The sequence below is a fragment of the Streptomyces sp. NBC_01465 genome (assembly GCF_036227325.1).
Lineage (GTDB): Bacteria > Actinomycetota > Actinomycetes > Streptomycetales > Streptomycetaceae > Streptomyces.
Genome location: NZ_CP109467.1, coordinates 7026906 through 7485080, shown reverse-complemented (window position 1 = coordinate 7485080; position 458175 = coordinate 7026906). Strand labels below are relative to the sequence as shown.

391 protein-coding genes, 1 tRNA gene, 7 pseudogenes and 3 riboswitches (2 of these 402 running past the window's edge) are annotated in these 458175 nt (G+C 70.5%); of the genes and pseudogenes, 157 read left to right on the top strand and 242 right to left on the bottom strand.

All coding sequences use genetic code 11. The annotated features are described in order from the left end of the window. Positions 1-41, bottom strand: partial view of a formyl-CoA transferase gene (gene frc / locus OG707_RS34890; protein WP_329125576.1) — the 5' end (the start) only. 1216 nt of this gene lie to the left of the window's left edge; the window shows 41 of its 1257 coding nt (coding positions 1-41); its start codon is at positions 39-41; the stop codon falls past the left edge of the window. Positions 42-86: 45 nt separating this feature from the next. Continuing rightward, positions 87-1847, bottom strand: a complete 1761-nt coding sequence (gene oxc, locus OG707_RS34885) for an oxalyl-CoA decarboxylase (RefSeq protein ID WP_329125574.1) — start codon at positions 1845-1847, stop codon at positions 87-89. Positions 1848-2113: 266 nt separating this feature from the next. Here oxc and OG707_RS34880 point away from each other — a divergent pair, with 266 nt between their 5' ends. Then, positions 2114-3694 (top strand): FadD7 family fatty acid--CoA ligase, encoded by a 1581-nt coding sequence (locus OG707_RS34880; protein WP_329125572.1) that lies wholly within the window; start codon positions 2114-2116, stop codon positions 3692-3694. 10 nt (positions 3695-3704) lie between these two features. On the opposite strand, the gene OG707_RS34875 is transcribed toward OG707_RS34880, so the two are convergent. Next, positions 3705-4637 (bottom strand): LysR family transcriptional regulator, encoded by a 933-nt coding sequence (locus OG707_RS34875; RefSeq protein ID WP_329125570.1) that lies wholly within the window; start codon positions 4635-4637, stop codon positions 3705-3707. Positions 4638-4696: 59 nt separating this feature from the next. On the opposite strand from OG707_RS34875, the gene OG707_RS34870 reads away from it, so the two are divergent. Both OG707_RS34870 and fusA read left to right on the top strand, forming a co-directional pair. After that, positions 4697-4852, top strand: coding sequence for a hypothetical protein (locus OG707_RS34870; protein WP_329125568.1), 156 nt, complete (start codon positions 4697-4699; stop codon positions 4850-4852). A gap of 142 nt (positions 4853-4994) precedes the next feature. Next, positions 4995-7016 carry an elongation factor G gene (gene fusA, locus OG707_RS34865; protein WP_329125566.1) on the top strand — a complete coding sequence of 674 codons (2022 nt, stop codon included), beginning with the start codon at positions 4995-4997 and terminating at the stop codon, positions 7014-7016. 39 nt (positions 7017-7055) lie between these two features. On the opposite strand, the gene OG707_RS34860 is transcribed toward fusA, so the two are convergent. Then, complete coding sequence (locus tag OG707_RS34860) at positions 7056-7631, bottom strand: PadR family transcriptional regulator (RefSeq protein WP_329125564.1); 576 nt, start codon at positions 7629-7631, stop codon at positions 7056-7058. 71 nt (positions 7632-7702) lie between these two features. Here OG707_RS34860 and OG707_RS34855 point away from each other — a divergent pair, with 71 nt between their 5' ends. Then, positions 7703-8119, top strand: coding sequence for a nuclear transport factor 2 family protein (locus OG707_RS34855; protein WP_329125562.1), 417 nt, complete (start codon positions 7703-7705; stop codon positions 8117-8119). Between the two features lie 143 nt (positions 8120-8262). Continuing rightward, positions 8263-8416: riboswitch (cyclic di-AMP (ydaO/yuaA leader) on the top strand. Positions 8417-8421: 5 nt separating this feature from the next. Beyond that, positions 8422-9291 (top strand): C40 family peptidase, encoded by an 870-nt coding sequence (locus OG707_RS34850; RefSeq protein WP_329125560.1) that lies wholly within the window; start codon positions 8422-8424, stop codon positions 9289-9291. A gap of 81 nt (positions 9292-9372) precedes the next feature. On the opposite strand, the gene OG707_RS34845 is transcribed toward OG707_RS34850, so the two are convergent. Both OG707_RS34845 and OG707_RS34840 read right to left on the bottom strand, forming a co-directional pair. Next, positions 9373-11166, bottom strand: coding sequence for a cellulase family glycosylhydrolase (locus tag OG707_RS34845; protein ID WP_329125558.1), 1794 nt, complete (start codon positions 11164-11166; stop codon positions 9373-9375). A 211-nt stretch (positions 11167-11377) separates the two neighbouring features. Beyond that, positions 11378-11935, bottom strand: coding sequence for a hypothetical protein (locus tag OG707_RS34840; RefSeq protein ID WP_329125556.1), 558 nt, complete (start codon positions 11933-11935; stop codon positions 11378-11380). Between the two features lie 202 nt (positions 11936-12137). On the opposite strand from OG707_RS34840, the gene OG707_RS34835 reads away from it, so the two are divergent. Continuing rightward, complete coding sequence (locus tag OG707_RS34835; protein WP_329125554.1) at positions 12138-13427, top strand: hypothetical protein; 1290 nt, start codon at positions 12138-12140, stop codon at positions 13425-13427. A gap of 31 nt (positions 13428-13458) precedes the next feature. After that, entirely contained in the window at positions 13459-13632 is a 174-nt protein-coding gene (locus OG707_RS34830) for a hypothetical protein (RefSeq protein WP_329125552.1), read from the top strand. Between the two features lie 148 nt (positions 13633-13780). Here the strand turns inward: OG707_RS34830 and OG707_RS34825 are convergent, their stop codons facing one another. From OG707_RS34825 to OG707_RS34805, 5 genes are all read right to left on the bottom strand, one after another. Further along, positions 13781-14104, bottom strand: coding sequence for a hypothetical protein (locus tag OG707_RS34825; protein ID WP_329125550.1), 324 nt, complete (start codon positions 14102-14104; stop codon positions 13781-13783). Further along, positions 14101-14445, bottom strand: a complete 345-nt coding sequence (locus OG707_RS34820; RefSeq protein WP_329125548.1) for a DUF6247 family protein — start codon at positions 14443-14445, stop codon at positions 14101-14103. The genes OG707_RS34825 and OG707_RS34820 overlap by 4 nt, the downstream gene beginning before the upstream one ends. Before the next feature lie 32 nt (positions 14446-14477). Next, positions 14478-14825 carry a hypothetical protein gene (locus OG707_RS34815; protein ID WP_329125546.1) on the bottom strand — a complete coding sequence of 116 codons (348 nt, stop codon included), beginning with the start codon at positions 14823-14825 and terminating at the stop codon, positions 14478-14480. A 362-nt stretch (positions 14826-15187) separates the two neighbouring features. Continuing rightward, positions 15188-15272 (bottom strand) — tRNA-Leu (locus OG707_RS34810). Positions 15273-15384: 112 nt separating this feature from the next. Then, entirely contained in the window at positions 15385-16815 is a 1431-nt protein-coding gene (locus OG707_RS34805) for an L-fucose/L-arabinose isomerase family protein (RefSeq protein ID WP_329125544.1), read from the bottom strand. A 231-nt stretch (positions 16816-17046) separates the two neighbouring features. On the opposite strand from OG707_RS34805, the gene OG707_RS34800 reads away from it, so the two are divergent. The 5 genes from OG707_RS34800 to OG707_RS34780 are packed head-to-tail and all read left to right on the top strand — an operon-like array spanning position 17047 to position 26747. After that, positions 17047-19830, top strand: a complete 2784-nt coding sequence (locus tag OG707_RS34800) for a family 78 glycoside hydrolase catalytic domain (RefSeq protein ID WP_443071430.1) — start codon at positions 17047-17049, stop codon at positions 19828-19830. Then, the gene (locus tag OG707_RS34795; RefSeq protein WP_329125540.1) at positions 19827-21134 is read left to right on the top strand and encodes an ABC transporter substrate-binding protein; all 1308 of its coding nucleotides are present in this window, start codon (positions 19827-19829) and stop codon (positions 21132-21134) included. The genes OG707_RS34800 and OG707_RS34795 overlap by 4 nt, the downstream gene beginning before the upstream one ends. Then, positions 21131-22018: a carbohydrate ABC transporter permease gene (locus OG707_RS34790; RefSeq protein WP_329125538.1), complete on the top strand. Its 888-nt coding sequence runs from the start codon at positions 21131-21133 to the stop codon at positions 22016-22018. Before OG707_RS34795 ends, OG707_RS34790 begins: the two co-directional genes overlap by 4 nt. Further along, positions 22015-22851, top strand: coding sequence for a carbohydrate ABC transporter permease (locus tag OG707_RS34785; protein WP_329125536.1), 837 nt, complete (start codon positions 22015-22017; stop codon positions 22849-22851). The genes OG707_RS34790 and OG707_RS34785 overlap by 4 nt, the downstream gene beginning before the upstream one ends. Positions 22852-22856: 5 nt before the next feature. Further along, positions 22857-26747: a glycosyl hydrolase gene (locus OG707_RS34780; protein ID WP_329125534.1), complete on the top strand. Its 3891-nt coding sequence runs from the start codon at positions 22857-22859 to the stop codon at positions 26745-26747. Here OG707_RS34780 and OG707_RS34775 read toward each other — a convergent pair whose 3' ends face one another. From OG707_RS34775 to OG707_RS34765, 3 genes are read right to left on the bottom strand one after another with little or no spacing between them, the layout of a single operon-like run. Then, on the bottom strand, positions 26748-28199 hold the full coding sequence (locus tag OG707_RS34775) for an FGGY-family carbohydrate kinase (RefSeq protein ID WP_329125532.1): 1452 nt from the start codon (positions 28197-28199) through the stop codon (positions 26748-26750). A 49-nt stretch (positions 28200-28248) separates the two neighbouring features. Continuing rightward, a complete protein-coding gene (locus tag OG707_RS34770) occupies positions 28249-29265 on the bottom strand; it encodes a 2-hydroxyacid dehydrogenase (RefSeq protein ID WP_329125530.1) in 1017 nt (338 codons plus the stop codon). A gap of 14 nt (positions 29266-29279) precedes the next feature. Next, the gene (locus tag OG707_RS34765; RefSeq protein ID WP_329125528.1) at positions 29280-30062 is read right to left on the bottom strand and encodes a DeoR/GlpR family DNA-binding transcription regulator; all 783 of its coding nucleotides are present in this window, start codon (positions 30060-30062) and stop codon (positions 29280-29282) included. Positions 30063-30194: 132 nt separating this feature from the next. Here OG707_RS34765 and OG707_RS34760 point away from each other — a divergent pair, with 132 nt between their 5' ends. Continuing rightward, positions 30195-31676: an FGGY-family carbohydrate kinase gene (locus tag OG707_RS34760; RefSeq protein ID WP_329125526.1), complete on the top strand. Its 1482-nt coding sequence runs from the start codon at positions 30195-30197 to the stop codon at positions 31674-31676. Next, positions 31673-32302, top strand: a complete 630-nt coding sequence (locus OG707_RS34755) for a histidine phosphatase family protein (protein WP_329125525.1) — start codon at positions 31673-31675, stop codon at positions 32300-32302. Before OG707_RS34760 ends, OG707_RS34755 begins: the two co-directional genes overlap by 4 nt. Positions 32303-32308: 6 nt before the next feature. On the opposite strand, the gene OG707_RS34750 is transcribed toward OG707_RS34755, so the two are convergent. Next, positions 32309-33052, bottom strand: a complete 744-nt coding sequence (locus tag OG707_RS34750) for a phytanoyl-CoA dioxygenase family protein (protein ID WP_329125523.1) — start codon at positions 33050-33052, stop codon at positions 32309-32311. A gap of 117 nt (positions 33053-33169) precedes the next feature. On the opposite strand from OG707_RS34750, the gene OG707_RS34745 reads away from it, so the two are divergent. Together OG707_RS34745 and OG707_RS34740 are read left to right on the top strand one after the other, a co-directional pair. Further along, entirely contained in the window at positions 33170-33973 is an 804-nt protein-coding gene (locus tag OG707_RS34745; protein ID WP_329125521.1) for an AraC family transcriptional regulator, read from the top strand. Positions 33974-34041: 68 nt separating this feature from the next. Continuing rightward, positions 34042-35346, top strand: a complete 1305-nt coding sequence (locus OG707_RS34740) for a DUF2254 domain-containing protein (RefSeq protein WP_329128130.1) — start codon at positions 34042-34044, stop codon at positions 35344-35346. A 39-nt stretch (positions 35347-35385) separates the two neighbouring features. On the opposite strand, the gene OG707_RS34735 is transcribed toward OG707_RS34740, so the two are convergent. From OG707_RS34735 to sucC, 3 genes are all read right to left on the bottom strand, one after another. Then, positions 35386-36927, bottom strand: a complete 1542-nt coding sequence (locus OG707_RS34735; RefSeq protein ID WP_329125519.1) for an aldehyde dehydrogenase family protein — start codon at positions 36925-36927, stop codon at positions 35386-35388. A gap of 124 nt (positions 36928-37051) precedes the next feature. After that, entirely contained in the window at positions 37052-37954 is a 903-nt protein-coding gene (gene sucD, locus OG707_RS34730; RefSeq protein WP_329125517.1) for a succinate--CoA ligase subunit alpha, read from the bottom strand. 2 nt (positions 37955-37956) lie between these two features. Next, on the bottom strand, positions 37957-39096 hold the full coding sequence (sucC, locus tag OG707_RS34725) for an ADP-forming succinate--CoA ligase subunit beta (protein WP_329125515.1): 1140 nt from the start codon (positions 39094-39096) through the stop codon (positions 37957-37959). 166 nt (positions 39097-39262) lie between these two features. Here sucC and frc (OG707_RS34720) point away from each other — a divergent pair, with 166 nt between their 5' ends. The 4 genes from frc (OG707_RS34720) (at position 39263) to OG707_RS34705 (ending at position 45530) form a co-directional block, all read left to right on the top strand. After that, on the top strand, positions 39263-40492 hold the full coding sequence (gene frc / locus OG707_RS34720) for a formyl-CoA transferase (RefSeq protein ID WP_329125513.1): 1230 nt from the start codon (positions 39263-39265) through the stop codon (positions 40490-40492). After that, positions 40492-42651, top strand: a complete 2160-nt coding sequence (locus OG707_RS34715) for an acetate--CoA ligase family protein (RefSeq protein ID WP_329125510.1) — start codon at positions 40492-40494, stop codon at positions 42649-42651. Before frc (OG707_RS34720) ends, OG707_RS34715 begins: the two co-directional genes overlap by 1 nt. A 100-nt stretch (positions 42652-42751) precedes the next feature. Then, complete coding sequence (locus tag OG707_RS34710) at positions 42752-44149, top strand: OFA family MFS transporter (RefSeq protein WP_329125508.1); 1398 nt, start codon at positions 42752-42754, stop codon at positions 44147-44149. A 1-nt stretch (position 44150) separates the two neighbouring features. Continuing rightward, a complete protein-coding gene (locus tag OG707_RS34705) occupies positions 44151-45530 on the top strand; it encodes an OFA family MFS transporter (protein ID WP_329125506.1) in 1380 nt (459 codons plus the stop codon). Between the two features lie 82 nt (positions 45531-45612). Here OG707_RS34705 and OG707_RS34700 read toward each other — a convergent pair whose 3' ends face one another. From OG707_RS34700 to OG707_RS34630, 15 genes and pseudogenes are all read right to left on the bottom strand, one after another. Further along, positions 45613-46776: a sugar phosphate isomerase/epimerase family protein gene (locus tag OG707_RS34700; protein WP_329125504.1), complete on the bottom strand. Its 1164-nt coding sequence runs from the start codon at positions 46774-46776 to the stop codon at positions 45613-45615. Between the two features lie 101 nt (positions 46777-46877). Further along, positions 46878-48272, bottom strand: a pseudogene (locus tag OG707_RS34695) (nucleotide pyrophosphatase/phosphodiesterase family protein); the annotation flags it as partial. Continuing rightward, complete coding sequence (gene eboE, locus OG707_RS34690) at positions 48269-49438, bottom strand: metabolite traffic protein EboE (RefSeq protein ID WP_329125500.1); 1170 nt, start codon at positions 49436-49438, stop codon at positions 48269-48271. The gene eboE and the pseudogene OG707_RS34695, both read right to left, overlap by 4 nt. 3 nt (positions 49439-49441) lie before the next feature. Next, positions 49442-50293 carry a TatD family hydrolase gene (locus OG707_RS34685; RefSeq protein WP_329125498.1) on the bottom strand — a complete coding sequence of 284 codons (852 nt, stop codon included), beginning with the start codon at positions 50291-50293 and terminating at the stop codon, positions 49442-49444. Between the two features lie 11 nt (positions 50294-50304). Further along, on the bottom strand, positions 50305-50898 hold the full coding sequence (locus OG707_RS34680) for an EboA domain-containing protein (RefSeq protein ID WP_329125496.1): 594 nt from the start codon (positions 50896-50898) through the stop codon (positions 50305-50307). Continuing rightward, positions 50889-51752 carry a sugar phosphate isomerase/epimerase family protein gene (locus OG707_RS34675; RefSeq protein WP_329125495.1) on the bottom strand — a complete coding sequence of 288 codons (864 nt, stop codon included), beginning with the start codon at positions 51750-51752 and terminating at the stop codon, positions 50889-50891. The genes OG707_RS34680 and OG707_RS34675 overlap by 10 nt, the downstream gene beginning before the upstream one ends. Next, the gene (locus tag OG707_RS34670) at positions 51749-52906 is read right to left on the bottom strand and encodes an SCO3242 family prenyltransferase (protein ID WP_329125493.1); all 1158 of its coding nucleotides are present in this window, start codon (positions 52904-52906) and stop codon (positions 51749-51751) included. Before OG707_RS34670 ends, OG707_RS34675 begins: the two co-directional genes overlap by 4 nt. Then, a complete protein-coding gene (locus tag OG707_RS34665) occupies positions 52903-54030 on the bottom strand; it encodes an inositol-3-phosphate synthase (RefSeq protein ID WP_329125491.1) in 1128 nt (375 codons plus the stop codon). The genes OG707_RS34670 and OG707_RS34665 overlap by 4 nt, the downstream gene beginning before the upstream one ends. Positions 54031-54122: 92 nt before the next feature. Then, the gene (locus OG707_RS34660; protein WP_329125489.1) at positions 54123-57815 is read right to left on the bottom strand and encodes a ThuA domain-containing protein; all 3693 of its coding nucleotides are present in this window, start codon (positions 57813-57815) and stop codon (positions 54123-54125) included. A gap of 342 nt (positions 57816-58157) precedes the next feature. Beyond that, positions 58158-59162: a sugar phosphate isomerase/epimerase family protein gene (locus OG707_RS34655; protein WP_329125488.1), complete on the bottom strand. Its 1005-nt coding sequence runs from the start codon at positions 59160-59162 to the stop codon at positions 58158-58160. Between the two features lie 15 nt (positions 59163-59177). Further along, a complete protein-coding gene (locus OG707_RS34650; protein WP_329125486.1) occupies positions 59178-60374 on the bottom strand; it encodes a Gfo/Idh/MocA family protein in 1197 nt (398 codons plus the stop codon). A 51-nt stretch (positions 60375-60425) separates the two neighbouring features. Then, the gene (locus OG707_RS34645; RefSeq protein WP_329125485.1) at positions 60426-61475 is read right to left on the bottom strand and encodes a substrate-binding domain-containing protein; all 1050 of its coding nucleotides are present in this window, start codon (positions 61473-61475) and stop codon (positions 60426-60428) included. Between the two features lie 50 nt (positions 61476-61525). After that, complete coding sequence (locus OG707_RS34640) at positions 61526-62563, bottom strand: ABC transporter permease (protein ID WP_329125482.1); 1038 nt, start codon at positions 62561-62563, stop codon at positions 61526-61528. Next, entirely contained in the window at positions 62560-64080 is a 1521-nt protein-coding gene (locus OG707_RS34635) for a sugar ABC transporter ATP-binding protein (RefSeq protein WP_329125480.1), read from the bottom strand. Before OG707_RS34635 ends, OG707_RS34640 begins: the two co-directional genes overlap by 4 nt. A 111-nt stretch (positions 64081-64191) precedes the next feature. Beyond that, positions 64192-65373, bottom strand: coding sequence for an ROK family transcriptional regulator (locus OG707_RS34630; protein ID WP_329125478.1), 1182 nt, complete (start codon positions 65371-65373; stop codon positions 64192-64194). Positions 65374-65577: 204 nt separating this feature from the next. Between OG707_RS34630 and OG707_RS34625 the strand changes: the two genes are divergently transcribed. Together OG707_RS34625 and OG707_RS34620 are read left to right on the top strand one after the other, a co-directional pair. Then, the gene (locus OG707_RS34625) at positions 65578-66738 is read left to right on the top strand and encodes a low temperature requirement protein A (protein WP_329125477.1); all 1161 of its coding nucleotides are present in this window, start codon (positions 65578-65580) and stop codon (positions 66736-66738) included. Beyond that, positions 66735-67532 carry an NAD(P)H-binding protein gene (locus OG707_RS34620; protein WP_329125475.1) on the top strand — a complete coding sequence of 266 codons (798 nt, stop codon included), beginning with the start codon at positions 66735-66737 and terminating at the stop codon, positions 67530-67532. Before OG707_RS34625 ends, OG707_RS34620 begins: the two co-directional genes overlap by 4 nt. Positions 67533-67556: 24 nt before the next feature. Here the strand turns inward: OG707_RS34620 and OG707_RS34615 are convergent, their stop codons facing one another. The 4 genes from OG707_RS34615 to OG707_RS34600 form a co-directional block, all read right to left on the bottom strand. Then, positions 67557-68234 (bottom strand): GntR family transcriptional regulator, encoded by a 678-nt coding sequence (locus OG707_RS34615; protein WP_329125473.1) that lies wholly within the window; start codon positions 68232-68234, stop codon positions 67557-67559. Between the two features lie 123 nt (positions 68235-68357). Beyond that, the gene (locus OG707_RS34610; RefSeq protein ID WP_329125470.1) at positions 68358-69296 is read right to left on the bottom strand and encodes a beta-ketoacyl-ACP synthase III; all 939 of its coding nucleotides are present in this window, start codon (positions 69294-69296) and stop codon (positions 68358-68360) included. 144 nt (positions 69297-69440) lie between these two features. Next, a complete protein-coding gene (locus OG707_RS34605) occupies positions 69441-69590 on the bottom strand; it encodes an MFS transporter small subunit (protein WP_329125468.1) in 150 nt (49 codons plus the stop codon). Continuing rightward, the gene (locus OG707_RS34600) at positions 69550-70896 is read right to left on the bottom strand and encodes an OFA family MFS transporter (RefSeq protein ID WP_329125466.1); all 1347 of its coding nucleotides are present in this window, start codon (positions 70894-70896) and stop codon (positions 69550-69552) included. The genes OG707_RS34605 and OG707_RS34600 overlap by 41 nt, the downstream gene beginning before the upstream one ends. 149 nt (positions 70897-71045) lie before the next feature. On the opposite strand from OG707_RS34600, the gene OG707_RS34595 reads away from it, so the two are divergent. The 5 genes from OG707_RS34595 to fdhD all read left to right on the top strand — a co-directional run bounded on the left by OG707_RS34595 (position 71046) and on the right by fdhD (position 77619). Continuing rightward, positions 71046-72029 (top strand): 2-dehydropantoate 2-reductase, encoded by a 984-nt coding sequence (locus OG707_RS34595; RefSeq protein WP_329125465.1) that lies wholly within the window; start codon positions 71046-71048, stop codon positions 72027-72029. Positions 72030-72102: 73 nt separating this feature from the next. Then, entirely contained in the window at positions 72103-74031 is a 1929-nt protein-coding gene (locus OG707_RS34590) for a molybdopterin oxidoreductase family protein (protein WP_329125464.1), read from the top strand. Positions 74032-74035: 4 nt separating this feature from the next. Beyond that, positions 74036-75916, top strand: coding sequence for an NAD(P)H-dependent oxidoreductase subunit E (locus OG707_RS34585; protein WP_329125463.1), 1881 nt, complete (start codon positions 74036-74038; stop codon positions 75914-75916). Beyond that, positions 75913-76773 carry a 2Fe-2S iron-sulfur cluster-binding protein gene (locus OG707_RS34580; RefSeq protein ID WP_329125461.1) on the top strand — a complete coding sequence of 287 codons (861 nt, stop codon included), beginning with the start codon at positions 75913-75915 and terminating at the stop codon, positions 76771-76773. The genes OG707_RS34585 and OG707_RS34580 overlap by 4 nt, the downstream gene beginning before the upstream one ends. Positions 76774-76779: 6 nt before the next feature. Beyond that, positions 76780-77619 carry a formate dehydrogenase accessory sulfurtransferase FdhD gene (gene fdhD, locus OG707_RS34575; protein WP_329125459.1) on the top strand — a complete coding sequence of 280 codons (840 nt, stop codon included), beginning with the start codon at positions 76780-76782 and terminating at the stop codon, positions 77617-77619. A 76-nt stretch (positions 77620-77695) separates the two neighbouring features. Here fdhD and OG707_RS34570 read toward each other — a convergent pair whose 3' ends face one another. Then, on the bottom strand, positions 77696-79987 hold the full coding sequence (locus OG707_RS34570; RefSeq protein ID WP_329125457.1) for an NEW3 domain-containing protein: 2292 nt from the start codon (positions 79985-79987) through the stop codon (positions 77696-77698). A gap of 156 nt (positions 79988-80143) precedes the next feature. Then, a riboswitch (ZMP/ZTP riboswitch) is annotated at positions 80144-80237 on the top strand. 21 nt (positions 80238-80258) lie between these two features. On the opposite strand from OG707_RS34570, the gene OG707_RS34565 reads away from it, so the two are divergent. Then, the gene (locus OG707_RS34565) at positions 80259-81131 is read left to right on the top strand and encodes a bifunctional 5,10-methylenetetrahydrofolate dehydrogenase/5,10-methenyltetrahydrofolate cyclohydrolase (protein ID WP_329125455.1); all 873 of its coding nucleotides are present in this window, start codon (positions 80259-80261) and stop codon (positions 81129-81131) included. 18 nt (positions 81132-81149) lie between these two features. Further along, positions 81150-82283 (top strand): DUF5005 domain-containing protein, encoded by a 1134-nt coding sequence (locus OG707_RS34560; protein WP_329125453.1) that lies wholly within the window; start codon positions 81150-81152, stop codon positions 82281-82283. A 30-nt stretch (positions 82284-82313) separates the two neighbouring features. Here the strand turns inward: OG707_RS34560 and OG707_RS34555 are convergent, their stop codons facing one another. After that, a complete protein-coding gene (locus OG707_RS34555; RefSeq protein ID WP_329128128.1) occupies positions 82314-83717 on the bottom strand; it encodes a glycosyltransferase family 39 protein in 1404 nt (467 codons plus the stop codon). A 423-nt stretch (positions 83718-84140) separates the two neighbouring features. Here OG707_RS34555 and OG707_RS34550 point away from each other — a divergent pair, with 423 nt between their 5' ends. Next, on the top strand, positions 84141-84734 hold the full coding sequence (locus OG707_RS34550) for a hypothetical protein (protein WP_329125451.1): 594 nt from the start codon (positions 84141-84143) through the stop codon (positions 84732-84734). Here OG707_RS34550 and OG707_RS34545 read toward each other — a convergent pair. Beyond that, positions 84717-85202, bottom strand: coding sequence for a MarR family winged helix-turn-helix transcriptional regulator (locus OG707_RS34545; protein ID WP_329125449.1), 486 nt, complete (start codon positions 85200-85202; stop codon positions 84717-84719). The two genes, OG707_RS34550 and OG707_RS34545, sit on opposite strands and share 18 nt — an antisense overlap. A gap of 85 nt (positions 85203-85287) precedes the next feature. Between OG707_RS34545 and OG707_RS34540 the strand changes: the two genes are divergently transcribed. Then, entirely contained in the window at positions 85288-86199 is a 912-nt protein-coding gene (locus tag OG707_RS34540; RefSeq protein ID WP_329125447.1) for a quinone oxidoreductase family protein, read from the top strand. 5 nt (positions 86200-86204) lie between these two features. On the opposite strand, the gene OG707_RS34535 is transcribed toward OG707_RS34540, so the two are convergent. Then, the gene (locus OG707_RS34535) at positions 86205-87227 is read right to left on the bottom strand and encodes a bile acid:sodium symporter family protein (protein ID WP_329125445.1); all 1023 of its coding nucleotides are present in this window, start codon (positions 87225-87227) and stop codon (positions 86205-86207) included. Positions 87228-87355: 128 nt separating this feature from the next. On the opposite strand from OG707_RS34535, the gene OG707_RS34530 reads away from it, so the two are divergent. Beyond that, positions 87356-88222, top strand: coding sequence for a LysR substrate-binding domain-containing protein (locus OG707_RS34530; RefSeq protein ID WP_329125444.1), 867 nt, complete (start codon positions 87356-87358; stop codon positions 88220-88222). On the opposite strand, the gene OG707_RS34525 is transcribed toward OG707_RS34530, so the two are convergent. Then, positions 88219-89205: an Lrp/AsnC family transcriptional regulator gene (locus tag OG707_RS34525; protein ID WP_329125442.1), complete on the bottom strand. Its 987-nt coding sequence runs from the start codon at positions 89203-89205 to the stop codon at positions 88219-88221. The two genes, OG707_RS34530 and OG707_RS34525, sit on opposite strands and share 4 nt — an antisense overlap. Positions 89206-89320: 115 nt before the next feature. Here OG707_RS34525 and OG707_RS34520 point away from each other — a divergent pair, with 115 nt between their 5' ends. The 5 genes from OG707_RS34520 (at position 89321) to OG707_RS34500 (ending at position 97686) form a co-directional block, all read left to right on the top strand. Next, entirely contained in the window at positions 89321-90814 is a 1494-nt protein-coding gene (locus OG707_RS34520; protein ID WP_329125440.1) for an MFS transporter, read from the top strand. A 232-nt stretch (positions 90815-91046) separates the two neighbouring features. Beyond that, a complete protein-coding gene (locus tag OG707_RS34515; protein WP_329125438.1) occupies positions 91047-92843 on the top strand; it encodes an AMP-dependent synthetase/ligase in 1797 nt (598 codons plus the stop codon). A gap of 124 nt (positions 92844-92967) precedes the next feature. Beyond that, positions 92968-94236 (top strand): ABC transporter substrate-binding protein, encoded by a 1269-nt coding sequence (locus OG707_RS34510; RefSeq protein WP_329125436.1) that lies wholly within the window; start codon positions 92968-92970, stop codon positions 94234-94236. Between the two features lie 19 nt (positions 94237-94255). Beyond that, positions 94256-96952 carry an ABC transporter permease subunit gene (locus tag OG707_RS34505; protein WP_329125434.1) on the top strand — a complete coding sequence of 899 codons (2697 nt, stop codon included), beginning with the start codon at positions 94256-94258 and terminating at the stop codon, positions 96950-96952. Then, the gene (locus OG707_RS34500; RefSeq protein ID WP_329125432.1) at positions 96949-97686 is read left to right on the top strand and encodes an ABC transporter ATP-binding protein; all 738 of its coding nucleotides are present in this window, start codon (positions 96949-96951) and stop codon (positions 97684-97686) included. The genes OG707_RS34505 and OG707_RS34500 overlap by 4 nt, the downstream gene beginning before the upstream one ends. Here OG707_RS34500 and OG707_RS34495 read toward each other — a convergent pair. The 9 genes and pseudogenes from OG707_RS34495 to OG707_RS34455 form a co-directional block, all read right to left on the bottom strand. After that, positions 97679-100117, bottom strand: coding sequence for a PQQ-dependent sugar dehydrogenase (locus OG707_RS34495; protein WP_329125430.1), 2439 nt, complete (start codon positions 100115-100117; stop codon positions 97679-97681). The two genes, OG707_RS34500 and OG707_RS34495, sit on opposite strands and share 8 nt — an antisense overlap. A gap of 38 nt (positions 100118-100155) precedes the next feature. Next, positions 100156-102195, bottom strand: a complete 2040-nt coding sequence (locus tag OG707_RS34490; RefSeq protein WP_329125428.1) for a glycosyl hydrolase family 8 — start codon at positions 102193-102195, stop codon at positions 100156-100158. 35 nt (positions 102196-102230) lie between these two features. Next, positions 102231-104003, bottom strand: a complete 1773-nt coding sequence (locus OG707_RS34485; RefSeq protein WP_329125426.1) for a carbohydrate-binding protein — start codon at positions 104001-104003, stop codon at positions 102231-102233. A gap of 210 nt (positions 104004-104213) precedes the next feature. After that, positions 104214-105938 (bottom strand): carbohydrate-binding protein, encoded by a 1725-nt coding sequence (locus tag OG707_RS34480; RefSeq protein ID WP_329125424.1) that lies wholly within the window; start codon positions 105936-105938, stop codon positions 104214-104216. A gap of 3 nt (positions 105939-105941) precedes the next feature. Next, positions 105942-108101 (bottom strand): discoidin domain-containing protein, encoded by a 2160-nt coding sequence (locus tag OG707_RS34475; RefSeq protein WP_329125422.1) that lies wholly within the window; start codon positions 108099-108101, stop codon positions 105942-105944. Then, complete coding sequence (locus OG707_RS34470) at positions 108098-108319, bottom strand: carbohydrate-binding protein (protein WP_329125421.1); 222 nt, start codon at positions 108317-108319, stop codon at positions 108098-108100. The genes OG707_RS34475 and OG707_RS34470 overlap by 4 nt, the downstream gene beginning before the upstream one ends. A gap of 16 nt (positions 108320-108335) precedes the next feature. Continuing rightward, positions 108336-108746: a carbohydrate-binding protein gene (locus tag OG707_RS34465; protein ID WP_329128125.1), complete on the bottom strand. Its 411-nt coding sequence runs from the start codon at positions 108744-108746 to the stop codon at positions 108336-108338. Beyond that, positions 108729-109553, bottom strand: a pseudogene (locus tag OG707_RS34460) (hypothetical protein); the annotation flags it as partial. The pseudogene OG707_RS34460 and the gene OG707_RS34465, both read right to left, overlap by 18 nt. Beyond that, the gene (locus OG707_RS34455) at positions 109550-111145 is read right to left on the bottom strand and encodes a glycoside hydrolase family 88 protein (protein ID WP_329125419.1); all 1596 of its coding nucleotides are present in this window, start codon (positions 111143-111145) and stop codon (positions 109550-109552) included. The pseudogene OG707_RS34460 and the gene OG707_RS34455, both read right to left, overlap by 4 nt. A gap of 267 nt (positions 111146-111412) precedes the next feature. On the opposite strand from OG707_RS34455, the gene OG707_RS34450 reads away from it, so the two are divergent. Both OG707_RS34450 and OG707_RS34445 read left to right on the top strand, forming a co-directional pair. Beyond that, positions 111413-112249, top strand: coding sequence for an aldo/keto reductase (locus tag OG707_RS34450; RefSeq protein ID WP_329125417.1), 837 nt, complete (start codon positions 111413-111415; stop codon positions 112247-112249). Positions 112250-112334: 85 nt separating this feature from the next. Next, the gene (locus OG707_RS34445) at positions 112335-112898 is read left to right on the top strand and encodes an ATP-binding protein (protein WP_329125415.1); all 564 of its coding nucleotides are present in this window, start codon (positions 112335-112337) and stop codon (positions 112896-112898) included. Here OG707_RS34445 and OG707_RS34440 read toward each other — a convergent pair. Then, on the bottom strand, positions 112895-113836 hold the full coding sequence (locus tag OG707_RS34440) for an AraC family transcriptional regulator (RefSeq protein ID WP_329125413.1): 942 nt from the start codon (positions 113834-113836) through the stop codon (positions 112895-112897). The two genes, OG707_RS34445 and OG707_RS34440, sit on opposite strands and share 4 nt — an antisense overlap. Positions 113837-113918: 82 nt before the next feature. On the opposite strand from OG707_RS34440, the gene OG707_RS34435 reads away from it, so the two are divergent. Then, positions 113919-114770, top strand: coding sequence for an NmrA family transcriptional regulator (locus OG707_RS34435; protein ID WP_329125412.1), 852 nt, complete (start codon positions 113919-113921; stop codon positions 114768-114770). Here the strand turns inward: OG707_RS34435 and OG707_RS34430 are convergent. After that, positions 114758-115687: a helix-turn-helix transcriptional regulator gene (locus OG707_RS34430; protein WP_329125410.1), complete on the bottom strand. Its 930-nt coding sequence runs from the start codon at positions 115685-115687 to the stop codon at positions 114758-114760. The genes OG707_RS34435 and OG707_RS34430 overlap by 13 nt on opposite strands. A 39-nt stretch (positions 115688-115726) precedes the next feature. Between OG707_RS34430 and OG707_RS34425 the strand changes: the two genes are divergently transcribed. Continuing rightward, the gene (locus OG707_RS34425; RefSeq protein ID WP_329125408.1) at positions 115727-116212 is read left to right on the top strand and encodes a hypothetical protein; all 486 of its coding nucleotides are present in this window, start codon (positions 115727-115729) and stop codon (positions 116210-116212) included. After that, positions 116209-116664, top strand: a complete 456-nt coding sequence (locus OG707_RS34420) for a hypothetical protein (RefSeq protein WP_329125406.1) — start codon at positions 116209-116211, stop codon at positions 116662-116664. Before OG707_RS34425 ends, OG707_RS34420 begins: the two co-directional genes overlap by 4 nt. Here the strand turns inward: OG707_RS34420 and OG707_RS34415 are convergent. After that, positions 116648-117379, bottom strand: coding sequence for a class I SAM-dependent methyltransferase (locus tag OG707_RS34415; protein ID WP_329125404.1), 732 nt, complete (start codon positions 117377-117379; stop codon positions 116648-116650). The two genes, OG707_RS34420 and OG707_RS34415, sit on opposite strands and share 17 nt — an antisense overlap. Before the next feature lie 14 nt (positions 117380-117393). Next, positions 117394-117699, bottom strand: a complete 306-nt coding sequence (locus tag OG707_RS34410; RefSeq protein WP_329125402.1) for a 4a-hydroxytetrahydrobiopterin dehydratase — start codon at positions 117697-117699, stop codon at positions 117394-117396. Between the two features lie 51 nt (positions 117700-117750). Here OG707_RS34410 and OG707_RS34405 point away from each other — a divergent pair, with 51 nt between their 5' ends. Beyond that, a complete protein-coding gene (locus tag OG707_RS34405; protein WP_329125399.1) occupies positions 117751-118557 on the top strand; it encodes a helix-turn-helix domain-containing protein in 807 nt (268 codons plus the stop codon). Here the strand turns inward: OG707_RS34405 and OG707_RS34400 are convergent. The 5 genes from OG707_RS34400 to OG707_RS34380 all read right to left on the bottom strand — a co-directional run bounded on the left by OG707_RS34400 (position 118554) and on the right by OG707_RS34380 (position 124899). Further along, positions 118554-121871, bottom strand: a complete 3318-nt coding sequence (locus OG707_RS34400) for a S8 family peptidase (protein WP_329125397.1) — start codon at positions 121869-121871, stop codon at positions 118554-118556. The two genes, OG707_RS34405 and OG707_RS34400, sit on opposite strands and share 4 nt — an antisense overlap. Next, positions 121871-122143 carry a sulfurtransferase TusA family protein gene (locus OG707_RS34395; RefSeq protein ID WP_329125395.1) on the bottom strand — a complete coding sequence of 91 codons (273 nt, stop codon included), beginning with the start codon at positions 122141-122143 and terminating at the stop codon, positions 121871-121873. The genes OG707_RS34400 and OG707_RS34395 overlap by 1 nt, the downstream gene beginning before the upstream one ends. A 159-nt stretch (positions 122144-122302) precedes the next feature. Beyond that, positions 122303-122551, bottom strand: coding sequence for a DUF5133 domain-containing protein (locus OG707_RS34390; RefSeq protein ID WP_329125393.1), 249 nt, complete (start codon positions 122549-122551; stop codon positions 122303-122305). Between the two features lie 82 nt (positions 122552-122633). Then, positions 122634-124031: an NADP-dependent succinic semialdehyde dehydrogenase gene (locus OG707_RS34385; RefSeq protein WP_329125391.1), complete on the bottom strand. Its 1398-nt coding sequence runs from the start codon at positions 124029-124031 to the stop codon at positions 122634-122636. A 100-nt stretch (positions 124032-124131) separates the two neighbouring features. Next, positions 124132-124899 carry an SDR family NAD(P)-dependent oxidoreductase gene (locus OG707_RS34380; protein WP_329125390.1) on the bottom strand — a complete coding sequence of 256 codons (768 nt, stop codon included), beginning with the start codon at positions 124897-124899 and terminating at the stop codon, positions 124132-124134. Between the two features lie 91 nt (positions 124900-124990). Here OG707_RS34380 and OG707_RS34375 point away from each other — a divergent pair, with 91 nt between their 5' ends. After that, a complete protein-coding gene (locus OG707_RS34375) occupies positions 124991-125695 on the top strand; it encodes a FadR/GntR family transcriptional regulator (protein ID WP_329125388.1) in 705 nt (234 codons plus the stop codon). A 45-nt stretch (positions 125696-125740) separates the two neighbouring features. Here OG707_RS34375 and OG707_RS34370 read toward each other — a convergent pair whose 3' ends face one another. Then, complete coding sequence (locus OG707_RS34370) at positions 125741-129502, bottom strand: endo-alpha-N-acetylgalactosaminidase family protein (RefSeq protein ID WP_329125386.1); 3762 nt, start codon at positions 129500-129502, stop codon at positions 125741-125743. Positions 129503-129614: 112 nt separating this feature from the next. On the opposite strand from OG707_RS34370, the gene OG707_RS34365 reads away from it, so the two are divergent. Further along, complete coding sequence (locus tag OG707_RS34365) at positions 129615-131345, top strand: IlvD/Edd family dehydratase (RefSeq protein ID WP_329125385.1); 1731 nt, start codon at positions 129615-129617, stop codon at positions 131343-131345. A gap of 2 nt (positions 131346-131347) precedes the next feature. Then, a complete protein-coding gene (locus OG707_RS34360; protein ID WP_329125383.1) occupies positions 131348-132250 on the top strand; it encodes a dihydrodipicolinate synthase family protein in 903 nt (300 codons plus the stop codon). On the opposite strand, the gene OG707_RS34355 is transcribed toward OG707_RS34360, so the two are convergent. Next, the gene (locus OG707_RS34355; RefSeq protein ID WP_329125382.1) at positions 132237-135647 is read right to left on the bottom strand and encodes a GH116 family glycosyl-hydrolase; all 3411 of its coding nucleotides are present in this window, start codon (positions 135645-135647) and stop codon (positions 132237-132239) included. The genes OG707_RS34360 and OG707_RS34355 overlap by 14 nt on opposite strands. A 176-nt stretch (positions 135648-135823) precedes the next feature. On the opposite strand from OG707_RS34355, the gene OG707_RS34350 reads away from it, so the two are divergent. From OG707_RS34350 to OG707_RS34340, 3 genes are all read left to right on the top strand, one after another. After that, positions 135824-136390: a GNAT family N-acetyltransferase gene (locus OG707_RS34350; protein WP_329125379.1), complete on the top strand. Its 567-nt coding sequence runs from the start codon at positions 135824-135826 to the stop codon at positions 136388-136390. A gap of 110 nt (positions 136391-136500) precedes the next feature. Then, entirely contained in the window at positions 136501-138558 is a 2058-nt protein-coding gene (locus tag OG707_RS34345) for a phosphocholine-specific phospholipase C (protein WP_329125377.1), read from the top strand. 141 nt (positions 138559-138699) lie between these two features. Beyond that, a complete protein-coding gene (locus OG707_RS34340) occupies positions 138700-139656 on the top strand; it encodes a cation diffusion facilitator family transporter (RefSeq protein ID WP_329125375.1) in 957 nt (318 codons plus the stop codon). A gap of 9 nt (positions 139657-139665) precedes the next feature. On the opposite strand, the gene OG707_RS34335 is transcribed toward OG707_RS34340, so the two are convergent. The 6 genes from OG707_RS34335 to OG707_RS34310 form a co-directional block, all read right to left on the bottom strand. Beyond that, entirely contained in the window at positions 139666-140310 is a 645-nt protein-coding gene (locus tag OG707_RS34335; protein WP_329125373.1) for a dihydrofolate reductase family protein, read from the bottom strand. A gap of 108 nt (positions 140311-140418) precedes the next feature. Continuing rightward, positions 140419-142230 (bottom strand): vWA domain-containing protein, encoded by a 1812-nt coding sequence (locus OG707_RS34330; protein ID WP_329125371.1) that lies wholly within the window; start codon positions 142228-142230, stop codon positions 140419-140421. After that, complete coding sequence (locus tag OG707_RS34325) at positions 142227-143288, bottom strand: ATP-binding protein (protein ID WP_329125369.1); 1062 nt, start codon at positions 143286-143288, stop codon at positions 142227-142229. Before OG707_RS34325 ends, OG707_RS34330 begins: the two co-directional genes overlap by 4 nt. 114 nt (positions 143289-143402) lie before the next feature. Next, the gene (locus OG707_RS34320) at positions 143403-144800 is read right to left on the bottom strand and encodes an amino acid permease (protein WP_329125367.1); all 1398 of its coding nucleotides are present in this window, start codon (positions 144798-144800) and stop codon (positions 143403-143405) included. A gap of 20 nt (positions 144801-144820) precedes the next feature. Then, positions 144821-146902, bottom strand: a complete 2082-nt coding sequence (locus tag OG707_RS34315) for a phage holin family protein (protein WP_329125365.1) — start codon at positions 146900-146902, stop codon at positions 144821-144823. Positions 146903-146926: 24 nt separating this feature from the next. Continuing rightward, complete coding sequence (locus OG707_RS34310) at positions 146927-147331, bottom strand: hypothetical protein (protein WP_329125363.1); 405 nt, start codon at positions 147329-147331, stop codon at positions 146927-146929. A gap of 289 nt (positions 147332-147620) precedes the next feature. Between OG707_RS34310 and OG707_RS34305 the strand changes: the two genes are divergently transcribed. Together OG707_RS34305 and OG707_RS34300 are read left to right on the top strand one after the other, a co-directional pair. Next, positions 147621-148394, top strand: coding sequence for an MBL fold metallo-hydrolase (locus OG707_RS34305; RefSeq protein ID WP_329125360.1), 774 nt, complete (start codon positions 147621-147623; stop codon positions 148392-148394). Beyond that, positions 148391-149044 carry a DedA family protein gene (locus OG707_RS34300; RefSeq protein ID WP_329125358.1) on the top strand — a complete coding sequence of 218 codons (654 nt, stop codon included), beginning with the start codon at positions 148391-148393 and terminating at the stop codon, positions 149042-149044. The genes OG707_RS34305 and OG707_RS34300 overlap by 4 nt, the downstream gene beginning before the upstream one ends. Here OG707_RS34300 and OG707_RS34295 read toward each other — a convergent pair. From OG707_RS34295 to OG707_RS34285, 3 genes are all read right to left on the bottom strand, one after another. Beyond that, positions 149041-150069 (bottom strand): MBL fold metallo-hydrolase, encoded by a 1029-nt coding sequence (locus OG707_RS34295; RefSeq protein ID WP_329125356.1) that lies wholly within the window; start codon positions 150067-150069, stop codon positions 149041-149043. The genes OG707_RS34300 and OG707_RS34295 overlap by 4 nt on opposite strands. A 32-nt stretch (positions 150070-150101) precedes the next feature. Then, positions 150102-151328 carry an aminotransferase class I/II-fold pyridoxal phosphate-dependent enzyme gene (locus OG707_RS34290; protein ID WP_329125355.1) on the bottom strand — a complete coding sequence of 409 codons (1227 nt, stop codon included), beginning with the start codon at positions 151326-151328 and terminating at the stop codon, positions 150102-150104. Positions 151329-151393: 65 nt separating this feature from the next. Then, positions 151394-152092: an ANTAR domain-containing response regulator gene (locus tag OG707_RS34285; protein ID WP_329125353.1), complete on the bottom strand. Its 699-nt coding sequence runs from the start codon at positions 152090-152092 to the stop codon at positions 151394-151396. Between the two features lie 80 nt (positions 152093-152172). On the opposite strand from OG707_RS34285, the gene OG707_RS34280 reads away from it, so the two are divergent. Then, on the top strand, positions 152173-153384 hold the full coding sequence (locus tag OG707_RS34280) for a PAS domain-containing protein (RefSeq protein WP_329125352.1): 1212 nt from the start codon (positions 152173-152175) through the stop codon (positions 153382-153384). On the opposite strand, the gene OG707_RS34275 is transcribed toward OG707_RS34280, so the two are convergent. Further along, positions 153302-154126, bottom strand: coding sequence for a SigB/SigF/SigG family RNA polymerase sigma factor (locus OG707_RS34275; RefSeq protein WP_329125350.1), 825 nt, complete (start codon positions 154124-154126; stop codon positions 153302-153304). The two genes, OG707_RS34280 and OG707_RS34275, sit on opposite strands and share 83 nt — an antisense overlap. Before the next feature lie 256 nt (positions 154127-154382). Here OG707_RS34275 and OG707_RS34270 point away from each other — a divergent pair, with 256 nt between their 5' ends. Both OG707_RS34270 and OG707_RS34265 read left to right on the top strand, forming a co-directional pair. Then, positions 154383-154805 carry a CBS domain-containing protein gene (locus OG707_RS34270; protein ID WP_329125349.1) on the top strand — a complete coding sequence of 141 codons (423 nt, stop codon included), beginning with the start codon at positions 154383-154385 and terminating at the stop codon, positions 154803-154805. A gap of 81 nt (positions 154806-154886) precedes the next feature. Continuing rightward, positions 154887-156368, top strand: coding sequence for a bifunctional phosphatase PAP2/diacylglycerol kinase family protein (locus OG707_RS34265; RefSeq protein WP_329125347.1), 1482 nt, complete (start codon positions 154887-154889; stop codon positions 156366-156368). On the opposite strand, the gene OG707_RS34260 is transcribed toward OG707_RS34265, so the two are convergent. Then, on the bottom strand, positions 156319-157257 hold the full coding sequence (locus OG707_RS34260; protein ID WP_329125345.1) for a cation diffusion facilitator family transporter: 939 nt from the start codon (positions 157255-157257) through the stop codon (positions 156319-156321). The genes OG707_RS34265 and OG707_RS34260 overlap by 50 nt on opposite strands. Before the next feature lie 61 nt (positions 157258-157318). Between OG707_RS34260 and OG707_RS34255 the strand changes: the two genes are divergently transcribed. Next, on the top strand, positions 157319-157489 hold the full coding sequence (locus OG707_RS34255; RefSeq protein ID WP_329125341.1) for a hydrophobic protein: 171 nt from the start codon (positions 157319-157321) through the stop codon (positions 157487-157489). Positions 157490-157559: 70 nt separating this feature from the next. On the opposite strand, the gene OG707_RS34250 is transcribed toward OG707_RS34255, so the two are convergent. Together OG707_RS34250 and OG707_RS34245 are read right to left on the bottom strand one after the other, a co-directional pair. Beyond that, positions 157560-159407, bottom strand: coding sequence for a transketolase (locus tag OG707_RS34250; protein WP_329125338.1), 1848 nt, complete (start codon positions 159405-159407; stop codon positions 157560-157562). Continuing rightward, positions 159404-160738: an NAD(P)/FAD-dependent oxidoreductase gene (locus OG707_RS34245; RefSeq protein ID WP_329125336.1), complete on the bottom strand. Its 1335-nt coding sequence runs from the start codon at positions 160736-160738 to the stop codon at positions 159404-159406. Before OG707_RS34245 ends, OG707_RS34250 begins: the two co-directional genes overlap by 4 nt. A 149-nt stretch (positions 160739-160887) precedes the next feature. On the opposite strand from OG707_RS34245, the gene OG707_RS34240 reads away from it, so the two are divergent. Further along, on the top strand, positions 160888-161991 hold the full coding sequence (locus OG707_RS34240; protein WP_329125334.1) for an enolase C-terminal domain-like protein: 1104 nt from the start codon (positions 160888-160890) through the stop codon (positions 161989-161991). Positions 161992-162011: 20 nt separating this feature from the next. On the opposite strand, the gene OG707_RS34235 is transcribed toward OG707_RS34240, so the two are convergent. Beyond that, the gene (locus tag OG707_RS34235) at positions 162012-162767 is read right to left on the bottom strand and encodes an MBL fold metallo-hydrolase (RefSeq protein WP_329125332.1); all 756 of its coding nucleotides are present in this window, start codon (positions 162765-162767) and stop codon (positions 162012-162014) included. 129 nt (positions 162768-162896) lie between these two features. Between OG707_RS34235 and OG707_RS34230 the strand changes: the two genes are divergently transcribed. Continuing rightward, the gene (locus OG707_RS34230; RefSeq protein WP_329125330.1) at positions 162897-163706 is read left to right on the top strand and encodes a methyltransferase domain-containing protein; all 810 of its coding nucleotides are present in this window, start codon (positions 162897-162899) and stop codon (positions 163704-163706) included. Positions 163707-163711: 5 nt separating this feature from the next. Here the strand turns inward: OG707_RS34230 and OG707_RS42470 are convergent, their stop codons facing one another. Both OG707_RS42470 and OG707_RS42465 read right to left on the bottom strand, forming a co-directional pair. Further along, positions 163712-163966: a hypothetical protein gene (locus OG707_RS42470; protein WP_443071510.1), complete on the bottom strand. Its 255-nt coding sequence runs from the start codon at positions 163964-163966 to the stop codon at positions 163712-163714. After that, positions 163930-164220: pseudogene (locus tag OG707_RS42465) on the bottom strand (maleylpyruvate isomerase N-terminal domain-containing protein); the annotation flags it as partial. The gene OG707_RS42470 and the pseudogene OG707_RS42465, both read right to left, overlap by 37 nt. A gap of 72 nt (positions 164221-164292) precedes the next feature. Here OG707_RS42465 and OG707_RS34220 point away from each other — a divergent pair. Next, positions 164293-164649 (top strand): VOC family protein, encoded by a 357-nt coding sequence (locus OG707_RS34220; protein ID WP_329125326.1) that lies wholly within the window; start codon positions 164293-164295, stop codon positions 164647-164649. Further along, entirely contained in the window at positions 164646-165236 is a 591-nt protein-coding gene (locus tag OG707_RS34215; RefSeq protein WP_329125324.1) for a TIGR03086 family metal-binding protein, read from the top strand. Before OG707_RS34220 ends, OG707_RS34215 begins: the two co-directional genes overlap by 4 nt. A gap of 12 nt (positions 165237-165248) precedes the next feature. Here the strand turns inward: OG707_RS34215 and OG707_RS34210 are convergent, their stop codons facing one another. The 3 genes from OG707_RS34210 to OG707_RS34200 form a co-directional block, all read right to left on the bottom strand. After that, complete coding sequence (locus tag OG707_RS34210) at positions 165249-166493, bottom strand: M48 family metallopeptidase (RefSeq protein ID WP_329125322.1); 1245 nt, start codon at positions 166491-166493, stop codon at positions 165249-165251. 89 nt (positions 166494-166582) lie between these two features. After that, a complete protein-coding gene (locus tag OG707_RS34205) occupies positions 166583-168550 on the bottom strand; it encodes a DUF5107 domain-containing protein (RefSeq protein WP_329125320.1) in 1968 nt (655 codons plus the stop codon). 74 nt (positions 168551-168624) lie between these two features. Beyond that, a complete protein-coding gene (locus OG707_RS34200) occupies positions 168625-169521 on the bottom strand; it encodes an arginase family protein (protein ID WP_329125318.1) in 897 nt (298 codons plus the stop codon). 68 nt (positions 169522-169589) lie between these two features. On the opposite strand from OG707_RS34200, the gene OG707_RS34195 reads away from it, so the two are divergent. Further along, positions 169590-169925 carry a DUF6204 family protein gene (locus tag OG707_RS34195; protein WP_329125316.1) on the top strand — a complete coding sequence of 112 codons (336 nt, stop codon included), beginning with the start codon at positions 169590-169592 and terminating at the stop codon, positions 169923-169925. 8 nt (positions 169926-169933) lie between these two features. On the opposite strand, the gene OG707_RS34190 is transcribed toward OG707_RS34195, so the two are convergent. From OG707_RS34190 to OG707_RS34175, 4 genes are all read right to left on the bottom strand, one after another. After that, positions 169934-171064 (bottom strand): hypothetical protein, encoded by a 1131-nt coding sequence (locus tag OG707_RS34190; protein WP_329125314.1) that lies wholly within the window; start codon positions 171062-171064, stop codon positions 169934-169936. Positions 171065-171131: 67 nt separating this feature from the next. Continuing rightward, positions 171132-171695: a GNAT family N-acetyltransferase gene (locus OG707_RS34185; RefSeq protein WP_329125312.1), complete on the bottom strand. Its 564-nt coding sequence runs from the start codon at positions 171693-171695 to the stop codon at positions 171132-171134. A 13-nt stretch (positions 171696-171708) separates the two neighbouring features. Beyond that, entirely contained in the window at positions 171709-172038 is a 330-nt protein-coding gene (locus OG707_RS34180; RefSeq protein WP_329125310.1) for a hypothetical protein, read from the bottom strand. Then, positions 172035-172277 (bottom strand): LapA family protein, encoded by a 243-nt coding sequence (locus OG707_RS34175; RefSeq protein WP_329125308.1) that lies wholly within the window; start codon positions 172275-172277, stop codon positions 172035-172037. The genes OG707_RS34180 and OG707_RS34175 overlap by 4 nt, the downstream gene beginning before the upstream one ends. A 179-nt stretch (positions 172278-172456) precedes the next feature. On the opposite strand from OG707_RS34175, the gene OG707_RS34170 reads away from it, so the two are divergent. Both OG707_RS34170 and OG707_RS34165 read left to right on the top strand, forming a co-directional pair. Further along, positions 172457-173188, top strand: coding sequence for a GntR family transcriptional regulator (locus OG707_RS34170; protein ID WP_329125307.1), 732 nt, complete (start codon positions 172457-172459; stop codon positions 173186-173188). 49 nt (positions 173189-173237) lie between these two features. After that, complete coding sequence (locus OG707_RS34165) at positions 173238-174305, top strand: adenosine deaminase (protein WP_329125305.1); 1068 nt, start codon at positions 173238-173240, stop codon at positions 174303-174305. Here the strand turns inward: OG707_RS34165 and OG707_RS34160 are convergent. The 10 genes from OG707_RS34160 to OG707_RS34115 form a co-directional block, all read right to left on the bottom strand. Next, positions 174283-176088 carry a CocE/NonD family hydrolase gene (locus OG707_RS34160; RefSeq protein ID WP_329125303.1) on the bottom strand — a complete coding sequence of 602 codons (1806 nt, stop codon included), beginning with the start codon at positions 176086-176088 and terminating at the stop codon, positions 174283-174285. The two genes, OG707_RS34165 and OG707_RS34160, sit on opposite strands and share 23 nt — an antisense overlap. 103 nt (positions 176089-176191) lie before the next feature. Continuing rightward, positions 176192-177124, bottom strand: a complete 933-nt coding sequence (locus OG707_RS34155) for a S66 peptidase family protein (RefSeq protein WP_329125301.1) — start codon at positions 177122-177124, stop codon at positions 176192-176194. Next, complete coding sequence (locus tag OG707_RS34150) at positions 177121-179094, bottom strand: prolyl oligopeptidase family serine peptidase (protein WP_329125299.1); 1974 nt, start codon at positions 179092-179094, stop codon at positions 177121-177123. The genes OG707_RS34155 and OG707_RS34150 overlap by 4 nt, the downstream gene beginning before the upstream one ends. A gap of 17 nt (positions 179095-179111) precedes the next feature. Next, the gene (locus OG707_RS34145; RefSeq protein ID WP_329125297.1) at positions 179112-180443 is read right to left on the bottom strand and encodes a M20/M25/M40 family metallo-hydrolase; all 1332 of its coding nucleotides are present in this window, start codon (positions 180441-180443) and stop codon (positions 179112-179114) included. Continuing rightward, positions 180436-181269 carry a M55 family metallopeptidase gene (locus OG707_RS34140; protein WP_329125295.1) on the bottom strand — a complete coding sequence of 278 codons (834 nt, stop codon included), beginning with the start codon at positions 181267-181269 and terminating at the stop codon, positions 180436-180438. Before OG707_RS34140 ends, OG707_RS34145 begins: the two co-directional genes overlap by 8 nt. Positions 181270-181395: 126 nt before the next feature. Continuing rightward, a complete protein-coding gene (locus OG707_RS34135) occupies positions 181396-182226 on the bottom strand; it encodes a serine hydrolase domain-containing protein (RefSeq protein WP_329125293.1) in 831 nt (276 codons plus the stop codon). 5 nt (positions 182227-182231) lie between these two features. Next, positions 182232-182951, bottom strand: coding sequence for a class I SAM-dependent methyltransferase (locus OG707_RS34130; protein ID WP_329125291.1), 720 nt, complete (start codon positions 182949-182951; stop codon positions 182232-182234). 74 nt (positions 182952-183025) lie between these two features. Continuing rightward, positions 183026-185425 (bottom strand): SpoIIE family protein phosphatase, encoded by a 2400-nt coding sequence (locus OG707_RS34125; RefSeq protein ID WP_329125289.1) that lies wholly within the window; start codon positions 185423-185425, stop codon positions 183026-183028. Between the two features lie 83 nt (positions 185426-185508). Beyond that, positions 185509-187923 carry an MFS transporter gene (locus OG707_RS34120; RefSeq protein ID WP_329125287.1) on the bottom strand — a complete coding sequence of 805 codons (2415 nt, stop codon included), beginning with the start codon at positions 187921-187923 and terminating at the stop codon, positions 185509-185511. A gap of 197 nt (positions 187924-188120) precedes the next feature. After that, entirely contained in the window at positions 188121-188564 is a 444-nt protein-coding gene (locus OG707_RS34115) for an SRPBCC family protein (RefSeq protein WP_329125285.1), read from the bottom strand. Positions 188565-188678: 114 nt separating this feature from the next. Between OG707_RS34115 and OG707_RS34110 the strand changes: the two genes are divergently transcribed. Together OG707_RS34110 and OG707_RS34105 are read left to right on the top strand one after the other, a co-directional pair. After that, positions 188679-189707, top strand: coding sequence for an Rv2578c family radical SAM protein (locus OG707_RS34110; protein WP_329125283.1), 1029 nt, complete (start codon positions 188679-188681; stop codon positions 189705-189707). A 22-nt stretch (positions 189708-189729) separates the two neighbouring features. After that, on the top strand, positions 189730-190281 hold the full coding sequence (locus OG707_RS34105) for a GNAT family N-acetyltransferase (protein WP_329125280.1): 552 nt from the start codon (positions 189730-189732) through the stop codon (positions 190279-190281). On the opposite strand, the gene OG707_RS34100 is transcribed toward OG707_RS34105, so the two are convergent. Next, the gene (locus OG707_RS34100; protein WP_329125278.1) at positions 190230-190796 is read right to left on the bottom strand and encodes an adenylosuccinate lyase; all 567 of its coding nucleotides are present in this window, start codon (positions 190794-190796) and stop codon (positions 190230-190232) included. The genes OG707_RS34105 and OG707_RS34100 overlap by 52 nt on opposite strands. Positions 190797-191058: 262 nt before the next feature. On the opposite strand from OG707_RS34100, the gene OG707_RS34095 reads away from it, so the two are divergent. The 9 genes from OG707_RS34095 (at position 191059) to pssA (ending at position 201848) form a co-directional block, all read left to right on the top strand. Beyond that, the gene (locus OG707_RS34095) at positions 191059-192840 is read left to right on the top strand and encodes a 3-hydroxyacyl-CoA dehydrogenase family protein (protein WP_329125276.1); all 1782 of its coding nucleotides are present in this window, start codon (positions 191059-191061) and stop codon (positions 192838-192840) included. 73 nt (positions 192841-192913) lie between these two features. Further along, entirely contained in the window at positions 192914-193741 is an 828-nt protein-coding gene (locus OG707_RS34090; protein WP_329125274.1) for a TetR family transcriptional regulator, read from the top strand. 384 nt (positions 193742-194125) lie between these two features. After that, complete coding sequence (gene ccrA, locus OG707_RS34085) at positions 194126-195463, top strand: crotonyl-CoA carboxylase/reductase (protein WP_329125272.1); 1338 nt, start codon at positions 194126-194128, stop codon at positions 195461-195463. Next, positions 195463-197490, top strand: a complete 2028-nt coding sequence (locus OG707_RS34080) for a protein meaA (protein ID WP_329125270.1) — start codon at positions 195463-195465, stop codon at positions 197488-197490. Before ccrA ends, OG707_RS34080 begins: the two co-directional genes overlap by 1 nt. Continuing rightward, positions 197487-198452: an HpcH/HpaI aldolase/citrate lyase family protein gene (locus tag OG707_RS34075; RefSeq protein WP_329125268.1), complete on the top strand. Its 966-nt coding sequence runs from the start codon at positions 197487-197489 to the stop codon at positions 198450-198452. The genes OG707_RS34080 and OG707_RS34075 overlap by 4 nt, the downstream gene beginning before the upstream one ends. A 5-nt stretch (positions 198453-198457) precedes the next feature. Continuing rightward, on the top strand, positions 198458-198973 hold the full coding sequence (locus OG707_RS34070) for a MaoC family dehydratase (protein WP_329125266.1): 516 nt from the start codon (positions 198458-198460) through the stop codon (positions 198971-198973). Between the two features lie 2 nt (positions 198974-198975). Further along, the gene (locus OG707_RS34065) at positions 198976-200181 is read left to right on the top strand and encodes an acyl-CoA dehydrogenase family protein (protein ID WP_329125264.1); all 1206 of its coding nucleotides are present in this window, start codon (positions 198976-198978) and stop codon (positions 200179-200181) included. A gap of 169 nt (positions 200182-200350) precedes the next feature. Next, on the top strand, positions 200351-201007 hold the full coding sequence (locus OG707_RS34060) for a phosphatidylserine decarboxylase (RefSeq protein WP_329125262.1): 657 nt from the start codon (positions 200351-200353) through the stop codon (positions 201005-201007). Next, positions 200994-201848 carry a CDP-diacylglycerol--serine O-phosphatidyltransferase gene (pssA, locus tag OG707_RS34055; RefSeq protein ID WP_329125261.1) on the top strand — a complete coding sequence of 285 codons (855 nt, stop codon included), beginning with the start codon at positions 200994-200996 and terminating at the stop codon, positions 201846-201848. Before OG707_RS34060 ends, pssA begins: the two co-directional genes overlap by 14 nt. 81 nt (positions 201849-201929) lie before the next feature. On the opposite strand, the gene OG707_RS34050 is transcribed toward pssA, so the two are convergent. The 5 genes from OG707_RS34050 to OG707_RS34030 form a co-directional block, all read right to left on the bottom strand. Next, on the bottom strand, positions 201930-203195 hold the full coding sequence (locus tag OG707_RS34050) for an ABC transporter substrate-binding protein (RefSeq protein ID WP_329125259.1): 1266 nt from the start codon (positions 203193-203195) through the stop codon (positions 201930-201932). After that, positions 203192-204250: a branched-chain amino acid ABC transporter permease gene (locus OG707_RS34045; RefSeq protein WP_329128123.1), complete on the bottom strand. Its 1059-nt coding sequence runs from the start codon at positions 204248-204250 to the stop codon at positions 203192-203194. The genes OG707_RS34050 and OG707_RS34045 overlap by 4 nt, the downstream gene beginning before the upstream one ends. 346 nt (positions 204251-204596) lie before the next feature. Continuing rightward, positions 204597-205487 (bottom strand): branched-chain amino acid ABC transporter permease, encoded by an 891-nt coding sequence (locus OG707_RS34040; protein ID WP_329125257.1) that lies wholly within the window; start codon positions 205485-205487, stop codon positions 204597-204599. Further along, positions 205484-206248 carry an ABC transporter ATP-binding protein gene (locus OG707_RS34035; protein WP_329125255.1) on the bottom strand — a complete coding sequence of 255 codons (765 nt, stop codon included), beginning with the start codon at positions 206246-206248 and terminating at the stop codon, positions 205484-205486. Before OG707_RS34035 ends, OG707_RS34040 begins: the two co-directional genes overlap by 4 nt. Further along, the gene (locus OG707_RS34030; RefSeq protein WP_329125253.1) at positions 206245-207045 is read right to left on the bottom strand and encodes an ABC transporter ATP-binding protein; all 801 of its coding nucleotides are present in this window, start codon (positions 207043-207045) and stop codon (positions 206245-206247) included. Before OG707_RS34030 ends, OG707_RS34035 begins: the two co-directional genes overlap by 4 nt. A 176-nt stretch (positions 207046-207221) precedes the next feature. Here OG707_RS34030 and OG707_RS34025 point away from each other — a divergent pair, with 176 nt between their 5' ends. Beyond that, a complete protein-coding gene (locus OG707_RS34025) occupies positions 207222-208418 on the top strand; it encodes a PucR family transcriptional regulator (protein ID WP_329125251.1) in 1197 nt (398 codons plus the stop codon). On the opposite strand, the gene OG707_RS34020 is transcribed toward OG707_RS34025, so the two are convergent. After that, positions 208415-208855: a MarR family winged helix-turn-helix transcriptional regulator gene (locus OG707_RS34020; RefSeq protein ID WP_329125250.1), complete on the bottom strand. Its 441-nt coding sequence runs from the start codon at positions 208853-208855 to the stop codon at positions 208415-208417. The genes OG707_RS34025 and OG707_RS34020 overlap by 4 nt on opposite strands. A 115-nt stretch (positions 208856-208970) precedes the next feature. Between OG707_RS34020 and OG707_RS34015 the strand changes: the two genes are divergently transcribed. Beyond that, the gene (locus OG707_RS34015) at positions 208971-210470 is read left to right on the top strand and encodes an MFS transporter (RefSeq protein ID WP_329125248.1); all 1500 of its coding nucleotides are present in this window, start codon (positions 208971-208973) and stop codon (positions 210468-210470) included. Positions 210471-210534: 64 nt separating this feature from the next. Here the strand turns inward: OG707_RS34015 and OG707_RS34010 are convergent, their stop codons facing one another. Next, positions 210535-211695: a glycerate kinase gene (locus tag OG707_RS34010; protein ID WP_329125246.1), complete on the bottom strand. Its 1161-nt coding sequence runs from the start codon at positions 211693-211695 to the stop codon at positions 210535-210537. A gap of 141 nt (positions 211696-211836) precedes the next feature. On the opposite strand from OG707_RS34010, the gene OG707_RS34005 reads away from it, so the two are divergent. Beyond that, positions 211837-213498, top strand: a complete 1662-nt coding sequence (locus tag OG707_RS34005; protein ID WP_329125244.1) for a BCCT family transporter — start codon at positions 211837-211839, stop codon at positions 213496-213498. A 24-nt stretch (positions 213499-213522) separates the two neighbouring features. Here OG707_RS34005 and OG707_RS34000 read toward each other — a convergent pair whose 3' ends face one another. Beyond that, complete coding sequence (locus OG707_RS34000) at positions 213523-214359, bottom strand: SDR family NAD(P)-dependent oxidoreductase (protein WP_329125243.1); 837 nt, start codon at positions 214357-214359, stop codon at positions 213523-213525. A gap of 74 nt (positions 214360-214433) precedes the next feature. Here OG707_RS34000 and OG707_RS33995 point away from each other — a divergent pair, with 74 nt between their 5' ends. Continuing rightward, positions 214434-215333 (top strand): helix-turn-helix transcriptional regulator, encoded by a 900-nt coding sequence (locus OG707_RS33995; protein WP_329125241.1) that lies wholly within the window; start codon positions 214434-214436, stop codon positions 215331-215333. 44 nt (positions 215334-215377) lie between these two features. Continuing rightward, on the top strand, positions 215378-216100 hold the full coding sequence (locus tag OG707_RS33990) for an SIR2 family NAD-dependent protein deacylase (protein ID WP_329125239.1): 723 nt from the start codon (positions 215378-215380) through the stop codon (positions 216098-216100). A 4-nt stretch (positions 216101-216104) separates the two neighbouring features. On the opposite strand, the gene OG707_RS33985 is transcribed toward OG707_RS33990, so the two are convergent. Beyond that, entirely contained in the window at positions 216105-216668 is a 564-nt protein-coding gene (locus tag OG707_RS33985; RefSeq protein WP_329125236.1) for a TetR/AcrR family transcriptional regulator, read from the bottom strand. A gap of 107 nt (positions 216669-216775) precedes the next feature. On the opposite strand from OG707_RS33985, the gene OG707_RS33980 reads away from it, so the two are divergent. Next, on the top strand, positions 216776-217654 hold the full coding sequence (locus OG707_RS33980) for an SCO6745 family protein (RefSeq protein ID WP_329125233.1): 879 nt from the start codon (positions 216776-216778) through the stop codon (positions 217652-217654). 38 nt (positions 217655-217692) lie between these two features. Here OG707_RS33980 and OG707_RS33975 read toward each other — a convergent pair whose 3' ends face one another. Genes OG707_RS33975 through OG707_RS33960 form a run of 4 tightly spaced genes read right to left on the bottom strand, consistent with a single transcriptional unit; the run spans position 217693 to position 221669 of the window. Then, entirely contained in the window at positions 217693-218190 is a 498-nt protein-coding gene (locus tag OG707_RS33975; protein WP_329125231.1) for a methylated-DNA--[protein]-cysteine S-methyltransferase, read from the bottom strand. Between the two features lie 12 nt (positions 218191-218202). Then, complete coding sequence (locus OG707_RS33970; RefSeq protein WP_329125229.1) at positions 218203-219672, bottom strand: AlkA N-terminal domain-containing protein; 1470 nt, start codon at positions 219670-219672, stop codon at positions 218203-218205. A gap of 49 nt (positions 219673-219721) precedes the next feature. Further along, the gene (locus tag OG707_RS33965) at positions 219722-220243 is read right to left on the bottom strand and encodes an O-acetyl-ADP-ribose deacetylase (protein ID WP_329125227.1); all 522 of its coding nucleotides are present in this window, start codon (positions 220241-220243) and stop codon (positions 219722-219724) included. Between the two features lie 7 nt (positions 220244-220250). Next, positions 220251-221669: a phytoene desaturase family protein gene (locus OG707_RS33960; RefSeq protein ID WP_329125225.1), complete on the bottom strand. Its 1419-nt coding sequence runs from the start codon at positions 221667-221669 to the stop codon at positions 220251-220253. An 86-nt stretch (positions 221670-221755) separates the two neighbouring features. Between OG707_RS33960 and OG707_RS33955 the strand changes: the two genes are divergently transcribed. Next, the gene (locus tag OG707_RS33955) at positions 221756-222562 is read left to right on the top strand and encodes a nucleotidyltransferase domain-containing protein (RefSeq protein WP_329125223.1); all 807 of its coding nucleotides are present in this window, start codon (positions 221756-221758) and stop codon (positions 222560-222562) included. Beyond that, complete coding sequence (locus OG707_RS33950; protein ID WP_329125221.1) at positions 222559-223194, top strand: hypothetical protein; 636 nt, start codon at positions 222559-222561, stop codon at positions 223192-223194. The genes OG707_RS33955 and OG707_RS33950 overlap by 4 nt, the downstream gene beginning before the upstream one ends. Here the strand turns inward: OG707_RS33950 and OG707_RS33945 are convergent. Further along, entirely contained in the window at positions 223124-223957 is an 834-nt protein-coding gene (locus OG707_RS33945) for an inositol monophosphatase family protein (RefSeq protein ID WP_329125219.1), read from the bottom strand. The genes OG707_RS33950 and OG707_RS33945 overlap by 71 nt on opposite strands. A gap of 269 nt (positions 223958-224226) precedes the next feature. On the opposite strand from OG707_RS33945, the gene OG707_RS33940 reads away from it, so the two are divergent. Further along, complete coding sequence (locus OG707_RS33940) at positions 224227-225624, top strand: APC family permease (RefSeq protein WP_329125217.1); 1398 nt, start codon at positions 224227-224229, stop codon at positions 225622-225624. Positions 225625-225679: 55 nt separating this feature from the next. Here OG707_RS33940 and OG707_RS33935 read toward each other — a convergent pair whose 3' ends face one another. From OG707_RS33935 to OG707_RS33905, 7 genes are all read right to left on the bottom strand, one after another. After that, the gene (locus OG707_RS33935; RefSeq protein ID WP_329125215.1) at positions 225680-227473 is read right to left on the bottom strand and encodes a gamma-glutamyltransferase family protein; all 1794 of its coding nucleotides are present in this window, start codon (positions 227471-227473) and stop codon (positions 225680-225682) included. Positions 227474-227487: 14 nt separating this feature from the next. Continuing rightward, positions 227488-228483 carry an ABC transporter ATP-binding protein gene (locus tag OG707_RS33930; protein ID WP_329125213.1) on the bottom strand — a complete coding sequence of 332 codons (996 nt, stop codon included), beginning with the start codon at positions 228481-228483 and terminating at the stop codon, positions 227488-227490. Beyond that, entirely contained in the window at positions 228480-229508 is a 1029-nt protein-coding gene (locus OG707_RS33925; protein WP_329125211.1) for an ABC transporter ATP-binding protein, read from the bottom strand. The genes OG707_RS33930 and OG707_RS33925 overlap by 4 nt, the downstream gene beginning before the upstream one ends. Next, positions 229505-230374 (bottom strand): ABC transporter permease, encoded by an 870-nt coding sequence (locus tag OG707_RS33920; protein ID WP_329125209.1) that lies wholly within the window; start codon positions 230372-230374, stop codon positions 229505-229507. Before OG707_RS33920 ends, OG707_RS33925 begins: the two co-directional genes overlap by 4 nt. After that, the gene (locus tag OG707_RS33915; RefSeq protein WP_329125207.1) at positions 230371-231324 is read right to left on the bottom strand and encodes an ABC transporter permease; all 954 of its coding nucleotides are present in this window, start codon (positions 231322-231324) and stop codon (positions 230371-230373) included. The genes OG707_RS33920 and OG707_RS33915 overlap by 4 nt, the downstream gene beginning before the upstream one ends. After that, positions 231321-232826 carry an ABC transporter substrate-binding protein gene (locus tag OG707_RS33910; RefSeq protein WP_329125205.1) on the bottom strand — a complete coding sequence of 502 codons (1506 nt, stop codon included), beginning with the start codon at positions 232824-232826 and terminating at the stop codon, positions 231321-231323. Before OG707_RS33910 ends, OG707_RS33915 begins: the two co-directional genes overlap by 4 nt. A gap of 262 nt (positions 232827-233088) precedes the next feature. Beyond that, positions 233089-233535 carry an N-acetyltransferase gene (locus OG707_RS33905; protein WP_329125203.1) on the bottom strand — a complete coding sequence of 149 codons (447 nt, stop codon included), beginning with the start codon at positions 233533-233535 and terminating at the stop codon, positions 233089-233091. 94 nt (positions 233536-233629) lie between these two features. Between OG707_RS33905 and OG707_RS33900 the strand changes: the two genes are divergently transcribed. The 7 genes from OG707_RS33900 (at position 233630) to OG707_RS33870 (ending at position 243896) form a co-directional block, all read left to right on the top strand. Continuing rightward, the gene (locus tag OG707_RS33900) at positions 233630-233989 is read left to right on the top strand and encodes a S26 family signal peptidase (protein WP_329125201.1); all 360 of its coding nucleotides are present in this window, start codon (positions 233630-233632) and stop codon (positions 233987-233989) included. A 95-nt stretch (positions 233990-234084) separates the two neighbouring features. Beyond that, entirely contained in the window at positions 234085-235893 is a 1809-nt protein-coding gene (locus tag OG707_RS33895; RefSeq protein ID WP_329125199.1) for a methylmalonyl-CoA mutase subunit beta, read from the top strand. Further along, positions 235893-238073, top strand: a complete 2181-nt coding sequence (gene scpA / locus OG707_RS33890; protein ID WP_329125197.1) for a methylmalonyl-CoA mutase — start codon at positions 235893-235895, stop codon at positions 238071-238073. The genes OG707_RS33895 and scpA overlap by 1 nt, the downstream gene beginning before the upstream one ends. 5 nt (positions 238074-238078) lie before the next feature. Further along, complete coding sequence (gene meaB, locus OG707_RS33885) at positions 238079-239065, top strand: methylmalonyl Co-A mutase-associated GTPase MeaB (protein WP_329125195.1); 987 nt, start codon at positions 238079-238081, stop codon at positions 239063-239065. A 10-nt stretch (positions 239066-239075) separates the two neighbouring features. Next, positions 239076-239291: riboswitch (cobalamin riboswitch) on the top strand. A 163-nt stretch (positions 239292-239454) separates the two neighbouring features. After that, positions 239455-241776, top strand: coding sequence for a 5-methyltetrahydropteroyltriglutamate--homocysteine S-methyltransferase (metE, locus tag OG707_RS33880; protein WP_329125193.1), 2322 nt, complete (start codon positions 239455-239457; stop codon positions 241774-241776). Positions 241777-241914: 138 nt separating this feature from the next. Further along, positions 241915-242964 (top strand): lipoate--protein ligase family protein, encoded by a 1050-nt coding sequence (locus OG707_RS33875; RefSeq protein WP_329125191.1) that lies wholly within the window; start codon positions 241915-241917, stop codon positions 242962-242964. A gap of 26 nt (positions 242965-242990) precedes the next feature. Next, on the top strand, positions 242991-243896 hold the full coding sequence (locus OG707_RS33870) for a hypothetical protein (RefSeq protein ID WP_329125189.1): 906 nt from the start codon (positions 242991-242993) through the stop codon (positions 243894-243896). Between the two features lie 4 nt (positions 243897-243900). Here OG707_RS33870 and OG707_RS33865 read toward each other — a convergent pair whose 3' ends face one another. Together OG707_RS33865 and OG707_RS33860 are read right to left on the bottom strand one after the other, a co-directional pair. Further along, positions 243901-244572: a response regulator transcription factor gene (locus tag OG707_RS33865; RefSeq protein ID WP_329125187.1), complete on the bottom strand. Its 672-nt coding sequence runs from the start codon at positions 244570-244572 to the stop codon at positions 243901-243903. Beyond that, positions 244569-245663 (bottom strand): sensor histidine kinase, encoded by a 1095-nt coding sequence (locus tag OG707_RS33860; protein ID WP_329125185.1) that lies wholly within the window; start codon positions 245661-245663, stop codon positions 244569-244571. Before OG707_RS33860 ends, OG707_RS33865 begins: the two co-directional genes overlap by 4 nt. Positions 245664-245855: 192 nt before the next feature. Here OG707_RS33860 and OG707_RS33855 point away from each other — a divergent pair, with 192 nt between their 5' ends. After that, entirely contained in the window at positions 245856-246824 is a 969-nt protein-coding gene (locus OG707_RS33855) for a carboxymuconolactone decarboxylase family protein (protein ID WP_329125184.1), read from the top strand. Next, entirely contained in the window at positions 246821-247378 is a 558-nt protein-coding gene (locus OG707_RS33850) for a class I SAM-dependent methyltransferase (protein WP_329125182.1), read from the top strand. Before OG707_RS33855 ends, OG707_RS33850 begins: the two co-directional genes overlap by 4 nt. A gap of 19 nt (positions 247379-247397) precedes the next feature. Here the strand turns inward: OG707_RS33850 and OG707_RS33845 are convergent, their stop codons facing one another. Continuing rightward, on the bottom strand, positions 247398-249449 hold the full coding sequence (locus OG707_RS33845) for a glycosyl hydrolase family 28-related protein (protein WP_329125180.1): 2052 nt from the start codon (positions 249447-249449) through the stop codon (positions 247398-247400). A gap of 187 nt (positions 249450-249636) precedes the next feature. On the opposite strand from OG707_RS33845, the gene OG707_RS33840 reads away from it, so the two are divergent. After that, positions 249637-250629, top strand: a complete 993-nt coding sequence (locus OG707_RS33840) for an alpha/beta fold hydrolase (protein WP_329125178.1) — start codon at positions 249637-249639, stop codon at positions 250627-250629. On the opposite strand, the gene OG707_RS33835 is transcribed toward OG707_RS33840, so the two are convergent. Further along, positions 250581-251453 carry a hypothetical protein gene (locus tag OG707_RS33835; RefSeq protein ID WP_329125176.1) on the bottom strand — a complete coding sequence of 291 codons (873 nt, stop codon included), beginning with the start codon at positions 251451-251453 and terminating at the stop codon, positions 250581-250583. The genes OG707_RS33840 and OG707_RS33835 overlap by 49 nt on opposite strands. A 163-nt stretch (positions 251454-251616) precedes the next feature. Between OG707_RS33835 and OG707_RS33830 the strand changes: the two genes are divergently transcribed. Next, the gene (locus OG707_RS33830; RefSeq protein ID WP_329125174.1) at positions 251617-252573 is read left to right on the top strand and encodes a hypothetical protein; all 957 of its coding nucleotides are present in this window, start codon (positions 251617-251619) and stop codon (positions 252571-252573) included. Positions 252574-252639: 66 nt separating this feature from the next. On the opposite strand, the gene OG707_RS33825 is transcribed toward OG707_RS33830, so the two are convergent. The 4 genes from OG707_RS33825 to OG707_RS33810 form a co-directional block, all read right to left on the bottom strand. Continuing rightward, positions 252640-255711: a cellulose binding domain-containing protein gene (locus tag OG707_RS33825; protein ID WP_329125172.1), complete on the bottom strand. Its 3072-nt coding sequence runs from the start codon at positions 255709-255711 to the stop codon at positions 252640-252642. Between the two features lie 121 nt (positions 255712-255832). Further along, positions 255833-258241: a glycoside hydrolase family 6 protein gene (locus OG707_RS33820; protein WP_329125170.1), complete on the bottom strand. Its 2409-nt coding sequence runs from the start codon at positions 258239-258241 to the stop codon at positions 255833-255835. Positions 258242-258270: 29 nt separating this feature from the next. Beyond that, on the bottom strand, positions 258271-259848 hold the full coding sequence (locus OG707_RS33815) for a GH12 family glycosyl hydrolase domain-containing protein (protein ID WP_329125168.1): 1578 nt from the start codon (positions 259846-259848) through the stop codon (positions 258271-258273). Positions 259849-259958: 110 nt separating this feature from the next. Then, positions 259959-261797, bottom strand: coding sequence for an endo-1,4-beta-xylanase (locus tag OG707_RS33810; protein ID WP_329125166.1), 1839 nt, complete (start codon positions 261795-261797; stop codon positions 259959-259961). A gap of 368 nt (positions 261798-262165) precedes the next feature. On the opposite strand from OG707_RS33810, the gene OG707_RS33805 reads away from it, so the two are divergent. Together OG707_RS33805 and OG707_RS33800 are read left to right on the top strand one after the other, a co-directional pair. Then, entirely contained in the window at positions 262166-263530 is a 1365-nt protein-coding gene (locus OG707_RS33805) for an FAD-dependent oxidoreductase (RefSeq protein ID WP_329125164.1), read from the top strand. Between the two features lie 65 nt (positions 263531-263595). Continuing rightward, a complete protein-coding gene (locus tag OG707_RS33800) occupies positions 263596-265164 on the top strand; it encodes a peptide-N4-asparagine amidase (protein ID WP_329125162.1) in 1569 nt (522 codons plus the stop codon). A 53-nt stretch (positions 265165-265217) separates the two neighbouring features. Here the strand turns inward: OG707_RS33800 and OG707_RS33795 are convergent, their stop codons facing one another. Next, positions 265218-268871, bottom strand: coding sequence for a LamG-like jellyroll fold domain-containing protein (locus OG707_RS33795; protein ID WP_329125160.1), 3654 nt, complete (start codon positions 268869-268871; stop codon positions 265218-265220). 362 nt (positions 268872-269233) lie between these two features. On the opposite strand from OG707_RS33795, the gene OG707_RS33790 reads away from it, so the two are divergent. The 6 genes from OG707_RS33790 to OG707_RS33765 all read left to right on the top strand — a co-directional run bounded on the left by OG707_RS33790 (position 269234) and on the right by OG707_RS33765 (position 279539). Further along, on the top strand, positions 269234-270244 hold the full coding sequence (locus OG707_RS33790; RefSeq protein WP_329125158.1) for a LacI family DNA-binding transcriptional regulator: 1011 nt from the start codon (positions 269234-269236) through the stop codon (positions 270242-270244). A gap of 65 nt (positions 270245-270309) precedes the next feature. After that, complete coding sequence (locus OG707_RS33785; protein WP_329125156.1) at positions 270310-271566, top strand: sugar ABC transporter substrate-binding protein; 1257 nt, start codon at positions 270310-270312, stop codon at positions 271564-271566. 20 nt (positions 271567-271586) lie between these two features. Next, positions 271587-272546, top strand: coding sequence for a carbohydrate ABC transporter permease (locus OG707_RS33780; RefSeq protein ID WP_329125155.1), 960 nt, complete (start codon positions 271587-271589; stop codon positions 272544-272546). Then, the gene (locus tag OG707_RS33775; protein ID WP_329125153.1) at positions 272543-273367 is read left to right on the top strand and encodes a carbohydrate ABC transporter permease; all 825 of its coding nucleotides are present in this window, start codon (positions 272543-272545) and stop codon (positions 273365-273367) included. Before OG707_RS33780 ends, OG707_RS33775 begins: the two co-directional genes overlap by 4 nt. Positions 273368-273402: 35 nt before the next feature. Next, entirely contained in the window at positions 273403-275139 is a 1737-nt protein-coding gene (locus tag OG707_RS33770; RefSeq protein WP_329125151.1) for an amylo-alpha-1,6-glucosidase, read from the top strand. 206 nt (positions 275140-275345) lie between these two features. Continuing rightward, positions 275346-279539: a carboxypeptidase regulatory-like domain-containing protein gene (locus tag OG707_RS33765; protein ID WP_329125149.1), complete on the top strand. Its 4194-nt coding sequence runs from the start codon at positions 275346-275348 to the stop codon at positions 279537-279539. 62 nt (positions 279540-279601) lie between these two features. On the opposite strand, the gene OG707_RS33760 is transcribed toward OG707_RS33765, so the two are convergent. The 8 genes from OG707_RS33760 to OG707_RS33725 all read right to left on the bottom strand — a co-directional run bounded on the left by OG707_RS33760 (position 279602) and on the right by OG707_RS33725 (position 288799). Further along, positions 279602-280612: a helix-turn-helix transcriptional regulator gene (locus tag OG707_RS33760; protein ID WP_329125148.1), complete on the bottom strand. Its 1011-nt coding sequence runs from the start codon at positions 280610-280612 to the stop codon at positions 279602-279604. A 62-nt stretch (positions 280613-280674) separates the two neighbouring features. After that, positions 280675-282189, bottom strand: a complete 1515-nt coding sequence (locus OG707_RS33755) for an NCS1 family nucleobase:cation symporter-1 (protein ID WP_329125146.1) — start codon at positions 282187-282189, stop codon at positions 280675-280677. A gap of 109 nt (positions 282190-282298) precedes the next feature. Next, on the bottom strand, positions 282299-283315 hold the full coding sequence (locus OG707_RS33750) for a TIGR03842 family LLM class F420-dependent oxidoreductase (protein WP_329125144.1): 1017 nt from the start codon (positions 283313-283315) through the stop codon (positions 282299-282301). Positions 283316-283326: 11 nt separating this feature from the next. Continuing rightward, positions 283327-284727: a dihydropyrimidinase gene (hydA, locus tag OG707_RS33745; protein ID WP_329125142.1), complete on the bottom strand. Its 1401-nt coding sequence runs from the start codon at positions 284725-284727 to the stop codon at positions 283327-283329. 34 nt (positions 284728-284761) lie between these two features. After that, positions 284762-286048, bottom strand: a complete 1287-nt coding sequence (locus OG707_RS33740; RefSeq protein WP_329125140.1) for an aspartate aminotransferase family protein — start codon at positions 286046-286048, stop codon at positions 284762-284764. Next, positions 286045-286887 carry a nitrilase-related carbon-nitrogen hydrolase gene (locus OG707_RS33735; protein WP_329125138.1) on the bottom strand — a complete coding sequence of 281 codons (843 nt, stop codon included), beginning with the start codon at positions 286885-286887 and terminating at the stop codon, positions 286045-286047. Before OG707_RS33735 ends, OG707_RS33740 begins: the two co-directional genes overlap by 4 nt. Before the next feature lie 143 nt (positions 286888-287030). Beyond that, complete coding sequence (locus OG707_RS33730) at positions 287031-288386, bottom strand: hypothetical protein (protein WP_329125136.1); 1356 nt, start codon at positions 288384-288386, stop codon at positions 287031-287033. A gap of 47 nt (positions 288387-288433) precedes the next feature. Further along, positions 288434-288799 carry a winged helix-turn-helix transcriptional regulator gene (locus tag OG707_RS33725; RefSeq protein ID WP_329125135.1) on the bottom strand — a complete coding sequence of 122 codons (366 nt, stop codon included), beginning with the start codon at positions 288797-288799 and terminating at the stop codon, positions 288434-288436. A 107-nt stretch (positions 288800-288906) separates the two neighbouring features. On the opposite strand from OG707_RS33725, the gene OG707_RS33720 reads away from it, so the two are divergent. Beyond that, positions 288907-289548, top strand: a complete 642-nt coding sequence (locus tag OG707_RS33720) for an NAD(P)-dependent oxidoreductase (RefSeq protein WP_329125133.1) — start codon at positions 288907-288909, stop codon at positions 289546-289548. A gap of 4 nt (positions 289549-289552) precedes the next feature. Here OG707_RS33720 and OG707_RS33715 read toward each other — a convergent pair whose 3' ends face one another. After that, positions 289553-289810 (bottom strand): helix-turn-helix domain-containing protein, encoded by a 258-nt coding sequence (locus tag OG707_RS33715; RefSeq protein WP_329125130.1) that lies wholly within the window; start codon positions 289808-289810, stop codon positions 289553-289555. Between the two features lie 41 nt (positions 289811-289851). Here OG707_RS33715 and map point away from each other — a divergent pair, with 41 nt between their 5' ends. Beyond that, entirely contained in the window at positions 289852-290619 is a 768-nt protein-coding gene (gene map, locus OG707_RS33710; RefSeq protein ID WP_329125129.1) for a type I methionyl aminopeptidase, read from the top strand. Here the strand turns inward: map and ggt are convergent, their stop codons facing one another. Then, complete coding sequence (gene ggt, locus OG707_RS33705) at positions 290620-292422, bottom strand: gamma-glutamyltransferase (protein ID WP_329125125.1); 1803 nt, start codon at positions 292420-292422, stop codon at positions 290620-290622. It lies immediately after the preceding gene. A 90-nt stretch (positions 292423-292512) separates the two neighbouring features. On the opposite strand from ggt, the gene OG707_RS33700 reads away from it, so the two are divergent. Beyond that, the gene (locus OG707_RS33700; RefSeq protein WP_329125123.1) at positions 292513-293256 is read left to right on the top strand and encodes a hypothetical protein; all 744 of its coding nucleotides are present in this window, start codon (positions 292513-292515) and stop codon (positions 293254-293256) included. Here the strand turns inward: OG707_RS33700 and OG707_RS33695 are convergent. Then, positions 293195-293833 (bottom strand): hypothetical protein, encoded by a 639-nt coding sequence (locus OG707_RS33695; protein ID WP_329125121.1) that lies wholly within the window; start codon positions 293831-293833, stop codon positions 293195-293197. The two genes, OG707_RS33700 and OG707_RS33695, sit on opposite strands and share 62 nt — an antisense overlap. Before the next feature lie 191 nt (positions 293834-294024). Between OG707_RS33695 and OG707_RS33690 the strand changes: the two genes are divergently transcribed. Next, positions 294025-295182: a L,D-transpeptidase gene (locus tag OG707_RS33690; protein ID WP_329125120.1), complete on the top strand. Its 1158-nt coding sequence runs from the start codon at positions 294025-294027 to the stop codon at positions 295180-295182. A gap of 113 nt (positions 295183-295295) precedes the next feature. On the opposite strand, the gene OG707_RS33685 is transcribed toward OG707_RS33690, so the two are convergent. The 11 genes and pseudogenes from OG707_RS33685 to OG707_RS33635 form a co-directional block, all read right to left on the bottom strand. Next, positions 295296-296156 (bottom strand): amino acid ABC transporter permease, encoded by an 861-nt coding sequence (locus OG707_RS33685; protein WP_329125118.1) that lies wholly within the window; start codon positions 296154-296156, stop codon positions 295296-295298. Further along, positions 296153-296797, bottom strand: a complete 645-nt coding sequence (locus OG707_RS33680; RefSeq protein WP_329125116.1) for an amino acid ABC transporter permease — start codon at positions 296795-296797, stop codon at positions 296153-296155. The genes OG707_RS33685 and OG707_RS33680 overlap by 4 nt, the downstream gene beginning before the upstream one ends. 7 nt (positions 296798-296804) lie before the next feature. Next, on the bottom strand, positions 296805-297716 hold the full coding sequence (locus tag OG707_RS33675) for a glutamate ABC transporter substrate-binding protein (RefSeq protein WP_329125114.1): 912 nt from the start codon (positions 297714-297716) through the stop codon (positions 296805-296807). A gap of 17 nt (positions 297717-297733) precedes the next feature. Beyond that, a complete protein-coding gene (locus OG707_RS33670) occupies positions 297734-298477 on the bottom strand; it encodes an amino acid ABC transporter ATP-binding protein (protein ID WP_329125112.1) in 744 nt (247 codons plus the stop codon). Positions 298478-298601: 124 nt separating this feature from the next. Beyond that, positions 298602-299051: a DUF6278 family protein gene (locus OG707_RS33665; protein ID WP_329125111.1), complete on the bottom strand. Its 450-nt coding sequence runs from the start codon at positions 299049-299051 to the stop codon at positions 298602-298604. Positions 299052-299105: 54 nt separating this feature from the next. Continuing rightward, complete coding sequence (locus OG707_RS33660; RefSeq protein ID WP_329125109.1) at positions 299106-299885, bottom strand: exodeoxyribonuclease III; 780 nt, start codon at positions 299883-299885, stop codon at positions 299106-299108. Positions 299886-299914: 29 nt separating this feature from the next. Next, positions 299915-300547, bottom strand: a complete 633-nt coding sequence (locus tag OG707_RS33655; RefSeq protein ID WP_329128121.1) for an MBL fold metallo-hydrolase — start codon at positions 300545-300547, stop codon at positions 299915-299917. A gap of 19 nt (positions 300548-300566) precedes the next feature. Then, positions 300567-301844: a bifunctional 3-oxoadipate enol-lactonase/4-carboxymuconolactone decarboxylase PcaDC gene (pcaDC, locus tag OG707_RS33650; RefSeq protein WP_329125107.1), complete on the bottom strand. Its 1278-nt coding sequence runs from the start codon at positions 301842-301844 to the stop codon at positions 300567-300569. 342 nt (positions 301845-302186) lie between these two features. Then, entirely contained in the window at positions 302187-303428 is a 1242-nt protein-coding gene (locus OG707_RS33645; RefSeq protein ID WP_329125105.1) for an IS256 family transposase, read from the bottom strand. 427 nt (positions 303429-303855) lie between these two features. Next, complete coding sequence (locus tag OG707_RS33640) at positions 303856-305445, bottom strand: outer membrane protein assembly factor BamB family protein (protein WP_329125102.1); 1590 nt, start codon at positions 305443-305445, stop codon at positions 303856-303858. Between the two features lie 280 nt (positions 305446-305725). Continuing rightward, positions 305726-306007, bottom strand: a pseudogene (locus OG707_RS33635) (helix-turn-helix domain-containing protein); the annotation flags it as partial. Positions 306008-306270: 263 nt separating this feature from the next. Here OG707_RS33635 and OG707_RS33630 point away from each other — a divergent pair. Both OG707_RS33630 and OG707_RS33625 read left to right on the top strand, forming a co-directional pair. Continuing rightward, a complete protein-coding gene (locus tag OG707_RS33630) occupies positions 306271-306798 on the top strand; it encodes a MarR family winged helix-turn-helix transcriptional regulator (RefSeq protein ID WP_329128119.1) in 528 nt (175 codons plus the stop codon). 360 nt (positions 306799-307158) lie between these two features. Beyond that, positions 307159-307281 (top strand): annotated as a pseudogene (locus tag OG707_RS33625) (LysR family transcriptional regulator); the annotation flags it as partial. A 114-nt stretch (positions 307282-307395) separates the two neighbouring features. Here OG707_RS33625 and OG707_RS33620 read toward each other — a convergent pair. Then, complete coding sequence (locus OG707_RS33620; protein WP_329125100.1) at positions 307396-308013, bottom strand: TetR/AcrR family transcriptional regulator; 618 nt, start codon at positions 308011-308013, stop codon at positions 307396-307398. An 84-nt stretch (positions 308014-308097) separates the two neighbouring features. Here OG707_RS33620 and OG707_RS33615 point away from each other — a divergent pair, with 84 nt between their 5' ends. Then, positions 308098-308835: an SDR family NAD(P)-dependent oxidoreductase gene (locus OG707_RS33615; RefSeq protein WP_329125099.1), complete on the top strand. Its 738-nt coding sequence runs from the start codon at positions 308098-308100 to the stop codon at positions 308833-308835. A 288-nt stretch (positions 308836-309123) separates the two neighbouring features. Here the strand turns inward: OG707_RS33615 and OG707_RS33610 are convergent, their stop codons facing one another. The 3 genes and pseudogenes from OG707_RS33610 to OG707_RS33600 form a co-directional block, all read right to left on the bottom strand. Further along, positions 309124-309513: an aldo/keto reductase gene (locus OG707_RS33610; RefSeq protein WP_329125097.1), complete on the bottom strand. Its 390-nt coding sequence runs from the start codon at positions 309511-309513 to the stop codon at positions 309124-309126. Positions 309514-309530: 17 nt separating this feature from the next. After that, entirely contained in the window at positions 309531-309896 is a 366-nt protein-coding gene (locus OG707_RS33605) for an aldo/keto reductase (protein WP_329125095.1), read from the bottom strand. 56 nt (positions 309897-309952) lie between these two features. Further along, a pseudogene (locus OG707_RS33600) lies at positions 309953-310429 on the bottom strand (LysR substrate-binding domain-containing protein); the annotation flags it as partial. Here OG707_RS33600 and OG707_RS33595 point away from each other — a divergent pair. Beyond that, positions 310426-310707, top strand: a pseudogene (locus OG707_RS33595) (cation:dicarboxylate symporter family transporter); the annotation flags it as partial. The pseudogenes OG707_RS33600 and OG707_RS33595 sit on opposite strands and share 4 nt — an antisense overlap. A 181-nt stretch (positions 310708-310888) precedes the next feature. On the opposite strand, the gene OG707_RS33590 reads toward OG707_RS33595, so the two are convergent. Both OG707_RS33590 and OG707_RS33585 read right to left on the bottom strand, forming a co-directional pair. Next, positions 310889-311662 (bottom strand): SDR family oxidoreductase, encoded by a 774-nt coding sequence (locus OG707_RS33590; protein WP_329125093.1) that lies wholly within the window; start codon positions 311660-311662, stop codon positions 310889-310891. 87 nt (positions 311663-311749) lie between these two features. Beyond that, positions 311750-312349 (bottom strand): helix-turn-helix domain-containing protein, encoded by a 600-nt coding sequence (locus tag OG707_RS33585; RefSeq protein ID WP_329125092.1) that lies wholly within the window; start codon positions 312347-312349, stop codon positions 311750-311752. An 80-nt stretch (positions 312350-312429) separates the two neighbouring features. Between OG707_RS33585 and OG707_RS33580 the strand changes: the two genes are divergently transcribed. The 3 genes from OG707_RS33580 to OG707_RS33570 all read left to right on the top strand — a co-directional run bounded on the left by OG707_RS33580 (position 312430) and on the right by OG707_RS33570 (position 316371). Further along, positions 312430-312858, top strand: a complete 429-nt coding sequence (locus OG707_RS33580; protein ID WP_329125090.1) for an SRPBCC domain-containing protein — start codon at positions 312430-312432, stop codon at positions 312856-312858. A 126-nt stretch (positions 312859-312984) separates the two neighbouring features. Continuing rightward, on the top strand, positions 312985-314265 hold the full coding sequence (locus OG707_RS33575; protein ID WP_329125088.1) for an outer membrane protein assembly factor BamB family protein: 1281 nt from the start codon (positions 312985-312987) through the stop codon (positions 314263-314265). 330 nt (positions 314266-314595) lie between these two features. Then, on the top strand, positions 314596-316371 hold the full coding sequence (locus OG707_RS33570) for an LPXTG cell wall anchor domain-containing protein (protein WP_329125086.1): 1776 nt from the start codon (positions 314596-314598) through the stop codon (positions 316369-316371). A 108-nt stretch (positions 316372-316479) separates the two neighbouring features. Here OG707_RS33570 and OG707_RS33565 read toward each other — a convergent pair whose 3' ends face one another. Both OG707_RS33565 and OG707_RS33560 read right to left on the bottom strand, forming a co-directional pair. After that, a complete protein-coding gene (locus OG707_RS33565; protein WP_329125085.1) occupies positions 316480-317463 on the bottom strand; it encodes an NADPH:quinone reductase in 984 nt (327 codons plus the stop codon). A gap of 20 nt (positions 317464-317483) precedes the next feature. Further along, positions 317484-318062 carry a PadR family transcriptional regulator gene (locus OG707_RS33560; RefSeq protein WP_329125084.1) on the bottom strand — a complete coding sequence of 193 codons (579 nt, stop codon included), beginning with the start codon at positions 318060-318062 and terminating at the stop codon, positions 317484-317486. Positions 318063-318188: 126 nt separating this feature from the next. Here OG707_RS33560 and OG707_RS33555 point away from each other — a divergent pair, with 126 nt between their 5' ends. After that, positions 318189-318581, top strand: coding sequence for an ester cyclase (locus OG707_RS33555; RefSeq protein ID WP_329125082.1), 393 nt, complete (start codon positions 318189-318191; stop codon positions 318579-318581). Between the two features lie 184 nt (positions 318582-318765). Here the strand turns inward: OG707_RS33555 and OG707_RS33550 are convergent, their stop codons facing one another. From OG707_RS33550 to OG707_RS33515, 7 genes are all read right to left on the bottom strand, one after another. Beyond that, positions 318766-319353: a hypothetical protein gene (locus tag OG707_RS33550; RefSeq protein ID WP_329125080.1), complete on the bottom strand. Its 588-nt coding sequence runs from the start codon at positions 319351-319353 to the stop codon at positions 318766-318768. A gap of 1123 nt (positions 319354-320476) precedes the next feature. Further along, positions 320477-320680, bottom strand: coding sequence for a cold-shock protein (locus tag OG707_RS33540; protein WP_098750155.1), 204 nt, complete (start codon positions 320678-320680; stop codon positions 320477-320479). Positions 320681-320962: 282 nt separating this feature from the next. Beyond that, entirely contained in the window at positions 320963-321505 is a 543-nt protein-coding gene (locus OG707_RS33535) for a pentapeptide repeat-containing protein (protein WP_329125076.1), read from the bottom strand. 5 nt (positions 321506-321510) lie between these two features. Beyond that, positions 321511-322713, bottom strand: a complete 1203-nt coding sequence (locus OG707_RS33530) for a glycoside hydrolase family 1 protein (protein WP_329125075.1) — start codon at positions 322711-322713, stop codon at positions 321511-321513. Positions 322714-322780: 67 nt separating this feature from the next. After that, positions 322781-324124, bottom strand: a complete 1344-nt coding sequence (locus OG707_RS33525; protein ID WP_329125073.1) for an MFS transporter — start codon at positions 324122-324124, stop codon at positions 322781-322783. Between the two features lie 113 nt (positions 324125-324237). Next, positions 324238-325989, bottom strand: a complete 1752-nt coding sequence (locus OG707_RS33520) for a sulfatase (protein ID WP_329125071.1) — start codon at positions 325987-325989, stop codon at positions 324238-324240. An 8-nt stretch (positions 325990-325997) separates the two neighbouring features. After that, the gene (locus OG707_RS33515; RefSeq protein WP_329125069.1) at positions 325998-326567 is read right to left on the bottom strand and encodes a PadR family transcriptional regulator; all 570 of its coding nucleotides are present in this window, start codon (positions 326565-326567) and stop codon (positions 325998-326000) included. A gap of 87 nt (positions 326568-326654) precedes the next feature. On the opposite strand from OG707_RS33515, the gene OG707_RS33510 reads away from it, so the two are divergent. Beyond that, positions 326655-327581, top strand: a complete 927-nt coding sequence (locus OG707_RS33510; protein WP_329125067.1) for a formylglycine-generating enzyme family protein — start codon at positions 326655-326657, stop codon at positions 327579-327581. Positions 327582-327596: 15 nt separating this feature from the next. Here the strand turns inward: OG707_RS33510 and OG707_RS33505 are convergent, their stop codons facing one another. Then, positions 327597-329903 carry a glycoside hydrolase family 3 C-terminal domain-containing protein gene (locus OG707_RS33505; RefSeq protein ID WP_329125066.1) on the bottom strand — a complete coding sequence of 769 codons (2307 nt, stop codon included), beginning with the start codon at positions 329901-329903 and terminating at the stop codon, positions 327597-327599. A 59-nt stretch (positions 329904-329962) separates the two neighbouring features. Then, positions 329963-331252 carry an MFS transporter gene (locus OG707_RS33500; protein ID WP_329125064.1) on the bottom strand — a complete coding sequence of 430 codons (1290 nt, stop codon included), beginning with the start codon at positions 331250-331252 and terminating at the stop codon, positions 329963-329965. Positions 331253-331363: 111 nt separating this feature from the next. On the opposite strand from OG707_RS33500, the gene OG707_RS33495 reads away from it, so the two are divergent. Beyond that, the gene (locus OG707_RS33495) at positions 331364-331954 is read left to right on the top strand and encodes a TetR/AcrR family transcriptional regulator (RefSeq protein WP_329125062.1); all 591 of its coding nucleotides are present in this window, start codon (positions 331364-331366) and stop codon (positions 331952-331954) included. A 23-nt stretch (positions 331955-331977) separates the two neighbouring features. Here the strand turns inward: OG707_RS33495 and OG707_RS33490 are convergent, their stop codons facing one another. Then, the gene (locus OG707_RS33490; protein ID WP_329125061.1) at positions 331978-333189 is read right to left on the bottom strand and encodes an alpha/beta hydrolase family protein; all 1212 of its coding nucleotides are present in this window, start codon (positions 333187-333189) and stop codon (positions 331978-331980) included. Positions 333190-333348: 159 nt separating this feature from the next. Between OG707_RS33490 and OG707_RS33485 the strand changes: the two genes are divergently transcribed. Further along, a complete protein-coding gene (locus tag OG707_RS33485; protein WP_329125059.1) occupies positions 333349-335043 on the top strand; it encodes an acyltransferase in 1695 nt (564 codons plus the stop codon). Between the two features lie 15 nt (positions 335044-335058). Here OG707_RS33485 and OG707_RS33480 read toward each other — a convergent pair whose 3' ends face one another. Continuing rightward, positions 335059-336057: a GlxA family transcriptional regulator gene (locus OG707_RS33480; RefSeq protein WP_329125057.1), complete on the bottom strand. Its 999-nt coding sequence runs from the start codon at positions 336055-336057 to the stop codon at positions 335059-335061. Positions 336058-336206: 149 nt separating this feature from the next. Between OG707_RS33480 and OG707_RS33475 the strand changes: the two genes are divergently transcribed. Both OG707_RS33475 and OG707_RS33470 read left to right on the top strand, forming a co-directional pair. Beyond that, positions 336207-336794 carry a cysteine hydrolase family protein gene (locus OG707_RS33475; protein ID WP_329125055.1) on the top strand — a complete coding sequence of 196 codons (588 nt, stop codon included), beginning with the start codon at positions 336207-336209 and terminating at the stop codon, positions 336792-336794. Continuing rightward, positions 336791-337492: a cysteine hydrolase family protein gene (locus OG707_RS33470; RefSeq protein ID WP_329125053.1), complete on the top strand. Its 702-nt coding sequence runs from the start codon at positions 336791-336793 to the stop codon at positions 337490-337492. Before OG707_RS33475 ends, OG707_RS33470 begins: the two co-directional genes overlap by 4 nt. Here OG707_RS33470 and OG707_RS33465 read toward each other — a convergent pair. Beyond that, complete coding sequence (locus OG707_RS33465; protein WP_329125051.1) at positions 337485-337937, bottom strand: Lrp/AsnC family transcriptional regulator; 453 nt, start codon at positions 337935-337937, stop codon at positions 337485-337487. The two genes, OG707_RS33470 and OG707_RS33465, sit on opposite strands and share 8 nt — an antisense overlap. 122 nt (positions 337938-338059) lie before the next feature. On the opposite strand from OG707_RS33465, the gene OG707_RS33460 reads away from it, so the two are divergent. Continuing rightward, entirely contained in the window at positions 338060-339043 is a 984-nt protein-coding gene (locus tag OG707_RS33460; RefSeq protein WP_329125049.1) for a DMT family transporter, read from the top strand. Here the strand turns inward: OG707_RS33460 and OG707_RS33455 are convergent. Beyond that, positions 338991-339836, bottom strand: a complete 846-nt coding sequence (locus OG707_RS33455) for an endonuclease/exonuclease/phosphatase family protein (protein WP_329125047.1) — start codon at positions 339834-339836, stop codon at positions 338991-338993. The two genes, OG707_RS33460 and OG707_RS33455, sit on opposite strands and share 53 nt — an antisense overlap. A gap of 114 nt (positions 339837-339950) precedes the next feature. Between OG707_RS33455 and OG707_RS33450 the strand changes: the two genes are divergently transcribed. The 3 genes from OG707_RS33450 to OG707_RS33440 all read left to right on the top strand — a co-directional run bounded on the left by OG707_RS33450 (position 339951) and on the right by OG707_RS33440 (position 342706). Further along, positions 339951-341096: a hypothetical protein gene (locus tag OG707_RS33450; protein ID WP_329125045.1), complete on the top strand. Its 1146-nt coding sequence runs from the start codon at positions 339951-339953 to the stop codon at positions 341094-341096. Positions 341097-341309: 213 nt separating this feature from the next. After that, entirely contained in the window at positions 341310-342335 is a 1026-nt protein-coding gene (locus OG707_RS33445; protein WP_329125043.1) for a C40 family peptidase, read from the top strand. Between the two features lie 188 nt (positions 342336-342523). Next, complete coding sequence (locus OG707_RS33440; RefSeq protein WP_329125041.1) at positions 342524-342706, top strand: hypothetical protein; 183 nt, start codon at positions 342524-342526, stop codon at positions 342704-342706. 1 nt (position 342707) lies between these two features. Here OG707_RS33440 and OG707_RS33435 read toward each other — a convergent pair whose 3' ends face one another. After that, on the bottom strand, positions 342708-343748 hold the full coding sequence (locus tag OG707_RS33435; protein ID WP_329125039.1) for an endonuclease/exonuclease/phosphatase family protein: 1041 nt from the start codon (positions 343746-343748) through the stop codon (positions 342708-342710). An 87-nt stretch (positions 343749-343835) separates the two neighbouring features. Here OG707_RS33435 and OG707_RS33430 point away from each other — a divergent pair, with 87 nt between their 5' ends. After that, a complete protein-coding gene (locus OG707_RS33430) occupies positions 343836-344519 on the top strand; it encodes a response regulator transcription factor (RefSeq protein WP_329125038.1) in 684 nt (227 codons plus the stop codon). Between the two features lie 10 nt (positions 344520-344529). Next, positions 344530-345615, top strand: a complete 1086-nt coding sequence (locus OG707_RS33425; protein WP_329125037.1) for a sensor histidine kinase — start codon at positions 344530-344532, stop codon at positions 345613-345615. Here OG707_RS33425 and rph read toward each other — a convergent pair. Further along, positions 345612-348218, bottom strand: a complete 2607-nt coding sequence (gene rph / locus OG707_RS33420; protein WP_329125036.1) for a rifamycin-inactivating phosphotransferase — start codon at positions 348216-348218, stop codon at positions 345612-345614. The two genes, OG707_RS33425 and rph, sit on opposite strands and share 4 nt — an antisense overlap. 120 nt (positions 348219-348338) lie before the next feature. Between rph and OG707_RS33415 the strand changes: the two genes are divergently transcribed. Next, positions 348339-349352 carry a Gfo/Idh/MocA family protein gene (locus OG707_RS33415; RefSeq protein ID WP_329125035.1) on the top strand — a complete coding sequence of 338 codons (1014 nt, stop codon included), beginning with the start codon at positions 348339-348341 and terminating at the stop codon, positions 349350-349352. A gap of 37 nt (positions 349353-349389) precedes the next feature. Continuing rightward, a complete protein-coding gene (locus tag OG707_RS33410) occupies positions 349390-349824 on the top strand; it encodes an SRPBCC family protein (protein ID WP_329125033.1) in 435 nt (144 codons plus the stop codon). Between the two features lies 1 nt (position 349825). Here OG707_RS33410 and OG707_RS33405 read toward each other — a convergent pair whose 3' ends face one another. Then, positions 349826-350530, bottom strand: a complete 705-nt coding sequence (locus tag OG707_RS33405) for a hypothetical protein (RefSeq protein ID WP_329125031.1) — start codon at positions 350528-350530, stop codon at positions 349826-349828. Beyond that, positions 350527-351156 carry an RNA polymerase sigma factor gene (locus OG707_RS33400; protein WP_329125029.1) on the bottom strand — a complete coding sequence of 210 codons (630 nt, stop codon included), beginning with the start codon at positions 351154-351156 and terminating at the stop codon, positions 350527-350529. Before OG707_RS33400 ends, OG707_RS33405 begins: the two co-directional genes overlap by 4 nt. Positions 351157-351278: 122 nt before the next feature. Between OG707_RS33400 and OG707_RS33395 the strand changes: the two genes are divergently transcribed. The 3 genes from OG707_RS33395 (at position 351279) to OG707_RS33385 (ending at position 355081) form a co-directional block, all read left to right on the top strand. Further along, the gene (locus OG707_RS33395; protein ID WP_329125027.1) at positions 351279-351749 is read left to right on the top strand and encodes a hypothetical protein; all 471 of its coding nucleotides are present in this window, start codon (positions 351279-351281) and stop codon (positions 351747-351749) included. A 66-nt stretch (positions 351750-351815) separates the two neighbouring features. Further along, a complete protein-coding gene (locus tag OG707_RS33390; RefSeq protein WP_329125026.1) occupies positions 351816-354560 on the top strand; it encodes an FG-GAP-like repeat-containing protein in 2745 nt (914 codons plus the stop codon). Then, positions 354560-355081, top strand: coding sequence for an SMI1/KNR4 family protein (locus OG707_RS33385; protein ID WP_329128115.1), 522 nt, complete (start codon positions 354560-354562; stop codon positions 355079-355081). Before OG707_RS33390 ends, OG707_RS33385 begins: the two co-directional genes overlap by 1 nt. On the opposite strand, the gene OG707_RS33380 is transcribed toward OG707_RS33385, so the two are convergent. After that, positions 355008-356291, bottom strand: coding sequence for an MFS transporter (locus tag OG707_RS33380; RefSeq protein ID WP_329125024.1), 1284 nt, complete (start codon positions 356289-356291; stop codon positions 355008-355010). The genes OG707_RS33385 and OG707_RS33380 overlap by 74 nt on opposite strands. Positions 356292-356494: 203 nt before the next feature. Between OG707_RS33380 and OG707_RS33375 the strand changes: the two genes are divergently transcribed. Continuing rightward, positions 356495-357655 (top strand): serine hydrolase domain-containing protein, encoded by a 1161-nt coding sequence (locus OG707_RS33375; RefSeq protein ID WP_329125023.1) that lies wholly within the window; start codon positions 356495-356497, stop codon positions 357653-357655. Between the two features lie 6 nt (positions 357656-357661). Here OG707_RS33375 and OG707_RS33370 read toward each other — a convergent pair whose 3' ends face one another. The 9 genes from OG707_RS33370 to OG707_RS33330 form a co-directional block, all read right to left on the bottom strand. Then, entirely contained in the window at positions 357662-359296 is a 1635-nt protein-coding gene (locus tag OG707_RS33370; RefSeq protein WP_329125021.1) for a PucR family transcriptional regulator, read from the bottom strand. Positions 359297-359369: 73 nt separating this feature from the next. Continuing rightward, positions 359370-360476 (bottom strand): o-succinylbenzoate synthase, encoded by a 1107-nt coding sequence (gene menC / locus OG707_RS33365; RefSeq protein ID WP_329125018.1) that lies wholly within the window; start codon positions 360474-360476, stop codon positions 359370-359372. Then, a complete protein-coding gene (locus OG707_RS33360; RefSeq protein WP_329125016.1) occupies positions 360473-361384 on the bottom strand; it encodes a GNAT family N-acetyltransferase in 912 nt (303 codons plus the stop codon). Before OG707_RS33360 ends, menC begins: the two co-directional genes overlap by 4 nt. After that, positions 361381-362484, bottom strand: a complete 1104-nt coding sequence (locus OG707_RS33355; protein WP_329128113.1) for a M20/M25/M40 family metallo-hydrolase — start codon at positions 362482-362484, stop codon at positions 361381-361383. The genes OG707_RS33360 and OG707_RS33355 overlap by 4 nt, the downstream gene beginning before the upstream one ends. A gap of 76 nt (positions 362485-362560) precedes the next feature. Further along, on the bottom strand, positions 362561-365890 hold the full coding sequence (locus OG707_RS33350) for a serine hydrolase (protein ID WP_329125014.1): 3330 nt from the start codon (positions 365888-365890) through the stop codon (positions 362561-362563). Positions 365891-365940: 50 nt separating this feature from the next. After that, positions 365941-366705 (bottom strand): ABC transporter ATP-binding protein, encoded by a 765-nt coding sequence (locus OG707_RS33345; RefSeq protein WP_329125012.1) that lies wholly within the window; start codon positions 366703-366705, stop codon positions 365941-365943. Beyond that, positions 366702-368630, bottom strand: coding sequence for a dipeptide/oligopeptide/nickel ABC transporter permease/ATP-binding protein (locus OG707_RS33340; RefSeq protein ID WP_329125010.1), 1929 nt, complete (start codon positions 368628-368630; stop codon positions 366702-366704). The genes OG707_RS33345 and OG707_RS33340 overlap by 4 nt, the downstream gene beginning before the upstream one ends. Beyond that, positions 368630-369634, bottom strand: coding sequence for an ABC transporter permease (locus OG707_RS33335; protein ID WP_329125008.1), 1005 nt, complete (start codon positions 369632-369634; stop codon positions 368630-368632). The genes OG707_RS33340 and OG707_RS33335 overlap by 1 nt, the downstream gene beginning before the upstream one ends. Before the next feature lie 13 nt (positions 369635-369647). Further along, positions 369648-371264, bottom strand: coding sequence for an ABC transporter substrate-binding protein (locus OG707_RS33330; protein WP_329125006.1), 1617 nt, complete (start codon positions 371262-371264; stop codon positions 369648-369650). A 471-nt stretch (positions 371265-371735) separates the two neighbouring features. Between OG707_RS33330 and OG707_RS33325 the strand changes: the two genes are divergently transcribed. After that, entirely contained in the window at positions 371736-371993 is a 258-nt protein-coding gene (locus OG707_RS33325; protein ID WP_329125004.1) for a hypothetical protein, read from the top strand. Between the two features lie 12 nt (positions 371994-372005). On the opposite strand, the gene OG707_RS33320 is transcribed toward OG707_RS33325, so the two are convergent. The 10 genes from OG707_RS33320 to OG707_RS33275 form a co-directional block, all read right to left on the bottom strand. After that, on the bottom strand, positions 372006-372590 hold the full coding sequence (locus tag OG707_RS33320; RefSeq protein ID WP_329128110.1) for a hypothetical protein: 585 nt from the start codon (positions 372588-372590) through the stop codon (positions 372006-372008). Further along, complete coding sequence (locus tag OG707_RS33315) at positions 372590-373726, bottom strand: ROK family glucokinase (protein WP_329125002.1); 1137 nt, start codon at positions 373724-373726, stop codon at positions 372590-372592. Before OG707_RS33315 ends, OG707_RS33320 begins: the two co-directional genes overlap by 1 nt. A gap of 25 nt (positions 373727-373751) precedes the next feature. Then, positions 373752-374570: an ATP-binding cassette domain-containing protein gene (locus OG707_RS33310; protein ID WP_329125000.1), complete on the bottom strand. Its 819-nt coding sequence runs from the start codon at positions 374568-374570 to the stop codon at positions 373752-373754. Then, positions 374567-375604 (bottom strand): ABC transporter permease, encoded by a 1038-nt coding sequence (locus OG707_RS33305; RefSeq protein ID WP_329124998.1) that lies wholly within the window; start codon positions 375602-375604, stop codon positions 374567-374569. Before OG707_RS33305 ends, OG707_RS33310 begins: the two co-directional genes overlap by 4 nt. Next, positions 375601-376611, bottom strand: coding sequence for a sugar ABC transporter substrate-binding protein (locus tag OG707_RS33300; RefSeq protein ID WP_329124996.1), 1011 nt, complete (start codon positions 376609-376611; stop codon positions 375601-375603). Before OG707_RS33300 ends, OG707_RS33305 begins: the two co-directional genes overlap by 4 nt. Positions 376612-376684: 73 nt before the next feature. Beyond that, a complete protein-coding gene (locus tag OG707_RS33295) occupies positions 376685-377680 on the bottom strand; it encodes a sugar ABC transporter substrate-binding protein (RefSeq protein WP_329124994.1) in 996 nt (331 codons plus the stop codon). A 108-nt stretch (positions 377681-377788) separates the two neighbouring features. After that, positions 377789-378541, bottom strand: coding sequence for a GntR family transcriptional regulator (locus tag OG707_RS33290; RefSeq protein ID WP_329128109.1), 753 nt, complete (start codon positions 378539-378541; stop codon positions 377789-377791). A gap of 55 nt (positions 378542-378596) precedes the next feature. Continuing rightward, the gene (locus OG707_RS33285) at positions 378597-379445 is read right to left on the bottom strand and encodes a carbohydrate ABC transporter permease (protein ID WP_443071429.1); all 849 of its coding nucleotides are present in this window, start codon (positions 379443-379445) and stop codon (positions 378597-378599) included. Beyond that, complete coding sequence (locus OG707_RS33280) at positions 379442-380386, bottom strand: carbohydrate ABC transporter permease (protein WP_329124992.1); 945 nt, start codon at positions 380384-380386, stop codon at positions 379442-379444. Before OG707_RS33280 ends, OG707_RS33285 begins: the two co-directional genes overlap by 4 nt. After that, positions 380386-381723, bottom strand: a complete 1338-nt coding sequence (locus OG707_RS33275; RefSeq protein ID WP_329124990.1) for an ABC transporter substrate-binding protein — start codon at positions 381721-381723, stop codon at positions 380386-380388. The genes OG707_RS33280 and OG707_RS33275 overlap by 1 nt, the downstream gene beginning before the upstream one ends. 210 nt (positions 381724-381933) lie before the next feature. On the opposite strand from OG707_RS33275, the gene OG707_RS33270 reads away from it, so the two are divergent. From OG707_RS33270 to OG707_RS33260, 3 genes are all read left to right on the top strand, one after another. Next, positions 381934-382947 (top strand): LacI family DNA-binding transcriptional regulator, encoded by a 1014-nt coding sequence (locus OG707_RS33270; protein WP_329124988.1) that lies wholly within the window; start codon positions 381934-381936, stop codon positions 382945-382947. Between the two features lie 131 nt (positions 382948-383078). Further along, on the top strand, positions 383079-385019 hold the full coding sequence (locus OG707_RS33265; RefSeq protein WP_329124986.1) for a cellulase family glycosylhydrolase: 1941 nt from the start codon (positions 383079-383081) through the stop codon (positions 385017-385019). Positions 385020-385083: 64 nt separating this feature from the next. Continuing rightward, positions 385084-386088: a Gfo/Idh/MocA family protein gene (locus tag OG707_RS33260; RefSeq protein ID WP_329124984.1), complete on the top strand. Its 1005-nt coding sequence runs from the start codon at positions 385084-385086 to the stop codon at positions 386086-386088. On the opposite strand, the gene OG707_RS33255 is transcribed toward OG707_RS33260, so the two are convergent. Beyond that, a complete protein-coding gene (locus OG707_RS33255; protein ID WP_329124981.1) occupies positions 386078-387289 on the bottom strand; it encodes a cytochrome P450 family protein in 1212 nt (403 codons plus the stop codon). The two genes, OG707_RS33260 and OG707_RS33255, sit on opposite strands and share 11 nt — an antisense overlap. A gap of 13 nt (positions 387290-387302) precedes the next feature. Continuing rightward, positions 387303-387701 (bottom strand): PaaI family thioesterase, encoded by a 399-nt coding sequence (locus OG707_RS33250; RefSeq protein ID WP_443071509.1) that lies wholly within the window; start codon positions 387699-387701, stop codon positions 387303-387305. Between the two features lie 110 nt (positions 387702-387811). Between OG707_RS33250 and OG707_RS33245 the strand changes: the two genes are divergently transcribed. Beyond that, complete coding sequence (locus OG707_RS33245) at positions 387812-388582, top strand: hypothetical protein (RefSeq protein WP_329124977.1); 771 nt, start codon at positions 387812-387814, stop codon at positions 388580-388582. On the opposite strand, the gene OG707_RS33240 is transcribed toward OG707_RS33245, so the two are convergent. The 3 genes from OG707_RS33240 to OG707_RS33230 are packed head-to-tail and all read right to left on the bottom strand — an operon-like array spanning position 388545 to position 391613. Beyond that, a complete protein-coding gene (locus tag OG707_RS33240) occupies positions 388545-389726 on the bottom strand; it encodes a cytochrome P450 family protein (RefSeq protein WP_329124976.1) in 1182 nt (393 codons plus the stop codon). The two genes, OG707_RS33245 and OG707_RS33240, sit on opposite strands and share 38 nt — an antisense overlap. Before the next feature lie 4 nt (positions 389727-389730). Further along, positions 389731-390405 (bottom strand): response regulator transcription factor, encoded by a 675-nt coding sequence (locus OG707_RS33235; protein ID WP_329124974.1) that lies wholly within the window; start codon positions 390403-390405, stop codon positions 389731-389733. Further along, entirely contained in the window at positions 390402-391613 is a 1212-nt protein-coding gene (locus tag OG707_RS33230; RefSeq protein ID WP_329124972.1) for a sensor histidine kinase, read from the bottom strand. The genes OG707_RS33235 and OG707_RS33230 overlap by 4 nt, the downstream gene beginning before the upstream one ends. A gap of 145 nt (positions 391614-391758) precedes the next feature. Between OG707_RS33230 and OG707_RS33225 the strand changes: the two genes are divergently transcribed. Next, positions 391759-391965: a hypothetical protein gene (locus OG707_RS33225; RefSeq protein WP_329124970.1), complete on the top strand. Its 207-nt coding sequence runs from the start codon at positions 391759-391761 to the stop codon at positions 391963-391965. Here OG707_RS33225 and OG707_RS33220 read toward each other — a convergent pair whose 3' ends face one another. After that, on the bottom strand, positions 391966-392580 hold the full coding sequence (locus OG707_RS33220; RefSeq protein ID WP_329124968.1) for a dihydrofolate reductase family protein: 615 nt from the start codon (positions 392578-392580) through the stop codon (positions 391966-391968). A 70-nt stretch (positions 392581-392650) separates the two neighbouring features. Continuing rightward, positions 392651-393469 carry an AIM24 family protein gene (locus OG707_RS33215; protein ID WP_329124966.1) on the bottom strand — a complete coding sequence of 273 codons (819 nt, stop codon included), beginning with the start codon at positions 393467-393469 and terminating at the stop codon, positions 392651-392653. A 147-nt stretch (positions 393470-393616) separates the two neighbouring features. On the opposite strand from OG707_RS33215, the gene OG707_RS33210 reads away from it, so the two are divergent. Then, on the top strand, positions 393617-394339 hold the full coding sequence (locus OG707_RS33210) for an SDR family NAD(P)-dependent oxidoreductase (RefSeq protein WP_329124964.1): 723 nt from the start codon (positions 393617-393619) through the stop codon (positions 394337-394339). Between the two features lie 97 nt (positions 394340-394436). Here the strand turns inward: OG707_RS33210 and alc are convergent, their stop codons facing one another. Beyond that, a complete protein-coding gene (gene alc / locus OG707_RS33205) occupies positions 394437-395549 on the bottom strand; it encodes an allantoicase (RefSeq protein WP_443071428.1) in 1113 nt (370 codons plus the stop codon). Positions 395550-395551: 2 nt separating this feature from the next. Then, a complete protein-coding gene (gene allB / locus OG707_RS33200; protein ID WP_329124962.1) occupies positions 395552-396895 on the bottom strand; it encodes an allantoinase AllB in 1344 nt (447 codons plus the stop codon). 219 nt (positions 396896-397114) lie between these two features. Between allB and OG707_RS33195 the strand changes: the two genes are divergently transcribed. Further along, the gene (locus tag OG707_RS33195; protein ID WP_329124960.1) at positions 397115-397915 is read left to right on the top strand and encodes an IclR family transcriptional regulator; all 801 of its coding nucleotides are present in this window, start codon (positions 397115-397117) and stop codon (positions 397913-397915) included. A 9-nt stretch (positions 397916-397924) separates the two neighbouring features. Here OG707_RS33195 and OG707_RS33190 read toward each other — a convergent pair whose 3' ends face one another. The 8 genes from OG707_RS33190 to OG707_RS33155 form a co-directional block, all read right to left on the bottom strand. Further along, the gene (locus OG707_RS33190; RefSeq protein ID WP_329124958.1) at positions 397925-399136 is read right to left on the bottom strand and encodes a cytochrome P450; all 1212 of its coding nucleotides are present in this window, start codon (positions 399134-399136) and stop codon (positions 397925-397927) included. A gap of 32 nt (positions 399137-399168) precedes the next feature. Beyond that, positions 399169-399909 (bottom strand): carboxymuconolactone decarboxylase family protein, encoded by a 741-nt coding sequence (locus tag OG707_RS33185; RefSeq protein WP_329124956.1) that lies wholly within the window; start codon positions 399907-399909, stop codon positions 399169-399171. A gap of 37 nt (positions 399910-399946) precedes the next feature. Further along, on the bottom strand, positions 399947-400936 hold the full coding sequence (locus OG707_RS33180) for a 3-oxoacyl-ACP synthase III family protein (protein WP_329128104.1): 990 nt from the start codon (positions 400934-400936) through the stop codon (positions 399947-399949). 30 nt (positions 400937-400966) lie between these two features. Further along, complete coding sequence (locus OG707_RS33175) at positions 400967-402199, bottom strand: beta-ketoacyl-[acyl-carrier-protein] synthase family protein (RefSeq protein WP_329124954.1); 1233 nt, start codon at positions 402197-402199, stop codon at positions 400967-400969. Then, entirely contained in the window at positions 402196-402444 is a 249-nt protein-coding gene (locus OG707_RS33170) for a phosphopantetheine-binding protein (RefSeq protein WP_329124952.1), read from the bottom strand. The genes OG707_RS33175 and OG707_RS33170 overlap by 4 nt, the downstream gene beginning before the upstream one ends. 82 nt (positions 402445-402526) lie before the next feature. Next, the gene (locus OG707_RS33165; protein WP_329124950.1) at positions 402527-403531 is read right to left on the bottom strand and encodes a beta-ketoacyl-ACP synthase III; all 1005 of its coding nucleotides are present in this window, start codon (positions 403529-403531) and stop codon (positions 402527-402529) included. A 207-nt stretch (positions 403532-403738) separates the two neighbouring features. Beyond that, entirely contained in the window at positions 403739-404425 is a 687-nt protein-coding gene (locus tag OG707_RS33160; RefSeq protein ID WP_329124948.1) for an ABC transporter ATP-binding protein, read from the bottom strand. Then, on the bottom strand, positions 404422-405471 hold the full coding sequence (locus OG707_RS33155) for an ABC transporter permease (protein ID WP_329124946.1): 1050 nt from the start codon (positions 405469-405471) through the stop codon (positions 404422-404424). Before OG707_RS33155 ends, OG707_RS33160 begins: the two co-directional genes overlap by 4 nt. A 135-nt stretch (positions 405472-405606) precedes the next feature. Here OG707_RS33155 and OG707_RS33150 point away from each other — a divergent pair, with 135 nt between their 5' ends. Next, positions 405607-406782, top strand: coding sequence for a sensor histidine kinase (locus tag OG707_RS33150; RefSeq protein WP_329124944.1), 1176 nt, complete (start codon positions 405607-405609; stop codon positions 406780-406782). Continuing rightward, a complete protein-coding gene (locus tag OG707_RS33145; protein ID WP_329124941.1) occupies positions 406779-407405 on the top strand; it encodes a response regulator transcription factor in 627 nt (208 codons plus the stop codon). Before OG707_RS33150 ends, OG707_RS33145 begins: the two co-directional genes overlap by 4 nt. 12 nt (positions 407406-407417) lie before the next feature. On the opposite strand, the gene OG707_RS33140 is transcribed toward OG707_RS33145, so the two are convergent. After that, complete coding sequence (locus OG707_RS33140; RefSeq protein ID WP_329124938.1) at positions 407418-407723, bottom strand: DUF5955 family protein; 306 nt, start codon at positions 407721-407723, stop codon at positions 407418-407420. 193 nt (positions 407724-407916) lie between these two features. Here OG707_RS33140 and OG707_RS33135 point away from each other — a divergent pair, with 193 nt between their 5' ends. The 7 genes from OG707_RS33135 to OG707_RS33105 all read left to right on the top strand — a co-directional run bounded on the left by OG707_RS33135 (position 407917) and on the right by OG707_RS33105 (position 414292). Then, complete coding sequence (locus OG707_RS33135; RefSeq protein ID WP_329124936.1) at positions 407917-408522, top strand: nucleotidyltransferase family protein; 606 nt, start codon at positions 407917-407919, stop codon at positions 408520-408522. Between the two features lie 216 nt (positions 408523-408738). Further along, complete coding sequence (aceB, locus tag OG707_RS33130) at positions 408739-410361, top strand: malate synthase A (protein WP_329124933.1); 1623 nt, start codon at positions 408739-408741, stop codon at positions 410359-410361. A 312-nt stretch (positions 410362-410673) separates the two neighbouring features. Then, complete coding sequence (locus OG707_RS33125) at positions 410674-411237, top strand: transglycosylase SLT domain-containing protein (RefSeq protein WP_329124931.1); 564 nt, start codon at positions 410674-410676, stop codon at positions 411235-411237. A 59-nt stretch (positions 411238-411296) separates the two neighbouring features. Then, positions 411297-411794 carry a GNAT family N-acetyltransferase gene (locus tag OG707_RS33120; protein WP_329124929.1) on the top strand — a complete coding sequence of 166 codons (498 nt, stop codon included), beginning with the start codon at positions 411297-411299 and terminating at the stop codon, positions 411792-411794. A 16-nt stretch (positions 411795-411810) separates the two neighbouring features. After that, a complete protein-coding gene (locus OG707_RS33115) occupies positions 411811-412863 on the top strand; it encodes an amidohydrolase family protein (protein ID WP_329124927.1) in 1053 nt (350 codons plus the stop codon). A gap of 36 nt (positions 412864-412899) precedes the next feature. Next, positions 412900-413469, top strand: a complete 570-nt coding sequence (locus OG707_RS33110) for a TIGR03086 family metal-binding protein (protein WP_329124925.1) — start codon at positions 412900-412902, stop codon at positions 413467-413469. Positions 413470-413560: 91 nt separating this feature from the next. Beyond that, the gene (locus OG707_RS33105) at positions 413561-414292 is read left to right on the top strand and encodes a hypothetical protein (RefSeq protein WP_329124924.1); all 732 of its coding nucleotides are present in this window, start codon (positions 413561-413563) and stop codon (positions 414290-414292) included. A gap of 13 nt (positions 414293-414305) precedes the next feature. On the opposite strand, the gene OG707_RS33100 is transcribed toward OG707_RS33105, so the two are convergent. The 4 genes from OG707_RS33100 to OG707_RS33085 are packed head-to-tail and all read right to left on the bottom strand — an operon-like array spanning position 414306 to position 417536. Then, positions 414306-415520, bottom strand: coding sequence for a cytochrome P450 (locus OG707_RS33100; protein ID WP_329124922.1), 1215 nt, complete (start codon positions 415518-415520; stop codon positions 414306-414308). Continuing rightward, positions 415517-416152, bottom strand: coding sequence for a TetR/AcrR family transcriptional regulator (locus OG707_RS33095; protein WP_329124920.1), 636 nt, complete (start codon positions 416150-416152; stop codon positions 415517-415519). The genes OG707_RS33100 and OG707_RS33095 overlap by 4 nt, the downstream gene beginning before the upstream one ends. Before the next feature lie 60 nt (positions 416153-416212). Then, the gene (locus OG707_RS33090; RefSeq protein WP_329124918.1) at positions 416213-416896 is read right to left on the bottom strand and encodes an alpha/beta fold hydrolase; all 684 of its coding nucleotides are present in this window, start codon (positions 416894-416896) and stop codon (positions 416213-416215) included. Positions 416897-416906: 10 nt separating this feature from the next. Further along, a complete protein-coding gene (locus OG707_RS33085; RefSeq protein WP_329124916.1) occupies positions 416907-417536 on the bottom strand; it encodes a TMEM175 family protein in 630 nt (209 codons plus the stop codon). Positions 417537-417663: 127 nt separating this feature from the next. Between OG707_RS33085 and OG707_RS33080 the strand changes: the two genes are divergently transcribed. Continuing rightward, positions 417664-420087, top strand: a complete 2424-nt coding sequence (locus OG707_RS33080) for a polysaccharide lyase 8 family protein (RefSeq protein WP_329124914.1) — start codon at positions 417664-417666, stop codon at positions 420085-420087. A gap of 75 nt (positions 420088-420162) precedes the next feature. Here OG707_RS33080 and OG707_RS33075 read toward each other — a convergent pair whose 3' ends face one another. Together OG707_RS33075 and OG707_RS33070 are read right to left on the bottom strand one after the other, a co-directional pair. Then, positions 420163-421644, bottom strand: a complete 1482-nt coding sequence (locus OG707_RS33075; RefSeq protein ID WP_329124913.1) for an HAD-IA family hydrolase — start codon at positions 421642-421644, stop codon at positions 420163-420165. A gap of 91 nt (positions 421645-421735) precedes the next feature. After that, positions 421736-422860 (bottom strand): substrate-binding domain-containing protein, encoded by a 1125-nt coding sequence (locus OG707_RS33070; RefSeq protein ID WP_329124911.1) that lies wholly within the window; start codon positions 422858-422860, stop codon positions 421736-421738. A 96-nt stretch (positions 422861-422956) separates the two neighbouring features. Between OG707_RS33070 and OG707_RS33065 the strand changes: the two genes are divergently transcribed. Then, a complete protein-coding gene (locus OG707_RS33065; protein ID WP_329124910.1) occupies positions 422957-424561 on the top strand; it encodes a glycoside hydrolase family 13 protein in 1605 nt (534 codons plus the stop codon). Positions 424562-424678: 117 nt separating this feature from the next. After that, positions 424679-425545, top strand: a complete 867-nt coding sequence (locus tag OG707_RS33060) for a chitosanase (RefSeq protein ID WP_329124908.1) — start codon at positions 424679-424681, stop codon at positions 425543-425545. A gap of 94 nt (positions 425546-425639) precedes the next feature. Here OG707_RS33060 and OG707_RS33055 read toward each other — a convergent pair whose 3' ends face one another. From OG707_RS33055 to OG707_RS33020, 8 genes are all read right to left on the bottom strand, one after another. Continuing rightward, complete coding sequence (locus tag OG707_RS33055) at positions 425640-427043, bottom strand: nucleobase:cation symporter-2 family protein (RefSeq protein WP_329124906.1); 1404 nt, start codon at positions 427041-427043, stop codon at positions 425640-425642. 238 nt (positions 427044-427281) lie between these two features. Further along, positions 427282-428667 (bottom strand): 8-oxoguanine deaminase, encoded by a 1386-nt coding sequence (locus OG707_RS33050; RefSeq protein ID WP_329124904.1) that lies wholly within the window; start codon positions 428665-428667, stop codon positions 427282-427284. 48 nt (positions 428668-428715) lie between these two features. Continuing rightward, positions 428716-430101, bottom strand: coding sequence for a nucleobase:cation symporter-2 family protein (locus tag OG707_RS33045; RefSeq protein WP_329124902.1), 1386 nt, complete (start codon positions 430099-430101; stop codon positions 428716-428718). 67 nt (positions 430102-430168) lie between these two features. Then, positions 430169-431092, bottom strand: coding sequence for a factor-independent urate hydroxylase (gene pucL, locus OG707_RS33040; protein WP_329124901.1), 924 nt, complete (start codon positions 431090-431092; stop codon positions 430169-430171). Between the two features lie 5 nt (positions 431093-431097). Beyond that, positions 431098-431490: a hydroxyisourate hydrolase gene (uraH, locus tag OG707_RS33035; protein WP_329124899.1), complete on the bottom strand. Its 393-nt coding sequence runs from the start codon at positions 431488-431490 to the stop codon at positions 431098-431100. Next, the gene (gene uraD / locus OG707_RS33030; protein WP_329124897.1) at positions 431487-432008 is read right to left on the bottom strand and encodes a 2-oxo-4-hydroxy-4-carboxy-5-ureidoimidazoline decarboxylase; all 522 of its coding nucleotides are present in this window, start codon (positions 432006-432008) and stop codon (positions 431487-431489) included. Before uraD ends, uraH begins: the two co-directional genes overlap by 4 nt. 121 nt (positions 432009-432129) lie before the next feature. After that, the gene (locus OG707_RS33025; protein ID WP_329124894.1) at positions 432130-432492 is read right to left on the bottom strand and encodes a helix-turn-helix domain-containing protein; all 363 of its coding nucleotides are present in this window, start codon (positions 432490-432492) and stop codon (positions 432130-432132) included. After that, positions 432489-432752, bottom strand: coding sequence for a hypothetical protein (locus OG707_RS33020; protein ID WP_329124892.1), 264 nt, complete (start codon positions 432750-432752; stop codon positions 432489-432491). The genes OG707_RS33025 and OG707_RS33020 overlap by 4 nt, the downstream gene beginning before the upstream one ends. Before the next feature lie 120 nt (positions 432753-432872). On the opposite strand from OG707_RS33020, the gene OG707_RS33015 reads away from it, so the two are divergent. The 3 genes from OG707_RS33015 (at position 432873) to OG707_RS33005 (ending at position 436310) form a co-directional block, all read left to right on the top strand. Then, positions 432873-433697 (top strand): TIM barrel protein, encoded by an 825-nt coding sequence (locus OG707_RS33015; RefSeq protein ID WP_329124891.1) that lies wholly within the window; start codon positions 432873-432875, stop codon positions 433695-433697. Between the two features lie 34 nt (positions 433698-433731). Continuing rightward, complete coding sequence (locus OG707_RS33010) at positions 433732-434622, top strand: 2-hydroxy-3-oxopropionate reductase (RefSeq protein ID WP_329124889.1); 891 nt, start codon at positions 433732-433734, stop codon at positions 434620-434622. 230 nt (positions 434623-434852) lie between these two features. Then, a complete protein-coding gene (locus OG707_RS33005) occupies positions 434853-436310 on the top strand; it encodes a catalase (protein WP_329124888.1) in 1458 nt (485 codons plus the stop codon). 315 nt (positions 436311-436625) lie between these two features. Here OG707_RS33005 and OG707_RS33000 read toward each other — a convergent pair whose 3' ends face one another. Continuing rightward, complete coding sequence (locus OG707_RS33000) at positions 436626-437093, bottom strand: GNAT family N-acetyltransferase (RefSeq protein ID WP_329124886.1); 468 nt, start codon at positions 437091-437093, stop codon at positions 436626-436628. A gap of 42 nt (positions 437094-437135) precedes the next feature. On the opposite strand from OG707_RS33000, the gene OG707_RS32995 reads away from it, so the two are divergent. After that, the gene (locus OG707_RS32995; RefSeq protein WP_329124884.1) at positions 437136-437981 is read left to right on the top strand and encodes an acyl-CoA thioester hydrolase/BAAT C-terminal domain-containing protein; all 846 of its coding nucleotides are present in this window, start codon (positions 437136-437138) and stop codon (positions 437979-437981) included. Here the strand turns inward: OG707_RS32995 and OG707_RS32990 are convergent. Both OG707_RS32990 and OG707_RS32985 read right to left on the bottom strand, forming a co-directional pair. After that, positions 437978-438718: a class I SAM-dependent DNA methyltransferase gene (locus OG707_RS32990; RefSeq protein WP_329124882.1), complete on the bottom strand. Its 741-nt coding sequence runs from the start codon at positions 438716-438718 to the stop codon at positions 437978-437980. The genes OG707_RS32995 and OG707_RS32990 overlap by 4 nt on opposite strands. A 43-nt stretch (positions 438719-438761) precedes the next feature. Further along, on the bottom strand, positions 438762-441122 hold the full coding sequence (locus OG707_RS32985; RefSeq protein WP_329124880.1) for a glycoside hydrolase family 5 protein: 2361 nt from the start codon (positions 441120-441122) through the stop codon (positions 438762-438764). Positions 441123-441293: 171 nt separating this feature from the next. On the opposite strand from OG707_RS32985, the gene OG707_RS32980 reads away from it, so the two are divergent. Next, positions 441294-441863: a TIGR04222 domain-containing membrane protein gene (locus OG707_RS32980; protein ID WP_329124877.1), complete on the top strand. Its 570-nt coding sequence runs from the start codon at positions 441294-441296 to the stop codon at positions 441861-441863. A gap of 64 nt (positions 441864-441927) precedes the next feature. On the opposite strand, the gene gcl is transcribed toward OG707_RS32980, so the two are convergent. Next, positions 441928-443718, bottom strand: a complete 1791-nt coding sequence (gene gcl, locus OG707_RS32975) for a glyoxylate carboligase (protein WP_329124875.1) — start codon at positions 443716-443718, stop codon at positions 441928-441930. 198 nt (positions 443719-443916) lie between these two features. Here gcl and OG707_RS32970 point away from each other — a divergent pair, with 198 nt between their 5' ends. Both OG707_RS32970 and OG707_RS32965 read left to right on the top strand, forming a co-directional pair. Then, positions 443917-444669, top strand: a complete 753-nt coding sequence (locus tag OG707_RS32970) for a hypothetical protein (RefSeq protein WP_329124873.1) — start codon at positions 443917-443919, stop codon at positions 444667-444669. A 5-nt stretch (positions 444670-444674) separates the two neighbouring features. Continuing rightward, entirely contained in the window at positions 444675-445334 is a 660-nt protein-coding gene (locus tag OG707_RS32965) for a phosphatase PAP2 family protein (RefSeq protein WP_329124872.1), read from the top strand. Between the two features lie 7 nt (positions 445335-445341). Here the strand turns inward: OG707_RS32965 and OG707_RS32960 are convergent, their stop codons facing one another. The 13 genes in view from OG707_RS32960 to OG707_RS32900 are tightly spaced (at most 7 nt apart) and all read right to left on the bottom strand, a layout consistent with a single transcriptional unit that may run on beyond the window. Next, positions 445342-446655 carry a glutamate-1-semialdehyde 2,1-aminomutase gene (locus OG707_RS32960; RefSeq protein WP_329124870.1) on the bottom strand — a complete coding sequence of 438 codons (1314 nt, stop codon included), beginning with the start codon at positions 446653-446655 and terminating at the stop codon, positions 445342-445344. 7 nt (positions 446656-446662) lie between these two features. Beyond that, positions 446663-447220: a dTDP-4-dehydrorhamnose 3,5-epimerase gene (gene rfbC / locus OG707_RS32955; protein WP_329124868.1), complete on the bottom strand. Its 558-nt coding sequence runs from the start codon at positions 447218-447220 to the stop codon at positions 446663-446665. Then, positions 447217-448440, bottom strand: coding sequence for a polysaccharide pyruvyl transferase family protein (locus OG707_RS32950; protein ID WP_329124866.1), 1224 nt, complete (start codon positions 448438-448440; stop codon positions 447217-447219). Before OG707_RS32950 ends, rfbC begins: the two co-directional genes overlap by 4 nt. Continuing rightward, a complete protein-coding gene (locus OG707_RS32945) occupies positions 448437-449384 on the bottom strand; it encodes a glycosyltransferase family 2 protein (protein ID WP_329124864.1) in 948 nt (315 codons plus the stop codon). The genes OG707_RS32950 and OG707_RS32945 overlap by 4 nt, the downstream gene beginning before the upstream one ends. Beyond that, a complete protein-coding gene (locus OG707_RS32940; RefSeq protein WP_329124862.1) occupies positions 449381-450664 on the bottom strand; it encodes a hypothetical protein in 1284 nt (427 codons plus the stop codon). The genes OG707_RS32945 and OG707_RS32940 overlap by 4 nt, the downstream gene beginning before the upstream one ends. Positions 450665-450669: 5 nt before the next feature. Beyond that, positions 450670-451944: a DUF4910 domain-containing protein gene (locus OG707_RS32935; RefSeq protein ID WP_329124860.1), complete on the bottom strand. Its 1275-nt coding sequence runs from the start codon at positions 451942-451944 to the stop codon at positions 450670-450672. Next, a complete protein-coding gene (locus tag OG707_RS32930; protein ID WP_329124858.1) occupies positions 451941-452966 on the bottom strand; it encodes an NAD-dependent epimerase/dehydratase family protein in 1026 nt (341 codons plus the stop codon). Before OG707_RS32930 ends, OG707_RS32935 begins: the two co-directional genes overlap by 4 nt. A gap of 3 nt (positions 452967-452969) precedes the next feature. Further along, complete coding sequence (locus OG707_RS32925) at positions 452970-453617, bottom strand: PIG-L deacetylase family protein (RefSeq protein WP_329124856.1); 648 nt, start codon at positions 453615-453617, stop codon at positions 452970-452972. After that, complete coding sequence (locus OG707_RS32920; protein WP_329124855.1) at positions 453614-454408, bottom strand: glucose-1-phosphate cytidylyltransferase; 795 nt, start codon at positions 454406-454408, stop codon at positions 453614-453616. Before OG707_RS32920 ends, OG707_RS32925 begins: the two co-directional genes overlap by 4 nt. Then, positions 454405-455655, bottom strand: coding sequence for a class I SAM-dependent methyltransferase (locus OG707_RS32915; protein ID WP_329124853.1), 1251 nt, complete (start codon positions 455653-455655; stop codon positions 454405-454407). Before OG707_RS32915 ends, OG707_RS32920 begins: the two co-directional genes overlap by 4 nt. Further along, a complete protein-coding gene (locus OG707_RS32910) occupies positions 455656-456876 on the bottom strand; it encodes a glycosyltransferase family 4 protein (RefSeq protein WP_329124851.1) in 1221 nt (406 codons plus the stop codon). 2 nt (positions 456877-456878) lie between these two features. Continuing rightward, complete coding sequence (locus OG707_RS32905) at positions 456879-458108, bottom strand: O-antigen ligase domain-containing protein (protein WP_329124849.1); 1230 nt, start codon at positions 458106-458108, stop codon at positions 456879-456881. A 1-nt stretch (position 458109) separates the two neighbouring features. Beyond that, positions 458110-458175, bottom strand: partial view of a right-handed parallel beta-helix repeat-containing protein gene (locus tag OG707_RS32900; RefSeq protein ID WP_329124847.1) — the end only. Its footprint extends 1494 nt past the window's final position; 66 of the gene's 1560 nt are visible here — the last part of the coding sequence; its start codon lies off the right edge, out of view; its stop codon occupies positions 458110-458112.

The following is a 458175-nucleotide window of genomic DNA, read 5'->3' as shown; positions in this document are numbered from 1 at the left end:
AAGTCGATCACCTTGATTCCGGCGAGCGGCTTTTCAGACATGAGGGATTCCTATCCGTGTCGAGGTGAAGGTCGAGGTGAAGGCGGTTACTTCTTTGCCGGCGCGATGTTGCCGACGGTGATGCCCTTGGGGTTGAGGTGGGCGATGTGGCCGCTCTCGGTACCGGCACCGGGGTCGATGGCGCAGTCGATGAGGGCGGGGCCGCCGGAGGCGAGCGCCTCGGTGAGTGCGGCGGTGACCTCGGCGGGGGTGGTCGCGCGGTGGCCCTTGCCGCCGAACGCCTCGATCATCAGGTCGTGGCGGGCGGTGAGCATCAGGGTGGTGGGGGCCGGGGCGTCGTCGAGGGGGTTCACGTCGTTGCCGCGGTACACACCGCCGTTGTTCATGATCACGGTGGTGACGGGGAGCCCGTAGCGGCAGATCGTCTCCAGCTCCATGCCGCTGAACCCGAAGGCGCTGTCGCCCTCGACGGCGATCACCGGCTGCCCGGTCTCCACCGCGGCGGCGATCGCGTACCCCATGCCGATGCCCATCACGCCCCAGGTGCCGACGTCGAGGCGGTGGCGCGGGACGTGCATGTCGATGACGTTGCGCGCGATGTCCAGGGCGTTGGCGCCCTCGTTGACCAGGTAGGCGTGCTGGTTGTCGCGGAGTACGTCGCGGACGGCGCGCAGCGCGCCCATGAACTGCATGGGGTGCGGGTCGGCGGCCAGGCGCGCGGCCATCTTCTCGACGTTCTGCGCGGAGCGCGAAGCGAGTTCCTCGCGCCAGGCGGTGGGGGCGGAGATCTGGCCCGGCTTGGCGCGTTCGGCGAGCGCTTCCAGTACGGACTCGACGTCGCCCACCAGCGGGGCTGCGATCGGCTGGTTGCTGTCCAGTTCCCTGGGCTCGATGTCGACCTGGATGAACTGCGCGTCGGGGTTCCACTGCGGTGCTTCGCCGTGGCCGAGCAGCCAGTTGAGGCGGGCGCCGACCAGCATCACGACGTCGGCCTTGCGCAGCGCGAGGGAGCGGGCCGTCGCCACGGACTGCGGGTGGTCGTCGGGCAGCAGGCCCTTGGCCATCGACATGGGTACGTACGGGATGCCGGTCGACTCGACGAACTCGCGGATCCGGTCGTCGGCCTGCGCGTAGGCCGCGCCCTTGCCGAGCACCACCAGCGGCCGCTCGGCGTGGGCAAGCAGCTCGATGGCCCGGTCCACGGCCTCGGGGGCGGGCAGTTGGCGGGGGGCGGGGTCGACGAGCCGGCTGAGCGTCTTGGCGCCGGTGTCCTTGTCCATGATGGAGCCGAGTACGGCAGCGGGGATGTCGAGGTACACACCACCGGGGCGGCCGGAGACGGCGGTGCGCAGGGCGCGGGCGATCCCCCGGCCGATGTCCTCGACCCGGTTGATCCGGTACGCGGCCTTGCAGAACTGCTGGGCCGCGGCGACCTGGTCCATCTCCTCGTAGTCGCCCTGCTTGAGGTCGACGAGGTGGCGCTCGCTGGAGCCCGATATCTGCACCATGGGGAAGCAGTTGGTGGTGGCGTTGGCCAGGCCCACAAGGCCGTTGAGGAAACCGGGCGCGGAGACCGTGAGGCAGATGCCCGGCTTCTTGGTGAGGTAGCCGGCTGCTGCTGCGGCGTGCGCGGCGTTGGACTCGTGGCGGAAGCCGATGTAGCGGATGCCCTCGGCCTGGGCGAGCCTGGCCAGGTCCGTGATGGGGATGCCGACGACCCCGTAGATGGTCTCGACGTCGTTCAGCTTCAGTGCGTCGACGACCAGGTGATACCCGTCGGTGAGCTCGGCCGTTGCGTCGGTGGTCGCCGCGGTGTCCGTCGCAGCGGTTCCGGATTGGGCTGTCATGGTCCGAGGTCCTCCTTGGGCAGTCCTGCCTGCGGCTTCTCCTCACACCTTCGGCAGCGGGCGCGTCCGCGTCCAAGACGTATCGGCGACCAGCCGATAAACAGCATCTATCGAGCCCTGTGGGAGCCGTGCGACCTGGTGTTTCCGCCCGCTTGATAGACGGTCCCTATCGGCTGTTCACCAGCGCGTATTGGACGCGCCCACCGCCCCGGCGCAGGCTCCTGGAGGACAGCTTCAGCAGACCGGGGTACGAGGGGGTGGGGGCCATGGCCGTTCCGACCGAGGCAGCCGTACGGGAATCGGGCCGCTACCGACCCCCCGCGGTCACCGGCCTCGTCGACCTCCTCGACCATCAGGTGCGCAGCCGTCCCCGGGCCCGGGCGCTCGTCGCCGGGGCCGACCGGGTGGAGCTGTCCTACCGCGCGCTCGCGGCGCTGGCCGACGATGTGGCGCAGCGGCTCGCGGCCACGGGACTGCATCGCGGGGACGCGGTCGCGCTGCTCTGCGCCAACACGGCGGAGTTCGTCGTGGGGTTGCTGGGGGCCGCTCGGGCCGGGCTGGTGGTCGCACCGGTCGATCCGGCGCTTCCCGCCTCGCAGTTGGCAGCCCGTCTTGATGCGCTGGGCGCGCAGGCAATTCTCGTAGGCCATCCGTCCGCCGAAGGTACCGCCGGTCTTCCGGCGTGGCCCCTGCGCGTGGACCTCTCCCGGGCGGGCACGGCGACGGTCTCGCTGGACACCGGAGCACGGGTGACACGCGAAGTCCGGTCTGCCGCACAGGAGTTGTCGCGGCAGGACGCTGTCGTCCTGTTCACCGCGGGCACCACCGACCGGGCCAAGATGGTTCCGCTCACCCACGGCAACCTCGCCGCGTCCGTGCGGAACATCTGCACCACGTACGAGCTGGGGCCCGGCGACGCCACGGTCGCCGTGATGCCGTTCTTCCACGGCCACGGACTGCTCGCGGCGCTCCTGTCGTCGCTGGCCAGCGGCGGCTGCGTGCTGCTGCCGGCGCGGGGGCGGTTCTCGGCGCGGACCTTCTGGGACGACGTACGCGCGGTGGCCGCCACCTGGTTCACGGCGGTCCCCACCATCCACGAGATCCTGCTGGACCGCTCGGCACAGGACTACCCGGGCGCGCGGGCCGCGCCCCTGAAGTTCGTCCGCAGCTGCAGCGCCCCGCTGAACCCGGCCACCCAGCGGGCGTTGGAGCGGACGTTCGGTGCGCCGCTGCTCTCCGCGTACGGCATCACCGAGGCCACGCACCAGGTGACCAGCGAGCCGCTGCCGCAGCACGGGCTCCTCAAGCACGGCACGGTCGGCCGTGCGACCGGGGTGCGGCTGCGCGTCGTGGACGGTGCGGGCCGCCCGTGCCCGGTCGGCACGGAGGGCGAAGTGTGGGTGCAAGGACCCACCGTGACCCGCGGCTATCTCGCCAACCCGGCCGAGATGGCGGGGAGTTACGGGGAAGGATGGTTCCGCACCGGGGACCTGGGCACCCTCGACGAGGACGGCTATCTCTTCCTCACCGGACGCATCAAGAACCTCATCAACCGCGGCGGCGAGAAGATCTCGCCCGAGCACGTGGAGGACATCCTCGCCGGGTGCCCCGGTGTCGTCGAGGCGGCCGTCTTCGCCGTACCGGACAGCGTGTACGGGCAGCGGGTCGGCGCCGCTGTCGTCGTGCGCGACGGCGAGAATCTCGGGCCCGAGCAGATCCTGCACTACTGCCGCCACCGGCTGTCCGCGTTCGAGGTGCCCGGCAGCCTGGAGGTCGTGGGCTCCCTTCCCCACACGGCCAAGGGCGGCCTGGACCGCCGGGCGGTGGAGGCCGCGTACGTGCGCTGACGGCCGGCGGTTACCGTACGCGGTGCTCGGCGGCCAGCGGCTGATCGAAGAAGTCGTCGAGTGCGAGCCCCGTGGCCGCGCTCACGAAGGCGCGTGCGGCGACCGAGCCCGGGGTGGCGGCGTGGATCGCCACCGACACCTGCGCGCGGGCGTCCGGTTCGACCAGCCGCACCGCCCGCGTCCTGCCGATGACGGGCATCGCGCGCAGCCACGAGTGCGGCACGATGCTCGCCCACTCGCCGACGCCGACGTGCGCGTAGAGCGAGGCGATCGAGTCCGTCTCCACCTGCGGGGTGACCACGACCCCGTTCTGCGCGAACACGCCGTCGATGAGCTGGCGGATCCGCATGTCGGGGGTGAGCAGCGCGAGGGGCAGCTGGGAGGCTTCGGCCCAGGTCATGGTGTGGGTCTGCGGCATGAGCTGGTCGCTCGACACCAGCAGCATGTACCGCTCCTCGTAGAGCGGCGTCACGACGAGGCCCTCCTCGTCGCCGGGCGTGAGGTGGGCGATGACGGCGTCCAGCTCGAACTCGCTGATCTGGCGCAGGAGTTCCTTGGTGGAAAGGCGCGACCGTACCTGCACCTTGGCCAGCGGGTGCGCGGAGCAGAACGCCCCGACGGGCAGGGCCAGCGTGGTGGAGGCGGTGGGCTCGGCGCCGAGCCGCAGTGTCCCGGTGATGCCCGACTGGACGGCGGCGACCTCGGCCTTGAACGCGTCCTGTTCGGCGAGGATCCGCTTGGCCCAGACGACGAGCCGCTCGCCCTCCGGGGTGAGGCCCTCGTAGTTGTGCCCCCGGTTGATCAGCGTGACATTGAGCTCGCGCTCGAGCTTGGCGATCGCCGCGGAGAGCGCGGGCTGGGACACGTAGCAGGACTCGGCCGCACGCGCGAAGTGCCGCTCGCGGGCGACGGCGACGAAGTATTCCAGCTGGCGAAACAGCATGGAGCCGATCCTAAGATCAACAACTCGGCCCCAGCCAGCCCTGTGCAGGCAAAAATGCGATGCCCCGCCGCGCGGGGATCACTACGCTCGTCCTGCACGCCACCATCACGCACGCGAAGGGAGCACCGGCCATGCGACACCGCAGCAACACGATCGCCGCCCCTGCTCCCCGTACGCGTTACGACGTGATGCCGGTGTCTCCGCGCGCCTGGTGACGGCTGCGCGGCCCTCACCGGATTCCGTGACGAACCCCTGACCCGAGCGAGCCCTCTGCTCTGCTCGCATGTCGCATCACCCTGTTCGTCCCCGTATCGCGCCGCCCTGAGCTTTCCCCGCCCGACCCGAAAGGCGCCGGCCGTGCGCACCCCACTCCTTCCTCTCTCCTCCGTCCGCAACCTGGGCATCCTCGCCCATGTCGACGCGGGCAAGACCACCGTCACCGAGCGCTTCCTGTTCCTGACCGGCGCGATCCACCGTCTCGGCGAGGTCCACGACGGCACGACCGTCACCGACTTCGATCCGCAGGAGCGCGACCGCGGGATCACCATCTCCGCGGCCGCTGTCAGCTGCGACTGGGCCGGTCACCGGATCAACCTGATCGACACACCAGGGCACGTCGACTTCGCCGACGAGGTGGAGCGCGCGCTGCGTGTACTCGACGGCGCGGTCGCGGTGTTCGACGCGGTCGCGGGCGTGGAGCCGCAGTCCGAGTCGGTGTGGCGGCAGGCCGACCGGTACGGCGTTCCGCGGATCGCGTTCGTCAACAAGCTGGACCGTGCCGGGGCCGACCTCGACACGGCGGTTGCCTCGATCCGCGACCGGCTGGGCACCGTCCCGCTGGTCGTGCAGCTGCCCGTCGGGCGCGAGTCCGGTTTCACGGGTGTCGTGGATCTCGTACGGATGCGGGCGCTGACCTGGGACGGTGCGTACGCCCAACAGCCCGTGCCCGACGGGCTGTTGGCGGAGGCGCGAGTGCGTCGTGCCGTACTCGACGAGGCCGTGGCCGGTCTGGACGCGAAGGCCCTGGAGGAGTACGTCCACGACTCCGCGCTCAGCGACGAGACGCTCGCCGCCGCGCTGCGAGCGATCACGCTCGGGGCGGACGGCGGCGGCGTGGTGGTGCTGTGCGGTGCGGCGTACCGCAACGTCGGCATCGAACCGCTCCTCGACGCGGTGACGGCGTACCTGCCGTCGCCGCTCGACGTACCACCGGTACCGGGCCGGGCCGCCGCCGACCCGGCGGAGCCCTTCGCCGGGCTCGTCTTCAAGGTGGCGGCGACCCCGACGGGCCGCCTCACCTATCTGCGGGTGTACACGGGAACGATCAGGAAGGGGGACCTCGTGCTGGACACGGGCGCGGGCCGTACCGAGCGCATCGGGCGGATCGTACGGGTGCAGGCCGACCGGCACGCGGAGGCGGAGCTGGCGGTGGCCGGGGACATCGTCGCCGTGGCCGGGGTGAAGGCCGCGCGCTCGGGGGCGACCCTGTGCGCACCGGATGCTCCGCTGCTCCTGGAGCCTCCGGTCGTACCCGATCCGGTCGTCTCGGTCGCGGTCGAGGCGGTACGCGGCACGGACACCGGCCGGCTCGCCGACGCGCTGGCCCGCCTCACCGAGGAGGACCCGTCGCTGCGCGCGCGGACCGATCCGGAGACCGGCCAGACCCTGCTCTCGGGCATGGGTGAACTCCACCTCGAAGTCGCGGTGGAGAAGCTCCGTCGCGCCCACACGCTGGACGTGACGGTGGGCCGGCCGCGGGTGTCGTACCGGGAGACGGTCGTACGGGGCGTGTCGGACCTGACCTTCCGGCACGTCAAACAGGACGGCGGGGCGGGCCAGTTCGCCCAGATCGTCCTCGACGTCCTGCCGTACGACGCCGGGCACTTCACCTTCGAGTCGACGGTGACCGGGGGCAGGGTGCCGCGCGAGTTCGTGCGCGCGGTGGAGTCCGGCTGCCGTGACGCGCTGACCGCGGGTCCGCTCGGCGGGCATCCGGTGACGGGGGTGCGGGTCGTCCTGACGGACGGTGCGACCCACGCCAAGGACTCCTCCGACCTGGCGTTCCGTACGGCGGGCCGCCTCGCGCTCCGCGAGGCGCTGCGGTCTGCGGCGATGGCGCTCCTGGAGCCGGTCGCCGAGGTCACGGTGACCGTGCCCGAGGACGCCGTGGGCTCGGTGCTCGGCGATCTCGCGGCCCGGCGCGGCAGGGTGTCGGGCTCGACGGTGAGGGGTGCGACGGCGGTGGTCACGGCCACGGTCCCGCTGGCCGAACTGTTCGGCTACGCGTCCCGGCTCCGCAGCCGTACCCAGGGCCGCGGAACCTTCACCACCCGTCCGACGGGTTACGCACCCGTACCGGACGGAGTGAAGGCCGGCTAGCCCGGGCCAGGTGCTGCCGTGATCCGCGGACCTCGCGGATCACGGCAGCTGTCCGCGTCGCGCTGCGGTGCGCCGGTCCAGGATCTCCAGGGCCCGGCGCCCCCAGCGCAGGTTCTCCTCCTCGAAGAACATGCCGCGCATCAGCGTCAGATAGGGCCCGATCCGGTCGCTGTCGCGCAGGAACTCCTCCTCGCTCAACTCGCCGAGGAGGTGCTGCCGTACGCGCTCGTAGCGGGCGAGCTTGCCCTGCGCCCAGCCGATGCGCTCCTCGATGTGACCGCGCACGGCGTCGACGTCGCCGACGTCCAGGGCCTGCACCTTCACCATCAGCTCGTCGCGGGCGGCGGTGGGCCGGGGCTCCTTCGCGGTGAAGGCGGCGAGATCCGCCCTGCCGGTCGCGGACAGCGTGAACATCCGCTTGTTCGGCCGGCGCTCCTGCGGCACGACCCGCGCCTCGATGAGCCCGTCGGCGGCCAGGCGCTCCAGTTCTCGGTAGAGCTGCTGGGGCGTCGCCGCCCAGAAGTTCGACACGGAGACGTCGAAGATCTTCGCGAGGTCGTAGCCGGACGCCTCGCCTTCCAGGAGTGCGCCGAGCACCGCGTACTTCAGGGACATATGGACACGCTACATCGATGCGATTACTGTTACTCGCACCTATTCAACAAATTGACCATGAGGTGACGAGCATGCTCCCCTTCCGCACGGCCGTAGAAGCGGGCGACCACACCGCGATCGAGGCGCTCCTGGCCGAGGACGTGGTCTTCACCAGCCCGGTCGCCTTCAAGCCGTACCCCGGCAAGGCCATGACGGCGGCGATCCTGCGCGGCGTCACCCGGGTCTTCGAGGACTTCCATTACGTGAAGGAGATCAACAGCACAGACGGCCGCGACCACGCCCTGGTCTTCGAGGCCCGCGTGGGCGACCGCGCGATCACCGGCTGCGACTTCCTCCACCTGGACGAGGACGGCCTCATCGACGACTTCACGGTCATGGTCCGCCCCCTGTCGGCAGCCCAGGCGCTCTCCGCCGCGATGGGCGCCCAGTTCGAGCAGATCGCCCGCGAAGCCACCGGGGACAATCCGCCCATGCACACCCAGCTGTGAGCAATCTGTGGGCCGCTCGCGGTCAATGTGAGCAATTCCATTGGGGTTTGCGCATTTCCTCACGACCTGTTTAGCGTGCAACCTCCGCACTCAAGCGGAACCAATCTCTCCGGAACGCCGAGTCCTGCCGCCGGAGAGGTCAGGACATCAACGCACCGCACCACGGCAGGAGCGGGGGACCCAGGTAAGTCGCCGCGATCCAGCGATCGCGGCTAGGGGTGAAGCCGTGCAGCGCACGGCCGGGCAGCTCCAGCCCGAATCCGACAGCTCACCTCGCAGGCGTGGGAGAGGAACGCAGATTCATGCTGCCCACGAATGACGTGACCGCACGCAGGCCCCGCCGCACCCGCGTCCACCGCCTGGTCGCCGGAATGAGCCTCGCCGGGGTCGGCCTGGCCATCCCGCTGGTCTCCGCGACCACCGCGTCCGCCGCCCCGGCGCAGGCCACGACCGCCTCCGCGTCCGCGACCCAGGCGACCGCCACCTCCACGAGCTCCGCCAAGAGCGCCGGGACGTACACCGTCGCGGCGGGCGACTGGCTCTCCGGCATCGCCAAGAAGAAGAACGTCAGCGGCGGCTGGGAGAAGCTCTACGAGCTCAACAAGTCCGAACTGACCGACGGCGCCGACCACATCTACCCCGGCCAGGTGCTGAAGCTCACCGGAACCGCCACCAGCAGCAGCTCCTCCTCCGACACGAGCTCCTCGACGTCGTCGGACAGCGCTTCGACTTCGTCGAGCTCCTCGTCCGCCTCGTCGGCCTCGACCTCCACCTCGACCACGTCGAGCTCCAGCAGCACCACCGCGTCCGGCACCATGGCCGCCGCGACCGCCTACGCCGAGTCGCAAATCGGCACCCCGTACGTCTACGGCGGCTCCGACACCTCCGGCTGGGACTGCTCCGGCCTGACCCAGGCCGCGCTCGCCAAGGCCGGCATCTCGATCCCGCGCGTGGCCAACGACCAGGCCGCGGCCAGCACGCACGTCTCGCTCGACTCGCTGCAGGCGGGCGACCTGCTGTTCTGGTCCTCGGACGGCACCGACGCCGGTGTCTACCACGTGGGCATCTACATCGGCGACGGCAAGTTCGTGCAGGCCGCCAACCCGAGCTCCGGCGTCATCTACGACACGATCTCCAACTACACCCCGGACTTCGCCGGCCGCATCGGCTGAGTCTCCAGCGCTCGAAAGCGAACGGCCTGCCGGGCCCCGAGGGGTCCGGCAGGCCGTTTTCGCGCGCCGCGTCAGGTCAGGTCAGGTCGGATTCTGCGTGAGCAAGTGCGCCTTGTACGCCTCGCCGTACGTGCTGGTGGGCGTGCCGTTCCAGTCGGCGATCAGGTCATTGCCGCTGCCGGCGCACACCCCCCACGGATTCCACGTCCAGGCCAGGTAGCCGACACCCTTGCTGTCCGCCCAGTCCGTCACCTGGTCGAGATAGTCGTGGGCGCAGGTGTTCTGGCCGACCTCGCCGGCCGTGACCGGCACCTGGGCCGCAACCGCGCCGATCTGACTGTCCCAACAGGCCGCCGTCACGCAGGCGTTGAAGTTGTACGAGTGCCATGAAGCCATCAGGTTGCCGGCCGGGTCGACCGGCTTGTAGGTCAGCCACTGGGTGAGGTCGTTGGTCCAGGTCAGGCCGCCGGTCATGACCACATTGGTGGCGCCGGTGTCCCGTACCGCGTTGAGGAGGGTCTGCATCCCGGCGACCTTGTAGTCAATACCCGTGCAGGTGCCGCCGTCGCGCAGGCAGGTCCAAGCCTCAGTGGCATCCGACCAGTTGTTCGCGGCGTCCGGGTAGGGCTCGTTGAACAGGTCGAAGACGACCGCGTCGTTGCCCTTGAACATCTGGGCCACCTGGGTCCAGAAGGCCGGTGTGTACTGTGCGTCCGGCATCGGCTTCTGGCAGGTCGCCTTGGCGTCCGCGCAGCCGGCGCCCGGACCGCCGTACTGTCCGTAGGTCCAGTGCAGATCCAGGATCGGGTTGATCCCGTTGGCCACGAGCAGATCCGCGTAGTCCTTGACCGCCTGCCGGTACGCCTCGCCGCTGACGCCGTCCGCGGGCACATCGGCGGTACCCAGCCAGCACTCCTCGTTCAACGGCAGTCGGACCGCGTGGATGTTCCACGCCTTCATCGCGTCGACACTCGCCTGGTCCGCCGGGCCGTCGAACACCGGCTTGCCCTGGAAGCAGGCGTACTCGCCGCCGGAGCGGTTGACGCCGAGCAGCCGGTACGTGGCGCCGCTCGCGGTCCGAAGCTGGTTGCCCGAGACGTGCAGGGCCGGAGCCGGGCCACCGGCGTCCTGGCCGGTGACGGCCACCTTGGCAGGGGCGGAGGTCGTCGTCGCGCCGTCGTCGTCGACGGCGCGCGCGCTCAGCGCGTAGTTGCCGCGAGTGACGTTGGTCCAGGCGAAGGCGTACGGAGCGGTGGTGTCCGAGCCGATGACCGTGCTGCCGTTCAGGAATTCGACCCGGCCGACCGAGCCGTCCGCGTCGCTTGCAGTCGCCGCCAGGCCGATGGTGGCCGGGGCCTCGAACGAGGCGCCGTCCTGCGGGCTGGTCAGATTGACCGAGGGCGGCTTGTTCTCGGACGGCGCGCCGGTGCAGGGCACACCGTTGAGCGCGAAGTCGGCCGGCTGCGGCAACGGGTTCGGCGGCGAGGTGCCCGCGGCGGTGCGGGTCCACTCGCCTTGCAGACCGACGCTGCTGCTGGTCTGGCCCGTGGCGATGGTGCCGTTCCAACCGGCATCGGTGGCCGTGACCGACGTCGCCCCGGCAAACGTCGCGTTCCAGCCGCCGGTGGCGGTCTGACCGCTCGGCATCGTGAACGTCAGCTTCCACCGAGTCGTCGGATCGCCGAGATTCTTGATGGCGAGTGTGGTGTTGAAGCCGCCCGAAGTGGGGGTGGACTGCCAGGTGCTCAGATTCAGATAGGCGACTTCACAACCGGCGGTCGCGGCCGAGGCAGAGGACGGCACGGCTGCCGTACCTGCCGCGATCAGCAGCGTTGCGGCTAAACCGGACGCGATACGGAATCTTCGGTGGCGCATGGGATCTCCTCGCTCATGAAGGTGGGGGCTCTGGAGCATGGGAGCGCTCCCACCCTGCGGCAGCCCCATGAACCTGTCAAGAACCTGCACCAAGAGCGTCGCCCTGGTGAAGTCCCCCAGTCACCAGGGCGACTGGGGGACTGGGGGACTGGGGGACTTCACTATGTTCCCGAGGGGCGAGTTGGACCGGGAGCCTACGCGTCAACGAGCACTATTCGGGTCGAAGCGCGGTGCGGAGCAGGTGCACCAGATCATCTGCCGGGTAACCGCATGCGCGGGCGCGGTGGGCCGCCTGGAGGATGAGCTGGGCAAGGATCTTGCCGCAGTGGCCGTCCCGGTCGCGGCCCATCCACTCGTCCGGCTTCTCGATGCCGAGACCGGTCATGACCAGCCCGTTTTCGCGGCGGATCTCCTCCACCGTGTCGGTGACCGCCGCCAGGAGCGTGTCGCCCGGACGCTCGCACAGCAGCGCGAACGAATCACCCCAGCCCTCCGGTACGCAGCCGTGGGGAGGACGCGCACGCAGCCGGGCATACCGGTCCTCCAGTCCGTCGGCATCCCGCACGCTCATGCCGAACGCGTCGTGTTCCAGGGCGAAGCGATGGTGCCCGAGCGGCAGGGGCGGAGGCGGCGGAGTGTAGGTCCAGCCCGCGTTCTCGCGCAGAACCCGCTCGACCTCGTCCCGGTCGGCCGAGGTGAAGGTGAAGCCGGTCTCCATGTTGGTGCCGGTCGTCGTGCCGTCATCGTGGCGGCGAAAGCTCAGGCCCATGGTGTCTGCTCCTCGGCTCTCCGGTCGTAGGTGATGTCCCTTGCCGCCGACGGTAGGGGGCGCCACTGACATTGCTGCACATCCCGCCCAGAACACCCGGAAGAGGGAGGCCCGTTGGAAGCAGCACCGACCGGCTTCGGCGCGGCCTACGCTGCGCCCTGGCTGTTCATCCGTCCGCCGGAGAGGCAGGGGCACCGAGGTCATGGGCGAGTACGTCGTGTCAATCGAGCTGGGTGAAGATGGCCGATGGACGTCCACTGCGGACGGGTTGATCGGGGAGGGTGCGGGGTTCACCGCGGCGCGAGACGCCTTGAAGGATGCCTTCTACGAGCGCGACGGACAGGAGCCCCGGCTGCGGCGGGACCGTACCGAGGTGCCGATTCCATCGGCTGCGGAAAGAAATCCGGAGCGGCTGATGGCATTCCTCGCTGCGGAGGCCACGGGGTACAAGGGCGGCAACGGTACAGATCTGGTCGCCCGGCAGCGGGAACTGCTCGCGGTGGCGCGGCACGAGGACGCAGAAGCTGGTGAGGACGGGGACGAGTCGGATCGGTGGCGGGTGGTTGCCTGGTGCGTACAGACCGCCGGACTTGTCGTACTGGGCCGGGCGCGCGAACCGGAAGAGTCCTCGCCCCAGGAGGAGAAGGCCGATCCGCGGTCGGCCGGTGACCCCTTCCTCGCACGGTGGCGGCCGTACGAACTCGACCGGCTGACGGACATGGTGCCGCCGGTCCCGCGCACGGTCGACGGCATTATGGCGGCGCTCGACGATTTCTCGCGCCCCCGGGCATGGAAGGAACTGCTGGGCGCCGAGTACGGACCGCAGCTGGAGCGCGCCATGATCCACTGGTGGCACACGGCCATGCAGGGCCACCCGGGGCCGCTGCGCAAGGCGGTGGAGCGGATCGAGGGAGGAGAGCGGGGAATCGCGATGACGGATCTCGCGTCGTCGCGGGCGCTTGACGATCTGCGGCGCGATCTGACGGAGCGTGAACGGGACGCCGAGCAACGGCAGTTCCGCTGGGAGGACGAGAATGGAGCGGTCCGGCGGCAGGCGGAAGAAGACGGATATGTTGCCGACCTTGAGCGGCGGCTGCGGGAGGTGCGGGACCGTCGCGAGTACGTCGACCAGGACCAGGTGTGGCAGACGGCGGTGGGCCGTATGTGCGCCTCGGTCACACCGCACGCATACCGGATGCCAGTCGATCCGGCTTTCCTCGACGCGCTGGACAAGGGCCGCCGGGCAGTGCTCCCGCTGCCGGCGAAGCCGTGGCGGCGATCCATCGGCGCCGAGCCACATTTCGTCCTGACCGTAGAGGGCCACGGGGACGAGCGGATGCTGCTGGCCCGTACAAACGCCACACGTCAGTACGCCACGCTCGTTGCTCTCCGCGCCGCGGAGAGCAACGAGTGCGCGCTGCCGGCGCAACGGGAACCCGGCTGGGGCGAGGAGCCTGTCATCGCTTTTGAGCTGATCGCCGTGGAGCGTTGACTGCAGATTTGTCCTGTCGCCCGATCAGTACGTGTCACTGCTTGCCGAACGCGCCACGTCCGTACGGTTCTCGCAGTCCGAGGGCGCGCAGGGGCCAGTGGAGGTGGACGCTCCCGGCGGTTCGTGGACGGCAGTCTTCACCCGCGGCGATCACGCGGCGGACGGCTGGCTCGCGGTGTACAGGCAGGTCTGCGCGGGCAGTTGAACACCGCGCGGCGGATGTCGGGGCACCCTGCGCGCCGGTTGCACGGACTGCGGTCACCCCGGAGGAATCAGAGGGCGCGCCTCATTCGGGCCTACGGCCGTGTGCGCTCGATCCGGTATGTCCGACGACCATCTCGGCGCTCATTGGTCTACTGCCAGAAACACTCGTCGAGAACGAGCTGTGGGTCTGTGGCACGGGGCGTGAAGTGGTACCGCAACCACCCACGGCCATAATCGAAATAGAGGACGTGCTCGCCGCTGGGACGGGTGGACTGGACGGGCTCGACGCTCATCCCGGCCGGCAGGTCCCGGTCGGTGTCGATGCCTCGGAAGTAGGGATCTCGTGCGGTGACCAGCTCGGCGCGGGCGGCGTCCACGAGTTCCTGAGCGTGCTTGGGGAGCGCGTTGTGGTTGTCCTCGGCACTCTTGGTCCAGTCGGCTTGCCAGGGCGGGCCCATGAATTCATTTGTCACTGGCCGGGGTTCACCTGTGCTGCCGTGCGACGGATGTGTCCGGCCTCTTCGATGAGGGCCTTGGCGCGGGTGTAGTCGGGTTCCTTTGCGGCCTCGTCCTCCAGGCGGTGGACCGTGGCCTCGAGCCGCGGATCACGGGAGAGGGCGTACTCGCTCCACCAGCGGGCCATGAAGGCGGGCACCGGCGCCAGGTCGTACGCGTCGGCGATGTCCCGGCGCCAGTGCCGGTCGAAATCGACGAGGAGTTTCGGCGCGTACTGGGCGATGGCGGCGCGAAGTGCCTTGGGGTTCCTCTCGGGCATCGGGGGAACGACCCCGGCGTCGTGGGCGGCTGTGGTCATGAGTAGAGATCCCTTTCGCGAAGATGCGGAGGTCAAGCGACCGTGGCCGGTTCCTGTACAACGGTGGTCACGATCTTGAGGCGACCGTCGGAGTAGGCCACCAGAAGCGCCTCGAAAGCGGCGGAGATCGAGGTCCCGCTCTGCATGGCGCGGCGCTCGGCTGCCGCCCAGTCTGCATCGTCGATCTTGATGAGTTTCGCCGTACGGGAGGCGACGACTGGGTTGTCGGCGGGGTCGGGTGTGATCCGGCCATGACCGTAGGCGGCGACTAGGCGGCCTCCGGTCCAGCCAATCGGACGACTGTCGTGCCGTTTACTCTTCTCACCTGCGCGTTTCCATACGGAGTTGTCCACGTACAGCGAGTGCTGCCGTTCGGGCATGGGGAGTCCTCCTTCGCACTGCGACACCAGATTACTACCTCTTTTTGAGATAGCCCCAGCTTCCCGGGAAACCCGACCGGCATCTGGGGCCGGCAAGCGGTTGCGCGGCGCGTTCGATGAGGAGAGCGGGCCGGTCCAGCTGAAGATCCTGGTGGACGCGCATGAGCGACTTCGGGCCGACCAGGTGGAGCAAAGCTCGCAAATCTGACATTTGGGGGACTTGAACCCCCACGGCAACTTAGAGGCAAACCCGCAGGTCACCCGCCTGATCCGCTTACCCCTAGAGGGGCGCCTCAGTCGACCGCGAGTCGCCCACACGAAAAATCCCCTGGTCAGCGCACCGACCAGGGGATATCAATACGTGTCCGAGGGGGGACTTGAACCCCCACGCCCGATAAAGGGCACTAGCACCTCAAGCTAGCGCGTCTGCCATTCCGCCACCCGGACAAGGTGTCTGTCGTTCGCGGTGTGTTCCCCGCGGCGACATGGAAAACAATACCAGGGGATCGGGCGTGCCAAAAACACGATTTCGCGCTGCAGGGCTTCCACCTGGGGGTTCTCAGAGGGTGATCTCCACCAGGTCCAGTCCGGTGAGGGAGGCCAGGGCGCGCAGGTCGGGGAGCAGGCGGCCGGTGGACAGCGCCCAGTGGTGGCCGACTCCGCTCGCGCTCCAGGCGTCCGTCCACTCGCCGGGGTCGGCGCCGAAGTCGACCCGTGACGTCGTGTTGCCGATCTTCAGGAGCGGGCCTTCCACCACCGTCCCCTCCGAGGCGACCAGCTTGTACGCACCCTCGCGGGTCTGGCCGAGACCCAGCAGGGTGACGGGTCCGGGCCGGACGTCGAACTCCACGGAGACGCCCCAGCCGCGTTTGCCGTGATAGACGCCGAGGCCCCGCAGGAGGGGGCGGCCCCGGCTGATCGCCAGGTGGCCGGGTCCGTCGTGGCCCATTTCGACCACGCCGTCGCGGAAGTTCAGCGCCTGGAGCTCGGTGAAGGAGCCGCCCGCGCCGAGCCGGTCGGCGATCAGCATGGCGAGGGAGGTACGCAGCTCGTACTCGCCGCAGGCCGGGATCCCCCGGGCGGTCAGCAGGGAGGCGCCGAGGATGACGCCGGCCCCGAGGCGTTCCAGGATGTCTCCGCCCAGGCCCCGGTGGTAGTAGGCGAGCGAGTCGAGGTCGAAGTCGGCGACCAGGCGGTCCAGGCCGGCCGAGACGCGGGCGGCCCATCTGAGGTCGTCGGCGTCGACCGAGTCCGCGAGGTCGAAGACCCGGCGCGTCTCGGCCAGCTTCGCCTCGACCTCGTCGTCCTTGATCTGTTCGACGCGGACCCGGAGGTCGTCGAATTCGACGACCTCGACATGACCGCCGAGCCGGCCGGGGACCATCGTGAGATCGGTGGAGACGTCGTACATCCCGGGATAGAGGTGGCCCATCAGGCCGTGACGGCCCCGGCGCAGTACGGAGCGCACACCGGCGGCCCGTATCCAGCGGCCGATCCGCTCCCAGGCCCGTTCGTCGTCGAGGTGGCCGGAGACCGAGCGGAACGCGACACCTGCCCGTTCGAAGGCGTTGGCCATTTCGGGGAGCGGGCAGGCCCCGCAGTAGGCGAGCCAGTCGCCGGTGTCGAAGGAGTCGTGGTCCATGGCCTCGGTCGGCTGGAGATTGATGAGGAGGACCGGAGCTCCGCTGCGCTGGGCCACGGGGAGCAGCATGGTGGCGGTCATGTACGTCGTCAGGAAGCCGACGATGAGATCGCAGTCGGCGGCGCGCAGCTTCTCGGCGGCCGCGGCTCCGTCCTGCGCGTCGGAGATGAATCCGACGTCGACGACCTCCGCGTCGAACTCCTGCATCCGCGCCGCCACGCGGGCCGCGGAGCGCTCCAGTTGAGGGAGAAGCGCGGGGAACTGGGGCCAGTAGGCGCCCAGTCCGCCGGCGACCAGTCCGATCCTCGGCCTGCGGGCGACGGCCGGTGTCCGTGCGGGTGTGGTCATGGCTCCCGGAAGCTAGGCGCGTCCGGTGGCTTCGTCAATGGAAACATCAATTCACGCTGCCGCATGTTGGATTCACATGAGTAACAACTAACCTGAATCCAGGGCGAATTGGCGCGATTCGGGAATGGTTGCGCAGCTCTGCAGCACTCTTGACACCCGTCTTGAGGGGCTCATAGTGTCCACGCCACAGATTGGACGTTAGATTTCACACTTCCGGCGCGAAGGAAGGACGTGCTCGTGTCCGGTCCCTCGGCAGCGGACGCAGGAGTTCTCGCTCCCTACGCCCTGAGATGCGATCACCGTTCCACTCCGCTGGGAATCGATGAGCCGGCCCCGTTGCTCTCGTGGCGGCTCGCCTCCGGGCACCGCGGCGACGATCCAGTCGCCCACCGGGTCCGGGTCGCGCTGCGCCCCGAAGATCTCGACGACGGTGGCAGCCCCCTCTGGGACACCGGCCGCGTCGAGGATCCCGAGGCGGTCGGAGTGCTCTGCGAGGGGCTCAGGATCGCACCCCGTACCCGCTACTTCTGGCAGGTCCAGGTGTGGTCGGGCCTGGCGGAGGCGCCCACAGGGGCCCGGTCCTGGTTCGAGACCGCGTTCACCGACCGCAGCGCCTGGCGGGCCGCCTGGATCGCGCACGACCCGCGGTCGATGGAGGTCGTGGACGCGCCCACCGAGGGGGTCCGCGCACTCGACAGCCACGGACTCGCGCCCTGCCCCCGCCTGCGGCGCGCCTTCACGGGAGGTGCTGTCTCGCGGGCGCGGCTGTACGTCAGCGCGCGCGGCCTGTACGAGATGCGGCTCAACGGCGAACGGGTCGGCGACGCCGAGCTCGCTCCCGGCTGGACCGACTACAACCACCGTGTCCAGTACCAGACTTACGACGTCACCGACCTCGTCCGCGACGGGGAGAACGTGCTCGGCGCGACCCTCGCCGACGGCTGGTGGAGCGGCTTCGTCGGCTTCGAGCCGCGGCGCGCCGGCGCCCACTACGGCACCGCCCCCGAACTCCTCGCCGAACTCCACCTCACCCGCGCCGACGGCACCACCGAGGTCATCGCCACCGACCGCTCCTGGCGCAGCCACACCGGCGAGATCCGCCACGCGGATCTCCTCATGGGCGAGTGCCACGACCTCCGCCGCACCACCCCCGGCTGGGATCTGCCCGCCTTCGACGACAGCGGCTGGGCACCCGCCCTCGTCGGGGAGAAGACCGATCACCACCTCCTGGTGGCCTCCGTCGACGAACCGGTGCGCGCCACGGCCGCGCTGCGACCGCGCTCGGTCACCCGGGTCTCCCCCGACACCCACATCGTCGACTTCGGCCAGAACCTCAACGGCCGCGTACGGCTGAGCACCGGACCCCTCGCCGACGGCGCGCGCGTCGTCGTACGACACGGCGAGACCCTGGACGAGAAGCAGCGCCTGTACACCGCCAATCTGCGGACCGCGGCCGCGACCGACACCCTGATCGGCGACGGCCGCCAGGACACGGTGTTCGAGCCGCGCTTCACCTGCCACGGTTTCCGGTACGCGGAGATCAGCGGCCTGCCGCAGCTGCACGAGAACGACGTCGTCGCCGTCGCGCTGCACAGCGACACCCCCTGGTCCGGCGAGTTCGACTGCTCCGACGCCCGGATCCGCCGACTCCACCGGTGCATCACCTGGGGCCAGCGCTCCAACTTCGTCAGCGTGCCCACCGACTGCCCGCAGCGCGACGAGCGGCTCGGCTGGCTCGCCGACGCCCAGGTCTTCCTCCCCACGGCCGCGCTCAACGCCGATGTCGCCGCGTTCTTCACCAAGTGGCTGCGCGACGTCGACGACGCCCGCACGCCCGACGGCGGGTTCACCAATGTCGCGCCGCGCCTCGCCGGAGTCGCCGACGAGGGCGCCCCCGGCTGGGGCGACGCCGGGGTCATCGTGCCCTGGCACCTCTACCGCACGTACGACGATCCGCGCTTCCTCTCCCGTGCGCTGCCCTCGATGCGCGCCTGGGTCGATCTGATCCATCGTCACAACCCTTCGCTGATCTGGCAGCACCGGGTCGGACCGCACTTCTCCGACTGGTTGGCCCCCGGCACCCCGACCCCGCGCGACGTCGTCGCCACCGCCTACTTCGCCCACAGCGCCCGCCTCACCTCCCTGGCCGCGGGCGTCCTCGGCGAGGACGAACTCTCGCTCTCGTACGGGACGTTGGCCGACTCCATCCGTGACGCGTTCGTCGACCGCTTCGTCACCGCCGACGACTCGGGTGTGCGGATCGCGGGCGACACCCAGACCGGGTGCCTCCTCGCTCTGGCGTTCGGTCTGCTGCCCGAGGAGCACGAGGCGGCCGTCGCACACCGGCTCACCGAACTGATCGAGGCGGCCGGCTGCGCCCTGCAGACCGGTTTCCTGGGGGTCGCGCTCGCCGCACCCGTCCTGGACGCCCACGGCCACGCCGGCCTCGCCCACCGCCTGCTGCAGCGCACCGACCCGCCCTCCTGGCTCTTCCCGCTGCTCCACGGCGCCACCACCATCTGGGAGCGCTGGGACGGCTGGACCCCCGAGTCGGGGTTCCGGGCGCCGTCGATGAACTCCTTCAACCACTACGCGCTCGGCTCGATCGGCGAATGGCTCTACCGCGGCGTCGCCGGCCTCGACCAGATCCAACACTCCACCGGATACCGGCAGTTGAGCATCCGCCCGCGCCCCGGCCCCCTCGCCGGGGCCGGAGCCCGCCACGAATCGGTGCGCGGCACGGTCGCGGTCCGCTGGGAGCGGCACGGCGACACCCTGGACCTGTACATCGAGGTGCCGCCGGGAGCGAGTGCCGAAGTGTCCGTGCCCACGACGGACCCCGCCTCCGTACGCGAATCGGGTACGGAGCCGCAGGAAAGCCGTCACATCGCGCTCGTCGCCACCGCACCCGGCCACGCCGACTACCGCGTGGCCTCGGGCTCGTACCACTTCACCGCGACCCATCCCCCGGCAGCCGCACCGTACGCCGGAGCTCACGAGGAGGACACACCATGACCACGGGTTCCCGCAGCAGGCCCCGTCCTGGCACGGTCGGCCGCCGGGGTTTCCTCCGCCTGGGCGGCGGGGTGGCCGCGCTCGCGGCGCTCCCGCCCGTACTCGCGGCCTGTTCGAGCTCGTCCGGCAGCTCGGGGAAGCTGCGGGTCGTCGGCGTCGCCGACCAGCAGAAGCCGCTCGAAGAGCTCATCGCCCTGTACCGCAAGAGCCACGGCGACGCCGACTTCGCCACCTCCTTCGCACCGGTCGAGCAGGTCCAGACGGCGGTGCGCACCCAGCTCGCGGGCGGCAACGCCCCCGACATCCATGTGGTGTATCCGGGCAGCGGCAGCTCCATGTCCATGGTCGAGCTGGAGAAGGCCGGGCTGCTGGCCGATCTCAGCGCACAGACATGGACCAAGGGCATCCCCGCGACCTTCGACGCCGCCTACCGCGTCGAAGGCAAGACGTACCTCTACTCGGCGGGCAGCAGCACCATCGGCGCCATCTACAACAAGAAGGCCTTTGCCAAGGCGGGGGTGCAGCCGCCCACCACCTGGAACGAACTCCTCACCGTCTGCGCCAAGTTGAAGGCCAAGGGCATCGTGCCGATCGCGCTGGGCGCACAGACCCCCTGGGTCACCCAGCTGATCACCTACGCGCTGGTGCCCAACGCCGTGTACGCCGAGAACTCCCACTTCGACGACGACATGACCGCGGGGAAGGCGACCTTCGCCGACTCGGGCTGGGCCGACGCCATGACGAAGTACAAGGAGCTGCAGACCCGCGGCTTCTTCAACGACAACCCCAACGGCACCACGTACGAACAGCAGACGTCGATGGTCGCCTCCGGCAAGGCGGCCATGGCCGTGCAGGTCTCGGCCGTGATGTCCGCCTTCCGCGCGGCCACCACCACACCCGACGACCTGGGGATGTTCCCCTTCCCCGGCGGCGACGACGCGGCGAAGCTGTGGATCCCGGCGGGCATCGTCGTCGGCCTGGGCATCTCCAAGCGGTCCAAGAATGCGGCGAAGGCCAAGGAGTTCATCGAGTTCCTGGGAACGCAGGAGAACCTCAACCGCTGGTGCACGGCCGTCTCCGCGATCCCCTTCAAACGCGACGCGTCGACGAAGATCGACCCGGCACTGAAGGACTTCCTGCCGATCATCGACGCCAACCGCACGGTCCCCTTCATGGACCAGCGCTGGCCCAACGCCGAGGTGCAGCCCGCCCACTTCGCAGCAGTGCAGGACCTCCTCGCGGGCAAGACCGATGTGAAGGGCGCGCTGGGACAGATGGACGAGGCCTACAGGAAGAAGTCGTGAAGCGTCTCCACCGTGATACCACCGTCCCGCCGTGGGCGTTCGTCGTCCCCGCGCTGGTCGTGTACGCCGTCGTCGTCCTCTATCCGAGCATCGCCGGGGTGGCGTACGCCTTCACCGACTGGACCGGCATCGGCAGCTTCTCCTTCGTGGGGCTCGACAACTTCCGGGCACTGCTCGACGACCACCGCGCCCTGGACTCCGTGGGCAACACCCTGCTGCTGACCGTCGCGATCGTCGTCGTACAGAACCTCGTCGGCCTGCTCCTCGCGCTCGGCGTCCACACCAACATCCGCAGCCGGCAACTGCTCAGGGTGATCTTCTTCGCGCCCGCGGTCGTCAGCCCGGTGATGGTGGCCTTCCTGTGGAAGTACGTCTACAACCCGGACCCCCACGCCGGACTGAACGGCGTCCTCGGCGCCCTGGGCCTGGGCGGTCTGCGCCAGGACTGGCTCGGCAACCCCTCCCTCGCCCTGTGGTCCGTCGCGGCGATGGTGATCTGGCAGTACGCCGGCTACTCGATGGTCGTCTTCCTCGCCGGGCTGCAGGGCGTCCCCGCGGAACTCCACGAGGCGGCCCGGATCGACGGCGCCGGATCCTGGCAGCGCTTCCGCTATCTCACCTGGCCGATGCTGGCTCCCGCGCTGACCGTCAATCTGATGCTGTCGACCATCGGGGGCCTCAAGCTCTTCGACCAGGTCTACGCCGCGACCAACGGCGGCCCCGGCACATCGAGCGAGACGCTGTCGACCGTCCTCTACAAGGAGGCGTTCGTCTACGGGAAGTTCGGCTACAGCACGGCGGTCGCCCTCGTCCTCGCCCTGTTCGTCGCCGCGGTGTCCCTGGTCCAACTCCGCTATCTGCGCGCCCGGGAGATCACCGCATGAGCCGAGTCCGTCTCTCGCCGCGCTACGGCCGCTATCTGCTCGAACTTGTCATGATCGCCGTCGCGGTCGTCTTCCTCTTCCCCGTGTACGCGCTCATCACCCTGTCCCTCAAGGACTCCCCGCAGATCGCCTCCTCCCCGCTCGGGCTGCCCTCGCCGCCCACCCTGGACAACTTCGGCAACGCCTGGAGCTCGGCCTCACTGGGATCCGCCCTGGTCAACAGCACCGTCATCACCGCGGGCAGTCTGCTGCTGCTCATCGTGCTGGGCTCCGCGGGCGCGTACACCCTGGCGCGGCGGGCGCGCGGACTGGGCTACGGGCTGTACATCCTGTTCCTGCTCGGCATCGTGCTGCCATTCCAGCTGGGGATGATCCCGCTCTACAAACTGGTCGACGACCTCGGACTGCTCGGCACGTACCAGGGCATGGTGCTCTTCTACACCGGCATCCAACTCCCGTTCACCGTCTTCCTGTACACCGGATTCATCCGCGCCCTCCCACCGGACTACGCGCACGCCGCACTGATCGACGGCTGCAACCACCGCCAGGCGTTCACCCGGGTCGTCTTCCCGCTGCTGCGCCCGGTCACCGGGACGGTCGTCATCCTCAATGCCGTCTTCATCTGGAACGACTTCTTCACCCCGCTGCTCTACCTGGGCGGATCCGGCAAGGAGACGGTGCCCGTGGCCGTCTTCTCCTTCGTCGGCCAGTACGTCTCCGACTACGGTCTCGTCTTCGCCGGACTGGCCCTGGCCGCGCTGCCCATGCTCGTGATCTTCCTGCTGCTGCAGCGCTATGTGATCAAGGGCTTCGCCGGCGGGCTCAAGGGCTGAACACCGTGGAGGGCATACCTCAGAGCATCGCGACCGTACTCGCCCTGCCTCCCCGCGCGTTCTCCCCCACCGCGATCTGGTGGTGGAGCGGGGAGCGCCTCGACCGGGCCCGGCTGCGCGACCAGCTCCAACGCTTCGTCCAGGGCGGGGTGTTCAACCTGGTCCTGCTCAACCTCGCACCCTCGGGCCCGCTGTTCGGCTCCGACGCCGACGACCCGCCGTTCATGTCCGACGCGTGGTGGGTGCTCCTCGACGGCGTGTGCGAGGACGCGGAGGAACTCGGCGTCAGTCTCTGGTTCTACGATCAGCTCGGTTTCTCCGGAGCCGACCTCCAGGCCCGTCTCGTGGACGACTCCCCCGCCTTCGCGGGCCGCAGGCTGGAGCGGGTACGTACGGTGGTCGAGGACGGCGGCGCCCTGCGCTGCCCTGCGGAAGGACAGGCGCTCGCAGGCCACGCCGAACCGGTCGACGCGAAGGACAGGCGCCGGGGGCCTTCGGTCCAAGTGGCCGTGGAGGGCGGGGAGATACGGGCGCCGGGACCGGGGCGATGGCGCCTCACACTCCATCACCACACCGCCCTCGGCTTCGACTACCTCGGCCGGGCGGCCTGCGCGGCCCTCCTCGACCAGGTGCACGGCGCCTTCGAGCGGCGGCTCGGCCACCGGCTCGGCACGGTCGTCGTCGGCTCGTTCCAGGACGAACTGCCGTCACTGCCCACCTGGTCGGCCGGGTTCGCCGAGGCCTTCGCCGCACGGCGGGGCTACGAACTCACCCCGCACCTCGACGCGTTGTACGCCGACAGCACCCGTCCGGACACCGCCCGCATCCGCCACGACTACCACCTCACCCGCGCCGAACTCGCCGAGGAGGCGTTCTTCCAGCCGCTCGCCGCCTGGCACGAGGGCCACGGCCTGACCGTCGGATGCGACCAGCAGGACCCGGCCCGCGCCGGTCACCCCGTCGCCGGAGTGCAGCTCTACGCCGACTACGCCCGGACCCACCGCTGGTTCTCCGCCCCCGGCAGCGACCACCACGGCGACGCCCGGATCCACTCCTCGCTCGCCCATCTCTACGGCCGCCCCCGCACCTGGATCGAGGCGTTCCACTCGACCGGCTGGGGCGGAACCCTGGAGGAGACGTACGACTGGCTCCTGCCCTGGCTGCGCGCCGGAGCGACCCTCTACAACCCCCACGCCGTCTACTACACGACCAAGGGCGGCTGGTGGGAATGGGCGCCGCCCGGCACCGACTGGCGCCAGCCCTACTGGGCACACCACCGTGTCTTTGCCGACGCGGTGACCCGGCTGTGCGCGGTACTGAGCCTGGGCAGCCATGTGTGCGACATCGCGGTCCTGCTCCCCACCGCCACCGCGCAGGCCGGGACCGCGCTCGACGGGGTGTCGGGGGACGCGGAGCGCGCACAGGACACGTATCTCGACCTCGTCGGCGACATGACCTGGTTCCGGACGCGGCCCGGGGTCCTGGACCGGGCCGGTCTCGACGCGGATGTCGTCGACGACGCGTCGCTCGTGCGGGCGCGGGTCGACTCCACCGGCGGCGAGGTGCGGCTGCGGGTCGCGGACGAGGCGTACGCGGCGGTCGTCCTGCCCGCGTGCACGGTGCTCGAACAGGACACCGCGCGGCGGCTGGTGGAGTTCGCGGCGGCGGGCGGACACGTGGTCGCGGTGGGGGAACTTCCCCGCACGGTGCTGGGAGCCGAAGGTGCCCTGGTCCTGGGCGAGTTGAGGGCCTGCTTCGACGACGGTCGGGCCGTCTTCGTCCGTACGGCGGACGACCTGGCGGAGGCGCTGGACCGGACTCCACCAGTCGTCTCCGCCTCGGTGCCCGCGTTGGTGCGCCGGGTCGAGGGCGCCACCGTGGTGTTCCTGACCGCCGCCTCGCCGCGCGCGACGCAGGCGTCGGTGGCCGCTCCCGACGCCCGGGGGGCCGCGCTGGGCTGGCTCGACGCGCGCTACGACTTCGACCCCGGCCGGTACGCGCGCACGGCGCGGCTGGAGGTTCGCGGGACGCGGGGATCCGCGGTGCTGCTCGACCCGTTCGGGGGCCCGCCCCGTGTCCTGCCCGTACGGGACGGGGCGGTCGAGGTGCCGTTCGACGCCGGTCCCGCGGCACTGGTGGTCTTCCCCGTACAGCCGCTGCCGGAAGCGCACGAGGTCGCGTCCGCGACGGAACTCGCCGCGGAGATCGCGGCGGACGCGGCGTGGGAGATGGCACTCGTACCGACGCTGGACAACACCTGGGGCGATTTCGCGCGGCCCGTGACCGGTCCTCCCGGGTCCGCGGCCGTCCTGGAGCGCCATGCGTTCCGCGACGGGGAGAAGGCGCCGGTGCATGCCACGTTCGGGCCGCGCGCGGTCCTGGTCGACCGGGCGGGCGAGGTGCGGTCGGTGCTGGAGTGGTCGGACTCGCGGGGCATTCACAAGGATCCGGTGCACCGTGCGGTGCTGGGGCCCAAGGGGCATGTGCCCGAGGAGTTCCTGCACATCGGGCCGACGGCCGCAGGGGCGGTGGCGCGGGTGCGGACCGAGCTGCTGGTCGCGGATCCCTTCGACGGTGCGCTCATGGTCGGGGCGGGCGCGGCGAAGACCGTACGGCTGGACGGCGTGGTGGTGGACCTGGACGACGGGGGGCATCTTGCGCTGGGTGCCGTACGTCTGGAGGCGGGGCGGCACCTTCTGGAGCTGGACCTGGTCCCCGATCAGGACATCGATCTGCGCGGACATGTGGCGCTGGTGCGCGATGCCGAGCGCTGCCGCCGCCCGGAGTGGATCGTCGGGGACCGCGTCGGAACGGCCGTGGCGCTGACCGCTCTCCCTGCGCGGGCCGTCGTCCAGGTGGCCTCCTTCGGGCCGTGCGTGCTGCGCGTCAACGGTGAAGTGGTGGGCAGACAGGGCGGGTTCGACCCGTACGCCGACCATGCGGTCCCTCGGGTACGGCGACATGAGGTCGCGGGGGCGCTGCGGATCGGGGACAACGCGATCTCGGTGGAGACGGGGGACCCGAGGGGTGTCCTGGTGGACGCCGTCTTCCACGGTCCGGACGGTGGGCGGCTCGGGGCGCTGCACAGCGACGGCCACTGGCGGGACGGGGCGGGAGCGCGGGTGGCGGTGCGGCGCGAGCCGGCCGGTGATCCGGCGGCGTTGCATCTGTGGCGGAGGCCGCATCCGCTGCCGGGTGCCGCGTGGCTGGACCCGGAGGCCGTTGACGGCACGGTGGTGCCGGTCGTCTTCGCCGCCCCCGGGACCCGGCCTTCCGGGCAGTGGATGGAGTGCCAACTGCCGCCGGGCACAGGCCAGTTGTCGGTTCGGACGCACGGGGACACAGCCGTTTTCGTCGAGGGCCGGCAGCGGGCGGCGACCACTGTGCCGGGCCCCGGCGGCGTATCCACCGTCACCGTCGATCTGTCCGGCGACGGGCCGACAGGCCCGCGGTCCGCCGCCCTGCGCATCGCCGCCCGCCCCGGCCGCGAGGGTGGTGCCGCGCTGGCGGGGCCGCTGCGGTGCACGGTGGGGGCGGGCCGGATCCGTACGGGCGACTGGGAGGACCAGGGCCTTGCCGGGTACAGCGGCGGGGTGCGCTACAGCCGTGTGGTGGAGGTGGCGCGGGGGCAGCGGTGCGTGCGGCTCGCGCTCGGGCGGGTGCGGGGGACGGCGGAGGTGCGGGTGGGAGGCGTGGCCGCGGGCGTACGGGTGTGTTCCCCGTACGACTTCGACGTGAGCGGGCTGTTCCGTCCCGGCCCCAACCTGGTGGAGATCACCGTGTACGGGACGCTCGCCCCGCATCTGGACGACACCAGCCCGACCCATTTCGTCTTCCCGGGGCAGCGCGTCACCGGACTGATGGGGCCCGTCCGGCTGTACGCCGCCCCGGAGTGATCAGCCCGAGTGCCGTGTTCCGTGCCAGCGGGCGCGGGCGCTGGCGACCCTGAACTCGTAGTCGGCGTAGGCCTGTTCGTAGAAGGTGACACCTTCCGGGTCGGGGTCGACGACGGCGTCGGGTGCTGTCCACGCGGCGGCGTCCAGTTCGTGTCCCAGCGCCTTGCCGTGTGCGGCGATCCCCGCCAGTACGGCACCGCGGGCGCCCGGTTCGGGCCCGCGTGCGACGCGCAGCGGGCGGCCCAGGACGTCGGCGAACAGGCGCAGCCAGGCGAGCGAGCGCGTACCGCCGCCGCAGACGGCCAGTGCGCCGGTGAGTCCCGCGGCGTCCAGGCAGTGGCGGGCCGCGAACGCGACGGCCTCGCACATCGCGCGGACCAGGTCGGCGCGCGATGCCCGCAGATCGATTCCGGTGAACTCCGCGCGCGCCGCGGGGTCGACGAACGGGACGCGTTCGCCCGAGGGCGACAGATACGGCAGTGCGGCGACGCCCCGGGCCCCGCGCGGGCTCTCGGCGAGGATCCCGGCGAGCTGGTCGTGCGAGGTACCGGTCATGTCCAGGGCCCATTCGAGGGCGACGGTCCCGGTCATCGCGGGGAGCGCCCGCATATGGCGGTCAGGGCGGGCCAGGGCGAGATGGAATCCGACGGGGTCCTCGTCGAACGCGACGTGCTCCACGACGACTTGGCACGCCAGCGTCGTACCGACGGTGAGCAGCCCGTCGCCCGGCTCGGTCACTCCGGCGCCGATCGCACAGGCCGGGAGGTCGTACGGTCCCGAGGTGACCGGGGTCCCGGGGGCGAGGCCGGGCACGCGCCCGTGCGTCTGTCCGAGCGGAAGCGACCCGGATATGGGCGGCAGAAGTCCGGCGCGGTGGCCGACGCCGAGGGCGTCGAGGGCCCCCTGGTCGTAGGTGCGGGTGCGCGGGTCGAGGAAGGGGACCGAGGCGTCGGAGAGGTCGGTGGCGCGCTCGCCGGTCAGGCGGAGCTGGACAACGTCCTTGCAGGCGGCGGCTGTTGAGGCGAGGTCGAGGGACTTGGGTTCGTTGCGGTCGAGCCAGGCCAGGAGGGGTCCGGGCGAGCCGGGGAAGAGCACGTTCCCCGTACGGCGGTACATCTCCTCGGCGGTGCCGTCGGCCATCCACCCCTCGACGAGGTCGCCCGCCCGGCCGTCCATCCACGACAGGGCGGGGCGCACCGGCCACCCCTGGGCGTCGACGAGCCACAGGCCGTCACCCTGCCCGGTGACGGCGACCAGGTCCGGTGTGCGGCCGTCGGCGACCTCTGCCAGGACGCCGGTGGCCGCGCGGACCACCTCTTCGACGTCCTGTTCCACCTGGCTTCCCTGTCCGGCGAGGGAGATCGGCGTCGATTTCTCCCGCAGCGCCTCGCCGTCCTCGCCGAAGGCCACCGCCTTGGCGACCGAGGTTCCCATGTCCAGTCCGATGAACACTGTGACTCCTCTCCGCTGTTGCCCTGCGCCCTGCGCCGCCAGTGAACCGTCAGACCACGCGATGCGCGAGGGGTTCGCCGCGCAGGAATCTGCCGACTTCGGCGGCCGCGATCCGTGCCGCGTTGTGGGCGACCGAGGTGTTGGCGCCCGCCAGATGGGGTGTCATGACGAGCCGGGGCGCGGTCCTCAACGGCGATTCGGCCGGCGGGGGTTCCTCGGCGAACACGTCGAGGGCGGCCGCGGCGAGGCGACCCGACGTGAGTGCGTCGCAGAGCGCGCCCTCGTCCAGGAGCGCTCCGCGCGCGCAGTTGACCACCACCGCCCCCTCGGGGAGCAGGGCCAGTTCGCGGGCGCCGATCAGCCCGCGCGTCTGCGGGGTCAGCCGTGCGTGCAGCGAGAGGACGTCACTGATCCCGAGCAGGTCGTCGAGTGCGTCGACAGGATTGCCCACCGCGCGGAGCAACTCCGGGTCCGCGTAAGGGTCGTAGAGGTTGACCTGTGCGCCGAGCGCGGTGAGCGCGCGCGCCACCCGGCTGCCCACCGCCCCGCAGCCGACCAGCCCGACGCGTGCACCGTCCAGTCCCGGTCCGCAGTTGTCGTACGTGTAGAACTCGCCCGCCCAGCGGCCGGCGGCGAGCGCGGCGGAGGTCTCCGGGATGCGGCGCATCGCGCTGAGCATCACCCCGACCGTGTACTCGGCGGTGGCTGCCGCATTACGGCCGGGGGTGTTGCACACCTGGACACCGCGTTCGGCGGCCGCCTCGAGGTTCACATTGACGGGGCCGCCCCGGCCGACGACGACCAGCCGCAACTCGGGTGCACCGTCGAGGACTTTGCGTGTCACCGCCCCCATCTGTGTCACGCACACCTGCGCCCCGCGCAGTGCGGCAAGAAGGGTGTCCTCGTCGCCCGATGCCTCATGCACCTCCGCCACCTGCCCGAACGGGGTCAGCGGCCAGGGCAGGAGCAGCCCTTCGATGGTGTGGTCCTTGCCGATTTCGTCCTGGAGTTCCCGGGTGAGCAGCTCGGGGGCGACGAAGTGGTCGCCCGCGGCAAGGATTCTCATCGGCACGGTCTCCTTCAGATCGGGGCGACCTCGTAGCGCACACCACTCTCGTCGAGGGAGCGCAGGACGTCGGGGGGTGTGCGGTCGTCGACGAGGACCAGGTCGAACGTGGAGAGGGGGGTGAGGCGGTGGAGTGCGGTGCGGTCGAGCTTGGAGTGGTCGACCATGAGGACGCTGCGGCCTGCCGCTTTGAGCATGGCGCGCTTGACGCCGACGATGCGCTGTTCCTGGTGGTAGGCGTAGCCGCCGTACACCGAGGAGGTGGAGACGAAGCAGAGGTCGACCCGGAGTGCTTCGACGGCTTCTACGCAGGCCACGCCCAGGAATGAGTCGTGCATCCGGTCGTAGTCGCCGCCGAGCGCCATCAGGTGCAGTCCGCGTTCGTCGGAGAGCAGGTTGAGCACTTCGAGGAAGTTGGTCACCACGGTCAACGGCTCTATGCCGGGGAGGAGTCGGGCGAGTTCTAGTGCGGTGGTCGAGTCGTCGATCATCACGGACATGCCGGGTTCGATCAGGGTCGCGGCCCTGGCCGCGATGGCCGCCTTCTCCTCGCGCATGGACTTCTTGCGGTAGGCGACGTTGCTCTCGAACACTCCGGACGGCTGGGCGGTCACCCCTCCGCGGTACTTGCGCAGAATGCCTTCGCGTTCGAGCTCGTCGATGTCGCGGTAGATCGTCATCGAGCTCACACCGAACCGCTCCGCCAGGTCCGACGCCGAGGTCGCGCCTTCGCTCAGTACGTGGTCGGTGATCTCCCGGCGGCGCTGCGCGGGGCTGCGCTCACTCTTCTCCTGCACAGTTCCTCAGTCCCGTTCCGGTCCGACCCCACTAGTAACACCAAGTCCTGAGGATATAACATCAATTCCTGTTGCAGTGCCAGGGTTCCCGTGTGAAAAGCACCGGAAATCGCCGACGGAAGAGCGGACCCCGTGAGCGACACACACCGCCAAGACCTGTGGCTGGGCATCGACTTGGGCACACAGAGCGTGCGCGCTCTGGCCGTTGCCGAGGACGGAGCCGTGCACGGACGCGGCTCCGCCCCACTCACCGGAGAGCGCTCCGGAGGCCGGCACGAGCAACTCCCGGCCGCCTGGTGGGAGGGCGTCTGCGCCGCGGTCCGCCAGGCACTCTCCGCCCTGCACCCCTCGGACGTCCGGGGCCTCGCCGTGTGCAGTACGTCAGGAACGGTGCTGCTGACCGGCCCGGACGGAAACCCCCTCACCCCTGCGCTCATGTACGACGACAGCCGGGCCGAGGCCGAGGCGCGCGACGCCCAGCAGGCAGGAGACGGACTCTGGCAGGCGCTGGGTCACCGCATCCAGCCGAGCTGGGCCCTGGCCAAACTCCTCTGGCTCGACCGCCATCCCCCGCCGGACACCGCCCTCGCCGGGGCCCGCGTCTGCCACCAGGCGGACTTCGTCACCTCCCGCCTCGTCGGGCACCCGGTGGCGACCGACTCCAGTCACGCCCTGAAGACCGGGTACGACCTCCACTCCCGCTCCTGGCCCCTCGCCGTCCATGAGCAACTCGGCCTCCACGGGCTCGACTTCCCGGACGTGGTGGCCCCCGGCACACTTCTTGGCACCGTCTGTCCGGACGCGGCCACCCGTACCGGCCTGGCCGAGGGCACCCCGGTCGTGGCGGGCATGACCGACGGCTGCGCGGCCCAACTCGCCTCCGGGGCCTGGGACATCGGCCGTTGGAACTCCGTGCTCGGTACGACACTCGTCCTCAAGGGCGTCACCGCGACTCCGCTCCACGATCCCGCCGGCGTCCTCTACAACCACCGCTCCCCCGACGGGAACTGGCTCCCCGGTGGCGCCTCCAGCGTCGGCGCCGGAGCCCTCACCGCGGCCTTCCCCGGAGCCGATCTCGTACGACTGGACCGGCTGGCCGCCCACCACGAACCGTCCGGCGCCGTCGCCTACCCCCTGGTCTCGCGCGGAGAACGCTTCCCGTTCCTGGCGGCCGACGCGGAACCTTTCCTGCTGGGCCAACCGGCCGACGAAGCCGACCACTTCGCGGCCCTGCTGCAGGGTGTCGCCCTCGTCGAGCGCCTCTGCCTGGCCTACGTCCGGCAGTTGGGCGCACCAGTGACCGCACCGCTCGCCCTCACCGGAGGCGCCACCGCGAGTCCGTACTGGAACCAACTGCGCGCGGACATCCTCGGCATGCCCGCCGAGGTCCCCGAGCACGCCGAGTCCGCGCTCGGCATGGCGGTGCTCGCCGCCCATGCGGTGACCCACGGCGCCGTAGGCCCCCGCTCCATGGTCCGCATACGTACGCTGATCGAACCGCGCCCAGAAGTCGGCCGCCGCTTCGACGCACCCTTCGCCACCCTCGTCGACGCACTCGAACACCGCGGCTGGCTCCCGCCCCTGACAGCCGCCCACGCACGGGAGCACGGATGACCACCCCACCCACGACCCTGCTGCTCACCCGCCACGGCGAAACCGTCTGGCACGCGGAGAACCGCTACGCCGGTGTCAGCGACATCGACCTGACCGCACGGGGACTCGACCAGGCCCGCGCGCTCGGCGACTGGGCGGCCGGAGCAGCCCTCGACGCGATCGTCACCTCACCTCTGTCGCGCGCCCGGCGCACCGCCGACCCTGCCGCCCGCCGTACGAGACTGACCGCGGTGGTCGATCCGGAGCTCGTCGAGTGCGACTTCGGGATCGCCGAGGGGCGGACCCTCGGCGAAGTCGGCGCCGTACATCCGCAGAAGGTCGCGGCTTTCCAGCGGGACCCGGCCGCCCACCCGCTGCCGAACGGCGAGGACCCGAAGGCCGCGGCAGGCCGTGGTGCGGCAGCACTGCTGCGCATCGCCGGGACACATCCCGGCCGCCGGGTCCTGGTGGTCGCCCACAACACCCTCTGGCGGCTGACGCTCTGCCGCCTGCTGTCCATCCCCGAGAGCGAGTACCGGCGGGTGCTGCCGGGGATGGGCAATTGCGCGATCACCGAGCTGCGGGTGCAGGGCGGACGGGCCGCCCTGATGTCGTACAACGTGCCCCTGGCGGTCGCGGCGCAGTAGGGGAAATCAACTCAGTCGGGGGAAGTGCGCGTCGGGCAGCCTCTGTCCGGGTTCGAGACCGAGCGGATCGGTCACCGGATGGGGCGGCTCCGGCGCGTACGTCAGGTCCTCGTCCACGTAGATCACCACGTGCGCGACGCGCGGGTCGTCGGTGAAGTTGGGGGTGGCGGTATGGGCGAGGCGGGAGTGGTGGAAGGTACAGTCCCCGGCGCGCAGCGGCACGGTCACCCGTGGTTCCCAGGCGAGTTCGGGTGCCAGGGAGAAGAGATCACCGCTGTCGGTGAGGTCCTGTGCCCTCAGTCCGTGCAGACGCTGCGAGCCGGGGATGAAGGTCATGCAGCCGCGCTCGACGGGTACATCGACGAGCGCCACCCAGGCGGACAGCGCGTGCCGCACGCCCTGGTGCGGCCAGTACGGCTGGTCCTGGTGGAACTCGGTGGCGGCCCCGTTGTGCGGCTCCTTGATCAACAGCTGGTCGTGCCAGAGCCGCAGCGGGATTCCGGCGAGCCGGGTGGCGATACGGGCGAGATCCGGATGCAGGGTGAGTCCGCGCAGCGTCTCATCCTGCTGCCAAAGCTGCAGCAGCTGGGTGAAGGCCTGTCCGTCGAAGTGGTCGCTGATCCGCTCGCGCGCGGCCAGCGCCGCCTTGCGGTAACGCTCGGCCTCTTCGGGGGTGATGACGCCGGGGAGATGGACGAAGCCGTTCTCCCGGTATCCGGCGATCTGTTCTTCGCTGGGACTGCTCGGCATGGGGAAACCTCCTGGAGTCCTCACCACGGTCGCAGCGACGGGCGCGCCCGGACCAGGACGGAAGCGCCCTCGGAGTAGCACGATCCCGACCGGCCGCCTGCGCCGAGGGGAGCAGCGATGCACCGCGTACTACGTACGGAAGTCTTCAGCGCCGGCACCCCCACGGTCTCGGCCGAGCGCTGCGAAGGACTGCCCGCGACCACCCGCCCGCACGCCCATGACTTCGTCGAGCTGGCCCTGGTCACCGCGGGCCGCGCCGTGCACGTGTCGGCGGCCGGCCGCCGTGAACTCGCCCGCGGATCAGCCGTGTTGCTGGCCCCGGGCGACTGGCACGGCTACGAGGAATGCCACGACCTGGCCCTGTACAACGTCTACGTCGACGCCCGGGTGCTCCGCCGCGAACTCGCCTGGCTGCGCCCCGGACCTCCGTCGGACCGGCCGCCGCACCTGGACGAGGACGCCATGGCGCTGGCGGAGTACTGTCTGCCCGCCCTGGCCGGGGACGGGCCGAGTCATGCCGTACGCATCGGACTGCTCCTCTGCGCCCTGGGCGATGTCCTCGGCACCCCTCCCGAGGAGCGCACAACACCTCATCCCGCGGTGCTCCACGCCGCCCGGCTGCTGGAGGACCGCCTCGCCGACCCCTGGTCGGTGGACCGGCTCGCGTCCTGTGTCGGGCTGTCGGGCACCCATCTGGCGCGGCTGTTCACCCGGCAGCTCGGCACCGCCCCGATGGCCCACCTCGGCCGGCTGCGGGCCGAGCGGGCCGCCGCGCTCCTGCTCGGGACGGACCTCACCGTGGCCGCGGTGGGCCGCCGGGTCGGCTGGCCGGATCCCAACTACGCGAGCCGCCGCTTCCGCCGCCACTTCGGCCTCGGCCCGGCCCGCTACCGGGAGACGTTCCGGCCGGACGCCCCGTGACCTGCGTGCCGTGTGTTGTCCGGCCGTCGCCCGGTGCGACCCATAGCCTTCGCCGGGTGAGCGACGCGATGAGTGCCTACCGCCGGCCCCGGCTCCTGTCCCCCGTACGGGAGCATCTGCGGGACAACTTCTGGTTCGCCCCGATGGCCGCGATGGCGCTGGTGATGCTGGCCTGGCTCGCCGCGTCCGCCGTGGACACCGCGATCGTGCAGCAGCTGCAGGACGACGGGGAGCTCGATCTCCTCACCGATCTGGCCAAGATCACGGAGGACGTCAAGCCCGTCGTCTCCACCGTGAGCTCCGCGATGATGACCTTCATCGGTGTGGTGTTCTCCATCTCCCTGGTGGCCGTGCAGATGGCGGCCGGGCAGTTCAGTCCGCGGGTCGTGCGCATCTTCGTGCGCTCCCGGATCACCAAGTCGACGTTCGCGGTGTTCCTGGCGACGTTCGTGCTGTCGCTCGCCGTGCTGTCGTCGTACGAGAGCGAGACCGATCCCCAGCAGCTGACCACCGTTCCGCTGGTGCAGAGCGTGCTGACGCTGGTCATGGTGGGGCTCAGCCTGCTGCTCTTCGTCGCGTATGTGAACTCCACGCTGCGGCTGATGCGCGTGGGGCAGGTGGTGGACCGCATCGCCCGCGAGTCGTTCCGTGTGCTGGCGCGCCAGCCCGGTGCGTGGGATGCGGCCTGGGAGCTTCCGGAGGAGTCGGGGGTCGTGCGGCACACCGGCCGCGCGGGCGTGCTGCGGGACGTGAACATCGCGCGGCTCGTGCACGTGGCGCGCCGCAACGGGCTTGCCGTACGCCTCATTCCGCGCATCGGGGACTTCGTCGTGCCGGGGACGGCGCTGCTCGCCGTGCACGGCGGGGCGGTCCCGCGGCGGGCGTCCGCCCTCGTGCGGTCGTCGGTCTCGGTCGCGGCCGAGCGGACCTTCCACCAGGATCTCGGCTTCGGTCTGCGCCAGCTCTCGGACATCGCGCTGCGCGCCCTGTCGCCCGCCGTCAACGATCCGACGACCGCCGTGCAGTGCCTGGACCGGATCATGCAGCTGCTCGCGGCCGTCGCCGACCAGCCGCTGGGTGCGGTGCAGCACCGGGACGCGAAGGGCGTCGTACGGCTGGTGCAGCCCGTGCCCGAGTGGACCGACCTGGTGAATCTGGGGCTGGCCGAGGTGCGCGGGTGCGCGGTCGGATCGCCCCAGGTGACGCGGCGGCTGATGGCGGTGCTCGACGATCTGGAGGCGCTGGCGCCGGCCGGACGCAGGGGTGTGATCGCGCACCATCGCGAGTTGCTCGTACGGGCGGTGGAGCGGGCCGTCCCCGAACAGGCGGACCAGGTCTTCGCGCTCTCCCCCGACCATCAGGGGATCGGCTGAGCCCGTACGGAGGGCTACCCCCGTACGGGCCCCTGGGCCTTACGGGATCAGCTGGTAGTCCGGGAAGTTCCCGGGCAGCCGCTCCCCCACCGGGCCTTCGGTCACCGCGTGGACGAGGAGTTCACCGCCGACGAAGGCACCGCGCCAGGAGGCGCCGAGTCCGCCGAAGAGTTCGTCGCGGTCGCCGCGCGAGCGCGGCTTCGACTTGCCGATCTTGAAGGCGCGGATCTGGGGTGCGAGGCGTTCGTACGTCGCCGGGTCGTCCGTGGAGAGGGTGGCCACCAGCGCCCCGTTGGAGGCGTTCATGGCGGCGAGCAGCTCCGCCTCCGTGTCGACCAGGACGATGGTGTCGACCGGGCCGAAGGGTTCCGCGTGGTGCAGCGGGGAGGACGGGGGCGGGTTGAGGAGGGTCACCGGCTGGAGGTAGGCGCTGGTGTCCTGGCCCGGCAGGAAGCGGCCCTGGTCGGGCGTCGCGCGGTGCAGGGGTACGGCACCGCGGTCGATGGCCTCGGCCACCTGGTCGGCGAGCTCCTTGGCCTTGGCCGCGTTGATGAGGGGGCCGAAGTCCAGTTCGGGGAGCGGGTCTTCGGGGTGCTCGACCGCCAGGGGGTGGCCGGTGCGCAGGGAGCGTACGGCGGGGAGGTAGGCACCGAGGAACTGGTCGAAGGCGCTGCGCTGGACGACGAAGCGGGGGTAGGCGGTGCAGCGCTGCTTGCCGTAGTCGAAGAGCTTGGGGATGACGGCGGAGAGGGAGTCCCAGTCCGTGCAGTTCCAGATGCCCCAGGTGTTGAGGCCCTCCTGTTCGAGGATGTGGCGCTTGCCGAGGTCGGCCACGGCGGTGGCGATACGGGCGCCGGTGTCGCGGCCTCCGACGAAGGAGACGCAGCCGATCTCGGGCGAGCGGACGAGGGCTTCGGAGAGTTCGCCGCCGCTGCCGCTGACCAGGGTGACGGGGATGCCTTCGCGGGCCGCGAGGGCGCTGGCGAGGGTCAGGCAGGCGACGCCGCCGTCCGTCGGGGCCTTGGCGATGACGGCGTTGCCGGCCAGGGCCTGCACCAGCATCGCGTGGACCAGGACGGACATGGGGTAGTTCCAGCTGGCGATGTTGGAGACCGGCCCGGGGAGCGGGGTGCGGCCTTCCACCATGGATTCGATGCCGTCGACGTACCAGCGCACTCCGTCGATGGCGCGGTCCACGTCGGCCTGGGCGAGGCGCCAGGGCTTGCCGATCTCCCAGACGAGGAGGAGGGCGAGGAGTTCACGGTGTTCGGTCAGGGCGTCGAGGGTGGCCGAGACGCGGGCGCGGCGTTCGGGCAGCGGGATGTGCCGCCAGGCGCGGTGCTGGTCGAGCGAGGCGCGTACCGCCTGCTGGGCGGTGGCGGCGTCGAGGCGCGGCGGGCCGGCTATGGGGCTGCCGTCGACGGGTGAAGTGGCGGGCAGGGCGCGGCCGTCGGCCTTCCACTGGGAGCCCCAGAGGTTGAGGACGCGGTCGTCGCCGAAGGCCTCGGGGGCGACGGCCCGGCAGCGCTGCCAGGCGTCGGACCAGGAGGTTCCGGGCTTGAGGATGAGGGTGGGTGCCATCGGTACAGTTCTCCGCTCGTGGAGTGGGCGGGGCAGTGTGGGTGGCTCTCACGGCCGCCTTCGCACAGGGCGGTCCGTACGGTGACGGTAGTGAGGGACGAACGGCTGCGATACGTGACGGCCGTTAATTGTGCGTGACTTCACTTGCTTCCGAGAGGAGGGCGAGTACGAGGCCCGCGGTCTCGGTCGGGGTGGTGCCGACCGCGACTCCGGCGGCTTCCAGGGCCTCTTTCTTGGCCCGGGCGGTGCCGGACGAGCCGGAGACGATCGCCCCCGCGTGGCCCATGGTCCGGCCCTCGGGGGCGGTGAAGCCGGCGATGTAGCCGACGACCGGTTTGGTGACGTGCGCGGCGATGTACGCGGCCGCACGCTCCTCCGCGTCGCCGCCGATCTCGCCGATCAGGACGATCAGTTCGGTGTCGGGATCGTCCTGGAAGGCGGCGAGAGCGTCGATGTGGGTGGTGCCGACGACGGGGTCGCCGCCGATGCCGACCGCCGAGGAGAAGCCCACTTCGCGCAGCTCGTGCATCAGCTGGTAGGTGAGGGTGCCGGACTTGGAGACCAGGCCGATCCGGCCGGGCTTGGTGGCGATGTCGGCGGGGATGATGCCGGCGTTGGACTGGCCGGGGCTGATGAGTCCTGGGCAGTTGGGGCCGATGACGCGGGTGCCCTTCTTCTTCGCGTACGCCTGGAAGAGCACGGCGTCGTGGACGGGGATGCCCTCGGTGATGACGACGGCGAGGCCGATCCCCGCGTCGGCCGCCTCCAGGACGGCGGCCTTGGCGAAGGGCGGCGGGACGAAGATGACGGTGACGTCCGCGCCGGTGGCCGCCATGCCTTCGGCGACGGAGCCGAAGACGGGGACGGTGCGGTCGTCGAAGTCGACGACCTGGCCGGCCTTGCGCGGGTTGACGCCGCCTACGATCTCGGTGCCCGCGGCGAGCATGCGGCGGGTGTGCTTCATGCCTTCGCCGCCGGTCATGCCCTGGACGAGGACCGTGGACTCCTTGGTGAGGAAGATCGCCATCTCTATCGCACTCCCTGCGTCGCAAGATCTGCGGCGCGGCGGGCCGCACCGTCCATCGTGGTGGCCTGTTGTACGAGCGGATGGGCCCTCTCGCTCAGCATCGCGCGGCCGAGGGCGGCGTTGTTGCCGTCGAGCCGTACGACCAGGGGCTTGGTCAAGTGGACGGATTCCAGGGCCTGGACGATGCCGTCGGCGACCGCGTCGCAGGCGGTGATGCCGCCGAAGACGTTGACGAAGACGGACCGCACGTCGGGGTCGGAGAGGATGACGGAGAGACCGTCGGCCATGATCCGGGCGGAGGCGCCTCCCCCGATGTCGAGGAAGTTGGCGGGCTTCGCGCCGCAGCCCGCGACGACGTCGAGGGTGGACATGACGAGACCCGCGCCGTTGCCGATGATGCCGACCTGTCCGTCGAGCTTGACGTAGTTGAGACCCTTGGCTGCCGCGGCCGCCTCCAGCGCGTCCGCGTGCGGATCGGTGTGGTCGGTGCCCCAACGTGCCTGCCGGAAGGCCGCGTTGTCGTCGAGGGTGACCTTGCCGTCGAGGGCGAGGATCCGTCCGTCGGTGGTGCGGACGAGCGGGTTCACCTCCACGAGCAGGGCATCCTCGCGGACCAGGACCTGCCAGAGCTGCTGCAGTACGGTCGCGGCCTCCACGGGGAGCCCGGCCGCGGCCGCGATCTCGGCCGCCTTGTCCGCGGTGACACCCTCGGAGGCGTCGACGGGGATACGGGCGACCGCGTCGGGGCGGGTCGCGGCCACGTCCTCGATGTCCATGCCGCCCTCCGCCGATGCGATGGCGAGGAAGGTGCCGGCCGCGCGGTCCAGTACGTAGCCGACGTAGAACTCGGCCTCGATGTCGACCGGTTGGGCCAGCATGACCGTGCGGACGGTGTGGCCCTTGATGTCCATCCCGAGCATCTGACGGGCGGTGAGTTCCGCCGATGCGGGGTCGGCCGCGAACTTCACGCCGCCCGCCTTGCCGCGGCCACCGGTTTTCACCTGGGCCTTGACGACGACGGGGCCGCCGAGCGCCTCCGCTGCCGCCCTCGCCTCCCGCGGTGCGGCGACAACTGCCGCGTCCGGCACCGGAATGCCGTGGTCCTTGAAGAGTTCCCTTGCCTGGTGCTCGTACAGATCCATGCAGGCTCCTGACTCGGTCGGAAAAGTGCCGCACGCCCCCTGGACACCACCCCTCAGATGGGGGATAACAAGGTTCATACAGTATTCGTCGACTGTATGCAATGTACCGAACGGAGCTCCAACACCCCTACCCCAGACCCATGTACACGCAGTGAGGGGCCTTGACGTGACCAAAGCTCTAGAGGGCATACGCGTCCTCGACATGACCCATGTACAGTCCGGGCCCTCGGCCACCCAGCTCCTCGCCTGGCTCGGCGCAGACGTGGTGAAGCTGGAGGCGCCCTCCGGGGACATCACCCGCAAGCAGCTCCGCGATCTCCCGGACGTCGACTCGCTCTACTTCACGATGCTCAACTGCAACAAGCGGAGCATCACGCTCAACACCAAGTCGGAGCGCGGCAAGGAGATCCTCACCGAGCTCATCCGCCGCTCGGACGTGATGGTGGAGAACTTCGGCCCGGGCGCGGTCGACCGGATGGGCTTCACCTGGGAGAAGATCCAGGAGATCAACCCGAGGATCGTCTACGCCTCCATCAAGGGCTTCGGGGACGGCCCGTACACCAACTTCAAGGCGTACGAGGTCGTCGCGCAGGCCATGGGCGGCTCGATGACCTCCACCGGCTTCGAGGACGGCCCGCCGCTGGCGACCGGCGCGCAGATCGGCGACTCGGGCACCGGCATCCACGCCGTGGCCGGCATCCTCGCCGCGCTCTTCCAGCGGGAGAACACCGGGCGCGGGCAGCGCGTCAACGTCGCCATGCAGCACGCCGTGCTCAATCTCTGCCGGGTGAAGCTGCGCGACCAACAGCGCCTGGCCCACGGCCCGTTGGCGGAGTACCCCAACGAGGACTTCGGCGAGGCGGTGCCGCGCTCGGGCAACGCGAGCGGCGGCGGTCAGCCGGGCTGGGCGGTCAGGTGCGCACCCGGCGGACCCAACGACTACGTCTATGTCATCGTGCAGCCGGTCGGCTGGCAGCCCATCAGCGAACTCATCGGGCGCCCCGAACTGGCCGAGGACCCGGACTGGGCGACGCCGGAGGCCCGGCTGCCCAAGCTCCCCAAGATGTTCCAGCTCATCGAGGAGTGGACCTCGACCCTCCCCAAGTGGGAGGTCCTGGAGAAACTCAACGCCCGCAACGTCCCCTGCGGACCGATCCTCTCCACCAAGGAGATCATCGAGGACGCATCCCTCGCCGCCAACGAGATCGTCGTCGAGGTCGAGCATCCCGAGCGCGGCACCTTCACCACCGTCGGCTCCCCGCTGAAGCTCTCCGACTCCCCCGTCGACGTCACCACCTCCCCCCTGCTCGGTGAGCACAACGCGGAGGTGTACATCGGCGAACTCGGTCTGGGCGACGAGGAGTTGCGCCTGCTCAAGACCGCAGGAGTCATCTGATGCCGCTCCCCGGAACAGCGCAGCCCGACCAGGCAGCGGTCAGGGCGGTGCTCGACGCGGCCCTCGCCGAGGGCCGCAGCGCCCTCACCGCGCCCGAGGCCAAGCGGATCGCGGACGCGTACGACATCCCCGTCCCCGCCGAGGCGCTCGCCGAGTGCGCGGACGAGGCGGTGGCGCTGGCCGACCGGATCGGGTTCCCGGTCGCGCTCAAGATCGTCTCCCCCGAGATCGTGCACAAGACGGACGCGGGCGGCGTACGGATCGGAGTCGCGACGCATGCCGAGGTGCGGGCCGCCTTCACCTCGATCGTCGCCAACGCCCGCCGGTACGCGCCCGATGCGACGCTCCTCGGCGTCCAGGTCCAGCAGATGGTGCCGGCCGGGACCGAGGTGATCGTCGGCATGGTCACCGACCCCACCTTCGGCAAGATCGTCGCGTTCGGGCTCGGCGGGGTGCTGGTGGAGGTGCTGAAGGACATCACCTTCCGGCTCGCGCCCGCCTCCGAGGACGACGCGCTGTCGATGCTGGACTCGATCCGGGCCGCTGAGGTCCTGCGCGGGGTGCGGGGCGGGGCGGCCGTGGACCGTACGACGCTCTCCCATCTGATCGTCGGCGTCTCGCAACTGGCGGCCGACTTCCCCGAGATCGCGGAGATCGACCTCAACCCGGTCTTCGCGTCCGCGGACGGGGTGATGGCCGCCGACGTACGGATCCTGCTCGGCGGACCGGCCCCGGCCCCCCGGCGTTCGTACAGCCGCTCGGAGATCCTCACCTCGATGCGCCGGCTGATGCAGCCGCGCTCGGTCGCCGTCATCGGTGCCTCCAACGAGGAGGGGAAGATCGGCAATTCGGTCATGAAGAACCTGGTGGCAGGGGGTTTTCCGGGAGATATCCACCCGGTGAACCGCAAGGCCGACGACATACTCGGCCGTAAGGCTTACAAGAGCGTCATGGATGTTCCTGGTGAGCCTGATGTGGCGGTCTTCGCGATCCCCGCGCAGTTCGTCGCCGCCGCCCTCGAAGAGGTCGGCCGCAAGGGGATACCCAACGCCGTCCTCATCCCGTCCGGCTTCGCCGAGACCGGCGAACAGGCCATGCAGGACGAGCTCGTGGCCATCGCGGAGCGGTACGGAGTACGGCTGCTCGGCCCGAACATCTACGGCTACTACTCGACGTGGCACGACCTCTGCGCCACCTTCTGCACGCCGTACGACGTGAAGGGCGGCGTCGCCCTCACCTCGCAGTCCGGCGGCATCGGGATGGCGATCCTCGGGTTCGCGCGCACCACCAGGACCGGTGTCTCGGCCATCGTGGGGCTCGGCAACAAGTCGGACCTGGACGAGGACGACCTGCTGACCTGGTTCGGCGAGGACCCCAACACCCAGTGCATCGCCATGCACCTGGAGGACCTCAAGGACGGCCGCGCCTTCGTCGACGCGGCCCGCGCGACCGTGCCGAAGAAGCCGGTCGTGGTCCTCAAGGCGGGCCGCACCAGCGCCGGTGCGAAGGCGGCGGGCTCGCACACCGGGGCCCTTGCAGGGGACGACGCGGTGTACGAGGACATCCTCAAGCAGGCCGGGGTGATCAGGGCGCCCGGTCTGAGCGAGATGCTGGAGTACGCGCGGGCCCTGCCCGTGCTGCCCACCCCCAAGGGCGACAACGTCGTCATCATCACGGGGGCCGGCGGCTCCGGAGTGCTGCTCTCCGACGCGATCGTCGACAACGGGCTCTCGCTGATGGAGATCCCGGACGACCTGGACGCCGCGTTCAAGGCCTTCATCCCGCCCTTCGGCGCGGCCGGCAACCCCATCGACATCACGGGCGGCGAGCCGCCGTCGACGTACGAGGCGACGATCCGCCTGGGCCTCGAGGATCCGCGGATCCACTCGCTGGTCCTCGGCTACTGGCACACGATCGTCACTCCCCCGATGGTCTTCGCGGAGCTGACGGCGCGCGTGGTGGAGGAGTTCAGGCTGCGCGGCATCCAGAAGCCGGTGGTCGCGTCCCTGGCGGGCGACGTCGAGGTCGAGGAGGCCTGCCAGTACCTCTTCGAGCGGGGTGTCGTGGCCTACCCGTACACGACGGAGAAGCCGGTCGCCGCGCTCGGCGCGAAGTATCGGTGGGCCCGGGCCGCAGGTCTGTTGGGAGGCCGCACATGAGCTGAGGGGACCGTCGGGTCCCGGCGCACGCGCGCATGCGAAAGGCATTGGACAGGGGGCGCTGGCCAGCTCTTTCGACACATAGGAGTGCGAAACCGACATGACCACCACTTCGATCAACACACCTGTTCCGTACCGCGAAGTCAGGGACGCGAACGGCCGTGTGTACCGGCTCGGAGAGACCGACCGGCACATCATGGGACGACCACGCTGGACCATGGTGCTCTTCCCATGGATGGGCATGCTGGGCATCAGTTCCTCGGAGTACGCCTTCACGTCCGCCGAGGACACGCTCCACGACGCACATCTGTGGGACAGCGGGCACATCTTCTGGCTGATGGGCGTCTGGATCTTCTTCCAGGCGGCCGTGGCCTTCCCCGCGGGGCAGCTGCGCGAGAGCGGGCGGCTGCCGGCCAGGAGCGCGATGCTCCTTGGCGCGCTCGGAACCGTACTGGGCTATCTGTCCCTGGCGTACGCACCGCATGTGGCCGTCGCGTACCTCGGCTTCGGGATGTTCAGCGGCATCGGCGCCGGCCTCGTCTACGCGACCTGCGTGAACATGGTCGGCAAGTGGTACCCGGAGCGCAAGGGCGGCAAGACCGGCATGGTCAACGGCGGTTTCGCCTATGGCTCGGTGCCCTTCGTCTTCCTCTTCACCTCGTACATGGACCTCTCCAACTACGAGACCGTGCTGGTGATGGTCGGCGTGGTCTGCTGCACCGTCGTCGCGGTCGCCGGCTGGTTCTTCAAGGACCCGCCGAAGAACTGGTGGCCCGCGCACGTCGACCCGCTGAAGGTCTCCGACGACCCCCGGATCGTCCGGGCGCTGGCGAAGAACCCTCCGGCGGTCAAGCAGTACACCCCGCGGGAGGCGGCCAGGACTCCCCTGCTGTGGATGATGTGGTTCTGCCTGCTCTGCACGGCCGGCATCAACATCTTCGGCATCGCCATGCAGGTGCCGTTCGGCAAGGAGATGGGCTTCGCCGGCGGGATCGTGGCAACGGCCATGTCGCTCAAGGCGATCGTGAACGGCACAGGCCGCGGTGTCATCGGCTGGATCTCCGACAAGTACGGCCGCCGCAACACCCTGATCATCGTCTGCATCGTGCTGGGGGCCGCGCAGTTCGGGGTCTTCTTCTCCGGGGACATCGGCTCGATGCCCTTCTTCCTCTTCTGCTCGATGGTCTCCGGCTTCGGCGGCGGCGCCATCTTCCCCCTGTTCGCGGCGATGACCGCGGACTACTTCGGTGAGAACCACAACGCTTCCAACTACGGCATGGTCTACAGCTCCAAGCTGATCTCCGGCCTCGTCGGCTCCGGCATGGGCGCCGTCGCCGTCGACTCGTGGGGATACGGCGGCGCCTTCGCGTTCGCCGGTTCCATCGGCTTCGCATCAGCCGTGCTCGCACTCTTCCTCAAGGCTCCAGGACGTCCGCAGCCGCAGGTCAAGCGACGCCTCCAGCCGAACCCGCAACCGCTTGGCGAGGAGATGGCCTGAGATGACAACGGAACACACAGCCACCGAGACCGGACGGGCCACCGCCGGTCAGGCATATCGAGAGGTCAAGGACGCCCGCGGCCGCGTCTACCGGATCGGCGAGAGCGACCACCGGATACTCGGCCGGCCGCGCTGGACGATGGTGGCGCTGCCCTGGGCGGCGATGCTCGCCATCAGCGTCTTCGAGTACGCCTTCGGATCCGCCGAGGACACGCTTTCCGAGGCGAAGCACTGGACGTCCTCCAACACCTTCTGGGTGCTGAGCGTCTGGATCTTCTTCCAGGCGGCGGTGTCCTTCCCGACCGGCAAACTGCGCGAGAAGGGGATCCTCACCAGCCGGGCGGCGATGCTGATCGGTTCGGTGCTCTCCCTGCTGGGGTTCGTGAGCCTCAGCCACGCGCCCAACATCGGTTTCGCTCTGGTCGGCTTCGGCTTCCTCGGCGGTACGGGGTCCGGGCTGATCTACTCGACCTGCGTCAACATGGTCGGCAAGTGGTACCCGGAGCGCAAGGGCGGCAAGACGGGCCTGGTCAACGGGGCGTTCGCGTACGGGGCCGTGCCGTTCATCTTCCTCTTCCAGTACGGCTTCAACACCTCGAACTACCGCACCGTGCTGGACCTCGTCGGCTTCTACGTCCTCGCCGTGACGCTGGTGGCCGGGATGTTCTTCAAGGACCCGCCGAAGAACTGGTGGCCGGCCGAGGTGGACCCGCTGAACACCGCGAGCGACGAGAAGATCGCCCTGGCGATGGCCAAGAACCCGCCCGCGGTACGGCAGTTCACGCCGGGCGAGGCGCTGAAGACCGGGGTCGTCCCGCTGATGTGGTTCTGCATGCTGTGCTGTGCGGGCGTCTCCATCTTCGGGATCTCCTTCCAGGTTCCGTACGCCAAGGACATCGGCTTCGGCCCGCTCATCGCGGCCTCCTCGATGGGTGTCATGTCGGTGATCAACGGCACCGGGCGCGGGGTCGTCGGCTGGCTCTCCGACCGGCTCGGCCGTCAGCGCACCCTCACCTACGTCTGTCTGACCCTGGCGGTCGCGCAGTTCGGGGTGCTGTGGGCGGGCGACGTCCGCAGCGAGTGGCTGTTCCTGGTCTTCGCCTTTGTGTCCGGCTTCGCGGGCGGCGCGTTCTATCCGCTCTTCGCGGCCCTCGTACCGGACTACTTCGGCGAGAACAACAACGCATCGAACTATGGCATGGTCTACAGCGCCAAGCTGGTGAGCGGCCTGTTCGGTGGCGGGCTCGGCGCGATGGTCGTCGACTCGTGGGGCTACGACGGGGCGTATGCGATGGCCGGCGGAGTCTCGATCGTGGCCGCCTGCCTTTCGTTGCTGCTGCGGCAGCCCCGGGGGGAGAAGGCGGTGGCCGTACCCGCGTAACAACGGTGCGGTGAAGGCGTACTGAGGGGGCCCGGCCTGATGGCCGGGCCCCCTCAGTTGCGTGTGCGGGGTGGGAAGAGGGTCAGCACTTCCCGCGGAGCGCGGCCAGGTGGTCGTAGCCGATCTTCGCGTGCTTCAGGGACTGGCCGAGGTCCGTGGAGCTCGGTGCGTTGTCCTGCTCGACCATGGGGTTGTGGTAGTTCTTCTCGCCGACGCGGCTGAAGAAGCGGGTGTAGTCGATGACACCGGTGCCGAAGGGCACCATGTCGTAGCCCATGCCGTTGGTGTCGTTACGGGTGCCGTCCTTGGCGTGGAAGAGCGGGTAGCGCTTGTTGTGGGCGCGGACCAGGGCGGCCGGGTCGAAGACCTTCTCGTGGGCCGAGCCGTCGTGGGCGGTGTACGTGTGGAACTTGTACTGGGCGACGTGCGCCCAGAAGATGTCCATCTCCAGCCAGACGGTCCTCGGGTCGGTGGCCTTGAGGAAGTACTCCAGCTTGCGGATGCCGGAGCTGCGAGTCGGGCGGCCCTGGGCGTCGAGCGGGCCGCCGTCGAGCAGGAAGTCGTACGCCGCGTCGTGGTTGTGGGTGTAGAGCTTGAGACCCGCGCGGTGCGCGATGGCGCCGAGTGCGTTCCACTTGTCGGCCGCCACGTCCCAGTCGGCCCGGTAGGCGCTGCCGGTGGGGTCGCCACCTGTGCCCACGTGGTCCATCCCGAGGATGTTGGCGATCTCCAGGTGCTTCTTGAACGTCTCGGTGTCGGGCTCGCTGAGGGGCCACGATCCGGGGATGAAGCCGTGGTTGCCCTGGGCGCGCAGACCGTACTCGTCGAGCCAGGAGCGGAGCAGCTTCGCGCCTTCCACGGATTCGAGGTTGGCGCCGCCGGGGGCGTTGGCGTGCTGGCCGTAGCCGGCGAACTCGACCTGCTTGTAGCCGTAGCGGGCCAGCTCCTTGAAGACCTCGCGGAAGCCGGAGGGCAGGTCGGAGGAGAGCGGGTCGCGGCCCGTCGCGTCACGCACGGTGTAGAGGATGATGCCGCGCTTGCCGGCGGGGACGAGGACGCTGCCCCGGCCGTGGTCGTGGCCGTGGCCGCCCTGCGTCTGCGACTGGGCGAAGGCCGGCGAGGCGCCGAACACCGGGGCCGCGATCGCACCGACGGCGGCTGCGGTGCAGGTGGAGAGGAAGTTGCGGCGGTTGATGCCGAGGCGCTGTCTCAGGGACTCGGCGGGAAGGTCGTGGTGGTTGCTCACGGATGCCTCACTTCTGTGTGCGGGCTGCGGGCGGGCGCCGTCGGCGCGTTGTCAGTGGCGCGTGCTTCACTTTCCGTAACTACTTCTCCGCCGGGTCGGGCCAGGCCCGCCAGGCCGAGGAGCAGGGACTTCACATCGGTGGCCGGTACGCGGTCACCGAAGGCGCGGGGGGTGGAGCTGATGATGAGCGGACCGGTGTCGTCGCTCAGGGGGAGGCGGCCGTGGCTGCCGCGGATAGGTGAAGGGTCCAGGGGGACCACGGCCATCCGGTAGCGCATGCCGAGCTTCTTGCGGGCCACGGCCTTGGCCGCCTTGATCTTCACGTACGGGTCGAGGGGGTCGAGGAAGAGCTCGACGGGGTCGTAGCCGGGTTTGCGGTGGATCTCGACGAGCTGCGCGAAGTCGGGGGCGCGGGCGTCGTCGAGCCAGTAGTAGTACGTGAACCAGGCATCGGGGTCGGCGACGGCGACCAGTTCGCCGGAGCGGGGGTGGTCGAGGCCGTGTGCCTTCTTGCCCTCGTCGTCGAGGAGTTGCTCGATTCCGGCGAGGCCGTGGAGGGCTTCGCGGGTGGCGTCGAGGTCCTCGGGGCGGCGGACGTAGATGTGGGCGATCTGGTGGTCGGAGACGGCGAAGGCCCGCGACGTCATGGGGTCGAGGTACTCCATGCCGTCCTGGGTGTGGACCTCCAGGAGGCCGGCCCTGCGCAGCGCTCGGTTGATGTCGACGGGGCGGCTGACCGGGGTGATGCCGTACTCGGAGAGCGCGACGACGGTGCGGCCCTCGGCCCTGGCGTCGTCGAGGAGCGGGGCCATGACGGCGTCGAGGTCCGCTGCTGCCTGGAGGGAGCGCGGGTCGTCGGGTCCGTACCGCTGGAGGTCGTAGTCGAGATGAGGGAGGTAGCAGAGGGCCAGATCGGGGTGGCGGGTGGTGATGATGTGGCGGGTCGCGTCGACGATCCACTGGGAGGAGACGAGGTCGGCGCCCGGGCCCCAGAAGTGGAAGAGGGGGAACGTGCCGAATTTCTCGGTGAGTTCGTCGTGCAGGGCCGGGGGCCGGGTGTAGCAGTCGGGTTCCTTGCGGCCGTCGGCGTAGTAGACGGGGCGGGGGGTGACGGTGATGTCGGTGTCGGCGCCCATCGCGTACCACCAGCAGATGTTGGCGACGGTGTAGCCGGGGTGGGAGCGGCGGGCGGCGTCCCAGATCTTGTCGCCCTCGACGAGGCCGTTGTGCTGGCGCCAGAGCAGGACCTCGCCGAGGTCGCGGAAGTACCAGCCGTTGCCGACGATGCCGTGTTCGGCGGGGGTGGTGCCGGTGAGGAAGGTGGACTGCGCGGCGCAGGTGACGGCGGGCAGGACGGTGGAGAGCGGCGCCTGCGAGCCGGACTGGGCGAGGGTCTTGAGGCGGGGCATGTGGTCGAGGAGCTGGGGGGTGAGGCCGACGACGTCGAGGACGAGGAGGGGGGTGGGGCCGGTGGACCCGGTTATGGGCTCGGTCATGGCAGCTCCTTCAGTCCGAGGTCGGTCAACAGATCGCGGGCGAGGGTGAGTTCGGCGGCGATCCCGTCGGCGAGCTGGGTGCGGTTGCGGGGGCGCAGCTCGGTGGGGAGCGCCTGCCAGGTGTAGGTCTCGACCTCGAGGTGGCGGGTGAGCGGTTTCGCGCCGCCGACGAGACGGGCCAGCACGTCCTGGAGCACGGGGAGGGTGGAGGTGAGTGGTGGGGCGGGCGGGGCATGGAGGGGGACGTGGAAGTGGGAGCGCCACGGGGTGGAGTCGGGGAGTTCGCCGCCGGTGAGGGCGGTGTCCAGGTCGTCCGTACCGCGCAGTCCCGTACGGGTCCGGGTGCGGGTCTGGTGGAGGAACCGGGGTTCGGCGAAAGCGGCGAGGGCCTCGCGGACTTCGGGGAGGTGGGGGTGTTCGGCGTGCAGGGCGGCGGAGAGCTGGGCCTTGGGGATGGGGACTCCGGCCGCTGCGAGGGCGGCGAGGGCGGTCGAGGGGTCCTCGAAGGAGGTGGCCAGATGGCAGGTGTCGATGCAGATGCCGATGCGCGGGGATGCGATGGCGGTGAGCGGGCCGATCGCGTCCGCGGTGGTCTCGACGGTGCAGCCCGGCTCGGGTTCGAGGGCGATCCGTATCGACTTCCCCGTGAGCTCCTCGATGGCGTCGAGGCGGCCTGCGAGGGTGGTCAGCGCGGTGCGGGACGCCTCGGCCGCCTCGTCGTCGAAAGGTGTGCGCCAGGCGAGCGGGAGGGTCGAGATGGAGCCCTCGGTGGCGTCGTCGGGGAGCAGGGATGCGAGGAGGCGGGCCAGGTCGGTGGTGTGGGCGAGGCGTTCGGGGTCGGTCCAGTCGGGCTTGTACACGCGGTACTTGACCTCTTCGGCGCCGAAGCCCTCGTAGGGGAAGCCGTTGAGGGTGACGACCTCCAGTCCCCGCCGGTCGAGCTCGCCGCGCAGGCCGCGCAGGGCGGCCGGGTCGGTGATCAGGGCCCGGGCGGCGTCCCTCGCCAGCCAGAGCCCGATACCGAGGCGGTCGCGGCCGAGTCGCTTCCGTACGGGTTCACAGTGGTCGCGGAGCTGGTCGCGTACGCCGTCGAGGGTCTCGGCGGGGTGGACGTTGGTGCAGTAGGAGAGATGGACGGTCGAGCCGTCGGGGTGGCGGAAGCGCATGGGTCAGGCACCTCCGCGGAGGATGGAATTGCCTTCGTGGGTGGCCTGTTGGGGTTCGTCGGTGTCGAGGCGAAGGCGCCCGCTGAGCCCGTAGAAGGCGACAGGGTTGTCCCACAGGACCTTCTCGACGTCGCCCTCGGTGAAGCCGGCCTTGAGCATGGCGTCGCCGACCTTGCGGGTCTTGAGCGGGTCGCTCTTTCCCCAGTCGGCGGCCGAGTTGACCAGGACCTTGTCGGTTCCGTACGTCCGCAGCACGGCGACCATGCGGTCCTCGTCCATCTTGGTGTCGGGGTAGATGGAGAACCCGAGCCAGCAGCCGCTGTCGGCGGCGTCCTTCACGGTCGTCTCGTTGAGGTGGTCGAGCAGGACGCGCTCCGGGGGGAGGTCCGACTCGCGGACGACGTCGACGGTGCGGCGCAGCCCGGTGAGCTTGTCCCGGTGCGGGGTGTGGACCAGGGCGGGCAGGCGGTGGTCGGCGGCGAGTTGGAGCTGGGTGGCGAGGGCGGTGTCCTCGGCGGGGGTCATCGAGTCGTAGCCGATCTCGCCGACGGCGACGACGTTGTCCTTGACCAGATAGCGGGGCAGTGCGTCGAGCACGGGGGTGCAGCGGGGGTCGTTCGCCTCTTTGGGGTTGAGGGCGAGCGTGCAGTGGTGGGCGATGCCGTACTGGGAGGCGCGGAAGGGCTCCCAGCCGAGGAGCGCGTCGAAGTAGTCGAAGAAGCTCTCCGGCGAGGTGCGGGGCTGGCCGAGCCAGAAGGACGGTTCGACGAGGGCGCGCACTCCGGCGTCGTACATCGCCCGGTAGTCGTCGGTGGTGCGGGAGGTCATGTGGATGTGCGGGTCGAAGATGCGCATCTGCGGGACTCCTACTCCGGGACGGTCAGGGCCAGTACGCGGTGGAGGTCGTGGGGGATCGCGCGGCCGGCGGCGGTGCGCTCACTGGCGAAGTCGCGGAGCATCCTGGCGAGTTCGGCGTCCCCGTGGGCGCGGCCGGGAAGGCCGGCGACAGCGTCGACGGGGACTCCGGTGAACAGGCATTTGAGGACGGCGTGCCGCCAGGCGTGCGGGTCGAGATGCGCTGCGGCGTAGGGGCCGACGGCCGCGGCGACGATGCGGGTGTCGTTGGTGCGCAGGGCGTCCTCGACGAGGGGAAGGGCGGTGGGGCCGAGGGCGGGGAGAGCGGGCAGGGCGAGGAGGACCGCCTGCCGTTCTTCTGCCGTTCCCTGCTGGTAGAGCCGGGTGAGGGTGGTGGTGTCGGCGCGGGCCTCGGCGAGGAGGAGCGTACGGACAGAGTTCGCGTGCTCCCGGCTGCACTCGCGAGCCGCCGTCGCGAACCTCATCTCCCATACGGGGGCCTGCTGTTCGGCCTCGGCAAGGGCCTCGTCGAGCCAGGCGCGGGCGGCTCCGGGGAGCAGACCTTCGAGTTCCTTGCGGGTCCTCATCCGGATCGTCATCGGCATGCCGGGGCCGCCTTCCGGAGGAAGTCGATGGAGGCGCGGGCCAGTTCGGGACCCGCGTGGGAGTGGCGGGGCAGTTCGACGACGGTGAGCCCCTGGTAGCCGGTGGCGGCGAGGGCTTCGAGCACGGGCGGGAAGTCGATCTCGCCGTCCCCGAACGGGAGGTGCTCGTGGACGCCGCGCCGCATGTCCTCGATCTGGACGTGCCGCAACCAGGGCGCGGCTTCGCGTACGCAGTCGGCGGGCGAGGCCTCCTCCAGGCACTGGCAGTGGCCGATGTCGAGGGTGAGGCCGAGGAGTTCGGGGTCGCCGAGGGTGCGGCGGAGGTGATGGAAGTCGGCGAGGGAGGAGAGGAGGTGGCCCGGTTCGGGTTCGACGGCGAGGGGGATGCGGGCGGCCGCGGCGGTCTCCAGGACCGGGGTGAGTGCTTCGGCGAGGCGCTTCCAGGCCGTGTCGGGGTCGGTGCCTTCGGGGGTGATCCCGCTGAAGCAGTGCACGGCGTGGGCGCCGAGGTCGGCGGCGACCTGCACGGCGGTTTGGAGGAGTCGGACGCGGGTGGCGCGGGCCTCGGGGTCCGGGTCGAGGAGGGAGGGGCCGTGTTTGCGGCGGGGGTCGAGGACGTAGCGGGCGCCGGTCTCGACGGTGACGGCTAGGCCGAGGCGGTCGAGTGTGTGCGCGATGCGGCGGGTGCGGGTGGGGAGGTCCGGTGCGAGGGGGTCGAGGTGCATGTGATCGAGGGTCAGGCCGACGCCGTCGTAGCCGAGGTCGGCGAGGAGGTGGAGGGCGTCGTCGAGACGGAGGTCGGTGAGGCCGTTGGTGCCGTAGCCGAGGCGGAGCGGTGCGGGGTGGTCTGTCATGTGGGGCTCACCTTCCGCGCGAGCTTGCGGGCGAGGGGGACGAGGGCGGTGAGCGCGGCGGCGGTCCCGGTCGCGCCGGCGCGGGCGGAGAGGGCGGCCTGGAGGGGGATCATGGCGCGGATGCCGCCGCCTACTGCCCGTTGGGTGAGGGGTGGGGAGGGGTTGAGGGCGGCGTGGAGGTAGGGGGTGGCGGCGGTGGCGAGGTAGGAGACGGCGGCGAGTGCGGCGGGGGTGGCCGCTGCGCGGAGCAGTTCCCCAATCCCGCCCCTTCCCGGCTGTGACATTTGCGGCTCCGCCGCGTGGGGGGCTGCGCCCCAGACCCCCTGACCAGGGGTGGGCTGAACGGGGGCGAGCCCCCGGCCCCCGCTTGCGGGGCTCCGCCCCTGCACCCCGTAAGCGACCTTCGGCCGCTTGTCCTCAATCGCCGGACGGGCTTGAGATGCCCCCCTCAGCCCCTCCGGCGATTGAGGAGCGGGGTCCGGGGCGGAGCCCCGGTGGGGGTCTGCGGGGCGGAGCCCCCAGTTTCGGGAAGGGGCGGGATTGGGGACTCGGCTCCGCGCAGCGGCGGCGCTGATGACTCCCGCCGCCGCCAGCGCCAGCAACGGCGCTCGCACCGATCCGCCCTGCGTCTCGTGTCGCGACACCGTTGTCACCGCATACGTGTGCGCCCCGAGCATCGCCGCCGGAGTCAGGGCTCGGCTCACCCCCGGCCCCGTCGCCACCGCCCCCAGCAAGAGATCCAGCGACCGCGCCGCTGCCATCGCCCCCGGACCCACCGGAGTCCGCTTCAGCACCAGGTCGTACGACCACACCGTCGCGGCCAGAGCAGCAGCCACAGCCAGCGGCCCCCGCCCCGCCCGGGACGCCAGACCCAGCCCCGCTCCAGTCAGCACCACCGACGCCCCCAGCGCCGCCCCCGCCCCGACCCGCCCCGAAGGAATCGGCCGGTGCGGACGCTCCCTCGCGTCCTCCTCCCGGTCCGCCCAGTCATTGAGCGCCATCCCCGCCTCATAGAGGCAGAGCGAGGCCCCCACCGCGTACGCCGTTCCCCGGTGAGGACGCAGTCCGGTCGCCGCAGCCCCGGCCAGCGCATCACCCGGGACCGTGAACAGCGCCGAAACGCGCAGGAGTTCAAGCCAAGGTCGCAGGCTCATCGCGACTCCCCCAGCCGCACCGCGAACCCCAACAACTCCCCGTACTGCTCGGAGAGCGACGCCGACCCGCCCCCGTCCGGATCCTTGAAGTAGAACCCGAGCTGCGGCAGCGGACCGCTGAGACCCACCTCGTGCGCCCGCGCCACCAACCGCGCCAAATCCAGCACCAGCGGCGCCGCGAGTGCCGAGTCGCAGCCCTGCCAGATCGTCTGGAGGATCATTCGCGAGCCGAGGAACCCGTCGAAGGCGATGTGGTCCCAGGCCGTCTTCCAGTCGCCGAGCGAGGGCACGTCGTCGATGTGGACCTCTCCCTCGGGGGCCGCCCCGAGCGTGTCCGTGAGGACCCGTTCCTTGCCCGCGTTCTTCGCGGCCGCCGCGGCGGGATCCGCCAGCGCCGCTCCGTCGCCGCCGCCCAGCAGGTTGCTGCCGGACCAGGCCCGCACTCCCAGCGCACGCTGGACGAACATCGGGGCGAGGACGGAACGCAGCAGTGTCTGGCCCGTTTTGCCGTCGCGGCCCGCGTGGGGAAGTCCGCAGTCCGCGACGGCGTCCTGGAGGGCCGCTGCGCGCAGCCCGGTGGAGGGGGTGAAGTTGATGTACGGGCAGCCGGCCCGCAGGGCGGCGGCCGCGTAAAGCGTGCTGGCGGGGAGCCGCGGGTCGCCGGCGCCCGGTGCGGGTTCCGTCGAGGAGACGTTGATGACGACCGCCCGCGCCAGACCTCCCTCGGCAATGAAGTCCGTGATGTCCGCCGCGAACGCCGCGATCAGCTCCTCATCCGTACGCGTGTCACCCGGGAGCGGGCCCCCTGGGCGTATCTGCCCGTCCGCCGCCGCGAGTTCGGCCCGTACCGCCGACGGCAGCCCATGCGGCAGCACCCCGCCTTCGGCCAGCGCCTCGGCCCGCTTGGGCAGCGGGCAGCTGGCCGTGTCGTGGCCGCCGAAGACCAGTGAGGAGAGGGCGGGCAGCCCCGATGCGGCGAAGGGCGGTGTCTCGGTGACCATGCCGGTCGCCGGGTGGAGGCCCGCGACGACCGCCGCGTTCCCCGCGACCGCGGTGGTGGCGACGGAGCCGCGTGCTCCGACGAACCAGACTCCGACTCCCTTGCGTACTGACGCTGCGGACACTCGATGCCTCCCTGGCAGGGTCGGTGTGGGGGGCGGCGGGCAGGGGTTCGGCGTCCCCCTGCCCGCCGCCGTCTGGTGGTGGCGGCCCTCGTCTAGGCCGCCGGCAGCTCCTTGAGCTGGATGTTGCGGAAGGACACCTGGTCGTCGGCCCCGTGGTTCTGCAGGCCGATGTAGCCGTCCTTCAGGCTGCGCGCCGGGTCGGTGTTGGTGAAGTCATTGATCTTCACGCCGTTGAGGAAGATGGTGAGCCGCTCTCCCTGCACCCGGATCTCGTAGTTGTTCCACTGCCCCGGGGGCCGGAGCACCTGGTCGCGGGCCTTGATGTTGGCCGACTTGAAGGAGTAGACCGAGCCGGTCGTACGGTCGGGGGCGTCGGAGGCGTCGATCTGGACCTCGTAGCCGTTGTTGACCGCCGACCAGGGGTCGTCCGACTCGGGGAAGCCGACGAAGACTCCCGAGTTGTCGTCGCCCGCCATCTTCCAGTCGAGCTTCAGCGAGTACGCGTTGAACTGCTTGGCCTGGTAGTAGAGGAGGCCCATGCCGCCCTCGGACTGCAGCTGTCCGTCGACGACGTTGAACTTCCCCGGGCCCGCCTGCTTCCAGCCTTCCGCCGTCTTGCCGTTGAAGAGCGCGCGGTAGCCGGTGCTCGGCTTGCAGTCGGCCTTGACCTGGCCGGCGGCGTACCTGAGCCCGCCGAGCAGGTGCTTGCGGAAGGCGTCCTCGGCGTACGACTCCTTGGTGTGGCCGAGGCCGGTGTAGAAGGAGCGGCCGCCCTGGTAGGTCTGGCACCAGGCGATCGGGTGGTCGCCCTTCATGGTGCCGCCGGTGTAGGTGGTCTCGTCGAGCGTGGCGAGCACCTTGGTCGAACTGCGCGGGTTGGTACGGTAGTTGTACAGCTCGTCGGTGTGCTCCCAGCTGTCGCCGAGGTGCGCGGTGGCCGGGTTGGTGTGGTCCTCGATGCGGACCGTGGCCGGCTGGATCGCCGGGTGTCCTTGGAAGTACGCGCCGACGAGTCCGCCGTAGAACGACCAGTCGTACTCGGTGTCGGCCGCCGCGTGGACGCCCATGTAGCCGCCGCCGGTGGTGATGAAGTTCTCGAACGCCTTCTGCTGATCGGCGTTGAGCACGTCACCGGTCGTCGACAGGAACACCACCGCGTCGTACCGGGCGAGGTTGCTGGTGGTGAACTGGGCCGCCTCCTCGGTGGCGTCCACGGTGATGTTGCTGGACGCACCCAGCTCCTTGAGGGCCGCGATCCCCTCGGGGATGGCGTCGTGCCGGAAGGCGGCGGTCTTGGAGAAGACCAGGACGCGCTTGGCGGTCTTGTCCACCGGGGTGTTGGAGAGCTCGAAGTCGTCGATGTCGTAGAGCGCCCCTTCACCGCCCTTGAAGACCAGGAACAGCTCGGTGGCCTTCTTCGGCACGGACCTCAGCGGTACGTCGATGTCCTGGAAGGTGTCCCAGCTTCCGGTCACCGGCACCGGCGCGGAGCCGAGCAGGGTGCCGTCGGCCGATCCTGCCCGTACTTCGATGAATCCGCCCGCGCCGCCGGAGGAGAGCCGGGCGGTGAGCTTGGTGGATCCGGCCAGGATGTAGGGCTTGAAGGAGATCCAGTCGTCGTTGTTGATGTCGCCGACGGTCTTGCCGCCGTGCGCGCTCGCCTTGTCGTACGTCTTGATGCCGGAGGAGCCGGTGAAGTGCTCGGCCTGCCGGTGCCTGGGCTGCAGCTGCGCCTGGTCCTTACCGGTGAGCGAGGCCTGGCCGCCGCCTCCGCCGTCGGTGTACTCGGCGTCGATGACCCCGAAGACGTTGGCGTTCGGGTCGTGCCCGCCGTCGATGGTGGTCTTGATCGTGCCGGTGCATCCGGTGGTGGAGGTGATGAGGTGGCCGTGGCTGTCGTGGCCGAGGACGAAGTTCACCTTGACCTTGGTGCAGTCGATCGTGCCGTCCTCGGGGTCGGTGACCTTCACCTTGAAGGGGACCTCGTCGCCGAAGGTGAACAGGGCTCCGTCGCCCGGCAGTTCAAGGGTGACGGTGGGCGCCGTGTTGCCGACGGTCACGTGCGCGCTCGCCGAACCGGTGCGGCCCGTGGGGTCCTTGGCGGTGACGGTCGCGGTGTAGGTGCCGTTCTTCTTGTACGTGTACGTGGGGTTGGCCTCGGTGGACTTGCCGCCGTCGCCGAAGTCCCAGCTGTACGTGAGGGCGTCGCCGTCGGAGTCCGTGGTGCCGGCCGAGGAGAAGGTGGTCTTCAGCGGGGCGTGGCCGGACGTCTTGCTCGCCGAGGCCTCGGCGACCGGGGAGTGCCCGCCGGTGGCGTTCTCGATGCGGTACAGCCCGGTGTTCTCGTCGCCGCCGAACCAGGCGGTGCCGTAGTCCAGGACGTAGAGCGCGCCGTCCGGGCCGAAGGCCATGTCCATGACCTGGGTGCCGGTCCAGGGGATCGGGTTGATCGACTCGACCGTGCCGTCGTCCGTGGAGGAGATGCGCTTGATCCAGCGGCGGCCGAACTCACCGGCGAAGAAGTCGCCGTCGTACGCCTCGGGGAACTTGACCGGGGAGTCGAGGTTCGCGTCGTAGTGGTAGACGGGCCCGCCCATCGGGGACTCGGATCCGGTGCCGAACTCGGGCACCGAGCCGCCGTCGTACGGGATCCAGGCCGGCTGCGCGGGCGGCAGGTCGGTGATGCCCGTGTTGTACGGCGAGGTGTTCTTCGGCGCGTTGCAGTCGAAGGCGGCGCCGGAGACCTTGGTCTCGAAGTCGTACTCGATGTACGGGTCGTTCTTGCCGGTGCAGAACGGCCAGCCGAAGTTTCCGGGCTTGGTCACCCGGGCGAACTCGACCTGTCCTGCCGGACCGCGCTTGGGGTCGGCCGCGCCCGCGTCGGGCCCGTAGTCGCCGACGTAGACGATGCCGGTGGCCTTGTCGACGCTGAACCGGAAGGGGTTGCGGAAGCCCATCGCGTAGATCTCGGGGCGCGTCTTGTCCGTGCCCGGGGCGAAGAGGTTGCCGTCCGGGATGGAGTACGTCGCGTCGTCGTTGACCTTGATGCGGAGGATCTTGCCGCGCAGGTCGTTGGAGTTGCCGGCAGTGCGCCGGGCGTCGTACGCGGGGTTGCGGCCCGGGCGCTGGTCCATCGGGCTGAAGCCGTCGGAGGCGAAGGGGTTGGAGTCGTCGCCGGTCGACAGGTAGAGGTTGCCCTGCGCGTCGAAGTCGAGGTCGCCGCCGACGTGGCAGCAGATGCCGCGGGTGGTGGGGACTTCGAGGATCTTCTTCTCGCTGGCGTTGTCGAGGGTGCCGTCCGCCTTGAGGGTGAACCGGGACAGCTGGTTGATCCCGTCGAACTTGGCGAAGTCGGCCGCGGTGCCGGTGTCGGGGGCGTCCCCGGCAGGAGTGTTCAGCGGGGGCGCGTAGTAGAGGTAGATCGCGCGGTTCTCGCTGAACCCGGGGTCGATGGCGATCCCCTGGAGACCTTCCTCGTCGTGCGAATAGACGGGGATGGTGCCGACGACGCGGGTGTTGCCGGCGGCGTCGGTGCTGCGCAGGTCGCCTTCGCGCGAGGTGTGCAGCACGGTGCGGTCCGGGAGTACGGCGAGCGACATGGGCTCGCCGGTCTCCTCCCCGCCCTTGGCGAGGGTGACCTGCTGGAAGTCCTCGGCTGCGGCGGCCTTGGGGGCCGGGTCGGCCGATGCGCCGGGTGCGGCGCCGAGGGTGAGGGTGGCGGCGGCGAGAAGGCCGCCGGTGAGGAGTGCGAGTGCTTTACGGGCTCTGAGCCGCTTTCTGTGCACGAGTGTCCTCCGGGATGACCGGTCGGTCGTACGGGGCGGGTTGCCGTGGCTTCCGTCGTGCGCCGTCACTCGGGAACCACGCGTTTGCTCAGGGCCGCCTGGCAGTGTCCGTGAGGTCCGCCGAGGCTGGCCTGCTTGTACTGCTGGGGGTCCGGGGGTCGTCCCCCGGAAGATGCAGCGTCATGTACACCTGACGGACCGTAGCCCCGTTCGTCCGGGGCGGAAAGCCCTTGCGCAGAAGTGAGTTGAACTTCTTCCCCACGCAGGACAAAGACGTTCCGGGGCAGCCGGGACCGGCCCGGCGGCGCATCGGCCGCCGGGCGCTGATCTGGGGCTACGTCGCTACTCGCCGCCTCCGAAGGCGGCGTCGAAGGAGGCGGTGGGCAGGTCGAAATCGAAGCGCTTCAGGTCGACGAGGGCCTGCGGGGCGCCCTGCAGCCGGTCCATCCCCGCGTCCTCCCACTCGATGGAGATCGGCCCCTTGTAGGCGATGGAGTTGAGCATCCGGAACACGTCCTCCCACGGCACGTCGCCATGCCCGGCCGAGACGAAGTCCCAGCCGCGCCGGGGGTCGCCCCAGGGCAGGTGCGAGCCGAGGCGGCCGTTGCGGCCGTCGAGGCGTTTGCGGGCCTCCTTGCAGTCGACGTGGTAGATCCGGTCGCGGAAGTCGTAGAGGAAGCCGACCGGGTCGAGGTCCTGCCAGACGAAATGACTGGGGTCGAAGTTCAGGCCGAAAGCGGGCCGGTGGTCAACTGCCTCCAGGGCACGCTTCGTTGTCCAGTAGTCGTACGCGATCTCGCTCGGATGGACCTCGTGGGCGAAGCGCACGCCCTCGGCGTCGAAGACGTCCAGGATCGGGTTCCACCGGGTCGCAAAGTCCTCGTACCCGCGCTCGATCATCGACTCGGGGGCCGGCGGGAACATCGCGACCAGATGCCAGATCGACGACCCTGTGAAGCCGATGACGGTGTCCACGCCGAAGGCGGCGGCCGCGCGTGCGGTGTCCTTGATCTCCTGGGCCGCCCGCTGCCGTACGCCTTCGCCCTCGCCGTCGCCCCAGATGCGGGCGGGCAGGATCGCCTGGTGGCGTTCGTCGATGATGGAGTCGCAGACGGCCTGGCCGACCAGGTGGTTGGAGATCGCCCAGCACTTCAGTCCGTACTTGTCGAGCAGCTGGTGCCTGGAGTCGAGGTACGCCGGGTCCGCCAGCGCCTTGTCGACCTCGAAGTGGTCGCCCCAGCAGGCGAGTTCAAGGCCGTCGTAGCCGAAGTCGCGGGCGAGCCTGCAGACCTCTTCGAGGGGCAGATCGGCCCACTGGCCGGTGAAGAGCGTGAAGGGGCGTGACATGGGTCCTGGGACCTCCTAAGGCTGTACGGGGGTGTAGACGGAGTTCTTCTGGGCGCTCTCCTCGACCGCGGCCAGCACCCGCTGGACCTGCAGACCGTCCGCGAAGGACGGCGCCGGGTCGACTCCCGACGCGATCGCCTCGACGAGGTCGCGGGCCTGGTGGACGAAGGTGTGCTCGTAGCCCAGTGCGTGGCCGGGCGGCCACCAGGCCTCCAGATAGGGGTGTTCGGGCTCGGTGACCAGGATCCGGCGGAAGCCGGAGGTGACGGCCGGCTCGGTGTGGTCGTGGAAGGAGAGCTCGTTGAGCCGCTCCAGGTCGAACGCCAACGAGCCGCGCTCACCGTTGAGTTCGACCAGCAGCGCGTTCTTGCGCCCCGACGCCATCCGCGTCGCCTCGAAGGAGGCGAGCGCCCCGCCGGTGAGCCGCCCCGTGAACAGGGCGGCGTCGTCGACCGTGACCGGACCGCGCTCCGCCGACGCCGCGCCCGAGAGACCGCTGGACGCCCCGGCGAGCAGGGGCCGGTCCCGTACGAACGTCTCGGTGAGCGCGGAGACCCCGGCGAGGTGCTCCCCCGCCAGGTACTGCGCGAGGTCCACCGCGTGCGCGCCCAGGTCGCCGAGCGCGCCCGAGCCCGCGTACTCGCGCTTGAGGCGCCAGGTCAGCGGGAAGTCGGGGTCGACCAGCCAGTCCTGGAGGTAGGTGACCCGTACGTGCCGCAGCGCCCCGAGCCGCCCTTCGGCGATCATCCTGCGGCCGTACGCGACGGCCGGCACCCTGCGGTAGTTGAAGCCGACCATCGCCAACTGGCCGCGTGCACGGGCCCGTTCGGCCGCCTCGGCCATCGCCTCCGCCTCGGCGACCGAATTGGCGAGCGGCTTCTCGCAGAGCACGTGCTTGCCCGCCTCCAGCGCCGCGATCGCGATCTCGGCGTGGCTGTCGCCCGGGGTGCAGATGTCGACGAGCTGTACGTCGTCGCGGGCGATGAGGTCCCGCCAGTCGGTCTCGGTGGCCGCCCAGCCGTGCTTCCGCGCGGCGGCCCGAACCGCGGCCGCGTCACGTCCGCAGACGGCGGCGAGCACCGGCCGCAGGGGCAGGTCGAAGACACGGCTCGCGGTGCGCCACCCCTGGGAGTGGGCGGCGCCCATGAACGCGTACCCGACCATGCCCACGCCGAGCGTCGGCGGCGGGGCCTCATTGTCCGTCTGGTCCATGCGGGATCCTCCTGTTCGTACTCACGGTGGGAACGGTGGTGCCCGGTCCGGTCAGGCGAAGCCGGTGGGCAGGTACTGGTCGATGTTGTCCTTGGTCACGACGGCCGAGTAGAGGGTGATCGAGGTGGGGATCTCCAGCTCGGCCATCCCCGAGACGCCCTTCTTCTGGCCGAGGGCGCGCGCCAGGTCGATGGCGGACGCCGACATGGTGGGCGGGTAGAGGACGGTGGCCTTCAGGACCGAGTTGTCGGCCTTGATGGCGTCCATCGCGGACTTGGCTCCGGCCCCGCCGACCATCAGGAAGTCCTTGCGGCCGGCCTGCGCGATGGCGCGCAGCGCGCCGACGCCCTGGTCGTCGTCGTGGTTCCAGAGCGCGTCGAACTGGCTCTGTGCCTGGAGGAGTTGGGCCATCTTGGCCTGACCCGACTCGACGGTGAAGTCGGCGGCCTGGCGGGCCACCTTCTTGATGTTGGGGAAGTTCTTCAGGGCGTCGTCGAAGCCCTGGGTGCGCTGCTTGGTCAGCTCCAGGTTGTCGATGCCCGCGAGCTCGATGACCTTGGCGTCGGCCTTGTCCTTGAGCTGCTCGCCGATGTAGTTCCCGGCGTTGAAGCCCATGCCGTAGTTGTCGCCGCCGATCCAGCAGCGGTAGGCCTGCGGGGAGGCGAAGACCCGGTCCAGGTTGATGACGGGGATGCCCGCCTTCATCGCCTGGAGGCCGACCTGGGTGAGGGCCTTGCCGTCGGCCGGGAGGATCACCAGGACGTCGACCTTCTTGTTGATGAGGGTCTGCACCTGGCCGATCTGGGCGGCCGTGTCGTTGGAGCCCTCGGTGATCTCCAGGGTCACCTCGGAGTACTTCTTGGCACGCGACTTGGCGTTGTCGTTGATCGCGTTCAGCCAGCCGTGGTCGGCCTGCGGTCCGGCGAAGCCGATGGTGACCGGGGTGCCGGGCTTGTCGTCGGAGGCGGCCGGCTGATTGCTGGTCGTGCTCTCGGTCTTCTTCGGGTCGTTGCTGGTGCAGGCGGTGAGGAAGGCGCCCGCCGACACGGCGGCGGTGCCGAACAGCATCCCTCTGCGGGACGTAACGCTCTTTTCTGGCATGACAGTTGAACCCCTTCGTTCAAACGGACTTGCGGGAACGGTTGCGAGCGTCAGGCCTCGCCGTCGCGCACTGCGCTGCGCTGGACCAGTACGGCGACGACGATGATCGCGCCCTTGGCGATCTGCTGGGGGGCGGTCTGCAGGTTGTTGAGCGCGAAGATGTTGGTGATCGTGGTGAAGACGAGGACGCCGAGGACCGAGCCGACGATGGTCCCGCGGCCGCCGCTGAGCAGCGTGCCGCCGATGATCGCGGCGGCGATGGCGTCCAGTTCGTAGAGGTTGCCGTTGGTGTTCTGACCGGAGCCCGAGAGCACGATCAGCATGAAGGCGGCGATCCCGCAGCAGAGGCCGGAGAGCAGATAGAGGTAGAGGCGCTGCCTGCGTACGTCGATGCCCGCCAGCCGTGCCGCTTCGGCGTTGCCTCCGACCGCGACCGACCGCCGTCCGAAGGTCGTTCGGTTCAGCACCAGCCAGCCGATGACCGTGACCCCCGCGAAGATCAGGAACAGCGGCGGGACGCCGAGCACATAGGCGTCCCGGTTTCCGAGGTCGAGGACCGACGTCACCGTCACCAGCTGCGTCTTGCCGTCGGTGATCTGGAGGGCGAGGCCGCGGGCCGACGCGAGCATGGCGAGGGTCGCGATGAACGGCACCATGCGTCCGTACGCGATGAGCACCCCGTTGACGAGCCCGCACGCGAGCCCGACGACGACGGCGGTGAAGAGGATGCCGAGGAACCCGTACTCCTGCGTGGCCAGCGTGGTCGCCCATACCGAGGCGAGGGCGACCATGGCTCCGACCGACAGGTCGATGCCGCCGCTGATGATCACGAAGGTCATGCCGACGGTGACGACCCCGATCACCGAGGCCTGGGTGAGCACGAGTTGGAGGTTGCTCACCTCCAGGAAGTTGTCGGGCTTGGTGATCCCGCCGACCGCGATCAGTACGGCGAGCACCCCGACGAGCGACAGATTGCGCACGTCGAGCGTGAGCCCGAGCGACGGCCGCGAACCGCGCGCACCGGGTGTCTTGTCGGTGGTGGTGACGGCCGGGCCGTCCTGTTGTGCCGGTGACACGGGCTGCGTCATGGCGTCGTGCTCCCTTCCATCACAAGGTCGAGTACGCGGTGCTCGTCGAGCTCCCGGGCGTCCGCCGTGTGCACGACGCGGCCCTCCCGGAGCACCAGCACCCGGTCGGCGAGGCCCAGGACTTCGGGGACCTCGCTCGACACCAGGAGTACGGCCAGGCCCTCGTCGGCCAGCCGGCGGATCACGGCGTAGAGCTCGGCGCGGGCGCCGACGTCGACGCCCCGGGTCGGCTCGTCGAGCAGCAGCACCCGGCAGCCGCGCAGCAGCCAGCGGGCCAGGACGGCCTTCTGCTGATTGCCGCCGGAGAGGGTGCGGATACGGGCGTCGGGGTTGTCGGGCCGCAGCGACAGTTCGCGGGTGGCGGCCTGCGCCGCCTTGCGTTCGGCGCCCCGGTCGAGCCAACCGCCGTGCGAGAAGCGGGACATGGAGGACACCGACACGTTGCGCGTCACGGATTCGAGCATCAGCAGCGCCTGGGCCTTGCGCTCCTCGGGTGCGAGCCCGATGCCCGCCCTGACGGCGGCGCGGACGCTCCCGGGGCGCAGCGCGCGCCCGTCGACGTACACCTGCCCCTTGTCCGCCTTGCGCGCGCCGAAGATCGTCTCCAGGATCTCGGAGCGCCCCGAGCCGACGAGTCCGGCCAGGCCCACGATCTCGCCGGGGGCGACGGCGAGGTCGAGCGACTCGAACTCGCCCTGCCTGCTCAGCCCTTGGACCTTCAGGACGGCTTCGACTGCGTCCGCGACGACCCCCGGCCGCTCAGGGAACACGTACTCGACATTGCGCCCGGTCATCAGCGCGACGACGTCCCGCGTCGGTGTGTCCTTCGCCGGGAGTCCGACGGCGACGGCCCGTCCGTCCTTGAGGACGGTCACGCGGTCGCCGATGCGCCGGATCTCCTCGAGCCGGTGGGAGATGTAGACGACGGCGACCCCGTCGGCGGTGAGCGTGGTGACGATCCGGAAGAGGTTGTTGACCTCGTCGGGGTCGAGTGCGGCCGACGGTTCGTCCATCACGATGAGCCGTACGTCGTGGGAGAGCGCCCGTGCCATGGAGACGATCTGCTGCTGGGCGGCGGAGAGCGATCCGACGAGGCGCCCGGCGTCGATCTCGGGGTGGCCGAGCCGCTTGAGCAGTGCGGTGGCCTCGGCCCTGGCCGCCTTGCCGCGTACGACGAATCCCGCCGTGGTCGGTTCGTGTCCGAGGAAGACGTTCTCGGCGACGGAGAGGTGCTCGACGAGGTCCAGTTCCTGGTAGATGGTGGCGATGCCCAGCCGCATGGCGGCGATCGGCGACTTGAGCGCCACGGTCGCGCCCCGCCAGGTGATCTCGCCCTCGTCGGGCTGGTGGGCACCTGCGAGGACCTTGATCAGGGTGGACTTGCCCGCGCCGTTCTGGCCGAGCAGGCAGTGGACTTCACCGGCGAGGACCTCCAGGTCCACGCCGTCGAGGGCGCGCACGCCGGGGAACGACTTGGTGATGCCGGACATCGTGAGCAGCGGTGGTTCTGGTGCCATGACGGATCCCCTTGGCGGGTGCAGGCCGGTTTCAGGGCAGGACAGAGCGCGGTGCTGGTGCGGTGTGCGTGTTCCGTACGCGTACGCGTACGGGCGGTACGACTCTCCGGTCTAGGCCGGCGAGAACAGGTGGTCGCTGATGAGCCGGGCCGCGCCGATCACTCCGGCCTGCGGTCCCAACTCCCCCAGGACGATGGGGAGATTGCCGGTCGCCAGGGGCAGCGACTGGCGGTAGACCTGGGTGCGTACGCTCGCGAGGAGCGTATGACCGAGGCCGGTCACCCCGCCTCCGATCACCACCAGGCCCGGGTTGAAGAAGGAGACCAGTCCGGCGATGACCTGGCCGACCCGGTTTCCGCCCTCACGGATCAGGTCGAGCGAGGTGGCATCCCCGGCGGCCGCCGCGGCCGCGACGTCGACGGCGCTGAGCCGTCCCGCCGCGTCGAGGCGTCCCGCGAGTTCGGCCGAGAGCCCGGCGCGTGCCGCGTCCTCGGCGTCCCGTGCGAGGGCCGCGCCGCTGAAGTGGGCTTCCAGGCAGCCCCGGTTGCCGCAGGCGCAGGGGCGGCCCTCCGGTTCGACCTGGATGTGGCCGATGTCGCCCGCGCTGCCCGTCGTACCGCGGTAGACCTCTCCGCCGACGACGATCCCGCAGCCGATACCGGTGCCGATCTTGACGCAGAGGAAGTCGCCCACGGAGCGTGCGACGCCCGCGTGCTGCTCCCCCATCGCCATCAGGTTCACATCGTTGTCGACCATGACCGGGCAGCCGAGCTCCTGGCTGAGCGCCTCCCGTACGGGGAAGCCGTCCCAGCCGGGCATGATCGGCGGCGCGACCGGCACGCCTTCGGGGAAGCGGACAGGCCCGGGGACGCCGATTCCGGCGCCGTCGAACCCTTCCGCGACCCCCGAGGCCTTGAGCTTCGCGGCCAGGGCGAGCACCTGCTCGAAGACGGCGACCGGTCCCTCCCGGACGTCCATCGGATGGTTCAGGTGCCCGAGCACCTCCAGCTCGGCGTTGGTGACGGCCACGTCGATCGAGGTCGCGCCGATGTCCACACCGAGGAAGCGCAGTGCGGGCGCCAGCCGGATGTTGTGCGAGCGGCGGCCGCCTCGGGAGGCGGCGAGGCCGTCCGCGACGACGAGGCCCGTCTCCAGGAGACGGTCGACCTCGACCGCCAGCTTGGAGCGCGAGAGATCCACCTGATCACCCAGCTGTGCACGGGAGTTGGGCCCCCCGTCGCGCAACAGGCGGAGCAGCCGCGCCTGATGCGCGTTCGCAGGTCGTGCCGTCATGCGCCTCACGTGCCCCTCCCCGCCTCATCGGCCGTGTCCTTCTTGGGCTTTGGAGGGGAACGTAGCAGCGGTTGCCCGGACTGGGAAGAAGTTGCGCACGAATCAGTGACCACTTTCTCCACACCGAGGACAAAGGCGTCCCAGGGCGGCGCTCGGCTATCGTGTCGCACGCACTTTCGACCGTAGTGATCGCTGGGGGAACACATGCCGACCGAAGAGCCGACCGCGCGCCGGGTCACCACCCTGGAGCTCTTCTTCGACCTGGTCTTCGTCTTCACCCTCACCCAGCTGACGGTGCTGCTGGCCCACGATCTGACGTTCCGCACGGCCGGCCGCGTCCTGCTGATCTTCATCGTCCTGTTCTGGATGTACGGCTCCTACGCCTACCTCACCAACCAGGTCCCGCCCGAGACCAACGCCCGGCGGCTGCCGCTCGTCCTCGGCATGAGCGGATTCCTGATCTGCGCGCTGGCGATCCCCCGCGCGTTCCACGGTGGCGGGGTGGCGTTCGGGCTCGGCTTCCTGCTCGTCGTCCTCGTGCACAGTTCGCTGTACGCCCTCTTCCACGGCCTCTCCGTGCTGAGCTTCGCGACCCCCAATGTGGCCGCAGCCGTACTGATCACCGTCGCGGGCGCCTACGACGGCCATACCGCCGAGGCGATGTGGCTGGTCGCGATCGCCGTGCAGAACCTGTCCCCCATCCTCGCGAGCCGGATCACCGGGAAGGACGCGGACAGCCGCTCCCTCGTCTCCGCCCGGGTCGGCGGTCTGGACCCCGGCCACTTCGTGGAGCGCCATGGACTGCTGCTGATCGTCGCCTTCGGCGAATCGGTCATCGCGATAGGCGTCGGCACCGGTAACCTCCACCTCGATCTGAGTCTGTACGGAGCCGTACTCCTCTCCCTCGCCCTGGCGACCGCGCTGTGGTGGACGTACTTCCTGCGGGACGAGGCGCTCGCCGAGGCCGCGCTGCACCGCGTCTCCGGGCGCGGCCGCTTCCGGCTCACCATGGCCGCGTACTACTACTGCTTCGTGCCCATGCTGCTCGGCGTCGCGGTCCTGGCCGCCGGGGTGAAGAAGTCCATCGGCCACCTCCCCGAGCACCTCCCCGCGGGACCGGCCGTCGCTCTGGCGGGTGGCATCGCGCTCTTCCTGGCCGGCAACGTCGCCTTCCGCGCGGTGCTGCACATCCGCCCGCTGGGCTTCCGGGCGGCCGCCACGGCCGCCGTGCTCGCCACGATCCCGCTCGGCACGGGCGTGTCCGCACTCGTCCAACTCTGCGCCCTTGTCGTCGTATTGGTGGCTATGCTCACCGCTGAGGCCCGCTGGGGCTACTGCACACAGGCCGAGGGGGAATCCGCATGATTCTGGTGACGGGCGCGACGGGCAACGTCGGCTCCGAGGTGGTCCGCATCCTGACCGCGGCGGGCGAGAAGGTCCGCCCCTTCAGCCGCTCCACGGGCGGCGAACTCAACGACCCCAAGAGCGTGGCCGCGCAGCTCGACGGGGTGAGCGCGGTCTTCCTGCTCCCTGGGTACGAGAACTTCGCGGAGACGCTCGCCGCGATCCGCGCGGCCGGCGCCGAGCGCGTGGTGATGCTCTCCAGCAGTTCGGTCCCCGGCGGTGACCTGAACAACGCCGTCGCCCGCTACATGATCGAGTCCGAGGTGACCGTACGGGAGTCGGGTCTGCCCTGGACCTTCCTGCGCCCGGCCGCCTTCATGTCCAACACCCTGCGCTGGCTGCCCCAGTTGAAGTCGGGCGACGTGGTGCGCGACGCGTTCGGCTCGGTGCGGGTCGCCAACATCGACCCGTACGACATCGCGGCCATCGCCTCCCTCGCACTGACCGGACCCGAGTACGAGGGCCACGCCTTCGCGCTCTCGGGCCCCGACTCACTGCTCCCCGCCGACCGGCTCCGCATTCTCGGCGAGGTGCTCGGCCGGGAGCTGACCTTCGACGGCTACACCGACGACGAGGCCAGGACGGAGATGGAGGCGGCGATGCCCCAGCAGTACGTGGACGCCTTCTTCAGCTTCTACGTCGACGGCACCCTCGACGAGTCGCCGGTCCTCGACACGGTGAAGAACCTCACCGGGCGCGAGCCGCGCAGCTTCCGGCAGTGGGCCGAGAACCACGCGGCGGCCTTCGCCCGGTAGCGGGAGCCGGCGGGATCAGCCGCTTCAGCTCTCTTCGCGCTGGTGGTACGTGGTGCGGGTGTGCTCCGTGTGCGCCCGCATGACCGCCGTCGCCCGCTGCTCGTCGCGCGCCGAGATCGCGGCGATCAGCTCACGGTGCTCGATCCAGGACTGCTTTCCGCGCTGGCGGGCGACCGGGTGGTAGTACCAGCGCACCCGCCGGTCCACCTGCCCCGCCAGCTCTCCGAGCACGACGTTGCCCGCCAGTTCCATCACCTTCGCGTGGAACTCGGCGTTGGTGGCGACGGCCAGGTCCACGTCGTCGTCGGCGACCGCCTTCTCGCCCTTGGCGCAGAGCGCCTCCAGGGCCGCGATCCCCGCCGACCCCGAATTGGCGGCGGCCAGCCGGGCGGCCTCCGCCTCCAGGAGGGTGCGGACCGAGAGGAGCTGGTCGGCCTCCGCCTCGGTCGGTTCGTGCACGAACGCGCCCTGGGCGGGCCGCAGATCGACCCAGCCCTCGGTGTTGAGCCGCTGCAGCGCCTCACGGACGGGCTGCCGGGACACCCCGAGGTGTCCGGCCAGTTCGCTCTCGACCAGATGCTGTCCCGGACGCAGGGCGCGCGTCGTGATGAGCTCGAGCAGCGCCTCGTACACCCGCTCCCGCAACGGTCCAGGGCGCTCCAGTTTCGGCACGGATCCCTGCGGCAGTCCGGTGGTCAACATCGCGGTCCCCCTCCAACAGCACATCGGCGTAGAGCAATTGGCTATCGTCTACAGTCTACCGAGCACAATGGCCAGTATGCCGACGGGTTGCGGCGAGTGATGTACGCCTCACTCACTTTTCCCTCACGGGCAGCGGACGACCTGCCCCGCGTAGGACAGGTTTCCGCCGAAACCGAAGAGCAATACCGGGGCTCCTGAGGTGATTTCGCCCCTTTCGACCAGCTTGGACAGAGCCATCGGGATGCTGGCCGCCGACGTGTTGCCGGATTCGACCACGTCTCGAGCGATCACCGCGTTCACGGCGCCGATCTTCGCCGCGACCGGCTCGATGATGCGCAGGTTCGCCTGGTGGAGCACGACCGCGGCCAGCTCCTCCGGGGTGACCCCGGCCTTCTCGCAGACCTTGCGGGCGATGGGCGGCAGCTGGGTGGTGGCCCACCGGTAGACGGACTGGCCCTCCTGGGCGAAGCGCGGGGGCGTGCCCTCGATGCGTACGGCATGGCCCATCTCGGGGACCGAGCCCCAGAGCACCGGGCCGATGTCCTCGCTCTCGCTCGCCTCGACGATCGCGGCGCCCGCCCCGTCGCCGACCAGGACGCAGGTGGTGCGGTCGGTCCAGTCGACGATCTCGGCCATCTTGTCGGCGCCGATCACCAGGGCGCGGGTGGCGGCTCCCGCACGTACCGCATGGTCGGCGGTGGCCAGGGCGTGGGTGAAGCCCGAGCAGACGACATTGATGTCCATGGTGGCGGGCGAGCCCATGGAGAGCCGGGCGGCGACCCGGGCGGACATGTTCGGGGAGCGGTCGATCGCCGTGGAGGTGGCGACGATGACCAGGTCGATGTCGGCGGCGGTGAGGCCCGCCGCCGCGATCGCCTTGGCCCCGGCGTGCGCGGCGAGCTCGTCGACGGGCTCGTCGGGGCCTGCGATGTGACGGGTCTCGATGCCCACGCGGCTGCGGATCCACTCGTCGCTGGTGTCGACGATCTTGGCGAGGTCGGCATTGGTGAGCACCTTGGCGGGCTGGTAATGGCCGAGTGCGGTGATGCGGGTACCGGTCATGCCCGTGGGCCCCTCTGCTGCTGACGTCAGGAGCCCCCCAGTCTCGTCAGCGACTCACGGGTACGAGGGCGAGTAAAGCGACAGGATTCGGGCGAAGGTCTTGGAGGCTTCCGACTTACCGCTTATCCGCAGCTCACACGCGGCTCATCCCGTGAACAGCTGCTTGGCCTTGAGCACGAGCTCGTAGAGACCGTACGCGAGAGGCGCTCCGACCCAGAGCCAGGCAAAGGCGATCAGACCCCTGCGGCGCTGGTCAGGCGTGGTGCTGCTCGTTTCGGGCGCTGCTGTCGGCATCGGCTTCCTTCCTCGGGGAGGGGATGTGGTGGTGGCGGGGGTGCACGGGACGGATGAGCTCATTGGCGACGAAGCCGACGACCAGCAGACCGATCATGATCGTGAAGGAGAGCCCGTAGAGCGTGGCGCCGCTCTTGCCCGCGTCCTTCTGGGCGTCGGCGACGCGGTTGACGATCAGCGGGCCGAGGACACCGGCGAGCGACCAGGCGGTGAGCAGCCGGCCGTGGATGGCGCCGACCTCGTAGGTGCCGAAGAGGTCCTTGAGGTACGCGGGGACGGTGGCGAAGCCGCCTCCGTAGAAGGAGAGGATCACCAGCGCGCAGATGACGAACAGGGGCTTCGACCCGTCCCCGAACTGCGCGATCAGCAGATACATCAGGGCGCCGACGCCCAGATAGACGCGGTAGGTGTTCTTGCGGCCGATCAGGTCGGAGGTCGACGACCAGCCGATGCGGCCCGCCATGTTGGCGGCGGAGAGCAGGGCGACGAAGCCCGCGGCGGCAGAGACCGAGACCGTGTCCTTCGAGCCCGAGAAGAAGTCGGTGATCATCGGGGCGGCCTTCTCCAGGATCCCGATGCCCGCGGTGACGTTCATGCAGAGCACGATCCACAGGCACCAGAACTGGGGTGTGCGGATGGCACTGTTCGCGGAGACCTGAGGTCCGGTGTCGGTACTTACGGACGCGGCGACCGGGGCGAGGGGTGCGCGCGGGACCCGTACGAGCAGCACACCCAGCGACATGAAGACCGCGTAGACAAGGCCGTGCACCAGGAAGGCGAGCGCGATGCCGTGGCTGTCGCGGCCGAAGGAGTCGAGCATCTGCGTCGACCACGGTGAGGCGATCAGCGCGCCGCCGCCGAAGCCCATGATCGCGATGCCGGTGGCCATGCCGGGGCGGTCGGGGAACCACTTGATCAGCGTCGAGACCGGGGAGATGTAGCCGATGCCCAGGCCGATCCCGCCGACGAATCCGTAACCGAGAACGATCAGCCAGTACTGGCTCGTGGCAGCACCGAGGGCGGAGATGAGGAAGCCCGAGGAGAAGCAGACCAGCGCGACGGCCATCGCGCGGCGCGGTCCGTTGCGCTCGACCCATCGGCCGCCGAACGCCGCCGAGAGGCCCAGCATGACGATGCCGAGCTGGAAGGGCAGCGCGCTCTGGGTGCCGGAGAGGTCGAGGGCGGATTCGAGTGGGGGTTTGAAGACGCTCCAGGCGTAGGCCTGGCCGATGGAGAGATGGACGGACAAGGCCGCGGGCGGGACGAGCCAGCGGCTCCAACCACGTGGGGCGATCGGCATGCTCATGCTCGCGAACCCTAAGAACAGCCAAAGGAGTTGGGAAGAGCTGCGACAACTCTTGTCGACCGAACTTGCATACTGTAGACAATATTTATTGACGCAACGTGAGTGCGAGCGTCCCCTTCGGCATCCCTCAACCGATTCGGAGCCCCACCATGAAGGTCGCAGTCCTCGGCGCCGGAGCCATCGGCGCATACGTCGGAGCGGCGCTGCACCGCGCCGGCGCCGACGTCCATCTCGTCGCCCGCGGGCCGCACTTGGCGGCCATGCGGCGCGACGGAGTCCAAGTCCTCAGCCCGCGCGGCGACTTCACCTCGCGCGTGCACGCCACCGACGACCCGTCGGACATCGGCCCGGTCGACTATGTCTTTCTCGGCCTCAAGGCCAACTCGTACGCGGCGTGCGGGCCGCTGATCGAGCCGCTGCTCCACGACAGCACCGCGGTGATCGCCGCACAGAACGGCATCCCCTGGTGGTACTTCCACCAGTACGGCGGCCCGCACGCGGGCCACCGCGTCGAGAGCGTCGACCCCGGCGGCGCGGTCAGTGCCGTACTGGAGCCGGAGCGGGCCATCGGCTGCGTCGTGTACGCGGCAACGGAGCTTGCGGGGCCGGGTGTTGTGCAGCACCTGGAAGGCACCCGCTTCTCGATCGGGGAGCCTGATCGGACCGTGTCCAAGCGGTGCCTGGAGTTCAGCGAGGCGATGCAGGCCGGCGGCCTCAAGTGCCCCGTCGAGCCCGACATCCGCAACGACATCTGGATCAAGCTGCTCGGCAACATCTCCTTCAACCCGCTCAGCGCATTGACCCGCGCCACCATGCGCGAGATGTGCGTGCACCGCGACACCCGCCAGGTCATCGAGGTGATGATGGCCGAGACGCTGTCCGTCGCGGGCGCACTCGGCTGCCGGCCCGACATCTCGATCGAGAAGCGCCTCGCGGGCGCGGAGCGGGTCGGCGACCACAAGACCTCCACCCTCCAGGACCTGGAGAAGGGCAAGCCGCTCGAACTCGACGTGCTGCTCGCCGCGGTGGTGGAGCTGGCCGAGGTCACGGACGTACCGGTGCCGACCCTGCGGACGGTGCACGCCATCGCGGACCTGTTGTCCGTCTCGACGGCGGCGGTCGTGGCCGCCTGATCACAAACCCCGTGCAGAAGGCTTCCGTTCGGAAAGCGGCCACAGAATACTGTATGCAATGAGGAGCGCATCGGTGAAGAAACGAGACCGCACACCCAAGACGTACGCCCGGCTCACCCACCCGCTCGTACGCGACGAGAAGGGCGGCCCGCTGCGGCAGGCCACCTGGGACGAGGCCCTGGAGCGAGCAGCCTCGGGGTTCAGGGAGACGCGTGAGACCCACGGCCCCGACGCCTTCGCGATGCTCTCCTGCGCCCGCGCCACCAACGAAATGAACTACGTGGCCCAGAAGTTCACGCGGGTCGTGATGGGCACCAACAACGTCGACTCGTGCAACCGCACCTGTCACGCACCGAGCGTGGCGGGCCTGTCCGCCGTCTTCGGCTCGGGCGGCGGCACCTCCTCGTACGCCGAGGTCGAGCACACCGACCTCATCGTGATGTGGGGCTCCAACGCGCGCTTCGCCCACCCGATCTTCTTCCACCACGTACTGAAGGGGATCAGGAACGGGGCGCGGATGTACGCCGTCGACCCGCGCCGCACCTCCACCGCCGAATGGGCGGAGAGCTGGCTGGGGTTGAACGTCGGCACGGACATCCCGCTCGCCCATGCGATCGGCCGCGAGATCATCCACGCGGGCCTCCACAACCGGGCGTTCGTGGAACGGGCGACGACGGGCTTCGAGGAGTACAAGGAGCTCGTCGAGCCCTGGACGCTCGGCCTCGCCGAGAAGGTCACCGGCGTCCCGGCCGCCGCGATCCGCGAGCTGGCCCACGCGTACGCACGGGCCGAACGCGCCCAAATGTGCTGGACGTTGGGCATCACCGAGCACCACAACGGCACGGACAACGTACGCGCGCTGATCAACCTGTCCCTGCTGACGGGCCATGTCGGCCGGTTCGGATCCGGGGTCCAGCCCCTGCGCGGCCAGAACAACGTCCAGGGCGGCGGCGACATGGGCGCCATCCCCAACAAGCTGCCCGGCTTCCAGGACATCCTCGACGACGCCGACCGGCAGAAGTTCGAGGTGGCGTGGGACACCGTCATCCAGCCGCGGTACGGAATGACGCTCACCGAGATGTTCGAGGCGATGGAGCACGGCGGCCTGCGCGCCGTCTACTGCATCGGCGAGAACCCGGCCCAGTCGGAGGCCGACAGCGAGCAGGCGGCGCGGCGGCTGGCCGCCCTCGACCACTTCGTCGTCCAGGACATCTTCCTGACGAAGACCGCCGAGATGGCGGACGTGGTGCTGCCGGCGACGGCCGCCTGGGCGGAGACGGACGGCACAAGCACCAACAGCGAGCGGCGAGTTCAGCGGGTGCGGGCCGCCTTGACGCCGCCGGGCGAGGCGCGCGAGGACATCGACATCATCTGCGAGATGGCCCGGCGGCTCGGCCACGACTGGAAGTACGCCGACTCCGAGACGGTGTGGAACGAGCTGCGGGCCCTGTCCCCCGACCACTTCGGGATGACGTACGACCGCCTGGAGGAGCACCAGGGCCTGCAGTGGCCCTGCCCCGACCTGGAGGAGCTCCCGACGAGCTACCTCCACGGGCGGCTCTGGGAGACGGAGTTGGCGGACCGGGGGCGCCTCGCCCCCTTCGGTCTGGTCCAGCACGATCCGCCGGTCGACCTGACGGACGAGGAGTTCCCGATCCGGCTGACGACGGGGCGGCGCCTCGACTCGTACAACACCGGTGTCCAGACGGGGAGTTTCGCCTCTCCGCTGCGGCGCGGCGAGTACGTGGAGCTGTGCCCCGAGGACGCCGAGCACTACGGGGTCGCGGTCGGCCAGGAGGTCCGGGTCGTCTCGCGGCGCGGGGCGGTCACCGCCCCGGTCTGGGTCGACCCCGCGCTGCGGCCGGGTCTGGCCTTCATGACCATGCACTTCCCCGACGAGGTGGACACCAACCAGCTGACGATCGAGGCCAATTGCCCGATCGCGGGCACGGCGGAGTTCAAGGCGTCGGCGATACGGATCGAACGGGCAGAGAGGAGCTGAACCAGTGGACCTGCACTTCGGTGACAGCAAGCCGACGGACGACGAACGGGCGGCCGTCGATGCGCTGCTCGGCCCGCCCGCGTCGGCGTGGGAGGGCGCGGACGACCGCACGGACGCGGACCTGCGCTGGGCACGCGGCGGACGGGAGGCGCGCGAGCGCCGGGACCAGCTGTTGCCGGGGCTGCACGCGATCAACGACCGGGTGGGGTGGATCAGCGAGGGCGCCCTGGACTACCTGTGCCGCCGGCTGACGGTGCCGCCGGCGGAGGCGTACGGGGTGGCCACGTTCTACGCGATGTTCGCGGTGAAGCCGCGCCCCGCGAAGGTGGTCCACGTCTGCACGGACCTGGCGTGTGCGACGCGGGGTGCGCGGGCGGTGTGCGCGGGTCTGGAGGAGCGGCTGGGGGCGGCGGGTTCGGCGTCCGGGGGTGTGGTCTGGCAGGAGAGTCCTTGCCTCGGGCTGTGCGAGCGGGCTCCGGCGGCGCTGGTGATCCAGGCCGGACAGCCAGCATCTCCTGGGCGGCTCCGCCCCCGTACCCCCGCTCCTCAATCGCCGGCGGGGCTTGAATTTGCCACCGCCGTCGTCGCCCCCGCCACACCCGAAGCCGTGGTCCTTGCCGCCTCCGCACCAGAGGCCGCAACCGCCGAACCCCCGGCCACGATGGCCGTACCCCAGGCCGGCCAGCAGGGTCTGACCCTCCTGAAGCGGGTCGGGGTCGTCGACCCCGCCTCCCTCGACGACTACCGCGCGTACGGCGGCTACACCGCCCTCCGCCACGCCTTCGACCTCGGCCCCGCCGGCACCATCCGCGAGGTCACCGACTCCGGCCTCGTCGGCCGCGGCGGCGCCGCCTTCCCCACAGGACGCAAGTGGCAGGCCACCGCCTCCCAGCCCGCCCACCCCCACTACGTCGTCTGCAACGCCGACGAGTCCGAACCCGGCACCTTCAAGGACCGCGTCGTCATGGAGGGCGATCCGTACGCCCTCATCGAGGCGATGACCATCGCCGGGTACGCGACCGGCGCCCACCTCGGCTACCTCTACATCCGGGGCGAATACCCCCGCGCCGTAAGGCGGTTGGAGCACGCCATCTCCGAAGCGAGGGCCCGCGGCTTCCTCGGCGACGACGTCCTCGGCCAGGGCTACGCCTTCGACATCGAGATCCGCCGAGGCGCCGGCGCCTACATCTGCGGCGAGGAGACCGCCCTCTTCAACTCCATCGAGGGCTACCGCGGCGAACCCCGCTCCAAGCCGCCCTTCCCCGTCGAGAAGGGCCTCTTCGGCAAGCCCACCGCCGCCAACAACGTCGAGACCCTCGTCAACGTCCTGCCGATCCTCACCCACGGCGCGGAGGCGTTCCGCGCGTCCGAGACCAAGCTCTTCTGCGTCTCGGGAAACGTGACCCGCCCCGGCATCTACGAGCTCCCCTTCGGCGCCACGCTCGGCGAGCTCCTCGACCTCGCGGGCAGGCCCGAGACCCTCAAGGCCGTCCTCCTCGGCGGCGCGGCAGGCGGTTTCGTACGGCCCGACGAGATGGACATCCCCCTCACCTTCGAGGGCACCCGCGCCGCCGGCACCACCCTCGGCTCCGGCGTCGTCCTCGCCTTTGACGGCACGGTCCCCCTCCCCCGCCTCCTCCTGCGCATCGCCGAGTTCTTCCGCGACGAGTCCTGCGGCCAGTGCGTGCCCTGCCGCGTCGGCACGGTCCGCCAGGAGGAGGCGCTGCACCGGATCCTGGACCGTACGGGAGCCGAGGCCGCCACCGACATCGCCCTGCTGCGGGAGGTGGGGCAGGCCATGAAGGACGCCTCGATCTGCGGTCTCGGCCAGACCGCGTGGAACGCCGTCGAGTCCGCCATCGACCGCCTTGGAGCGTACAAGTGACCGTCACACCCCTCGGAATCCCGCGCCGCCTCATCGAGTTCACCCTCGACGGCCAGGAGATCCGCGTCCCGGAAGGCTCCACCCTCCTGGAGGCCTGCCGGGGCGCGGGCAAGGACATCCCGACGCTCTGCGAGGGCGACACCCTGACCCCCAAGAACGCCTGCCGGGTCTGTGTCGTCGAGGTCGAGGGCGCCCGTACGCTCGCCCCGGCCTGCTCGCGCCGCGCGGAGGCCGGGATGGAGGTCCGTACGGACACCGAGCGCGCCCGGCACAGCCGAAAGGTGGTGCTCGAACTCCTCGCCTCCTCGACCGACCTCTCCACCACACCCCGTGCCGCCGAGTGGATCAAGGAGTACGAGGCGAAGCCGGACCGCTTCGGCGCGGATGCGGCCCGCCTCAACGAAGAACCCAAGATCGACAACGACCTCTACGTCCGCGACTACGACAAGTGCATCCAGTGCTACAAGTGCGTGGACGCCTGTGGCGAGCAGTGGCAGAACACCTTCGCGATCTCGGTCGCGGGCCGCGGCTTCGACGCCCGGATCTCGACCGAGCACGACGCCCCGCTCACCGATTCCGCCTGCGTGTACTGCGGAAACTGCATCGAGGTCTGCCCGACGGGCGCTCTCAGCTTCAAGTCGGAGTTCGACATGCGGGAGGCGGGCACCTGGAACGAGGATGAGCAGACGGAGACGACCACCGTCTGCGCCTACTGCGGGGTGGGCTGCAACCTCACCCTGCACGTCCAGGAGAATGAGATCGTCAAGGTCACCTCGCCGCACGACAACCCGGTGACCCACGGCAACCTCTGCATCAAGGGCCGTTTCGGCTACCAGCACGTACAGAACCGAGGCTGATCACTCATGGGACGGGTCACCGAGCGCCGCCGCGTCATCCGAATACGGGACGGAGCGATATCCACGCGCCCCGACACCCTGGTCGCCGAGGAGCCCCTGGAGATCCGCCTCAACGGCAAGCCCCTCGCCATCACGATGCGCACCCCGGGCGACGACTTCGCGCTCGCGGCGGGCTTCCTGGTGAGCGAGGGGGTGCTCGGCGCGGCGTCCGAGCTGCAGTCGATCGTGTACTGCGCGGGGGCCACGGCCGACGGCATGAACACGTACAACGTGGTCGACGTGAAGCTCTCGCCCGGCACCCCCGTCCCGGACATCACCCTCGAACGCAACGTCTACACCACCTCCTCCTGCGGCCTCTGCGGCAAGGCCAGCCTGGACGCGGTCCGCACCACCGCACGCTTCCCCATCAACGACACTCCCCCGGTCCGCGTCGAGCCCGAACTGCTCGCCGCCCTCCCCGACCGGCTGCGCGCGGCGCAACAGGTCTTCGACCGGACCGGGGGTCTGCACGCGGCGGCGCTGTTCTCCCCCGCCGGGGAGCTCCTCGACGTACGGGAGGACGTGGGCCGCCACAACGCGGTCGACAAGCTCGTCGGGCGTGCCCTGCAGAACGACGACCTCCCCCTCTCCCAGTGCATCCTGCTGGTCTCGGGACGCGCCTCTTTCGAGCTGGCCCAGAAGGCGGTCATGGGCGGAATCCCCGTCCTGGCCGCCGTCTCGGCGCCCTCGTCGCTGGCCGTGGACCTGGCCGCCGAGACCGGGCTCACCCTGGTCGGTTTCCTGCGCGGCTCCAACATGAACGTGTACGCGGGCGACGAGCGCATCGCCTTGCACACCGGGGTCTGAGCGCCCCGCGTCACGGGTCGGAGGCCGAGCCGGCGGGGAGCGCCCCCTGCGCCGGCCGGCCCCGTGCCCGCCAGTACTACTTGGTGCTGAAGTCGCTGAACTCGTTCTGCCCCGGATAGCCGGGCTGGTGCGAGGTGCCGAAGAGCCCGACGTCCTGGGTGGCGGCCGCCGAGGGGATGTCGGCGGTGCCGATCGGGGTCCAGGTGGTGCCGTCGGTGGAGTAGGAGCCGGTGTAGGTGGTGCCGGTGCGCACCAGCTTCAGCCGGCTGGGGAGGACGGGCTTCCCGATGCCCGAGCCGTTCGCGGCGGCTCCGGAGTCGAGCTTCCCGTCGCCGTCGGCGTCCCACTGCATCGAGTAGCCGCGCTTGGCGCTCACGGTGACGGTCACGAAGCCGGGCGAGGTGCCGGCCGCGCCGATGTCGTTGCGCACCATGATCCCGGTCTTGGCGCCGGAGTTCTCGTAGCGCTGGCCGGTGACGCGCACCGTGGTGGTGGATCCGTCGTGCTCCGCGCCGGGCAGATAGACCGCCCCGTACTGGTTGGCGCTCCCGTACACGTCGGAGCCCGCCGCCCTGATGCCCAGTGCGTTGCCGGTCTGCGAGAAGTGTGCGGGCTCGGGCGTGGAGTCGACCGTACGGAACGCCGGGTCGACCGGCGCCTTGAGCAGCACGCTCGCATGCCCGTCGGCCGAACCTGCCGCTGCGCCATGGGACGTGACCCGGTAGGTGGCGGAGGAGTCGAGCTGCGCGGTCGGGAAGAGCTGGTTCAGTGCGGCGGGCGCAGTGATCCGGAAGGTGGTCCGTACGGTCCGGCCGGGCGCCACCGAGGAGAAGGTGTCCGCCGAGTCCGGCTCGACGGACCAGCCCTTCGGAGCCTTCAGACGCAGCCTGGCCTTGGTGATCGTTCCGATGCCCAGGTTGGTGAACTCAGCTGTGGCCGTGCCAGTTTGACGGGTCGTCAGTGCATCCGGAGCGGTGAGGTTCAACGCGGTCTGCGGCAGGAGCCTGCCGCCCTGGGCCGCCGGCCGCACCCGGAAGAGCGCCGAGCCGTGGGCGGGTACGGCGGCGGCGATCGCGCTGCCCGCCTCGCGGGCCACCTGGTGCGACCAGAGGTTGTCGAGCCGGTAGGAGTCGGCTGCGGGGAGGCCCGCGGCGGCCGGGTCGACCGAGACGGTCCGTGCGGTGGTGCCCGTGTTGAAGAGCCCGACGATCACATCGCCGTTGGTCTCCGTCTTGGTGAAGACCTGGGATGTTTCGGTCTTGCTCACCCTGGAGGCGTCGATGGCGTCCTGGTCGACGGCGATGACGTCGCGGTTGGTGAGCATCTTGAGGTCGCCCGCGTCGAGTTCGGTCAGATCGGTGCCGAGCAGCAGCGGCGAGGCGGCCAGCGCCAGCAGGCTCATCTGGGTCTGCCGCTCGTCGCGGGTCAGGCCCGTGTCGTCGCCGTTGCCCACCTCGAGGGAGTCGTAGTCGTTGAAGGCGCCCGGGCGACCGTACGGCTGCCAGTCGGCGACCTGGTCGAACCGGCTGGAGAACCTGCGCCAGCTGGTGAGCGGGGTGCTGGAGCCGTTGACCCCGCAGTAGCACTCGATGTCGCCGCCGGTGCGCCAGCTGTTGCTGGTGGCCTGCCAGGTCGAAACGTCCGCCATGGAGAGGGAGTTGGACAGCTCCAGGTGCATGGGGCGGCCGGTGGCGCCGATCGCCTCGTGCCAGGCCTTCATGTCGGGGCGGTTGTCGGCGGGGACGAGGCCGCCGCCGGGGCCGACGAAGTCCATCTTGATGTAGTCGACGCCCCAGGAGGCGAAGAGGTCCGCGTAGCCCTGGATGTACTCCTGCGCACCGGGCTTGCTGTAGTCGATCCGGTAGGCGTCGTTGTGGGTGTTGCCGGGCCGCGTCGGGTCGGCGATGTCCTGCAGGTGGTACGGGGTGCCCTGGATCGGCAGGTTCTCCTTGTACGCGTCGATCGGCACGCCAGGCGTGAGGTAGATGCCGAACTTGAGCCCCAGCCCGTGCAGATACGAGGCGAGCGCGGCGCCGCCGTGCGGGAACCGGGTGGTGTCCCAGGCCCACCGGCCGTAGGCGTCCAGGTGATCGGACCACCCGGCGTCGATGTTGATGTACGAGTAGCCGTACTTCTGGAGCTTGCTGTGGAGGGCGTCCGCTTCGGCGCGGATGCCGGCCTCGGTCAGGTCGCTGCCTTCGCGCAGGGCGCTCCAGCTGCTCCAGCCCATCGGAGGTGTGGGCGAGACCGTGGCCGGGGAGGCGGCGACATCGGTGGTCCGGGCGCCCGCCGGGGCCGGTGACATCCCTGCGGCCAGTCCGAGGGAGACGGCCATCGGGAGGAGGTATCTGATCCATCGCGTGCGCATACTGCGGCTCCTTGGCCTTGTTGAATGGCGTGGGCATGACACAGTCGAACCACAGACCGCTTGCGCGGGGGTTCGGCACCGGACCCATAATTCATCCGATGTATCGCCGGGATCAAGATGTCGGCGCCAACTAAAATCGCGGCCCCGGTAGACTCGTCGGCGGGCCGTGACTGGCGCTGAGGTGGAGTACCACCGGGGAGCGGACCCGACGGCTGCACGCCGCCTCCTGCCGCGCGCCTGGGCGATTCACCACGATCCCCAGGAGCCCCGTATGTCCCAGACCGCCCAGTCCACCGCCCGCCCCATGGACGGCACCGCGCTCGCCCGCACCACCGTCGAGGAAGCCGCCGCGTCCGCCGCCGAGATCCGCCGCCGCACCGGGGTGACGCCGTGTCTGGCGACGGTGCTGGTCGGCGAGGACCCGGCCTCGGTGACGTACGTGAAGATGAAGCAGAACCGGTGCGCGAAGGCCGGGATCGAGTCCCGTCACATCGCGCTTCCCGCGGACATCACGACCGAGCAACTCGTCGCCGCGGTCACCGAGTTGTCGAACGACCGCTCCGTGCACGGCATCCTGCTCCAGCACCCGGTCGGCCCCCACATCGACGAGCGCGCCGCCTTCGAGGCGATCGACCCGGCCAAGGACGTCGACGGGGTGACCATGCACTCCTTCGCCGCGATGGGCTTCGGCGAGCCCGGTTTCGTCTCCTGCACGCCCGGCGGGATCATGCGGCTCCTCGACGCGTACGACGTCGAGCTCAGCGGGAAGCACGCCGTGGTCGTGGGCCGCAGCGCCATCCTGGGCAAGCCCGCAGGGATGCTGCTGCTCGCGCGGGACGCGACGGTGACGTACTGCCACTCGCGGACCGTCGACCTGGCCGCGCACATCCGACAGGCCGATGTGCTCGTCGCCGCCGTCGGGAAGCCGGAGTTCATCTCCGGCGCGGACATCAAGCCGGGCGCCGTGGTGATCGACGCGGGGTACAACGCGGGCAACGTCGGGGACGTCCACTTCGCGAGCGCGGCCGAGCGGGCGAGCCTGATCACGCCCGTGCCGGGCGGCGTGGGCCCGATGACGATCGCCGTGCTGCTCGCGCAGACGGTCGAGGCGGCCGCGCGTCAGCTGGGGCTCGAAGGGGTGTGACGCCGTAGCGTGCATGCGGTGCCGACCGTACGAAATACGCTGCTTGCCCTGATCTGTACGGCTTCGCTGCTCGGCGCGGATCCCGCGCCGAGCAGCGCCGCATGCTCCTCACGCCAGGTGGCGTCCTGGACGCCCGACGCCCGGACCACCACCGCCTTCGCGAGGTACGGCAACAACAACACCCGCACGGACGACTGGACCGGCGGCGACGGCACGCACGCGGTGCGGCTGCCGGACGGGCGGGTGCTGTGGCTGTTCTCGGACAGCTTCCTCGGGGCGGTGCACCGCCCACCCAATCGACGCGGGCAGCCGTACGCCTGGCGGGACAAGTCCGCGCCGTTCGTAAGGAATTCGGGTGTGGTGGCGGGGCGCGACGGCTCCCCGGTCCGAACGCTGCGCGCCCCACTCTTCCCCGATCCGGCGCCCGCCCAGTGGCGTTGGCCGGTCTCGGCGCGGGTCGAGGGCAGGACGGTGCGGGTACTGCTGTGGCGGCGGGCGGCGAGCGGGCCGCCCCTGGTCTTCGGGCGGCCTCTCGCCACGGAGGTGGCCACGCTGTCACTGCCGGGGCTGCGCGTCGAGTCGGTCCGTACGATCGCCAAGGGCCCTGTCCTGTACGGGACTTCGGCGGTGGACGCCGGCGGCTGGACGTACGCCTTCGGAACCGACGACACGGTGACACCGTCCTCCGCGTACGCAGCCCACGCCCGCCGGGGCCACCTCGGCGACCCGGCGGAGTGGCGGTACTGGGACGGCGCGGGCTGGGACCGGCGGCCGGGGCACGCGAAGCCGGTGCTGCGCGGCGGGGTCGGCAGCGCGTTCACGGTGGCACGGTCCGGCCGGACCTGGGTCCTGGTCACCCCGGCGGCGGGGCTCGCGGGCCTGGGTCGCTTCGTCACGTACTGGTCGTGCTCCGCGACGGGCCCCTGGCACGGCCCGGGCCGGGGCTTCAACCCACCGCTGCCGCGCGACAGTTCGCCCCGACCGGCCACGGTGGCGTACAACCCCCAGCTGCACACCGCCCTCACCGGCGGCCCGGTCCTGAGCTACGACGTCAACTGGCTCACCGCGGACCCCGACGAGGCCCTGGCAGCCGTCGACCGGAATGTGTCCCTCTACCGTCCAAGGTTCCTGCGCCTGCGCTGGGGGCCTTAGATCCCATTTCCTTCGTCCCCGCCCTGCGAGTCATCGACCCATCGGCGGAAATCGCTCGTACACCGTCACCTTGCGGCCACGGACCCGAGTCTCGGCGACCGCCGAGAAGTACTGCTCCAGCAGGGACAGCTTCGTCTTGTCCCGCTCGGCGGTTACCGATGCCCTCACCAGGGAAGCGTCCGTCACCAGCAGTATCCGCCGCTGCGCCAGCACCGCACCCCGGATCTGGCTCGGGTTCTTCTCTATGCCTTTCAGCGTCCCGGATGCTTCGGGGCTCTCTGCCAGCGCGATGTCCTTCAGCCCGGAAAAGGCGTTGGGCGTCAGGGCTTCGGTGTCCCTGCGTTCTGCCGGGATGTAGAGAACCGCACTCCCGGCTTCGTTCAGCCGCCGGACATCTGCCGCGATGGCCCGGACGTCGTCCACCCGGCTCGACGGGGAACGCTCGGCCAGCGACTGCGGCAGCAGCGCGACGAACGCGACGACGACCACTGTGGGGAGGACCCACGGGGACGCCCTGGGGTTCCGGAATCGCACGGCCTCTACCGCCGCACTGATCAGTCTGCCGATCAGCAGCGCAAGACCCAGCAGGCCGAAGAGAACGTACCGGTCGAGGAACAGTGGATGGGCCAGCGAAATCCCGGCGAGACCGAGCGTCGGTACCGCCAGCAACGGCAACCCGACCACGGCCACCGACAACCGGCCTGCCCGGGGCCGGTCCACCAGTGCTCCGATGCCGCCGATCATCAGCAGGATCGCCGGACCGATCATCATGTGCCAGCTGAGCGGCGGTATCCACGCCACTTGATGGGACTGCCTCCGGCTGAAAACGACCAGCGGAAGCACACCCGCCGCCGCCACCACCGAGACCGTCACCCAGTGCGTCCACACGCGACGGCCGGCACGAGCCCAGAGCAGGGTCACCAGATGGGCCGGCAGAACCATGAGCGAGAGCCAGTTCAGGAGTCCACACATCAAGACCACAACGCCGTAAGCAACCCAGCGCACGGTCGAGCCTCGCCCTTGGAGCACGGTCACCAGCAGCAGGGTCGATATCCCGATCCCGGCCGAGACCAAGGCGTACGGCCGCCCCTCCTGCAGATGGAACTGCACAGCCGGAAGCAGTCCGAACGCCATCCCCCCAGCGAGTCCCGCCCACTGACCACCCAGCCGGCGCCCGATACCTGCCACGCACGCAGCAGCCACCCCCATGGCCACGACCGAGGGCATACGGAGGGTCGCGACGCCGGCCCCGAAGCATTCGAACACGCCGTGCATCAGGAGGTAGTAGCCCCCGTGCACGGCGTCGACGTTCCCCATCGTGTGCCAGATCTCCGGTGTGGAACGCTCGGCCACTTGCCAGGTCGCAGCCTCGTCCCGCCAGACGCTGCCCCGCCGGGACAGCCCCCACAGGCCGAGAGTGAAAGTCCACAGCATCGGAATCAGCCAGACAAAACTGCGGCCTCGTTCCGCAGGGACCGGAGGTGACCCGGACGTGATGGCTGAACGAACGGTGCGCACAGGGGACATACAGGAGGGCTCCCGGATCTGCTCTCGGACAGGAGGGGGCTCCAGATCTCCCGTGCACCACGCACCCCCGTACGTTGCCCCACGGGGAGGCTCGCGTGCGATCCCAAGATCCCATCGCGCCCATGACCTTGCCCCGCGATCGAGCAAACCTCCGCTCACCAGCAGTGAAAATGGCTCAACGTCGAGCAAGAGCGGCCTGATCCGCCGGGGACCGCCTAGAGTCCCGCACATGGGACTTGCAGATATATCTGCCGCTCGCGCCACGCTCGCCCGCCCGCACCTTCGCGTACCGGTGCCCGCGCGCCACACCACGGCGGTACGGTCAGAGGCGTGACGCACCAGCCGTCCACCACCCAGCGCCGGGTTCTGCGCACCGCCGACCCGGAGTCCGGCCTGCTGCACGGCCCGGCCGCCGCGCTGGCCGCGCTCGTCGCCCAGGGGTTGGCCATGCGGCATCCGCGGCCTCCGCACCGGCACTACCTCACCCCGGCGGGTCAGCAGCTGCGCGACGAACTGGCCGACGAGGCCGTGCCGTTGGTGTCGGCGGACGCCTCGGGGATATTCGCCGCCAGGACCGGGGGCGAAGGGCAGCAGCCCGACGATCCGGCGCGGCTGCGGGAGGTGCGCAGTGCGTGGGCGGGGCTGCTCGAGATGCGGCGGGTCACCAATGCGGACCGGTCCGCGGAGCGGCCGTGCGCCTGGGAGCGCGCGCATCTGACCCAGTCGGCCGCGCTCGCCCTGGAGGCGGCGGGCTGCCGCGGCTATCTGGTGGCCGAGACGGCGCAGCCGGAGGCGGTACGGGTGGCGGGTCCCGATGCGCACGAGTACGCGGACGCCCTGGAGGCCGCCGGCTGGCAGACCTCGGCCCACCTGGACCGCAGGGCAGGCGCAACGTATCTGCTGGCCTCACCGCGCCGCAGCTGACTCCGCTTCCGGCGAGGGTTCCGGTACGTGCACGATCTTGGCCAGCAGCGCGGTGAGCTGCTCGCGCTCGCGTGCGTCGAGGGGCGCGAGGAGCGTGTCGTTGGCGGCGTCACCCAGCGCCTCCAGACGATGCAGCCGCCTGCGGCCTGCGGCCGAGACGGTGATGGCGTTCTTGCGGCGGTCGGCGGGGTCGGGGGTGCGGGTGACGAGGCCGTCCTGCTGGAGCTCGTTGACGACGGCGACCATGTCCTTGGGGTCGATCCGCACCGTGCGCCCCAACTCGGCCTGGGAGACCGGCCCGAGAGCGGCGACCGCGGTGAGCACCGCGTGGTGCGCCATCCGCATGCCCTCCTGGGCGAACGCCTCGGTGAGCAGTCGGTGGCCGCGGGCGGAGGCCCGGCCGAGGAGCCAGCTGGGGAGTGCGGTGATGCGCTCCAGGCCGGACGGCGGCGGGGTGTCGGACGTCATGCCGGAAGTCTAGCGCGGAAAACGTTGGACCTCCCAACGAATCTCCTCTACCGTTGGGACTCCCAACGAATTATTCGGAGGCGTGATGCGTCGCGTACGGCATGACCACGGCAGCCTGTACATCGAGAGCGCCGCTCTCCCCCAGCCCGGCCCCGGCGAACTGCTCGTCCGCGCCGAGGCGATAGGCGTCACGCTCCCCGTCGTACGGAAGGTGGCCGCCGGTGAGCCCGTCGAGCTCGGCGGCGAAGTGGCGGGCGAGGTCGTCGCCGTCGGGGATGCGGTGACCGGGTTCGCGGTCGGCGAGCGGGTCACCGGGCTCTGTTTCAAGGACGGGTACGCCGAGTTCACCGTCCTCACCGAGGCGATGGCGTCCCGGATCCCGGACGGGGCGAGCGCGGTCGACGCGGTGGCCCTCGTACGGAGCGGGCTCGTCGCCCGCGGTGCGTACGAGGCCGCGCGCCACCTCGCCGGCGAGTCGGTCCTCGTCACCGCCGCCGCGAGCGCGACCGGGCACATCGCGCTGCAGCTGGCGCATCTCGGCGGGGCTTCGCGCGTGGTCGCCGCCGTCGGGTCCGCGGACAAGGCGGAGTTCGTACGGGGCTTCGGGGCCGACGAAGTGGTGACGTACGGGCAGGAGGGCTGGGGCGAGCCGGTGGACGTCGTCCTGGACGCCGTCGGCGGAGCACTGCTCTCCCCCGCGATCGCCGCTCTCGCACCCAAGGGGCGTCTGGTGGCGTTCAGTTCGGGCGGCGGCACGATCCAGGCGTACGACCTGCTCGTCGGCGCCAAGACGGTGATCGGCTTCCAGATGGCGATGATCGCCCGCGAGCAGCCCGCCCTCTACGCGGCCTGGCGCGAGGAGTTGTGGGAGCTGCACGGCGCGGGGAAGATCCGTACCGCCGTCGCCGTCGAACTCCCCCTCACCGACGCCGCGAAGGCGCACGAGCTCATCGTCTCGCGCGCCAACCTCGGGAAGGTCGTGCTGGTCACCTCATAGCCCGGTCACCTCATAGCAGGGACGCGGGCGTCCGCCACCGCCTCTTCCTCCGGGAGCGGATCGCGCGAGCGCCGCTTGGCGATGACCGCGCAGACCATCAGCTGCATCTGGTGGAAGAGCATCAGCGGCAGAACGGCGAGGGAGGCCTGCGCCCCGAACAGCACGCTCGCCATGGGCAGTCCGGCCGCCAGGCTCTTCTTCGACCCGGCGAACTGGATCGCGATCCTGTCCGCACGGCCGAAGCCGAGCCGCTTCGCCCCGTACCAGCTCAGGCTCAGCATCGCGGCGAGCAGCAGCGCCTCGACCCCGAGCAGCGCGAGCAGTTGGAGGAAGTCGACCTGGCCCCAGACGCCCTGCACCATGCCTTCGCTGAAGGCGGTGTAGACGACGAGAAGGATCGATCCGCGGTCGACGTACCCGAGCACCTTCTTGTTCCGTACGAGGAAGCCGCCGACCCAGCGCCGCAGCAACTGCCCCGCCACGAACGGCACAAGGAGCTGCAGCACGATCTTCACCAGCGAGTCGGCGGAGAAGCCGCCCCCGCTGTTGCCCAGGACGAGCGCGGCCAGCACCGGTGTGACGACGATCCCCGCGAGCGAGGAGAACGACCCGGCGCAGATCGCGGCGGGCACATTGCCGCGCGCGATGGAGGTGAAGGCGATCGACGACTGGATCGTGGACGGCACCAGGCACAGGAAGAGGAGCCCGTGGTAGAGCTGCGGGGTCAGCACGGAGGGTTCGAGGCCCCTGGCCGCGAGCCCGAGCAGCGGGAAGGCCACGAACGTACAGATCAGCACGGTCAGATGGAGCCGCCAGTGCCGCAGCCCGTCCATCGCCTCCCGGGTGGAGAGCCGCGCCCCGTAGAGGAAGAAGAGCAGCGCCACCGCTCCCGTCGACGCCCAGCTCGCCACGTCGGCGGCCCCGCCTCTGGCCGGCAGCAGAGCCGCCACGGCGACGGTCGAGATCAGCGCGAGGATGTACGGATCGATCGGCAGCCAGGACGGCAGCTGCAACGTGCGGCGACTCATGAGCTCCACTTGCTCTCGGACGGACCCTCGGACAGGTGCGTGCCCTCTCCATCCTCCTCTCCCGCCCCATGATCGGGAATCCTGCATACCACTCTGACTGTCATCACGATCCGCGATAACGTCGAGGCATGTACGACCCCGCGCAGCTCCGCACCTTCCTGACCGTCGCGCAGACCCTCAGCTTCACCCAGGCCGCGCACCGCCTGGGCCTGCGCCAGTCCACGGTCAGCCAGCACGTGCGCCGCCTGGAGGAAGCCGCGGGGCGCACGCTCTTCACCCGTGACACGCACAGCGTGGAGCTGACCGAGGACGGCGAGGCGATGCTCGGCTTCGCCCGCACGATCCTGCAGGCCAACGAGCGGGCGGCGGCCTTCTTCACGGGGTCGCGCCCGCGCGGCCGGCTGCGCTTCGGGGCCTCGGAGGACTTCGTCCTCACCCGGCTCCCCGAGATCCTCGAGTCCTTCCGCCGCGACCATCCCGAGGTGGACCTGGAGCTGACGGTCGAGCTCTCCGGCACACTGCACCGGGAGCTGGAGGCGGGCCGCCTCGATCTGGTCCTCGCCAAGCGCCGCACCGGCGACACCCACGGCGAACTGGTCTGGCGCTCCCCGCTCACCTGGATCGGCGCGCCCCGGCTGCGCATCGACCCGGACCGTCCGCTCCCGCTGATCCTCTTCCCGCCGCCGGGCATCACGCGCGCCCGCGCCCTGGAGGTGCTGGAGCGGCACGGCCTGCCCTGGCGCATCTCGTGCACGTCCACCAGCCTGAGCGGCCTGATCGCCGCGGCCCGCGCGGGCCTGGGCGTCATGGCGCACACCCGCGGCCTCATCCCGCCGGGGCTGACGCAGATCCCGGCGCGGGCCGGGCTGCCCGATCTGGGCGACGTGGACTTCGTACTGCTGCACGGGCGGGAGACGGGGCGGGCGCGGGAGGCGGCGCGGGCGCTGTCGTCGGCGATCCTGGCGGGCGCGGACCGGCTGCACCGGCAGGTCTAGCGGCGGGTCTCCTCGTAGCTCAGCTGCTTGACCCTGCGCAGGATCGGTGAGGTCTCGATGTGCTGGACGCCCTCCAGCTTGCCGAGGCTCTCGCTCAGGTACGTGTAGAGGGCGGCCGAGTCGCGGCAGACGATCGTCGCCAGAAGGTTGCACGGGCCCGTCGACGCGGCCGCGAACGCCACCTCGGGGTGGGTGGCCAGGGCGCGGCCCACCGCGTCGAGCGAGGCGGGGGCCGCGGTGATCCAGAGCAGGGCGAAGGTGCTGTAGCCGAGGTGCTCGGAGTCGAACTGCACGTCGACGAAGAGGGCGCCGGAGGCGAGCAGTTGATCGAGGCGGCGGCGTACGGCCGACTCGGAGCGGCCCGTGGCCTTCTGCAGATCGGCGAAGGTGGCGCGGCCGTCGCGCTTGAGCGCGGCGATCAGGGGCTCGTCCTCGGGGGTGACGACCGTCGAAGCAGATCCCTCGGTGTACTGCGGGGTCATGGCCGCCACCTGGTCGGCACTGAGGGCGCCGCTCTTGCCGAGCCAGCCCTGCGGTCCGCCGTAGAACCGGTGGAGGAGCTGGTGGGTGCGGATGTCGGTGATCCTCGGGGTGCGCGGGAGCTTGCCGAAGAGCAGTTCGTCGTCGGCCTCGCGGGTGCGGGCCAGCGTCATGCAGGCGACCTCGGTGCCGCCCGAGCAGAGCACGATCCAGGTGGTGTCGGGGCGGCGGGCCAGCGCACGGGCGATGGACTCTCCGGCGTCGGGGGTGCAGCGCAGGCGCAGCATCCGCCAGTTGTCCTGGTCGCGTACGGAGATCTCGCGGACTCCGATCACCCGGAGGCCGGCTTCCGTGCGCAGCCGGCGGTAGCGGCGGGCGACGGTCTGGTCCGAGACGCCCAGGACGGCCGCGATCCGGCTGAAGGGGGCCCGGCCGTCGACTTCGAGCGCCTGGAGCAGCTGCAGGTCCAGATCGTCGAATGCGAGTGCTGCGTGGGATTCCACTGCCTGGGTCCTCTTCCGTGTCGGATTCCGGCTGTCCTGCCGTACTGCCTGGTGAATGTCGGCACCTGGGACCGATCGTACGGAGGCAGGTTCGGATTCGTAAAGGGAGAACATCATGGTGAAGTGGGGGCCGCTCGTCGCGGTCTGTCTCGGGACTTTCATGCTGCTGCTCGATGTGTCGATCGTGATCGTGGCGCTGCCCGACATGGCGGGTTCGCTGGGCGCCTCGCTCTCCGATCTCCAGTGGGTCATCGACATCTACGCGCTGGCGCTCGCCGCGCTGCTGCTGGGAGCCGGCGCCGCCGCCGATGTCACGGGGCGGCGGCGGATGTACGTGGCGGGGACGGGGTTCTTCGCGCTGGCGTCGCTGGCGTGCGGTCTTGCCACCGGGCCGGCGATGCTGATCGCGATGCGCACGCTGCAGGGAATGGGCGCGGCGGGGATGCTCGCGACCACGCTGTCGCTGCTCGGCGCCGCCTACCAGGGGCGCGACCGTTCGTTCGCGCTGGGGATCTGGGGTGCGGTGAGCGGGGGCGCCGCCGCGCTCGGGCCGATTCTGGGCGGGGCGCTGACGCAGGCGCTGGACTGGCGGTGGATCTTCTTCGTCAATCTGCCGGTGAGCGTCGTGGCGATCTGGCTGACGCTGCGGACGGTGAGCGAATCGCGCGGTGCGAGCGGGCGCCGCGTCGACTGGGCGGGCACGGCCGCTTTCGCGGTGTTCGCGGGTGCGCTGACCTTCGCCGTCGTGCGGGCCGGGGAGGACGGCTGGGGATCGGGTCGTACGGTGGCCACGCTGGCCGTCGCCGTCCTCGCGCTGGCCGCCTTCGTCGCGGTCGAACGCCGGGCCGCGCAGCCGCTGCTCGACCTCTCGCTGCTGCGCCGGCCGTCGTTCGTGGTGGTCATGGTGGCCGCGATGGCCTTCAACGCCGGGGCTTTCGGCGTCTTTCCGTATCTCTCCATCTGGCTGCAGACGCTGATCGGCATGAGCCCGGTCAAGGCCGGTCTCGCCCTCGCCCCGCTGGCCGCCTCGGCCTTCGTGGTGGCGGCGGTCGGCGGGCGGCTGCTGCACGGGACGCCGCACCGTTACCTCATCGGGGGCGGTCTGGTGCTGATCGGCGGAGGCACCCTGGGGCAGGCGGTGCTCGGGGCCGGGTCGGACTGGACGGCGCTGGTGGCCGGGCTGACGGTGTCCGGGTTCGGGGTCGGGCTCGTCTCGCCGGCGCTCGGGGGCGCCGCGCTCGCATCCGTACCGGCGCACAGTGCGGGGATGGCGGGCGGGGCGGTCAACACGGCACGGCAGCTCGGGTACGCGCTCGGGGTCGCGGTGTTCGGGACCGTACTCACCTCGCGGATGGCGCACGAGCTGGACGGATCGTCCCGGGCGGCGCACGCGCTCGCCGGGGGCGGGGCCTCCGCGCTGCGGCCCGGGATACCCGACCGCGTCCTGCACACGGCCTTCGCGTCCGGGCTGAACACGACCCTGCTGGTGGCCGGTGCGGTGGCGGTCGTCGCCGGGTGTGCGGTGCTGCTCTTCCTCCGGGCTCCCGCGGCGGCCGCCGCCGCACCTGCGCCCGTGATGCGGCCGTCCGTCCCGGTAGCGCGGCCGTGATGCGGGCGTACAGATTCGGTGGAGATTGTGGACCGGGGAACTTACTGTTCGGTCAGGAGTGCGCCCGACGCTTCCCCATGTGGGCAGATTTCCGCCGCTGACCTGTGCGGATTCCGTACGGCCGGGCACAATGACCCCTCTCCCGCCGGATGGCGCAGTGAGGTAGCGTCACGGCGCTGTGCGGAGCGTCACATAGGAGCAGGTCATCTTGCGCGAGTTCACTGTCCCACCCATGGCGACGGCGCCTCAGGTAGGCGGACTGGCGGACGTCGTGTTCGACCATGCCGAGGAGGACCCCCACCGGGTCGCCCTCGGACGGAAGGCCGACGGCCGCTGGGCCGACGTGTCCTCGGCCCAGTTCCGCGACGAGGTGCTCGCGCTCGCCAAGGGGCTGCTCGCCGAGGGCGTCCGCTTCGGTGAGCGCGTCGCGATCATGGCCCGTACGCGCTACGAGTGGACCCTCTTCGACTTCGCGCTCTGGACGATCGGCGCGCAGCCGGTCCCGGTCTATCCGACGTCCTCGGCCGAGCAGGTCTTCTGGATGCTCTACGACGCGGAGGTCACCGCCTGCGTCGTCGAGCACGAGGACCACGCGATGACCATCGGCTCGGTGATCGACCGGCTGCCGCACCTCAAGCGGCTCTGGCAGCTGGACGGCGGCGCCGTCGCCGAACTGGTCGCGGCGGGCGTGCACATCGACGACGAGACCGTGGAGCGGCACCGGCGTGCGGTGACACCGGACTCGGTCGCCACCGTCATCTACACCTCGGGGACGACGGGCCGCCCCAAGGGGTGCGTGATCACCCACGCGAACCTGATGTTCGAGGCCGACACGATGGTCACGCGCTGGGAGCCGGTGTTCCACTCCAAGCGCGGCGACGAGGCGTCCACCCTGCTCTTCCTGCCGCTGGCCCATGTCTTCGGGCGGATGGTGGAGGTCGCGACGATCCGCGGGCGGGTCAAGCTCGGCCACCAGCCCGAGATGGCGGCCAAGGCGCTGCTGCCGGATCTGGTCGCGTTCCGGCCCACGTTCATCCTGGCCGTGCCGTACGTCTTCGAGAAGGTCTTCAACGCGGCGCGCAGGAAGGCCGAGGGCGACGGCAAGTCCGGCCCCTTCGAGAAGGCCGTCGACATCGCCGTGCGCTACGCCGAGGCGATGGAGCACAAGGCCTTCGGGATCGGTCCGGGCCCTTCGGCGGGGCTGCGGATGCAGCACCAGTTCTTCGAGAAGGTCGTCTACTCGAAGGTCCGCGACGCGATGGGCGGCCGGGTGCGCCACGCGATGTCCGGAGGCTCGGGCATGGCACGTCAGCTGGGGCTGTTCTTCGCGGGTGCGGGCGTGACGATTTACGAGGGGTACGGACTGACCGAGACCTCCGCGGCCGCGACCGCCAACCCGCCCGAGCAGACGCGGTACGGGACCGTCGGACTGCCCATTCCCGGGACCACGGTGCACATCGCGGACGACGGCGAGGTGTGGGTGCACGGCTCGCACGTCTTCTCCGGGTACCTCAACAACCCCAAGGAGACCGACGCCGTACTGAACGAGGGGTGGCTGTCGACCGGGGACCTGGGCGCGCTCGACGAGGACGGCTATCTCACGATCACCGGGCGCAAGAAGGAGATCATCGTGACCTCCGGCGGCAAGAGCGTGTCGCCCGGAGTGCTGGAGGAGCGGGTGCGGGCGCATCCGCTGGTGGCGCAGTGCCTGGTCGTGGGCAACGACCGGCCGTACATCGCCGCCCTGGTCACGCTCGACCAGGAGGCCGTGGACCACTGGCTCTCGATGCACGGCAAACCGCCGCTCTCGCCGGCCGAACTCGTCCGTGACCCCGACCTGGAGACGGAGGTGCGGCGGGCCGTGGTGGCGGCCAACACCCTGGTCTCGCAGGCGGAGTCGATCCGTACCTTCCGGATACTGGCCCATCAGTTCTCCGAGGAGCACGGGCTGCTCACTCCGTCGCTGAAGCTGAAGCGGCGGGCGATCGAAACGGCGTACAGCGAAGAGGTCGAAGCGCTGTACAGCTGATGCCGTAGCCGCCCGGTCGCGGCCGCCGCGTTTCTGACGGGTCATCAATTGGCGATGCGTCAGTTATTGACGGTCCATCAGCTCCCACGCAGAATGCGGGTCACCCCAGAGGGAGGACCCCACTGTGTTGCGTTCCGTCCGCACCGCTGCAACGGCAGCTGCCGTGCTGCTGCTCGCCACTGCCTGCAACTCCGCCTCGACGACCGGCACTTCCGGCTCCTCCGACAGCAAGTCGGGCTCCGTCCGCGGCGTGACCGCCGACTCCATCAAGGTCGGCGGGATCGTCTCGATGACGTCCGCCAGCGGCTACAGCAAGAAGGACACCGACCTCGGGGCCAAGGCCCGCTATCTGCGCGCCAACGCGGAGGGCGGGATCAACGGCCGGAAGATCGACTACCTGGGCGCGGAGGACGACGGCCAGGACCCGTCGAAGAACCTCGCCGCGGCACGCAAGCTCGTGCAGCAGGACAAGGTGTTCGCCGTCTCCCCGATGAGCTCGATCACCTTCGCCGGATCGGACTTCCTGGACCAGCAGAAGGTGCCGACCTTCGGCTGGGGCACGCTGCCCTCGTTCTGCGGGCCCAAGCACATCTACGGCTTCAACGGCTGCCTGGTGCCGATGCCGGGCGGAACGCTCAACCAGACCTGGCCCGAGGGGCTTTCGAAGGTGCTGGGCGGCTCGAAGGGCAAGAGCATCGCGCTGATCGCCAACGACAGCGACGCGGGCAAGTTCGGGATACGGACCTTCACGCAGGGCTTCGCGGCGGCCGGGTTCAAGGTGAGTTACGCCAAGGCCGTGGTGCCCGCGACGACGCTGCCCAGCGACTGGTCGGCGTACACGAAGGAGATCCTGCGGAGCGGGACGGGCGGCAAGGCGCCCGACGCGGTGGTCTCCGTGATGCAGACCCCGTACAACATCGGTCTCTTCACGGCCCTCAAGCGCTCCGGCTACAAGGGCGTGATCTCCGACCCGACCGACTACGACCCGGGGCTGCTGGCCAAGGACGCCACCAAGCAGGCGCTGGACGGGGTGCAGGTGCTGCTGCAGTTCGAGCCCTTCGAGTCCGACGCCCCCGCGATGGCGCAGTTCAAGGAGGACATCAAGAAGGCCAACGGCGGCAAGGACATCCCCCTCAACATGCACATGATGACGGGCTACATGTCGGCGGACCTCTTCGTGTCGATCGCCAAGAAGGCCGGCAAGAACCTCACCGTCGACTCCTTCCAGCAGGCCGCCTCCTCCTTCTCCGACACGGGGACGCTGGTGGGCGACCGGAGCGAGCCCAAGGGCCAGAAGGAGAGCTTCGGGTGCGGGGCGCTGGTGCAGCTGAAGAACGGGAAGTACGAGGTGACCTCGCCCTTCAAGTGCTATCCCGCCATTCCCTTCAAGTAGTCGGGACCGGACCGCTGCCATGGGTGATCTGCTGGGCTTTGTGCTGAGCGGGCTGGTGTCGGGGGCGCTCTACGCGCTCCTGGCGACCGGGCTCGTCCTGTCGTACTCCGCATCCGGGCTCTTCAACTTCGCGCACGGCGCGACGGCGTATCTGTGTGCGCTCGGTTTCTACGAACTCCACTCGGGTCTTGGCTGGCCCGCGATTCCAACTGCCGTACTGATGGTGGCCGTTGTCGCACCCGGGATCGGGTGGGGGCTCGACCGGCTGATGTTCCGCAAACTGGCGCGGGTGGGCGAGACCGCGCAGATCGTGGCGACGATCGGGCTGCTCGTCGCGCTCCCGGCGGCGGGGCTCTGGATCGTCGAACTGCTGGAGGACGCGGGGGCCTCCGTCCTGCCCGCGGAGAACCAGTTCGGGCTGCCGGGGGTCGGACCGAGCCCCGCCAAGTCCTGGCAGCTGATGGACGGGGTGGGGATCGACTCCGACCAGCTCATCACCTGGATCGCCACGGCCGTGGTGGCTGTGGGGCTGTGGGTGCTGATGCGGCACACGAGGCTGGGGTTGCGCCTGCGGGCCTCGGTCGACGACCGGTCGCTGGTGGAGCTGCGCGGGATCAGCGCGGACCGGCTCTCGTCGGTGGCATGGATGCTGTCGTCGGGGCTCGCGGGGCTGGCCGGGGTGCTGGCCACGCCGCTTCTGGGGCTGTCGGCACAGGACTTCACCCTGTTCCTGTTCGTGTCGGCGACGGCTGCGGTCCTCGGGCGGTTCCTGTCGGTGCCGCTCGCCTTCGCGGGCGGGCTCGGGCTCGGCGTGCTGCAGAACCTGACGGCCGGGTACGCCTCCTTCGCCGACGACATCACCGGATTCCGTACGGCGGTGCCGTTCCTGATCCTCTTCGCCGGGCTGCTGATCATGACGCGGCGGCAGCGGGCGGCCGGCACGGCGGCGGTGGACGCGCCGACGCCCGACTATCTCGCCGGGCGGTCGTGGGCACGCAGATGGGGGGTGTGGGCGGCGGGCGCGGTGCTGCTCGCCCTCGCCTTCTACACGGTCACCACGCCGTTCTGGAGCGGAATCCTGGCCCAGGGCCTCGCCATCTCGCTGGTCTTCGTCTCCTTCACGGTGGTGACGGGGCTCGGCGCGATGGTCTCCCTGGCGCAGGCCACCTTCGTGACGGGCGCCGCGCTGGTGGCCGGGCTGCTGATGAGCCACGGGTGGCCGTTCATCGCCGCCGCCGCGGTGGGGACGTGTGTGGCGGCCCTGCTCGGGGCCGTGGTCGCGCTGCCCGCGCTGCGGCTGGGCGGCAGGAGTCTGGCGCTCGCCACGCTGGCGCTGGCGTTCCTGGCGGACCAAGTCCTGTTCCAGTTCCGGTGGTTGAGGAACGGCGACACCGGGTGGGAGATCCCGCGCCCCGTCTTCGGTCCGGTGGATCTGGGCGACGACCGGGCGATGGGCGTGGCGCTGGTGGTGCTGGTGACGGCCGCGGTGGCCGCGCTCAGCGCGCTGCGGAACTCGCGGGCCGGGCGGGCGATGCTGGCCGTACGGTCCGCCCCCGCGGCGGCGCTGGCCTCGGGGGTCTCGGTGATCCGGACGAAGCTGCTGGTCTTCACGGTGTCCGCGGGGCTGGCCGGGTTCGGCGGGGTCATGTACGCCTCGTACAACACCCGTATCACCGCTACGGACTTCACCGCGATGTCCGGGCTGGTCTGGCTCGCGGTGGCGGTGGCCGCAGGCGTGCGCAGGCCGCAGTTCGCGGTGGTGGCGGGGCTGGTGTTCGCGCTCGTACCGCATCTGATGACCGAGTACGTGACGTCGTCCGCCCACCTGCCGGTGATCCTCTTCGGTCTCGCGGGGCTGGCGCTGGCAAACGATCCGGACGGTTACTGCGCGGCGGTCTCCGCCCGCTGGCACCGCAGGCGTGCGGCGGCGTCCGCTCCGCCCGCCGAGGATCCGGCGCACCCGGTGCCCTCGCCGCGGCGGCCGGTCGCGAACGGTGTGGCGCAGCCCGCCGTGGAGGCCGCGCTGGAGCTGCGGGGCGTCCGGGCCGGGTACGACGGGGCGGACGTTCTGCACGGTGTTGATCTGTCCGTACGGCCCGGCGAGATCCTGGCTCTGCTCGGGCCCAACGGTGCCGGGAAGTCGACCACGTGCCGGGTCGCCGCCGGGGTGCTCGGCCCTTCCGGCGGGCAGGTGTACGCCGCCGGGCGCGAGGTCACCCGCGAGGGGGCGGTGCGGCGCTCGCGCGGCGGGATCGTGCTGGCCCCCGAGGGGCGGGGGATCTTCCCCGGGCTCTCCATCGAGGAGAACCTCACCCTGTACCTCGAGGACCGCGACGGGCGCGATGCCGTGTACGAGCGCTTCCCGGGACTCGCCAACCGCCGTACGGTCACGGCCGGTTCGCTCTCCGGCGGCGAGCAGCAGCTCCTCGCGCTCGCGCCGCTCCTCCAGCGGCGCCCGGCGGTCCTGATCGCCGACGAGCCGTCCCTGGGGCTCGCGCCCCGCATCGTCGACGAGGTGTTCCAGCTGCTGACCGAGTTGCGGGAGCAGGGGACGGCGCTGCTGCTCGTCGAGGAGAAGGCCGCCGAGGTGCTGGGGATCGCGGACACCGTGGCGTATCTCGCGCAGGGGCGGGTCTCCTGGTGTGGGCCGCGCGGCGAGGTGGAGGACGACCGGCTGACCGAGGCCTATCTGGGAGTGGGGGCGAAGACCGTATGAGCGAGGTGCTTGCAGCCACGGGGGTCGGCGTGCGGTTCGGGGGCGTACGTGCCCTGGACGGTGTGGACCTCGCGGTGCGGCAGGGCGAGGTGTGCGGGCTGATCGGGCCCAACGGCGCGGGCAAGACGACGCTGTTCGACGTGGTGTCGGGAATCCGCAGGCCCAACGAGGGGCGTGTCCTCCTCGACGGCGGGGACATCAGCCGGCGCTCCCCCGTGTGGCGGGCCCGGCACGGCATCCGCCGCACCTTCCAACGCCAGCAGCTCTTCGGGCAGTTGAGCGTCGCCGACAATCTCCTGGTGGCCCAGGAGTGGCGCGGCGGGCGGGGGAAGACGGCAGGGCGCCGCTCGCGTGCGGCGACCGTACTGCGCGAATGCGGTCTGGAGAAGCTCGCGGACTCCAACGCGGGCGTTCTCCCCGTCGGCCAGGCCAGGATGGCCGAGCTGGCCCGCGCTCTCGCCGACCCGCCCCGGGTCCTCCTGCTGGACGAACCGGCCTCGGGGATGTCCGGCGAGGAACGGACTCAACTGGCGGCCGTCGTACGGCATCTGGCCGACGAGGAGGGGTGCGCGGTGCTGCTCGTCGAGCACAACGTGGCGTTCGTGATGGAGCTCTGCACCCGCGTCGTCGTCCTCGATCTGGGGACGGTGCTCGCGGAGGGCGACGCCGCGGACGTACGGAAGAATCCCGCCGTCCGCGACGCCTATCTCGGCAGTGCCGGAGCCGCTAGTTGATGGAGAGCTTGAAGATCTTGTCCGAGCCCGCCGCGGCACCTCCGTTGTTGTCGCAGTTGGTGGTCGAGAGCCAGAGCTGGTCCTGGCCGGGGACCTTGGTGACGGTGCGCAGGCGGCCGTACGTACCGACGTAGTACGCCGTCGCCGTCCCCACGCTCTCCGTGTCGCCGGAGATCGGGATCCGCCACAGCCGCTCGCCGCGCAGTGCCGCCATGTAGATGACGTTGCGGACGATCGCGATGCCGCTCGGGGAGGCCTGGTCGACCGGCCAGGTCTTCTTGGGGTTGGTCATCCCCGACGTACTGCAGGTGCCTTCGCAGGTGGGCCAGCCGTAGTTGGCGCCCGGCTTGATCAGGTTGAGTTCGTCGTACGTGCTGTTGCCGAACTCCGCCTCCCAGAGCCGGCCGTTGCGGTCGAAGGCCAGGCCCTGCGGGTTGCGGTGTCCGTAGCTGTAGACGTAGTTGCCGAAGGGGTTGCCGGGGGCCGGCTGGCCGGTGGTGGTCAGGCGCAGGATCTTGCCGTTGAGCGAGGTCTTGTCCTGCGCGAGGTCGGGGGTCTGGGCCTCGCCGGTGGAGGCGTAGAGGTAGCCGTCGGGGCCGAAGACGAGGCGTCCGCCGTTGTGGTAGCGGTTCTTCTTGATGCCCTGGAGCAGGACGGTGTAGCCGCTGAGGGTGGTGCCGTCGTACGTCATCCGTACGATGCGGTTGCCCTCGGAGGCGGTGTGCATGAAGTAGACGTAGTGGTTCGACGCCCAGTTCGGGTCGACGGCGACACCGAGGAGCCCGCCTTCACCGTCCGTGGTGACGGCGTTGGGGACGGTGCCGACCTGGGTCCTGGCGCCGGCCGGGGTGACCTTGAAGACCTTGAAGCTGTCCCGTTCGGTGACCAGGGCGCTGGAGGAGTCGGGCATCCAGTACGTACCCCAGGGGATCGTCCAGCCGGTGGAGACGGTGGAGATCGAGGAGGGGACGCCGCCGTCGGTGGAGCAGGTGGGGGTGGTGAAGGTGACGGCGTTGCTGGGTGCGGAGACGTTGCCCGCCTGGTCCTTGGCGACGACCGTCAGGGTGTACGGGCTGTTGCAGGCGAGTCCCGTGACGGAGGTGGTGGTCGCAGGCGGGGTGCCGGTGACCGTCTTGTAGACGTTGGTGCCGCTGCGGATCTCGTAGGAGGTGACGGCCTTGTTGTCCGTGGACGCGCCCCAGCTCAGGTTCACCGCGTTCGCGGTCAGGTTGCTGTAGGTGAGGGTTCCGGGGGCCGACGGGGCGGTGGTGTCGTCGCTGGGGAGCGTGGTGCAGTCGATCGCGGTGGACGCCGGGGAGGTGTTTCCGGAGGCGTCGCGGGCGATGGCGGTCAGGTTGTAGGTGGTGTTGGCGACGAGGCCGGTCAGGGTCTTGCTGGTGTTGGTGCCCGGGGCTTCGCCGAGCTTGTTGCCGTGCTCGTAGATGTCGTACGCGACGACGCCCACGTTGTCGGTCGACGCCCCCCAGTTGAAGACGATCGTGTCCATGGTGATGCCCGTGCAGCCGGCGGCGCCGGGCCGGCTGGGGGCCTGGGTGTCGGCGGCGGTGCCGACGGTGAGCTTGTCGAGGTTGGGGCCGCCGTTGGCGGTGGTCGCGGTGGCTCGGATCGTGTTGGTGCCGGTGGTGAGGTTGGCGTTGACCGTCTTGGTGACCCAGGTGTCCCAGTCGGTGGTGGCCGGGAAGGAGACGGCCGAGGCGACGACCGTTCCGTTGACGGAGATGTCCATCGGGCGGTCGACGGTGGTGCCGTTGGAGTAGCGGAAGGCGAGCGAGGAACTGCCCGGGACGGCGGCACTGACCGTGAACTCGACGTACGAACCGGTGATGTTGGTGTAGTCGACGAAGCCGGTGCCGGTGTAGTTGAGGTGGTTCGTTGCCACCGTGCCCTGGCTGACGGTGGCGTCTTCCGCCTGGTAGGCGGTGCCGGCAGGGGCCGCGACCTGGAAGTCGAGGTAGTCCAGGTTGGCGAGGCCGTTCGCGGTCGTCGCGGTGAGGCGCATCTTGTTGCTGCCCGCGATGACCGGTGCGGTCAGGGTGACGGCCGCCCAGGTGTCCCAGTCAGCGGTCGGCGCGAAGGACTTGGCAGCGGCGACATTGGCGCCGTTCACGGCGATGTCGGCGGGGCGGTCGGCGGTGGTGCCGTTGGAGTAGCCGAAGGCGAGGGTGGCCGTGCCGGCGTTCGCCGCGTTGACCGTGAACTCCACATAGGTGCCCGCGGCGTTGGTGGTGTCGACGAAGCCGGTGCCCGAGTAGTTGAGGTGGTTGGTCGCCACTGCGCCCGAGGAGATCGTTGCGCTCTCGGCCTCGTAGCGGGTGGCGGCGGCGTGCGCCGGTATCGCCTGGATCAGCCAGGCGAAGAGGATGCCGATGACGGCCGCGGCTACGGACCGTCTGGCTCTGCCCGGTCTCATGGGGCGCTCCTTCGTGTGGAGGTGAGGGGTCGGGGTCATTACGGCACCCAGTAGTTTCCGGAGGCGACGATCATCGACTGGAGCTGGACGCTGCCGCCGTAGTAGAGCGAGGAGTTGATGGCGGTGCCGGTCAGCTTGTTCCAGAGCGAGTCGAGCCAGGCCTGGGAGCCGGGGTCGGTCATCGCGGTGACGACGAACGGCGCGGTGAAGGCCATGTCGTGGCCGGAGTCGAAGGCCGCACCGGAGAGGTGGTAGCCGGTGACGATGTTGTCGGGGTTGGAGCCCGTCTTCGACTTGATCCAGGAGTTGAGCTTGCGCGCGGAGGCGAGGGAGGCGGAGTCGCCACTGGTGACGGCGTCGGTGCCGATCCGCCAGGGGTCGCGGCAGGCGTTCCAGCCGTAGTCGCCGTCGTTCGCGCTCTCCAGGACCTCGCCGGGGGCCGGCTTGGGGGTGGTGTTGGTGTTGACGACGAAGTCGGCGAGGAGGCCGGTGCCCGAGGCGTAGGTGGCCTGCTGGTTGGTGATCAGGTTCTGGTGGGCGGTACGGATGGTGTCCCAGGCGGTGTCGCCCGTGGCGCGCTTGAAGGCACGGAAGTGGTCGATCATCCAGTCCGAGGAACGGGAGATGAAGTAGTACTGGTCGCCCGAGGTCGACCAGTCGCCGAGCAGGAGCAGGTGTGTCGTGGAGTTGATCTCGTTGGACTTGATCGCGTTGATGTGGCGGACGGCGAGGTCCTTGTAGTTGTACGTGCCGGTGCTGCCCCACTGCTTGTCGGCGAGCAGCAGTCCGTACGCCACGTCCATGTCGCCGTCGGTCGCCGAGTCCGTACCGTCGACGCTCTTGCAGGAGGAGTCCTGTTCGGCGGCGAGGAGGTTGGCGTTGTGCACGGAGGGGTGGGCGAGCACGTACTTGACCATGCCGTCGAAGACCGTCTTGGCATTCGGGTCGGCGCCCGCCATCGTCGCGGTGACGACCATGCCGTAGCCCTGGCCCTCGGCGACGTACGGGTGGTCGGCGTCGGGCGAGAGGGTCTCGTACCAGCCGTTGCCGCAGTTCTGCTTCACGAAGGCGGACTTCCAGGCGTTGTACTTGGTGATGACCGCCTGGTCGATCGCGGACTGGGCGCCGCTCGGCTTCAAAGTGCCTGTCACGTAAGGGAATTGGTGACTGCCGAAGGGGACGGCGGGGCCGCTGTCACCCGCGGACGGGGCGCCCAGGGTGAGCTTGTCGAGGTTGGGGCCGCCATTGGCGGTGGTGGCAGTGGCCCGGATCGTGTTCGTACCGGCGTTGAGGTTGGCGTTGACCGTCTTGGTGGTCCAGGTGTCCCAGTCCGCGGTGGCCGGGAAGGAGACGGCCGAGGCGACCACTGCGCCATTGACGGAGATGTCCATCGGGCGGTCGACGGTGGTCCCGTTGGCGTACCGGAAGACGAGTCCGGCCTGGCCGGCGGAGCTCGCGGCGACCGTGAACTCCACCGAGGATCCTGCGACGTTGGTGTAGTCGACGAAGCCCGTGCCGGTGTATCCGAGGTGGTTCGTGACGACGGCGCCCTGGGTGATGACGGCGTCCTCGGCCTGGTAATCGGCGGAGGCGGGTGCCGCGTCGAGGTCGGCGTAGTCCAGGTTCGCCAGACCGTTCGCCGTCGTCGCGGTGAGGCGGACCGTGTTGCTGCCCGCCTTCACCGGTATGGAGAGCGTGGAGTTCGCCCAGGTGTCCCAGTTCGCCGTGGCGGGGAAGGAGCGGGCGGCCGAGACGGTCGTGCCGTTGACGGCGACATCGGCGGGCCGGTCGGCGGTGGTGCCGTTCGCGTAGCGCAGGACCAGGTTCGCGGTGCCTGCGGTCGCGGCGTTCACCGCGAACTCCACATACACACCAGTGGCGTTGGTGGTGTCGACGAAGCCCGTGCCCGAGTAATTGAGGTGGTTCGTCGCCACCGCACCGGAGGAGATCACCGCGTTCTCCGCCTCGTAGCGGGTGGCGGCGGCGTGGGCGTCGGGCGACAGGGCGGCGAGTCCGAGGAGGGCGAGCGCGGCCGCCGTTCCGAAGACCACGGGGTGTCTGAGTCCGGATCTGTTCATGGTCGTCCTTTCCTGATGATTCGACGGACGGCTGGTCAGCCCTTGTACTGGACGACGATCTTGGTGAAGTCGTACGCCGACTGGGAGACACCGCTGCAGGAGTCGCCGTCGCTTCCGGAGCCGCAGGCGCGGTCACGGTTGACGGACCAGAACGCGTATCGCGCGATGTGGTGGGTCTGCGCGTACGTCAGGATCGTGCGGAAGTCCGTGGTGGTGACGGTCTCGTCGGTCTCGTCGGTGGTGCCGTTCATGGACGAGACGCCGATGTGGCGGTAGGCGGTGTCGTCGCTGTAGCCGTACGCCGACTTGACCGCTGCCTTGAGGCCGTCGAGGGCCGAGACGGAGGCCTGGCCCATGCTGCCGCTGTGGCCGCCGAAGTCGAACGGCATGATCACCCAGGCGTCGTTGGCCAGTCCGGCCGCCGCACCCTTGTTGATCAGGTCCTTGCCGGTGGCGTCGGGTCCTGTGGGCGTGGTGCCCATGGTCACGTACGTCACGATGCCCGGGTTGTTCGTCTTGACGATCTTCAGCGCGTCGACCACCCGCTGGCGCACCGTGCTGTTGGAGAACTCGGTGTCCTCGATGTCGATGTCCAGGGCCTTGAGGTGGTACGCACTGATCACCTTCTGGTACGCACCCGCGAGCGCGGAGGCGCTGGAACACTTCTCGCCGAGCTTGTTGCCGCTCCAGCCGCCGACCGAGATCACCACGTCACCGCCGGCCGCGCGTATGGAGTTGATGGCGGACTGGTCCGAGCCGCCGGTGAGGGGCCGGCTGCCGTCCCAGGCGGGATTGCAGGTGCCGTCGGAGAGGATGAAGGCGAGCGTGAACCACTTCACCCCTGTCGCGTTCATGACATCCGTAGGCTTCTGTGGATTGCCCCAGCCGAGGTACTCGTAGGGGGCGGCAGCCATCGGGGTTCCCGTGCCGCCGGTGGCGGGGGCGCCGAGGGTGAGCTTGTCGAGGTTGGGGCCGCCGTTCGCGGTGGTGGCCGTGGCGCGGATGGTGTTCGTGCCGGCGACGAGGTTGGCGTTGACGGTCTTGGTGACCCAGGTGTCCCAGTCCGCGGTGGCCGGGAAGGAGACACCCGAGGCGACCACTGCGCCATTGACGGCGATGTCCATGGGGCGGTCGACGGTGGTGCCGTTGGCGTACCGGAAGATCAGACCTGCCTGGCCGGCCGCGCTCGCTTCGACCGTGAACTGCACAGACGAACCGGCGGTGTTCGTGTAGTCCACGAAGCCGGAGCCGGTGTAGTTCAGGTGGTTCGTGACCACCGCGGCCTGCGACAGGGTCGCGTCCTCGGCCTGGTAGTCCGCCGCCGGGACGGCCACGTCCACGTCGGCGTAGTCCAGGTTCGCCAGACCGTTCGCCGTCGTCGCGGTGAGGCGGATCTTGTTGCTGCCCGCCACCACCGGCACCGCCAGCGTCGACGTCACCCAGGTGTCCCAGTCCGCCGTCGGGCCGAACGACCGGCCCGCGGAGACCGTGGTTCCGTTCACCGCCACATCCGCCGGACGGTCCGCCGTGGTCCCGTTCGCGTACCGCAGACCAACCGTCGCCGTCCCCGCATTCGCGGCGGTCATGGTGAACTCGACGTACACACCTGAGGCGTTGGTGGTGTCCACGAAGCCGGCGCCCGAGTAGTTGAGGTGGTTCGTGGCCACCGCGCCCGAGGAGATCACCGCGCCTTCGGCCTCGTAACGGGTGGTTGCCGCAGTCGCGCTGTGGGCGCCCAGCAGGGCCAGCAGGCTCAGTGCGCTCGCCAGGAGGGCGCAGAGCGCTCTGGGGCGAAATCTTCTGTGCACGGGGAACTCTCCGATCAGCGGGGGACGTGCCGACAGGGCAGTGTTAGGAAAGCTTCCTAACTGACTATGCATAGGACCGCCTGAACCCTCGGCTGTCAATGCCCTCGGCAATCCCAACTGACTCGGGGTTCAGGCGAGTTGACCCGTCCCAGGGCACGCCCGAGAGGGCGACGGGCCTCGCCCGCCGCCCCTCGGACCGCCTTCGTGCAGCTACCCCAGGTCGAGGTAGTCCAGGTTGGGTGCGCCGTTCGCCGTGGTCGCCGTCGCCCGGATCGTGTGCGTACCCGATCCCAGGGAGACGGAGAGGGCCGAGTTCGCCCAGGTGTCCCAGTCCGCCGTGGCCGGGTACGGGCGATCCGACGCGATCACCGCGCCGTCCACACTGATGTCCATGGGGCGGTCGGCGGCGGTCCCGTTCGCGTACCTGAACGTGGCGTTGTACGTCCCCGCCGCGGGTGCGTTCACCGTCCACTCCACGTACGCCCCGGCCGCGTTGGCGGTGTTGACGAAGCCCGTCCCGGAGTAGTCGAGGTGATTGGTGTCGACGGTGGACCCTGCAGAGGTGGCCGCGTTCTCGGCCTCGTACCGGACGCTCGCACCCGACAGCGGGTGGGCCCTGATCAGCCGAGTCTCCCCCGGGCGCAGGGTGGCGCTGTAGCCGTTCGCGACCGTTCCCGTGTGCGATCCCGACCACAGGTCCGTGACGTCCGCGCTGCCGGAGAAGCCGGCCTGCGCCCAGGTGACGGCGACCGTGGAGCTCCCGGACGTACCGGTGTTGAAGAGCGCCACCACGTAGTCGCCGTCGGCCTCGCGCTTGCTCCAGGCCTGGTTGACGCCGCTGTTCACGACGCGCTTGGCCGCGACGCCGTCCTGGTCGACGGCGATCAGCCGGTCATTGGTGAGCATGGCCTTGTCCACGGGGTCCAGGGCCGTGAGGTCGGTGCCGAGCAGGAGTGGGGACGCCGCCATCGCCCACAGGGTGAAGTGCGAGCGCCGCTGGTCGGAGGTGAGGCCCACCTGGTCGCCGTTGCCGATCTCGAGGGAGTCGAGGTCGTTCCAGCCGCCCGGTCCCGCGTACGGCTGCCAGGTGGCCGCCGTGGCGAAACGGGACGAGACGTGCGACCAGTCGGTGAGCGGATAGCCGCTGCCGTTGGCGCCCGGGCCGCAGTAGCACTCCACGTCGCCCTGGGTGCGCCAGCTGTTGGCGAGTGTGCGCCAGGTGGTGGCATTGGCGATGGGGAGGTTGTTGGAGAGCGCGTAGTTGATGGGGCGGCCGGTGGCCCGCAGCGCCTTGTCCCAGGCCTGGACGTCGGGGATGTCCGCGGCGCTCACCCCGTCGATCTTGAGGTAGTCGACGCCCCAGGAGGCGAACTGGCGGGCCCAGGAGTCCACGAACTCCTGGGAGCCCGGCTTGCTGTAGTCGATGCCGTACATGTTCTTGCAGTTGTAGTTCTTCTCCGCGAACGCCGTATTGGCGATGTCCGCCGCGTGGTACGAGGTCCCCTCGATGGGGGTGTTCTTGGTGACGGCGTTCTTGGCGATCCCGGGCGTCACGTAGAAGCCGAACTTCAGGCCCTTGGAGTGGATGTAGTCGGCGAGCGGCTTGATGCCGTTCGGGAACTTGGCGGTGTCGACCGTCCAGCGTCCGTAGGAGTCGACGGTGAAGCCGTTGGAGTCGCACTTCTGCCAGAAGTCGTCGAGGTTGATGTAGAGGAAGCCGTGGGTGTTCAGGCCGCTGCTCACCATGGCGTCCGCCTGCGCCTTGATCTTGGCCTCGGTGGGTGTGCGCCGTACGAAGCTCCAGCTCGACCAGCCCATGGCCGGCCGGATCGAGAGCCCGTTGTCCGATGCGGCGGCGGGCGGTGCGCTCAGCGCGGAGCCGGCGAGGAGCAGGCCTGCGGCCGCGGCCGGCACGAGCGATCTCAGTCGTCTCATGGGTCACCCCACATCCAGGTGGTCGAGGTTCGGCGCGCCACCGGCGGTGGTCGCGGTCGTCACGACGGAGTGCGCGCCCGCGGCAAGCGGGACGGCGACCGCCACATCGGCCCAGCTGTCCCAACTGCCGGTCGGCGGGAAGGACTTGGCGCTCGCCACGACCGCTCCGTCGACGGTGATGTCCATCGGGCGGTCGGCGGTGGTGCCGTTGGAGTAGCGGAAGGTGAGGTTCGCAGTGCCTGCGGCGGCCGCGTGCACGTTCCACTGCACGGAGGTTCCGACCGCGTTGGTGGTGTCCACGAAGCCGGTGCCGGTGTAGCCCAGGTGGTTCGTCGCCACGGTGCCGGACGAGATCACCGCATCCTCCGCCTCGTACCGTACGGGCGGTGTCCCGGTGGCCGGCGTCGCGTAGGAGGTGCCGATCCAGGACTCGTCGATGCGCAGCCGCTGGTAGCGGGTGGTGTCGGTCGACGCGGCCCAGGTGGTGTCCACTTCCAGACGGACGTAGCGGGCGTTCGCGGCGGTCAGGTCGATGCCCTGGATGCCGCGGCGGCTCGCCATCTGCCCGGACTTCACCGCACTTCCCCAGGTGGTGCCGTTGTTGCTGAGGAAGACTTTGTAGTCCTTGATGCGGGCGGACTGCTCGGTGTCGGAGCGGGCGTAGGAGACGGAGTCCTCGCGCTGGTTGAGGCCGATGTACTGGACCGGCTTCACCGACCCGAGGTCGTACGTGAGCGTGACGGGCAGCGTCTTGTTGCTGTCCCAGTACGTCGTCCAGCTGCCGTCCGCGGCGGCCGCGGCCCCGTGTCCGCTCGCCGACGCGCTCGCGCTCATCGTGTACGAGGAGGCGGGCAGGATTCCCTGGCGTCCTGACGTCGTCACCTTGAACACGGTGTCGTACGGGTCCCAGCCGCCGAGTCCGTTGAGCGTGAGCACTCCGCCGGACTGGCTGAAGGAGACCGGGGCGCCGGTGCGCAGATTGCTCACGGCGGAGATCCGGTATCCGTTGTCGCGGATGCGCAGGGTGCTGGTGGTGGGCGGGGTCAGGACGTGGACGTACTGGCGGTCGGGATCGGTCCTGCTGATGGTGGTGACGCCGTGGGCGCCGTCGTTCCAGAACCCGGGTTTGAGGCCGCCGTACATGTAGCCGCCGCCCTCGGTGCCGTTCAGCGACTCCCAGATGGGGTTCAGATAGCCGTTGGCGAAGGTGTTGAAGGCTTCCTGCTGGGGCGGGAACCTGCCGTTGACCATCGCGGTCTCGGCTATCAGCGCCTTCACGGAGGAGCCGGCGTTGGTGACGAGTCGGCCGAGCGTCAGCATCTTGTCGACGGACGGGTCCGAGCCGTCGTACCACCAGGCGCCGGTCGAGGGCAGCTTGAAGTCGGCCTCGGTCAGGCGGGGTTGAGCGGTGTAGACCGCCTGCGGGTAGTCGTAGGCCGGGGCCATTCCGGCCTTCTGCTCATTGCTGATCATGTCCATGATCGGCGTGTCCTCGTTGTTGTTGCTGAGCGTGTACGAGGGGCGCTTCTGCTGGATCTGGGCGTAGAGGTTGTGGGACTCCCAGTACGCGTTGTCGTTGTCGATCCAGAAGCCACCGAGGTCGGGGTAGCGGTCCATGACCTCGAAGAAGTTGTCGTAGCTGAACTCGCCGAATCCGTCGCGGGTCGTCAGGTCGACGCTCTTGCCCTTGTACGAGGAGTACGCGGCCGAGTCCAGCCACTCGTGCCCGCCGTCCGCGTGCCACTGCGGGTCGTCGGTCATGTAGAGGATCGTCTTCAGGCCCTTGGCCTTGGCTGCCGTGATCAGCTCGCCGAGGAAGTCCCGTTGGGTGGAGCAGCTGCCGGGGATGGCGGACGGCCAGGGGCGGGCGTAGCCGAGCCGGCTGTGGAAGGTGGCCAGGACCAGGTACTGGACGTGGAGCTTCTGGGCCTCGTTGACCCAGTAGTCCGGGGTCCAGCCGCCGTTGGTCACATCGCTCTCCCAGCCGCTGCAGCTGGTGTGCTGGGGCGAGGTGCGCTCGCCCCAGTGCAGGAAGAGTCCGCCGGTGGAGGCCCGGAGGAAGTCCTGGCGCGGGTTCTGGAGGTCGGCACGGGCGGGGGTGGGCAGGAGGAGGGTGCCGAGGAGGAGCGCGATCAGGGCGAGGAGTCGCCCGTGGCGCCTCATGCCGGACCGTCCAGGCAGTCCAGGTTCGGGGCGCCGTTCGCTGTGGTCGCCGTCAGGCGCACGGTGTTGGACCCGGCGTCGAGCGGGACGGTGAAGGTCCTGGTGGCCCAGGTGTCCCAGTCGGCGGTGTCCGGCGCCGGCGCGGCGCTCACGGACGGCTGCCAGATGCCGAGCATCAGCGCGAGGGCCAGTCCGAGGACGGCCGTCAGTCTCTTCATCGCTGCCTCACCTCTCTCAACTGATCGTGATCTGGTCGACGTTGGGGCCGCCGTCGGCGGTGGCGGCGGTCGCCCGGATGGTGTTCGTGCCGGACTTCAGGGCCACGGCGAGGGAGCTGGTCGCCCAGGTGTCCCAGTCGGCCGTGGGGTTGAAGGGACGTCCCGCGGAGACGACGGTGCCGTTGACGGAGATGTCCATCGGGCGGTTGGCGGTGGTGCCGTTGGCGTACCGGAGGGCGAGCACGGCGCCGGCCGCGGCCGAGGACTCGACGGTCCATTCCGCGTAACTGCCGGTGATGTTGTCGTAGTTGACGAAACCGGTGCCGTTGAAGCCGAGGTGGTTCGACTCGACGGCGCCCTGCGAGATCCGGGCCTCCTCGGCCTGGTAGACGCCCGATCCGCCGGAGGCCAGCTGATAGCCCCGCATGTCCCTGGTCAGCAGATAGCAGTCCTGGAGCGATCCCGAGGTGTCGCCGAGCGAGCGGTAGATGCCCCACTTGGGGCGGGTCCGCTGGTCTATGAGGGTGTCCACGCCGTCCTTGGTGACGTCGATCAGGGTGACTCCGGCGCTGTCCCGCAGGACCCAGCGGACCATCCCCGCTGTGCCGTCGCCGACCCTGATGGTGAAGTCGACGTCCGTCCAGGTGTCGTGCAGCGGGTCCAGGCTCGTGCGGCCCACCAGCACGCCTGCGATGGGGAGTTGGAGCTCGATGGTCTGCGCCCCGCTCACCCGGCGCAGTGACTGGACGACGATCGGCGAGGTGCCGGTGCCCGGCTCCTTCATCTGCATGATGTGGGTGAAGCTCGTCGTCGCCTTGAGAGAGCCGGGGATGTACATCGAGTACGTGGTCCGCCAGGTCTGCCCGGCGGTCCACTGGAGGTACGGACCGCCCGCCGGGGTCCGCATCCCGGTGACCTCCTGGCGCTGGCGGTCGGTCGACGTGTCCCGGTCGACCGTGTGCATGTTCCAGCGGTAGGTGTCGCCCTCGGGGAAGATGTGCGGCTGACCGGCGGGGTGCGAATCGGCCCGGTCGTCCTCGATCGTCTCGAAGGCGGCGAGTCCTTCGACGGCGGCGGACGGGGCCCAGCGCTGCTGCCAGCTGGAGACGGCGAGCGCCTCGGTGGGGGAGGTGGCCGCGCGGGCCGGGAGAGGAAGTCCTGCGGCCGCCGCGCCGCCGAGCGCGGCGCCGATGACTGTTCTGCGGGAGGGGTGGTGCCCGTTGACCGCGTTCATCGTGTCCTCATCTGCTCGTTCATGATCAGGAAGGCCCCGAGGCCGTGGAAGTCGTTGGTGGCCCTCTGCCTCGCGACGTAGTAGGCGTAGTCGCCGACGTTGGTGCCGATGGTGATATCCGTGAGGTTCGTCAGACCGTCCGCGCCGAGGGAGACCTTGGCGAGCACGCCCTGGTAGCCGCGTTGCGCGACGGCTGCGAAGTGGTGGTCGACGTAGCCCTGCTGGGCGCCCCGGGAGAGCGCGTAGGTGAACATCGAGGAGCAGGACGTTTCGGTCCAGTTGTCGCTGCGGTCGCCCTTGTCCATGACCTGGAACCAGCGCCCCGTGGCCGGGTCCTGGGTCCGCTCCAGGCCCGTGGCCAGATTGCGCAGGATCGTCAGGAGCTGGGGCCTGCGCGGGGCGTCGGCGGGGATGGCGTCGAGGACGTTGACGATCGCCATCGAGTACCAGCCGACGGCGCGGCACCAGTGTTCGGGGGCGAGGCCGGTCGTGGGGTCGGACCAGCCGGCGGTGCGCGACTCGTCCCAGGCGTGCTTGAGGAGGCCGCCCGCCACCTGCAAGTGGCTGCCGTACACGGCGAGTTGCTTGGCCGCTTCCTCGTTCGTGTACGCGGAGTCGTGGAACTCCTTGCCGTACTCGACGAGGAACGGATTGACCATGTAGACGCCGTCGGCCCAGAGCTGGTGGGCCCGACTGCTGGTGTCCGCGTGCCAGAAGCCGCCGTCCGCGGTGCGCGGGTAGGTGTTGAGGCGGTCGCGAATGGTCTTGGCCGCGGTGGCGTACCGCTGGTCGCCCGTCTCGTGGTGGAGGATCACCAGGAGCCGGCCGGCCTGCATCGAGTCGAGGCTGTTGAAGGACTGGTTGATGACGCCGCTCGCGTCGACGAAGCGGTCGACGTAGCTCTTGATGTACGCGAGGTACGCCGGGTTGTGGGTCCGCTGGTACGTGAGGTACTGGCCGTAGAGGTAGAGGCCCACGGGGTACGACCAGCCGCCGATGGTCGTCGGTGTGTAGCGGGCCGTGGTGGAGTCGACCATCGCGGTCGACCAGTCGGTGACGGCGGAGGGGGTGCCGACGGTCAGCGAGTCCAGGTTGGGGCCGCCGTTCGCGGTGCTGGCCGTGGCGCGGACCGTGTTCGCACCGGCAGTGAGGGCCGCGGTGAGCGTGCGGGTCTGCCAGCCGGTCCAGGTGGCCGTGGAGGGGAAGGAGACGCCGGTGGCGACCTTCGTCCCGTTCACGGTGATGTCCATGGGCCGGTCGGTGGTGGTTCCGTTGGCGAACCGCAGGGTGAGGGCGGCGTCGCCCGCCTGCGCCGCGTCGACCGTGAACTCGACATAGCTGCCGGTCACGTTGGTGTAGTCGACGAAGCCGGTCCCGGTGAATCCGGGGTGGTCGGCGGCCACCGTGCCCAGATGGACCTGGGCACTCTCCGCCTCGTATCCGACCGCGTCGGCGGTGGTGGCGGGCTGTGCGGCGGCCGGGTGCGGCACGGCGAGGCCGGTGCAGGCGAGGACCGTGGCCAGGAGCAGCGCACGCGGGCCGGGCCGCCTTCGCCTCGCCCTGAGGTCCGATGTATTCGAAGCGTTCCACATGGGCAGATGCCTGCCTTCCTGAGAGGGGAGTTCAGGAGTGAGCGATGTGGTGCACGTACAGGGCATAACCGAGTGCAGCCGTTCACAAGGGTGTACCGCGTTCAGTTATGTGTCATAGAGTTGCGTCTTGTTGGTACGCGGTCAATGGCTCGGACCAAGAAGGTCGGATCTGTATCGCGCCATCCTCAGGACGGGAATGATGGGATCCGCATCTTCGTTGACCATGAGAGAGAACCAACCGACGACGACGTTAGGAACCGACCGCTCGTGAGCAAGGTCCCCTTCATCACCCTCAACAACGGCGTCGAGATGCCGCAGCTCGGCTTCGGCGTCTGGCAGGTCGCCGACGACGAGGCCACGAAGGCCGTCGGCACGGCGCTCGAGGCGGGTTACCGCTCCATCGACACCGCGGCGATCTACGGCAACGAGGAGGGCACCGGCAAGGCCATCGCCTCCTCCGGGATCGCCCGTGACGAGCTCTTCGTCACCACCAAGCTGTGGAACACCGAGCAGGGGTACGACTCGACCCTGCGCGCCTTCGACGACTCCCTCTCGAAGCTCGGCCTCGACCACGTCGACCTGTACCTGATCCACTGGCCGGTCCCGGCCAAGGACGCGTACGTCGACACGTACAAGGCCTTCGAGAAGATCTACGCGGACGGCCGCGCCAAGGCCATCGGCGTCTCGAACTTCCCCGCGGACCACCTGGAGCGCCTGCTCGGCGAGACCTCCGTGGTGCCGGTCCTGAACCAGGTGGAGCTGCACCCCCAGCTCCAGCAGGCCGACCTTCGCGCGGTGCACGCCAAGCACAACATCGCGACCGAGGCCTGGTCGCCGCTGGGCCAGGGCAAGGGCCTCCTGGAGGTCCCGACGATCGTCGCGATCGCCCAGAAGCACGGCCGCACCCCGGCCCAGGTCGTGCTCCGCTGGCACCTGCAGCTCGGCAACGTGGTGATCCCCAAGTCCGTGACCCCGTCCCGGATCCAGGAGAACATCGACGTCTTCGGCTTCGAGCTCGACGCCGACGACCTGGCCGCGATCACCGCGCTCGACGAGGGCAAGCGACTGGGTCCCGACCCGGCCGAGTTCAACCTCGGCGCCTGATCACACCACCAGCACCGCCCCGAACGCCGTCCGGCTCCCCAGCCGGGCGGCGTTCTGCGCCCGCCGCCCCGAAAGGTCCCGCACCGTGAGCAACGCCGCGCCCGTCCGTGTCCTGGCAGGACTCGTCGTGCTCGTCGGAGCACCGGCCTCGGGCAAGACGAGTTTCGTACGGGCACTGGTCGCACAGCGCCGGATCGATGCCGAATCCGTGGTGTCCAGCGACGAGATCCGCGCGGAGCTCTCCGGCGACCCGCTCGCCGAGGCCGGCTCGGACGCGGTGGACGCCCGCATCTTCGACGAACGGGACCGCAGGATCGTCGCGAGGCTCGCGGCAGGACGGACAGCGGTCGCCGAATCGACGAACGTCACTCCGCAGGCCCGCGCACGCCTCCTCGCCATCGCCCGGCGCTTCGACGTGCCGGTGACGATGCTGCGCTTCACCGATGACGTCACCGACCTCCTGCAACAGCACGTCGAGCGAGGACGCCCGGACGTCACCGCCACAGATGTCCGTACCTACGCCGCGATCATGACGCGTGACGCCAGTGCCGACCAGCTCCGCTCCGAGGGCGCGGCGGCCGTCCACGATGTTCCCGGGCGCCGGCAAGGGGTCACCCCCGACGAGGCCGCCGAGGGCTTCTCCTTCTAGCGGATGTCCGCCTGTGTCCGGTGCTCCTGCGGGCTGATGCCGCGCACCCGTTTGAAGGCCGCGCTCAGCGCGAACGAGCCGCTGTAGCCCACCTTTCTGGCGACCGCCTCGACGGTCACGTCCGTCGTACGCAGCAGATCCGCCGCCTGTGCGAGCCGCCAGCCGGTGAGGTACGACATCGGCGGCTCCCCCACCAACTCGCTGAACCTGCGCGCGAGTTGAGCCCGCGACACTCCCGTCCTGGTGGCCAGCAGCGCCACCGTCCAGGGATGTGCGGGGTCGTTCTGCATCAGGCGGAGCGCCTGGCCGACGACCGGGTCGCCCATCGCCCGGTACCAGGCGGGGGCCTTCGCCTGCGGCCGCGAGAACCAGTCGCGCAGCACCGCGATCAGGAGCAGGTCGAGCAGCCTGTCGAGGACCACGCTCTGGCCCGGTTCGTCGCGGGAGATCTCCTCGTCGAGCAGCGGCATCAGGGAGGAGTTCCACTCGTCGGCGGGCAGGATCAGCAGCCCGGGGAGCGCGTCCAGGAGCCGGCGGGTGAGCTCGCCGCCCATCAGATAGGTCCCCACCAGCATGGCGGCCGAGCCGTCTGCGGTATTGCCCCAGGTCCGCACCCCCAGGTCCATCGAGACCGAGAGCGGCTCCCCGCGCAGGGTGGAGCAGCTCCCGCCGGGGCCGATCAGCCAGCTGGGCTCGGCGTCGGCCGCGCAGGCGACGGTGTACGGCTCGGGGCCGCGCGCGACGACCACGTCGCCGGGGCGCATCCGGATCGCGTTCCCGGCCTCGGGGATCACCCAGGCCTCGCCCTTGGCCATGGTCATCAGACAGAGCGGGGCTTCGTCCTCGATCCGTACCGACCAGGGCGGCTCCATCACCATGCGCAGCAGAAAGGCCCCCCGGGCCCTCGGTCCGTCCAGAAGTCCGGCGAGTGCGTCCATGGAGGAGGAGCGTAGACGCAGACGTATGCGGGTGCGTCTCTGGAGCATGGAGAAGGTGCCGCTCACGCACGACGCTGGACACATGACGAACACGGAGAACACGCAGCAGGAAACAGTGTTGGTGACGAGCGCGACCGGGAAGACCGGTCGCCGCGTGAGTGAGCGGCTCGCCGCCCGCGGGGTGCGGGTGCTGGCCGGCTCGCGGCAGGGTGCGGTCCGCTTCGACTGGGAGGACGAGGGGAGCTGGGGCCCGGCACTGGAAGGTGCGGACACGGCCTTCGTGGCGTACTACCCCGACCTCGCGGCGCCCGGCGCGGACACGGCGATGCGCAGCTTCGGGCGGATCGCGGCCCGGGCGGGGGTCGGGCGGCTGGTGCTGCTGTCGGGGCGCGGGGAGCCGGAGGCGGCCGGGGCGGAGAGTGCGCTGCGCGAGTCGTTCCCCCGACTCACCGTCGTACGGGCCTCGTTCTTCGCCCAGAACTTCAGCGAGGGCCCCATGATCGAGGGCGTGCTCGCCGGTGAGGTCGCCTTCCCGGGCGGCGACACCGCCGAGCCGTGGATCGACGCGGACGATCTGGCGGACGTGATCGTGGCCGCCCTCACCGAGGAGGGGCACGAGGGGCTGGTGCACGAGGTGACCGGGCCCCGACTGCTGACCTTCGCCGAGGTGGTGGCGGAGATCGGGCGGGCGACGGGGCGCGAGATCGGCTACGTACCGGTCTCCGAGGAGGAGTACGCGCACGCGCTCCAGGAGTACGGAATGCCGGGGCCCGAGGCGGAGTGGCTGGCGGGGCTGTTCACGACGCTCCTCGACGGGCACAACGCGGCCACGACCGACGGGGTCAAGCGGGTGCTGGGCCGCGAGCCCCGGGACTTCGCGGAGTTCGCGCGCGATGCGGCGGCGTCAGGGGCCTGGGACCTTCAGGGGGCGTAGAGCGCGGTGAGCTGCGCGGCCGTCTCGCGGAGGTGGTCGCGCAGCTCTGCCGGTTCGACGACCTCGACGTCCGCGCCCAGTTTCAGGAACTCGCCGTGGGCGTGGTCCACGGACTCGATGGGCACGGTGGCGGTGGTCCGGCCGTCCGCGTCCGGATCCCAGGCGACGGCGAGCGCCTCCGCTCCCCGCTGTGTCAGCCGTACGACGGCCTCCCCGCGCTGCAGCCGCGCCCGGAAGTCGGCCTGGTACTGCTGCCAGTAGGCGGCCAGGTCGAAGCCGTCCGGGACCGTGAACTCTTCGTCCGACTGCGAGAGTTGGAGGATCTGGTCGACGCGGAAGGTGCGCGGCCACGGACCCGCGATCACGTACCAGCGCCCCGCCTTGAGGACCAGGCCGTACGGTTCGAGCCGCCGGTCCACCTCGGTCGGCTCCTTCCAGCGCCGGTAGCGGACCTCGATGACCCGCCCGTTCCAGACGGCATCGGCGACGTCCTGCAGGAACGGCACCGGTTCGTCCTTCGCGTACCAGCCAGGCGCGTCCAGATGGAAGCGGGACTGCATCCGGTCGACATGCCCGCGCAGCTCCTCCGGGAGCGCGGCCCGCAGCTTCAGCTGGGCGGCGGCGAGGACCGAGCCGAGCCCGAGTTCGGCGGCGGGGCCCGGGATCCCGGAGAGGAAGAGGGCCTCGGCCTCGCCGGTGTTGAGGCCGGTCAACTTCGTGCGGTAGCCCGCCAGGACCTGGTAGCCGCCGGCGTGCCCCGCGTCCCCGTAGAGCGGGACGCCCGCGGCGTGCAGCGCCTCGACGTCGCGGTAGACGGTACGGACCGACACCTCCAGCTCCTCGGCGAGCTGGGCGGCGGTCATCCGCCCCCGGGTCTGGAGCAGCAGAAGGATCGAGACAAGACGGCTGGACTTCACTGACATAGGATGTCAGTGAAGCGGTTCTACCTTCCACTCATGACTTTCGCAGAGAAGTTCCTGACCTCCCTGCCACCGATCGAGGTGGCCGGCCGGCGCATCAAGCGCTATCACGTCACCGCGGACCCGGCGGGCATCGAGCCCGAGGTGGAGAAGGCCGCGTACGCCGTTCTCCCCCAGCTGCTCCCGCCGCCCGACACCACTCCCCCGGCCACCTTCGTGGTGGTGCACCGGGGCGGCGACACGGGCGCGTATCTCAACGCGTACAGCTGGGTGTGGGACAACGTCCTGCACTTCGGCGGGGCCGCGGCCGGGCAGCCGGAGCTCGACTGCCCCGACCTCGACCCGGCCCACTTCATCAAGCTCGACCGCGAGCGGTCGTGGATCGGCTGTGTGTGGGAGCTGCCGCCGATCGTCCATGAACGCGACGCCTGGGTGCGGCACATGATGGTGCCCGAGCGCCCGGATCTCGATGCCTATCTCGCCGATTCCCTCCCCGACGGCACCACTGGAGACCGCTCATGAACGAGTTCGACTTCCTCATCGGCAGCTGGGACGTCGCCAACCGATGGCGTACGGACTTCCTCGACGAGACCAGCGCCTGGGAGGAGTTCGCCGCCACGTCGCGCGGGAGCCGCCACTTCGACGGCGGGGCCAACTTCGACGAGATCGACTTCCCGACGAAGGGCTTCGCCGGGCTCACGCTGCGCTTGTTCGACACGGAGCGCAAGGAGTGGTCGCTGTACTGGGCGAGCAAGCGCACGGGCACGCTCTTCCCGCCCGTGACGGGGCGCTTCACCGACGCCGGGCGGGGCGAGTTCTACGGCGACGACACCCATGGCGGCAAGGACGTCAAGGTCCGTTTCACCTGGTCGGGGATGAACGAGGGCACTCCGCGCTGGGAGCAGGCCTTCTCCGTGGACGGCGGGAAGACCTGGCTCACCAACTGGGTCATGGACCTCACTCGGCGCGACTGAGCGCCAGAAGCCGGTAGGCGGGGTCGGGGCGCGGGGCGTCGGGGTCGGGGAGCGCGGTGAGTTTCTCCGCGAGCGCCTCGGCCTCGGCGCCCCGGGCGGCGATCCGTGAGGCGTACTGACCCTCGAGCAGGGCTGCGGCCGTACGCCGAGGGGAGCGGCCCTGGCCGTGCCCGGCGAATCGCGTCTCGCCCACGGGGAAGAGGCCGGCCGCGGCTCCGTACGCCTCGATGCGGTCGGACCGGTCGAAGGCGAGCGTCGTCAGATGCGGGGCGAGCACGGCGTCGATGTCGCTGCCGACGTCGTGCGCCGCGTCCTTGTCGACAGTGGTGACGAACACCCCGCCGGGCCGCAGCACCCGCGCCGCCTCGGCCACCACCGCCTCGGCCTCCGGCACCAGATGCAGCAGCCACACCGCGCTCACCGCGTCCAACGAGGCGTCGGGGAACGGCAGTTGCCGTACGTCACCGAGCACGACCGCGCCCGGCACCCGGTCGGCGGCCTTGCGGGCCATGCCGTACGAGGCGTCCGCACCGAACACGCGCAGCCCCGGCCTGCGCAGCCGCTCGGTGACGATCCCCGTTCCGCAGGCGATGTCGAGCAGGGTGCGGGCGTGGCCGGGGACCAGCAGCTGTACCGCCTGCGCGGCGGCCTCGGCGCGGGGGACGCCGCCGCGCGACGCGTCGTAATGGGCGGCCTGGGTGTCGTAGTCGAGCATGCGCCGATGATCTCTCAGGCAGCACCGTGCACGGAAGAGATGGCTTCGACCCTCTGCGCCAGCGCGAAGTCCTTCTCGGTGACGGCGCCGCCCGCGTCGTGCGTGTGCACGCTGAGCGCGAGCGTGTTGTAGCCGAGGGTGAGATCGGAGTGGTGGTCCAACTCCTCCTGGATCTGCGCCACATGGACGACCATCGCGGTCGCGGCGAAGTGCGTGGAGAGCCGGTAGGTGCGGGCGATGCGGTCGCCCTCCAGGGACCAGCCGGGCAGCTCCCTCAGCCGGTCCTCGATCTCCTTCTGCGACAACGGCTGTGTGGGCACGGCCGGTCCTCCCTCCTGAGCCTGCGGGCACGTGCCTTTACGGTAGTCGGTATGACGACTGTTGCGACCGGCACGGGAGTGGGGCCGCTGCTGCGCGGCTGGCGCGAGCAGCGCAAGGTGAGCCAGCTGGATCTGGCGCTGCGCGCCGATTCGTCCGCGCGCCACATCAGCTTCATCGAGACGGGCCGCTCACGCCCGAGCGAGGAGATGATTCTTCGGCTCGCCGAGCATCTCGACATCCCCGTCCGGGAGCGCAACTCCCTTCTGTTGGCGGCGGGTTACGCGCCGCAGTACGCGCAGACCGCGCTGGACGATCCGTCGATGGCGGCCCTGCGCGAGGGGATCGAGCGGCTGCTGACCGGCTACGAGCCGTATCCGGCGCTGGTGGTGGACGGCACGTACACGGTGGTCGCGGCCAATCGCGGGATCGCGATGCTGCTGGACGGCGTACCGGAGCATCTGCTGGCGCCGCCGCTGAACGCGATGCGCCTCACCCTCCATCCGCAAGGGCTGGCCCCGAAGATCCGCAATCTGCGGGAATGGCGAGGGCATCTGCTGCACCAGATGGAGCGCCAGATCGCACTGGCCCGCTCCGGGCCGCTGCGGGAGCTGTACGAGGAGGTGGCCGGGTATCCGGTGCCGGATTCCGGCGATCCGGACGACCGCGAGGACCCGCACCCCTACCCGTACTTCGCGCTCCCGCTGCGGATCGAGCACGAGGGGCATGTGCTGTCGTTCATCTCGTCCATCTCGACGTTCAACACTCCGATGGACGTGACCGTCGCCGAGCTGGCCATCGAGACGTTCCTCCCGGCCGACCCGACGACGGTCAAGTACCTCCAGTCACATGCTCCTTAGCTCGCGGTGACCGGGATCGCCCGCGGCAGGCCGAGGTCGACCGTGGAGCCCGAGGCGTCGGTGGCCGTCAGGCGCAGGCCGAGGAAGCCGCCCTTGACCAGGGTGTTGTGCGGTGCGATGAAGCCGTACGTGCCGTTGATCCCGCAGCAGACCAGGACCTGGTGCCAGGTGGTGCCGCCGTCGGAGGTCACATAGGCCCTGACCTTCGAGAGCTTGCCGTGGGCGCCGGACACCTTGGCGCTGAGCAGCAGGGGGCGGTCGGCGCGGGCGCGGTTGTAATTGTCGAGGTTCGCGTCGAAGTTGACGTTCAGCAGGTTGGCCGGGGCGGCCGTGGCCGAGCCGTCCGTACGGAAGGTCCAGGTGCCCTTCGCCTCGCCGCCGATGGGGAAGATCCCGCCGGAGGTGAAGGTCCGCTCGAGGCGGTAGTCGGCGGCGCCGCTGTCGGTGAAGGTCTGGTCGATCGCGGTGGACTGACCCTGGACGACCAGTTCGTTGTTGCGGTAGAGGCGGGTCGCGGACTGCCACTTCGACGGGTAGTCGAAGTCGCCGTACTGGGCGAGCCGTCCCTGGTTGTCGACCGCGTCGTCGACCTTCAGCTGGAGGTGGCCACCGGTCGCGGTGCCGGCGGCGCGGACCGTGTAGGGGGCGGTGTACCAGGTGTCGCGGGTCGTCTTTCCGGGCTCGAAGGTCCGGTAGACGAGGTCGTAGTCCATCACCTGGTGGATCGTGCGCCGGTAGTTGAGCTTGGTCCAGGTGCGGCCCTCCGCGGAGATGTACTCGGTACGGACCCGCGGTGTGGTGATGAACGACGGGGAGGTCGTGTTGAGTGCGAAGATGTCGTCGCCGTAGACCGTGGAGCCCTCCTGCTGGCGGAAGTCACCGTTGAACGCCTTGTAGGTGGCCTTCACCTTGGCGAGCTTGGACACGTCCTGGCGGGACAGGTGGTGCCACGGGCCGGTGGCCGGCACCGACTCGTCGGCGAAGGTCAGGTCGAACATGGTGGAGGCGTCGCCCTTGATGGGATCGCTGTCCGCGTTGGCGAGCCGGCGGTGTTCGGCGACGTGCACCGTGCCCGCCTCCAGGCCCTCGGTGGGGCTGATCCAGATGGCATTCGAGGGGAACGGGCCGTAGCCGCCGCCCGCGATGACGCTGTTGTTGATGTAGGTGTGGGTGATGTCGGAGAACCGGCCGAGATTTCCGACGAGGAGTTCGTCGCGGGTGTCGAAGCCCTGTACCGACGCCGTCCAGGGGCGGGTCGTACGGGCGTCGAGGACGATTTCGTTCTGGTCGGCCGCGCGGTCCAGGGTCATCAGGGCCAGGGCAGGCACCCCGTCGATCTGGAAGTGGAGCATGGCGACCACCATGTAGCGGCCGTCGGGGACGCGGAGGTCCCTCGTCCCGGTGGAGCCGATGCCGCCCTGCACGACGGTGCCGTTGTCCTTGTCCATCATGGCCACGTCGGCCATGGCGGGCTTGCCGTCCCGGCCGATCGCCTTGACGGTGACCGTCGTCGCGCGGTCCAGGATCAGCGGGATGCGCAGGGCCTGACCGCCGGCGGGCGTCGCGGTGAGCGCGCCGCTGTAGGTGCCGGTGGGCGTGCCCGTGGTGTCCACGGTGACCGTCGCGGTGCCACTGGCGCCCGCGGCCAGGTCGAGCGTGGCCGGCGAGACCGTGGTCATTCCGGCGGGCGGGGTGCCGTCGGCGCGGGACAGCGAGGCCGCCAGGTCGAGGGTGGCCGCCGACGAGGCGGTGTTGGTGAAGGTGACCGTACGGGTCGACGTCCCGGCCTCGTCCATGCGGCCGAAGTCGGCCGCGGTGACGTCGGAGACGACGCTCTGCTTGAGCGCGGCGGCGGCGTCCGTGAGGCCCGCGCCCGTGTCGTACACCGAGCTGGTGAGCTTGGCGGCACTGCCCATGAGCGCCGACTTGATCTGGCCCGCCTTCCAGTCCGGGTGTGCCTCGGCGACCAGCACGGCGGCGCCCGCCACCTGGGGTGTCGCCATGGAAGTGCCGGACAGCGCGGTGTAGTCGGGGTTCGCCTGGACGGTGCCCAGGTTGGTGCCCGCGGCGCGGGCGGCGACGATGTTCACGCCGGGGGCGGCGATCTCGGGCTTCACCACACCGGCGGCCATGGCCGGTCCGCGGCTGGAGAACGAAGCCGTGGCGCCTGCGAAGTCGACGGCGGCGACGGACAGGGCGGCAGGCGCGATGGAGGGGGCCGCGACCGTGCCGACGCCCGGGCCGTTGTTGCCCGCTGCGACGACGAAGAGCGCGCCGGAGTCCTCGCTGAGCTTCTCCAACGAGGTGGTCACCGGGTCGGTGCCGTCGGTGGGACCGCTGCCCAGCGACATGCTGATGACGCGGGCGCCGTGCGCGACCGCCCACTCCATCCCGGCGATGACGCTCGAGTCGGAGCCCGAGCCGGTGTTGTCCAGGACCTTGCCGATGAGCAGGTCGGCCTTGGGTGCGACGCCGGAGCGCTCGCCGGGTGCACCCGCGCCGCTGCCCGCGACGGTCGCGGCGACATGGGTGCCGTGCCCCTGGCCGTCGACGGTCGATCCCGTACCGGTGAAGTCCTCGGACTCCGATATCCGGCCCGCGAGGTCGGGGTGGGTGGGGTCGGCGCCGGTGTCCAGGACGGCGAGTTTGACGCCCGCGCCGCTGGCTCCGGCGGCCCAGGCCTGCGGGGCGTTGATCTGGGTGAGGTTGCGGTCGAGGACGTCCGCCTTCGTCTTCCCGTCGAGCCAGAGCTTCTTCACGCCGCCGAGGCCGTGGTCGATGTCGTCGCCGAAGTCACCGGCCTGCTTCTTGTCGAGTACGGCGGCGTGCGCGTGCAGCGACGTGAAGGTGCGCTTGCGGGTGAGCGGGCCCGAACCGGTCAGTACCTTCGGGGTGGTCGCCGTGCTGTCCTGCACGATGAGCGGCAGCGAGGCGCGGTGCGCGTCGTCGTACCCGTCGCGGATGAGGGCGCTGACATTGAACAGCTGCCGGTCCAGGACCGTGCCGACCTTCCCGATCACATCGGTCGGGTAGAAGTAGCTGTCGCCGCCCACGTCGGTGCGGGTGAGGAAGGTGCCGGGCGCCGAACCGGCCGCGGGGACGGCGCTGTAGGCCGTCTTCCCGTCCGCGGTGGTGATGGCGGTGACCTTGTCACCCGTCACCAGCGTGACGGTCGCTGTCTTGACCACGGCCGACGGGTCGGCCGCCTTGGCCGTCGGGGGTGCGGCCGCCGGGACGGCGGCACTGGCGGCCGGCGCCCAGAGCCCGGCCACGGCAACGGCCGCCGCCAGACACACTCGGACGGGATATCTCATCATCTCTCCTCAGAACGGGACGACGGAGTCCGTATCCAGAACAGAGCGGCACCGTCGCGCTCCTCATGGGCCGTCACCACTCCGCCGCGCCCGGCGCACCAGCCGGGCACGGCCGCGCACACCTGCGGATCGGAGCTGTGCAGTTCCATGAGGGAGGCGTCCGGCAGTTCCCCGCAGCGGCGCTCCAGCAGCTGCCTGACGCGCGACCACGGCTCACCGCCCGCGTCGATCAGGGCGTGGACGGCCCGGTCGGCATGCGGATCGGTGGACATGGCGCGCTCCTTGCGGCGATGGGCTCCGGCTCGGATACGAGCCGGACGGCACCGTAGGAGAGCGCAGTTACCACGCAATTACCGAAGCCCGTGAGGGCATGACGAAGCCCCCGGCATCCCTGCGGCGGGATGAGCGGGGGCGCGTCCGTCCGGTCCGACTCAGGCGGCCTCGATCACGTCCTGTCGCCCGGCGACGGGCGCGGGCCGTACGGCCGAGGCGGCCATCCGGCGGCCGGCCGCCACCAGGGCGGCCTCGGGGGTGCGCGTACCGGTGGAGACGCAGAGGGTGTACGTGACGTCCTCCAGCCTCCTTCGTACCTCCGGCGTCCTGCCGTCGGCGGGCAGCGCCCTGAGCGCCTCGTACCTCTCGACCAGGTCACGCAGCACAGCAGGGTGGGCCAGTAACACGGCAGGTTCCTTCCGTCGGGGGCGTTCCGCGTCTCCTCGGGTGCCCCGGACGGCGCGGTTCATCCCCTCCGCGGCCGCCGGTTCAGTTGCCGGCGCCGTGCCAGACGGTGGTGATGTTGCAGAACTCGCGGATTCCGTGGGCGGCGAGCTCGCGGCCGTATCCGGAACGCTTCGTGCCGCCGAAGGGGAGCGCGGGGTGGGAGGCGGTCATGCCATTGAAGAATACGCCCCCTGCGTCGAGGTCCCGTACGAAGCGCTCCGTCTCCGCCTCGTCGCGGGTCCAGACGTTCGAACTCAGCCCGAAAGGCGTGTCGTTGGCGACCACGACCGCCTCGTCGATGCTGCCGACGCGGTAGACCGTCGCCACGGGCCCGAAGGTCTCCTCGTGGTGGATGCGCATGTCCAGGGTGATCCCGGCGAGGACCGTCGGCGCGTAATACCAGCCCAGGGCGAGCCCCTTGGGCCGTTCGGCCCCGCAGAGCACGGTCGCTCCGCGGCGTACGGCGTCGTCGACGAGCTCCTCCAGGTCGGCGCGGCCCTGCTCGGTGGAGAGCGGGCCGACGTCGGTTCCCTCCTCCATCGGGTCCCCGACGGTCAGCGCGGCCATCTTGCCGGTGAACCGCTCCACGAACGCTTCGTAGACGTCCGTGTGGACGATGAAGCGCTTGGCGGCGATGCACGACTGACCGTTGTTCTGGATCCGTGCGGTGACCGCGATGTCCGCGGCCTTCTCGACGTCGGCGGAGGCCATCACGACATAGGGGTCGCTGCCGCCCAGCTCCAGGACGGTCCGCTTCACCTCGTCCCCGGCGATCGCGGCGACCGCCCGCCCGGCGCGCTCGCTGCCGGTGAGGGTCGCGGCGGCCACCCGGGGGTCGCGCAGGACCGCCTCGACGGCGCCGGAGCCGATCAGCAGCGTCTGGAAGCAGCCGTCGGGGAATCCGGCCCGGCGGAAGAGTCCTTCCAGGTAGAGGGCGGTCTGGGGGACGTTCGACGCGTGCTTGAGCAGGCCGACGTTGCCGGCCATCAGGGCGGGGGCCGCGAACCGTACGACCTGCCAGAGCGGGAAGTTCCACGGCATCACGGCCAGCACCACACCGAGCGGCCGGTAGCGGGTGTAGGCGCGGGCGGCGCCGGAGTCCTTCACGTCGGCCTTCGAGGGCAGCTCGTCCGCGAGGAGCTCCTCGGCATGGCGCGCGTACCAGCGCATGGCCTTCGCGCACTTCGCCGCCTCCGCACGGGCCGCCGCCAGGGGCTTGCCCATTTCGGTGGTCATGGTGCGGGCGATCTCGTCCCGGTCCTCGTCGAGGAGGTCCGCGGCGCGCTCCAGGAGACGCGCCCGCTCCTCGAAGGCGGTGTTGCGATAGGTGCGGAAGGCCGCGGCCGCGGAGGCGAGCCGCTGCTCGATCTCCTCGGGCCCCAGCGCGTCGAAGGTCAGCAGTGTCTCGCCGTTCGCGGGGTTGACCGTAGCGATGGCCATCGGGAACTCCTCCTCGCTCTCGCTTCTCCGACCCTGCCGCGCCGGGCACGGGCGCGCAAACGCGGGGCAGGGACCGGACGCGTGCCCCTTGTCCGTCACTTCATGCGAAGCGCACGCCGAGCCCTCCGTCAATGGCCCAGTCGGCGCCGGTCACGTACGAGGCGGCGTCGGAGGCCAGGAAGCAGACCACTTCGGCGACCTCCTCCGGGGTCCCGAACCGTCCCAGCGGCTGGGCGTCGAGCGCCTTGGGCTCCACCTCGCGGTCCGGGTGCTGCGCGAAGTACTCGTCGACCAGGGCGGTACGGATGTAGCCGGGGCTCACCGCGTTCACGCGGATCCCGTGGCGGGCGACGTCGAGCGCCATCGACCGGGTGAGGCCGACGAGGCCGGCCTTCGCGGCGGCGTACGGGTACATGCCCGTACAGGTGAGCCGTGCGTGCAGGGACGCGATGTTGACGATGGCGCCGCGTCCGCGCGCGATCATCGACGGCAGGGTGTGCTTCGAGCAGAGGAACGCGGCCTTGAGGTCCACGTCGAAGACCTGGTCCCACTCGGCCTCGGTCATCACGACGGGGTCCGCGTAGACATTGCGGCCCGCGTTGTTGACCAGCACGTCGATCCCGCCGTACGCCGTGACCGCCTCGTCCGTCGCCGCAGCGACGGCCGCGCTGTCGGTGACGTCCACCTGCCGTACGAGACCGGGCGCTCCCGCCGCGGCCAGCGCGTCGCGCACCTCGGTGCCCGCCTGCGCGTCCAGGTCGAACACCACGACGGTCGCGCCCTCGCGCGCCGCGGTCTCCGCGATCGCCCGCCCGATGCCGCGTGCTCCCCCGGTCACCAGGACCACCTTGTCGGCCAACCGACCCATGCTGTGCACCTCTTCCGCAACGCCGCAGTGAACTGCCGCCCCCACCCTTACACTTGTCAGCCTAGCTGCCCAGTAGTCGAGGAGGCCGACCGTGGCCGTACGCCGAACCACCCTGGCCGACCAGGTCGCCGACGAGATCATCGCGCTGATCGAGGAGACCGGACTCAAGCCCGGGGACGTGATTCCGCCCGAGGGAGAGCTCGCCGCCCGCTTCGAGGTCAACCGGCTGGCGGTCCGCGAGGCCATCCGTACCCTGTCCGCCCGCGAGATCCTGGTCTCCAGCCAGGGCCGCCCGGCGCGGGTCAATGTCCCCACGGCGAAGGTGTTCGGGCAGATCCTCCGCTTCAGGCTGCGGCAGGAGTCGCTGAGTTACGACGACGTGATGGATGCCCGCCGGGCCATCGAGGGCGCCCTGGCCCACCGCGCCGCCGACCGGCACACCGCGGGCGAGGTCTCGCTGGACGGCGCCGACGCGCTGCTCGCGGAGATGGCGGAGTCGGCCGACGACCGGGAGCGGTTCGTCGATCTGGACATCGCCTTCCACGCCGAGATCGCCGCCCAGGCGGACAACGGCATGCTCTCCCTGCTCCTCGACTCGCTCTCCGACGTCCTGCGCGACCAGCGCATCGCCAGCTACACGGGCCACAGCCGGCGCGGCGACAGCCACGAGACGACCGTCGCCGCCCACCGCGCGATCCTCGACGCCGTCCGGGCGGGCGACGCGGACGGCGCGACGGCGGCGATGGACGCACACCTTGCGGAGACGGAGAAGGATCTGCACGCGCCGGGCCACTGACGGCGCGGCCCTGCCCGGCGGGGGCAGGGCCGTACTGCAACTCCCCTACTGCGTCAGGACATTGAGCTCCGCCGCACCACCGTACGGCTGCCCGTTCACCGAGTTGAGGCCGACCAGCTTGATGTACCTGGCGCTCTGCCCGCCCAGCGCGACGGTCTGCTCGTCCGTGCTGTTGGGCCAGCTGCCCTTGGCAGCCGGCTGCCCCCAGGTGACGCCGTCGGACGAGAGGTAGACCTCGTAGTCCTTGATCCGGTCGTTGGCCTGGTTCTGCCGGGGCAGGTACTTGAACTCCTTGAGGTGGTACGAGGCCCCGAGGTCCAGCGTGATGTGGTGCGGGAAGGGCGCGGTCGTCGACGACCAGGCGCTGCCCCACCAGGTGGCCGGGTCTCCGTCGAGGGCGTTGGCCGCCGGGGTGTTCTCCCCCTCCGTCTCCTGGCTGTCGAAGTCGACGATGCTGATCCGGTCCTGCGGGAGATAGTCCGGCGGCACGGTGGCGACCTGGACGGCGGCCGTGAGCGAGACCTGCTTGGTGCCGGCCGTGTAGTCGGCCCTCGCGTTCAGGGTGAAGGTGCCCGCCGGGATGCCTGCGGGCGGGGTGACCTTCCAGACCACCGTGCCCGAGGCACCCGGGGCGACGGTGGTGAGCGTGTCGGTGGTCGCCGGCGCGGCGGTCCAGCCGACGGGGACGGTCAGTGCGGTCCGTACGCCGGTGGCCGCGGTGCGCTCGCTGTTGGTGAAGGTGACGTTGATGTCGTTGGCGCCGCCGGGGACGAGCTTGCCCGCCCTGGGTGCGACGGCGAGCGTCGCGCAGGGGGTGGCCTCGTCGGTGGCGCCGAGGTCGGTCACGGTGAAGTCGTCCATGACGAAGTCGGACTGGTCGGCGCCCGATCCGACCTTGCGCAGGCCCACGTAGGAGTCGCCGCAGTCCCCGGCGGTGAACTCGTGGTCGAAGCGGGCGGTGGTGCGCTGCTGCCCGAAGAGCTGCCGGTCGGTCTCCGTAGTCGTCGAGCCGCTTGCGGTGACCCGGTCGTATCCGGTGGAGAGGGCGTACTGGCCGGCGAAGGCGTTCTGGTAGTCGAAGGACACCTTGTAGCGGTGGCCGGGCTGGAACCGCACGGTCTGCGGCACGGTCCGGTAGAGCAGTGCCGGGTCCTCCTCGTGGGACTTCAGCGACCAACTGCCGTCCAGGACCTGGTCGGTGAGATTCCCGTTCCAGCCGGACTGGGTGTACGGGGCGTGCTTCTCGGAGCGTACGGTCCTCGGGCCGCCGGGCTCCGTCTCGACGAAGGGGCCCCAGCCCTGTTCGTTGTCCTCGAAGTCCCAGTGGGCGACGGTGCCCTGCTGCTCCGTCTTGGTGGTGGCGACGACCCGGACGTCGTCCAGTTTCACCTGGGCGTCACCCGGATCCGCCGCGACCACGAGCCGTGCGGTCCTGGCGGTGGCGGTGAAGCGGACGGTGATCCGCTGGAAGTACGTACCGGCCTTGTCGTCGTAGGCGAAGGCGTCCTTGGCGGTCGAGCGGTCGATCCAGTTGTCGGCGCCGCCCGCCGTGAGGGTGACCTTGCGGGTCTTCCCCGGCTGCACCTGCGCCCAGACGGATGCGGCGTAACGCGTGCCGGGGGTCAGGCCGTTGAGGGAGGTGGCGAGAGTGGTCGCAGTGGTGGAGGCGGGGATCACGGCCTCGTACTGGCCTGCGGCATTGCGCTGGACCGATGCCGTGCCGTCGGTCTTCCAGGCGTTCAGGGTGCCGGAGTCGAAGCCGGGGTCCGTGACGTGGGAGCCCTGGCCGAAGGCGGGGGCCGGGGTCTTCTTCGCCCGGTCGCGGTAGAGGACGTACGCGACGCCCTTGTCGGCGGTGAGCGCGACCTTGCCGTCCTGCACCGGGAGCGTGGCGACCTTCACCTTGCCCTGGTCGGTGAGCCGGTAGAGGGTGACCGACTGCTCGTGCTTCCACTGCGCGGGTACGGGCCACGTGGTCGTGCCGCCCGCCGGGTTCCAGTGGTAGGCCTTGTCGCCGTCCCAGGGCAGGAGGTAGGCGCCGCCGTCCTGGACCTTGTCGTCGCCGACGTAGACCTGGCGGGTGCCGGTCGCATCGCTGACGCGGACGCCTCCGGTGAGCTTCACCTCGTGGTCGGTCCACTCGGTGATCCGCTGCTTCTGGAGGAACTTGGCGGGCAGGTTGCGGTTCCAGATGTTCGCGTAGAACTTCGTCCAGTCACTCTGACCGCCCCAGCCCTCCCACTCCTTGATGTTGGCGGAGCCCAGCAGCGGGTTGTCGATCCAGACGTCCTTCTCGCCGTTGCGGATGAAACGGATGACCTGGGAGTTGATGCCGCGGTTGGCGTCGCCGCCGTAGCTCGGCTCGTTCGCCCAGTGCGACCAGAGGGAGGAGCGCTCCATCTTGTCGCCCCACTCGGTGCCGATCTCCCAGCCCTGCTTGCGGAGTTCGCTCTGCAGCCGGTCCGACACCCAGCCGTGGGAGTAGTAGACGTCGATGTAGAGGAACTTGAGGTTGGGGTCGGTCTCGTCGCGCAGCTGTTGGAAGCGCTTGGCGACATCGCCGCTGGTCAGGTCGCGGCGCTGGTCGATGTAGTACGACTGGCCGAGCCAGTCCCAGCCCTTCGCCTTGGGGTCGACGAGGGTGTCGCTGAAGTTCTTCGCCTCGGGGTACGCCTCGGTCGTATTGACGTGGACGCCGAAGGAGGCGCCCCACTTCTTGCCCTCCTTCGCCAGGGCGTTGAGGTCGGCGAGGCCGCCGGCGCGGGTGTTGTAGTTGCCGCCGTAGTCGGGGTGGGCGGAATCGTGGCCCTCCTGTGCGTACCCCTTGAGGATGGCGAGCTGGCCGAGGCCGTCGGTGGACAGCGAGATGCGTTTGACGTTGTCGAGGGTCTTCAGAAAGGGGTTGCTCGCGTAGCTGGCGAAGTTGAAGGGGATGTGGGCGATCACGCGGTCCGGGGTCTCGTCGGCGCCCTTGGCCTTGACGCCGATGGAGCGGAAGGCGATGGCGCCGTCCTGCCAGTCGACCTTGTGGTCGGTGTTGCGGTCGCCGGTGATCACGACCTTCGCCCAGGGGAGTTCCTCGGTGAAGGGTGAGCCCTTGGCGCGGTAGGTCCACTGGCCGCTGGAGACGCCGACCTCGGTGGTGGAGCCGGTCTTCACGGCCTGGCGCTGGACGCGGGTGTTCTCGCTGCTGGCCGTGTCCTGTACGGAGTTGGTCTCGATCGCGGCCGCCAGCTGGTCGGTGTTGACGATGGCGTACGCCGATCCCTGCGGCGCCGCGTCGGCGGGGGTGTCGTCGGTGACGGCGGTGAACGTGTCGCCGTGGCCGTTCTTGTCGGGGTCGACGCGGGCTGCGGTGACATGGGCGCCGGGCTGGTCGCCGCGTACGGACAGCAGGTTCTGTCCGGGGATGTCGATGGTGCCGATGCGGAAGGCGTCGGTGTCGGTGATCTTCGTGATGCGGAAGGTGACTTGGGTGCCGCTGACGCCGAGCTGTGCGTCGATCCGTACGCCGTCGAGGCCGGGGAAGGTCAGCCGGTAGGTGACGGTGGATCCGTGGACTGTCGCCTTCCCGTCCGCCTGGTAGGGCTTTCCGTTGAGGACGACGGTGTGGAGCGGGGTGCTCCGGCCGTCGACGACGGCGCCGGTGGCGCGGTCCTGGTAGTCGACGACGTACGGGAAGTCGACTCCGGTACGCACCTGAAGTGCACCGGAGCCGATGACGAGGGGACCCGTCGGGGTCTCGGCCGCCGTGGCGGCCTGGGGCACAACGACCGGCGACAGCGCCAGAGTTGCCGCCAGGAGCATGCCTGCGCGAGGGAATCTATGCATGCCACGTACTTAACAGATAAGCAGCTACCCGACGAGAGATCTCTCCAAAGTTGTGACCGCTATGCAGCCTAGCTGCTAAGTTGCCGAGGTGGACATCGACAAGAATCTGCGCAGCCGCGAGTGGTTCGGCGGGGACATCAAGAACGGGTTCATAGCCCGGCACCATCTGCGGGCCACCGGCCTCGGTTCCTGGGCGTTCGACGGGCAGCCGGTCGTCGGCATCTGCCAGTCCGCGTCCGATCTCACGCCCTGCAACCGGCACTTGACGGGTCTGGCGGACGCGGTCAGGCGCGGCATCCTGCGGGCGGGCGGACTGCCCCTGGAATTCCCGGTGTTCTCGCCGGGCGAGCCCTTTCTGCGGCCGTCCTCGATGATGTACCGCAATCTGATGGCGATCGACGTCGAGGAGGCGCTGCGCGCCAACCCCCTGGACGCCGCCGTGCTCCTGACGGGCTGTGACAAGACCACCCCGGCGGCGATCATGGGCGCGGCGAGCGCCGATCTTCCCTCGATCGTGCTGACGGGCGGGCCGATGCTCAACGGCCGCTTCAAGGGCACGGCGGTCGGCTCGGGGACCGACATCTGGCGGATGAGCGAGGAGTTGCGGGCCGGGCGGATCGGCGAGCGGGAGTTCACCGACTTCGAGTCCTGCCTCAACCGCTCGGCCGGGCACTGCATGACCATGGGCACCGCCTCCACCATGGCCTGTCTCGCGGAGGCGCTCGGCATGATGCTGCCGGGCGGCGCGGCCCTGCCCGCCGTCGACGCGCGACGCACCGTACTGGCCGAGGAGACCGGTGCGCGGGCCGTCGAGCTGGCCCGCGAGGGGCTCACGCCGGGGCGGATCCTGACCCGGGAGGCCTTCGAGAACGCCATCGTCGTCAATGCGGCGATCGGCGGCTCCACCAATGCCGTGCTGCATCTGCTGGCCATCGCGGGCCGGGCCGAAGTACCCCTGGAACTGGACGACTTCGACCGCATCGCACGCCGCGTTCCGCTGCTGGTCGACCTGATGCCCAGCGGCCGCTTCCTGATGGAGGAGTTCGCGTACGCGGGCGGGGTGCCCGCACTGGTCACCCGGATCCGCGAACTGCTGCATCCGACGCCGCTCACCGTCACCGGGCGCCCGCTGACCGTGGAGTGCAAGGACGCCGAGGTGTACGACGCGGCCGTGATCCGTACGGTGGACGACCCCGTGCAGGCCGCGGGCAGCGGAATCGCCGTGCTGCGCGGCACCCTCGCGCCCGGCGGGGCGGTCGTCAAACAGTCCGCCGCGGCAGAGGAGTTGCTGGTCCACGAGGGGCCCGCGCTGGTCTTCGACTCGCTGGAGGAGTACACGGCCGCGGCGGACGACCCGGAGCTCGAGGTCACCGCCGACACCGTCCTGGTCGTACGGGGCATGGGCCCGCGCGGCTATCCGGGGATGCCGGAGGCGGGCAATCTCCCGCTCCCCCGCAGGCTTCTGGAGGCCGGGGTCACCGACATGGTGCGGATCAGCGATGCGCGGATGAGCGGGACGGCGTACGGGACCTGCATCCTGCACGTGGCCCCGGAGTCGGCCGTCGGCGGGCCGCTCGCGCTGGTGCGGACCGGCGACCGGATCCTCCTCGACGTCCCCGCGCGCCGGCTCGATCTGCTGGTCGGGCCGGAGGTGCTGGAGGCCCGGCGGGCGCAATGGACCGCTCCGCCGCCGCCGAAGGGCGCGGGGCGCGGATTCACCCGGCTCCATGTCGAGCATGTGCTCCAGGCGGACCGGGGGTGCGACCTGGACTTCCTGGTCGGGTCCAGCGGCAGCGACGTACCGCGAAAGGCGTTCTGACCATGACGATCGGCGGAGTGAGCCCCGTACTCGAAGTGCCCTTCCTGGACGACGGATCGCTCGATCTGCCCGGCTTCGACCGGGTGGTGGAGGCGGTGCTCGCCACGGGTGTCGGTTCGGTGATGTTTCCCGGGTACGCCTCGGAGTTCCACAAACTCACCGGCGCGGAGCGGGAGTTGCTGACCGACCGGCTGCTCGGCGCGACCGCGGGGGTGGCGGGGTTCACCGCCGTCGTCTCGGTGCCCGACCATGCCACCGTGGTGGCGGTGGAGGTGGCCCGGCGGGCCGCGGAACGAGGCGCGGGCGCCCTCAATCTGCTGCCGCCGTACCTCCTCGGCCCCTCCCGCGATGCGGTGCTGGCCCATCTCGGTGCCGTACTGGACGCGGTGGCTCCGCTGCCGGTCGTCCTGCAGTACGCGCCCGCGCAGACGGGGACGAGCCTGGACGCGGCCGCGATCCACGCACTGGCCGGGCGCCACCCCAACCTCGGCTACGTGAAGGTGGAGTCGGCGCCGCCGGGCCGGCTCATCAGCGCGCTGGAGCTCCCCGCGCTGGTCGGCTACGCAGGGCTGCAGTTGCCCGACGCGCTCCGGCGCGGTGCGGCCGGAGTCCAGCCGGGATGCTCGTTCACCGAGCTGTACCAGGAGATCTGGCGGGCATGGCACGAGGACGACCGGCCGGCCGCCCTCGCCCTGCACTCCGCGCTGCTGCCGTACCTCTCGTACTGGATGCAGCACGTGGAGCTGATCGTGGCCGCGGAGAAGGCGATCTCGGTGCGCCGCGGCTGGTTCGCCTCGGCGCACTGCAGGGCGCCCGGCTGGACGCTGGACGCCGCCGAACTCGCCATGGTGGACCGCTTCATGGACGAGTTCGGCGGACGCCTGCCCCCGCTCAGCCGAGCGTGACGGTCAGCTTCTCCCCCTTCGCGAAGGTGTGTGCCGCAGCGAGCGTGACGGTGACCGTGTCGCCGTCACGCTTCAACTGCGCGCCCTGGAGGGGGCCCTTGCTGCCGACACCCTTGAGTGTGAGCGTGCCCTTGACCTCGGGCACCTTGAGGGTGAGGGTGCGCACGTCAAGGCTGCCGTGCCTGACCTGGAGGGTGTCGGTCTGCTTGCCGCCGGTGCGCTTCTGGGTGAAGGTGCCCCAGGCGTCGCCGGTGGAGAAGAATGACTTGTGGTTCTCGGGCTGCCAGGTCGGGTTGAAGGCCATGGCCCCCTCCGGCGCGTTCCAACTGAAGCCCTGGAGCGCGGTGAGCAGCGAGTACGAGGAGAGGGTGCGCCCGTAGTACTTGCCGCACTCGTCGTCCCCGAAGGGGCTGCCGGTGCCGTCGCCTGTGGAGCAGGTGCTCATGTTGATGTACGGGCCCTTGCGCGCCACGCCGTTGTAGCGGTCGGAGACCGCCTTGACGACCTTGAGGCCCTCGTCGACCTGACCGCGCTGGAGCATCAGGGAGGCCGCCGAGTACTCGAAGCCCGACATCAACTCATCGTAGTAGAGCGGGGTGTTGGAGGGCTGGTCGTGGTGCGGCCAGGTCGTCATCTGCAGTCCGCCGTCGGTTTCAAGGGCGTACTGGCGGAACTGGTGGGCGTAGTTGTACCCGGAGTAGGGGGTGTCGCCCAGGAGGTTGTCCCGGTAGTTGTCGGTGAAGAGGTTCTTCGCCGCGGTGTTCATGTGCGCGGTGTCGTAGATGTCGCCGAGGCCGAGCTGGGTCGACCACCACTGGCCGAGCAGCATGTCGATCTCGGAGCCGTTGCCGTAGGAGGCGCCGGTGCCGTTGTTGATCTCCGTGTAGTACTCGCCGTTGAAGTAGTCCTTCTCGCCGGTGACCCGGCCCTTCTCGTAGATCGAGGAGTAGAGGGCGGCGGTCGCGGTGTCGCCCTCGGCCTCCGCCATCTTCTGGGAGGCGTGGACCGAGGCGAGGTACAGGGAGCCGAGCCAGGAGCCGTTGCCGGTCTCGCCGCCGTCCAGGGTGGTGTTGAAGGAGCCGGTGAGGATGCCGTCGTGGTCCTGGTCGCCGAGGTTCACCACGTAGTCCATGGCGCGTTTGACCGTGGGCCAGTTGGCGTCCAGCCAGGCCTTGTCGGTCGTCTCGTAGGTGCGGTACGCGGAGAGGATCACGCCGGTCTGGCCGTCCATGGTGAAGCTGCTGTCGCCGCTGAAGCGCATCGGGATCTTGCCCGCGGTGTCGGTGTTGTCGAGCCACTGCTGGGTCCAGCGCCGGCCGACCTCCGGCCAGAGCCAGGCCTGTGCCTGGGCGTAGTGGAAGACATGGGTGGGCATGCCCGGGCAGCAGCCCCAGCCTTCGCGGGCGCCGAAGAAGCCGTTCCTGGCCCACCAGACGGAGGGTGAGTGGAGGACGGCGGTGGCGGCGGAGACCCGGTCGATCAGATACCGGGGCATGTTCGTGTTGTAGAGGGAGTCGTGGTAGGCGGTGGTGTCGCCCAGCAGTTGGTCGTAGTGGGCGGTGACGTAGTCCGCGACGTCGTCCGCGCCGGTCCACCAGTTCTCGTACTGGCGGCCGTCGCCCCCGTTGGGGTTCTTGGCGCCGGGGAAGTGCCAGTTGAGGTTGACCGGGACGGTCCTGGACGCGCCCGGTGCGAGGGTGACCTTGACGGACAGCGCCCCGTCGACGGTGGTCTGCGCGGCCGGGCTGTCCGCGGTGGCGGGGCCGGACAGTTCGCCGTCGGCGGCGAGGTCGTCCTTGAGCGTGCTCAGGGTGTCCCAGGAGGAGCTGGCCGAGATGTCGTCGCCGTACGCCGTGAGGTTCATGGTGCCGGCGCCGGTGGCACCCGACATCCGCAGGCTCGTGGCGGGCTTCGCCCCGGTGGTGGAGGCGACTTCGGTGTGGTTGCCGCCGTACCCGGCGACCACCCGGTCGTCGGCGCCGCCGATGGTGTCGTAGCCGCTGAAGCCGACCGCGTTCTGCTGCGAGGCGAGCAGGGAGACGGTGACCGGCTTGTCCGACGGGTTCTTCAGGGTGAAGCGGTACATCGCGGTGGGGATCGCGGAGTCCTTGGTGTCTCCGGGGATCATCGGGTTGAGGACGTTCTCGGAGACCTGGACGGGGAGCTGGTCGTCCTGGAAGGCGTAGTCGGCGAGCGGGTACTCGCCCTGGAACTTCAGCGACTTCATCGCCGGGAACGCGCCGACGCCGGTGGTCTGCAGCGCACGGACGACGGGCTGCCCGCCGTCCTGCTGGGCCCGTACGGCGAAGAAACTGTTGGGCACCTTGCCCTTGGTGTAGGTGTCGGGGGTGTTCTGCCAGCCACCGGAGGCGAGCTGCCCGATGTTGTTGAAGATCCACCAGGTGGGGCGGGCGCCGGTGCCGTCCTGCACGATGCCGGCGGAACCGAGCGGGCCGACCGCGAAGCGGGTGTCGCTGAGCGTGTCGCCCTCGTAGGTGACGGGTGAGCCCTTCGCCCGCAGATCGGTGTAGGGGCGGGCGAGGGTGGTGACGGGCTCGGACTCGGCGCCGCCCGCGTCGACGGCGGCGATCCGGTAGAAGTACGTACCGGTGGCGCCCGCGGTGCTGTCGCTGTACGTGGCCGAGGTGGCCGTGCCCAGCCGGGTATAGCCCGAACTCTGCTGCGTGGAGCGGTAGACGGCGTAACCGGTGACCGTCGGGTCGGGGGCGGCGGTCCAGGTCAGGTGCACGGCCGTCTTCGTACGGTCCACCCGGGGCGCGGTGGCCGCAGGGGGAACATTGGCGCGGATGTCGTCGAGGGTGACGTGGCCCCAGCTGCCGGTGGAGTGGTCGACGACCTTCAGTACGACCTGTCGGCCGACGGCGGAGGTGCCGTCGAGCGTGCGGTACTGCATGACCTCGGAGTTGGCGCCGTGCGCCTGGGCGATCTCGTGTCCGCAGCCGTCCGCCGCGGCTGCGTCGTACGCGCACAGCGCCACATAGGTCGTGGCCGACGAGCCGCCGCCGACCAGCATGGTCACGGTGGGCCGGGTGAGGGTGAAGGCGGGCGAGACGACGGTGCCCCGGTAGCCGTCGCTGGGGGTCTGGGTGGGGGTCTCCAGGGTGGAGAGGTGCCAGTTGCCTTCGCGGAGGTAGGGCGTCGCGCTGTTGTGGAACTGGGCCCTGTCGGTGACGAGTTGCCCGAACGACCCTTCGGTGATGCGCCAGCCGTCGGGCAGTGCGCCCGATTCGAAGCCCTGCGTGAACGCCGTGTCCTCCGCCGTGTCTTCCGCCGCGCCTGCGGGCGCGGCACCGGCGCCGGTGAGGGCTCCGGTGACGATCAGCCCGGTCAGCGCGGCTGCCGCTGCCGCACGGCGCGGCCGCGTACGTCGTGTCACGGTCTCCACCTCTCTCGGATTCATCGGGTGACTAGGTTCCGAGAGACGGGTATAGCGACGTCTGGTCTGCCTGTACAGAGCCTTAGCAACGTAGCTGCCAAGTTGACGCAAGTGTGACATCCGACGTCTCAGCGTCAACTGTCGGCGGCGGGCGCCCGTTCGGGCAGGATGCCCCCATGGATCAGCCGCTCGAAGTGCCCGTGCTCGCCGCCTCCGGACATGTGCTCCGGCCCTGGGCTCTCTCCGATCTCGATCTCGTACGGGAGGCATCGGCGGACCCGTACATCCCGCTGGTCACCACGGTCCCCACGCCGTACTCCGACGAGGAGGGCGTGGCCTTCGTGCACCGGCAGTGGGCGCGGGCGGCCACCCGCAGCGGGTACCCGTTCGTCGTCGCCGGGGACGACGGGCGCGCGGTGGGAACGGTGGGGCTGTGGCTGCGCGATCTCGAACAGGGCAGGGCGTCCCTCGGGTACTGGACCGTGCCGTCCGCGCGCGGCCGCGGAGCCGCATCCGCCGCGCTCGGGGCGGTCGCCGCCTGGGCGCTGGACGAGCTGCGGATCCCCCGCCTCGAACTGCACGTGGAGCCGTGGAACACGGGGTCGCTGCGTACCGCCGAGCGGGCCGGCTTCCGGCGCGAGGGGCTGCTGCGGAGCTGGCAGGAGATCGGCGGCGAGCGGCGGGACATGGTCGTCCACTCGATGCTGCGAACCGACTCGCGCCGAGGGTACGGCTGTTCGTGATGCATACCCCGCCCCGTAATACAGCTGACACGCCCTCTTCCTTTCCACTCGGTGCTCTTGGAACACTCCGCTAGGCCCTGTTCCCCACACACCCCAAGAGGCCCCCACACATGTCAGAGCTGAATCGGCGCCGCTTCCTCCAGATCGCGGGCGCGACCGCGGGCTTCACCGCACTCTCCGGTTCCATCGACCGTGCCGCCGCCATCCCCGCCACGCGGACGACCGGCTCCATCAAGGACGTCGAGCACATCGTCGTGCTGATGCAGGAGAACCGTTCCTTCGACCACTACTTCGGTGCGATGAAGGGGGTACGCGGCTTCGGAGACCCGCGGCCCGTCACGCTGCCCAGCGGCAAGCCGGTCTGGAACCAGCCGAACGGGACCAAGGACGTCCTGCCGTACCACCCCGACGCCGACGACCTCGGCATGCAGTTCATCGCGGGGCTCGACCACGACTGGGCCGGCGGTCACAGCGCCTTCAACAAGGGCGCGTACAACAACTGGATACCCGCCAAGGGCACGGGCACGATGGCCCATCTGACGCGTGAGGACATTCCCTTCCACTACGCGCTCGCCGACAAATTCACCGTCTGCGACGACTACCACTGCTCGTTCATCGGCGCCACCGACCCCAACCGCTACTACATGTGGACCGGGTGGGTCGGCAACGACGGCAAGAACGGCGGCCCCGTCCTCGGCAACCAGGAGGCGGGCTACGACTGGACGACGTACCCCGAGCGCCTGCAGCAGGCCGGGATCTCCTGGAAGATCTACCAGGACATCGGCGACGGTCTGGACGCGGCCGGGTCCTGGGGCTGGATCGACGACGCGTACCGCGGGAACTACGGCGACAACTCGCTGCTCTACTTCAACAAGTACCGCAACGCCAAGCCCGGCGACCCGCTCTACGACAAGGCCCGCACCGGCACCAACGCCAAGGCGGGCGACGGCTACTTCGACCTCCTCAAGGCCGATGTGAAGGCCGGGAAGCTCCCGCAGATCTCCTGGATCGCCGCCCCCGAGGCCTTCTCCGAGCACCCCAACTGGCCCGCCAACTACGGTGCCTGGTACGTCTCCCAGGTCCTCGACGCGCTCACCTCCAACCCGGACGTGTGGAGCAAGACGGCGCTGTTCATCACCTACGACGAGAACGACGGCTACTTCGACCACGCCGTCCCGCCGTACGCGCCCGCCTCCGCCGCCCAGGGCCTCTCCACCGTCGACACGACGCTCGACTACTTCCCGGGCAACCTGAGCTACGCCGCAGGACCCTACGGCCTCGGCCAGCGCGTGCCGATGCTCGTCGTCTCCCCCTGGTCCACCGGCGGTTACGTCTGCTCGGAGACCTTCGACCACACCTCGATCATCCGCTTCATGGAGAAGCGCTTCGGCGTCGGCGAGCCCAACATCTCGCCCTGGCGCCGCGCGATCTGCGGCGACCTGACCTCGGCCTTCGACTTCAGCCGGCAGAACACCACACCCGCGACCCTGCCCGACACCGACGGCTACGAGCCGCCGGACAAGGTGCGCCACCCCAGCTACGTACCGAAGCCGCCGGCCAACCCGGCCCTGCCCAAGCAGGAGCCCGGCTCCCGCCCCTCGCGCCCCCTGCGCTACGCACCCCTGGTGGACGGCGCGGCGACCCCGTCGACCGGCCGCTACACGCTCACCTTCAGCGGCGGAACCACGGCAGGCGCGCACTTCTACGTCACCTCGGCCAACCGCACGGACGGCCCGTGGACGTACACCGCCGAGGCCGGCAAGACGATCTCGGACACCTGGAACGCTGCCTACTCCAAGGGCAGCTACGACCTCACCGCGCACGGCCCCAACGGCTTCCTGCGCACCTTCAAGGGCCCCGGATCCACCGCGGGCCCCGAGGTCACCGCCCGCCATGTCGCCGCGACCGGCAACATCGACCTGACCCTGACGAACGCGGGCACCGCCACCGTCAACCTCAAGATCACCAACGCCTACGGGGGTGCGTCGCAGACCGTCGCGGTGGCCCCGGGCGCCAAGGTCGTCCGTACGGTGAACCTGGGCACCACCAAGCGCTGGTACGACCTGACCGTCGTCTCCGACAAGGACACCGGCTTCCTGCGCCGCCTCGCCGGCCACGTGGAGAACGGACAGCCCGGCGTCAGCGACCCGGCGATCATCACCAGCTGACCTCTCGAAAGAACCGCAGGTCAAAGCCCTGTTACTGGTGTTGACAACGGTCACCAGTGCAGCCTTTGCCGATCGTCGTCCGGTGCGCTTCACTTCGGTTGCCGGGGTGTGCCGGAGCAGACGACCGACGGGGGCAGAGCGATGACCGAAGAGCACGGCCACGACCACGGCGGCCACTCCCATGGAGTGGCCGCCGACGCGGACCGCCGCTGGCTGGCGATCGCGCTCGCGCTCATCACCGGGTTCATGGCCGTCGAGGTGGTCGTCGGCATCCTGGCGAGCTCCCTCGCGCTGATCTCCGACGCGGCGCACATGCTCACCGACGCCGCCTCGATCGTGCTGGCGCTGATCGCGATGCGGCTGGCCGCCCGGCCGGCGCGCGGCGGATTCACGTACGGTCTCAAGCGCGCCGAGATCCTCTCCGCGCAGGCCAACGGTCTGACCCTGCTGCTCCTCGCGGCCTGGCTCGGCTACGAGGCGGTCCGCCGGATCATCGACCCGCCGCAGGTGGCGGGCGGACTCGTGCTGGTCACCGCGCTCGCCGGGATCGTCGTCAATGTGGCGGCCGCCTGGTGTCTGTCGAAGGCCAACCGCACCTCGCTCAATGTCGAGGGGGCCTACCAGCACATCCTCAACGACCTGTTCGCCTTCATCGGCACCGCCGTCGCCGGGCTCGTCGTGGTGCTCACCGGCTTCGTCCGCGCGGACGCCATCGCCACTCTCGCCGTCGTCGTGCTGATGGTCAGGGCGGGCTACGGCCTGGTCCGCGACTCCGGCCGCATCTTCCTGGAGGCGGCCCCCGCCGACCTGGACCCCGACGCCATCGGCGACCGGATCGTCAGCAACCCCTCGGTCACCGAGGTCCACGACCTCCATGTCTGGGCGATCACCTCGGGCCAGCCCGCGCTCTCGGCACACGTCCTGGTCGACCCGGACGGCGACTGCCACGCGGTGCGCCGCGACCTGGAGAAGGTCCTCAGCCACGACTACGGGATCGACCACACCACCCTCCAGGTCGACCACACGGCAGAACCGGCCCTGGCCCACTGCGGCGACCCGCACGGCCCCGTCCACCGGGACGCACCGCACGAACACTAGGACCTCGCGTCACTTTCGCCAGAACAGGTGGTGCTTCACCCCGCTCGGGCTGGGCACGACCTCGAGCTGGAACCGGTCGAGCAGTTCGTCGGGGGACTCCCAGAGCCGTAGTCCGGGCCCCATCGTCACCGGTGAGACCGCCACGTGCAGGGTGTCCACGAGGTCGGCGTCGAGGAACTGCCGGATCGTGGTGACGCCGCCGCCGAGCCGGACGTCCTGGCCCTGCGCCGCTTCCCGCGCCCGTTGAAGGACCGTGGCCGGGTCGCCGGCGACGAAGTGGAACGTGGTGTCGGCGAGCGTGAACGACGGACGCTCATGGTGGGTCATGACGAACACCGGCGTACGGAACGGCGGCTCCTCGCCCCACCAGCCGCGCCACTCGTGGTCCTGCCAGGGCCCGCGCTGGGGTCCGAACTTGTTGCGGCCCATGATCTCGGCGCCGATGTTGCGCGCGAAGTCCCGCGTGAAGTAGTCGTCGAGCCCCCGGGTCCCTCCGCCGTCCGTGCGCATGGGCCAGCTCGCGGTGGCTCCGGCCCAGGCCATCAGCTTCTCGGGACTGAGGTCGCCGAACGGCCTCTCAAGAGTCTGGTGCTCGCCGGCAGCGACTCCGTCACTCGAGACGCCGAAGTTCATGACTCTCAGCAGTTGCTCCATGTGTTCCCTCACCGGATTCTGTAGCGCTGTGCGGCAGGGCGCCGCTCACCAGGGCGTCGAACGAAACACTGCCGGATCGACACCGGCACGCAACTTCTTCGCCACGCGCTACCGCATCCGGAAGACCGGCCCCCGCGCGGTGAACGGCAGCGAGGCACCCTCCGGCACCAGATACGCGTGTTCACGGCGGATCCGCAGCACGTCGCACCAGCCGTCGGTGATCACGAGCACCGGTGCCCCGGGCGGAAAGTCGTCGGCGCGCTGCAGCAGGTCGATCCCCGGCTGCAGTACGGTGCCGCCCCGGCCCCGCACCCGTACCCGCCCGGCGATCTCGGTGGGCGGCAGGAACCCCGCGTCGTGCGCCTCCGCGTCGCAGAAGACGACGCGGGCGGCGGGGACGTCCCGGGCCTCCGCGTACGAGGCGATCGCCCCCAGCGCCTTGCCGAGCAGGACGCGGCTCATCGAGCCCGAGGTGTCCAGGACCACGCCGAAGGTGCAGCGGGCGATCTCCTCCGGCGGGAAGTAGTGGCCCGCCCTGGGGATGTCGGGGGTGGCCGCCTGCCGGCGCGAGGGGCGCGCGAAGCTGCGTACGGGCTCCGGTCGCGGCACGAACTCGTCGAACCAGCGCGCCAGTCGGGCGTCCCACGGCACCGGCGGGTGGGCGAGCGCCCTGATCTCCTCGATGAGCCCGGCGGGCAGCAGTCCGCGGTCGCCGGTGGTGTGCAGGTCGAAGCCCTGGACCAGGCCGCGGCGGTAGAACTCGTCCAGGTCGACGGAGCGGCCCGTCCCGTGGGCGAGGGGTTCGCCGAGGATGTCGCCCACCCCCTTGCCGCGCAGGGTGGCGAGCCGGCGGTGGCGGCGCAGGTCGGTGACGATCCGGTCGTAGACCTCCTCTGCGGACAGGTCCTTCAACTCGGCGTCGTACAGCAGCCCTTCGGGCATCTCGCCGACGCCCATCTCCCGCAGCCAGCTGTTGACGACATAGTCCGCGGCCACATTGAAGAGGTACGGGTCGCGGCCGCCGCAGCGCTCGCCGTGCCGCAGGGCGGCGTGCAGCATCTCGTGGCCGAGGACGAAGCGCCACTCCTCGTCGGTGTACGGGCAGAGCGGGTTGAGGTAGATCTCCCCGGCGGCGGCGTTGACGGCGGCGACGGAAATGCCCTGCGCGCGGGCGAGTTCGGCGTCGGCGACCAGCGTCATCCCGGCCGCGATCCCGCCGAGCAGCGGGTACGAGGAGACGAACCAGCTCAGCGCCCGGTCCCAGGGCCGCAGCCGTACGCGCTCACCGGTGAGCGTGGAGCGGCGGCCGCCCGCGACGTCCATCGCGGCGGACATGGTGGAGGTGAGGGCGTGCGCGAAGGCGAGCTGCCAGTCGGTGGGCCGGCTGCCCTGCCAGGACCGCCAGGGCACGAGGTACTGGTCGGGACTGCCGCCCGCCGTACCGCAGTTGTCGTACTCAGCGGGAATCCCGTCGCGCCGCCAGCGCGCAGCGAGCTGCTCCTCGTCGCCGCCGGGGTAGCCCGCCGGCAGCTCGTCGGGCACCTGCCCGACCGGGAAGGTCAGCAGGAAGCGGTTGACCACGACGCAGCGCGCGGCCCGGTCGAACCGGTCGGGCTGGACGCGGTCGCCCGCCACGGCCGGGACGTGCCCGAAGCCGAGGTGGAGCAGGCTGTGCGCCAACGCCCAAGCCCAGTCGGCGGGTTCGGCCCGGCGGGTGGGGTGGGCGTGGATCGTGCCGTCGGAGTCGACGGCCGTGAGGCCGTGCTGCGGCGCCGCCTTGCAGGTCTTGCTGCGGCAGATGTCCGCGTTCAGCGCGCCGAGCGCCGGGTTGCGCTTGACCTGCGCGAGCCCTGCGGCGAAGGCCTCGGTGGCCGGATCGGGCTTGTCCTGCGCGGCGGCCTTGCGCGTACGGCTGCTCACCGCCGGGCCTCGACGAGCCGCGGCATGTCGCGCGCGGCCTCGACGAGGAACCAGGCGGGCAGCACGGGCTGTCCGTCCGCCCCGTCGGCAATGACGGTCTGGGCGACCTCGACGGAGATCTCGGCGAGCTGCACCAGCAGGGACTTGGCGCGGTAGGCGGTCTGCCGTACGGACGGAGAGACGTGCTCCTTGCGCGCCGGGAGCTCCTTGACGAGGCGTCCGCGGAAGGCCTCGGCGAGGTAGTAGAGCAGGTCGCGGTCCTCGATGCGCTTGGGCCAGCTGGCGTCGCCCTTGAGGATCGCCTCGATGCCGTACGCATGGCGGACGATCTTGATGTAGCCGCAGAAGGAGACGGCGTGCGCGGGCGTCAGCGTGCCGTGCGCGATCACCTTGAGGGTGTCCTCGTCGAGGGTCGGCCCGAAGGAGTGCAGCGCGTCGGAGAGCATGTGCCAGGAGCGGGGCGTGGAGAAGGGCTCCTCGGTCTTGGGCGGCTGCGACCAGAGGTGGTCGGGCCGGTCGTCGAGGTACTCCACGATCCAGGGGTGGATGCCGTTCTCGCCCGCCCAGACCAGCCAGTCCCCGGCGGAGGCGCGGAGATGGACGTGGGTGAGGCGGTTGACGAGGGCGGAGGCGATGGGGCGGGCGAGGGCGTTGTCGGTGGCGCGGTTGCCCGCGCCGATGACGATCGAGCCTTCGGGGAGCTCGTAGGAGCCGATGCGCCGGTCGAGGATCAGCGAGTAGAAGGCCTTCTGGACGTCGGGCGTCGCGGCGTTGAGCTCGTCGAGGAAGAGGCAGTACGGCTCGTCTCGCGCGATGGCCTCGGGCGGGCAGAAGACGGAGCGTCCGTCGCGGATCTGGGGCACGCCGATGAGGTCCTCGGGGGCGAGCTGCGTACCGAGCAGGCTGACGCACTCCAGGCCGAGCGAGTCGGCGAACTTCCGTACCAGGGACGATTTCCCGATGCCGGGTGCGCCCCAGAGGAACACCGGCCGCACGGTCGCGAGCCCGAGCAGCAGCTCGGGTATCTGGGCGGGCGTGACGGTGACGGCGGCCTGCAAGACGTGGTGCTCCTGTCGATACGTGACGGATGTCCGGTGCGCCCAGTGTGATCGCACCAGCCCCGCGACGCAGCCGAATATTCACTGGGACCAGCCTTGCGAAGGCGGTCCTGCTCAGCGCGACGGCCCGCTTGTCCGGCTGGGGGTCCGGGGGTCGTCCCCCGGGAAGGCACAGCAGGCGCGCAGCTTTCGCGCCGCCATCCACGCGTACACGAGCACGCCCGCGAAGAGGAACAGCACGCCCTGGTAGACGGCTTCGTAACCGGAGCCCGCGACCAGCCACATCGAGAAGACGAAGGCGAGTACGGCGAGGACCGCGTCGCGCGTCAGCCGGGAGCGGTGGACGCGGTCGCTCTGGCCGGAGGCGAGGAAGAAGATCTGGGCCGCCGTCGCGAGGAGGTAGGGGACGGTGGCCATGAAGGTGGTGACCAGGACGAGGACCTCGAAGACCCCCGAGGAGCCCGCCGCGTAGTTGTAGACGGTCAGCGACGAGGCGAGGACGACCGTCACGAGGACGCCGACCGTGGGGACGCCGCGCCGTTTGTGTGCGAAGACCTTCGGGAAGAGCCCGTCCTTGGCGGCCGCGTACGGGGTCTGGGCGCTCAGCAGGGTCCAGCCGTTGAGGGCGCCGACCATCGAGATCAGTGCGGCGTACGCCACCGCCGTGCCGCCCCAGGAGCCGTCGAACATGGCGTTGACGGAGTCGGAGAAGGGCGCCGTGGAGTTCACCAGGGTGGAGTGGGGGACGGTGCCGAAGACGGAGAGCGTGCCGAGCAGGTAGATCACGGCCGCGCCGACCGTGCCCAGGATCGTCGCCCGTCCGACGTTGCGGCGCGGGTCGCGGACCTCGCCCGCGCTGACGGCCGCCGACTCGACGCCCAGATAGCTGAAGAGCAGGATCGCCGCGGAGGCGGAGATCGCACCGAGCGCGGAGTCGTCGCCGGCCTGGAAGGGGCCGAGGTTCGCGGTGTCGAAGAAGAAGAGGCCGCCGACCGCGACCAGCAGGAGCGGGGCGAACTTCAGGACGGTGGAGACGAGTTGGACCCCGCCGACATAGCGCGTGCCCGCGAAGTTGGCGAGCGCAGGCAGCCACTGGATCACCAGGGCGGCCAGACAGGCGGTCCACTTGTGGTCGTTGACCGGGATCAGGACGTCCAGATAGCCGACGGCTGCCACGGCGAGAGCCGCGTTGGACACCCAGGTCGTGATCCAGTACGACCAGGCCGCCAGGAAACCGGCGAAGTCCCCGAAGGCCTCACGGGCGTAGACGTAGGGGCCGCCGGTCTCGGGGTGCTTCTCCGCGAGGCGCCCGAAGACCAGGGCGAGCGCGATCGCACCCAGCGTCAGGACCACGAAGGCGATGAGCGCGATCGTGCCGTACGGAGCGACCGAGGCGGGCAGCAGGAAGATGCCGCCGCCGATGATGTTGCCGAGGACGAGGGCACTGGCCACCGGCAGGCCGAAGGTCCTGGCGTGCCGGCTCTGAGCCTCGGGCGCCTCTGGTGCAGTCATGCGGCAAACGCTGCACCACTTCAGGCGGTTTTACCGGGTACGGCGCGTTCCGTCACCTGATGTGGTGGGTCGAGAGGCGGAGCCAGCGGCACCTGCGGGCCCTCGCACTCGCGCAGCCAGCGGCGCAGGATGCGGTGGATCTGCTCTGCGCCGACCAGTTCGCCCGGCGCGGACAGATCGAGCGGGGAGAGCAGGAAGGGGTGCGACTGTTCGCCGCCGAGACCGCCGTGGGAGCCGATCTGCTCCTCGAAGGCGTGCACCTCGCCGGTGTGCGGGTCGTAGTGCGAGTTGACCATGACGTCGGCGACGTGGGGGAAGGAGTCCGTACGGCGCACCGCGTCGGCCGCACCCTCGCCGAAGGGGGCCAACGGCCCTGTGTGGTCGGCCAGTTCGGCCACCGGGACCTCCACTCCGTCCGCGGCCAGGACGACGGAGCCGTGCTGTTCGCTGCGTACGAGGAGGAAGCCGATGCCCGGGTGGTTGGCGAGGGTGGGGAGCAGGGCCGGGTGGCGGCGGTCGAGCTGCTCGCGGGTCATCCGGTCCGGGACGTCGGGGAAGGAGATGAGGCCGAGGTTGCCGGAGGCGAGGACGATCGGGTCGGACTCGGGGCCCGGCCGGGACTCCTCGCCCTCCAGGACCGGCCGGTGCAGGGCGACGCGCACCGCGTCCCGCGCCTCGGCCCCGCTCCTGGTGCGCTGGGCGCGGCGCGGCACCGGCAGTCCGCAGCCCGCCCTGACGAGGTCCTTCAGCGTGAGCCCGTACGCGCCGTCGAAGGTCTCGCCGGGGCTCTGTCCGTGGTCGGAGAGCAGCACGATGCGGTAGCGGCGCGGGGCGTGTTCGGCGACCGTGGCGAGCAGGGCGAGGGAGCGGTCGAGGCGCCGGAGGACCTTCTCGGCGTCGCCGCCGGAGGGGCCGCTGTGGTGGGCGACCTCGTCGTAGGCCACCAGGTCGGCGTAGACGGCGGTGCGTCCGGCGAGCATGTCCCCTATCACCGCGGCGACGACGACGTCCCGTTCGACGACGGTCGCGAAGGCCCGGATGAAGGGGTAGAGGCCGCCGCGTCCGATGCGGGGGCGCTCGCGGCGCAACCGCGAGCGGGTCGACTGGCCGATCTCGCGGCCGACCTCGGCGACGAAGGACATGGCGGTGCGGACGGCGTTCGCCGGGTCGGAGAAGTACGCGAAGTAGCCCGCCCGTGAGCGGTTGTACCGGTCGCGGCGGCCCGCCTTGGAGAGGACCAGGGCGAGCTGGTCGGCGCCTCCGCTGAAGAGGTTGCCGCGGCTGGCGCCGTCCACGGTCAGCAGCCCGCCGTCGCCGGTGCGCTCGATGGCACGGCGCTGGAGCTCGACCGCGCTGGCGGGCCGGTTGGAGACCATGAGCTCGCCGGTGTCCTTCTCGTACCAGCGGAAGGCGGGGACGTCGTGGTTGGAGCCGTGCAGAATGCCGAGCTGGCTGGCGCCGGTCTGGCTGGACCAGTCGGTGCGCCAGGCGTCGAGGCGGTGGGTGGTGCCGATCATGGACGCGACGGTGGGCATGACGCCCTCGGCCGCGGCCCGCCGCAGCACCGCGTGGCCGACGCCGTCGAGCTGGAGGAAGACGGTGCCGGGCGGGCCACTGCGGCCGCCGTCCTCGCCGCTCCTTCTGCGCCGCCGGTCGGCGAGGCGCGAGAGCCGGCGCCGGTAGGCGGTGTCGTCGCGTACGGCGAGGGCCGCGCCGGTGGCCGAGGCCACGGCGGACATCACGGCGGCGACCAGGACGGCGGTCTCCGGGGCGGCCTCGCCGCGCCCGTCGGGGATGAGGCTGAGTGCGAGCACCAGCAGCGAACCGTTGAGGAAGAAGACGAGCAGTCCGAGGACGAGCGCGGGGACGAGGAGCAGGGCCCGTACGACCAGGGGCCACACGAGCGCGGTGAGGAGTCCGAAGGCGCCGGCGCCCCAGGCGGCGGTCATCGCGACCCGCGTGAGGCTGTCGCCGTCGGCGGCCTCCAGCTGGAAGTCGGGGAGGATTCCGGCGAGGGCGAGCATGGTCAGGGTGGAGACCGCCCACACCACGATCACCCGGAGAAATGCTCTGCCCGCCGTACGCCATCGCCTCTGATCCACGCTGCTCAGCGTGTCATAGGAACATCAGCAGCCGTCGTAACCCGCTGTCGGCATGGAGAGGCGGCGGTGGATGCTGGCCTTCATCCGGGCGTTGTACTCGGGCTCGTCGAGTCCGGCCGTCTCCAGCCGTACGCCGCGTCGCTCGCACTCCTCGGCGAAGGCGCTCGGAGAGGTCAGCGCCCGTTGCAGCACCCGGTCGTTGGGAGCGACGAACAGATCGACGTCACCCGCTTCGACATCGGCCCACAGGGCGCAGTGGTCGGGGCGCAGTCCGTAGAAGAGCAGCTGCCGGGTGACGACATAGCCGTTGGCGGCGGCCCAGCGCGCGCACATGGCCTGCTGGCTGCGGGTGTCCACCAGGAAGGGATCGAGGTCGAGCTCCTCCAGAGGGGTCAGACTGGCGATCACGGCCACTCGTACGTCACCCATGGTTCGCCCCCCGGAGCTCGCGCTGTGCGCCAGACCCTACTCTCCCCGCGTTCTACGGAGGAGCCGAGTACCCGCACGAATGGCAGATCTTCCAGCCGTCCTGCGTGACCGCCAGAACTCCTCCGCAGCGCGGACACTGCGCCGAGTGCATGGCCATCGGCCCCGCCTCCCAACCCTTTGCCGGACCGCTACCCAGCAAATCCCGGGTCAGGCATGACAACCAGGACAAGTTGTCGGCGCTCCGCGGCGCATAGGGTCGGGACGACAGTCAACAGCGAGGAGGCGGCACGTGGCGGTCGAGGTGACCTGGTGGGGCCATGCCAGCTGCACCGTCGAGGACTCCGGGGTCAGGGTGCTGACCGATCCGCTCTTCGTCCGCAGACTGGCCCATCTGCGCCGGCGCCGGGGTGCGGTGCCGCCCCCCGAGGCCGCCGTCGCCGAGGCGGTCCTGGTCTCGCATCTGCACTCCGACCATCTCCATGTGCCGTCGCTGGCCCGGCTCGCGCCCGGCACCCGGCTGCTCGTGCCGTACGGCGCGGTGCGGGCGGTGCCGGGTCTGCGACGTCTGGGGCTCGACATCACCGAGGTGTCGCCGGGCGACGAGGTGCGGGTCGAGGAGCTGCGGGTGCGGGCGGTGCCCGCGCAGCACGACGGGCGCAGGCTGCCGGTCGGTCCGCACCGCTCCCCCGCGCTGGGTTATGTGATCGAGGGCGAGGCCCGGACGTACTTCGCCGGGGACACCGGGCTCTTCGACACGATGGCGGACGAGGTCGGCCCGGTGGACGTGGCGCTGCTGCCGGTCGGCGGCTGGGGCCCGTTCCTCGGGCACAGCCATCTGGACGCGCAGCGGGCCGCCGAGGCGCTGCAGCGGCTGGCGCCGCGATCGGCGGTGCCGGTGCACTACGGCACGTACTGGCCGATCGGGATGGACGGGGTGCGGCCGCACGAGTTCCACGCGCCGGGCGAGGAGTTCGTACGCCAGGCCAAGCGGCTCGCCCCCGCGGTGGCGGTGCACCGGCCGGACCACGGCGAGCGGGTCAGGCCGGAGGTGTTCGCCGCATGATCCTCGCGGAGATCGCACGGACGGTGCCGTCGGAGGACGCGCAACAGGCCGTCGGCTACCCCACGCTCTTCTTCCTGGTGGCCCTGGGATCGCTGGTGCCGGTGGTGCCCACGGGGGCGCTGGTGAGTACGGCGGCGGTGGTGGCCTTCCACCAGACCGACCCCTTCGCCCTCCTCGGCGTCTTCGTGGTCTCGGCGTTCGCGGCGTTCCTCGGGGACATGGGCCTGTACTGGCTGGGCCGGCGCGGGGTCCATTCCAAGAACGGTTCGCGGTGGCTGGAGGCGCTGCGCAGCCGGGTGCCGCAGGAGCGTCTCGAGAAGGCGCAGACCAAGCTGGACGAGCACAGCAAGTCGGTCCTGGTGCTCTCCCGGCTGGTTCCTGCGGGCCGGATCCCGGTGATGCTGGCGTGTCTGCTGGGCAGGATGCCGCTGCGCACCTTCGCGCGCGGCGACATTCCGGCCTGTCTTGCGTGGGCCGCCGCGTACCAGCTGATCGGGATCCTCGGCGGCTCGCTCTTCGACGAGCCGTGGAAGGGCGTCGTGGTGGCGGTCGCGCTGACGCTCGTGGTGAGCGGCGCGCCCGCGCTGTGGCGGAAGGTCCGCGGGACGGCGGACCCGGCGGATCCGGCGGACCCTGTGGAGCAGCGCTAGACCAGCCGGGAGGCGCCCACGGGGAGGTCCCAGAGGTCCTCGCGCGGGCGCTCCGCCTTCTCCCACGCCCTGCGGACCCGGGTCAGCGGCTCCAGGACCGGTTCGGCGGAGAGCAGGAAGGCGCCCCAGTGCATGGGCGCCATCCGGCGCGCACCCAGGTCCTGACAGGCCTCGACCGCCTCCTCCGGGTCCATGTGCACGGGGCCGAGCCACCAGCGCGGGTCGTACGCACCGATCGGGAGCAGCGCCAGGTCGATGCCGGGGTAGCGGCTGCCGATCTCCTTGAACCAGCGGCCGTACCCGGTGTCGCCCGCGAAGTGGACGCGCCGGCCCTGCTGGTCGGTGAGGACCCAGCCGCCCCACAGCGAGCGGCAGGTGTCGGTGAGGGTGCGCTTGGACCAGTGGTGGGCGGGGACGAAGTCGAAGCGGACGGTGTGGCCGTCGGGGGCCTGGATCTCGGCCGCCTCCCACCAGTCCAGCTCGGTGACCAGCGTGAAGCCGCGGCGCCTGCACCAGCGGCCGAGGCCCGCGGGGACGAAGAGCGGGGTGTCGCGCGGGAGGCGTTTGAGAGTGGGGGCGTCGAGGTGGTCGTAGTGGTTGTGGCTGATGACCACCGCGTCGATCGGCGGCAGGTCCTCCCAGCGGACGCCGACGGGGGTGACCCTGGCCGGGGTGCCGAGGATCTTCCGGGACCAGACGGGGTCGGTCAGGACGGTGAGCCCGCCGATGCGCACCACCCAGCTGGCGTGGCCCGCCCAGGTCACGGAGATCGCGGTGGTGTCCACGGCGGGCAGCGGCTCGGGGGCGTACGGCAGGTTCTGGATGTCGCGCAGTCCCTCGGGGCGGGGCCGCATGGCGCCCTCGCGGGCGAGGCGTGCGAAGGCGCGTACGCCCGGAAGGGGGGCGGTGAGGCGGTGGGTGAAGGACCTGGGCCAGCGTCGGATCTCGCCGAGGGGACGCGTCCCGGTGAGCGGGCGCGTCGCCGGCTGGGGCTCGGCGAGGGTCCGCTCGGTCTGTTCCGTCATCGAGGGGGCTCCATTCGGTGCCGGTGCGGAGGTCATCGCAGTTCGTCGAGGGCCGATCCGAAAATGCTCAACGCTTCGATCACATGGGGCAATTCCAGCGGTTCCCCTGCGGTGAGGGACTCCAGGCGCTGCTCCTGGGTTGACCCGAGGAGCGGTCCTGATCCGAACCGGACGCGCAGTGCGGCCAGATCGTCGCCGAACCGGTGGCCGCCGGGGACGGGGGCGCCGATCCGGGCGGAGAGGTGTTCCTCCAGCTCCATGGCGTCGGTGACGCCGCGCGCCGCGAGACCGCCGGCGAGCGGGGAGAGGTCGGCGTAGAAGTGGCGGCCCGCCTGGGGCGGGCGGGCGAGGGCTCCGGAGGCGAGGACCGCGCGGTGGGCGGCCCCGGCCACCGCGCCGTGCAGGGCGGCGGCCTTCCGGGCGCGCTCGCGGACGGGCTCCGGCTCGGCCAGGGCGTAACGGGCGGCTGCGCCGACCGGTCCTGCGACGCGGGCTCCGATCGCGGTGAGGACGTCGAGGGTACGGGCCCTGCGGGCGGCCCCGTCGGCCGTGTCGGGGAAGCGGGCCAGGGCCACCGGCCAGGCGGTGGGGGTGTGTGCGCCGGAGAGGTCCGTGAGGACGGTGACGTGGTCGGGGCACATCTCGGCGGGGCTGAGCAGCACGGTGTCGTGCGGCCGGTGCAGGGTGTCGCGCCAGGTCTCGTCGCTGATGATGTGCAGCCCCTCGGCGACGGCCGCCTCGCAGGCCTCGTGGACGAGCTCGGGCGGGGCGACGGTGGCGGTGGGGTCGTCGACGACGGAGAGCAGCAGCAGCCGCGGGTCGCCGCCCTCTGCTCGTACGCGGCGCACGGTCTCCAGGAGGGCGTACGGGTCGGGAACGCCGCCGCACTCGGCCGGAGTCGGGACGTGGTAGGCGGGGCGGCCCAGGAGCCGGGCCTGCGGCGTCCACCAGGCGGGGCACGGGCGGGGCAGCAGGATGTCCCCGCCGTCGGCGGCGAGCAGGGCGAACAGGAGTGAGCCGGCGCCGGGCGCGGAGACCACGTAATCCGGGTCGCAGCGCAGTCCGCGCCGGTCCCAGTAGCCGGTGGCGGCTTCGCGGATCGCGGTGGAGCCGCCGGGCGGCTCGGGGTCGGTGCGGGCGGCCGCCGCGGAGAGGACGGCGGCGAGCTCGGGCAGTACGGGCAGGCCCGGCTCGGGGGCGGGGGGTCCGTAACGGACGGGGCCGCGGCTCTCCTGGGCCGATCTCGCCGTCCGCTGCATGCCTGTGCCTCCGGTGCTCGCCTGTGCCGCGTACCCCAGAGCCCTTTATATGCACATTCGCGGCATCAGGCGAGCCGGATCAGCTCCTGCTCAAGGCCCTGGCCCTTGGAGTCCGCGACCGCCTCGGCGACGTCCGCGAGCTTGCGGTTGGTGCGCTGCGAGACCTGGCGCAGGATCTGGAACGCCTCGGCCGCGTCGCAGCCCCGTACGTGCATCACGATGCCGCTGGCCCGGTCGATGACGGGGCGCGAGCGCAGGGCGTTCTCCAGCTGGTCGACCTCGGCGAGGACCGCACGGTAGCGGCGCTCGCGCACCAGTCCCGCGGTGGCCTGTTCGCCGAGGACGGTGGCCGGGCCGCGCAGGGCTTCGTCGAGGGAGCCGGGGCGGAAGCCGTAGAGGCTGAGCGTGACGTCGATGCCGGCCCGGCTGAAGGGGAGGGTCACGGTGGACCGTACGCCCGATTCCAGTGCCACGGCCCGGTAATCGGGCCAGCGGTCCTCGTTCAGCAGGTCCTCCGCGTCCACCGGTTCTCCGGTGTCCAGCGCGGCGGGGATCGGCCCGTCGCCGGACGCGAGCTGGACGGCGGCGAGGGTCGCGAGGTCCGGGTGGGTGGCGGTCGCCCGGGGCTCCGTCCGGCCGTCGGTCACGGTCACGACGGCTCCGCAGCAGGCCGTGGCACATCGTACGGACTGTTCGGCGAGCTCGGTCAACTTGCGTGCGGTGGAAGCGGTTTCGGATCCTTGGTACTCGGTGTCGGGCAGCATGGGAGGCAGCCCTCCTTCCCTGCTCTCCGGCTTCCCCCTGCCCGCCCCGCAAAACGGCCTTACCAGCTAACTTTCTCCCCATGACGCAGACGGAAGAGTTCGGTGGCGATCTGGCGGACTTCGTCAGACGGGTGGGAGAGCTGAGATCCGCGCGGGCTCTGCCCGCGCAGGAACAGCAGACGGTGCTGGATGCGGCACTCTTCGAACTCCAGCACGTGGCCGAGAACTTGTGGCCGCGCTACGAGCAGCTCGCCGCCACCGTGCCGGGAGGCGGGGCGAGTTCGGACCGGCAGGAGACACGGCTGCTCAAGGCGCTGTTCCAGCGGGTGCCGCTGCCGGTGGCGCTGGTCGACCGCGAGACGGTCGTACGGCGGATGAACTTCGCGGCGACGGGGCTCACCGATGTGCGCGCCGGATATGCGACGGGCCGGCCGCTGGCCGCGCTGCTGACCCCGGGCGACCGGGCGGCCTTCCGCTCCCAGGCGGCCGCCGTGGCGCGCGGCGAGGGCGACAGGAGTCTGACCGTACGACTCCAACAGCGGCCGGACGAACCGCTGCTGGCGACCCTGAGTGCGCTCCGGCCGCCGGACGAGCCGCAGCCCGCGGTCCTCGTGGTGTTCCAGCCCGGGCTCTCGCGGACCGCGCACGCGGGCCCCAAGGCGGGTCGCCCCGGAGGGCGCCGGGCTTCGCTGCCCGACCTCGCCGAGACGACCCGGCACACGGAACTGATGGATCTGCGCGACGCCATGACCACGGCGCTGCTGGGCGCGACACCGGGCGACCGCAGGGACGTACTGGAGGCGGTGTCGCACCTCTTGCACGGGCGGTTCGCGGACTGGGTGGTCGCCGACGGCACGGGCCCGCTGCGGCGCACGGTGGTCTGCGGTCCGCCGGGGGACGCCGCCGGGGCCCTGCGCGAGTCGTTGCTCGCCCAGGACCCCGACGACTGCCCGCTGGTCCGCGAGGCCGGCCGCGGCGGCTCCGCCAGCCTCCAGGTGCGCCCCGAGGACACCGAGGCCTTCGGCCGCGACGCGTCGGGGGCGGCCGTGCTCGTACGGGCCGAGGTCACCTCTCTGTTGTGCGTGCCGCTGACGCTGCCCGGCGGCTCCGTACTGGGGGTGCTCACTCTGTTCCGTACGGGTGCGAGGCGGGCCTTCTCCATGGCGGAGGGGCAGGCCATGGACGTGATGTCCCGTCATGCGGCCCTGGCTATGCGGCGTCCCGCAGCCGCCCCGGACGAGGCTGCTGATCCCGCATCGCCTGATCCCTCAGGCGGGTGCAGCACCGGGTGATCAGCCGGGAGACGTGCATCTGCGAGATGCCGAGGTCCTCGGCGATGCTGCTCTGTGTCATGTCGCGGAAGAACCGCATGTAGAGGATCTTCTTCTCCCGCTCGGGGAGGCGGCGCAGCGCCGGAGCCACGGCCTCGCGGTCGATCACGATGTCGAGGGCGGCGTCGGGGCCGCCGAGCGAGTCCTGCAGCGTGTATCCGTCCTCCCCGCCCGGGAGTTCGGCGTCCAGGGAGAGCGCGCTGAAGCTGTCGAGCGCCTCGAGTCCTGCCTTGGCCTCCTCCTCGGTCATGCCCGCCCGCTCGGCGATCTCGGCGACGGTCGGCGGACCGCTCATCGGTGCCTGGGCGAGTTCCTGGCGCGCCACCCGGACGCGGTTGCGCAAGTCCTGTACGCGGCGCGGCACATGGAGGGTCCACATGTGGTCGCGGAAGTGGCGCTTGATCTCGCCGGTCACGGTGGGGACGGCAAAACTCTCGAACGCGGTGCCGTGCGCGGGGTCGTAGCGGTCGACCGCCTTCACGAGACCGAGCGCGGCGACCTGGCGCAGGTCTTCCAGCGCCTCGCCGCGGTTGCGGAACCTGCCGGCGAGCCGGTCGGCCATCGGCAGCCAGGCGTTGACCAGTTCCTGCCGGAGCGCATCGCGCTCGGGGCCCTCGGACAGCCCGGCCAGCCTGCGGAAACGGGCTGCGGTGTCGGGTGCGTCGTGGTGTGAGTGTTTCCTCGCGGTGACGGGGTGACGCATCGGATTCCAGCTCCCTGAACGGTACGGACGGATGGGTTACCGAGGGAGGGGAATCCGGCGTCGGCCAGAGCACGCCCAGAGCGTCGGAACACCGCTCCCACGGACGTGCCTCCGGTCCGAAGCACGAGGAGCGCGTGCCCGGCTTCGTACGGACCAAACGCAACCGGCCCCCAACCGGCGGGTTTTGCCCGAGTGCAGCCAGGTACCCGAACCTGCGCTCACCACAGCGGTGCGGTACGGAGGCGAGGCGGAAGCGATGGCAACGTTGGTGCGGGAAGTCATGACGGCGGGTGTCGCAGCCGTACGGCCCGATGCCTCGCTCGTCGAAGCGGCGCAGCTGATGCGCGCACAGGACATCGGCGGTGTGCTGGTCGCCCAGGACGACCGGCTGATCGGAGTCCTCACCGACCGGGACATCACACTGCGCGCGGTCGCCGACGGGGCCGACCCGCTGACCGTGAGCGCCCAGGCCGTGTGCACGCTTTCGCCGGTGTGCGTCGGTCCTGACGACACGGTGGAGACCGCGATCTCGCTCATGCGCAAGCATGCGGTGCGGCGGCTCCCCGTGGTGGGGGACGGGCGGCCGCTGGGCGTCGTCAGCCTCGGCGATCTTGCCCGGGACCTGGAGCCGGGTTCCGTGCTGGGCGAGATCAGCAGGGCCGCTCCCGACCGGGTGTGACGCGGCGCCGGGGCCTCCGTCGGCCCCGCCACCGGCATACATCGCCCGCCGCAGGAGAGGCTGGACACCATGTTTCCCCAGGTGTCCCCCGCAGTCTGGCTTACTACCCAGGACCGTTCGCTCTTCACCTACGCGGCGAACCGGCACTGGCCGGGCGCCGAGCGTGTGCTGCCCCGGCTCAGCAGAGGCGCCAACCACGGGTTGCTGTGGATCGGGGCCGCTGCCGGCATCGCCGCGTTCGGCGGCTCCACGCGCGCCCGCCGCGCCGCGGTGCGCGGCGTCGCCTCGCTGGCTGTGGCTTCCGCGGTCGTCAACACGGTCGCCAAGGGCGCGGTCGGCAGATCGCGGCCGATACTCGACTCCGTCCCGGTGATACGGCAGCTCAAGCGCCAGCCCGTCACCACCTCCTTCCCTTCCGGGCATGCCGCTTCGGCCGCCGCCTTCGCGACCGGTGTCGCGCTGGAGTCGAAGGGCTGGGGCGCCGTGGTGGCGCCGGTCGCGTTCTCGGTGGCCGCCTCGCGTGTGTACACCGGGGTGCACTATCCGAGCGACGTGCTGATCGGCGCGGCGCTGGGCGTGGGTGCCGCCTTCGCCGTACGAGGACTCGTGCCGACCCGTGACCAGATTCCCGCGCCGGGCCGCCCGCACGCCGACGCCCCCGAACTTCCCGGCGGCAAGGACCTGGTGGTCGTGGTCAACACGGCATCGGGTTCGGCGGCCGCGAAGTCGGCTCTCGTACGGGACGCGCTGCCCGCCGCCGAGATCGTGGAGTGCGCGCCGGAGGACATGGACGCGGCCCTGGAGAAGGCCGCCCGGCGCGGCCGGGCCCTGGGGATCTGCGGCGGCGACGGCACCGTCAACCGGGCCGCGGTCGTCGCCGCCCGGGAGGGCAAGCCGCTCGCGGTCTTCCCCGGCGGCACGCTCAACCACTTCGCGTACGACATCGGGATCGAGGAAGTCCACGACACCTGCCGTGCGCTGGCGTCGGGCGACGCCGTCAAGGTGGACCTGGGCCGCTTCTCGCCCGGCCCCGACGGCCGTGCGCACGGCTACTTCCTCAACACCTTCAGCCTGGGCGTCTACCCCGAGATGGTGCGGGTCCGCGAGCACTGGTCGCCGCGGATCGGCGGCTGGCCCGCCGGTGTGCTGGCCGCGTGGAAGACGCTCGTCGACGAGAGGCCGCTGGAGGCCGAGATGCGCGGCAAGCGTGTCGCGCTGTGGATGCTCTTCGCGGGCAACTGCATGTACCAGCGCATGGGCCCGACCCCCGGGCGCCGATTCGACCTGGCCGACGGACTGCTCGACGTACGGGTGGTGCGCGGCGGCCGGCTGCCGGGGCTGCGCCTGGTCGCCGCCGCACTGGCCGGGCCGCTCTCCCGCTCCCCCGTCCACGCGGCCGGGCGGATGCGCAGGATGCGGATCGCGGGTCTCGCACCGGGCACCTCACTGGCGTACGACGGTGAAGTGGCCGACGCACCGCGCGAGTTGGTGCTCGACAAGGACATCGAGGCGCTCACGGTGTACCGGCCGCTTCCGCTTCAGCCGCGGTCGGTGCATCTGTGACATCGAGGAACACCTGGTCCGCCTCGGGCCAGGTGTTCCTGATGGACTCCCTGATCCGCATGGAAACCAGCTCGATGTGCTCGCTGTCGAGGCCCGGCACCAGGTCGATGCGGGCGGCCACCAGCGTCGAATCCATCCCGAGCCGCATGGTGAGCAGCGCCGCCACCTCGTCGATCTCCGGCTGCGCCTTGAGCAACTCCCCGATGCGGCCGCTCAGTTCGGGGTCGGCCGCCTCCCCGATGAGCTGGTCGCGGGCGTCCTTGCCGAGCCGGTAGGCGACGTACACGAGCAGCACCCCGATGGCGATGGAGGCCGACGCCTCCCAGACGATCTGCTTCGTCACCATGTGCAGGACCATGCCGGCCATGGCGAGCAGCACCCCGAGGACCGCGGTGCCGTCCTCGGCGACGACGGTGCGCAGCGCCGGGTCCTTGCCCAGCCCGCCCTCCTGGCCGCGCACCTGGACGAGGGCGCGGGCCAGTGAGCCGCCTTCGGCGAGCAGGGCGACAAAGAGGACGATCAGGCCTGCGACGTAACCGCTGGTGGACTCCTGGTGGTTGCCGCCGCGCAGCGCCTCGACGCCCTGCAGGACCGAGAAGCATCCCCCCATGACGAAGATGCCGACGGCGGCGAGCAGCGCCCAGAAGAAGCGCTCCTTGCCGTAGCCGAAGGGGTGTTTGCCGTCCGCCGGCTTGCGGCTGCGGCGCAGGGCGGCCAGCAGGAAGATCTCGTTGACGCTGTCGGCGACCGAGTGGGCCGCCTCGGAGAGCAGCGCGGGGGATCCTGCGACGATCCCGCCGACCGCTTTCGCGGCCGCGATGACGAGATTCGCGGCGAGTGCGACCAGTACGGTGATCCGGGTTTTCCGGTCGGAAGAGTTTTCGCTCACATCAACTCACAGTGTATGAGGACGAATTGAGGGCACCCGTTTGACCAAGGAGGTACAGACTATGGTTCCCGTACTGCTTGTTCTGCTTCTTGCACTGCTGCTTTTCGGTGCCGGATTCGCCGTGAAAATTCTCTGGTGGGTTGCGATAGCCGTGCTGGTCATCTGGCTGCTGGGGTTCCTGATGCGGAGCACTTCGCATTCAGGGGCGCGGTCGCGCTGGTACAGGTGGTAGTGAATGAGGGGAAAAGGACGGCGGCCTCCGGGCCGCCGTTCTTTTCGTGCCCGCGCATTCACGCGCACATTCACCCGCACATTTCCCGCGCCACCGCCGCGACGGACTCGGCGTCGATTCCGGCTGCGGCGAACTGTTCGTCCGGCGCGGCCGATCCCGGCATGTTCGTCACGGCCATGCGCATCAGCCGCGGCGAGGGACGGCCGTCCCCGAAGGCCTCGGCCACCGCGTCGCCGAGGCCGCCCTCGGGATGGTGGTCCTCGACGGTGACCAGGGCGCCGGTCTCCTCGGCCGCCCGCCACAGAGCCACGGCGTCCACCGGCTTCACGGAGTAGAGGTCGATCACCCGTACGGCGATGCCCTCGGCCGCGAGGAGTTCGGCGGCGTGCAGGCAGGTATGGACGGTGTGCCCGGCGCCGATCAGGGTGAGGGCGTCGTCGTTCCCCGACCGCAGCACCTTGCTGCCGCCGATGCGGAACTCCTCGTCCGGGCCGTAGATGACCGGGGTTTCGCCGCGGTTCGTCCGGAGATAGCGGATGCCCTGCGCCCCGGCCATCTCGGCGACCAGCCGTGCCGTCTGCGGTGCGTCGCAGGGGTGGAGGACCGTGGAGCCGTGGACCGAGCGGAACATCGCGAGGTCCTCCAGGCCCATCTGGGACGGGCCGTCCTGGCCGATGGCGACGCCCGCGTGCGATCCCACGACGTTGAGGTCGGCGCCGCTGATGGCCGCCATACGGACGAAGTCGTGGGCCCGGGTGAGGAAGGCCGCGAAGGTGCAGGCGAACGGGGTGTGGCCGAGTACCTGCATGCCTACCGCCGCCGCGATCAGCTGCTGTTCGGCGATGTAGCACTCGACATAGCGCTCGGGGTACTCCTTCGCGAAGTACTCCAGGCGCGTGGAGTCGCCCACCTCGCCGTCGAGCGCGACGACGCCCCCGTCCACGTCCCCGAGCGCGGCCAGGGCCTGGCCGAAGGCGTCGCGGGTGGCGATCTCGTCCCCCAACTCGTAGCGCGGCAGGACGAGTTGCCCCGCCGGGCCCGGGGGCCGCACGGGCGCCGCGGCCGGCTTCGCCACGTCGACCCGTACGAACCGGAGGCCGCCCAGCTCCTCGATCGCCGCGGCCGCGTCGGGCAGCGGTTTGCCGTGCATGCCCTCGCGGTCCTCGACGGCGGCCACTCCGCGCCCCTTGAGGGTGCGCGCGATGATCGCGGTCGGCTGCCGGGTCGTGGAGCGGGCCTCGGCGCAGGCGGCGTCGATCGCCTCGATGTCATGGCCGTCGATCTCGACGGTGTGCCAGCCGAAGGCGCGCAGCCTGCGCCCGTACGCCTCCAGGTCGTGCTGGTGGCGGGTGGGACCGCGCTGGCCGAGCCGGTTGACGTCGACGATCAGGGTGAGGTTGTCGAGGTGCTCGTACGCCGCGTGCTCGGCGGCCTCCCAGACGGAGCCCTCGGCCATCTCGCTGTCGCCGCACAGCACCCAGACCCGGAAGGGGACGCGGTCGAGGCGCTTGCCCGACAGGGCCATGCCGACGCCGACGGGCAGGCCCTGCCCGAGCGATCCCGTCGCCACGTCCACCCAGGGGATGCGCGGTGTCGGATGCCCCTCGAGGCGGCTGCCCTTGCGGCGGAAGGTGAGGAGTTCCTCGTCGTCGACGGCGCCGGCCGCCCGGTACATGGCGTACAGAAGCGGCGACGCGTGCCCCTTGGAGAGGACGAAGTGGTCGTTGCCGGGGTGGGCCGGGTGCTCGAAGTCGTAGTGGAGGTGGCGCGAGAGCAGTACGGCGGCGAGGTCCGCGGCGGACATCGACGAGGTGGGGTGGCCGGATCCGGCCGCGTCCGCCGCCCGGACGGCGTCGACGCGCAACTGCTGGGCCAGTTCGGTGAGTTCGATGATGTCCGCGGGGTCGGCGATGCTCATGTCGAGTCCTTTCCGGTGGTCTGGTCTTCGGGAACGCGGGCGAGCTCGGGGGCCGCGCTGTCCAGCGGCACCGACCAGGAGCGCACGAGGCCCAACTGGACGGCCTGGCGCGGCAGTACGGCGTCCAGCATCCAGTCGGCCGCGACCCGCACCCGGTTCCCCGGCATGGCGGCGAGGTGGTAGCCGCGCGTCACCGCGCCGGCGAGCGGTCCCGAGAGCGGCACGCCGAGCGGGTTGGCCGCGGCCTGCACCCCGCCGAGGTCCACCACGAAGCCCAGGTCGTTGTGTTTGTACGTATGGCGCTCGCCGAATCCCAGGGAGGCGGCGACATTGCGGCCGGCCACCTTGCCCTGGCGGCCCGCGTGCTGTGCGGTCATCGGCGTGAACTCGCCGGGCCTGGTCAGATCGGGTACGGCGGCCGCGTCCCCGCAGGCGAAGACCTCGGGGTGGCCGGGGACGTTCAACTGCGGGTCGACGAGCAGGCGGCCGCGCTCGACGGGCAGTCCGACGTCCGAGACGAGCGGATCGGGCCGTACGCCCACGCACCACACCAGCGTCCGGGTGTCGATGAACTCGCCGTCGTCCAGGAGGACTCCGCCGGGCGTGGCCTCCTTGACGGAGGTTCCGGTCCGCACGTCCACGTCGCGACGGCGCAGCACCCGGTCGGCGGTGGCCGAAAGGCGCCGGTCCAGTTCGGGCAGGACGCGGTCGGCGATGTCGAGGAGCAGCCAGCGCGGCTGCCGCTCCTCCTTCCAGTGGGGCTGCTTGCGCACCAGGGCGTCGGTGAACAGCTTTCCCTGGGCGGCGACTTCGGTGCCGGTGTACCCCGCGCCGACCACCACGAAGGTGCGGCGCGAGGCGCACTCGTCGGGGTCGTCGGCGGCTGCGGCCAGCTCGATCTGGCGGGTGACGTGGTCGCGGAGGTAGAGCGCTTCGGGGAGGCCGCGGAAGCCGTGGGCGTACTCGGCGATCCCGGGGACGGGCAGCAGTTTGTTGACGCTGCCGACGGCCAGGACGAGCCGGTCGTACTCCAGCGTGCCGGTGTCTCCCTCGGGCCCGGTGTACCGCACCTGCCGGGCGTCCAGGTCGACGCCCGAGGCCTCGCCCAGGACCAGGCGCACCTCGGGCAGGGTGCCGGGGAGCGAGACGGTGACCCGGCGCGGCTCGAGGATTCCGGCGGCGACCTGGGGCAGCAACGGCAGGTAGAGGAAGTAGTCGGTCGGGTTGAGCAGGACGATCTCGGCCCTGTCCCGGACGATCCTGGAGAGGGTGCGGGCGGTTTCGAAGCCGGCGAATCCGGCTCCTACGACGACAACGCGCGGTCGGTTCACGTTCGACTCCGGGTGACGGTTTGGGGTCGTACGGACGGACTTGCCGCGTGCCCGGAGCGGCGCCCTCCAAACACCGCGCAGGTTCAGGTTTCCGCGTGCCCGCCCCGGTAACCCGACCTGCAGCATCTTCTACCGTCTGGCGCAGTGCCATGAAGCCTCAACTCCCCCTGGAACAGCTGATGGTGTCCGCCTACACCGTCCCCACCGACGCCCCCGAAGCGGACGGCACCTCCGCCTGGGACACCACGAAGGTGGTGGTCGTGGAGGCGCGTACGGGCACGACGTACGGCACGGGCTGGACGTATGCGCCCCTGTCGGCGGGAGCGCTCGCCCAGGAGCAGCTGGCCCCCGTGCTGATGGGCTCGGACGTGTTCGACATCGCCGCCCTGCACCAGGTGATGTGCTGCACGGTCCGCACCGCGGGACGGCCCGGGATCGCCTCGTGCGCGATCTCCGCCGTGGACCTGGCGCTGTGGGACCTCAAGGCCAGGCTGCTCGGGCTGCCGCTGGTGCGGCTCCTGGGCGCGACCGGGAACTCCGTTCCCGTCTACGGCAGCGGCGGGTTCACCACGTACCACGACACGCATCTGGCCTCCCAGCTCAACGGCTGGGTGCACGGACTGTCCATCCCGCGCGTCAAGATCAAGATCGGTGAGTCCTGGGGCCGGGCGGTCCCGAACGATCTGCAGCGGGTGCGTCTGGCGCGCGATGTCATCGGCAGGCAGGCCGAGTTGTACGTGGACGCGGGCGGCGCCTATCAGCGCAAGCAGGCCGTACGGGTGGGACTGGCCGTCGCGGAGCAAGGTGTCGGCTGGTTCGAGGCGCCGGTCGACACCGAGGATCTGCGGGGCCTTCGGCTGGTGCGCGACGCGGTGGCCTGCGACGTGGCGGCGGGCGCGGACGCCTGGGACCTGCCGGCCTTCGCACGGCTGGCGGGCAGCGGCGCGGTCGACTGTCTGCAGATCGACGCGACGCGCTGCGGCGGACTCACGGAGTTCCTGCGCGCGGCCGCTGTCGCCCAGGCGCACGGACTCGAGGTCTCCACCCACGGCGCCCCGCACGCGCATGCGCACGGGGCGGCGGCCGTCCCCAACCTCCGCCATCTGGAGTGGTTCCACGACCATGCGAGGGTCGAGGCGATGTTCTTCGACGGGGTGCTGGATCCGAAGGGCGGAACGGTGACACCGGGCGGCTCGCCCGGCAACGGGCTGTCACTGCGGCACGAGGCGGTCGAGCCGTACCGGATCGCCTGATCGCCGGATCGCCTGATCGCCTAGAGAACGACCCGCTCCCCCGGCTTCAGCAGGTGCAGCCGCTCGCTCAGACCGGCCTCGGCGAACGCGTCCACGAGCGTGTCGGGGCCCTGGCTGAAGTGCCCCCACTGCTCGAAGTGCAGCGGTACGACATGGCGCGCGCCCAGGATGCGCGCGGCCTCGGCGGCCCCGGCGCTGGGCAGGGTGAGATACGCGTCGCCGAGCAGCGGGGTGCGCGCCCCTCCGGCGAACAGGACGGCCACGTCGACGGGGCCGTAGCGCTCGGCGACATCACGGACCACGTCGAGGGAGGCGTTGTCTCCGCTGACGTACACCGTGGGCAGCCCCTCGCCGTGCAGGACGAAGCCGGTGACCTCGCCGGTGAGGTGGTCGGTGCCGTCGGGCCCGTGCTGGGCACGGACGCCCGTGATCCGCACCGGGCCGATCTCGTACGTCTCACCGTTGGGCAGCGCGGTCACGGACGGCCCGAGCCGCTCGCGCGCGGCGGCCGTGGTCAGCACGAGGGGGACCCGGGCGAGGTAGTCGCGGCCCGAGCGGTCGAGGTTGTCGGGGTGGTGGTCGTGCGACAGCAGCACGGCGTCGACCGCTCCGGTCTCGTCCGCGGTGAGCGCGGGTCCGGCCGTCTTGACGAGCTTGCGGTCGCCGACCGGGTAGTCGCCCGGGGCGTCGAAGGTCGGGTCGGTGAGCAGGCGGGTGCCACCGATCTCCAGAAGGGCGGTCGGGCCGCCGACGTACTGCACGCTCAGTTGGCTCATGACCGGTCAACGCGGGCGTCCGTCGATCTTGTTCCCCTGTCCACATACTGATACATAGATCTCATATTCTGGCTGAAGGTCATAAAGTGAGGGCACCACAACGGGAGTTCACCGAAAGGGAGTCCGGTCATGTCGAAGGAGACAGCCGTATACACGCACGGCCATCACGAGTCCGTGCTGCGCTCGCACACCTGGCGCACCGCAGCCAACTCGGCCGCGTACCTGCTCGGCGAACTGAAGCCGCACATGCAGATCCTGGACATCGGCTGCGGCCCCGGCACCATCACCGCCGACCTGGCCGAACTGGTCCCCCAGGGGCATGTCACCGGGGTGGACATCGCGACCGGAATCGTCGAGCAGGCGCAGGCGCTGGCCACCGAACGCGACCTGGACAACACGGACTTCGCCGTGGCGGACATCCACGCACTGGACTACCCGGACGACACGTTCTGTGTGGTCCACGCGCATCAGGTGCTGCAGCACGTGGGCGATCCGGTGCAGGCGCTGCGCGAGATGCGCCGCGTGACCAAGCCGGGCGGCATCATCGCGGTGCGCGACTCCGACTACGACGCCTTCACCTGGTACCCCGAGTCCCCGGTGCTGGACGAATGGCTGGCGCTGTACCGCAAGGTCGCCCGCGCCAACGGCGGCGAGCCCGACGCGGGACGCCGGCTGCGCTCATGGGCGCGGGCCGCGGGCCTGGAGGACATCAGGTCGACCGCGTCGACCTGGGTCTTCGCCACTCCTGACGAGCGCGCCTGGTGGGGCGGGCTGTGGGCGGACCGTACGACCGCGTCGGTCTACGCACAGATCGCGGTGGACGGCGGCCACGCGACGGCGGAACAACTGGAGGCGATCGCCGGGGCCTGGCGCGCCTGGGCCGCCGACGACGACGCCTGGTTCATGGTCCCGCACGGCGAGATCCTCTGCCGCGTCTGACGGACCTACACGGACGGGTCCCACTCCACGAGCCGGTCGAGGACGGTCCGGTCGCCCTCGCCCTTCAGGGAGCCCGGCGGAATGCGGCCGTACAGGGCCAGCACGAGTTCGCCCGCCGTACCGGTGAGGGAGATGTCGGCAGCGGCGGGGCGCCGACGGTGGTCTGCGCGTCGTAGGTGTGCACCGTGGCCTCCTGGACCTGGTGCCGGGCGACGGCACCGGAGGTCCGCGGCGACTGCGAGCCGCCCCACCACGTCCAGCAGTCGCGGTCGGGGCCGTACTCCCGCAGCGCACCGAGCAGTTGCGCGGTGGACTCGGCCGACCAGGCCGGCCGCGCCGCGCGCTCGCGGGGTGATGAGCCAGCTCCAACAGCGTCCACTCGGGGCAGGTCGGCACCTGCGCATCTAGATCGGGCGCGGCGGCGAGCGCGGCCCGGAACGCGGCCGACCGCTCGTCGACGAGACGCAGCAGAACGGGGAATCCAAGATTCTCTGACACGCCGACGGTCTATCACCGTGCCCTGGCATCCGGACAGCGAAATTCATTTCGATCACATCGCCGGGCCCCGCCAACTACCCTCGCCGGTATGGAGATCCTGGGAACCACGCTGCGCATCTGCGTCGACGACCTCGAGACTTCGGTGTTCTTCTACGAACGCCTCACCGGCACCCGCGCCCAGCGCTTCGAGCGCGGCGGCGTCTCGGTCGCCGCCGTCGGCTGCTTCCTCCTGATGAGCGGCCCGGAAGCGGAGCTGGAGATCCTCCGCAAGGTGACGGCGACGATCGCGGTCAAGGACGTCGACGAGGCACTGACCACCCTCACCGACGTCGGCGCCCACATCCTGGCCGGCCCGGTGCCGACGCCGGTGGGCCGCAATCTGATCGCGGTGCACCCCGACGGTTCGGTCTTCGAGTACGTCGACAGAAAGGCGTCCGCCGCATGAGCGACCTCATCGCCCTCCACCGCCGCGTCCTGGAGACCACCACAGGGATCGTGGCGGCGGTCCACCCCGGCCAACTGCCCCTCCCCACACCGTGCGGCGAGTGGAACCTCTCACAGCTGCTCGCCCACATGACCGGCCAGAACCACGGCTTCGCGGCCGTGGCCAGGGGCGAGCGCTCCGACGCCTCGGTCTTCGCCGACCGCCCGGTGGACGACGACCCGGCGGCAGGATTCGCCGCCTCGGCCGCCGACGTCCTCAGCGCCTTCGCCGAACCCGGCGTCCTGGAGCGGGACTTCTGGCTGCCCGAGGTCCGGAACGGCATCACGCTCCCCGGCCGGATCGCGGTCGGCTTCCACTTCATCGACTACGTCGTCCACGGCTGGGACGTCGCTGCGGCGATCGGCGTCCCGATCACGTTCGACGCGGAGGTCCTGGCAGCGGGCGTCCCGATCGCGGAGGCGGTCCCGGACGACGCGTCCCGCAAGGAGACGGGGGCGGCGTTCGCCCCCGGCCTGGACAGCACACCGGACACGGACACCTTCGACCGCATCCTGCGCGCGCTGGGCCGGGACCCCGACTGGCGCTGACGGGCGATCCGTTCAGCCCGCGAAGTCGCGGATGACGGTCCGCGCAACGCGCCTGCGGGCATCGGCGAGCTCCGCCGCGACGGCCACCTCGTCGGCCACCACGCTCGCAGCGCAGGGCTCGGCCTCGGTGAGCAACCGCCGGCGCAGATGGGTCGCCGGGTGCGTGGTGTCCTCGCTGTGTCCGCGCAGAGCCCCGGCCCGCCGCAGTCGCTCGTATTCGCGCTCCGGGACCGTCGCCGCATGCTCGGCGATCCGCTCCCACAGCCCCTGCTCGGCCGCGCGCGCGTCGCCGCGACGGCCCCGGGTCTGCGCGGCGACCGATTCCCGGCGCAGTTCCGCCTCGACGGATCCGCCGATCAGGAACCGGTCCTGCATAGCCACGGCCGCTTCGCTGGAACCGGCCCTGGCACCTGCACGGTCGGCGAGGTACTCACTGCGCTGGGAGGCGCGGAACGTCAGGTGCGTCAGCAGCACCAGCACGCCGTAGACGAACCATCTCGGCACCAGGCTGACCAGATTGACGAAGGTCCCCATGAGATCCGGCCTGGGCTCGGGCGCCAGCGCCCCGTACCAGAGGTGCAGAGAACGGTGCGCGGGGGCGACCACGCCGCCGTGCCGGAGGTCGCCGTGGGCGTAGTGGCCGAGTTCATGGCCGAGCAAGGCGATGCGCTCCTGCGGGCTCAGCACCTCCCACAGGCCGAGACCGATGGTGAGGACACGACGGCCGCGCAGTCCGTACGTACTGACGGAGGCGTTGAACGAGGCGTCGACCACCACCGCGTCGACCCCGCGCGTGGCGACCACCGTGGCCACCTCGTCGACCAGTGCGAAGAGCGCGGGGGCTTCGGCACGGCGCAGCACCGGGTCGTGCGGGGGCAGCTTGCGGGGGCGCGGGCACAGCACCACTCCCGTGGTGAGCAGCAGGATGCCGAAGATCGGCAGGACCACCGTGCTCCAGCCGAGCACCACGAGCAGGACCCCGCCCACGAGGCAGGTGAGGGTGACGGCGTGCACGGCGAGGGCCAGCGCGTAGGCGAGCACGCTCGACAGGTCGCGCCGGGGGCGGGCGTCGGCGTCCTGCGCCAACTCGGCATAGAGCCGTTCACCGTTGCGGTGCGCCAGACGCAGGTACAACCGGTCGAGGCGGCCGCGATCGGGCTCCGGAGTGCCCGGATCGACATTCCACCCGCACTCCGCGCACCAGCTGACGAACCGCTCCTGCTTCGGTACGGCGGCACCGCACTCAGGACACACCACTTCGACCCCTGTCCCCGGCGATCCCTCCCCAGGGCCGCCCTCCGTCCGCCCGGCAGCGATCTTGCGCCGGGCAAGCGGAGGTTACCTGGTCAGGACCCCGGGCGCATACGGAATTCGTACGTCTGTGGCAGTGGTTCGTCGGAGATTCTGGACCACATCTCGCCCAGGATCTCGGCGCCCTCCCTGAGGTCCGCGACCTCGAAGCCCGTTTCAAAGATCGTGCGGGCTCCCGCGATGTCGCCCTCGGCGAGCAGGAGTTGGGCCTCGATGAAGCGGAAGCGGCCGCGTTCCTGGACCGGGGGCCTGAGGCGGGCGAAGACCGAGCGGGCCTCCTCCGTGCGGTCCGCGGTCAGGAGCGCCTCTATCGCCTCGCGGCCGAGGGCGGCGGTGACCGCCGCCCAGACCGGTGCCTCGCGGCGCTCCTCGCAGAGGTCGTCGAAGGCTTCGGCGTAGCGGTCGGCGGCGCGGGCCGGGTTGCCCTCGCACTGGTCGGCTACGGCCAGGCAGCGGAGCAACGGCCAGCGGGACGGGGCGAGTTGGAGGCCGCGCTCCCAGCTGCGCACCGCCTGCGCGGTGTCGCCGGAGTGCCACTGGGCGACCCCGAGGTGGTACTCGGTGAGCGGTTCGGCGGGGGCGGTCTCCAGCATGTCGCGCCAGTGCGGGGCGACCAGGGTGGGACCCGGCGGGGTGACGCGGCGGGGTACGGGGAAGGTGCCCGAGCGGTAGAGCTCCAGCCAGGGCGACTGGTCCTCGTCGAGCATCGACTCCTCGAAGGGGGTGCCGGGGAGTTTGTGGCCCGCGCGCAGGACCTCCAGCGCGCCCCAGCCCGATCCGGTGGCCAGGGTCTCGGTGGGGTCGTGGTCGGCGTACGGGAGCCAGGCCTCGTACGCGGCGTCGACCTCGGCGCGGGGCAGGGCCGACTCCAGGCGCGCCCCGGCTTCCGTACGGGCGGCCTGCCAGTCGGCGCCGTGGATCGTGGCGGGGTCGGCGGCGAGCGGTCCGTACGCCTCCAGCCAGCTGAACTCCGCGCCCGCCTCGAGCTTGACGTGCTCCAGCTGGGTGCGGGCGAGTCCGGCCTGGATCTCCGCGTAGCCGGGGGTGCCTGGTTCGGTCAGCCACTCCTGCCAGCGGCGGCCGCCGTCGCCCGAGCCCCAGAGGAAGAGCTTGCGGCCGCGCAGTTGGTCGGTGGAGGTCTGGACGAGGCCCTGGCCGGACGCGTCGAGGGAGGAGATCCAGCGGCGGGCGCCGTCGGGGAGTTCGTAGAAGTAGTCCGCGGCGTGCTCGCTGCGCAGCGGGTAGGTGCGGTCGATGCCGTCGAGTTCGGGGACCGGGACGCGGCGCAGGGTGCGCTCGTAGCCGAAGTGCCAGGCCTCGTCGGCGGGGGCGACGACGCGGGTCGACTCGTCCTCGGGGACGGCGATGTTGGACCACCAGTAGGTGGGGACGGCCGTCTCGTGCGGGTTGCGGATGCGCACGCCGACGTGGAGGAAGTCGGAGTCGGCGGGGAGCCAGAGGTCGATCTGGTACGGCAGGTCGCGCAGCCGCTCCCACTCCCAGAGGCGGACCATGTCGCCGCCGTCGGGGGCGGGCACGAGGGCGGCGTGCAGCGGGGCGCAGGTGAGGGTGGTGTGGCCGGTGGCGCCGATGTTCCACTCGATGCCGCCGGAGAACCAGGCGCCGTTGAGCGCGAAGTCGGCGGGCTGCAGGACCGGGTTGCGGTAGAGCAGTTCGCGGTCGGTCGGCTTGTGGAAGAGCGACTGGATGCGGCCGCCCAGGCCTGGAAGGACGGTGGCCCGCAAGCGGTCGTTCTCGATCACGATCGCTTCAAGCCCGGTCGGAGTGCGCTCACGTCCGTACCCGTCGAGGACACGTACGGGCAGCAGCGTGCGGAGCGGCTCGTAACCGATCTGCCGCGCCATGTCCCGGGGGAGGTCGGTGCGCCCCTCGGTGTCGATCCCGTGCGCCTCGTCCAGCGGCCGGAGCGCGGGCAGCGGGTTCTCCGGCCCCAACGGGGCGGCGGGCAGAGTCAGTACGGCACGTCGCACCGTCGTGGCCAAGGCAGCCTCCTCGTTCGATTGCCTTGGTGACCATGGAACACCGGCCGACGCCTGCTGACCAGGGGTTCCCCCGGTCAGGTTTGCGCAAAAGCGTCCACCACGAGGTCGGCGAGGAGCGCACCCGCAACCCCTTCGGGGTCAAGATCGGGGTCGTAGATGGTCAGATTCAGGCCCACGCAGCGCTCGGACCGCAGCAGCCTCGCCAGCAACACCCGCAGTTCGTCAGGGAGAAGACCGTCCGGATCGGGGCTGTCGACGGCGGGCATGACGGTCGGGTCGAGGACGTCGGCGTCCAGATGGATCCAGAACCCTTCGGTCACCGGTGCTTCCAGGCTCTGCACGGCTCCTTCGGCGAGATCGGCCACACCCCACTGACGGAGTTCGCCGACGGTCATCGTCGAGATCTTCAGTTCGGCCAGTTCCGCCCGCTCTTCGTCGTAGTCGCGGATCCCGAAGACCCGGACGTCCTCGTCGCACACGTACGGACGCAAGCCCTCCAGGTCCGTCAGATCGCGCTGCCCGCGCCCGGTGGCGAGCGCCAGTTCCTCCCCGCCCGCCGCCCCGACACGGTCGGAGTTGCCCGGGTGGCGGAAGTCCGAGGACCCGTCGATCACCGCGATGCCGTAGCGGCCGATCCGGCGCAGCGCGAGCGAGGCGCCCAGCTGGATCGAGCAGTCGCCGCCGAGGACGAGCGGGAAGTCCCCCGCCCGCACATGGTGCTCGATGCGGTCGGCGAGGCGCGGGGTGTACGCGGCGATCGCGGCCGCGTTGAAGACGCCGTCGCCCTCCTGCCAGGGCCCGCGGTCGTAGCGGGGCGGCACGACGACCCCGCCCTCGTACGCCCCGAGCCGCTGCACGAGACGCTGCTCGCGCAGGGCTCCGGCCAGCTTGTAGCAGCCGGGGACGGTGCCGGGGGCCGGTGGACGCAGGCCCAGGTTGGAGGGGGCGTCGATGACCACGATGCGTCGCATGGGGTCCATCGTCTGCGCCGTACCCTGGGGCGTCAACGGCAGACGACAGAGCGAGAGGGCAGCCGAGCATGAGCACGAGCCACACCTACCGGGTGATCGTCCGCGGGGTCTGGGACGGACTGACGGACGCGTCGCGCAGCGCGCTGCTCGCCGAGGTGGACGCGCACGGTCTCGCCGGGATGAAGTTCACCGAGGAGGGCTCGCTCACCTACGACGCCGTGCTCAAGCACTTCTCGTACCGCTACGTCGTCGTCTCGGACTCCGCGGACGGCGAGGAGATGGCCGGCGTGATCGCGGAGGACCGCGCCGAGACCTCCCTCAGGGCGCTGGGCCACGGCTTCCGCGATCTGCGCTCGACCGTCACGGACATGGACACGATGAAGATCAACCGCAAGGGCCGCTGAACCGCACGTCAGGTGCGGGACACCGTCCCGCACTCCTTGGACCGTTCGCTGTCGAGATCGCGGCTGCGGTCGTACGGATCGACGGTCTCGCCCGAGGGCGCGGAGCCGGTCTGCGCGTCCGAGCGGAAGTGCGGGTGCAGATAGCCGTCGTAGACGTCGCAGGCCGAATTGCCTGCGTCCTCCTGGTACTTGAGGATCTGCAGCTTGCCTGGCGTGACCAGGAAGCGTTCCGGGTCGGCGAGTTGTACGTCCAGGATGCGGCGCACCACGGTACGTGCGACCTCGTCGCTGCCGTCGGCCGCTTTCACCAGCGGGTAGACGAAGGTGTAGTCGGCGTGCACGTCGACGCCGCCCTTCTTGTCCGCGGTGAAGGTCATCCGGCCGTGCGTCTTGACGACGTCGCCGACGAGCCGGGTCTCCTGCGGATCGAACCGGCTGAACATCGCCAGCGGATCGTGCTCCTTGTCCGGCGTGCTCAGCGAGGTGGCGAGGCGCGTGTGCAGATCCGTCTGGCGCGGCTCGATCAGCGACAGCGCCGATTCGGGGCGCTCGCCGCGCAGTGTGCGGGGGTCGAGGTTCGCGTGGACGAGGAACTCCTTCGTCTTGCGGAGCGCGAACTCCACCCGCTCCTGGGAGAGTCCGCCGGCGGCGCGGGCCTTCGGCAGTACGATCCCGGCCTCCCCGTCGGCATACGTCAGGGCGGGCGAGCCGGCGAACGGCGCGTCCACGGTCGGCGTGCCGGGGAAGGTCTCGGTCGGGGCCGAGCTGGGCCGCACCGTCTCGGCGGCGAGGGGCGAGGCGCTCGGAGTCGCGGATTCCGCGCCGTTGGAGCCGTCGACGAGGTCGAGTGCCTTCGACGGGTTGAGCGCCACCAGCAGCGCCCCGATCGCCACCAGGAAGCCGACCGGCGCGACCCAGCGGCGGCGCTTCCGCACCCGCCCCACGGGGTCGGCGCGCCAGCCTTCGGGCCTGATCCCGGCGGCCTCCTGCTGCCTCAGCCGCTCGGTCACCATCCGCGCACGCGCCGAGGGCTCCTTGGGAGCCGAAGCGCGTATCGCCCCCTCGCTGTCCTGCTTGAACTGCTCCCACACGTCGTCCGGCAGGGACGGTTCGTCCCCCGGCACAGGTCTCTCGGTCATCTCGGGCCCCCCACAGGCAGATCGGTCGGTCCAGTTGATCTACCAGCGGATACGGCCCGAACACAAGTCAGAGGGGTCGGCCGGAGAGCATTTCCGCAGTGATGGCCCAGCGTTCGTGGTCGCGCCAGGCCCCGTCGATGTGGAGGAAGTCCGGCGAGTACCCCTCGAGCCGGAAACCCGCCCTGCGCACCAGCGCGATCGACGCCTCGTTGCCGGGCTGGATGTTCACCTCGAGCCGGTGCAGTCCCAGCGTCCGGAAGGCGTACCGCGTCACCAGGCCGAGGCCTTCGCCCATCAGACCGCGGCCCGCGGCGTGCGCGAAGGCGCCGTATCCGAGCGCTCCGCTCAGAAAGGCGCCTTCGACGATGTTGTTGATGTTGATGAAGCCCGCGATGCGGCCCGGTGCGTCGCCGTCGCGCTCGCAGACGAGGAACCCGGCCTTGGCCGGGTCCTCGATCAGCCGGCGCGCGTACGCCGTGTACGCGCCGGTCTCGACGGGCGGGAAGAGCCACGGGTGGTGCAGGGTGCGGCTCTCCCCCGCGTGTGCCGTGAACTCCTCGGCGTCCTGCAGCGAGAAGTGGCGTATGCCCACGCGGGGGCCCTCGGCGAGATACGTGACATCAGCAAGCATCGCGCCAGCGTACTCAGTCGTCCGCCGCTGCCTTCTTGGGGCACTTCTCGTCGGTCTTGACGACACCGATCCGCACCGACTGGTCGTCCAGCTTGGTGCCGGCCGCCGGGGACTGCGTGCAGACCTTCCAGCTGAAGGGCCAGAGCACATTGCGGTGGGTGCCGCTGACGTCGCGGACCTCGACGTGCGTGCGGTAGTCGAGGCTGTTGAAGACGTGCATCAGCCCCCTGCCCCGGAAGTCGGGCATGGGGGGTCCCGAATCGGCCACCGCCGCCGAGGCCGCACCCATGGACGCCGTCATGGCGAGGACTATGCCCGCCGTCACCGTTGCCGCACGCTTCACTTGTTCCGCCTCCTGAAGAAATAACCGCCGCAGAGTGCGCCGATCACGAACATCGCGAGCAGGGCCATGTAGAGCGGCATCGAGACTTCGGGGATCAGCAGGCGGATCTTGACCTGCCGGGTGTTCTCGAAGATGAAGATCAGCGCGAGGACCGCGAGCGCGATCACCGCGATCCTGGCGGGCGTGAACTGGCCGGCGAGGCCGCCCTTGTCGCCGCTCGATGTTTCCTTGGGGCTCATGGTCAGGCCCTTCTCCTGGAATGTGACTCCGCCCCCGCGCCCCAGCATGGACAGATTCGGGCCCGGGGCGCGGCAGGTAGCGGGCCGTACGGGTGAGTCGCTCCGGCCGGGTCCGCCTTGTCAGACAAGTGGGCGCCCTGGAAGATGGGGCTCCACCCGGTGCGTGTTGAGGAGTTCCAGTGACAGTCGGCGGACAGCAGCGCAGGCCGGTCGTCGTCCTGTACGAACGGATCGCGGACGCGATCCACGCGGGGACCTACCCGCCGGGCTCCACCCTGCCCTCCGAGCCCAAGCTCGCGGCCGAGCTGGGAGTGAGCCGGCCCGCCCTGCGCGAGGCACTGCTGCTGCTCCAGGAGGACGGGCTGCTCTCGGTGCGACGGGGGGTCGGCCGTACGGTCAACGACAGCCCGCCCAGGCGCGGTTACGAGCACATCCAGCCCCTGGAGGAGCTGCTGTCCGCCCGGGTGCGGCCGCTGCTGCGGACCGTCGAGGAGCCCACCGACTTCACCACCCAGCATCTGCTCGCGCCCGCCGGTTCCTCGCTCCGCTTCTGGGAGTCCGTGCTGGCCGGGGACGATGCGGCGGGCGCGCTCAGCCAGGAGTGGGCCGCGCCCGGCGACGTACTGGAGAAGGCGCATCCGGCGTTCGCGGAGGCGCTGGAGCGGGAACCTGCGGGGGCGTCGATGCTGGCCGTGCTCGTCGGGGCCTCGCGCGGGATGGAGCTGACCGCGCGCAGCGGTGTGGGGGCGACGCTGCTCGGGCAGCGGCGCGGCGAGCAGCTGGGGCGCGCGGCGGGCACCCCAGCCGTGCTGGTCACCCAGGTCGTACGGTGCGGGGAGGTCCCCGTCCTCGCGGCGAAGCACATGCTGCCGACCGGGGCGCCCGCCCTGATGGTGCTGCAGTCGAACTGAGACGGCCCTCACGGCGGGTCCGCGGATTCTTGCCCTAGACTCCCCGCTCATGCACTTGTCTGACATCCTCCGCGCACCCAAGGCCGTACTCCACGACCACCTCGACGGCGGACTGCGCCCCGCCACCATCGTCGAGCTGGCCCGCGAGGCCGGATACACCGCTCTGCCCACCGAGGACCCGGACGCGCTCGCGCTCTGGTTCAGGAACGCGGCGGACTCCGGATCGCTGGAGCGGTACCTGGAGACCTTCGCACACACCTGCGCGGTGATGCAGACCCGTGAGGCGCTGGAGCGGATCGCGGCGGAGTGCGCCGAGGACCTGGCGGCGGACGGTGTCGTCTACGCGGAGGTGCGGTACGCCCCGGAGCAGCACCTGGAGCAGGGGCTCAGCCTGGACGAGGTCGTCGAGGCCGTGAACGCGGGATTCCGGGAGGGCGAGCGGCGCACCGGCGGGCGGATCGTCGTGCGGGCGCTGCTGACCGGCATGCGGCACACCGACCGCTCGCTGGAGATAGCGGAGCTGACCGTCGCGCACCGCGAGCGCGGCGTGGCCGGCTTCGACATCGCGGGCGGTGAGATCGGCAATCCGCCGGCCCGCCACCTCCCCGCCTTCCAGCACCTCAAGCGCGCCAGCTGCCACTTCACCATCCACGCGGGCGAGGCCGTCGGCGCCGAGTCCGTCCACGAGGCGGTGCAGGTGTGCGGCGCCGAGCGGATCGGGCACGGGGTGCGGATCACCGACGACATCGCGGAGGACGGGACGCTGGGGCACCTGGCCTCGTACATCCGCGACAACGGCATCACGCTGGAGATCTGCCCGACCTCCAACCTCCAGACGGGAGCGGCCAAGAGCTACGCCACGCACCCGATCGAGGAACTGCGCCGGCTCGGTTTCCGGGTCACGCTCAACACGGACAACCGGCTGGTCTCCGGCACCACCATGAGCCAGGAGTTCCGGCACATGGCGGATGCCTTCGGCTACGGCCCCGAGGTCTTCGAGGAGCTGACGGTCGCCGCGGTGGAGTCGGCGTTCCTGCCGCTGCCGGAGCGGAGGCGGATCATCGAAGAGGTGATCCGCCCCGGCTACGCGGCGCTCAGTCCTTCAACGACCCGCTGACGACGGGGAGTTCGAGCGCCCCCGTCGATCCGGGGGCGCTGACCACCGTGACGGGCTTGATGCCCTTGTTGCCGACGTACGCGTCGTCGCTGGCGGCGATCACGAACTCCAGGCGGTGGCCCGCCTCGTAACGGTGCACGATGCCCGGCAGGTTCACCGTGAACGGCTTGTTCACGTCCGGTACGCGCACCGGTGCGACGAGACGGTTGACCAGCGTCTTGGTGCCGTCGGGTGCCACGTCGTAGACCTTGGCGAAGAGCACGAGCTTGTTGGCGGCGTCGTGCGAGCGCTGGGTGTGCGCGGCCACGGGCGAGAGGACCTTGAGCGTCGCCTTGGGCGAGCCGACGACGTCGACGGCCTCGGTGAGCGGCTGCGTGGACCAGCCCAGATAGGTGCCGGGGGCGTCGAACGGCGCCGGGTCGGGCAGGCCGAGCGATCCCGCGAGGGAGAACTCGGAGTGGCTGGTGGGGGTCAGCAGGTTCGTGTACGTACGGGCGCCGCGGGTCACCTTGTGCCGGTTGTCGACGAGCTTGCCGTCGCCGGAGAGGTAGAGCTTCTGGGAGAGGGCGGGGAGCGACCTGGCCTCGCCGTAGCCGCTCTCGTAGGCCCGGTAGTACGCGAAGGCGGGGCCGGTGTCCGTGGAGTGCTTGTGCTGGAGGTAGCGGTCGAACCAGGCCAGGACGCGCTGCCCGGTGTAGCTGGTCTCCAAGTTGCCCTGGGCGAGGTTGAGTTCACCCGCGGCCTGGCCGCCGCTGTGGCCCGGGGACTGCCAGATCATCTTGGCCTCGGTGCCCTGCGCCTTGAGCGTCTTGTACGTCGCCGTCGCCTCGTTGAGGTTGAACAGGCTGTCGGTCTGGCCCTGGATCAGGAGCGTGGGGGCCCTGACGCCCTTCAGGTACGAGACCGGGGAGACGCTGCGGGCGTAGTCCTGCATGTCCTCGGTCTTGTCGCGCGGGTAGCTGCCCGAGTTGAGGAGCCGCATCGTGCTGCAGGCGTCGGAGACGAAGTGCAGACAGTCCAGGGTGTTGATGCGGGACGGGTCGAGGCTGCCGGGGTTGAGGATGGGCTGGCTCTCGCCGATGAGGTAGAAGCCGTTGGACCACTGGTACTTGAAGACACCGGCGGTGTCGGAGCTGACTCCCCTGCGCTGTCCGGCGTTGTTCGGGTCGAGCGCGTAGGAGAGGTCGTTCCAGGTGATCATCGGGACGAGTGCGTCGATCCGGTGGTCCACCGAGGCGGCGGCCATCTGGACCGCGCCGCCGTACGAGCCGCCGATCATGCCCACGCGGGGATCGTTCCGGCCGTCGCGCGTGACGTAGTCGGCCTTGGTGCCGTCGTCGGCCGCCAGGGAGCCCGCCAGGAAGTCGACGAGCTTCGAGGCCGCGCGGCCGTCGATGCGCGGGTCGTCGAGCGAGATCAGACAGCCCGAATTGCCGAAGCCCAGACCCGAGTAGGCGAGCGCCACATAGCCGCGGGACGCGAAGGCCTTGGCCGTGCCGGCGGTGCCGCCGTCGGACTTGGCGCCGCCGAATCCGTTGGTGGTGAGGACGGCAGGAGCGGTGTGCTGCCGGTCGACTCCGGCCGGGCGGTAGAGGTCCGCGTCCACGGTGCAACTGCGGCCGCCCGCCTGGACGGTGAACTTCAGCGGGGTGACGGTGTAGTCGGCGGTCGTGGCACTGGCCGGGCCGGTGAACGTCAGCGGTGCGGCAATGGCTGCCGCACCGACGGCCATGGCGAGCGCTTTACGGGATCTGGACAGGACGACCTCCACACTGAGGACCATGTACCGACCGGTAGGTACGGCGCCGCGCTCATGCTGTGACACGTGTCTCGGCCGTGTCAACGTCCGTGACAGGAGTTGTTGAGGAGGAGGAGTCAGTTCCGGTTCAGCTCAGGGCCGGTACCTCCAGAGTGAGCGTGCCCGCGTCGGCGTCGAGCAGGGCGGGTACGCCGAACGGCACGGTCTCCGCCGTGGTGCAGTGGCCGAAACCGAACTCCTCGACGATGGGCACACCCAGTGTGCCGAGCCGCTCCAGGAGGACCGCGCGCACGTCGTCGTACGGACCGCACTCCTCCCACGAGCCGAGGGCGATCCCGGCGACTCCGTCCAGCCAGCCGGACCGCAGGAGTTGGGTGAGGATCCGGTCGAGACGGTACGGCTCCTCCCCGATGTCCTCGATCATCAGCAGCCCGCCACGCGCGGAGGGACGGGCGTGCGGTGTGCCCAGATCGGCGGCGAGCAGGGAGACGCACCCGCCCAGGGTGATGCCGCGTGCCTGCCCGGGAACCAGGGTGCGGGCCGTGTCGAGGCCGAGCGTTTGCACCGACTCGGGCTCGAAGAGCGTGGCGCGCAGGGACTCCTGGGTGCGCTCGTCCTTGAGGAAGGACATCGCCGCGACCATCGGTCCGTGCAGGGTGGCGAGACCCAGCCGGACGGCGAACGCCTCGTGCAGGGCGGTGATGTCGCTGTATCCGAGGAAGACCTTCGGGCCGGCCGCGCGCATCGCCGTCCAGTCGAGCAGATCGACCATGCGCTGGACGCCGTACCCGCCGCGGGCGCAGAAGACCGCGTCCACGGACGGGTCGCACCAGGCCGCCTGGAGGTCCCTGGCGCGCGCCTCGTCCGTACCAGCGAGGTACGGGAACTGCGGGTGCCGGTCGAGGACATGGTCCAGGACGAACGGGTCCAGGTCCCAGCCGCGCAGGATGTCGAGGCCCGCCTGGAGCCGGTCCTCGGGCAGGGGACCGCTCGGGGCCACGACGGCCACCCGGGCCCCCGGCCTCAGTCGCGCGGGCCGGGTCAGGGGCGTGAGGGTCACTTGTCGAGCTCCAGTGCGGGGACGTCGGGACGGGAGATTCGATAGGTCTGTGCGTAGAGGGAGAGTTCGGCCTCGAGCGCGCGGATCAGGGTGTCGGCCCTGCGGAAGCCGTGCCCCTCCCCCTCGAAGGTGAGGTACGCGTGCGGGATGCCGCGCCCGGCCATCTGCGCGAGGAAGCGTTCGCACTGCACGGGCGGGCAGATCACGTCGTCGAGCCCCTGAAGGAGCAGGAAGGGCGCGGTGACGCTCTCCGCGTGTTGGGCGGGCGAGCGGTCGCGGTAGCGGTCGGGGACCTCCGCCAGCGGCCCGATCAGGCTCTCCAGGTACTGGGACTCGAAGTCGTGGGTGCCGTCGGCCGACGCCCAGTCGGTGAGGTCGAGGATCGGGAAGAGGACGGTGCCGCAGGCGTAGACGTCGGTGAACGCGAGCGAGGCCGCAGTGGTCCAGCCGCCCGCGCTGCCGCCGCGGATCGCGAGGCGGGCGGCGTCGGCGGTGCCCTCGGCGGCGAGCGCCCGGGCGACGGCCGCGCAGTCCTCGACGTCGACGACGCCCCACTGCTCGCGCAGCCGGTTGCGGTACTCGCGTCCGTAGCCGGCGGAGCCGCCGTAGTTGACCTCGGCGACCCCGATTCCGCGCGAGGTGAAGTAGGCGATCTCCAGGTCGAGTACGAGCGGTGCGTGTCCGGTGGGACCGCCGTGCGCCCACACCACGTAGGGCGGCAGTTCGTCGTCGGGTGCGATGCGGTCGGGACTGTGCGGCGGGTAGATGTGGGCGTGGATGTCGCGGCCCTCGGGGCCGGTGAAGGTACGGATCTGCGGTTCGGGGTAGTACGCCGGGTCCACGGCGTCGTGGTGCGCCGCGCCGATGACGCGGGTCCGTCCCGTACGGGTGTCGAGCTCCACGATCTCGTACCCGCTGCGCGGGCTGGCGGCGACGCCGACGACCCGGGTGCCGTGCACGGCGAGCGTCGACGACCAGGCGGTCCACGGTCCCGCGGCGTCGACCAGCTCGCCGGTCTCGGGGTCGAGTATGCCCAGCGTGGTGGTGCCCGCGCCGTGGACGACGGCGATCAGACCGTTCTCCAGCGGCTGGAACCACTGCAGCCCGATCTTCCAGAGCGGCCCGCCGAACTCCTCCTCGCGCGGGCAGAGCGGGGTCTCGTCCGCGCCCCGGTAGAGGTTCCACCAGCCGCCGCGGTCGGAGGCGAAGAGGAGTTGTCCGTCGGCGGTCCAGCCGACCTGCGGGATGGACTCCTCGGGGCCGCCGGCCACGCTCCGTACCTCGGTGAAGGGACCGTCCGCGGTCACCTGGCCGAGCATCACTTCGGTACCGTCCCACGGCATCCGGGGGTGGTCCCAGCCGATCCACGCGGCCTGTCGCCCGTCGGGCGAGAGGCGCGGCCCGGTGACGAACCGGTGCCGTCCGTCGGAGAGTTCGCGTACGGCACCACGGTCGTCCGCGGCCGATCCGTCCAGCGGTACGGCGGCGATCACCCGGCGCACATCGGTCGGCGCCTCGCCGGTGAACTCCTCCAGGACGCACCAGACTTCGCCCGCCTCGACGCGGATCGTGGGGTCCACCCAGCGCAGCCCGCCGCCGACCGCCGAGACGGGGGTGAGCGGCCTGGGCTCCGCGCCGCCGTCCGGTTCGTACGCGTACAGCCGCTGGTCGGGGAAGTGGACGAAGACGACGAGCGGGGTGCCCGTCGCGCTCGCCGCTCCGGCCCAGGGCCGGCCGCCGTACTCGATGACGCGGCTGCGTACGTTCCAGGGAGCGGGCAGCACCGACTCCTCGCTGCCATCCGCGCGCCGTCGCATCAGCGCGCGCCTGCCGCCTTCGGCGGGACGCGGCGCCGTCCACCAGATCTCGTCGCCGACCGCTCCGACGTACTCCGGCATCCCGTCGTGCGAGGCCGCGAGCGCCCCGTCGATCGGCGACGGCCAGGTTCCGTACGGCCCCATGGGCACCATGTCTCTCCCCACTTCCCTCAGGCGGACTGCAGATAGTGGTCGAGCACGTTCACGCCGAAGTGCAGACCGTCGACCGGGACGCGCTCGTCCACCCCGTGGAAGAGCGCCTGGTAATCGAGCCCGACGGGCATCCGGACCGGCGAGAAGCCGTAGCCGGTGATGCCGAGCCGGGAGAACTGCTTGGCGTCGGTGCCGCCCGACATGCAGAACGGCACGACGTGCGCCCCGGGCGCGAACCGTTCGACGGCGGCGCGCAGTTTGGCGAAGGTCGGGGAGTCCACGGGCGCCTGGAGGGCGATCTCCCGGTGCGCGAACTCCCACTCCACGTCAGGTCCGGTGAGCCGGTCGAGCGTCTCGCGGAACTCCTCCTCGCCGCCGGGCAGCGTCCGGCCGTCGACGAAGCCGCTCGCGTGCCCGGGGATCACGTTGACCTTGTAACCGGCGTCCAGCATCGTCGGGTTGGAGCTGTTGCGCACGGTCGCGTCGACGAGTGCGGCGGCCGGGCCGAGCTTCTCCAGCAGCGCGTCCACATCGAACCCGGCGGCCTCGACATCCGTCTCGATGCCGTACAGCGCGGCAAGTTCACGCAGCGCGGCCCGCACGGTCGGAGTGAGCCGCACCGGCCACTCGTGCTCGCCGATCCGGGTCATGGCCGCGGCCAGCCGGGTCACCGCGTTGGCCCGGTTCACCTTGGAGCCGTGGCCGGCGCGGCCGTGCGCGGTGAGCTTGAGCCATCCCGTGCCGCGCTCGCCGGCCGCGATCGGATAGATCTCCATGCCGGAACCGGGATGGAAGGAGTAGGCGCCCGACTCGCTGATGCCCTCGGTGCAGCCCTCGAAGAGTCCGGGGTGCTGCGTGGCGAGGAAGTCCGAGCCGTCGATCGCGCTGGCCTCCTCGTCGGCGGTGTACGCGATGACGATGTCGCGCCGCGGCCGGATCCCCTGGCGCGCCCAGGCCCGTACGACGGCGAGGACCATCGCGTCCATGTTCTTCATGTCGATGGCGCCGCGGCCCCACACCATCCCGTCCCTGACCTCCCCGGAGAAGGGGTGGACGGTCCAGTCGGCCGGTTCGGCGGGGACGACGTCGAGGTGCCCGTGCACAAGAAGGGCATCGGCGGAGGGATCCGTGCCCTCGATCCGGGCGACCACATTGGTCCGCCCGGGTGTGCGCTCCAACAGGACGGGTTCCAGGCCGGTTTCGGCCAGCTTCGCCGCCACGTACTCCGCGGCCGGGCGCTCCTGGCAGTCTCCCCCGCCCCGGTTGGTGGTGTCGATCCGGATCAGGTCCGAGGTGAAGGCGACGACCTCCTCCAGCGCCTGCGCATCAACTGCCCGCATGTCAGCCATACTGCTCCTCCACTGCGGCCGAGACGATCGTCGTGACGGCCTTGAAGGTGCGAATGGCCTCATACATCGCCTCGCTGGTGTACGCGACGCGCCGTTCACCGGTCCGTTCGGCCCCCGGAACCACCGTGGCGGCGTCCGCCAGATGCTCGGCGTCGAACTCCATCTCCACGGTGAACTCCCCGCCGTGCACGGGTGCGTGCCGTACGGCCAGAGACGTCGCGTCCTTCGCCGCGGCGCGGATGTCGGCCGCGGTCCTCGCCGGTGTGCGGCAGACCGCCGCATACCGCGAGACATGGTCCTTCACCGCCACCTTGCGGGCCTCGGGCGCATACCCCAGGGCGTCCTCGCAGGCCAGGTCGTCACCGGTGAAGAGCACCACGGGAACGCCGTACTCCGCGACCACATGGGCGTTGAGCAGACCCTCGCTGGCCCGCTTCCCGTTGAGCCACACGCCGGTGATCTGGTTGGCCAGATAGGTGTGCGCCAGCACACCCTCCATGCCGGCACCCGTGTGGTACCCGACGAAGGCGATGCCGTCGACGTCTCCGTGCTGCACACCCTCCACCATCGAGAGCGACTTGTGGCGTCCGGTGAGCATCTGCACACGGTCGTCCAGCTGCTCGAGCAGCAGATTGCGCATGGACCAGTGGGCCTCGTTGACGAGCACCTCGTCGGCGCCCCCGTCGAAGAAGCCGAGCGCGGCCGCGTTCACGTCGGAGGTGAACATGGAGCGGCAGCGCTCCCACTGCGGGGTGCCCGGCAGCACGTCGGCCGGCCAGGTCACCCCCGTCGCGCCCTCCATGTCGGCGCTGATGAGGATCTTCATGAACCGAAACCGTACGCGCTGCCCCGCCACCTCTGCCAGAGCTGTGGATAACTATCGGTGGTCTATACCACTAACCTCGCACCGCACAGCCCCCGACCAGCCCTTTCCACCGAATGTTCGGATCGCCTACGCGACGTCGGACCGTGTCATCAACGGCACCCGCACATGCAGTTCCAGACGGAGGCCGGTGAGGGGCACGGCGCTCCATCTCGCCGTCGCGGTGCCCGTGTCGGCGTCGACGAGCAGCCGGACGCGGTGCGGGGTGGCGATGACGTAGAGGTCGGCCAGGATCTCGTCGTCCTCGGCGCTGTCCGCCCGGTCCATGCCAGGCAGCAGGCACTCCCACAGGGCGTCGAACACCTCCTGGGAGTCCCCCTGGGCGGTCACGGCGAGCACAAGATCGAGCGAGGGGACCACCACGCACCGCTGACCGAAGGAACCGTGCCCGTGGAAGCCGTTCCGCGACATCCAGAACTGGTAGCCGTACCCGCGGGCGAAGTCCGTCTGGTCCGTCCCGTCGAGGATCCACTCGCAGTCGATGTGCCGTCGGGTCGCGAGCTCCACCCACGCGCGCGGGACGAGCTGTTGGCCGCCCCACATGCCTCCGCACCGCAGCAGTTCACCGAAGGCGGCGACGGCCTCGGTCGTCAGGTGCAGGCCGTGGAATCCGAAGGCGGCACCGCTCGCCGCCCGGTCCCACTCGGCGTGGTCGACACCCATCGGCGTGAAGAGGCGCTCGTCGAGGTACTCCGGGAGGCCGCGCCCCGTGACCCGCTCGGCCGAGTACGGCGCCCACCAGCCTTCGGCGATGACGTGGCCGCGGCGTACGACCATGATCGAGTGGCACTCGACGGATTCCTCTTCGAGCCGGTCGAGCAGCATGGTGATCGCACGGGACGACACCCCCAGGGCAGCCGGAGCCGAACGGGGAAGCAGGGTGCGCTCATACGAAGTCATCCGGCTCAGCGCCCCACGACCAGCCACTTCGACGGCAGTTCGATCAGCGAGCCGTCCGACCGGTGCTCCGTCGTCGTCAGCGGCAGTTCACCCTCCGCCACCACCGTCAGCCCCGCCGCCCTGAAGTACCCCGGCAGTTCCGCGTCCGCCACCTCGCCCGGTGCGATGCCGTGCGCGAAGATCGGCCGCATTTTGGCCGGCGGCCCGGTCGGGCCCTGTGCGATCCCCATCATCAGCGGCTTCGCCTCCTGCGAGGGCTCCACCACGAACGCCCGTCCCCGCTCCCCCACCAGAGTCGCGATCGAGTCCGCGAGCGTCTGCCGGTCGGCGGGCTCGGTCTGGTGCAGTACTCCACGCATATAGACGTGCGCGTCCCCCAGTTCGGCGTGCAGCTGCTGTACGGCTTTGTCGTCCACCGCGTCGAGCTGCTCGAACCGCACCCGCCCCGAGCCGTCCTGATGCCGGGCGTGCTCGACGGCGGCCGCCGACAGATCCACACCCAGGGTCCCCTCGAACCGCCCGGCGAGGAAGCGCGTCTGCGTCCCGTTCCCGCACCCCAGATCCACCACGGGGAGCCCGGTCCCGGCCAAGTACGGCTCGAAGAGGGCCAGATGGAGGGCGGACGTGAGCGCGGGCTCCGCGTCCCAGAACACCGCCCCCTGCTCGTCGGGCGCCTCGCCCCAGAACCCTTCCCAGGCGTCCTTGTACCGACTCGTCACACTCATGGCCAGCTCCCCAGGATGCGGCGGCGCACTACGTCAAGATCGGTTTACAGCCCCGGAGTTGCCCGCACAACCCGTCAGCGCAGCGACAGTTCGAACCAGACCGTCTTTCCGTCACCGGTACGGCTCGCTCCCCACTCCCGCGCCAGCCGGCTCACCACACGCAGTCCGCGCCCCGCCTCGTCGGAGGGACCTGCGCTCAGCAGCGTCGGCAGGACATGACCGTCGTCGACGACCTCGCAGAGCAGTGTCTCGGCCCGTACCAGCCGCAGCCCGACCCGGCGGCCGCCCGCATGCCGTACGGCATTGGTCACCACCTCGCCGACCAGCAGCTCCGCGTTCTCCGACACCCCTTCGAGGCCCCAGTCCGACAGCTGGGCGCGCACCAACCTCCGCGCCCTGCCCACCTCTTCGGGCTCGGACGCCAGGTCCCACTGCGCCACGTCCTCGGTCGCGATGCCGTTGAGCCTGGCCATCAGAAGCGCCACGTCGTCCTTGCGTCCGCCGCGCGTATTGAGTGCGCGGATGATCGTGTCGCAGGCGTCGTCCATGGAGGCGGCGGGGTGGGCGGCGGACTCGCAGAGGGTGGCGAGGCCGACGCCGATGTCCTCGCCGCGCACCTCCACCAGACCGTCCGTGCACATCACCAGGCGGTCCCCGGGCGCCACCGCGATCCGTACGGTCTCGAAGGGCACCCCGCCGACGCCGATCGGCGCACCCGTGGGCAGTTCGATCAGCTCGCTGCGGCCGTCCGCCGCCCGGACGAGAACCGGCGGGATGTGGCCCGCGTTCGACATGAGCAGTTCGCCGCGGACCGGGTCGTAGATCGCGTACAGACAGGTCGCCAGATAGTGCTCGCCGAGCCGCTGCGCCAGGTCGTCGAGGTTGCGCAGGAGCTGTGCGGGCGGCAGGTCGAGGGCGGCCATCGTCTGTACGGCGGTCCTCAACTGGCCCATCATCGCCGCGGAGTTGAGCCCGTGCCCCATCACGTCGCCGACCACGAGCGCGATCCGCGACCCGGGCAGTTTGACGGAGTCGAACCAGTCGCCGCCGACCCGCCCCAGCAGCGTCCCCGGCAGATAGCGCGTCGCCGTGTCGCAGCCGGTCATCCGCGGGGTGACCTGCGGCAGCATGCTGTCCTGGAGGGTCTCGGCGACGCTCTCCTGGTAGGTGTACATACGGGCGTTGTCCAGGACGAGCCCCGCGCGGGCGGCCAGTTCGGCGCCGGTGAAGCGGTCCATGTCGTTGAAGAGGGTCCGGCCCGGGTGGCGCAGCAGGATCATGAATCCGAGGACCACGTTGCGCGCCTTGAGCGGCACGACCAGCATCGAACGGCCGTTGATCAGCGGCCTGATGTCCCGCTTCTCGAACTGCGAGGCGATGGCGGTGCCCATCTGCTCGCTGATCTGCGGGACGAGCACGGGATCGCCGGAGGTCATGCACTGGAAGAAGGGGGTGTGCGCCGGGAAGGGCATGGCCTCGCCGACCGGTACGACGTCGTCCCAGCGTCCGGGTGCGTCGACGTGTTCGACGGCTACCCGGTGCCACATGGTGGTCTCGTCGGGCGGCCCGTCGGGGAACCCTTCGCCCGCGATGACCTGTTCGCGCAAGTAGGTGCCCGCGACGTCGGTGAAGCGCGGGACGACGGCGGCGCTCACCTCGTGGATCGTACGGGCCAGGTCGAGGGAGGAACCGATGCGGCCGCTCACCTCGTTGAGGAATTCGAGGCGCTCGCGCACGGCGGCGTACTCGAGGTCCTGCTCGGGTTCCGCGGGCGCTGCGAGCTGCCCCGCCGCCGCGTCCTCGGCCTCCTTCCGGCGTGCCGCGTGCCCGGCCCGCTGCGGAACACCCCAGTCGGGCGTCACCGGCACCCGGTCGTGCTGGCTGTACTCCAGTACGGGATAGCCCAGTTCGAGGACCTGCGAAACGATACGGCGGCTCTCGCCGACGCTCATGCTCGGCAGGATCTCCGGCAGCCGCCCGGCCAGCTCCTCCGAGCCGAGGAACTCCGTGTGGAGCGCGAACCCGGGCGCTATCCGCTCGACACCGTTGTCGCCGGACTCCGTATGCAGCCGGGAGGCGTCGGCGGCCAGGACGAGCAGCCGCTCGGGTCCGGGACCGACCAGCGGATACGCCCACCAGAGCACGTCGAGCTGCGCGCGTCCCGGCTCCGAGAGCCGGGCCCGGCCCGCAGCCGGATAGGAGGTGAGCCCGTTGAGCGTGGCGTCCAGGCCGGGGCCCAGCTCGACCGTCTCGTGTTCGTAGAGTCCGTACCCGTCGGACGCTTCGTCCTCGCTCAGCGCGCCGGAGACCGGCATCAGCTCGACGGCGGGCTGCCCCACCGCCTCTTCCTTCGGGCGGCCGAACAGCCGTCGCGCACCGGTGGACCAGTGTGAGACCAGGCCCTGTCCGTCCACGACGACGACGGCCAGCGGAATGCGCCCTGCCACTGCGTACTGCGGAGTACCACGCTCCATGGATCCACCGTACGGCCCCCACGGAGCAGTGCGCGGGCGAAGGACCGAATAGGTCGTGCGCCCGCGCACATTCTGACAATTGGTCAGTCCTCGTGCCCCAGTTGGAGATCGCGCTCGGTGCGGCCACCGCCCGCGACCTGCAGGACCGTGGCGACGGGCGGGTAGCCGGCGGCGATCACCGTGTACTCGCCGGAGGACAGATCGACGAAGCGGAAGGTGCCGTCGGGGCCCGTGGTGAGGGTGTCCACCACATTGCCGGCGGCATCGAGCAGCGTGACGCGTGCATCCTCCACCGGACGGCCGCCGCCGGCCCGCACGGTGCCGCGCAGCACCGCCCCGCCAGCCAGCTCGATGTCCTGCCGGGTCTCCCGGGAGGCCTGCACGCTCACCGGGAGCGCGGCGGGGCGGAAGGCGGGCGCGCTCGCCGCGAGGGTGTACTCCCCCGCCACCAACTCCGTGATCACGTACGACCCTTCACGCCCGCTGCGCGTCGAGGCGACGACCTCGCCCCGTACGTCGGTGAGCGTCACGGCGGCGTCGCGCACGGGCGTCCCGTCCGCGGTGACGACGGTCCCGGCGAGTCGCCCGGCGCCGCCGAGGACCACGTCCAGGTCGACCGGGCGCTCGCCGACGGTGACGCTGACGGCCTGCGGCTGGTGTCCGCCGGCCGCCGCGATCAGTACGTACGAACCGGAACCGGGGACGCTCAGCGCGTACCGCCCGTCCTCGCCGCTCGCGCCCCGCCCGATCTGCCGCCCGGTGATGTCGATGAGGGTGAGGGCGGCACGCGGGACGGTCGATCCGTCGTGGTGGTGGACATGGCCGCAGACCGGAACTCCCGCAAGGTAAGGGGCAGAAGCTGCGGGGGTACGGGCCGTGGGGACTGCGGCGTCGGGCTCGGCGGCGGGGGCGTTGTGGGACACCAGCGGTTTCTCCTTGAGGAAGAAGGCGATCAAGAGGCCGAGGACGAGCACCGGAACGAGGTAGAGGAAGATCCGGGGCATCGCGTCGGCGTACGCCTGGATGTAGCCGTCGCGCAGGGCGGCGGGCATCGCGTGGACCAGTTGCGGGGTGATCGACTCGGGGTCGGGCAGCTGGGCGCCCGCCGGGAGCCGTTCGACCAGGGCGTCGGCGAGGCGGTTGGCGAAGAGCGTGCCGAAGACGGCGGCGCCGACACTGCCGCCGATCTGCCGGAAGTAGTTGTTGGCGCTGGTGGCGGTGCCGATGTCCGAGGGCGGTACGGAGTTCTGCACGGCCAGCACGAGCACCGGCATGATCAGGCCGATCCCGATGCCCAGGACGGCCATCCCGATGCTGTACTCCAGCCGCGAGGTGTCCACTTCGAGCCGCGAGAGCAGCCACATCCCGACGGCGGAGATCGCGCTGCCGACGACGGGGAAGGCCTTGTAGCGTCCCGTACGGCTGATGAGCTGGCCCGAGACGACCGAGGCGCCGACGATGCCGCCCATCATCGGCAGCATCAGCAGCCCCGATTCGGTGGCGCTCGCCCCGTCGACCATCTGAAGGAACGTCGGCAGATAGCTGGCCGCGCCGAAGAGCGCGACGCCGACGACCGCGCCGACGAGCGCCGTCACATTGAAGATGCCGTCGCGGAACAGCCGCAGCGGAATGATCGGTTCGGGTGCGAAGTGCTCGACGACCACGAAGAGGATGGCGGTTCCCGCCGCACCGGCCGCGAGCCCCAGGATGGTGCGCGAGCCCCAGGCGTACTCGGTGCCGCCCCAACTGGTCAGCAGCACAAGGCAGGTGGAGGCGGCGGCGAGCAGCAGCGCGCCGAGCACGTCCAGGCGCGGTTTCGCGGTGGGCTTCGGCAGCTTCAGTACGAGGGCGATCATCACCAGCGTGACCAGGCCGAACGGCACATTGATGTAGAAGCACCAGCGCCAGGACGCATGGTCGGTGAAGAACCCGCCGAGCAGTGGCCCCGCGACCGAGGCGAGCCCGAAGGCCGCGCCGATCAGTCCCATGAAGCGGCCGCGCTCACGGGGCGGCACGATGTCGGCGATGATCGCCTGCACACCGATCATGAGTCCGCCGCCGCCGATGCCCTGGACGGCGCGGAAGGCGATGAGTTCGTCCATCGAGCGTGACCAGCCGGCCAGGGCCGAGCCGATGACGAAGACGACGATCGCGAAGATGAAGATGGACTTGCGTCCGAAGAGGTCGCCGAGCTTTCCGTAGATCGGCAGCCCGATGGTGGAGGCCAGCAGATACGCGGTGACCGCCCAGGACATCTTGTCCAGGCCGTGCAGCTCACCGACGATCTTGGGCAGCGCGGTCGCCACGATCATCTGGTCGAGGGCGGCGAGCAGCAGGGTGAGCATCAGCGCGAGGAAGACCATCCGCACGCGGGCCGGGCTGAGTTCGTCGTACACGTACGAGGGCCGGTCCCCGGAGGGCGGCGGCGGAGGTTCGACCGCGGTCGCCGCCTGCTCCGCCTCGGCCTGCTCGTCCTTCACCAGCGTGATCCCGCCCACCTGCTGCTCCCCTTCGTCGCGCCTGCGCCGCCCTTTTCTCGCATTTGGCGACAAGGGGGAGCAAGCGCGACGATTGGCGCGCCAGGCGTGCGCCGGAGGCTTTACCGCTGGTGGGATCCCCTACGGCGTACAACGGGGCCGCGGGGAAAACCACTCGAACCGGTGAGCATGATGTCCACCCGGACGGGTTACGGGAGTTACTTGCCGACTTCGGCGGCGAGCTTGTCGAGCACGGCGTCGTAGATGCGGCCAAGTCCCTTGGGGGCGAAGGTCTTCTCGAAGAAGCCGCCGATGCCGCCCGCGCCGTTCCAGACGGTGGAGACGACGACCCGCGACTGCTTCTCGCCGGCCGGGGTGACCGTCCAGGTGGTGACCATCGAGGAGTTGCGGTCCTTCTCCACGAGCTGGCCGTCGGTGGGCTCGGAGACCTCGAGCAGGCAGTCGCGGATGCGCTTGCTGGTCGCCTGGAGCTTCCAGTGGACGAGGGTGCCCTCGCCGTCGCCGCCCTCGCGCACCTCGTACTCGCTGAAGTGCTCGGGCAGCAGCTTCGCGCGCGTCCCGGTGTAGTCGGCCAGCGCGTCGAACACCGTCTCCGCATCCGCCGCGATGGTCCGCTCCGTGGTGGCCTCAACCTGCGCCATGCCTGTTCCTCTCGTGGTGCGTACGGGGGATGCCCCATTCTCCACCGCCGCGGGGCCCGCACGATCATGGGAACACATGTTCTATTGTGGGGCGCGAGCAACCGAGGAGGCACCATGCGCTGGGACAATCTGGCCGAAAACCGCGCAGAGAACCGCGCGGGGCTCTTCGACGCGGAGACCGTGACGACGCGCACCTTCGACACCCCGGAGTTCCGAGGCGTCACCTTCCATGAAGTCAGGGCCCGTTCGATCGTGAACCGGGTGCCGGGCGCATCACAGATGCCGTTCGAATGGACGGTCAACCCGTACCGCGGCTGCACCCACGCCTGCGTCTACTGCTTCGCCCGCAAGACCCACAGCTATCTGGACCTCGACACCGGTCTCGACTTCGACTCGCAGATCGTCGTCAAGATCAACGCACCGGAACTGCTGCGCAGCCACCTCGCCTCACGCCGCTGGCAGGGCGCGCACATCGCGATGGGCACCAACGTCGACTGCTACCAGCGCGCCGAGGGCCGCTACCGGCTGATGCCGGGGATCATCGCGGCCCTGCGCGATCATGCGAATCCCTTCAGCATTTTGACGAAGGGCACGCTGATCCTCCGCGACCTCGAACTGCTGCGCCAGGCCGCAGAGGTCACCGAGGTCGGCGTCTCCGTCTCCACCGGCTTCGTCGACGAGGAGCTGTGGCGCACCGTCGAGCCGGGCACCCCCTCGCCGCAGCGCCGCCTCGACGCCGTACGCACCCTCACCGACCACGGGATCGGCTGCGGCGTGCTGATGGCCCCCGTCATCCCCTTCATCGGCGACCACCCGGACCAGCTGCGCGCGACGGTCCGCGCGATCGCGGCCTCCGGGGCGACCTCGGTGACCCCGCTCGTGCTCCATCTGCGGCCGGGCGCCAGGGAGTGGTTCATGGCCTGGCTGGGCGCGCACCATCCGCATCTCGTACGGCGCTTCGAGCGGCTCTACGCGGAGGGGGCGTACGCGCCCAAGTGGTACCAGCGGCGCATCACCGGCCAAGTGCACGCCCTGGCCGCAGAGTTCGGCATCGGCCCGGCCCAGCGCGGCGTCGTGGCCCGCCGGATCCCGCCGGCCAGGGAGCCCGACCTCCCGGGGCAGACCCAGCTGACGCTGCTCTGACCCGCTCGTTATCGTGCACCGCATGGACGTACAGATACGGGACATGACCGCCGACGACTGCCACGCCGTGGCCACCGTCCGGGTCCGCGGCTGGCAGTTCGCCTACGCCGGGCTGATGCCGCAGCCGTACCTCGACTCCCTGGACATCGAGGCGCAGGCGGCCCAGCGCCGCGAGATCTTCGAGAAGGGCCGCGGACGCGTGGTCAACGTCGTCGCCGAGCGCGCGGGCGAGGTGATCGGCTGGGGCTGCTGCGGTCCGTACCGCGAGGACGACGGCAGCATCACCGCCGACGGCGAGCTGTACGCCCTCTACCTCCTGCCCGAGCACCTCTCCACCGGCGCCGGCCGCGCCCTGACCGCCGAGCTGACCGCCCGCGCGGTCGCCGCCGGCTTTCCCGTACTGCGTCTGTGGGTCCTCAAGGAGAACGCCCGCGCACGCCGTTTCTACGAGAAGGCCGGCTTCGCCGCCGACGGCGCCGAGGAGCCCTTCGAGGTGGACGGAGTCCCCGTCCCCGAGGTGCGCTACGCCAGGCCCCTCAGCGCCATGGACGCCGCCGCCCCCAACTTCGGGTGACCCAGGGCGTCTTCCAGTACGGTCCTGGCCCGCGCGTCCCCCAGCTGCCCCAGACCCTCCACACAGGCCAGCGCCACCCGCCAGTAGGGGTCGTCCGGTACGAGCAGCCGGTCCAGCGTGGCGATCAGTACCGGCACGGACTCCGGCGCCCGCAACTCGGCCAGCAGTCGCACCGGTTGCAGCGCGTACGCCGTACGCAGCCCATTGGTGGCCAGCGCGGCCGCGGCCCGCGCGGTCCGCGGGTCGCCGAGCCGGGCCAGGGCGTACGCGGCCGAGACACAGCGCTCCGGGTCACGGTGGTTCAGCAGCAGCACCAGCGCCTCGAACGCCCGCCGGTCGCCCGCGCACCCGAGCCGGAAAGCCGCCACCTCGCGCGCCCAGAGCTCCTGCCCGCCCTCGGTCAGCACCCGCGCCAGCTCCTCGCGGTCCTCGCTCACCAGCAGCCGCTCGCACTCCCCCGAGCCACCCGACTCGCTCCGCAACCGGTCCGCGAGCGACCTCAACTCCTCGTCCATGCACCGAAGATTAATCGCGATCCAGATCACATCGACTCGCCCCGCCCCAGGGCTGGCGCGCTCGTTACTCGCCGGTTAACCTCAAGTGAGCGGGTCACACCCCGCAAGAGCAGTTCCTCAGGGCGGCCTGGTGACGCAGCCGCTTCGAGTGTTCGTCGGTTCAGCAGTTCGCTTTGTGCATACGACGTGCGGCCCGGGACAGGGCCCGTCGGCTCCTTTTCACGACACTCCCTCAGTCGTCACTCATCCCTGGAGTCCCCTGATGGACACCCCTCTCCGTACCATCGCCGTGGTCGGCCTCGGCACCATGGGCACCGGTATCGCCGAAGTCCTGGCCCGCGCGGGCCGCGAGGTCATCGGCATCGACATCAGCGACGCGGCGGCCCGCCGGGCCGTGGCCTCGCTCGAGGCCTCCACCGCCCGCGCCGTGCAGCGCGAGCGGATCACCGAGGAGGAGCGCCGCACCGTCCTCGCCCGGTTCCGCACCTTCTCCGACCTCCAGGCGGCCGCCGACGCCGAGCTCGTCATCGAGGTCGTCCCCGAGTCGTACGAGATCAAGCAGCAGCTCTTCCGCGACCTCGACGCGATCGTCTCGCCGACCGCAGTCCTCGCGACCGGCACGAACGCCCTCTCCGTGACCCGGCTCGCCGCCGAGTCCTCCCACCCCGAACGCGTCCTGGGCCTGCACTTCTTCAACCCCGCACCGGCCATGAAGCTGGTCGAGGTCGTCTCCTCCGTGCTGACCGCGCCGCCCGCCGTCGAGGCGGTCACGGCCCTCGCCCGCGAGCTCGGCAAGGACCCCATCGCGGTCGGCGACCGCCCCGGATTCGTCGCCGACGGACTGCTCTTCGGCTACCTCAACCAGGCCGCCGCGATGTACGAGGCCAAGTACGCGTCCCGCGAGGACATCGACGCCGCGATGCGCCTCGGCTGCGGACTGCCGATGGGCCCCCTCGCGCTCCTGGACCTGATCGGCATCGACACCGCCCGCACGGTCCTCGAAGCGATGTACTCCTCCTCCCGCGACCGGCTGCACGCCCCCGCCCCGATCCTGGGCCAGCTCAGCGACGCGGGCCTCACGGGCCGCAAGTCGGGCCGCGGCTTCTACACGTACGAGCAGCCGGGCAGCGCCGAGGTCGTCCGCGACGCCCTCACCCCGCTCGACTCCGCGCAGACCGCGCCCGGCCGGGAGATCCGCTCCGTCGGTGTCGCCGGGTCGGGGACGATGGCCTCCGGTATCGCCGAGGTCTTCGCCAAGGCGGGGTACGACGTCGTGCTCGCAGCCCGCTCCCTGGAGAAGGCCGAGACCGCCAAGTCCCGTATCACCAAGTCCCTTTCGCGCTCTGTCGACAAGGGCCGCATGACCGCCGAGGCGCGCGACGAGACCCTCGCCCGCATCACCCCGGCCGGCTCGCTCGACGCCTTCACCGAGGTCGACCTGGCCGTCGAGGCGGTCGCCGAGGACCTGGAGATCAAGCAGCAGCTCTTCGCCACGCTCGACAAGGTCTGCAAGCAGGGCGCGGTCCTCGCCACCACCACCTCGTCCCTCCCCGTCGTCGCCTGCGCCCGCGCCACCTCGCGACCCGAGGACGTCATCGGGATGCACTTCTTCAACCCGGCGCCGGCGATGAAGCTGGTCGAGGTGGTCCGTACCGTCCTCACCTCCGACGACGTCCACGCCACGGTCCGCGAGGTCTGCACGAAGGTCCGCAAGCACCCGGTGGACTGCGGCGACCGGGCCGGATTCATCGTGAACGCGCTGCTCTTCCCGTACCTCAACAACGCGATCAAGATGGTCCAGGAGCACTACGCGACCCTCGACGACATCGACGCCGCGATGAAGCTCGGCGGCGGTTACCCCATGGGCCCCTTCGAGCTCCTGGACGTCGTCGGACTCGATGTCTCGCTCGCCATCGAGCAGGTCCTGCACCGCGAGTTCCGCGACCCCGGGCTTGCGCCCGCACCGCTCCTGGAGCACCTGGTGGCCGCGGGCTGCCTCGGCCGCAAGACGGGCCGGGGCTTCCGCGAGTATGCCCGTCGCTGACCAGGGCGCCGGATGGGGCGGGCTGCTGGAACCCGAGAGCGGCCCGCCCCCTCAGGCGCACCTTCCTGCGCATATGCAGTACGTTCGGACCATGCCCACGCCTGCCAGGTCATCCCGCTCCGCCGCGACGCCCGACGTACCTGAAAGTGCCGCAGGCACCCGCGCCGCCGCCCAGCGGCTGAAGATGCGCAGGGAACTGGCGAACGCGGCGATGGAGCTGTTCTCGGCCAAGGGGTACGAGGCGACGACGGTCGACGAGATCGCGGCGCAGGCCGGGGTGGCCCGCCGGACCTTCTTCCGCCACTTCCGCTCCAAGGAAGAGGCGATCTTCCCCGACCACGACGACACCCTCGTACGGGCCGAGGCGGTGCTGAACGCGGCCCCGCCGCACGAGCACCCGCTGGACACCGTCTGCAACGGCATCAAGGAAGTCATGCGGATGTACGCGTCCGCGCCCGAGGTCTCCGTCGCCCGCTACAAGCTCACCCGCGAGGTACCCACCCTCCGCGAGGCCGAGATCGCCTCGGTGGCCCGCTACGAGCGGCTGTTCACGCGCTATCTCCTGGGCCACTTCGACGAGCACGCCCACCACGACGGCAACGACGACCCGCTGCTCGCCGAGGTCGCCGCGTCCGCGGTCGTCACCGCCCACAACCACGTGCTGCGGCGCTGGCTGCGGGCCGGCGGCCAGGGCGACGTGGAGAGCCAGCTCGACCACGCGTTCGCGATCGTCCGGGACACCTTCGGCACGGGCATCGGCGCGGGACGTACGGCGGAGACGCCCAGGCCCGCGGCCGCCACCGCGCACACCAACGGCGAGGTGCTCGTGGCGGTGGCGCGCACCGACGCACCGCTCAGCGAGGTCATGCGGACCATCGAGCAGGCGCTGAAGAAGCGCTGACCGGACCCCCCCGCTCCACCACGGCCGTCCCTTCTGGGGCGGTCGTCCTTTTTGCGTCCGAGAACGATCGATCATCGCTCACTTGTTACGTAAAGATTTCACCTGAGCGCAACTTCTGGCACTCAGTGTCTTGTCACCTGGCACGGGGTGTCATACGTTGATGTTGTCCGGGCGGCCGGCGTGCAGAGACCTTTCGTACGCCGGCTGTCCCCGTAATCCACGTGATTGCGCGCCCGGACGCCTGCGTCACAGGCAACCTCCCGCGCCACACCCGGCGCTGCCACAGCACCACCTCGCCGAACCGACGGCACACCTCCACAGCAGCAATCCCGACGTATCCCTCAAACGCGCTCCCCTCGGAGCTCGCTTCGCCGGAGGCACCCCGTGAAGGAAATCCTGGACGCGATCCAGTCGCCCGACAGCAAGCCCGCGGACTTCGCGGCCCTGCCCCTCCCCGAGTCCTACCGCGCGATCACCGTGCACAAGGACGAGACGGAGATGTTCGCGGGTCTGGAGACCCGCGAGAAGGACCCGCGCAAGTCGATCCACCTGGACGACGTGCCGGTCCCCGAACTCGGCCCCGGCGAGGCCCTGGTGGCGGTCATGGCCAGCTCCGTGAACTACAACTCCGTCTGGACCTCGATCTTCGAGCCGATGTCGACCTTCGGGTTCCTGGAGCGGTACGGAAAGCTCAGCGAGCTCACCAAGCGCCACGACCTCCCGTACCACGTCATCGGCTCCGACCTGGCGGGCGTTGTCCTGCGGACAGGACCGGGCGTCAACGCCTGGCACCCCGGCGACGAGGTCGTCGCGCACTGCCTCTCCGTCGAGCTGGAGTCCTCCGACGGCCACAACGACACGATGCTCGACCCCGAGCAGCGCATCTGGGGCTTCGAGACCAACTTCGGCGGCCTCGCCGAGATCGCGCTCGTCAAGTCCAACCAGCTGATGCCCAAGCCCGGCCACCTCAGCTGGGAGGAGGCCGCGGCGCCCGGACTGGTCAACTCCACCGCGTACCGGCAGCTGGTCTCGCGCAACGGCGCCGGGATGAAGCAGGGCGACAACGTCCTGATCTGGGGCGCGAGCGGCGGACTCGGCTCCTACGCGACGCAGTTCGCACTGGCCGGCGGCGCCAACCCGATCTGTGTCGTCTCCAGCGACCAGAAGGCCGACATCTGCCGCTCGATGGGCGCCGAGGCGATCATCGACCGCAACGCCGAGGGCTACAAGTTCTGGAAGGACGAGCACAACCAGGACCCGCGCGAGTGGAAGCGCTTCGGCAAGCGCATCCGTGAACTGACCGGCGGCGAGGACGTGGACATCGTCTTCGAGCACCCGGGCCGCGAGACGTTCGGCGCGAGCGTGTACGTCACGCGCAAGGGCGGAACCATCGTCACGTGCGCCTCCACCTCCGGCTTCAACCACGAGTACGACAACCGCTACCTGTGGATGTCGCTGAAGAAGATCGTGGGCTCGCACTTCGCCAACTACCGCGAGGCGTGGGAGGCCAACCGCCTGATCGCCAAGGGCAAGATCCACCCGACGCTCTCCAAGGTGTACTCCCTGGAGGAGACCGGGCAGGCCGCGTACGACGTCCACCGCAACCTCCACCAGGGCAAGGTCGGCGTGCTCGCGCTCGCCCCCCGCGAGGGACTCGGCGTCCGCGACGAGGAGATGCGCGCCCAGCACATCGACGCCATCAACCGCTTCCGGAACATCTGATGACAGCCCGTCAGAAGGATCGTCCCTGGCTGATGCGGACGTACGCCGGCCACTCCACGGCCGAGGCGTCGAACGCGCTCTACCGGAACAACCTCGCCAAGGGCCAGACCGGACTCTCGGTCGCCTTCGACCTGCCCACCCAGACCGGCTACGACCCCGACCACATCCTCGCCCGCGGCGAGGTCGGCCGGGTCGGCGTCCCCGTCTCCCATCTCGGTGACATGCGCAGGCTGTTCCAGGACATCCCCCTGGAGCAGATGAACACCTCGATGACGATCAACGCCACCGCGATGTGGATGCTCGCGCTCTACCAGGTGGTGGCCGAGGAGCAGGGTGCGGACATCACCAAGCTCCAGGGGACGACGCAGAACGACATCGTCAAGGAGTACCTGTCGCGCGGGACGCACGTCTTCCCGCCCGGTCCGTCCCTGCGGCTGACCACCGACATGATCACGTACACGGTCAACCACATCCCCAAGTGGAACCCGATCAACATCTGCAGCTACCACCTGCAGGAGGCGGGAGCCACCCCGGTCCAGGAGATCGCCTACGCGATGTCCACCGCGATCGCCGTCCTGGACGCGGTGTTCGCGTCCGGGCAGATCCCGGAGGACCGCAAGGGGGACGTGGTCGCCCGGATCTCCTTCTTCGTGAACGCGGGCGTCCGCTTCATCGAGGAGATGTGCAAGATGCGTGCGTTCTCTCGCATCTGGGACCGCGTCACGCGCGAGCGGTACGGCATCACCGACGCCAAGCAGCGCCGCTTCCGCTACGGCGTCCAGGTCAACTCTCTGGGCCTGACCGAGGCCCAGCCGGAGAACAACGTCCAGCGCATCGTGCTGGAGATGCTGGCCGTCACCCTCTCCAAGGACGCCCGCGCCCGCGCCGTCCAACTCCCGGCCTGGAACGAGGCGTTGGGGCTCCCCCGCCCCTGGGACCAGCAGTGGTCGCTCCGTATCCAGCAGGTGCTCGCCCTGGAGAGCGACCTGCTGGAGTACGAGGACATCTTCGCCGGGTCGCACGTCATCGAGGCCAAGGTCGACGAACTGGTCGAGGAGTCCCTCGCCGAGATCGACCGCATCCAGCAGATGGGCGGCGCGATGGCGGCCGTCGAGTCGGGCTACCTCAAGTCGAACCTGGTGGCCTCGCACGCCGAGCGCCGCGCCCGTATCGAGGGCGGCGAGGAGAAGATCATCGGCGTCAACTGCTACCAGGCGACCGAGCCGAGCCCCCTCACCTCGGACCTCGACGGCGCGATCATGACGGTCGACCCCGCGGTCGAGGCCAGGGTCGCCGCCTCTCTCACCACCTGGCGCGACACCCGCTACCAGCCGCCGTTCAACCACCCGCGCCCGTGCAAGGCGCTGGAGAAGCTGAAGGCGGCGGCGGCCGGCACCGCGAACCTCATGGAGGCCACCCTGGAGTGCGCCCGCGCCGGAGTCACCACCGGCGAATGGGCGGGGGCCCTGCGCGAGGTCTTCGGCGAGTTCCGCGCCCCGACGGGCGTGAGTTCGGCCCCGGTCGCGATCCCCGCCGAGGAGGGCACACCGCTCGCGGTCGTACGGAAGAAGGTCGCGCGCACGGCAGAGGACCTCGGCAGCGGCCGCCTCCGTCTCCTGGTCGGCAAGCCCGGCCTGGACGGGCACTCCAACGGCGCCGAGCAGATCGCCGTACGGGCCCGTGACGCCGGATTCGAGGTGGTCTACCAGGGCATCAGGCTGACCCCCGAACAGATCGTCTCCGCGGCCCTCGCGGAGGACGTGCACTGCGTCGGTCTGTCGATCCTCTCCGGCTCGCACGCCGCCCTGGTGCCCGACGTACTGGAGCGCCTGCGCGAGGCGGGCGCGGCCGACCTGCCCGTCATCGTCGGCGGCATCATCCCCCCAAGCGACGCCGAGGATCTGAAACGTGCGGGAGTCGCCGCCGTCTTCACACCCAAGGACTTCGGCATCACCGAGATCATCGGCCGTATCGTCGACGAGATCCGGACAGCGAACAAGCTCGACCCTCTGGAGGTCCCCGCATGACCACGCCCGTCAACCGCCTGCGTCCGCGCCGTTCCTGCCTCGCCGTCCCGGGCTCGAACCCGCGCTTCCTGGAGAAGGCCCAGGGCCTCCCCGCCGACCAGGTCTTCCTCGACCTGGAGGACGCCTGCGCGCCGCTGGCCAAGCCCGAGGCGCGTCACACCATCGTGAAGTTCCTCAACGAGGGCGACTGGACCGGCAAGACGCGCGTGGTGCGGGTCAACGACTGGACGACGGAGTGGACGTACCGCGACGTGGTGACCGTCGTGGAGGGCGCGGGCCAGAACCTCGACTGCATCATGCTGCCGAAGGTCCAGGACGCCCAGCAGGTCGTCGCGCTCGACCTCCTGCTCACCCAGATCGAGAAGACGATGGGCTTCGAGGTCGGGAAGATCGGCATCGAGGCGCAGATCGAGAACGCACGCGGCCTCAACAACGTCAACGCCATCGCGGAGGCCTCCCCGCGTACGGAGACCATCATCTTCGGCCCGGCGGACTTCATGGCGTCCATCAACATGAAGACCCTCGTCGTCGGCGAACAGCCGCCCGGCTACGGTGCGGACGCCTACCACTACATCCTGATGAAGATCCTCATGGCGGCCCGCGCCAACGACCTCCAGGCGATCGACGGCCCCTACCTCCAGATCCGCAACGTGGACGGCTACCGCGAGGTCGCGAAGCGCGCCGCCGCGCTGGGCTTCGACGGCAAGTGGGTGCTGCACCCCGGCCAGGTCGAGGCGTCGAACGAGATCTTCTCGCCCTCGCAGGAGGACTTCGACCACGCCGAGCTGATCCTGGACGCGTACGACTACTGCACCTCCGAGGCGGGCGGCAAGAAGGGCTCGGCGATGCTCGGCGACGAGATGATCGACGAGGCCAGCCGCAAGATGGCGCTGGTCATCTCCGGCAAGGGCCGCGCCGCGGGCATGCAGCGCACCTCCAAGTTCGAGATCCCGGAGGCCTGAGGACCATGCAGTTCGGCCGCACCTACGAAGAGTTCACCGTCGGGGACGTCTACAAGCACTGGCCGGGAAAGACGGTCACCGAGTACGACGACCACCTCTTCTGTCTTCTCACCATGAACCACCACCCGCTCCACATGGACACCAACTATGCGGAGAAGACGACAGATTTCGGAAAAAACGTCGTCGTCGGGAACTACGTCTACTCGCTCCTCCTGGGCATGTCCGTGCCCGACGTCTCCGGCAAGGCGATCGCCAACCTGGAGGTCGAGTCGCTGAAGCACATCGCGCCGACCTTCCACGGCGACACGATCTACGGCGAGACGAAGGTCCTCGACAAGACCCCGTCGAAGTCCAAGTCCGACCGCGGGATCGTCTACGTGGAGACCCAGGGCTACAAGCAGGACGGCACCGTCGTCTGCGTGTTCCGGCGCAAGGTGATGGTGCCGACCGAGACGTACATCAAGGAGCGGGGCGGCGAGCAGCCGGGCCGCCCGGAGCCCAAGACCCAGGAGAAGAAGTAGCCATGGCGCGTCTCGCCCAGACCGCGGGTCTGACCGACATCCAGCAGGAAATCCTGGCCACGGTCCGTGATTTCGTCGACAAGGAGATCCTCCCTGTCGCCACCGAGTTGGAGCACCGCGACGAGTACCCGACGCAGATCGTCGAGGGGCTGAAGGAACTCGGCCTGTTCGGGCTGATGATCCCCGAGGAGTACGGGGGCCTGGGCGAGTCCCTGCTCACGTACGCGCTGTGCGTGGAGGAGATCGCCCGCGGCTGGATGAGCGTCTCGGGCATCATCAACACCCACTTCATCGTGGCGTACATGCTCAAGCAGCACGGCACCCAGGAGCAGAAGGACACCTTCCTTCCGCGGATGGCGGCCGGCGAGGTGCGCGGGGCGTTCTCGATGTCCGAGCCGGGGCTCGGATCCGACGTGTCGGCCATCACGTCGAAGGGAGTCAAGGACGGGGACGAGTACGTCCTCAATGGCCAGAAAATGTGGCTGACGAACGGCGGAACCTCGACTTTGGTGGCCGTTCTGTGCCGAAGTGACGAAGGACACCCCGAGGGCACGGCGCCCCACAAGTCGATGACGACCTTCCTCGTCGAGAAGGAGTCCGGCTTCGGTGAGGTCCGTCCCGGACTGACCATCCCCGGGAAGATCGACAAGATGGGTTACAAGGGGGTCGACACCACCGAGCTGATCATGGACGGGCTGCGAATTCCGGCCAATCGCGTACTTGGTGGCGTTACGGGCCGCGGCTTCTACCAAATGATGGACGGCGTCGAGGTCGGCCGCGTCAACGTCGCAGCGCGTGGCTGCGGAGTCGCACAGCGTGCCTTCGAGTTGGGCGTCAGTTACGCACAGCAACGGCACACTTTCGGAAAGCCGATCGCCCAGCACCAGGCAATCCAGTTCAAACTGGCCGAGATGGCTACCAAGGTGGAAGCCGCTCATGCGATGATGGTCAATGCAGCACGCAAAAAGGACTCCGGGGAACGAAACGACCTCGAAGCAGGGATGGCGAAGTACCTCGCCTCCGAGTACTGCAAGGAAGTCGTGGAGGACGCCTTCCGTATCCATGGCGGCTACGGGTTCTCCAAGGAGTACGAGATCGAGCGCCTCTACCGGGAGGCCCCGATGCTGCTCATCGGTGAAGGTACCGCCGAGATCCAGAAAATGATCATTGGGCGGCGACTCCTCGAAGAGTACCGATTCCAGGGCTAATTGTCGGGTTTGAGGCGATTTATGCGCGAAGAAGATCACACCCAGTCATCGTCTTCCGGCCGCCGAATGGGCTTCCTGGCTTGCCCAGTTGTGGCCCGCAACCGATAACATCGCCCGAAAGCCGCCGTCCCCCGTTGCAGCGCGGCATCATCCGCTACGAAGGTCATCCATGCCCCACAGCCAAACCTCTGCACCACGCGACGGCGTCCTCAAGGGCCGCCTTGCTCGCGGAGCATCGCCGTGGCTTCTGCCGACCGTCGCCACTGCGGCGCTCAGCCTGACCCGGGCCCGCAAGTCCGGTCGCTGGGCCGCCGTCGCCGTGCCCACCACCGCGCTCGCGGCGGGCATGCTCTGGTTCTTCCGCGACCCCGAGCGCGAGATCACCCAGGGCCGGGTGATCTCGCCGGCCGACGGCGTGGTGCAGAGCATCATGCCGTGGAAGGACGGACGTACCCGCGTCGCGATCTTCATGAGCCCGCTGAACGTCCACGTCAACCGCGCGCCCCTGGCGGGCACGGTGACGTCCGTGGAGCACGTCCCCGGCGGTTTCGTACCGGCGTTCAACAAGGAGAGCGAGAACAACGAGCGCGTCGTCTGGCACTTCGACACCGAGCTCGGTGACATCGAGATGATCCAGATCGCCGGTGCGGTCGCACGGCGCATCGTCCCCTACATCCCGCAGGGCACCAAGGTCGAGCAGGGCGAGCGGATCGGCCTGATCCGCTTCGGCTCCCGGGTCGACATCTACCTGCCGGAGGGTGTCGAGGTCGCGGTCGAGGTCGGCCAGGCCACCACCGCGGGGGTGACTCGCATTGACCGTGATTGATCCTGACACTCAGGCCGGCTGGGTTCCGGAGTCCGAGCTCGAGGACGACGCCGAGGACATGCCGCTCTCCATGCGGTTGTCGATAGCGGACACCCTCACGCTCGGCAACGCCACGTGCGGATTCATGGCGGTGTACTTCACCACCACCGGGATCCTCATCCCGCATCTGCAGGGCAGCTCGGAATCCGGCATGGCGCGGCACTCCGCCGCGACCGCCGTGATCCTGATGCTGATGGCCGCGATCTTCGACCTCTGCGACGGACTCGTGGCCCGCAAGCTGCGGTCCTCGCCGATGGGCGCGGAGCTGGACAACCTCTCCGACCTGATCAGCTTCGGGCTCGCCCCGGCCTATTTCGTCCTCGTGTACGGAATGGTCGCGGACGACGCCCACCAGCGGGTCGCGGCGGTCGCGGCGGTGGTCGTGCTCCTTGCGGTCGTCCTCAGACTCGCGCGCTTCTCGTGCGTGACGATGAAGGACGGCATGTTCCAGGGCATGCCGAGCCCCTTCGGGGCGCTCACGGTGGTCTCCATCGTGCTGCTGGAGCTTCCCTTCGTGCCGACGCTGCTCGCCGTGCTGGGTGTCGCCTGGCTGATGGTGAGCCGGGTCGAGTACCCGAAGCCGCGGGGCATCCTCGCGGTGGCGATGCTCAGCTGGATCGTGGGTGCGATGGGGCTGCTGGCGGCCTGGGCGTTCGACGCCCCGGGCGGCACGCTGCTCCTGCAGACCGGCTGTGCGCTCCAGGTCGTGCTGGGCGCGGTGATCCCGCTCTTCGCCACGGCGCGGCGGGTGAACACCTTCCGCGGGAACCGGCGCGAGGCGCGGACGGCGGAGCTGCCGTAGGGCCGTAGCGGCCGTAGAAGACAGAGGAAGGGCCCCGGGTGCGGATGTCGCACCCGGGGCCCTTCTCCGTGCTCCGAGCGGTCAGGAACCGGGAGTGTAGGACTCGGCCGCCTTGGCGACCGCGGCCTCCTGGACGACCTTCAGGCCGCCGGGGACCGTCAGGTCGGGCTTCATGATCACGGACTCCCGGGTCGACGGGGCCTTGGGGTCCGAGAGGTCGTGCGTGATGCCGAAGCCGTTGTCGAAGCCCTTGATGGTGAGCAGGGCCTTGTCGACGCCTTCGCGGGTGAGGTTCTTGTCGGTGCAGGCCTTCTTCAGCGCCTCTCCGTAGACGGTCGCGGCCGACCAGCCGGCGACCACACCGTTGTCCAGACCGTCCTTGGGGTACGCGGCCGAGTACTCCTTGGCGAGCTTCGTGGGGCCCGGTTCCGTGGAGCCGATGGGGAGCGTGGAGGCCGCGACGAGGTACATCTTGGCCAGGGCCGGGCCCGCCGCGGTCTTCAGCAGCTGCGGGGCGAAGGCGGAGTTGTTGCCGATGATCGGGATGTTGAACTTCACCGCCGCCGCGACCCCGACCAGCGAGGCCGCCTGACGCGGGCCCGCGCTGAGGACGATGGCCTTGACGCCCGCCTGCTTGAGGGCGGCGACCTGGGCGGACATGTCGTTGTCGGTGGGTTTGATCTTCTGCTCGACGACCGTGAGGCCTGCTTGCTGTGCCGCGTACTTGGACCCGGCCAGGGCGTTCTCGCCGTAGTCGCCCTCGAAGTAGACATGGCCGATCTTGTCGCCCTTGGCGATCAGCTTCTGGGTGAGCAGATAGTCGACCGCGTTGATCGTCTCGATGTCGTACGTCGCCCCGAGGACCCGGATGTACGGGCTGCCGAGCAGCGACGCCGACCAGGCCTGCGGCAGCACGAGGCCCTTGTCCTGGGTGTCGATGCGCTGCTTGACGGCGGCGACGAACGGGGAGCCGATGAACTGGACGAAGCCCAGCACCTTCGGCTCCAGCTCGGTGTACGCGGCGACCGCCTTCTGCGGGTCGTAGCTGTGGTCACGGACGGTGAGTTCGATCTTGCGGTTGCAGATGCCGCCCGCGTCGTTGGTCTGCTTCACCCAGAGCTGCTGGGCCTGGGTGACGCTCTTGCCGAGCGAGGCGTAGACGCCGGTGAGGTCGGTCAGTACGCCGAGGGGGATCGAGGTGGCGGTCACCCCGTTGCCGGTCTTCACTCCCCCGGAGCTCTTGTCCGGGCTGTCGTCCTTGGTGGCCTTGCTGCTGCATCCGGCCGCACCGATGGTGAGGGCGAGCGCGGCCACTATCGCCGCGCAGATCCTCGGCCTTGGATTCATGATTTCTTCTCCCTGGTCATGGTGAGACGGGTGAGGCCTCCCGGCAGGAACAGCACCACCGCGACAATCGCGGCGCCGTACAGATAGCGGGCAGCCTCGCCCGGAGCGAGCCCGTCGCCGATGCCGGGCGTGGAGACCAGCGGGAGGGAGTCGCTGTAGCGGGTGAGGAGCTGCGGCAGGAGAGACACGAAGGCGGCGCCGAGGACGGCTCCTCTGACCGTGCCGAGACCGCCGATGACGATCATGGCGAGGTACTCCAGGGAGAGGGTCATGCCGAAGTACTCCGGCACGGTCCGCTGGAAGATCAGGGCGAGCAGGACGCCGGCGAGACCCGCGTACATCGAGGACAGGACGAAGACGGCGGCCCGGTAGCGGGCCACGGGCACGCCCATGACTCCGGCCGCGATGCGGTGGTCACGGATGGCGTTCATGGCCCGTCCCGGGCGGCCGCGCAGGACGCCGCGGGCGAAGAGGGCGCCTGCGAGGAGGGCGATCAGGGCCGCGTACCAGAGCTTCTCGGAGGACTGGAAGGGGACGGCGGCGATGACGGTCTCGCGGTCGTCGAAGGTGAAGCCGAAGAGGGAGAGCGGGGGGACGGCACGTCCGTTGAAGCCGCCGGTGAGGCCGCGGGCGTTGAAGAGCAGATGCTGGCCGATGAAGATCAGCGCGAGGGTGGCGATGCCTAGGTACGCACCGCGCAGCCGCCCGGCGATGGGGCTGAAGATCCCGCCGGCGACGCCTGCGAGCAGCACGGCGAGGATGACGGCGAGCCAGCTGGGCAGCCCGAGTCCGGAGACCCGGTGACCGCTCTCGACGGTGGAGTCGCCGGCGAAGTAGCAGTAGCCGTAGGCGCCGACGGCGAGGAAGAAGGCATGCCCCATGGAGAGCTGCCCGGTGGCGCCGGTGAGCAGGTTGATGCCGATGGCGCCGATGGCGGCGGCCATGGCGAAGACGCCTGCCTGGAGCCAGAACCGGTCGAGGTAGAAGGGCAGCGCGAGCATGAGGACCCCGCCGACGATCCAGGCGTACGTCCGGGGGCTGCGCAGCGTGGGCAGGGGGCCGCGGGCCGCCGTGCCGGTGCGTGGCCCGGCGCCGCCCCCCGGACCCCGGCCCCCGCCGGCCCCCGTCGAATGGCCCGGCTCCGCCCCGGCGCCGCTGTCCGGGCCGTGGTCCGCGCGCCGAGTGCCGCGCGGACGCGGCAACCGGCCGCCGGCCCGGGACCGGGCGGGATCCGGGATCCGCGGCGCCTCGGGACCCGTGTCCGATCCGTCCGCGCGGGCCCGCGCGGAGTTGCCCGGCACGGCGCGGGAGCCGGTCGCGCCATCGCCATGGGCGGTGTCCGGACCCGGGGCCCGGCCGGGGCTGCCTGTGCGGGACGGGTCCGGGGTGCTGGAGGAGGTGTCAGACACGGGCCGGCTCCTTCGTGCCGAAGAGGCCTGCGGGGCGCAGGAGCAGGACCGCGACCATCACCAGGTACGGGGCGAGGTCGCCGATGCCCCGGCCCAGGAAGGTCAGGTCGCTCTGGTAGCCCGTTGCCAGGGATTCGGTGACGCCGACGACCAGGCCGCCGACCAGCGCGCCCGTCGTGGAGTCGAGGCCCCCGAGGATCGCCGCGGGGAACGCCTTGAGGGCGGAGAGGGACGTGGCCCTCTCCAGGCCCGGTGTCGGGAAGACCGTGAGGAAGAGGGCCGCGACCGCGGCCAGTGCGCCCGCCACCGCCCAGGCCGTCAGCGAGACCCGGCCGAGGCGGACCCCCATGAGGGCCGCGGTCTGCGGGTTCTCCGCCGCGGCGCGCATCGCGACGCCCCAGGAGGTGTAGCGGAACGCCAGCAGGAAGGCGCCGATCAGCACGGCGGCCGCGCAGAAGGCCGCGATGCGCGTCTGGGCCACCGACACCGAGCCGAGGGTCACGACCCGGTCGCCCCAGGGGTCGCCCATGGTCAGCACTTCCGTGCCGATACGGCGGGTCAGTTCGGTGGTGAGCAGAATGTCGACGCCGATCGTCACGATGGCGAGGACGCTGTGGTCGCTGCCCCGGTAGCGGCGCATGACGAGGAATTCCACGGCCGCGCCGACCACCGCTGCCCCTGCGATGCCGACGGCGAGCGCCGGCCAGAAGCCGAGGTCGTCGTGGAGGCGTGCGGTGATGTAGCCGCCCGCCAGGAGCAGCGAGGCATGCGCGAAGTTGACGACCTCCGTCGCTTTGAAGATCACGACGAAGCCGAGCGCGATCAGTGCGTAGACCGATCCGACGGAGACGCCGTTGATGAGGAGTTCGAGGAACGTCGTCATGTCGCGGCCCCCAGGTAGGCCCGGATCACGGCCGGGTCGCTCTGTACGTCGGCCGGGGACCCGCCCGCGATCCGTCGCCCGAAGTCGAGTACGGTCACCGCGTCCGCGAGCCGCATCACCACCCCCATGTCGTGTTCGACCAGCACGATCGATATGCCGAGGCTGTCGCGCACACCGGCCACCACGGCCGCCGTACTGCGTCGTTCGCCGGCGGTCATTCCGGCCACCGGCTCGTCCAGGAGGAGCAGTTCGGGCTCCATGCACAGCGCCCGCGCGAGCTCGACGAGCTTCTGCTTTCCGTACGGGAGCGATCCGGCGGGCCGCTCCAGGTCGCCCTCCAGACCGACGAACGCGGCGATCTCCCGTACGCGGTCGAGGTGTTGCTGCGCCTCACGGGCGGCGGACGGCAGCCGCAGCCCGGCGGCGACGAAGCCGGTGCGGGTGAGCCGGTGACGGCCGAGGAGCATGCTCTCGGCGACGGTCGCGCGCGGTGGCAGGGCGATGTTCTGGAACGTACGGGCGATACCGAGGGCGGCGATGCGGTGCGGGGCGAGCCCGGTGAGCTCCTGCCCGCCGAAGCGGACGCTGCCGGCGGTCGCACGGTAGACCCCGGACAGGACGTTGAAGCAGGTGGACTTGCCCGCTCCGTTGGGCCCGATGACGGCGTGGACGCTGCCCGGCTCGACGGTGAAGGAGACCGCGTCGAGGGCGGTGAGCCCGGCGAAGCGGACGGTCAGGTCCTTTACGGTCAGCGTGCTCATGCGGACCACCTCCGCAGGACGGGGTGTGCGGCCTCGGCGCGTCCCGCATCCTCGGCGGCCGTCTCGTCGACCACGCCCAGGTAGCGGCGGCGGACCTCGTCGGAGGCGCTCAGTTCGTCGGCGGCGCCGGAGAGCGTGACTTCGCCGACCTCCAGTACGTACGCCGTCGAGGCCAGCCGCAGCGCGAGCGCCGCGTTCTGCTCGACCAGGAGCACCGAGGTGCCCGCCTCGTTGATCTCCTGGACGGCCTCGGCGATCCGCGCCGCCATCAGCGGGGCCAGGCCCAGCGACGGCTCGTCGAGCAGCAGGACGCGCGGGCGGGCCATCAACGCCCGTCCCAGCGCCAGCATTTGCTGCTCGCCGCCGGAGAGCAGGCCCGCCCGCTGGCGGGCCCGTTCGGCCAGTACGGGAAAGAGCGTGTGCACCCGGGCCAGCGCCTCGCCGGCCCCGCGGCGCCCCCCGGACGCGCCGAGTGCGCCCGCCCTGAGGTTGTCGGCCACCGTCATCCGTGCGAACACCTGCCGCCCTTCGGGGACTTGGACCACTCCGGCCGCCACCATCCGGGCCGCGTTCAGCCGGTCCACCGGTCGCCCGTCGAGCAGGACGGAGCCGCTCGTCACGGCGCCCCGGTGGAAGCGGAGGGTGCGGGAAATCGCCCGCAGCAGCGTGGACTTGCCCGCGCCGTTGCCGCCGAGCACGGCGACGACCGCCCCGTCGGGCACCTCGAGGGAGACGTCCCTCAGCGCCCGTACCGGACCGTAGCCCGCGACCAGACCACGCACTTCGAGCGAGGCCATGCATCCTCCATCCGCTGCTCCGTGGGCCCACAGACCAGCACCGGACGGCCCGTCAGTCCACGCCGCCGGGCCGAATCGCTGCCGGTGACCAGCGGCGGCGGGCACGGACTGTGCACGGGCACAAGCAACGCACAGGGTCTGTCGCCCCCCACCCTCCGGTGGCATCCTCACCAGCCATGAGTGGCCGCCGAGCGCGCACCGACCGCGAGTGGTCCGTCCTGGTGAGCGCGTCCAGGCTGCTGCTCGACCGCGTACCGCAGCTGACGGATCAGCTCTTCGAGGAACTCCTCGCGCATTCGCCCCAGTTCGCCCTCTCCGTACCGCGCGACGAGCACTGGATGCAGATCAGCGAGGCGCTGAAGTACGGGATCGAGACCATCGCCGCACCGCGCACCGCGCCGAGACGGGATCTGGAGTACGCGAAGGAGCTCGGCCGGCGGCGGGCGGAACAGGGGCTTCCACTGGAGCTGCTGCACTACGCCTACCGGCACGCGGGCTATCTGGTCTGGAACGAACTCCTGGCCATCGTGGCCGAGAAGGACCCCGAGGCGCTGACAGTGCTCGTGCACACCGCGGCCCATGTGTGGGAGGCGGTCGACCGGCAGACGGCGACGGTGGCCGAGGCGTACCGCTCGACGGAACAGGAGCTGAACCGGCGCAGCGACGAGCGCGTACAGGCCCTGCTGGACGCCCTGTTGGAGGGCAGGGCCGCACCGGGGCTCGCGGCGCGGGCAGCCGCCGGCCTCGACCTTCCGGAGCAGGGGCGGTACGCGGTGGTGGTGCTGCGGGCGGAGCGGCAGGGCGGGCGCGAGCCGTTCCACCGGGTCATGGCCGCACCGGGGATGAGGTTCTTCTGGCGGATGCGTACGGAGTGCGAGGTGGGGGTGGTCGCCCTCGGCGACACGGCGGGGCTCGCGGAGCTGGCGGAGGTGCTGGGCGGGCGGTGCGCGGGGCCCGGCGGGATCAGCCCGGTGGTGGAGGGGCTCGCGGACCTGGGTCTGGCGCGGAGGCTGGCGGAGACGGCGCTGCGTACCTGCACCGCAGAGGTGCCCGGGATCGTACGGCTCGACGAGCGGCTGCCGACGGCCCTGGTGGTGAACCAGCCCGAGCTCGCGGAGCGCCTGGTCGCGGACGTTCTGGGCCCGCTGCTCGAACTGGACCCGGCGGACCGGGCGCTGCTCCTGGAGACGCTGGACGCCTGGCTGGAATGCGAGGGGTCGGCAGGGCGGGCGGCCTCGCGGCTGTACTGCCACCGCAACACGGTCTTCAACCGGCTGCGGCGCCTGGAGCATCTGACGGCGCGCTCGCTGTCGCGGCCACGCGATCTGATCGCGCTGACGCTGGCGCTGGACGCCTTCCGGCTGACGTCCTAGGCAGCGGCGGGGGTCTTGACGAAGACCCGTTCCAGCAGGTCGTAGAGGGTGGCGCGGTCCTCGGCGCTCAGCGCGTCCAGACCGGCGAGCGTCGTGTGCATCCGGGCCCGTACGGCGTCGACGGTGCGGGCGCCCTCGTCCGTGATGACGACGATCTTGACCCGGCGGTCGGTGGGGCTGGCCTCGCGCCGTACGAGCTCGCGCTTCTCGAGCCGGTCGATGATCCCGGTCATGTTCGAGGCGTCGCAGGCCAGCGTGGTGGCGAGCGAGCGCATCGCGGCGGGCGCACGGCGCAGCACGGTGAGGGTCTTGCCCTGGCTGGCGGTGAGGCCCTCGCCGGCGGCCGCGGCGGTGAAGTCGCCGTAGTAGGAGGCGAGCGACACCGAGAGCAGCTCGATCAGTTCGGCCTTGCTGGCGGTGCTGGCTGTTCCTGGCATGTGACCCATCCTACGCCAGGAAACTTGACGATCTCAACCTTTGATGTTTACGGTCTACCTACTGCTTGAAGTTCTCAAGCATCAAGGTTCTCAAGTAGTCGGAAGAGCTTTCCCCGTGACTCACGCACAGCACGCGGCCGCAGCGCCCCGCCGCCAGACCGGACAGACCACGCTCGTCCTGGTCCTCGGGCTCGCCGCCATGGTCGTCTCGATGATGCAGACCCTGGTCGTCCCGATCCTCGGGACCATCCAGAGCGATCTCCACACCACGACGGCGAACGTCAGCTGGGTGACCACGGCCACCCTCCTGTCGGCCGCCGTCTTCACCCCGCTGCTCGGCCGCTTCGGCGACATGCACGGCAAGAAGCCCACCCTGGTCGGCGTCCTCGTCGTGATGATCGCGGGCTCCGTGCTCGCCGCCACCACGACCTCGCTGACGTGGCTGATCGTCGGCCGCGTGATGCAGGGCGCGGCCACCGCGATCTTCCCGCTCGCACTCTCCGTCCTCCGCGAGGAGATCAAGCCGGAGAAGCTGCACGGCGCGATGGCGCTGGTCAGCGGCACGCTCGCGTTCGGCAGCGGCCTCGCCCTGGTCGGCGCGGGCCTGCTCACGCAGGGCTCGGACCCCGACTACCACCGGGTCTTCTGGCTGGCGGTCGTGCTGGCCGTCGTCGCGCTGGTCGGCGTACTGCTCGCCGTACCCGCATCGCGTACGAAGACCGGCGGACGCACCGACTGGCTCGGCGCTCTCGCCCTCGCACTCCTCCTCACCCTCGTCCTGCTGCCGATCTCGCAGGGCCACACCTGGGGCTGGACCTCGGGCCGCACGCTGGGCCTGTTCGTCGGAGCGGTCGTCATGGCGGGGGTCTGGGTCCTCACCGAGCTCAAGGTCCGCGAGCCGATGGTGGACATGAAGATGTTCACGCACCGCCCTGTGCTCTTCACCAACCTGGCCGGACTGCTGCTCGGCTTCGCGATGTTCGCGCAGTTCATCGGCGTCTCGTACCTGGTGCAGGTCCCCGACGAGATCACCGGCTACGGCTTCAGCGCCTCGGTCCTGCGCGCCTCCGTCGAGTACCTGCTGCCGACGACGATCGTCTCGCTCTTCGCCGCCCAGTTCGGCGGGATCCTGGTCCGCCGGATCGGCGCCCGCTTCACCCTCGCCGCCGGCGCCGCCTTCGGTGTCATCGGCTTCACCTGGCTGACCCTGGCGCACGACACCACCGGTTCGGTGATCGGCGCGGGCATGGTCATCGGGCTTGCGATCAGCTTCGGTTACGCCTCCATGCCGGCCCTCATCGTCGCGAGCGTCCCCGCCCACCAGACCGGCATCGCCAACGGCATCAACTCGATCTCCCGCTCGGTCGGCAGCGCCGTCGCGAGTGCGGTGATCACCTCGCTGCTGGCGTCCAAGACCATCGAGCACCTGCCCGCGGGAGTGCCCCCGCTGCCCCAGGAGAGCCAGTTCACGCTGAGCTTCGCCCTGGCGGGAGCGGCGTTCGTCGGCGTGGTGGTCGTGGCGCTGGTCGGGCTGAACGCGCGGCACGCACCTCGTACGGTGGCCGCTTCCGCACCGGCTCCGGAGGCGGAGGTCAAGGAGACCGCCGGGGTCTGAGCAGTACGCAGAAAAAGGGGGCCCGCGCTCGGCGCGGGCCCCCTTCGCGTACGTCTCGATCAGCTCAGCACAGGAAGTCGCGGGCGATGTTCTCCGCGACCTGCTCCAGGAGCGGCCCCGCGTTGGCGATGCAGCGTGCCGTGTCAGGCTCGATGTCGGTCAGTGCGTACGCACGCCGGATGCCCGCCCTGCCGAGTGCCTCGGGCGGCAGCGCGAGACGGCCGCAGACCGCTATGACTTCCTTGCCCTCGGCGCGGGCGGCGGCGGCGACGCCCGCCGGGGCCTTGCCGTGCAGGGTCTGCTCGTCGAGCGAGCCCTCGCCGGTGATGACCAGGGTCGCGCGGGCCAGCGCGGGGGCGAAGCCCAGGACGTCGAGCATGATCTCGATGCCGGGGCGGAAGGTCGCGCCGAGGCCGACCAGGGCTCCGTAACCGATGCCGCCGGCCGCGCCCGCGCCCGGCGAGAGGGCGTCGTCGGCGGCCTTCTGGCCGATCGCCTTCTCCAGTACGGCCGCGAAGTGGGCGAGGGCCTCGTCCAGGATCGCGACCTCTTCCGGGGAGGCGCCCTTCTGCGGGCCGTACACGGCGGGGGCGCCCTTGGGACCGGTGAGCGGATTGTCGACGTCGCTGGCCAGGACGATGTCCGTCTTCGCGAGGCGCTCGTCGAGCCCCGACAGATCGGCCGACGCGAGATCGCGCAGACCACCGCCGCCGGGTCCGACCGGCTGCCCGGCCGCGTCCAGGAACTGCGCGCCGAGCGCGGCCAGCATCCCGGCTCCGCCGTCGGTCGTCGCACTGCCGCCCACGCCGAAGACGATGCTGCGGGCACCCGCGTCCAGGGCGGCGCGCAGGAGTTCGCCGGAGCCGTACGTCGTCGCGGTGAGCGGTGCGAAGACGCCCTCGGGAAGGTGCTGGAGACCGGAGGCCTCGGCCATCTCGACCACCGCGACACCGTCGCGCAGGGCGAAGGCTGCGGTGCGCTGCTCGCCCAGCGGCCCGGTGACCGCCACCTCGTGGCGTTCAAAACCGGCTGCGACCGCCGCCGCGACCGTGCCGTCGCCGCCGTCGGCGACCGGCAGTGCCTCGACCCGTACCCCGGGGGCGATCCGCCGCAGCCCGGCCGTCACCCGCTCGGCGACCTCGACCGCCGTGAGTGAACCCTTGAACTTGTCCGCCGCCACCAGCACCTGCGCGGCCTCGGTCACTGCTCCGTCCGTCGTCGTCACCTTGTAGATCCCTTGCTTTCGAACAGACAGTCGCGCCGAGCCGACCCTATCCGTACGACCTGCCCGCTGCCCATGGGTGACGGCACACTGGACGGCGAGCCAGGAGGATATATGGCGTTATTCCGCCCATAGTGGGTCGGCATGACGACGGATACGGAACCGATCGAGGACCCCGACAGCGACTCCCCCGACCTCACGCTGGTCACCATCGGGGTGCTCGCCGTGGTCGCGGTGGTCGCCTGGGCGGCCCTCGGCAAGGACTCCTTCGACGACGCCTCCTCCTCCGCGCTGACCTGGGTCCTCTCCAACTTCGCCTGGCTGTTCGTGACGGCGGCCGACCTCTTCCTGGTGCTCTGCGTGGTCCTCGCCCTGAGCCGCTACGGACGGATCAGGCTCGGCGCCGACGACTCCGAGCCCGAGTTCACCAATCTGGCGTGGATCGCGATGATGTTCAGCGCGGGCATGGGCATCGGCCTGATGTTCTACGGCGTCGGCGAACCCCTCCAGCACTACGTCTCGCCGCCCCCGTCGAGCGGTGCCGCCGCACAGACGGGAGGCGCGGCCCGCACCGCACTCGAGTACTCCTTCTTCCACTGGACCCTCACCCCCTGGGCGATCTACGGCATCGCCGGGCTCGCCCTCGCCTACGCCGGCTTCCGCAAGTCCCGCGGAAACCGCCTGAGTTCGGCCTTCGTCCCGCTCATCGGCGCCCGCCGCGCGAACGGCCCGCTGGGCCGGGCCATCGACCTGCTCGCGGTCTTCGCGACGGTCTTCGGTACGGCGACGAGCCTGGGCCTGGGCACCCTGCAGGTCGCCGAGGGCCTCAACATCACCTCGGGCGTCACCAACTCCCAGACCACCCAGCTGATCATCATCGCCTCGCTCTCGGCCGCCTTCGTGCTCTCCGCCTTCTCCGGGCTGAACAAGGGCGTGAAGTGGCTGAGCACGCTCAACATCGTGCTGGCCGCGTCCCTGATGGTCTTCGTCTTCCTGCTCGGTCCGACCGTCTACATCCTCGACACCATCCCGGCCTCGGTCCTCGGCTACCTCGACGACCTGCTCCCGATGGCCAGCCGCACCGGCGCCTTCACGGACTCCGAGTGGCTCGGCTCGTGGACGATCTTCTACTGGGCGTGGTGGCTCTCCTGGGCGCCCTTCGTCGGCACGTTCATCGCCCGGATCTCCAAGGGCCGTACGATCCGCGAGTTCCTGATGGGCGTCCTGCTGGTGCCGAGCGGCGCCACCGTCATCTGGTTCTGCGTGATGGGCGGCACCGCGATCCGCCTGGACGCGACCGGCGCCGCCGACATGGCGTCCACGGTCAAGGACGGCGCCGAGGCCTCGCTCTTCGCGATGCTGGACGCGCTGCCGCTGGGGACGGTCACCTCGTACATCGCGATGGTCCTCGTCATGACGTACTTCGTGACAAGCGCGGACTCCGCCTCCCTCGTCATGGGCTCGCTCACCAGCCGCGGCTCGCTCCACCCGCCGACCTGGCTGGTCGTCACCTGGGGCATCCTGATGGCCGGGGTCGCAGCGGTGCTGCTGGTCGCGGGCGGTCTCAACTCCCTGCAGACGGCGACGATCCTGGTCGCGCTGCCCTTCGTGGTGGTGATGCTGGTGCTCTGCTGGGCGCTGGTGAAGGAGCTCCGCGAGGACCCGGGTGCGGGTCCGGCGCGGCACCAGGCGATGCACGGGCTGCGGGACGCGGTGAAGGCGATGGTCGGTGAGGCCACGGGAGAACCGACGCGCCACCACCGACTGCGCCGGGCCGCCAAGTCCCGCAGCGAATCGGACAGTTGACGCGGGGAGGCGCGGCGGCATCCCTCAGCCGGCGAAAGCCTCCGCCGTCAGCCCTGTGGCCCGCAGCAGGATCCGCTCACGCACCCCGGTGGGCAGCATCCGCAGCGCGGCGATCGACCGGGCGTCCCGTCCGGCCGTGTACCGCGCGGCCGGACGGCGGGCGTTCAGCGCGGTACGGACCGCCTTGACGACGGGCTCGACCGGGCCCGGTTTCATCTTCGCCAGCATCTCCTCGTAGGCGGCGAGCGCCCGCGCGTAGCGCCGCTGGGCTTCGGCGGATCCTGCCCACCCGTCCTCCGCCATCGCCTTCGCCGCCTTGTCGAAGATCTCGGTGGCCACAGCGCCCGGCTCGACGAGCGACACCTGTACGCCCTGGTGGCGCAGCTCCATCCGCAGGATCCCGCTGAGCGAGGCGAAGGCCGCCTTCGAGGCCGCGACGGGCCCGATGAAGGGAAGGTCGACCCGGCCCGAGATCGCACCGATATTGACGATCCGGCCGCCGGTGGCGCGCAGCGCGGGCAGAAAGGCCCTGATCACGGCCGTCTGCGCGATGACGTTGACCTCGAACTGCCGGCGCAGGACCTCCGCGGGCACCAGCTCGACGGGCCCCTGCCGAAGGATGCCGGCGCTGTTCACCAGAGCGTCGAGCCGGTCCCCGACCACCTCGGCGGCAGCGGCCGGGGACGTCTCGTCGGCGAGGTCGAGAGGGACCGGCACGAACCCCTGCGCGCGGAGCGGCCCCTCGTCTCCCTGACGGCGGTACGCCGCGAACACCTGCCAGCCGTCGGCGGCCAGCCTGCGGGCGACCGCGCCGCCGATCCCGCCCGTGACCCCGGTGACCAGAACCTTGCGCTCATTCACAGAAATGCCTTTCCAGCAAAGGGAGTTGCCTGTTCACCCCCTCACCCTCCGCCACCTTCCGCCGGCCGTGAAGAGTGGCATTCTTACTGGTGCTGCGGACACCCGTACCGTGGCCGCCCAAGAGGGGGACTCCGGCCCTGAACGAGCACAGCCGCAAGGAACTCGGCGCCTTCCTGCGCTCCCGCCGCGAGCGCGCCGACCCCACTGCGACCGGCCTCCCGGCCGGTGGCCGCCGCCGCACTCCGGGGCTGCGTCGCGAGGAGGTCTCGCTGCTCTCGGGTGTCAGCCTCACCTGGTACACCTGGGTGGAACAGGGCCGCGACATCAATGTCTCCCCGCAGGTGCTGCTCGCCCTGGCCCGGGCGCTGCAGCTGACCGACGTGGAACGCACCCATCTCTTCCGGCTGGCGGGGGCCGGACCGCCCGCATCCGGCACCGACCGCCCTCCTCAAGTGAGCGAGTCCGTACGGGACTTCCTGCGGACGCTGGAGCCGAATCCGGCCTTCGTCATCGACCGCTGCTTCGACGTACTGGCCTGGAACCGGGCCGTCCCCGCGGTCCTCACCCCCGCGATCGACCTGGAGCGGCCACGCTCCGAACTCAACACGGTCTGGCTGCTGTTCCACGAGCCGCAGCTGCGGGAGCGGATGCCCGACTGGGAGCGCGAGACCCGCTGGCTGACCGGGCTGCTGCGCGGTCAGGCGGCGTACGAGACGGACAATCCGCGCTTCGCCGAACTGGTCGGCGGGCTGCGGAAATCCAGCCCGCGGTTCGCCGAACTGTGGGAGGCCCACGATGTGGAGGAGTTCAGCTCCTCGGTCCGGCTGTACCGCCATCCGCTCGTCGGCGACCTGGAGTTGAGCAATATCCGGCTGGCGGTGGAGGGCGATGCGGGGCGCAGCATCGTCGTGCACTTCGCGGCGCCGGGGTCACGCTCGGCCGAACGGCTGCTGTCGCTGGCGCAGCGCCCTTGAAAATGCCGGCGCGGCGCTCCGGCTCCGGTGCGTACCCTCGCCGCATGACGCTCATCGCCCTGCTGACCGGCGCCGGGATCTCCACCGACTCCGGCATCCCCGACTACCGCGGCCCGAACGGACTGTGGCGGCGCGACCCCGAGGCCGAGAAGCTCGTCACGTACGAGTACTACATGGCTGATCCGGAGATCCGCCGTCGCGCCTGGCTGATGCGGCGCGACAGCGAGACCTGGCGCGCCGAGCCGAACGCGGCGCATCTGGCGATCGCGGAGCTGGAGCGGACGGGGACGCCGGTCCGGGTGATCACCCAGAACGTCGACGGGCTGCACCAGCTGGCGGGGCTGCCGCCGCGCAAGGTGCTCGAACTGCACGGCACGGCGCGGTCGGTGGTCTGCACGGGGTGCTCGGCCCGGTCGTCGATGGCGGATGCGCTGGGGCGGGTGGAGGCGGGGGAAGCCGATCCGCCGTGCCTCGCGTGCGGCGGGATTCTCAAGTCGGCGACGGTGATGTTCGGGCAGTCGCTCGATCCGGCGGTGCTCGGGGAGGCGATGGGGATCGCGAAGGCGTGCGAGGTGATGATCGCGGTCGGCACGAGCCTGCAGGTGCACCCGGCGGCTTCGCTGGCGGGGATCGCGGCGGAGAACGGGGCGCGGCTGATCATCGTGAACGCGGATCCGACGCCGTACGACCCGCTGGCGCAGGAGGTCGTACGGGAGCCGATCGGAACGGCTCTCCCGAAGCTCCTGTCCGGGTACCGGCAGGGCTGAGGTTTCAGAACAGCAGCTCGGCCAGGGCCCGGAAGATCTCTTCCGGATCCCGCTCGCCCACCGGCTCCCGCAGGTTCTCGCTCAGCAGGAGCGTGGCGAACCCGTGGGCGAGCGACCAGGCGGCGATCCCCGCGAGCCGGGCGTCATCGCCGCGTCCGCCTTCCGGCATCCCGGTGACACCGGCCCGCAGTTCTCCGCCGGCGCGGGCGCGCGCGGCGAGCAGGGCCGCGTCGTCACCGCGGAGCAGATCCGGGAGGAACATGACCTGGAAGTGCGCGGGATGTTCGACCCCGAACCGCACATAGCGCACTCCGCGTTCCCGCAGATCGGGTGCATCGGCGAGCGCGTCCGCCAGCAGGTCGAAGCCCTCCGCGGCAATCGCGGTGAGCAGACCCGTGCGGTCCTTGAAGTGGTGCGCCGGGGCAGCGTGCGAGACACCCGCCCGCCGGGCGAGATCGCGCAGGCTCAGGGCACCGGGGCCCTCGGTCGCGATCACTTCGAGGGCTGCGGTCAGGACGGCATGGCGCAGATCGCCGTGGTGGTACGAGCTGCTCTTGGTGGTGGCCATGCTCAGCAGGTTACGCCACATCTAGGCATTGACAAGTTAGGTCCGGGCGAGCAATCTAGTCAGTGTCAAGTTCAGGCACGTGGACGACCCGGAACAGGGAGAGCACCATGGCGGACCAGAAGAATCACATCGAGCTCGGCCGCGTACGTCAGCTGTGGCACCTGCTGGAGCCGCTACACGCGGTGCTCTATTTCGCTCCGGAGGCCTTCGAGGAGTCGGACCGGCTCGGCATCAAGTCCGGCCGCTGGCCTAGCTACTTCGCCTGGCGGGCCGCGCCGCTCGGGCCGGTCGGGAGCGAGCAGGTGGCGTCCGCCTTCTACAGCTTCAGCCCGGAGACGGTCGCGGAGCACGTTCCCTCCGTATGGGACGCCGCGGACCCCGAGACCGTCCTCACTGCCCGCCGCCGCGCCGTCGACCGTACGTACCGCGCGCTCCTCGGCGACCGGATCGACAGCCCCGAGCTGGCCGAGGCCGCCGCCCTGGCCCGCCGGGCCGCCGAGGCCGCCGTGCACGCGGGCCGGCCGCTCGCCGCCGCCAACGCCGCGCAGCCCTGGCCGGACGCCCCGCACCTGGTGCTCTGGCAGGCCGCGACGATCCTCCGCGAGCACCGCGGCGATGGCCATCTCGCGGCACTGCTGATCGCGGGGCTCGACCCGGTGGAGTCGCTGGTGTCGTTCGCGGCGATCGGGGCGGCGCCCGAGGAGACCTTCGAGAGCCGCGGCTGGAGCAGGGAGGAGTGGGCCGCGGGGCGCGAACGGCTGGTCGGGCGCGGCCTGTTGGAGCCGGACGGCACGGCGACCGAAGCGGGCCGCGCACTGCGCGCCGAGGTCGAGCGCCGTACGGACGAGCTGGCGGCAGCCCCCTGGCAGGCGCTGGGCGCGGCCGAGGTGGACCGGTTCGCCGACCTGCTGGGGGACTTCTGGGTCGCGGTCATCGGGTCGGGGCTGCTGCCGGCGACGAACACGCTGGGCATCGGCAAGGTGTGACGGAACGGGGCGGGCGGGGCGGGAGGAAGACCTCCCGCCTAGAACAGCGCCTCGTCCTCCACCCCGCCTTCGAACGCCAGCAGCCGCTGCTTGCGGTCCAGGCCGCCGCCGTATCCCGTCAGGCTGCCCGTCGACCCGATCACGCGGTGGCACGGCACGATGATCCCGATCGGGTTCTTGCCGTTCGCCAGACCCACCGCCCGCGAAGCCCCCGGCTTCCCCAGCGCCTCCGCGAGTTCCCCGTACGTCCGCGTCTCCCCGTACGGGATCCGGACGAGTTCCCCCCACACGCTGCGCTGGAACTCCGTCCCCTCCAGGCGCAGTTCCAGGTCGAACTCCTTCAGCTCGCCGCCGAAGTACGCCTCCAGCTGCCGCACCGTCTCCCCGAAGGGCTCTGCGTCCGGCACCCCGAACGTCTCCTCCGGCGGCCGGTGCCGCTGGGACGTCATGTAGAGGCCGCTGAGGACCCCGTCCGTCGCCACCAGGGTCAGCGGACCGTACGGGCTCTCGACAACGGTGTGCTGTCTGCTCGACATCGTTGAACTCCTTTACGCGGGAAGGTGGTTGATGGGGTGGGCGTCCGTCGCCCACAGGTACTGGACCGCGTACGCACGCCAGGGCCGCCACGCCGCCGCCCTCGCCGTGAGCGCCGCCGGTGTCGACGGGAGGCCGAGGCCCTCCGCCGCCCGGCGGATCCCCAGGTCGGAGGGGAGGAACGCGTCCGGGTCGCCCAGCGCCCGCATCGCGATGACCTCCACCGTCCAGGGGCCGAAGCCCGGCAGCTCCATCAGCTGGGCGCGGGCCTTGTCCCAGTCGCTGTCGATGCCCAGCTGCAGTGTGCCGTCCGCCAGCGCGCCGACCAGTGTGGTCAGCGTCGTGCGGCGGCTGCGCGGCAGAGCGAGGGACTCCGGGTCCAGTGCGGCCAGGGCCTCCGAGGTGGGGAAGAGGTGGGTGAGGCCGCCCGCCGGGTCCTCGACCGGGAGACCGTGCGCGGTCACCAGGCGCGCCGCGTGCGTACGCGCCGCGGCCGTCGACACCTGCTGGCCGAGCACCGCCCGTACGGCGAATTCCGCCGCGTCGACCGTACGCGGCACCCGCCGGCCCGGAGCCTTGTCGACCAGCGGCGCGAGCAGCGGGTCCGTGCGGAGCTGGTCGTCTACGGCGACCGGGTCGGCGTCGAGGTCCAGCATCCAGCGGCAGCGGCTGATCGCGATCGTGAGGTCGCGCAGGTCGGTCAGCGAGAGGACGCAGGAGATGTGGTCGGCAGCCGGGGTGAGCGCCACGATTCCGTGCCCGTACGGGAGCGAAAGCGTGCGGCGGTACGCACCGTCGCGCCACTCCTCGACCCCGGGGACGCCGGTCGCCGCGAGGTGGCCGAAGAGATTGTCGGGGTTGAGCGGGGCGCGGTACGGGAGACGGAGCGAGATCGCGCCGGGGGTCTGGGCCGCGATGCCGCGGGCGGCCCGGGTGCGGAGTTCGCCGGGGGCCAGGGCGAAGACCTCGCGGACCGTGTCGTTGAAGGTACGGATGGAGGAGAAGCCGGAGGCGAAGGCGACCTCCGCCATGGGCAGCGGGGTCGTCTCGATCAACAGGCGTGCGGTCTGGGCGCGTTGGGCGCGGGCCAGGGCGAGCGGGCCCGCGCCCAGTTCGGCCAGGAGCTGGCGTTCGATCTGGCGGGTGGAGTAGCCGAGGCGGGCGGCGAGGCCGGGGACGCCTTCGCGGTCCACCACCCCGTCGCGGATCAGGCGCATCGCGCGGGCGACGGAGTCGGCGCGGGCGTTCCACTCGGGCGATCCTGGGGTCGTGTCGGGCCGGCAGCGCTTGCAGGCGCGGAAACCGGCCTGCTGGCAGGCCGCCGCGCTGGGGTAGAAGGTCATGTTCTCGACCTTGGGCGGCACGACCGGGCAGCTGGGGCGGCAGTAGATCCTGGTGGTCAGGACGGCCGTGAAGAACCAGCCGTCGAAGCGGGCGTCCTTCGACTGGACGGCGCGTACGCAGCGCTCGGTGTCGGTGTGCATGGTTCAAGCATCGCCCGCCGGAGCCTCCGCGGCTGGCGGAAATCCGACATCAGCCTTGAGCTGCCAGGGCCTCGGCGAACTCCCCGAAGGCGTATTCGTCGAAGAGCACGAAGCGGACCTCCTCGACGGGCGCGGTCGCGCACTCCCGCACCGTACGGAGTGCGATGCGCGCCCCGTCGTCCATCGGCCAGCCGAAGATGCCGGTGGAGACGGCGGGGAAGGCGACGGTCTTCGCGCCCAGCGAGGCCGCGACCTTCAGTGCCTCGCGGTAGCAGGAGGCGAGGAGGGCCGAGCGGTCGTCGTGGCCCGACCAGACGGGGCCGACGGTGTGGATGACCCACTGGGCGTCGAGCTTGCCCGCGGTGGTCGCGACGGCCTGGCCGGTCGGCAGTCCCTTGCCGTAGTGCGAGGCGCGCAGCTTGCGGCAGGCCTCCAGGATCTCGGGCCCGCCCTGGCGGTGGATCGCGCCGTCGACTCCCCCGCCGCCCAGGAGCGAGGAGTTGGCGGCGTTGACGATCGCGTCGACCCGCTGGTCGGTGATGGAGCCGCGTACGAGCGTGATGGCCGTCATGGGCTCATCATGCCTGGCGCAGACGGCGCCAGACGGCCTTCGCCGCATTGTGCCCGGACATGCCATGGACGCCGGGGCCCGGCGGGGTCGCGGACGAGCAGAGGAAGACGGCCGGGTGGGAGGTGGTGTACGGGGACAGCGACAGCTTGGAGCGCAGGAGCAGTTGGAGTCCCGAGGCGGCGCCGCAGGCGATGTCCCCGCCCACGTAGTTGGCGTTGCGGGCGGCGAGTTCGGGCGGTCCCGCCGTGGCGCGGGCGAGGACCAGGTCGCGGAACCCCGGTGCGAAGCGCTCGAGTTGACGCTCGACGGCGTCGGTGAGGTCGCCCTGCCAGCCGTTGGGGACGTGTCCGTACGCCCAGAAGACGTGCTTGCCCTCGGGGGCGCGCGATGCGTCGACGAGGCTCGGCTGGACGGTGATGAGGAACGGCGTCTCGGGGGCGGTGGTGCCCCGCGCGGCCTGGTTCAGCGCGGCGGAGATGTCCCGGCTGGCGGGTCCCAGCTGCACGGTCCCGGCGGAGCGCGGCGCCTCTGCCGTCCAGGGCACGGGCCCGTCCATCGCGTAGTCGATCTTGAACACGCTTGCGCCGTAACGGTAGTTCTCGTACGCCCGCCCGAGATCCGCGATCCGGGCGACGGCGGTCGGCGAGGTGTCGAAGATGTACGCGCGGGCCGGCGGCAGGTCGTCGAGGCGCTTCACCTCGAAGCCGGTGTGCACGACGCCTCCGCAGTCCCGCAGATAGCCGGAGAGGGCGTCGGAGATCGACTGCGAGCCGCCGCGCGCGACGGGCCAGCCGTTCTCGTGCGCGGCGAGCGCGAACACCAACCCGACGGCGCTGGTGGCGAATCCGCCCAGCGGGGCGATCACATGGGCGACCAGGCCGGCGAACAGGGCCCTCGCCCGGTCCTCCCTGAACCGCTTCATCAGCCACGTCGACGGCGGCAGACCGACGAGTCCGAAGCGGGCGAGGGTAACCGGGTCGCGGGGCAGGGCGGTCAGGGGCAGCGACATGAAGTCGCGGACCAGGGTGTCCCACTTGCCGATGAAGGGGGCGACGAGCCGCCGGTACGTTCCCGCGTCAGCGGGGCCGAAGGAGGCGGCGGTCTCGGCGACGGAGCGCGACAGCACGGCGGCCGTGCCGTCGTCGAAGGGGTGCGCCATGGGGAACCGGTGCTGCAGCCACTCCAGGCCGTACTGCTCCAGGGGCATGGTCCCGAAGACAGGTGAGCCGATGCCGAGCGGATGCGCGGCCGAGCACGGGTCGTGCCGGAACCCGGGCAGCGTCAGCTCCTCGGTGCGCGCACCTCCGCCGACGGTGTCGTGGGCCTCGAAGACCTCGACGGAGAATCCCCGCCTGGCGAGCTCTGCGGCAGCGGTCAGTCCATTGGGCCCCGCCCCCACGACGACGGCATCGAGCATCGACGGCACCTTGGGACTCCTTCGTCAGCCGTTGGCCAAGGGACCCAGGATATTCCCGGGCACTGACAGCCGTGCCGCCGGTAGCCTCGCTGACCATGAATTCGACTGTCGCGGCCATGGCCGACCGCCTCACCTCGCTCCCCTCGATCCGCGCGGTGGCCCTGGGCGGCAGTCGCGCACGGGGCACCCAGCGCCCCGATTCGGACTGGGATCTGGGCCTCTACTACCGGGGCGCCCCCGACCTCGCCGCGCTCGACGCCCTCGCGGCGGAGTTCGCCGACGAGCCCGTCGAGGTGGCGGGGCCCGGCGGCTGGGGACCCTGGGTCAACGGCGGCGCCTGGCTGAGGGTGGACGGGGTCGCGGTGGACTGGATCCTGCGCGATCTCGACCGGGTGGAGCGGGTCTGGTCGGACTGCCGCGAGGGCCGTTACGAGGTGGGAATCCAGCCCGGCCATCCGCTGGGCTTCTGGTCGCCGGTGTATCCGGGCGAGGTGGCGCTGAGCCGTGTACTGGCGGACCCCGCAGGCGAGTTGACGGCGCTCAGGTCCGAGACGCTGACGTACCCGGAGCCCTTGCGCAAGGCGCTGGGCGAGGCGTCCTGGGAGGCGGAGTTCTCGGTGGCGGCCGCCCGCAAAGCGGTGGGGGGCGGCGACGCGCTGTATGTGTCCCTGTGCCTGTCCCGGGCCGTCGGCATCCTGGCCCAGTCCCTGCACGCCCACCACCGCGCATGGTGCCTGAACGAGAAGGGCGCCCTGACGGCGACGGCCCGCCTCCCGCACACCCCGCCGGACTTCGAGGCCCGGGCGACGGCAGCCCTGACGGGCCTCGACCTGGCCGCGGTCGATGCAACCGCAGCCCTGGTGAGGGACGTTCGCGCCGTACTGGACGAGGATCCGGTGTGAGATACGTACGCATCACCCGGGCCCATGACGACGAGGTCGACCTCTTCGAACTCGGCGACGACCACCGGCCCGTCCGCCAGGTGACGCTGACCGGCCCGGACCGCACCCCTACGGTCGCGGCCGATCTGGACGAGATCACCAGGCTGCGAGCGAACTGGGCTCCGGTGGTCATGGAGCTGTACGAGCAGACCTACGGCGTACTGACGGAGACCCCTGTTCCGGCCGGGGAGGCTCCCGAGTCCTGCGCCGAGTCGGTCTCCTCCCGTGACTTCGCGCTCGCCTGGGGCGCCGCCCGGAGCTTCCGCCAGTGCGAAGTCCCCAACGACTCCGGCCCGTTCCCTGACGGGACCCGGCTCACCGGAACCGTGGCCCGCACCCCCTGGCCCTCGGGCGTGACGGGGCTCTTCGTCGACCTCGGCCTCCCCGTAGGCGGCTTCGTCGACGTCGTTCATCTGCCGTACGACGGAGCGGACTGGCCCGCCGAGGACACGGTGGTCGCGTTCGAGATCGTCACGGTGCGTGCGTGGCCTCCCCAGATCAGGCTGCGGCCCCTGGACGGCCTCAGCCGACGGACCCCGCCGAGAGGATCCCCGCCACCCGCCGCGCCGTCGCCGCGTCCCTGGCCGCCGTGAAGGGGAGGGTGTTTCCGCCGGTGATGCGGAAGGGCTCACCGGTCAGTGTCAGGTGGGCGCCGCCCGCCTCCTCCACCAGGAGCAGGCCCGCCGCGTGGTCCCACGCCAGCTCCCAGTTGAACGCGATCGCGTCCACGTCGCCGCGCGCGATGCCCAGGTACTCCAGTCCCGCCGAGCCGCACGGGCGGGGGTTGATGCCCTCCGTCCGCAGGGCGAGCAGGGAGCGCTTCTGCTCGGGGGTGGTGAAGTCCGGGTGCGACGTGGCGATCTCCAGGACCGCTCCGGGCGCGGGCGTGCCCGCGTGCAGCGGTTCGCCGTTGAGGTGGGCGCCGCGGCCCCGTACCGCCACGGCCATCTCGTCCAGTACGGGCGCATACGTCCAGGAGGCGAGCAGCTCGCCCCGGTGGGCGAGGGCGACCAGCGTGCAGAAGCCCGGTTCGCCCCGGATGAACTGTCGGGTGCCGTCGATCGGGTCGACGATCCAGACCGGAGCGTCACCGCGCAGTGCGTCGTACGTCGAAGGGTCGGCGGACACCGCCTCCTCGCCCACGACCACGGAGCCGGGCAGGAGCGCCGTCAGGGCCGCCGTCAGGAGCTCCTCGGCGCCGCGGTCGGCGACGGTCACCGGATCGTTCGGGCCGGTCTTCAGCACGATCTCGTGCTCGGCGAGCTGACGCCAGCGCGGCAGGATCTCCACGGCTGCCGCGCGGCGGACGGCCTCCTCGACCTCGGACAGGTTCCCGGCGAGCAGTTCAGTGATCATGTGCCCCATCTCAGCACGGGGGTGTGACAGAGAAAGTTGCGGGTCAGTTTTCCGCTCACCGCTGCGGATGGAGCACCTGGCGAAATCCGTTGCGACGTACGTCACATGGCGATCGATACGGCGTCGATGCAGCCAGAAGGGTGCGGATTCCGTCGACCGGGAGATCTTGACGGGATCTTGTCGCCGACCGTTTGATGCCCGTTAACACCGAACGCGACCCGGAGGCGATAGCCCCCTCTCCCCAGCACCACCCAGATCGGATTCCCCGCATGACCGACACGCTCCGGCCCGCAGCCCCACCCGCGGCCGTAGGAGAGGCCGAGGCCCGCCCCCGTACGCTCACCCGTTCCATCGGGGTCGTCGGCGGCACTCTGCTGACCCTGTCCTGCCTGACTCCCGCCTCGACGCTCTTCGTGATCGTCCCGCCGTTCTTCGCCGATCTGGGTACCGGCACCGCACTCACCATCGCCATCGCCGCCGTGCTCTGCATCGCCGTGGCGTTCTGCTACTCGGAGCTCGGCACGCTCGTCCCCAGCGCGGGCGGCGAGTACGCCATGGTCGGCACGCTCCTCGGGCGCATGGCCGGCTGGCTGGTCTTCGTCCTCTCGCTGATCGTCGTCATGATCGTGCCGCCGATCATCGCGCTGGGCACCGCCGAGTACCTCGCCCCGATCGTGCACGTCAACGGGCAGCTCGCGGGCGCCGGAGTGATGCTGCTCGCCACCGTCGTGGGCCTCTTCGACCTGCGGGCCAACGCCTGGATCACCGGGGTCTTCCTCGTCCTCGAAGTGGTCGCGGCCGCTGCCGTCGCCTTCCTCGGCTTCAGCCATGTCTCACGGCCCGCGTCCGTCCTCGTCGACCCGGTCGTCGGTTCCGGCAGCGCGACGAGTCCGCTCACCGCCGCCGCCGTCATCTCCGGGCTCGCGCTCGCCCTCTTCGTGCTCCAGGGCTTCTCGACCGCCGTCTACCTCTCCGAGGAGATGGAGCAGCCGCACCGCACGGTGCCGCGCACGGTCATGTGGACCCTGGCCATCGGCTCCCTCGTCATCCTGATCCCGACGATCGCGATCACGCTGGGTGCGCCGGATCTGGCGACGCTGAGCGAGGGCAATCTCGCCGCGATGGTCCAGCAGTGGAGCAACAGCACGGTCGGCACCTTCATCAGCCTCTGCATCGCGCTCGCCATCATCAACGCGGGCATCGTGATGGTGATCCAGAACTCCCGTGTCCTGTACGCGTCCGCCCGCGACCGCGCCTGGCCCGAGCCGGTCAACCGCGCGTTCTCCACGCTGAGCAAGCGCTACGGCGCCCCCTGGGTGGCGACGCTGCTCGTGGGCGTCCCCGGCGCCGTCCTCTGCTTCGTCCCCGTGGAGACGCTGAGCGGGGTCACCGGTGTCGCCGTAGCCGCCCTCTACCTGGTGGTGGCTGTCGGGGCCCTCGCGGCCCGGCGCAGGCCCGCCGAGGGGCGCACGGTGTGGCGGATGCCGCTGTGGCCGGTGGTGCCGGTGCTGCTGATCGCGGTCCTCGCGTACGTACTGACACAGCAGACCGCGCAGGATCTGCTGATCACCGGTGGAGTGATCGCGGCGGCCTGTCTGTACTGGCTGCTCTACCTCCGGCCGCGGCAGGACAGCCGCTGGGTGATCACCCTGCCCGACGCGCAGTAGGCACACACGAAGGGGCCGCTCCGGTACGTACCGGAGCGGCCCCTTCGTCATGGGCTCAGCGCCCGACCGCGTACCCCTGCATCCCGCGCGGGTTCGCCGCGGCGCTCAGCACGCCCGTGCGCGGGTCGCGGGCGACGGCGCACAGCCGCCCCTCCGACCAGGCGTCGCCGACCGTCACATCGTGGCCGCGGCGGCGCAGCTCCTCGATGACGTCGTCGCCGATGCGCGATTCGACGGTCACCGATCCGGGGCGCATCGCGCGCGGGTAGAAGGAGCTGGGGAACGAGTCGTTGTGCCAGTTCGGGGCGTCGACCGCGCCCTGGAGGTCGAGGCCTCCGCGTACCGACGCACGCAGCGCGACCGCCAGGAAGAAGTGCAGCTGCCACTGGTCCTGCTGGTCGCCGCCGGGCGTCCCGAAGGCCATCACCGGGACGCCGTCCTTGAGCGCGAGCGACGGGGTGAGCGTGGTGCGCGGACGGGCGCCGGGGGTGAGGGAGTTGGGCAGTCCCTCGTCCAGCCAGGCCATCTGGAGGCGCGAGCCGAGCGGGAAGCCGAGCTCGGGGACGACCGGGTTGGACTGCAGCCAGCCGCCGCTGGGGGTGGCGGCGACCATGTTGCCCCAGCGGTCGACGACGTCCAGGTGGCAGGTGTCGCCGCGGGTCGCGCCGTCCTTGGCGACGGTCGGCTCACCGGCACCGGCGACGATCCCCATGGCGTCGAAGCCGCCCTCGCCCGCGGCGATCGCGTACGCCTGCTTGCTGAGGCGCGGCTCGCGGCCCTCGGGGCTGCCGGGGCGCAGCTCGTGCGAGGCCTTGTCGCCGATCAGGGCGCGGCGCTCCGTGTTGTACGCGTCCGAGAGCAGCGCCGGCAGGGGCACTTCGGCGGCGTCGCCGTACCAGGCCTCGCGGTCGGCCATGGCGAGCTTGCAGCCCTCGACGAGGAGGTGGACGTAGTCGGCGGAACCGTAGGCCGGGAGCTCGTCGGGGAGGATCGCGAGCTGCTGGAGGAAGGCGGGGCCCTGGCTCCAGCCGGCGGCCTTGCAGAGGGTCCAGCCGTTCCAGTCGTACGTCGCGGGGGTCTCGTACGTCGCGGACCAGCCGGCGAGGTCGGCGGCGGTCAGGGTCCCGGTGTGGCGCTCGCCGCTCGTGTCGAGGGTTGCCCGGTCCGACTGGCGTACGAGCGCCTCGGCGATGAAGCCCTCGCTCCAGATCTTGCGGGCCGCCTCGATCTGCATGACGCGGTCGTCGAAGGCGGACTCCTCGATCACGCGGCGCCAGGTCGCGGCGAGTGCGGGGTTGCGGAAGAGCTCGCCGGGCTGCGGGGAGCGGCCGCCGGGGAGGTAGACCTCGGCGGAGGAGGGCCACTCGGTCTCGAAGAGTTCGCGTACGGTCTCGACGGTCTGGCCGACGCGCTCGACGGGGGCGTGCCCGTTCTCCGCGTAGTCGATGGCGTACTTGAGCACGTGGGCGAGGGACTTGGTTCCGTGGTCGCGCAGCAGGACCATCCAGGCGTCGAAGGCGCCGGGGACGGCGGCGGCCAGCGGGCCTGTGCCGGGGACCAGTTCGAGGCCGAGGGAGCGGTAGTGCTCGACGCTCGCGCCCGCGGGGGCGACGCCCTGCCCGCAGAGCACCTGCACCTCGCCGCCGGCCGGGGCGAGGATGACGGGGAGGTCGCCTGCGGGGCCGTTGAGGTGCGGTTCGACGACATGCAGGACGAAGCCGGCGGCGACGGCGGCGTCGAAGGCGTTTCCGCCGTCCTCGAGGACGGCCATCGCGGACTGGGAGGCGAGCCAGTGGGTGGACGACACCATGCCGAAGGTGCCTTGGAGGGTCGGCCGGGTGGTGAACATGCGGTGGTTCTCCGTCAGTTGGTGAGTGCGGATGCGGGTGCGGACGAAGCGTCGGGTGCGGTGCCGTCCTCGGCGACGAGGTGGCAGGAGACCTGGCGTCCGCCGTCGAGGGTGCGCAGCTCGGGGACCTCGGTGCGGCAGCGGTCCACGGCGAGCGGGCACCGGGTGTGGAAGCGGCAGCCGGCCGGGGGGTCGAGCGGGCTCGGCAGGTCGCCGTGGAGCACGATGCGCTCGCGGGTGCGCTGGGTGACCGGGTCGGGTACGGGTGCGGCGGAGAGCAGGGCCTGAGTGTAGGGGTGCTTGGGGTCGGCGAACAGCTCGGCGGTCGGGGCCTGTTCGACGATCTGGCCCAGGTACATCACGGCGATCCGGTCGGCGAGGAACTCGACGGCGGCCAGGTCGTGGGTGATGAAGAGGCAGCCGAAGCCGCGCTCCCGCTGGAGGTCGGCGAGCAGGTTGAGGACCGAGGCCTGGACGGAGACGTCGAGTGCCGAGGTCGGTTCGTCCGCGACGAGCAGGTCGGGGTCCACGGACAGCGCGCGGGCGATGGAGATGCGCTGGCGCTGGCCGCCGGAGAGTTCGTGCGGGTGGCGGTCGGCGTGTTCGGGGCGCAGCCCGACCTGCCCGAGGAGCTCCTCGACGCGCGCCCGCAGGGCGTCGCCCTTCGCCAGTCCGTGCAGCTTCATCGGTTCGGCGACGATCTGGCCGATGGTCATGCGGGGGTCGAGCGAGGACGACGGGTCCTGGAAGACCAGGTGGAAGTCCTTGCGCAGCGGGCGCAGGGCGCGCCGTGACATCCGGGTGACGTCGGTGCCGTTGATGCGGACCGTGCCGCCGGTCGGCTCGTCGAGGCGTACGGCGCACCGTCCGACGGTCGACTTGCCGCTGCCCGACTCCCCCACCAGGCCGACGACTTCGCCGCGGCCGACGGTGATCGAGACGCCGTCGACGGCGCGCACGGCTCCGAAGTGCCGGGTGAGATCGTCGAGTTCGAGTACCGGACCGTTCACCGTACGGCCTCCTTCGTCATGGTGTTCGCGTGCCAGCAGGCCGCCTTGTGCCGGGCGTCGGCGCCCGCCGTGAGCTCCACGGCCTTCAGACCGGGGCGGCGGGTGGTGCACTGCTCGTCGGCGAGCGTGCAGCGGGGTGCGAAGGTGCAGGCGTCCGGCTGTTCGGTGAGGCTCGGGACGAGCCCGGGGATCTCCGGCAGACGCCGCTTCCCGGCTTCCCCGTGGTGGGCTCCCGGCTTCAGTACGGCACCGAGCAGTCCGCGGGTGTACGGGTGGCGGGGTGCGGCGAACAGGTCGTCCACCGGGGCCTGTTCGACGGCCCGTCCCGCGTACATGACCAGCACCCGGTCCGCCGAGTCGGCGACGACGCCGAGGTCGTGGGTGATCAGCACGATGGCCGTGCCGAGGCGCTCGCGCAGCGACTGGAGGACTTCGAGGATGCCCGCCTGGACGGTGACGTCGAGGGCAGTGGTCGGCTCGTCGGCGATCAGTACCGCCGGGTCGCAGGCGACCGCGATGGCGATCATCACGCGCTGGCGCATCCCGCCGCTGAGCTGGTGGGGGTACTCGTCGATGCGCTGGCGGGGAGCCGGGATGCCGACCAGCGCGAGCAGCTCGACGGCCTTCTCCCTGGCGGCCTTGCGGTTCAGCCCCTGGTGCCTGCGCAGGACTTCACCGATCTGGCGCCCGATGGTGAGCACCGGATTGAGCGAGGTCATCGGCTCCTGGAAGATCATCGCGATGTCGTTGCCGCGGACCTTCTGGAGCTCCTTGTCGGAGGCCCCGGCCAGCTCCCGGCCACCGAGCTTCACCGACCCGGTGATGGTGGCGGTGGGCGGCAGCAGCCCCATGACCGCCATGGAGGTCACCGACTTGCCGCACCCCGACTCGCCGACCACCGCGAGGACTTCGCCGCGGCCCAGGTCGTACGAGATGTGGTCGACGGCGTGCACGGTGCGCTCGCCCGAGCGGAAGGAGACGGAGAGGTCGCGGACGCTCAGTACTGGCGTGGTGTCTGGGCTCATCGGGTGGCTCCACGGGGGTCGAGGACGTCACGGAGTCCGTCGCCGAGCAGATTGAAGGCGAGCGTCGCGGCCACGATCGCGAGGCCGGGGAAGACCGCCATCCAGGGCGCGGGCGCCAGGAACGACTGGGCGCTGGAGAGCATCACGCCGAGCGAGGCGTCCGGCGGCTGGACGCCCAGGCCCAGGAAGCTGAGCAGCGCCTCGCCGATGATCGCGGCGGGGACGCCGACGGTGGCCTGGACGATCAGTGCGGAGGTGGCGTTGGGGAGGATGTGGCCGAAGAGCACGGTCCCGTCGCCGCCGCCGTTGGCGACCGCGGCGGCCACGTAGTCGGCGTGCTTGAGGCGCAGCGTCTCTGCCCGGGTGATGCGGATGACCGCCGGGATCTGCGAGATGCCGATCGCAATGGTCGCGTTGGTGAGGGAGGGGCCGAGGATCGCGGCGAGTCCGACCGCGAGGACCAGGAAGGGGAAGGCGAGCATCGTGTCGGTGAGCCGGGAGACGGCGCTGTCGGCGAGCTTGCCGTAGTACCCGGCGGCCAGGCCCAGCGGTACGCCCACGAGGAAGGCCAGCAGGACGGCGAGGACGCCGACCTGCATGGAGGCCCTCGCCCCGTACACGACTCTGGAGAGCTGGTCGCGCCCGAGGTCGTCGGTGCCCAGCCAGTGCGACCAGCCGGGGCCGGCGAGCGCGTTGCCGAAGTCGGGCTGAGCCGGGTCGTAGGGCGCGATGAGCGGGGCGCAGAGCGCGACGAGCACGAAGACCGCCGCGATGATCCCGCCGGTGAGGGCGAGCCGGTTCCTGCGCAGGGCGCGGAGTCGGGCGCCGCCCACGGAGGTGCGCGGTATGCGTAGGGCTGTGGTCACTTGGCGCCTCCGAGCCGGATGCGCGGGTCGATCACCGAATACAGCACGTCGACCAGCAGGTTGATGAGGATGTACGCGGCGGAGGTGCAGAGCACCACGCCTTGCAGCGTCGCGTAGTCACGGGTGAAGACGGCGTCGATGGTGAGCTTGCCGAAGCCCGGGAGGACGAAGATCTGCTCGGTGACGACGGCGCCGGAGATGAGGTGTCCGAGCTGCAGACCGAGGACGGTCACGACGGTCACCAGGGAGTTGCGCAGGGCGTGGCCGCCGATGACCTCGCGCCGCGAGAGGCCCTTGGCGCGGGCCGTACGGACGTAGTCGGCGGACAGCGAGTCGAGCATCGCGGCCCGGGTCTGGCGCATCACGACGGCCGCGAGGCCCGAGCCCAGGACGATCGCGGGGAGCACCATGCGCCGCAGGTTGTCGAGGGGGTCGGTGCCGAAGGACACGTAGCCGGAGGCGGCGAAGACGGGCAGGGCGATGGCGAAGCCGAGGACCAGGACCATGCCGAGCCAGAAGGTAGGGATCGAAAGTCCCAGCAGGGCAATGGCGTTGGCGAACCACTCGGCGGGCTTTCCGCGCCGTACGGCCGCGACGACGCCCGCGCCGATGCCGACCACGACGGCCAGCAGGAGGGCGAGCGCGGAGAGTTCGAGGGTCACGGGCAGGGCGGCGCAGATGGCGTCCGCGACGGGCAGTCCCGTACGCGAGGAGGTGCCGAGGTCGCCGGTGAGCGCGTGCCCGATGTACCGCCCGTACTGGACGACGATGTTGTCGTTGAGCCCGTAGCTCTGGCGGACCGCGGCGAGCGCGGCGGGGCTGCGCTCCTCGCCCGCGAGGGCGAGCGCCGGGTCGCCGGGCAGGGCCCGGATGCCGGCGAAGACGACGACGCTGACCAGGAAGAGGGTGATGAGGGACTGGCGCAACCGCGTCAGCAGGTACTTCGTCACCGGGTGTACCCCGCAGTCTTCACTCGGACCAGACCGTCGCCGTAGACCTTGATGCCCGAGACGGACTTGGTGGCGACGATGTAGTTCTTCTGCCGGTAGAGGTAGATGAGGGCGTGCGCGTCCGCCACGCGCTGCGACAACTCACCGTAGATCTTGGTGCGTTGGGCGGGGTCGGCTGCGGTGCGGCCGTCCGCGATGAGCTGGTCGATCTTCGGGTCGGAGAGTCCGTACGCGTTCATTGCGCCCTGCGTCTTGAGGAAGCTGGCGATGTTGCCGTCGGGGTCGAGGCGCCCGGACCAGCCGCTGGTGAAGGCGTCGTAGTGCCCGGCGTCGGTCTCCTCCAGGAGGGTCGCGTACTCCATCGGCCGCAGGACGACGTCGAAGCCGGCCTCCTTGGCCATGGCCTGGACGACCTGTCCGACGCGGCTGGACTCGGGCGACGTCGACACCTTGAACTCGATGCGCACCGGGGTCTTCACCCCGGCCTCCTTCAACAGCCGCTCGGCCTTGGCGACATCGCGCTTGGGGCACTGGGCGGCGGGGACGCCGGGGGCGATCGCGGACTCGGGCGATATGGGGCCGCAGGCGGGCTCGTACATCCCCTGGAAGACGACCTTGTTGAGGAGGTCGCGGTCGATCGACAGCTCGAAGGCCTCACGGACGCGGACGTCTCGGGCGAGCGGGCTGTCGATCTTGCCGGGCTTCTCGCCGGTGCCGTTGACGTTGCCCACGTTCAGCCCGATGCCCTGGTAGCCCAGCGAGGGCGAGTTGAAGAGCTGGAGCTTGGACTCGGTGAGCGAGCTGCGGACGTCGACGGGGGCCATCTGGTCGCCGACCTGGATGTCTCCGGAGCGGAGATTGGCGAGGCGGATGCTGCCGTCGGGGATGGGCTTGTAGACGACCTTGTCGAGGTGGACCTGGTCGGCGTCGTAGTACTCCGGGTCCTTCTCGAGCACGATGCGGTCGCCGCCGACGCGCTCGACGAACTTGAAGGGGCCCACGCAGGAGGGGTGGTTGGTGAAGTTCTTCCCGTACTTCTTGAGCGCGGCGGGGGACATCACCATCCCCGAGCGGTCGGCGAGGACGCCGGTGAGCGGGGTGTAGGGCTGCTTGAGCTTCAGCTCCACGGTGTACGGACCGGTGGCCGCGACGCTCTTCAGCGGGGCCAGTTCGGTGGCGCGCGCCGAGCCGGGGAGGTCGCGGTGGCGCAGCAGGGAGGTGACGACGGCCGGTGCGTCGAGGTGGGTGCCGTCGCTGAACTTCAGCCCGGGGCGCACCTGGACGGTGACCGTGAGCCCGTCCTTCGACACCTCGGGGAGCGCGGAGGCGAGCTGGGGCACGACGGTGCCGCGCTGGTCGATGTCGTAGAGCTTCTCGCACATGGAGGAGAAGACGGTGCGCCCGACGAGGGTCTGCGCGAGGCTCGGGTCGAGCTTGTCGGGGTCGGCATTGAGCGCGACGGTGAGCGTGCCGCCGTCGCGTACGGGCCGGGTGTCCGTCATCCGTTCTCCGCCGACCTGGGTCGCCGAGGACTGAAGTGACGTACATCCGGACATGAGGGACACCAAGGCAACTGCCACCGGGGCAACCGCGTTTCGGCGCACGAGGAACTACCTCCCGCCAGGGATTGATCAAGGAATACCGCAGACCGTATTTCGCATACAGTCCACAGAACAAGTGCCTTGACCACATGCCGGACACCTCCGCGGTGAAGATCGCGTAACGGGGTGCGGCAAAAGGTGCATGCAGCACCGAAATGCCTCGTCAGCGTGCGTCGAACACCACATTCCTGAACGGCCAGTCAGTCGCGAGCCAGGTGCGGACCGCGTGGTGAAGGGGCTGGTCGAGGGCGGCACGGTCGGCTCGCGCCCAGGAACGGACCGTGGTGACGGAGGGGTCGTCCCAGTCGGGGTAGATGTACACGCAGCCGATCACGTCGTCACCGTCGAGCACGGTGAAGGTGAATCCGCGGCGCGCGGCGAAGTCTTCTGCGTGCTGCACGACATCGGCGAGGTTCTGCTCGGTGCTCATGCCGTCGGCGGGTGGCCAGCGCCGGGTGAACCCGGGAGTGGCGCGGATGTGCGCGATGCTGGAGGTCCAGGCGGCGAGGTCGCGGTCGTTGTGCTCGGGGCCCAGCGGCACGAGCCGGAAGCCGTCGGCGTCGAGCGCGAGCGGCACGACGAAGTCGTCGGGTACGAAGGAGTCAGCCATCTCCGCACGTTAACGGCGCACCGCGCGTGCCCGGAAACGGATATCGCGCGTAATTCGGTGGCACCGGCCGAGCCTCGTGCGCCACATTCGCCGTATGGGCGCATTGGATGCAGTGTCGGGCAGGGTCGCGGCCGGAGTCACCGTGACGTTCCGTCCCAGCGGGTCCTCGATGGTTCCACTGATACGCAGCCGTCAGCTGGTGGCCGTCGCTCCGGTCGACCCGTCGAAGGTGGAAGTCGGCGACATCGTGCTCGCCCGGGTCGCGGGAACCGTGTATCTGCACCTGGTGTCGGCCGTCGATCCGGCCCGGAGCAGGGTGCAGATCAGCAACAACCGGGGGCACGTCAACGGCTGGACGAGTCACGACCGTGTCTTCGGCATCTGCACAGCGGTCGACGGCACCACCCGCAAGGGCGCCGCGGGCAAATCGCCCGCCGCGCGCGACGAGAGCTGATCTCGTACGCGCAGATCCTGCCGCAAATCAAGGAGAACAAGGTCACAGGCGTTCACTCTGCCGCCCCTTTAGCGCGCTGACCTAGCATCCGGAGCATGACGGTCCTGCCTGACGACGATCTTTCCCTGGCCGCCGAGTTCCCCGCCGCAGCCCATGAACAGTGGCAGCGCCTCGTAGAGGGCGTACTGCACAAGTCGGGCAAGGACGTGTCGGGGCCGGCCGCCGAGGAAGCTCTGTCCACCGCCCTGGAGGGCGGGCTCACCACCCGGCCCCTCTACACCGCGCGCGACTCCGCACCCGATCCCGGATATCCCGGCTTCGCCCCCTTCGTCCGAGGCGGACGCGCGGAGGCGAACTCCGTCGGTGGCTGGGACGTACGGCAGCGGTACGCGGCGATCGGGGACGGCACCGTCCTGGCCGATCTGGAGAACGGCGTCACCTCGCTCTGGCTGGTCCTCGGCGAGGGCGGGTTCCCCGTCGATTCGCTCGGCCGGGCACTGGACGGTGTCTACCTCGATCTGGTGAGCGTGGCGCTCGATGCGGGAGCCGAAGTCGAGCCCGCCGCCCGGGAGTTGCTGCGACTGTACGAGGAGCGGGGCGTCGCCCCCGAGGCCGCCCGGGGCACCTTCGGCGCCGATCCGCTGGGCCACGAGGCCCGTACGCGCGAGACGTTCGACTTCGCGCCGGTGGCGGTTCTCGCCGCCGAGTGCGCGCAGACCTACCCGGGGCTGCGGGCGCTGACCGTGGACGCGCTGCCGTACCACGAGGCCGGTGGCTCCGCCGCCCAGGAGCTGGGGTGCGCCCTCGCCACGGGCGTCGCCTACCTGCGGGAGCTGACCGCGGCCGGGCTGAGCGCCGAACAGGCCTGCTCCCAGCTGGAGTTCAGGTACTCCGCCACCGCCGACCAGTTCCTGACCATCGCCAAACTGCGGGCCGCTCGCCGCCTCTGGGCGCGCGTCGCCGAGGTGTCCGGGGCGGCGGGCGCGGCGGCTCCGCCGCAGCACGCCGTCACCTCGCCGGTGATGATGTCGCGCCGGGACCCCTGGGTGAACATGCTGCGCACCACGGTCGCCACCCTGGCCGCCGGGGTCGGCGGCGCCGACTCCGTCACCGTGCTGCCCTTCGACCACGCCCTCGGCCTCCCCGACGCGTTCGCACGCCGCATCGCCCGCAACACCTCGACGATCCTGATCGAGGAGTCGCATCTGTCCCGGGTGATCGACCCGGCGGGCGGCTCCTGGTACGTGGAGCGGCTCACCGACGAACTCGCCCACGCGGGCTGGGAGTTCTTCCAGGAGATCGAGCGCACCGGCGGCATGGCCGCCGCCCTGCGCTCCGGCCGCATCGGCCAGGAGCTGGCGGACACGTGGGCGGCGCGCAGCGCGAAGCTCGCCAAGCGGCGTGAACCGATCACCGGGGTCAGCGAGTTCCCGGACCTCGGCGAGCGCCCGGTGGAGCGGGAGCCCGCACCCGCGCCGCGCTCCGGCGGACTCCCCCGCGTACGGCGTGACGAGGCGTACGAGGCGCTGCGCGCCCGCTCCGACGCGCACCTCGCGGCGACCGGCACCCGGCCGCGCGTCTACCTGGCCGCCCTCGGCCCGGCCGCCGCCCACACGGCCCGCCTCACCTTCGCGTCGAACCTCTTCCAGGCCGGCGGCATCGAGCCGGTCACGGACGGCACGTTCGAGGAGAGCGGCGCCTCCGCGGCCTGCCTCTGCTCCAGCGACGCCCTGTACGAGGAGCAGGCGGCCGACGCCGCCGCGACCCTCAAGTCGTCCGGCGCCCGCGAGGTGTTCCTCGCCGGCCGCCCCGGACAGTACGGCGACGTCGACTCCTATCTCTTCGCGGGCTGCGACGCCGTCGCCGTACTGTCCGCCACCCTCGACCGAATGGGCGTGTCCTGATGGCAATCCCCGACTTCACCGGGATCGAGCTCGGGGCGCCCGCCGCCGACGGCGGCGCCGACGAGTGGCGTACGGCCGTGAAGAAGGCGACCGGCGGTGACGACCTGCTCTGGGAGACCCCGGAGGGCATCGCGGTCAAGCCGCTCTACACCGGTCAGGACACCGAGGGCCTGGACTTCCTGGGCACCTACCCGGGCGTCGCCCCGTACCTCCGCGGCCCGTACCCGACGATGTACGTCAACCAGCCCTGGACGATCCGCCAGTACGCCGGATTCTCCACCGCCGAGGAGTCCAACGCCTTCTACCGGCGGAACCTGGCGGCGGGCCAGAAGGGCCTCTCCGTCGCCTTCGACCTGCCCACCCACCGCGGCTACGACAGCGACCACCCGCGTGTGACGGGCGACGTCGGCATGGCGGGCGTGGCGATCGACTCGATCTACGACATGCGCCAGCTCTTCGACGGCATCCCGCTCGACAAGATGACCGTGTCGATGACGATGAACGGCGCCGTGCTGCCGGTGCTCGCGCTCTACATCGTGGCCGCCGAGGAACAGGGCGTACCGCCCGAGAAGCTGGCCGGGACCATCCAGAACGACATCCTCAAGGAGTTCATGGTCCGCAACACCTACATCTATCCGCCGAAGCCGTCGATGCGGATCATCTCCGACATCTTCGCGTACACCTCGCAGCGGATGCCGCGCTACAACTCCATCTCCATCTCCGGCTATCACATCCAAGAGGCGGGCGCGACGGCCGACTTGGAGCTGGCGTACACCCTCGCCGACGGCGTGGAGTATCTGCGGGCGGGCATGGGCGCGGGCCTGGACGTGGACGCGTTCGCGCCCCGGCTCTCCTTCTTCTGGGCGATCGGCATGAACTTCTTCATGGAGGTCGCCAAGCTGCGCGCCGCGCGCCTGCTCTGGGCGAAGCTGGTCAAGCAGTTCGACCCCAAGAGCGCCAAGTCCCTTTCCCTGCGCACCCATTCGCAGACGAGCGGCTGGTCGCTGACGGCACAGGACGTCTTCAACAACGTGACGCGTACGTGTGTGGAGGCGATGGCCGCGACCCAGGGCCACACCCAGTCCCTGCACACCAACGCCCTCGACGAGGCGCTCGCCCTGCCCACGGACTTCTCGGCGCGCATCGCCCGCAACACCCAGCTGCTGATCCAGCAGGAGTCCGGCACCACGCGCGTCATCGACCCGTGGGGCGGCAGCGCGTACGTCGAGAAGCTGACGTACGACCTCGCCCGCAAGGCCTGGCAGCACATCCAGGAGGTCGAGGCGGCGGGCGGCATGGCCAAGGCCATCGACGCCGGCATCCCCAAGCTGCGCATCGAGGAGGCCGCGGCCCGCACCCAGGCCCGTATCGACTCCGGGCGCCAGCCGGTCATCGGCGTCAACAAGTACCGGGTGGAGAGCGACGAGCAGATCGACGTGCGCGCGGTCGACAACTCCTCCGTGCGCGGCCAGCAGATCGAGAAGCTGCGGCGGCTGCGCGAGGAGCGCGACGAGAACGCCTGCCAGGACGCGCTGCGCGCCCTGACGCACGCCGCCGGATCCGCCGAGGGAAATCTGCTCGAGCTGGCAGTGAACGCGGCCCGTGCGATGGCCACCGTCGGGGAGATCTCCGACGCCCTGGAGAAGGTGTACGGACGGCACTCCAGCCAGATCCGTACGATCTCCGGTGTGTACCGCAACGAAGCCGGCGAGTCCCCGTCCGTCGAGCGCACCCGCACCCTCGTGGGCTCCTTCGAGGAGGCCGAGGGCCGGCGCCCGCGCATCCTGGTCGCCAAGATGGGCCAGGACGGTCACGACCGCGGCCAGAAGGTGATCGCCACGGCCTTCGCCGACCTGGGCTTCGACGTGGACGTGGGCCCGCTGTTCCAGACCCCGGGCGAGGTCGCCCGCCAGGCCGTCGAGGCGGACGTGCACATCGTCGGGGTGTCGTCGCTGGCCGCAGGTCACCTCACGCTCGTGCCCGCGCTGCGCGAGGAACTCGCCGCGGAGGGCCGCGAGGACATCATGGTCGTGGTCGGCGGGGTGATCCCGCCGCAGGACGTTCCGACGCTCCTGGAGATGGGCGCGGCCGCGGTCTTCCCGCCCGGCACGGTCATCCCGGACGCGGCGTACGACCTGGTGCAGCGGCTGGGCGCCGATCTCGGACACGGCGGCCTCTGAACCCGATGGCGATCGACCTCGACACCTATGTGAAGGGTGTGCTCGACGGGAAGCGTGCGCAGATCGCGCGCGCCGTGACGCTCGTCGAGTCCACCAGGCCCGATCACCGGGCGCTGGCCCAGGAGTTGCTGACGCGGCTGCTGCCGCACAGCGGCCGGGCCCGGCGGATCGGCATCAGCGGGGTGCCCGGCGTCGGCAAGTCGACGTTCATCGACGCGCTCGGCACGATGCTCACGGGGCTCGGCCACCGGGTCGCGGTCCTGGCCGTCGATCCGTCGTCGAGCCGTACGGGCGGGTCGATCCTGGGTGACAAGACCCGGATGGAGCGACTCGCTGTCGACCCTTCGGCGTTCGTACGTCCGTCTCCGACGGCGGGGACCCTGGGCGGCGTCGCCAAGGCCACCCGCGAGTCGATCGTGGTGATGGAGGCGGCGGGGTACGACGTCGTCCTGGTGGAGACGGTCGGTGTCGGCCAGTCCGAGACGGCGGTCGCGAACATGGTCGACTCCTTCCTGCTGCTGACGCTGGCCCGCACCGGGGACCAGCTGCAGGGCATCAAGAAGGGCGTCCTGGAGCTGGCGGACGTGATCGCCGTCAACAAGGCGGACGGTCCGCACGAGCGCGACGCGCGTGCCGCGGGCCGCGAACTGGCAGGCGCCCTGCGGCTGATGCACCCCTCCGACGCGGCCTGGACTCCACCCGTACTGAGCTGCAGCGCCCGCGAGTCGACCGGCCTGGACACCGTCTGGGAGCGCCTCGAACAACATCGCGACCTGCTGGATTCGACCGGCAGGCTCGCCGCGAAGCGCCGCGACCAGCAGGTCGACTGGACGTGGACGATGGTCCGCGACGAGCTGCTGCGCCGGCTGCACGCGGATCCGTCCGTACGCACTCTCGCACCCGGCCTCGAACAACAGGTCAGGGACGGCGAGTTGACGGCCACGCTCGCCGCGGAGAGCATCCTGCGGGCCTTCGGTCACGACGCTGTCTGAGCCGTCGGCTACGCTGGGCGGTGCAGCTGGTTCGCCCTGTCAGCCGGACAGACGCGTCGTAAGAGGGAACCCGGTGGGAATCCGGGACTGCCCCGCAGCGGTGAGTGGGAACGACCGCCGTCATACGCACTGGATCCGCCCGGATCCGGGAAGCGACGGCCAGTAGGAATCTGCCCCGGCAGATGTGCCCGCGAGTCCGAAGACCTGCCCGCTGCCCGTACGTGAACCCTTGCGTGCGGACATCCCGGTGACCTCGTGGGCGGGTCGGCGTACATCCAGGCGGGGACCGTGCCGTTCGGCGCGTGTCCGGTCCGCCCGGTTCGTCATCCCTTCGCGTCCGCGTCCCGTCTCCGGGGTGCTCAGGAGTCATCTCGCGAAGGAGATTTCCCGTGACAACCAAGCCCGCAGCCGCGGCAGCACAGGCCACCGTGTACGGCTTCCCCCGCCAGGGACAGCACCGTGAGCTGAAGAAGGCAGTCGAGGGGTACTGGAAGGGCCGCGTCACCGCCGACGCCCTCCGGCAGACCGCCGCCGACCTGCGCGCCTCCACCTGGCGGCAGCTCGCCGAAGCCGGCCTCCACGAAGTCCCGACCGGCGACTTCTCGTACTACGACCACGTCCTGGACACCAGCGTCATGGTCGGCGCCGTCCCCGCCCGCCACCGCGACGCCGTCGCCGCCGACCCGCTCGACGGGTACTTCGCGATGGCGCGCGGCACCCAGGACGTGGCCCCGCTCGAAATGACCAAGTGGTTCGACACCAACTACCACTACCTCGTACCGGAGTTGGGCCCCGACACCGTCTTCACCGCCGACTCCACGAAGCAGGTCGCCGAGCTCAGGGAGGCCCTCGCGCTCGGCGTGGCGGCGGCCCGCCCGGTCCTGGTGGGTCCGGTGACGTACCTCCTGCTGGCGAAGCCCGCCCCCGGGGTCGCACCCGACTTCGAGCCGCTCACGCTCCTGGACCGGCTGCTGCCCGTGTACGCCGAGGTCCTCTCCGATCTGCGCGCGGCCGGGGCCGAGTGGGTGCAGCTGGACGAACCGGCCCTGGTCCAGGACCGCACTCCGGCCGAACTGAACGCCGCAGCCCGCACGTACCGCGACCTGGGCACCCGCGCCGACCGGCCGAAGCTCCTGGTCGCCTCCTATTTCGACCGTCTCGGCGACGCGCTGCCCGTTCTCGCCAAGGCCCCGGTGGAGGGTCTCGCGCTCGACTTCACCGAGGCCGCCGCCGCCAATCTGCAGGACCTGGCCGCCGCGGGCGGTCTTCCCGGGAAGCGTCTGGTCGCGGGCGTCGTCAACGGCCGCAACATCTGGATCAACGACTTCGAGAAGTCCCTGGCCACCCTCGGCACCCTGCTCGGCCTCGCCGACCGGGTGGACGTGGCGGCGTCCTGCTCGCTGCTGCACGTGCCGATCGACGCGACGGCCGAGCGGGACATCGACCCGCAGATCCTCCGCTGGCTCGCCTTCGCCCGCCAGAAGACGGCCGAGATCGTGACGCTCGCCCGCGGCCTCTCCCGGGACACGGGCGCGATCACCGCCGAACTCGCCGCGAACCGGGCCGACTTGGCCTCACGTGCACACTCCCCCATCACCCGGGACCCGGCCGTCCGGGCGCGTGCAGCGGCGGTCACCGATGCGGACGGCCGCCGCTCGGAACCGTACGAGAGGCGCGCCGAAGCCCAGCGCGCCCACCTCGGCCTGCCGCTGCTCCCGACCACCACGATCGGCTCCTTCCCGCAGACCGCCGAGCTGCGCACCGCCCGCGCCGATCTGCGCGCGGGCCGCATCGACACGGTCGGCTACGAGGAGCGCATCGGGGCCGAGATCCGCGAGGTCCTCGCCTTCCAGGAGAAGGCCGGAATCGACGTCCTGGTCCACGGCGAGCCCGAACGCAACGACATGGTGCAGTACTTCGCCGAGCAGCTGACCGGGTATCTCGCGACGCAGCACGGCTGGGTCCAGTCGTACGGCACCCGGTACGTACGCCCGCCGGTCCTGGCCGGTGACATCTCGCGGCCGGAGCCGATGACGGTGCGCTGGACTTCGTACGCGAACTCGCTCACCGACCGCCCGGTGAAGGGCATGCTGACCGGCCCGGTGACGATGCTCGCCTGGTCCTTCGTCCGCGACGACCAGCCGCTCGGCGACACCGCGCGCCAGGTCGCGCTCGCCCTGCGCGACGAGGTCAACGACCTCGAGGCGGCGGGCACTTCGGTCATCCAGGTCGACGAGCCCGCCCTGCGCGAGACCCTGCCGCTGCGCGCCGCCGGCCACCCCGCCTACCTGGACTGGGCGACCGAGTCCTTCCGCCTCACCACCGGCGGCGTACGACCGGCCACCCAGATCCACACGCACATGTGCTACGCCGAGTTCGGCGACATCGTCCAGGCCATCGACGACCTCGACGCCGACGTCATCAGCCTGGAGGCCGCCCGCTCCCACATGCAGGTGGCCCGCGAACTGGCGGCGCACGGATACCCGCGCGAGGCGGGCCCCGGCATCTACGACATCCACTCCCCGCGCGTGCCCTCCGCCGAGGAGGCGGCAGCCCTGCTCCGCACGGGACTTGAGGCCATCCCCGCGCAGCGGCTCTGGGTCAACCCCGACTGCGGCCTGAAGACCCGCGGCTGGCCCGAGACCCGCGCATCCCTGGAGAACCTGGTCGCCGCCGCCCGCACGGTGCGTGCGGAACTGCCGAACTCCTGAGGTGACCGAAGGGCCGAGAGGGGGAATCGAAAGAACCGCCTCTCGGCCCTTTGGGGCGAAATATCCGACTCGGTTACCGTAGGGACGGAGTCCCGGCAGCGGCCGGGTCGCGATGGTCCTACGGGTGCGGAGAAGACGATGCACGGCGAGTACAAGGTCCCGGGCGGCAAGCTGGTCGTCGTGGACGTCGACACCGAGGACGGCGTCCTGCGGAACGTCCGGGTGGCAGGGGACTTCTTCCTGGAGCCCGACGAGGCGATCCTCGCGATCAACGGCGCCCTGGAGGGCGCCCCGTCCGACACCGACGCGCCCGGCCTCGCGTCCCGCATCGAAGCGGCGCTCCCCACCGGCACGACCATGTACGGACTGACCTCCGAGGGCATCGCAATCGCCGTGCGCCGCGCGATCTCCCAGGCCACCGACTGGACCGACTACGACTGGCAGCTCATCCACGAGCCGCCGCACTCCCCCGCGCTCCACTGCGCCCTCGACGAGGTCCTGACCGCCGAGGTGGCGGCGGGCCGCCGCCCGCCGACCCTGCGCGTCTGGGAGTGGGACGTCCCGGCGGTCGTCATCGGCTCCTTCCAGTCCCTGAGCAACGAGGTCGACCCCGAGGGCGCCGACCGCCACGGCATCACGGTGGTGCGCAGGGTCAGCGGGGGCGGCGCGATGTTCATGGAGCCCGGCAACACCATCACGTACTCCCTCTCCGTACCGGAATCCCTGGTCTCCGGCCTCTCCTTCGCCGACAGCTACGCCTATCTGGACGACTGGGTGCTCGGCGCACTCGGCGACATGGGGATCCAGGCCTGGTACCAGCCGCTCAACGACATCGCCACGGAGGCGGGCAAGATCGCGGGCGCCGCGCAGAAGCGCATTGCGGGCGGGGGTGTGCTGCACCACGTGACGATGGCGTACGACATCGACGCCGACAAGATGATGGAGGTGCTGCGCATCGGCAAGGAGAAGCTCTCCGACAAGGGGACGAAGAGCGCAAAGAAGCGGGTGGATCCGCTGCGCCGCCAGACCGGGCTCCCGCGCGAGGCCGTGATCGAGAAGATGATCGAATCTTTCCGGAGCCGGTACGGTCTCACCGAAGGCAAGGTCACCGCCGAGGAGTTGGCGCGGGCGGAGGACCTCGTCCGTACGAAGTTCGCGAACGACGAGTGGACCGCGCGCGTGCCGTAAGCGGGTGACACGGGGGGCAGTACGAGATGAAGCTGAGCGTGCCGGGGCCGTCCGTGCCTCCGCTGCGGATGGAGACCGCGGACGGGCGGCGGATGGTGCTGCGCCAGGGCGGCGCCCCGGTGCTCTTCGCGGTCCAGCGCGTCACCCATCGCGGCGTGCACTACGCCCGCACCAACAGCTACACCTCTCCCCTGCCGCACCTGCGCGCCGACCTCGCACGCACCTTCCGCGAGGCCACCCCGGACGACGCCGACTGGTCCGCGCGGTGGGCGCACCACTTCGCAACCCAGCTCGGCGAGAGCATCAACGGGCCGCTGCACGAAGGAGATTGGCATCTTGTGCCGGGGATGGCGGGGTGGGCCGTCGACGGGCACTGGCCGAAGATGCTCTCGTACGATCCCGACCTCGGCCATCTCACCTGGTTCGGGTACGGCGACCCCGAAGAGGACGCCCGGGACGTCCTGCCCCTGCGCGCCCTGTCCGCGCCGGACTCCGCGCGCGTGAAGGCGTTCCGGCGCCAGTACCGCGAGGGCGTGCTGCCGCCCGTGCTGCTGTGGTGGCTGAGCGGGCTCAACTCCCTTGTGGTGCTCGACGGTCACGACCGTCTCGTCGCGGCGCTCGCCGAGGGCGGGCGGCCGTCGGTGGTGGTCCTGACCCGTGCACCCTCTGACGCCTGGGTGGAGTGGATCGCGCGTCCGCGCGTGGTCGAGTACGAGCAGCGGATCGCCCACTTCGAGCAGCGGCGCGCGGAGGGCGATCTGTTCTCAGCGGGCCGGATCGCGGGCGAGGGCCGCCGATTCGCCGACGACCTGAGCACCATCGCCACCTTCCCCGACCTCACCCGTGCCTGGCCGCTGCCGGGCGGTGCGGAGGCGTGGCTGCGGGAGGCGGCGGATCACTTCCCCGGCTGGAGCCCGGACGCGGACCGCTGAGGGGTCAGAGCGACGGGTTGCCCTGCGCCACGACCAGCCCCGACTCATAGGCGAACACGACAAGTTGGGCCCGGTCCCGCGCGCCCAGCTTCGTCATCGCCCGGCTGATGTGGGTCTTGGCGGTGAAGGGGCTGATGACCATGTGGGCGGCGATCTCCTCGTTGGTCAGGCCCCTCGCAGCCAGCGCCGTCACCTCGCACTCGCGGCGGGTGAGGGTCTCCAGGCCGGGTGCGGTCGCCCGGTCCGGCGGGCGGGCGACGAACTCGCCGATGAGGCGGCGGGTGATCGCCGGGGAGAGCAGGGCGTCGCCGCGGGACGCGACCTCGATGGCGCGGAGCAGTTCTGCGGGCTCGGTGTCCTTGAGGAGGAAGCCCGCGGCTCCGGCGCGCAGGGCCTCGAAAACGTACTCGTCGAGGCCGTAGTTGGTGAGGATCACGACATGGACGCCGGCGAGAGCCGGGTCGGCGGCGATCTCCCGGGTCGCCTCGATGCCCGTCATCACCGGCATCTGTACGTCGATGAGGGCGACATCGGGAGTCGTCGTACGGACGAGGTCCACTCCCTGCCGGCCGTCCGGCGCCTCGCCCACCACCTCGATGCCGTCCTCGGCGTCGAGGAGCGCACGGAATCCGGCGCGCATCAGGGCCTGGTCGTCGACGAGCGCCACCCGAATCATGCTGCACCCAGAGGGAGTTCGGCCCGTACGGTAAAGCCGCCGCCCGTACGCGGGCCCGCGTGCAGTGTGCCGCCGAGGGCAGTGACGCGCTCGCGCATCCCGGTCAGTCCCGTACCCGGGTCGGGCTCGTCGCTCGGCGGCCCCTGGTCCTCCACGGATACCGTCAACACGCCATCGCCGTAAGTGAGTTGGACTCCGGTCTCGGCCCGGTCCGCGTGCCGCGCCACATTCGTCAGCGCCTCCTGGATGATCCGGTACGCAGCCCGGTCGACCTCCGCGGGCAGCGGCCGCCCCGGGCCGCCCGTGACGGTGAGCTCCGCCGCGAGCCCCGCCGTGCGGGCGCGCTCGAGGAGGTCGTCGAGGCGGGCCAGGCCCGCGTCGTCCGGTACGACGTCCGTGCGCAGCACCTCCAGCGTGGCGCGCAGCTCGCGCATCGCCTCACCGCTCGCCTCCTGGATGGCGAGCAGCGCGGGCGGCACCTCCTCGCCGCGCTTGCGGGCCAGGTGGACGGCAACTCCCGCCTGCAGCTTGACGATCGAGATGGAGTGGGTGAGCGAGTCGTGGAGTTCGCGTGCGATCCGCAGCCGCTCCTCCCCCGCCCTGCGCAGTGCGGTCTCCTCCCGGGTGCGCTCCGCCTCGGCGGCGCGCTCCTCGGTCTGCTTCAGATACGCCTGCCAGTTCTTGCCCGCGACCCCGGTGAGCGCGGCACAGACGAACCAGCCCAGCAGGAGCACGACGGTCTCGGTGCCGGGGCCGGTCGCGGCGAAGCCCGCCACGAAGACCAGGCTCGCGGCGACGGCGACCGTGCGCCGCCCGCCGCTGGCCACCCCGTGCACACCGGCCAGGACGGGGAAGGCGGCGAGCGAGCCCGCGTCAGCGTGGACGACGTAGCCGAGCATGCAGGCGGTGATGACGGCGAGGGAGACAGCAGCGGCGCGGCGGTGCACGGCGAGCGCGGACACCGCGAGCACGACCAGCAGCCAGTCGAGTACACCAGGAGCCGGGCCGTCCTCGACGTACGCGGCGATCAGGACGACAGCGCCGACGGTGACGGCAACTGCCGCTTCCTTCGCCTCGGTTCGCACCTGCACGGCACCCCTCCTCGTTCCGGCGGTCACCGGCACGATAGACCGCGCCCCGCCCCGCGCGCCTCATCCCGACAGACCGCTTCCGCACTACTCCCCCGGCAGTAGTCCGCGCGCCGTCCCGCCCACCGGGCGCAGCCCCAACTGCCTCCGGCCGTACGACGACCCGGACCCGCCCTCCCGGACACCATCGTCGCCATGACATCCAACGGACCGTTCCGCTACACCAAGCCCGCCCCGCCCAAGTCCGCGACGGGCGTCGTCGCCGAGGCCTACGCGCAGATGAGCTCCGACTTCGGCATCGACAACCCGGCGACGTTCGTCGTGCTGTCCGACGCCCCGACGATCCTGACCGCCGCGTGGGCGCTGATGCGCGAGTCGCTCCTGGTGGGTGCCGCGCGTCGTACGGAGAAGGAGCTCGTCGCCGCCGGGGTCTCCCGAGCCAATCGCTGCCCGTTCTGCATCGACGCGCACACCGTGCTGCTGCACGCCACCGGCGACCACCGTCTCGCGGAGACCGTGGGCCGCGACGACGTGCCCGCCGACCCCTACCAGGCGGGGCTGCTGGCCTGGGGCAAGAACGTACGGGCGCCGAAGCCCTTCGCCCCGGAGCACACCCCCGCGTATCTCGGGACCGCGCTCGCGTTCCACTTCATCAACCGGATCGTGTCGTCGCTGGTGACGGAGAACATGCTGCCCGGCAATGTGCAGCGGTTCCGGTGTGTACGGAGCCTGGCGGGGCGCACCGTCGCGGGTGCCGTACGCCGTGAACTGCGCCCCGGTGACAGTCTCGCCCTGCTCGACGACGTCCAGGTCGCCGAGCCCTCGTGGGCGGCCGGCACCCCGGTGGGTACGGCGTACGCGGCACTGCTCACGGCTGCCTGCGCCGGTGCGGGCCTGCTCTCGGACGACGACCAGGAGCTCGTGACCAAGACGGTCGCCGCCTGGGACGGCAGTCACCCCGAGCTGAGCGGGGGCTGGCTTCCGGACCGGGCCGAGCGCCCGGGGGCCCGGCTCGCGCTGCTGGCCGCGCTGGCTCCGTACCGCATCACCGACGAGGACGTCGCCGCCTGGCGCCGTCCGGAGCACCGTGACCACTGTCTGGTCCATCTCGTCGCGTACGGCGCGATCACCGCCGTCGCCCGTATCGAGGGGCAGTCCGTATGAACACCGTCGCAGCGCTCCGGCCCGCACCCGCCGGCCGGTACCCCGCCGGGCCCGAGGGCCTCTATGAGGCGCTGTTCGCGGCGGCCTCGATCACCGGGACGGATCACGTCCTGGACTTCGGCTGCGGCGCCGGGCTGCTCACCCGCCAGGCCGCCCGGCGCGCCCCGCAGGGCCGGGTCGTCGGTCTGGACAACTCGCAGGCGCTGCTGCGCTCGGCCACCCTGCGCAGCACCCGGGACCGTCTCACGAACACCTTCTACATATGGGGGGACGCCGAGGTCCACCCCTTCCTCAAGGGCTTCTACGACGTGGCGATCAGCTGCGGAGGAGTGCCGCTCTTCGCCGACCGGACCAGGGCTTTCGGCAACATCGCCCACGGCCTGCGCCGGGGCGGCCGCCTCGCCTTCGTCTGCCCGCGGCCGCCCGCCCCGGCCTCGCCCTCCGGCCTGGACCTGGTACGGGAAACGCTGTGGAACACCGGCTTCCGGAATGTCTCCGTGACGCCCCTGCCCACGGACCCCGGGATGTGGGTGGTCGGTGCGGAGCGGTCCTGAGGGCCGCTCCGCACCGGGGTCACCAGGCGGACGGCGGCGCCGGCGGGACGACCGGCGGGCGGTCGTCGCAGGTGATGGTGTTCGGCAGTTCCCAGGGCGCCAGCCAGGGGCCTGTGGTGCCGCCCCCGTCGTTGCCGCCGAGATCGGTGAGGGCGAACTCCGAGCCGGCCGGGGTGAAGTGGAACGATCCGCAGTTGTTGACGCCGACGGCGCCCACGTTGCGGGCGTCGACGTTCTCGAACGACGCGGATCCGGCCGACCTCGCGCTGACGACGGAGGTGCCGGTGCCGTCGACCCTGATGTCCTTGAAGTGGACGCCTCTGATCGAGTAGAGGTCCTTCACCGGGAAGTCGCTGACCAGCACGATCGCGTTGTAGGTGTTGTCGAGGAAGTGGTCGCCGGCCACCTCGATGTCGGCGTCGATGTTCTTCTCCAGCGCGTAGAGCCAGATGGCGCCGAGGCCGATGTTCCAGTTCAGTTCGTACGTGCCGGAGCGGACCGTGGTGTTGTCGGTGATCGACAGCTTTCCGGTGAACGCCTCTGCGCCGAAGCGCGATCCGACGTGGAGGGCGCTGCCTTCGCGGACGGGGTCGGCAATCAGGTTGCCGGTGACGGTGTTGTCGGTGCCGCCGTAGATCGCGATGCCGTTGGCGAGGACCGGGGACTGGACGGTGTTGTGGGCGAAGGTGTTGCGGGCGTTCTCCTTCTTCTCCGACCACATGGCGAGTCCGTCGTCGCCGGTGTTGCGGACGAAGTTGTTGGAGACCGTCGAATCGGTGACCCCGGTGTGGAAGTTGAGGCCGTCTGCGATCTGGTCGGCGATGACGTTGTTCGTGACGGCCGTCTTCGTCATCGGCCCGTCGAACCACAGCCCCACCTTGGTGTGGTGGATGTAGAGCCCGTCGACGGTGGAGTCGCTCATCGCGCCGCCGACGCCGTTGACCTGGTCGGTGTCGATGCGTTCACGCACGTCGCCCTCGATGGCGAAGCCGGAGAGGTGGACGTTGTGGCTGCCGCCGGCCGAGGCGTCTTTGCCGTAGAAGCCGACACCGGTGTGCACGGATCCGTCGGGCGCCGGGGTGGAGAGGGTGATCTGGCGGCCCTTGAAGATCGTGTACCAGCTGCCGGCGCCCTCGATCGTCACGTTGTCGACGACGATGTGGCGGTTCACCTGGTAAGTGCCGGGCGGGACATAGACCTTGAGGTGCTTGCGCTGGGCGAAGGCGATGGCGCGGTCGATCGCGTCGGCCGAGTCGCGGCGGCCGGTCGGGTCGGCGCCGAAGGCCAGGACGTTCGCCGCCCTGAGGTCGATGTGCGGCAGTCCGACGCGCTGCGAGTCGAGGACGTCGATGACGGTCCAGGCGGCGCGGCTCCCGGCGGGGACGGTGAGGCGGACCGTGTCACCGGCGCGGTAGGTGCGGCCGAGGAGGAGGCGCTGCTCGTCGTAGAAGTGATTCGGGCGGAAGGGCTTGCTGATCACGGGAGTTGGGGTCGTCGCGTCGGGTACGCAGGAGCACTCGGTGATCCACCAGTCGGAGTGCAGCAGACCCGCGCCGGGGTCGTTGCTGAACGGGTACTGGTTGTAGAGCCAGGCGTACTGCGAGGTGAGCGTCATGGTGGCATTGCGCTTGCCGTTCACCGTGACGTCGAGCGGGGCGGTGATGCCTCCGCCGCCGGGGGCGTCCGGGATGCTGTAGCGCACGGTGACGGCGTTGGCGGTGCGGGGAAGCGTGAACTCGACGTACTGGCCCGGCGTGAGCTTCACCGCCTTGCGGCCGGAGGCTTCCGCGGGAAGCGTGTACGCGCTGCGGTCGGGCCCGATGACGGTGCCGTTCGTCGCCGCGTTCTCCGCCTCCTGCTCGTCGAGGCCGAGGTCGGCGCCGCGACCCGCGACGAGCGAGGGGTCGAGGGCGGCACGCGTGACGGCCGGGGCGCGGGCCGTGCCGGTGTCCGCGAGGGCGGCGCTGCTTCCGCCGAGCCCGAGGGCGGCGACGGCCGCCGTCGCGAGGACGACGGCGGCACAGGGTCTCCACAGCGATCTGGCGGTTCTGGTGCTGGTACTCCGTGACATCGACAGCTCTTTTCTCGCAGAGCGGAGGCGCGGGGGTGAGGTGACAGTAGAGTCCCCGGGCCTCGCGCCACCAGGCTCGTGCAAGGTTTTTTTGTCAGAGTGTCGCCAAATTGCATCCACAGATCCGCTTTTTGCGTACGCGTACTCCTTGCTGTACGCGGTGATCCCCGTGGACTAGAACAAGCGCATGGCTCTCCCCGCCGAAGTCGTCGCGCCCGTAAGGATCGAAGTCCGCCAGGGGCACCACCTGGCGGTACGGCGCCGTGGGGAGGGCGGCGTTCCGCTGCTGCTGGTCCACGGCTTCCCCTGCACGAGCCGCATCTGGTCGCACAACCTTCTCCCGCTGGCCGAGGCGGGGTTCGACGTCGTCGCACCGGACCTGCGCGGCTACGGCGACTCGGATTTCGCGCCCGACGGCTTCTACGACTTCAACGCCTTCAACACCGACCTGACCGGCCTGTTCGACGCGCTCGGCTGGGACCGCGCCGTCGTCGCCGGGCACGATCTGGGCGCGATGATCGCCGTCGACCTGGCCAACCGCCACCCGGGACGGGTCGACCGCCTGGTGATCCTGGACGACTCCATGCCGGACCTGCCCGAGGCGTTCGCGGCCGCGGGCATCCCGGCGGCCCGACCCCGGCCGGCTGTCCACGACTACCAGCGCCGCCAGGGGCACCACGCCGACGCCCTCATCGCTGAGCTGCGTACGCCCGAGCAACGGCGGCGCTACGTAAGCGAGTTCTACGGGCACCGCATGTGGTGCCCGCCCGACGCCTTCGGCGAGGACGAACTCGCCTTCCTGACCGAGCCGTACGCGGACGCGGCCCGGCTGCGCGCCTCCTTCGCCGACTACGAGGTCGTCATGGGCACCCGCCCGCTGTCGGCCCCGGAGATGATCGACCGTCCGGTCCGGCAGCGGGCCCTGGTGCTGATCGGCGCCGACCAGGTGACCCTGGGCGACCACGTCGAGGAGCGGTGCGCGATCGCCCTCCCGGAAGCGGTCGGCCCGTTCTGGGTCAGGGGCGCCGGGCACTTCATGCCGTGGGAGCGCCCCGAGACCGTCAACCGCGCCATCCACTCCTTCTGCGGCGATCTCCTCGCCGGCCGTACTCAGGGAGCGGTGCCCCGGGCCTACGTCATCGACGGGAGGGAACCGGCCAGCGGAGGCAGGTCGTCGTAGAGCCGGAGGTCTCCGGAGTCGTCCACGTAGGGCAGGAAGTCGCTCTGCGGGAGGACCCGGCCCGTCGCGCCGAAGATCCCCGTGCCACGCTCGCGCACCGCCCGGTCAGCGCCCGCCTTCGACACCCAGGAGGCCGGATCGGGGCCGAGGAGCTCCCGCAGTTCCGCCGAATCGGCGAGCAGCGCGGCAAGCAGCGCGGACTGGTCGCCGCCGCCCTGCCTGGGGCGCCCGTCGGGGCCCGCGAGGACTCCGTGCGCACTGAAGTAGATGTACGCCCCGCCGAGCCGCTCCCCGGAGGGCATGACCATGTCGAACTCGTCACCCGGCAGTATCGCCCGCCGGTAGTCGGGGAATTCGGTGTCGTCCACGGCCTTCAGCTGAGCGGCATCCAGCCAGGCCACCACCAGCGAGGTGCGCGAGGACCGGTCGATGTACGGGGTACCCGCGACATAGCCGGCCGGGCTGATGTGGCCCGAACAGCCGACCCCGACCCCTTGGACCCAGACCGGAACCATCGGGACCGTCGCCGGGATGCCGAGGCGGGTCAGCTTGTAACTGACCTGGCCGGGAGAGGCGTTGGAGCCCACCGCGATCACCGGGTACCGGTGGCCCGCGCCCACCTGGCCCAGCTCGCGCAGCGCCTCGTCCAGGCGCCGGCCCCGGGACACGCGCCAGTCGCCGAGCCGCTGCCGCCTCACCTCGAGCGGCAGCAACTCGTCGCCGGAGAGCAGGGCGGGCTCCACGGCCGGACGGCCCGGGTACGTGAGGGGCTGCTTGGCCGGAACGTCGTCCAGGCCCAGCGCTTTGAGGCTTCGGTCCTCCACGGCCAACACCCTTCAGGATCGGGGTCGTGCGGTAGGCACAGCCTTCCACATCGGATCCCGCTCCATTTGGCCGGCGGAGCTGTCAGCGCCTTGGAGATTGGCTGGACCGATCGCAGGGAAAGAACCCCCTCCTGCGTGCGAACGGGCTTTCAGGGGGCTGGAGTTGAGACCTTCGACGTGGCGCGTGCGGCGCCCCTCGGCGCATCCGCGCTATCGGACATCGGTTCGCTGGTGGATCGCCGGACAGTCGGTGCACGCCCTGATGTTCATGGCTCTGGGGTCGCTGTTCGTCCTGGCCGTGGCCATCGCGGTGGCCTGGACACTCACCGAGGACTCACCCCAGGGACTCGGCCGGCGGTTCGGCGACACGGTGGGCCTGCTCGACATCACCCTCGCGGCGCTGCGCGCCTGCGTCGGCACGGACAGCCTCAGCCCCGAGCCCGGCAGCCTCTCTCACGCACTGCTCGCCACGTTCGCCTCGGTGACCGGGGCGCTGGTGCCGGCGGTGCTGCTGGGAATCGTCCTGGTCAAGTTGTTCGCACTGCGCCCGTTCGTGTGGCGGCGGCGGGCCAGCATCTCACCGGGACGCACGACCGATTTCCCGGTCCTGGAGGGGCACGACCCCGAGGACGCGGTGATCGCGGTGCGCTTCTACAACCACTTCGACAACCTTTCGGTGGTCGATCTGCGGGCCCGCGCCCATCTGCGCTACTTGGAGAGCTCCCCGTACGACAACACCCAGGTCATCTACAAGAAGTGGCTCAAGGTCCTCGACGAGAAGGGCGAGCGGGCGGATGAACGGTCCTGGCTCGCGGTGGAGCGCGGCGCCCCCTTCACCGTCTGGATCCCCGTCGACGCCCCGCTCGACGCCCTGCCCGTCGCGCACATTCAGGGCAAGGATCTCTCGGCGGCCACCGGAGTGAAATTACTGGTCAGGCTGACTGCCCGGACGGTGGGCCTGGGGACCGAAGTAGCCGACGAGCACTGGTTCGACGTGTCCGCCGGCTCCGACGACTTCGAGCTCGGCCGCTTCGTACCGCTGCGCGCGGATCCGGACACCGACGTCTGGACCTGGGAGGGCTGGGCCCGATTCGACGAACTGCTGACCGAGGGCGGCTAGTGCGGGTCATCGGGTGCCGAGCTCGTTCAGGGCCAAGTTCTCCCAGGTGTCCGGCGTTCCCGGCTTCTACGGTGCGGTCCCCCAGGCCACGGTGCCGTTGACGTGGACGGTGATCTTCGGGGCATCCGCGAAGGACGTGTTGGTGCCCCGGCTGTAGTCGTCGGCCTCGCCGAAGTTCGACCAGTCGGTCTTGTTGAGCCGCATCTGGATCTCACCCGTCGAAGCCCCCGCGGCCAGACTTCCCGCGCCGGACGCGAACCCGACCTCCAGGTAGTGGTCGGCGCCGGACACCGGCGACGCCAGGGCGACGACCTTGTGCGTGATGTTCCCGCTGCCCAGCTGCGCCCAGTCGCACCACGTGCTGTACGTGGCCGCTCCCGCCTCCCCGGTGAAGTAGTAGCGGATCACCGTCTGCGCCAGAGTGAGCGCGCCCGTACCGGTGTTGACCAGCTGGAGGCCCGGTCTGATCGCGTTGTCGGACGCCGAGCTGTCGTTGTTCTTGTACTGCGCCTTCACCGTGCCGGTGGAGCCGCCGCCGCCCGCGTCGGTGGTGACCGTCACCGCGGCGGACAGCGCGGAGACGTTGCCCGCGGCGTCCTTGGCGCGCACCCGGTAGGCGTACGCGGTCGACGGGGTCAGGGCGGTGTCCGTGTACGCGGTCGAGGCGGTCGAACCCACCGCCGTGCCGTCGCGCAGGACGTCGTAGCCGGTGGCCCCGACGTCGTCCGTCGCAGCCGTCCAGGCGAGAGCCACGGTGGTGGCCGTGTGGGCGGTCGCCGCAAGGCCTGCAGGGGTTGAGGGGGCGGTGGTGTCGCCGCCCGGTGACGTACTGCCCGGGGAGTCCGCGTAGACGATGCCGCGGCCGTTCGTGCCGACGTAGACGCGGCCGTACACACGCGGATCGCCGGTGACCGCCTCGCCCATGTTTCCCCACTGGTGCAGGTCGTCGTTGACGCGGCGCCAGGTGGCCGCCGCATCGTCGGAGGCGAAGACCCCGGAGACGCCGCCGACGGTACCGGCCAGGTAGACGGCCACGTTCGTACGGCCCGGGGCGGCCTTGCCGTAACCGAGGTTCACGCCCGAGGTGACGCCCGCGAGCTTCGTGAAGCTCGCGCCGCCGTCCGTCGAGTGCCACAGTCCGCCGGTGCCCGTCAGCCAGATCTCGCCCTGCTTTCCGGGTACGGGCTTGAACCCGGCCTTGTCCGAGGGCAGTCCGCTCGCCGAGGTCCTGGCGAAGGTGGCCCCGCCGTCCGTGGACGCGTAGAACGCGCCCGCCGACCATGCGTAGAACACCGTCGCCTTCGCCCGGTCCGCACGCACCAGCGCACCCTGCGGGAGGCTGCCGACGGCGCTCCAGGAGCTGCCGGTTGTCGTCGTACGCTGCACTGCCGCGCCCTGCGGGCTCCACAGCACTGCCGAACCGTCGGCCGCCACGGCGACCGTGCCGCCGCCGGTGACACCGGCCGGTTCGCTGCTCGCCTGCCACCAGGTGGCGCCGCCGTCGCTGGAGAAGCCGGCGCGGTTGACCTGGGGGTTGTTGCTCTTGTCGACGTTGCCGACGCGCGCCATGACCGAGGGGGTGAGCTCGGCGAAGTCGATCGAGGTGGTGCTGGACAGGTTGGGCGAGGTGAACATGAGCGCGGGGACCTTGGTCAGGTCGGTGTGCCTGAACCCGCCGATGTCACCGAGCGCCGAGAGCAGGCTCGCGCTGCCACTGGGCGGGCTGACGAGGTCCAGGACGGACGTCTCCTCCAGGCCCTTCACCATGGGCTTGATGGTGAACTGCGTTCCCTTGTCCCAGTTGGTGAGGTTGGTGGAGGCGTAGATCGTCGCCCCGGTGCCGTACAGCACCCGGTTCGAGTCGAACGGGTCGATCTCCAGCGACTCCGTCATCCAGCCGAGCTTCGGAGTGACCTCCGGCGGCGCGGGGTTGGAGCCGAAGGTGAGCCACGGGACCTCGCTGATGTCCTGGGTGTAGCGGAACGTACGGGACGAGCCGCCGAAGTCCCAGATGCGGGTCCAGGTGGCGCCCGCGTCGGTCGAGCGGAAGACGATGATGTCGGGCCACCAGGACATCTGGGTGACGACCATCAGCGTGTTGGGATTCTTGCGGTCCACGGAGAGGCCCGAGTAGCCGTAGTAGGCGTCGGCGCTGGTGGAGGGGACGGGGCTGATCCGGGTCCAGGTGGTGGCCGCGATGTCGTACTTCCACACGTCGCCCTTGCCGCCGTCGTACGGGCCGCCCGTGTCCGAAGTGGCCAGGTACAGGCGGCCGTTGACGTGGTCGAGGACGCCCTTGTGGGCGATGTATCCGGTGGGGGCGCCGACCAGGGCGGCCCAGGTGGTGCCGCCGTCGGTGGAGCGGTAGACGGTGTTGTCCTTGTCGGCCACGCCCACGTAGATGTGCCGGCTCTTGACCCCCGCACTGCCGGTGGTCTTGTCGAACGTGACCCAGACGACGCCCTGGAGGTCGTTGTTGTAGCCGGAGGTGTCGCTCGGATCGGCCCTGTACGTACCGGGGTTGGGAAAGGCCGTCACCTTGGCCCAGGTGACGCCCGCGTCGGTGGAGCGCCACAGGCCGTTGCCGCTGGGCGTTCCGAGGTAGAGGACGCGGCCGTCGTTGGGGTCGACGGCGAGGCGCTCGCCCATGCCGCGGCCCGGCATGTTGCCGCCGAGCTTGAAGGGGAGCTGGGTGGCCTGCCAGGTGGCGCCGAGGTCGGCGGAGCGCAGCACGGCGCCGTTGCCCGGGTCCCAGCTGTTGGTGTACATCCCTGCGGCCGCGTAGACCTTGTCGGGGGCGGACTCGTCGATGGCCATGCTGACGACGCCGTTCCAGCCCCAGTGGTCGTTGCCGACCCAGTCGAGCAGCGGGATCCAGGAGCCGGTCGCGGTGTCCCAGCGGTAGGCGCCGCCGATGTCGGTGCGGGCGTAGAGGAGGTTCTGGCGGGTCTGGCTGAAGATGATGCCGGGGATGAAGCCGCCGCCGTAGATCTGGACGTTCTTCCAGGTGGTGGCCGCTTCGGCGGCGAGCGCGCCGGGGGCGTCCGCCGCGTAGGCGCGCGGGGAACGCGTGAGGATCGGGGTGGTGACGGTCGCGAGGGTGATCGTCGCGAGGCCGATGAAGCGTCGTCTGTCCATGACGTACGAAGTCCTTGTCGAAGCGTTTCGATGACGTACGGAAGGAAGCCCCCGGTGCGGGTGCGGCTCGCGCCGCATGGGCCCCGCACCGGGGGCAGTTGGTGCTTCAGGGCGTGCTAGCTCACGGGGCGGTGCCCCAGACCAGCGTGCCGTTCACATAGACGCCGATCTTCGGGGCGTCCGAGAAGGATGTGCCGGTGCCCCGGCTGTAGTCGTCGGCCTCGCTGAAGTTCGACCAGTCGCTCTTGTTGAACCGCAGCTGCATCTCGCCCGAGGAGGCGCCCGCCGCCAACGACCCGGAGGAGAAGGCGACTTCGAGGTAGCGATCGGCGCCTGTGGTGCTCGACCCCGAGGTGCCGACCGACTGGCTCAGCGCACCGCAGCCCATCACCGCGTAGTCGCAGTTCGTGGAGTACGTCGAGGAACCGGCCTCGCCGCTGAACCAGTAGCGGATCTTCACCGACGACAGCGCGACCGCGCCGGTGCCCGTGTTCACCAGTTGCAAGCCCGGCTTGATCTGGTTGTCGCCGGCCGCCGAGTCGTTGTTCTTGTACTGCACCTTGAGCGATCCGCCACCACCCGAACCGGCCGTGGTCGTCCCGGTCACCGGCGAGGACTGGGCGGACACATTGCCCGCCGCGTCCTTCGCCCGCACGGTGAAGCTGTAGGGAGTGGACGCCGACAGACCCGAGTTGGTGAACGTCGTGCCCGTCGAGGAACCCACCTGCGTCCCTGCCCGGAAGATGTCGTAGCCCGTCACCCCCACGTTGTCCGTCGAGGCCGTCCACGACAGCGAGACGGACGACGCGGTCGTGCCGGTCACCGTCAGACCCGCAGGCACCGAAGGCGCTGTCGTGTCACCGGTGCCGGCCGCGGTCGTCCCGCTCACCGCCGAGGTCTGCGCCGACACATTGCCGGCCGCGTCCTTGGCCCGCACCGTGAAGCTGTATGCGGTCGACGCCGACAGACCGGTGTTGGTGAACGTCGTGCCCGTAGACGAACCGACGAGCGTGCCGCCGCGGTAGATGTCGTACCCCGTCACGCCCACGTTGTCGGTCGAAGCCGTCCACGACAGCGACACGGACGACGAGGTCGTGCCGGTCACCGTCAGACCCGCCGGCACCGACGGCGCCGTCGTGTCACTGCTGCCTCCGCCGATCGGCGGGTAGGCGTTGGCCAGGAGCTGCTGGAACTGTGCGGAGAACCAGTGCCCGGCGAGCGGGGCCCCGGACATGGCGCCGGTCAGGTTGTTGCCGTTGCGCGCGTTGCCGGTGTACGTCGGGTCGCACATCCGGTCGAAGCCCTTGCCCTCGTCGTTCGCGATGGGCTCACTGTTGCCGTCCGACTCGCCCGGGGGCTTGGCCCAGACGTATGCGTCGATCCCTGCTTCCGGAGCCGCCTTCGGGCGTTCACCGACGCCCGCCCCGACCTGGTTGCACCAGTTGCCGGCATGGATACGGCGGTCGATGCGGCCACCGTTGACATAGTCGTCGACGCTCGTCAGCGGGCCGGGGGCAGTGGGCCTCGCGGCGCCGCCCCACCCGTTGCGGGCGGTGTCGATCAGCATCCCGATGTTCGCGTCGAAGCCGCCGCGGCTGATCGCCAGGGAGCGCAGCCCCTGGGCGTACGACAGCGAGTCCACGTACTGGTTCCAGTCCACCCACTTCGACTGGCGTACGGTCGTGCCGTTCACCGAGTCGGTGACCTTGAAGTTGGTCTCCTTCAGGGCCGTGTAGTTGGCCGTGTTCACGATGAAGCCCGTGACGTCGGCGACGGTCGCGCCCTCGCTCGTCGCGGCCTTCTTGAACTCGTCGACGGCCGGGGCGAGGTTGGTGTCCCAGCCGAGCCAGCCGTGGTGGCCCGCGTCGATGTAGTTGTAGACATTGGGAATCGCGCCGAGGGTGTGCAGGGCGTAGCCCACACCCTTCTCGTAGTTGCCGTTGGCCTTCATGACGCGGCACGCGTCGGTCGCACCGGCCTGCTGGTCGGCGTTGGTGACGATGTTCGGCAGCGAGTCGGGCTCGATGAGGGCGGCGATGCGCAGGCTCGCGTACTTGGAGTCGCCGAGGATCTGCGCGATCGGGTCGATGTACTCGGCCTTGTACCGGGCGAGATCCGTCGGACCGAGCTCTCCGTTGGAGGCCAGTGCCGAACAGTCGCGGCCGGGCAGGTCGTAGATGACGACCTGGAACAGCGTCGCTCCCTGGGCGAGCGCGGTGTCCAGGTGGGCGCGCAGTCCACGACCAGCGGTGGTGCCGGTGATGGCCGCGATGCGGTCCATCCAGACGAACGAGGGGGTGTTGGCGATGGCCGAACCGCCGGGCTCGGCGGCGGCCTTCGCCGACCAGTCCGGGTTCACATATCCGGTGGCGCCCACGTACGGGTTGTCCACGCGGGCCGCCGCTGCGGCGTGCGTCGCGGGCAGGGCGACGCTCAGCGTCGCGCCGAGCGCGAGGACGGGGAGGACGGCGGCCAGCTTGCGCCGGAGCCCTGCTCCACTGCCTCTTCCTGTGCTTCTTCGTATCCTCATCGCGGCTCTCGTATTCCTTTCGGGGGATATCAGGGTTCGATGCCGTACGCGAGCTGACCGTCCAGATAGACGGTGATCTTGGGCGCGTCCGCGAAGGACGCGGTGGTGGAGCGGCTGTAGTCGTCGGCCTCGCTGAAGTTCGACCAGTCGCTCTTGTTGAGGCGGAGCTGCGCCTCGCCGGTCGATGCGCCCGCCGCGAGGCTGCTGCCGGCGGTGAAGCCGACCTCCAGGTAGCGGTCGGCGCCGGGGCGGGCGCCGGACAGCGCGGTGACCTTCTGCGTCAGGCGGTTGCAGCCGATGGCGGCCCAGTCGCACCAGGTGCTGTACGACGACGAACCGCTCTCACCGGTGAACCAGTAGCGGACGGTCACGCGGGAGAGATCCACCGCCGCCGTACTGGTGTTGACGAGTTGCAGGCCCGGTTTGATCTGGCTGTCGCCTGCGGAGGAGTCGTTGTTCTTGTACTGCGCCTTCAGCGATCCGCCGCCGCCCGTGCTGCCCGGCCGGGTCGTGGCCGTGACCGGGGACGACTGCGCGGAGACGTTCCCGGCGGCGTCGTGTGCGCGCACCGTGTAGCTGTACGCGGTCGAGGCGGTGAGCCCGGAGTCCGTGAACGTGGTGCCGGAGACCGTGCCCACCTGCGTACCGCCGCGGAACACGTCGTAGCCCGTCACACCCGTGTTGTCGGTCGCGGCCGCCCACGAGAGGGAGGCGCCGGAGGGCGTCGTGCCGGTCACCGTGAGTCCGGCCGGCACGGTCGGGGCCTGGGTGTCGCCGCCGGTGGAGCGCGAACTCGCCGAGAAGGAGAAGCTGTTGGAGGCCAGGCCCTGGCCTCCCTGCCAGATCTCGAATCCGGCTTCGGCGTCGATGAGGTAGTGCGCGGGGTTGATCTGACCGCGGGCGACCGAGTCGTCGAAGAGCGCCTTGAGGTTCAGATCGGTGAACGAGGTGGCACCGTTCTGGAGGACGTAGGAGACGACCTTCCAGCCCGAGGCTCCGGGCCCCGTCCACACGTCCCAGGTCAGACCGCCGAGCGACACCGTCGCCGTGCGCGAGCCGATCGGCTGGACGCCGCCGCGGCGGTTCATCCAGACCATCACCTCGGTGCCGTCCGGCTGGTCGGCGGCAACGGGCGTGGAGTTGAACCAGATGTCCATCGCCACGTCGTACACACCGGACGCGACCTGCGTCGTCGACCACGAGGTGGTGGCCGAGCCGAGGTCCGAGACCTTGATCGGCAGTCCGCTGCCGGAGGTGCAGGTGCCCCAGTGGCAGCCCTTGAAGGTGGACGGGTACGTGGCCGGGGCGCCGTTGGTGGGGAGGTTGAAGTTGGCCGAGGTGACGGTCCAGGCGCCGGTGGTGGTGTCGATGCTCGCGCACTGCTGGGCGGTGGAGTTCCACTCGTTCTGCTGGTAGGCGTACGTGTCGTTCTGCAGTGAGGTGAAGCCCCATGGGGTGCAGTCGCTCACGGTGGCCGCGGCGGCCGGTGCCGCGCCGCCGATCAGCGCTGCTCCGGCGAGCAGCAGCGCGGCGGTCGCGCCGGCGAGTGCGCCGCGCAGCCGTCCGGCGAGCGAGAGGGGTCGGGGGGATATCCGGGGATGTGGCACAAGTCCTCCAGGGGGATGAGGGCGTGCGGGGGTAGGGGTCCGTGCTCGGAAGGGGGGTGCCGCCGCACCGGGGATGCTCCGGGTCACCGGTGCGGCGGCACGATCGGGGGCTAGGGGGCGGCGCCCCAGACGAGCGTGCCGTTCACGTAGACGCCGATCTTCGGGGCGTCCGCGAAGGACGTGTTGGTACCCCGGCTGTAGTCGTCGGCCTCGCTGAAGTTCGACCAGTCGCTCTTGGCGAACCGCAACTGCATCTCGCCCGAGGAGGCCCCGGCCGCCAACGACCCGGAGGAGAAGCCGACTTCGAGGTAATGATCGGCACCTGCCGTGGACGAGCCGGAGGAGCTGACGGACTGGCTCAGGGACCCGCAGCCGACGACCGCGTAGTCGCACCATGCCGAGTAGTTCGAGGAACCCGCCTCACCGCTGAACCAGTAACGGATCTTCACCGAAGACAGTGCGACCGCGCCGCTGCCCGTGTTCACCAGCTGCAACCCGGGCTTGATCTGGTTGTCCCCGGCCGCGGAGTCGTTGTTCTTGTACTGCACCTTGAGCGAGCCGCCACCACCTGAACCGGCGGTGGTCGCCCCCGTCACCGGCGACGACTGAGCGGACACATTGCCCGCAGCATCCTTCGCCCGCACGGTAAAGCTGTACGAAGTCGACGCCGACAGACCCGAGTTGGTGAACGACGTGCCCGTCGAGGAACCCACCTGCGTGCCACCACGGAAGATGTCGTAGCCCGTCACCCCGACGCTGTCGGTCGAAGCCGTCCACGACAGCGACACCGACGACGACGACGTGCCGGTCACCGTCAGGCCCGCAGGCACCGACGGCGCTGTCGTATCACCGCTTCCAGTGGCACCAAGTGCCGTACGCACCACGTCGAGCACCGGTTTCGGCTGGAGGTTCGCGTCCCACAGGCAGGCCAGCCCCTGGCCGGAGAAGGTGCCCGGGACCCACGAGTACTTGTCCGTGTAGTCCCAGATCGTGATCCCGACGCAGCGGGATACGCCCAGGCAGGCCTCGGTGACCCGGCGGTAGTAGTCGGACTGTGCCGCGAGCTTCGTGGCGTCGGCGGGCAGCACCATCCGTACGTCGAGCTCGGTGACGGCCACGTCCACGCCGAGGTCGGCGAAGCGCTGGAGGTTCTGCTGCATCTGCGTAGGGAAGCCGTACTGGACGGCCAGATGGGCCTGGAAGCCCACGCCGTCGATGGGCACGCCCTGCGCCTTCAGGTCCCTGACCAGGTTGTACATGGCGTCGCTCTTCGCGCCGAGACCGTCGGTGTTGTAGTCGTTGATGTAGAGCTTCGCGCCCGGGTCCGCGGCGTGGGCGGCCTGCAGCGCGTAGGCGATGTAGTCCTTGCCCATCGCGTTATAGAACGGCGAGGTCCGGTACGTCCCGTCGTCGTTGAACGGCTCGTTGACCACGTCCCAGGCCTTGATCCGGCCCTTGTAATGACCGGCCTCACCGGCGATGTGGCTCTCCATGGCCGCGCGCACCTCGCTCGCGGGAAGCGCGGAGACCCAGCCGGGCAATTGGCTGTGCCAGACCAGGGTGTGGCCGCGTACGTCCTGGCCGTGCGCCTGCGCGAAGCTGACGACCGCGTCGCCCTTGGCGAAGCTGAACTGGCCGCGCTGCGGCTCCGTGGTGTCCCACTTCATCGAGTTGCCGGGCGTGATCTGCCCGAACTCGCTGCCCAGGGTGGCGGTGTACGAGGTGTCGGTCAGCTCGGGGTTGTCGGTGGCCGAGGCGAAGTAGCGGCCCTTGGCCGCGGCCAGTTCGTTCAGCGTGGGGGACGCGGCAGCGACTGCGGTCCCGGTCGGTGCCGCCCCGGCGGCAGTGACCGGGAGCAGCACAGTGGCAGCGGTGATCAACGCGGCGGTCAGACCACGCCGAATGCTCCGGTGCCGGCTTCTGTACGGGGGTGCTGGCGCCAGCGTCATCGCTGGATCCTCTCTCCGTTACGCGTGAGCGCCGAGGCCCCTGATCCGGGTCCGACCCGGGTTCGGGACCGCCGGCCCCTCCACGCGGCTCTGGTGGGGGTGCTGCGAAACATGAAGCCTTGGGAGCGCTCCCACAGTGTTGGAAGGCCGTGAACCTGTCAAGAGGGTTGGACAGAACACCCTCTCCCCCGTGCTGACGCCAAGACCTGAAGGCGGGCGGCAGAACCCCCGCATCCATGGAACGAAGTCTCGAACGGGCCCCCCTTACCGACCCCGCCTGTCGACTTAGGCTTGCCTTAGTTTAGAGTCGGACATCAGGTGGCCCACCACACCCACCTCTCACCAGCGCCCTCGAAGGGAACCTGAACATGCCTCGCCCCCTGCGGGTAGCGATCGTCGGAGCCGGACCCGCAGGGATCTACGCCGCAGACGCGCTGCTCAAGTCGGACACCGCCGCCGCTCCCGGCGTCTCCATCGACCTCTTCGAGCGGATGCCCGCCCCGTTCGGACTGATCCGCTACGGCGTGGCACCCGACCACCCGCGGATCAAGGGCATCGTCGCCGCGCTGCACCAGGTGCTCGACAAGCCGCAGGTCCGTCTCTTCGGCAATGTCGACTACCCGAGCGACATCTCCCTCGACGACCTGCGCTCGTTCTACGACGCGGTGATCTTCTCCACGGGCGCCACGGCCGACCGCGCGCTGACGATCCCCGGCATCGACCTCGACGGCTCCTACGGCGCCGCCGACTTCGTCTCCTGGTACGACGGCCACCCCGACGTCCCGCGCACCTGGCCCCTCGACGCCGAGAAGGTCGCCGTACTCGGCGTCGGCAACGTGGCGCTCGACGTGGCCCGCATCCTCGCCAAGACCGCCGACGAGCTGCTGCCCACCGAGATCCCGGCCAACGTGTACGACGGCCTGAAGGCCAATCGCGCCCGCGAGATCCACGTCTTCGGCCGGCGCGGCCCGGCGCAGGCCAAGTTCAGCCCGATGGAGCTGCGCGAGCTGGACCACTCCCCGACCATCGAGGTCATCGTCGACCCCGAGGACATCGACTACGACGAGGGGTCGATCACCACCCGGCGCGGCAACAAGCAGGCCGACATGGTCGCCAAGACGCTGGAGAACTGGGCGATCCGCGACGTGGGCACGCGCCCGCACAAGCTGTTCCTGCACTTCTTCGAGTCCCCGGTGGAGATCCTCGGCGAGGACGGCCAGGTCACCGGCCTGCGGACCGAGCGCACCGAGCTGGACGGCACCGGCAACGTAAAGGGCACCGGCGTCTTCAAGGACTGGGACCTGGGCTCGGTCTACCGCGCGGTCGGCTACCTCTCCGACGAACTGCCGAAGCTCCCCTGGGACGCCGCCTCGGGCACCGTCCCCGACGAGGGCGGCCGGGTGATCGACGGCTCCGGCGCACACGTCGCGTCGACGTACGTGACGGGGTGGATCCGGCGCGGCCCGGTCGGCCTGATCGGCCACACCAAGGGCGACGCCAACGAGACCGTCGCCAACCTCCTGGCTGACCACTCGGAGGGCCGCCTCCGGGCCCCGGCCGCCCCGGCGCCCGAGGCCGTCGACGCCTTCCTCACCGAGCGCGAGGTCCGCTTCACCACCTGGGAGGGCTGGTACAAGCTGGACGCCGCGGAGAAGGCACTGGGCGAGCCGCAGGGCCGCGAGCGCGTCAAGCTCGTCGAGCGCGAGGACATGCTCCGCGAGAGCGGCGCGTGAAAGCTCCGATCACAAGTTGACCAACTCCCCGTAGCAGGCTGGTCCGCGCATGTTCACTGCGTCGTATGAGACGCATGAGATCCACGATGCTGCTGACCAGCCTGCTCGCCGCTCTCGGACTGGCCGTGAGCGGTACCCCCGCCTCCGCGGTCACCGTTCCGCCGGTGTTCGGGACCGACTACCACGACCCCGTGACCGCTGCCCCGCCCATCGCCACGCCGCACACCAAGTCGTGCTCGGTCACGGTCGCGGAGGCGCAGTTCAAGGACTTCACCCCGTACACCGGCACCTACACCCCGCCCACCGCCTGCGGCTCCCCCGGGCGCTGGTCCAAGGTGGTTCTGCGGATGGACGGGAACGTGAAGGGGCGGCAGTACGACCGCCTCGGGTATCTGGACATCGGAGGTGTGCACATCTTCCGTACGTCCACGCCCGAGCCCTCGCAGGACGGGATCAACTGGTCGGTCGAGAAGGACGTGACCCAGTACGAGAAGACCCTGAGCAGCCCCCAGCCCGTCAGCATGCTCATAGGTAACGTTGTCAACGACACCTACACGGGCATCTTCGACGTCAAGGTGACGCTCACCTTCTACGCCGCCCACGGCTCCGCCCGCGCCGCCTCCTCCGTCCCCGACCAGGTCATCCCGCTCGGCACCTCGCTGACCACGCCGCGCAACTCCGAGCGGATCCTCGCCGAGGTGTACGCCACCGGATCGGGCGGCGGCTGCGAGGAGTTCTGGTACTCGGCGACCACCCCCGACGCCTCGTACTCCTGCCAGGCCGGCGACAGCGGCCCGTACCGCGAGGTGCAGGTGAGCGTCGACGGCAAGGTCGCCGGGATCGCCTCGCCGTACCCGAATGTGTGGACGGGCGGCGGTTCGCCGTATCTGTGGTCGGTGATTCCCTCGCCCACCGCGTTCGACGTGCGGCCGCTGACCGTCGACCTCACCCCGTACGCGGGTCTGCTCAACGACGGCAAGGCGCACTCGGTCGACGTGTCGGTCGCCGGGGTTCCGGCCGGGCAGTCCGGGTGGAGCGCGCCGACGAACATCCTGGTGTGGCAGGACGCGCACAAGTCGGTGGTGACGGGGGCCCTGACCTCGTACGAGAAGGCCGATCCTGCGGTCCACAACACCTTCACCGACGGCACGCAGCGGCATCTGGCGACCGACGGCGCCGACCGTCTGAAGGTCAGCGGTTACGTCAACACCTCCCACGGCCGGGTCACCACGACGGTCGAGCGGGCCCTCACCACGGCGATCGACCACCAGTGGACGCCGGACGAGACCGTCGACAACCAGACCGGGAAGTGGACCGACCGCCAGGCCGTGACCACCAACGGGCATGTCTCCCGCACCGATCGCACCTACACGCTCGACGGCCGCTTCACCATCGACAGCGCCGACCGGCTGCGCGTGATCATGTCCATCGGCGACCACGCACGGATCGGCGCCACCCGTATCGACGACACCTACAACGGTGACGCCGCCTTCACCCTCAACGTCGCCCGCGAGGACCGGAAGGCGGTGGCCACGACCGGTGAGCACTACCGGCTGCGCGCTCCCGGCACGTGCTACGACCGCACGCTGGCGACGGAGCAGGGAGTGCTGACGAAGGACGTACGCGGCTGCTGACTGCCCGGTGCCTCCGCCGCATTGATACGCGGCGGAGGCACATCGGCACAGGGTCAGCGCACCTCGCGTGCGTACGGCGCCACCGTGATCCGGTCGATCAGCGGCGCGTAGCGGGAGCGGAGCGGTACGCCGGGGAAGGTGTCCGAGGCGTAGGTGGTGCCGTCGAAGTTGGGCAGTTCCTCGGAGCGGAAGGTGATCGTGTTCTGGCCCTTCTTGAGGTGGACGGGGACCGTCAGCTCCCAGAAGTTGTTCTGGTGGAAGGTGTGCGGGAAGCCGACGCGGGCCGGATCACCGCCGTTGACGGAGATGTCGGCGTGGCGGGCGAGCGGGTCCGGGTTGTAGTGGGTGGCCTCGGCCTGTTCGGTGTTGGAGTAGCGGATGCGCAGGGCGTAGAGGCCGGCCTTGTCGGCTGTGACCGTGAAGGTCGCGGTGTTGGTGTTGCCGGGGTCGCCGCCCACACCGGTGATCGCCGTTCCTGCGGTGGCCAGGGAGAGCGGCGTGAGCGTCGCGGTGCCTGCGAGCTGGGCGTCGGCTGCCTCGTACGAACGCGCCGGGAGCCTGTCCTCGGTCAGGGTGACTCTGAGGCGGTCGACGAGGGTTGAGGCCGAACTCCCGGTCACGGTCACCTTGTTGAGGCCGCCCGAGAGGGAGACCGCCACGCGGTTCTGCTTCCCGGCCAGGTGCAGGACGTCGTGTCCGTTGACCGCGAGGCGGGCGTTCGCGCTGCCGAGGGTGTCGACGTCGAGGGTGGCTTCGCGGTCGGCGGGCGAGTAGACCCAGAAGGTGGCGGTGCCGCCCTTCGGGAGCCGGACCGCGCCCGAGCCGCTCGCCGGGGCGGCGGGCAGGGTGTAGACGGGTTGTGCCCCGCCGCCGAGCCAGGCCAGTTCGCCCTCGTACGTCTGCGTGCCCGCCGTTGCTCCGGGGAGCGTGAGGGTGAGGCGGTCGACGATGGCGTCACCCTTGGTGGCGCGCGTGCCGTCGGCGCTGCGCGCGGCGAGTGTGAGGGTGTGCCTGCCCTTCGTCAGGGCGATCTTGGTGTCGGTGTGGTCCCAGACCACCCACTTGTAGCCCAGCGGCAGGTTCAGTTCCTTCTCGCCGCTCGCTGCCCCGTCCACGCGCAGGAAGACGTTGGTCGGGCCCTGGTCCTTCACCTTGTCGTAGGTGTTCAGGGAGTTGGCGAACACGCTCAGGTCGTACGTGCCGTCCTGGGGCACGTCCACGGTGAAGTCGAGCGTGACGTCCGAGCCGGTCCGCAGGCCGCCGACGTCGTAACCGCCGGAGGTGTAGAACTTCGACACGTCGGCGGTCGAGCCCTCGGGGCCGTTCTTGGTGTAGCCGGTGCCGGTATGGGCGGCGTCCTCCGCCTCGTACGACCCCTGCCAGGTGTCGGTCGGGGCCTGTGTCGCCTTCGCGTGGCCGGCCGGGCTGAGGACGATCTCGTACGCCGAGGACTCCTTCAGTTTCGGCAGCGTACCGTCGCCGAAGTCGACGTCCACCGAGCCGTCGTCACCCACCTTCAGGTCCTTCTCGGCGAGCAGCTTCGGTCCTGACGAGTCGCCGATCTGGCCGCTCCAGCCGATCTCCCGCACCCAGGCGTGGACGGTCTGTCCGAAGAGGTCCTTGGGGACGTCCGCGAAGGTGATGTGGCCGTTGCCGGTGGACCCGCCGAAGAGGAGCCGGGCCTGCCGCTTGTCCTTGTCGAGGGTGGCGACGCCCTGCATGGTGTAGTTCGTCCCGGGGAACGGTGGGGCCACCGACAGGGTGTGTCCGCTCATCGACGCGTACGAATTCAGCAGCCACCACTGGCCGTTGCCGCGGTTGGACTGCACCGCCGAGTCGGAGAGATTGCCGTCGATGTTCCAGTACGCGATGTCGGCGTCCACCTTGGACTCCTCGATCGCGGAGACCCACTGGATCATCTGGCCGGGTACGGAGGTGTGGTAGTTGAAGGCGTACTCGTTGATGTTGACGGGGAGTTGGGTGCCTTCGCGGTCCGTGCCCTTGAACAGGTCCTTCTCCCAGGACCGGTAGGTCGCGACGCTCTCGCGCACCGCCTCGGGGTGGCTCAGCTCGTGCCAGGTGATGACGTCGGGGAGGGTGCCGGCGGCGACGGCGTGGGTGAGGAAGCCCTTGACCTGGGAGTAGAGGACGCTGGTGTTGGGGCCTGCGATGCGGGCGCTGGGCATTTTGCCCTTGATCAGGCGGTACGCGTCGTCCCAGGCGGCGAAGTAGTCGTCGGGGTCGGTGAGCCAGCTGACCTTGTTGTAGCTCCACTCGCCGGTGCCGAACATATTGCCCTCGGGCTCGTTGAAGGGCACGAAGACGATGTTGTCCCGGTACTGCTCCGGCAGCTTCAGGACCTGGTCGACCTGGGTCGCGATCTTCTCCTTGTAGAGCTTGATCTTCTCTGCGGGTGTGTCGCCCGGCCACTGGTACGGGAAGCCGCGGTGGATGTCGGTCATGTAGATGTACACGTCGCCGTCGGTCGAGTCGGCGAGCGGCTTGACCACGTCGAGGGCGTCGGCGCCGGGGTGCTGCGGGCCGTCCTGCGCCTTGGTGGAGACGGTGCGCAGGCCCATGCCCTCGATGAGGTTGTTCGTCGGGACGTCAGGGCCGTAGACGCCGTAGAGGGTGCCGGACGCGCCGCCGTGGAAAGCGCCGGTGTCGGAGGCGAGGTCGACGGTGAGCCGGCCCTCCGGTACGACGGTCACGGTCGCCGTCACCTTCCGTCCGGCCGCGGTTCCGGCGACCGTGAAGGTCCCCGGCGTTGCGTACTTCTCGGGCGGCACGGTGTCCCAGGTGACCGGGGTGTCGCGGTCGTAGCCGTCGGAGAAGGACGAGCGGACCGCGACGGGAAGCGCGGGCGCGGTCCCGGTGCTCGTACGGAGCGTGAAGGACGTCTGCGCGAGCGCGGTCAGGGTGGGCGGGGCCACCACCGTGCTCGCCACCTGGTCGGCGCTGAGCGCCGCGTGCCACACGGTGAAGTCGTCGATCGCGCCCTTGAACAGGGGGTCCGCGTAGAAGGACTTGCCGATGTAGCCGGCCGCCGTGGCCGAACTCTCCAGCAGATCGGCGGCCTTGATGCCGGTGGCCGCGGAGGAGACCGCCACACCGTCGAGGTAGGTGGTGATCCTGCCCACTGAGGTGTCGAGGGTGACGGTGACGGTCCGCCACTGGTCGGCGGGGAGCTTCGCATAGCCGTTGATCTGTGCCTCGGCACCACCGCCACCAGTCGTCACCGAGGTGCGGAACAGGCCGTCGCCGTTGTACGGGGTCGTGAAGAGGTACTTGGTGGCGTTGGTGCCGACGTCGAAGATCCGTTGCCAGGGCGAGGTGTCACCGCTCCACTTCACGCGAGCGGAGAGCGTCAAGTCCGTTGCGCTGCCCAGTACTTCGCGCGGAAGCCGGACATAAGCGCCGTCCGAGGTGGCCGCCCCGCCGGGCAGGGCGAGCGCCTTGCCTCCGTCGGCGCCTGCGACGGACTGGGCACTGGCGCCGTTCACCAGACTCGCTGTGAGTCCGTTTCCCGAGCTGTCTGTTATTTCACCGGAGTTGAGATCGTCCTGATCGAAGGTGTAGCGGGCGGCGGGCTGCAGGCTGTCGGCCGCCTGCGCGGGCGAGGAGGGTGCGGCCAGCAGGCTCGCACCGAGGGTCAGTGCCACGGCGGCCGGGATCCGGCGGCGGGCCGATCTGTCAGCGGGGGGCATGGATTGCGTCCTCAATCCTGTGGTCGGGGCAGGGAGTTGGCGCAAGTCGAACCGGTTCGCGCAAGTGCGCCACAGCGGCCAGGGGCGCACAGGGAGGGGCCGACCGGCGGAAGGATCGCTCCGTCGAACCGGTTCGAGGAAGCTAGCACCGCGAGACCGGGCCAACAATCCCTCTCGCAACGGGAGTTCGGTCAGCCGCCGCAACGTTTCGAAAGTTCGTCCCGGCCTGTTGACAGCCGATCGGCCTCTTCCTACCGTCACTTCACGCGAACCGGTTCGACGACCGAGCCCTCGCCTCCCGCACCGCCTCACTTCCCCGCAACCGGCGCCGAACCGGTTCGTATCCCGCTCAAGGAGCCGCCGTGAACATCGGTGAGATCGCCCGTCGGGCCGGTGTCTCGCGCAGCACCGTCTCGTACGCACTGAGCGGCAAGCGCCCTGTCTCGGACGCCACCCGCCGCAAGATCCAGCAGGTCGTCGACGAGCTGGGGTACCGGCCCAGCGCCAGTGCCCGCGCCCTGGCCAACGGGCGCACCAGCACGCTCGGCCTGGTCTTCCCGCCCGCCGGGAACCACTACACCGGCATGCAGCTCGACTTCATCGGCAGCGTGGTGGAGGCCGCCGCCGCCTACGACTACGACGTCCTGCTGTCCCCCAGCGGCGTCGACAGCGACCGCTCCTTCCAGCGGATGCTGGGCGAGCGGCGGGTCGACGGCGCGATCCTGATGGAGATCCGCCTGGAGGACGACCGGGTCGACCATCTGACCGCCCTGGGCTTCCCCTCCGTCGCCATCGGCCGCACCGCCGACCCGGAGAGCGGCTGGTGGGTGGGGCTCGACCACACCGCGCTGGTGGAGGCGTGCGTCCACCACCTGGCAGACCTCGGCCACCGCCGGGTCGCCTTCGTCAACCGGCCCGAGCAACTGCTGCGCACGGGCTACGAATCCGCGCACCGCGGCCTGGACGGCTTCACCAAGGCCGCGGCCGAGCGCGGGCTCACCGTCCGTACGTACTGCTGCGGGGACGACGCCGCCTCCGGCCAGAGGTGTGTGGAACAGATCCTGCACGCCGACCCGGCCGCCACCGCGCTGGTCACCCTGAACGAAGCGGCGCTCGGCGGCCTCTACCGGGGCCTGGCGGCGGCCGGCCGCCATGTGCCGCGCGACTTCTCCGTCACCGGGGTCGTGGCCTCCCGCTGGGCCGAGACGGTGACCCCGCCGCTCACCGCGGCGGACGTACCCGCGGCCGAACTGGGCCGCCTCGCCGTCGACTTGCTCGTCGAGCGGATCGCCGACCCCGAGGCGCCGCCCCGCCACCATCTGCTCGTCCTGCCCATCTCGCTCCGGTCCAGCACGGGGCCCGCCGGGTCCTGAACCACGCTCACCGCCCCTCGACCCATCGCCTCGGCACCCGCATGTCCAAAACAAAGGAACCCGCGATGAAACGCTCCCCCTCACGGCGGATCAGCACCGCAGCCCTCACCGCCCTGGCCCTGCCCCTCACCCTCACTCTCACCGCCACCGCCTGCGGCTCCGGCTCGGGATCCACCGGGTCGAAGGCGTCGGACAGCGGTACGTACACGGTCTGGGACCCCTACCCACAGTTCGCCAAGGGCTCGGCCTGGACCAAGCTCCTCGACGCCTGCGGCACCAAGGCCGGCGTGAAGATCAAGCGCACCGGCTTCGACACCAGCGACCTGGCGGGCAAGGCGCTTCTCGCCGCACAGCAGGACAACTCCCCCGACGTCCTCATCGTCGACAACCCGGTGGTCTCCACCCTGGCCGAAGCGGGCGTGCTCACCACGACCGCCGACAACAAGCTCGACACCTCGGCCGTGGACCCCAACCTCCTCGCAGCCGGACAGTCGGCCGGCAAGACGTACGGCACCCCGATCGGCGCCAACACCCTTGCCCTCTACTACAACAAGACGATCCTGAAGGCGGCCGGGGTCGACATCACCACGGTCAAGGACTGGCCGTCGCTGACCGCGGCGCTGGCGAAGGTCAAGAGCGCGGGCAAGAAGGGCATCACCTTCTCCGCGATCGGCACGGAGGAGGGCAGCTTCCAGTTCCTGCCGTGGTTCTGGGGCGCGGGCGCGAAGCTCACCGCCGTCGACTCCCCCGCGGCCGTCTCCGCGCTGTCGCTGTGGAAGGACTGGCTGGCCAAGGGCTACGCCCCCAACTCCGTACTCAACAACACCCAGACCACCAGCTGGCAGGAGTTCGCGACCGGCAGCTACGCGTTCAGCGAGAACGGCACCTGGCAGCTCGCCAACGCGAAGAAGGCGGGATTCGACTACGGCGTCCTGCCCATACCCGGCGCCGCCGGTGGCAGCGCCGCGGCCCCCACCGGCGGCGAGTTCGTCACGCTTCCCGTCCAGAGCAGCACCGCCCGCTACGCGACGACGCAGAAGCTCGCGACCTGCCTGACGAGCACGCAGAACCTGTACGACACCGACACCACGCTCTCCTACGTCGCCCCCACCGCCGAGGTGCAGCAGAAGCAGTCGGCGGCCACGCCGGACCTCGTGCCGTGGGTGGCGGCGGTCAAGGCGGCCAAGGGCCGGACCAGTGACGACCTGGGCACCAAGTACCCGAAGATCTCGGAGCAGTTGTGGAAGGCGGTCCAGTCCGCGCTCAGCGGCTCGAAGTCCCCGAAGGACGCCCTCTCCGCCGCCCAGTCAGCGGTCAAGTGACCGCACGGCAGGGCCTGTTGATGAGCCGCACCACGGACGCACCGCTGCCCCGCCGCAGCGGTGCACCACCCGCCGCACCGCCCCGCGCCCGCCGCCGCCCCGGCTCCCAGCAGCTGGCCGCCTGGGCCTTCCTCACCCCCGTCACCCTCTACCTCGTCCTCTTCTACGCCTATCCGCTCTACCGCAACCTCGACCTGAGCCTGCGCAACTACACCGTCCGCTCCTTCGTCCAGGGCAACGCCCCCTTCACCGGGCTGGCCAACTACCGGACCGTCTTCGACGACCCCACCTTCGCCCCCGCGCTGCTCCACACCGTCGTGTTCACCGCCGTCTGCCTGATCTTCCAGTACGCCATCGGCCTGGCCCTCGCGGTCTTCTTCACCCAGCACTTCCGGCTCTCCGCCACCCTGCGGGCCCTGTTCCTGGTGCCCTGGCTGCTGCCGTTGATCGTGTCGGCCTCCACCTGGTCGTGGATGCTCAACAGCGACTCGGGCATCGTCAACGCGGCCCTGCACGCGGCGGGCATCGACCCGGTCAACTGGCTGACGGCGCCCACCTGGTCGCTGACCTCGGTGATCATCGCGAACATCTGGATCGGCGTCCCGTTCAACCTGGTCGTGCTCTACAGCGGCCTGCAGTCGATCCCGGCGGTCCTGTACGAGGCGGCCTCCCTCGACGGCGCGGGCCCCTGGCGCCGCTTCTGGAGCATCACCTTCCCGCTCCTGCGCCCGGTGTCCGCGATCACCCTGCTCCTCGGGCTCGTCTACACGCTCAAGGTCTTCGACATCATCTGGATCATGACGAAAGGCGGCCCCGCGGAATCGTCCACGACCTTCGCCACCTGGTCGTACCAGCTCGGCTTCGGCAATCTGCTGCCCGCCTTCGGCCCGGGGGCGGCCGTCGGCAACCTCCTCGTCGTCGCCGCGCTGGTCTTCGGCCTGATCTACCTCCGCGTGCAGCGCAGGCAGGAGCTGTCATGACTCGAAGCGGAAAGCGTCACTGGGGAAAGACCGCGGTCGGTGTCCTGCTGACGGGGATCATGCTGTTCCCCGTCTACTGGATGGTGAACGTCTCCTTCACCCGCGACCAGGACATGCGCAAGAGCCCACCGGACCTGTTCCCTCTGCACGGCACCCTGACCGGATACCGGACCGTGCTCGACGAGCAACTCCCTTACCTCTCCACCAGTTTCGTCATCGGCCTGGGCACCGTCGCCCTGACCCTGGTCCTGTCCGCACCCGCGGGATTCGCGCTCGCCAAGCTCCGCCCGCGCGGCGGTGGAGTCCTCAGCTTCGTTCTGCTGGCCGCGCAGATGATCCCCGGCATCATCATGGCGATGGGCTTCTACGCCATCTACCTCAGCCTGGGCATGCTGCAGTCCGTGCCCGGCCTGATCGTCGCGGACTCCACCCTGGCCGTCCCGTTCGCGGTGCTGATCTTCACCGCGTTCATGTCCGGGATCCCCGGCGAACTGCTCCAGGCGGCGAAGACGGACGGTGCGGGCCCCTTCCGCACCTTCTGGTCGATCGTCATGCCGATCAGCCGCAACGCGGTCGTCACCGTCTCGCTCTTCGCTTTCCTGTGGTCCTGGTCCGACTTCATCTTCGCCAGCACGCTGGTCAACGGCGGTGCGCACGAGCCGATCACGCTCGGCATCTACCACTACATCGGCAACAACAACCAGGAGTGGAACGCCATCATGGCCACCGCGGTCGTGGCCTCACTCCCCGCCGCGGTCATCCTCGTCCTCGCCCAGCGCTACGTCGCCGCCGGCGTGACCGCCGGCGCGGTCAAGGACTGACCACCCCTCCTCAACACCCAGGAAACGAGAGCCACTTGACGACCGCCGACCACTCCGGCCCGGCCTTCTCCCTCCATGACATCCCGTTCAGCACCCATGGCTCCTGGTTCAACATCTCCCCCGTGGTGGCGGAGAAGACCCGGGCCGAGGACCTCCACCTCGTCTCGCACCAGAACGGCATGCACGGCGTACTGCGCCTCGTCCCTCAGGCCGACGAGACCCGCATCGAGGCGACACCGGCCCTGCTGACCTGGTTCGCCCCGACCGGCCGCATCGACCTCGCCTACGCGTCACCGGACACGATCCGGCTGCGCGGCACGGGCAGCCTGCGCATCAGCGCGGCGGCCCGCACGCTCACCCCCTTCAGCGGCACGTACTTCTTCCACGACGCGGCCGCCGGCGCGCACGTGTTCACCTCGTACGAGACGGGCTGCCGCTACCGCGTCACCCTGCTGTCGGGCACGGTGACGGAAACCCGGGGCACCCAGGCCCTGGGCGAAAACGAGCGCAGCCTCACCGTCGACGCCTCCGAACCCACCGATGGAACCTGGGAGTTGGCGATCGAGGAGCTGGACACGGCCCGCCCCGCGTACACCACCACGACGACCTTCACCAAGATCGTCGAGACCGCACAGAACACCTTCGCGGACTTCGCCGACACGGCGGCCCCCTGGCGCTCCTCCGCGACCCCCGCGGCCGAGCTCGCCGCCTACGTCGTGCAGTCGGCGACCGTACGCCCGAAGGGCCTGGTCACGCGCCCCGCCGTCCTGATGTCCAAGCACTGGATGGACAAGGTCTGGAGCTGGGACCACTGCTTCAACGCCCTTGCCCTGGCGCCCGGTTGCCCGGACCTGGCGTGGGACCAGTTCCACCTGCCCTTCGATCACCAGGACGAGGCCGGAGCACTCCCCGACTCGGTCACCCACTCCGAGATCCTCCACAACTTCGTCAAACCCCCCATCCACGGCTGGGCCCTGGGCCACCTCCGCCGGCGCCTGCCCGCGCCCCTCGACGACGCGGCCCTCTCCGAGACGTACGACAGGCTGACCCGCTGGACGGAGTTCTGGCTCACCGCACGGCGCGCCCCGGGCGCCGCACTGCCCCACTACCAGCACGGCAACGACAGCGGCTGGGACAACGCCACCACCTTCGACCCCGAACGGGTGGTCGTCACCGCGGACCTGGCGGCCTTCCTCGCCCTGCAGATGCATGAACTCGCAGACCTGGCAGTGCAGTTGAACAGGCCGGACGAGGCCGCCCGATGGACACGGTCCGCCGAGGAAACCCAGTCGGCGATGATCGACGAGCTCTGGCGCGGCAACCGCTTCGTGGCCCGAGGGGTCGCCACCGGGAACACCTGGCACAGCGACAGCCTCCTCGATCTGATGCCCATCGCGCTGGGCGAGCACCTGCCCGAGGAGATCAGCAGCGCACTGGCCGACCGTATCGAGACACACCTGACCCCGTACGGCCTGGCCACCGAGGTGCCGGCCTCCCCGCACTACGCCGCCGACGGCTACTGGCGCGGCCCGATCTGGGCCCCCGCCACGGTCCTCGTCGAGGACGGCCTGCGCCGCGCGGGCCACCACCGCCTGGCGGACGAGATCAGCGCCCGCTTCCGCGCCCTGTGCGAGGCCCACGGCTTCGCCGAGAACTTCGACGCCCTGACCGGAACGGGCCTGCGGGACCGCGCGTACACCTGGACGGCCAGCAGCTACCTCCTGCTCGCGGAGGCCCACACCGCCCGTGTCCGGATCGGGCGCATGTCCTGAACCTGTCAAACATCACCGCCACACACACCTCTCTCGATGCAAGGATCTCCACACCCGTCACATGTACCGGGCACGCAGTCTCCACTTCTGTACGCACCCCGTGCGCCCGGGACCTTTGGGGCGAGTCGGAACCAACCTCACCATCCATTCAACTCCCACAAGGAGAACGGCTGTTGAGATCCATGAGACGCAAGAGATCCCCCGGCGTGGCAGCACGCTTCATCGCGTCCGGCGCCGTGGCGGCACTGGCCGTACTGTCCCTTCAGTACCCCGCGCAGGCGGCCACCGCCGCCACACCCGCCGCCGCAGCCTCGGCGAGCAAGACCCCCGACCCGACCACCACCAATGCGACCAGCGCCAAGGACGTCGGCGACCACCCCTCGCACCGCGCCTGCGCCGTCGCGCAGAAGGCCGGGACCGCAGGCTGTCTCACCCAGATCCGCGATGACGTCAAGCAGACGAAGGCGCAGCTGAAGGCGGCGCAGGAGGCCGACCCGTCGGCCGACCCGGCCGGCTTCGGCCCGTCGTCCCTGCAGAGCGCGTACAGCCTGCCGTCCTCGACCAACGGCGGCGGCCAGACCGTCGCCATCGTCGACGCCTTCGACAACCCCGATGCCGAGGCCGAACTGGCCACGTACCGCACCCAGTACGGGCTCTCCGCCTGCACCACCGCCAACGGCTGCTTCAAGAAGATCGACCAGCGCGGCGGCACCGACTACCCCGTCGCCGACGCCGGATGGGGCGCGGAGATCGCGCTCGACATCCAGATGGTGTCGGCCACCTGCCCCAACTGCCACATCCTGCTCGTGGAGGCGGACGACAACTACATGGAGAACCTGGGCGCGGCCGTGAACCAGGCCGTCGCCCAGGGCGCCAAGTTCGTCTCCAACAGCTACGGAGGCGGCGAGGGCTCCGACGAGTCGACGTACGACAGCGCCTACTTCAACCACCCGGGCGTCGCCGTCACCGCGAGCAGCGGCGACGACGGCTACGGCGTCAGCTATCCGGCGGCCTCCCCGTACGTCACCTCGGTCGGCGGCACCTCGCTGGTCAAGGACGCCTCGACGCGCGGCTGGTCCGAGACGGTCTGGTCGGGCGCGGGCAGCGGCTGCTCCGCCTACGAGCCCAAGCCCGCCGTGCAGTCCGACAGCGGCTGTGACAAGCGCACCGTCGCCGACGTCTCCGCGGTCGCCAATCCCTCCACCGGGGTCGCCGTCTACAACGCGGGCGCCTGGCACGTCTACGGCGGCACCAGCGTCTCGGCGCCGATCATCGCCTCCGTGTACGCGCTCGCCGGCACCCCGGCTTCCGGCTCCCAGCCGATGACGTACCCGTACGCCAAGCCGGCGGCGCTCAACGACGTCACCTCGGGCACCAACGGTTCCTGCGGCGGCAGTTACCTGTGCACCGGGACCACCGGCTACGACGGTCCGACGGGTCTCGGCACCCCCGCCGGCATCACGGCCTTCTCGTCCGGGCCGCACGCCCTCGTCAAGGGCACCGTCACGGACTCCTCCGGCGGCACACCCCTCGCCGGGGTGAAGGTGACGGCGGGTGATTCCGGCGCCACCACGGACGCCACCGGCGCCTACACGCTGTCGGTCGAACCGGGCACCTACGACGTGAAGTTCAGCAAGTTCGGTTACGCCGTCAAGACCGTCGCCGGTGTGACACTGGCCGACGGCCAGAGCGTCACCGAGGACGCGGCGCTCACCGCCAAGGACCGGGTCGAGATCACCGGCAGCGTCAAGGACGGCTCCGGGCACGGCTGGCCGCTCTACGCCACCGTACAGATCAAGGGCGAGCCGACCAGCGCCGTCCACACCGATCCGGCCACCGGCGCCTACACGCTGAGCGTCCCGGTGGACGACACGTACACCGTCGAGGCCCTCTCCTCCTACCCGGGCTACACGCCGGCGAGCCAGGACATCGCTGTCGCCGACACGTCCGTCTCCCAGGACTTCGGCGTCAAGGTCGACGCCTCCACCTGCAGCGCGGCCGGATACCAGTACAACTTCAAGGGCGGTACGACGGAGGACTTCTCCTCGGCCACCGGCACGACGCCGCCCGCCGGCTGGACCATCGTCGACACCCCCGGCCAGGGCAAGGCGTGGACCTTCACCGACGCCAAGCCGCGCACCAACCACACCGGCGGCTCCGGCGCCTTCGCCATCGCCGACAGCGACCTCGCCGGCAGCGCCTACACCGAGGACACGTCCCTGGTCAGCCCCGTCCTGGACTTCAGCAACACGACCGGTCCGATCGTGCAGTTCGCCAGCGACTACAAGGGTTACTCCAACGGCTACGCCGACGTCGACTACACCACCGACGGCGGCACCACCTGGACCACCGCCAGCCACTGGACGACCGTGAGCCGCCTCGGCCCGCGGACCGAGCTGGTGGACCTGTCGGCCGCGGCGGGCAAGAGCGCCGTCCAGATCCGCTTCCACTACAACGGGCACTTCGCGTACTGGTGGGAGGTCGACAACGTTTTCGTCGGCGACCGCTCCTGCGACCCGACGCCCGGCGGCCTGGTCCTCGGCCAGGTGACCGACAAGAACACCAAGAGCGGTATCGCCGGTGCGCAGGTCGTCAGCACCGACAAGCCGGCCGAGGGCGCCACCACCATCGCCACACCCGACGACGCGGCCCTGGGTGACGGCTTCTACTGGTTCTACTCGACCCTGACCGGCAGCCACCCGCTCGGATACACGGCGGGCAACTACACCGCCGCGAGCAAGTCGGTCCGTATCGCGTCGAACGCGGCGACCACCGCCGACATCAAGCTGGCCGCCGGACGGCTGTCGATCTCGCCGACGACCGTCGGCAACACGGTGGCCTGGCAGGGCGCCAAGACCAAGGCCGTCACCGTCAAGAACACCGGCACCGCCACCGCCAAGGTCAAGCTGTCCGAACAGGACAAGGGCTTCGTCATCAAGGCACGTGGCGCCGGCGCCGAACTGACGGAGATCAAGGGCGACTACGATCCCGGGTTCATCGACCCGGCCAAGGGCAGGACCGCGGTGACCCCGCCGGTCACGCCCGCGGCCCCGCCGTGGACCTCGATCGCCAACCTGCCCGCGGCCCTGATGGACAACGCGGTCGCCACCGGCGACGACGGCAAGGTCTACTCCGTCGACGGCGTCTCGGGCACCACGTTCAGCTCCAGCGGCTACGTCTACAACCCGGAGACCACCTCCTGGTCGGCGATCGCCGACAACGGCACCCCGCGCGAGGCACCCGTCTCGGCGTTCTTCGGCGGCAAGCTGTATCTGACCGGCGGCTGGGCCGAGTCCGGTGCCAATGTCACCACCACGCAGATCTACGACCCGTCGTCCAACTCCTGGTCCACCGGCGCGAGCATCCCCAAGGGATTCGCGGGCGCGGGCTCGGCGGTCGTCGACGGCAAGTGGTACGTCGTGGGCGGCTGCACCACGGCCTGCGGGGTCAAGAACGTGCAGATCTACGACTCGGCCACCAACTCCTGGAGCGCCGGCGCCGACTACCCCGAGATCACCGCATGGCTCGGCTGCGGCGGCGTCAACGGCACCCTCTACTGCGCCGGCGGCACCAACGGCACCGCCACCACCAAGCACGCCTACTCCTACGACGCCTCCGCCGACAGCTGGACGCCGGTCGCCGACATGCCCATGGACCTGTGGGCCATGGGAGCCACCGGGGCCAACGGCCGGCTGCTGCTCTCCGGCGGCGTCACCAACGGCACCTCGACCCTGACCAACGCGGGCATCTCCTACGACCCGGCCGCGGGCACCTGGACGGCCCTGCCCAACTCCAACAACACCGTCTACCGCGGCGGCAGCGCCTGCGGCTTCTACCGGGTCGGCGGCTCGATCGGCGGCTTCAACCCCGTCGACACCGCCGAGCTGCTGCCCGGCTACGGCGACTGCTCCAGCGGTTCGGACGTCAGCTGGCTGTCGGAGGACCGGACCGAGGTGACGCTCGCTCCGGGCGCCTCCGCGGTCGTCAACGTCACGACGGACGCCTCGGGCAGCGAGATCGCCCAGCCGGGCGCCTACTCCGCACTGCTGGCGGTCGGTGAGGACACGCCGTACGCGTACGCCCCCATCGACGTGACCATGACGGTCAACCCGCCGTCCACCTGGGGCAAGCTCGCCGGGACGGTCAGCGGGGCGCCGTGCACCGGCGCGACGGCCGGCCTGAAGGGCGCGACCCTGCAGATCGACAGCTGGGCGCAGAGCTTCACCCTGAAGACCGACGCGAACGGCCAGTACGGCATGTGGCTGGACGTGCGCAACAACCCGCTCCAACTCATCGCCGCAAAGGACGGCTGGGCCCCCCAGGCCCGTACCGCCAAGCTCGTCAAACTCTCCACCGTCACCCAGAACTTCACGCTGAAGCCGGACAAGAGCTGCGGCTGAGGTTCCACCGCTACAGAGCGCGGGCCCCGCGGGACAGCCGTCCCGCGGGGCCCGCGCCGCGTCTACAACCACCCGCGCTGCGCCGCCCGCACCCCCGCCTGGAAACGGCCCACACTGCCGAGCCGGTCCTGGATCTCACGGACACGGCGGCGCAGCGTGCGGACGCTGACGCCGTAGTGCCGGGCGATCGCCTCGTCCGTCATCCCTGCGCCCAGCAGCTCGATCAACTCCTGGTCGGCCGCCAGCAGGCCCTCCTCCCGCAGCAGTGACAGATCGGGGATCTGCCCCCGCCCGCGCAACGGCGCCGCCTGCCTCCACAACGCCTCGAACAGCGTCTGCAGGGCGTCCACCAGCGCCGAACCGTTCACGATCACCGACTGGTACTGCCGCTCGTCCTCGCTGACGGTGAGCGGCAGCAGGGCCGTACGCCCGTCGATGATCAGCAGCTTCACCGGCGCCTGAGCGAGCACCCTGGCCTCCTCGCCGTCCGCCACCGACGACATGATCTCGGCGAGCTTCTGCGGGGCTTCGAGCGCCTCGGTCGCGTACAGGGCACGGAACCGGGCCTTGCGCCGCAGGAGTTGCCGCTGCGCACCGATCACCTGGCCGCGGCCCGAGATGTACGGCGGTACGTCGATTCCGCAGGCCTCGCGCTCGGTCCCCGCGATGAGCTCACCCACCCGCGCCGCAGCGGCTTCCGCTCCCTCCACGACCTCCAGGATCGAGCCGGGCCTCTCCCGCAGCCTCCCCCGCTCGTACTCGGGGGTCAGCTCCTCGGCGAGTGCTCCGACGGTGGCCGCGAACCGGTCGACGTCGGCGAGGCGTTGGCGAATCGCGGCGCGCGCGGCGACCTGCGGCTCCACCGCCTCGAGCCCGGATCCCGCACGGGACGTCGTACGCAGCAGCCCCTGACCCCGCAGCCGGTGCACCGCCTGCTGGATCACCTCCGAGGGCAGACCGAGCGCCTCGGCCCACCCCGCAGGCCCGGCCCCCGGCTGGCGCAGGGCCTGCAGATAGACGCCCCGGTCCACATCCGAGACCCCGAGCGCATCCCAGCCGCCCGCCCCCTTCATATGCCTCCTCCAGACGTGACCTTCGCCAACTCTGGGGATCTTCACCGCAGTTGGAGACCGGTTCAGCTGTGGGAGGAAGCCGCACCCTCCGTTCGCCGCGGCCACGTCAGCGCCACGTACAGCACCAGCGACGACCCCAGTCCGACCGCCCACCCGTAGTCGGCAAGGGGTTTGAGGAAGGGGATCAGGCCGTCGGCCGGGAAGGGACCGGCCTTGTTCCCCTTCGCGTCGACCGTCGAGTACGAGCCGCCCACCGCCAGGATCCCGCCGACCGCGAAGGCCGTGACCGCCCGCCAGTTCCAGCCGCCCGTGTACCAGTAGCGGCCCTCGGAGCGGTACAGGTCGGCGACGTCGAGGACCGTACGGCGGACGATCCAGTAGTCCGCGATCAGGATTCCGGCGACCGTCCCCAGCAGACCGCCGACCACACCCAGCCAGGTGAAGATGTACAGCTCGGGCGTCGAGGTCAGCTTCCACGGCATCACCACGACGCCGATCACGCCCGTGATCAGCGCGCCCGTACGGAAGTTGATGAACTTCGGGGCGAGGTTGGCGAGGTCGTACGCGGGCGAGACGACGTTCGCCGCGATGTTCACGGAGATCGTCGCGACGAACACCGTGATCAGGGCGAAGAGCAGGCCGAACGTGTTGTCGGTCTTGCCCGCGAGCGCCACCGGGTCCCAGATCGCCGCACCGTAGACCTTCTCCGAGCCCGAGGTGACGAGCACCGACATCAGCGCGAAGAGGGTCATCGTCGTGGGCAGGCCCAGGGTCTGGCCCCAGACCTGGGCGCGCTGGCCCTTCCCGAAGCGGGTGAAGTCGGGGATGTTCAGCGACAGCGTGGACCAGAAGCCGATCATGCCCATCAGACCCGGGAAGAAGATCTTGTAGAAGTCCGCGCCCCAGCCGACCTTGGAGGGCTCGTCGAGGAGGGTGCCGAAGCCGCCCGCCTTGTGGGAGATCCAGACCAGCAGGACCACCGCGCCAACGAGGACGAAGGGCGCCGCCCAGTTCTCGAAGCGGCGCAGGGTGTCCATTCCCCGGTAGATGATGGCCAGTTCGATCACCCAGAAGACGACGAAGCAGAGCCACAGGGTCCACGGGTAGCCGCCGACCTTCCCGGCGTCCGCCCAGCCGCCGAAGATCTTGCCGAGCAGGACGAAGATGCCCTGGCCGCCGATCCAGGTCTGGATGCCGAACCAGGCACAGGCCACGGCCGCACGGATCATCGCGGGGAGGTTGGCGCCGCGGATGCCGAAGGAGGCGCGGGCCAGGACGGGGAACGGGATGCCGTACTTGGGGCCCGCGTGGCCGGTGAGCAGCATGGGGAGCAGGACGATGATGTTGGCCAGGGCGATGGTGAGGACCGCCTGCTTCCAGTCCATGCCGAGGGCGACCAGGCCCGAGGCGAGGGTCCAGGACGGGATGCAGTGGGCCATGCCGATCCACAGGGCCACGAAGTTGTACGTCGTCCAGGTGCGACGGGATTCCGGGACGGGGCGCAGGTCGTCGTTGACGTAGCGGCCATCGGGGATGTCGGTGACTGGGGAGGGGGACGATATCTCGGTGTCGGTCATGGAGGGGCACCGGCCTTCGTTCGGGGACGGGAGGAAGGAGCCCCCTCCCCGGGACGGCGGGGAGGGGACAATCGCGGGTGCGGGTGCGGGAGTTGGTCCGTTACGAGCTTCAGGCGAGCGCGGGGATGATCCGTGCGCCGTAGGTGTCGATGACCGACTCCTTCTCGTCCTGCATGTTGTACAGGGCGAACTGGTCGACGCCCAGGTCGCGCAGGGCCTTCAGCTTCTCGATGTGCGCCTCCGCCGTGCCGATCAGGCAGAAGCGGTCGACGATCTCGTCGGGAACGAAGGCCGTGTCGGGGTTTCCGGTCCGGCCGTGGTGCGAATAGTCGTACCCCTCACGGGACTTGATGTAGTCCGTGAGTTCCTCGGGGACGAGCGCGGAGTGCGCGCCGTACTTGGTGACCAGGTCGGCGACATGGTTGCCGACCATCCCGCCGAACCAGCGGCACTGGTCGCGGGCGTGCGCGAGCGCCTCGGGCGAGTCGTCCTCGGTGACGTACGCCGGGGCCGCCACGCAGATCTTGACGTCGGCCGGGTCGCGGCCCGCCCCCGCCGCCGCGTCCCGTACCGCCTTGACCATCCACTCGGTCAGATACGGGTCCGCCAGCTGGAGGATGAAGCCGTCGGCCTCCTCCCCCGTCATCTTCAGCGCCTTCGGCCCGTACGCCGCCATCCACACCGGGACCTCGGTCCCTTCCTTCGCCCACGGGAACCGTACGGTCGTGCCCCCGAGGTCCGCCTCCCCGCCCGAGCCCAGCGCCCTGATGATGCGCATCGCGTCGCTGATCCGGGCGAGGGTGTTGGGGGTGCGGCCGGCGACGCGCATGGCGGAGTCGCCGCGGCCGATGCCGCAGATGGTGCGGTTGCCGTACATCTCGTTGAGCGTCGCGAAGGTGGAGGCAGTGACTTCGGGCGTGCGTGTGCTCGGGTTGGTGACCATCGGGCCGACGATCAGGTGGTCGGTGGTGGCGAGGATCCTGCTGTAGATGACGAAGGGCTCCTGCCAGAGCACCGCCGAGTCGAAGGTCCAGCCGTGGCTGAAGCCGTTGCGCTCGGCACGCTGCATCAGCTCGACGACCTTGGCGGCCGGCGGGTCGGTCTGCAGGACGAGTCCGAAGTCCATGGGCACCACTCCTAGATGAGGTACTGACAGGTGGAGCGCGGGGTGTAGACCCCGTGTCCTGCACGCCCGGTGAACTCCCGGTCGGTGATGACGAGTTCACCGCGGGAGAGGACCGTGTCCACGCGGCCGGTGAGGCGCTTGCCCTCGTAGGCCGAGTAGTCGACGTTCATGTGGTGGGTGTCGGCGGAGATGACCTGCTCCGCCTGCGGGTCGTAGAGGACGATGTCGGCGTCGGCGCCCGGTGCGATGGTTCCCTTCTTCGGGTAGAGGCCGAACATCCTGGCCGGTGTGGCGCACGCGATCTCGATCCAGCGGCGGCGGCTGATGTGGCCGTCGACGACGCCCTGGTGGAGGAGGTCCATGCGGTTCTCGACGCCCGGCATCCCGTTGGGGATCTTGGAGAAGTCGCCGCGGCCCATCTCCTTCTGTCCGCTGAAGCAGAAGGGGCAGTGGTCGGTGGAGACCACCTGGAGGTCGTTGGTGCGCAGTCCGCGCCAGAGGGCGGCTTGGTGCTCCTTGGGGCGAAGTGGCGTACTGCAGACGTACTTCGCGCCCTCGAAGTCCGGCTCGGCGAGGTTGTCGGTGGAGAGGAAGAGGTACTGGGGGCAGGTCTCCCCGAAGACGTTGAGGCCTTCGTCGCGGGCGCGCGCCAGCTCGGCGACCGCTTCCTGCGCCGATACGTGGACGACGTACAGCGGTGCGCCCGCGACCTGCGCCAGCTTGATGGCGCGGTGGGTGGCCTCGGACTCCAGGAGCGCCTTGCGGACCTCGCCGTGGTAGCGGGGGTCGGTCTCGCCGCGTGCGAGGGCCTGTTCGACAAGGACGTCGATCGCGATGCCGTTCTCGGCGTGCATCATGATCAGCCCGCCGTTGTCGGCGGCACGCTGCATGGCGCGCAGGATCTGGCCGTCGTCGCTGTAGAAGACGCCGGGATAGGCCATGAACTGCTTGAAGGAGGTGACGCCCTCGTCGACGAGGAGGTCCATCTCCTTCAGGGTGTCCTCGTTGACGTCGGAGACGATCATGTGGAAGCCGTAGTCGACGGCGCAGTTCGACGCCGCCTTCGCGTGCCAGGCGTCGAGGCCCTCGCGCAGCGAGCGGCCCTTGGACTGGATCGCGAAGTCGACGATGGTGGTGGTGCCGCCCCAGGCCGCCGCGCGGGTCCCGGTCTCGAAGGTGTCGGCCGCGTACGTGCCGCCGAACGGCATCTCCATATGGGTGTGCGCGTCGACTCCGCCGGGGATCACGTACTTCCCCGTCGCGTCGATGGTGCGGTCGGCGGTCCAGGCCGCGGCGGCTTCGGTGCCGCTCGTGGCGAGGGCGGCGATGGTGCCGTCCTCGATCAGGACGTCGGCGTGGATCTCGTCGGCGGCGGTGATGACCAGACCGCCCCGGATGACAGTACGGCTCATTGCTTCCTCTCCTTCCGTGGGCGCGATTGGCGTGTCAACAGAGCGTGCGCAGCGCCTGTTCGAGGATCGCGGCGCCTTCCTCGGCCTCGGCGACGGTCAGGGTGAGCGGGGGTGCGATCCGCAGCACGCTGGTGTTGTGGCCGCCTCCCTTGCCGAGGAGGAGGCCGCCTTCGCGGGCTGCTTCCAGGACGGCCGATGCCGCCGCCGGGTTGGCCTCGTCGGTGCCCGGCTTGATCAGCTCGATGCCGATCATCAGGCCGCGGCCGCGTACTTCCCGTACGAACGGGGACTGCGCGGAGATCGCCCGCAGCCGCTCGGTGAGCAGACCGCCGACGCGACGGGCGTTGCCCTGGAGGTCGTGTTCGAGGAGGTACGTGAGGTTCGCGAGGCCCGCCGCCATGGTGACCGGGGAGCCGCCGAAGGTCGAAATACTGTTGGCGTCAAGGCAGTTCATGACCTCGGCGCGCGCGACGACCCCGCCGATCGACATGCCGTTGCCGATGCCCTTGGCGAAGGTGAGCATGTCCGGCGGACCGCTCTGGCCGTGCGCCTGCCAGCCCCAGAAGTGGTCGCCGGTGCGGCCCCAGCCGGTCTGCACCTCGTCGGCGATCCAGAGGATGCCGTGCCGGTCGAGGACCTCGCGGAAGGCGGCATAGAGACCGTCGGGCGGGGCCGTGAAGCCGCCGACGCCCTGGATCGGCTCGGCGATGAGGGCGGCGACGTCGCGGGTGTGACCGAGGAGGTCCTCGAGGTCGGCGACGCAGGCCGCGATGAACTCGGCGTCGGTCAGGTGCGCGTACGGCCCGCGGCTGCGGACCCCGCCGTGGACGTACAGCGTCTGCAGCGGGCTGAGGCTGGTGGGCGACCAGCCCTTGTTGCCGGTGATGCCGACGGCCGTGAAGGAGCGGCCGTGGTAGCTGTTGCGCATCGCGAGGATCTGGTTCGAGCTGCGGTACGCGGTCGCCAGGAGCAGCGCGGTGTCGTTGGCCTCCGTGCCCGAGGTGGTGAAGAAGACGCGGGCGTCCGGGATTCCGGACAACGCGGCGACGCGCTCGGCCAGTTCGACCATCGGGCGGTTGAGGTAGAGGGTCGAGGAGTGGATGATGCGGCCGGCCTGCTCGGCCACCGCCTTGGTGACCTCGGGGAGCGCGTGGGCGGTCATCGTGGTCAGGATGCCGCCGAAGAAGTCGAGGTACTGCTTGCCGTCGGCGTCCCAGACGTGGCGGCCCTCGCCGTGGGTGATCTCGATCGGACGGTCGTAGTACAGCGCGAGCCACTCGGGCAGAACTACCTTGTGGCGGTCGTGGAGTTGATCGGTCACGGCTGCACCAGCCCCTCGTACGCGTCGGGTCGGCGGTCCCGGTAGAACGCCCACTGCTGGCGTACTTCCTCGATCAGGTCCAGGTCGAGGTCCCTGACAAGAAGTTCTTCCTCCTTGTCGGAGGCGACGTCGCCGACGAACTGGCCGCGCGGGTTGACGAAGTAGCTGGTGCCGTAGAAGTCGTTGTCGCCGTACTCCTCCTGGCCGACCCGGTTGATCGCCGCGATGTAGTACTCGTTGGCGACGGCGGCCGCGGGCTGTTCCAGCTGCCAGAGGTAGGCGGAGAGGCCGCGCGAGGTGGCGGAGGGGTTGTAGACGATCTGGGCGCCGTTCAGGCCGAGTTGGCGCCAGCCCTCGGGGAAGTGGCGGTCGTAGCAGATGTAGACGCCGACCTTGCCGACGGCGGTGTCGAAGACGGGCCAGCCCGCGTTGCCCGGCTTGAAGTAGTACTTCTCCCAGAAGCCCTTGACCTGGGGGATGTGGTGCTTGCGGTACTTGCCGAGGTAGGTGCCGTCGGCGTCGATCACGGCCGCGGTGTTGTAGTAGAAGCCGGACTGCTCCAGCTCGAAGACCGGGACGACGATCACCATGCCGGTCTCGCGGGCGAGCTCCTGCATCCTGACGACGGTCGGCCCGTCGGGGACCGCCTCCGCCCAGCGGTAGTGCTCGGCCTCCTGCACCTGGCAGAAGTAGGGGGCGTTGAAGACTTCCTGGAAGCCGATGATCTGCGCACCCTGCCGGGCCGCCTCGCGGGCGTGCTCCTCATGCTTGGCGATCATGGATTCCGTGTCGCCCGTCCAGGTTGCCTGGACGAGTGCGGCCCGTACGACCTTGGCCATGACTTGCTCCTTACACAGGACGTCAGAGACCTTCTACGCCCGTAGACTCCCGGGCGTTGCAGGAGAACGTAAGCCCCCGTACCGGGCAGGGCAAGACCATCGCCGTCAACAGGCCGAGTCGATCATGTTTCGCATCGATTCGATCAGTTGGCGAAACCGGCGACCCGCAAGGCGTGCAGGACGTCGCGCTCCCTGGCCTCCGACACGGCGGCCGCGGCGGACAGCAGCTTCGGTACGAGCGCGATCGGATCCCCCTCGGCGATCTTGGCCGAGTCCTCCGGCGTCCGTACGCGCACGAAGGCATCCAGCAGCGCGTCCGCCTCGCGCCCGCGCCCCGCGTCGTCGAGCGCGAGGACGGCGTCCGCGATCTCCTCGGCGGGCCTGGACACCCCCTGGCGCAGCAGCTGACCGCAGTCCTGTGTGCGGCCGGCTGCTGCCAATGCGCTTGCTGCGGCGGCGAGTTGCTCGGGCGGCAGCGACGCGACCTCCCACAGCAGGGTCGCCCAGTCGGCGGCAAGTCCGGCCCGGTGCAGCTCCTCGGCCAGTACGGGCAACTGCCCGGCGTCCCGGGCCGCGGCCTCGCAGAGGACCCCGTGCGCCTCACCGCTGCGCCCCTCGGCGCGCAGTCGCAGCAGAAGACCGACGCTCTCCACGGCGGCCCGCCGCGCCGCCGCACCCCCCTGCGGCCGCACCACCTCGGGCTCCGGCCGCTCCTCGTGCACCGCTCCCCCGAACCGCGCCCCGCGCGGCACCGCGGCCGGGGCGGCGGGCGGCACAGGCAGGGCGGGTGCGGGCATCACGTCCGCGTCGTCCTCGATCCCGGCGAACCGGGCGCCACGGGGCCGCCGCCGCTTGGCCGGGGGCGCCGCGGGGGCTTCCGCCTCGGCCCGTACGACCGGCTCGGGCACCTCGGACTCCCCGCGCTGCCGGGGCACCGGACCGGTCACATCAGGCCTGAACCACCCTGGTGGAACAGCGAGTTGGGGCTCCGCCTCCCTGTCCACCGCCACCAGCCGCGCGCGCAGCTCGTCGCAGCGGGCTGACGCCCGCCGGCCGTCGTCGCGCACCCAGGCCAGCTCGTCACCGAGCCGCTGCGCCTCTCCCCCGCCGGCCGCCGTACGCAGCCCGTGCGCGAGTTCCTGTTCGCGCCCGGCCGCGTACCTCCGCTCGGCGAGCATCATCTCCAGCCGCTCCGCCAGCGCCTCGCGCCCGCCGGCCCGCCGGTCGTACGCCGCCGCCGACGCACCGTGCAGCGACCTGGCCCGCACCTCCTCGCTCTCGGCGAAGCCGGACCCGCGCACCCCGGCGAGGTCCTGGAGGAGGGAGGCGACCACGTCCCAGGGCGGCACCTCACGCCCCTCGAAACAGGCCCGCATGCCCTCGGGATCCCGCTGCCAGAACACCGCGTACCAACCGCTGCCGCGGTCGAGCAACGCCGCGAGCTCCCGCAGATACCGTGCGAACGTCCCAGTCTCAGCCGGGAGTTGACCCACTGCCATTGCCGTATTCGAGCGCAGTTGTGTTACGCCCGCGCTACGCGTCGTTTTCAGGAACGGTACGCTCCGCGCGCCTCCGCGATCTCCGGAGCGTGCTCGCGCGCCCAGTCGCAGGCCCCGTCCAGCGGTCCGATGAGGGAACGGCCGAGCGCGGTGAGCGCGTACTCGACGCGCGGCGGGTTCTCGTCGTAGGCCGTCCGCGTGAGGAATCCGTCGCGCTCCATCGCCCGCAGCGTCTCCGTGAGCACCTTGGGAGTGATCCAGTGCAGCGGGACCCGGAGTTCGGTGAAGCGCCGCGGCCCGCCGTCCAGACAGCGGAGCACCCAGCCGGTCCACTTGTCCCCGACGCGGAAGGGCGTGGGCCGGTCCGCGCAGTCGGGGCCGGGGAACATCTCTGCGCTCAGCGGCTCGCTCATGCACCCCAGATTAGGCGGTGGGCAGGCGCCAGTACCTTTGCAGATACCGGCACCCCCCGATCTACGGTCCATGGCATCAGCAGGACATCCGAAAGCAGGGGGTTCCCATGAGCAGCATCGTCGTCTTCGGAGCGGGCGGCCGCGTCGGCCGGGCCGTGCTCGCCGAGGCCGTCCGCCGCGGGCACACGGTCACCGCGGTCGTCCGTGATCCGCGCACGTACGCAGACCTGGCGGGTCCGGGCATCACGGTCGTACGGGGAGACGCGACCGATGCCGATGCGGTGGCCGCGGCCGCGGCGGGCCACGACGCGGCGGTCAACGCCTCCGCACGGCTCGACGTCCCGTCCCGGGACTTCTTCGTCGCGGCGGCCGAGGCCATGATCGCGGGCCTCGGCAAAGCAGGTGTGCAACGCCTCCTCGTCCTGGGCATCGCGACCACGCTGGAGACGGCTCCGGGCGTGCGGATCATGGACGACCCGTCGTTCCCCGAGGAGCACCGCATCTTCTCGCAGGGGCATGTCGCCGAGTTCGAGACCCTCACCGCGGCCGGTCCCGGTCTGGACTGGCTGATGGTGGTCCCGCCGATGAACCTCGACCCGCAGGGCCCGAGGACCGGCGGCTACCGCACGGCCGAGGGCACGGTCCTGGACGGTACGGGGCACATCTCGCACCCGGACCTGGCGATCGCGCTGCTCGACGAGATCGACACCCCGCGCCACCACCGCATTCAGCTGGCGGTCGCGGACTGACCGGTCAGACGGGCACAGGCACCGGCGCGCAGCGGGTCGCGATCTCGTCCATCGACAGGCCGAGCGCGCCGGCCAGCGCGAAGACCGTGAAGAACGCGGGCGTCGGGGCGCGCCCGGTCTCGATCTTGCGGAGCGTCTCGTCGGAGATTCCGGCGATCGCGGCCACCTCGACCATGGAGCGCGCACCGCGCGCCTCACGGAGGAGCTGTCCGAGGCGGACGCCGCGTTCGCGTTCTTCGGGGGTGAGCGGGGTACGGACCATGCCGTTATTCTAATACCTGTCGGACCGGTATAGTAATTGGCATGGTTCATCTGAAGACAGCTCCGCACATCGACGCCATGCGCGAGGCGGGCCGCGTCGTCGCGCAGGCCCACGTCGCCGTACGGGAAGCCGCCGCGGTCGGGGTCTCCCTGCGCGCACTCGACGTGATCGCCCACGACGTCCTGCGTGCGGCAGGCGCCTCGTCACCCTTCCTCAACTACCGCCCGGCCTTCGCCGCCACCCCGTTCCCCGCCGTCCTCTGCACCTCGGTCAACGACGCGATCGTGCACGGCATCCCGACCGACTACCGGCTGCGCGACGGCGATCTGCTGAGCGCCGACTTCGGGGCGGTGCTGAACGGCTGGGCGGGCGACGCGGCCATCAGCTTCACCGTCGGCAAGGCCCGCCCCGCCGACACCCGGCTCATCGACACCGCCTACGCGGCCCTGGACGCGGGCATCGCCGCAGCCGTCCCCGGCAACCGCATCGGCGACATCGCCCACGCCATCGGCCGGGTCTGCCGCGGCGCCGGGTACGGCATCCCGGCCGGATTCGGCGGGCACGGCATCGGCCGCGCCATGCACGAGGACCCCGCCGTACCGAACGAGGGCCGCCCCGGCCGCGGGATGCAGCTGCGCCCCGGCATGGTCATCGCGATCGAGCCGATGCTGATCGCGAGCGGCAAGGACGCGTACTACGAGGCCGAGGACGGCTGGACCCTGTGCACCTCGGACGGGAGCAGGGCCGCCCACGCGGAGCACACGGTGGCCGTCACCGAGGACGGCCCCCGCATCCTCACCGCGATCTGATCAGCCGCGCCCGCTCGGCCTCACCACCATCGCCGAGCCGCCGCCCCTGCGCACCGTCTCGGCCGCCGCGAGCCACCGCCCGTCCGGCAGCCGCTGCACACCGGTGGCCGCACCGATCTCCGGATTCAGTACGAAGGTGTGCCCGAGCGCCTCGAGCTGCGCCTTCAACGGGCTGTTGTACAGGGCGGGTTCGAGCTCGGTGTTGGCCGCGTTGCGCTGGCTGGCCCGGGGCGCCGCGATCGCGTCGACCAGCGGCAGCCCGCGGTCCAGATGGCCGAGGAGCGTCTGCAGCACGGTCGTGATGATGGTGGCGCCGCCCGGCGAGCCGACCGCGAGCACGGGCTTCCCGTGCTGCAGCACGATCGTCGGGGAGATCGAGGAGCGCGGCCGCTTGCCGGGACCCGGCAGATTGGGGTCGTGGACCGCCGGGTTGGCCGGGGCGAAGGAGAAGTCCGTCAGCTCGTTGTTGAGCAGGAAGCCGCGCCCCGGCACGGTGATGCCGCTGCCGCCGGTCTGCTCGATGGTCAGGGTGTAGGCGACGACGTTGCCCCACTTGTCGGCCACGGTGAGGTGCGTCGTGTTCTCGCCCTCGTACGTCGTCGGGGCGGCGGTCCCACCGGCCGCGCACGCCGCCGGGTTCGAGGGGTCCCCAGGGGCGAGCGGGCTCTTCAGTACCGCGTCGTCCTTGATCAGGCAGGCCCGCGAGTCCGCGAACCGCTGCGACAGGAGCCCCTTCGTCGGTACGGACTCGAAGGCCGGGTCGCCGACCCAGCGCCCCCGGTCGGCGAAGGCGATCCGGCTCGCCTCGATGTAGTGGTGCAGATACTGCACCTGGGACGCCTTCGAAAGGTCGGTCCGCTCAAGGATGTTGAGGGCCTCGCCCACGGTGGTCCCGCCCGAGGAGGACGGTGCCATGCCGTAGACGTCGAGCCCCCGGTAGTTCACCTGCGTCGGGGCCTGGATCTTCGCCTCGTACGCCCGCAGGTCCTTCTCCGTCAGGTCGCCGGGGCGCACGACCCGCGTCGACCCCGCGGCCACGGGCGGCTTCCGTACCGTACGGACGATGTCCTCGCCGACGTCGCCGTGGTAGATGGCGCCCATGCCCTTGCGCCCCAACTCCTCGTAGGTGCGCGCCAGATCGGGGTTCTTGAAGGTGGAGCCCACCACCGGCAGCTGTCCGCCGGGCAGGAACAGCTTCGCCGTCGCGGGGAAGTCCGCGAACCGCGCCTGGTTCCCCTCGGTCTGCGAACGGAACGTGGCGTCGACGGTGAACCCGTTCCTGGCGATCCGCTCGGCGGGCTGCAGCACCGATTTCAGCGACTTGCTGCCCCAGGTGTCGAGCGCCGTGTCCCAGGTCCCCGGCGTGCCCGGGGTGCCCACGCTCAGCCCGCTGGTCACCGCGTCGGCGAAGGCGAGGGGCTTGCCGTTCTCCAGGAACAGCGAGCTGTCCGCGGAGAGCGGCGCGGTCTCGCGGCCGTCGATGGTGTGCACCTTGCGGGACTTGGCGTCGTAGTAGACGAAGTAGCCGCCTCCGCCCACCCCGGCCGAGTACGGCTCGGTGACGCCGAGCGCGGCCGCCGTGGCCACCGCCGCGTCCACCGCGTTGCCACCCTTGCGCAGCACCTCGATGCCCGCGGCCGAGGCGTCCGCGTCGACGCTGGACACCGCTCCCCCGTAGCCGACGGCAACAGGCGTCTTGACCGGCGGACTTGAGGCCGACGAGGGTGGTGAGGCCGCGGAGAGGGACACCACCGAGGCGGTGACTGCCAGGACCGAGAGCTTCCGTGCGGTGGCGCGACGCATCAAGTGACCTCCATACGACGGACGTCCGCGCAGCGTAGCCCTCGCACCGACCGTTCGTCATGAGCACGCCTATCGGTACCATGCCGCACCATGAACGACGACGTACGCAACATCCTGCTCGGCGTCATAGCCGCCGGCCTCAGCGCCGCCGTTGGCTGGCTCGCCCGTACCTACCTCTGGCGCCGGAAACTCCGCCGCAAGCAGGCCTTCTTCGGGCTGCCCGGGAATTCCGAGTGCGTCCTGGTCGTCAACCGCGAGGCGGGCGGCGACGGCGCCGTCCACCGCTTCGACGTCTTCGCCCTCCTCGAACTCGCCGCCCTGATCAAGGACTGCGGGGCGCACGCCCAGATCATCACGGGCGACACCGCCCAGCAGGGCATCGGCGAGCGCACCGAGTTCTGCGTCGGCGGACCGGCCTCGAACCGCCGTATGACGGCCCACCTCCAGTCCCTGCTCCCGGGCATCCAGGTCAACACGGACATGGAGCCGGGCCCGGACCGCGGCGCCCTCCAGATCGGCAGCGAGCGCTACCGCCTGGAGAACGGCAAGGTCGCGTACGTACTGATCGCCCGCCTCACCACCGGACCCGAGGCCCGCCCGGTCTTCCTCTTCTGCGGCCAGCAGGCGATCACCAACCAGGCGGCGTCGCGCTATCTGGCCCGCAACCACGAGAAGCTGGCGCGCAAGTACGGCGACAAGTCCTTCTGTCTGCTGCTGAAGGTCGTCAACTCCGCGGCCTACGGTCCGGACGTGGTGGAGCTGGTCGCCGACGTCACACGTGCGGCCCAGACTCCGGCGCCCGCTTCTCCCAAGTCTCATCGCGCAGATCGCTGACGGGGAGCTCCGAGGGCGCGGACTGCCGGATCAGGACGAGGAGTTCGGCCGGGTCGAAGTCGAAGATCTGCTCCTCGAAGACGAGGCCGCGGGCGTCCTCGTCACGCCCGAGCTCGGGAGCGATCCTGCCGTACGTCGCCCGGGTGCGGCTCAGCCGCGGCAGCGCTGCCGTGCCCGGCGCGTAGTCGACGACCACGAACTGCCGGGTGCGGCCCCCCTCGGTGACGGCGACCGCGCTCACCGCCGCGAGCCCCGCCCACGGGAGCGTCGCCCCGGGCCAGGCCGGCAGCCGTACGGTGAGGCCGTCCGCGTCCGCGCGCACCCGCATCGGCCGCACCAGATGCCCCACGAAGGCGACGGCGATCGCGGCGAGCAGCACCCCGCCGATCACCATCATGACGCCCGCGACCGAGCCCTGGTTGGGGCCGTCGAAGACCGATCCGGTGGCTGCCGCCCAGGCGATCACCACCACGACGGCCGCCACCGGTATCCACTGCAGCTTGCCGCGCAGACGCAGCGTGATGCCGTCCTCCGCCACCTGTCCCGCGTGCGCCGTTCCGTCCGCTGAATTCGTCACACCGAGAGCTTGGAACGTCTTCGCCCGTCGCGCCAGGGATTCGCTGAATTCTGGTCAACAAGCTGGTCAGGACCTTCGTCCCGGCAGGTCCAGGACTTAGGACCTTTCCGTAATGTCACAGCGATTCACCGCAACCGGGACACCGCGATCGGACTCTCCTCAGGGGACCCACCCCGTCTGGAGGATCCGTCTTGAGCCACATACGCACAGCCACCGCCGCCATCGCCGCGGCGCTCGCCGCCACCCTCACCGCCTGCTCGGGCGGCGGTACGGCGCCGGGCTCACAGTCCGTGGCATCGGCCCCGCGGATCACGGTCAACCTCACCGGGCATCAGGCGAAGGCCGGCTCACCGGTGAAGGTGACGGCCACCGACGGAAAGCTGAAGCAGGTCTCGGTCTCCGGCGACAAGGGCGGGGAGCTTCCGGGCACGCTCGCCGCCGACGGCATGTCCTGGACGTCCGCGCGCAATGCTGCACCCGGCACGGCGTACTCCGTGCAGGCGACCGCCCAGGGCGGCGGAACGGCGAAAGCCTCCTTCGCCACGGCCGCCGCCACGCAGATCAACAAGCTGACCCTGGCCCCGGGCAAGAACACCACGGTCGGTGTCGCCCAGCCGCTCTCGATCGTCTTCGACCACCCCGTCAAGAACCGCGCGGCGGTGGAGAAGCAGCTGAAGGTCACCACCTCCAACAACACCCAGGGCTCCTGGGGCTGGATGGAGGACTACTCGGGCAAGGACCGTGTGGACTGGCGCCCGAAGGAGTACTGGAAGCCCGGCACCAAGGTCACCCTCGAGGCCGATCTGAACGGCACGGACTCGGGCACGGCGGGCGGCTTCTTCGTACGGGACTACAGCACCCGATTCACCATCGGGAAGAGCCAGTTGATGAAGGTGAACCTCGACACCAAGCAGCTGACGCTCTACCAGGACGGCCGCCGGGTGAAGCAGATCCCCGTATCGGGCGGCGCCCCGGGCGGCGACAAGGCCTCCTGGAAGGGCGTCGCGGTACTGATGTCGAAGGAGGGCACGATCAACATGCGCTCCGAGACGGTCGGCCTCGGCAACGCGTACGACAAGATGGTCGACGATTCGATGCGGCTGACCTGGTCGGGCATGTACGCCCACGCGGCCCCCTGGAACGCCGCCTACTTCGGGAACACGAACCACAGCTCGGGCTGCATCGGCATGAGCGACGCCGACGCCGACCACCTCTACGGCCTGGCCCAGGTCGGCGACCCCTTCGAGATCACCGGGGCCGACGCCAAGGGCACGGTCGCCGTCAACAACGGCTACGGCAACTGGAATCTGAGCTGGGCCGACTGGCAGGCGAAGAGCGCCCTGCGCTGATGCGACCGCCCCGGCAAGCGAGCACACCCCGACCGGCACGCAGCTGACCTTCTCCTCGCCTGCTGTGCAAGAAGTGATCACCGGCTGCTGCCGGACGGGCATGGCCCTACGAGCTACTGCACACCCGGCAGCAGCGTCCCTGGTTCGGCCGGACCCACGTCCACGGCCTCGGTCTTCGGGTTGCGCTTCTGTCTCCTGGCCGTCCAGTTGGCGAACCAGGAGAGCAGCATGCACATCCCGATGTAGATCGGTGAGATCACCATCACCACGGGGATGAACGGCAAATCGTAGTCGAGATTCGACGCGATGAGCTTGCCCGCGTGAAGGAACTCCTCATAGGTGATCAGATAGCCGAGCGAGGTGTCCTTGAGGGTCACCACGAGCTGGCTGATGATGGTCGGCAGCATCGCACGCACCGCCTGCGGCACCAGGACATGGGTCATGACCTGCGTCTTGCGCATCCCGAGCGCGTACGCGGCCTCGCGCTGCCCGCGCTCCACATTGCCGATGCCGGTGCGGAAGATCTCGGCGAGCACCGAGCCGTTGTAGAGGGTGAGCCCGGTGACGAGCGCGGGCAGCGGCTGCACCTTGAGCGCCACGAAGATGAAGAAGATCATCACCAGTACGGGCATGGCGCGGAAGAACTCCACCAGGAGCGTCGCCACCCAGCGCACGGGCCGGTGCTCCGAGAGCCGCCCCAGCGCGAGGACCGCGCCGAAGGCGATGGAGAGCACGGCCGCGTACGCGAAGGCCTTCAGCGTGTTGCCGAGGCCGCGCAGCAGCAGCTCCTGGATGCCCTTGTACTCGAAGGGCATCCACTTCTCGTAGGTGAACTGGTCGGTGTCGAAGAGGAGATACAGCACCCAGGCGACGAGCCCGGCGATGAGGACCGTCGACAGGACCCCGTAGAGCATGTGGCGCTTACGGGTCTTGGGTCCGGGGATGTCGTAGAGGGCGGTGGAATCTGCGGTCATCGGGCGACTCCATAGCGCTTCTCCAGCACATTGAAGAGCGCGCTGATGGTGAGGGTGATGATCAGGTAGCCGACGGCGATCCAGACGAAGGTCCAGATGATGTTGTAGCCGAGCTCACTGAGGGTCTTGTAGGTGCCGAGGAGCTCGGTGACGCTGAAGGCGCCGGCGATGGCCGAGTTCTTGGCGAGCGCGATGATCGTGGAGCCGATCGGCGGGATGACGGAGCGGAACGCCTGCGGCAGGACGACGGTGGAGAGCGTCTGACCGAACGTCATCCCGAGGCTGCGGGCCGCCTCGCCCTGTCCCTTGGGCACGGTGTTGATGCCGGAGCGCAGCGCCTCGCAGATGAACGCCGAGGTGTAGCAGCCGAGTGCGAGGACGGCGAACACCTTGAAGGGCAGGACGAGTCCGAAGCGCGGCAGGCCGAGGAGGACCGCGAAGAAGAGCAGGGTGAGCGGGGTGTTGCGCAGGACGGCCACCCAGACCGTGCCGAAGACCCGGAAGGAGCCGACCGGTGCGACGCGGAAGGAGGCCATCAGGAAACCCAGGACGAGGGCCAGGACCGAGGCGTAGACGGTGAGTTCGACGGTCCCGAGGAACCCGTCGCCGTAGAGCTTGAAGTTGTCGGTGAGTACGTTCATGGCTGCCTCAGCTCGCCGGGTAGCGGTTGATGGGCGGCATGGGAGCGGCCTTGCGGCCCGACAGACCGAGGGTGGAGTCGTACGCCTTCTGCCAGTCGCCGTTCTTCTCGTGGAGCGCGATGGCGTCGTCGAGCGCGAAGCGCAGCGCGTTGTCGCTCCTGGGGACGCCGATCCCGTACGGCTCGGCGGAGAAGGGCTTGCCCACGACCTTGAGTTCGTCGGGCACCTTGGCCGCGTACCCGCTGAGGATCGTGTCGTCGGTGGTGACCGCGTCGACCTGGTAGGTCAGCAGGTTGTCGACGCAGATCGAGTAGGTGTCGTACGCGACGAGCTCGGCGTCCGGGTAGTCGGCGGCGATGCGCTGGTAGGGGGTGGAGCCCGCGGCGGAGCAGACGCGCTTGCCGTCCAGGTCCTGGGGGCCGTTGATGTCGTTCTCGTCGGTGCGCACCAGCAGGCCCTGGCCCGCCAGGTAGTAGGGGCCGGCGAACCCGACGAGCTTCTTGCGGTTGTCGTTGATGGTGTAGGTGCCGACGTAGTAGTCGATCTGGCCGTTCTGCAGGGCGGTTTCGCGGTTGGCCGAGGCGATCGTCTTGAACTCGATCGAGGCGGGGTCGAAGCCGAGCGAGGCCGACATCATCTTGGCGATCTCGATGTCGAAGCCGGAGTAGACGCCGGTGGCCGGATCCTTCTCGCCCATGTAGGGCTGGTCCTCCTTGGCGCCCACGACGAGACGGCCGCGGCTCTTCGCCCTCTTCCAGGTCGAGGAGGACGGCAGCTGGAAGTCCTTGGCCACCTTGTAGACCGGCAGCTGGTCGGGCTGCGGGCCCTTCACGGGCGGGCTGCCGGACTTGCCGCAGGCGGCGGCGAGCAGCACAAGTCCCAGTGCGGCGAGGGTTCTGGGCAGTCGTGTCGTACGCATCGTCGTGGTCACCCCCGTCAGTGCTTGAGGATCTTGGAGAGGAAGTCCTTGGCCCGGTCGCTCTCCGGTGCGGTGAAGAAGTCCTCGGGGGACCGGTCCTCGACGATGCGGCCGTCGGCCATGAACACGACCCGGTTGGCGGCGGAGCGGGCGAAGCCCATCTCGTGGGTGACGACGACCATCGTCATGCCGTCGCGGGCGAGCTGCTGCATGACTTCCAGGACCTCGTTGATCATCTCCGGGTCGAGCGCCGAGGTGGGCTCGTCGAAGAGGAGGGCCTTGGGGTCCATGGCCAGGGCGCGGGCGATGGCCACACGCTGCTGCTGGCCGCCGGAGAGCTGGGCGGGGAGCTTGTCGGCGTGGGCTTCGAGCCCGACGCGCTCCAGGAGTTCGTGGCTGCGCTTGTCGGCCTCGTCCTTCTTGCGGCCGCGGACCTGTCGCTGGGCGAGGGAGACGTTCGCCAGGACGGTCTTGTGGGCGAAGAGGTTGAAGGACTGGAAGACCATCCCGACCTCGGCGCGCAGTTTGGCGAGTGCGCGGCCCTCCTCGGGGAGGGGCTGTCCGTCGATGGAGATGGTGCCCGACTCGATCGTCTCGAGCCGGTTCATCGTCCGGCATAGCGTTGATTTGCCCGAGCCGGACGGCCCGATGACGACCACCACCTCCCCTCGTCCGACGGTGAGGTTGATGTCCTGGAGGACGTGCAACTTCCCGTAGTACTTGTTGACATCACTCAGCTCGATCAACGGATCGACGGCCATACGCTGTCCTGCCCACTTATCGCTGTGTCGAGGTCAGCGCAAACTATCCATCCCGGAAAGGGACTTCACACTCGACACGCACGAATCAGGCATAAGGCGTATTTGTCACGAACTGCCGGTCCGGTCAGTTCTCTGCGGCCTCCGCGTAGACCTGGGAGAGCTCCGGGGCGCCGGTGGCCACCCAGTCGCCGCCCACTTCCACCACGTCGATCTCGCGCCCCGACTCCAGCCGCACCACGGGCTTTCCCTCGGGCCAGACGTCCCAGGCCGCCCCGGAGACCGTCTTCACGATGACGGTTCCGAGGTAGAGGCCCGCGTCATTGCCCAGCCAGGGCAGTTCCTCGGGATCCGCGGTGGCGCCGCGCCAGCGCGGCGGCAGCTGATCGAGCGCCTCCAACGACTCCGGGGAGTCGTCGAGTTGCAGCCCGCTCTGCCCGGCGCGGGCTCTGAGCAGCTCACACTCCGAGAGCAGCTCGGCCACGCCCTCCGGGTCGTTCTCCACCGCGGCGACCAGAGTTGCCGCGTGCTGATCTCCATGCCGCTTGCGCCAGTTGTCCAGGAAGGGAATGTTCACACTGCTCAGCCTGTCATCCAGGTGTACAGCAGCACCACAGGCACGCGGTGTCGGTCAGATCTCGAGATCGACCACAACCGGGGCGTGATCGGACGCGCCCTTGCCCTTGCGCTCCTCGCGGTCCACGTAACTGTCCTTGACGGCCTTGGCGAAGGACTCGTTTCCGTAGACCAGGTCGATGCGCATGCCCTTGTTCTTCGGGAAGGCGAGCGCGCGGTAGTCCCAGAAGGTGTACGGACGGTCGTACTTGAGCGGGCGCGGCACGACGTCGGAGAGACCCGCCTCGCGCAGTGCGGTGAGCGCGGCACGCTCGGCGGGGGTGACATGGGTGGCGCCCTCGAAGACCGCCGGGTCCCAGACGTCCTCGTCGGTCGGGGCCACGTTGAAGTCCCCGAGGACCGCGAAGGGCCGCGCGCCCGCCACGTCGTCGGCCACGGCGGCCTTCAGCGCCTCGAACCAGCGCAGCTTGTACGCGTAGTGCTCGTGGTCGACCTCGCGTCCGTTCGGTACGTACACCGACCAGACGCGGACGCCGCCGCAGGTCGCCGAGACGGCCCGCGGCTCCTGCACGCCCTCGTACTCCGGGCCGCCGGGCAGGCCGCTCACCACGTCGTCGAGCCCCACCCTGGAGAGCAGCGCCACCCCGTTCCACCGGCCCGTGGCGTTGACCGCGGACTCGTAACCGAGCTCACGGAGCTCGTCGTGGGGGAACTGTTCGGCGGAGCACTTGGTCTCCTGGATGCACAGGACATCCGTCTCCGTGGTCTCCAGCCAGGCCAGCAGCCTCGGGAGACGGGCGGTGATCGAGTTGACGTTCCAGGTCGCGATGCGCATGTACGTAACCTAACGGCTGGGTCTGACAGTCAGAGCTGCGTGGCGTCTCCCGGGGCCATACGGGAGTGGTCCGCGCCCCCCAGATTGCCGATGTGCAGGTCGTAGATCCCGCGCGCCACGTCCTTGAGGAGGCCGTCGTGGATGTCGATGGCGCGCTGCGGCTTGACCGCCCGGACGTACTCGATGACCTCGGAGACCTTGTTCCACGGGGCGTGCACGGGGAGCATCAGCGTCTCAACCGGGGCGTCGGGGACCGTGAAGGCGTCACCCGGGTGGAAGAGCGAACCGTCCACCAGATAGCCGGTGTTGGTGACCCTCGGCAGGTCCGGGTGGATGACGGCGTGCAGTTCGCCGTGCGCCTGGACGTCGAAGCCGGCGGCGGTGAAGGCGTCCCCGTGGCCGACCGTGTGGACACGGCCGGGGAAGGCGGCGGACAGCTGGTCGGCGACCGCGCGCAGCGTCCAGATCTCGGCGGCCGGGTTCGCCTCCATGGCGGTCCGGAGCCGGTCCTCGTTGAAGTGGTCGAGGTGCTCGTGCGTGATGAGGACCGCGTCGGCGCCGAGCGCCGCGTCCTGCTCGCTGAAGGAGCCCGGGTCGACGACGAGCGTCCGCCCGTCCTTCTCCAGCCGAATGCAGGCGTGGCCCATCTTGGTCAGCTTCATGGTCATGCCTTCCATCCTCCTACGGGTCGGGCGTGGTCTCCTGCTGGATCACGGCCTGGGCGACCTTGAAGGCCGCGTTCGCCGCCGGGAGACCGCAGTAGACGGCTGTCTGGAGCAGCACTTCCTTGATCTCCACCGGGGTGAGGCCGTTGCGCAGGGCCGCCTTCAGATGGAAGGCCAGCTCCTCCAGGTGCCCGCCGGAGACCAGCGCCGTCAGCGTCACCACGCTCCTGGTGCGGCGGTCCAGCCCCTCACGGGTCCAGATCTCGCCCCAGGCGTACCGGGTGAGCAGCTCCTGGAACTCCTCGGTCGTCTCGTCCGAGGCCGCCGTGACCTGGTCGACATGGGCGTCCCCGAGGACCTCGCGACGCACCTTGAGCCCGGCCTCGTACGGATCGGGGCGCCCGGCCTCCGTGGACCGCACGTCCGCCGGGGCGGGCTCGATCTCGGCGATCGGGGTCACGGGGGCGGAGAGCGACGGGGCCGGTGTCTGGACCGGGATCGAGGTGGAAGTGTCCTGCCAGGAGGCGGTGAAATGGTGCGCCAGCAGGTCCGTGACGGCCGCGGGCTGCTCGACCGGGGCCAGGTGCGAGACACCGGGGACCATGGCGAGACGGGCGTCGGGTATGCCCGCGACCAGGGTGCGCGCATCGCCGGGCCCGGTGACCTGGTCCTCGGCGCCGACGACCACGAGGGTCGGAACGCCGATGCGCCCGAGTTCCGTACGGACGTCGAAGGCGGCGAGGGCCTCGCAGGCGGCGATGTAGCAGCCGGGATCGGTGGTGCGGACCATCTGCACGGCCCATTCGACAATCGCGGGCTGTGCGGTCGCGAAGCCGTGCGTGAACCAGCGCTCGGGTGCGCTGCGCGCCATCGGGTCGAGCCCATTGGTCCGCACGATCACCCCGCGCTGCCGGAACTCGTCGGCCGTGCCGAACCGGGGCGAGGCGGCGACCAGCGCGAGCGTGGCGACCCGCCCGGGGTGGCGCAGCGCCAGCTCCATGCCGATGGCACCGCCGATGGAGCAGCCCGCGTAACCGAAGCGCTGCACACCCAGCTCGTCGAGGGTGGCGAGCAACCGGTCGGCGATCTCACCGATCGAGGTGGCGGGGTGGGCGGGGGCGCCGCCGTGCCCGGGCAGATCGAATCTGAGCACACGCCACTCACGGGACAGCTCGGGGGTCTGCCGGTCCCACATGTGCCATGTGGTACCCAGTGAGGGCCCCAAGATCAGGACCGGAGCGTGTTCTGGCCCGTCAAAGCGGTACTGGAGGGTCTGCTGCGTCGTCTCGCTCATCCGCCTCACGCTCTCATACCTCACAACAGCCCCTATGACGGGGTCACGGCTGTACGGCTCTGACCAGGTGAAACACCTCGCGGGCGACGTAACGTTTGAGGCATCGAGACACACCCCGCCAGCCCGGTACCGACAACGCACCATCCCCGGCCAACAGTCGACGCCGTGTGAGCAAGACACCCCGGTCACATCTCTCATGAGTCAGACCGCGGACCTGGGACAGCACCCTGCAAGTGTCCCGCCCAACACGTCGTACCTAAAGCTGTGTTCGAACCCGACCCGCAACGGCACCCATTCATCAACCGGAGCCCGCCGGTGGTCGTGTCCCGCCGAGTGGTGTAGTCAGTGGAGCTTGTTGGGTTCCGGTTGTGTGGGGATCTTTCGTTGCGGTGTGGGCTTGTCGGTGAAGAGTTCGGCCATGGAGCCTTCGGAGAGGTAGCGGCGGTCGAAGACCTGCCACTCGTCGTGGAGTTCGGCCAGGACCGCGGCGGCGAGGCGGTCGAGGGCGGCGGGGTTGGGGAAGACTTGGACGACATCGGTCCTGCGTTTGATCTCTCGGTTCAGCCGCTCCAGCGGGTTCGTGGACCAGATCTTCTTCCAGTGCGCGGGCGGGAAGTCCGCGAACGCGGTGATGTCCGGTGCGGCTTCCAGCAACATGGCCTTGACCTTGGGAAACTGGCGTCCGAGCATGTCGGCCACCACGTTGAGCTGGGCGCGGACGGTCTCGGCGGTCGTCTGCGCGAAGATGGTGCGGATCGTTGCCGCGACCATCTCGCCGGAGCCTTTTTCGATCACCGAGAAGACGTCGCGCACGAAGTGGACGCGGCACCTTTGCCAGGCCGATCCGAGGAACACGGTGCGGATCGCGGCCACCAGACCGCTGTGCGAATCGGAAATCACCAGCTGGACGTTGTCCAGGCCGCGGGAGCGCAGGCTGCGAAGGAACGTGGTCCAGAACGGCTTTGACTCGCTGTCGCCGACCATCAGTCCAAGGACCTCGCGGTGCCCGCTCGCCGAGATCCCGGTCGCGATGACCACCGCCTGCGAGACGATCCGGTGGTTCACCCTTGCCTTGCAGTACGTCGCGTCCAGGAAGACGTAGGGGAAGACCGTGTGGTCCAGAGGCCGTTCTTTGAACGCGGTGAGTTCCGCGTCGAGTTCGCCGCAGATCCGCGACACCTCGGACTTCGAGATCCCGCTGTCCGCACCGAGTGCTTTGACCAGGTCATCGACCGACCGGGTGGAGACACCGTGCACGTATGCCTCCATCACCACGGCGAACAGGGCCCGGTCGATACGCCGTCGGCGTTCCAGCAACGAGGGGAAGAACGACCCGCTCCGCACCTTGGGAATCTTCAGGTCCAAGTCGCCGGCCTGCGAGGTCAGCAGCCGGTCGCGATGGCCATTGCGCCAGGCCACACGGTCGCTCGAGTGCTCACCGGGGGCAGCCCCGATGGCTTCGGTTGCTTCGGCTTCGATGAGTTCTTGCAGGATCCGCTCGCACAACACCCTGATCGACTCGATTCCATCGGCCGTACGTAGTGACTCCAGTAGCCGCATCAGGTCAGACTGGGACAAGGCCATCGCGTCCTCCTCGGTTGAACTGGCCGTTCACCAGGGAGACTTACGCGATGGCCTGCCCCTTGGTCAGGGAGCAGTCACCAGCAACGGGCGCACGCCCCGGGCAGACACCCGCGCATTCCGAAACGGGGACCGGCTACACCACTCAGTGGGACGCCATCCCGCCGGTGACAAGGAGTGCACGCATGAGGAAGAAAATGGTGGCTCTCAAAGCCCTGCCCCGCGCAGACACGCACAGCCCCACACTCGGAATCGGTACATCCGGTGAGCAGTCCAGGCTTCGACGCTCCGCCCAAGCTCAGCGGTAGACCTTCCGCGCCACATACCGTTTCGAACAGCAGGTGATCTTGCGCCGGGTCTTGCCTTCCCGTGGCTCGTAGTCGCCTGCGTACACGCATCCCAGCGCAGCCGGGACGAGACAGTGTTCGGATCACCGCCCGACCGAGTACTCCAGGACTCGACCGTCGACGGTCCCCGCAAGCACATGGCCTCGGGCCACCGCGGCCAGGGACAGTGCGACCGTGGGCGTGCCGTCGACCTCAAGGTCCATGCGCCATTGCAGCGAGCCGTTGTCGGCATCGAGTGCCACCAGGGCTCCGGAGTTATCGGCCACGTAGACCGTGTCCTCATCGGTGTCCAGGGCGGTGGCGGGGTGATCGGTGCGGTACTCCCATTGCACAGCGCCGCTCAGGGATCGCCGTATGACGTAGGCGCCGCCCGGTTGAAGCCCGTAGCTGTCGTGGACGGTGCCGGCGCACACCAGGGACTGCCCCAACTCGACTGCCGCACCGCCGAAATGATGTTCCTCCGGCACCCAGGAGTGCGGAAAGAGCCGGCGCAGCGTCCCGTCGGCCCCCAGAGCGGTGACCCACTTGTCCCGGTGCGCCTTGGCCGGGTCAGTGCCTACCAAGGCGTAGGGACGGCTCGCGCGCCGGACCGTGAACGGGTGGTTGAAGACGTCGAAGGGGCCGACCTCCGCTCCGGGCACCGGGCCGTCAAGATCGAACAGCGTCAAGCGTGCGGGTCGCTTCCGGCGATCACCCAGCGGCCTCAGGACCATGCGGTCTGCGCCCGCGACGAGAACCGCGAACACGTCCGGGCTCAGGGTCTCCAGCACCTGTCCGGTATCGGTCGCGATCCGTGCGATGCGCGGTGCGGGAGTCTCCCAGCGTCTTCCCGACCAGCTACTGCGGTGTTCGCCATTGACCCACACCGATGTGCCGTCGGAAGACAGGACCAGCTGCCGGCCGTCTTCCTCCTCCTCGACCGCCCACTGCCGCTCGCCCGACGGCAGCCACGACTCAGCCAGAACCCCGTCAAGAGCGGCCAGTACGCGGCCATCCGCCAGTCCCTCGACAGCCCACACCCGCCGCCGCAGGGACCAGCGCTTGCCCGCCGCCGTCGCGAGATCCGACACAACCCGGCGTGCCTCCCCGGTGAGCTCGCGCCGAACGGTCGGCGCTGCGGGCGCAGTCACCTCCTCTGCGCCGACCGCCCCCTCCACGACTGCCGACCAGTCGGTGCGCACGACCACGGCTGTATGCCCCTGCTCCCGTGCGTGCGGATTGTCCCAGTCGTCGCACGGCGCCAGGACTAGACGCAGTGCCACCTGACTGAGCCATTCCAGGCTGAGCACTTCCCGCAGGTACTTCAACGCGGACACCACACTGCCGGTATCCAGGTGGATCAACAGCAGCTCACCTTCGAAGGAGTAACCGCCGTCATAACTTCCCGTCCCGACGGCCAGCAGGGGAAGTTCAGGGTGGAAGGCGAGAGACCGCACGGGATACCGAGATCGCACCACGTGCCGACACCGGAGACCCTCCCGCTCATAGACCCCGATCCGGTACCCGGTCCACTTCGAGTCGGCGGTCGCGCTGCCGCCCCACTGGAGGCGCCCAAGGTCTCCGCCCACCGCAACCAGCCGCGAGCAATCGTCAACGACGGCCAGAGCTGGTTCCCCGATCTCGGCGAACGGTCCGTCGCCGAAAACCCGTCGGACGGTGGGTATATGAGTCATTCAGCGTCCCTCCGGAGGCGGTGCACAAACGACCGCCGTCCCGGGGCGAGGGACGGCCGCAGCCCATGATCCCCCCAAGCGACGGCACACTTCATGGATTTCCTGCCCGTTGCGTCGTTCGCCCTCAGCCGGACCCGCCCGCAGGGTAAGCCAGTTCAGATGTGCCTCAACCGTGCATCAACCCCGATCACTCGGGCATCCTGGCCGGAAACGCCGAAGGACTTCTGCGAGTGACCTGATCATCCGGGCCCCGTTCACCGGGATTTGACCGAGCGCTGGGCCACTGGCCCGGGGAGACGTTCCGCGTGACGTGGTCGACGTCGTGGAGCAGTTCGCCCTCCGTGACCAGGATCAGGTAGTGGAAGGTGGCACTGCCCGGACGGGGCGGATTCCTCGGCCAGTCGTCATGCCCGGCAGAGAATGCCTCGATGGTGTTCACCTCAAGGCCGTACGGAGTGCCGACCGGGGGCTGGAAACCGTACAGCGGAACCGCGGCCTGAACGGCCTGCCCGCTGCCTCCGGCTCGCGGAGAGGACTTGGGGTGTCGCTTACCGACCATCACGCGCCCGCAGCCTACTGCCCGTTTTGCCGACCTCAAGGGAACCACGGGAGGTGCCACCGCGATCGCGCGGCACGTCCTGGCGCACGCCTGTCTGTTGAGCGACCCGCGCAGCGTGCCCCTGACCTCACAGCCGCCGGCCGGGCCTGCGTCCACCCCGGAGGCCCGGCGCGGCTGCGTACGGCGGCTGCTCCGCCGCCGGGGACAGCGCTGATCCGGCCCGGACGTGCGGCATGATCGGTGAGGATGGCCGTGGGCCGACGATGATGGGTGGCGGGACCGTGGATGAGCCAGTGGAGATCACGACGGCAAAGGACGCCGCCGGCCATGAACTGGTGCTTGCCTTCGGCCGGTTGCAGGGAGCGGCGAACCGGCTGGAGTACATCCTGGGGCGTTCCCTGGAGCAGGAGTGCGGCATCAGTCACCTCATGTACGAGGTCCTGCTCATCCTGGGCCGGGCCGATGAGCCGGGCCTGTCGATGCGGGCCATCGCGCAGGAGCAGATGCTCACCACCGGCGGTGTGACGCGCCTGGTGGACCGGATGGCGGCGGCCGGGCTCGTCGAGCGGGTCGAGGGCCCCGGCGACCGGCGTGGACGACTCGTACGCCTGACCCACAAAGGGGTGGAGACCGCTACACCGCCACCAACAAGGCCACCGGCAAGGACATCAACGTACGCGTGGCACACCACTTCGTCGTGCGCGGCGGCCACATCGTCCGCTTCGAACAGTTCGTCGACACAGCGCTGGTCCGCGACGCCATGCAGCGCTGAATCGCGCACACCACGTACGTGACGTTCACGGTGGACCTGGTAACTGGTCGCGTACCGGACGAGGACGAAGCGCAGCACGGAAATCTTCCGCCGGTCGAGGCCGCAGGAGAGCCCGGGGCCGCCCACGCGGAGGTTGGTGGCCCTTCCGGAAGCGTCGTGGCGGCCTATCCGATTGCCCTTTCCAGGTGAGCCCGCGCACACCGCTTCCCACCACCACTGGGCGCGGGTGCGGCACCCAGCGACCGAGCCGCACAGGGCCACGAACTCGAGGTCACCACCCAGCAGATCGCCGACAAGGCCGACATCGACACCGGCACGCTGTTCCCGTAACTCCTGGTACGCCGAAGCCCTGGAGCATGGCCGGCGGACGCCGAGAACACCCCCGACACAATCACCGCGCGCACCGGTATACCTGTCGTGGCATCAGCGCTACGACACCGACCACGCCCACGCCTGGCTGCGCGGGCTGGCGCGAACCGTACTGGACAGGTGCAGAGCGTCGTAGTCGGCACCGTCCGGCCGTGGGGGCGGCCGGACCGACGCCGACGGCTCAGGATCGCGGATCTGTGGGCGGGCGCCGGCAAGGCCCTCGGAGATCTGGCCGAGCCCGGCCCTGCCCCTAGGCACCGAGGCGTTCCTGACCCTCGGTCATGGGGAGGACCGCCAGTGCGGTGTCTGCAATGTTCCGTAGCGTCTCCGAGTCCAGGCCGGCCTTGCCTACCGCCTCGATACCGCGGACCACCGTCAGCAGCAGTGCCGCCAACCGCTCCGGATCCGCAGCGGCATCGATGTCGCCGTGGCGCTGGGCGGCGCTGATCTCCGTCCGCAGCAGGGCCAGCAGTGCCGCCATGGTCTCGGCCGACCGTCCGGCGACCTTCGGATCGTGCTGGGCCAGTTCCGCCGCACCCTTGGCCAACAGGCACCCGCGCCGCTCGGTGTCGGAGGCGGCGTTCTCCGCCATGAGGTGCACGTATCCCGACAGCCGAGCCATGGCCTCTGAGTCCGGGCCACCTGCCAGCCGCGCCTCGGCCACATCGACGACCGCGGTGCACCAGTCGCCGAACACGCGGTGGAACAGCTTGCCCTTGTCGCCGAACGCGCCGTACAGGCTGCCCTTGCCCAGGCCGGTCGCCTGGGCGATGTCGTCCATCCGGGTTCCCGCATAGCCGGTCGCCCAGAACTGTTCCCGGGCCCGTTCCAGGACTTGGCGTTCGTCGAATGCGCGTGGTCTCGGCATGATCTCAGCCTATCCGTTCTTGACTCGATCGTCCATTACTGCTTATGTTATGGACGATCCATTCCATAACTGAAGGGGTTCGCCATGTCAGGCGTGCTGCAGGAGAAGGTGGCCGTGATCACCGGAGGGACCAGTGGGATCGGTCTTGCCATCGCCCACCGCTTCGTCCGGGAAGGCGCTCGGGTCTTCGTGACCGGCCGGGACATCGACCGCCTGGAAGCTGCAGTCAAGGAGTTGGGGCCTGCGGCCACCGGCGTACGATCCGACGTCTCGGTCCTGGCCGACCTGGACGCGCTCTACGCGCAAGTCCGCGAGGAGGCCGGACGCATCGACGTGCTGGTGGCCAACGCGGGAATCGTCGCGGACGCCGCGCTCGGCGCCCACACCGAGGCGAACGTCGACCTGACGCTCGCCGTCAACGTCAAGGGCCCACTCTTCACCGTTCAGAAGGCGCTTCCGCTGCTGGCGGAGAACGCCTCCATCCTGGTCATCGGCTCAAGCAACAGCGTGCGGCCCAATGAGCAACTCGAGGTCTACAGCGCCTCGAAGGCTGCGCTGAGCAACCTCGTGCACAACTGGGCCCGGCAGTCACGGGAACGCCGATTCCGGGTCAACGTGCTCAGCCCGGGACCCACGCGGACCCCTGGCCTGCTGGGCGCCGCGGGGCCGGAGGTCGACCGGTTCGCCGAGGCCGTCGTGCCACTGGGGCGGCTGGCCGACGCCGAGGAAATCGCCGAGGCCGCTCTCTTCCTGGCTTCGGACGCCTCGTCGTTCGTCACCGGCGCCGAACTCTTCGCCGACGGCGGCTACACCCGGGCCTGAACGACGGCCGGTGGTGCGCATCCGATTTCCCGCGAAGCGATGGGACGCACTCCCGGCCTGGAAGACGACGAGACGGCGTCCTGGGCTGCCGTGCAGCTGCACGGACTGGTAGCCGAGGAGCACGTCGCCGACGTCGGGGTGGTGGAACGTCTTTCACCCGTGAACGTGGTCAGCAGGACAACGGCCGCCGCGATGGGCAGGCTGGTGTCCACGCAGGGCAGGAAGGCGGAAGAGGCCACGACCGGGGCGCCGAAGCCGGTCACGGTCAGTCGGGGCGAGGCGGTCGTCTCATCTGCCGACCAGGCCCATGTGTGTCTTGTTGTAGCGGTCGCCGTGCACACCGATGCGGGCGGCGGTGGCGTCAAGGTCCGCGATGTCGTCGGCGGACAGGGCGACTTCGGTCGCCCCGGCGTTCTCTGTCAGGCGCTCTACCCGGCGGGTGCCGGGGATCGGCGCGATCCAGGGCTGTTGGGCGAGCAACCAGGCCAGGGCGACCTGGCCCGGGGTGGCCCCACGGGAGCGGGCGAGCGCGGCAACGTGGCCGACCAGGGACCGGTTGGCGGCGAGGTTGCCCTCGTCGAACCGCGGGATCGTCGTACGGATGTCGCCCTCGGCGAACGCGGTGGAGGTGTCGACGGTGCCGGTGAGGAACCCCTTGCCGAGCGGGCTGAACGGCACGAATCCGATGCCCAGTTCTAGAAGGGGTCGATCGTGTCCGTGCGCAGACGGCGCAGCGAGGCGTCCGCGACGCGCCGGATCTGCTCGGGGCGGCTGTCCAGGCCGACCGATGTGCCGTTCTCAATGCGCCAGCCGAACTTCGTGGCGATGACAACCTGATCGCGCACCGGGGCAAGCGCCTCGCCCACCAGTTCCTCGTTGGCGTACGGGCCGTAGACCTCGGCGGTGTCGAAGCACGTGACGCCTCGGTCCACGGCCGCGCGGAGCACGCCGATCATGTCGCCGCGGTCGCCGGGGTTGGGGCCGTAGCTCTGGGACATGCCCATGCAGCCCAGGCCGATCGCCGAGACCTCAAGGCCCTGGCCGAGGGTGCGCTTGTGCATCGTGGAGCTCCTTGCACGGGACGGGCAGATAGGGATGACACGACGTTCAGCGGGAGTCAGCGGGAGGGCTCGAGCCGGGCCGCGGTGGTGTCGAGCAGGAGTTGGGTGAAGATGTCGGCGGCGGGGGTGAGTGCGTGGTCGACCATGCGGACCAGGAGGATGCGGCGCACCGGAGCAGGCGGCAGCAAGGGCAGGACGCTGATGCCGGGGCGGATGCCTTCCAGGGCGAGAGTGGGGGCGAGGGCGACGCCGATGCCGGCGGCGCGGCAACTGCGGTCGAGGGCCTCCGCCACGGGGTGGTGCTCGGCTCGCGTGATCCACGGGTCGTCCGCGAGGTCGGCGAGCGTGGCCGACTCGCGTCCGGCGAAGGGGTGTTGGTCGCTGACGAGGAGGGCCGGCGGGTCGTCGAGGAGTGGCGTGACGACGACGTCCTCGCGGTCGATGCGGCTCCAGTCGTAGTCCCACATCAGGGAGAGTACGATCTCCCGGTTCTCCAGCATCGACCACAGGCCGGCGATGCGGGCACTGCACACTGCTCGCGATCATGCTGCTCGCCTCCAAGGGCGCGGCCGGCGTCACCGGCTCCGGATTCATCGCCCTCGCCGCCACCCTCAGCGCCGTCCCGCACGTCCCGGTCGCCGCCCTCGCCCTGATCTTCGGCATCGACCGCTTCATGCCCGAGGCCCGCGCCCTCACGAGTCTCGTCGGCAACGGCGTCGCCACCCTGGCCGTCGCCCGATGGGAGGGCCAGCTCGACAAGGACCGCGCCAAGGCCGTCCTGCGCGGCGAGATCCCCTACGTCCCCGTCCCGGTGACACCCGGACCGGCCCTTCCCACGACAGGCTCCGCGAGTTCCGTGCACCTGCAGACGGACACACTCGGCAATGCCCATGCACCAAGGCGCACTCGGACCGCGATTCGTCTTCGCGCTACGCAAAGAAGACCGCCCTGCGTCCGATGCGGTGCTCAGCGACTGCTTCCTGCTTTGCGCTTCAGGAGGTGGATCGGTCGAGCCAGTCCGCGTAGGTCGGTCCGGCGAGGGTCGCGTGCGGGCCGGGGAGCAGGCCGCCGTTCTCGAACAGGTCCCGGTCGGGGTTGGCCGGGTCGCTCACTTCCTCGATGCGGGACGGGCTGCCCTGCCGGGCGGCCAGGAGGCGTGCCGCGTCGGCGAGGTTCTCGGCGCGGGGGCCGGCGATCTCCGGGTATGACGCACCTGCGGGCGTCGGATCCGTATCCGTGGCGACCTCGACCAGTTTCTCGGCGACGCTGCGGGCGGCGACGAGTTGGGTGCGCATGGCGGGCACGTAGGCGACCTCGCCCTGGGTGCCCCAGCCGACCAGTTCTTCAACGAACTCGTGGAACTGCGCGGCCCGTACGATCCGGGTGGGGAGCGGGCCGTCCAGCACCGCTTTCTCGTGGGCCAGTTTGGCCGCGTTGTAGCCGGTGGTGGAGCCGTCGATGCCGATGATCGACACCACCACCATCCGGCGGACGCCGGTCTTGTGTCCGGCCTGGTGCAGGTTGCGAGCGGTGGTGGTGAAGAACTCGGTGGCCGCCGCCTGCTCGGGCGAGGGTGTACTGGACACGTCGATGATCACTTCGACGCCGTGCAGGGCTTCGGCCAGGCCCTCCCCGGTGACCACGTCCACGCCCAAGGAGCGTGAGATGGGCACGACGTGGTGGTCGTGTTCCTCAAGGACCCTCACAACGTGCCTGCCGACTCGGCCCGTCGCTCCGACGACTGCGATCCTGGTGGGCTTCTGCATGATGTCTGCCTTCCGTGGACGGTTCCGGTGGTGGGCTTTCAACTCATTGACGCAGCGCGGCGCGAGAACGTGACGGCCCTTGCGGCTTCATGTGGCCGGAGGGGGCGCATAGCGGGGGTCGCGGTCACCGGTGTAGGTGACGGCCATGGTCATACGGGCGGGGCCCGGGCCGGAGTTGCGGTAGACGTGGGCGCGATCGCCGCGCATGCGCAGGGCGTCGCCCGCTTCGAGGGTGAAGTCGGCGCCACCGACCTCGACTTCGAGCCGTCCCTCGTAGAGGTGGAGCAGTTCCCGTGTTCCCGGCGGATGCGCGGGGGAGCTCATCTCGTCGTGCTCGGCGATGAGAAGATCCCAGAACTCGATGAACGGGGCCTGGCCGTCGTTGACGAGCAGCCGCCCCACACTGTGGTGTCCGGCGCGGCGAACCTCCGCGTCGGCCGCGCGCACCACCTGGCCCAGTTCCTCGGGCGGCTCGACGAGACGGCCGATCGAGATGCCCAGAGTGGCGCTGATCCGGGCGAGCGTGGCGACGCTGGGGTTGGTGCGGCAGGTCTCGATCTGCTGCAGCATCCCCCGGCTGACCCCCGACCGGGAGGCCAGGTCATCCAGCCGCCAGCCCCGCAACTGCCGCATCGCCCGCAGGTTCGCGGCCAGTGTCCGGCCCACGATCTCCGCTGGATCCTCCATTGACATCACCCTTTCCGACACTCAATATATCGGATCAGAAGACAGGATACTGGCTCCGGAAGACTCAAGGAAGGCACACGATGAAGACGATCTCCCACTCGATCGAGATCAACGCTCCGGCCACGGAAGTCTGGAAAGTGCTCACCGACCTCACCGCCTACGCGGACTGGAATCCCTTCATCCGCGAGGCATCGGGCGACGTCGCGGTCGGCCGACGGCTCACGCTGAAGATGTTCCCCGCCGACGGGAAGCCCATGACGTTCCGCCCGCGCGTCCTGGCCGCCGATCCCGGCGTGGAGCTGCGCTGGATCGGCCACTTCGTTCTGCCGGGGATCTTCGACGGCGAGCACCGCTTCACGCTCACCGCCACCGCGGCCGGGGGCACCGAGGTCGAGCAGGCCGAGAAGTTCTCCGGCCTACTCGTCCCCTTCACCGCCAAGACCATCTCCGCCACCCGGCAGAACTTCGCCGCCCTCAACGAGGCTCTGAAGATCCGCATCGAGAGCTGAGGCGGGGAACCCGGTGAGCGCCGGAGCGAGTGCAATAGGGTGATCACCGTCCGGAATGAACTGAACGGGGACCCCATGCGAAACTCCCAAATACCTCTGCCCTCACGGGGTTTGAGGCTCGCGGCCGTGGCGCTCGCCTGCAGCCTGCTGACGGCCTGCGGTACGGGCGACGCCTCCCGGGCGACCGGCGGCGCCCCGCCGACCGCCGCACACACGTCCGCCGCCGCGTCGCGACCCGTTCACGATCCGCCGGCGACGTTCGCGACGAAGGGCGCCCGAATGCCCGACGGGCTGCTCACCGACGTCCTGGACCTCGACAACAGGCTCGTCGGTCCGACTTCGGTCACGCTGTACGGAAAGACGGCGTACGTAGGCGCGTTCGACCACGTGCAGGCCATCGACACCACCAACGGACACGTCACGGCGACCATCGAGCCCGCAGCCAAAGCGCTGGCCGAGGGCAACGGAACCAAGCACAAGGCCGGGGCGCCCGCGATCGTCACCATCGGCGGCACACCGGCCCTGCTGACACCGTTCCCGGTCCAGGTGTCCGGCACGGGAACCCAGGCTTCTCATCAGGCAGTTGAGATCGACGCCAGCGATCCCGCCACCGCCGAGGTGCGGTGGCGGGTGACCCTGCGGCTGCCGGAATGGGCCGACGACCTGGGCACCGAGCTGACCGCGACAGCGGTCGGCGCCGACGGGAACACCGGCGTGGTGGCGGTGTCCCAAAGCAACGACAACGCCGTCACCTACGGAATCGACCTGACAACCCACCGCCAGATCTGGGTCCAGGACGGATTCGCGGCCACAGGAATCGCCGGAGGCATGGCGGTCGGCTGGGACACGGAGAAATACGAGGCGCACGCCGCAGGACACGACGCGGCCACCGGTGCGCCCCGCTGGCAGGGCCAGTACATCGTCAACCAGAGCGTGTCCGCGCTGGGCCCGCATTTCGTCCTCCTCCAGGGCGGCCACTTCGGCAGCGAGCACCCCTACGTTCAGCTCCTCGACCCCGCCACCGGCAAGACCAAGCAGCAACTGCCCGTTCCGCTCTCCAAGGGCACCTGCGTGTACGACGAGAAGAGCACCGTCGTCTGCCACGGCACCGGCAACGGCACGGACGACGACGCCGCCTTCGGCCTGGACGCCACCACCGGCAAGACGCTGTGGCGGCTGCCCGACAAGCAGGCCGACCGCATCGCCCCCGAGATCACCACCGCCTGGCACGGCCGGGTCTACGGCAAGACCAAGAACGGACCGGTCGCCCTGGACGCACGCACGGGTCAGGACCTGCCCACCAGCCCCCGCATCGCCCCGGTCCTGGTGAACGGCTCGGCGGGCCTCGCCCCGGACAAGGTCGACGGCTGGAAGACCGAACTGTTCGTGTACCCCGCCACTGACTAATCGCCCCGCCACTACCCATCGCATGTCCGTAACAGTGCACTTGTTGCTCTGACCGCAGTCTGACCCAGGTGTCCGACAACGGCGGCGACAACCAGGACTGGCAGATCCTCGAGTTGTGACGCGCAGGGGCCGGCCGTGGCCGTCACGCTTCCCGGGCTGCCCGGAAGCATGTGATGGTTCGCGCCGGACGGTGCGGCCGCGTCTCGGAGAAAAATGATTGAGGCGGCAACCTTTCCGCTCCGGGTGGCCACTTGAGGGTGTACCGACGAGGGCGAGCCGTGGTCAGCGGCGCTACGCCCTCTGTGTCAACACCCGATCGGAGCCCCCCACATGTCACCAAACGACCCGAGAACCGCCGAGCAGCCGATGCCCTGGCGCCGCACGCCTCGCCGTAGCCGGTTGCGCCGGCGCTTTGTCGCGGGGGCGGTGGCGGTGCTCGCCGCCTCGGCCGGTGTCGGCGTCCTGGCGCCGAGCGCGGGCGCCGCGCCGACCGTCGACATCCGTGTGAATGCCGGGACCTCCCTGGGCACCGTGCCCAGCAGTGGTACCGGCCTCAACACGGGCGTGGGCGACGATCACATGGGCACCGCCAAGGTGTCATCGCTGATGAAGGCCGCGGGAGTTCGGCAGCTGCGCTATCCCGGCGGCTCCGGCGCGGACGTGTACCACTGGAAGACCCACACCATGGACGACGGCTACAGGAACCCGTCCAACACCGACTTCGACCACTTCATGGCCACCGCGAAGAAGGTCGGCGCCCGGCCGATCGTGACCGCGAACTACGGTTCCGGCACCCCTCAGGAGGCCGCCGACTGGGTCAAGTACGCCAACGTCACCAAGGGTTACGGCGTGAAGTACTGGGAGATCGGCAACGAGGTCTACGGCAACGGGTACTACGGCGACGGCAAGGGCTGGGAGACCGACAAGCACGCCGACAAGAGCCCGAGGGAGTACGCGAAGAACCTGGTCGCCTACGCGAAGGCGATGAAGGCCGTGGACCCGAAGGTGAAGATCGGAGCGGTGCTCACCACCCCCGGCGGCTGGCCGGACAAGGAGAAGGCTCCCGGTGACAGCGCCGACTGGAACAACACGGTGCTCTCCATCGCGGGAAGCTCGATCGACTTCGCCATCGTCCACTGGTATCCGGGCGGCACCACCACGGACGACCTGCTGAAGACCCCCTCCCGGATCGCCGGTGTCACGTCCTCGCTGCGCTCACTGATCGCCCAGTACGCGGGCTCGCGCGCCGCTTCGGTGGAGATCGCGGTCACCGAGAACGGCGCCGTCGGCTCGCCCGCCCAGACCAGCCAGGCCGCGGCCCTGTTCGCTCCGGACACCTACATGACCTGGTTCGAGCAAGGTGCCACCCACGTGGACTGGTGGAACCTGCACAACGGCACCGACCAAGCACCCACCACCGTCAACGGCCAGATCGACTACCAGGACGGGGGCATCCTCTCCGCCGGCACCTGCGCCGGAGGGAAGTGCGAACCGGCACGCGACACGCCCTTCCCCATCTACTGGGGCATCCGCTCGCTGACCGCACTGGCAAAGCCCGGCGACACCATGGTCAAGGCGTCCTCGGGCAACGCGTCGGTCGCTGTGCACGCGGTGCGCAGCAACAACGGCGCTCTGAACGTCATGCTGATCAACAAGAGCCCGCAGAACGCGGCGCCGGTATCGCTCTCCTACGCCGGATACACCCCGGCCGCAGGAGCGGTCACGACCGTTTCCTACGCCCAGGGAGACACCGCCCTGACCACGACGAAGAGGGGCACGGCGGCCGCACAGACACTGCCGCCGTACTCGATCACGACCCTTCAGCTGAAGCCCGCGCCGGGGACCGCCGGCCCTGCCAAGCCGACACCCGCCCCCACCCCGACCGCCGCCGCACCGGTCGTCTCCGGCACGACCGGCACCCGCGCGCAGGGGGAGATCGGCGCACGCGTCGACGGGACCACCCCGAACAGCACGTCCGGCGACCTGGCTTCCACCGGGGCGAGCACCACTGTCACATACAGCGCCGTCGGTGGCCTGCTCGTCATCGCTGCCGGCGGCACGCTGCTGCTTCGCGGACGTCGCCACAGGGCTCTGCACAGGAAGTGAGACCGCGTAAGCGACTGACGGCCCGGCAGCAACGCCACCCACCCGTGGCATGCGCCGGGCCGACCCATAGGGCTGGGCAGTTGAGCAGGCCAGTGTTCCGAGTCTGCGCTATTGGGGGATGGTGACCAGAGTGCGGCCGTGGCCACCACCGGTGTCGACGTGGTCGTGGGCCTTGGCGATGTCGTCCAGCGTGTGGCGGTCGCCGACGGTGACGGTGAGGGCGCCGACGGCGGCTGCGGATGTGAGGTCGCGGGCGGCCTGGCGCTTGGCCTCGGCGGGGAAGTCGTCGCTGCCGAGCAGCCGCAGGGTGACGTTGTTGAACAGCAGCGGCCAGAAGGGGATCTCGGTGCGGTCCGTGCGGGTGGCGTAGGCGGCGATGACGGCGTTGTTGGCGGCGACGGCGTTGTCGAGGTCGGCGTTGTCGGACAGTGCGACCTCGATGATCCGGTCGACGCCCCGCGGCGCGTACGCGCGGATGGTCGCGGCGGGCTCGCCGGTGTCCAGGGCGACGGCGTGGGAGACGACGGCCGGGTCGATGTGGTCGAGGTCCGCGGTGCGGCGGACGGTGGCGATCACGGTGGCGCCGGCCCAGTGGGCGAGTTGGGCGGCCAGGGAGCCGACGCCGCCGAGGACTCCGTGGACCAGGATGAGTTGGCCGTCGACCGGGCCGTCGGCGAAGACGGTGCGGTGGGCGGTGATGCCGGGGATGCCGAGGCTCGCCCCCAGCTCGTCACTGAGGTGGTCTGGCAGGGGTGCGGCTTGGTGGTCGGATACGACGGTGTACTGGGCGGCGGTGCCGAAGGGGCGGTAGGACTGGGCGCCGTATACCCAGACTCGCTGCCCGACGCGGCGGGCGTCGACCCCGTCACCCACGGCGTCGATGACTCCGGCGGCGTCGCTGTGCGGGATCACCCGCGGGAAGGGCATGGACGAGCCGAGCCAGCCGCGCCGTTTCTTGGTGTCGCCGGGGTTGACGCCCGAGACGGTGACACGGACACGGACCTCGCCGGGTCCGGGGACGGGATCAGGGAGTTCACCGACGTGCAGGACATCGGCGGCGGGGCCCTGGGTGTCGTACCAGGAAGCAAGCATGGGGGTACCTCCGTGGACAGTCAGCTCGCGGGGGCGGCGGGCGCATGCGGATCGCCCTGGGTGCATGCGGTGTCGAATGCGGGCGGTTCCTCGCCGAGGGCCTCGCGCAGCCAGGTCCGCTCCGCGCGGCTGGTGGCCCGGGCGGTGAGCAGCATGCCGCGCCGGTAGGGGTCGGCGATCTCCTCGGCATACAGGGGCCGCTCGTTGTCGTAGAAGAAGCTCGCCGGTTCTTCCAGGAACTCCAGCCGTCTGCGCAGCACCGCGTGCTGTTCGGCCACGTCGGGCAGGTGGGAGAGGAAGGCCAGGACGGCGTAGAACCGGGTGAAGTCGGTGATCTCGTGGTCGGCGGGCTTGCGCAGGCGCTGCAGCATGTCGGCCCGACCGGTCGCGGTCAGGCTGAGCACGTACCGCGCCGCCCCGCCGGCTGGGTCGGTGCGCCGCTCGATCAGGCCCGCCCTGGTCAGGCGATTGATCGCCGGATACAGGGTGCCGTCGCTGACCGGCCGCGTGTAGCCGGTCAGCTGTGAGATGCGGCGGCGCAGCTCGTGTCCTGGCAGGGGTCCCTCGGCGAGGAAGCCGAGTATCGCGAGTTCCAGCATGAGTCCATCTTCGCACGCGAACATCGAATCGATGTGAACATCGATTCGATGTTACGGTCGTAGGTATCCGCCCAAACGTCTCCGGAGAGGCACAGCAAGATGCCGTCGCAGTCCACCGAGTCAGTGATGAACCGTTTCGTCGAGTTCATCAACACAGGCAACGAGGATCTCGCCCGCGAGGTCATTTCTCCGGACGCGGTGTTCCACGCGCCAAGCCACCCGGAACCACTGCGGGGGCCCGTCGGGTACCTGGAAGTTCTCGGGATGATGCGCGGCGGCTTCTCTGATGTGGAGTGGACGCTGGAGGAGACGGTCACCGAAGGCGACACCGTGGCCGCGCGGTTCACCATGCGGGGAACCCACGACGGTGAATTCTTCGGGATCCCGGCGAGCGGCAACAAGATCTCGGTGCAGGCCATGAACTTCTACTACCTGGCCGACGGCCGGATCGTGGGCGAACGGGGCCAGCCCGATCTCCTCGGGGTGATGCAGCAGATCGGTGCCGTACCGGCACCGTGAACCCCGTAGCACCGGGTAAGCCTTCTTTCGCACGGGACTACCGCTCCCAAGTGGCCCGTACGTCGTCGTGGCGGAGGGCGCAGGCGCACACCCGGGCGCGGGTATTCGGCGGGGCCAACCACAAAGAGGTCGGTCTGCGAGCGGTTAGCGGCGGTGCCCACGGACACAGCGTCGACGGTGACGATCACGGTGATGAGCAGCCACGATGCCGCGCCAAGGCGCTGGTCCAGGACGAGCATGCCGAACAGAGCGGCGAACACCGGGTTGACGCCCATAAAGATCCCGAAGAAACAAACACGCCAGCGGCCGGCGCGCGCAGCAGGGGGCCGACGGTGGGCTGGTGGAGCCACAGGGCACCGTCACCCAGTACCGCCGTCGGCGAGCGCGCATCAAGGCCATCGAACACGTAGTAAACCGGGAGCTGTGTCCAGGCCACGAGCTGCAAATGCGCCATCACCGCGGACCATTCGACAGCATGCCGGCCTGTTCGCCTGCTGGTCATGCCGCCCTTGCAGCCGATCAGGACAAGGTCCTTGGCCTTCGCCGCGATGAGATCCGGGAACCAGCGGATGGAACTGTCGGTCTGCCGGCGCGCGGATTGAAGCGCCCGGCTCAGCTGCCCTTGGCCCCAGAAATCGACGTCCCAGCCTCGCCCGGCGAGTTGTTCGGCGACATATGCCCTAACCAGATCGGGCCATGATGCCTTGATCCAGAGTGGCGACGTTCGGCGTCTTCGTGATCGCCACCACTCGGCAGGTCGGTGCGTGTCCACTCCCAACACCACCTCCCCCGCAGGACGGCGACGGCGAGTCTGCGGCACGGGCGACGTACTGGACACCGTCGAAGTCGACATGCCCGTTCCTCTCCCGGTCCGACGACGTATCGCGTCGCCGGTACCGGGCCACGTCAGACGGTCAGAATCGTGAGAACGCCACAATGATCGGCAGGCCCCTATCGAGACACACCCCGCCAGCCCGGCACCGACAACGCACCATCCCCGGCCAACAGCCGACACTGCGAAATTCAGACGCTCCGGTCAGAGATGTCATGAGTCAGGCCACGGACCCGGGACAGCGCCCATCCATCCTCCCGCCCGTCACAGCATTCCCAACTGGAAACGGGGAGCATGCTCAGTCCCGGCCCGTACGGCACGGTGATCCGACACCGGCCGATCGTTCACGATCGATTCGCAGCAAGCGGCCGCGCAGCGGAACTACTCACGGCGGACACTCGATACGCCCACAGACGCCACACGCCTACAACCGGAGCTTGGTCGGCAAAAGGGCCTCATCTGCCACATCGCTGTCACCAACACCATCGACGCCCCTGGACCACCAAGACCAAACCTGCGTGAACGGCGTCGAACTGGACCACGTGGACGTCAGAAGACGGTCTTGCCTACCTGTGCCATGTGGTTCCGAGGGAGGGCCCCAGGATCAGCACGGGAGCGTCTTCTGGCCCGTCAAAGCGGTACTGGAGGGTGTTCTTCGGCGTCTCACTCACCCGTCCGACCCTCTCATCTGTCGCGACAGCCCCTATGAGCGGGGGTCTGACGGCAGCTGTTTGACCAGGTAGAAGACCTCTCGGGCCATCTCACGGCTACACGCTTCCTGGCTACCTTCAGCAGATCACGGAAAGCCGCCGATTCCCTCAGCCGCTCCTACGGCACATCGCGTTGCCGGTACCGGGCCGCAAGCGACCGCCGCCGGAACCTACGCGACAGTTGGCGCTCGTTGATGGCAACGAACGCGCGCAAGTGGCCTGCGTGCCCTGCTGGTGACAGACCCACGAAGAACCGTTCACGTGACGGCTCGGCCCCCACCGAGGACATGCCCCGCGCTGACGCGTGACGCCCGCCTCGGCAAACCGGGGCGGGCGTCACGGAGTTGGACAACTCAGGCGGGAGTGATGTTCTCCGCCTGCGGGCCCTTCTGGCCCTGGGTGATGTCGAAGTTCACCTTCTGGCCTTCCTGCAGCTCACGGAAGCCGGAGGCGTTGATGTTCGAGTAGTGGGCGAAGACGTCCGGGCCGCCGCCGTCCTGCTCGATGAAGCCGAAGCCCTTTTCCGCGTTGAACCACTTGACGGTTCCGCTGGCCATGTTGTCCTCCAAGGGACTCGAAGTCGCCTCCCGCACTTTGCGGGAGGCGGAGGTGGTCGTCCTGGTCCTCAGAGGCGCTGAACAGCAAGCTGCCCGTGAACTCGCGTCCACGGGCGGTACTTCGGAACCACGACTGCTGGCCCGGACGCTACACGGCCCCGTGCGGTCGAGGCTACGGACAACGGGGTGTGCCCTGCCCATACCTTCGACAAGCCGCGAACAGAACGGACATTGCTGCGGACATCCCCGCAGACAACTCGGCACCTTGACACACCGTCAGCCCTACGCGGCCGGAGTGCGGTGGGGAACGGGGGGTGTGCCGATGCCAGTGGCCCCGGTAAGGTCCGCGCCATTGAGGTTCGCGTCAGTGAGCGTGGCGCCCGTCAGGTTGGCGTTCTTCAAGCTGGCGTCGGCAAAGGTCGTGTGCGAGAGGTCGCACCCGGTCAGGTTGGCTCCCTCGAGGTTGGATCCGGCGAAGCAGAACCAGCTCAGGTCCTGGGTGGCCAGGTCGGCGCCGCGCAGGTCGACCTTCTCCAGCTCGATGGTGTCTCCCGGCAGAACCATGCTGCGTCGGCTCAGTGCAGCGACGGCTCCGCCGACGTCGTCGCGGAGTCCCCCGGTGTAACGCGGCCGTTCGGCGTCCACTTCACCGGGTGGACGGATCGGTGGCCAGGGGGCCTGTTGCCTGACGAAGGAGGCCAGTAGCGCGGCCACATGGCCGCGGTAGTGCGGTGCCGCGTCGGCGATCTGCTCCATGGCGTACGTGCCGCCGTGCCGCACGGACACGCTTGCGCTCGACAGTTGCTCGAAGACGTCCCGGGCCACCACCCTCACGCCTCGCTCGGCAACACGCGGGTGCTGCCGATGGCGCCGAGCCAGGCGGCCGAGGGCTTGGGGGTCCGGACGAAGGTCTCTCGGTCGACGGCGATCAGGCCGAAGGTCGGTTCGTAGCGGCCCCATTCGTAGTTGTCCAGGGCACTCCAGTGGAAGTAGCCGCGGACGTCGATGCCGTCGCGCATGGCGGCGGACAGGGAGTCGAGGGCGCCGGTGGTGTAGTCGATGCGGCGGGCGTCGTCGGTGGTGGCGATGCCGTTCTCGGTGACGATGAGCGGGGTGCCGCCGCTGACGGAGGCGCTGTGCCGCAGGGCGTGGCCGAGCGCCTGCGGGTAGTACTCCCATCCCATGAGGGTGCGTTCCGCGCCCTCGGGCACGGGCAGCCGGCCGTTCGGGCCGATGAGCGTGCGCGTGTATGCCTGCACACCGAGCCAGTCGTCGCCGCGGGCGGCTTCGAGGAAGACGTCCACGCGCGGGTGCCGGAATGCCGCGGCGACGTCCTCGGCTCCGGACAGGGGCTGGCACACCAGGTTGGCGACGGACCAGCCGGTACTCACCTGCGGTGCGAGGGATTTGACCGTTTCGACGGCGCGGGCGTGCGCCCGTATCAGCGCGTCGGTGGTGGCCCCGTCCGGGGCCGGCGGGTTCTCGGCGAAGTTCACGGCCTGGCCGGAGGCGAGGGCGGCCTGCGCGGCAGCCATGACGGCGAGGATGTTGGGCTCGTTGATCGTGCACGCGTGCGCCACGTCCGTGGCGTAGATGGGGGCGGCCGCCGTGAGGTAGCGGGCGAAGAGTTCGTCCGATCCGGCGGCGGCCCAGCCGCCGCGCTGGGCGAACCAGCGGGGTGCGGTGAAGTGGTGCAGCGTGACCATGGGCCGCAGGCCCCGTTCGCGCGCGCCTTCGACCATGCGCCGGTAGTGGGCGATGGCGGCGTGGGAGAACTCACCCGGGGCCGGTTCGATGCGGGCCCATTCGATGCTGAACCGGTAGTCGGTGAAGCCGAGTTCGGCCAGCAGGTCCATGTCCTCGCGCCAGCGGTGGTAGCTGTCGCAGGCGTCGCCACTGGGTTCTTTGACGTAGGGGATTGCGCTGTGCTCGAACTCCCACCAGTCGCTGTTGGTGTTGCCGCCCTCGATCTGGTGGGCGGCGGTGGACGCGCCCCACAGGAAGCCGTCGGGCAGTCGTCGTTCATGCGTCATGAGCTGGTTCTCTCTTCTGTGTGGCCGGGTGCGGGGACAGTCGCGGCGGGTCGGCGGACCCGAAACGTCAGGCGGTGGGGTCGAGGGCTTGTTCGCGGCGCGCGTGCAGTTCCCTCTGTACGCGGGTCACGTCATCGGCGTACGAGCGGTGAAGGAGCGTCAGGTAGGCGCCGTTGATCAGCATCAGGACGACGAGCGCCCACAGGAAGACCGTGCGCAGTCCGACGGCGTCGCCGAGGAAGCCGGCGGCCAGGCTGTAGGCGGCCCAGGCGATCGCTTCGACGATGGAGACGTAGAGGGCGAACGCGGCGCCGCGCAGTTCGGGTGGGGTGATGGCCATGACCATGGGGCGGTTGACGCTCGGGTTGATGCCCTGGGTCGCGCCCATGAGGGCGAAGAAGACGCAGAACAGGGCGATGCTGTCGTAGCCGAACTGGGTGCCGAAGTAGGCGAAGAGCGCGAAGGCGAACTGGGCCGCCTGGAGGACCGCGACCGGGCCGTGGCGCGGACTGCGCCGGGTGGCCCGGTCGACGGCGACGCCGCCCAGGAGTGTGCCGAGGAAGTAGCCGACGCCGAAGGGCAGCAGCACGATCGACGCCTTCTGGGTGCTGAAGCCGTAGACGTCGACGAGGAAGACCACGCCGAAGGTGCCCACCAGGAGGTGTCCGGACAGGAGGCGTGAGACGAGCAGGATCACCAGGCTGCGGATCTTGAGCAGCGAGAGCGCCTTGGTCCAGGTGAGTTTCGCCTGGGCGTCGCGGGTGGCGCGGTCGAGGTCGGCGAGCTGCTCCTCGGCCGCGCCGCGCCCCGGATCGCGGAATCCCGCCCAGAGGGCGAGGCCCAGCAGGATGTTGAAGACGCCGACGCCCCACAGGCCCCAGCGCCAGCCGTCGTCGACCCCGGCCAGCTGGCCCTTGAGCGGGCCGATCACTGCGGTGACCAGGGAGACCGCGCCGTAGACCACACCGACCGCGCGGCCTCGGGACGATCCGCCGAAGAGGTCCCCGATCAGCTCGGTGATGATGGGGTTCGCGGCCGCGTAGCCGGCTGCCAACACGGTGTAGAGGACGAGGAGTTGGGTGAAGTTCTGCGAGAAGCCCGCGGCCACGCCCCAGACGCCCCAGAGTCCGGTGGCCACGACGAGGACGCTCTTGCGCGACCAGCGCTGCGCCGCCCACACCCAGAAGGGGCCGGTGAAGGCGCCCACGATCTTGGCTGCGGCGGTCAGTATTCCGAGGGCGCCCAGTGAGACGCCGAGGGACTGCCGGATCAGCGGGAAGAGGCTGTTGACCAGGCTCGTCTCGGTGCTGTCGACCAGCATCGTGCCGCCGAGCAGGGACAGCTGTCGCCAGCGCCCCTCGACCTGGACCTCGGCTTTGGGCGTGACGGGGCGCTGGCTAAGCTCAGGCATCGCGCCTTCTCTTTTCTCTGCGTTCTTCTTGACGGGAGATCTGCGGGAGGGAGAGGGCAATCGCCGGTGACGGGGCGGCAACCCCGTCACCGGCTCACATGGCCGCAAGGGCCTCAGAGCTGGGCGAGCTCCTCGGCCACCAGGCGGAGGTTCGACGGCGGGAACAGTGCGCCCGCCATCGCGGCGACATCGATGAGCGGAGTCGCCCCGATCATCTGCAGGAGCTCCGAGTCGGCAACGCCGGGCAGGTGCCTGCGCAGCACTTCGACGGCGACCGGGTCGGAGATCAGCGCCGCGAGGGGCGTACGCAGCGAAAGGCGGCCCTCGGGGAAGTCATCGGCGCGGGGCAGCGGCTGGGCGGCCCGTTCGGCCTGCTCGTGCTGGGCCCGTACCAGGAGGTGCTTCTCCGTGACCGGGCCGTGGGCGGGCAGGCCGAGGCGTTCGTACTGGCTGGGCGGGGCGTCGCCCGCGCGCATCAACTCCACCAGGAGGGTGGTCATGCGCAGTTCGGCGTCGTCGTCGATCAGCGGGGTGCGCTGCTCGGGGTCGGTCTCCAGGTCGAAGAGGAGCGTGCCGTGGTGGTACGGGTTGAGGAGGGTGCGGCCCGGCACACGCAGGGTGCGGACGTTCTTGGTGAAGTCGAAGGGCTCGGCCAGCTCCAGGTCCGCGAGTTCGGCGGGCGAGAAGCGGCCCCGCATGTGGGTGGGCATCAGGGTGTGTTCGTACAGCGGCGCGTTGTCGGGTGAGGCGGGCGCCCGCATGTAGACGTAGCGGCCGTCCGTGACGTTGACGTGTCCGCCGTGGATGCCGAACAGGCCTGCCTCGCGCACCGGGGTGTCCTCGGCGACCGGGAGCGGTGCGCCCTGCATGTCGCCGGGGCGGTCGACGCCGAAGAACTCGAGGAGGGTCGGCGCCACGTCCACGGTCTGCACGAGCGCCGAACGCCGTTCGCCCGCGACGCGGTTGCGCGGGTCCCAGGCGAACAGCGGCAGGTGGACCAGTTCGTTGAACCAGGGCTGGACGCTCTTCCCCCACCAGCCCTTCTCGCCGAGCAGCAGCCCGTGGTCGGTGTTGACGATCAGGAGGGTGTCGTCCCACAGGTCGAGTTCGTCCATGGTGTCCAGGACGCGGCCGAGCGAGTGGTCGCACATCGACAGGAGCGCCCCGTACTCGAAGCGGGCGTGCTCCACCTGACCGTCGGTCTCGACGACGCGCTTGTAGTCGGGCCAGTCGAAGTGCGGTCCTTCGTAGTCGTGGGGGTAGAGGTCCTTGTAGGGCTGGTGGCTGAAGAACGGCTCGTGCGGGTCGAAGGTCTCGATCTGCACGAACCACCGGTCGGCGTCCTTGTTCGTACGGACGAAGTCGAGGCCCGCGTCGAAGGTGAGGGTCTGGGGGTGCCGGTCCTCGGTCGCCATGTGGGGGCGGTTGACCCAGTCCTGGCGGTAGGCGCCGAAGCGCATCCGCTTCAGGTCCTCGGGTATCTCGGGGTCGGCGACCTGGCCCTTCCACGGGTCGCCCTCCTGGCCGCGGAAGAACTCCCAGGTGTTGTAGCGGCCGTGGTAGGTGGCGCCGCCGTCCTCCCAGTAGTGCGGGTGGTCGCTGACGAGATGGGTGTAGACGCCGTTCTGCTTGAGGAGTTCGGGCATCGAGTCGTCGAAGGGCTCCAGCGGGCCCCAGCTGCGGTGCAGGAAGTTGTGCCGCCCGGTGTGGAGTTCGCGGCGGGCCGGCATGCAGGGCATCGAGCCGGCGTAGGCGTTGTCGAAGGTGACGGCCTTCTCGGCGAGCCGCGCGAAGTTCGGAGCGTGGGTCCAGTCGCCTCCGTACGGCGGCAGCATGTGCCGGTTGAGGCTGTCGAACATCACCATGATCGCCCTCATTGGACGGGATTCCCTTCTGTCAGGCTGCGCAGTGTGTGCTCCAGCCAGGCGACCCAGCGGTCCATGGCGGCCGCGCCGAGCGTGTGGAGAGCGTCGTGGACCTGCCGGTCGAGGTCCTGGTCGAGGCCGGGTGCCGGATCCTCGTAGCGCAGGGTGCGGTCGCGGTCCCGGTTCTTGGCGATCTGCGCGCGGCGGTGGTCGAGTTCTGTCCCGACGATCCGGATCGCGGCGTCCTTGTCGAGCGGCGCCGCGACGCTGAACCGCGCGAGGAAGTCGATCTCCTGGAAGCGGCTGGGCGGCTCGTAGGGCGAGCGCACCCAGTCCAGGAGGACCTCGCGCCCGCGTGCCGTGAGCCGGTACACCTTGGCGTCCGGGCGGCCTTCGCGCGCGTCGACCTCGTGCCGCACCCAGCCGTCGGCCTCCATCTGCCCGAGCTTGCGGTAGATCTGGCTGTGGTGCGCCCGCGCCCACAGGAACTGCCCTTCGATCTCGAGCCACTTGCGCAGGTCGTACCCGCTGTAAGGGCGACGGGCCAGCAGGCCGAGCAGGACGTACTCGAACTTCACGAACGTGGACTCCCTCAGTACGGAAGCTGTGTGCGACGCTTTTACTATGTGCAGTTTCACCTAGGTGAGAATTCATATACTCACGTCATGGAGACGTCAATGGGATGTTGCGTACCGGAAACCCGGATCTGCTCCACCGGACCGCTGCCCACGCCGGCCCGCATACCGCCCGCGCACGACCAAGTCACCCTCCCCGGGGGCGAGTTCCAGATGGGGGACGCCTTCGGGGAGGGCTATCCGGCGGACGGCGAACAGCCCGTGCACGCGGTACGCGTCGCCCCGTTCGCCATCGACGTCACCACGGTGACCGTGGCGGCGTTCGAGGCGTTCGTCGCCGACTCCGCGTACGTGACCGTCGCCGAACGGGAAGGCAGCTCCGCCGTGTTCCACCTGGCGGCCGCCGCCGGGCGGGCGGACGTCCTCGGGGCAGACCCGGCCGCCCCCTGGTGGCTGGACGTACGGGGAGCCGACTGGCGCCACCCCCACGGCCCGCTGTCCACCGCGGAGCCGGACCACCCGGTGGTGCACGTGGCATGGGCCGACGCCCTGGCGTACTGCGCGTGGGCGGGCCGCCGCCTGCCGACCGAGGCGGAGTGGGAGTACGCGGCCCGCGGCGGTCTCGCCGGCCGCCGCTTCGCATGGGGAGACGAACTGACCCCCGACGGACGGTGGTTGTGCAACATCTGGCAAGGCCCTTTCCCGTATGCCAACACTGGTGCGGACGGCTGGCTGGCCACCGCACCGGTGCGCTCGTACCCGCCCAACGGCCTCGGCCTGTACGAGGTCGCCGGGAACGTCTGGGAGTGGTGCGCGGACTGGTTCGCCCCCGACTACTACGCCCACTCCCCCGCCGCCGACCCCAAGGGACCCGAGACGGGCGAGCGCCGTGTCATGCGGGGCGGCTCCTACCTGTGCCACCACTCCTACTGCCACCGCTACCGCGTGGCCGCCCGCTCGGCCAACACGCCGGCATCCAGCAGCGGGAACTGCGGGTTCCGGACGGTCGCCGCGTGAGGGGTGACGCCGGGGTCAGGATGTCGCCTCCCTCCCGGTGCCCGCGGCCGACCGCACCGTCTCGACCAGTTCCTGTACGTCGTCGAAGCTCAGGGGAACGATCGGGAGCCCGGCGAGCTGGCTGAGGCGCATGTTGGCCACCATCCGCTGACGGGAGCTTCCCTCCTGGGGGTAGGCGTCGCCCATGGACTTCTGGACCCGGCCGAGCAGTGCCGTGATGGCCGGGCCGCCCACGGGGTGGGCGAGCCATACCTCGACGGTCGAGTCGGCGTCCGGCTGGTCGGCGTAGGCGTCGCCGTCGACCGGGACCGTCGTGGTCAGCCGGATGTCGCGGCTGGAGGCCCCGACATCGATACGGTGGTCGGCGTCCTCGACGAGCCAGGTACCGGCTGCGGTGTCGAAATAGGCGAGGTCGGCGCGGGCGATGCGGACGGTGACGTCCTGGGTCTCGCCGGGTGCGAGGCACACGGTGGCGAACCCCTTCAACTCCCGTACGGGGCGCCGGGCCCGCGCGCCCGGCGCGGCCACGTACACCTGGACGACCTCGTGACCGGACCGCTCCCCGGTGTTGGTGACCGCCACGGTGACGTCGAGCCCGCCTGCGTCCGGGACCACCCGCAGGTCCGCGTAGGCGAAGGTGGTGTACGACAGGCCGTGCCCGAAGGGGAAGGAGACCGCCATGTCACGGGCGTCGTAGTGGCGATAGCCGACGAACAGGCCCTCGCTGTACGTGACATGACCGTTCTCGCCCGGCCAGGCCAGGTACGCCGGGGTGTCGGCGAGCCGCAGCGGGATCGTCTCCGCGAGGCGCCCCGACGGGTTCGCCCTGCCGAACAGGAGGTCGGCAGTGGCCGAGCCACCGGCCTGGCCGGACAGCCAGCCTTCCAGGACGGCCGGCACGCCGTCGATCCAGCCGGCCGGCCGGACCACGCCCCCGTTGGAGAGGACCACGACGGCGTTCGCGTTCACCGCGACAACGGCGGCGAGCAACCGGGTCTGCTCCTCGGGGAGTTCGATGTGTTCGCGGTCGTACCCCTCGGACTCGAAGCTCGGCGGCAGACCGAGGAACAGCACGACCACGTCCGCGCTCTCGGCCGCGCGGAGGGCCTCCTCCTGCAGCGCAGCCGCATCGGCGTCCGGAGCGTCGACGGGGAAGCCGGGAGCGAAGGTGACGTGCGCCGCGGGCGCGGCCTCGACGATCGAGGTCAGTGCGTCTTCGAGCCGGGTCGGGTTCACGCGCGAGCTGCCCTCGCCCTGGTAGCGGGGAGTGCGCGCGAACTCGCCGATGACCGCGATGCGTTGGGCTGCGGCGGGATCCAGCGGGAGGAGCGCGCCGTCGTTCTTGAGCAGTACCGCGCCGCGCGTGGCGACCTCGCGGGCGAGCTCGTGGTGGGCGGCCGCATCGAAGGCGGCACCGGGGCGCGCGTGCTCGGCCGCCTTGCGGGCGAGTGCCACGACCCGTGCGGCGCTTCGGTCCAGCGCTTCCTCGGGAAGTTCGCCTGATTCCACGGCCGCGACGGCCCTGGCGGGGCCGGCGCCGGACGAGGACGGCATCTCCAGATCGAGCCCGGCGGCGAGGGCCCGCGCCCTGTCGACCACGGCGCCCCAGTCGGAGACGACCACGCCGTCGTATCCCCACTCGCCGCGCAGGACGTCCGTCAGAAGCCAGGGATTCTGCGACGCGTGCACGCCGTTGACCCGGTTGTAGGCACACATGACCGTCCAGGGCTCGGCCTCTGTCACCACGCGGTGGAAGGCGGGGAGATAGATCTCGCGCAGCGTGCGTACGTCGATGTCCGCGCTGACCGACATCCGGCCGGTCTCCTGGTTGTTCGCGGCGAAGTGCTTGACCGAGGCCCCGACCCCCTGAGCTTGCAGGCCCTTGACCCAGGCTGTTCCCAACACCCCGCTGAGCAGCGGGTCTTCGGAGAAGTACTCGAAGTTGCGTCCGCACAGCGGGCTGCGCTTGATGTTGACGCCGGGGCCGAGCAGCACGTGCACGCCGTGCGCGAGGCTCTCGCGGGCCAGTGCGTCGCCGACCCGCCGCGCCAGGTCGCTGTCCCAGGTGCAGGCCAGGGTGACGGCCGGCGGGAAGCAGGTGGCCGGGGCGCTGCCGTTGATGCCCAGGTGGTCGGCCCGGGTGTCGTTCTGCAGGCGCAGCCCGTGGGGGCCGTCCGAGAGCCGGACTTCCGGGATCCCGGCGTCCGGGTACGCGGTGGTGTGCCACCAGCCCGCGCCGGTGGTCAGGCCGGCCTTCTCGGCGAGGGTCAGGCGGGCCACCGTCTCGCCGGGCGTCTCTGCCGGCCGATTCGGGTTGTTCATGTCTTCTCCTTGGAGTGCGGGGCAATGCGCGGTGCGAAGGCGGATGTGGTCCGCCGTGGTCATCGGACTCCCTTGACGCGCAGCACCGCCACCGCACCGAGCAGCGCGCAGGCCATGGCGAGAGGGAAGAGCGTCCGGTATCCGCCGAGCCAGAGGACGACGGCTCCGGCGATGGCGGGCGCGAGGACCTGCGGCAGGGTGGCTGCGACGTTCACGACGCCGAGGTCGCGGGCGAAGGACCGCCCGGAGGGCAGCACTTGAGAGATGAGGGCGGTGTCCACGCCCTGGAAGCAGCCGAAGCCGATGCCCACCAGGAAGGCCATCGCGGTCATCCCTGTCATGGTGGGGAGGGCGAACGGTATGAACATGGCACAGCCGAGGAGAGAGGCCGAGGCCACCACGAACACCTTGCGCCGGCCGAGCCGGTCCGAGAGGGGTCCGGTCACGACGGCGGCCGGGAGAAGGCCGGCGACGGCGGTCAGCGCGAGTACGGGTACGCGGTCGATCGCCTCGTCGTGCAGACCGATGTAGTCCTGGAGGATGTAGAGCTTGTAGCCGAAGACCAGGAAGTACGACAGGTTGGTGCACAGCCTGCTGACGAACACCCAGAAGAAGTCGGGGTGCTTGCGTGGGTTCGGCAACAGCCCACGCAGGAACTCACGTACCTCGAAGGGCTCTTGGGGAGCGTCCCGGCTCGGCCGGTCCGGGTTGAGAGTCACGAAGACGACCGCCAGGGACGTCGCGAGCGCGGCGAGCACCACGTATGCCGTGGTGATCCGGTCCTCGAAGACGGCGGCGAACACCTGGCCGAGCAGCGAGCCGCACATGGAGCCGAGGCCGGTGACAGTGGAGAACAGGCCGCGTCTCTCCGGTGGCACCCGGTCGGGCATGACGGCCGAGAGCGGGCCCACCGCGAAGTTGTAGCCGATCTGCACCAGGCACCAGAGGGCCAGCATCACCGGTACGGAGTGCGCGAACGCCATGCCGATCAGGGCCAGGCCACCCGTCACCACGCCGACCACGATCCAGGGCCCGCGCCTGCCGAAACGGCTGCGGGTGCGGTCCGACACGGCTCCCGCGACGGGCTGGGCGACCATCGCGACGAGCGCGCCCACCGTGGTCACGACCGCGAGCGTGCCGACCTTCGCGTCCTCGCCGACCGCGCGCTGGACCTGGAGGGCGAGCAGGGTGCCGGGGACAGCTCCCCATACGAGAGCGACGCCGAGGTTGGCGGGGCCGATGCACGCCATGAGGCGGCGCAGCGCCCGGCCGTCGACCGGCGCGGCCGCTCCCGCCGGATCGGCAGGGAGCGGGGAGGGAACACGGAGCTCCCCGGGGGGTCTCGCCATCGGGACCTTCTCTCGGTGGGCCGCACCTGCGACTGGCCGAAACAGTACGGCGTACTGTTTTTGCTGACAAGGCTTTGCGCAGGCGCGATGGCGGCCGAATAGGGTGGGCGCGTGACAGCCAGAAACTCCTACCCCAAGGGGGTCGCCAAACGGGAGGAGATCCTCAAGGTCACCCTTGAGATCTTCGGCCGCGTGGGCGAGCGGAACACCACACTGCGGATGGTCGCGAAGGAGAGTCACATCAGCCTGACCGGGCTGATGCACTACTTCGAGTCCAAGGACCACCTGCTCACCGAGGTCCTGCGCGCCAACGACCGTGCGGCCGAGGCGCGCTTCCGCGACCCGGACGTCGTGCGCGATCCGGGCGAGTTCCTGGCCAGGGCCCTGACCGCGAACGCTGCCAACTCCGCCCGCGTACGCCTCTACGTCACTCTCGCCGCGGCCTCGACCGACCGCGCACACCCGGCCCACACGTACTTCAGGGAACGCTTCGCCCTGCTGCGCGCCACGATCGCCGAGCACCTCACGGCCGAGCAGCGGGCCGGCCGGGCGAGCCCCGGGCTCGACCCGCACTTCACGGCCTCGGCCCTCGTCGCGGCGACCGACGGCATCCAACTCCAGTGGCTGAGCGACCCCGACATCGACATGGCGGAACAGGTCCGCCGCGTCTGGCGGATGCTCACTGCGCCGCCCGGCCCATAGAGCGACCTCACCCACCTAGCCGCTCAGGGGAGGAACGTCACCGCCGGGAAGGCCGGGGACGGCCCGTCGAGCAGGTGTCCCCGACCGCGGCGCAGGTGCTCGTCGAAGAACGCGAGCGGGTATGCCTGCTGGATCCTCACCGCCTGGCCGGGATCGAGCGTGCCGATCGTTTCCTGGAGCTGCTGTGCGCTCCATCCGAGCACCTTCGCCACCTGGGGGAAGAGTGCCTCGTTGTCGCCGTACGAGATGTGGACAGCGCCCTGGGCCTGGATGTTCAGCCGCCATCCCCGCAGGTGCGACCAGAAAACGGCGGCCTCGGGATCCGTGGCCCGGGTGAACTCGGCGGACATCATCATGAACGGCCGGTGCAGGTCGCCGGCGAGCGGCGGGTTCATCTGCATCGGGCCGTCGAGGCTCAGCCCGGCCCGGATGCGCTCGTCCGCGAGCATGGCGCAGGCGGTGGCCGTCCCGCCCTTCGACCAGCCGAACACGCCCACGTTCCGCGGGTCGAGGGCGCCGAGCAGCCCGGCCGGCAGTTCCCTCCGGCCGGCGTCCGGATTGCACCCGGCGGCGAGCTGCTCGACGCAGTCGAGGACGAAGCGCAGGTCGGCGGCGAAGTCCCCGGGCAGGGTCGGCGCCTGGCTGTCCTGCAGCGGGACCGCGACCCGGCCGTCGGGGAACTCGGTGTAGGTGTCGTACTGGTGAGCCACCGTCACCACCGCGAACCCGTGGCTGGCGAGCTCCTGGACCATGACGGTGTGGTCGCCCTGGTGGCTGTGCGCGCCGTGCGAGAACACGACGACGGGCAGCCTTCGGCCCGACCGCCGCACCGGAGCGCCCACATGGCCGGCGGTGAGCGGCCCCAACGGGGCCAGAGCGCCGAACCCCGTGTCGTCGAGGAACGCCTGAAGTGCGCCGGCCGGCATCCAGGGCGCCACCGGGTACCGCTCGACGTTCCGGGCGGGGTACCAGACGGTGGCCATCAGCTCGCGGAAGTGCCCGGGGCCCGCGATGCCGTCCGGACGCGACCGGTCGACGAGGTGCAGTGGGGCCGTGCCCACCGGGTGCGGCCCGGTGGGTGCGGGCAGTGTGAGCCGCCTCGCGGTGCGGGCGGCCGCGGCCGGGTCCGCCCACGCGGGGCCGGCGACGGCGGCAAGCGGCACGGCGGCCAGCGCTGCTCCCAGCATGCGGCGGCGCGTCATGTTCTTCCGGTTGATGTACGGCGTGGTGGCCATGGGCCCTCCTGTGGTGACGGGTCGTCAACTATGTGCCGACGGACGGACCGTGGGCACAGAGAGACGCTGTCACGCACCTGTCCGCGGGGCATCGGACCACGGGTTTACACCCTGGGGGCGATGTGGCCGGCAGGGCGTTCACCTGACTACTGTTCGCCCGTGGATCACCAACAGCGGCAAGACGTACAGCATTTTGACCACTGTCCCTGGCTGTTCGCCGAGGCAGCGACGGAGGAACAGCGCGTCGCTCAGCGTGAACGGCAGCGAGGGATCGGTGGCGACACCGAGATCGGCGCGCGGTGCTACGTCGGCGAGTCGGCCGCGGTGTTCCCGGACCGGCTGCGCCTCGGCGACGACTCCTACATCGCCGCTCACGCCTATGTCACCGGGGAGTTGACCACAGGCTCGGACTGCACCGTGAACCCGTACGCCACCGTGCGGGGCACTGTCACGCTGGGCGACGGCGTACGCATCGGCGCACACACGTCGCTGCTCGGCTTCAATCACTCCATGGCACCCGACCGCCCGGTCTTCCAACAGCCCCACACCAGCCGGGGGATCACGGTCGGCGACGACGTGTGGATCGGCTCGCACGTGGTCGTGGTGGACGGCGTCACCATCGGCGACCACTGCGTGATCGGCGCCGGCGCGGTGGTGACCAAGGATCTCCCGGACTGGACCATGGCCGCCGGAAACCCGGCGCGTCCGCTGCGCGACCGCCGGAGCACCGCCGCGGCCCCCGCGGTCCAGGTCCCGGACCCCCTCACCCGGTTCGCCGACACCGCGCGCACCCAGGCCGCGGACGTCCTCGCCCGGTGCTGGGACGGCGAGCGGTACGTCGACCGCCCCGGGGCGACCGCGACACTGCGCGCGCACTGCGACGCCGTGGAGATCGCCGATCTGCTGCTGGGCGAGGCACCCGAGCAGTTGACCGCCGACGAACACGTCAAGCGGCTGTGCGCAGCCCAGGACCCGGACACCGGGCTGGTGCCCGAGCTCGGCGAGCCGCTGCCGGAACCCGACGACGACGGCTTCATCAGCGACGGCCCCGCGCTCTACCACATCCTGTCCGCCGGGTACGCCCTCGATCTGCTCGGCGCCTCCTTCCCTCGCCCCGTACGCGGCGTCCAGCAGATGACGGCCGGTCAACTCGTCGCGCGACTCGACAAGTTGCCGTGGCAGGAAGGTGCGTGGGGAGCCGGCGCCTGGATCGACGCCTGGGCCACCGCAGCGCACTGGAACCAGCGGCACGACGGCGAAGGAGCTGTGCGGCCGGGCGCGCTGGAGGCGCTGTTCGGCTGGCTGCTCACCCGGGCCGACCCGTGGACCGGGATGTGGGGCAGCCCCTCCGCCCGGAGCGGCCGCCTGCAGGTCGTCAACGGCTACTACCGGCTCAGCCGCGGCTCGTTCGCCCAGTTCGGGCTCCCGGTTCCGCATCCGGAACGCGTGGTGGACGCCGCCCTCGACCACGCCCGCGACCCGCGCCACTTCGGCACCGGCAAGGACAACGCGTGCAACGTGCTGGACGTCGCGCACCCCCTCTGGCTGTGCACCCGGCAGCTCGGAAACGACAGCCGGGGCGACGGCTACCGAGCAGCGGACATACGCGCCTGGGCCGAGCGTCAACTGGCCGCGATCCTGCCCCGTTGGCACAACGGCCGGGGTTTCGGATTCGGATCCGGGCCCGCCGGCCCCGGCCCCGAACCAGGGCTCCAGGGCACGGAGATGTGGCTCGCCATCATCTGGTACCTCGCCGACCTCCTGGGCCGCGCCGACACCCTCGGCTACCAGCCGCGCGGCGTTCACCACCCCGGGCCCGCCCACCGCGCCCGCCCGCTCGCAGGACCGTCCTGAAGGCCCGTCGGCGGGTCAGGGCGCCGGGATCACCCGGAAACGCCGGCGGTACTCCGTCGGCGTCGTGTCGAGACGGCGCCGGAACGCCCGCACGAGGGTGTCCGTCGTTCCGAATCCGCAGACGGTGGCGACGCGTTCGAGCGTGGCGTCGGAGGACTCCAGTGTGTGGCGGGCCTTCTCGACGCGGACCGATTCGATGTAGGCGTGCGGGGTCATGCCCAGGTCGTTCTTGAAGAGCCTGGTCAGATGCCGGTCACTGACACGGGCGTACTCGGCGAGGTCCGCGACGGTGAGCGGCTCGTCGATGTGCCGCAGGATGTGGTGGCGCAGGTCCTCGATGCGCCGCGTCGTGGAGACCTGCTCCAGCGGAACGCTGAACTGGCTCTGTCCGCTGGGGCGTTTGAGGTACATCACGAGCTGCCGGGCCACGCGCAGCGCGACGGCCTCGCCGAGGTCCTCGGCGATCAGGGCGAGGGAGAGGTCGAGGCAGGCGCTGATTCCGGCGCCGGTCCACACGTTCCCCTCGCGGATGAAGATCGGGTCGGCGTCGACCTTCACTGCCGGATGGTCGGCGGCCAGTTGCTGCGCGGTGGACCAGTGGGTGGTGGCGCGCTTGCCGTCGAGAAGACCGGCCGCGGCCAGCAGGTGGGCTCCCACGCACACGGACGTGATCCGGTGCGAGCGCCCGGCGAGGATCCGTACCCAGTCGACCAGTGCGGGATCGACGAGCGGGTGCACCCGGCCCTCGTCGTCGACCCCCACCGCCCCGGGCACGATGAGCGTGTCGATGGTGCCCGCGGCGGCCTCCTGGAAGGTGAGGTCGGGGAGGATACGGACTCCGGCGCCGGTCCTGACCGGGCCCATTGACTCGGCGGCCAGCACAACCTGATACCCCGCGGCCTCCTCGGTCTCGCGCAGCGCCAGCGAGAAGACCTCCGGCGGGCCGGTGACGTCGAGCAGATCGACGCCTTCGAAGAGCACGATGACGACGCGGCGTACGGCGGTTTCCGGCACGGGGCCCCTTTTCCTCGGCATGTCGGCATGTCGGTATCTGCATGTTAGACGTCATTGCCGCCATCACGGCTGAGTCATAGCGTTGCAGATGTGGCCCGGCGGACGGTGCGGGCCGCACTCCTCACCCGTGATCCGAAGGCGGTACGCCCATGTCCCGAACCACGCTGCGCGAGCTCAACGGCTTCGACCAGACGCCCGCGAGGCTGACGGAGTCGACGCTGATCCTGATCGACTTCCAGAACACGTACACCCAGGGCGTGATGGAGCTCGACGGCTGGGAGGAGTCCCTCGACGCCGCCGCGCAACTGCTGGACAGGGCCCGCCAGGAGGGTACGAAGGTCGTCCACGTCATCAATGACGGCGGCGAGGGCACCCCGTACGACATCCGGGCCGAGATCGGGCGGATCCACCCGAAGGTCGCCCCGGTCGAGGGCGAGCCGGTCGTCGTGAAGCAGGCTCCCGACGCGTTCGTCGGCACCGACCTCGACACGCACCTCGAAGACGGCCAGGACGTCGTCATCGCGGGCTGGATGACCCACATGTGCGTCACCTTCACGGCCCAGGGCGCGTTCCTCAACGGCAATCGCCCCACGGTCGTCGCCGAGGCCTCGGCGACCCGCTCGCTGCCGCTGATGGGCGTGGACGTCGACGCCCATCAGGTGCACCAGAGCGCTCTCGCCACCATCGCCGACCTGTACGGGGTCGTCGTCGCGACCCAGAAGGAGATCGTCCGATGAAGCTGCTGCGTCCTGCTCTCGCCCTGGCTGCCGCAGCCGTACTCGCGGCCACCGCGACGGCCTGCGGTGGTGACTCCGAGGCCGCAACCCGTACCGACCGGCACGAGAACTACGCGAAGGACACAACGACGCTCCGTCAGCTGATGAAGCTGGACGAGACGCCGGCGAAACTGTCCGACGCCACTCTGGTCCTCGTCGACTACCAGAACGTCTACACCGGCGGCGCGATGGAGCTCACCGGCTGGCGCGAGGCGGTGAAGAACACCCGGTCCCTGCTGGAGCGGGCCCGCAAGGCGCACACGCCGGTCATCCACATTGTGGAGAAGGGGTACGACCTCGACTCCCGGGCCGGCCAGATCATTCCGGCGCTCAGGCCGGCCAAGGGCGAGGTGGTCGTCGAGAAGGCCGTCCCCAACGGCTTCCACGGGACGAACCTCGACGAGGAACTCCAGAAGACCGGCCGCAAGAACGTCATCATCGCCGGCTTCATGACGCACATGTGCACCCTGTTCACCGCCGAGGGCGCGGTCTACGACGGCTACCACCCGACCGTGGTCGGCGACGCCTCCGCGACCCGTCCGCTCCCGGTCAACGGCAACCCGCGCGGCATCCCCGCGAAGCAGGTGCACGAGGCCGCGCTCGCCACGATCCAGGACCGCTTCGGCGTCGTGGTCCCCGAGCAGCGGGACATCAGGTAGGGCCGACGACCTTCCTGCGCATGTGCGCGTAGACCACCGATGTCCGTACGTCGGCCAGTTCCGGGCGCTTGGTCAGCTTGTCCAGGACCACCGCGTGCAGATGGTCGGTGTCCCGGACGGCGACGTGCACGAGGAAGTCGTCGTTCCCGGTGAGGACGAAGAGCGAGATGACTTCGGGCATCTGCTCCAGGAAGGTCTGGAAGGACTCGATCACCGCACGCGTCGGCGGGCGGACCCGTACGGCGATCACCGCCTGCAGTCCTCGGTCGATCGCGGCGAGGTCCACCTCCGCGTGGAATCCCGTCAGGACACCGCTCCGGCGCAGCGCCCTGACGCGCTCCAGACAGGTGGAGGGGGCGATGCCCAGTTCCTGGGCCATGTCCCGGTTGGTGCGCCGACCATCCTCCTGAAGCATGCGCACCAGCGCCGAATCTAGTTCGTCCATGCGTCCCCCAACTCCCTGAATCCCGAAGATAATTCGGACTATTCACATCATTCCTGCTGATGTTGTTAGCCTCCAGCCTAATGGGCCGATGTTTGTTCGGCCACGGAGAGGGGCGACGCGAGATGCGGGAACGCGGACCGACAGCGGGGGCGGTGTGCGCCGTCATGGCGGCCGCGCTGATGTGGAGCAGTTCGTACGCGGTGACCAAGCGAGTCCTCGACGACGTCGGCCCGCTCAGCATCGGCGCCGTCAGATTCTCACTCGCGGCGGTCCTTCTCGGCGCGCTGGTACGGCTGGGCCGCCGCCGTCCGGACCGCGCCGTCCGCCCGGACGCCGGGCAGCGGCGGCAGCTGTACCTGAGCGGATTCCTCGGCATCACCGTGTACTTCGTCCTGGAGAACGTCGGCGTCGACATGTCCACGGCCTCCGACGCGTCACTGATCGTGGCCACCTATCCGCTGATGACGATGCTGGTGGAGCTGTTCGCCTTCCGCACCCGGATGCCGCTGCCGAGGGTGGCGGGGGTGGCCCTCGCCACCCTCGGCGCCTTCCTCGTCGTACGCAACGGGGCGGAGGCGGGCGGCAGTTCGCGCTGGACGGGCGACGTACTGCTGCTGCTCGGCGGGCTGGCCTGGGCCGGCTACAACGTGCTGGGCAAGCGCGCGAGCGCCGGACAGGACGCCGCGAGCGCCACCTACTACCAGACCCTGGCGGGCGCGGCCGGGTTCCTGCTCGCATCGCCGCTGGAGGCGGGCGACTGGCGGATGCCGGACGCGACGGTCTCCCTGCTGCTGGCCTATCTGGCCGTGGCGTGCTCGGTCGGCGGCTTCCTGCTCTACAACCACGGCCTGCGCAGGATGACTTCGAGCGTCGCGGTGAACATCCTCAACCTGGTTCCGGTCTTCGGCGTCCTCGGCGCCGTCGTGATCAACGGGGAGTCGGTCGGGATCGCCCAGGTGTCGGGCGGCGTGATCATCATCGCCGGAGTGGCGCTGGGCATGGTCGAACGAAAGCCATCGCGCGCTCCGCGTGCAGGAGTTGCGCCGGCCCTCGCTACGCAGGCCTCAGGTCGGCGTGCAGCAAGTCGTGGTCCGAGTACGGGCTGAGACCCACCCCGTGCTCGACCGGGGCGAAGCCCCGCAGGAAGATGTAGTCGAACTTGCTGCGCCAGTCGGTGGTCGGCTCGCAGGGGCCGGCCGCCGAGGGATCGCACTGGGCGTCCACGTCCTCGGCCAGATCCCACATCCCGGCGAGTTCGGGGGCGTCCGGCCTCGCGTTGAAGTCGCCCAGGACGATCGCACGGTCGTACCGGGCAACTTCCGCCGCGAGGACGCCCGACTGCTTCTCCCTGACCGCCTCCTGGCGCCGTTGGGCCAGGTGCGTGTTGAAGACCCGGACCTGCCGGCCGCCCACGAGAGTCGTGACCGCCATGTACCCGCGGTCCTCGGACCCGCCGTCGGGGTACTCCACGATCACATGGTCCGTGACCGGTGCCGCCGAGAGGATCGCCTGCCCGTAGCCCCCCGGGCTCCACGGCACTCCCCCGCAGCGGCTCCAACTCTTCAGCACGGAACCGTACGTGACGTGGTATTTCAGGCCGTACAAGTACTGCAGCTGGTTACGGATCGTCTCGACGTCCCGCACACACGCTTCCTGCAGGCCGACGACCTGGGGTGCGTACGCGGCGATCTCGGCCGCCCGGCCGTCGTTGTACCCGCTCTCGGTACAGGGATTGCAGATGTTCCACGTCATGACCCGGTCCGCCACGACCTCGGTGGGCGAGCCGGCCGGCAACGGTCTGGCGACGCGGGCGACGTTCGGCGCACTGGGGCCGAGGAACACGACGCAGGCCGCGATCATGACGCCCACGAGCACCCGCACCCCGGTTCCGGTCACCATCGCCTCCTCGAAGCGAAGTATGCGCCCCGGCCGTCGTTGCCCGCACCACACATGAGTATCTTGCGCTGTACATGAGGACGTCCCGCCGACGGGCGGGCGGACGGGGGGGCTGTCGTGACCTATCGCCGTGCACTGATTCCTGGCGCGCTCGGCGGGCTGCTGCTCGCCGGGCTCCTGCTGTGGGCGGGGGCGAGCAGCCACGCACTCAGCCTGCCGGGCACGGCGCGGGTGTTCGGCCCCGAGGGAACGACCCAGTTGCGGGGGTGGCTGGCTCCCTGGTCGTACGGGCTGCCGTCCTCGGAGCAGTACGGGAACCCCGCGGGCGCCCCGGGCAACGGCCGGGACTATGCGGAGCTCTACCGCACGGCCATGCGCGTGCGCTACGCCGTCCTCGTCGTCCTCTATCCGGTCGGGGCCGCGCTCCTGATACGGCGGCTGACGCCCGGCGGGAAGCGGCGGTCGGCATCCGTGGTCCTCGCGTTGTGGGGGTGGGGCCTGGTCGCCGGCACCCTGGCCGTGGCGGTCTCGGCGCCGTGGATGGTCGCCTCGGGCGGACAGGGCAGTTTCCGCTTCCTGCCGCGGCTGGCCGGCTCGATGGGGGCGGGGCGGCCCGTGCTCGCCGCTGCCTCGCTGGTGGCCGCGCTCGGCGCCCTGGGCGTCGCGCTCCTCGCCCGGCGCGAGAGACCTCAGCCATCGCCGTCGAAGGTTCCGGCGCCTGCCGCCCGCCTCGCGGCCACCGTGGGCACCCTCGTGATCGCGGTGTCCCTCGTCGGCCTCTCGTACGACCGCGTGGCCGCCCGCATCCAGACCGGGTTCACCGGCAGCGGACTGCTCTCGGAACCGGGCGACCTGCTGCGCCAGTGGCTGCTGCTCGGCGGCTGGACCGCACCGTCGCACACCGGCCTCGGCTCCTGGATGTTCTACCGCCTCCCCGACGCGCTGCTGCTGGCGGTCGTGTGGTGGGGGCTGCGACTGCTGGCCGACCTGCTCGACCGCGCGACCGTCCCCGCGTTCGCTCTCGGCGCCGTCTGCGTCACCGTGCTGGGCCTGTTGCTCGATCAGTTGGTCACGACGCTGCTCGACACGTCACAGGGCAGCGGTTCGTTCATGTACTACGCGGGCCGGTTCGGCGAGGGCGTGCCCGCCGCGCTCGTCTTCGGACTTCTGGCGGGCAGCGCGAGTGCCCTCGTCGTGCGGTCGCACACCAGGGACCCCGCGAGCGAATCCGATCAGGACCTTCTCATCGGTGCAAATTCGTGACCTAGCGTCAATCGACGATCACTGTGCGGTTGTTGTGGGTAAAAAGTGCGCCCCTTGGCCATGTTTCTTCATATCCGAGTTGGATCTGATCACAGGAAGGTCACTAAAGTCAGGCCTCGTACCTTTGCGCAGTTGATCACTCATCCCGAGTGGCGGCGAAGGTCCCGCCGAGTCCATGCAGTTCGGCGGCCGAGGAAGAAGGAGCTCGCCTTCGTGGCGTCCCACCGTCGACCCAAGCCTGCGAGCCGCACCCGCGTGACCGTGCTCACCGCGACCGCCGCCGCAGCCGTGGCGCTCACCTCCCAGGCGGCTCATGCCGACCCGAAGCCGACCAAGAGCCAGGTGAAGGCGAAGGTCGACAAGCTCTACGAAGAGGCAGAGGCGGCCACCGAGAAGTACAACGGGGCCCAGGAGAAGCAGGACAAGCTCAAGAAGCAGGTCGACGAACTCCAGGACAACGTCGCCCGCAGCCAGGCGGAGATCAACAAGCAGCGCGACCAGCTCGGTGCGCTCGCCAGCGCCCAGTACCGCTCCGGCGGCATCGACGAGTCCGTGCAACTGTTCCTCTCCTCCGACCCGGCGAACTTCCTGGACAAGGCGTCCTCGATGGACCAGTTGACCGCGCAGCAGACCGAGGCGCTCAAGACGTTCCAGGCCAAGCAGCGTTCGCTGGCGCAGCAGCGCCAGCAGGCGCAGGACAAGCTCCAGGACCTCGCCGAGACCCGCAAGGATCTCGGGGCCCAGAAGAAGGCGGTCCAGGGCAAGCTCGCCGACGCGCAGAAGCTGCTCAACTCCCTGACGGCCGCGGAGCGTCAGTCGCTCGCCGCCGCGGACGCCCGCGCCAGCCGCGCCAGCTCCCGTGTCGACCTCGGCAACGAGGCCCCCGCCTCCAAGTACGGCGCCGCCGCACTCCAGGCGGGCATGTCGCGGATAGGCAAGCCGTACATCTGGGCGCACACGGGCCCCGACTCCTTCGACTGCTCCGGACTGACCATGTGGTCGTACGCGCAGGCCAACGTGTCCCTGCCGCGCACCTCGCAGGCGCAGGCCAACGCCGGAACCCGTATCTACTCGCAGAGCGCACTGAAGCCGGGCGACCTGGTCCTGTTCTTCGGCGACCTGAGCCACATAGGCATCTACGCCGGCAACGGTCAGGTGCTGCACGCCCCCAAGCCCGGTGCGTACGTCCGTATCGAGGCCATGAGCAACATGACCTTCGAGTTCGGCGTACGGATCTGACCGCATCCGAAATGGAGTGGAGCCGCACCCCCGGGTGCGGCTACCGTCCTCCTGCCCGCACCCGCCCCGCCAAGGACGTGCCGATGTACACCAAGTGAGACCACCTCAACGCTGAACCGTCGCGCGGCGCACCCTGTGTGCCGCGCTCCTTTCCGCTGCGGTCATCTCACTGGAAACGGTGTATCTCTGTGTCCAAAATCAAGCTCGACATCGTCCTCGGCACCGCGGACCGAGCCGCCCGGCCGGCCTGGCAGTCGCCCTACGGTCCGCCGCCGCACCGGTCGCACCGCGGCCGGTGGGCGCCCGTGCCGGGGGTGTCCTGGTCCCGGTCCGCCCTGCAGCGCGGAGACCTGTACGGCCGGTGTGCCTGACTCACCAGCTGATCGCGGCCGCCACCGGCAGATGATCACTGCCGGTGGCCGGCAGCACCCAGGAACTCGCGGGCCGCACACCGCGGACGAGGATCTGGTCGATCCGCGCCACGGGGAACTTCGCGGGCCAGCTGAAGCCGAAGCCGTCCCCGGCCTCCTCCTGGGCCGAGCGCAGCTGCGAGGCGAGCCCGTCGAACACGCGGTCGTCCATGGTGCCGTTGAGGTCGCCGAGCAGTACCACCCGCTCGTTCCGCTCGGCGGCGACGGCCTGGGCGAGCGCCTCCACGCCCCGGTCCCGCGAGCCCGTCCAGAAGCCGCCCCTCGGCATCACCCGTACGGAACCCAGATGGGCCACGTACACCGCCAGCGGCCCGTGGTCCGTGGCGACCGTGGCGCGCAGCGCCCGGTTGTAGGGCAGCTTCTCCTCGGCCGACTTGGCGTCCCCCAGCGGGCCGACGTCCTGTGCGATGTCGACGGGCGCGGTGTCCGACAGCGGCAGCTTGCTCCACAGCCCGACCGTGCCCATCACCGTGCGGTACGGGTAGGCCGTCGCGAGCTCCTTCTCGTACGTCCCCCTCGCCTGCTCGGTCAGCTCCTCCAGTGCCAGCACATCCGCACCGGACTTCACCAGGTCACGGGCGGTGCCGGCCGGGTCGGAGTTGTCCGCGCCGACGTTGTGACCGATCACGGTGAGATCGCCGCCCGCGTGGGACCTGCCGCCGAGCATCCCGCCGAAGAGGCTCACCCACACCACGACCGGCAGCAGCAGCGCGACCCCGGCGGTGGCGGAGCGACGCCACAGCGCCCCGGCGACGAGCACGGGGACGAAGAGACCGAACCACGGGAGGAAGGTCTCCACCAGGCTGCCGAGACCACCGATGCCGTTCGGAATCTGCGCGTGCAGGAGCATGATCAGCCCCAGGAGCAGCGCCAGCGCCGCGAACACCGGGCCGCGCCTCCACGGACCGGGCGCGGGTCCGGCTTCGGTGTCGGGTGCCGGGGGGTCCGGCTGCGTGGCGGTGATCACTGAGGTTCGGGACATACCGCCAGTCAAGACAGGATGGCGTTGTCGGCACGTATGCGGATTTCGATACGCCGACGATATGTGCCGGCTCGTAGCATCGAGCACATGCGTGTGCTGATCGTCGAGGACGAGCTCTATATGGCAGAAGCCATCCGCGACGGGCTGCGTCTGGAGGCGATCGCGGCGGACATCGCCGGTGACGGCGGCACCGCCCTGGAGCTGCTGGACATCAACACGTACGACATCGCCGTCCTCGACCGCGACATCCCCGGACCGAACGGTGACGAGATCGCCCGGATCATCGTCGCTTCCGGCAGCGGCATGCCGATCCTCATGCTCACCGCGGCCGACCGTCTCGACGACAAGGCCACTGGGTTCGAGCTCGGCGCCGACGACTACCTCACGAAGCCGTTCGCGCTCCAGGAGCTCGTGCTCAGGCTCAGAGCACTGGACCGCAGACGCGCCTACAGCCGACCGCCCGTGCGCGAGGTCGCGGGGCTGCGGCTGGATCCGTTCCGCCGCGAGGTCTACCGCGACGACCGCTATGTCGCGCTGACCCGGAAGCAGTTCGCCGTGCTCGAAGTGCTCGTCGCGGCCGAAGGCGGAGTCGTCAGCGCCGAGGAGCTCCTGGAACGGGCGTGGGACGAGAACGCGGACCCGTTCACCAACGCCGTACGCATCACGGTCTCCGCCCTGCGCAAGCGGCTCGGCGAACCCTGGATCATCGCCACGGTGGCCGGCGCCGGCTACCGCATCGACACCGGACGTGAGGGCGGCGACCGTGACTAGACGCCCCGGGATGAGCGTTCGCCTCAAACTCACCCTCAGCTACGCCGGATTCCTGATGGTCGCGGGCGCCCTGCTGCTCACGGCGGTGTGGCTGTTCCTCCTGCGGTACGTCCCCGACCGCGCGATGCTCATCAACCCGGACGACAAGCCGGAAGGCGGTGTCTTCCCCGTACGGTCGGCCCTTCTGGAGGTCTTCGCCCCGAGAGCGGCCGCGGTACTGGTCTTCCTGCTGCTGTTCGGCCTCCTGGGAGGCTGGCTCCTCGCCGGCCGTATGCTCGCCCCTCTGACCCACATCACCAATGCCACCCGCACCGCCACGAGCGGCTCGCTCTCCCACCGCATCCAGCTGCCGGGCCGCAACGACGAGTTCCGCGAACTCGCCGACGCCTTCGACGCCATGTTCGTACGGCTCGAAGCGCACGTCGCCGAGCAGCGGAGATTCGCGGCGAACGCCTCGCACGAACTCCGCACCCCCCTCGCCGTCTCGCAGTCGCTCCTCGACGTCGCCCACAAGGATCCGGCCCACGATCCGGGTCAACTCGTCGACCGTCTGCGCGCCGTCAACGCCCGCGCGATCGACCTCACCGAGGCGCTGCTGGTGCTCAGCCGCGCCGACCAGGGGTCCTTCACCCGGGAATCCGTCGACCTGTCCCTCCTCGCGGAAGAGGCCGTCGAGACGCTGCTCCCGCTCGCCGAGGAGCGCGGTGTCACCGTCGAGACCTCCGGCGACTTCGCCCCCGCCGACGGCTCGCACGCGCTCCTGCTGCAGTTGACGACGAACCTCCTGCAGAACGCGATCGTCCACAATCTGCCGGAGCGGGGCACGGTGTGGGTGACCACCGGTGTCCGCGCCGCGAGCGTGGTGCTCACGGTCGAGAACACCGGCGAGAAGCTCACCCCTCAACTGGTCGCGACGCTCACCGAACCGTTCCAGCGCGGCAGCGAGCGCCTTCACGCCGACCGCGCGGGCGTCGGACTCGGCCTGGCCATCGTCAAGTCCATCGCCCACGCGCACGACGGCACGCTCACCCTCGCCCCGCGCCCCGCCGGCGGGATGCGCGTCACCGTGGAGCTGCCGGCCGTACCTCCCGGCTAGGACAGGATCTCGACGTACCCGTCGGTTCCGTGCACGCGGATCCGCTGCCCGTCCCGGATCAGCCGGGTGGCCCGCTCGACACCCACGACGGCCGGCAGTCCGTACTCCCGGGCGATCACCGCGCCATGGGTCATCAGGCCGCCCATCTCCGTGACCAGGCCCGCGATGCCGACGAACAGCGGCGACCAGCTGGGGTCCGTGAAGGGCGTGACCAGGATGTCGCCCGCTTCGAGATCGGCGTCCGCCATGTCCAGGATGACGCGGGCCCTCCCCTCGACGGTCCCGGCCGAGACCGGTACGCCGACCAGGGCGCCGTCCGGCACGTCGTCGCGCCGGTACGCCCCGGTGAGTGCCTCGCCGTCCGAGGTCAGCACCCGGGGCGGAGTGAGCGCGTGGTACGCACGGAACGCGTCCTTGCGCTCCTGTACGAGCCGGCCGTCCACCTGGTGCGAGCGCACGACGTCACGGAATTCTTCGAACGTGAGGTAGAAGACGTCCTCCTTCTCGGGAAGCACGCCCGCCCCGACGAGGCGTTCGGCCTCTGCCATCAGGGCCTGCTTGTAGACGAAGGTGCGGCTGACGATGCCGTACTTCGGGTACTCCCGGTATCCGATGAAGGTCCTGACCCGGTCGATCATCCGCTGGGTCTCGTCGGCCTTCGTGTCCCCGTCCGGCAGGGCCCGCAGCCGCGACAGCACGTCCGCTTCCTTCTGCTCTGCCTTCTGCCGCCCCTGCTCGAAGCGCCGTTCGGCGGCGCCCGGTTCGAAGTTCCGTACGTTGTCGAGGATGACGGGCACGAGCGTGGTGGGCTGCTCGCGCCAGCGCGGCCTGGTGATGTCGATCTCGCCGACGCAGCGCATCCCGTACCGGTCGAGGTACGCCTCGACGGCGTCGCGCGCCTCGGTCCCGCCCGCGACCTTCGCCAGCTCGTCCAGGAAGGTCGCGTCCTCGAGGTGCCCGGTGTTCTGCAGGAACGCCACCACCTCCGCGTGCGGGCGGATCACGTCCGCGACGTCGAGCAGCGCAAGGCCCATCTCCGACGTGATGTTGTCGGGGGCGGAGAGGGTGAGCGTGTCGGCCGCGTTCTTCTCGCCCAGCCACTCCTGCAGTTTGTCGTTGAGCCACCAGGTGGACTCCATCCCGGCCATGATCGCCTGGAAGTTGACCGGGTCGCTGAGCACGCGCTTGTGCTCCTCGAAGGCCTCCAGCAGGAAGTCGAACAGCTCCGTGCCGGTCTTCGTCGCGATGTCCCGCTCCAGGGCGGCGACGGACGTACGGCTGCGCTCGATCAGTTGGGGGACGATGGCCGGATCGGGCTCGGCCGGGGCTGGCGCACCGCCGGCCGGCGGCCTGACGGGACCCGCGTCGGGGAGGGTCGGGACGAAGTCGCCGCGGTCGATGACGGTCTCCAGGGCGTCCTTGATCAGCGGGTCGCCCTTCCCCATGACGTCCAGAAGGCCGGCGCGGGCCGCGGGCGAGGCCAGGCGCGGGGTGACGTCCACGAACAGCCTCCCGCCCGCCTCGTGCATCTGCACCATGGCTGTCTGCCGCCACATGGAGAGCCCCAGCGGCTTCATGGGGTCGGTCATCATCTGCCCGTGGCCGACGGAGACGTAGACGTGATTCTCCTGGTCGCCGGAGTCCGGGACGGGGAACAGGGTGGTGATCGGACGGCTCTGGACGATCTGGAACTCGTCGTCGGCCAGGCACCATTCGATGTCCTGCGGGCTCCCGAAGTGCGCCTCGATCCGCCGCCCCAGCTCCACGAGCCGTACGGCCTGGGCATCCGTCAGCGCCGGCTGCTCCTGCTGCTGCGCGTCGACGGTCACTTCCCGCGTACCGCCGTCCGGCAGGGCGTGAATCGCCAGCTGTTTGGCGGCGATCCCCTTGGTGACGACCTTGCCGTCCCGCACCGTGAAGACGTCCGGGTTCACCAGACCGGAGACCAGGGCCTCGCCGAGGCCGAAGCCGGCGTCCACGGTGGCGACTTTCCGGTTGCCGGTCACGGGGTCGGCGGTGAACAGGATTCCGGACGCGTACGGGAGGACCATCCGCTGGACCACCACCGCCATGTGGACCGTGCGGTGGTCGATGCCGTTCCGGGTGCGGTAGGTCACGGCCCGCTCGGTGAACAGCGAGGCCCAGCACCGGCTGATGTGCCGGACGACCGCCGCCGGACCGATGACGTTCAGGTACGTGTCCTGCTGGCCGGCGAAGGAGGCCGTCGGCAGGTCCTCCGCCGTCGCGCTGGACCGGACCGCGCAGGCGCCCTGCTCGCCGAGTCGGGCGAGCGCACCGGTGATCGCCGACGCGAGGTCGTCCGGGACCTCGATCTCCTCGACGGTCCTGCGGATCTCCGCGCTGAGCGTGCGGACCGCCTCCCTGTCGTCCGGGTCCAGGCGCGACAGCTGATCGAGCAGACCGTCGACCGACGGCTCTTCCGCCATGATCCGCCGGAAGGCCTCCGTCGTCACACAGAAGCCGCCCGGCACGCGGATGCCTTCGATCTGCGAAAGCCCGCCCAGGTGCGCGCCCTTGCCGCCGACGACCGCGACCTGCGTCTCGTCGACCTCGCGAAGATCCACCACGTACTGGTCCATCACTGCGTTACCTCCAGGGCAGCCGGCTCCATTGCTCTCCTTGCCATTGTCATTGTCCTGGGTCCGGACAATGATCAAGAAGAGATTCGGGGACGGACTGTCGTTGCGAAGGGTGCGGGACACGTGAGCCAACTACTGGGCGTGGCGGTCGTGGGCGCGGGACACATGGGAGCCGACCACATACGACGGCTCGATCGCGTGATCAGCGGTGCGCGGGTCGCCGCGGTCGCGGATCCCGACGTCGGGCGGGCGCGGAACGCGGTGGCGGGCGTCGACGGCGTCACGGTCACCGCCGTCGCGACGGCCGCGCTGGACGCGCCGGGCGTCGAGGCCGTGCTGGTCGCCTCGCCGGGGCCCGCGCACGAGGAGGTGCTCCTCGAGGCCTTCGCCCGCGGTCTCCCGGTGCTGTGCGAGAAGCCGTTGACGCCGGAGTCGACGGGGTCGCTGCGGGTGGTCGAGGCCGAGGTGAAGCTCGGACGGCGGCTGACGCAGGTCGGTTTCATGCGTCGCTACGACGCCGAGTACCTCCGTCTCAAGGCTCTGCTGGACAACGGGCGGCTCGGCCGTCCGCTCATGCTGCACTGCACGCACCGCAATGTCTCCTCGCCGCCCGGCTTCACTTCCGCGATGCTCGTCAACAGCTCCGTGTCGCACGAAATCGACGCGGCACGCTGGCTGTTGGGGCAGGAGCCGACCGCCGTGACGGTGTTGCGCCCGAGGCCCTCCGCGCTCGCCCCCGAGGGGCTGGCCGACCCGCAGCTGGTCCTGCTGGAGACCGAGCAGGGCGCGCTGGTCGACATCGAGATCTTCGTCAACTCCGGTTTCGGGTACCAGGTGAAGTGCGAGGCGGTCTGCGAGGCGGGCAGCGCGCGGATCGGCGAGCAGCACACCATGGTCGTGACCGAGGCCGCCGGTGCGCGCGAGGACGTCGCCCAGGACTATCTCGTGCGGTTCGCGGACGCCTACGACCGCGAGGTGCAGACGTGGGTGGACGCCACCCGGCAGGGCCGCGTCACCGGTCCGAGCGCCTGGGACGGGTACGCGGCCGCCGCCGTGGCCGAGGCGGGGGTCCGCTCTCTGGAGAGCGGGGTCCGTACGGAGGTCGAGCTGGTTCCGCGCCCCGAGCTGTACTCCTGACGGGCCCGGGAGCGAGCCGCTGCGGCATGATGTGCCCATGCCCACCGAGGAGTTCACCCGCGCCGTCGGGGTCGCGTCCGTGCCGGAGAAGGTGCTGGAGCATCTGGTGCGCCCGGAGAGTTACATCGGTCTGTCACCGCTGGTGGTAGCGGTACGCGATGTCGTCGTACGGGACGACGCGGCGCAGTACGTGGCGGTGGAGCAGTTCCGGCTGGGCCCGCTGCGCTGGGCCAATCCGATACGGGTGGCCATGACCTGGTCCCAGCAGGACCGGCGCATCGTCAGCGAGGTGCACAGCCCCGGCCGGGTCCACTTGACCGCGACGGTCGTGCTCACCGAGGAGGGCGCGGGCACGCGGGTGAGCGAGACGATCCGCGTCACCTTCCCGAGGCCGCTGCGGGCCGTGGTCGTGGGCCAGGCGAGCAAGGTCCAGCGCCACCGGCTGGACGAACTGGCACGCCGGATGGCCTGATTCAGTTCGAGGAGTTGTCGGGGCGACCCGAACTCTTTCCTCGCGAGGGGGATGCCGAAGGACGCTGCGCCTTGGTGCTCTTCGCGGCCGCCGACGGCTTTCCCGGCTTCGGGGTGGCCGTCGCGTCCGTGCCCAACAGACCGGCGCAGTAGGCGTTGACCGCGTTCGCTCCGCCCGCAGCCGCAGCAAGTCGTTGGAAAGCCTTGCCCTTCCGCTTCCCGTTGCCGTTGTCCTGGGCGCGGCAGAGCGCCTCCAGGCTCTGGCCCGACGGGGTGCGAGCCGAGCCGGTCGGGCCGCCGGGGCTCTGGCTCCTCGCCGCGCCGGAAGAGGTACGGGACGCGTCCGGCGCCTGCGGCGAACTCGCCTTCCTGCCGGGGTCGTCGGCGCGGCCGAAGGGGTCGGGGATCGCTCCGGTGCCGGCCGCCAGCGCCACCCCGCCCAGGGTCACGGTGGCCACGGCAGCACCCAGCGCCGCCCTCAGCGAGGTGCGGGCCGGCAGCCGGCGCCGCACCGGACGCCAGTCGTCGCGCGCACGATGACGCCCCGGCGCCGCGTGCTCGCCGGCGTCACGGGCAGCACGGAATGCCGCGAGCGCCTGCTCGGCGCTGTCCGGGCGGATCGTGCCACCGTCGCGTACGCGCTCGGCGAGCGTTTCGATCTCGGGCGTCACCAGTGCCGTCTCCGGCACCTTCTCTTCGCGTCTCATGTCGTGTCCCTCAGCGTTCCCGGCGCCGCAGACGTCACTCCGTCTGTCCGGCCCGTCGAACCCAGCTGTTCCGCCAGCCGTTTCAACCCCCGGTACGCGGCCGTCCGTACGGCACCCGGCCGCTTGCCCAGCACCCGCGCCGTCGCAGGACCGTCGAGTCCGACGACCACCCGCAACAGCACCGCCTCCGCCTGGTCCGGCGGCAGCCCGGCAATCCGCTCCAGCGCCCGCTCGGTCGACATCGACTCCAGCGCGGCGCCCTCGGTGTCCGCGCGCCCGGGCAGCTCCAGTACGTCCTGCTCGATCAACGAGGTCCTGGGTCTTCGCTTCTGCTTACGGAGATGATCCAGCGCCCGGTGCCGCGCGATCGTCGCCGTCCAGCCACGGAAGCCGGCGCCGTCGCCCCGGAAGCGCCCCAGGTCGCGGGCGATCTCCAGCCAGGCATCCGACGCGACGTCCTCCGCGTCGCCCCCGACCAGCCCGCGCACATACCCGAGCAGTCCGGGGTGGACCAGGCGGTAGGCCGCGGCGAACGCGGCCTCGTCACCCTGCTGGGCGTGCGCGACAGCCGCCCCGAGCTCGACGTCGCACACCTGCGTACGCCGCTGCTCCTTGCCCGTGCCCACCCGTGCCTCTTCGATCGCCCAACCTGCGTCCTCATCTCTCAGCGCCCCCGCACACAGAAACGTCACAGAAGGCGTCCGCCGGGCCGAGTGACACTTGCGCCCCGGGCATCGCTGGGTCCTGCGTGAACACATCCGAGACCCGGCAGCTCTGCGCGGCCGACATGCGAAGCCACGCGGCCCAGTTCATCGTCCGCGCCACCCTCAGCAACGGCCTCCCCCTCGCCTACTCGGTCGCCAGCCTGCGCACCGCCGACTTCGTCGTCGACGGCCTGCGCAAGGGAGGGTCCCTTCACCCGGCCCGCATGGAGAGCACTCTTCTGGGGATCGGCGCGTACGTCGGCGAGGTGCTCGTCCGGCACGCGGCCGCGGTCTGGACGGACTTCGGCGAATCCGAGCGCGTCCAGTACGGGCACCCCGTGGGCATCCGGCTGCCCAACGGCCGCGTCTGGAGCCCCCTGAGCGCGGTCGCCGCCCGCTACGCCTCCCCCACCGCCGACTCCCTCCAGGCCTTCTACCTCTCTCTCGGCGCGGTGGGCAGCCTCGCCCGGTACAGCGAAGACGTGGTGACCTGCATCACAACTCCCGTGGACTGAGTGATGTTTGAGCCGCACGGGGCGCTGGGTCGGTGAAGTGATCCGATTCTCCGAGGGGTGGGGCAATTGAGCCCGCGCAATGCGCACGCGTACCAACCACTGAGCCTGAAGAGACGAGCCTGGCTGACCGTCGGGGCCGTCGTTCTCGGCGGGGCGGGGGTGGTGACGTACGCCGTCGCCAATCCGTCCGAAGGGCCCGGCGGCGGGAAGGCGCGGGCAGCATCCGTGCACGCGCTGAAACTCCAGACCCAGGGGGCCGGGCGCAAGGGACTTGGGCAGCGGGAGACGGACCAGTTCAGCGCGGTCATGCTGACGTGGCCCAACCCCGACACCAAGCTCAACGGCACGGCCCAGACCCGGTCCAGGGACCTGACCACTGGCACGTGGTCCCCCTGGCAGTCGCTGCCCGACGACCCGTACTCCGCCGACGGCAAGGAGGCCACGCGAGCAGGCGGCGCCCTCGGCGGGACGGCGTCCGTGTGGACGGGCCCTTCCGACGGCGTCGAGGTGCGGGTGGTGGCCGCGGACGGCTCGGCAAGCGCGAAGCTGCCGGACGGAATGGACGTCAAGCTGCTCGACCCCGGCACCGACCCGCAGCAGGCTTCGGGCAAGCAGCCTCTGGCCGCCCAAGTCGCCTCGTACGCGGAGGAGACCACGCCGGCCGCAACGCCGAGCGACTCACCCACACCGACGGACACCGCCTCCGCGAGCGCAAACCCGACGCCCACCGACACCGCCTCCGCCTCCGCCTCCCCGAGTACGACCGTCTCCGCGTCGCCCTCCCCCTCGCCGACCGAGACCGTGCCCGCGCCCCGCCCCTCCACCGTCGTCAAGCCGCCGGTCATCAGTCAGGCCGAGTGGGGCGCCTCCACCGACTACGACGGAACGCCGTCCTACGGTCAGGAGATCAAGGCGGCGGTCGTCCACCACACCGGTGTCGACAGCGACAACGGCGTCTCCTGCGCCGAGTCCCGCGGCCGGATGCGCACCATCCAGCAGGAGCACTTCGCCCGCGGCTACTACGACGTCGGCTACAACTTCGTCGTCGACCGCTGCGGCCAGATCTTCGAGGGCCGCAGCGGCGGCATGGACCTCCCCGTCGTCGGCGCGCACGACGTCGGCTTCAACACCAACACCCTGGGCGTCTCCTACATCGGCAACACCGAGAAGATGCAGCCGACCAAGGCCGGCGTCGACGCGATCGCCCGTGTCATCGCCTGGAAGTTCGGCATGTACGGCATCAGCCCGACCAGCAGCGTCACCCTCACCTCCGGCGCGGCCAAGGACGACCAGGGCAACAACATCCCGCTCGGCACCTCCATCACCCTGCCCCGCGTCTTCGGGCACTTCAACACCAACGCCACCGCCTGCCCGGGTGCCGGCCTCAAGGCCAAGCTGAAGCGGATCGCCACCCTGGCAGCGACCCCCGGCATCTCGCACGCCCTCGCCACCTCCGACGGGCTCTCCGGGGCTGTCAAGGGCGCGGACGGCAAGGTCAATCAGGGCCGTGACGGCGTCACCGACCTGGCCGTCGGCGTGCCGAAGGCCGTGAACGGGGCGGGTTCGGTCACCGTCCTGCCCAGCACGGTGGACGGCCCCACCAGCACCGGTCGCCGTACCTTCGACCAGAACAGTGCGGGGATCCCCGGCGGGAACGAGGCCGGTGACAACTTCGGTGCCTCCAACACCTGGGGCGACGTGAACGGCGACGGCTACGCCGACCTCATCACCGGCTCCCCCGGCGAGGACGGCACCTCCGCCGAAGCCGACTCCGGCACCGTCACCGTCGTCTACGGCCCCGGCCTCAACTCCGGCAAGGGCTACGTCACTTCACCCCGCGTCACCGGCGAAAAGCTCGGCACCACGGTCGCCACCGGCGACTTCAACGCCGACGGCAAGTCCGACATCTTCTCCGTCGCCCCCGGCAAGCCCGGCCGCTGGTGGGCCTGGGACGCCAAGACCGCCACCGCCAAATCCGGCTACCTCAACACCAGCGCCTACACCGGCGCCGTCGCCTACGCGGCCGCAGCCACCGGCGACTTCAACATGGACGGCTACGCGGACGTGGCCGTCAACTACCGCGACCCGTCCGGCGTCGCCCGCCTCCTGGTCCTCAAGGGCTCGCCCACCGGCCTGGTCCGCTTCGGGATCCTCGCCACCCGCGGCGGCCGCACCCTGGCCACCGGCGACCTCAACGGCGACGGCTACACCGACCTCGCCATCGGCCAGCCCGGCTCCACCGAATCCGGCACCACCGCCAAGGGCGGCGCCGTCACCACACTCCTGGGCTCCGCCACCGGCCTCACAGCCACCGGCCGCAAAACCATCAGCCAGGACACCGGAGCCGTCCCCGGCAGCGGCGAAACAGGCGACGACATGGGTGCCTCGATCTCCATCGGCGACGTCAACCTCGACGGCTACGCCGACGTCGTGACGGGCCTCCCCAACGAGGACCTCACCCGCTCCGGCGTCAACCAGGCCAACGCCGGCCAGATCCTCGTCCTGCGCGGCAGCGCCACCGGCCTCACCGACGCAGGATCGGCCGCCTACAGCCAGGAGACCACCGGAGTTCCCGGCTCCGCCGAAACCGGCGACCGCCTCGGCTCATCCGTCTCGCTGACCGACCTCTCCGGATACGGCCGCGCCGACCTCGCCATCGGCGTCGACGGAGAAGACGCCGGCAACGGCACCATCCTCCAAATCGACACCTCCAGCACCACCGGCATCACCCCCAGTACGGGTGTCTTCTACGGCACTTCGGCCCTGGGCCTCCCGGCCGGCCTGCACATCGGCCAGACCCTGGCCCCGTGATGGCGACGCTTCCCGACATCAAGGCCCTGCTGGGCGAACCCCGGTTCAACTGGTCGGATCCGGCACCCTGGATCGAACTGGAGGAAGAACTCGGCATCACCTTCCCTGCCGACTTCCGCGAGATCGTGGACGCCTACGGGTCCGTCGAGATCAATGGGCAGCTGTATCTGAACCACCCCGCCGGCCATCTTCTGCACAGTCTGGGAGAGAGCATCAGGGGCGATCTCGAACTCTGGCGCGACGAGGACATGGTGGAGTACCTGCCGAGCCCGGCGGGGGCGAAACCCGCGGAACTGATGCCGGTGGCGTCGGCGACGACGGGCGAGGCGGTGTTCCTGCGCGTGCCCGACACCCCGTCGTCGCCCTGGAACGTCGTGGTCCAGGAGTTCGACAGCCCCGCCTGGACCCACTACGAAATGACGTTCAGCGACTGGTTGCTGGCGTATCTCAAGGGGAGGGACGTGACGTTGTGCTCTCGCGATCGCGCACCTGACGGTCCGTTCTACGCGTTCCTGCCGTAAGCGAAGGTGCCGTTCGGCGGCCGGGGCGGGCGATCAGCGCGATCGCGAACGCCACGGCCGCCGCCGCGCTGCCCAGGGCGAAGGCCGCCCCGGCCCCGTACGACTCGGCGAGGCGTCCGGCCACCGCGAGCGTGACCGCCTGGCCTCCGACGAAGGCGCTCACCGCGAAGGCCATCCCCTCGGCCAGCCGGTGCGGTGGCACCAGCCGTTCGGTGAGGGCGAATCCGGTGAGGAGGTTGGGGGCGTAGATGCCGCCGAACACCGTCACCACCAGATAGAGACCGAGCATGCTGTGCGTCCACACCAAGGGGAGGGAGAGCAGTACGGCGGCGGCCGTCGCGACGCGCCAGCGCAGGTGCAGGCCGAAGCGTTCCGGCAGCGCGGCCATCGAGAGCCCCACCGCGGCGCTCGTCACGCCCATGGCCGCGTACACCAGGCCCGCCTGCCCCCGCTGCCCCAACTCCTCGGTGAGCGCGGTGATTCCGGCCCCGCACGCACCGAGCAGTACGCCGACGAAGACCAGCCCGGCCCGCACCACGTACACGACGCGCGGAAGTTTGGGGCGCCTCGCCTTCGTCGCCCGGCTCTCGTGTCCGGGCCGCACCGTGCGGGCCGTCGGGTGCAGCGCGAAGGCGGAGCCGCAGACCGCGACCAGGACCGCGGCCGCACCGAACGCGTACGCGGGGTGCAGCGCCACCGCCGCGATGCCCACCACGGCAGGGCCGAGCACGAAGGACAGTTCGTCCATGGTGCTCTCCAGCGACAGCGCGGTGTTGACGAGGCGGTCGTCGGCGCTCGCGCCGCGGGCCAGCGGAACGATCCTCGCCCTGGCCAGAGGGCCGATGCCCGGGATGGTGCCGCCCGCGATCACGCCCAGCGCGAGGAGCAGCGGTACGGGGACCTCCAGGATCGCTCCCAGGGTGTACGCCGCGATGCCGAGGGCGTTGAGCAGGGAGAAGCGCAGCGCCACGGTCCGTTGGCCGTGGCGGTCGGCGAGCCGCCCGACGTACGGGCCCATGGTCACCTGGCCCAGGGCCAGCGCACAGGCCGCGAGACCGCCGGTGGCCAGGGAGCCGCTGGTCTGCGCCACCAGCAGGACGCTGCCGAACTGGATCATGGCGACGGGGAGCCGGCCGAGGAACGACAGCATCGGAAGCGCCGGCCCGGTCAGGCCGATCACCCGGCGGTACGCGTCCAGAGTTGTGGGCATCGTCGGATGCTAGCCACGTGTACGGCGGGCGCCCCGGGCCCGGATCGCACAGAAGACCGCCTGCGGCATCCGTAGCTTCGCATGAGGTTCGTCGCCCCCGATGAGCGTCCCGCTCCGCGTTGTCGCCCGCGACGAAGCGGCGGTCCCGCGGCTGCCCCTACCTTCCGGACATCACCGGATCGAGAGACGGGCAAGGGCAGCAGATGACAGTGCGCAGAGCACGCGCCGGCGCGGTGGGCCTGGTGGCAGCGGCGGCATTGACCGCCGCCTGCTTCACCTCACCCGCGGCGGCGGGCCAGGGCCAAGGGCTGGGGCACGCACAGACCCAACAGGCCATGGACACCGCGGTCAAGGACGGAGTGCCCGGCGTCACCGGGCAGGTCAACGACGCGTACGCGGTCTGGACGGGGACGTCGGGCGTCGGGAACCTCAGGACGGGAGCGCCGCGCACATCCGTCGACCGCTACCGGATCGGCAGCATGACCAAGACGTTCGTCGCGACCGTGCTGCTCCAGCTGGAGGCGGAGGGCAGGATCGACCTCGACAGCAAGGTCGAGAGATGGCTGCCCGGTGTGGTCCGGGGCAACGGCAACGACGGCAGCCTGGTCACCGTACGGCAACTGCTCCGCCACACCAGCGGGATTCCCAGCTACACCGCCGATCCGGAGTTCCTGGAGCGGGGGTTCACCGAGGAGTTCCTGGAGCACCGCTACGACACCTACACACCACGGCAGTTGGTGGACATCGCGATGCGGTACAAACCGCTGTTCGCCCCGGGGACGGCCTGGAGCTACTCGAACACCAACTACGTCCTGGCCGGAATGATCATCGAGAAGGTCACGGGCCGCCCGTACGAGGACGAGATCAAGCGGCGCATCGTCCAGCCGCTCGGCCTGTTCGCCACCAGTGTCCCCCGCACCGACGCGTCGATGCCGGTGCCGAGTTCCCGTGCGTACTCCAAGCTCTCCCTGACGCCGCAGCCCACGGGGCCGACCTACGACGTCACCGAACTCAATCCGTCCGCCGCGGGCTCCGCAGGCGCGATGATCTCCACCTCCGCCGATCTGAACCGCTTCTACTCGGCGCTGCTGGGCGGGAAACTGCTCCCCGCACACCAGCTCGCCGAGATGAAAACGACCGTGCCGGTCAGCGGGGCCGGTCTGATCACGGCCTACGGGCTGGGGCTGATGAAGTTCGATCTGAGCTGCGGCGTCTCGGTGTGGGGACACGGCGGCAACATCCAGGGCTCGGCCTCCCAGGCCGTGACCACCGCGGACGGCAGGCACGCGCTGTCGTTCAACTTCAACGGCGACTGGGCGGGCAACAGCCAGGCGGTCATCGACGCGGAGTACTGCCCGAAGTGACCCCGCTCAGGCGCGGCGCAGCAGCCGCAGTTGCAGCATCAGCGCGAAGCGGACGTCCGAGTCGGTGAGGTCGGCCTGCGCCACCTCGACGGCGCGGCGCAGCCGGTACCTGAAGGTGTTCTGGTGGACGTACATCGCCACGGCCGACGCCGGTACGTCGCCGAAGGCGTCGAGCCAGGCGCAGACCGTGTCGACCAGCTGGGAGTCGTGCTGCCGGTCGTACGCGAGCAGCCGGGCCAGCGGCCCGGTCGGCGGATCGCCGCGCTCGGCGGTGAGGTCGGCGAGGTCCAGCAGGAGCGCTTCGACGTGGACGTCCGTGATGCGGGCGAGCCGGCGGGGGCCTCCGTTGGTCCGCAGGACGCGCAGTGCCCGGTCTGCTCCTTCGCGGGAGCGGGCCAGGGCGCTGCCGTCCCTGGCCGCCGGGCCGATGCCGATCAGCGGGGACAGCCGGTCGCCGACGCGCGTGAGGAAGTCGGTGCCGGTACGGGCCGCCCGCTCCTCCGCGTCCGTCTGCCGGAGCGGTACGGGGAGGATGCCGTAGGCGACGTCGCCGATGAGCGCCGTGGCGGCGCGCGCGTGGATGGCGGAGAGGTGCATGGCGAAGGCGTCGGCGAGCCGCTGGCGTTCGGCGGTGTGCTGGGCGTGCAGGTCGGCGGAGCCGGTGAGTTCGGGCGGGTCGGGCACGGCCAGGGCGAGGACGACGCCCGCGGAGTCGGTCAGGCCGAGCCGGCCCAGCGCCTCGGCGGCGCCCGCTCCGCCTTCCAGGGCGGTGGAGACCAGGTCGGCGCGGAGTCTGCGCTCGACGTCGGCGCCCGCCCGCAGGCGCAGCAGGTGCAGGGCGACGAGCTTCGCCGCGTCGTGCAGCGCACGGCAGCGCTGCGGGGTGAGCGGGGTGCGGACGACGGCCCAGATGGAGCCGAGGACTTCGTCCCCCGCGCGTACGGCGATGGCGGTGCGCGGGATGTGGAATCCGTCGGTCTCGGGCGGGGCGACGTGGACCGGCTGGTCGCTGCGGTACAGGGAGCGGAAGATCCCGCTGTCCTCGAGGTAGCGGGTGAAGCGTTCGGGGACCTGCCGTCCGAGGACGGTCTCCACGCGGGACGCGTCGGCTTCGTCCTGGCGGCCGGAGAAGGCCAGGACGCGGGAGCTGCGGTCCTCGATGGTGACGGGGGCGTCCAGCAGCGCGGCGACCGCGTTGGCCAGCGCGAACAGATCGCCGGACGGGGTGCCGCCGAGTGTCTGCGGGCCCGCCTCCCCGATGTCGCCGTCCGCGAGCAACGAGCGCAAGAGTGCGGCGAGTTGGGCCCAGGAGGCGCCGCGGGTCAGTGCGAGCAGTGCGACGCCGGAACTCTCCGCCGCCCGGGTGAGTACGGCGTCGGCCGGTACGGGGGAACGGACCACCAGCGCCGCCGCCCCGGCGTCACCGAGGGCGGTGAGGAGCCGTGCGGTCTCGGCCGCCCCGTGGACACCGATGCCGAGCACCAGCGCCTGCCGCGGCAGCACCGGCTCGTCCAGGGCGTCGTGGATGACCACCCCGCCGATCTCGTCCGCCATGTCCGGGTCTCCGCACACGAGGTCGAGCAGGGTCGTGCCGAGATCTTCCAGGACCCGTCTGAGACTGGCCCGCGGCTGCGTGTTCACGGTGCCCCGTACCCCCGCTTCGTCGGTGTCGACGGGATTGTGCGGTGTTTCTGTCGGCGGCCACAAGGCCCCGTCACAGTGGGATCCACTCGGTGCCGACGGTCACCTCCTCCAGGACCTCCGGGAGCGGTACGACGCCGAGGCCGGGGCTGTCGGGTACAGGCAGGTGGCCGTCGGCCAGGACGAACGGGTCGGTGATGTCGGTGCGGTAGAAGCGGTCCGATGCGGAGGTGTCGCCGGGCAGGGTGAAGCCGGGCAGCGCGGCCAGGGCGACGTTCGCGGCGCGGCCGAGGCCGGTCTCCAGCATGCCGCCGCACCAGACGGGCACGCCGTGCGCGGCGCACACGTCGTGGATACGGCGGGCCTCCAGATAGCCGCCGACCCGGCCGGGCTTGATGTTCACGATGCTGCACGCGCCCAGGGTGATCGCGGCCGCCGCGGACCGGGCCGAGGTGATCGACTCGTCCAGGCACACCGGTGTGGCCAGGCTCCTGGCGAGCTGCGCGTGGCCGAGGAGGTCCTCCTCCTCCAGCGGCTGCTCGATCAACAGCAGTCCGAACGCGTCGAGTCGGGCCAGATGCCGGGTGTCCGCGAGGGTGTACGCGGTGTTGGCGTCGACCTGGAGCAGCAGTTCGTCGCCGAATCTCTCGCGGACGGCACGGACCGGTTCGATGTCCCAGCCGGGCTCGATCTTCAGCTTGATGCGGAGGTATCCCTCGTCGAGGTAGCCGGCCACCGCGTCGAGCAGTTCGGGCACCGAGTCCATGATGCCCACGGACACCCCGCAGGGCACCCGGTCGTGGACGGCGCCCAGTGCGCGCGCCAACGGCTCGCCCCGGGTGCGCAGTTCGGCGTCGAGCACGGCCATCTCCAGTGCGGCCTTCGCCATCCGGTGGCCCTTGAACGGAGCGAGCGCAGGGGCGACGGCTGCCGCGTCCAGCCGGCGGAGGCCGCCCAGCGCGGGGATCAGGAAGCGGCGCAGCACGTCGGCGCAGGCGCCCTCGTACTCCGAGGAGTAGAGCGGATCGGCCATGGCCACGCACTCGCCCCAGCCCTCCGCGTCGGCGCCCACGGCGCGCAGCAGCAGCGCCGTGCGCTCGGTCTGCGTACCGAACGAGGTGCGGAAGGGTGCCACCAACGGCAGCCGGACGCGGCGGAGTTCGACTCCGGTGAGCTTCACGGTGTGTCCTTTCGTACGAGGAGGTACCAGCCGGCCCGGTCGAAGCCCGTCACCTGCCACCCGTCGGCGAGGAGCTCGCCGAGGACGTCGCGCACGGCGCCGCGCCAGGCCGCAGCGGACCGGGGGTCGGTGCGGCGCAGTCGCTCGATGTCCTCGGGTACGGCGACCAGGCACCGCTCCCCGGTGACGTGGTGGGCGTGCGGCCGGCCGTCCGCGGTGGCGGACAGGGTCACGGCGGCGCCCCCCGCCCGTTCGGCGGTCGCGTCGGTGGTGCGGGGGCGGCCGTGGCAGGCGGCGGCGACTTCGGGGGCGTCCAGCTGCCACTCGACCAGGAGGCGGTCGGTGTCGTCGGCGCCGTTGATGCCGTCGTTCATGGGGCCGTAGAAGTTGGGCAGGTACTGCGCGGCCCGGCCGGCGAGCTTGCCGATGTTGAAGTAGGCGTTGCGCCGCACCAGCGGGTCGAAGGTCCAGGACACCTGGGCGGCGCCGCGCTGCAGCGCCCACGAGCGCTGGTGCACCTTGAGGGCGAACCCGACGTTGCGGCCGCGCAGCCCGGCCGCCACTCCGGCGATGTGGCTGTGCAGCGCGCCGTGGGGCGGCGGGCCGAAGAAGCCGATGCAGGCGCCGACGAGTTCGTCGCCGCTCTCTCCGTCGAAGGCGGCCGCGACGTAGCTGCCGGCCTTGTCCATGGCACGCAGCAGTTCGGTCGTGGCCAGCCCGTTCTCGCCGGCCGGTTTCCAGATGCCTTCGAAGAGCCGGCAGGTCGCCTCCAGATCCGCCAGGGCGCTGATCGGCCCCACCCGGCAGCCGGCCGCCCGCGCTGCGGCATCGGCCGCGGTCAGGGCGTCCGCCACGATCGCGTCGACGGCTTCGGGGGCGGAGGGAGGGGCGGCGGGGCTGTCCGTCATCGGGTGCTCCCGCCGGCAGCGAGAAGGGAGTCGACGAGTGCCGCCAACAGGGCTGTACGGCGCGGGAGTTCGGCGACGAGCACATGTTCGTCGGCGGCGTGCGCACCGCCGCCCACCGCGCCGAGCCCGTCCAGGGTCGGGACGCCGATGCCCGCGGTGAAGTTGCCGTCCGACGCTCCGCCCACGGCGGCGGACGCGAGCTCTCCGATGCCCAGCTCTCCGGCGAGTCGCCGGGCACGGCGGTAGAGCGCGTCCGATGCCGTACGGGGCAGGGGCGGGCGGTTCGGTCCGCCGGTCACGGTGACCTGCGCGCCGTCCAGTACGGGCCTCAGCCCGTGGAGAGCGGCGTCCACGCGGTCCTGTTCGGCGGTGTCGCGCACGCGGACGTCGGCGTGGAACAGACCGTGCGCGGGAACGGTGTTGGAGGTGGTCCCCGCACTCAGGAGGGTCGGGGTGACCGTGGTGCCGGTGCCGGGGGCGGACAGTGCGGCGACCGCGAGGATCTGGTGGGCGGTCTCGACGGCGGCGTTGACTCCGCGCTCCGGCTCCAGGCCCGCGTGGGCGGCCCGGCCGTCGACCCGTATCTCGTACAGGGAGACTCCTTTGCGTTCCGTCTTCAGCGCGCCGCCGTCGGCCGACGCCTCCAGGACCAGCGCCGCCGCGCACCCGGCCGCCTCGGACTCGATCAGCTCCCGCGACGACGGCGAGCCGAGCTCCTCGTCCCCGGTCACCAGGAGCGTCACCCCGTCGACCGTTCCTACGGCGGCCAGCGCGGCCAGGGCGTGGAAGGCCATGACGAGTCCGGCCTTCATGTCGAAGCAGCCGGGCCCCCGCAGCACACCGTCGCGGACGGTGAAGGGCTGCGCGGCCAGGGACCCGAGGGGCCACACGGTGTCGTGGTGGCCGAGCAGCAGGACCCGCCGGGGTCCGCTGCCCAGCCGCCAGCGCAGATGGGTGCGGCCGTCCGCGGTGAGCACCTCGGGACCGGTGCCCAGATACGGTGCGGCGACCTCGGCGACCACCTCCGCACTGCGGGCCACGGCGGCCAGGTCGGACGAGGGCGACTCGGTGCGCACCAGGCGCCCGATGTCGTCGGTCATGGCGGGCAGTGCGTCCTCGAACAGGGCGATACCGAGGGGACTTCGGGAGGTCTGCATGCCGTACATCTGCTCCATGTCAGGACACCTTCGGGGTCGCGCGCACGCCGAAGTGCAGATACGGCTCGCCCGTCGGGAGTGCGTAGAACGTCACGGGGGTCCAGGCCACGCTGCCCGGCAGCCGTACGACGAAGAGGTCGTCCTTCACGGGCACCAGGTCGGCCTCCTGCACCGGATCGGGCGTCATGGCGGCGAGCGGTCCCGTCACCGTGTGGCGCAGGCGCGGTCCGTCGGCGCCCTCAAGGACCTCCAGGCGCGCACCGGCCCGTTCGTACGTGCCGAGGTGGCGGCCGATGTCGACGGTCACCGGCTCGGCGGGCGGCTCCAGCGGCTGCGGCAGGTCGACTCCGGCCAGTTCGGCGAAGAGCTCGCCGAACAGGTCCAGGTAGAGGTCGCGGGCGCCCCCTCCGTTGGTGAGGAGCGTGACGGCGAGATCCTGGTCGGGCAGCAGGCGCAGGAACGCCGACTGGCCGATGGTGTTGCCGTCGTGTCCGACGAGCCGGTGGCCGTCGGCGCCGAAGCGGATCCAGCCCAGCCCCCAGGAGTCCCCGAGCGTGTGCACGTCCGGCAGGGCGACCTGCTGCTCGGTCATCGCGTGTGCGGCCTGTTGCGTCAGGACGCGGGTGCCGTCGGCGGTGGTGCCGCCCGACAGGTGCATGCGGGCGAAGGCGAGCACGTCGGCGGCCGTCGCGGTGATCAGTCCGGCCGGTCCGCACGAGCGGGGCAGGCCCCACACCGGAACCGGCCGCGGGTCCTCATCGCCCTGGGCGTCGTGGCCCGTCGCCGTACGGAAACGGAGCGCCTCCTCGGGCAGGGTGACGGTGTGCGTGAGCCCCAGGGGTGCGCAGAGGCGCTCCTTGAGGGCGTTGTCCCAGGTCGTGCCGGTGAGCTTCTCGACGATCCGGCCGGCCAGCACGAACCCGGAGTTGCAGTACGAGAACGTCTCGCCCAGCGGATGGATCTGCGCCGCCGAGCGGAGTTCGCCGACGTAGCTCTCCAGGCAGTCGTCGCCCCGGCCGGTGTCGGTGAAGATGTCGCCGTCGACGCCGCTGGTGTGGGTGAGCAGATGCCGTACGGTCAGCTGCTTCGCCGCGTACGGATCGGAGAGCCGCAGCTCCGGCAGGACGTCGGTGACGGGGGCGTCGAGGTCGAGTTTCCCCTCGTCGGCCAGTTGCATGATCAGGGTCGTGGTCCACACCTTGGTGATCGACCCGATCTGGAAGAGCGAGTCCTCGGTGGTCCGCACCCCGGTGTCCTTGTTGAGCAGACCGCTTGCCGCCAGGGCGAGTTCGCCGCCGCGCGAGATGCCCAGGACGGCGCCCGGCACACGGTGGCGGGCCGCGAGCTCGTCGAGCCGTCGCTGCCAGTGCGCGGTGTCCAGCGGAGGGCGGCCGGGACGTCCGCGCTCGCCGGCGTGGCGTTCCACCCAGTCGACGATGCGGCGGCCGAGATCGACGCGGTGGGAGGGCGGTCCTTCGAGCAGGAAGAGGTGAGAACCGCCCGGGTAGAGCACGAGTCGGGTGGGGACGCCGCGCGTCCTGAGCGCGGTGAACCACTGCTCGGCCTGTCCGGCCGGGCAGCGCTCGTCGACTGCTCCGTGCACGACGAGGGTCGGGGTGTGGACGTGCTCCACCCGGGAGATCGGGGAGAGTTCGGCGTAGCGCTCGCGGTTCTCCCACGGCGGGCCGCCGAGTTCGGCCACCGCCAGCGAGTGGGCCTCGTCGCTCGTACCGCACATGCTGGTGAGGTCGCTGACTACGCCTCCGGCGACGGCGGCGGCGAAGCGGTCGTCTCGGCCGGTCAGGTAGCAGGTCATGTAGCCGCCGTAGCTGTAGCCGGCGACGGCGAGGCGCCGCGGGTCGGCTATCTGCTCGGCGACCAGGGTGTCCAGCGGTTCGAGGAGGTCGGGTGCGTCGGCCGTGCCCCAGGCGCCGATTGCCGCGGTGAAGAACTCCTCCCCGTAGCCGTCGCTGCCGCGGGGGTTGAGCAGCAGCACCGACCAGCCGCGGGCGACCAGCACCTGGTGGTACGGGTGGAAGGGATCCGCCGCGCCGTTCCAGGCGTTGTGCGGGCCGCCGTGGATGTCGAGCAGCAGCGGACCGGGGCCTGCGGCGGCCGGGTCGCGCAGCAGCCATCCGTGCACGACGGTGCCGTCCGAGACGGTGAACTCCCGTTCCTGCGGCGCGAACAGCGCCGTCTCCCCCAGGCTGGCCCCGTGCCGGGTGAGCACCCGTTCGCGGCCGGTGGAGAGCTCGACGGCCACGACCTCGCCGTACGAGTCAGCGGTCGCCAGGACGACCACGGCGGTGTCACCTGCGGTGGACAGTCCGGAGACGACACGGCCCGCACCGCCGACGAGCACGCGGGGTGCGCCGCCGTCGGCGCTCGTCGCGTACAGGTGCGTGCAACCGTGGTCGCGCAGGCAGAACAGCACCGACCGACCGTCGGGAGCAGGCCGGGGCAGTGCGCCCGGGTAGCCGGGACCGCCGGGCATCACATTGCGGTCGAGTCCGGCCGTGAGGTCGGCCGGTGCGCCGCCGTCCAGCGGGACGCGCAGCACGCTCGCGTGGCCCAGCGCGGTGTCCGTACGGCCTACGACGAGCAACGCCTCGCCGTCGGAGGTCCAGTTGACGGCGTGCGCGGCGCCTTCTGCGGTGCCGACGCGCAGCGGTTCGGCGCCGGGGGTGAGGCGGTCGACGACGTACGCCTCGGAGCGCAGCGTCAGATCGGCGTCGGCGCCACGTGCCGCGCAGAAGGCGAGGCTGCGCCCGTCCGGCGACCAGGCCGGCGCTCCCGCATGCCAGTCGCCGTGGGTGACCTGCCTGGTCTCGCGGCTGTCGAGGTCCACGACGTGCAGATGGCTGCGGACGGTGCCGAACGGGCCCCGGCCGTCGGCCTTGTAGCCGATCCGGTCCGCCACCACGGGGGCGGGCACCTCTACGGAACTCCCCGCATCGTGGCGGCTGTCGACAGGGGCCGGGAAGGCGAGCGCGGTGCCGTCCGGGCTCCACACCGGCGCCCCCGCACCCCCGGGAAGACTGGTGACCTGCTCGGGTTCGCCCCCCTCGGAGGGCAGGAGCCACAGCTGCTGCGGGCCTTCGCCGCCGCGCAGGAACGCGATCCACCGGCCGTCGGGCGACCACGCCGGCGCGGTGTCGGCGGTGCCGCGGGTGAGCCTGCGTGCGCTGCCGCCGCCGGCCGCCACGGTCCACAACGCCCGGTCCTCACGGTCGTGTTCGCGGTCGGCGGTGTGCAGTACGTAGACGATGCGTGTGCCGTCCGGGGACAGCGCCGGCTGCTCCGGCAGCGCGATGGAGTAGAGATCGTCGAAACCCAGGCGTCGCGTCACGGTGTGCCGGCTCCTTGTGGACGGGGTGGACAGGTTCGGTGGTACGAGTTTCACAAAGCACCTTCCGTACGGCGGGGTACGGCGGCGAGCAGCTCGCGGGTGTAGGGGTGCTGCGGGTCGGCGAGGACTTCGTCGGTGGGGCCCGCCTCGACGATCCTGCCGAGATGCATCACGGCGATGTGGTCGCTGAGGTAGCGCACCACGGCCAGGTTGTGCGAGATGAACAGCATGGTCAGCTTCAACTCCCGCTGCACACCGCGCACCAGGTTGAGCACGGAGCCCTGGACGGAGACGTCGAGGGCCGAGGTGATCTCGTCGGCGATGACGACCTGCGGCCGGCCCGCCAGGGCCCGGGCCAGCGCCACGCGCTGGCGCTGGCCGCCGGAGAGCTGCCCGGGGAGCATCGGGGCCCGGCCCGGATCGAGGCTGACCTGTTCGAGCAGCCGGGCCACCTGGGTACGGCGGGCCGCGCCGCCGCCGCGGCCCCCTTCGCGCGGCATCGCTTCGGCGATGGAGTCGCCGACGCTCATCCGCGGGTCGAGCGAGGAGTACGGGTCCTGGAAGACCATCTGCAGCGGGCGACGGCGCCCGGACAGCCGCCGCACATCGGCCCCGTCGAGCAGGATGCGGCCCGCGGCGAGCGGCGCCAGGCCGACGGCGGCGCGGGCCAGCGTCGACTTGCCCGAGCCCGACTCCCCCACCAGGCCCACCACTTGGCCGGACGGCACCGTCAGATCCACGCCGTCCACCGCGGTCAGGGCGTGCCGCCGGGAGCCGTACCGTACGCTCACCCCCTCGAAAACCAGCTCGCTCATGCGGTGCCTCCTGTGGTGCTCTGCTCGAAGAGTTCGCTCCCGCCCCGGACGGGGTGCCAGCAGGCGATCCGGCTCCCGCCGGAGCGGGTGACGGGCTCGGGATCCTCGCGGCGGCAGTGGTCGTCGGCGCGCGGGCAGCGCGGGGCGAACGCGCACCCCCGCTCCACCTGGTCCGGCTCCGGTGGACGGCCGGGGATCACCGCCAGGGGCCGGTCGCGGTCGGTGTCGAGGTCCGGTACGGCGGCCAACAGCGCCCGCGTGTAGGGGTGTTGGGCGCCGCTGAACAGGTCGGCGGCGGGCAGCTCCTCGACGATCCGGCCGGCGTACATGACCAGCACCCGGTCGCAGGTGCCGGCGACGACCGTGATGTCATGGCTGATCAGCAGAACGGCGGTGGAGCGCTGTTCGCGCACCTCGGCGAGCAGGCGCAGCACCTGCTGCTGCACGGTGACGTCGAGGGCGGTGGTCGGCTCGTCCGCGATGATCAGCCGGGGGTCGCCCATCAGCCCCATGCCGATCATGGCGCGCTGCCGCATCCCTCCGCTGAACTCGTACGGGTACTGGCGCGCGCGCCGCTCCGGTGCGGGTATGCGTACGGCGCGCAGCCGGTCCACGGCCCGCGCGAACGCGGCCCGCCGGCTGAGGTGTTGATGCTGTTCGGCGACCTCGGCGAGCTGCCGCCCCACGGTCGTGACCGGGTTGAACGAGGACATCGGGTCCTGGAAGACCATCGCCAGCGAGGTGCCGAGCAGGGAACGCAGTTCCCGTTCGCCGGTTTCGAGCAGGGGCACACCCGCGAACTCCAGCCGTGCGGCGGTGACTTGGGCCGGTGGTTCGACGAGCCGGGACACCGCCATCGCGGTCAGGCTCTTCCCCGAACCGGACTCCCCCACCACACCGACGGCTTCGCCCGGCCGTACGGCGAAGCTGACGCCGCGCACCGGGGTGGTCCAGCCTGTCGGGCCGAGGAAGGCCACCCGCAGGTCCTCCACCGCGAGGACCGGCTGCCCCTGGTCGTCAGGCTCCCTCGGGACGACGTCCGCGGCGGGCGCCGGGAGGGGGCTGCACCCGGGGGTGCCCGGCGACAGGGTGCGAACGCCGAGGGCGGCGGCCGCGGCCTCGCCGAAGAGGTTGAACGCCAAGCCGGTGACGACGACCGCGACGCACGGTGCGAGCGCGGGGGCGGGGGTGAGGCTGATACGGCCCAGCCCCTCGCCGAGCAGCCGGCCCCAGTCGTAGTCCGGTGCCTGTATGCCCAGGCCCAGGAAGGAGAGTCCGGCGAAGGCCAGCAGTGAACTGCCCGCGCCGATGGTGGCGTTGACGGCCAGCGGCTCGGCGATATTGGGCAGGATGTGGCGTACGAGGATCCGGATCCGGCCCACGCCGACGGTCCGGGCGGCGGCCACGAAGTCCTGGCCCGCGACCGCTGCGCCGAGGGTCTGGGTGAGCCGGGCGAAGGCCGGGGCCATCGCGAGGCCGATGGCGAGCACCGCGCCGGTCGCGCCCACTCCGAAGATGACGGCGAAGAACAGGGCGAGCAGCAGACCGGGGAAGGCCACGGCGATGTTCACCGCGGAGGTCACGAGCCTGCCCGTACGACGCGGCAGGACCGAGGGCACCGCGCCCAGGAGCAGTCCGAGGACCAGGCCGATGAGGGTCGCGGTCACCGCGAGGACCAGCGACAGCCGGGTCGCCACCAACACGCGGAAGAGGATGTCGCGGCCCAGGTTGTCCGTGCCCAACAGGTGGGCGCCGGAAGGCCCTTCCTGGAGGGCTGACGTGTCGACCGCGGACGCCCGGTCCCCCCACAGGACCGGGGCGACGACGGCCAGGACGACGACCGCGAGGAGCAGCAGCCCGGCGCCGGCACCCACGGGGGTACGGGCGACCGCTGCCCAGCGGGAACGAGAGGCGGGGGCAGGCATCAGGCCTCCCTGATCGCGGAGCGCGGGTCGAGCAGGGCGAGTGCCACATCGACCAGCAGGTTCACCACGAGCACGCCCGTCCCGTAGACGAGGACGATGCCCTGCACCACCGGGTAGTCCTTCTGCAGGATGGACTGCACGATCGTGGAGCCGAGTCCCGGCCAGGCGAAGACGTTCTCCACCAGCACGGTTCCCGCGACCAGCGCCGAGAGCAGCAGACCGCCGAGGGTGAGCGTGGCGGTCAGTGCGTTGGGAAGCGCGTGGCGTACGTACACCCGGCGCGGCGGCAGCCGCTTGGCGCGCGCGGTGCGTACGTAGTCGTGGGAGAGGACCGACAGCATCTCCACCCTGCCGATCCTGGCCAGTACGGATGCGGGGCCTGCGGCCAGGGCGAGCACCGGCAGGACGTAGGAGCCGGGGCCCTGTCTGCCCGCGACGGGGAACCAGCCCAGGCGTACCGCGAACACGTAGGCGAGTACGACGGCGAGCAGGAACTCCGGTACGGCGGCCAGCAGCACGCTGCCCGAGGTGAAGGCGAGTTCGGCGCCGCGCCTGCGCCCGCCCCGGGTCAGGGCTGCCATCGCCGTGCCGAGGGGGACCGCGATGACGAGGGCCAGTACGAAGGCGAGGCCGGCCAGTTGCAGGGTCGCGGGCAGCCGGTCGCCGATGGTCTGCGTCACGGGCTGGCCGCTGATGGTGGAGCTGCCCAGTTCGCCGGTGAACAGCCCGCCCAGGAAGTGCAGATACTGGTGCCACAGCGGGGTGTCGAGACCGAGCTCCGCGCGCCGCGCCGCGACCATGCCGGGCGAGGCGGTCATGCCCAGGGCGGCGCGGACCGGGTCACCGGGAACGAGATGGATCATCAGGAACGCCGCGGTGACCAGGACCCACAGCGACACGGCGAGCCGGGCCGATCTGCGGAGGCCGAACCGCAGCCAGCGGTTGGCGCGCCAGGTGGAGGCCGGCGTCGCGGGCGCCGTCGCGACGGCTGTCGCAGTCGTCATCGAGCCGCCCCTTCTAGTTGGCGTACATGCGGATCGAGGACGGGACGATCGCGCTCTGACTGACCCTGAAGCGGGCGGAAGCGCCGAAGACCGGGGTGAGGGAGTTGTAGTACGGCACCGCATCGAGGTGCTTGATCAACTCCGTCTCGGCCTGCTGCCACTGCGGGCAGCCGGCTGAGCCTGCCCGGGACGAGGCCTGCTGCACGAGCGCGGTGTAGGCGGGGTTCTGGACGCCGGCGAAGTTCAGGCCCTTCGGCGGTGTCGGCCCCGACATGAACGGGACCAGCTGGGTCGGCGCACCGAGGCCGAACGGGGCCATGGAGACGTCCCAGTTGCCGGAGCCGTAGAGCGTGCTGTTCAGCGCGGGGCTGTCCGCCGGCTTCAGCGTGACGTCGGCCCCCAGGCTCTTCCACTCCTGCTGGATCAGTTCGGCGCCCGCGGCCACGGCGGGCCCGTTCTGGGTGGCGTACATCAGGCTCAGTGCGAGCTTCTTGCCGTCCTTGGTCCGTGTCCCGCCGGGGCCGGGTGTCCAACCTGCCGCGTCCAGTGCGGACTTGGCGGCGGCGAGGTCGTGCCGGAGAAGGTTGCCGGTGACCGAGTCGCCGGTGCAGGCCCGTGGTTCGTCGGTGACCAGGCCCTGGGAGGGCTTTCCGGTGCCGTTGGTGATCACCTTGCCCACGTCGGGCAGGCTCAGCGCCTGGACCAGCGCCCGGCGCACCGTCTCGTCCGCTCCGGGGCGGCCTGCGGTCTGGTTGAAGTACAGCTCGCCCAGCGGTGCCTGCACATCCGCGTGGAACAGCTTCTGCGCGGCCAGCCGCTTCTGTTCGGGGCCGGCGACCACAGCGGCGTTCAGCTCTCCGGAGGTGAGCAGGTTGGCGGCCGTGGTCTCGTTGGGGATCACCCGTATCGTCACCTTGTCCGGCAGCCCTTCGGCCTTCTGCGTGGAGGCGCCCGGGCCCCAGCTGTAGTCCTTGCGCCGGGTGAGGGTGTAGTGGTCCCCGGCGACGGCTTCGGTCAGGGTGAACATGCCGGTGCCGCTCCCCTTGCCGCCCTTGGCCAGCACCGTGCGGTCCTTGAGACCCGCACCGCAGGCGATCGGTACGGAACCGGCGTTGCGCAGCAGGAACGCGTCGGGGGCGCCGCTGGTGAGCGTGACGGTCCGCTTCCCGTCGTCGGCCCGGGCCTTGGTGCCCGGCTGCACGAGCACGCCTGCCATCGGCGACTTGTTCTCCGGGGCACCGATGTAGTTGATGTTCGCGGCCACATCGCTCGCGGTCAGCGGCGAACCGTCGGAGCACGTGAGGCCGGGGCGCAGGGTGAAGGACGCCGTGCTGACGGTCGCCTGCCACTTCTGCGCGAGGCCCGCCTCGGGCTCGCCGCGGTCGTCGAGGTGGATGAGCGGGTCGTACAGGTAGCGGTTGATCCCGATGGCGATCGACAACACCGTCTTCGCCGGGTCGAGGGCTCCGGGGTCGGAGGCGACGGCCGTGGTGAACGTCCTGCCGTTTGCGAGCTTGCCCTCCCCGCCGCCGCTGCCGGACCCCGACGCCCCGCCGCAGCCGGCGGTCAGAAGCGCGACGGCCGCCACCAGGGGCAGGGCGCGTCCGGTGTGTGCCGCGGTGCCTCTCATACCGACACCCGCGGGTGCGCAGGCGTGACGGACGGACGGTTGAGCTCAGCGCACGTGGTCATGCGGATCCCCACTTCCGAGGCTACGAGCCGGTGATGTCCGAAACGTAGGGGAGGTGGGAGCGCAGGCACTTCGTCGCTCGCTACAAGGCGGAGCGGCCCCGTTCGTCGGCGCCGACGAACGAGAGCGCGCGGCAGGTGCGATGACGCACGGTCAGGTCATGGCGTCCGCTGTCCGCAGCATGAGACGCCGTTGCTGGGACAGCCGGTTCGGTGCGAGCATCCGCGCCATGCTGCGTCAGCTCATTATCGGCTGCGGCGTGCCGGCACCGAGATGACCCGGAGGCGACCCCTCCCGGGCAGCTCACCGCCCGCACGCAGACCTCTCGCCCTCCGCGAGGGGTCTTTCTGCTTTCCCCCTCCGTGCGAACGGCCTCACCCGGCCGTCAGACCAAGACAAGGAAGCACCGCCATGACGCCCGACTCGTACTCTCCCCGCCGGATCACGGTCACGCTCCGCGACAGTGGCGGGGCGCTCGGCCGGATCGTCTCCGCTCTGCGCCCGGTGCCGGTGCAGGAGCTGACCTACGCGGTCTCCGCTCCCGCCCGGGCCACCGCCGAGGTCGTCGTGGCCTCGGCCGACGCCGCCCGGGTGCGGGGGCGGCTCCATCGCGTGGTGGACGTCCTGACCGTCATCGAGTCGGACACCGGACCGCTCCCGGTCCGCTGAGGGTCCGTGGCCTCAGGGCTTCGTCGCCGAGACGACGTACACCATCGGGCTCGACGGGTTCGTCAGGTCCACGGTGATGTTCACCGTGGGCTGCGGGTCCTTCTGCGTGAAGGTGGTGCCGGCCCATTTGCGGCCCTCGGGGAAGGTCCAGCCGACGACCTTCGCGTCGCTCGCGCTGATCGTCACCTTGCCGGCCTCCAGGGCGGAGGTGCTGGTGCCGACGCCCTTCATGAACTGGTCGAGTCCGGCCGCCGACGTACGGAACTGGGTGTAGAGGCGGCTGACCTTCCAGTTGCTCGTCTCGTAGTACCCGGTGCTGGTGGATCCCGCCGGGACGGGGACGTCGTAGATGGAGCGCTGGACGGTGGAGGGCCGGCCCGGGAGCAGCCCGGTGGCCGCGGCCTCCTTCTCCTTGTCGCGGCCGCTCTGGCGGCTCTGCTCGGCGGAGATCAGCAGATAGCCGGCCGGTACGCCGACCAGGAGCAGGATGATCAGCAAGGTGATGATCCGGCGGCGGACCACATGGCGCCGGTCCTCGGGGGGCTTGCGGCCGGGTTCGTCCGGGGGCGAGGACTGGCGCGGCACGGCTGCGGTCATCATGCGGATCCCTGGGTGGTACGGGAGGCGCGGGCGTAGCGCTCGTAGCGCTCCACACGCCGCCGGTTGGCGCGGCGGAAGCGGCGGGCGATCAGCCTGGCCAGGTCGGCGGCGCCGACCATGCCGGCCTCGGGGCCGAGCTCCGCCTTCACGATCCGGGCCTCGGGGCGGTAGCCGCGGCCGGTCAGCTGGCGCTTGAACGCGTCGCGGGCGGGGCCGATGAGGAGGTCGTCGGCGGCGCTGACGCCGCCGCCGATCACGAAGCAGGAGGGGTCGAGGGCGGCGGCGAGGTTGGCGATGCCGACGCCGAGCCACTGGCCGATGTCCTGGAAGAGCTCGATGCACATCGCGTCGCCCTCGCGGGCGAGCTCGGTGATCAGCGGCCCCGTGATGTCGGGGATGCTGCCCTTGACCCGCTCGATGAGGTTGTACGCGACCGGCGAGTCGGCGGCGGCGAGCTCGCGCGCCTCGCGGACCAGGGCGTTGCCGGAGCTGTACTGCTCCCAGCAGCCGCGGTTGCCGCACGGGCAGCGGTGGCCGCCGGGCACGACCTGCATATGGCCGAACTCGCCCGCGACCCCGAACTTGCCGCGCTTGACCTGCCCGTCCTCCAGGATCGCGCCGCCGATGCCGGTGCCCAGCGTGATCATGACGAGGTGGTCCTCGCCGCGCCCCGCGCCGAAGCGCCACTCCGCCCAGGCGGCGGTGTTGGCGTCGTTGTCGACCATGACGGGGACCGCGAGACGGGCCTGAAGCGCGTCGCGCAGCGGCTCGTCGCGCCAGGCCAGGTGGGGGGCGAACAGCACGCGCGAGCGGTCGGCGTCGACCCAGCCGGCCGCGCCGATGCCCACGGCGTGGACGTCGTGCCGGTCGGAGAGGTCGAGGACCAGCTCGGTGATGACGTCCTCGACGACCTTGGCGCTCTTGGACTTGTCGGGCGTCTCGGTCTTGATCCGCTCCAGGATCACGCCGTCCGCGTCGACGACGCCGGCCATCACCTTCGTACCGCCGATGTCGATCCCGACCGTCGGGACCCGGGGCGCCGTGAGGTGGGAACGGCGCTCGCGGGTGCCGACGGTCTTCAGGACGGTGGCGCGGGCGGAGCCCCGGTGCGCGAAGTCGCGGTACGTACTCATCGGGCCGATTCTGCCATCCGAGATGTCAGGAGGCGTCCGGGAGCTTCTTCACGGGGACCTCGGGGAGCACCGTGGCGCGCTGCAGTTCGTGGCTGAGCTCCTCCAGCTCGCTGCCGCCGGCCATCTGGCGCGTCAGCTCGTCGAGGGTGATCTCGTCCTTGGTGTAGCTGCCGAACATGGCACCGCGCTTGAGGAGGACGAACCGGTCGCCGACCAGGTGGGCGTGGTGCGGGTTGTGCGTGATGAGGACCACGCCGAGGCCCTGGTCGCGGGCGGCGGCGACGTACTTCAGGACGACGCCGGACTGCTTGACGCCGAGGGCCGCGGTCGGCTCGTCGAGGACGAGGACCTTGGCGCCGAAGTGGACGGCGCGGGCGATGGCCACGCACTGGCGCTCGCCGCCGGAGAGGGTGCCGATGGGCTGGTCGACGTCGCGCAGGTCGATGCCCATGCGCAGGAGCTCGGCGCGGGTCGTCTCGCGCATCTTCTGCACGTCGAGGCGCTTGAGCGGTCCTGCACCCTTTGTGGGTTCGGAGCCGAGGAAGAAGTTCCGCCAGACCGGCATCAGGGGGACGACGGCGAGGTCCTGGTAGACCGTGGCGATGCCCTTGTCGAGGGCCTCGCGCGGCTTGGTGAGGGTGGTCTCCTCGCCGTCGATGCGGAAGGTGCCCGCGTCGTGCTGGTGCAGCCCGGAGATGATCTTGATGAGGGTGGACTTGCCCGCCCCGTTGTCGCCGAGGACGCAGGTGATCTCGCCCGCGTTGACCAGGAGCGAGACGTCCTCGAGGGCTTTGATGTTGCCGTAGAACTTCGCTACGCCGTCGAGTTCGACAAGAGCTGTCATCGCGATGCCTCCGCTCGCTTGCGTACCCAGGCGTTGAGCAGCGTGGCCAGGAGCAGCATCGCCCCCAGGAAGAACTTGAACCAGTCCGGGTTCCACTCCGCGTACACGATGCCCTTGCTGGTCATGCCGAAGATGAACGCGCCGACCGCCGAGCCGACCGCGGAGCCGTAGCCGCCGGTGATCAGACAGCCGCCGATGACGGCCGCGATGATGTACGTCAGCTCGTTGCCGACGCCCTCGCCGGACTGCACCACGTCGTAGCTGAAGAGCAGGTGCTGGCCGGAGATCCAGGCCGCGAAGGCCACACCCATGTAGAGGCCGATACGGGTCTTGACGACCGGGACGCCGACCGCGCGGGCCGCGTCCGCGTTGCCGCCGACCGCGAAGATCCAGTTACCGGCCTTGGTGCGCAGCAGGATCCAGGTGGCGACGGCGATCAGCGCCGCCCACCACAGGATGGTCACCTTGAGGTTGACGGAGCCGATGGTGAGCTGCGAGGCGAAGACTTCCTTCGCCGAGGAGAAGCCCTCCATGTTGCCGATGGCCTTCGTGGAGACCGTGCCGCTGATGAGCTTGGTGAAGCCGAGGTTCAGACCGGTCAGCATCAGGAACGTGCCCAGCGTGATGATGAAGCTGGGGAGCTTGGTGCGGGTCAGCATGAAGCCGTTGAACGCGCCGATGGCGAGCGTGACGGCGAGCGAGACGAAGACGCCCACCCAGACGTTCGCGGTCATCTGGTAGCTGAACATCGAGGAGATCAGCGCGGCGCTGGTCACCAGCACACCGGCGGAGAGGTCGAACTCGCCGCCGATCATCAGCAGCGCGACGGGGACCGCCATGATGCCGATGGTCGAGGCCGCGTACAGCACGGTCGAGAGACTGGAGAGCTGCAGGAAGCTGTCCGCGACGATCGAGAAGAAGATGAAGACGGCGACCGCGCCGACGACCGAGCCGAGCTCGGGCCGGCCGAGGAGTCTGCGCAGCAGCGACGGCCTGAGCAGCCGTTCGTCCGCCGGTGGTGCGACTGTGGTCATCGGGTCCCCCGCTCCGTGTACTTCTGCAGAGCTCCGGCGTCGTCCTTGGTGATGATCTGCGGTCCGGTGAGGACCGGCTTTCCGCCGCCGAGCACGTTGAGGTTGTACTTGTAGAGCCAGATGAGGTCCACGGCCTCGTAGCCCTGGAGGTACGGCTGCTGGTCCACGGCGAAGCCGAGGGTGCCGGCGGAGAGCGCGGTGGCGACGGCGGCGTTGAGGTCGAAGGTGTCGATCTCGGCCGAGGACTGCGCGGTCTCCTTGGCCTGGACGGCGGCGTCCGCGAAGGGCGCACCGAGGGTCACGACGGAGTCGACGGACTTGTCGGCCTGGAGCTTGGCCTCGATGGACGCCTGGACGTCGGGCATGTTGGTGCCGTCGACGTAGAGGTTCTGCATCGTGCCCTTGAACGTCTTCTTCGCTCCGGCGCAGCGCTGCTCGTGGCCGACGTTGCCCTGCTCGTGCAGGACGCAGATGGCCTTCTCCTTGCCGCGCTTGTTGAGCTCCTCGCCGACGGCCTCGCCGGCGATCGTCTCGTCCTGGCCGATGTGGGCGAGCGCGCCGAAGGCCTTGGAGACCTCGGAGCCCGAGTTCACGGTGATCACCGGGATGCCGGCCTTCTCGGCCCTGGCGACGGCCTCCTTCATGGCGTCCGGCTTGGCGAGCGTGACGACCAGGCCGTCGACGCCCTTGGAGACGTAGGAGTCGACCAGCTGGGCCTGCTCCTGGGCCTGGTCGCTGTGGGCGTACAGGAAGTCGATGTTGTCCTTGGCGGCCGCCTGCTCGGCACCCTTCTGGACGATGTCCCAGAAGGTGTCGCCATCGCCCGAGTGGGTGACCATCGCGACTTTCCAGCGGGGTGTGTCCACCGCCGCCTTGCCCGATGCGGCCTGTGCGGCCCGCTCCTCGGCGCGCTTGCCGCCCGTGCTGCTGCACCCCGCGAGGGACGCTCCGAGCACCGCCGCCAGCACCGCGCTCACCGCGCGTACCCCTGTCCGAACCCTTGCCACGACGTGGTGCCCTTCTTGGTCTTCCGTACATCTCGTGCGGGCCAAGTATGGGTCACGTGAGGTCGCGGGGCCGTCATCGGGTACCGGCGGCGGTGTACTTCTCCAGTGCGGGTACGTCCTTCTTGGTGAGGATCGCGGGTCCGGTGAGGACCGGCTTTCCGCCGCCGATGACGTTGAGGTTGGTCTTGTAGAGCCACAGTTCGTCGATGGCGAGGTAGCCCTGGAGGTACGGCTGCTGGTCGACGGCGAAGCCGATGGCGCCGGACTTCATGGACGACACGACCTTGGCGTTGAGGTCGAAGGTGTCCACCTCGGCCGACGAGCCCGCGTCGCCCTTCGCCTTCACTGCGGCGTCCGCCATCGGCGCGCCGAGGGTGACGACGGCGTCGGTGTCCTTCGCGGCCTGGAGCTTCGCGGTGATCGAGGAGGCGGCGGCGGGCGTGTTGGTGCCGTCGACGTTGACGTTCGAGACGGAGCCCTTGAAGGTCTTCTTCACGCCCGCGCAGCGCGCTTCGAGGGAGACGTTGCCCTGTTCGTGGATGACGCAGAGGGCCTTCTTCTTGCCCTCGGTGTTGAGCTGTTCGCCGACCGCCTCGCCCGCGACGGACTCGTCCTGGCCTATGTGACCGAGCGCGCCGAGCTGCTGGGAGAACTCGGCGCCGGAGTTGATGGAGATCACGGGGATGCCGGCCTGGACGGCCTTCTTCACGACGTCCTTGACCGCGTCGGGCTTGGCGAGGGTGACGACGATCCCGTCGACCTTCTGGTCGATGGCGGCCTGGATGAGCTGGGCCTGCTGGCCGCCGTCCTTGTTGGCGGAGTACAGGAACTGCACGTTGTCCTTGGCCGCGGCCTGTTTGGCGCCGCTCTGGACGATGTCCCAGAAGGTGTCGCCCTCGCCGGAGTGGGTGATCATCGCGATCTTCAGACGCGGGGTGGAGACCCCTTTACCGTTGGACGGCTGGGACGGCTTCGGTTCGGCGTCCTTGCCGCCCGAGCCCGAGCAGCCGGCGGCGGCGAGCGTCAGCGTGGCGACGAGGAGTGCTGCTGCTGTACGGGTCGTACGCATGGGGTCCGCCTTCTCTCCCGGCCGCCGGGTTGCGGCAGAGGAGTTCTAGCGGCGGGCGCGCTGCCCCGTCAATGGTTTGTCAGAACATTCTTACGAACTCCACCGGCTCTACGGGCGGACCAGGAGCTGGAACTCGAAGGCGTAGCGCGAGGCCCGGTAGGCGTGGGTGCCGAATTCGACGGCCCGTCCGGTGGAGTCGAAGGTGGTGCGCTGCATCGTGAGCAGCGGCGCCCCGTCGGGCTCCCCGAGCCGTACGGCCTCCGCGGCGCCGGCGGCGCGGGCGCCCACCGACTGGCGGGCGCTGTGCAGGGTGATGCCCGCCGCGCGCATCATCCGGTAGAGGCCCGTGGCCTCCAACTGGTCGGTGTCCAGGGACAGTAGACCGGTGGGGAGGTAGTTGCAGAGGTGCGCCATGGGCTCGTCGTACGCGAGCCGCAGTCGCTCGACGTGCTGGACCTCGCTGCCCTCGGGGACCGCGAGGGCTGCCGCGATCTCGGCGGTCGCGGGGACGGTGTCGTTGCACAGGACGCGGGTCGTGGGGCGCTGGCCCGCCGCGAGGAGGTCGTCGTAGAGGCTGCTCAGTTCGAGCGGGCGCTTGACCTGGCTGTGCACGACCTGGGTGCCCACCCCCCGGCGGCGTACGAGAAGGCCCTTGTCGACCAGCGACTGGATGGCCTGGCGGACGGTCGGGCGGGAGAGCCCGAGGCGGCCCGCGAGGTCGATCTCGTTGCCGAGGAGGGTGCCGGGGGTGAGCCGGCCGCGCTCGATGGCCGCCTCCAACTGCTGGGCGAGCTGGAAGTAGAGCGGGACCGGGCTGGTGCGGTCCACGCCGAGTTCAAGACTGAGCGCGGGGTCGGCCATGGGTTTGGACACGGGGGGAGCGTAGTCCTCGTCCGGTTGTCCGGACAAAGGGTAGTCACCGGGTCGCTCCCCGGGTGAACCCGTTGTAGATGTACCGCTGCAGGAAGAGGAAGACGGCGAGGGTCGGCAGGATGACGAGCACCGCGCCGGCCGAGATGGTCTCCCAGTGCGCTCCGAAGGGGCCTTTGAAGCGGAAGAGCGAGGTGGAGATCGTGCCCAGGTCGTCGGACGGCATGTACAGGAACGGGATGTAGAAGTCGTTGTAGACGGTGATGCCCTTGATGATGACGACCGTCGCGATCGCCGGCTTCAGGAGCGGAAAGATGATCTTGCGGTAGATGGTGAAGGCGTTGGCGCCGTCGAGGCGGGCCGATTCGTCCAGGGAGACCGGGATCCCGCGGATGAACTGCAGGAAGATGTAGATCGAGACGATGTCCGTGCCCATGTAGAGGGCGATGGGCGCCCACCGGGTGTCGAACATGCCGAAGCTGTTGACGATCTGGAAGGTCGCGACCTGGGTGGTGACCCCCGGCACCAGTGTCGCGATCAGGAAGAGCGCGACGACCAGCTTCTTGAAACGGAACGTGAACCGGTCGATGGCGTACGCCGTCATGGAGCCGATGAGCACCGTGCCGGTGATCGAGAAGAAGAGGATGAACGCCGTGTTGCCGAAGGCCGAGAGCATCCGGCCGTCCCGGAACGCCGTGACGTAGTTGTCGAAGTTCAGCCAGTTGTGCGGCAGGGTCAGCGCCCCGTCGGAGTCCGCCATTTCCTGCGCGCTCTTGAGGGAGGTCAGAAAGACGGCGGCCAGCGGCAGCAGCACGACCAGGCAGGCTGCCACCAGGGACGTGTAACGCAGCGCGGAGGCCGTCCGGTTCATGCCCCGGGCAGTGTGCGTACTCATACGAGGTCGACCTTTTCGTCGGGGACCAGACGGCGCTGCACCCAGGTCACCCCGAGGATGATCAGCAGCAGCACGATCGCGGCGGCCGAGGCGAGCCCTGTCTTGTTGAACTGGAAGGCGAGCTTCACGGTCTGGATGACGAACGTCTCCGTGCCCGTCGCACCGCCGGTCATGATGTACGGGATCTCGAAGGCGGAGAGCGACCCGGAGATCGACAGGATCACGGTCAGGCTCAGGATCGGTCTGATGCTCGGCGCGATGATGTGCCGGAACTGCTGCCAGCGATTGGCGCCGTCGAGCTCCGCCGCCTCGTACAGCTCGCCGGGGATCGACTGGATCGCTCCGAGGAAGAGGACGAAGTTGAGACCCAGGTAGCGCCAGACGGACACCCCGGCCATGGAGCTGTTGGCGGACTCCGCCGTGCCGAGCCACGCGCGGTGGCCGCCGGCCCCGAAGAGACCGAGGACGGTGTCCAGGGTGCCGCCGTCCTGGAAGAAGTAGAGGAAGACGAAGCCGATGGCGACACCGTTGATGAGGTACGGGAAGAACAGCAGCCCCTTGAAGAGGTTGCGGAAGCGGATGTCGAAGCTGAGGATCGTGGCGAAGTAGAGGGCCAGGACGATCTGCACGACGGACGCGGCCAGGTAGTAGGCGCTGACGAAGAAGACCTGGAACAGCGCGGGCCGGGTGAAGAGTTCGGTGTAGTTCTCCACCCCGGTGTAGTGCAGTTCGGGGCTGATGCCGTCCCAGTCGGTGAAGCTGTACGCGATCATGTTCGCGACCGGTGCGTAGGTGAAGACCCCCAGGAGCACCAGTGGGGCGGCGAGGAAGAGCCAGGGTGTGACGGCGCGCCAACGGCGGGCGCGTGCAGGGGCTTTCGCCTCCGCCGGCCGCACCGCGTGCTGCACCGGGGGAGCCTGGTGTGCGGTGGTCTGTGCCATCACTGCCCTGCGGACTTCTGCGCGGCGGTCCAGCGCTTGGAGAGGTCGGCGAAGAACGACTCCAGGCTCTGCTTCTTGGCGCCGCGGGCGATGTCGACCAGGTCCTGCCGGTAGTCGGGCTTGTTCAGGCCGATCTCCGACTCGTTGTCGATCGCGTTGACCTGTGCGCCCTTGGTCTGGTCGAGCTCGATGAACTTGACCCCCGCGTCCTCGTACGGCTTGAGGATCGCGGGCAGCGGGGCCGACTTGAGCGGCGAGATGGTCAGTTGCGAGTCCGCGTAACCCGACTTGTCGGTGAACCAGTCGATCCAGGCGCGGGCCGCCTCCTTGTGCGCGGAGTGGATGTTCACGGCCTGGTTGTAGTCCGGGGACGTGACCGGGCAGTACTTGCCGTCCACCTGGGCGGGGAAGGGCATGAACCCGATGTCGTCGGGGTTCGTGCCGACGCTCTTCGCGGCACCCTGCATCTGCACGGTCGCCCAGGAGCCGAGCCACATCGTGGCGATCTGCCCCTTGGCCAGCTTGGTCTTGGACGCCTCCCAGGCCGTGGTCGTCGGGTCCTTCTCCGCGTACCCGTCGTGCACGATGTCGTAGAGCAGGGTGTCGACGGTGCGCAGCTCGCCGCCGTTCTTCGCCCACGGGTCGGTGGTGGTGAGCTTGTTGTTGGCCTGGACGTCGCAGCTGAGCGAACCGTTCGCGAAGGTCCATGCGGTCATCGGCCACATGTCCTTGAAGTTGGTGTAGTACGGGATCGACGCCGTCTTCGTCTTGATCTGCTTCAGGTCGGCGAGGAACTCCGCAGGCGTGGTGGGCCACTTGGTGATCCCTGCCTGACTCCACACCTTCTTGTTGTACGTGAACCCGGGGATCGACCCCATCGGGCTCTGGCCGTACGTCTTGCCGCCGACCGTCGTGAACGCGGTGAAGCGGTACTTCTTGCTGCGCTCGGCCTCGGTGCCGAGGGAGGCGAAGAACCTGGGGTAGTCGGCCTTGGGGATGACGCCGGGGATCATCAGGACGTCGCCGTAGTTCTCCGTGTTCATCCGGATCTTGACCTCCCCCTCGTAGTCGGTGATGGCATCGAACTTGACCGTCACCTTGGGGTAGATCTTGTTGAACTCGTCCGCGTACCTCTTCATCGTGCCGTCCTGCACCAGGTCGGTCTTGTGGGTGAGGACGGTGATGGTCCCCGAGACCTTCTTCGGGTCCGTGGGGGCCTTCGCGTCCGCTCCCTTCGCACTGCCTCCGCTGCCGGTGCAGGCCGCGGTCAGCAGCGCGGTGGCGACCAGCGCTCCGGCGAACGTCGTTGTCCGTGTCCGTATCCGTATGTGCACCATGGCTGTTCCCTAGCTCGTCGTGGCACGGATGGAGGGCCGAACGGCGGTCCGCGCACCGTCGGTGCCGTGAAAATTAAGGGCGCCGGAAAGCCTGAGTCAATGCCGGTGCATTGCTTTTCTGCCGAGCGATGTCCGACGATGTCGAGAATCAATCCGCCCCGTCTACTGAACCGGATTAGTCGAAATGAATCGAACTCCCAGGTCCCGCCCGTGAAGCGCCCCACGATGGCGGACATCGCCCGGCGCGCCGGAGTCACCAAGGGCGCGGTGTCTTTTGCGCTCAACAACCGCCCCGGCGTCTCCGAACCGACCCGCCGCCGCATCCTCGCCATCGCGGAGGAGCTCGGCTGGCAGCCCAACAGCGCCGCCCGCGCGCTCTCCGACGGAAGGGCGGGGGCGTTCGGCCTGGTCATCGACCGGCCGGCGCGCACCCTCGGCCTGGAACCCTTCTTCATGCAGCTGATCTCGGGGATCCAGTCCGAACTGATCAGGGACGCAACGCCGTTGGTGCTCACCATGGCCGAGGACCAGGCGGCGGAGGTCGCGCTCTACAAGTCCTGGTGGGCGCAGCGCCGCGTGGACGGGGTGTTCCTGGTGGACCTGCAGGCCGACGACGCCCGGGTGACGGTGCTCGAAGAGCTCGGCATGCCGGCCGTGGTGCTCGGCGCGCCGGTCGGCACGGGCGCGCTGCCCGCGGTCTGGAGCGACGACGCGGCCGCCGTGCACACCGTCGTACGCCACCTCGCCGACCTGGGGCATCGCAGGCTGGCGCGGGTGGGCGGACCCGAGCGGCTGCGGCACACCGTGATCCGTGGGGCCGCATTCGACGCGGCCGTACGGGAGTTGGGGCTGTCGGGGTGCACGGTGGAGACCGACTACAGCGGGGAGGCGGGAGCCGCGGCCACCCGGGCGCTGCTGTCCGGCGGCGAGGCGCCGACGGCGATCATGTACGACAACGACGTGATGGCCGTCTCCGGGCTCGCCACCGTCCAGTCGATGGGGCTGCACGTGCCCGCCGACGTCTCACTGGTGGCCTGGGACGACTCCGCCCTCTGCGAGCTGGTCCACCCCGCACTGACGGCCCTCAGCCGGGACATCGCCGGGTACGGGGCCCATGCGGCGCGGCTGCTGCGGGCGGCGGCGGGCGGGCTCGAGGTGGCGGACCTGGAGGATCCCGCGCCCCGGCTGACGCTGCGGGGGAGCGTGGCGGCCCCGGTCAAGTAAACCGGTTTACCGAGGGGTTGACGCTAAACCGGTACAGCGGTTCACTGCTGTGGAAAGCGCGGCACGCCCGTCCGCAACGGGCCGCACCTGTCATGCCAGCTGCCCTCAGCGCCCTCAGGGAGAATTCACCGATGGAGCGTCCTGCTGCCCGCATTCCCTCCGACCGCTCCCCCGCCACCTGGCTGGGCGCCAACTTCTGGTCCCGCGCCGGGGGTCCGCTGATGTGGCGCTCGTACGACGGGGAGACCGTCACCGGGGAGCTGCGCGTCCTGCACGAGCACGGGCTCAACATGACCCGGTCGTTCTTCTACTGGCCGGACTTCCACCCCGAACCGCACCGCGTCGACGACGTCCTCTGCGACCGCTACCGGGACTTCCTCGACCGGCACCAGGAGCTCGGCATGACCACCGTGCCGACCTTCATCGTCGGCCACATGTCCGGCGAGAACTGGGACCCCGTCTGGCGCGGGGGCCGCGACCTCTACACCGACGTCTGGCTGGTCGCCCGACAGGCCTGGTTCGCCCGCGAGATGACCCGGCGCTTCAAGGACCATCCGGCCGTGGCGGGCTGGCTGATCTCCAACGAGATGCCGATCTACGGCGCCGAGGGTGCCACCCGCGAGTCCGTCGCCTCCTGGGCCCAGATCCTCGTCGACGCGGTGCGGGCCGGCGGCGCCACCCAGCCCGTCTCGCTCGGCGACGGCGCCTGGGGTCTGGAGAACTCCGGCCACGACAACGGTTTCTCACTGCGCGACACCGCCGCCCTCACCGACTGGCTGGGCCCGCACGTCTACCGCATGGAGGACGACGTGGTGCGCCAGCACTACGCGGCCGCCTGGGTCTGCGAGCTGACCGGGTCCTTCGGCCGCCCCGTGGTCCTGGAGGAGTTCGGCCTGACCTCCGACTTCGCCTCGGGCGCCCATGCGGCCCGCTACTACCGCCAGGCCCTGCACAACTCTCTGCTGGCCGGGGCGACGGGCTGGATCGCCTGGAACAACACCGACTACGACACGCTGCGCGACCAGCCCCCGTACAGCCACCATCCCTTCGAGATGCACTTCGGGCTCACCGACTCCACCGGAGCCGCCAAGCCCCAGCTGCTCGAACTCCGCGACTTCGCTCGGGTGTTGGAGGCGGTCGACTTCGAGCGGTGCACCCGCGCGGAGACGGACACGGCCCTGGTCGTCTCCTCGTACCTCGACACGCTCTACCCCTTCACCCGGCCCGAGGACCGCCGGCATGTGGAGCAGACCGCCCGGCAGTCGTGGATCGCGGCCCGCCTCGCCGACGCCCCCGCCGCCGTGGTCCGCGAGAGCAACGGGCTGCCGGAGGGCCACCGGCTGTATCTGGTGCCCGCCACCAAGCAGTTGCTCGCCTCCGGCTGGTACCGGCTGGAGGAGCTGGCGCGCGGCGGGGCCACGGTCTATGTCTCGTACTGCGCGGGCAGCCACGACGAGCAGCGCGGGCCCTGGTACGCACACCTCGACCAACTCTTCGGCGTGCAACACCAGTTGGAGTACGGGATGGTCAACCCGATCGAGGACGACGAGACCGTCCTGACCTTCCTGCAGCCCTTCGGCAACCTCCCCGAGGGCGCCACCCTGGCCTTCCGTACCGCCGGCACCGACAGCAGCAGATCGTTCCTGCCGGTGGAGCCGGAGGGCGCCGAGGTGCTCGCGACCGACGGCCGGGGACGGCCCGCGCTGCTGAGCCGCCGGATCGGCGCCGGGAGCGTGGTGCTGTGCACGTATCCGCTGGAGCACATGGCGGCCGTGACTCCGCGGGTCAATCCGGAGGCGACGAGCAGGCTGTACGACGCGCTCGCCGTGCACGCGGGGGTACGGCGTCCGGTGACCGTCGACGATCCGCGCGTCGCCGTGGACCTGCTGGTCCACGAGGAGGGGCACCGCTTCGTCTGGCTGGTCAGCCAGAGCCCGGAGGAGCTCCGGGTGAAGCCGGTGACCGAGGCCGGGCACCTGCTCTCCGAACCGGGGGGCGGCGCGGTGGACACGGTGGTGCTGCCTCCGTACGGGGTGGTGGTGCTGCGTCTCGACGCGGCGAACACCCTTTAGCCGGCCGGGAGTTTGTCAGGACATACCGTTGACAGGACCGGGCGGCCGACGGCACGTTGGGGCCATGCGAATCGGACTCATCGGCACGGGACGGATCGGCTCCTTCCACGCGGGGGTGCTCGGCGCCCACCCCCGCGTGGAGTCCCTGGTGGTCGCGGACACCGACGGGGCGCGGGCGGCAGAGGTGGCGGTACGGACCGGTGCGAGCGCCGCGGCCTCGGTCGACGCGCTGTTCGCGCAGGACCTCGACGCGCTGGTCGTCGCCTCCGCCACCTCCTCGCACGCCGAACTGATCGGCCGCGCCGCCCGGGCCGGGCTCCCCGTCTTCTGCGAGAAGCCGATCGCCCTCGACCTGCCCGGGACCCTGGCCGCGCTGCACGAGGTCGAGGCGGCGGGGACGGTCCTCCAACTGGGCTTCATGCGGCGCTTCGACGCGGGCTACGTAGCGGCGCGCTCCCTGGTGCGCTCCGGTGCGCTCGGGCGGCTGCACACCGTACGCGCCATGACGTCGGATCCCGCGCCGCCGCCCGCCGCGTATCTGCCGCTGTCGGGCGGCCTCTACCGGGACTGTCTGGTGCACGACTTCGACATGATGCGGTGGGTGACCGGGCGGGAGGTCGTCGAGGTGTACGCGACGGGGTCCGACGCGGGGCCCGCGATGTTCCGCGAGGCCGGGGACATCGACACGGCCGCCGCCGTCCTCACCCTCGACGACGGGGTCCTCGCCACGGCCACCGCGACCCGGTGCAACGGGGCGGGCTACGACGTCCGCATGGAGCTGGCCGGGGAGCTCGACCAGATCGCGGCCGGGCTCGACGACCGTACGCCCCTCACCTCCGCCGAACCCCAGGGCCCGCCGCCCGCGGACAAGCCCTGGCCGGGCTTCCTGGAGCGCTTCGCCCCCGCCTACGAGGCCGAGTTGGACGCCTTCCTCCAGGTCGTACGGGGAGAGCTCGCCAACCCCTGCGACGGCCGCGAGGCGCTGCACGCCCTGCGCATCGCCGAGGCCTGCGAGCTCTCGCGGCGCGAGCGGCGCCCGGTCCGTGTCGCGGAGATCCCTACCAGCTGACGGGGAGGGCGTGCGGGCCCCGGATGAGCATGCCCGTACGCCAGGAGACCGCCGCCGGGTCGATCTCCAGCGAGAGGTCCGGGCAGCGCTCCAGGAGGGAGCGGATCGCGATGCGCGCCTCCAGGCGGGCCAGCGGTGCGCCCAGGCAGTAGTGGATGCCGTGGCCGAAGGAGAGGTGGCTGCGGGCGTCGGTGCGCCGGATGTCGAAGCGGTCCGGGTCCTGGTAGCGGGCCGGGTCGCGGTTGGCGTCGGAGAGCGCGACCAGGACCAGTTCGCCGCCGCCGGGGATCACGGTGCCGCCGATGTCGAGGGGCTCGGTGGTGAAGCGGTACGTGGGGGTCTCCACCGGGCCCTCGTAGCGGAGCATCTCCTCCACCGCCTGGTCGATGAGGCCGACGTCGGCGCGCAGGGCGGCCAGTTGGTCAGGGTGGGTGAGCAGGGCCAGGACACCGTTGGAGATGAGATTGACCGTGGTCTCGTGGCCGGCGACCAGCAGCAACCAGGCCATGCCGAGGAGTTCCTCCCCGGAGAGACGGTCGCCCTCCTCGTCCGAAGCGGTGATGAGCGCGCTCATCAGGTCGTCGCCGGGCTGTTCGCGCTTGGAGGCGAGCAGCTGGGAGAGGTAGGCGGGCATGGCCTTGGCGGCCGCGGCCCGCTCCTCGGGATCGGTCGAGGAGATCGCGACGTTGGAGAGGTCGCGGAACGACGCCCGATCGAGGAAGGGGACGCCGAGCAGTTCGCAGATCACACCCATCGGGAGCGGGAAGGCCAGCGACTCGACGAGATCGGCGCGCCCACCGGGAGCGGCGGCGAGCATCGCGTCGAGCAGTCCGTCGGTCATCTCCTGGATGCGCGGGGCGAGTTGCTCGATGCGGCGGGGTGTGAACTCGCGGGTGACGAGCCCCCGGAGCCGGGCGTGCAACGGCGGGTCCGAGCTGAGCATGGTGCGCCCCGACGAGACCTGGGCGACGCCCAGCGCGGGCGAGGCGTTGCGCCACTCCTTGGAGAGCCGCGGGTCGGCGAGGAGGGCGCGCCCGGCCTCGTAGCCGACGACGAGCCAGGCGTCGGAGCCCTCGGGCATCCGGATGCGGTGGACGGGGCCCGCCTCGCGGAGCTTCGCGTAGACGGGGTACGGGTTCCGGGTGAAGTCCTCGCCGAGTGCGGCGAGATCGACTATGGCGGCGGGGGCATCGGCGGTCACAGGCGGCGTCCTCTCAAGACGGCTGTGCGGACAGTACGGTGCCTTGCGCGACGGCGCAGAGTGCCTCGGCGCCGTCCTCCTTCACGGTGAACAGCTCGCAGCGGACGGTGGCCTGGCGGCGACCCGCGTGGACGACCTGGGCGCGGGCGGCGAGGCTGACGCCGGTCGCGGGCCGTACGTACTGGATGGAGAAGCCGCTGGTCAGGACGGCGGATCCGAGGGCCGTACCGGCGGCGAAGGTGAGGGCGTTGTCGGCCGCGTACGCCAGGACCCCACCGTGCACGAAGCCGTTCTGCTGGAGCAGCTCCTCGCGGATGTCGATCTCCAGGACGGCCTTCCCGTCACCGAACTCGGCGATCCGCGCCTGGACGAGACGGCTGAACGGCTGGCCGTCCAGGGTCTTGCGGGCCATTTCCAGATCAAGTTCCGGCACGGTCGCTCCTCCTTCAAGATCGGACAGCTCACCCTAACTCCACTGCCGCCCGGCGCACTTCTACTCTTGTGGTGGGGAGGCGAGGCCAGGTGTTCAGACGGTGGTGGTTCGTGGGGCAGATGCGCCCGGCCCAGGGTGCGGGCGCGGTGCGGGGCAAGGGGCTGAGCCGGGAGGCGCAGCACCTGGTCATCGAGGAGTGGGAGGCCGCGTACGAGCGGCTGCAGCGGATCTCCGCCGAGCGGGTGGCGGCGGTGGGCGACATCCTGCGCGAGGCCGAACTCCCGGTCGGGGAAGCCGAATTGGATGCCGTGGTCCGGCGCGACTACCAGTGGGCGCTGGACGCCTTCGCCGCCGCGGGGAAGGTCCTCGACGAGGCCGGCGATCTGCCCGACCTGGCGGCAGCCGCCGTCCTCGCCGAGCGGGCGCTGGAGCGGTTCGCCGCCGTCCACGCCCGGCTCGCCGGGGCGGCGCATCCGCCGAAGCCGGCGGAGCGCTGCTACTACAACCCCCTCCATGCGGCCGCCGAGCGCCCGCACCGCCCGGAGCGGCGCAGCGCCAAGCGCCGGATCCGGCCGCGCGGGGCGGCGGCCGACCGCCGCCCCGGGTGCGCCTCGTGCCGCAAGGCGATCCTGGCGGGGCAGGCGCCCGACGTGCTGCCCGCGCTGATCCCGGTGAAGGTGTCGCGGCTGCGCCGGGTCCGGGTGCTGGTCCCGTACTACTCCGTACCGCAGAAGTGGTCGCTGTGGTCGCTCTCGGCCTGTGGCGCGTACGGGGACGAATGGCCGGCCCTGGTGCTGCGCGGCGAACACCGGCGGCGCTCCGTCACCAGCGCACCGGCAGGCGGCGCACGCCGCGCATGAGCATCCCGGGGATCCAGTCGTACGGGGCACGGTCGGGGTCGAGGGCGAGGTCCGGGCAGCGCTCCAGGAGCGAACGGACGGCGATCCTGCCCTCCATGCGGGCGAGCGGTGCGCCCAGGCAGTAGTGGATGCCGTGGCCGAAGGCGAGATGGCCCTGCGTCTCGCGTTGGATGTCGAAGCGGTCGGGGTCGGCGTACTTGTCCGGGTCGCGGTCGGCAGCGGCGAGGGCGACGAGGACGGTGGCGCGCGCCGGGATGACGGAGCCCGCGACGGGGACGGGTTCGCGGGTGAAGCGGAAGGTGGCGCCCTCGACCGGGCCGTCGTAGCGGAGCATCTCCTCGACGGCGTTGTCGATCAGGCTCAAGTCGGCGCGCAGGGCGGCCAGTTGGCCCGGGTGGTCGAGCAGTGCCCGTACCCCGTTGGCGATCAGATTGACGGTCGTCTCATGGCCCGCGACGAGCAGCAGGAACGCCATGCCGACGAGTTCGTCGGGCGAGAGGCGGTCACCGTCCTCGTGCACGGTGCGGATCAGGGCGCTCATCAGGTCGTCGCCGGGGCTGCAGCGCTTGTCCTCGATGAGCTCGACGAGGTAGGCGGCCATCGCGGCGCCCGCCTCGCCCTCCGCGTCCGGGCCGGTCGGGGCGACGATCTCGTTCGACCACTTGCGGAAGCTGTCGCGGTCCAGGTCGGGCACCCCGAGCAGTTCGCAGATGACGGTCATGGGCAGCGGGAAGGCCAGCGCGTCGACGAGGTCGGCGGGGCCGCCCGGTGCGGCGAGCATCGCGTCGAGGAGTTCGTCGGTGATCTGCTGGATGCGCGGGGCGAGCTGCTCGATGCGGCGCGGGGTGAACTCCCGCACCACCAGCTTGCGCAGCCGGGTGTGGTGCGGCGGATCGGACTCCAGCATGTTGGCGTTGACGGCGCTGGTCTCCCAGTCCCATTCGCCGTTGGCGCGCCAGTCCTTGGAGAACCGCGGGTCGGCGAGCGCGGCCCTGGCCTCCTCGTGGCCCACGAGCATCCAGAACGGCATGCCGTTCTGGTGGACCACCTCGTGAACGGGCCCTGCATCACGCAGTTTCGCGTAGTACGGATAAGGATCGGCGACGAAGTCGTCGCCCCATGCGGCAAGATCGATGTCCACCATCGGGTCAGCCTACGTCGCCGCCCTCGTCGAGGATCCCCGCGTCGTGAACCAACAGCGCGATCTGGACACGGTTGTTGAGGCCGAGCCGGGACAGGATCCGCGAGACGTGCGTCTTCACGGTCGGCAGGCTCAGATACAGCGCGGCGGCGATCTCCGCGTTGGACTGTCCGCGCCCGACCGCGACCGCCACCTCCCGTTCCCGGTCGGCGAGTTGGGCGAGCCGGCCGCGCGCCCTGCCCTGCCGGTCGTCGGGGGCCGCGCCCGCCACGTGCGACATCAACTGCCGTGTCACCGCGGGTGAGAGGACGGGGTCGCCGCCCGCCACGCGCCGTACCGCGGCGACAATCTCGACGGGCGGTGTGTCCTTCAGTACGAATCCGGCGGCGCCTGCCCGCAGCGCGCGCAGCACCTGTTCGTCGGCGTGGAACGTGGTGAGGACGATGACGTCGGGTGCGCCGGGCCGGGCGCGCAACTGCTCGGTCGCCGTCAGCCCGTCGACGCCCGGCATCCGGATGTCCATGAGGACGACATCGGGGCCGAACCGTCCGACCGCCGCCTCCACCTCGCTGCCGTCGGCGGCCTCCCCGACGATGTCGATGTCCTCGGCGCCGCCGAGCATGAGCGAGAGTCCGGCGCGTACGAGCGGGTCGTCGTCGACGATGAGCAGCTTGATGGTCATGCGGGCCACGGTAGCCAGGCGCCGACGAGGAAGCCGCCCTCCCCCGTCGTTCCGTGGTCGAGGCGGCCGCCGGCGAGGGTGGCGCGTTCCGTGAGCCCGATGAGCCCCTGCCCCGATCCGGGGACCTTCTCGAACTCGCCGACAGGGGCCGGATTGCGCACCTCGACGGTGAGTCCGTTGCCGGGGCTGCCCTCGACGGTGACGGTGACTTCCGTTCCCGGGGCGTGCTTGCGGGCGTTGGTCAGACCTTCCTGGGCGATCCGGTACGCGGTCCGTCCCGTAGCGGCAGGGACGGCGCCCGGGTCGTCGACCCGTAGATCCAGGGCGACCTTCATTCCGGCCTGCCTCGACTCGGCGACCAGCGCTTCGAGAGTGACGAGGGTGGGCTGCGGCCGGTGCTCGTCCCCCTCGCCCGGCGCCCGCAGCACCCCGATGATCTCGCGCAGGTCCTGCAGCGCCTCATGGGCGCTGTCCCGGATGACGCCCGCCGCTCGGGCGACCTCGGCGGGCGGTGCGTCGGGGCGGAATTCGAGGGCGCCCGCGTGCACGCTGAGCAGGGTCAGCCGGTGGGCGAGCACGTCGTGCATCTCCCGTGCGATGGCCTCACGGGCGAGCCGCTGGGCCTGCTCGGCACGGAGCTCCGCCTCGGCCTCGGCGCGCAGGGCGCGTTCCTGCAGTACGACCAGGAGCTGGCGCCGGGAGCGTACGAACATCCCCCACGCGATCACCAGCAGCACCAACAGCGCCCCGACCAGCGTCGAGGCGAGCCAGCTCGTCGTCGGGTCGGGCCGCAGCCAGGCGCTCAGTGGCCCGCCGAGCACGGCGGCGCCGCCGATGATCGCCACGGGCTTGAACGGCCGGTGCACGGCGAGACTGAACAGCGCCACGAGCAGCGCACCGGCGGCCAGCGGCTCCACCAGACCGAGGACGAGGAGCCCCACCGCGAGCCCGACCGGCCACCGCCTGCGCACCCACAGCGCACAGCAGGCGGTGGCGCCCGCGATCTGGTCGGCCAGCGTCACGAGGTCGGAGTTGTTGGCCTCGGAGACCGTGTCGAGCGCCAGGATGCCGATGCCCGCGGCGATCAGGAAGGCCGTGATGTCCACGATCCAGTCGCGCGCGGTACGGCGCGGCCGCTCCCCGTCGGTCGTCAGCGCCGGATCGGCGAGGGAGGAGGGCAGCAGCCAGGGGTAATCCGGACGCGTCATATCGACAAAACTACGCAGGCGGCGAGGCGAATGCGGCCCCCGGCCGCCGAGTACAGACCAAAGTTTCCGCGGCTCAGCCTTTCGGACCGGGCAGAGCGCCCGACGGCCGATACCGGTGGGGGCGCGCCGCGGACACGCTGTCCGTATGAAGAAGATCTTCGAGGTTGCCGGGTTGCTCCTGCTGATCCAGGGGGTGGGCGGGCTGCTGCACGAATGGTTCGACTGGTTCCCGCTGACGGGCCTGGTGACCCGGCTGGGATTCCTCAATGGCTACGAGGTCTTCGCCGACATCGTGCTCACGGTGGTGGGCTGCGCCGTGCTGATCGCCTCGGATCGGGTCACCGACCGCTGACTAGACGGCGAAGCTCCCGTACGCGGGCCGGCCTGCGAGGTCGTACGTGGAGATCGTGACGCCCTTGCTCGTGACGCGCGAGGCGGTGTGCCGGAACGCGGTGGGCGTGGCGTAGTCCGCGAAGAGGCGCTTGCCGGCGCCCAGGACCACGGGGAACGTCATCAGGTGGAGGGTGTCGATCAGGTCGTGCGCCATCAGCGACTGCGCGAGGGCGCCGCTGCCGTGGATCTGCAGCTCGCGTCCCGGCTGCTCCTTCAGCGCGGTGACGTCCTTGACCAGGTCGTCGGCGCCGATGATCCGGGTGCCCTCCCAGTCGGCGCTGGTCAGGGTGGTGCTCGCCACGTACTTGGGGAGGGCGTTGAGGCGGGAGGCGACCGGGTCGGCGGGGTCGGTCATCTTCGGCCAGAAGGAGGCGAAGATCTCGTACGTACGGCGGCCGAGCAGGAAGGCGTCGACCCGGGAGAAGTTCTCGGTGACGAAGGCGCCGAAGTCCTCGTCGTCGTACGGGAAGGTCCAGCCGCCGTGCGTGAAGCCGCCGCTGGGGTCCTCCTCGGGGCCGCCGGGCGCCTGGTAGACGCCGTCGAGGGTGAGGAACTGGGTGAGGGTGATCTTCATGGCGCGGGCCCTTCTCCGTCGTGGGGAGCTCTTGCCTTTCTGACTCCACCCTCACCCGGAATTCATCGCTCTATCCGACGCCCGTCGAGAACAGACCGCCGGTCGGCCCCTGCTTGTCGCCGCCCTGGGCCTTCTTGAGGGCGTTGGCGAGGCCCTCGATGGTGAGGGACTGCAGGATGACGCGGCCGTTGCCCTCCAGGGTGGCGAGGGAGAGGCCCTCGCCACCGAAGACGGCGTTCATCATGCCCTGGCGGTTGAGGCCGCCGATGCGCTGGACGCCGTACTCGATGCCCTCCTCGAAGGCGACGATGCAGCCCGTGTCGACCTCGATGCGGCCGCCGAAGTCGGCCGGATTGAGATCGATGAAGTTGCCCGCGCCGCAGATGATCACGGTGCCGCGGCCGGTGAACTTCTCCAGGACGAAGCCCTCGCCGCCGCTGCGGCCGGTCTTTCCGCCCTGCCAGGCGATGCCGAACTCGACGGTGGACTCGGCGGCCACGAAGGCGTCCTTCTCGGCGAACCAGGCGCGGCTGCCGTTCAGCTCCAGGGCGCGCATCTCGCCGGGGAGCACACCGGCGAAGCCGACGGTGCCCTCGCCGCCGGTGGAGGTGAAGTACTGGAAGGCGAGCGACTCGCCGGCCAGGGCGCGCTGGCCGACCTGCATCGCGGTGCCCATGGCCTGGCGGAGCATGCCGCCCATGCCGGCGCCCTGGCCGCCCTGCGGGGCGCCGCCTCCGCCGCTGCCCGGTCCGGAGAGGCGGGTCTCCATCGTCACGTTGGACGTCTTGAAGAGGAACTTGCCGGCCTCGCAGTAGACGGTCTGGCCGGGCTGAAGGCTGACGACGGCCATCTGCATGGCGTTTCCGACGATCTCTTGCTGCAGGGTCACAGCGGGTTCTCCTGACGAGTGGTGCGGGGGTTCCGGCTGGTCAACCGTACTCGGCGTCCGATTCCCGCCGGTGCTGCGGAGGCGCTGCGGCTTTTATTGAGCACGCAACCACTTCCCCCTCTACTTCCACTGAACAAGGGAACGAAGATGTCTTCACTGAACGGCAAGACGGCACTGGTCACGGGCGGCAGCCGGGGCATCGGCGCGGCGGTCGCCCTGCGGCTGGCGCAGGAGGGCGCCGATGTGGCGATCACCTACGTACGGAACGAGGAGGCGGCCCAGGAGGTCGTCAGCAAGATCGAGTCGGCGGGGCGGCGGGGCCTCGCGCTGCGGATGGACGCGGCGGGGGCGGTCGAGCGGGCCGCGGAGGAGTTCGGGGGGCTCGACATCCTGGTGAACAACGCGGGCATCGGGGTGCTCGGCCCGATCGGGGACCTGTCGGTGGAGGACGTGGACCGCACGCTGGACATCAATGTGCGCGAGGTCTTCCTGGGTTCGCGGGCGGCGGCCGGGGTGCTGCGGGACGGGGGCCGGATCGTCTCCGTGGGTTCGGGTCTCACGCAGTACGCGGGCGGCCCCGGCGGCACGCTGTACGCGATGAGCAAGTCGGCGCTCACGGGCCTGACGAAGTCCCTGGCGAGGGAGCTGGGCGGCCGGTCGATCACGGTCAACCTGATCCACCCGGGCCCGATCGACACGGACCTCAACCCGGCGGACGGCCCGTACGCGGAGCCGCAGCGGGCCGGAACGGCACTGGGCCGCTTCGGCGACCGCGACGAAGTCGCCGCACTGGTGGCGTACTTGGCGGGCACGGAGGCGGCGTACGTGACGGGCGCGGAGATCGCGGTGGACGGGGGCCACGCGGCGTAGGCGACCTCCGGCCGCTTGTCCTCAATCGCCGGGAAAGATCAAGCCCCTCCGGCGATTGAGGAGCGGGGGTCCGGGGGCAGAGCCCCCGGGGCGGGGATCAGCCGCCGAGCTCCGCGTGGCGCGCAGCCAGAGTCGTCGCGCCCTCCGGCGTCAGGCTGCCGAAGAGGCGCAGTCGCGAGATCCCGCCGTCGGGGTAGATGTCCACCCGGACATGCGTCCCGACCACGGGCGCGGGCAGCACGAACCGGTGGTTCGTGTCCGGCTGGAGGCGGGTCCGGGGAAGGATCTCCGTCCACTCCCCCTCCTCGCCGTCGCGCAGCGAAAGCGCCGCCCAGCCCGCCGAGTTGCCCTTCAGATACGCCGTGTCGATCTCGACCGCGCGGATCTCGGACTGGGCCACCAACTGATAGCGGATCCAGTCATTGCCCTTGTCGCGACGCCTCCGCGTCTCCCAGCCGTCGTCCATCTTCCGCGAGCGGCCCGGCTGGATGGTGTTGGTGGCCGGGGAGTAGAAGCGGTCGGAGGCGTCCTCGACCTGGCCGCCGTTCTCCAGGGCCACCACGTCGAACGTGCCGAGCGCCGTCAGCCACGCCGGGTCGGGGGCGACCTCGCCGTAGACCCGCAGGCGCGCGATGCCCCCGTCGGGGTGCTGGTTGACCCTTAGATGCGTGAAGCGCTGCTCGACGCCGACCTCGAAGCCGTTCGCCGCGTGGCCGCCAATGGCCGTACGGGGAACGAGAGTTGTCCACTTCACGTCACCCGACAGCAGGTCGTCGGGCGACGGGGAGCCCGCCACCGACGCCGCCTCCACCGAGACTGCCTGCGGGTAGTTGCCGCGGAAGTGGGCGGTGTCGACGACGATCCCCCGGATCACACCCGGCGCCCCCAGCCGTACGAGCGCCCAGTCGTGGTCGTCCTCCGTCGGGTGCGGCTCCGCGGCCGAGGCGCCGCGCCTGCGCCGCGTCTCCCAGCCGTCCATGATCTTGCCCTTGTGGCCGAAGCGCTCGGGGTCGAAGTGCGCGGGCTCGGGTATGAGCATGTTCTCGCGCTCGGCGAAGAACTCGTCGTTCGCGGCGATCACGCCCGCGCCGAGCCGGCGGTCGGCCAGGTCGACGAGCGCGGTGAAGGGGAGTTCAACAGTCCGGTAGTCGGCGTACGGGTCGCCGCCGCCGTAGGGGCTGGCGTCTCCGGTGAAGTGAGCGGTGACCACGGTCAGTTGTTCCTTTCGAGGAGGCGGCCGGCGGGCTCGGCGAAGGTGCCGCCGTCGAGGATGCGCTCGCCGTGCAGCCAGGTGGACCTGACGACGCCGTGCAGGGTCTTGCCCGCGTACGCGGTGACCCGGTTGCGGTGCTGGAGCTCCGCCGGGTCGACGGTGAAGGTCTCTTCGGGTGCGAGGACCGCGAAGTCGGCGTCGCGGCCGGCCTCGATCGCACCCTTCTGCGTCAGGCCGACCAGCTCGGAGGTGCGCGTCGACATCCAGCGCACGACGTCCTCCAGGGAGTGGCCGCGCTTGCGGGCCTCGGTCCAGATCGCCGGGAGGCTGAGCTGGAGGCCGGAGATGCCGCCCCACGCCGTCGCGAAGTCGTCCGTCTTGAGGTCGGCGGTCGACGGCGAGTGGTCGGTGACGATGCAGTCGATGGTGCCGTCGGCGAGGGCCGCCCAGAGCAGGTCCTGGTTGGCGCTCTCGCGGATGGGCGGGCAGCACTTGAACTCGCTTGCCCCGTCCGGGACTTCCTCGGCGGTGAGCGTGAGGTAGTGCGGGCAGGTCTCGACCGTGAGCCGTACGCCCTCGCGCTTGGCGGCGGCGATCAGCGGCAGCGCGGCGGCGGACGACAGGTGCAGGACATGCACTCTGGCCCGGGCGCCGATGCGCTTCGCGACGGCGATGAGGCCCTCGATCGCCACGTTCTCGGAGACGGGCGGCCGGGTCTGCAGATAGTCCGCGTACTTGGGGCCGCTCAGGTGCGGGGCGACGTCCAGCTCGTGCGGGTCCTCGGCGTGCACGATCAGGAGCCCGTCGAAGCCGGCGATCTCCGCCATGGACGCGGCCAGCCGCTCCTGGTCGAGGTGCGGGAACTCGTCCACGCCCGACGGCGACAGGAAGCACTTGAAGCCGTAGACCCCGGCGTCGTGGAGCGGCTTGAGGTCCGCCACGTTGTCCGGCAGCGCGCCGCCCCAGAAGCCGACGTCGATGTGCGCCTTGGCGGCGGCGACGTCCTTCTTCGTACGGAGGTTGTCGACCGTGGTGGTCGGCGGCAGGGAGTTGAGGGGCATGTCCACGAGCGTGGTGATGCCGCCGGCCGCCGCCGCGCGCGTGGCGGTCCAGAAGCCCTCCCACTCGGTGCGGCCCGGGTCGTTCACATGCACATGCGTGTCGACGAGGCCGGGGAGCAGGACGTCGTCACCGAAGTCCTCGATCCGCGCACCGGCCGGGACCTCGGCGTCGTACGGCAGGACCGCCGCGATCGTCCCGCCGGACACGGTGACCGTCGCGGCCCGTGTCCCCTCGGGGGTGATGACGCGCGTGGAGCGCAGCACAAGGTTGACGTCGGACACCCGAGGCCCTCACTTCCGTACAGCGGAAAATCAACAGTCTGTTGACGGAGTCTTCACTCCGGGCGGATCCCCGTCAAGAGTCACCCTTCCTCTTGGAGGTTTCCACAATATGAAAGAGATATTTCGCAGTGCAGAATGTAGTGATCTACGCGAGGGGTAGGCCCGACCCTGCCCGGTAGGCTGCTGACCTGCCTGCCCGCCTCGAAAGGAACCGCGCCCGTGCCGACCTCCAGCGCCACCGACGCTTCCAAGCCTGCCGCCGCCGGCGGGGGTGTCCAGTCCCTTGAGCGCGCCTTCGATCTTCTCGAGCGAATGGCCGACGCCGGGGGCGAGGTCGGCCTCAGCGAGCTCTCCGCCAGCAGCGGTCTGCCGCTTCCCACCATCCACCGTCTGATGCGCACGCTGGTGGCCTGCGGCTACGTACGACAGCAGCCCAACCGACGCTATGCGCTGGGCCCCCGGCTGATCCGGCTCGGCGAGTCGTCGGCGCGGCTGCTCGGGACCTGGGCGCGCCCGTATCTCGCGCGCCTGGTCGAGGAGACGGGCGAGACCGCGAACATGGCGCTGCTCGACGGGGACGAGATCGTCTACGTCGCGCAGGTGCCCTCCAAGCACTCGATGCGGATGTTCACCGAGGTGGGCCGCAGGGTCCTCCCCCACTCCACCGGCGTGGGCAAGGCGCTGCTCGCGCACACCCCCGCGGAGGAGGTGCGGGCCCTGCTCGCGCGGACGGGGATGCCGGCCGCGACGGAGAAGACGATCACCACGCCCGAGGGGTTCCTGGACGCACTGGAGCTCGTACGGCGCACGGGGTACGCGGTCGACGACAACGAGCAGGAGATCGGGGTCCGCTGCCTCGCGGTTCCCGTGCCCAACTCCCCCACTGCCGCGGCGATCTCGATCTCGGGCCCGGCGGGCCGGGTGACCGAGGCCGCCACGGAGAAGATCGTGCCGATCCTGCAGGGGATCGCCCAGGAACTGTCGGCCGCTCTGGCGAGCGCGGGCACTCCGCAGGCCTAGTCCGTCCTTTCACCAGGCGACGGGGAGCGCCTTCAGTCCGTAGACGATGTTCTCGGTGCTGTAGGCGAGCTCCTGCTCCGGTACGGCCAGGCGCAGTCCGGGGAGCCTGCGCAGCAGCGTCTCCACGATGATCTGCAGCTCGGCCCGCGCGAGCGGCTGGCCCAGGCACTGGTGCACGCCGAAGCCGAAGGCGACGTGGCGCCGCGCGTCCCTGGTCAGGTCGAGCTCCTCCGGGTCCGTGGCCCCCTCGCCGCCGAACATGTCCGGGTCCCGGTTGGCGGTGGAGAGCATGCAGATGACCCCGTCGCCGGCCCGGACCGTGCGCCCGCCGATCTCCACGTCCTCGGTGGCCGCCCTGCCAAGACCGAGATGGATGATCGTCAGCCAGCGCAGCAGTTCCTCCACGGCTCCGGGTACGAGCGCCGGGTCGGCCCGCAGTGCGGCCGCGCGATCCGGGTCGCGGAGCAGCGCGAGCATCGCGATCGCGCTCATGTTGGCGGTGGACTCGTGCCCGGTGACCAGCAGCAGGAAGCCCAGCGACGCGGTCTCCTGAGCGTTGAGGTCCTCGCGGGCGACCAGGCGGCTGAGGATGTCGTCGCCGGGGTGGTCCGCCTTGTGGGCCGCGAGCCGCGCGAGATAGTCCATCAGCTCGTGGTGGGCCTCGGCGGCGCGTTCGCGGGTGGTGGTGTTGTCGAGCAGGGTGCGGCTCAGCGACTGGAAGAGGTCGTGGTCCTCGTACGGGACGCCCAGCATCAGACAGATCACGAGGGACGGGACGGGGAGCGCGAAGTCGCCGACCAGATCGGCCGGTTGGCCCTTGGCGAGCATCCGGTCGATCGTCTCGTCGACGATGGCCTGGATACCGGGGCGCAGCGCCTCGATCCGCTTGACCAGGAAGTCCTTGGTGACCATGCGGCGCAGGCGGGCGTGCTCGGGGTCGTCCATGCGGATGAAACTCGGCTTGGCGGTGGCCAGTTGGCGCTGCCCCGGCGAGAGGAAGGGAAAGCCGGGGGTGCGGGCGTCGGCGCTGAAGCGGGGGTCGGCGAGGACGGCGCGGACCTCGCTGTAGCCGGTCACCAGCCAGCAGGGGGCGCCGTCGGGGAGCGCGGCCTCGGTGATCGCGCTCTCGCGGCTCGCGTGCGTGTAGGCGGGCGGCGGATCGAAGGGGCAACTGCCGTACGGGGCAGGGAGGGTGAGGGCTGGGGCGGGGGCGGTCGTCACGGGTGGGGTCTCTTTCGCGGGCGGCGGCGGGGTTATTCGGTCACGGTGATGGCGCCGCCCGGGCAGAGTGCGGCGGCGAGCCGGAGGTCTGCGGCGAGCTCCGGGCCCGGGGCGTCCACGAGGAGGGTGACCAGGCCGTCCTCGTCGCTCTGCTCGAAGACGTCGGGCGCGGTGGCGACGCACTGGCCCGAACTGCAGCACCGTTCGCGGGAGATGCTCACCTGCGGCCCGGTGGCGTCGGACGGGGTCCGCAGCGTACGGAGCGTCATGCACATCATCGAGCACTGACCGACCAGGACGAGGAGCTCGATCAGCTGCTGCTCCCGGAGGCGGTGCGAGAGTGCGGACCAGACGTCGTCGGGGACGTCGGCGTGGTCGAGGAGCGCGTCGGTCGCCCTCAGGAGGTCGAGGTCGCCGGTTCCCCATGCGTACGCGTCCAGGGGTTCGGCGGTCGCCCGCGCCTCCTCGGCGTCGAGGCCCGCCGTGGTCGCCTGGGACGCGTGCCGGGACCAGACGAAGGCGGAGCCGAGGCGGTGGGCGGTGCGCAGGACGGCGAGCTCCCGGTCCCGTACGGCGAGGGTGCCTTCATGGGTGAGCACCTTGGCGAGCGCGAGCCAGGCGGAGGCCAGCGCGGGGTGGTGGGCGAGGGTGCCGAAGAGGTTGACCCGGCCGGGGCCGTCCTTCTTCGAGGCCTCCAGTACGGCGTGGAGCGGCGGCGGCCAGTCGGCCGGGGGGACGGGCGGGATGCGCGGTGCGGTCACGGGCGTGTTCATCAGCTGCCTCCGGGCAGGTGCGGGGAAGGTTCGGCGGTCACCATTCGCAGACGACGAAGCCCGCGCTCGCACCGCTCGCGAAGCCGAACAGGCCCACCAGGTCGCCCCGGTGGAGCCGTCCGGTCCGTACGGCGGTGGCCAGTTGGAGCGGCAGGGTGTTGGTGGCGACGTTGCCGTGGCCGGGGAAGGTGGAGAGGATCCGGTCGGGCTCGACGCCGACCCACTCGCAGGCGACCTTGGTGAAGGCGACCGAGGGCTGGTGGATGCAGACGAGGTCCAGGTCGCCCGTCTTCACACCGAGGTCGTGCAGGCCGCCGCGCACCTTCTCCGGGAGCCCGTCGAAGGAGTTCACCAACTGCCCCGAGTCGATGTGCAGATGACCTAGGGTGCGGTGGTTGGCGTACGGGTTGGGGAGGGTGGCGGCCGTCCAGCCCGAGGAGTTGGCGAAGAAGCGGGAGCCGAGGATCCCGGGCCGCTCGGACGCCTCGACGAGAAGTGCCGAGCCCAGGTCTCCGGTGGAGAGGCTGGGCAGGGCCGTGATGACGTCGGCCGGGTCGTCGAGGACCCAGCGGCTCTCGCGGGTGCTGACTTCGGCGGTGGTGACGAGGATGCGGCGGTACTGGCCCGAGCGGATGAACGCGTCGGCGATCTCCAGGGCGTTCAGGACGCCGTTGCAGGCGTTCTTCACGTCGAACACGGGGGCGTTCAGGCCGAGTTTGTCGGCGACGACGTGTGCGGTCGCGGGCTCCTCCATGTCGGCGAGGATCCCCGCGAAGAGGAGCAGGTCGATGTCCGCGGGGTCCGTTCCGGTCTCTTCGAGTACGGTGCGGGCCGCCCGCGCCGCGAGGTCGGACGGCTGGTCGTCGGCGGGGGCGACGGTCCGCTCCAGGAGCCCGTACATGTGCTGCAGTACGCCCCGGGACATGGGGATGCCGGGGTTGCCCGCCCGGAAGCGGTCCTCGGCCTCGGCGGCGCTCTGGCGTCCTTCGGGGATGTGGACGGCGGCGTGGACGATGGAGCTGTGCACGGTCAACGGGGTTGCTTTCTCGGTCAGTTGTCAGTTGGCGCGGAAGGCGAGGACGACGTTGTGGCCGCCGAACCCGAAGGAGTTGCTGACCGCCGCCCGTACTTCCTGCCGGCGCTCCGCACCGGTGACGCAGTCGAGGTCGTAGGCGAGGGTCTGCGGGGTGAGGTTGGCGACCGGCGGCACCGTGGAGTGGTGGATCGTCAGTACGGTGAGCGCCGCCTCGATCGCGCCGGCCGCGCCGAGGCTGTGGCCGAGCACGCCCTTGGCGGCGGTGACGCTGGGGCGGTGCGGCAGGACCCGGCCGATGAGTTCGGCCTCCGTCTCGTCGTTCTTCGGGGTCGAGGTGCCGTGTGCGTTCACGTGGTCGATGTCCGAGGGGCGCAGGCCCGCGTCGGCGACAGCCGCGCGCAGGGCGACCTCGGCGACGGTGCCGCCGGGGGCGGGGGCGGTGGGGTGGTGGGCGTCGGAACTCATTCCCGTACCGGCGAGTCGGGCGTAGCCGCCGCGGCCGCGGGCCCTGGCGTCGCGCGTCCGCTCCAGGACCAGGATGGCGGCGCCCTCGGAGATGACGAAGCCGTCCCGGTCGGCGGCGAACGGGCGGGAGGCCGCGGCGGGGTCGTCACTGCGGGCCGAGAGTGCCCCCATCCGCTGGAACCCGGTCGTGACGACAGGGGTGATCGCCGCCTCCGTACCGCCCGCGATCGCGATGTCGCAGGCCCCGCTCAGCAGCAGGTCCCTGGCGACGGCGAGTGCGCTGGCCCCCGATGCGCAGGCGGTCTCGGTGGCGAGCGAGGGGCCGCGGGCGCCGAGGTCGAGGAGTACCTCGCCGGCGGCCATGTTGGAGATCAGCATGGGGATCAGCACGGGTGACACCAGGTCGGGGCCGGCCTGCTGGAACCGTACGGACTGCTCCTCCAGGTGGGCGGCGCCCGCGAGTCCGGAGCCGATCACGACCGCGACCCGGGCACCGTCCCAGGTGGCGGGGTCGAGGCCGGCGTCGGCGACGGCTTCACGGGCGGCCAGTACGGCGAGCTGCGTGAAGTGCGCCATCCGCCAGGCCTTGCCGCCGCCGATCCGCCCCTGCCCCTCGGTCATCGGGGGGATACGGCAGGAGAAGTCGGTGGGCAGGCCCTTGAGTTGGGCGTCGGTCGCCGCGACGGGCACGCCCCTGCGCACCCCGTCCCAGGTCGCCTCGCGGCCGACACCGGCCGGGGTGATGAGCCCCAGACCGGTGACGGACACGGCGCGTTCGTCCGCGGTCATTCGGCGCCTGCCAGGGCGAGCTTGGCCTCGATGGCCGCGACGAGCTCGCCGACGGTGGTGCCCTTGGCGGCCTCGTGCTCCTCGACCTTGACGCCGAGCTGCTCCTGGAGGGCGAGGGCGAGTTCGGCCAGCGAGAGCGAGTCGAGGTCGAGGCTTTCGAGGGTGGCGGCGGGGGCGATGTCCGCGGGGACGACCTCGAACTTCTCGGTCAGTACGGAGTGGACGGCGGTGGTGACGTCGGACATGACGATGCCTTTCGGTACGTGACCGCCGGGAACGGCGGTCGGGGCAGGGGAGGGCCCGAAGGGACGGGCCGGGGAGTGAAGGTCAGCAGGCGGCGGGAGCCGGGTCAGGCCACAGGAGGGCTGCCGAGCCCCAGGTGAGGCCCGCGCCGAAAGAGGTCAGCAACACCCGCTGGCCGGGGCGCAGTTCGTTGCGGGACGACGCGTCCGCCAGGGCCAGCGGGATGGAGGCCGCCCCGGTGTTGCCGACCCGGTCGATGTTGGCGATGTGCCGGTCGGCGGGGAGCTCCAGGCGCTCCCCCACCGCGGTCAGGATGCGGGCGTTCGCCTGGTGGGCGACGAGGTGGTCGACGTCGTCGACGGACCAGCTCGCCCGCGCGAGGACCGCACGCGACGACTCCGTCATCCGGGTCACGGCGTGCTGGAACACCTCGCGCCCCGCCATCCTGAAGTGCCGGTCGCCGGGGGTGTACAGGGCCGGTGCGGACCGCTCCCGCGCACCGCCGCCCGGGACCGCGATCAGGTCGTGGCCGGTGCCGTCGCTGCCCAGGTCGAAGGCGAGCACACTGCCCGGTTCCCCGTGCTCGCCGCGCCGCAGCACCACGGCTCCGGCGCCGTCCGCGAACACCACTCCGGCGCTGCGGTCGTCGGGGGCGATCAGGGTCGAGTACACCTCGGCCGCCACGAGCAGGACGCGCTGGGCGATGCCCGCGCACAGGATCCCGGCCGCGGTGGCCAGTCCGTAGACGAAGCCGCTGCAGGCCGCCGAGACGTCCCAGGCCGCGGCGCCGTCCCGGCCCAGCCGGGAGGCCAGTCGGGGTGCCATCGCAGGCATCGGCTGGTCCCCGGTGGAGGTGGCCACCAGGACCGCGTCCACCTGCGGGTCGCCTGCCAGGGCGAGGGCCCGGACGGCCGCTTCGAGGGCGAGGTCTCCGGTCGTGGTCCCGGGGTCGGCCCAGTGGCGTACGCCGATTCCGGTACGGCGGCGCACCCAAGCGTCGTCGACGCCCCAGCCCGCGGGCAGCTCGGCGTTGCTCACCGTCCTCGGCGGCACCCAGCCGGCAACGCTCTCCAGAACAGCCGCGGGCACAGGCGTTTCCCCCCTCGCGCAGAAATGATTCACCGGAAGTAGCGGAATGAGAGATTCCGGTTGCGGAGAGTTAAACACGAAGGGGGACCGGCACCGACCATCACAAGCGGAAGTAGTCCTCCAGCCGGGCGACAGAGCGACCCTGATCAGTGATCGTGCGCATGGGTGTGCGGGTCACCTCGGCAGGAGGAGTGCGGAGTTGGAGCCTCAGGCCGCCTCGACGACCGGCGCGTCGAGGCGGCCGTCCGCCATCGTCACCGTGCGGTCCATCCGGTCCAGATGCGCGACGTCGTGCGTCACCAGCACCGTTGCCGTACCGCGCTCCCTGGTCAGCGTCACCAGCAGCTCCAGGACCGAGGCGCCGCGCTCGTGGTCGAGCGCGCTGGTCGGTTCGTCCACCAGCAGGACGGACGGCTCGTTCATCAGGGCGCGGGCGATGTTCACGCGCTGGCGCTGGCCGCCCGAGAGCTGGTGCGGGCGCCGGTCCGCCTTCTCCGCGAGACCGACGGACGCCAGCAACTCCCTTGCCCGGTCCCGTACTTGACGCGCCGGACGGCCCGAGAGATGCGCCATCACCTGCAGCTGTTCCGCAGCCGTCAGCGACGCCAGCAGATTGGGCTGCTGGAAGACGATCCCGATCCGTGAACGCCGCAGCTCCGCCTTCTCGGCCCGGCTCAGCGCGCCCGTTTCCGTACCGTCGACGACGACCCGCCCCCGGTCCGGGGCGACCAGCGTCGCCGCCACTGCGAGCAGGCTCGACTTGCCCGAGCCCGAGGGGCCGACCACCGCCGTGAGCGAACCGGAGGGGACCTCCAGCGACACCGCGTCCAGCGCGGTGAGGCGGCCGTCGCCGTCGGGGTAGGTCAGGGTGACGTCGTCGAGGAGCAGGGTCATCGTGCACTTCCCAGGGCGGTCAGCGGGTCGACGGCGGTGATCCGCCGCACGGAGAGCCCCGCGCCGACCGCGCCGAGGCCGATGAGCACGGCGGCAGGGCCCAGCGCGGTGAGCGGGTCGAGTACGAAGGGGACGTCCGCGGGGACCAGCGCGCCGACCCCCGTGGCGAGTCCGGTGCCGAGCAGCGTTCCGGCCGTCAGCATCAGCACCGCCTGGCCGAGCGCGTCGCGCAGCAGATACGGGGTGGACGCGCCCAGCGCCTTCAGCACCGCGATGTCGCCGCTGCGCTGGATCGTCCAGACCGTGAAGAACGCCCCTATGACCAGGGCGGAGATCGCGAAGAGGAACCCACGCATCAGCTGGAGCGAGCCGTTCTCCGCCTGGTACGAGGGGAGCGCGGCGAGGGAGTCGTCCAGCGACAGCGTCCGCGTACCGGCCGCCCGGTCGCCGGCCGCGAGATCCGCGCCGCCGTCCGTGGCCAGCGCCACGACCGTCGCGCTGTGCCCGTCGGCGAGCGCGGTCCAGACGACGGGGGTGTGGCTGTACGAGTCGTCGCCCGACACCGCCGTCACCTCCAGCGAGCGGCCCGCGATCTTCACCGTGTCCCCGGCCGCGGCGCCCAGGTCCTTCGCCGCCCCGGTGGAGAGCACGACCCCGTCCGGGCCGGGGGCCACGGGTGCGGGCCCCGATCCGTCGCGTACCGCGAACTCGGACACCGCGGCCGTACGGTCCCCCGAGGCCGCGTTCAGCGTGGAGATCGCGATCGGCTCCGCGCTGGTGACCCCCGGCTGCCCCGCCCACGTCTGCCAGACACGGGGCGCCAGCTGCGAGCCCGAGAACGAGGCCGACTGTCCTGCGGGCGGCGCGGCGAAGGCCAGGTGGTCGGCCGATGCGGACAGGCCGGTGACGGCCGAGGTGTTGTCCCTGGCCAGCCCCGCCGTGAGTCCGGACAGCAGCCCGACCAGCAGGGTGATCAGTACGATCACCGCTCCCATCAGGGCAAATCGGCCCCTGGCGAATCTCAGGTCTCTCCATGCGACGAACATGGGCTCCACCCTGCGGGGAGCGGGGTCCGCGGGGCATCGCGCCACGGATGGCTCCGGGCGGATCGAAAGACGGAGTCCGCAATCAAACTTTCGATTGACCGTTCCGTGTCGCGGCCCGCCTACGCTGGACGGGTCATGGATCCACGTTCTCTCACCCCGGCCCTGCGCGTCCTGCGAGTCTGTCTGCACCTGCTGATGGCGGGACTGCTGGCGCTGGCCGCAGTCCGCGCGTTCACCGACGACGCCTCTAACGCGCCCGCCGTGGCGCTGGCCGCCGCAGCCGTCGGAGGGGTCTACGCCCTGGGCGCCGCATGGCCGTCCGTGGGCACCTCGCGCACCGCGGCCGCCGTCTGGCTCGGCGGCCTGGGCGCCGCCTGGCTGGTGCTGCTGGTCCTCTCCCCCGACGGCCTGTGGACCGCCTTCCCGCTGTACTTCCTGCAGCTGCACCTGCTGCCGCCGCGCTGGGCGCTGCCCTCGGTGGCCGCCACGGCGGGGGCCGCGATCGCCGGCTACCTGCTGCACGGGGGCCCGCTGAACCCGGGCGCGTTCATAGGCCCGCTGCTCGGCGCGGCGGTCGCCGTCGCGACCGTGCTCGGCTACCAGGCGCTCTACCGGGAGAGCGAGCGGCGCCGGCGCCTCATCGAGGAGCTGATCGCCACCCGCGCCGAACTCGCGGAGGCCGAACGCACGGCGGGCACGCTCGCCGAGCGCGAGCGCCTCGCCCGCGAGATCCACGACACCCTCGCCCAGGGCCTCTCCTCCATCCAGCTGCTGCTGCGCGCCGCCGGCCGCACCCTGCCCGCCGACGCCCCTGCGGCCGCCCACATCGAACAGGCGCGGCAGGCGGCGCAGGACAATCTGGCCGAGGCACGGCGTTTCGTACGGGAGCTCACGCCGCCCGATCTGGAGCACGGGTCGCTGTCCGGGGCGCTGGAGCGGCTCTCCTCACGTACGCCCGGGGCCCGCTTCTCCGCGAGCGGCACCCCCGTCGTCCTGCCCACCCCGTACGAGGTGGCGCTGTTGCGCATCGCCCAGTCGGCGCTGTCCAACACCATCCGGCACGCCGGGGCGGGGCGCGCCGAGATCACCCTGAGCTTCATGGACACGGCAGTGGCACTGGACGTGGTCGACGACGGCCAGGGGTTCGACCCGGTCCGCGCCCCGGCGGCCGACGGCGGCTTCGGGCTGCCCGCGATGCGCTCGCGCGCCGAGTCGCTGGGCGGCACCTTCGCCGTCGAGTCGGCGCCCGGCCAGGGCACGGCCGTCGCGGTGACGCTGCCGCTGCCCGCAGCCGGGGGGACGGCGCGATGACGATCCGCCTGCTGCTCGCCGACGACCACCCGGTGGTACGGGCAGGACTGCGCGCCGTGCTGGAGACCGAGCCCGGGTTCGAGATCGTGGCGGAGGCCGCGACGGCCGAGCGGGCGGTGGAACTGGCGGCGACCGGGATCGCCGACGTGGTGCTGATGGATCTGCAGTTCGGGGACGGGATGCACGGCTCGCAGGCGACGGCCGCGATCGCCGCCGTCGCCGGGGGGCCGCGGGTGCTGGTCCTGACGACGTACGACACCGATGCGGACATCCTCGCCGCGGTCGAAGCGGGCGCCAGCGGCTATCTGCTGAAGGACGCCCCGCCGGAGGAACTGGCGGCCGCGGTCCGTACGGCGGCCGCCGGCCAGTCCGCGCTCGCGCCCGCGGTCGCGCACCGGCTGATGGACCGGATGCGCACGCCGGCGGAGTCGCTGACCCGGCGCGAGCTGGAGGTGCTGCAGCTGGTCGGGGACGGTCTGTCCAACCAGCAGATCAGCAAGGAACTCTTCCTCAGCCAGGCGACCGTGAAGTCCCATCTGGTGCACATCTACGCCAAGTTGGGGGTCGATTCACGGACATCGGCGGTGGCGGCGGCCACCGCGCGGCGGCTGATCAGGCGCTAGGGGTGTCCCTCGTCAGCGCTGCTGCGGCGGATTCCCGAAGAGGTCCACCGCGTTGCGCACCTCGGCGAGCGCGAGCGCCAGGGCGCTGACCGAGCCGATCGCCCCCGCGATCAGCAGCAGCGAGCGGCGCAGCCGGGGAATCTCGGGCACTCCGCTGAGCGCCATCGCGTCCAGGGCCGCCAGTTCGTCCTCGGCGATCGCCCGGTCGGCGAACTCCCCCGGATGACCGGCGAGTTCACGACGGAGCCGGGACACGGCGGAGCGCAGCTCCGTCACCCTCGGATCCTCGTCGCTGCCCGTCACGTGCCTCTGTCCCACGTTCTGCAACAAAGCTCTCCCCCTCGCACACCGTTGTGCTGGTCTCGCTGGTCTCGCCGAAGTTCTGGTCCCGTGCAGGCGTTGGTCGGACGCCGGGGGCCGCGGGCAAGTTAACGCCACTTGGCCTGTTCTCCGCCACTCCGTAGACGGAATTGAGGCCGAAGGACCGGTGTCCGTACGGTATCCAGTTCCCATGGTGCGTACGGACACAGAGGGACGGGTCGCGGGGCTGCTGCTCGCCGCGGGCGGCGGCCGACGGCTCGGCGGCCGGCCGAAGGCGCTCCTCGAGCACCGCGGGCGGCCGCTGGTCGAGCATGCGGTGGGGGTGCTGCGCGCGGGCGGGTGCGAGGTGGTGCACGTGGTCCTTGGTGCGGCCGCCGATGAGGTACGGGAGCGGGCCGACCTGGCGGGATGCGTCGTGGTGGAGAACCCGGAGTGGGAGGAGGGGATGGGCTCCTCGCTGCGCGCCGGGCTCGGTTCGCTGGCCTCCTCCGGGGCAGGGGCCGCGCTCGTGTCGCTGGTGGACCAGCCGGGGATCGGGGCGCGGGCGGTGGCGCGGGTGCTCGGTGCGTACCGCTCGCCGGAGAGCCTCGCGGCGGCTGCGTACGACGGGAAGCGCGGCCACCCCGTTCTCTTCGGCGCCGACCGCTGGGCGGACATCGCGGAGAGTGCGGTGGGCGATCGCGGGGCACGTGCCTATCTGAAGGCGCACGAGGAGGCGATCACGCTCGTCGAGTGCGGTGATGTGGCCGAGGACTACGACATCGACACCGCCGAGGACTTGATCCACTTGGAGTGACGGGTATGGCACTCAGCGACAGCTTCTGTCGACCCGGAGAATCTCGACGTCAACAGACCGTTGAACTTCCACCATGAGGAAACTAGTATCCACACGTCAGAAGCGCCCGACCCCCAGACGGCGCCCATGGTCGTATCTCGGCACCTGTGGCACCCCGTGCCATATGCGCAGCCCGGCGGCCGCCCAGGGCACCGCCGCTGTAAGGAGTGACAGCTCATGTCCGCACCAGCGCCGTCCCCGCTGGCCATCGTCGATGCCGAGCCCCTGCCCCGGCAGGACGAGGTCCTGACCGACGCGGCCCTCGCCTTCGTGGCCGAGCTGCACCGGAACTTCACGCCGCGCCGCAACGAGCTCCTCGCCCGTCGCGGGGAGCGACGCGCCGAGATCGCCCGTACCTCCACGCTGGACTTCCTGCCGGAGACGGCTGCGATCCGTGCGGACGACTCCTGGAAGGTCGCGCCGGCCCCGGCCGCGCTGAACGACCGCCGGGTGGAGATCACCGGTCCGACCGACCGCAAGATGACCATCAACGCCCTGAACTCGGGCGCCAAGGTCTGGCTCGCCGACTTCGAGGACGCCTCTGCTCCCACCTGGGAGAACGTCGTCCTCGGCCAGCTCAACCTCACCGACGCCTATGCGCGCCGGATCGACTTCACCGACGCGAAGTCCGGCAAGTCGTACGCCCTCAAGGACGCCTCCGAGCTCGCGACGGTCGTCATGCGCCCGCGCGGCTGGCACCTGGAGGAGCGCCACCTGCAGTTCGACGGAAGCCCCGTCCCCGGTGCGCTGGTCGACTTCGGCCTCTACTTCTTCCACAACGCCAAGCGCCTCATCGAGCTCGGCAAGGGCCCGTACTTCTACCTCCCGAAGACGGAGTCCTACCTGGAGGCGCGCCTCTGGAACGACATCTTCGTCTTCGCGCAGGACTACGTCGGCATCCCGCAGGGCACCGTCCGCGCGACCGTCCTGATCGAGACGATCACGGCGGCGTACGAGATGGAGGAGATCCTCTACGAGCTGCGCGACCACGCGTCGGGCCTGAACGCGGGCCGCTGGGACTACCTCTTCTCCATCGTCAAGAACTTCCGTGACGGCGGCTCGAAGTTCGTCCTGCCCGACCGCAACCTGGTGACGATGACCGCCCCCTTCATGCGGGCGTACACCGAGCTCCTGGTCCGCACCTGCCACAAGCGCGGCGCGCACGCGATCGGCGGCATGGCCGCCTTCATCCCCTCGCGGCGCGACGCCGAGGTCAACAAGGTCGCCTTCGAGAAGGTCAAGGCGGACAAGGACCGCGAGGCGGGCGACGGCTTCGACGGCTCCTGGGTCGCCCACCCGGACCTGGTCCCGATCGCCATGGCCTCCTTCGACGCGGTGCTCGGCGAGAAGCCGAACCAGAAGGAGCGGCTGCGCGAGGACGTCTCGGTGGCCCCCGGCGACCTGATCGCGATCGACTCGCTGGACGCGAAGCCGACGTACGACGGGCTGCGCAACGCCGTCCAGGTCGGCACCCGCTACATCGAGGCATGGCTGCGGGGCCTCGGCGCCGTCGCCATCTTCAACCTCATGGAGGACGCGGCCACCGCGGAGATCTCGCGCTCGCAGATCTGGCAGTGGATCAACGCGGGCGTCGTCTTCGAGAACGGCGAGAAGGCCACGGCGGACCTCGCCCGCAAGATCGCGGCCGAGGAGCTGGCCGCGATCCGCGAGGAGGTCGGCGAGGAGGCGTTCGCTGCGGGCAAGTGGCAGCAGGCGCACGACCTGCTGCTGACGGTCTCGCTCGACGCGGACTACGCGGACTTCCTGACGCTGCCGGCGTACGAGCAGCTGGTCGGCTGAGTCTGTGAACTCTCTCGACGCCGTATGAGAGAAAGCTGAACCCGAGGTCCCGTGGCTGTGCGATACGCCACGGGGCCTCGGTGCTGTACGAACCGGCCTAGTACGGAGGCGGACGGCCTCGGGGGCCCCGCACACCGCGCTGAAGTGCCGGAATGTGCGTTTATTTCCGATTGGACCTTTGAAGCCCTGGTACGGCTTCAGGTAGTAGATGTCCTCTTTGCGCCGATTGGGCCACCTCCTCCATGGTGAATCGGTCGCTCATCCCTGCCAGGGCTCCGGCGACACCCCCCGTCCCCGAAGCTAGGTCTCTCCATGCCCCGCCCCACCCTCCACCACCCCGTCAAGGCCTCCCGCACCACGCTCACCGCAGTCTGCGCCGCAGTCCTGCTCGTGGGCGGTTCCTCCTCGGTGGCGTACGCCGCGACGTCCCTCTCCCCGGAGACGGCGGTGACCGCGGCGAGCACGACGACTGCCGCGAAGACGACGGCGGTGAAGACCACGGCCGCCAAGAACTCGACGGCCACGACGGCGAAGACCGCGTCGACCAAGACGTACTCGAACGACCTCAACGGCTGGATCAACGAGTCGCTCGACATCATGAAGGCGAACGGCATCCCCGGCACGTACGACGGCATCTACAAGAACGTCATGCGCGAGTCCTCGGGCAACCCGAACGCCATCAACGACTGGGACATCAACGCCCAGAACGGCGTCCCCTCGAAGGGCCTTCTCCAGGTCATCCAGCCGACGTTCGACACGTACCACGTCGCCGGAACCTCGAACGACCTCTACGACCCGGTCGCCAACATCACGGCCGCGAGCAACTACGCGTACCACGTGTACGGATCGATCGACAACGTCAACAGCGCCTACTGAGCGCCCTGTCGGGCCATTCCCCTGTGCCCGGCCCCCGCTGCGTGATACGTCTGCGTGTCATGGACGATCTTGTGACAGAGCGGCTGGTGCTGCACCCGATGAGTGTCGCCGAGGCGGAACGCGTCGTCGCGGGCGAGCCCGCCGACCGTGACCGATGGGCTCCGGGATATCCAGCTCCGGGTGATGTCGAGGGGGCCGCGCACTTCCTGGAGCACTGCGCGAGCACCGGTGATCCGCAGCCGTTCGGCAACTACGAGATCCGGCGCCGCACCGACGGACTCGCCATAGGCGGCCTCGGCTTCAACAGGCCGCCGGACGAGGAGGGCATCGTGCCGATCGGCTACGCGCTGATCCCCGAAGTCCGCGGCAAGGGCTATGCGTCCGAGGCGCTGCGCGGGCTGCTGCAGTTCGCGCGTGATCTGGGGATCAGGGCCGTGATCGGCGACGCCGACCTCGACAACATCGCCTCGCAGCGCGTGATGGCCGCCGTCGGCATGGAACGCACCTGTGCCGACGAGCGCGTGGTGTATTTCAGGATCGAGTGGCCCGAGCTGTAGCGCCTAGCATCGGATCATGCTGCGGATACGAGGCGTTGTGCTGCCCGAGCGCGAGGAGCGCACCTTCTGGATCGACGGGGGCCGGCTGCACACCGCCCCGCCGCCGGGAGCGGCGGAGGCCCGAACGGTCGTGGACGGCGGGTGGTTGCTGCCGGGGCTCGTCGATGTGCATACGCATCCGGGGGCCGAGAAGCCAGGGTCCCCCTTCGACGAGGCGCTGCTGCGGCGGCAGTTGACCGAACACCGGGACGCCGGAGTGCTCGCGGTGCGCACGCCGGGGACCGCCGCGCGGATGCCGGAGTGGGTGGCGGAGGACCAGGAGCTGCCGCGTGTGACGTCGGCGGGGCGGTGGCTGGCCACCCCCGGACGGTTCGTTCCCGGGTTCGGGCGCGATGTCACCGAGGCGGAGCTGGTGGCGGCCGCCGTGGAGGAGGCCGCGGCCTCCTCCGGATGGTGCAAGGTCGTCGGCGACTGGAAGCTCGACGAGCCGCCCGTGCCGCTGGAGCTGCTGACCTCCGTCGTCGAGGCCGTCCACGCGGCGGGCGGCAAGGTCGCCGTGCACTGCCAGTCCGCCGAGGGCAGCCGCAACGCCGTGCTGGCCGGGGCCGACAGCCTGGAGCACGGGATGAGTCTGGACCCGGGCCTCCTGGATCGCATGGCCGCACAGGGCACCGCCTTCGTGCCGACGCTGGGCGCCTTCGCGGGGTCGGCCCCGGAGCGGCGGGCCGCCGAGCCGAGCGTCCGGCGCGATCTGTGGCTGGCGGGCTGGGACGCGCTCCCGGGGACGGTCCGGTCCGCGCACGAGGCGGGGGTGACCGTACTCGCGGGGACCGACACCTTCCCGTGCGGCACTGTCGCAGGCGAGGCGGCGCTGCTCGCGCGGGCCGGGCTCCCGCCGCTGGACGCGCTGGGGGCCGCATCGTGGACGGCGCGGGAGTGGCTGGGGCTGCCGGGGCTGTCCGACGGGGCGCCGGCCGATGTCGTCGCGTACGACACCGACCCGACGGGCGAGGTGCGCGCGCTGCCGCATCCGAGCCGGATCATTCTGCGGGGACGCGTGGTGCGCTGAGCGATGAGTTCCGGGCGCGGGGGCAGTCTGCACCGTATGGACATCTTCGATCTCGAACCCGCCGCCCGGCCCGTCGCCCAGCTCCTCGACGCCGTACGGGACGACCAGCTCGACGACCCGACCCCCTGTCCCGACTACTCGGTACGGGAGCTCCTCGCCCACCTCGTCGGCCTGACCGCGGCCTTCCGTCACGCCGCGGACAAGGACCTCGGCCCGTACACCGCCAACCCCGGCTCCACGCTCCCGACCCTCGGCGACGACTGGCGCACGGTGCTCCCCCGCCAGCTCGACGAGCTCGTCGCCGCCTGGCACTCCCCGGCCGCCTGGGAGGGCGAGACCCAGGCCGGCGGCATCACCTTCCCGGCGCCCGTCGTGGCCCAGGTGGCCGTCGACGAGCTGGTCGTGCACGGCTGGGACCTGGCCAGGGCGACCGGGCAGCCGTACGAGGCGGACACCGCGAGCCTGAAGATCGCGGAGGCGATGCTCGACGTCGGTCCTGAGCTGCGCGGGGAGATCTTCGGGCCGGTCGTGGAGGTGCCGGAGGGCTCCGCGCTGCAGGACCGGGTGATCGGGCTCAGTGGGCGCGACCCGGAGTGGAAACCGTAGGCGCAGAGCCCCCGACCAGGCCTTATACAGAACAAACGCGCACAATGGGAGGCAAAGCGCACAGAGCGAACCGAGCCGAAAGGCGTGTGGCATGTCCCAGACCTGCGAAGTCGGCGAGTGGCTCGCCTTCGACGGAGGGCTCGAAGTACTCGTCGAGGATCTTGAGCCCTTCGCCCCGACCCACCTCGACCGCGACCACCAGGACGGCGACACCTACGTCCGTTTCACCGTCTGCGCCCGCAATACGTCACCACGGGCGCGGAAGGCCATGCGCGCCCACCGCAGGGAGCACCCGAGAGCCCCCGCACCCTCCGGCGACCTGAGCGAGGCGGCGCGCACCCGGATGATCGAGAAGCGTGCCGCCGAGCGGGTCCAGGCGGCGAAGAAGGCCAGGGCCGCGGTCCGTATGGAGGTGGAGGCCAGGGTCCAGCTCTGGGCCGACGAGGTACGGGCGCACCGCACCCACGACCCCGAGCAGTCGATCCTGGCGGGTCTGCACACCACGGTTCCGCGCCGGCGCACCCGGAAGGCGACGTACGCCTTCCGGGTCCCGGCCGACTCCCTCGACCACGTACGCGTCGTGATCGTCCCGTCGGTCAACGACCGGCTGCAGGAGGAGGCGGAGTGGACCGCCGAAGTCGAGGCGCCCGACGATGCGCTGCTCGACGACTCGCTGCCCCGCGACGACGACACCGACGACGGCGCGGCTGAGGCCTCCGAGGAGGAGACCGAGGCGCGGCAGCCGTCGTTCAGGGAGCGCCGCCAGAACAAGCGCGACCACCGCCGCCAGCAGATCAAGTCGACCAACGGCGCGGTGCTGTAGCCGTCCCGGGCAGTCAGCCGAAGCGCACCGGGAGGTGTTTGATCCCGTTGATGAAGTCCGAGCGCATCCGGCGCGGCTCCCCGGTGAGCTCCACCTCGCTGTGGCGCCGCAGCAGTTCCCTGGTGAGCGCGGTGATCTGGGTGCGGGCGAGGCCCGCGCCCAGGCAGTAGTGCGGCCCTCCCCCGCCGAAGGTGAGGTGGTCGTTGGGGGTGCGCCGGATGTCGAGGACGCCGGGGTCGGTGAAGACGTCCTCGTCGCGGTTGGCCGAGGTGAAGTAGAGGACGGCCTTCTGGCCGGCCCGGACGGGGACACCGCGGATCTCGGTGTCGCGGGTGGCGGTGCGCCGGAAGTTGTGGATCGAGCCGTTCCAGCGCAGGAACTCCTCGGTGGCGCTCGCCCAGAGCGCGTCGTCGTCGACCCCGGCGACCAGGTCGGCCCGTACGTCCGGGTGCTGCACCAGGGTGAGCATCGTCTGGGCGAGGAGGTTGCGGGTGGTCTCGTTGCCCGCGACGCAGAGCGTCACGAAGAACATGTTGATCTCGTGGCCCGAGAGCCGCTCGCCGTCGAGTTCGGCGTGGACGAGGGCGCTGAGGATGTCGTCCCTGGGGTCCTTGGCGCGCTCGGCGGCGAGGGTGTCGCAGTACATGTAGATCTCGACGGCCGCGTTCTGCCCGTCCTCCTGGCTCGTACGGAAATCGGGGTCCTGGAAGCCGACCATGCGGTTGGACCAGTCGAAGATCCGGTCCTCGTCGGCGGCCGGGACGCCGACCATCTCGCAGATGATCTGCAGCGGCAGCCGGGCCGCGACCTCCTCGACGAACTCAACCTCGCCGCCCTTCGCGGCCACGGTGTCCGCGAGCAGCGCTGCCCTGCGGCCGATGTCCTGGGTGAGCTTGCGGATCATGCGGGGCGAGAAGGCGGTGGAGACCAGGCGCCGGTAGCGGGTGTGCTTGGGCGGGTCCATCCCGACGAGGGTCAGGCCGAGGCTGGCGAGGGCCTCTGGGGTCTGGTCGCGGATGAAGAAGGAGCCCAGCTCCACGGACCACAGGCCGGGTTCGCGGCTGAGGGCGACGATGTCCTCGTGGCGGGTGACGGCGAAGAACCCCTCGTGGCCGCCGGGGAGTTCGTGCCAGTGGACGGGGTCCTCGCGGCGGAGGCGGGCGAACTGGTCGTGGGGCACTCCCTGCGCCCAGGTGTCCTCGAGCAGATTGATGGCGATCTCGCTCATGGCCGGTCCTTGTCTGGAAGGTCGTCGAGTCCGAGGAGCGTGCGCAGGGCGTCAACGACCAGTTCGTCGGGTATGCCGTGCGGGTCGAGCCGGTGCTGCAGCGCGCATCCGAGGAGTACGCCGAGGACGAGGGCCCCCGTCTCCTCGGGCGGCCTGGGCAGCGAGGTTCCGGTGGCCGCGGCCCAGTCGGCCAGGCCCTCGCCCAGCTGGGTGCGGATCTGCGCGTACCGCTCCGCGAGGCGGGAGCCCACCAGCGGGGAGCGTGCGCCGTGCAGCCAGAGCTCCATCTCCAGGAGCAGCCAGGCGTCCCCGCGGTCGGCCCGGGGGCGGGTGATGGAGCCCCACATCGCGCCGAAGTGCGCGGCGGGGTCGGAGCTGCCGGCGAGTTCGGCGGTGAGCTCGGCGGCGGTGCGTTCCTTCCACACCTCCAGGAGGGCCAGGAGCAGGCCTTCCTTGCCGCCGTAGTGGCTGTAGAGGGCGCCGGTGGTGCGCCCGGCCGAGGCGGCGACGGCCTCGGCCGAGACGGCGTGGAATCCCTTGCGGGCGAAGAGCTCGGCGGCGGCGTCGATCAGCCGCGCCCTGGTCTCCGTCTTGCGCTCGGCCTGGCTGCGCTTATATCGGGTCTCCGACATAAGACAACCGTCGCGCCGAACTGACGGCCCGTCAACCCCCGTAACAGGGAGGGCTGTTGGTCAGCTGGTGAAGAACTCCGTGACCTGCTCGACGAACTGCTGCGGCTGCGCCGCGTGCACGTCGTGACCGGCGGGGATGACGATCAGCCGGCAGTCGGGGATCCCGGCGGCCATGTCGTGGAGCCGCTCCTGGGGCATCGGGCTGTCGGGCCCGCCCGCCACGATGAGGGTGGGCGCCACGATCTCGCCGATGCGCTCGGCCCACTCGGGGTCGGGGTCGGAGACCTGGGCGAAGATGGCGGGCACCAGGTTCGCGTCGTAGGCGACAGGGCCGTCGGGCTCCGCGGATCCGAACGGCTTGCGGGGGTACGGCGGCGCGGGGTCCTCCAGGACGAGACGCTCGACGCGGTCGGGGTGGTCCTGGGCGAGCAGATAGCCGACGAGTCCGCCCATCGAGTGCCCGACGATGCCGACCCGGTCCAGGGAGAGCTCGTCGAGGAAGCCGAGCACGTCGTCACGCATGAGCTCGAAGGAGTACTCGTCCGGCCAGTCGCTCTCGCCGTGTCCGCGCAGGTCGAGTGCGTAGACCCGCCACTCCTCGCCGAGCAGCTGCCCGACCGTCTCCCAGGAGTCGGCGGACCCGGTCAGCCCGTGCAGCAGCACGACCGGCGAGCCGTAGGAGTCGCCCCAGCTCCGGTACGACAGCCGTACGTCCCCGACATCCACCACTCCGCGCTCAGTCATGGGCTCGACGCTACAGGGCTTCCACCTCCCCTTCTGCCGCACCCTTCAGCGGGACGGGCAGCTGGTTGAAGCCGTAGTAGACGGCGAGCAGGCCGTGCACCGCGAGGGTGAGCGGGGCGGAGACGAAGGACAGGGCCACGGTCGCCGGATAGGCCAGGCTGCCGAGGGCGAAGCGGCGGGTGACCGCGCGGGCCGCGACCGTGTCGACGCTGTCGTCGAAGAGGTGGCCGGTCCTGGTGAGGTGCCACCACAGGGCGTGGTAGTTGAACGCCATCACCACCATCAGCCCGCTGTAGACGGCGGCCGCCGCGTGCGAGGCACTGCCCTCGCGCAGGTACTCGGCCATCAGCGCGGCCGGCCAGGGCAGCGCCGCGACGGTCATCAGCAGCAGGAGATTGAGGAACATCAGGGTCCGGTCGACCCGCACCACGAACCGGAAGATCTGGTGGTGGTTGACCCACATGATCCCGATGACCAGAAAACTCACGACGTAGGCGGCGTACGAGGGCCACTGGTCGCCCAGCGCCCCCCAGAGGCCGCCCCCGGCATGTTCCGGAACCTTGATCTCCAGGATCAGCAGGGTGGTCGCGATGGCGAACACCCCGTCGCTGAAGGCCTCCAGCCTGCCCGATTCATTCATGACGAACATCCCCCTCAAATGATCGTTCGATCAATTCCGCACCAACCGTTGAGCGTTTGTGCGCGAACGTGTTAGAAAGCGCTTGCCCACGAGTGACTCCCCGCTTCACCAGGCTCCCGGAGATCCCATGACGCCTCCCTGGTCCCGCCGTGGCTTCATCGCCGCAACCGGCAGCACAGCCCTCGCACTTGGCGCTTTCGGCCTGCCCGCCACCCCCGCTCTCGCCGCCGGATCCGACGCCGACGCCGACGAGTTCGCGACACTACGTGCCAAGTGGCGCGAGCTCTACCTCGGCACCGGATTCAGCCCCACCGCCGAGCCCTTCAAGACCAAACTGGCCGCCCTCGGCACGCAGGCCGCCGGGTTCCGTACGGCCATGGCCCCTGCGACGGGCTCGCTCTGGCCCGACCTCGTCTATCTGGACCCCGAGCCGGACACCGACACCGAGTCGTACGCCTTCTCCGAGAAGATGAACACCAGCTACAACCGGCTGCGGACGATGGCCGAGGCCTACTCCCAGCCCGGTACCGGGCTGACGGGCGACGCGGCGCTCAAGGACACGATCCTCACCGGACTCGACCACCTCCACGCCGACGTCTTCAACGAGAACAAGGCGCCGTACGGGAACTGGTGGAACTTCCAGATCGGCTCCCCCCAGGCGCTGATGGACATATCCGTCCTGCTCTACGACGAGCTGTCCGAGGCGCAGATCGCAAGCTACGTCGCCGCGGTGGACAAGTTCCTCCCCGAGTCGCTCCTCGCCAAGTACACCGGCACCAGCACCGGCGCCAACCGCGTCGACCTGTGCCGCGGCATCATCCTGCGCGGCGTCGTCGGCAAGAACGGCGACAAGATCAAGGTCGCCGTCGACGCGCTCTCCCCGGTCTTCCCGTACGTCACGACCGGCGACGGCTTCTACGACGACGGCTCCTTCGTCCAGCACACCTCGATCCCCTACATCGGCGGCTACGGCGCCGTGCTCAACGACGGCCTCGGCCGCCTCTTCGCGCTGCTGCGCGGATCGAGCTGGGAGGTGACCGACCCGGGCAGCCAGCAGTTCCTCGACACCATCGAGGCCGCCATCGCCCCGTTCGTCTACAACGGCCTGATGATGGACAACGTCTCCGGCCGCGGCATCACCCGCATCGGCACCGACGACCACATCCGCGCGCACGGCGTGATGGGCTCGATCGTGCTGCTCGGCCAGGGCGCGAGCCCCGAGGAGAACGCGCGCTGGCGCGCCATGGTCAAGGGCTGGCTGCAGCGCGACTACTACGGCCCGGCCCTGAAGAACCCGGGCCTGAGCCTGGTCAATCTGACGCGGCTGCAGACGCTCCTCGACGACACCACCGTCACCGCGGCCCCCGAGCCCGTCGCGCACCGGGTCTTCCACAACATGGACCGGGTCACGCACCGTCGCCGCGACTGGGGCGCCGGGCTCTCGCTCGCGTCGAACCGCATCGCGCACTACGAGTTCGGCAATCTGGAGAACTACCGCGGCTGGCACACCGGTTCGGGCTGGCTGCAGTGGTGGGGCGCCGACAACGGTCTCGGCCAGTACTCGGACGCGTACTGGCCGACCGTGAACCCGTACCGGATACCCGGCACCACCGTCTCGACGAAGAAGCTCGCCGACGGCCAGGGCGGCGCCTGGGCCAACCCCCGTACCGACACCGCCTGGGTGGGCGGCACGGGCGACGGCGAGTACGGCACCACCGGCCAGCATCTGCAGGGTCTCGCCTCGACCATGCACGCCAAGAAGTCCTGGTTCTGGCTGGACGACGCGGTGGTCTGCCTGGGCGCGGGCATCACCTCGGCCGACGGCACGACCGTCGAGACCGTCTTCGACAACCGCAACCTGGGCGCGACCGGCACCCCCGCCCTGCTCCTCGACGGCATACCCCAGTCGTCCGCGCAGGGCTGGTCGGCCACCGGCCGCCGCACCCATTGGGCGCATCTGTCCGGCCACGCCGGCTATGTCTTCCCGGGCGGTACGAAGCTGAATGCGCTGCGCGAGGAGCGCACCGGCTGCTGGAAGGACGTCAACGGCGCGAGCGGCACCACCGACCCGATCACCCGGCGCTACGCGACGCTCTGGCAGGACCACGGCACCGACCCGACGGACGCCGGTTACGCGTACATCCTGATGCCCGGTGCGAGCGCGCTGCGCACCGCGGCCCGCGCGCTGGACACGCACTGGCTGGAGGTCGTCGCCAACACCCCGCAGCAGCAGGCGGTCCGGGTCCCCTCGCGCGGCTTCACCGGGATCAACTTCTGGGAGGCGGGCACGGCGGGCGCGGTCACGGCGAGCGCGCCGGTGAGCGTCCAGATCCGCGAGAAGCGCGACGGCACGGCCGTGATCTCGGTCGCGGACCCGTCCCGCGTCGCCAAGGACGGTCTGACGCTGACCTGGAAGCGGCGGGTCAAGTCCGTGGTGTCGAAGGCCTCTTCGGTCACGGCGGCAGAGACCGGACATGAGCTGACGCTGACGTTCGCGGACCTGAGCGGGCTGCGCGGCGCCACTCAGACGGTCACGGTGAAGCTCCACTGACCGCGCCGTACGGAAAGCAAGGGGCGGGCCCGGACTGCTGAGCAGTCCGGGCCCGCCCCTTTCGGCGTGCAACGGCTAGAAGTCGCGCAGGAGTTCACCGAGTCCGGTCAGCACCCGGCGTCCGGGCGCCGCCTGGACCGGCACGAAGGACGGCACGGCGGCGATCCGGCAGCCCGCCGCCTCCCCGGCGGCGATCCCCGTCGGGCTGTCCTCCACGACCAGGCAGCCGGCCGGGTCCACGCCCAGGGTGCGGGCCGCGGCGAGATAGGGGTCGGGGGCGGGCTTGGTGGCCGGGGTCTCTCCGGCGGCGACGGTGGTACGGAAGGATTCCGCACCCAGCACCTTGAGGACCGCGTCGACCACAGGGCGGGGCGAGGCCGACACCAGGGCGGCGGGAATGCCCAAGTCGGCCAGCCGGTCGAGGAGTTGGCGTGCACCGGGCAGCAGGACCGTGTCGGCCTCGACCGCGGCCAGGAAGCGTACGTCGAGGTCCGCGGTGATCTCCGCCAGCGGGCGGGCGGCGTCCGAGACGCGGAAGAGGTGGGCGGCGGTGTCCTCGACCGCGCGGCCGACGACCTCGGGGACGTCGGCGTCGGACAGCGTGTGGCCGAGCCCCTTCGCGACCTCCTCGGCCGTCTTCCACCACAGGGACTCGGTGTCGACGAGCGTGCCGTCCATGTCGAAGAGAACGGCCTGCGGGACGACCTCGAACGGCCGCCCGTCCAGGGTCCAGTGCGAGTCGGCGGGCCGGTCGAGTGCGGCGAACACCTGGGCCGCCACGTCCTCGTGGTGCAGGGTGCGCACGGTGGCGCCGGCCGGGATGCCGGGCCCCGAGCAGGCGATCCAGGCGGTGCGCTCCTGGTCGGAGACGCCGCCGTGGCCGCCCTCGTCGCGGTGACCGTGGTCGGTCACGACGATGACCGTCCAGGCCTCGTCCGCGTACGCCGCCCGGCCGCGCACGGCGGCGAGCAGCCGGCCGAGCCGCTCGTCGGCGCGGGCTATGGAGCGCTCGTACTCCGGTACGCAGCCCAGGATGTGGGCGGTCTCGTCGGTCGCACCGAGGTAGACGAACGAGGCTTCGGGGTCCTCTTCGGAGAGCACGCGGACGGCGTCGACGGTCATCTGCTCGTCGACCGCCTCCCAGTCCTCGCACGTCTCGGCGGCGGGGGCGACATGGCTGAGGCGGCTGGGCTCGCGGAAGAGCGGGCCGCCGTCGGCGACGGTCACCAGCGGCTGCCAGGCCGCAGCGACATACGTGCGGCGGCCGTCGCCGCGGGAGAGGCGCGTGGTGAAGTCGGGGAAGACGGCGAGGCGGTTGCCGCTGAAGTTGTTGCTCCAGACCGCGTGCTTCTCGACTCCGACCCCGGTGACGATCGTCGCCCAGCAGGGTCCCGACATGGTGGGGGTGCCGGGGCGGATCTGGACCGGGGCGAGGAAACCGGCCGCGGCGACGGAGTCCAGATGCGGGGTGTCCACGGTGCGCAGGGTGTCGAGGCGGACGCCGTCGATCCCGACGACCAGAACACGGCGGGCACGGTCGCGTACGCCAGATGCCATGACAGTGAGGTCCTTTCAGAGACGAACTCCGGCCATCTTTCGACCAAGAACGATCACCGTCAAGAGCGTTTGCGCAAACGAGCAGAAACGATCAGAAGGGCTTCGGGTGAACGAGGGCGCCCGACGATGCACGGACCCGCAGTTCCGGCAGGAGTTCGAGGTGCCGGCGCGGGGCGGGCACGCGGTGCGCGTCACGCCGTTCGGCGATCCGCTCGAACAGCAGCTCGGCCGCGGCGGCGCCCACCGCGCGCTTCGGCGGGGCGACCGCGGTCAGCGGCAGTCCGGCCAGGTCGGCGACCTCGTCGTCGTACGCGACGACCGCCAGCTCCTCGGGCACCTTGACGCCCCGGGCCTGCAGCCGCGGCACCAGCACCACGGCGTCCGCGTCGCTGTGCACGACCACCGCAGTCACACCGTGCCGGGCCACCAGGTCGCACAGGTACTCCAGCGTCCGGTCGAACCGGTCGGCCTCGGAGGTCGCGGGAGCGGTGTCCAGCGGGGACGCGGGCACCTCGTCGAGGCCGAGCGCGGCCACGGCCGCACGGTGACCGGACCTCAACTGCGCGGCGGTCGGACTTTCCTGGGCGGCGAGCGCGATCCTGCGGTGGCCGAGCTCGGCGAGCTTCCTGACCGCCTCACCTGCGCCGAAGGCATGGTCGGTGGCCACCAGGTCGAGGGCCGCCGCAGGGCTGCTGAGTTCGGCCCGCCGCTCCACCAGCACCACGGGCACGTCCAGGCTCCCCGCCCAGTCGCCCTCACCTGCCAGGGCCCGGCCTCCGTCCCAGGCGGGCGTCAGGAGCAGTCCGTCCACGCCCGCGGCCAGCAGGCGCTCGCTCTGGGCGGCGTCCTCTCCGGCGAGATAGCGGTGCAGTCCGATCGTCAGCCGCCCGCCGCGCGCCTCGACCGCCTCACGGGCCCCGCGGACCACATCGGCGTAGTAGTAGTTGGTCGACGGCACGACCATGCCGACGACGATCCCCTCGCCGGAACCCGCAGGCACCGGCGGCGCGACGGCGCCAGGACCGGTCTCCCCCGGCCACAGCACCGCACCGTGCAGCCTCCGCACCCGCCCCTGCCGGGCCAGGATCTCGATGTCCCGCCGCAGGGTGACGGAGGAGACCCCGAGTTCGCTCGCCAGCTCGGCCACCCGAAGGCTGCCGCGCTGCTCGACGAGGGCGAGGACCCGGTCGTGACGCTGGTCGACATGAAGACGCATGACCGACACTCTATGACCCTGGCCGTATCGATCGGTTGAGTTCGTATCGATCGCTTTGGCGTTGACGAAGTTCCCCCACGCTCTTAGATTCGCTGCATGCATCGTGCCGACACCAGCCCGTGGTGGCGCTCCGCCGCCATCTACCAGGTCTATCCCCGCAGCTTCGCCGACGGCAATGGGGACGGGGTCGGTGACATCGCGGGTATCCGCGCCCGTCTGCCCCATCTGCGCGAGCTGGGCGTCGACGCGCTCTGGATCAGCCCCTGGTACCCCTCCCCGATGGCCGACGGCGGCTACGACGTCTCCGACTACCGGGACATCGACCCCGTCTTCGGCACGCTCGCCGAGGCCGAGGCGCTGATCGGCGAGGCGCACGGCGCGGGTCTGCGGGTGATCATCGACATCGTCCCCAACCACTGCTCCGACCAGCACGACTGGTTCAAGGAGGCTGTCGCCGCGGGCCCCGGCTCCCCCGAGCGCGAGCGGTTCTGGTTCCGCGAGGGCCGGGGCGAGAGCGGTGAACTGCCGCCCAACGACTGGCAGTCCGTCTTCGGCGGCCCTTCCTGGCGCCGGGTCACCGAGCCCGACGGAACACCCGGCGCCTGGTATCTGCACCGCTTCGCGCCCGAGCAGCCGGACTTCAACTGGGAACACCCCGAGGTCAGGGCCGAGTTCGAGTCGGTCCTGCGGTTCTGGCTGGACCGGGGCGTCGACGGTTTCCGTATCGATGTCGCCGACAACCTGGTCAAGGACCCAGCCCTGCCCGAAGTCACCGCGCAGGTCCCGTCCCCCTGGTCCGACCAGGACGGGGTCCACGAGATCTACCGCGGCTGGCGCAAGGTCATCGACTCCTACCGGCGCGAGGGCGTCTTCGTCGGCGAGGTGTGGACCGCCGACCCCGAGCGCTTCGCCCGCTATCTGCGCCCGGACGAACTGCACACCGCCTTCAACTTCCCCTTCCTGCAGAGCCCTTGGGACGAGGCGGCGCTCCGCGAGGTCATCGACGCCACGCTCGCCGCGCACGCACCGGTCGGCGCCCCGGCCACCTGGGTGCTCTCCAACCACGACACCACCCGGCACGTCACCCGCTACGGGCGCGCCGACACCTCGTACGCCCTCGACGGCCGGCGCGTCCACGGCGCACCCGTCGACCTGGAGCTCGGTGCGCGCCGGGCACGGGCCGCGGCCCTGCTCACCATGGCGCTGCCCGGCAGCGTGTACGTCTACCAGGGCGACGAGCTCGGTCTCTGGGAGGTCGAGGACATCCCCGCCGCACTGCGCCAGGACCCGACCTTCGTCCACACCGGCGGCGAGGACCTGGGCCGCGACGGCTGCCGGGTGCCGATCCCGTGGGGCGATGCGGACCCTGCCGCCGCCACGCCCTGGCTGCCGCAGCCCGCCGCCTGGTCGGCGCTGAGCGTACGGGCGCAGCGCGACGACCCGGACTCGATGCTGGAGTTCTACGCCACGTCACTGCACATCCGCCGGGCCGAACTCGCCCCCGTACCCGATGCGTTCAGCTGGCTGCCGGCACCCGCGGGCGTCCTCGCCTTCGACCGCGGCGCCGTCCGCTGCATCACCAACTTCACCGCGGCCCCGGTGGCTCTGCCCGCACACGCCGAACTCCTGCACGTCAGCGCCCCGTTGGCCGCAGGACTCCTGCCACCGGACACCACGGCCTGGCTCCGGACACCCCGGTAGCACCTCCTCCCTTATTTCAACTCACTTGCACCGAAGGGGTGTACGAGTCTCTCCGCTGCCTGATAGGAAAGCTTCCTAACAGAACACCGGTACGACGAACACTCCTCTGGAGGACTGGTGAACACCCCCCACCGCCGCACCACGGCACGTCGCACAAGGATCGTCTCCCGCTCGCTGCTCGGGCTGGCCCTGGTGGCCATGCCCGTCACCGCGTACGCCGCGACCCCGCACCACGGCGCACAGCAGTCGCAGCAGTCACAGCAGGCGGCCGCCGCCACCGGCCTCGACGACCCGGCGAAGAAGGAGATCGCCATGAAGCTGGTCTCCAGCGCGGAGAACTCCTCGCTGGACTGGAAGGCGCAGTACAAGTACATCGAGGACATCGGTGACGGCCGGGGCTACACCGCCGGCATCATCGGTTTCTGTTCCGGCACCGGAGACATGCTCGACCTGGTCGAGCTGTACACCGACCGCGTTCCGGGCAACGCCCTCGCCAAGTACCTCCCCGCCCTGCGCAAGGTCGACGGCACGGACTCGCACTCGGGCCTCGGCTCCGGCTTCGTCAGCGCCTGGAAGACCGCCGCCAAGGACACCGCGTTCCAGACGGCGCAGAACGACGAGCGCGACCGGGTCTACTTCAACCCGGCGGTCAAGCAGGGCAAGACCGACGGGATCGGCACGCTGGGGCAGTTCGCCTACTACGACGCCATCGTGATGCACGGCGACGGCGGCGACTCGACCAGCTTCAGCTCCATACGCAAGCGCGCCCTGGCGAAGGCCAAGACCCCCGCGCAGGGCGGCAACGAGACGACGTACCTCAACGCGTTCCTCGACGCGCGCGTCTGGGCGATGCAGCAGGAGGAGGCTCACAGCGACACGAGCCGGGTCGACACCGAGCAGCGGGTGTTCCTCAAGGCCGGGAACCTCAACCTGAACCCGCCGCTGGACTGGAAGGTCTACGGAGACCCGTACCACATCGGGTGATCCGTCGGACCCGCCCCTTGGGATGACATGCCCATGACGCCCACGGCTGCTGCAGCTGCCGTGGGCGTCATCGTGACAAGGGGGCGGGCCGGTGTCAGTGCACTGCGGCGACTTCCGCCGCGGCCTGCCGCTCCAGCTCCTCGGCAGCCGGCTGCTTGCCGAAGTGGTTGAACGCCAGGTTGAGGACGATCGCCACCACGCACCCGGTGGAGATCCCGGAGTCGAGCACGACCAGCATGTTCTTCGGGAAGGCGTGGTAGAAGTCCGGCGCCGCGATCGGGATCAGCCCGATCCCGACGGCGGCCGCCACGATCAGCGCGTTCTCGCCCTTCTCCATGGCCGCACCGGCGAGCGTCTGGATGCCGCTCGCGGCGACCGACCCGAAGAGCACGATCCCCGCGCCGCCGAGCACCGGCAGCGGTACGAGCGCGATCACCGAGGCGGCCATCGGGCACAGGCCCAGCAGGATCAGGATGCCGCCGCCCGTGGCGACGACGTACCGGCTGCGCACCTTGGTCATCGCGACCAGGCCGATGTTCTGCGCGAAGGCGCTGGCCATGAAGCCGTTGAAGAGCGGGCTGAGCGCACTGCCGAGGGTGTCGGCGCGCAGACCGCCCTCGATGGTCCGCTCGTCGGCGGGCCGGCCCACGATCTTGCCGAGCGCCAGCATGTCGGCGGTCGACTCGGTCATGCAGACCAGCATCACGATGCACATCGAGACGATCGCGGGGATCTCGAACTGCGGCGCCCCGAAGTGGAAGGGCGTCGGGAAGCCGACGACATCGGCGTTCTTGATGGCGTCGAAGTTGGTCATGTCGAGCGGGATCGCGATGAGCGTCCCGATCGCCAGACCGAGCAGGATCGCGATCTGCTGGAGGAAGCCGGTCAGCAGCTTCCGCAGCGCGAGCACGATCACGAAGGTGAGGGCTGCCATCCCGATGTACTTCATCGAGCCGTAGTCCGAGCCCTGGGGGTTGGGCCCCTGGGCCCAGCCGAAGGCGACCGGCAGCAGCGAGACACCGATCAGGGTGATCACCGTGCCGGTGACCACGGGCGGGAAGAAGCGGAGCAACTTGCTGAAGTACGGGGCGAGTACGAAGCCGAGCACGCTCGCCACGATGATCGCGCCGAAGATGACGGCGATCCCGTCGTGGCCTCGGTCCTTGCCGATCGCGATCATCGGGGTGACACCGGCGAAGGAGACGCCGTTGACGAACGGGAGCCTGGCGCCGACCTTCCAGAAGCCGAGCGTCTGGAGCAGGGTGGCTATGCCGGCGGTGAAGAGAGAGGCCCCCACGAGGAAGGCGGTCTCGGTCGCGCTGAGGCCCACGGCGGGGCCGACGATCATGGGTGGTGCGACGACGCCCGCGTACATCGCGGCCACGTGCTGCAGACCGCTGGTGAACATCCTGACGGGCGGAAGTGTCTCGTCGACCGGGTGCTTCTCGAGGTCGGTGGTGCGGACTGCATCGTTACGAAACCTGGGCTTGGCTGCCACGGCGGTTCCTCCGGTCGGTTTACACGTCGGCGTTGACGCGGGTGTCATGGAGGTGGTGCGAGGTGGTGCTGAAGCATGCGAAAGTGGTGCATTTTTTCGTAAGTACAGAGACGTCACCGCCCCGGGAGGCGCGTGCACTTGAAGCACACGCCTCCCGGCAACGGCTGCCGTGAACCCCGCTCGGGTTCGCGGCGACCGGCCGGGGACCGTCCTCCCCGGCCGGACCTCAGGGGAGGACTCAGGCCTGCGCGGCGATTCGCGCCAGGCGCTGCGCCTCGTCCCGCGTGGAGCGGGCGATGGCGTCCTCGTCCACCGTGGTCAGGTGGTTGTCCTCGACGACGGTCCTGCCGTTGACGAGGGAGAGCGTGACCGGGGCCGCCGCGCCGAAGACGAGCGCGGTCACGGGGTCGGCGATCGATGCATGGGCCAGGGTGTCCAGCTTCCACAGCACCAGGTCGGCGAGCTTGCCCGGCTCCAGGGAGCCGATCTCGGCCGCCCGGCCGAGGACTTGGGCGCCTCCGTACGTCCCCAGGCGCAGCGCCTGGCGGGCATTCAGGGCGGCCTCGCGATGGGCGCCGAGGCGGTTGATGAGCAGCGCGTTGCGCAGCTCGGTGTGGAGCTCGCCCGACTCGTTGGAGGCGGTGCCGTCGACGCCGAGGCCGACGGGGACGCCGGACTTCAGCATGTCGGGGACACGGGCGATGCCCGCGGCGAGGCGTGCGTTGGAGGACGGGCAGTGGGCGACGCCCGTTCCCGTACGGGCGAAGGCGGCGATGTCGGAGTCGTTCATATGGACGCAGTGCGCCATCCACACGTCGTTGCCGAGCCAGCCGGTCGACTCGAAGTAGTCGGTCGGACCCATCCCGAACAGCTCCTTGCAGAACTGCTCCTCCTCGACCGTCTCGGAGCCGTGCGTGTGCAGCCGTACGCCACGGCGCCGGGCCAACTCGGCGCCCTGCTTCATGAGTTCGGTCGATACGGAGAACGGCGAACAGGGCGCGACCGCGATCTGCGTCATCGAGTCGAAGGAGGCGTCGTGGTGCTGGTCGATGGTCGCCTCGGTCGACGCGAGGGCGCCTTCCAGGGTCTCGACGGCGAAGTCCGGCGGCAGACCGCCGTCCTTCTCGCTGCGGTCCATGGAGCCGCGGGCGAGCGTGAACCGTACGCCCATCTCGGAGGCCGCGCCGATGATCGCGGACGAGAGGTCGCCGGAGCCCTTGGGGAAGACGTAGTGGTGGTCCATCGCGGTGGTGACACCGCCGCGCGCCATCATGGCGAGGGAGCCCTGAGCTGCCGAGCGGGCCATCTGCTCGTCGATGCGCGCCCACGTCGGGTACAGCGCGACCAGCCAGTTGAAGAGGTTGTGGTCGGTGGCCAGACCGCGGGTGATCCACTGGTAGAAGTGGTGGTGGGTGTTGACCAGGCCCGGGGTGACGAGGTGGCCGGTGCCGTCGATGCGGCGTACGACGTTGGTCAGTCCCTCGGGGGCCCTGCCCGCACCCACCGACTCGATGCGGTTGCCGGCGACGACCACATGGCCCGATGCGTACTCGGTGTCCTGGGCGTCGACGGTCGCGATGGCGACGTTCTCGATGACGATGCGCGCGGCTGCCGTTGCTGCCATGGCGGTGCTTCCTTCTTGTCTCGGATGCGAGGTGGGCACGGCAGGACCCTAGGAAGATTTGAGTGCCGCAGCCGCGTGGCTCCGGGTGCCGAGATGGTGGAAGAAAAGATTGAGCAGGACCGCGACCAGTGCGCCGGCGCTGATGCCGGAGCCCAGGACGGTCTGCGCCCAGGCGGGAAACTGTGCGTAGAAGGTGGGCGCGGCGAGCGGGATGATGCCCGCCCCGAGCGAGACCGCGACCAGGATGATGTTGGAGCTCTCGTCGAGTCCGGCCTCGGAGAGGGTACGGATCCCGCTGACGGCGATGGAGCCGAAGAGGACGATCCCCGCGCCGCCGAGGACGGGCATCGGCACCATCGAGACGACCGCGCCGAGGACCGGAAAAGTGCCGAGGACGATCAGGGCGCCGCCCGCCGCTGCGACGACGTACCGGCTGCGGACACGTGTCAGCGAGACGACGCCGACGTTCTGCGCGAAGGCACTGGTGGGGAAGCCGCCGAACATCGGTCCGATGAGGGTCGCGATGCCGTCCGTACGGAGCCCGCGGGTGATCGTCCGGCCGTCCGTGCGGCGGTCGCAGATCTCGCCGAGCGCCAGCATTCCGGCCGACGACTCCGTCATCAGCACCAGCATCACGATGCAGAGCGAGAGGATCGCGGCGGGCTGGAACTCGGGGGCGCCGAAGGCGAAGGGGACGGGGAGGGCCGCGACGGGCGCCGACTTGATGGCGCTGAAGTCGGCCATCCCGAAGGGGATCGCGGCGAGCGTGCCGATCAACAGGCCCAGCAGCAGGGCGACTTGCTTGACGAATCCCTTGCCGAAGCGCTGGATGACGAGGATCACGGCGAGCGTGAAGGCGGCGAGCGCCAGGTACTTCATGGCGCCGAAGTCTGCGGCGTCCTTGTTGCCGCCCTGCGCCCAGGAGACCGGGACGGGCATCAGCGTGACGCCGATGAGGGTGATGACGATGCCGGTGACGAGCGGCGGGAAGAAGCGCAGCAGCCGTCCGAAGAAGGGACCGACGCAGAGGCAGAAGACTCCGGCGACCATCACCGCGCCGTAGATGGCGGGGAGTTGGTGCCCCGGTGCGCTGGTCTCGGCGATGGCGAGCATCGGCGCGATGCCGGCGGAGGACGCGGCGTTGACGAACGGCAGCCGGTTCCCGGCGAACTTCGCGACGCCCAAGGTCTGCAGGAGCGTGGCGAGCCCGGCGATGAGCAGGCCCGCGGCGATCAGCCGGGTCATTCCCGCGGTGTCCAGGCCGACGGCCTGGCCGATGATGAGCGGAGGCGTGACGACGCCGGCGTACATGGCGGCGATGTGCTGGAGCGCGGCGGGGATCAGCCGCGAGGCGGGGAGCTTCTCGTCCACCGGGTGGGCCGGTGGGGTCGGACATGGGCCTTCGGCAGGCCCTTGAACTGGCGTCGTTGCCATGGGTGTTCCCTCCGGTCCGCACCGCCCCCCGCCGGCTCGGGCCGGCGGGGAACGCATGCGGTCGGCGTCAGAGGTTGGTCATGTCGACCGGGATCTGCGGCTCGACTCCGTCCCGCAGCACAGTGGCCTCGATCAGGCCGTACGGACGGTCCGCCGCGAAGTAGACCTCGTTGTCGTTCTTCAGCCCGAAGGGCTCGAGGTCCACCAGGAAGTGGTGGTTGTTCGGCAGCGAGAAACGGATCTCGTCGACCTCGCTGCGGCTGTTGATGACGCGCGAACCCATCTGGTACAGGGTCTGCTGCAGAGAAAGGGAGTACGTCTCCGCGAAGGCCTGCAGGATGTGCTTCTTGGCCTGCTCGTACGAACGCTCCCAGTTGGGCATCCGCTCGTCGTCGCTGGTCCAGTTGTAGCGCCAGGCCGCGGAGACGTCGGTGCACAGGATGCGGTCGTACGCCTCCTTGAGCGTCGTGTACTTGTCCTTGACGTAGCCCCAGAACTCCGAGTTGGTGGAGTTCATGACCGTCAGGTCCTTCAGACCGGAGATGATCTGCCACTTCTCACCGTCGAAGGTGATCTGCGTGGTGCGCAGTTCCTGGCCCTTGCGGGCGAAGGAGTGGTTGACCTGGTCCGAGCCGATGAACTTCGAGTTGTTGTCCGAGGTCGCGATGCGCTCCCAGGAGTACTCCTCGATCCGGATCCGCGCGACCTTGATCGGCTCCTGCGTCGTCACGAAGTGACGGGCGAGGTGGATGCCGAACTGCTCGGCGGACTCGATGCCGAACTCCTTGGCGAACGCGAACACCGTGTTCTTGGTGGTGTCGGTCGGCAGAACGTTGGCGTTGGAGCCGGAGTAGTGGACGTCGTCCATGTCGCCGGAGAGGGCGACGGAGACGTTCAGGTCCTTGATGTGGTGGGTGTCGCCGTCCCGCGTGATCTTGACAACGCGGTTCTCCGCCTTGCCGTACTGGTTCTGTCCAAGAATCGTGGGCATGTCTGCTAGCTCCCTCGGTATACGGAGTAGCCGAACGGGTTGAGCAGCAGCGGTACGTGATAGTGCTCGCCCGGGGCGACGGCGAAAGTGATCGCCACCTCCGGGAAGAACGCAGCGCTGTCCCTTACGCGGGGGGCGTCCTGCTGTGCCTCGGCGGCTTGCTTGGTGTCGAAGTACGGCTCGGTCCGGAAATCGAGCCGTACGTGGGTGGTTCCTTCCGGCAGGGCCGGCAGGTCCTTCACTCGCCCGTCCGCGTCGGTCTTGGAGACGCCGTGGGCGCTCCACTCCGCGTCGCTTCCACTGCGTACGGAAAGCTCGACGGGGACGCCCTCTGCGGGGCGGCCGACGCTGGTGTCCAGGATGTGCGTGGACACCGATGCGGTCGTTTCGGTACTCATGCGGTCTCTTCCTCCACGAGGCGGGTCAGCCGGATGCGGTTGATCTTGCCCAGCTCGGTGCGCACGATGGCGCGCTCCTGCTCGGGCGTATTGCCGATCCGGGCCTTCATCGCATCGCGCATCTGCTCGCCGGTCGCGCCGGTGGCGCAGATCAGAAAGACATGTCCGAACCTGTCCTGGTAGGCCAGGTTCAGTTCGAGCATTTCCACTTTGAGCTCTTCGGATGCCCCGGCCATCCCCCGCTGTTCACGGGAGGAGGTCGGGTCTCCGGGCTTCGGCCGTCCGATCGGCGGGTGTCCCGCCATCGCGTCGGCCAGGTCCTCGGTGGTCAGTTCGGCCGTGGCGGCGTCACTGGCGAGGAAGAGGGCTTCGGCGGTGGCGTACGGACGCTGGGCGAGCAGCTTGCTCCCCCATGCCGGACTGGCGCACACCTCGTGGAGCGCGGCCAGGGCCGCACTGTCCTGCTGGGTGTTGAACCGGGTCAGACCCGGTGTACTCGGTGTACTGCTCGAAGTCACGGGAGCCTCCGTGGCCTTGGTGCTGGACGGGCTGCGGATAGCTAACGCCCTCGGAAACACCGCGTCAACACTTTGTTGAAAACTTCGAGTTACAAAAGGGGACGGGAGGTTACCTGTCGGTTCACTCCGAGCGGTTCAGGTAGTTGTAGACCGTGAAGCGGGAGACACCCAGTGCCCCCGCGACCGTCTCCACCCCGTGCCGTACGGAGAAGGCGCCGCGCGCCTCCAGGGTCCGTACGACCGACTGCTTGGCCCGGCGGTCCAGCTCGGACAGCGGCACTCCGTGCCTGCGTTCCATGGCCGCCAGAATGTGGTCGAGGGAGTCCGAGAGCTGCGGAAGGCGTACGGCGAGTACGTCCTCGCCCTCCCACGCCAGGACGACATCGTCGGCCCCGGCCTGCTCCGGCCTGAGTATCTCGGCGCCCATGGCGTCCACCAGCGGCTTCACCGCGGCGACGAAGGGGTGGTCTCCGGGCTCGGTCACTTCTGGCCCTCCCCGTCGCTCTCGCCGATGACGTTGACCTGCAGCGAGACGCGTGTGGCGCCGGCCGCGAGGGACTTGCGCAGGAGGGCGTCGACCGCGGTGAGCACCGCGTCCGCACCACCTTCCGCCGTGTTGCCGAAGGGCCCCACGTCCACTGCGTCCAGCGCGGCGCCTTCGACGACCTCACGGGCGACCAGCGCATGCTGCGGCGCCTCGTCGAGGTCGAAGGGCTCGGTCGTGAACTCCACTCTCAATCGCACGCGCTCAACCTAACGCGCGGCCGACGAAATCCGGGAGGCCCTCTTGACAGCTCTCCCGGATTGAAGGCAACCTTCCATCAAGCAGAAAACAACTTCCGCAATACGGAAGGAGCGCACTCGATGGGCCTCAAGGACCAGCGCTTCGATGTGAACCTTTCGATCCTCTTCACGGAACTCCCGCTCCTGGAGCGCCCGGCGGCCGCGGCCGCCGCGGGCTTCACGGCGGTCGAGCTGTGGTGGCCCTGGATCGAGACCCCCACCCCGGCGCAGGCCGAGCTCGACGCCCTAAAGAAGGCGCTCGACGACGCAGGCACCCAGCTCGTGGGGCTGAATTTCTACGCGGGCAAGCTCCCCGGCCCTGACCGCGGAGCCCTCTCCGTACCCGGCGAGGAGTCGGACCGCTTCCGCGCCAACATCGGCATCGCGGCGGACTTCGCCGCCTCGGTCGGCTGCAAGGCGCTCAACGCGCTCTACGGCAACCGTGTCGACGGCGTCGACCCGGCGGCCCAGGACGCACTCGCCCTGGAGAACCTGGTGCTGGCGGCCCGCGCGGCCGACCGTATCGGCGCAATCCTCCTGGTCGAGACCCTCAACAAGCCGGAATCGCCGCTCTACCCGCTGGTGAGCGCCCCGGCCGCGATCGAGGTCATCGACAAGGTGAACGCGCTCAGCGGACTCGGCAACGCCAAGTTCCTGCTGGACATCTACCACCTGTCGATGAACGGCGAAGATGTCGCCGCCGTGATCGACGCCTACGCCGACAAGACCGGCCACGTCCAGATCGCGGACAACCCGGGCCGTGGCGCGCCGGGCACCGGATCGCTGCCGCTCGGGGACCTCCTCGACCGGCTCGGCAAGGCGGGCTACGAGGGCTGGGTCGGCCTGGAGTACAAGCCGGGCGACCGCCCGAGCGCCGAGGCCTTCGACTGGCTCACGGCCAACTGACCACTTATGTCTGCATGTTGAAAGAGGCACCCTGATGAGCACTCTCCCCAAGATCGCATGGGTCGGCCTCGGCATCATGGGCTCCCCCATGTCCGAGAACCTGATCAAGGCCGGCTACTCCGTCACCGGCTTCACGCTGGAGCAGGACAAGCTGGACCGTCTCGCGGCCGCCGGCGGCACCGTCGCCTCCTCGATCGCCGAGGCGGTGAAGGACGCCGACGTGATCGTGACGATGGTGCCCGCATCCCCGCAGGTCGAGGCCATCGCGTACGGCGAGAACGGCATCCTGGAGAACGCCCGTGAGGGCGCCCTGCTGATCGACATGTCCTCGATCACCCCGCAGACCTCGGTGGACCTCGCCAAGGCCGCCAAGGACAAGGGAATCCGCGTCCTGGACGCCCCGGTCTCCGGTGGCGAGGCCGGCGCGATCGAAGCCGTGCTCTCCATCATGGTCGGCGGCGAGAAGGCCGACTTCGACGAGGCCCGCCCGGTGCTCGACGCGCTCGGCAAGACCATCGTCCTGTGCGGTCCGCACGGCTCGGGCCAGACCGTGAAGGCCGCCAACCAGCTGATCGTCGCGGTCAACATCCAGGCCTGCGCCGAGGCCGTCGTCTTCCTGGAGAAGTCGGGCGTCGACCTCGCGGCCGCCCTGGACGTCCTCAACGGCGGCCTGGCCGGCTCGACCGTCCTGACCCGCAAGAAGGACAACTTCATCAACCGGGACTTCAAGCCCGGCTTCCGGATCGACCTGCACCACAAGGACATGGGCATCGTCACCGACGCCGCCCGCAACGTCGGCGCGGCCCTGCCCGTCGGCGCGGTCGTCGCCCAGCTGGTCGCCTCGCTGCGCGCCCAGGGCGACGGCGGCCTGGACCACTCGGCGCTGCTGCGCTCGGTCGAGCGCCTGTCGGGCTCGCAGGTCTGAAGCTACGAGGGGGCGACGTTCCCCTCGTGACTTCCCCCAGATTTCCGGGCGGCGGTGGCGCTGACACCTGTCCTGTCGCGCCCAGGCGTCGCCGCCGCCCGGAACACCACACGCAACTCAAACGACCAGCACTTTCAACAAACTGTTGACGTGACGTTCGAAGCGAATTTACGCTCCTCGCACCCCACCCGTCACCCAGCCGTCAGCAGATCCCGCACGGAAGGTCCACGATGTCGAAGCGCGTGCTTACGACCGAGTCAGGCGCCCCGGTCGCCGACAACCAGAACTCCGCATCCGCCGGCCTCGGTGGACCGCTGCTCCTCCAGGACCAGCACCTGCTGGAGAAGCTCGCCCGGTTCAACCGCGAGCGCATCCCGGAGCGCGTCGTCCACGCACGCGGCTCCGGCGCCTACGGCTACTTCGAGGTGACGGACGACGTCACCGGCTTCACCCACGCCGACTTCCTCTCCACCGTCGGCAAGCGCACCGAGACGTTCATCCGCTTCTCGACCGTGGCCGACTCGCTCGGCGGCGCGGACGCGGTCCGCGACCCGCGCGGCTTCGCGCTGAAGTTCTACACCGAGCAGGGCAACTACGACCTGGTCGGCAACAACACCCCGGTGTTCTTCATCAAGGACCCGATCAAGTTCCCCGACTTCATCCACTCCCAGAAGCGCGACCCCTTCACGGGCAAGCAGGAGGCGGACAACGTCTGGGACTTCTGGGCGCACGCGCCGGAAGCCACGCACCAGATCACCTGGCTGATGGGCGACCGCGGCATCCCCGCCTCGTACCGCCACATGAACGGCTACGGCTCGCACACCTACCAGTGGACGAACGCCGAGGGCGAGGCCTTCTTCGTCAAGTACCACTTCAAGACGAACCAGGGCATCCGCTGCCTCTCCGCCGAGCAGGGCGCCGAGCTCGCGGGCAAGGACGCCAACTCCCACCAGACGGACCTGCTGCAGGCCATCGAGCGGGGCGTCAACCCGTCCTGGACCCTGTACGTCCAGGTCATGCCGGCGGCCGAGGCGGCCGACTACCGCTTCAACCCCTTCGACCTGACGAAGATCTGGCCGCACAGCGACTACCCGCTGCAGCGCGTGGGGCGCCTGGTCCTGGACCGCAACCCCAACAACGTCTTCGCCGAGGTCGAGCAGGCCGCGTTCTCCCCGAACAACTTCGTTCCGGGCATCGGTCCTTCGCCGGACAAGATGCTGCAGGGCCGCCTCTTCGCGTACGCCGACGCGCAGCGCTACCGGGTGGGCATCAACCACACCCAGCTGCCGGTCAACGCCCCCAAGGCGACGGTCGCTTCGAACTACGGCCGCGACGGTGCGATGGCGACGCGCAACGGCGGTCGCAGCGAGAAGAACTACGAGCCCAACTCCTACCAGGGCCCGTCCCAGACGGACGCGGCGCTCTCCGCCCCGTACGCCCTCACCGGCTGGACCGGCACCTACGCCGCCCCCGCCCACGTCAAGGACGACGACTTCTTCCAGGCGGGCGAGCTCTACCGTCTGATGTCGGACGACGAGAAGTCCCGACTGATCGCCAACATCGCCGGCGGCCTCTCGCAGGTCACCCGCGACGACGTGATCGAGAAGAACCTGGCCCACTTCCACGCAGCCGACGCCGAGTACGGCAAGCGCGTGGAGGAGGCGGTCCGCGCCCTGCGCGAGGACTAGCACCCAGACCGCGACGGTGACCTGACGGGAGGTCAAGTCACCGCCGCAGTCCGGACCTTCGGCCCGATGAGGGGTGGCCGGCGGTACGGACGTGCCTGAGGGCCGCGGCGGTGCCGCGATGCCAGTGCGGTGGTCAAGGCCACCGGGTCCGTCCCTGACCTGAAGGAACGAACCCGGCCGGGCCAATCGCCCCGCCGCGGCCCCAGCCATACCCATGAACTCCGCCCGGCGACATGAATGTCCTGTCGCGCCCAGCCTCATGTCGCCGGGCGGCACCAACTCCCCTTTGACCCAGGCCCGCGGGCCTGGGTCATGTTATTTGCCGCGCTCCCAGCGCAGCGTCATGTCGGGCAGGTTCTCCATGTTGCGGCTGCCGTCGTTGGTGTCGAGGACCATGAAACCGTGGCGCTCGTAGAAGGCGCGGGCGTCGGTGTTCTGCTGGAAGACGTGGAGGCGCACCCCGCGCGGGCTGTGCGCCCTGACCTCGTCGAGGAGCAGCGTGCCGATGCCCTGGCGGCGGACGTCTGGGCGCAGATACAGGTGGTCGAGCATGTCTCCGTCGAGGGCCGCGTAACCGAGCACCTCGTCGCCCCGTACGGCGACCCAGACCCGGCACTCCTGGAGCAGCACCTCCCGCGCCCAGCGGACGACCTCCTCGTGGGTGCGCTTCTGCGGCGGCAGATACGGCATGGTCTGCGCCCGCGACGCCTGGTGGACGGTCGCGATCGCCTCGGCGTCCGCCGCACGCGCGGGCCGCACCTCTGCCGTACTGTCTGCACTCATCCCGCGAACCTACAAGGCTGAACACCGGGGGTACGACGGTTTATGGAGATCGTGGAGCAGAGGCTCACCACCCCGTGGGAAGGGTTCCTGGCCGCACCCGCGCAGGGCAGTGACGCCGGGGTGCTCGTACTTTCCGGGTCCAGTGGGCGAGTTGAGGTCGAGCGGTGCCGGGTGCTGGCCGGGGAAGGCGTCATCGCGCTGTCCGTACGGTGGTTCGGGGGGCCCGGGCAGGCTCCGGGGATCTGCGAGATTCCGTTGGAGACCTTTGGCGCCGCGACCGACCGGCTCCGGGCGGCGGGGGCGCGGCGCATCAGTGTTCTGGGGACCTCCAAAGGGGCCGAAGCCGCACTGCTGTGGGGGGTTTTCGACGAGCGGGTCGATGCGGTGGTCGCCCTCTCGCCCACGTCCCTGGTCTGGGGAAGTTTCGGACCGGGGCTCGACGGGCGCAGTGTTCCGTGCCGGTCGTCGTGGAGTTGGCAGGGGCGGGCGCTGCCGTTCGTTCCGTACGACGAGAGCTGGACGCGCACGGAGCCGGAGGGTGAACCCGTCTCCGTCCGTTCCTGGTACGAGCAGAGCCGCGAGGCCTACGCCCACCTCACCGACGCCGCCGCGATCCCCGTGGAGAAGGCCCGGGCCGAGGTGCTGCTCGTGGCCGGCGGGGACGACGCGATGTGGCCTTCGCTGCCGTATGCCGAGGAGTTGGCACTGCGGCGTCCTGTGCGACTCGTCAGCCGGCCGGACGCGGGGCATCGCATCCGACTGCCCGGGGAAAGCGCCCCGGCACCGTCCGCCGCGTTCGGGTACGGCGGTTCGCCCGCGGCCGATGCGGCGCTCGGGGCGGCGGCGTGGCCGCATCTGTTGCGGGCCGTGCGCGGCAAAACCTCTTAAGGCTTCTCCCAGACCGACACGTGCCGACGGCTTTCGCCGGTGAAGGGCTCCCGCTTCCATCCCTCCCACCGCTCACGCAGCCGCAGGCCTGCCAGCTGAGCCATCAGGTCGAGTTCCGACGGCCACACGTACCGGAACGGGATCGATCTGTACTCGCCCCGCCCGTCGACGACTTCGATGTAGTTCGACGTGGTCGCCTGGGTGGCGACGTCGTAGATGTCGAATGACCACCGCGTCTCGCCCACCCCGTACGGCACGACCGTCTGCCCGTAGGGAAGCCTGCGCAGTTCGGGGACCAGGACCTCGACGACGAAGCACCCGCCGGGTTCGAGGTGGGCCGCGGCATTGCGGAAGCAGGCCACTTGTGCCGCCTGTGTCGTGAGGTTCATGACGGTGTTGAAGAGCAGATACGCCAGGGAGAAGGGCCCCTCGTCCTCCGCTCGCGCCGTGGCGAAGTCGCCGATCGTCACGCCGATCGCAGCGCCGCCCGGCTTGGCGTGCAACCGGGACACCATTGCCCGTGACATGTCGATGCCGTGGACCGGAACCCCGCGACGGGTCAGCGGCAGTGCGATGCGCCCCGTACCGATGCCCAGTTCGAGGGCCCTTCCTCCGTCCGCCAGTTGGGCGAGGAAGTCGGCCGTCGTCTCCACAACATCCCGCTCGAACATGTCCGTTGACGATTCGTCGTACGTCGCCGCGACCCGTTCTCCGAAGTATCCGTCCGTATCGTCCATCGGCCGACCGTACTGCGGAGGCGTTCCGGCCGTGAAAGGATTTTCAGGCCGTCAGACGGTAGCGGCCGCCCGAGGCGCAGGCGGTGAGCCGCCAGCCGCCCGGGACTTGACGGAGTGTCAGGCCCGAGAGGCCCGAGGCCTGCGGGTGCGGGCGGGTCTCGCCCGGGAACCAGACGTCGAGCGTGCATCTGGCGCCCGTCCCGCCTGTCGGTGCCGTGCCCTCCAGTTGGAGTGTCGGCCCGTCCCCGCTCGCCGACAACCGGGTGAGCGAGCCAGGTGCCGCGCGCGGGTACGGGCGCGAGAGCAGTGCGGCCGTCGCCGGGTCGGGTGGCACGTCCTTGCCGGTGGCGCATACGACACCGACGACATTGCCCGTGTCGGTCGTGTCGCCGGCCGCCTGCGGGTCTCCGCACGCCTGCTTCCACACCCACACCGCGTCGCCTGCCAGCGCATCGTCCACCGCCTCGGCGAAACGCGCGGTCCTGGCGGCGTTCTGGCGTGTGGTGAACGGGAACCAGCCCCACTCCCCCACCCACAGCGGCATCCCGTAGACCTTCGCCTGCCGCTGGGCCAGCGCGAAGCCGCGCTCGATCGTGGTGAGGGTGATGCCGAGGTCCTGGTCCATGGTGATGGACTCGCTGTAGAGGTGCGGGGCGAAGACGGTGTAGCGGTCATCGGTGAAGCCGGGGGCGGGGGCGGCGTCGAAGCCGAGTCCGGACCACAGCACGCCGGGCTCCAGGAACGCCAGGTGCGGCAGACCGCCGGGGGTGTCCGACTCGGCGGCGCGGATGGCGTGCAGCGCGCGGTCGTAGTACCGGCCGAGGAGGGTGGAGGTGGTGGCCGGCGGGTCGTCGCCGAAGCCGGGCTCGTTGAGCAGGTCGTAGCCGGCGACGGCCGGATCGGCGGCGAAGGCGGCCGCGAGCCGCCCCCAGGTGCGGACGAGGGCGGTCTGGATGCCGTCGGTGTCGTGGAAGAAGTTGGTGACGGAGCGCTGTACGGCGGGCGTCAGGTCGCGGTCGAGGGACTGGCAGTGCGACTGCCCGTCGGGCAGCACGGCCCACTCCGGCGCCCCGTCGTAGCCGAGGACGGGGGACGTGCCCGAGGGGCAGCGGGTGCCGGGCGGGGCTGCCGAGTAGCGCGACCAGGCGTCCTGGTGCATGTCGAGGACGGTGTACATGCCGTGGTCGGCGGCGCGCGCCACGGCCTGGCGGACGAGGGCCAGATAGCCGGGGTCGAGCCGGCCGCGCACCGGTTCCAGGCGGGACCACGAGAGGTCCAGGCGTACGACGTCGAAGCCGAGCGCGGCCATGGAGGCGAAGTCGGCGTCGGTGAGCGGGCGGACGGGAGAGAGGCCGGGACGGGCGTTCGGGTCGGCGTCGTAGAGCTGGTTGACGTTGGCGCCGCGCAGGATGACCTGACGGCCGTTCACGTCGGAGATCGTACGGTTCCGTACGGTCAGGGCGGGCAGGGGGCGTGCGGCGGTGGCGCGGGCGGCGGCGGTGACGGGTGCCGTGCCGGGCAGCGGCCCGGAGGTGAGGGCGTACCCGGCGGGCCAGGCGAGCAGGGCGAGAGCGACGGCGGCGGCCAGGGCCGGGCGGAGCGGGAGGCGCGCCGCCAGGGGTATCGCCCAGCCGCAGGCGACTCCGAGGGAGATTCCGGCGCCGAGGTACAGCCCGAGGCCGACGACCCAGGCGAAGCCGCCGGCGGTCATGTCGTCCGCGACGTTCGCAACAGCCGCGCAGAGCCCGGCGAACGCGCCGCCGACGACGGCGGCGGGCCAGCCGGGCCAGGCACGCCGGAGCAGGAACCAGGTGGCTGCGCCGGCGGCGACCACGGTGAGCGCTGCGGCAGCGGCGCCGTGGACGGGGCCGCGGGCCAGGGCTGCGGCCGGGGAGCGGTCGAGGAGCAAGGGGGTGAGGAGCGGGGCCGCGACGGCGAAGGGGAGAGCGGCGGCGGTCAGCGGACGGGAGAGCGCGGCGCCGGGCTCCCCGTCGTCACGGCGCGGCCCGATCGCGGTGGCGGCCAGGGCGGGGACCCAGGCGAGCAGGGCGGTGCGTACGGCGGTCAGCCCGCAGGACCACAGCGCGACGCCCATGTCCCCTGTCTCCGCGAGGAGTTGGGCGAAGCGGGCCAGGGCGGCGGCAAGGACGGCGGTGGCCAGTACGCGGGTGAAGCGGGTGCCGAACCTCAGGACGCCCAGGTAGCAGGCGGCGGTGAGCACCGGCAGGAACACCACGAGCCCGGCGAGCGACCAGAGGCCCCGGACGGTGCCGGGGTGAAGGGTCGTCATGGACAGGGGGGCGAAGAGGCCGGTCGGGTCGAGAGCGGCCGCTCCGACGGCAGTCCCGGCCAGGAGGACTGCGGCACAGGCTGCGGCGAGGTGACGGCGGAGGGGCGCTGACATCCGGCGATCATAAGGTGGCACGTGTCACAAGTCGACGGGTCGACCGCCGGCCGACGGCCGTCGGATCAGCCCAACACCCCCGGCGTTCCTGAAGTTTCGCATCGAATCCTTCCCCGGGTGCTTGCGCGGTCCCCGCCACGGGGCGTACCCCTGCCCTAGGGGGTGGGCTTCATGACCGAGGGGTCAACACAGCTCAGCGCAGAGGAAGTCGGTCTCTTACAGGGCGGGCGGCGTTCGGCCGTCACCGTGGCCGTGGTGGCGCTGGCGTTGCGCGGGGCGATCACGCCGGGCAAGCCCGGCACACTGCAGACCTCGGGGGTGCCCAGTGGCGCCGACGGGGCCCTGGAGAAGGCCGTGCATGCCGCGCTGCACCGGCCGCTCGGACTGCGGGACCTGATGGACACGCCTCGGGTGCAGTCCGCGCTGGAGCAGGTGCAACAGCCGCTGGTCGAGGGCGGGTTGTGGCGTCAGCGCCTTCCGCACCGGACCCGGGCAGGACGGCATGCGGTGAAGGAGCTGATGGGGGAAGTCGTACTGCCCGAGGGGCCCCATGCGGCGCACGAGGTACGGGAGTCGGGATGGGAGGCGCGGGAGCAGCTGCTGGCCGTCGCGCTGTACGGGAATGCGGGGCTGGCCGCCGTCGTGCCGCATCTCGCCCGTGAGGGCGGGCTCACCGGACGGCTTCGGGGCGACTCCGGGGCGACCCCGTCCGGCGGGGGCGGAGGCGGCGGCATCGTGTGAGCGGGCGCGCAACGGCCCCCGCCCCGGCGCGAGTTGACGCCGGGGCGGGGGCCGTCCCCCCGCGTCAGGAAGCGGTGATCGGGATGATCGCCGTCGGGGCGTGGCCCGGCTCGGTGGCGATCTCCTCGAACTCCTTGACCGCGCTGATGTCTGCGGTCGGGCTCATCGCGATGTTGGTGATGCGCTCCAGGATCGCCTCGACGACGACCGGGACGCGGTACTCGGCGGCCAGCTTCTTGGCCTCCTCGAACGCGGGGAGCAGCTGGTCGGGCTCGGTGACCCGGATCGCCTTGCAGCCGAGACCCTCGACGACCTTGACGTGGTCGACGCCGTAGACGCCCAGCTCGGGAGCGTTGATGTTCTCGAACTCCAGGTTGACCTGGAAGTTGATGTCCAGGCCGATCTGGGACTGGCGGATCAGGCCCAAGTAGGCGTTGTTCACCAGGACATGGACGTACGGGATCCTGTGCTGCGCGCCGACCGCCAGCTCCTCCAGCATGAACTGGAAGTCGTAGTCCCCCGACAGCGCGACCACCGGGGTCTCGGGGTCGGCGGTCGCGGCGCCGAGCGCGGCCGGGATGGTCCAGCCGAGCGGGCCCGCCTGGCCGCAGTTGATCCAGTGGCGCGGCTTGTAGACGTGCAGCATCTGCGCGCCGGCGATCTGGGAGAGGCCGATGGTGGTGACGTAGCGCGTCTCCGGGCCGAAGGCCTTGTTCATCTCCTCGTAGACGCGCTGCGGCTTCATCGGCACGTTGTCGAAGTGCGTACGGCGGTGCAGCGAGCCCTTGCGCTCCAGGTGGGACGCGACCCAGGCGGAGCGGTCGGGCAGCTTGCCCTCGGCCTTGAGCTCCTTGGCGATCTCGACGAAGAGCTCGAGGGCGGCCTTGGCGTCGGAGGCGATGCCGTAGTCCGGGGCGAAGATCCTGCCGAGCTGGGTCGGCTCGATGTCGACGTGCACGAACTTGCGGTCCTTGGTGTACACGTCCAGCTTGTAGCCGGTGTGACGGTTGGCCCAGCGGTTGCCGATGCCGAGGACGAAGTCCGACTCCAGGAACGTGGCGTTGCCGTACCGGGTGCCGGTCTGCTGGCCGACCATGCCGGCGTTCAGCTCGTGGTCGTCCGGGATGGAGCCCCAGCCCATGAGGGTGGGAACGACCGGGGTGTCGGTCAGTTCGGCGAACTCGACCAGCAGGTCGGAGGCGTCGGCGTTGAAGATGCCGCCGCCCGCGATGATCAGCGGGCGCTCGGACTCGAGGAGGAACCGGATGGCCTTCTCGGCCTGGGCGCGGGTCGCCTTCGGCTTGTAGACGGGCAGCGGCTCGTACGTCTCAGGGTCGAACTCGATCTCGGTCAGCTGGACATCGATCGGCAGGTCGATGAGGACGGGTCCGGGACGGCCCGAGCGCATCAGGTGGAACGCCTGCTGGAAGACGCCGGGGACCTGCGCGGCCTCCAGGACGGTGGTCGCCGCCTTGGTGACGGGCTTGGCGATCGAGGCGATGTCGACGGCCTGGAAGTCCTCCTTGTGGAGGTAGGCGACCGGCGCCTGGCCCGTGATGCAGAGGATCGGGATCGAGTCGGCGATCGCCGAGTAGAGACCGGTGATCATGTCGGTGCCCGCGGGGCCCGAGGTGCCGATGCAGACGCCGATGTTCCCGGCGTTGGCACGGGTGTACCCCTCGGCCATGTGCGAGGCGCCCTCGACGTGGCGGGCGAGGGTGTGGTCGATGCCGCCGCCGGCCTTGAGGGCCGCGTAGAACGGGTTGATCGCCGCTCCCGGCACGCCGAACGCGTTGGTGACGCCTTCGCGCTTGAGGATCTCAACTGCCGCTCGGGCAGCGGTCATACGAGGCATTGAGTTCTCCTGCTCGGCCTGTCGGAGTGGGCCTCCTGTCGCGCCAACCTGAGATCGCCCATTTCCGTATTGCGGAATTTCAGTTCTGCTATACGGAAGCAATCTAGGAGCTGACCGCTCGGCCGTCAAGAGACATCCGTGCGACCGGATCCCCGAAGTCCCTCCCCGGGGCCTCGCTCCTGGTGGACGATGGACCCCATGGGAGAGGGCCCGAAGGAGAACCTGACAGCGACGACCGTGCAGGTGCACTGCCCGGCCTGCCGCCGCGAGCACAGCTATGCGGCGCCCGTCTACCCCTGTGCCTGCGGGGCCCCTGTCGCGCCGCCGCTCACCCAGGGCGCTCCCCCGCAGCCGATCCTCCATCGCACCTGGTCGGAGGCGTGGGTCGAGGTCCGCTGCACGGCCTGCGGGCGCCAGGACCACTGGCCGCAGCCGGAGCTGGGCTGCGGTTGCGGCACGGTGCTGCGGATCCCGGTCGAGCCGGTACGCACCGAAGCCGCACCCCCGCCATCGCCGGCCCCCGCCCACATACCGCTGCCCCGCACGGCCACCCCGCCCCGGCCCGCCTTCCACCCGGAGCCCGTCCGTACCGCGCACGACGCCGTCACCGCGGCCGCGCACTATCTGACCTGGCTGGGCTTCAGGGACGTCACGGCGACCGACCTGCCGGGCCGGCGCCCCGCCACGGGCATCGACGTACGCGGCCGCGGCCTGATCGCCACGGTCGATCCGCCCGGCGCCCTGCCGGCCGCGCTCCGCGACATCGAATGCCTCTGGCTGCACGGACTGAGCTCCTCGGTCCGCGCCGTCTACTTCGCCCCGGCCGGATTCACCGACGACGCCCTGGCCCGCGCCGAGGAACTGCACATCCCCCTCTTCGTCCTGGACCCGGCGGGCACCCCCCGGCCGGGCAACGGACCTGCCGACGAACTCGTCGGCACGGGCGCCTGAACGCGGTGGGCGGCGGCGGTACGACGCGCTCCGCGCTGCCCCCGTCGCTGCGCCGCGGGATCGGGATCGCCGCGGCCCTCGCCGCGCTCGTGGTCGTCGTACTCGGAGTGCTGTACGCGGGTCACGGCGAGCCCGGCAGGGTGGACCGGTGGATCGTCGATCCGACGGCGGACAGCGTGGGATCCCCGTGGCGGCGCGTGGCGCTGGCCCTCGACTTCCTGGGAGAACCCGCAGGAGCGGCAGCGCTGCTCGTGGCCGCCGTGACGGGCTGCCTCCTGCTGCGGCACCCGCGCGCGGCGGTGCTCGTCGTCGCCGGTGCCGGCCTGTCCACGGCCGTCACGACGGTGCTCAAGCACATGGTCGGACGCACCATCCACGGCGAGAGCAATCTGTCCTACCCGAGCGGGCACACCACCTTCGCCACCGCGATGGCCCTCGCGGTGGCGCTCCCGGCGACCGGCAGGATCGGCCTGGGCAGGGCGGCCGGCACGTCATGCGTACTCGCCGCGGCGCTGGTGGCCGGCGCCGCGATGGGATGGGCGGAGGTCGCCCTGGGCGCGCACTACGCGACCGACGTCCTCGGCGGCTGGTGCACCGCGCTGGCGGTGGTCCCGGCGACCGCGTGGCTGATCGACCGGCTCGCCGGGAGGAGAGCCGGCCGCTGACGTCATGTCATACGAGGCGGCGGAACACGGGCTTCACCGGCCTCCCGCCCTGCCAGGCCGAGGGGTCACCGGCGTCCAGCGCCTTCCGGTACACCGCGCACGCCTGCGCCACCACGTCGACGGTGTGGTCGATGTCGGCGTCGGTGAGGGCGCTGCTCACCACGAGCGACGGGGCCAGCACCCCGCCCGCGAGGAGCTGACGCAGGAACAGGGTGCGGTACTCCTGCGACGGCAGGCCGCTCTCGTCCAGCGTGGCATAGACGAGGTTGCTGGCCCGGCCCCGTACGAGGACGTGGTCGCTGACGCCCGCATCCACCGCCGCGCCGCGGACACCGGCGGCCAACTTCTCGCCGAGGGTGTGCAGTTGAGCGGTGACGCCCTCCTCGGCGTAGGTGGTGAGCACGGCCGTCGCGGCTGCCAGGGAGTGCGTCTCCGCGCCGTGCGTGGTGGACAGCAGGAACACCCGGTCGCCGGAGTGGCGCAGCCCGCCCTGCTCCATCAGCTCCCGGCGCCCGGCCAGCGCGGACACGGCGAACCCGTTGCCCAGCGCCTTGCCGAACGTGGAGAGGTCGGGCACGACTCCGTACAGGCCCTGAGCGCCCGCCTCCGACCAGCGCAGACCGGTGATCATCTCGTCGAAGATCAGTACGCAGCCGTGCCGGTCGGCGAGTTCGCGCAGGCCGGCGAGGTAGTCGGGAGGGCCGGTGGGTTCGACGATCAGGCAGGCGACGTCGTCCGGGTACCGGTCGAGCAGTTCCTCCGTCGCGGCCAGGTCCCCGTACGGGAACGACACCGTGAGCTCGGTGATCGCCTGCGGAATGCCGGCGGACATCGGTGTGGTGGCGATGAACCAGTCGTCGACGGAGAAGAACGGCTGGTCGCTGCAGACCGCCACCCGCGGACGCCCGGTGGCGGCGCGGGCGAGGCGGACCGCGGCGGTGGTGACGTCGGAGCCGTTCTTCGCGAACTTCACCATGTCGGCGGTCGGCACGGTGGCGAGGAAGCGTTCCGCGGCCTCGACCTCCAGGACGGACGGCCGGACGAAGTTGCCGCCCCGGTCGATCTCCCGGCGCGCCGCCTCGGTCACGCGGGGGTGCGCGTGACCGAGGCTGACCGACCGCAGACCGGAGCCGTACTCGATGTAGCGGTTGCCGTCGACGTCCCACACGTGGGCGCCGCGGCCGTGGCTGATGACCGGGGCCAGGTGCTCGGGGTACTGGTCGTCGCCCTTGGCGTAGGTGTGCGCGCCTCCGGGGATCAGGGCGTGCAGACGCTCGTTCGCCGCCCGCGACCTGGGGAGTTGGAACTCTTCGGTGCCCATGCCCACATCACCGCTTCCCCGGGAGATCCTGCAGTACCTCGGCGAGGCTCGGTGCCTTCCGGTCCCGCTCGGACACCGAAGTGACCGGCAGCGGCCAGGGGACGGCCAGTTCCGGGTCGTCGAAGGCGATCGTCACGTCCTCGGCCGGGTCGTGCGGGCGGTCGATCCGGTACGAGGTGTCCGCGGTTTCGGTCAGCGCCTGGAAGCCGTGCGCGCACCCCGCGGGGATGTAGAGGGTCGTCTGCGTCTCGCCGGACAGCTCGAAGGTGGCCACGTTGCGGAAGGTCGGCGATCCGTGCCGCAGGTCCACGACGACGTCGAAGACCTTCCCGTACGAGCACCGCACCAGCTTGGCCTCGCCCTTGCCGGAGCGCAGATGCAGGCCGCGGAGCACGCCGCGGACCGAGCGGGACAGGCTGTCCTGGACGAAGGCGTGCGGGTCGAGTCCCACCGAGCGGATCACGTCGGCGTCGAAGGTGCGGCTGAAGATGCCGCGCTCGTCGGCGTAGGGGGTGGGCTCGAAGAGGAACGCCCCGGAGATCTCCGGGACTTCGGTTGCTTTCATGGACTCTCCTGGCGTGCACGGTTCCGGGCGCGGGTCAGGTCGCCCGTCGTGAAAAGGGTTGCGGTCAACTCGGCGAACTGGACGGCGAGTTGCTGTGCTGCGGTCTCGTTCCTCTCGGCGAGGATCCGGCGCAGCTCGGCCGAGTGCTTCTCCAGCGCCCGGAATTGTTCGAGCAGCCGGTCGGCGTCGGCCTCGCGCGCAGGGTGAACGTACGCACCGAGCCCCATCCGTTCCATGAGCGCGTCGCTCTTCGCCGCATAGCTGAGGGCGAGGACGGGTGTGCCGGTCTTCAGCGCGCAGATCAGGTTGTGGTAGCGGACCGCCACCACGCTGTCGGCGGCCGCCATCTCCTTCATCAGGTCGGCCAGCGAGGCCGGTTGGGCGGCCGTGACGAGGGGTGAGTCCACCGCGTCGAGGATCGCGGCGACCACCGCCTCGTCGCACCGGTCGCCGGTGAGCAGCCGGACCGGTCTGCCTTCCTCGGCGAGTGTGCGGACGAACCGGATCGTCGCGTCGAGGTAGCGCCGGTAGATCTCCTCGGACCTGGCGCGGTCGTCGTTGCTCCCGTGGAAGTCCATGACACCGACGCAGACGATGCCCGCGGGCTCGACCGGCGGAGGTGTCGGCAGGGCGAACGCGAGGTCCGGGTAGACCTCGTCGCGCGCGGTGTCCACGCCCATGGCCCGCATCGCGTCACGGGACTGGGTGTCCCGGTACGAGCGGTAGGCGGCGAGCCGCGCCGACCAGCGCACCAGGGCCCGGGTCGGCCGGTTGCGGATCGGGGCGGCGCCGACGCCGACCAGGGCGACCCGGGTACGCAGCAGCCGGCCGCTCGCGCAGAGCAGGAAGAGCGCGTACGGAAAGCCCCACGGCCGCAGCGGCAGGGTGGCCTCCAGGACGCCCATCCCCGGCACGATCACCACGTCGTGCCGGCGCACCCAGGCGGCGGTGCGGAAGGCGTCGACGATTTTGCCCGCGCCCTTCGCCGCGACCGCGCCCGCACGGGACGCGGTCCGGTACTCCGCGCGGTTCCAGTGCATCCGTGTCGCGGGGATCCCGAACCGGGCCGTGACGGATTCGGGGCCGCCGCACAGTGCGTCCACGACCGCGTCCGGGTGCTCGGCGCGGAGATAGCCGAGCACGGCTTCGAGCGAGCCGTCGTTGCCGAGGTTGCCGGACCCGAGCAGGCCGAACACCCCGACTCGTAAGGAGGTTGTCATGCCCGACGCCCTTCCCGGCCGGCAACGAGGTCGTCGAGGGATATGTCGAGCCCGCCCGGACCGACCGGGGCGCGGTCCTCGACGCGTTCGCCGGCGCCCGGCCTGGTCCGGCTGGTCAGCCATGCGGCGAGGTGGCGGTAGCAGGCGCGCTTGTCGGCCGGGGACAGCGGCGCCCTGCGGATCGCCGAGGCGAAGCCCCAGACGTACTCGGCGAGCAGCCGGGGCGTCGGGTGCAGCGCGCCGGCCCGGCGCGGGTCGAGGTTGATGCACCGGGCGCGCTTGGACGGGTTGGCCCGCTCGGCGCGGGTGGGGTGGTCGCGGCGGAAGTAGAGCAGCTCGGGCACCTGGTAGAAGGGGCCGTGCAGGGTGATCTCGGCGACGTACGTACGGTCCGCGTGGTGGTAGCTGTCCATCGGCTTCACACGGCGCAGCCTCTCGGTGCGCATCACCCCGTAGAAGTCGTCGCCGCCGGGCTCGAACAGCAGGCTGCGGAAGCGCTCGGGGGCGCTCGGGGAGTCGGTGGCGAGCCCGTACTCGTAGGGGACCTTCACCTTTCCTTCGCCGTCGATGACCGCCTGGTCGGTGTGCGCGAGGATCAGCTCGGGCCGCTCGTCCAGCGCCTGGACACAGCGCTGGAGCAGGTCGCGGCCGTACAGGTCGTCGTGCGAAGCCCACTTGAAGAGTTCGCCGCGCGCCCCGGTGAGCACCCGGTTGTGGTTGGGCGTGGCACCGATGTTGCGGGGCAGCCGCTCGTAGCGGATGCGGGTGTCCGCGGCGGCGTAGCTGCGGCAGATGTCCTGGGTCCCGTCGGTCGAGGCGTTGTCGGAGATGACCAGTTCGAAGTCCTCGTAGGTCTGGCCGAGCAGGGCCTCGAGGGACTCGGCCAGGTACTCGTCGCCGTTGTAGACGGGCAGGCCGATGGTCAGTCTGGGGTGGGGGGTCATGTCGTCCTCACTTCGGGAAAAGAGTGCTGGCGCTCGCGCAGGGCGGAGCGCAGGTGGAGCCACCACACGGCCGAGCCGCACAACGTCGCGGTGGCGACGCCCCAGGCCGAGCCGACGGTGCCGGCGAAGACCGCACCGCCGAGTCCGCCGGTGACGTAACAGGCGGAGGAGAAGAGCTGCGAGCGCAGACTGCGCCGGGCCGCGCCGAGTGCGCGCAGGCCGGCCGCCGCGCCGGTTCCGAGGCCGGCACCCGCGACGCTGAGGGTGATCGGCACGATGAGCTGTGAGGCGGAGGGCCAGACATGGCCGAGGACGAGTTCGCCGATCCGGTCCGGCATCAGGAGGAGAGCCCCGCCCCACAGGAGCGCGGCGCCCGCCTGGCCGCCGCCGAGACAGAGACAGAACCTGCCGAGTCGGTGCGGGGCCCGCCGCAGGACCCTGGCCGCTTCCGGGACGGTGACCAGGGAGAGACCCATGAGTACGGCGAGGAACGGCCCGGTCAGGAGTTCCGCGCCGCGTACCGCGCCGACCGCGCCGACCCCGACGATCGCGCCGAGGCCATAGGCGCGCAGCTGGCTGGCGCCGCTGAGGCTGACGTTCTCGACGAGGTACCGGTAGCCGAGGTCGCGCTGTTCGCGCAGCCATGCGCGCGCCTGGGTCACCCGGGGCAGGATGCCGGACTGGACGTAGCCGTACACCGCGGCGACCGTGGCGGAGGCGCCCCAGGCGAGGACGAACGCGGCCACGCTGTTCATACGGTCCGCCACGACCATGGCGGGGACGAGCGCGACGCCCCACACGACGTCGTTGACGAACGCCTTCCGCCCGGCGCCGGCGGCGAAGAACGAGAATCGCCAGGCGTCCTGCAGCAGCAGCCCCGGCAGCATGACACCGAGGCAGGCGAACGCGGGCCCCATCCGGCCGCCGAGCGCGAGCCCGGCCGCCAGACAGACCACGCCGATGGTGGTGCCGACGCCGAGTGCGGTGCCCGTCGACCGGGCCACCGCCTTGCGCCAGTTCGCTTCGGGCACGCCGCTGAAGCGGACCACGAGCGGGTCGGTGGCCAGGCCCCGGGAGATGTTGAGCACCACGCCGTAGGTCACCCAGGCGAGGCTGAACACGCCGAACGCGGTCACCCCGAGCGAGCGGGCCACATAGACGCCCACCGCGAAGTTGGACATGCTGGAGGCCGCCTGGTCGGCGAGCCCCCAGGACAGCCGGCCGACGAGGGCCCGCGTGGCGGAGCGGGCCGGTCTCGTCTTCTCCTCCTCGGTGGTCATCGCCGTCACGCCTTGATCAGCCCGGCGGCGCCCAGGGCGTCGGCCGCTGCGGCGACGGTGTCGAACGGCAGCTCGGACCGCTCGGCGACGTCGAGGACACTGTGCTCGCCGTCGGAGAGGCTGAGCACCCAGAGCATGGCCATCTGGGCCTGCTGGGTGTCGCTCCGGCCGCCGAGCGCCTCGTACAACCCCCGCCGCCCCAGCTGTGGTTCGCCGTACGGGCTGAGGTTGATGTAACTGCGGTTGCGGTCCAGGACGGCGAACGCCTCCCGGCAGACGGCGAGGGTGTCCGCCATCGCCTCCGGGGTGACGAAGCCGGGGTTGTCCCCGGAGGTGTGGTACTCGGGGTAGCCCGCGTACGGGGTGCGGCTGAGCGAGCCCACCCCGAGGTTGAAGCCGGGCGAGCAGTACTGCCGCTCGTCGTAGCCGTACGGGGTGAACTCCTTGATGTGGTGCGGACGTTCGGACGCGGCGAGCACATGCCGCATCACCCGGTCGATCTCCGCGTCGCCGCGCCTGCTCTGCTTGTACGTCAGGTCGCCGCGGTCCCCCGCGCAGGCGAGGACCAGGCCGTGCTTGACCCTCTCGATGCGCTCGGCGTTGCGCGCCAGCCAGGTGATCGCCCCGACGGTGCCGGGCGCGTAGATGAACCGGTAGGTGTAGTACGGGGTCTGCTCCGCGAGCGTACGGGCCAGGAACGTCGCCACCGCGATGCCGGCCAGGTTGTCGTTGGCGAGCGACGGGTGGCAGACGTGACAGGAGACGATCACCTCGTCGGGGACCTGACCGGGGACCACGTGCTCGGCGTAGGTGAGGTGGCCGTCCTCCAGGGTGGAGTCGATGCACACCTCGTACTCGCCGTCCGGCAGCGCGTCCAGGGTCTCCTGGGCGAGGCAGAATCCCCAGTCCGGCTTGTAGTAACTGGTGCGGTACGGAACGAGGTTGGGCTGGTCCGGCAGGGTGTGCAGATGCGGGCGCAGCTCGGACAGGGGCATCGTCGCGGACACCGGCACGCTGTAGCCGAGCACATGCAGGCTGGACGCGGCGAAGTCGACGACGCGCCTCCCTGCGGCATCGGCGACGTACGCGTCCCGGATGTTCCACTCCTGCGGCACCGTCCAGTCCAGGACCTGGGTCCCGGTCGGCACCTCGTGCACCTGCAGCGGGATGTACTCCCCCACGATGTCCAGGGTGGCGCGCACCCCGTCGCCCGTGATGCTCCGGCAGAGCGGGTACATCCGCTCCACCAGAGCATGCATCTGCTCGCCGTACGCACTCATGCACGCCGCCGCAGGGTGTCGTCGACGGTGCCCGCCTCGGACGCCGCGCGCAGCACAGCGAGGCGGGTGAAGCGCTGCTCGAAGTCCTCCTTGGTCAGGTCGAACTTCCGGTAGGCGTCGGCGAGTTCGAGCGCACCCCGCTTCACCGACCACTCGCAGTCGAAGCCGGGGATCGCGGCGCGGAACCGTGCGAAGTCCACCCGGTAGGAGCGCGGATCGGCGCCGTTCTCGCCGGTGATCACCACCTTCGCGCCGGACACCGCCTCGGCGACCTGCTCGGCGATCTCGGCGACCGTGACGTTGTTGATCTCGCTGCCGATGTTGAACGCCCGGTCGTGCACCGCCTCGCGGGGTGCGGTCAGGGCGGCCGTGAAGGCCCGTGCGATGTCGGCGGCGTGCACCAGCGGGCGCCAGGGGGTGCCGTCGGAGAGCACCAGGACCTCGCCGGACAGCAGTGCGTGGCCCACCAGGTTGTTCAGCACGATGTCGGCGCGCAGCCGGGGCGAGTAGCCGAAGGCGGTGGCGTTGCGCATGAACACCGGGGTGAAGTCGTCGTCGGCGAGCGCGTGGAGGTCGTCCTCGACCCGCACCTTGGACTCCGCGTACGGCGTCACCGGGCGCAGCGGGGCGTCCTCGGTGACCAGACCGGAGCCGCCGGCGGCTCCGTACACCGAGCAGGTCGACGCGTACAGGAAGCGCCGCACTCCGGCGTCGCGGGCCAGCCAGGCGAGGCGTACGGAGGCGTGGTGGTTGATGTCGTAGGTGAGTTCGGGCGCCAGTGAGCCGAGCGGGTCGTTGGAGAGCGCGGCCAGGTGGATGACGGCGTCCACCCCGGCGACGTGCTCGGCGGTGATGTCGCGCAGGTCGACCCGGTGTCCGGGCGGGTCGGCGGGTGCGTGGCCGAGGACGCAGTCGGCGAACAGGCCCGCGTCGAGGCCGACGACGTCGTGTCCGGCGGCGGCGAGGACCGGAGCCATCACGGTGCCCAGGTAGCCCTGGTGTCCGGTCAGTAGTACGCGCACAGTTCAATCCCCCAGGTTCAGCGTGCATTTGGTGACGTCGAACGCCTCGGCGTAGCGCGCGTGGCATTCGATTCCGCGGATCCGGGCGAGGCCGAGGAAGGCCTCCCGGTCGTACCAGGGCCGGTGCCGCTGCGAGGGGTAGTGCTCCTGCAGCAGCCGTACCTTCTCCTCGGCGATCTCCTCCGACAGCGGCTGGTACGCGGTCGGCCGGCCGAGGTCGCCGTCCCACTTGACGATCTCGTAGCCGAGTACGAGGTGGTCGCGGAAGGCCGTGGGGATCAGCTGGGCGAGGCCCCGGTGGTCCTGGTGCGCGTCGTCGGTGCGCGGCGCGAGGACCAGGTCCGGATCGGTCCGCTCGCGCAGCTCCTCGACCGCGGCCTTGGCCTCCTCCCAGTGGGAGGGCAGCCGGCCGTCGGGCATCTTGTCCACGGTGAGGCGCAGGTCGGCGCCCGGGCAGAAGGCGGCGAGCGCGGCCTGTTCCTCCTGCTCGCGGTCGGTGCCACCGCCGGAGAGCACCAGCGCGTCGACGCGGATGCCCGGCCGGGCACGGCACAGCGCGAGCAGGGTGCCTCCGGCGCCGATGGCGATGTCGTCGCAGTGCGCGCCCACCGCGACGATCTTCTCCAGGGGCCCGCCTCCGAGCCGGATCATCCGCGCACCCCGACGCCGTCGCGTTCCCACACGGCCCAGGGGCGGTCGCCGTGCGCGTAGGCGGCGTCCAGTGCGGCCCGCTCCTTGACGGTGTCGGTCGGCTTCCAGAAGCCGCGGTGCTGATGCGCCACCAGCCGTCCCTGCTTGGCCAGTTGGGCGCATCCGTCGGCGACCAGGTCGCCGTTCTCCGGTATGTGGTCGAAGACTTCCTGGCGGAGCACGAAGTAGCCGCCGTTCTCCCACAGGGGCAGTTCGCTCACCGCGGTGATGCCGCCGACCAGGCCGTCCTCGCCCAACTCCACGCAGTGGAAAGAGGATTGGGGCGGTACGACCATCATCGACGCCCCGGCGTCGCGCTGGGTGAACTTCTCGATCATCTCCGGCAGCGGGGCGTCGGTGAGGACGTCGGCGTAGTTGGCGAGGAACATCTCGTCGCCGTCCAGGTGGTGGCGCACCCGGCGCAGCCGTTCCCCGATCGGCGACTCGATGCCGGTCTGCGCGAACGTGATCGTCCAGTCGGAGATGTCGGTGGAGAGGAGCTCGGTGCGCCCGCCGCGCAGCACGAAGTCGTTGGACGTCGTCTCCTCGTAGTTGAGGAAGAAGTCCTTGATGTGGTGCGCCCCGTAGCCGAGGCACAGGATGAACTCCGTGTGCCCGAAGTGCGCGTAGTAGCGCATGACGTGCCAGATCAGCGGCCTGGGACCGACCATCGCCATCGGCTTGGGCACGTCGTCGGCGGCACCGCTGCGCATCCGCATTCCGTAACCGCCGCAGAACAGTACGACCTTCATGCTGTGACCTCCTTGGCGACGGCCTCGACGATGCTCAGTTCCGGAATGGGGAAGACGAGACGGCCGCCCCATTCGTGGACGTAGGACAGCTGCTCGACCAGTTCGGCCCGCAGGTTCCACGGGAGGACGAGGACGTAGTCCGGTTTGTCGACGGCGATCTGTTCGGGCGGCAGGATCGGGATGCGTGTGCCCGGGGTGAACCTGCCGTGCTTGTACGGGTTGCGGTCGACGGTGTACGCGAGCAGGTCGGGCCTGATCCCGCAGTGGTTGAGCAGGGTGTTGCCCTTGCCGGGGGCGCCGTAGCCGACGACGGTCTCGCCGCGCTCGGCCGCCTCGACGAGGAACCGCAGCAGATCCCGGCGCACCTTGGCGACGCGGGCGGAGAACTCGGCGTACCCGGACAGCTCCTGCAGTCCGGCGGCCTTCTCGCTCGCCAGGACGTCGGCCACCTGCTGCGACGGCTCGCCGGCGACCTCCGCGGGGCGGGCCCACAGGCGGATGGAGCCGCCGTGCGTGGGCAGCAACTCGACGTCCACGAGGGCCAGTCCGCCGCTCGCGAGCGCGCGGATCGCGGAGGCGACCGTGTAGTACTGGAAGTGCTCGTGGTAGATCGTGTCGTACTGGTTCTCCTCGATCAGGGTCAGCAGGTGCTGCACCTCGATGGAGACCCAGCCGTCGTCGGCGACCAGCGCGCGCAGCCCCTGGGTGAACCCGACCACGTCGGGGATGTGCGCGTACACGTTGTTGGCCACGACCAGGTCCGCCGGGCCGTGTTCGGCGCGGACGGCCGCTGCCGTGTCCGGGCTGAGGAACTCCGTGAGCGTGGGCACGCCCGCGTCGCGGGCCGCCGCTCCGACGTTGACCGACGGTTCGATGCCCAGGCAGCGGATCCCCCGGTCCACCACGTGCTTCAGCAAGTACCCGTCGTTGCTGGCCACTTCGACCACGAAAGCGTCGGAGCCGAGGCCCGCCCGCGCTGTGGCGTCGGCGACGAAGGTGCGCGCGTGCTCGACCCACGACGTGGAGAAGGAGGAGAAGTACGCGTACTCCTTGAACGTCTCCTCCGGTGTGATCAGCGGCGGTATCTGCGCCAGCCAGCACTCCGTGCAGACCCGCAGGTGCAGCGGGTACGCCGGCTCCGGCAGGTCCAGCTGGTCCGCGGCGAGGAAGCTCTCGCACGGCGGGGTCGCCCCCAGGTCGACGACGCTGGCCAGCGCCGCCGAGCCGCACAGTCGGCATCGTGTCATTTACTGCCCCCCATTGATTCGTTCCCCCATTGGTTCCGACCGTCCCGCGATCGCGGTGCGGTACTCCTCCAGCAGGCGCTCCAGGCCGACGGCCGGGCTGAAGCCCTGTTCGTAACGGCGCCGGGCCGCCAGGCCCATCTCCCCGTTGCGGTCCGGCCCGTCCGTGATCCGGCGCAGGCAGGACGCGAGCGAGGCGGTGTCGCCCGGCCGGTGCAGCAGCCCGGTCACGCCGTCGTCGACGAGTTCGACGAAGGCGCCGTGTCCGGCGGCGACGACCGGGACCCCCGCGGCCATCGCCTCGACGACGACCAGGCCGAACGCCTCCAGCCACGTCGAGGGAGCCACCACGGCGACCGCTCTCGCGATCGCCTCCCGGCTCTGCTCCGTGTCGCACAGGCCGATGCACCGGACGTCGTCCCGGCCCGCCGCCCAGGCGGTCACCTCCTGCTCCAGCGGCCCCGTGCCGGCGATCACGAGCGGTACGCCCACTCCGCCGCCCGCCGCGATCTCGTCCCAGGCGGCCATGAGCAGCCGTACGCCCTTGGCCTCGGCGAGCCGGCCGAGATAGAGCAGATGCTCTCCCCCGCCCTCCCGGCGCATCCCCGGCTCCGGGACGAAGTTGTGCTTCACCGCGAGACGTTCGGCCGGCATCCCGGCCCCCACGAGGACGTCGCGCTGGGACGCGGAGATGCAGAGGAACCGCTGGACGCCGGACCACCACCGGCGCCGGTTGGCCGACAGGCTGACCGCGAGGGGCACTGTCGCGAGCCGGGAGCCGCGGTAGCAGCCGTGCCGGACCGCGGGCAGCGGCGTGGAGCCGACGCACTCGGTACAGGGGCGGCCGTCGCGCTGCAGCGTGCCGGGCACGCAGACCTGCGTGTAGTTGTGCAGCGTCGCGACGACGGGCACACCGGCGTCGGCGCAGGCGGCGAGCACGGCGGGCGACAGGAGCGGGAAGACGTTGTGGACGTGTACGACGTCGGGCCTCTCGGTGCGCAGCCGGGCCGCCAGTTCGGTGCGTACCGCCCGATTCCACGGCACGAGGAGCGGCACCGCGACCTTGCCGAGCAGGGACATGTCGGCGATGTCGTCACTGCGCCGCTCGAACATCTCGACCCGGTGGCCGGCCGCGCGCAGCAGCTCCGCCTCCTGGTCGACGACCTTGTTCTCGCCGCTCGGCTGCGCCGAGCCGTAGCGGTTGTGCACCACGACGACGTGCATGCTCAACGCACCTCCGATCCGAGGAACCGTCCCGGGATCTCCGGCAGGGGCGGCGCGGGCGTCGCCAACAGCGAGGCGGCCAGGGCCAGATGGAGCAGATACGGGGAGGCGTCGCCGAGGCCGGCCTCGGTGTACGACGCGATCCCGCAGTAGGTGATCAGGAAGATCGCGCAGGCGCGCTGGACCGACGGCGGCCGCAGCAGTGCGACACCGGCGAGGACGACGAAGATCACCGCGACGATGACGACGCCGATCATGCCCTGTTCGTTGTAGACGGCCAGCCAGCTGTTGTCGATGGGCAGTCCGCCGAACGACTTGTCGCCCAGGCCCACGCCGAAGAGCTGCTCCGAGGTCGTACGGGGCGCGGCCAGCAGGGCGTCCCAGACCTTGGCCCGGCCGGTGAGGTTGGAGAAGTTCTCCTGGGTCTGTCCCCGCAGGAACCACGCCTGCAGCGCCGAGGCGAACCCCACCGCGGCCACCGTGGCGCACACCACCGTCCAGGTGAAGAAGCGGCGGGCCGAGGCGCTGGTCAGGAGGAGCGAACCGATCGCCACGACCAGGCCGATGATCATCCCGAGCGTGGCGGTACGGGTGTGGGTCAGCGCGAGCAGGACCAGCGACGGCACGATGACCACCGCGGCACTGGCCCGGTCGGTCTGCCGGCCGAGCAGGAGCAGCGCGGTCAGCCCGATGATCACTGCGGCGTACTGGCCGATCTGCGGCGGGGTGAGCGGCCACAGCGCGCCGACGAGCCGCCCGCCGTAGAGGCCGGGAAGCGCCGTGCCCGGTGAGATCACCAGGCCCGCGGCCACCGTCGCGAGCACGGCGAAGTACATGCGGATGTGGTGGCGTACGAACGTCAGTCCGCCGTCCCACCAGCGGCTGAGCAGCCACAGTGTGCCGACGAAGAGAGCCAGCCTGCCGCAGCGGAACAGCGCGCCGAACCCGGCCTCCAGATGGGCACTGGAGATCACGCTCGGCACCAGGAGCAGGGTGAGCAGCAGGACGTAGGCGCTGGCGCGGATGCGCAGCCGGAGGTTGACCGCGAGCGCGAGCGCGAACGCGGCGACGAGCGAGCCCATGGTGACCATCTGGATGAGCGAGCGGGGCAGCGGGACGACGGTCACCGCCCCGGTGGAACCGAGGGTGTTGAGGATGAGCAGACCCCAGACGGCCGCGACGAGTTTCGGTTCGACGGTGGTACGCGGTGCGGCCTCGAGCTGTGCCGTCATCTCAACCACCGGCCCGTGGGCCGAGGGTGCTGCCCGCGTCCTGCCGGTAGCTCGCCCCCTGCCACTG

Bases quoted from the DNA above. Each gene is read 5' to 3' on its own strand.
- oxc (WP_329125574.1), bottom strand. From the start codon at position 1,847: ATGACAGCCCAATCCGGAACCGCTGCGACGGACACCGCGGCGACCACC.
- OG707_RS34880 (WP_329125572.1), top strand. From the start codon at position 2,114: ATGGCCGTTCCGACCGAGGCAGCCGTACGGGAATCGGGCCGCTACCGA.
- OG707_RS34875 (WP_329125570.1), bottom strand. From the start codon at position 4,637: ATGCTGTTTCGCCAGCTGGAATACTTCGTCGCCGTCGCCCGCGAGCGG.
- OG707_RS34870 (WP_329125568.1), top strand. From the start codon at position 4,697: ATGCCCCGCCGCGCGGGGATCACTACGCTCGTCCTGCACGCCACCATC.
- OG707_RS34860 (WP_329125564.1), bottom strand. From the start codon at position 7,631: ATGTCCCTGAAGTACGCGGTGCTCGGCGCACTCCTGGAAGGCGAGGCG.
- OG707_RS34855 (WP_329125562.1), top strand. From the start codon at position 7,703: ATGCTCCCCTTCCGCACGGCCGTAGAAGCGGGCGACCACACCGCGATC.
- OG707_RS34850 (WP_329125560.1), top strand. From the start codon at position 8,422: ATGCTGCCCACGAATGACGTGACCGCACGCAGGCCCCGCCGCACCCGC.
- OG707_RS34845 (WP_329125558.1), bottom strand. From the start codon at position 11,166: ATGCGCCACCGAAGATTCCGTATCGCGTCCGGTTTAGCCGCAACGCTG.
- OG707_RS34840 (WP_329125556.1), bottom strand. From the start codon at position 11,935: ATGGGCCTGAGCTTTCGCCGCCACGATGACGGCACGACGACCGGCACC.
- OG707_RS34835 (WP_329125554.1), top strand. From the start codon at position 12,138: ATGGGCGAGTACGTCGTGTCAATCGAGCTGGGTGAAGATGGCCGATGG.
- OG707_RS34820 (WP_329125548.1), bottom strand. From the start codon at position 14,445: ATGACCACAGCCGCCCACGACGCCGGGGTCGTTCCCCCGATGCCCGAG.
- OG707_RS34815 (WP_329125546.1), bottom strand. From the start codon at position 14,825: ATGCCCGAACGGCAGCACTCGCTGTACGTGGACAACTCCGTATGGAAA.
- OG707_RS34805 (WP_329125544.1), bottom strand. From the start codon at position 16,815: ATGACCACACCCGCACGGACACCGGCCGTCGCCCGCAGGCCGAGGATC.
- OG707_RS34795 (WP_329125540.1), top strand. From the start codon at position 19,827: ATGACCACGGGTTCCCGCAGCAGGCCCCGTCCTGGCACGGTCGGCCGC.
- OG707_RS34785 (WP_329125536.1), top strand. From the start codon at position 22,015: ATGAGCCGAGTCCGTCTCTCGCCGCGCTACGGCCGCTATCTGCTCGAA.
- OG707_RS34770 (WP_329125530.1), bottom strand. From the start codon at position 29,265: ATGAGAATCCTTGCCGCGGGCGACCACTTCGTCGCCCCCGAGCTGCTC.
- OG707_RS34755 (WP_329125525.1), top strand. From the start codon at position 31,673: ATGACCACCCCACCCACGACCCTGCTGCTCACCCGCCACGGCGAAACC.
- OG707_RS34750 (WP_329125523.1), bottom strand. From the start codon at position 33,052: ATGCCGAGCAGTCCCAGCGAAGAACAGATCGCCGGATACCGGGAGAAC.
- OG707_RS34745 (WP_329125521.1), top strand. From the start codon at position 33,170: ATGCACCGCGTACTACGTACGGAAGTCTTCAGCGCCGGCACCCCCACG.
- OG707_RS34740 (WP_329128130.1), top strand. From the start codon at position 34,042: ATGAGTGCCTACCGCCGGCCCCGGCTCCTGTCCCCCGTACGGGAGCAT.
- OG707_RS34735 (WP_329125519.1), bottom strand. From the start codon at position 36,927: ATGGCACCCACCCTCATCCTCAAGCCCGGAACCTCCTGGTCCGACGCC.
- sucD (WP_329125517.1), bottom strand. From the start codon at position 37,954: ATGGCGATCTTCCTCACCAAGGAGTCCACGGTCCTCGTCCAGGGCATG.
- sucC (WP_329125515.1), bottom strand. From the start codon at position 39,096: ATGGATCTGTACGAGCACCAGGCAAGGGAACTCTTCAAGGACCACGGC.
- OG707_RS34715 (WP_329125510.1), top strand. From the start codon at position 40,492: ATGCCGCTCCCCGGAACAGCGCAGCCCGACCAGGCAGCGGTCAGGGCG.
- OG707_RS34710 (WP_329125508.1), top strand. From the start codon at position 42,752: ATGACCACCACTTCGATCAACACACCTGTTCCGTACCGCGAAGTCAGG.
- OG707_RS34705 (WP_329125506.1), top strand. From the start codon at position 44,151: ATGACAACGGAACACACAGCCACCGAGACCGGACGGGCCACCGCCGGT.
- eboE (WP_329125500.1), bottom strand. From the start codon at position 49,438: ATGCGCTTCCGCCACCCCGACGGCTCGACCGTCCATCTCTCCTACTGC.
- OG707_RS34685 (WP_329125498.1), bottom strand. From the start codon at position 50,293: ATGCGCATCTTCGACCCGCACATCCACATGACCTCCCGCACCACCGAC.
- OG707_RS34680 (WP_329125496.1), bottom strand. From the start codon at position 50,898: ATGCCGATGACGATCCGGATGAGGACCCGCAAGGAACTCGAAGGTCTG.
- OG707_RS34675 (WP_329125495.1), bottom strand. From the start codon at position 51,752: ATGACAGACCACCCCGCACCGCTCCGCCTCGGCTACGGCACCAACGGC.
- OG707_RS34670 (WP_329125493.1), bottom strand. From the start codon at position 52,906: ATGAGCCTGCGACCTTGGCTTGAACTCCTGCGCGTTTCGGCGCTGTTC.
- OG707_RS34655 (WP_329125488.1), bottom strand. From the start codon at position 59,162: ATGTCACGCCCCTTCACGCTCTTCACCGGCCAGTGGGCCGATCTGCCC.
- OG707_RS34650 (WP_329125486.1), bottom strand. From the start codon at position 60,374: ATGGACCAGACGGACAATGAGGCCCCGCCGCCGACGCTCGGCGTGGGC.
- OG707_RS34645 (WP_329125485.1), bottom strand. From the start codon at position 61,475: ATGCCAGAAAAGAGCGTTACGTCCCGCAGAGGGATGCTGTTCGGCACC.
- OG707_RS34640 (WP_329125482.1), bottom strand. From the start codon at position 62,563: ATGACGCAGCCCGTGTCACCGGCACAACAGGACGGCCCGGCCGTCACC.
- OG707_RS34635 (WP_329125480.1), bottom strand. From the start codon at position 64,080: ATGGCACCAGAACCACCGCTGCTCACGATGTCCGGCATCACCAAGTCG.
- OG707_RS34630 (WP_329125478.1), bottom strand. From the start codon at position 65,373: ATGACGGCACGACCTGCGAACGCGCATCAGGCGCGGCTGCTCCGCCTG.
- OG707_RS34625 (WP_329125477.1), top strand. From the start codon at position 65,578: ATGCCGACCGAAGAGCCGACCGCGCGCCGGGTCACCACCCTGGAGCTC.
- OG707_RS34620 (WP_329125475.1), top strand. From the start codon at position 66,735: ATGATTCTGGTGACGGGCGCGACGGGCAACGTCGGCTCCGAGGTGGTC.
- OG707_RS34615 (WP_329125473.1), bottom strand. From the start codon at position 68,234: ATGTTGACCACCGGACTGCCGCAGGGATCCGTGCCGAAACTGGAGCGC.
- OG707_RS34610 (WP_329125470.1), bottom strand. From the start codon at position 69,296: ATGACCGGTACCCGCATCACCGCACTCGGCCATTACCAGCCCGCCAAG.
- OG707_RS34605 (WP_329125468.1), bottom strand. From the start codon at position 69,590: ATGCCGACAGCAGCGCCCGAAACGAGCAGCACCACGCCTGACCAGCGC.
- OG707_RS34600 (WP_329125466.1), bottom strand. From the start codon at position 70,896: ATGAGCATGCCGATCGCCCCACGTGGTTGGAGCCGCTGGCTCGTCCCG.
- OG707_RS34595 (WP_329125465.1), top strand. From the start codon at position 71,046: ATGAAGGTCGCAGTCCTCGGCGCCGGAGCCATCGGCGCATACGTCGGA.
- fdhD (WP_329125459.1), top strand. From the start codon at position 76,780: ATGGGACGGGTCACCGAGCGCCGCCGCGTCATCCGAATACGGGACGGA.
- OG707_RS34570 (WP_329125457.1), bottom strand. From the start codon at position 79,987: ATGCGCACGCGATGGATCAGATACCTCCTCCCGATGGCCGTCTCCCTC.
- OG707_RS34565 (WP_329125455.1), top strand. From the start codon at position 80,259: ATGTCCCAGACCGCCCAGTCCACCGCCCGCCCCATGGACGGCACCGCG.
- OG707_RS34555 (WP_329128128.1), bottom strand. From the start codon at position 83,717: ATGCTGTGGACTTTCACTCTCGGCCTGTGGGGGCTGTCCCGGCGGGGC.
- OG707_RS34545 (WP_329125449.1), bottom strand. From the start codon at position 85,202: ATGACGTCCGACACCCCGCCGCCGTCCGGCCTGGAGCGCATCACCGCA.
- OG707_RS34540 (WP_329125447.1), top strand. From the start codon at position 85,288: ATGCGTCGCGTACGGCATGACCACGGCAGCCTGTACATCGAGAGCGCC.
- OG707_RS34535 (WP_329125445.1), bottom strand. From the start codon at position 87,227: ATGAGTCGCCGCACGTTGCAGCTGCCGTCCTGGCTGCCGATCGATCCG.
- OG707_RS34530 (WP_329125444.1), top strand. From the start codon at position 87,356: ATGTACGACCCCGCGCAGCTCCGCACCTTCCTGACCGTCGCGCAGACC.
- OG707_RS34520 (WP_329125440.1), top strand. From the start codon at position 89,321: ATGGTGAAGTGGGGGCCGCTCGTCGCGGTCTGTCTCGGGACTTTCATG.
- OG707_RS34515 (WP_329125438.1), top strand. From the start codon at position 91,047: ATGGCGACGGCGCCTCAGGTAGGCGGACTGGCGGACGTCGTGTTCGAC.
- OG707_RS34505 (WP_329125434.1), top strand. From the start codon at position 94,256: ATGGGTGATCTGCTGGGCTTTGTGCTGAGCGGGCTGGTGTCGGGGGCG.
- OG707_RS34500 (WP_329125432.1), top strand. From the start codon at position 96,949: ATGAGCGAGGTGCTTGCAGCCACGGGGGTCGGCGTGCGGTTCGGGGGC.
- OG707_RS34495 (WP_329125430.1), bottom strand. From the start codon at position 100,117: ATGAGACCGGGCAGAGCCAGACGGTCCGTAGCCGCGGCCGTCATCGGC.
- OG707_RS34490 (WP_329125428.1), bottom strand. From the start codon at position 102,195: ATGAACAGATCCGGACTCAGACACCCCGTGGTCTTCGGAACGGCGGCC.
- OG707_RS34480 (WP_329125424.1), bottom strand. From the start codon at position 105,938: ATGAGACGACTGAGATCGCTCGTGCCGGCCGCGGCCGCAGGCCTGCTC.
- OG707_RS34475 (WP_329125422.1), bottom strand. From the start codon at position 108,101: ATGAGGCGCCACGGGCGACTCCTCGCCCTGATCGCGCTCCTCCTCGGC.
- OG707_RS34470 (WP_329125421.1), bottom strand. From the start codon at position 108,319: ATGAAGAGACTGACGGCCGTCCTCGGACTGGCCCTCGCGCTGATGCTC.
- OG707_RS34465 (WP_329128125.1), bottom strand. From the start codon at position 108,746: ATGCGGGGCTATCAGCTGGCCTCCGGCGGATCGGGCGTCTACCAGGCC.
- OG707_RS34455 (WP_329125419.1), bottom strand. From the start codon at position 111,145: ATGTGGAACGCTTCGAATACATCGGACCTCAGGGCGAGGCGAAGGCGG.
- OG707_RS34440 (WP_329125413.1), bottom strand. From the start codon at position 113,836: ATGGACGCACTCGCCGGACTTCTGGACGGACCGAGGGCCCGGGGGGCC.
- OG707_RS34435 (WP_329125412.1), top strand. From the start codon at position 113,919: ATGACGAACACGGAGAACACGCAGCAGGAAACAGTGTTGGTGACGAGC.
- OG707_RS34425 (WP_329125408.1), top strand. From the start codon at position 115,727: ATGACTTTCGCAGAGAAGTTCCTGACCTCCCTGCCACCGATCGAGGTG.
- OG707_RS34420 (WP_329125406.1), top strand. From the start codon at position 116,209: ATGAACGAGTTCGACTTCCTCATCGGCAGCTGGGACGTCGCCAACCGA.
- OG707_RS34415 (WP_329125404.1), bottom strand. From the start codon at position 117,379: ATGCTCGACTACGACACCCAGGCCGCCCATTACGACGCGTCGCGCGGC.
- OG707_RS34405 (WP_329125399.1), top strand. From the start codon at position 117,751: ATGACGACTGTTGCGACCGGCACGGGAGTGGGGCCGCTGCTGCGCGGC.
- OG707_RS34400 (WP_329125397.1), bottom strand. From the start codon at position 121,871: ATGAGATATCCCGTCCGAGTGTGTCTGGCGGCGGCCGTTGCCGTGGCC.
- OG707_RS34395 (WP_329125395.1), bottom strand. From the start codon at position 122,143: ATGTCCACCGATCCGCATGCCGACCGGGCCGTCCACGCCCTGATCGAC.
- OG707_RS34385 (WP_329125391.1), bottom strand. From the start codon at position 124,031: ATGGCCATCGCTACGGTCAACCCCGCGAACGGCGAGACACTGCTGACC.
- OG707_RS34380 (WP_329125390.1), bottom strand. From the start codon at position 124,899: ATGGGTCGGTTGGCCGACAAGGTGGTCCTGGTGACCGGGGGAGCACGC.
- OG707_RS34370 (WP_329125386.1), bottom strand. From the start codon at position 129,502: ATGCTCCTGGCGGCAACTCTGGCGCTGTCGCCGGTCGTTGTGCCCCAG.
- OG707_RS34360 (WP_329125383.1), top strand. From the start codon at position 131,348: ATGACGATCGGCGGAGTGAGCCCCGTACTCGAAGTGCCCTTCCTGGAC.
- OG707_RS34350 (WP_329125379.1), top strand. From the start codon at position 135,824: ATGGATCAGCCGCTCGAAGTGCCCGTGCTCGCCGCCTCCGGACATGTG.
- OG707_RS34345 (WP_329125377.1), top strand. From the start codon at position 136,501: ATGTCAGAGCTGAATCGGCGCCGCTTCCTCCAGATCGCGGGCGCGACC.
- OG707_RS34340 (WP_329125375.1), top strand. From the start codon at position 138,700: ATGACCGAAGAGCACGGCCACGACCACGGCGGCCACTCCCATGGAGTG.
- OG707_RS34335 (WP_329125373.1), bottom strand. From the start codon at position 140,310: ATGGAGCAACTGCTGAGAGTCATGAACTTCGGCGTCTCGAGTGACGGA.
- OG707_RS34320 (WP_329125367.1), bottom strand. From the start codon at position 144,800: ATGACTGCACCAGAGGCGCCCGAGGCTCAGAGCCGGCACGCCAGGACC.
- OG707_RS34310 (WP_329125363.1), bottom strand. From the start codon at position 147,331: ATGGGTGACGTACGAGTGGCCGTGATCGCCAGTCTGACCCCTCTGGAG.
- OG707_RS34300 (WP_329125358.1), top strand. From the start codon at position 148,391: ATGATCCTCGCGGAGATCGCACGGACGGTGCCGTCGGAGGACGCGCAA.
- OG707_RS34295 (WP_329125356.1), bottom strand. From the start codon at position 150,069: ATGACGGAACAGACCGAGCGGACCCTCGCCGAGCCCCAGCCGGCGACG.
- OG707_RS34290 (WP_329125355.1), bottom strand. From the start codon at position 151,328: ATGCAGCGGACGGCGAGATCGGCCCAGGAGAGCCGCGGCCCCGTCCGT.
- OG707_RS34285 (WP_329125353.1), bottom strand. From the start codon at position 152,092: ATGCTGCCCGACACCGAGTACCAAGGATCCGAAACCGCTTCCACCGCA.
- OG707_RS34280 (WP_329125352.1), top strand. From the start codon at position 152,173: ATGACGCAGACGGAAGAGTTCGGTGGCGATCTGGCGGACTTCGTCAGA.
- OG707_RS34275 (WP_329125350.1), bottom strand. From the start codon at position 154,126: ATGCGTCACCCCGTCACCGCGAGGAAACACTCACACCACGACGCACCC.
- OG707_RS34270 (WP_329125349.1), top strand. From the start codon at position 154,383: ATGGCAACGTTGGTGCGGGAAGTCATGACGGCGGGTGTCGCAGCCGTA.
- OG707_RS34255 (WP_329125341.1), top strand. From the start codon at position 157,319: ATGGTTCCCGTACTGCTTGTTCTGCTTCTTGCACTGCTGCTTTTCGGT.
- OG707_RS34250 (WP_329125338.1), bottom strand. From the start codon at position 159,407: ATGAGCATCGCCGACCCCGCGGACATCATCGAACTCACCGAACTGGCC.
- OG707_RS34240 (WP_329125334.1), top strand. From the start codon at position 160,888: ATGAAGCCTCAACTCCCCCTGGAACAGCTGATGGTGTCCGCCTACACC.
- OG707_RS34235 (WP_329125332.1), bottom strand. From the start codon at position 162,767: ATGAGCCAACTGAGCGTGCAGTACGTCGGCGGCCCGACCGCCCTTCTG.
- OG707_RS34230 (WP_329125330.1), top strand. From the start codon at position 162,897: ATGTCGAAGGAGACAGCCGTATACACGCACGGCCATCACGAGTCCGTG.
- OG707_RS34220 (WP_329125326.1), top strand. From the start codon at position 164,293: ATGGAGATCCTGGGAACCACGCTGCGCATCTGCGTCGACGACCTCGAG.
- OG707_RS34215 (WP_329125324.1), top strand. From the start codon at position 164,646: ATGAGCGACCTCATCGCCCTCCACCGCCGCGTCCTGGAGACCACCACA.
- OG707_RS34200 (WP_329125318.1), bottom strand. From the start codon at position 169,521: ATGCGACGCATCGTGGTCATCGACGCCCCCTCCAACCTGGGCCTGCGT.
- OG707_RS34195 (WP_329125316.1), top strand. From the start codon at position 169,590: ATGAGCACGAGCCACACCTACCGGGTGATCGTCCGCGGGGTCTGGGAC.
- OG707_RS34190 (WP_329125314.1), bottom strand. From the start codon at position 171,064: ATGACCGAGAGACCTGTGCCGGGGGACGAACCGTCCCTGCCGGACGAC.
- OG707_RS34185 (WP_329125312.1), bottom strand. From the start codon at position 171,695: ATGCTTGCTGATGTCACGTATCTCGCCGAGGGCCCCCGCGTGGGCATA.
- OG707_RS34175 (WP_329125308.1), bottom strand. From the start codon at position 172,277: ATGAGCCCCAAGGAAACATCGAGCGGCGACAAGGGCGGCCTCGCCGGC.
- OG707_RS34165 (WP_329125305.1), top strand. From the start codon at position 173,238: ATGCACTTGTCTGACATCCTCCGCGCACCCAAGGCCGTACTCCACGAC.
- OG707_RS34160 (WP_329125303.1), bottom strand. From the start codon at position 176,088: ATGGTCCTCAGTGTGGAGGTCGTCCTGTCCAGATCCCGTAAAGCGCTC.
- OG707_RS34150 (WP_329125299.1), bottom strand. From the start codon at position 179,094: ATGGTGCCCATGGGGCCGTACGGAACCTGGCCGTCGCCGATCGACGGG.
- OG707_RS34145 (WP_329125297.1), bottom strand. From the start codon at position 180,443: ATGGCTGACATGCGGGCAGTTGATGCGCAGGCGCTGGAGGAGGTCGTC.
- OG707_RS34140 (WP_329125295.1), bottom strand. From the start codon at position 181,269: ATGAAGATCCTCATCAGCGCCGACATGGAGGGCGCGACGGGGGTGACC.
- OG707_RS34135 (WP_329125293.1), bottom strand. From the start codon at position 182,226: ATGACTTCGTATGAGCGCACCCTGCTTCCCCGTTCGGCTCCGGCTGCC.
- OG707_RS34130 (WP_329125291.1), bottom strand. From the start codon at position 182,951: ATGAGTGTGACGAGTCGGTACAAGGACGCCTGGGAAGGGTTCTGGGGC.
- OG707_RS34125 (WP_329125289.1), bottom strand. From the start codon at position 185,425: ATGGAGCGTGGTACTCCGCAGTACGCAGTGGCAGGGCGCATTCCGCTG.
- OG707_RS34115 (WP_329125285.1), bottom strand. From the start codon at position 188,564: ATGGCGCAGGTTGAGGCCACCACGGAGCGGACCATCGCGGCGGATGCG.
- OG707_RS34110 (WP_329125283.1), top strand. From the start codon at position 188,679: ATGCGCTGGGACAATCTGGCCGAAAACCGCGCAGAGAACCGCGCGGGG.
- OG707_RS34105 (WP_329125280.1), top strand. From the start codon at position 189,730: ATGGACGTACAGATACGGGACATGACCGCCGACGACTGCCACGCCGTG.
- OG707_RS34100 (WP_329125278.1), bottom strand. From the start codon at position 190,796: ATGGACGAGGAGTTGAGGTCGCTCGCGGACCGGTTGCGGAGCGAGTCG.
- OG707_RS34095 (WP_329125276.1), top strand. From the start codon at position 191,059: ATGGACACCCCTCTCCGTACCATCGCCGTGGTCGGCCTCGGCACCATG.
- OG707_RS34090 (WP_329125274.1), top strand. From the start codon at position 192,914: ATGCAGTACGTTCGGACCATGCCCACGCCTGCCAGGTCATCCCGCTCC.
- OG707_RS34080 (WP_329125270.1), top strand. From the start codon at position 195,463: ATGACAGCCCGTCAGAAGGATCGTCCCTGGCTGATGCGGACGTACGCC.
- OG707_RS34075 (WP_329125268.1), top strand. From the start codon at position 197,487: ATGACCACGCCCGTCAACCGCCTGCGTCCGCGCCGTTCCTGCCTCGCC.
- OG707_RS34070 (WP_329125266.1), top strand. From the start codon at position 198,458: ATGCAGTTCGGCCGCACCTACGAAGAGTTCACCGTCGGGGACGTCTAC.
- OG707_RS34065 (WP_329125264.1), top strand. From the start codon at position 198,976: ATGGCGCGTCTCGCCCAGACCGCGGGTCTGACCGACATCCAGCAGGAA.
- OG707_RS34060 (WP_329125262.1), top strand. From the start codon at position 200,351: ATGCCCCACAGCCAAACCTCTGCACCACGCGACGGCGTCCTCAAGGGC.
- OG707_RS34050 (WP_329125259.1), bottom strand. From the start codon at position 203,195: ATGAATCCAAGGCCGAGGATCTGCGCGGCGATAGTGGCCGCGCTCGCC.
- OG707_RS34040 (WP_329125257.1), bottom strand. From the start codon at position 205,487: ATGACGACGTTCCTCGAACTCCTCATCAACGGCGTCTCCGTCGGATCG.
- OG707_RS34035 (WP_329125255.1), bottom strand. From the start codon at position 206,248: ATGAGCACGCTGACCGTAAAGGACCTGACCGTCCGCTTCGCCGGGCTC.
- OG707_RS34030 (WP_329125253.1), bottom strand. From the start codon at position 207,045: ATGGCCTCGCTCGAAGTGCGTGGTCTGGTCGCGGGCTACGGTCCGGTA.
- OG707_RS34025 (WP_329125251.1), top strand. From the start codon at position 207,222: ATGAGTGGCCGCCGAGCGCGCACCGACCGCGAGTGGTCCGTCCTGGTG.
- OG707_RS34020 (WP_329125250.1), bottom strand. From the start codon at position 208,855: ATGCCAGGAACAGCCAGCACCGCCAGCAAGGCCGAACTGATCGAGCTG.
- OG707_RS34005 (WP_329125244.1), top strand. From the start codon at position 211,837: ATGACGACGGATACGGAACCGATCGAGGACCCCGACAGCGACTCCCCC.
- OG707_RS33990 (WP_329125239.1), top strand. From the start codon at position 215,378: ATGACGCTCATCGCCCTGCTGACCGGCGCCGGGATCTCCACCGACTCC.
- OG707_RS33985 (WP_329125236.1), bottom strand. From the start codon at position 216,668: ATGGCCACCACCAAGAGCAGCTCGTACCACCACGGCGATCTGCGCCAT.
- OG707_RS33980 (WP_329125233.1), top strand. From the start codon at position 216,776: ATGGCGGACCAGAAGAATCACATCGAGCTCGGCCGCGTACGTCAGCTG.
- OG707_RS33975 (WP_329125231.1), bottom strand. From the start codon at position 218,190: ATGTCGAGCAGACAGCACACCGTTGTCGAGAGCCCGTACGGTCCGCTG.
- OG707_RS33970 (WP_329125229.1), bottom strand. From the start codon at position 219,672: ATGCACACCGACACCGAGCGCTGCGTACGCGCCGTCCAGTCGAAGGAC.
- OG707_RS33965 (WP_329125227.1), bottom strand. From the start codon at position 220,243: ATGACGGCCATCACGCTCGTACGCGGCTCCATCACCGACCAGCGGGTC.
- OG707_RS33955 (WP_329125223.1), top strand. From the start codon at position 221,756: ATGAATTCGACTGTCGCGGCCATGGCCGACCGCCTCACCTCGCTCCCC.
- OG707_RS33945 (WP_329125219.1), bottom strand. From the start codon at position 223,957: ATGATCACTGAACTGCTCGCCGGGAACCTGTCCGAGGTCGAGGAGGCC.
- OG707_RS33940 (WP_329125217.1), top strand. From the start codon at position 224,227: ATGACCGACACGCTCCGGCCCGCAGCCCCACCCGCGGCCGTAGGAGAG.
- OG707_RS33935 (WP_329125215.1), bottom strand. From the start codon at position 227,473: ATGTTCACCACCCGGCCGACCCTCCAAGGCACCTTCGGCATGGTGTCG.
- OG707_RS33925 (WP_329125211.1), bottom strand. From the start codon at position 229,508: ATGAGCCCAGACACCACGCCAGTACTGAGCGTCCGCGACCTCTCCGTC.
- OG707_RS33910 (WP_329125205.1), bottom strand. From the start codon at position 232,826: ATGACGGACACCCGGCCCGTACGCGACGGCGGCACGCTCACCGTCGCG.
- OG707_RS33905 (WP_329125203.1), bottom strand. From the start codon at position 233,535: ATGGCTGACTCCTTCGTACCCGACGACTTCGTCGTGCCGCTCGCGCTC.
- OG707_RS33900 (WP_329125201.1), top strand. From the start codon at position 233,630: ATGGGCGCATTGGATGCAGTGTCGGGCAGGGTCGCGGCCGGAGTCACC.
- OG707_RS33895 (WP_329125199.1), top strand. From the start codon at position 234,085: ATGACGGTCCTGCCTGACGACGATCTTTCCCTGGCCGCCGAGTTCCCC.
- scpA (WP_329125197.1), top strand. From the start codon at position 235,893: ATGGCAATCCCCGACTTCACCGGGATCGAGCTCGGGGCGCCCGCCGCC.
- meaB (WP_329125195.1), top strand. From the start codon at position 238,079: ATGGCGATCGACCTCGACACCTATGTGAAGGGTGTGCTCGACGGGAAG.
- OG707_RS33875 (WP_329125191.1), top strand. From the start codon at position 241,915: ATGCACGGCGAGTACAAGGTCCCGGGCGGCAAGCTGGTCGTCGTGGAC.
- OG707_RS33870 (WP_329125189.1), top strand. From the start codon at position 242,991: ATGAAGCTGAGCGTGCCGGGGCCGTCCGTGCCTCCGCTGCGGATGGAG.
- OG707_RS33865 (WP_329125187.1), bottom strand. From the start codon at position 244,572: ATGATTCGGGTGGCGCTCGTCGACGACCAGGCCCTGATGCGCGCCGGA.
- OG707_RS33855 (WP_329125184.1), top strand. From the start codon at position 245,856: ATGACATCCAACGGACCGTTCCGCTACACCAAGCCCGCCCCGCCCAAG.
- OG707_RS33850 (WP_329125182.1), top strand. From the start codon at position 246,821: ATGAACACCGTCGCAGCGCTCCGGCCCGCACCCGCCGGCCGGTACCCC.
- OG707_RS33845 (WP_329125180.1), bottom strand. From the start codon at position 249,449: ATGTCACGGAGTACCAGCACCAGAACCGCCAGATCGCTGTGGAGACCC.
- OG707_RS33840 (WP_329125178.1), top strand. From the start codon at position 249,637: ATGGCTCTCCCCGCCGAAGTCGTCGCGCCCGTAAGGATCGAAGTCCGC.
- OG707_RS33825 (WP_329125172.1), bottom strand. From the start codon at position 255,711: ATGGACAGACGACGCTTCATCGGCCTCGCGACGATCACCCTCGCGACC.
- OG707_RS33820 (WP_329125170.1), bottom strand. From the start codon at position 258,241: ATGAGGATACGAAGAAGCACAGGAAGAGGCAGTGGAGCAGGGCTCCGG.
- OG707_RS33810 (WP_329125166.1), bottom strand. From the start codon at position 261,797: ATGACGCTGGCGCCAGCACCCCCGTACAGAAGCCGGCACCGGAGCATT.
- OG707_RS33805 (WP_329125164.1), top strand. From the start codon at position 262,166: ATGCCTCGCCCCCTGCGGGTAGCGATCGTCGGAGCCGGACCCGCAGGG.
- OG707_RS33800 (WP_329125162.1), top strand. From the start codon at position 263,596: ATGAGACGCATGAGATCCACGATGCTGCTGACCAGCCTGCTCGCCGCT.
- OG707_RS33795 (WP_329125160.1), bottom strand. From the start codon at position 268,871: ATGCCCCCCGCTGACAGATCGGCCCGCCGCCGGATCCCGGCCGCCGTG.
- OG707_RS33785 (WP_329125156.1), top strand. From the start codon at position 270,310: ATGAAACGCTCCCCCTCACGGCGGATCAGCACCGCAGCCCTCACCGCC.
- OG707_RS33780 (WP_329125155.1), top strand. From the start codon at position 271,587: ATGAGCCGCACCACGGACGCACCGCTGCCCCGCCGCAGCGGTGCACCA.
- OG707_RS33775 (WP_329125153.1), top strand. From the start codon at position 272,543: ATGACTCGAAGCGGAAAGCGTCACTGGGGAAAGACCGCGGTCGGTGTC.
- OG707_RS33760 (WP_329125148.1), bottom strand. From the start codon at position 280,612: ATGAAGGGGGCGGGCGGCTGGGATGCGCTCGGGGTCTCGGATGTGGAC.
- OG707_RS33755 (WP_329125146.1), bottom strand. From the start codon at position 282,189: ATGACCGACACCGAGATATCGTCCCCCTCCCCAGTCACCGACATCCCC.
- OG707_RS33750 (WP_329125144.1), bottom strand. From the start codon at position 283,315: ATGGACTTCGGACTCGTCCTGCAGACCGACCCGCCGGCCGCCAAGGTC.
- hydA (WP_329125142.1), bottom strand. From the start codon at position 284,727: ATGAGCCGTACTGTCATCCGGGGCGGTCTGGTCATCACCGCCGCCGAC.
- OG707_RS33735 (WP_329125138.1), bottom strand. From the start codon at position 286,887: ATGGCCAAGGTCGTACGGGCCGCACTCGTCCAGGCAACCTGGACGGGC.
- OG707_RS33730 (WP_329125136.1), bottom strand. From the start codon at position 288,386: ATGGCAGTGGGTCAACTCCCGGCTGAGACTGGGACGTTCGCACGGTAT.
- OG707_RS33725 (WP_329125135.1), bottom strand. From the start codon at position 288,799: ATGAGCGAGCCGCTGAGCGCAGAGATGTTCCCCGGCCCCGACTGCGCG.
- OG707_RS33720 (WP_329125133.1), top strand. From the start codon at position 288,907: ATGAGCAGCATCGTCGTCTTCGGAGCGGGCGGCCGCGTCGGCCGGGCC.
- OG707_RS33715 (WP_329125130.1), bottom strand. From the start codon at position 289,810: ATGGTCCGTACCCCGCTCACCCCCGAAGAACGCGAACGCGGCGTCCGC.
- map (WP_329125129.1), top strand. From the start codon at position 289,852: ATGGTTCATCTGAAGACAGCTCCGCACATCGACGCCATGCGCGAGGCG.
- ggt (WP_329125125.1), bottom strand. From the start codon at position 292,422: ATGCGTCGCGCCACCGCACGGAAGCTCTCGGTCCTGGCAGTCACCGCC.
- OG707_RS33700 (WP_329125123.1), top strand. From the start codon at position 292,513: ATGAACGACGACGTACGCAACATCCTGCTCGGCGTCATAGCCGCCGGC.
- OG707_RS33685 (WP_329125118.1), bottom strand. From the start codon at position 296,156: ATGACCGCAGATTCCACCGCCCTCTACGACATCCCCGGACCCAAGACC.
- OG707_RS33680 (WP_329125116.1), bottom strand. From the start codon at position 296,797: ATGAACGTACTCACCGACAACTTCAAGCTCTACGGCGACGGGTTCCTC.
- OG707_RS33675 (WP_329125114.1), bottom strand. From the start codon at position 297,716: ATGCGTACGACACGACTGCCCAGAACCCTCGCCGCACTGGGACTTGTG.
- OG707_RS33670 (WP_329125112.1), bottom strand. From the start codon at position 298,477: ATGGCCGTCGATCCGTTGATCGAGCTGAGTGATGTCAACAAGTACTAC.
- OG707_RS33660 (WP_329125109.1), bottom strand. From the start codon at position 299,885: ATGCGCATCGCGACCTGGAACGTCAACTCGATCACCGCCCGTCTCCCG.
- OG707_RS33655 (WP_329128121.1), bottom strand. From the start codon at position 300,547: ATGAAGCTGACCAAGATGGGCCACGCCTGCATTCGGCTGGAGAAGGAC.
- pcaDC (WP_329125107.1), bottom strand. From the start codon at position 301,844: ATGAGCGAGACGACGCAGCAGACCCTCCAGTACCGCTTTGACGGGCCA.
- OG707_RS33645 (WP_329125105.1), bottom strand. From the start codon at position 303,428: ATGGCCTTGTCCCAGTCTGACCTGATGCGGCTACTGGAGTCACTACGT.
- OG707_RS33640 (WP_329125102.1), bottom strand. From the start codon at position 305,445: ATGACTCATATACCCACCGTCCGACGGGTTTTCGGCGACGGACCGTTC.
- OG707_RS33630 (WP_329128119.1), top strand. From the start codon at position 306,271: ATGGGTGGCGGGACCGTGGATGAGCCAGTGGAGATCACGACGGCAAAG.
- OG707_RS33620 (WP_329125100.1), bottom strand. From the start codon at position 308,013: ATGCCGAGACCACGCGCATTCGACGAACGCCAAGTCCTGGAACGGGCC.
- OG707_RS33615 (WP_329125099.1), top strand. From the start codon at position 308,098: ATGTCAGGCGTGCTGCAGGAGAAGGTGGCCGTGATCACCGGAGGGACC.
- OG707_RS33605 (WP_329125095.1), bottom strand. From the start codon at position 309,896: ATGCACAAGCGCACCCTCGGCCAGGGCCTTGAGGTCTCGGCGATCGGC.
- OG707_RS33590 (WP_329125093.1), bottom strand. From the start codon at position 311,662: ATGCAGAAGCCCACCAGGATCGCAGTCGTCGGAGCGACGGGCCGAGTC.
- OG707_RS33585 (WP_329125092.1), bottom strand. From the start codon at position 312,349: ATGGAGGATCCAGCGGAGATCGTGGGCCGGACACTGGCCGCGAACCTG.
- OG707_RS33580 (WP_329125090.1), top strand. From the start codon at position 312,430: ATGAAGACGATCTCCCACTCGATCGAGATCAACGCTCCGGCCACGGAA.
- OG707_RS33570 (WP_329125086.1), top strand. From the start codon at position 314,596: ATGTCACCAAACGACCCGAGAACCGCCGAGCAGCCGATGCCCTGGCGC.
- OG707_RS33565 (WP_329125085.1), bottom strand. From the start codon at position 317,463: ATGCTTGCTTCCTGGTACGACACCCAGGGCCCCGCCGCCGATGTCCTG.
- OG707_RS33560 (WP_329125084.1), bottom strand. From the start codon at position 318,062: ATGCTGGAACTCGCGATACTCGGCTTCCTCGCCGAGGGACCCCTGCCA.
- OG707_RS33555 (WP_329125082.1), top strand. From the start codon at position 318,189: ATGAACCGTTTCGTCGAGTTCATCAACACAGGCAACGAGGATCTCGCC.
- OG707_RS33540 (WP_098750155.1), bottom strand. From the start codon at position 320,680: ATGGCCAGCGGAACCGTCAAGTGGTTCAACGCGGAAAAGGGCTTCGGC.
- OG707_RS33530 (WP_329125075.1), bottom strand. From the start codon at position 322,713: ATGACGCATGAACGACGACTGCCCGACGGCTTCCTGTGGGGCGCGTCC.
- OG707_RS33525 (WP_329125073.1), bottom strand. From the start codon at position 324,124: ATGCCTGAGCTTAGCCAGCGCCCCGTCACGCCCAAAGCCGAGGTCCAG.
- OG707_RS33520 (WP_329125071.1), bottom strand. From the start codon at position 325,989: ATGGTGATGTTCGACAGCCTCAACCGGCACATGCTGCCGCCGTACGGA.
- OG707_RS33510 (WP_329125067.1), top strand. From the start codon at position 326,655: ATGGAGACGTCAATGGGATGTTGCGTACCGGAAACCCGGATCTGCTCC.
- OG707_RS33505 (WP_329125066.1), bottom strand. From the start codon at position 329,903: ATGAACAACCCGAATCGGCCGGCAGAGACGCCCGGCGAGACGGTGGCC.
- OG707_RS33500 (WP_329125064.1), bottom strand. From the start codon at position 331,252: ATGGCGAGACCCCCCGGGGAGCTCCGTGTTCCCTCCCCGCTCCCTGCC.
- OG707_RS33490 (WP_329125061.1), bottom strand. From the start codon at position 333,189: ATGGCCACCACGCCGTACATCAACCGGAAGAACATGACGCGCCGCCGC.
- OG707_RS33475 (WP_329125055.1), top strand. From the start codon at position 336,207: ATGTCCCGAACCACGCTGCGCGAGCTCAACGGCTTCGACCAGACGCCC.
- OG707_RS33470 (WP_329125053.1), top strand. From the start codon at position 336,791: ATGAAGCTGCTGCGTCCTGCTCTCGCCCTGGCTGCCGCAGCCGTACTC.
- OG707_RS33465 (WP_329125051.1), bottom strand. From the start codon at position 337,937: ATGGACGAACTAGATTCGGCGCTGGTGCGCATGCTTCAGGAGGATGGT.
- OG707_RS33460 (WP_329125049.1), top strand. From the start codon at position 338,060: ATGCGGGAACGCGGACCGACAGCGGGGGCGGTGTGCGCCGTCATGGCG.
- OG707_RS33455 (WP_329125047.1), bottom strand. From the start codon at position 339,836: ATGGTGACCGGAACCGGGGTGCGGGTGCTCGTGGGCGTCATGATCGCG.
- OG707_RS33435 (WP_329125039.1), bottom strand. From the start codon at position 343,748: ATGTCCCGAACCTCAGTGATCACCGCCACGCAGCCGGACCCCCCGGCA.
- OG707_RS33430 (WP_329125038.1), top strand. From the start codon at position 343,836: ATGCGTGTGCTGATCGTCGAGGACGAGCTCTATATGGCAGAAGCCATC.
- OG707_RS33425 (WP_329125037.1), top strand. From the start codon at position 344,530: ATGAGCGTTCGCCTCAAACTCACCCTCAGCTACGCCGGATTCCTGATG.
- OG707_RS33410 (WP_329125033.1), top strand. From the start codon at position 349,390: ATGCCCACCGAGGAGTTCACCCGCGCCGTCGGGGTCGCGTCCGTGCCG.
- OG707_RS33405 (WP_329125031.1), bottom strand. From the start codon at position 350,530: ATGAGACGCGAAGAGAAGGTGCCGGAGACGGCACTGGTGACGCCCGAG.
- OG707_RS33385 (WP_329128115.1), top strand. From the start codon at position 354,560: ATGGCGACGCTTCCCGACATCAAGGCCCTGCTGGGCGAACCCCGGTTC.
- OG707_RS33380 (WP_329125024.1), bottom strand. From the start codon at position 356,291: ATGCCCACAACTCTGGACGCGTACCGCCGGGTGATCGGCCTGACCGGG.
- OG707_RS33375 (WP_329125023.1), top strand. From the start codon at position 356,495: ATGACAGTGCGCAGAGCACGCGCCGGCGCGGTGGGCCTGGTGGCAGCG.
- OG707_RS33360 (WP_329125016.1), bottom strand. From the start codon at position 361,384: ATGACGGACAGCCCCGCCGCCCCTCCCTCCGCCCCCGAAGCCGTCGAC.
- OG707_RS33355 (WP_329128113.1), bottom strand. From the start codon at position 362,484: ATGACCGACGACATCGGGCGCCTGGTGCGCACCGAGTCGCCCTCGTCC.
- OG707_RS33345 (WP_329125012.1), bottom strand. From the start codon at position 366,705: ATGAGCGAGCTGGTTTTCGAGGGGGTGAGCGTACGGTACGGCTCCCGG.
- OG707_RS33340 (WP_329125010.1), bottom strand. From the start codon at position 368,630: ATGCCTGCCCCCGCCTCTCGTTCCCGCTGGGCAGCGGTCGCCCGTACC.
- OG707_RS33335 (WP_329125008.1), bottom strand. From the start codon at position 369,634: ATGACGACTGCGACAGCCGTCGCGACGGCGCCCGCGACGCCGGCCTCC.
- OG707_RS33330 (WP_329125006.1), bottom strand. From the start codon at position 371,264: ATGAGAGGCACCGCGGCACACACCGGACGCGCCCTGCCCCTGGTGGCG.
- OG707_RS33325 (WP_329125004.1), top strand. From the start codon at position 371,736: ATGACGCCCGACTCGTACTCTCCCCGCCGGATCACGGTCACGCTCCGC.
- OG707_RS33320 (WP_329128110.1), bottom strand. From the start codon at position 372,590: ATGACCGCAGCCGTGCCGCGCCAGTCCTCGCCCCCGGACGAACCCGGC.
- OG707_RS33315 (WP_329125002.1), bottom strand. From the start codon at position 373,726: ATGAGTACGTACCGCGACTTCGCGCACCGGGGCTCCGCCCGCGCCACC.
- OG707_RS33310 (WP_329125000.1), bottom strand. From the start codon at position 374,570: ATGACAGCTCTTGTCGAACTCGACGGCGTAGCGAAGTTCTACGGCAAC.
- OG707_RS33305 (WP_329124998.1), bottom strand. From the start codon at position 375,604: ATGACCACAGTCGCACCACCGGCGGACGAACGGCTGCTCAGGCCGTCG.
- OG707_RS33295 (WP_329124994.1), bottom strand. From the start codon at position 377,680: ATGCGTACGACCCGTACAGCAGCAGCACTCCTCGTCGCCACGCTGACG.
- OG707_RS33290 (WP_329128109.1), bottom strand. From the start codon at position 378,541: ATGGCCGACCCCGCGCTCAGTCTTGAACTCGGCGTGGACCGCACCAGC.
- OG707_RS33285 (WP_443071429.1), bottom strand. From the start codon at position 379,445: ATGAGTACGCACACTGCCCGGGGCATGAACCGGACGGCCTCCGCGCTG.
- OG707_RS33280 (WP_329124992.1), bottom strand. From the start codon at position 380,386: ATGGCACAGACCACCGCACACCAGGCTCCCCCGGTGCAGCACGCGGTG.
- OG707_RS33275 (WP_329124990.1), bottom strand. From the start codon at position 381,723: ATGGTGCACATACGGATACGGACACGGACAACGACGTTCGCCGGAGCG.
- OG707_RS33265 (WP_329124986.1), top strand. From the start codon at position 383,079: ATGGAGCGTCCTGCTGCCCGCATTCCCTCCGACCGCTCCCCCGCCACC.
- OG707_RS33260 (WP_329124984.1), top strand. From the start codon at position 385,084: ATGCGAATCGGACTCATCGGCACGGGACGGATCGGCTCCTTCCACGCG.
- OG707_RS33250 (WP_443071509.1), bottom strand. From the start codon at position 387,701: ATGGCCCGCAAGACCCTGGACGGCCAGCCGTTCAGCCGTCTCGTCCAG.
- OG707_RS33240 (WP_329124976.1), bottom strand. From the start codon at position 389,726: ATGGTGGACATCGATCTTGCCGCATGGGGCGACGACTTCGTCGCCGAT.
- OG707_RS33235 (WP_329124974.1), bottom strand. From the start codon at position 390,405: ATGACCATCAAGCTGCTCATCGTCGACGACGACCCGCTCGTACGCGCC.
- OG707_RS33230 (WP_329124972.1), bottom strand. From the start codon at position 391,613: ATGACGCGTCCGGATTACCCCTGGCTGCTGCCCTCCTCCCTCGCCGAT.
- OG707_RS33225 (WP_329124970.1), top strand. From the start codon at position 391,759: ATGAAGAAGATCTTCGAGGTTGCCGGGTTGCTCCTGCTGATCCAGGGG.
- OG707_RS33220 (WP_329124968.1), bottom strand. From the start codon at position 392,580: ATGAAGATCACCCTCACCCAGTTCCTCACCCTCGACGGCGTCTACCAG.
- OG707_RS33210 (WP_329124964.1), top strand. From the start codon at position 393,617: ATGTCTTCACTGAACGGCAAGACGGCACTGGTCACGGGCGGCAGCCGG.
- OG707_RS33185 (WP_329124956.1), bottom strand. From the start codon at position 399,909: ATGAACACGCCCGTGACCGCACCGCGCATCCCGCCCGTCCCCCCGGCC.
- OG707_RS33175 (WP_329124954.1), bottom strand. From the start codon at position 402,199: ATGACCGCGGACGAACGCGCCGTGTCCGTCACCGGTCTGGGGCTCATC.
- OG707_RS33170 (WP_329124952.1), bottom strand. From the start codon at position 402,444: ATGTCCGACGTCACCACCGCCGTCCACTCCGTACTGACCGAGAAGTTC.
- OG707_RS33160 (WP_329124948.1), bottom strand. From the start codon at position 404,425: ATGACCCTGCTCCTCGACGACGTCACCCTGACCTACCCCGACGGCGAC.
- OG707_RS33155 (WP_329124946.1), bottom strand. From the start codon at position 405,471: ATGTTCGTCGCATGGAGAGACCTGAGATTCGCCAGGGGCCGATTTGCC.
- OG707_RS33150 (WP_329124944.1), top strand. From the start codon at position 405,607: ATGGATCCACGTTCTCTCACCCCGGCCCTGCGCGTCCTGCGAGTCTGT.
- OG707_RS33145 (WP_329124941.1), top strand. From the start codon at position 406,779: ATGACGATCCGCCTGCTGCTCGCCGACGACCACCCGGTGGTACGGGCA.
- OG707_RS33135 (WP_329124936.1), top strand. From the start codon at position 407,917: ATGGTGCGTACGGACACAGAGGGACGGGTCGCGGGGCTGCTGCTCGCC.
- aceB (WP_329124933.1), top strand. From the start codon at position 408,739: ATGTCCGCACCAGCGCCGTCCCCGCTGGCCATCGTCGATGCCGAGCCC.
- OG707_RS33125 (WP_329124931.1), top strand. From the start codon at position 410,674: ATGCCCCGCCCCACCCTCCACCACCCCGTCAAGGCCTCCCGCACCACG.
- OG707_RS33120 (WP_329124929.1), top strand. From the start codon at position 411,297: ATGGACGATCTTGTGACAGAGCGGCTGGTGCTGCACCCGATGAGTGTC.
- OG707_RS33115 (WP_329124927.1), top strand. From the start codon at position 411,811: ATGCTGCGGATACGAGGCGTTGTGCTGCCCGAGCGCGAGGAGCGCACC.
- OG707_RS33110 (WP_329124925.1), top strand. From the start codon at position 412,900: ATGGACATCTTCGATCTCGAACCCGCCGCCCGGCCCGTCGCCCAGCTC.
- OG707_RS33105 (WP_329124924.1), top strand. From the start codon at position 413,561: ATGTCCCAGACCTGCGAAGTCGGCGAGTGGCTCGCCTTCGACGGAGGG.
- OG707_RS33100 (WP_329124922.1), bottom strand. From the start codon at position 415,520: ATGAGCGAGATCGCCATCAATCTGCTCGAGGACACCTGGGCGCAGGGA.
- OG707_RS33095 (WP_329124920.1), bottom strand. From the start codon at position 416,152: ATGTCGGAGACCCGATATAAGCGCAGCCAGGCCGAGCGCAAGACGGAG.
- OG707_RS33090 (WP_329124918.1), bottom strand. From the start codon at position 416,896: ATGACTGAGCGCGGAGTGGTGGATGTCGGGGACGTACGGCTGTCGTAC.
- OG707_RS33085 (WP_329124916.1), bottom strand. From the start codon at position 417,536: ATGAATGAATCGGGCAGGCTGGAGGCCTTCAGCGACGGGGTGTTCGCC.
- OG707_RS33080 (WP_329124914.1), top strand. From the start codon at position 417,664: ATGACGCCTCCCTGGTCCCGCCGTGGCTTCATCGCCGCAACCGGCAGC.
- OG707_RS33075 (WP_329124913.1), bottom strand. From the start codon at position 421,644: ATGGCATCTGGCGTACGCGACCGTGCCCGCCGTGTTCTGGTCGTCGGG.
- OG707_RS33070 (WP_329124911.1), bottom strand. From the start codon at position 422,860: ATGCGTCTTCATGTCGACCAGCGTCACGACCGGGTCCTCGCCCTCGTC.
- OG707_RS33065 (WP_329124910.1), top strand. From the start codon at position 422,957: ATGCATCGTGCCGACACCAGCCCGTGGTGGCGCTCCGCCGCCATCTAC.
- OG707_RS33050 (WP_329124904.1), bottom strand. From the start codon at position 428,667: ATGGCAGCAACGGCAGCCGCGCGCATCGTCATCGAGAACGTCGCCATC.
- OG707_RS33045 (WP_329124902.1), bottom strand. From the start codon at position 430,101: ATGGCAACGACGCCAGTTCAAGGGCCTGCCGAAGGCCCATGTCCGACC.
- pucL (WP_329124901.1), bottom strand. From the start codon at position 431,092: ATGCCCACGATTCTTGGACAGAACCAGTACGGCAAGGCGGAGAACCGC.
- uraH (WP_329124899.1), bottom strand. From the start codon at position 431,490: ATGAGTACCGAAACGACCGCATCGGTGTCCACGCACATCCTGGACACC.
- OG707_RS33015 (WP_329124891.1), top strand. From the start codon at position 432,873: ATGGGCCTCAAGGACCAGCGCTTCGATGTGAACCTTTCGATCCTCTTC.
- OG707_RS33010 (WP_329124889.1), top strand. From the start codon at position 433,732: ATGAGCACTCTCCCCAAGATCGCATGGGTCGGCCTCGGCATCATGGGC.
- OG707_RS33005 (WP_329124888.1), top strand. From the start codon at position 434,853: ATGTCGAAGCGCGTGCTTACGACCGAGTCAGGCGCCCCGGTCGCCGAC.
- OG707_RS33000 (WP_329124886.1), bottom strand. From the start codon at position 437,093: ATGAGTGCAGACAGTACGGCAGAGGTGCGGCCCGCGCGTGCGGCGGAC.
- OG707_RS32995 (WP_329124884.1), top strand. From the start codon at position 437,136: ATGGAGATCGTGGAGCAGAGGCTCACCACCCCGTGGGAAGGGTTCCTG.
- OG707_RS32990 (WP_329124882.1), bottom strand. From the start codon at position 438,718: ATGGACGATACGGACGGATACTTCGGAGAACGGGTCGCGGCGACGTAC.
- OG707_RS32985 (WP_329124880.1), bottom strand. From the start codon at position 441,122: ATGTCAGCGCCCCTCCGCCGTCACCTCGCCGCAGCCTGTGCCGCAGTC.
- OG707_RS32980 (WP_329124877.1), top strand. From the start codon at position 441,294: ATGACCGAGGGGTCAACACAGCTCAGCGCAGAGGAAGTCGGTCTCTTA.
- gcl (WP_329124875.1), bottom strand. From the start codon at position 443,718: ATGCCTCGTATGACCGCTGCCCGAGCGGCAGTTGAGATCCTCAAGCGC.
- OG707_RS32970 (WP_329124873.1), top strand. From the start codon at position 443,917: ATGGGAGAGGGCCCGAAGGAGAACCTGACAGCGACGACCGTGCAGGTG.
- OG707_RS32960 (WP_329124870.1), bottom strand. From the start codon at position 446,655: ATGGGCACCGAAGAGTTCCAACTCCCCAGGTCGCGGGCGGCGAACGAG.
- rfbC (WP_329124868.1), bottom strand. From the start codon at position 447,220: ATGAAAGCAACCGAAGTCCCGGAGATCTCCGGGGCGTTCCTCTTCGAG.
- OG707_RS32950 (WP_329124866.1), bottom strand. From the start codon at position 448,440: ATGACAACCTCCTTACGAGTCGGGGTGTTCGGCCTGCTCGGGTCCGGC.
- OG707_RS32945 (WP_329124864.1), bottom strand. From the start codon at position 449,384: ATGACCCCCCACCCCAGACTGACCATCGGCCTGCCCGTCTACAACGGC.
- OG707_RS32940 (WP_329124862.1), bottom strand. From the start codon at position 450,664: ATGACCACCGAGGAGGAGAAGACGAGACCGGCCCGCTCCGCCACGCGG.
- OG707_RS32935 (WP_329124860.1), bottom strand. From the start codon at position 451,944: ATGAGTGCGTACGGCGAGCAGATGCATGCTCTGGTGGAGCGGATGTAC.
- OG707_RS32925 (WP_329124856.1), bottom strand. From the start codon at position 453,617: ATGATCCGGCTCGGAGGCGGGCCCCTGGAGAAGATCGTCGCGGTGGGC.
- OG707_RS32920 (WP_329124855.1), bottom strand. From the start codon at position 454,408: ATGAAGGTCGTACTGTTCTGCGGCGGTTACGGAATGCGGATGCGCAGC.
- OG707_RS32915 (WP_329124853.1), bottom strand. From the start codon at position 455,655: ATGACACGATGCCGACTGTGCGGCTCGGCGGCGCTGGCCAGCGTCGTC.
- OG707_RS32910 (WP_329124851.1), bottom strand. From the start codon at position 456,876: ATGCACGTCGTCGTGGTGCACAACCGCTACGGCTCGGCGCAGCCGAGC.
- OG707_RS32905 (WP_329124849.1), bottom strand. From the start codon at position 458,108: ATGACGGCACAGCTCGAGGCCGCACCGCGTACCACCGTCGAACCGAAA.